The following is a 461373-nucleotide window of genomic DNA, read 5'->3' on the forward strand; positions in this document are numbered from 1 at the left end:
CTGGCCGCGGCGGTCCTGCCCCACCACGACGCAGCGGACGCCGCCAAAGCGGGCGAATGCCATGAGCACGGCACTGGAGGGTCCGGCCGAGACCTGCGATTCGGCTGCTTCCTCGAGCAACACAACGTCGCGCGCGGCGAAGGCCAGTAGCTCCCGGACGCCTGGCCGGTCCTTGTTCCGGGTGCGGAGGACACTGGTCCATGGATCGGTGTCCTGCGCCCGCGGCCCGGGGCTCGGCGCCAGCAGCGGCTCGACGTCGAAGCCACGCGGTGGAATATCAGAAGCCCAGCATGCATAGTCCAGTACCTTCGACAGCAACGGTCGGAGCCCCTCCAACGGGACCACGCCGTCTACCAACCCGCATCGTTGCAGGTTCTCCGCGGTCTGGACATCCGGGGGAAACGGCTTGCCTTCCAGTGCCTCGTAGACCCGCGGTCCCAGGAATCCGAGGAGCGCCCCGGGCTGTGCGAAGGTCAGGTGTCCGAGGGATCCCCAAGAAGCCATGGCGCCTCCCGTGGTGGGGTGGCGAAGATAGACCAGGTAAGGGTTCCCGGCCGATTTGTGGCGTTCGATTGCCGCAGCAATTCCCACCATGGCAAGGAACGCCGGAGTCCCTTCCTGCATTCGGGTTCCGCCCGAGGCGGGGCTTGCAACTACCGGCAGGCCCTCGTCCATGGCTCGCTGCAGGGCCGAGAGAATGCGCCCAGCCGTTGCGATCCCCACAGATCCCGCAAGGAAGGCAAATTCCCCGGCTATGACCGCGACTCGTCTTCCATCAAGGATCCCTGTGCCTGTGATCACGGCTTCGTCCGTGCCGCTCCGCTGCCTGGCAACAACGAGGACCTCGGCATACTCGGCGCCAAGTTCCGTTGGGGCCTGCGGGAGATCCCACGATTCAAATGTTCCTGGATCAACCACCGCGGCGATGAACTCGCGGGCCGGCAAAATCCGGGTCTTGACACCGGAGTTTGCCGTCGCAGCCCTCATGGGCCCGATACCGCATCGGCCGGTTCCGCGAGCCATGCCCGGATGTTGCCTGCATGCCTGCCGAGAAGCGGCGGTGGGGTGTGCCTGGTTTTGGTGGTTTCGTTTTCGCCTTCGGGCGTCGGATCGAAGAAGCGCAGCGGCGGACCGGGAAGGGTGATGGGGCCAAGGACCTCGTGCTCTACCTCGACCGCCAATCCCTGGGACGCCAGCTGGTCCCAGGCGTACACCTCGTCCAGTGTCCGCACCTTTCCTGCGGGAATTCCGGCCTGGCGCAGCTTTTCGAGCAGCTCACGGGCGGAGTAGGGCGAGAAGGCGTCCTCCACCAACGCGATCGTCTTGCCACGGTGGCGTACCCGGGCGGCGTTGCCGGCGAAGTCCGGTGCGTAGGGGTCGAGCCCGAAGCCAGCGCAAAAGGTGCGCCAGAGCGACTCGCTCCCCACACTGATTTGAACTGCTCCATCCTTGCAGCGGAAGAGCCCATAGGGTGCGATCGACGGGTGGTGGTTGCCTTGGGCCGCGGGGACCTCTCCGGCGACGGTCATTCGCGTGCCTTGGAAGGCATGGACACCGACGACGGCGGCGAGCAGCGACGTGCGCACCACCTGTCCGCGCCCCGTGCGTTCCCGCTCAAGAAGCGCGGCAAGCAGCCCGTACGCTCCATACATGCCGGAGAGCAGGTCGGCGATGGGAACACCCACGCGCTGTGGATCGTCCGGTCCGTTGCCTGTCAGGGACATCAGTCCGGCCTCGCCCTGGACAATCTGGTCGTAGCCTGCCCTCCCACCTTCCGGCCCGTCATGGCCAAAGCCTGTGATGGAGAGGATCACGAGACGCGGGTTGAGCGCCTGAATCGCCGCCGTGGAAAGGCCTAATCGGTCCATCACCCCAGTGCGGAAGTTCTCGATGACGACGTCGGCCCTTGCCAAGAGCCCTTGCAGCACGGTTTGGTCGTCGCGGGACTTCAAGTCCAGGGTGATGGACTCTTTGTTCCTGTTGCAGGAAAGGAAGTAGGTGGCCTGCGGGTCCTCGTCCGGGCCGACAAAAGGCGGTCCCCAGCCCCGGGTGTCGTCCCCGATTCCGGGTGCCTCAACCTTGATGACGCGGGCACCGAGGTCGCCGAGCATCATCCCCGCGTGCGGTCCGGCCAGTGCCCGGCTGAGGTCGACGACGAGCAACCCTTGCAGCGGACCAGCGTTGCCATGTTGCTGCTCACGTGCCGGAGGCTCTGGGGCGAGATCCGCCGTCGTCATTTCTTGTCCTTAGCGAGCTGGCGCACGAGGGCGCGGCCGTAGTCGTTGCCGTTGGGGGTCCTGACCACGGTATGCATGTGGAACGGCGCCGGGGTGTCATTGCTGAGGAAGACGCCGGTGTGGTGATCGAGCTCGAGGATCACCACGGGGCTCTGGATCCTGAAGTAGAAGGCCTCGTCGCTTTGCCAGCCGCCAATCCAGGAGAACCAGGTCTCGGCGTAGTGCTTATGGATCTCGCGGCGTCGGGCGGCACGCGGTCCGGCGGGCAGGTAGGCGATGGAGTCATCCACCAGGCGGTCGATGAGGGCCAGGGATGCGGGCGGCATCGAGCTGAGCAGGATGCCTTCGTACGGGATGATCCGGTTGTCCTGGAAACAACCCGCCACGTGCCGCTCATCGCCGGGATGCACCCGGCCTTCCGGCATGGCGGGATCGACCATTTCCGGATAGCTAAGCGCCTCGCGGCGCACTGCGTCGGGCAGGGAAGCCATGAGTTCGCGGGCCCGGGCAATGCGGTCCTTGAAAACCTCGACCCCCTTGTGTGGTCCGGCGTCTATGACGTCCGGCTCCGCGCCGAGGAACACCGGGGACAGAACCAGCTGCGTTCCCGCAACGAGGCAGTTCAACGCCACATGATGGCCGAACAACTGCCAGCCCCACGGTGCCGACTCGGATGGAACGCCGTAGAGCGCGAAGTTGTAGCTGTATTCGTTCATCAGTTCCGGCAATTCCACCAGCTCGCCGAGGAAGCCGTTGATCCGCATGAGGTTCCGCACCAAGGCGTAGCCCTGCTCACTCAAGCTCGACTCCACGAGGGCGAGGGCGGCATCACGCAGAGTGGGATCCACCTCGTCGAGGCGCAGTCCGGTGTCGTGCTGCATGAACTCCGGGTTGGCCCAACTCTGCCACTCGTGGGCGTCCACCGGATAGCCCAGCCGATCCCGCTGTTCCTGCGACGTGAGGGTCAGCAGCTTTTCCGCCGTCGCGACCATGTCCGACGTCGGGGCTTCCTCCCCCGGCAGGGCATCGGTGAGCGGGTACAGCTCTTCGCGCAGGACGCCGTCGTTGGTAACGCCTGTGAAGGGCTCGGGGTAGAGCTTTTGCCAGCCCTCGATCATGGGGCCGGCAAAGGAATCGCCCTTGGCGGCTTCCGCGTAGGACCGCGCATCCAGGCCGCGGATCAGCGCTACGCGCGGGTGATCCGGTGGATAAAGGTAGTCACGAAATGATGGCGCCGGCATGGCTGCCCTCCTTGGGGTGTTCGGAAGTTTCGTCGGCCGGATCGGCGAAGCCCGGGCTCCAGCCCGCGGCTACGGCCAAAGCCGCAGCAGCCGCCTCCGGCGAGGAGCCGCGCCACGCCACGTGCTGGTCCGGACGGACAAGCACGGCGTCGGCCGCCCATAGTTCGGACATCGGGACACCGCGACCATCAGGCCCGACGGCGGCGACGCTCACGGGAAGTCCTTTGGCGGAGGCGGCGGCCAGCACGGCTGCGTAGGCATGCCCGGCGTCGACCCCGGCGAGCGATGCTGGATCAACCAGCAGCGCGAAGCCGTCCCCCAGGACGTCGTAGATCGAGGAGGACTCATCGAGCCACGCGTGCGGCAAGAGGGCGCCGGGACTGGCCGAGGGCACGTATCGAATGGGATCCTCAGCCGGGACCGGCCCCCCATCCGGCACCACCAGCCGAGACCGGGAGTAGTTGTACCCGAGCACCAGCCCGAGCGAGTCGAACTCGCTTTGCTTCACGGCCAAGGCCTCGTGGGCCTCAGCACGGGCGGCCGCGCCTTCCTCCCCGTCATTCGCCAGCGCGGGAGCGGCAAAGTGATACGCAAGGGCTTTGCCATTGGCTGCCGCATCGCTGATGGTCCGCGCCGCGACAGGCCGCCGCTCCAGTTCGTAGCTTGCCAACAGGCCAGGACCGGCCCATCCATCAAGGGCCGCCGCGATTTTCCAGGCCAGGTTGGCGGCGTCACCGATGCACGTGTTGAAGCCATGGCCACCCCACGGCGGGTTCTGGTGCGCGGCGTCACCCACCAGGAATACTCCATCCCGGCCATACGACGGCGCAAGGAGCATGCGGGCCGTCCATGGATCAGTAGCGACGACGTCCACCTCGACATCAGCCCCGACGAGGGAACGGACCAGGCTGACGGGATCGAGGTCCTGGCTGGCGTCAACGCCCTGGATGATGGCCCACCACGTGGAGTCCAAATCCATGCGGCCCACCATGCCTGCGGTGTCCGAGCCAAGTACCCAGTACTGCACGGCCGGGTCCAGGGTAATGGTCTCAGCGAGGTCGCCGGAGCGGAACAGGATGCTGATGTTGGACAGGGCTGCGGATCCGCCCTCGAGCCGCAGGCCCAGGCCGCGTCGGATGGTGGAGGATCCGCCGTCGGCTCCTACAAGGTAAGTGCAGTCAACGGCGCTGCGGTAACCGGAAGCATCGGTCACCGTCACCCGTTGACCGGTTCCTACGGGCTCATATCCCTGCACCCGCAGTCCCGTCAGAAGCGTGGCGTGGGCGGAAGCGGCGACAGCTTCTCGAAGAACGGTCTCCAGGATCGGCTGCGGCACTTGCTGCCCGCATTCGGGCTGGGGTTCGTAGCGGCCGGTGTCGAGCTGGAAGGCATGGGGGAAGCGGCGGATCTCTCGACCGGTCAGCGACGAGCAGAAAATGACATCCTGGGCGAAGTCCACGGGCAGCGGCGCTGCCTTGCGCAGCATGTCTGCGAGGCCTAGGCGCCTGAGGTGCGTCATGGTGCGGGCATTGGTGGTTTTCGCGCGAGGGCGGTCGAGGTCAATGGACGTGCGTGGTTCGATGACGAGGCTGGGGATCCCGCGGTGTGCCAGATCCAGTGCCAGGAACAGGCCGCTGGGTCCGCCTCCGGAAATCAGGACCGGCACCGTGTCCGGCAGCTCCTCCAGCCGTGAGTGGAAGAGTGACATCAGGCCCTCGCCCGGAGTTCAGGTTCACCGATGGGTGTGACCAGGGTGCCGAGTCGATCGATCTCGACTTCCACGGTGTCGCCGGCCTGAAGCAACCATGGCGGCGTGCGGACATACCCGACGCCCTCCGGAGTGCCGGTGGCGATCACATCACCTGGGTGGAGGGTGAAGGTCTGGCTGATCAACGAGATGATGGCCGGAACCGAGAAGATCATGTCCCTCGTGTTGCCGTTCTGGACCTCGGTGCCGTTGACGCGTGTCCGCACCTGGAGGCCGTCGCGGAGGTCGCCGACTTCATCCCGGCTGACCAACGGCCCGAGCGGGCCGGTGAAGTCGCCGTTCTTGCCCAGGGTCCACTGGGCCGTGAGTTTCTGGGCGCGGCGGGCGGTGAGGTCATTGAAGGTAGAGTAACCGAACACCGCATCCTCCGCGCTCGCTTCGTCTTCTGACTCCACGCGCCTACCGATGTAGGCCGCCACTTCGCCTTCCCAGTCCAACCCTGCTTCACCGCCTGGCACGGGGACCGGGACGCGGCCGACGGACAGGGAAGCCGTCCAGCGTCCAAAGAGCGTGGGGTATTCGGGGACGGCGAAGGATCCTTCGGCGGCGTGGGCCTTGTAGTTGAGGCCGACGCAGATCACGCGCGCCGACGGTGGCACGAGCGGCACCTCCGTGGCCTCCGCCCTCGCCAAAGCTGCCCCCGAATCCTCGGTAAGCGTGAGTGCTTTCTCCTGCCATCCGGAAGCATCGGCCCAGAAGTCCGTGACGGGGGCGAGAGGGAAGACCGTGGTGCCGCTGAGGGCTGCTGCCCAGGTTCCGCCGTCGTGGTTGATGCCTATGTACTGCATGTGGGGCCTTTCAGCTTCGCCCGGAGGGCGGTTGTCGGTAAGGGGGCACGGCAATGGGGGCCTCGACTGAGGCTTTGCCGAAGCGGTTTGGTGCGGAAGAGCTAGGTAGCACCGGATTGCCGCCGGAAGAACGAGACCGTGGCGGCCAGCGCTTTCTCGGCAGCGGCCCGGCTCCCGTCCGGGAGGGACCACATGTGGTCCGCTCCGTCGATGAGGAGGAGTTCGACGTCGGCGCCTGCCTTGTTGAGCTCGTCGGCAAGCGATTGGGACTGGGCGGCGGGAACGAAACGATCGGCAGTCCCGTGGACCAGAAGGAAGGGCGGGGCGCCGGGCCTGACGTAGCTGATGGGACTCGCGGCGGCCGCCTTCTCTGGCTCAGCAGCCAAGACTGCGCCCACCAGGAGCTCTTCCCGGGACCCCGGATCGCTGGCCCTCGCGACGGCGTCGGGCAAGGCCTGCTCCCCCATCCGGTTCAGGTCGGTGGGCGGGAACCAGGCGGCGACTGCCGCGACCCGGCTGTCAGGGTTTGCAACCAGGCCTACCAGGCTGGCCAAGTGGCCGCCTGCGGAGTCGCCCCAGGCGTAGATCCGTGCAGGGTCCACGCCGTATTCGGCTGAGTGTTCCCGGAGCCAGCGCACCGCGGCCTGCGCGTCATCCAATTGGGCGGGGAAATGCGCTTCCGAACTCAGCCGGTAATCGGCCGACGCCACGACGATTCCCGCCTCGACGAGGACCTCGAACGGGTTGAGGCCGAAGCCGTCGACCACCGGGCCCAGCGAGGAGCGTTCTCCCACGCTCCAACCGCCTCCGTGGAAGTGGACGATCGCGGGCCGCAAGTCTTCCGGTTGCGGAGCGGGTTCAGGCATGTACAGGTCCAACAACAGCAGGCGGGATTCGTCGTCGCCGGTGCGGGCGAATTCGATGCCTCGCAGTACCCGGTGTTCCGTCATCGTCGACTCCCTCTGTTGCAGTGCCTGCTCCGTCATCGGGCTGGCTTGTCCCTCTTAGACTCTCGCATCCGAGGTCGACTCTGAACGGCTCATTTCAATCATTGAAATGGCTTCGAACGACCCGGTCCCGATTATTAGTAGCAGGGAGCCAGGCTGCATTTTCGGCCAGTGCTACGAACCGCTCTCCCATGAGTCGATTGCCTGCGGCGTCAGGGTGGAGGCCATCCGGTAGGTGCTGAACATCGCCCGCTCCAAACAGTTGAGTCCCGTCCATGAAGAACAGCTTCGGGTCCGTGGCCGATCGGGAGTCAAAGATGGCCGCAAGGGCCGCTCGAATGTCCTGCAGCGTGAGCTGGCCATCGCCCGGGGTTCGCGGGAGGTCGCTTGCGCGAGCTATGCCGTGCGAATCCATGGTGGTGGGGCCTGGCGTTTCTTCATGGGCCGGGCAGAGGACCGGGCTCATCATCACGATGGGGGTATCGGGATGTCCATCGCGGATGGTGTCAAGAAAACCGTGCACTGCCGGTGTGAAGGTGCGGGAACGGAGGGTTGCCCCGTTCACGACGTTGATGCCAAGTTTGAGGGTGATCAGCTCGGCTGTCCCGTCGCGGATGGTTCTGGCTGCGAACTGGTCGAGGTGGGCTGAGCCCGCGAGGCCGAGGTTAAGGAGATCGAGTCCTAGCCGACGGGCGGCTATGACCGGCCAGGTGCTCAATGGCGTGGCGGCTTCGGAGGCCTGGCTGATTGAACTGCCGTAGTGGATCCAGCGTGGGCCGGACGGCACGGCAGCGTGAAGCTCGCGGTCTGCACGTAGCTCGTGCAATTCCGCAGCGGAGTTATGCGGGAGCCACAGGGTCACCTTCCGCGTTCGTTCCGTGGGCGGAAGGTGGAACCGCACGATGCTGCGGTGGCCAGTCACCCGTTCCGTTGTGAAGTCGGGGCTGGTTTGGATGATGTCTCCCTCGTCGAAAAACTGATCCTGTTCGAAGCCGTCTTCCGTAGCGACACTCACCACGGCGGCCCGCATCGGCAGGCCAGCCCATTCCAGCGAGAGCCTGGTGAAGGTCAGTTCGAGTTCGATCCAACGTGCTTCTGTCTGGAACTCCAGGCGCACGCCTGAAAGTTGCGACGAGGCATGATCAATGAAGAGGCCCGAGTCGCCGTATTGTGCGCGCGTCCAGGCTGGCAGACGGAGGATATTTGTACCGCTCGGTGACTCCTGGACATTGAGGGCGCCCCGGATTGCCTTGGCTATCAGGGCACCGGAATCGGCGCCACGCGGAGCTGCGAGCTGCGCGGAGGGCATGGGACTGTACGTCATGGCTAACTCCACTCCTTTTGGAAGAAGGCGACCGCGGTGTCGAGGATGGCGGGCACTTGGGCTTCGGCGAAGAAGAAGGCGTGATCGCCGCCTTCGATGGTGATCAGCTCATGGGGCACGTCGGCTTCTGCGAGCGCATCGGCCAAGAGCTCACTCTGAGAGAGCGGTACCAACCCGTCGCTGTCGCCGTGGATGAGCAGGAACGGTGGCGCTTCCGCGGTGACGTAGCCCAGGGGGCTGGCGGCGTCCAGGAGCGCAGGATCGCTCGATCCCCCTACCAGCATGGGTCCGGGTTCTAACGGCATGCCGTCGGGGACGGCGGCCAACAGAGCGGGGCTGAGGAAGTCCCCGGTCGCAACCATCGGCGGGATGAGGGTCAGTGAGGACACTCCGTAGAAGTCGACGACGGCGCTCACGGAGCTGGATTGTCTCTGTACGCCGAGGCCCCCTTCTAGGTCTTCCCTGCCTCCGGTGAGCCCAAGGAGGGCAGCGAGGTGGCCGCCCGCGGATTCACCCCAGGCCCCGATGCGGTGTGCGTCGAGTCCGAGGAGCTCAGCGTGTTCGCGCAGGTAGCGTACGGCGGCTTTGAGGTCGTGGAGCTGGGCAGGGAATGGGGCTTCCAGGGCGTGGCGGTAGTCCACCGTGGCGCAGGCGATGCCTGCCGCGTTCAGGAGGCGGAACACGGACTCCGGCGCGTATGTGGGGGGCAGTTCGCGGCGATCCCCGAGTTGGAAGGCCCCGCCATGGATCCAAACCACTACCGGGACCAGGGTGTCCACTGCCGTGCGTGGAAGCCAGATGTCCATTGCGAGCCGACGGAAACCGACGGCAATCGCGTAGCTGAGTTCCCGGTGGACCACGGAATGCTCGGACACAATGTCAGGTGTGCCTGGCGTTTGGTAGGCGGGGAAGGGTGGAGGGTTCGGCACACGCCGTGCTGGGCCGTCAGTTGCGGCGATTACAGTTTGCTGGGTCACGTTGCACTCCTTGTGAGTTGTGGTTGGTGGTCGAAGCCGCCCATCGGGGCGGTGAAGCGGTAGGTTCCGGGCCCGACGTCGGACGCTGACTGTCCGGGGAGGCGGACTTCCGCTGTCGTTTCGGGCGGGACGGTGACAGAGAGGGTGAGCTGCTCATCGTTGAGGCGCCAGGCGACGTCGATTGGCCCGTGCGGACCGTGGTGGGAAGTGTTCGCGGACGTGATGCCCGCACCGGGCTGCGGCTCGATGATGATCCGTTCGTAACCTGCACTGCCCGGAGCTTGGCGCAGGCCCGCGGTGTAGCGGTGCAGGAAGGACACAACGGCACCCTTGCTGTAGTGGTTCAGCGATGCTTTGGGGGAACCGTCGGCGTCGATACCGTTCCAGTCTTCCCAGACGGTGGTGGCACCCCTGTCCACCATCAAGAGCCAGGACGGCGCGGAGTCCTGCATCAACAGTTCATAGGCAAGCTCAAGGTGGCCGTTGTCGGCCAGGACCGGCAGCAAGTAGGGCGTGGCGAGGAAGCCGGTTCCCACATGGGTTCCCGCGTCTTTGATGAGCCGAACGAGCTGCTGCGCGACGGCGGGACGGGCGGATTCGGGCACCAAATCGAAGGCAAGAGCCCGGACGCAGTTCGCCTGGCTCTTCCCGTGGGTTGTGCCGTCTCCCACGTGGCCGTCGCTGCCCAGGTACTCTTGCGCCCAGGCTTGGCGGACCTTCTCCGACAGTTCGGCGAGTTCCCGCGCCTCCCTTTCCTTGCCTAGGACGGCCGCGATTCTCGCCATGATCGCTGACGATTGCCGGAAGTATGCCGTGGCCACGATGCCCTGATCCGCTGACTTGAAGGCGTGGAGATCGGGCTCCGGTCCGTCGGGTTCCAGCCATTCTCCCCAGTGGAAGCCTGTGTCCCAGAGGTACTGCTCGTGCGATGCCGGGAGCGGGCTCGCCGCCACACGCTCAGGGTGGCGGTTCTGCGCTGCCGATTCCCGGACGAAACCAAGCCAACGTTCCATCGCTTCCCAGTTCTCGGCCAGGATCCCCGCGTCGCCCGTGGCGAGGTAGACCTCCCAAGGCACCACGACGATCGCGTCGCCCCACCCTGCCGAGCCGTTGACGAACGCCATGAAGTCGCTCCGGGTAGCCGCAGCTCCCGGGGACGGTGAAATGTTGGCGATCACTCCGTTGTCCCACTGATCTGCCCGGACATCTCTGAGCCACTTCCGGGAGAAGCCGGCGACGTCGTAAAGGTACGCCGCGGTGGGGACGAAGAGTTGCCAGTCCCCCGTCCAGCCGGCCTTTTCGCGCTGCGGGCAGTCGGTGGGGACCTCGCAGGCGTTGTCCCGGAAGCTCCACTCCACGATCTGGTGCAGCCTGTTCAAGCGCTCATCACTGCAGGCGAAGAACCCGAGGCGCTCCAGCTCGGTCTGGACCATGCAGCCGACAATGTCCTCCGGCTGCAGCTCCCCGGGAAGGCCCTGGACGGAGACATACTGGAAACCGTGGGTGGTGTGTCGGGGTTCGAACACTTCGCCCGGAGCGCCCGAGGAAATCACGGAGTCTACTTGTCCGGCCCCGAGGAACTGCCCTGGATTCCGGAAGTCGAGGGGACGGAGGTGGTCCTGGGTGACATCGCCGTCGGCATCCAGGGCTTCACCGTAAACCAGGGTGACGGTATCGCCGGTTTCCCCCAATCGAGTCAGCCTTACCCAGCCGTTGATGTTCTGTCCCAGGTCCACCACCTGGTTGCCGTTCCCCAGGCGAGTGATCGCGACCGGGGCCAGCGCTTCCACAATGCGGGCGGGAGGCGCGATCGGTCCGCTCAGCGCATCGAAGCTGGCCTCGCGGAGAACCGCCGTACCCGTATGGCGGCTCGCGAGCCTGCGGAAGTCCGCGTGCTGTCCTTCCATCAGGTCGGCGCTGACGATCTCCGACACAGAAACCAGCCACGACGCGTCGGTGCCGATCGTCGTCCGCACTCCGCTGGACTGCAGTTCGACCTGCGCGAGCAACGCGGTCTGCGTTCCGTACATGTCGGCGTCGCGCGTGTACCCGAACGTGCCCCGGTACCAGCCATCCGTGAGGACGGCCCGGACAGTGTTTGCCCCTAGGCGGAGCAGCGCGCCGACGTCGTAGGCCTGCACCTGAAGGGTGCTGTGGTAGCTCGTGGAACCGGGCGTCAGCTGCTGGTCCCCCACGCGCTGGCCGTTGATGAACAGCTCGTAGATCCCGTGGGCCGTGGCGTACACGCGGGCCAGATCCGGTGCCGCCTTCAGCGTGAATTCCTGATAGAGCGCGTACCCTGGGCGCTCACCTGGCTGTGGGAACTGCTGCCCATGGATTTCCTGTTCGTCGGGACCGATCCACTGCGCGGACCAGTCAGTGGGGTGCAGCAGGCCCAGTTCCACGGGCATCGGCTCGGACCAATCAGATTCCCGCTCGGCGCCGTCGGGGTACAGGTTCCACGTCCGCACCTTCCATTCGAAACGGTCCCGTGAGCCAAGCTCAGGTCCGTCATAGGGCACGGAACGGTGTTCGCTTGACTCGACCCTTCCTGTGTCCCAGCCGTTGCTCGTGGCCAACTGGTAGCCGGTTTGGCGGATGGTTCCTTGCGGGGGCTCCCAACCCAGACGCGGCCGAACGATGGTGATACCGAAGGCTTCGCCCAAGTGTTCTGTACGCAGGCGCCCCGGTTTTCTCAGAGGAGGAAGGTTAGGTGCTGGCTGGCTCATGGTTCCTTTCAAGACTTTGAACGGGCGGCCCACCCAACTAACTCGCAGTAAGTGTCGTTTTGGAGGCTCAAAACGACGTTAAGTGCGAGTCAGTTGGGTGGGCAGGTTGTTGAAGTTCATCGGCGAGGAATTGAAGCCCGCGCTGGACCACACCCAGGGCGGCGGAATGATTGAGGTAGCCATGAGTCGTTCCGGGTTCCATCCGGTATCGGACAGGAATGTCTGCAGCACGCAGCCCTTCAACAAAGAGTTCCCCGGAGAAGCGCAGGTTGTCGTACTCGCAGGACAGAACGGCCGACGGCGGCAGGCCTGCGGGATCGGCGTGCCCGGGCATGGCGTAGGAGGATGCCATGGTGAGGGGACCGCCGATGTAGTTCTCCACCATGTTGCGGCAGTCCTCCTCGGTGAACCAGAGGAACGGGGGGATGTCCGCCGGCGACGGGAGGACGAGCTCCCGCTCCCCAGGGAGTTCGCCGTGCAGGAACGGGTAGGCGAGCACCAGTTTGGCGGGCAGCGGCAGTCCGGCATCCTTGAGGTAGAGCGCCGCTCCGACGGCAAGGTTTCCACCCGCACTGGCACCGCCCAAGCACAGCCGCGATGGATCCAGCCCGAGCTCGGCGGCGTTTCCGACTGTCCACAACCAAGCGGTCAGCACGTCCTCATGCGGAACCGGGAAGTGGATCCCGTCGAGCGCCAGCCGGTAGCCCACAGTTACCACCACTCCGCCACTCCGAGCAGCCACTTCCCGGCCCAGTTGCTCCGATTCGCGCATGTCCAGTCCGCCAACGGCAAAGTTGCCGCCATGCATCCACACCAAGGCCGGTGCCCCGCCGTCGTCCGCTCTGCCGTTGCGGGCCTCGCCGTAGATCCGGATCGGCACAGGACCATTAGGTCCGGCCACGTCCATGGCGCGGACGGGAACGTCCGGCGCCGCATACGGAATCAGGCCTCCACAAAAGGCCTCAAGGCGTTGATGCCCGGCCGGATCGGCAAGGAGCTCGGAGGTGGAACTGGCCTGGCCCACATGATGCGTGAGCCCGGCCAGCTCCGGATCCAAGGTCATGGCCGTGCCGACAGTTGTGGGGTGCGCGAGACGTCGGTTTGCGCCACATCGCAGCTGAAGGTGTATACCCCGGAGCCGATGTCGTAGCGGCTTTCGGCCGCGTCCGGCAGGTGCACTGCAGCGGTACAGCCTGCAGGTACCGTTACCGCGAGGGAGAACGCTTGACCCGAAAGCTCCCAGCGCACCGCGGCTTCGCCGTACGGGGTTTCGTGCCGGGCTTCCGCCCAGTCGAGCCCTCCGCCGGGCCGCGGCCGCACTTCGATGTTGCGGTAACCCAGTTCCGCGGGCGCGAGGCCCGCGACCGTGCGGTGCATCCAGTCGGCCACGGCGCCGAGCGCGTAGTGGTTGAAGGAGGTCATTTCCCCCGGGTTGATACTGCCGTCCGGAAGCATGGCGTCCCAGCGTTCCCAGATCGTCGTAGCGCCCATGGTCACCGGGTAGAGCCAGGACGGGCATTCAGTCTGGAGCAGCAGTCGGTAGGCCGCCGGCGCGTAGCCGTGATCGCTCAGCGCATCGCACACCAAGGGGGTTCCCACGAAACCGGTGGCGATCCGGTATCCATCAGCCTCAACCGCAGCCGCCAAGCCAGCAGCCGCCACCGCGCGCTCCGCGGGTTCGAGGACCCCGAAACTCAAGGCCACGGAGTAGGCGGTCTGTGTCTCCGGCGTGATCCGGCCACCTTCGGCGACGAACCTTTCACGGAACACCGTCCTGGCACGGAGACCGAGTTCACGGAAGCGGGCGGATTCGTCGTCGTCACCCACCAAAGCCGCGGCCTGGGACGCCACCGACGCAGAGTGGGCCAGGTATGCCTGTGCCACGAACTGCCAAGGGGTCCGGGCAGCTCCCGGCTCATTCGGCGGTGCCGCCGGGTCCAGCCAGTCGCCGAACTGCATACCTTGCTCAAAGCGCAACTCCGGTCCCGCGGCTTCCACTGCCGCTTCGAGCCAGGCGCGCATGCTGGGCAATTGGCGGCGCAGGAACTCGAGGTCCCCCGTGCACTGGTACAGCACCCAGGGAACCAGCACGGCGGCATCGCCCCACGCCGCCATCACCGGACGGACCGGGAACGGCGGCATATCGAATGTGACCTCGGGGACCACCAGCGGCGGTGGCCCGTAGGTTCCCTGCTCAGCCGAAAGGTCCTTGAGCCAAGAGGCGGTGAACCCGGGGATCCGATAGAGGAACGATGCCGTTGCTGCGAAGACCTGGAAGTCACCGGTCCAGCCGAGACGTTCGTTGCGCTGCGGGCAGTCCGTGGGCACGTCCACGAAGTTCCCGCGCATGCCCCACAGGACGTTGGAATGCAGCTGGTTCAACATAGGGTCCGAGCATTCAAAAGTTCCGCTGCGCAACAGGTCCGAATGGACGACGACGGCGGTGAAAGCTTCGGGATTGAGCTCACCCGGCCAGCCACTCACCTCCACGTAGCGGAATCCATGGATGGTGAATTCCGGTTCCCACTGCTCTTCGGTCCCGCCGCGGAGGATGTAGCGGTCGGTCTGCTTCGCGACGCGCAGGGGCCTGGTCCCGAGTTCTCCATGTTCAAGCACTTCAGCGTGCCGCAGGACCACCTCCGTGCCACGCTCGCCGCTGACCCTGATCCGCACGTGTCCCACGAGGTTCTGGCCGAAATCCAGGAGCGTCTTACCGGAAGGAGACGTCAGCACGGCTTTCACTGCCAGCTCTTCCGTGGCCCGGACCGGCGGACCGTCAGGTGCCACGAACACCGCGGGGTCGAAATTCTCTTCCACAACGCCGTCAAACGTGGTGTCCAAGGAACCGGCCCAACCTTGGTCCGCCATGCGGGCGTCGTAGCTCTCGCCGTTGTAGAGGTCGGCTGCCAGGACAGGACCCGTTCCTGCCTTCCAGGAGTTGTCGGTGCCGATGAGGGTAACTTCGCCAAGGTCATCGACGATCTCAAGCTGGGCGATCGCCGCCGTACGGTTTCCGTAGTAGTTCCGCTTCTCCTGGAAGCCAAGGTTGCCGCGCCACCAACCGTCAGCAAGTTCAAGCCCGATGACATTGGTGCCGGGCTGCAGGTAGTCCGTCACATCGTGGGTTTGGTACCGCAGCCGGTGGTGGTAGCTGGTCCACCCGGGAGCCAGGCGTTCGTTACCTATCCGCCGGCCGTTAATGTAGGCCACGTAAAGGCCGTGGGCGCTCGCATAGAGCCGGGCGGAGGCCGCATGACCGTCCAGTTCAAAGGTCCGGCTCAGTCGAGAAGCGGGTTCGGTGTCCACGCTGGCTTCCTTCCAAGCCGGGCGGATCATCGAGGCCTGCCAGTCGGTGGCGTGCAGGAGCCCGGCTTCCACAAACGCAAGGGGGCTCCATGAGGAAGGAACGCCATCGTCCGCTCCCCAGACCCGGACGCGCGCCGCGACGCGCTGCCGGCTCTTCAAAGGGGCTGCAGGCCACGGCCGCAGGAGCTGCTCGGCGGTTTCGACCCGCCCGTAGCTGACGAGGCTGGTTTCGTCCGGACCGAGTTCCAGTTCATAAGCGGCTTGGACCCAGCCGGTCCGTTCGGTAGTTACCTGCCAGGACAGCCGAGGCCGGTCTTCCCCGATGCCGAGGGGCTCTTCGTGGTGTTCGAAGCGGAGGGCGGAAGGGACAGTCATTGAGTTGCTCCTGGGATAAAGGGAAGGAAGGGGGTGGTCAGGCGTAGTGGCAGGCAACATCGGCCTCGCCCACCTTGCGGAGGGCGGGACGTTCCGATGCGCAAAGATCGGTGGCCAACGGGCAGCGCTGCCGGAAGGGACAGCCTCCCGGTGTTGCCGCCACGGCTGCTGCGGTGCGGACGCCGAGGGATTCGCGTAGCGCGCGGCGCTCGGCCTGTTCTGCCGGACGCGGCACCGGTGAGGCGGCAACCAATGCCTGGGTGAAGGGATGTTTCGGGGATTCGGTGACGGCCGCGGCCGGGCCGGTTTCCATGACTTGGCCGCGGTAAAGCACCACGACGCGCTGGGCCAGAAATTGCACCACCGAGATGTCGTGCGCGATGAACAGGTAGCTCAGGCCGCGTTCATCCCGCAGATCGGCGAGGAGGTTGAGCACCTGCGCCTGGGTGGAAAGGTCCAAGGCGCTCACGGCTTCGTCGCATACTACGAGCCGGGGTTCGCAGATCAGTGCCCTGGCCACCGAGATGCGCTGTCTTTGGCCACCGGAGAACTGGCTGGGGTAGCGGTCCACGGCTTCGCGTGGAAGTCCCACTCGTTCCAGCATGTCCTCGGCCCGGGTTCGTGCCTCACCAGCGGATACTCCCCGAACGCGCAGAGGTTCAGCGATCGAAGCGCCGATGGTTTTGCGGGGGTTGAGGGAGGAGTTGGGGTCTTGGAAGACCGCCCGCAGCTCATTGCCGAGCGCGCGACGGCGGGCGGCATCCGAATGGGTGATGTCGCCGCCCTGGAAAGCGATGGAGCCGGCGGTCACCTTTTGCAGGCCGAGGATGGCCTTGCCGATGGTGGACTTGCCGGAGCCGGACTCCCCCACGAGCCCCACGGTCTCGCCGGGCTCGATGCTGAAGCTCACGCCGTCGACGGCGGCAGGAGCCGAGGCTGCCTTGCGTCCGTTGCCGTAGCGCACCACTAGGTCCTTGACCTCCAACATAGGCTGCCCTGCGATAGCCAGCCCGGTGTCGTCGCGTTCTGCCGTTTCGATGCTCATGCCATGTCCTTTTCAACGATCTCAAGTACGCGGTGGCCCGGGACTTCCGTGGGGAGCCAGCCGAGGCCCTCGACGGCCAACTCGTCGGCCTTCACACACCGGACGGTGCCGTCCTCCGCACCGGATGAAAGCAGCGGCACGGGAGCCGTGCATGCCGATCCGGCGAATTGGCAGCGTGCCATGAAACGGCAGCCGCCCGGCCAGTCCTTGGGCTGGGGAACCTGGCCTTTGATGGTGGCCAGCCTCTCCGGCATATCGTGGGCGGTATTGGCGTGTGGATCGGCGGCCAGTAGCGCGAGGGTGTAAGGGTGGCGGGGCCGGTCCAGGATGCGCGCGGTCCGGCCGCTTTCCACCACCTGGCCGGCGTACATCACGGCCACGTTGTCACAAATGTCCGCCACCACACCGAGGTCGTGGGTCACAAGTACCACCGACATGCCCGTGTCCTTCACGAGCGAACGGAGCAGCGACAGGATCTCGGCCTGTACCGTCACGTCCAGCGCGGTGGTGGGTTCGTCAGCCACCAGCAAGCGGGGACGCCCCGACAGTGCCATCGCGATGGCGACACGCTGGGCCATTCCGCCGGAGATCTGGTGCGGATAGACCTTCAGGATGCGCTTGGCATCCACGATGCCCACCTTCTCCAGCAGGCTGAGGGCCTCGTTGTTGGCTTCGGTCCGGCCCATGCCACGCAGGCGCCGAATGGTTGCCGTCAACTGGTAGCCAACAGTGAACATGGGGTCGAGCGCCCGCATCGGTTCCTGGGAGATGAGGGCGATGTCGCGGCCCCGGAGGCCTTCCATGTCCTTCTCAGTGGCGCTGGCCAGGTTCTGTCCGCTCCACAGGATCTGCCCGAACGTTGCCGACACTCCCGACGGAAGAAGGCCCAGGAGCGACAGGGCAGTCATGGTTTTACCGCAACCGGACTCACCGACCAGGCCCAGCACCGTTCCTTGCTCGACGTCGAAGGAGACGTCCGTGACCAGTGCCGTCCCGCCGTCGACCCCCACGGACAGTCCGCGCACGCTCAGGTGGCCGGGAGCCGGGGCGTCTTTCACCGGCTGCTCGACGGCGGCAGCCGCCGCTGCGGCGATCGCCCGGCGCCGCCGGATGGCGGCAGACGGAAGGTGCGGCGCCGCGGCGTTCGGACCGTTGCCCAGGGCGTTGCCGATCGCGTTGGCCGAGAGGACAGTCAGTGCGAGCACCGCGCCGGTGGGAACCATGAGCCAAGGGGCGTCGTAGACGTGCTGGGAGGCGCCTTGGATCATGCCGCCCCAGCTCGGTTGTGGAATGGGTGGCCCGAAGCCGATGAATGCGAGACCTGCCTGGATCAACATGCCAACCGCGAAGATCAGCGCCGACTGAACCACGATCGTGTTGCTTAAGCCGGGAAGGACATGCCGGAGGCTGATCCCGAGCGGTCCGACGCCGTCCACCTTCGCGGCGTCGACGTACAGCTGGGATTGCAGCGACTTCGCCTGTCCGAGCATCACGCGATAGATCCCGGCCGAAATGAGGACGCCGAGGATGGCCATGATCAGCGGAATGTTCGTACCGATTGCGCCGATCACTGCGAGGATGATGACAGTACCGGGCAAGGACATCATGATCTCCGTGACGCGGCTGATGATCCCTTCGGCACGGAACGAGGCGGCGGCGTACAGCGCAAGGACCGTCCCCAGCCCGACGCCGACGATTACCGTGATGAGGGATGTCCCCAGCGTCCCGGCTGCTGATGCGAAAATGCGGCTCAGCAGGTCGCGGCCGAGTTCGTCGGTTCCAAGCCAGTGCGAGGCGGTGGGTCCGGAGAGAACAGCGCTGAAATCCTGGTCTTCAGTCTTGAAGGGCAACCACAGCGGTGCCGTGAGGGAAGCGAGCACCAATACAGCGAGCCAGGCAATTCCCGCCACCGCTCCGGGAGAGCTCAGAAGCCTGTGCCCTGAGAACTTGGTGAGGGAGGTCTTCCGCACGGAAGCGGTGGGAGTAATCGCGGGAATCATGCGGCACGCAACTTCGGGTCGAGGAATTTGGTAGTGAGTTCGAGGACGAGGTTCACTGCGACAACCACCACCGTTGCCACCACCACCACGCCTTGAACCGCGGGAGCATCGTGGGTACTGACGGAGGTCTGGACGGCCTGGCCGAGGCCCGGCATCGCAAACAGCTGCTCCGCGATCACCGATCCGCCGAAGAGCCCGATGAATTGCAGCGCGATCCCGGCCACGATGGGGAGGCTGGCGTAACGCAGTGCGTGGACGTAAAGGATCCTCCACGTAGGAGTTGCCGTGGCGCGCAACGTCCGGATGTGCTCCTGCTGAAGGGCGTCGAGCATTGATGCCCGGGTCTGGCGGGCAATGAAGGCGGCGGCTCCTACCGCGAGGGTGATGATGGGAAGCGCCAAGGACAACGCCCAGTCCTGCGGGGAAACCGAGAAGGGGACGAACCCGGTTGCCGGGAAGACGGACGACTGTACCGCGAAGAGGTAAACGAAGATGATGCCGATCCAGAAGGCCGGAAGCGCCACGAGGAGTCCGAGGAACCCTCCAATGACCTGGTCCAGCAGGCCACCGCGCACGGCTGCGGTGACGCCGAGTGCGATGCCGAGGATGGCGCTCAAGACGGTGGCCCCGGCTGCCAAAGCGGCCGTGACAGGAAGCCGGTTCGCCAGGTCCGCACTGATGGATCGCCCATCGATAAGGGAGTTCCCGAAGTTTCCTTGGACAGCGTCGCCAAGCCAACGGAAGAACTGAACCACGAGCGGGTCGTTCCACCCGAGATGCTGGTTGAACGCATCGATTGCTTCCTGCGAGGCGCCCGCGCCGAGTGACACTGCACCCGGGCTGCCTGGCATGGCGTGGACCAGCAGGAATGCCAGCACCGCCACCACCAGCACAGTGGCAAGCGCCATCAACAGGCGCTTGGCTACGAACATTGCCATGGTGACCTCCATTGGTCGGGCCGGACGCCTTCTGTGACGAAGGCGTCCGGCCGGGTGGATCAGTTGGTGGGTGCGTAGGACGAGAGCAAGGGGTAGGCGTTGCTGCCCGCGAACGTGACCTGCTGGACCTTCTTGGTGTTGTAGCCCTGGTTGGTCAGGGATTCGTACAGCGGGATCATCCAGCCGGACTCCACCAGACGGGTGTTGAGCTTCGTGAGGGCTGTCTTCTTCGAGGCGTCGTCCTTTGCGGCCGCGGCCTCGCCGGTGGCCGCCGTCAGCTGCGCGTCGGTGGCCTTCTGCACGTTGGTGAAACCGTTCAGGACCACGCCGTACATGAGGCCAACCGGGTTGTCCCACCCAAGCGCGGCGTAGCCGAGTGGCGTGGTGGCAACGGCCGCAAACGCCTCGTCGGTTGAAGAGGCCATCTTGATGTTCATCTTGATCCCGACGGCGGCCAGGTCCTTCTGGACGGCCTGAAGATCTGTCTGGGTTTCGGCACTGCCGACAATCGTGAATTCAAAGCCGTTGGGGTAGCCGGCCTCTGCCAGGAGGCTCTTGGCCTTCGCCGGGTCATAGGCAAACTCCGTGTTCAGCGCTTCGGTGAAGCCGGCGGAGTCCTTGGGCAGGGAGTTCCACGCCGCGATATCTCCCTTGTGCAGTGCATCTACGAGGGCCTGCCGGTTAATGGCGTATTGGAACGCCTGGCGGACCTTCTCGCTTGCGAAGGCGGGCGACGTCTTGCCGATCTTGTCGAAGGAGACCATGGTGTGGATGGTGCCGCCGATCTGGGAGACGCCGAGGCCCTTGGACTTGGCGAAGTCAACAGTGGGCGAGGTCAGGATTGCGACGTCGGCTTGGCCGGACACCAGGGCATTCGCCCGGGCCTGCGGGTCTTGAATGACGCTGAAGGTGATTTTGTTGTAGGCGTACTTCGATGCGTCGGTGCTCTTGCTGTTCTTCTGGAAGACGTACTTGTTGCCCTTCACCGTGCCTGACATTTCGAGGGTGTAAGGCCCGGATCCGTCCGGGGTGGTGGAGAGGCTCGCGGTGTTTGCTACGGCAGTCTTGCCGACGATCATGCCCATGGTTCCAGAGAGGTTTTTCTCAAAGCCAGGCTGAGCCTTGGCGAAGGTGATGGCCACCTGCGTCGGGCTGACCACGTCCACGGAGGTGACTTCCTGGGCCCCTCCCTTGGCGATGGCCGAGTAGGCGCTCAGCGCGGTGTCCGAACGGCGGTCGAGGTTCGCTTTGACGAGTGCCGCGTCCAGGGTGGACCCGTCGGTGAAGGTCACCCCGTCCTTCAGGTTTAGTGTGAGGACGGTGCTGTCTGCGTTGTAGCTGAACGACGTCGCGAGGCCCGGTCCCACACTGCCATCGGGCTGAAGCGTCATGAGGTTGTCATACAGGCCTTCAAAGAACTGCCGCTGGGCATCGGCCACGCGCAGCGGGTCGTAGCCGAAGGATGCGCTGTCGCTATCGCTCGCGATCGTCAAGGTGCTCTTGTCAACCGCGGTTGAAGCGGAGCTTCCGCCCCCACAGGCGGTCAAGGATCCAAGGAGGAGTGCCCCGGCCAGAGCGGCCGCGCTCCGTTGTGCCGCTGGATTCAGGAGTTTCATGTGTGCGCCTTCGCATTCTTTGAGGAACGGGTTCTTTTGAGGAACTGGGATTTAACATCTGGGGACCGGGAGTCCGAGCCGCTGGTCGACCATGACCTGCTTCCGGACCGTTCGTTCGATGCGGCTCGTATGGCGCTCGCCGACCGGCTTCTTCAAGAATCCGTTGAGGGCCTCCCGCAGCCCCATGTGAATTTCATTGGTTGAAACAGTATTGTGGTGAGGATCACCCTGGCGGACTCAAGGAGGAGCTTCCCGATGACAGCTGGACCCGGGCCGCAAGCTGAAGTGCCGCAGCGTGGCAAACGCCCCAAGCAGGGCGAACCGGTGATTGACCGGGCGCTGAGCCTGCTCGCCGTGTTCACCGACCGACGTCGGGCGCTGACTTTGTCCGAAATGGCGAGATACGCAGGAATGCCGGCGCCGACGGCGTTGCGCCTGATTGCGCGATTGGTCGCCTGGGGCGCGCTGGAACGGCTCGACGACGGCCGCTACGTCGTGGGGGTGCGGCTCTGGGAAGTGGCGTCGCTCTCGCCCCGCGGCCACGGTGTGCGGGAAATCGCGCTTCCGTACCTGGAGGACTTGTTCGAAGTCACGCGCCACCACGTGCTCCTTGCCGTGCGGGACAAGAACGAGGCGGTGCTCATCGAGAGGCTCTCGTCCAAGGAAGCGACAGAAGTGGCATACCGGGTCGGCGGACGTTTGCCGCTTCGCTACACGGCCGTCGGCCTGGTCCTTCTGGCCGGGGCGGACGCCGCGTTCCAGGAGTGGACCATCAGGCAGCCAGCGGATGTGGAGGCCGGCGTGGACGCCATGCCGGAGGGCCAATTGAGGCGAACCCTGTCCGACGTGCGGCGGACAGGCGTCGCGATGATCCGCCGCTCGGCCCCTTCCAGGACCGTTTCCGTGGCTTCTCCCATCTTCGACGCCCAAGGCGCGGTTGTTGCTGCGCTCTCCATCGTGGTTCCCGACGGCGCCACTCCGCCGAACGTGCTTGCCCCGGCAGTGCAGGCAACGGCACGCGCGGTGTCCCGCAACCTCGGGTACAACCCCGAAGTGAGCAACGCGGTCCGAACCCACGCGTAATCTCAAGCCGCTTAACGCCCGACGGCGGCCCGCACCGCAAAGTGCGAACCGCCGTCAGGTGCCGCCTAGCCGACGTTCGTCAACCGAGCCTGCGCGGCCTGCGCAATGTCGCCCAGCCAGTACGCACTCGGCTTGGGAGTGCGCTCCTGGGTGGTCCGATCGACGGCAATCAGCCCGAATTTGGGCCCATACCCGAAGATCCACTCGAAGTTGTCGAACGCCGTCCACGCGATGTAGCCGCGGACGTCGATGCCGTCGGCCAAGCATGCTTCGACCACTGACACGGCCGTCTTGAGGTACTCGAGCCGCTGTGAATCGTCTTCGGTGGCAAGGCCGTTTTCCGTGACCATCACGGGGATGCCGGCGATCCTGTCGGCTTCTCGGATGGTCACCTCGAGGGCCTGCGGATAGATCTCCTCGCCCATCTGGTTGATAGGTACTCCGTCGGGAGCGGGCGCAAGGCCGTCGGGTCCGAACACGGTCCGGCCGTAGGTCTGGATGCCCACGAAGTCATCGCCGCGGGACGCTTCAAGGAACCGCTCGTTGACGTCGCGTCGCACCTGGTCAGCGAGCTCCTGTCCGCCCTCTGCGGCTTGGATGTCGGAGTTCGCGAGAGTCCAGCCCACCTGCAGTTCGGGCCTACGTGCCTTGATGGCGTCCCGCGCGGCGTGGTGGGCCTCGAGTTTGATGTCGAAGCCTGCGTCGGACACGGTGAACTGGAAGGGAGCCACCCTGCTCGCATCGATGCCGAGGCGCTCCGCGGCTGCCGCCCAAATGGGCACCTCACCCCGCTGTTCCGCCGGCTCACCGCCGATGCCCAGCGCTTTCAAGAGCCACGGAAGGTTGGGTTCATTGAGCGTACAAGCGACGCCGATGAGGTCGCCGAGATGCTCGGTGACCCGGTCGCAGTACCGCGCAAAGCGCTCGGGCGTCGCGGCGTCCTCCCAACCTCCTGCGGCGAGGAGCCAGCGCGGAGAGGTGAAGTGGTGGTACGTGACCACCGGCGTGAGCCCATGCTCGTGGCAGGCTTCCAGCATTCGGCGGTAGTGGTCCAGTTCGGCCACGGAGAAGTGGCCTTCTTCGGGCTCAATTCGTGCCCATTCCAGGGAAAAACGGTAGCTGGTGAATCCCAGTGAGGCGATCAGCGCGATGTCCTCGCGGTACCGGTGGTAATGGTCGACGGCGTCTCCGGAGGGTTCGGCGAAGATCGTCCCGGGGAGGTTCTCGAGGAACCAGGTGTCGTTGTTGGTGTTGTTTCCCTCCACTTGGTGGGCTGCTGTGGCGACGCCCCAGAGGAAGTTCTCGGGGAAGTGCTGGGAATTGCTCAATGGAAGTCCTTTCTGCGGCCGCGCGAAGCGGCACCCGCCACGGGGCTGCATTGCCTGGCGGTGTACCCACCCTAGAGTAAACATGTTCCAGTTTGGAATAGGTTCAGTCGAATTCCTTTGCCATAATGGAAAAGGAATGAGGGCAAGCCTCGTGGCGGGCCCTCCGGAAGAGGCAATAACGTGACCAGGAAGACGGCGACATGACCGAGACGACTGCCCGGCAGCCGGCGCGCAGCGGGCGCAGGGCCCCCTATGTGAATGGTGAGCGCAAGAGGGCCGAGCTCGTGGACGCCGCCTTCGCGGTTTTCGCGGACAAAGGCTTCCAGTCGCTGTCAATCCGCCAGATCGCCGATGAAATCGGAACGAGCCACACCGCCTTGCGGCACCATTTCGGGAGCAAGGACGCCTTGTTGGAGGCCGTCCTGGTTCGCCGCGAAGAACGGGAAGGCCCTTGGCGGCGCGGAATGCTCGAGCAAAAAGGCCTGCTGGAAACCGTGCCGGAGGTCATGCGCAGCAACTCGCTCATCCGCGGCGTGATCCAGCTCGACGCGACGCTCCGGGCGGAGGCCGTGCGGCCGGACCACCCCGCGCACGGGTTCATCCGCCGTCGCGACGAGGAAATCATCAGTTCGATCCGCGCCGAGCTCGAGCGGGAAATCTCCGCCGGCCGCGCGGCCGCAGACCTCAATCCCGGAATCGTTGCCCGGCAGATCGCCTCCCTCATCGAAGGCGTTCAGCTGGCCTGGCTCTACGACGACTCAGTGGACATGGCGGAGCATCTGGAGGCGTTCCTGCGACTGCTCAGGCCCGGCTCGTAGCTTTCCAGCTGGACGCTTGCCCTGACGAGTGCCCGGAGTTCGGCCAGGCCTCCCGTAACGGCTCCGGCCGCGCGGGCCTGGACCAGTACGTTTCCGAGCGCCGTAGCTTCCACGGGACCGGCCACAACCGTCTTGCCGGTGGCATCTGCGGTGAGCTGGCACAGCAGCCTGTTCTGAGAGCCGCCGCCCACGATGTGGACCACCGAGGTCTCCTTGCCGGACAGTTCTTCGGCGCGTGCCAGGGTCCGCGCATAGGCGGCCGCGAGGCTGTCCAGGATGCAGCGCACGACGGCGGCCGGACGGTCCGGGAGGACGGCGCCGCCGGCGCGCACGGAGGCCCGGATGCGGTCCGGCATGTTGTCGGGGGCGATGAACGCGGGATCGTCGGCGTTGATCTGCGGGCCGCCGGCGGGAAGTGCCGCCGCGGACTCCAGGAGCGCGGCTAAGTCCTGCCGGTGCCCTTCGGCGGCCCAGGCGCGTTGGCATTCGCTGAGCAACCACAGGCCGCCCACGTTGCGCAGGTACCTGATGGTGCCGTCGACGCCCCGCTCGTTGGTGAAGTTGGCCAATCGGCTTGTTTCATCGAGGACCGGGCTGTCCAATTCCACGCCCACGAGGGACCAGGTGCCGGAAGAAATGTAGGCGAAGTCTTCCTGCTGCGCAGGAACGGCTGCCACTGCCGAGGCGGTGTCGTGCGATCCGACGGCAACCACCACGGTCTCCGCTCCGAGGCCCGTCCGGGCCGCGACGTCCGGAAGCAGCGTGCCTATGGTCTCGCCTGCCTGGATGATGGCCGGGAACAGGTTCTTGGGCAGGCCGAGTAGATTGAAGAAATCGCTGGCCCACTCCCCCGCGACGGCGTCAAAAAGTCCGGTGGTGGAGGCATTCGTGGCCTCGGTGCGACGTTGCCCGGTGAGCCTGAATGCAATCAAGTCCGGGATGAGCAACGCCTGGACGCCGCTTAGTTCACGTTCGGTGGCGAGCTGGTAAAGCGTATTGAACTGCAGGAACTGCAGCCCGGTGGCGGCATAGAGCCGTGCCGGGTCCAGCACGTTGTGAACGTCCGCGACCGCGGTGCGCCCGCGCTCGTCGCGGTAGCTGAACGGCTGGGTCCGCAGGGCACCGGAGGCATCCACGAGTCCGTAGTCCACGGCCCACGTGTCGATCCCGATACTGGCGATCCGCTCCCCGCCTGCGGCGGCCGTTTCCGCGGCCGCCGCAAGTCCCTTGAGCACCTCCTCGAGGAGGGCGTCGAAATCCCAGTGGAGTCCGCCGTCGAGCTCTACGACGCCGTTGGGGAAACGGTGCACGGTTTCGAGCGAGACCGTTTTGCCGGACGCACTGCCGCGGGTGACACGGCCGAGCATGACGCGCCCGGAAGATGCTCCGATATCGACAGCGGCGAAAACGCCGGCGCCAGCCTCCTTACCGCTCATCGCAGGAAGGCCGCGGCGACGCCCGCGTCCACGGGGATGTGCAGGCCCGTGGTGTGCGAGAGTTCGTTGCTGGTCAGCACGGCGGCGGCGTTGGCCACGTGCTCGGGCAGGACTTCGCGCTTGAGCAGGGTGCGCTGGGCGTAGTACTTGCCCAGTTCCTGCTCGTCGACGCCGTAGACGGCGGCGCGCTTGGCGCCCCAGCCGCCGGCGAAGATGCCCGAGCCGCGGACCACGCCGTCGGGGTTGATGCCGTTGACGCGGATGCCGTACTCGCCCAGTTCCGCGGCCAGGAGGCGGACCTGGTGGGCCTGATCCGCCTTGGTGGCAGAGTAGGCGATGTTATTCGGGCCCGCGAACACCGAGTTCTTGGAGGAAATGTAGACAATGTCCCCGCCCATGCCTTGGTCGATCATGACCTTCGCCGCGGCCTTGGAGACCAGGAACGATCCCTTGGCCATGACATTGTGCTGCAGGTCCCAGTCCTTCTCCGTGGTTTCCAGCAGCGGCTTGGAGATGGACAGGCCCGCGTTGTTGACCACGAGGTCGAGTCCGCCGAAGGCCAGGACGGCTTCCTGGATGGCGGCAGCGATCTGGGCTTCGTCGGTGACGTCTGCCTGCACTCCGATGGCGACGTCCGCGCCGCCGAGTTCGGCCGCGACGGCCTGCGCGTTGTCCAGGTTGAGGTCCGCGATGACCACGCAGGCGCCGTCTGCGGCGAGGCGGGTCGCGATCGCCTTGCCGATGCCCGACGCCGCGCCGGTCACCAAAGCGATGCGCGTGGCGTGCGATTTGGGTTTGGGCATCCGGGCGAGCTTGGCTTCCTCCAGGGCCCAGTATTCGATCCGGAACTTCTCGGATTCCTCGATCGGCGCGTAGGAAGAGATGGCCTCGGCGCCGCGCATCACGTTGATCGCGTTGAGGTAGAACTCGCCCGCGACCCGTGCCGTCTGCTTGTCCTTGCCGTAGGAGAACATCCCGACGCCGGGAACCAGGACAATGGCCGGGTCCGCGCCGCGCAGGGCCGGGCTGTTATCGTCCGCGTGGCGGTCGTAGTAGGCCTGGTAATCCTCGCGGTATGCCGCGTGCAGCTCCTTGAGGCGTGCGACGCTCTCCTCGATGCCGGCGTCGGCCGGCAGGTCCAGGACGAGCGGCTTGACCTTGGTGCGCAGGAAGTGGTCCGGGCAGGAGGTGCCCAGTGCGCCCAGGCGCGGGTGCTCGGCGCCTTCGAGGAATTCCAGGACCCGCGGATCGTAGCTGAAGTGGCCCACCTGCGGCTTGTCGGCCGAAGCCAGGCCGCGGATCACAGGAGCCAGGGAGGCCGCCTTGGCATGGCGATCAGCTTCCGGGAGCGCACCGTAGCCGGGGAGCTTGGCGCCGAAAGGCTCGGCTTTGCCGTTCTCCGCGATGTAGCGCTCTGCCTGCTCGATGATCCACAGGGAGTTGGCCTCGGCTTCCTCGCTCGTGGCGCCCCACGCCGTGATGCCGTGGCCGCCCAGGATGGTGCCGATGGCCAGCGGGTTGGCTTCCTTGATCGCGGCAATGTCCAGTCCCAGCTGGAAGCCGGGACGGCGCCACGGAACCCACACGACCTTCTCGCCGAAGACCTTGGAGGTCAGCGCTTCCCCGTCCACCGCCGTCGCGATCGCGATGCCGGAGTCCGGGTGCAGGTGGTCAACGTGCGCGGCGTCCACGAGCCCGTGCATGGCGGTGTCAATCGACGGCGCGGCGCCGCCCTTGCCGAACAGGCAGTAATCGAACGCGGCCACCATTTCGTCTTCGCGCTCGACGCCGGGGTAAACGGCCTTGAGCGCCTGCAGCCTGTCCAGCCGCAGCACGGCCAGGTTAGCCGCCTTCAGGGTTCCCAGGTCCCCGCCGGAACCCTTGACCCACAACAGCTCGACGTCCGCGCCGGTCACCGGGTCCTTTTCCGTGCCCTTCGCGGACGTGTTCCCGCCGGCGAAGTTGGTGTTCCGCTTGTCCGCGCCCAGGCGGTTGGAACGGCCGATCAGTTCTTCAACGGTCTTGTTAATTGTGTTCTGCATATTCATGCCTAAGCGCCCCATCCGGCTTGCTGGCCGCCCACGCGGTCCTCGTTGATCTTCTTCTGGTAGCCGCTGGCCTTGAACGCGGTCATCGGGTCCGCGGGTAGCCCGCGCGATTCTCGCCACCCGGCCAGGACCGGCCGGACGTCCGTGTAGAAGGCGTCGTTGAAAATGCCGTTTGCGGCCAGGACGTCGCCTTCACGCTGCGCTTCGGTGAGCGCGTCCGTGTCGATGAGCAGGGCGCGGGCCGTCATTTCCTGGACATTGAGCACGGACCGGATCTGGCCCGGGATCTTCTCCTCCAGGTTGTGGCACTGGTCCAGCATGAGGGCGACGCCCGAATCCTTGCCGAAGCCGCCGCCGCGGATGACTTCGTGCATGATGCGGAACAACTGGAAGGGATCCGCGGCCCCGACGATCAGGTCATCGTCGGCATAGAAGCGCGAGTTGAAGTCGAAGGAGCCCAGCTTGCCCAGGCGCAACAGCTGCATCACGATGAACTCGATGTTGGTGCCCGGGGCATGGTGGCCGGTGTCCAGGCAGACGAAGGCCTTCTCCCCCAGCGCCAGGGTCTGCGCGTAGGAGGTACCCCAGTCCGGAACATCGGTGTGGTAGAAAGCCGGCTCGAAGAACTTGTATTCCAGGACCAGGCGCTGGTTCCCGCCGAGGCCCGTGTAGATCTCCTGAAGGGATTCCGCGAGGCGGTCCTGGCGGCCGCGGATGTCATCCTGGCCCGGATAGTTGGTGCCGTCGGCGAGCCAGATCTTCAGGTCCCGGGAGCCGGTGGCATGCATGATCTCGATGCACTCCAGGTGGTGATCGATCGCCCGGCGGCGTACCGCGGCGTCGGAGGACGTCAGGGAGCCGTACTTGTATTCGTCGTCCTGAAACGTATTGGAGTTGATGGTGCCGAGTCCCACGCCGAGGTCAGCCGCGTAATCGCGGAGTGCGGCGTAATCGTTCACCTTGTCCCACGGGATGTGCAGTGCCACGGTCGGCGCAAGGCCCGTCAGTTCGTGGACTTTCGCAGCGTCAGCCAGCTTCTCCTGGATGGTCCGCGGGGTGCCGGGCGTGCCGAACACCTTGAAGCGTGTGCCCGAGTTGCCGTAGGCCCACGAGGGAACCTCGATGGCCAATTCCTCGAGGCGGCCCAGGGCCGATTCCGTGGTGTTCATGGTTGTTCCTTCTGTTGCCTGTGCTTCGTCGTTGAACGGGAGCGCCAAATTCTGTCTTGAATCGATTCATTCAAGAAACTACTCACACGGTAGGGCCTGCTTCCATGGCGTGTCAACAGTCAATCCCTGAGATAGCCCGGTCGAGACACGTAATATTGATGAAACGGTTTGATTCGATTCATCAATTGGGAGGTTGAGCGTGCCAAGCGGCCCGGGAGCAAAGCTGACAGACGTCGCCGCCCTAGCGAAAGTTTCGGTCGGCACGGTGTCGAATGTCCTCAACCGGCCGGACCAAGTGTCGTTCGACAAGAGGACCCGCGTTCTGGCCGCCATCGAGGAGCTGGGATTCGTGCGCAACGAATCAGCCCGCTCGCTGCGGTCCGGATCCACCAGAAGCCTGGGCATGCTGGTGCTGGACGTGCGCAACCCCTTCTTCACCGATGTCGCTTTGGGCGCTGAAAACGTCGCCGAAGAACACAAGCACTCCCTGATCCTGGCCAACAGCGCCGAAGACGCCGGCCGCGAACAGGCATATCTGGAGCTGTTCGAACAGCAACGCGTCCAAGGAGTCTTGATCACTCCGTACGGACAAGTCCTTCAACGACTCGAAAGAATGCGCGACCGTGGCATCCCCTCTGTGCTCGTCGACAGGCTCGCAAGCACGGATCAGTTCTGCTCGGTCTCAGTGGACGACGTCGCCGGCGGTGCCACCGCTCTGCAACATCTCGTCAGCGTCGGTTCGGTACGCCCGGCATTCGTCGGCGGCCCCTTCACGCTGCAGCAGGTCGAGGACCGCTACCGGGGCGCCAGCGACGCGGCAGCACGCGCGGGCGTACCGCTCCAACTGTTCGAAACCCCGGACCTGAAATTCGAACGCGGGCGCAGGATCGGAGATCTCATAGGGAACCTCCAGCCCGACAAGCGCCCGGACGCCGTGTTTGCCGCCAACGACCAACTGGCCCTAGGCCTCTTGCAATCCTTCGCCGCGAACGGTCTCCGCGTGCCCGAGGACATCGCCATCATCGGGTTCGACGACATCGATTTCGCTTCCCAATCGAGCATCCCGCTCAGCTCCATCAGTCAACCGAGGCAGCTGATCGGCGAGCGCGCCGCGCAACTCCTCCTCGACGAAATCGACGCCGAACCCGGGCAACATGTGCACAGCCAGGTGGTGTTCACCCCGGAACTCGTGGCCAGGCAAAGCACCACGGGCCGCTAGCACTATCGCAGCACGAGAAAATCCGCCTTCGCGGATCCACCCCACTGGTCCTGCGCCGGAACCCATGGGACCGGCGCAGGAGTCCTCACTTGGTCGGGGCGCTCACGTGGTGCTTGCCCGGGCCCAGCTCGCTGGGGAGGCCCCCGGGAAGCTGGACTGTCGCCGTCGTTCCTGTCGGCACGGTGGCGTCGAGGTGCATGGTGCCGTTCTCGATCCTCCATCCGACTTCAGCCATGCCGTACGGGGTCAGGTGGCGCGTAGTGGCGTGGGTGATCCCTCCGCCAGGGAGCGGCCGGATGCCGATCTTCCGGTAGCCCGGTTCGAGGGGTGAAAGGCCGCCGATGACACGGTGCATCCAGTCGGCCACGGCGCCGAGGGCGTAGTGGTTGAAGGAGGTCATCTCCCCGGGGTTGATGGTGCCGTCCGGCAGCATCGAGTCCCACCGTTCCCAAATGGTCGTTCCTCCCTGCTTCACGGCGTAAAGCCAAGAGGGGCATTCCTCTTCGGTGAGCAGATCGTAGGCCGTCCCGACGTGGCCGCCGAGGGTGAGGGCGTCGCTGATGACCGGGGTTCCCGCGAATCCGGTGGCGATGCGTTTCCCGGACTCGGCGACGAGCTCTGCAAGGCGCGCGGCGGCACGGCTTTTCTGACTTTCGGTGGGCAGGAGGTCGAACACGAGCGCGAGTGCGTAGGCGGTCTGTGCATCGCTTGTCATGGTTCCGTCCTCGTGGACGTATCGCCGGGCGAATGCCTGCCGGACGTTTTCGGCCAGTTCCGCGTACCGGACCTCGTCGTCGGTATTGCCCAGGACGTCGGCGATCCGGGAGAGTTGGCGGGCGGACCAGGCAAAGTAGGCGGTGGCGACGAGGTAGCGGTCGGTGCGCGCGTCGGCGGGGTCGTGCGGGGGTGCTGCGGGGTCAAGCCAGTCGCCGAGCTGGAAACCTTCGTCCCAGAGGTGGGTTTCGCCTGCCCGTTCGGCCATGAGGTCGACCCATGCTTTGGAGCTCGCGTACTGGTCGGAGAGCACGCCCTTGTCTCCGAATCGCTCGTACAGGGTCCAGGGGGTGAGTACGGCGACGTCGCCCCACACGGCTCCGGGGATCGTCGCGTCCCACGATCCTGCCTGGACCCAGGGGACGTACCACGGGACGGTCCCGTCCGGGAGCTGTTCATCGGCGACGTCTTTGAGCCAGCCGGCGAGCATCCCGGAGCAGTCGTAGAGGAAGGAAGCCGTGGGGGCGAAGACCTGGATGTCTCCTGTCCATCCGAGCCGTTCGTCGCGCTGGGGGCAGTCCGTGGGAATGCTGACGAAGTTCCCGCGCATGCTCCACCGGACGTTCTCGTGCAGGCGGTTGATGAGCGGGTCGGAGCATTCGAACCAGCCGGTGCGTTCCATGTCGGTGTGGTGGACCCGTGCGATGAGCGCGTCGAGCTTGACGGCGTCGACGGCTCCAGTGATCTCGGCGTAGCGAAAGCCGTGCATGGCGAACCGCGGCTCCCAGTTGTGCTCGGCACTGTCCGCGAGCGTGTATTCGTCGGTGGAGGCGGCCAGGCGCAGCGGCCTCGTGTACAGCTCGCCGTCCTGGAGGACTTCGGCATGGCGAATGGTCACGGTGTCGCCGGGCTTGCCCTGGACGCTGAGCCGGAGCCGGCCGACGAGGTTTTGGCCGAAGTCGATCAGGGTCTTGCCGGAAGGTGATGTCCAGACGCGTTGGGGCGCGAGCTCCTCGGTGCAACGGACGGGCGGTCCTGCGGGGGCCTCGAGGGTGGACTTGGCCAGCTTGGCAGCCAGAACCCCGGACCAAGAGCTGTCGTCAAAGCAGGGCTGCGACCAGCCATCTTGCTCAAGGCGAGCGTCGTAGCGTTCGCCGTCGTAGAAGCTCGCGAAAGTGATGGGACTGTGGGAGGTTCGCCATTCACCGTCGGTGGTGATGACTTCGCTCCGACCGTCCTCGTAGGTGATTTCGAGCTGCGCGAGCAGGGAGGTCCGGTCACCGTACGTGTTCCGAGTGCCTCCTTGGAATCCGATGCGTCCCCGGAACCAACCATCGGCCAGCCACGCGCCGATCGCGTTCTCGCCGTCGACGACGTAGTCGGTGACGTCGAACGTTGAGTAGAGCAGGCGGTGGTCATAGCTCGTCCACCCCGGAGCGAGGACTTCCTCCCCGATCCGCCGGCCGTTGATCTCCACTTCGTACACGCCTTGCCCCGTGACGTAGAGCCTGGCACAAGCAATGTCTGCCTCTGTTGTGAAGGAGCGCCTGAGCAAGGCAGGCGGGTTTTCCACCTCGCGGTCGTACTCCAGGTTCGGCGTGATGGCCACGGCCATCCAGTCCTCGGCAGCCAAGAGGCCAGCCTCGATGGTGAGAGAGTCGCTCCACAGCGATGGGTTGTCATCCTTTCCCCAGACCCGCACCCGCACCTCGACGCGCTCACGCGACGTCAACGCCGGGAACGGCCACTCCACCAGGACGGACTCCGGGGACACGACTTCCGTCGTCACGCGCGCCTTGACGGCCCGTTCGACGGCGATCTCGTACTTGCGCTGTTCCCATCCGGCCGGGGCTTCTGTCTGCCAGGAAAGGCGGGGGCGTGCCTCACCAATGCCAAGGGCGACCGTCCGGTGTTCAGTCTGTAGCCGGACCACGTGAGCCGTGGCTGCAGTGCTTTCTTCTGTCGCTGTGGCTGTTGCCGGGATTGTCATGTGGTACTTCCCAAAGTGTTCTCGAGGTGTGAGGGCAGTGGCGGTCCTGGGACCGCCACTGCCCGGTGATCGGCGCTTGACCCGTGGTGGGCCGGAGTTGCTAAGAGCCTGAGGTGTAGGCGGTGTCCATTTGCTTCAGGGCCCCTGTAGTGTCCGTCTTGCCGGCAAGGAGGTCCTGAACTACCTGGAAGAGGGTCTGCTGGACGCGGGCGTTGGGCCAGTTCTGGTCCATGAACGCGTCCGTCTTGCCGCCCTTCTGGTATTCCTGCAGCGTGCTGAGTGCGGGGTCGACCTTGAAGGCGTCGTTCGGGACCGCCGGAAGGGCCTTGTTGGTCTGTGCGTAGAGGTTCATGCCGTCAGGACTCTCGAGGAAGTTGACGAACTTGATGGCCAGGTCCTTGTTCTTCGCGTGCGCATTCACCCCGTAGGTCGATCCGGCCGCACCAGCCATGCGGGTCTCAGCAGCGTTGTCGCTGACCGGGACCGGAAGCATGTTCAACTCGGTGCCCTTCGGCGCCTGGGTGCTGATCGCGGCCACGGCTGAGTTCACCTGCACCACGCTGAGAGCGTCGCCCTTGGCGACGGCCGCAAGGCTCGCGTTGTAGTCAGTTCCGAGGGGGTTGGCCTGGAAGCAGCCGGCCTTCTGCATCTCGGTGTACTTGTTGAGCGCGTCGGTCCACTTCGAGTCACTGAAGGTGGCCTTCTTGTCGGTCATGTCCTGGGGAAAGTTCGGATTCGGACCGTAGACAAGGGTGGGGGTCAAGGCATACGGGATGAGCTGGGTGACCCAGTTGGTCTGCGCGCCGAGCTCGAAAGCTGTCTTGCCCTTGGCCTTCGCGGCGGAGCAGAACTGCAGTAGTCCGCTCCAGGTGGTCGGGGGCGTCAGGCCCGCCTGAGTCATGGCGGTCATGTTGTAGACCGCGCCGATGCCAGAGAACGTGACGGAGGCGCTGTAGGTCTTACCGTTGTACTGGGTGACCGGCTTGATACCCGCCGGGAAGCTGTTGGCCCAGGACTGGCTGGAAAGATCTTCGAGGAAACCGGCCTTGCCGACCACGCGGGTAGCCATGGGGTTGCCGTCCCCGGGCCAGACGAAGACGACATCCGGGGCGGTCCCCGAGGAGAGCTGGGTGCGGGTGGTGGTCTGGTACTGGTCCAGTGCCGACGTCGTATACTTCACGTCCACGCCCGGATTCTGCTCCTTGAACTTCGCGACAACGGCGTCGAGGGCGGGCTTTTCGTTGGTCGTGGCCGCGAGGGTCAAGGTCTTCCCGTCCCCAGCGCCGACACCGGCATTGGAACTGCCTCCGCTGCAAGCGGTGAGGCCGAGGGCCGCGGCGACGGCGACCGAGAGGGCCAGAAGGCTCTTCTTGTGCATTGTGTTGCTCTCCTTTGAACTGCAGCCAGGGCGCTGCCTAGGTAAAGACGTGAGGACCGGACGGCCTCACGAAGGTGAGGTGCGGGGACTAGCCTTTGAGACCGCTGGCGAAGCCCTTGATGATGGTGTTCTGCATCGCGAAGTAGGCGATGAGGATCGGCGCGATAGTGATGACCAAGCCGGCGAAGACCAGGTTCCACTGCGAGACGTACTGGCTGACGAACGAGAACAGGGCGACCGGTACGGTCTGCTGGTTGCTGCCGCTCAGGTACAGCAAGGGGGTCAGGAAGTCGTTCCAGACGTGGAGGACGTTCAGGATGACGACCGTGCCGGTGATTGGACGCACTAACGGGAAGATCACCGAGAAGAAGCTCCGCAGCGGGCCGGCCCCGTCGATCGCGGCGGCCTCCTCATAGTCGAGGGGAACCGCACGGATGAACCCCGTATAGAGGAACACCGAGAATGGAACCTGCAAACCGGCGTAGTACAGGACCAGGGAGATCGGGTTGCCGAGCAGGCCCAGGTCCCGGATGGTCGTGTAGAGCGGGATGAGGGCAAGCTGGAAGGGCAGGAGCAGCCCCAGCATGAAGACAAAGAACAGCCACTTCGACCATCTCTTCGTCACCCGGGCCAGGGGGTAGGCGGCCAGTGCCGAGATCACGACGATGATCAGCACGCTGAACACGGTGACGAAAGCGCTGGTCAGCAGGGCCTGGCCCAGGTTGGCCTGGCTCCACGCATCGGAGAAGTTCTGGAACGTGATGTTGGTGACCGGAGCCAGAGGGGAGGACTGGTCGTCCGGGGTCTTCAGTGCGAGATTGACCAGTATGTAGACGGGGAGGAAGAAGAGGACGCCGACGAGGACCATGACAGCCTCGAGGACGAACGTCCGCCAGGTGTAGCGGTTCACTTGGAGCCTCCCTGCTTGCCGAGGAGCTTGTATTGAGCGGTGGAAAGGATCGCGACGAAGGCCGTCAGGACCAGTGCCATGGCAATGCCGTAGCTGAAGTCGCCGAACTGGAAAGCGTTCTTGTAGATCAGGGTCGACATGGTGTCGGTCGACGTTCCGGGGCCGCCGGAAGTCATGACCCACACCTGGTCGAACAGTTTCAGGCCACCGATGATCGAGAGCATCAGGTTGATCGTGATCGCTGGCGCCAGTTCCGGGCGGACGACGTACCAGAACCGGCAGAACGGGCCAGCGCCGTCAATCCTGGAGGCCTCGAGGACATCCTCGGGGACTCCTTGGAGGCCGGCCAGGAAGATCACCATGGAGTAGCCGGCGAATTGCCAAACCACCGTCGCGACGATGGACCATAGGGCGATGTCGGCGTCTCCAAGCCAATCGTGCTGGAGGGCTCCGAGACCGAAGAACCCCAGCATCTGATTGATCGCCCCATCAGGGGTCATGAGGTACTTCCACAGGTAGCCGGTGGCCACCGGTGTAATCACTGCCGGAGTGAAGAGGGCCACCCGCAGGATGTTGCGGCTCTTGATCTTGCTATGCACGCCCAAGGCCAGCAACAGGCCGATGAGGTTCTGCACCACGGTGATCGCCAACGCAATCAGGAGCGTGTGGACCACGGCGCCGACTCCCCCAGGGTCCTTGAGAAGGCGCTCGAACTGGGCCAGGCCCACGAAGTCCTTGGTGGCCGAGAGCCCATCCCAGTTGGTGAACGCGTAGGCGGCGCCCTGCACGCTTGGCCACAGGACAATGAACAGGAAGAACACAAGGGCCGGAACTACGAACCACCACGGGACCGTACCGATCCGCCGGGCGGTGAATTTCCGGGTGCGGCGGTCAAGGGGCGAAACGGGCGCGGCGGCCTCGGCCACCGCCAGCGACTGGCTCTCTGCCGGGCTCACTGCGTCCCTCCCGGCAATGACTGCACCCGGGTGCTGATCCAACGAATCACGGGAACCTCTCCATCGAGTAGAAAACGTTACTGAATTGAAGCGCTTCATCTGGAATTAGAGTAGGGGTCGGATGTGATGTGCGTCAATAGCTTTTGAAACGATTTAATTCTGGCCCCATCGGGGATCACCAGCTTGACCGCGTCCGCACGGCCTTCTATTCTTGCGTGAAGCCATAAATGAAGCGCTTTAGGATTGAGGGACCAGCCGCGTGACTAGCCAGACCGCAGACGGGGGCCGGGCCCCCAGTATGCAGGACGTCGCGCGCCTTGCCGGAGTATCACTTGGGACCGTTTCGCATGCGTTGAACAAGCCGGAGAAAGTCTCGGCGCGTTCGCTCCAGAAGGTGCTCGCCGCCGTCGAGCAGTTGGGCTTTGTTCCGAACAGCGCCGCCCGTTCGCTCGCGGCAGGCAGTAGCAGCACTGTCGGATTAGTCCTCACCGACATCGATAACTCACTCTTTGTGGACATTGCGAGAGGGGCCGAAGACGAGGCACGCACCTCGGGCCATGCCGTCCTGCTGGCCAACAGCGACGTCGATTTCAAACGTCAGGAGTCTTATCTGGACATCTTCGACGAGGCGCGGGTGGCGGGCATATTGTTCACGCCTTTGAATGCAAGTCTTGAAGGTGTCGACCGCGTCCGCCGTCACGGGCGCAGGATAGTTCTGGTCAACTACGCGGGCGGCCGCCAGGACTGCTGCGCGGTCCTCTCGGACGAGGAACACGGCGGTTACATGGCCGCACGGCACCTCCTTGAACTCGGCAGGCGCCGGTTGTTGTTCGCCGGAGGTCCCGAGGATTTCCACGCCGTCAAGGAGCGGCGCAACGGCGCCCTCCGGGCCGTGATGGAGGCCGGCAACGCCACCCTCGAGATCATCCCTTCACGTCGCCTCAAGAGCGATGAAGGGCGCACAATCGCCGCAGAAGTGACCGACCGGCCGGCCGACCGCGTTCCGGACGGAATTCTTTCGCCCTCGGACCGCATTGCGGCGGGGATCATCCACGAGCTCATGGCAAGAGGCCTGCGGGTGCCCGACGACGTCGCCGTCATCGGCTATGACAACAACCACTTCGCCACCGAAGTCGCCATCTCCATGTCCACCGTCGCTCAGGACGGACACAGAATGGGCGCTGAAGCAATCACCCTTTTGCTCGACGAGATCCGGAATCCCGACCACGAACACCGCATCCTGACCCTTAAGCCGCGTCTGATCCTTCGCGAGAGCACTCTGGGACCCAACGGAAGGCCCGTGCTGGAAGAAGACGGCAAACTGCCGCTCGAAGCCTGAGCCGACTAATACATCGTGTTTGGGGGCCCGCGCCACGAGCGGGTCAATTGCCGGTATCGCTGCGGAAACTTTCCCGCCTATAGAGGTGTCCGATCGAGGCACGGAAATCCGCCTCCGGCCTGGCATCGAGGGCGGTGCACGGAAAAAGTGTTGACACTGTCAACGCACCGGGAATGCCACCTAATGGACCAGGGAGATCCGAACTTCTGCCGGCCGCGCGGCTTATTTCCTGGCCGGACCAGCGGTCATGTATTCGCGCAGTCCAGGGATGGCGAAGTCCACGAGCCCGTAACCTGCCGCTTCGATCAGACCCGCATCCATCAACCGCGTCCGGTAGTTACCAACGGCATTCGGCCGCATCCCCGTACGCCTGCCAATATCGGCGGTCGACGACTGGCCGGGATCTTCGGCCATGGCCTGCAGGAAATCACGGTCCCGCCCGGACGTCGTAGACAGCGCCGCTTCAATGACCACCCTCTCGTTCCGACGCCGGCCCGCCGTCACTGCCCGGCTAACGGCGGCGGCATCCAGACCGCCCGGGGCCTTTTCGGCTTCCCGCCAGAGGTAATAGCCGATCAGCTGGATCAGGAACGGGTAACCTCCCGTGCCCACCGCCGCGACCTTGGCGAGGTCGCTGTCCAGAGGGACGCCCGCAGAGGAGAAGGTTTCGGTGAACGAGCGCTCCACCTCCGCGATCGATGCCGCATGCAGATCGATCCGGTCAGCGCGCCGCAGGAACGTGGCCACTCCCTCGTTCAGCAAATCGGAAACAGCGGCAGGCAAACCCGCGAAGATCAGCCCGATCGGCAGGCCCTCGCGAATGAAATGCTGGACATCCGCGGCAAGCTGGGACAACTCGGCCCGGTCCGCCGCGTGAATCTCATCAACCGTGATGACCAACCCCGTCCCCCGATCCGCCAGCAAACGCAAAAGCGCCGCTCCGCGCGCCCGCCAGTCGACCTGCTCCTCCGGGGCAAGCTGGGTCGTGACCGAGAACCCGGCCACCGACACCCCCGTCACCCGCCGTCCTGTCGGCCCCTCCCCGAGTTCGTTCGTCAGCCTGCGCATCGCCTCCCCGATACGGCTCAGGAACCCGCCGGTCGCGGTCTCGGACACCACGGCCCAGCCACCGGCCACGGCCAGGTCCTCGGCGGCACCGAGCATGACGGTCTTGCCGATGCCCCTCGCCCCGGTGAAGATGGTCAGAAGTCCCGGCGCCCCCGACCCGATCCGCAGACCATAGGCGAACTCGTCCAGCACTCCGCCGCGCCCGATAAGATCCGGCGGCGTCGCCCCAGCCGTCGGCCGAAAAGGGTTCTCCACACCTGCTCCTGTGAATGTCGATGAATCATATGAATCCTGTGAATCTCACCCTACCAACCAGCCAACCGTTTGCGGGAAGACTGAACGCAAACTGGCCTCGAACCGCATTCCGGCCCCCGGAAACACTGGAAACTCTTGAACTCTTGAACTCTTGAACTCTTGAACTCTTGAACTCTTGAACTCTTGAAAACATAGGCAATCCGAGCCAATCCGCCCGATGTACGACCCAGTCCGACGGAAAAAGTCTGACATTGTCAACACTTCCTTTTTTGCCCGTTGTGAATCCGTTCCGCTGCGAAGCCAAGGGGTGCATGAGTGATTGTCCAGGTTTTCGGGTCAGGCGATCTGGATCCGTTCGTCGCCGAGTTCGACCTCGACACGAAGCCGGCCACCGACCGCTTCGACGTATTTCCGCAGCGTGTCGACCTGGGCGCGGTCGATGTCGCCGTGCTCAATGCGAGAGACCCTGTTCTGGCTGACGTGCAGGCGCGCAGCCAGCTCGACCTGAGTCAGCTCCGATGCCTCGCGGAGCTCACGAAGCCGGTACGCCCGGACCTCATCGAGCAGGTGCTTCTTATGTGCCTCGACCGCAGCCCGGTCGACAGGCCGCTTGGCCAGCATCTCTTCGATAGTCTTTGCCATTACGATCCTCCTTTCAGAATTCTCAGATGATCATCGAACAGCGCATCCGCAATCGGGATGTTCGTTTTGTACCACTTGCTCCAGTTGCCTGCCTTGTCACCTGCGACAAGCAGGATCGCATGCCGCTCAGGGTCAAAGGCGAACAGGATCCGCAGCTCCGGACGGCCACTCGACCCCGACCGAAGTTCCTTCATGTTCCTGTGCCGCGAACGAACCACCGCATCGACCAGCGGACGGCCAAGCTGCGGCCCACGCCCTCAGCCACCACTCCACCGACGCAACGTCAACATTCCAAACCGACCCAATGATACAACCCACAGGTTATACAACTCAAGGGCTATATCCATGGGGAGCAGACACTCGCCGTGGAACTCCGCTGCACCTGGACTGGGGACCGGAAAAACACCACAACGTGGATGCCAACGGCAACTGCTCGGTGCCGTACCAACTCACCCTGCAGAATTCCGGATCCATCGGGGAAATCTGCCGCATCGTCCACGCAGCACGACTGATGGCCCTGTGGCCGACCATGATCCTGCCCGCACGCTGCAGGCAGCTCTGGGAAGCCGCCTTTCCCAGCTCCCCGCGACCCGCGAAGCAACGGAACACCCATCATGGACGACACTCAGCGCGTAGCAGCCAGGATCGCACTTGCCGTCCTGGCGGCTGATGGCTTCATCCTCGCCGGCGTCCAGGCATTGATCGACACGGCATCACCGACTGCCTCTCGGACGACAGCGATCTCTTTGCCCTCCACCGCAGCCACACCGCGCAACCTTCGCCGCATCGGTACAGAAAATGACCGCCGCCCCCAAGACCGTGGGATACCCCGTCGAGATCACCCGACAACGCGAGGAGTTCGCCGGCTTCCCGGTGGGACACGACGAGGAAGCCGTCGTCATCGGCCTCAGACTGGACTAGTCCTCCAGCGCTCCGTTGCAGAGCCGGTTGACCACTTCGGTGAGCATCGCCAGGCCTGCAACGATGTCCTGGTCCTTGGTGTATTCGTGCTCGTTGTGGGAGATGCCGTCCACGCTGGGAACAAAGAGCATCACTGTGGGAACGATGTCCTTCATGTTGGTGGAATCGTGCCCGGCCAAGGTCATGACTTCCTTGTTGGACAGCCCCAGGTCGGCGGCAACCTTGGCGGCGAGTTCCACGCCCTCGGGCTGGTACGGAGTGACCGGCCACGAGTGCGAATGGTGCTGTTCCACGGAAACGTTGGCCAGCGCCTCGATTTCCGCGATACGTTCGTGCAGCAGGGCATCGGCTTGGGCCAGTACGGATTCGTCGGCACTGCGCAGGTCCAGCAGCAGGCTCACCCGGGACGGCACTACAACGGGCGAGTTCGGGTAGACGTTCAGCTGCCCCACAGAGGTGTGGAGCACACCGGAGAAACGGTTGGCGATGTCCCGGGCGGCAACCACCAGCATCGAGGCTCCCAGGAGGGCGTCCTTGCGGTCCGCGATCACTGTGGAGCCTGTGTGCGCCTGTTCGCCGTGAACCACGAATTCGTACTTGTTGGCTGCCCAGTTGGAGGACACCAGGCCAATCGTGATGCCTTCCCGTTCCATGCTGCGGCCTTGTTCGATGTGGATTTCGGCACAGTATGCCGCCTCGGGTCCTTCGTAGGAACCACGGCAAGCGATGGCGTCCAGGGCGTCCTGTACGGAAATCCCGGCCGCGTCCGTGGTGGCCAGCGCCGTCTCCAGCGCGAGCTTGCCCGTGTACACGGAGGAACCCATCATGGACGGCTTGAAGCGGCTGCCCTCCTCGTTGAACCAGTTCACGACGGCGATATTGAACTTGGGTGCCGCAGCTCCCGGCGCGTTCCACTGGGCAACCAGCCGGAAGGCCGCATGCGCGGCGGCCAGGACACCGTAGGCACCGTCGTAGCGTCCCGCCGTCGGCTGGGAATCCATGTGCGAGCCAACCACAACAAACGGAGCTCCCGGGGCGGCCTCGTAGAGTCCCCACTGGTTGCCGACACGGTCGAAACGGACTGTGAATCCCCGGGATTCCAGCAAGCTCGTGAGCCAGTGCCGCTGTTCGCCGTCGGGCTGGCTGGCGGCTTGCCTGTCCACTCCGCCGTTCGGGGTGGCGCCGAAAGCGCTCATGGTGTGGAAGTCCTGGACGAAGGCGGTGTCCTGGGCGGTGAAGCTGGTGGTGGAAGTCATTGGTTCCCCTATGAACTGTGCTTAACGTATGAAGTGTGGTGGACTGCGGTCAAAGTGTTATGGGTAAAGCGGCCGCCGACGGCCGTAGCCAGGACCTGCAACTCCGCGATATTGCCGGCAGCAAGCGGTGACCCCGACAGGACAGCGAAATCGGCAAGCTTGCCGGGAGCCAAAGACCCTTTCGCGGCCGACATTCCGGTCGCAGCAGCCGCCCCAGTGGTGTATGCGGCTAGCGCCTCGTACGGAGTGAGCCGCTCTGCAGGGTTGCCGAACACGACGCCGGAGGATGTCCGCCGGTCCACGAAAGCTTGCATGCCGCGCAGAACGTTGCCGTCCGCGACGGGACGGTCGGAGCTTCCGGCCAAGGTCACCCCGGCGGACAGGAACGACGACGCGCGGTACGCCCAGGGCAACCGGTCGGGGCCGAGCGACGCCGACATGCCGTCGCCGCCGTCGTGGAAGAAGCTGGCTTGTGGGGTCACGGCGATGCCTAGGGCGGCCAAACGCTCCAGTTGTTCCGGCCTGGTCATGGAGGCGTGCTCGATGCGGTTCGGCACAACGCGCGGGCGGTACTTCGCGTCGCACTCCGCGAGGATGTCGATCGCGAGGTCCACGGCCCGGTCTCCTATGGCGTGGGCAGCAATCGACCATCCGGCAGCGTAGGCGGCCTCGATCCGTTCCCGCAGCAGGGCAGGTTCGGCTTGGAAGTAGCCGGTGTTGCCCGTGTTGTCCTTCTGCGCGCGGCTGCAGTACTCATGGCTGACCGCGGCGGTTTCGCCGAGGAGCGAACCGTCGAGGAAGACCTTGGCGGGGCCAAGGGAGAGATAATCGTTGCCGAATCCGCTCGTTATTCCCAAGTCCAAGCCTGCCGCACCGGAACCGTCGTCGCCATGACCGCCAAGCCGGTGCAAAACGTCCAGCACCGGCATCACTTGGGCGCGAGCGTGGAGCCTGCCATTGGCCGCGGCCCGCTGGTAGGCGGCAAGTTCCACCGGACTGTGGCCGATCCAACCTCCGCCGACGCCCGCTTCGGTGAAGCTCGTGATGCCCTCGGAGGCGTAGTGACGTGTGGCCTGCTCCAGGGCTGCCTCGATCTCGCTGATCGAATACGGCAGGATCAGCTGCTGGATCAGTTCCTGTGCCGTCTCCTGCACGAGTCCCGTGGGACGCCCCGCCGCGTCGCGGACGATCACGCCGCCGTCGGGATCCGCGTACGACGGCGACTCGGCACCTGCCAGCCGCAGCGCGGCTGTGTTGACCACGGCCATGTGCCCGGAGTTGTGCCGCATGAAAAGCGGCCTCTCCCCCGTGATGCGGTCAAGTTCACGAATGTCCGGGAACGCGCCGTCGTGCTGCTGCTGGCTGAAGCCAGTGGCCATGAGCCAGGCCTTTGCCTCAACGCGAGCGGCGTCAGTGCCCGAAGCCGAGACGGCAGCTTGCAGAAACGCGTACAGCTCCCCCAGCCCCCGCGCCGTGGACACATCCAGTTCCGCAAGGCCCAACCCGAACCACGTGGTGTGGCAATGGGCGTCGATGAACCCGGGGGTCACCGTGGCACCGTCGAGGTCCAGGATCTCTGCGGCGTCGAGGCCGTCCACATCTTCATCGAGCCCCACCACGAGGCCCTGCCAGATTCCCAGCGAACTAGCAGATGGCCTCTCCGGGTCCATCGTGATGACGTCCGCGTTGCGCAGGAGCAGGTCCAGTTTCATACCTGCGGCCTAGCGGTGCGAGGTGGTGACGGACTTGATCCGGGTGTAGTCCTCCAGCCCGAAGACGGAGAGGTCCTTGCCCGTGCCCGAGTGCTTGAAACCGCCATGCGGCGCCTCGGCCGGAATGACCTGGTGGCAGTTGATCCACACGGCGCCGAAGTCGAGCTCATTGGACACCCGTGTGACCACCCCGTGGTTGTTTGACCAAACGCTGGAGGCCAGGGCGTACTTCGTCCCGTTGGCGAGTTCCACGGCTTCGTCTTCGGTGGAGAACGGTTGGACCGTGACCACGGGGCCGAAGATCTCGTCGCATACCACCTCGTCAGTCTGGAAGACGCCGTCGATCACTGTCGGTTCGAAGTAGTACCCAGTGCCGGTCCGCTTGCCGCCGGACAGGACCGTGGCGTTGGCCGGAAGTCGGGTCATGAAGCCCTCCACCCGCTCCAGCTGCGCGGCGCTGTTCAGCGGCCCGAGGTCCGAACTGTCATCGCCCAGAGTCAGCGCGGCAGCCGCCGCACCGAGGGCCTCGGCGAACTCGGCGTGGATGTCCGCGTGAACCAGGACCCGGGTCACGGCGGTGCAGTCCTGGCCGGCGTTGAAGAAGGCGCTCAGGGCGAGTTCGCGGGCGGTCTGCTGGATGTCGACGTCGGCGAAAACGATCGCAGGCGCTTTGCCGCCGAGCTCCAGGTGGACGTCTTTCAGGGTCTTGGATGCGGCGGACATGACCTGGGCGCCCGCCCGGGTGGAACCCGTGATGGACACCATCTCGGGGATCTCGTGGTCCACCATCGCGGCACCGGCCTCGCGGCCTCCACAGACGATGTTCACGACGCCGGACGGGTACACCTGCTGGGCCAGCTCGCCCAGGATCACGGTGGACCACGGGGTGGTGTCCGCGGGCTTCAAAACCAGAGTGTTTCCCGCCGCCAAAGCCGGCCCGATCTTCCAGATGGCCATCATGAACGGGTAGTTCCACGGGGTAATCTGCGCGACCACACCCAGCGGTTCGCGGCGGATGGTGGACGTGAAGCCCTGCACGTATTCGGTGGACGCGGTACCGGACACGACGCGGCAGGCTCCGGCGAAGAAGCGCAATTGGTCGGCGCCGCGCAGGATCTCCAGTTCGCGGGTCACGCCACGCGGCTTGCCGGTGCATGCCACCTCGGCGTCCAGCAGCCGGTCCACGTTGGCTTCGATGAGGTCCGCGAGCTGCAGCAGCAGCGCCTGGCGCTTGCCCGGCGTCGTGCGCTTGTAGCTCTTGAAAGCGATTGCAGCGGCTTGGAAGGCGCGGTCGACGGCGGCCGCGTCACTGTCCGGGGCCCTGCCGATCTGGGTTCCCGTCCGGGGATCGAAGAACGGCAGGCTCGCGGGGACGTCCACCGCTTGGCCGTTGATGATGTTCTTGAGCGTGATCATGTGAGGCTCCAGTCAGTTGCTCTTGGGGGAACGGGTGGTGGGGTCCTGCGGGAGGTGCAGCAAGGCCGGGAGGCCGGAGTCGACGGCGCGGCGGAACGCTGCGGCGAAGTCTTCTGCCCTGTCCACGCGCTCGCCGTAGCCACCGTAGGAGCGGGCCAGCGCGGCAAAGTCGGGGTTGGTCATATGCGTACCGGACGGTCGGCCTGGGTAGTGCGCTTCCTGGTGCTCGCGGATGGTGGCGAAGATGCCGTTGTCCACCACCAGCACAATGAATTGTGCGCCGTGGCCCATGGCCGTGGCGATTTCCTGGCCGTTCATCATGAAGCAGCCATCGCCGGCCACCGAGATGACCTGGCGGCCGGGATATGCCAGCGAGGCCGCAACGGCTGCCGGGATTCCCATGCCCATGGCTCCGTTGCGCGGAGCGGCCAGGGAGTTGGCGCTGCTGTGCTTCAGGTAGCGGGCCGGCCACAAGGCGTGGTTGCCCGCGCCGAAGGTGAGGACGGCATCGTCGTCCATCTCTTGCTTGAGGATCTCCATCACGACGCCGAGGTCCACTGCAGTACCGCCGTCGGGCTGGGCCGAAGAGAACTTGAGGTAATTTGCCCGGGCATCCTGGAACCAGCCGGCGGCCGGCCGCACGGCAGATTCCGTGTCCGCGATGGCAAGTGAGAACGCCGAGACGTCTGCGCTGATGTGCTGGTCCACCCGGCCGAAGTGGCCGAGGAGGTCCGGATCCGGGTTGATCACGACGGTCCCGGCATTGTGGCCACGGGTGTAGCCGTCGGAGAGGACGTCCCCGCGGACGCAGCCAAGGAAAACGAGCAGGTCGGAGTCGTTCAGAAGCGCTGCGGTGGCGTCGCTGCGGCCGTATCCCAGGAAGCCTGCGTAGGACTCACTGCTGTGCGGGACGGCGTCGTAGGCGCGGAAATCGGCCACGACCGGCACGCTGTGGCGTGCCGCCCAGGCGGCCAGCGCGTCCCCGGATTCCTGCGTCCAACCCTCGCCACCCACCACGACGAGCGGCTTGGCGGCTCCGGCGAGCCGCGTTTCCAGCTCGGCCAAAGCCGCGGCGCTGGGTCCTGGGCGGGAGACCCGGCGCGGCTCCACGGTGCCTTCGGTGACGGCGTGCACCAGCACATCCTCCGGAAGCCCGATCACTACGGGACCCGGGCGTCCGCTGAGCGCCGTGAAGATGGCGTCGTCCACCACACGGGCGGCGGAAGCCGCGTCGTCGAGAGTTACGACTTTCTTCGCGGTGCTGCCGAACCAGGCGTTGATGTCGAACTCCTGGAAGGACTCCCGGCCTCGGTCCGCCACCGGGATGAGTCCCACGAACAGGATCAAGGGTGTCGCGTCCTGGTGGGCCGTATGGATGGCGATGAACGCGTTGGCGGCGCCGGGGCCGCGCGTCACCATGGCGACGCCGGGGAGTTCCGTGAGGCGGCCCTCGGCCAGTGCCATGAAGCCTGCGCCGCCTTCGTGGCGGGTCACGACGGTCTCGATCGACGAGTCGTGGAGTCCATCCAGGACGTCCAAGTAGCTCTCGCCGGGGACGCCGTAGACCCGTTTGACGCCAGCGCGCTCCAGCTGCTCGACGATGAGGTGGCCTGCTGTAGTGGTGCTCAATGCTTCATTCCTTCTTCTTTGATGCTCAGGCCGGGCAGGAAGATGCCGGACAGTGCGGTCAGTACGGAAACAATCAGGAGGATGATGGCGCCGGGCCAATATGAGTTGCCGTTGGCGGCCACCAGCGCTGTTGCGATCAGCGGCACGAAGCCGGAGATGACGCCTGCGGTGTTGGAGGTGATTGCGACGCCGGTGTACCGGACTTTGGTGGCGAACAGTGCCGTCAGTGCCGTGCCCGAGACGGCGTACGGGATGGACAGGACGGCGACGCCGATCATCATCCCGACGATGACCAGGACGGGGTTGCGGCTATCGATGGCCAGGAAAACAGGTACGGCTATGAGGGCCGAGGCCACGCCGCCCCACAGGATGACCTTGCTGGCACCGAACTTTTCGCCCATCCTGCCGGCCCAGATCAGGGCCCCGATTTCGAGTGCGGCGGCGAGGAGAGTGCCCAGAAGGAGCAGCTCGGACGGCAGTTTGAGGACCTTGGTGCCATAGAAGACGACGAAGCTGGTGATGAGGTAGAAGCCGCCGATGCCGAGCAGCGCCGAGCACATGCCCACCAGGATTTGGCGCCAGCTGTTCTTCAGCACGCCGCGGATGGGGGCATGCTCGGTCTCGCCGGATTCCATGAGGGCTTCGAATTCGGGCGACTCGCTGAGCCTGCTGCGGATCCACAGGGAGATGGCCAGGAGCGGGATAGCCGCGACGAACGGGATGCGCCAGCCCCAGGCGTCGAAGTTGCTCTGACCAACGAGGAAGAGCATGCCGAAGAAACCTCCGGAGGACAGGATGGTGCCGATCGGGGAGCCGATCTGGGGCAGCGCCGCGTAGCGTGCGCGCTTGGCGATCGGGGCGTTTTCGACGGCGATGATCACCGCGCCACTCCATTCGCCTCCGACGGCGAGGCCCTGGACGATCCGCAGGGCCACCAGAAGGATGGGCGCGGCCAGGCCGATGGTCATGTAGTTCGGCAGCAAGCCGATCAGGCCTGTGACGACGCCGATTCCGACGATGGTGACCATGAGGATTTTCTTGCGGCCCACTTTGTCGCCGAGGGCGCCGAAGATGAACCCGCCGATGGGACGGGCTACGAACCCGACGGCGAGTGTGGCGAAGGAACCCATCGCTGCCACGAACGGATCCTGCGAGACGAAAAATTGGGCGTTGAACACCAGGGCGGCCGCCGTGGTGAAGAGGAAGAAGTCGTACCACTCCAAGGCAGTGCCTACGAGGGCGGCGAGGGCGACCTTCCTGGTAACCCTCTCATCGACTGCGCGGAGCGTCCCGGCGCTCAGATCGGTGGTTGCGCTGCCTGCGCTGTTGGCCATGATTACTCCAAAAAGATGCGAACGGTGCCGTGAAGCTTGGGGAACTACCGGCTGTGATTGGCCTCACTCGGCAGTGACTACTCCCATAGTGCCAGTAGATCCGCCCAAAAAGACTAGCTCTGCGTCACGGAAAATCGGGCATAGGATGTGTGAATGCACAATGGAGAGAACGCCGGCGACGCCGCACGCTGGGGAGAGCTGGTGGAGGGGCTGCACGGGCGGCTTGAGGAACTCGTCGAGCTCTTCGTGACGCGTGTCCAGGAGATCCCCGAATATGCCGACAACAGGGTGGACCTGCCGGAGTTGCGGAGCACGGCGCGTGAAACTTTCCGGCGTCTCATAGACGGACTGCGGGACGAGAGGTTCCGCCATTCAAACTCTCGTGCCAGCCAGGATTCGCTGGCACGTTTCTCTTCGGAACTTGGCGCCAAACGTGCGCGCGCCGGCATTTCGCCCGAGGCCCTGATTTCAGCGGTGCGCCTCGATTTCAGCATTCTTTGGGCAGATTTGCTGAAGATCTCCGACGCCGAAGATGCCGTACTCCTGACGTCCCATGTAGACCAGGTGTGGCGGGTGGTGGATGAGTTTGCCACCCAGACCCACTCGAGCTATTCGAGCGAACGGGTCCGCATGGCCCAGGAGGAATCAAACATCCGCCGGGAGTTCATCGCCCGGTTGTTCAGCAAGTCCGAGCTATCGGCAGACACCATCAGCCAGGCCGCGGCAGCCCTGGTCACGGACCCGGAAGCAAGGTTCTCGATCGTCGCGGCGAGCGGCGAGGCCGCCTCCAAGCTTCGGACCATCGCCGCCCAAGGGGGTTGGCTCCAACCGTCCCAACGGCTCTACGTCCACGAATTCGGCGGCAGCACCTACGTGTTCTGGGCGTTGCCACGGATTCACGGCGCAGGGTCAACCGGCGCAGCCCGGGCGCATAGCGGAGGGTCCAGCAGCACTCCCCGGCAAGACGAAGGACCCGCCTACATTCCCGCGGCCATCACGGGAATACCTTGCGGTTACGTGGAAGGATTTTCCGGCCTTCGCGCCTTGCCCTCCGCAGCACGGACGGCCGAGCGGCTTGCTTTGCTGCTCCATCCAGCAGACCGAGGTCCACTGACCGCCGCAGCGGCGTGGGCCCGGCTCGCCAAGCAGCAACTCCAGGATGCGGGCCTCGATCTCTGGGCCGACCTTGAGTCCGCCCTCTCGGAATGCCGCGACGGCGAGCGCGAGCGGCTGACCGAGACGGTGCGCCATTTCCTTCATACGGGCAACATCACCACCACGGCGCAGGAACTGTTTTGCCACCGAAACACCATTCTCAACCGGCTCAACCGTTTCCAGGAGCTCACGGGAATCGATCTGGCCGTGCCGGCGCAAGCGGCCCGGCTGGTGGTGGCCTGGGCCTGAGGCTTGGACTTGAGGCCTGCGGCTGTGGCCTGTGGCCTCCACGAAGGAAAGCGCCCGTTGTGTGAACAAACATTTTCTGTCGTTTTTTGCTGGAAATTCAGCCATTGCAGTGTGGTAGGCAACACAGGATAGTTATCTGCATCCTCACCCGGGCACTCGCCCCCACACTCATCTGGAGCTTCTCATGGCCCAAACGGTAGATACCGCCTCCGTGTCCGCAGCCAGGCTTGACCTGGCCAAGATGCGCAAAATCGCCCTCGCCAGCGTCATCGGCACCACAGTCGAGTGGTACGACCTGTTCGTGTTCGGAACAGCGTCCGCCTTGGTCTTCAACAAAATCTTCTTCCCCAGCTTCGACCCGATCGTCGGCACCATGCTGGCCTTCGGCACCTTCGCCTCGGCCTACATTGCCCGCATGGTAGGCGCCATCATCTTCGGCCACTTCGGTGACCGGCTCGGCCGCAAATCCATGCTCCTGATCTCCCTCCTCACCATGGGGGCGGCAACCTTCGCCATCGGCTTGCTGCCTGACTACAACACCATCGGCATCATGGCCCCGCTGTTGCTGCTTCTGCTGCGCGTCATCCAAGGCCTGGCGTTGGGCGGCGAATGGGGCGGCGCGGTACTCATGACCGTTGAGCATGCGCCTTCCGCCCGCCGCGGCTTCTACGGTTCCCTCGTTCAGGTAGGCGTTCCCGCAGGCACCTTGATCGCCAACGTCGCGTTCCTGATCGTCGCTTCCACCATCAGCTCGGACGCACTGCTCAGCTGGGGTTGGCGCATCCCGTTCCTGGCCTCCTGCCTGCTGGTGGCTGTCGGCATCTACATCCGCCTCCACATCGAGGAAACCCCGTCATTCCAGGCCGTCAAGACCGCCGGCGCCAAGGCGAAAATGCCCTTTGCCGCCCTCATGGCCAAGTACTGGAAGCAGGTTGTCCTCGGCGGCATCGCCACCCTCTCTACCGGGAGCACCTTCACCCTGCTGGTTGCCTCCGGCGTTTCCTACGGCAAGAAAGACCTAGGCCACTCGGAGAGCCTCATGCTCTGGGTTGTCCTGGCTTCCTGCGCACTGTGCTTTGTCCTCATCCCCTTCTTCGGGAAGCTCTCGGACAGGTACGGCCGCAAGCCGATCATCTACGCCGGAGTAGCCGCTGAGGCGCTCTTCGCCTTCCCGATGTTCTGGCTCATGGACACCAAGTCCGTACCCCTGTTGTTCGTCGCCTACCTCGGAATGATGACCGCCTTCGCAGCCAACTACGGTCCCATCGCCACGTTCCTGGCCGAACTCTTCGGTTCCAAGGTCCGCTACTCGGGATTGTCCGTGGCCTACATGCTCTCCGGTCTTCTCGGCAGCGCCGCTACCCCGTTCATCACCACCTGGCTCCTGGGCCTGACTCACCAGAGCTCCTCTATTGCCTGGTACATAACAGCTGCGGCCTTGATCTCCTTGGCGGCGCTGTTCGTCCTGACGGAGACCCGCCACGGCAATATCGACGCCGTCGACGTCGCCCCCGTGGATGCAGCGGATGCGGCCGCGAAATGAGCGATTCCTTCCTAACGAGCCCGGAACCCACCCTGACGAACCCGGCCGCCATCACGCGGCTCGCCGAGATCCCCGGCCAGGCGGCCGCCGTCGGGCCCTTCTCCCACGCGGTCATCGCCAACGGTTTCGTGTTCACCTCCGGCCAAATCCCGGCCATCACCGGTTTGGACGACCAACCGGAGACCTTCGAAGGACAAGTCCGGCGGACCATCGAAAACCTGCGTACGGTACTGGAAGCAGCCGGTTCCAGCCTGGCGCACGTGGTCAAGGTCAACACGTACTTGACCAGCCAGGACCAGCTCGAGGAGTACAACCGCGTCTACACGGAGTACTTCGGCTCCGCGAAGCCCGCGCGCACTTCCGTCTGTGTGAGCCTCTGGGGAGTATCCCTTGAGATTGAATGCGTGGCGGTGCTCGCATGAGCCAGGCATCTACGGCGGAGCTTCGGTCCCCGGCAGGCCTGTTGGCCCGACTTGCGGAGGTCAGCTACCCCACTATCGGACACTTCCTGGAAGACGGATTTGTTGATCCGGCCATCCAGTCGCTGCTCGACGGCGTAAAGGTGGCTGGCCCTGCGGTGACAGTCCGAATCGTTGACAACGATGCGATCGCCATGAACCGTGCACTCCTGGAGCTGTACCCCGGAGCAGTGCTCGTGATCGACATGGATGGTGACCACCGTCACGCCCCCGTCGGTGCAGTGACGGCAGCAGCTGCCAAGGCCCGTGGCGCGGCCGGCATAGTTGTAGACGGCCGCGCCACGGATCTGTTGGAGTTGCGGAGCACCGGCCTGCCGGTCTTCGCCCGCGGCACCTCGTGCCTCACCACCAAGCGGCTGCACGGTAAGGAATCATCGGTCAACGTTCCCGTGTTGTTCGGCGGAGTCGAGGTTCATCCCGGAGACTGGGTGCTGGGTGACGATAATGGCGTGATCGTGCTGACCCAGGAGGAGGCGACAGCGGTCTTGGAGCGGGCACTGGCCTCGGACGCGGCCGAGCCGGAACTGCTGGCACGAATCGCCGCGGGTGAACCACTCGAAACCCTTCTCGTGCACTGACGCAGGTGGCCACCACACGCTGACAGCGACGCGCCGCTGTCAGCACGCTCGACTTGTCCAGACACGAAGGCTCAAAGCCACACAGGAGTGTGTGGCTTTGAGCCGTCTCGACGCCGCGGCCTTCGTGATGCCAGCACGGAATATCGGCTCCGGAACCTGTGCCCCTATCCCCCAATGGCAAGCAGCGCCAACGCACTGTCCCGTGGTTTTTGAAGGTCAAGGCCGGTGTAACTTTCAAATGCCGCCAGCCTGTTCACCACGGTGTTCCGGTGGCAGGCGAGCCTGTCTGCCGTGGCTACAAGGCTGCCGAGCTCCAGGAATGCTCGCACCGCTTCCAGGAGGCGTTCCCGCTCGGGGTCGCTACATCGACTAAGCGCCGAAAAGACCAGGGTTTCAGGGTTACAGCCCACTTGCGAGAGTCGGTGTGCTGTGATGGACAGCCAACGGTCCCGGAGCGTGAAGATTCCCTTGCTGCCCATGGGCAGGTCTTTCATGATTTCCCGGGCGGCGCTGACTGCTGTGCGCACTCCCGCTATCCCGTTGGCGTGCGGTGCCACTGCGACGGCGACATCGTCGAACAGCGCGGCCTCCTGATAACTCAGCTTTTCGTTGGAGTCCACCGTTCGGGGCCGTATGACAAGAGTGTGGTGCCCTTGGTCATAGGTCAGCACAGGAAAGTCCCGCGGCGGACGCGCCCGGACCCGCCTCCTGATCAGCAGGCCATCGTTCCGGTCGATGGCCGCTACAAGAAGCATCGCGTGAGGGTTGATGCGAAGGGCACCGGCTATGCGTGACAGCTCAGTTGGGGACGGCTCGGCCGGCGCCAACAGTTGGGTCAGATACTGCTGTTGAAGATCGGCATCGGCGCCCTCAATTTCCTCCAACTCCCTCAAATACCGCTCTTGGACGCTGGACGCGAAGCGGTCGACAGTCGCCCACACGACTTCCGCCTTCCTTACCAACAACGCAGGGTCTGCGCGCAGTTCCGGTGCGGACAAAGCATCCCAGAGCACCGAGAAATCGAGGCGAATCGCCCGGACCAGGCTGTCCAGCGGAACGCCCTGACGTGCCCTCCGGGCGCCAAGCTCGGAGGCAAAGACCGAAAGCGCGCCGATATCCTCGGCACGCCCGCCGAGAGCCGAGAGCATGGCAGAGAAGGAGCTGGAACTGCTGCGACGCAGGTCCTCAAGCGTGAGGCCGGAATCCGCGTAGGCGGGATCGGGAAGAATCCGGGTCAGGAAATTCTCGACGAGGCCAGGAAGCTGCCTGCCCACGGCATCAACCAAAGTCAGCCACTGCTCATCGTCCGTCATGTCGCCCCTCCCGCAGCATCTCCATACATCCTCGCGGAACCGGACGCCACGGCCCATGTACGTTCGTACATATTTTGCATGCTTTTGCGTTCGCCCCTGTCATGGGCAATCATCCATCGCCTTGGGACGATCGAAATCAGCTGCTCTTGTGGCAGCCCAACACTTTCACCGGCCAGGAGTTTCCATGACCACCATTGATCCAGTCGAGGAGCGGACAACGGCTGTCCGCCCCGACGAGCAATCCGGCTACAAGAAGGGCCTTTCCAACCGCCAGATCCAAATGATCGGCATCGGCGGCGCAATCGGCACGGGACTCTTCCTCGGCGCCGGCGGACGCCTGGCTTCAGCCGGGCCCGTACTCCCCGTTGCCTACGCGATCTGCGGAGTGTTCGCCTTCTTCATCCTCCGCGCTCTCGGCGAGCTGGTCCTGCACCGCCCGTCATCAGGCTCCTTCGTCTCGTACGCCCGGGAGTTCTATGGCGAAAAGGCAGCGTACATCTCCGGGTGGGTGTACTCACTGTCGTGGGCGCTCACCGCGATCGTGGACATTACCGCCGTCGCCGTTTACCTGAACTACTGGACCGCCTTCAGCAGTGTCCCGCAATGGATCCTCGCGCTGGCGGCCCTGCTCGTGGTCACCGGCGTCAACCTCATTTCCGTGAAGCTGTTCGGTGAACTGGAATTCTGGTTCGCCATCATCAAGGTTGGCGCGCTAGTGACGTTCCTCCTGGTGGGCGGCATCTTCCTCGCCGGCAATTTCCCGGTCGCCGGGCACCAACCCGGGCTCTCCCTGATCACCGACCACGGCGGCCTGCTGCCCAACGGGCTCCTGCCCGCAGTCATCATTGTGCAGGGCATTGTGTTCGCTTACGCCGGAATCGACATGATCGGCGTAGCCGCCGGCGAAACCAAGGACCCTCGGAAGATCATGCCCAAAGCGGTCAACGCGGTCATCTTCCGGATCGCCATTTTTTATGTGGGCTCTACTGCCCTGCTGGCGATGCTGCTTCCGTATAGCTCGTATAAGGCCGGCGAATCCCCGTTCGTAACCTTCTTCGCCAGTATCGGCGTGCCCGGTGCCGGCGACGTGATGAACTTCGTGGTCCTCACCGCCGCGCTATCCAGCCTCAACGCCGGGCTCTACTCCACCGGGCGGATCTACCGCTCCATGGCCCAGACCGGGACGGCCCCCCAATTCATGAAACGGATGAGCCGCGGCGGGGTGCCGTACGGCGGAATTCTCTTCACCGCTGCCTTCACTCTGCTCGGCGTGGGGCTCAACGCCGTTGTTCCAAAGATGGCGTTCGAAATCACCATCAACGCCACCGCGCTGGCCATCCTCTGCACTTGGGCAACCATCATTTTGTGCCAACTGAAACTGTACAAACTGTCCAAAGCGGGACTGATGCCGCGGCCAGCCTTCCGGCTCATCGGTGCGCCTTGGACCTCCTACCTGACCTTGGCGTTCCTCGGAGCGGTGCTGGTCCTGATGCTGTTTGATTTCCCGATCGGCACGTACACGCTCGCTTCCCTGGCAATCATCATCCCGGCCCTCATGGCCGGGTGGTACTCCGTGCGAAAGCGCGTCAACGAACTTGCCAGGACCCGTCCGCCGACCAACGCCATCCCGGTAGCGCAGGCCACAGCCCAGCAATCACCGGCCCAGTCTTCCACCACGCGGTTCAACAACGAGGAGCACACACCATGACCACCGCAGCTACGCGTCCCGCCAACGCCCTGACCCGAAAACCTGCCGACATCAGCCGGGCAGCGACCGATGACGCTGCGTCCTTCCTCCGCGACTTCCGCAGCCTCTCGACCATCGGCGAAACACCCGGCCACGGCGTGGACCGCCAAGCCGGCACCGCGGCGGACGCACAGGCACGTGCCTGGTTCACCTCCCTCGCCTCCCAGTACGGGTTCCGCACGGAAACGGACCAAGTTGGAAACCTCTTCGCGCTGATCGAATGGAACCCCGGCGCACCCTACGTCCTCGTGGGCTCGCACCTGGACAGCCAGCCGAGCGCCGGGAAGTACGACGGCGCGTACGGCGTTGCCGCGGCCCTTCACGCCGCCCGCAGGCTGGCGGACCGGGCAGCCTCGAAATCGTCCGACGGCGGCACCGCGTCAGCGGTTCCCAAGTACAACCTTGCCGTCGTTGACTGGTTCAACGAGGAAGGCTGCCGCTTCGCCCCGTCCATGATGGGAAGTTCCGTCTACACAGGAAAGCTCCCCGCCGACGTCGCGCTGTCCGTTACGGACACCGCGGGTACCAGCGTGCGCGAAGCCCTTACCGAAATCGGGCACCTAGGAAGCGGCGATGGCGCCGCTGCCGCCGCCTATGCGGAGATCCACATTGAACAGGGCCGGTCGATGGAGGACTCCGGCACCACGATCGGCCTGGTCCATGCCTGCTGGGCCGCTGCGAAATACACCGTTACCGTCCACGGCGAGCAGGCACACACGGGTTCAACCGTCATCGCCGACCGCAAGGACGCCCTGCTGGGAGCGTCGCGCCTAGTGGTTTTGCTTCGGGAAATCGCGGACCACTTCAGCGGTGCCGTGCTGCACACCTCCGTGGGTCAGTTGACGGTGTATCCGAACTCGCCCGTTGTGGTGCCGTCCCGGGTGGACCTCGTGATGGACTTGCGCACCGCCGATGAGGGCGTCCTGGCCGCTGCCAAGGCCTTGCTCCGCGCCGGTATCGCCGCCATCGAGACAGAGGCCAACGTCAGCATTGAGGTCGAGGAGTCCCACGCCTGGGGCATCAACCCCTACCAACCCGCGGGTGTGGCCTTAGCCGCCGAATGCGCAGCCGAACTGGGCCTCAGCAACCGCCGAGTGTTCACGCTCGCCGGGCACGACTCAATCAACATGAAGGATGTCGTCCCTACGGTCATGCTGTTCGTCCCCAGCGTGGACGGCATCTCACACAATGAGCGCGAATACACGAACGACGACGACGCCTGCGCCGGCGTGGACATGCTGACCCGCGTAGTTGAGAGGCTGTGCAACGGAGACCTCGACGATGCCGCGTCACCCGAACCCGGCTCCCGGCTGGAGGGCAACAAGTGACCGGCCGGATCAAGGTGGCCGTCCTGCAGGACACCGGGCTGGTCAACTCACCGCAGCAAAACCTGAACAGGCTTGCTGCCCGAGCGCAGGAAGCAAAGTCACTGGGCGCGGACCTTCTGGTAACCCCCGAACTGTTCATCAGCGGTTACGCTCCCGGCCTAGTGAACAGCACCGACGGGACAGTCCAGCGGCGGCAGATCGCCGACATCGCCTTATCCGCAGGCCTGGCGATCGTGGGTTCCACAGTCGAACACGACCGGGAGCGGCGCTACATCTCGGCGTCCTTCTTTGATCGCGACGGTGCCGAACTGACCCGCTACCGCAAGCAGCACCTCTTCGGGGCAGTCGAGAAGGAAGCGTTCGACGCCGGGGAGGCACCCCCCGCCGTCGTCGGCTTCGACGGAGTCAACGTTGCCCTCGGAATCTGCTTCGACATCGAGTTTCCCGAGTTCGCGCGTGCCGCGGCCGTCGCGGGAGCGGAACTGCTCTGCATTCCGACGGCGGTCCCCTTGCGTGAAGGCGGCCAGTCCGACGCACACCCGTTCGACACCCGGCTGATTCCGGCGATGGTGGTCCCCACCCGAGCCCTCGAAAGCCAACTGTTCATTGCGTACGCCAACCACACCGGCCCACACTTCGCCGGCCTGAGCACCATCGCCGATCCGTACGGGCGGCACCTTGCGGCCGCCGGTGACCATGCCGCGCTCATCGTCGCAGAGGTTGCCCTCTCCAGCCTTCGCCAGGCCCGGCTGGACACCGATTACCTCTCCCCGTTCATCAACAGCGCAGCCAGCGCCCACCCCCAATAAGGACCCACGTGACCATCGCAGCCACCAACACGCCGACTGCAAAACTGAGCATGCTCATTCCAGATTTCCCGTTCCCCTACGACGACTACATCACCCATGAAGCGGGAATCGGTTCCGTCCCGGCCGACATGTACGGCACCGAAGTGGCCGTTGTGGGCGCCGGGCTGTCAGGACTCGTCGCAGCCTACGAACTCATGAAAATGGGACTCAGGCCGGTTGTGTACGAGTCCTCAAGGATCGGAGGACGCCTCCGCGGAGGCACCCAGCCGGGCAAGCCCGGACCGGTGGCGGACCTGGGCGGAATGCGGTTCCCCAAGAGCGGCACCTCGTTCTTCCACTACGCGGATCTTGTTGGCATCGAAACGCAACCGTTCCCCAACCCACTGACGCCTGCCGCCGGAAGCACGGTGATCGAACTTGGCGGCACGGCCCACTATGCCGAGACCCCCGACGATCTTCCTGAGTTCTTCCGGGACGTGTCCAACGCCTGGGACGACTGCCTGGAGGAACGCGCCCACTTCAGCGCCATGCAGGAAGCCATCCGGACGAAGGACCTCGCCACCATCAAGAGGCTCTGGAACGAACTGGTTCCGCGCTTCGACGACATCTCCTTCTCCGGTTACCTGGCCACGTCAAAGGCGTTCTCGTCCCTCCCGTTCGAATACCGGGAGGCCTTCGGCCAGGTCGGGTTCGGAACGGGCGGCTGGGACACCAACTTCCCGGACAGCATCCTGGAGATCCTCCGCGTCGTGTACGTGGATGCCGACGCGGACCAGCACCGGATCATCGGCGGGGCGCAGCTCCTGCCGGAACGTCTCTGGAACCATGCCCCCTCCGACCTGGCGCACTGGCCAGAAGGCACAAGCCTCGCGTCCCTTCACGGCGGGCACCCGCGGCCCGGCGTCTCGTCCATCCGGCGCCTTCCTGGCAGTGGGGGCGCCGCTGCAGCGGTCGAGGGACCCATCGCCGTCACGGACAAGTGGGGACAGTCGCGGGAGTATCCGGCGGTCATTGCGACGTGCCAGAGCTGGCTGCTCTCTGCGCGCATCGATGTCGACGAGTCGCTCTTCAGCCACAAGCTCTGGACGGCGATCGAGCGTAGCCACTACATGCAGTCCTCCAAGACGTTCGTAGTGGTCGATAGGCCGTTCTGGAAGGACATCGACCCACAGACCGGCCGCCAACTCATGAGTACCACGCTCACAGACCGGCTCACGCGCGGCACCTACCTGCTGGATAACGGCCCGGACCAGCCCGCCCTGATCTGCTTGTCCTACACCTGGAACGACGACGCCCTGAAGTGGTTGCCGCTGGATGCCGACGAGCGAGTCCGGCTTATGCTGCACTCCTTGAAGCAGATCTATCCCACCGTGGACATCGCCTCGCACATCATCGGGGATCCAATCACGGTCTCCTGGGAAGACGACCCCAACTTCATGGGTGCCTTCAGTGACAACCTCCCAGGGCATTACCGCTACCAGGAGCGGCTCTACACGCACTTCATGCAGGAAGGAATGGACCCGGCCCGCCGCGGCATCTATCTGGCCGGCGACGGCATCTCCTGGACCGGCGGCTGGGCCGACGGAGCCGTGACTACGGGCCTCAATGCCGTGTGGGGCGTCATGACGCAGCTGGGCGGCAAGACCAAGCCAGAGAACCCGGGCCCGGGCGACCGCTTCGACGAACTCAAACCCATTCGGCTTCCCTGACCTCCCCGGGGCAGGCTGTTCATCGGCCAGACTCACGTACCGGCCGTATGGGGCCCGTCTTAAAGGGCTCCATACCGCCGTGCCCATGCCAATGGGTAGCACCGGATGAACGGCCCGCTCTGGGCGGTTATTCGGCGCGGGGCCTTGACGCTGCCAGGCGGCTCGAATCGGGCAATGTTGCCACGAAAACGTCCGTCGCGCTGATGTCCGCCAGTGCCTTGCGCCGGGTGTCGTCGAGGTATCCGACGTGGTTTTGGAATGCCGCGCGGGCGGCTTCCGGGTCCTGGTCTGCGATTGCCTGGTAGATGACCGTGTGTTGCGCCCATACGGCTTCGCGGTCCAATAGATCGACGAACACGGTGTTGGTGGCCGGCCGCATGAGATGCACCGACATCATGGCGAGTTCGAGAATCTGGTTCTTTGCGGCCCTGGTGATCGCTGTGTGGAACTCAATGTCTAGCTGGAGCCATTCAGCGAGATCGAGATCGGGGTTCGACGCGAGGTGTATCGGTTGGTGGATGGCCTCGAGGTCGTCCTCGGTGCGCCGCCGTGCGGCCAGGTCAACGCACTGCATTTCCAGCACCCAGCGGGCCTCGTCGACGTCGTGCAGGGAGACGTTGCCGGCCCGGTACCACAAGCGGATCGCGTCACTGAGCTGTTCGGCGACGGTCTCAGCATCGGGCACCGCAACATAGGTCCCTCCCCGGCTTCCGCGGGAAGAGACGACGAGTCCTGTTGCCGCCAGGATTTTCAGGGCCTCCCTTGCGGTGGCGCGCGCAACATCGAATGATTCCGCCAGCTCCAACTCAGAGGGCAGCCGCTCCCCCGGCAGCCATTGGCCGACGCTGATCGCCCTTCGCAGCTGGCGGGCAATTTGCCCGGACGCGTCCTTGCGGCCGAGCTGAACCGGCACGAACTCTTCTGGCATCGCTTAACGCACCTTGCCTTCACATCGGTGGAAACCCCTTTACAAGGAAAGGATACTCCTTGCATAATGTCCAAAGTTAGACATTGACTTGTCCCCCCAACGATCGTTGCGGGAGCCACCCGATCCACCCCTTGGAGAAACCGATGAGTTTGAAGATCAGCACAGCGTTGGGGATCGCTGCACTCGTGTCCGCTATTTCCCTCAGCGCCTGCACCGCACCTCCCAAGACCGCAACGGATACCCCCGCCACGGCCGCAGCATCGGGATCCGCGGCCAGCATCGAAGCCATGAGCAACACCCTTAAGTTCGTCGATGCCGGGACCAAGGCGCCAGCCGGGAAGAAGGTGGCCTACCTGGCAGAGTGCGCCGCCGCCAACGCCTATTGCCAGACCCGGCTGAAAGGGGCGCAGGAGACAGCCGCCAAATTGGGTGTCCAATTGACCGTCTTCGACGCGAACTTCGACCCGGCCGCCCAGTTGCAGCAAGTCCAGGACGCCGTACAGCGGGGATTCGACGGATACGTCTTCTCGCCCGTGGCCGATGCCCCCGGATGCTCGGACTTCCACCTGCTCCAGGCCAGCGGCAAGCCCGTCAGCACCATCAACAGCCCCATGTGCGGCAACCCCGACTACACACCGGCGACTGCCGGATTCGTCGGTATGCAGACCACCCAGTTCTTCACGGAGCACGTCGAAAACGCGTTCAAGTCCTGCACCTCTTCCTGCAATGCGGTCGCCGTCGGAGGCTTCGTCGGATCGGACCTCTTCACCCGATGGGAGACGGCCATCAAGACAGCGGCCGCGAAATATCCGAACGTCAAAGTCGTCTCCGACCAGCCGGGGAACTTCGACCCCGCCAAGGCTCTCTCGGTGGTCCAGGACGCTACCAGTGCGAACGGCAAAATCGACCTCGTAATTTCCTCCTGGGATGACATGACCCGCGGCGTGGAGCAGGCCGTTCAGGACGCCGGGAAGATCCCCGGGAAAGACGTGCGCATCTACAGCGTTGGAGGCACCACGGCAGGCGTGGCCAAAGTAACCGCCGGGGCCTGGACGTCGACATCAGTGCTGCTCCCCTACGAGGAATCCTCCTACGGTGTCGCCCAGCTGGTTCGTGCCCTTTCCAGCGGCGAAAACACCCCAGGCTTCGCTTATCTGGCCCAGGCACCCGCCGTCACGCAGGGACCCGGCTCGATCTTCATCACCGCAGCCAACGCCAGCAAGTTCCACCCGGAGTACTGACATGCGGACCCACGCTCCATCCACCGCCGCCGACGCGCTCGTCGTCCGTGGCATGAACAAGCACTACGGGGATATCCAGGTCCTGAGGAACGTCTCCCTCACCGTCAGGGCAGGTGAAATCCACGCCCTTGTCGGGGAAAACGGGGCAGGAAAGTCGACGCTGATCAAAACCGTGGCCGGCGCCGTCCAGCAGGACAGCGGAACGGTCAGCATCTGGGGCCAGGAGCTCGACGGCGGCCAGCCCGGCAAGGCTGCAGCCGCGGGTCTCGCGGTGATCTACCAGGAGCTGACCATCGTCCCGGAAATGACAGCACTGGCCAACGTGTTGCTCGGCAGGCCACCGCGAAGGTTTGGTTTCATCGACCGCCCGGCCGCCCTTGCCAAATACCGGGAGGCCGCCGCAGCGGCCGGCACCTCCATACCCGCAGCCACCCGTGCCGGAGACCTGTCCACGGCCAACCAGCAGATGCTCGAAATCATGCGGGCCCTGGCCAGCCACCGTCGCCTGATCGTCATGGATGAGCCCACCGCCTCGCTCGGCCCGGAAGACAGCCGTTCCCTCCACAAAGCCATCAAGGAACTGACCTCCGCCGGATGCTCGGTTGTCTACATATCCCACAACCTCGACGACGTCCTGGACATCGCCGACACGGTCACCGTGCTACGCGAGGGCGCCGTGATCGACAGCAGAGCAACAGCCGACTGGGATAAACCTTCCCTGATCGTCGCGATGCTCGGCGGCACCCCTGCCGAGGTCCAACCCACCGCCCCGGGACACACCAAGCGCAGGATCGCCCTGAGCGTCCGCGGGCTCACGGCCCCCGGTGTCGATCTGCCGGCACTGGACATCCGCGAAGGGGAGATCATCGGCCTGGCCGGACTCGTCGGCTCAGGACGCACCAGGTTGCTGCGGACCCTGGCCGGCGCGAACCGCCACACAACCGGAACCCTCACGCTCGACGGAAAGCAGGTGCCATGGCCCCGTTCCCCCCGGGACGGAATCCGGCGCGGGATCGCCCTGGCCCCGGAGGACCGAAAAGAACAGGGCCTGGTCCTGGACCGCAGCGCCGCGTGGAACGTTGCCCTGGGCCAATTCACCAAAGCATCGGGCCGCCGTCCCTTCCGGAACGGCGCCCTGGCAGGCTGGGCAAGTGTCGGCGCTGTCCGGATGGGGTTCAACCCGGACCGGCTGAACGGCCCGGCGGGAACCCTCTCGGGCGGAAACCAGCAGAAACTCGTCCTGGCCCGATGGCTGGACCGCGGCCTGAGCTGCCTGCTCCTGGACGAACCGACACGAGGCATCGACATCGGCGCCAAGGCCCAGATCTTCGACACGGTCCGCAAGCTCGCCGACGAAGGGCTGTGCGTCATCTGGTGCAGCAGTGACCTGGACGAGGTCACCCGGTACAGCGACAGGATCATCGTCTTGGCCTCCGGCCGGGCCGTCGCCGAACTACCGGCGGGCTCCACCGTCCAGGACATCCTCACCCATACCTACACCGCGCCCATGCCAGGAAGCATCGGGCCCACAACAACAGATATGGCAGCATCATGAGCACGACAACACTTCAAACGAACAGGATGTCTCCGCCCGCGCAGACGCCCCGGATAGGTCCAACCCTGCGCCGTTTCGGCGTTCTGGCGGCCTTGCTGGTCCTGGTGGCGCTCATCAGCATCGCCCAACCGGGCTTCCTCGCCGGGGGGAACCTGATGAATATCGTCAGCCAGTGGGCTCCCGTGGCCATCATGGGAATCGGCATGACCTACGTGGTCATCACGGGCGGATTCGACCTCTCCGTAGGGGCCATCTACTCCCTTACTGCCGTCATCGCGGCGACCGTCGGCCGGACGGAAGCCCCGATCGTGGCCTTCGTCGCAGCAGCCGGAGCCGGCATCGCGGCAGGAGCCATCAACGGCTGGATCGTTACCGGGCTGAAGGTCAACCCGTTTATCGCTACCCTGGGAAGTTCCCTGATCATCTCCGGCACCACCCTGGTCATCACGGGAAACCGGGCCGTCGTGGTGAGCTTCGCCCCGTTCCAGGAACTCGGCAGCGGACGGCTCGCAGGGATCCCCTACTCGGGTATCCTCCTGCTCGTCCTGCTTCTGCTGGCAGGCTGCATCCTGGCCTTCACCCCGTACGGGCAATCCGTCTACGCGGTCGGAGGGAACCAGGAAGCAAGCCGTCTGGCGGGCATCCGAACGCGCGGCGTCGTGGCCAGCACCTACACGCTCTCGGGGCTGTGCGCCGGCATCGCCGGTGTCGTCACGGCCTCGCAACTGGGTTCGGCACAACCGAACCTCAACCCGAACCTGGTCTTCGATGTCCTGACTGTTGTCATCGTCGGCGGCACGTCCTTGACTGGAGGGAAAGGCGCCATCTGGCGGACCGCCGTCGGGGTGGGAATCCTGGCCACCCTCCAGAACGGCTTCAACCTCCTGGACATCGATTCGTACTACCAGAACATCATCAAGGGCGTCATCATCATCGCCGCCCTGACCAGGCTCCCGCGAATCCGGCCAGCATTCAGACTGCGCCGCCCCAACTCCTCCGACTAACCACCAGAACCCACGAAGGAATCACCATGACCATCACAACCGTCGAAGAACTGACCATCACCCAGGTCCACGATGCGCTCCTCGCAGGAACCTTCACTGTGCGCGACCTAGTCGAGGCGTACCTGGAACGCATCCGCACCCTCGACGCCGGAGGGCCGGCACTGAACTCCATCGTCACCATCTCCTACACCGCACTCGAGGAAGCCGATGCGCAGGACGCCTACCTCGCCGCGAACGGCAAGCTCTCCGGCCCGTTGCACGGGGTTCCGGTGGTGGTCAAAGACCAGATCGAAACCGCCGGAATTCCCACAAGCTTCGGCAGCGCCGCAACCGGCGCCTACACAGCCGCCCAGGACGCGACCGCAATCGCCCAGCTGCGCAGAGCCGGCGCGATCATCCTGGCCAAGACCACCATGCCGGACTTCGCCACCTCATGGTTCTCCACTTCCTCGCGCAGCGGAATCACCCGCAACCCCTACGATCTGGCCCGCGACCCGGGTGGGTCCAGCAGCGGCTCCGCAGCCGCCGTCGCCGCCAACCTCGCCCTCGTGGGCATCGGCGAAGACACCGGCGGTTCCATACGACTGCCGTCCTCCTTCTGCAACGTCGTCGGACTCCGCGTCACCCCGGGCCTGATCAGCCGGACCGGGATGTCCTCCCTCGTCGTCCCGCAAGACACGGCCGGACCCATCACCCGCACCGTCACGGATGCCGCCGTCGTCTTGGATGCCCTCGTCGGCTACGACCCGAAAGACCCCTACACCGTGGCGAATGCTATTGCCCGGCACTCCGGCACCTACGCTGAAGCCGTGACCAAGGACGGGCTCGCCGACAAACGCATCGGTGTCCTCCGCCAGGCCTTCGGCCCGGAATCCGACGCCGAATCGGCAGAAGTCAACGACGTCATCCGCAAGGCACTGGCCAATGTGGAAGCGGCTGGCGCCCAGCTGGTCGATGTGGAGGTACCGAACCTGAACGACTACGTCGCCGACACCTCCGTGTACTTCTCACGGTCCCGGCAGGACATGAATGCCTTCATCGCCAAACGGCCCGAACTCGGCATCGGCTCGATCGAACAGCTGCACGCCGAGGGCAAATTCCACGAGAAGCTGGACCTCTTCGTCGGGATTGCCACCGGCCCGGCAACGGCGAAAGACGACCCCAGTTACCCGGACCGGGTCGCGCTCCAGGGCGACTTCCAGCGGCTGGTGGCAGGAATCATGGCCGAACAAAAGCTCGACGCCATCTGCTTTCCCGACGTCAAACTCGCAGCCCCGAGCCACGAAGACATCTTCGCCGACCGCTGGACCTGCCTGACCTACCCGACCAACACCGTCATCGCATCCCAGCTATTGTTCCCCGCCATCACCGTTCCCGCCGGATTCACCAGCGGCGGAATGCCCGTCGGACTGGAAATCATGGCCCTGCCCTACTCCGAACCGCAACTGCTCGGACTGGCACACGGGGTCGAGAAGGCCACCGCCGCACGCATGGCACCGAGCCTGTCCCAGGTGACAGCGTGAAAGGCAAGACCTTGATTCCCCAGCTCACACTCAACTCGGACATGGGCGAGTCCTACGGAATCCACTCCTTCGGAAACGACGAAGCCCTCCTGCCCCTCGTCGACTCCATCAACGTCGCTTGCGGCATGCACGCCGGAGACCCCGGCACCATGAACCGCATCGTCACCCAGGCCGCCTCCGCCGGTGTCCGCATCGGCGCCCACCCGGGCCTCCCGGACCCCGTCGGCTTCGGCCGGCGAGAAATGGCTTTGCGGAAAGACGAAGTCCGCGACCTGGTCCGCTACCAGGTTGGTGCCCTGTGGGGATTCCTCGACTCCGCAGGCGTACCCCTGAACCACATCAAGCCGCACGGAGCCTTGTTCGCCATGCTCTCCAGAAGCGAGGAGCTCATGGACGCCCTCTGCGATGTCGCTGAGCAATTCAAAGTGCCGGTCTACGGGCTCCCGGGAACCTGCCACGAAACAACGGCGGCACGCCGAGGAATCCCCTTCATCGGCGAACTGTATGTTGACCTTGACTACAACGCCGACGGCACCGTGATCGTCAACCGCTCAAGCCACGCATCCGGGATAACTCAAGCAGTTCAACGCACCCACAGATACCTAGAGGAAGGAACGATAGCTTCGGTGACGGGCGAAACCGTCACCGTCAGGGCTGACACCATCTGCATCCACTCCGACCAGGAAAACTCCGTCGAACTAGCAACCGCAGTCCGGGACGTTCTCAACAGCTGATCCGCGCCCACCAAACCCGGCAAAGCCGGGCGCCTCCCAAACCCAGGCGCCCGTCTTTGCCGCATCAAGTACCAGTTTCACACCCAATCAGAGAATGAACGACAATTTCCGCTCCCCGAGTCCGCATGACCAAAATCTGAGCCACCCATACTGCCGTTAGTCTCATGCCGCGAAGAGTTCGACGTTGGCGGAGCCCAGCTCAATCAGGTCGCCGAGGGCTCCGTCGATTCGAGCGAGAGAGTTTCCCCGTCCAGGGCCAGGTCCGCGGCCTTGACGGTGTCGTCGAACTGCTCGGGCCAGCTCGCACCCACGATTGCGGCGGAACGTTTGGGGTTGGCCAGCTGATGTAGAGCTGGACACCGGCATCCAAGGACGCGCCAAGTTCCTTCTGACCGACACGGCGCTGATCGTGGCCGACAACGGGTCGGGGTTCGGCGAGGAACAAGTCAAGGCGATCTGCTCGCTCGGTCGATCATCCAAGGGCCCTGGCACGTCCATTGGGCACAAGGGTCTGGGTTTCAAGTCAGTGGGTGAGATCACGGACCGACCGCAGGGTATCTCCCGACAAGCGTCGTTCCAGCTGCCTCGATCCCCGAAATCCACTTGTCCCGTCTCATCTAAAGTGATGCAATTGGCGCCCCGTCTTGTGAAGCCATTGGGCACATCGGCGCAAGCGAGCGGCTTCACACCAGGGCGGACCAATCCGGGTGACGCGCTGGCTGCAACCCCGTACGGAATGGGAATGCTGATTGCGGCAGCCATCGACAAGGGGGCACGGCATGTCATGGTCGCAGCGGGTGGCTCCGCTACCGCTGACGGCGGCTTGGGTGCGGTCAGGGTAGTCTGTGGAGGTTTGACACGTGTCGCTTGCCGACACGATAGGGTCAAGTAGGGGCAATCACCAGAGGACGGCATGAACGCACAGCGAGTATCCAGCCAAGACGTAGCGAACGAAGCTGGCGTCTCGCGAGCAACCGTCAGTTATGTGTTCAATCCCTCGAATCGATACGGCGTCAGCGACGAAACCCGGGCCAAGGTCCTTGAGGTCGCCGCCAGGCTGGGCTACGCGCCCTCGGTGTCCGCTCGATCACTTAGGGGCAAGCGTGACCTTGTCCTTTGCTTCCTTCCAGACTGGCCGATCGGCACCTCAACGAGCACCCTGCTCTCGTCGCTTTCGCAGCAATTGCAGGATGTAGGCCTCACCTTCCTGATCCGTTACCTCGCACCCGGTGCCCAGAATTTCGCGGAGTTGTGGCGCTCGCTCACGCCAGCGGGAATCATCAGCTTCATCGAATTCGGCGAAGACCTCACCGACCGGGCGCGCCACGAAAACGTGCCGCTCATCATGGCCGCTTTCGAGCGCCTCCACGCCGACCCGGCGCACGTCGACATCCCAGAACAGCGGACCGCCCGCACACAGGCCGAACACCTGCACAGCCGAGGACGGAAGTACCTGGCATTCGCATTTCCCGACGACGACCGTCTTGGTGCCTTCTCCCAACCTCGCCTCGAGGGCGTTCGCGCGTTTGCGGACGAACACGGCCTACCCGAGGTCCCGACGGTGATTGTGCCACTGGAACCTGAACCGGCAGCGAAAGCTATCGAGACGCTGCTGACAAGCCACCCTCAGACTGACGGGATCTGTTGTTACAACGACGAGGTCGCTGCTGCGACATCCATCGCCCTGCAGAGCCTCGGCAAGCGGGTTCCGGTCGACGTTGCAGTCATCGGGGTCGATGATGACCCAATCGCCCAGCTCGTCTCGCCCGCCCTCTCGACTGTTCGCATCGACACCGCAACCGTAGCCCAAGGGATCGTTGAGTCGCTGCGAGCAGCCATCGCAGGCGAAGCCCACAGACGTGAACCCATGGACGCCTCGTCGGTGCGACTCATCGTACGAGACTCGACCTAACCGCCGACGGCGGCTGCTGGGACGCCGGCAGAGCCACACAGCAACGTTTATCCCATCCCCGGTCTTCCAGTGATAGGCCGAGGGGTTCGTGATCGTCCGTTGTGAGCTCGAAGTCGTCTGCTTCGGCATCGTCGAGATCGGCGCTCACGAGGTTGCAGCCCACTCGACCGCATGCGCGGCGTCGCTCCCGGTGCGAAAATAGCGGCAGGTGACGAAATTCTCAAGCGAGCACGCCCCCATGGTGGCTCGATCGGGATGTCCTCGCCAACGAAGGGACCGGATTGTGTCGCAACACTCCTGGTGCTGGACCTGTTTCATCACTGAGGTTTCCTCCGCGACTGCAACATCAGGGAGTAAGATCGAAGTAAACGTTTAGTGAAACTGTACAAATGATGGCTCACGATGGCGGAGTGCTCGCCCTCTGCACTAATGCGGCCACACTCGGATCCGTCGCGCAGCCGACGATAAGCTGAACGAACACAGTCCCGACGTCTAACCTACCTGCACTGAGAAGGGAACGCCGCGCATGGCAGAGGCTCGCAAGGCAAAGCCAAGCGCTCGAAAGCGCGTGACCGCGTATGAGGTCGCCCACGAAAGCGGCGTGTCGCAGGCCACTGTGAGCTATGTGCTCAATAACACGCCCGGCCAGAAGATCAGCGAGGAGACCCGCAAGAAGGTCCTCGCTGTCAGGGATCGGCTCGGCTACTTCCCATACGAGCCCGCCCGAACGCTGAGCTATGGCAACAGCAGCATCGTGCTCATCGTCATGCCGGATTACCCGCTGGGACATGTCATGACCGCACTGCTGGACTACCTCTCGGAGGTTCTGACCGACGTCGGCAAGACGCTTGTCGTGCACCGAACCAAGGGGGGGCAGAGCGCCGTCGATGTGGCCCGGGTGATTGCACCGATGGCCTTGGTGAGCATGTATCCCCTGCACCCGGACGAGATCGAGACGGTCAAACGGATGGGAATCCTGACCGAAGAACTCGCCTTCGGCGAATCAGACGCGCCCGGAGTCATCACCAATCCGCAGGAGGACGTCGGCCGCATCCAGGCCGAGCATCTTCTTGCGACGGGTAAGAAGGTCCTAGGCTATGCACGACCTATCGATGAGCGGCTTCGACCTTTCTGGAACCCGAGACTTGAGGGCGTCCGGCGGGTCTGCCAGGAGGCAGGCCTTCCCGCGCCGGTTGATCTCGCGCTACGGGAAGACGGCGTAGATGCCGCAGAGACGCTTGCAATCTGGCTGCGAAACGGAGTCAACGGAATATGCGCATACAACGACGAGATCGCGCTAGCCGTCCTTCACGGCGCGAGACAACTCGGAATGGTAGTACCGCGTGAGTGCGGCGTGGTTGGGGTGGACGACATCCCTGCGGCGTCGATTTCCGCACCGCCGCTGACGACGGTGCGGCTGAACGTGCATACGATCGCGCAGCGGATCATCGCTGGGCTCAAACTCATCGATGGTCCGGCAGAGGACGACCGTCCGGTCTCGGAACTCATCATGCGGCAAAGCGCCTGAGCCTCAGAAGTAGACGGCTTCTCCTCCGGTGAGGTTCAAGGTGGCACCAGTCATGAACGCTGAGTTGTCGCTCGCTAGCCATGCTGCGAGGGCACCGACGTCGATGGGTAGGCCGAGCCGACGCACCGGGATGTGAGCCTCGGCATACTCCCGCCTGAACTTCACCGGGTCCGGGTTCGCTTCACCGGTCGTGGCAGGCAAGGTCGACAACATGAGCTGGGTCCACATGGTGCCCGGGCAGATCGCGTTCACTGTCACCCCAGCTGGCCCCAGTTCCTCCGCTGCGGCCTGGGTGAGACCAATGACTGCGGCCTTGCTTGCGCTGTAGACGCCGAAGGTCGCCATCCCGCGTCGGCCAAGATACGACGCGATGTTGATGATCCTTCCGAAGCCCTGCTCGGACATCAATCGTCCGGCAGCACGCACCCCGTAGAAAGCGCCTTCGAGGTTGATCGACACCACACGCTGGAAGGTCTCGTCCGTCGTCTCGGTGATGGGAACCTGGGGCTGGGACACGCCGGCGTTGTTCACCAGGATGTCCAGTGTCCCGTGCTCCTCAGCGACGCTACGGACGAGATCCTCGAACTGGGTTCCGCTGCGCACGTCCAACGCGCGAGAAGCGTGAGCACGGCCGCTGGCGGCCTGCAGCGCGAGCACTGCGTCGTCGGCGGGTTCGACGTCGGCGATGACGACTGTCGCGCCGTCGGCGGCAAGCGCCTCCGCGACACCGTAGCCGAGCCCCTGTCGTCCGCCCGTCACGACGGCGACTTTGTTCTTCAAAGGGAGAGACATCGGATTTGCTCCTGTTTCGTTCGTCATCGTCATGGGTGGGTCTCGAAGGCGGCGTGGGTTTCTGCTGAGGAACTGCCGCCGATCCACACGTCAAAGCGCGAGACATCCCTGACCCAGCCGCGTGTGGCGGAGCTCCAATACGTGCGTGACTCCGCGTCGAGAGCGAAGGTGATTTCCTGCGTCTCCCCGACCTCCAGCGAGACGCGATGGAAGCCCTTCAGTTCCCTGACAGGGCGTGCGGCAGCACCGTACTGCTGGTGCAGGTAGAGCTGCACGACTTCCTCGACCGGACGCGCCCCCTGATTCGTGATCCGAATCGTCGCAGTCACGGTCTCGTCGAGGCCGACGCTCGTTCGATCAAGCTCGATCTCGGAGTACTCGACCGGGCCGTAGGTCAGCCCGAAGCCGAAGGGGAACAGAGGCGTGTTCGTCTCGTCCCAGTACCGGCGCCACTGGTTCTGCGGCTCGTGCGACCTGGTGTGTGAGTAGGTCATCGGCACCTGTCCGACGCTTCGCGGCCAGGAGAAGGGCAGCTTTCCGCCGGGTGAGACATCTCCGAACAGGAGCGCAGCGGCAGCATCTCCGCCGCGAGTGCCGGGGTACCAGATATCGAGGATGGCTGGGACGTGGTCGGCAGCCCAACGCAGGTCGAGCGGACGGCCGTTCATGACGAGCGCAACAGTGGGGGTACCCGTGGCGACGACGGCCTGCAACAGCTTAAGTTGCTCGCCCGGAAGCTCCAGTGACGAACGAGATGCAGCCTCGCCGACCATGTTCTGCCATTCGCCGATCACCACGATCGCGACGTCCGCGTCCTGTGCGGAGGCGATCGCGTCGGCGAAAGCCGCATCGGGATCGAACCCGTCTGCGTCCGATGGACGGTTCCGGCCGAACTGATCGAACATCGACGCGTGTGCGCGCTGAACGACGGGGATTCCGGGCGCGTAATGGACCGCTGCCGTATCTCCCACCCGCTTCCGGATCCCTTCGAGGATGGTCACCGTCTCGTCGAGATCGTAGTCGAAGACCCAGGGTCCGATGGTGTCCCGGGCCGAATCGGCAAGAGGGCCGATGACCGCGACGGAAGTGAGCGAGTCCGCATCCAGCGGCAAGAGTTCTCCCTCGTTGCGAAGCAGCACGGCGGATCGCTCGGCTGCGCGTTGCGCAACTCGACGGTGCTCCGGGTCGGCAAGGACACGGCGGGCATTGTCTTCGTCGACGAACGGTGCATCCAGGACGCCAGAAAGCGCCTTCGCGGTCAGAACCCGGCTCACACTCTCGTCGATGAGCCGGACGAGCTCAGGCTCTGCTGCCGCCCGGTCAGCCAAATGCGAGTAGGCCGGATCGGTGATCGCCATCTCCATGTCCACTCCCGCTCGCAATGCGCGCTCCGCGGCGTCGGGGGCATCTGCTGCGAACCCATGCGTGACCAGGTTCTTGACCACGTTGGCGTCGCTGACGACGAACCCTTCGAAGCCCCAGGTCTTGCGCAAGACATCGTCGAACAGCCACGGAGATCCCGCCGCAGGTATACCGTTCAGCGTCATGTACGCCGTCATGATGTTCGCTGCACCGGCATCGACGGCGGCCTTGAAGGGCGGAAAGTAAGTGTTCCACAGGGAGGACTCGGAAAGGTCCACCTCGTCGTAGTCGCGGCCACCCACCGCCGCTCCGTACCCGACGAAGTGCTTGGGACCGGAGAGGACCGAGTCGGCGGAATCGAGGGCTTGGCCCTGGAATCCCCGCACCTGCGCGGCCGCCATCGCCGAGCCGAGGAATGGGTCTTCGCCAGCGCCCTCGATCATCCGGCCCCAGCGCGGGTCCCGCGCGATGTCGATCATCGGTGCAAACGTCCAGTTGATCCCTACCGCACGTGCCTCTCGCGCGGCCACGCGCTGAGCGGCCTCGACCTGGACGGGATCCCAGCTTGCGGCCAAGGCGATCGGCACAGGAAGAATCGTCCGAAGCCCGTGGATCACGTCGAAACCGAACAGGGCGGGGATACCGAGCCGGTTCCCCTCGATCACCATGCGCTGGAGACGGTTGATCTCTGAGGCCCGGCTCACGAAAAGGAGCGAGCCGACCGAACCTGACCTGATCGCTTCCTCGACCATGAGCGGCTGCTCATCAGCATCGAAGTCCAGTGCGGGTTCGGCGTGGGGAGGCAGTTGGAAGTAGAAGTATTGCGTGAGCTGAGCGATCTTCTCTTCCAGGGTCATGGCTGCGAGAAGCCGCTTCACGCGCTTCTGGACTGAGGGAGCGGCTTCCACGAAGGCAGATGTTGAAGTGTTCATCGGGAGGTTCGCTCGCCCGACTGCAAGGCAGCGTCGAACCTGGCCACGAGCGAATCGGTCGGAGTCGCTGAAGCATGCTGCGGTTGGGGGTCTGCGCGGAATTCGCGCTGCCGGAACACCCATCGGCCGTCCAACTTCTCGACTTTGTCGTAGTACATCCCGGTCAAGGTGATGCCAGCGCCGGGGAACTCTCCGGGCCGAAGCACCTGACAATATGCGGTGACCGACGCCTCGTCCTCCCCTGTCGACTGGATCTCCACGGGGAGGACCCAGTGCCGGGAATGCCCAAGCAGGCCGCGGTGGAGGTCATCGAGGAACCCCGCCAGCTTGTCGGGGCCGGTGAAGCTCACGTCACCGACGTTTCCGGCGGTGCCGATTCCCGTGATGAGTAGACGCCCGGTGGGGCTGAAACAAGAGAGGAACTTGCCTTCCAGACCGAAATCGAGACCGTGGGAGTAGCTGGTGAGCAGCTCCTGGATGCCGAGCCGGTCCTCCACAGAAAGAGTCATTAGATGTAATCCTTAGTGCTTGAGATTTGTGCGATGCCGGCCGTGAAGCCGCCGTCGACGACGAGATCCGATCCTGTGCAGAACGACGCATCATCGCTCGCCAGGAACAGAACGGCGGCGCTGATCTCAGCCGGCTCGGCGAAGCGTGGTATCGGCATGGTCGAGACCGCTGCCTCGTCCACCCGGGCGGTCATGGGAGTCCGCACGAATCCTGGATGGACGGTGTTGACCCTCACCCCCGACCCTGCGGCTTCCAAAGCCGCCGACTTGGAGAGCCCCCTCAGGCCCCATTTGCTGGCGCCGTACGCGACGCTCCCTCGGTGTCCGGCGAAGGCCGCGATCGATCCGATGTTCACAATCGCGCCGTGGCGCTGCTTGGCCATGCGCGGAAGAAAAGTGCGGATGCCCAGGAAGGCGCCGACGAGATTGATGTCGATGACCTTCGCGAACGCGTCGAGGGTCATTTCATCTACCGGCGAATCGATCACCACACCGGCATTATTAACCAGGACGTCGATCCCGTCGTTCTGGTCCAACCGCTCTGCCAGACAAGTCCAGTCGGCCTCGCTCGTCACGTCGAGTCGTGCGAACTCCGAGCCGGGGATCGCAGCTGCCGCCTCGCGACCCTGCTTCACGTTGACGTCGGCGAGGATGACCCGAGCACCTTCTTCGGCGAATGCATGGGCGTGTGATCTTCCCATGCCGCTTCCGGCGCCGGTGACGAGCACCCGTCGGCCGAGGAACCTCACCGGTCTTCCCGGCGGCGGTTCCGGAGCTGGTCGACCGCGACGGCGATGATCAGGATCATCCCGATCACGACGAGCTGCCAGAACGAGCTCACACCGACCACGACGAGGCCCGAAAGCAGGATCATGGCCAGAGCGGTGCCCCAGACGGTTCCAACGATGCTGATGCGTCCGCCGGTTAGCGCCGCGCCACCGATGACAGCTGCGGTGATCGCCGCGAGCGGGTCGTTGACGTGACCGTTGATCGAGGTGCTTCCGAAGTGCGCGAGGCTCAGGAACCCGGCCAGACCGGCCAGTCCACCCGCCAAGAGCGTCAGCTGGATCGTGTGCCGGCGCACCTTGATACCCGCGCGGTCAGCAGCCAGTTTCGACGAGCCGATCGCCAGGGTGCGCAGGCCGAACCGGGTAAAGCGGATGAGGAGACCGATCAGAACGGCGATGCCCAGTGCGACCACCGCAGGAAGGGGGATCGCCCCAGCGATCTTGGACAGCCCGAATCCGGTCTGAAGGTCGCCCGGCAGGCCGGCGATGTCTGAGCCCTTGGTGATGAGCAGGGTCAGGCCGGTGCCGACGCTCATTGTGCCGAGTGTTGCGATTAGCGAGTTCACCCGCAGATACGTGATCACGAGACCGTTTACGAGGCCGTAGACCACGCCCGTTCCGATGCAGGCCACCAGGCCGAGCAGAATCGCAAGCGGCACGTTGGTGAAGTTGCCGCCCCCATTGTCGCTGCCGACCAAGGAGACGTGGCCACCGGCGACGCTCACCGTGACGATCGAGCCGATCACCGAGGACAGCACAAGGTTTGCGCCGACCGACAGATCAATCAGGCCGGCGCCCAAGAGAACCGCTGTCGCTAGTGCCAGGAGGAGTCCCTCCGAGCCGTTCAGGAGTAGGTTCTGCGCGTTCCTCAGGGACATGAACACGCCGTTCGGCGACATGAGAGTGAAAAGGAGGACGAGGACGATGTCCAAGCCCAGTACCCAAGTGGCGCTGCCGGTGAGGGCGCGCCGCCACAACGGGGCCTCCGCGATGGCACGGGCGTCTGTGGGCCGGGTGGTCACATCCCCCGCGGTCGGCGGAGTGACTTTGGTGGAGCTCATGCTGCTTCCTCTTTCTTGTAACCGACCATTGTCGAAACGACGTCGGGCACGGTCAGCCCGGCCGCCGGCGCGTCGAGCGCCGTCTCGCCACGCCAAAGGATGACGACCCGGTCCGCGAACTTCAGTGCGCGCGGAAGATCATGGGATACGCAAAGGACACCGAGTCCCCGCGAAGCGACCGTGCGCATCATGTCGCCGACGATCTCGCTTTGGCGGGCACCGAGAGCGGCAGTCGGCTCGTCCAGGAGCAGTGCGCTGCGCGACCACATGACAGCTCGGGCGACGGCGACCGCCTGACGCTGGCCACCGGACAGATCACGGACCGCGATCTTCAGCGAGGGAAGGTTGATCGAGAGCTCCCGAAGAGCAGCATCGGCCTTCTCGGTCATGTCCTTACGGGACAGGGCGCCGAGGAGACCCAGCCCGCCGTGGCGCATTTCCTCGTGCCCCAGGAACATGTTGTCCACGACGGAGATGTCCGGAGCGAGTGCGAGCTCCTGGTGCACGCAGTCGATTCCGAGGTTCTGCGCGTCGCGGATGCTGTTCATCTCGACTTCTTGATCGTCGACGATGATCTTCCCCTCGTCGGGCTGGTGGACCCCCAGCAGAGTCTTGAGGAAGGTGGACTTTCCGGCACCGTTGTCGCCGAAAAGCGCCACGACCTCCCCGGCGTGTACGGTCACGTTTGCATCGATGAGCGCGTTGACGTGTCCGAATCGCTTGGCGATGTTGTGCCCTGCAAGCGCGACCTTGCGGTGGGTGGAGGGTGGTGGTGCACTTGAGCTGTTGTTCGTCACTCTCATCTCCTTTGGTGAGTGATTCCTGCTTGTCCGCAATCCCCATGCCGGGGCCGCGCCGGAGGCGACGGCCCCGGCATGGATGCGGGGACTAGCTGCAGTTCGGGTCGTAGATGTAGTCCTTCGACGCCGGCGAGTCTACGTTCTGCGGCGTGATGAACCCGAGGTCGGCCGTCACCGGCTCGATTGCGTTGGACTGCACAGCCTGACCGGCCTGGTACTTTCCATCCGTCAGGAAGTTGTACATTGTCTGGACGGCTTGTCCGCCGAGCTTGTACGCAGGCTGAGCGATGATCAGGCTGATGATGCCGGCCTTGAGCGCCTGGATCTCTGCAGGAACACTGTCGAAGGCGATGATCTTGATGCCCTTGACCCCGGTCTGCTGCACGGCGGCGGCCGCAGCCTGGCCCTCGGGGCCCGCGACGGCCAGGATCACCTTGAGGTCAGGGTTAGCGGTGATGAGCGACGACATGAGCTGGGTACCCTTGTTCACGTCGAAGCCATCGATTTGGTTGCCGAGCCAACTGAGGTCGGGGTTCGCCTTCTTGAGAGATGCCAGAATGGCGTCGCTGCGCTGGTTCTGCCAGGACGCGTCGGCGAGGCCCTGCATGACAACGGCTTTGCCGGTGAGGCCCTTGACCGTGGCCGCGACGTCGCCCGCGTACTTGGATCCGTCCTGGTTCGCGGTGACGTAGGTGAGGTCGTTCTGCATGTCGGCGTTCGTGGTGATCACCGGGGTGCCCTGCGACATCAGGCTCTTAACCTTAGTGCCCCACGGAGCCGAGTCCGTCTGGCTGAAGATCACGCCCTCCGGGTTCGTCAGCAGTGCGGTGTCGAGCGTCTGAGAGAGCTTCGCGTTGTCCGCCGTGGGGATGGACGACACCTGCAGATCGACGCCGAGCTTCTTCGCGGTCGCCTTTCCGCCGCAGATGAATGATCCCCAAAAAGCGTCCGAAGTGTTCTCGTACACGCCGGCGATGGTGACCGTCTTCTTCGCGTCGCCCGCAGCATTGGGGGTTCCCCCGCCGGACGAGCAGCCGGCCAGCGCCAGCGCCGCGACCACGCCGGTAGCGAGTAGCGAGAGGTTCGGTGTTTTCATGTGATCTCCTCTTTGAGAGTGCGGTCCGGGCCCGCGGAGTTCTGGCATTTTTGGAGCCGTTGGTGCGGCGGTTTCGGCGATTAGGTTCGAGCGACTTATCCGCATCAGTAATGTTAAGTGTAGCTGAACAGTGTGTTGCGTCACAAGAGACAATTTGATGGGGCTCGGACGGGTCCGCGCCCGCGCCCTACCGTTTACCGGTATTCGGCGAAGAGGCGGTCGCGATCGATTCCCCCGACGACACGCTCACGGGCGACGATCATGACGTCCGGGGTGTCCGTGCCGAATTCTCGTACCGGGTCGGCGATCACGTGGCGCTTTGCGAACTTCCACACCCCGTCAACCTTGACGAGATCGTCGAACCAGGCACCGGTGAGGATGATGCCGGCTTCGGGAACGACGCCGGCGCGGAACACGCTCACGTACGATTTCATGGTCGCGCGGTCGCCGTCGCCGTCGATGATCTGGTTGGTGTTGATGTGCTTGGTGAGGCCCCGACAGCCTCCGAAGACGCTCTCAGCGAATGCGACGAAGCCCTCCGGTCCACGCAGTTCCCCGGAATGCCTCTCCGCTCCGCGCGGCATCCCTTCGGTCGTCAGGACGACATCATCGGTCACAAGAGGGCGCATCGACTCAACCTCACCCCAGTCGAGCGCCCAGCTGAACTTGTAGAGCAGCTGTCGAATCTCTTCGTAGTCCGTGTAGTCGAGGGCCATGAGAATGCCTTTCTGGTTGGGGTAGATCTCGAGAGATGGGGGTTAGGAGCCGACACGCTGCTTCGCGGCCGTCATCCGCTCTGCCAGCAGCCATGAATTCTGCAGGCGGCGCTGAGGCGAGTTATGGACCCGGAAGGCCAACTTGACACGTGCCACTAGACTCGTGTCAACACTAGGGAGCGCCTACGGCCGTGTCAAGCGCCGGCCCCAGAGGCGCATATCCGACGAAGGGAAAGTGGATGCGTTACAAAGGAAAGACGGTCGTCGTGACCGGAGGAGGTTCGGGCATCGGCGCCGCGATGGCGCATGCCTTCGAAGGTGAAGGCGCACAAGTGGCGATCCTCGACCGCGCGCGGCCGCAGACGAACGCGAGCGGCTCGACCTGGCGTCTGCAGTGCGACGTTTCCGACGAGGCCCAGGTCACCCAGACCGTTGAGCAGGTGCTCGAGCGTTCGGGCCGGATCGATGTCCTCATGAACAACGCCGGCACCTTGGGGTACAACACGCCCGTTGCGGACCTGACGCTGGAAGACTGGCGCCGAACTCTCTCGGTCAACCTCGACGGCGTGTTCCTAATGAGCCGCGCCGTTCTGCCTGTGATGGTCGGACAAGGAACCGGCGTGATCATCAATACGGCTTCTATCGCCTCTTTCGTCGCGGGTGGCGGAAACAGTGCTTACACCGCCTCGAAGGCCGGGGTCGCCGGCTTCACACGCGCTATGGCCTACGAATACGGCCCCCTCGGAATCCGGGTGAATGCGATCGCGCCCGGTGCGATCGTGACGCCTTTGGCCGATCACATCAAGGAGGATGGCAAGCACACGAACGCTCTCCAGCAGGATCGAATGGACAACGTGCCCTCTCGAAGGATCGGGCAGCCGCGCGAGATTGCGACGGTGGCGACATTCCTCGCCAGCGATGACGCTTCCTTCGTGAACGGCGCCGTCTACCCGGTCGACGGAGGCTGGCTGGCATCATGAGCTCAAACACCAGTGAACAAGGGCTCTTCAGCCCGTTCGATCTCGGTTCGCTCCACCTGCGCAATCGCTTCGCCATGGCCCCGATGACACGCAAGTTCTCACCGGGAGGCGTCCCGACTGACGACGTCGCTGCCTACTACGCTCGCCGTGCGGCGTCGGGCGTCGGTCTGATCATCACCGAAGGAACCTACATCGGTCATCCGACCTCGGGCGCTGTCGAAGGAGTCCCCCACTTCTACGGCGACGATGCGCTCAACGGCTGGGCCAATGTGGTCGACGCCGTCCATGCAGAAGGCGGACAGATCATCCCCCAGCTCTGGCACGTGGGCGCCGACCGGGGAATCGAATACCCAGTGGACGACATCCACCTGACGGTGTCGCCCTCCGGACTCGCTCTTACCGGAACACCGCACGGCCGCGCCGCTAAGATCGAAGACCTCGACGAGATCATCGAGGCGTACGCGCAGGCCGCGGCCACAGCGCGACGACTCGGGTTCGACGGGATCGAGATCCACGCCGCTCACGGCTACCTGATCGATGAGTTCCTGTGGGCGTTCACGAATCGTCGTACTGACCGGTACGGAGGCGACTCCCGCGCTCGTGCACGCTTTGCCTCCGAGGTTGTCGCAGCCGCGCGCGCAGCCGTCGGAGATGACTTCACCATCGTCTTCCGCCTCTCGCAGTGGAAGATCGGCAACTATGGGGCCCGGACAAGCGAGTCCCCTGACGAACTCGCCGCCATCCTCGAGCCGATCTCTCAGGCCGGGGTCGACGTGTTCCATGCATCGACTCGGCGGTTCTGGGTCCCTCCGTTCGATGTCTCCGAGTGGACGTTCCCGAAATGGGTGCGCGAACTCTCCGGCAAGCCCGTCATCGCTACCGGCTCGATCGGGCTTCACAGGGAGTACGACCGTGAATCGACGGTGCGACGGCCGACCCTTGACCTGAAGGCAGCCGAGGCCGCATTCGCCGATGGCGACTTCGATCTTGCTGGCGTGGGCCGAGCGCTCCTTGCAAACCCGGATTGGGTCACTCGATTCGAAGCAGGCCAGTCGGACGCAATGAAGGACTACTCCCGGGAGCGCGAAGACGTCCTGTGGTAATCGATGGTGATCCCCTCGACTGTGGCCGAGGGGATCACCGTTCTTTCGAAGTCTTTTACATCAGCCCAGTCCGGCACATCGAATGACGTGGCTCTCACCATGAGGTGGGGTGCGGGCCCCACGACTCGTGCTGACAGGGATTATCTCGCCAAAGGAAGGAACAGCGGAAATGAACGATGTCGTTGCCGCCGCAGTCAACGGCCCTGGTTCTCCATCGGCATGGCGACAACGAAACAAGGAGCTACTGCTCAATGATTTGGTCGTCAACGGCCCGGCAACCCAGCGGCAGCTTGCCCAACGGACCGGTCTTTCGACTGCGACGATTTCGAATCTGGTAAAGGTTCTGCAGAGCGAAAACTGCATCACCACGTACCCCACGGTGAGTTCGAATCGCAGAGCCAAGCTCGTATCGTTGAGTAATTAGGGGGTAAGGGGAGCAGTTCCCGCGAATCCTGATAAGTACCGGTGTCGGGCTCCTTGCACCCAGATCCTGCGCGGTACAGATCGCACGCACGAACTCGGCAGCAACCGAGCCAGATCTGTTTTGACTGGTGTTAACGGCCATTGAGAGTTGCCCATAGATGGCCAGCATTTGTGCCCGCCGGCGGCCAGCTGGTTTGAGTTCTAGCGCTCGTTGCAACCTCCCGAATAATCGGGAGTTGCAACACAATGGAACCACCCTCAGAAAATGGCTCTTCCATAGCGAAAAAATTGCCTTCGCCGGACAGATCTGTTGCCGCGGGCGGCTGGCCCGGCAAACGTCACCAACAGTCGCATACCCGTGCCCAACGGGGGGCTTTCTGCCCGCCGTGGCGCGCTTGGGAACGGTCGCTGCGGCAGCCAAGGAGCTCGGCTTAACCGAAGCACGTGCCAGAAGTGGGCGAATGCCGCCGAGATCGGGCCTTGACGTCAGTACACCAAGGTCGGCAAGGAGCAGTTCCATGCCGTCCCTGACCGGACCGGCAACATCACCGCGGCGGCCGAGGAACTGGGATTGAACATCAGCACCGCGCATAACTGGGCCGGCAAGGTCAACGTTGCGGCCGGGAAGCAGCGGGCCACGCGAACCGCGAAGGCAGGCACTGCGCGTCCCCACCCAGCGGCGGTTGTTGAGGAGTTCCTGGGCGTGCTGCGGAAGGTCGGCAGCGTCACCTTGACCGCTAGGCAGCTCGCCCTGAACCCCTCCCACCTGCACCAACTGGGCCACGGCCGCCGGCCTGACTTCCATCGGTGTCCGAGGCTCATTGGTGAAGCAGCTTCGCTACCTGCGCTTGCGCCAAGAAGGAGTCGGCCGCAGGGACGCCGCCCTCGCGGTGGGAAGGAGCAGAGCGAGGAATCAGGCTCGAGCTCCGCGTGCTGGAGCGACCTCCCCTGAAGGGTTCAATCTACTCAGGGACACCGATCGACCTGGGCAGGCCCTTCTGGCGCGCCGATCTGCTCGAAACCGCTGAACCCAACGAAGCGCATTTCGACCGCATCCACTACGACCCAACCTTCAACGACTGGGGGCCGAACAGTCGCATTTTCGACGACTCACTCTCCACAGACCCGTACCAGTGGCTGTCGTCATCTCTCCGCGACATTCCCCAACTACTCCAGGGAGCCGGCATCTCAGAGGACGAACTCGCATCAGGAGACTTCAAGGTTTTGTACGCCACCGTCGATGAAATCGTGGAAACTACTCGCACTGCAATGGAACGCGTCAGGGCCGGGGAGGTATCGGTCGCACCGGCAAAGCGCGACGAAGGATTCGTTCGCTCGGAGTGGATGTAATTTCTGTTAACGCCAGCCTGGAAGTGCACGAGTTTCGACGGTGAAGAAGTGCATGAAGGGATGGTCGATAGTTTAGCGGTTCTGGTTGATGCTTCGGGTCCGGAGGGACTTGCCGTCAAGGGCGATTACATCGGCGTGGTGAACGATCCTGCCCGCTTCCCGGATCGGGGCCGGCGCCCAGGGGATCGGCGGCCGTCCCCGCGGGATCGCATGGTCCTAGCCCCACCCATACTGCAACCCGTAATTCACCGGATCCGCCAGAGCTATCTTTCCTGAGGGTCCGGCCGGCAGTCGCCCAGGTCCGTGGGCAGTCCGACGGTTGCACCGGCCGTAAGATCGTGAGAGGTCTTCAAATCGGTCAGGCTGACTTCCAAGGGGATCGGTAGATTCCAGGTGTCCTGGGAAACCAGGTTTTCCATCGACCAAGCGGATTTGAGTCGTCTTAATAGCTGAAGAACGGGTTGCATCATTGCTGTGTACCAATCGTTGGGCCAAGGTTTCTGGCGTGGTGGCAGACTCATGGGCCATGCGGAAGGGACAGTCGGCGGTCCGGTCCTGTCCCTTCCGCGTGGATTCATTGAGCTTGGCTACTGGTCCGCGTAGGGATCGGAGATCCCCACGTACTGGGTGTACAGGTATTCCTCGATTCCTTCGAGGCCGCCCTCGCGGCCCAGACCAGACTGTTTCACGCCGCCGAACGGTGCTGCAGCGTTGGAGACCACGCCGGAGTTCAGTCCAAGCATGCCGGTCTCGAGCTTCTCCCCCATCCGTATGCCCCGGTTGAGGTCCTTGGTGAAGACGTAGGCCACCAGCCCGTATTCCGTGTTGTTGGCGAGTCGGACGGCGTCATCCTCCGTGGAGAATGTCACGATCGGGGCGACGGGGCCGAAGATCTCTTCGGAAAGGATCCGCGCGTCCTCGGTGACGCCGGTGAGGATGGTTGGCTGGTAGAAGTAGCCGGGGCCGTCCGCCGGGGCACCACCTAGCAAGGCTAGGGCGCCATTGGAAACGGCGTCGGACACCAGCTCGTGGACCTTGTCACGGCTTTCGGCATCAATGAGAGGACCGATCTTGGATTCGGGCTCAGTGCCGCGGGCCGTGGTCATCGCGGACATTTTCTCGGCGAACTTCCGGGCGAACTCCTCGGCTATGGCTTCATGGACGATAAAGCGGTTAGCTGCCGTGCACGCCTCCCCCATGTTCCGCAGCTTGGCCAGCATGGCACCGTTGACCGCCGAGTCCAAGTCGGCATCCTCGAAGACCACGAATGGGGCGTTGCCACCGAGTTCCATCGACGTACGCAGCACCGTTTGCGAGGCGTCGGAAAGAAGGCGCCGACCGACTTCGGTGGATCCCGTGAAGGATAGCTTGCGCAGACGTGGGTCCTTGATCAGGGGACCTGTGGTGGCGCCCGCGCTGGAGGAAGAAATGACGTTCAGGACACCAGCGGGCAGCCCCGCTTCCTGCATGACTTGGGCAAACAGGTGCGCGGTGAGCGGCGTGAGTTTGGCCGGTTTCAGCACCATGGTGCAGCCCGCTGCTACGGCCGGGGCGATTTTTCGTGTGGCCATGGCCAAAGGAAAATTCCACGGCGTAATCAGCAGGCAAGGTCCGACTGGTTTCTTCTGGACCAGTAGGCGGGACTTGCCGTCGGGAGCAACTGAGTAGCGTCCGAAGGCCCTCACGGCCTCCTCCGAGAACCAGCGCAAGAAGTCAGCGGCATACGCTACCTCTCCGCGGGCTTCTGCCAAAGGCTTGCCCATCTCCATGGTCATCAGCAATGCAAAGTCATCGGCCCTCGCAGTGACAAGCTCAAAGGCGCGGCGGAGTATCTCACCGCGCTCGCGCGCCGGAACTTTCGCCCAGGACTCCTGGGCCGCGGCCGCGGCGTCCAAGGCTGCCATCCCGTCTTCGGGACCTGCATCAGCCACGTTCAACAGCACCTTGCCGGTGGCCGGGTCCTCAACATCGAACGTCGTGCCCGAGACGGCTGGACGCCATGCCCCTTCAATTAGCAGACCGGTTTGGATTGAACTCAAGAGTTCGAGCTCTTGATTTGGTGTAACAGGCATGGTTTCTTCCATTCGTAGAAATGAACTCAGGGAGTTGGGAAATCTACCGTTCAAGCGGCGGGCAGATTGATCGAGGTAACTAGTAGGCTTTGACCCTCTGCTCGACAATGAGATGGATCAATGCAAACACGCCGTCGTCTTCAATCGCCGTCAAAGCTGCTTCCACGGCCCCGGGGACGTCACTATCATGTTCGACTCTGACTCCGAAGCCGCCGAAAGCCCTTGCCATGAGTGCAAAATCCGGGTTCTTCAGCTGGGTTCCGGACACGCGATGGGGGTACTGGAGTTCTTGGTGCGTGCGGATGGTCCCGTATTCTTGGTTGTCCATCACGATGACCAACGGCGTAGCTCCGTACTGCGCTGCGGTGGCGAGTTCCTGGCCGTTCATGAGGAACTCGCCATCGCCGGCGATGGTAACAATCAAGCGTCCAGGGTGCGCCAAAGATGCGGCGATGGCGGAGGGAATGGAGTAACCCATGGATCCGTTCCGGGCACTGATCATGGAAGCGTAACGCCGCGTCGGGAAGTACCTGTGAGCCCAGTTTGTATGTTCGCCTGCCCCGAAAGTAACCATGGCGTTTGAAGGCAGTGCCGGTACAAGGTTGGCCATGAGCGTGTCCATGCGTGCCGAGCCGGGGCCCGGCTCGGCGGACGGTAGCTCCGCGAAGGCTCTTTGCTCCGCGCGCATCCTGGTGGTCCACGCTTTCCATTCGTCCTTGACTTCCAGGTCCATCTTGACGAGGTCACGCACGAAGACGTCGGGTTTTGCAACGATCTGCCACGACACGGAGCCGGAGCGACCCCGCAGGGAGGGGTCGATGGTGACGAGGAAGTTCTTCTTGTTCCAGTCCTGGCGGCACAGGAAGCCGTCCGTGATCACATCGCCAGGAACGGTGCCGATAAAAATCAGCAGGTCCGTTTCTTCGAGGAGGTCGTACGTTGGTCGAGGTCGGCCGTAGCCGATGGGGCCAACGTAGGAGGGCGAGTCAAAGGGAACTGTGCCTTCCGTGCGCCACTCCGCAGCGGCCGGCAAGGAGTGCTTTTCCAACCACGACGTCAGGCGGTCCGCGCCTTCTTGTGTCCAGTCGTTGCCGCCCGTCACGAAGAGGGGTTTTGAGGAGGCTGCCAGGGCTGCGCCCAGGGCCTCTGCGTCGGCTGTGGTCATGCCCCCGGCGGCCACCGGGATTGGAGGATGCAGGTCGGGTCGGATCTTTTCCTGGATGACGTCCTCTGGGAGCCCGACGACGACAGGACCTGGCCGGCCGCTTTGAGCGGCGAACATCGCCTCTGCGACGATCTCGGAGGCCCGCTCGGCGTGGTCAAGAACCATGACACGCTTGGCGCCCGTCCCGAACCAGGCTTTGATGTCGAATTCCTGAAAGGCTTCCCGGTCGCGGTGGGCGAACGGGATGAGGCCTACGAACAGAACCATCGGTGTCGAATCCTGCCACGCGGTGTGCAGCCCGACATGGGCGTTGGCTGCACCGGGTCCACGGGTAACCATGGCGATTCCGGGGAGTTGGTTCATCTTCCCGTCAGCCTCTGCCATATAGGCGGCGCCGCCTTCATGTCTGCAAGCCACAGTCTCAATGGGCGAGTCATGCAATCCATCCAGCACATCCAGGAAACTTTCCCCGGGCACCACGTAGGCGCGCCTTATCCCGTGTGCCTGGAGTGTGTCGACGATGACATGGCCGGCGGACTTTTCGTGTCCGCGGACATCGGTCTCCCGGGCGGCGGAGACGAGTATTTCAGTCATTGTGTCGCCTCGTTTCAGGGGTCAGTGCGGGGAGATTCGATGATGTGAATCGGGGCTGTGCCCGTTTGGGAAAAGGCATTGTTTTCCTAGGGATATCAAGCGAGGAAGCCAGATCAAGGACGGGCCATGCGGTGTGTCGGTCCTCGGTAAGCGATGTGGTGCGAGCATAAAGCGGCGGTCGCTCAATGGAAGATGACGCCACCGTTTACGTCGAGGGAGGCGCCGGTGATGTAGGAAGCTGCCGGAGAGGAAAGGAAGTAGACCGCTTCTGCGATTTCTTCAGGCTCACCGGGGCGGAGCATCGGCATCTTGGCCCATTCGATATCCTTCATCTCCTCCGCGGAAATGCCCCGTTCAGCGGCTTCGGATTCAAGCGCGGCGTGATGCATGCGGGTGTTTACATTGCCGGGGCAGATAGTGTTGACGCGGATGGTGGGGGCGAGCTCGTCCGCCAGGGCTTGGGCAAAAACAATCAGGCCGGCTTTAGCCGCGCAGTAGGCCGCGAAGTATGCATGCCCGGAGCGCCCCCACCACGAGGAAATGGCTGTAATGGTGCCACCTCCGTCTCGGCCGAGCATGGGGGTGAACTTGTTTGCCAACTCATACGGCCCCGTCAGATTGACCCCGAGGACTCGGTCCCATTCGGCGCGCTCGAGCGTTGATATGGGGGACGCCGTTTGAACCACACCGGCCACAAGCGCCAACGAATCCAGGCGCCCAAAATCGTTCTCGACTTCTACAGCTAGCTTTGCGACGTTGTCCGAGTCGATGACGTCGGCAACGTAGCTACAGAACTTCACGCTCGTAAATTCCGCTCGCATTTTTTCCGCGACATCATGCACCTGCCCGCTCACGTCGACGAGGGCGACGGAAGCCCCAGCGTCTGCGAACCGCTTTGCTACAGCCTGGCCGATACCGCCGGCGGCTCCTGTGACCAATGCAACATGACCTGAGGACAGCTCTCCCACAGGGAATCTCCTTCTCGTTTTGTTTCTTCGGTTTATGGTTTGGAATGCTTGGACTCACGAAGTCGCTAATTGCGTTTCGTTCACGGGTCCGCTCGCAGCTGGAACAGTGTGAGCTGGGAGCCGTTGACCGCTCATGGTGTGCCGGGCAGCCTCCGCGCCCGCCCTAACCTTGGGATGCAACCGTTCGGTGCCCACGAATCGTCGGGCTCGGCCGCACTCCAGTCTTCTCGGCAGCGTCGAATTAATGTCCACGGACTGTGTGCCTTGTACCCCATGGCCGGAGCGATGCCTTTCCGGTTCCGCGTCCCGTGCCCGTCCCGATGGCGGGTGTACACAGCAGTTTCCGACTCACGATTAACGTCCTGTTCATTCGAATTCCCGTGAGGAGGCGGACAAGAGGCCTCATCCACTCCTCGTCGAGTAAGGGAGACGTGGATTGCGCCACACCCAAGATGTACACTCATGCTGAACGCAGTTTCCCATCATGTCAAGTGTGAGTAATCTCCGTCGGGCTCCTGAGCGACATAATGAGCCTCTGCTATTACGAAACGTTGCTGATCCGAGGCGACCATCGTCTCTCCCGTTGAGTGAGGAGCATCAATAGATGTACGACTTTTGTGTTGTGGGAGGCGGAATAGTCGGGCTTGCCACCGGGATGACCCTCCTCCAACAGAATCCTGGCGCTTCACTTCTCCTCCTGGAAAAGGAGGACGAACTAGCGTGCCATCAGACCGGACACAACAGTGGTGTCATCCACTCAGGCATCTATTACCAGCCGGGCAGCCTGAAGGCGCAGTTTAGCAAGCAAGGGGAAGCGCTGACCAAGGAATTTTGCAGGGAACAGGGTCTGGAGTACCGAACCTGCGGCAAGCTCCTGGTGGCGACCGAACCCGCCCAGCTTCCGCGCATGAATGCGCTGGAAGAACGCGCTGGGCTCCATTCCATCCCTGTTGAACGACTGGATGCTACCGACCTGAGTTCTCTGGAGCCCAATGTCCGGGGTGTTGGCGCCCTGTTCGTCCCAAGCACAGCGATCGTGGACTACCGCGAGGTGAGCCGGAGCATGGCAGATCTCATCATTGAACTGGGCGGGGAGATAAGGACGGGTGAACAGGCCACATACATCCGGGAAAGCTCCGGTTCGGTTGCTCTACGCACAGCCCGGGGGCTGTCCCTAGTCTGCCGGAAGTTGGTCGTTTGCGGCGGGCTGCAGGCCGACCGTCTGGCCCGGCTGGCGGGCTTGAGCACAGATACCAGGATCGTCCCCTTCAGGGGTGAGTACTTCCAGTTGCCCGAAAGACTCCAAGGTTTCGTGAGCCGCCTTATTTATCCGATCCCCGACCCCTCCCTGCCCTTTCTTGGCGTCCACCTCACGCCTACACTCCAGGGGACTGTCACGGTCGGCCCGAATGCGGTCTTAGGAATGGCACGTGAAGGGTATCCGAAGTTGTCCGTCTCTTTGAGGGACATTGCAGACTACGTCGTTTTCCCGGGCTTCTGGGCCATGGCCAGGAACAATGTCAGGGTCGGGGGCAGGGAGATCAGGAACTCCTTGTTCCTTCGTGGCTACCTTAAGGAGTGCCGGCGGTTTGCTCCGGCCCTTGAGGCAGGGGACTTGCAACCGCGCGAGGCGGGAATCCGCGCCCAGGCGGTGGCAAGCAGCGGGGACTTGATCCACGACTTCGTCTTATTTGAGACGGAGCGAATGCTGCACGTCATCAACGCCCCTTCCCCTGCCGCTACGGCGGCGATACCGATAGCAAAGGAACTTGCCTCGCGGCTGGGTAGGAGGACAGCCCGCTCGGCGTAGGCCGAGGACAAGACGACTGAAATCGCCTGCCGAGTATTCCAAATGGGCAGCCGCGCCGGAGCACGGCGGAGATTACTGCTCCAGAACGGGGAGCCGCCAGGGTTCCGGCACTGAGGCATCCGAATGAGTTTCCGGGAAGAGTGCGGCCGGTAGATCGCTGCGGCGGCCGGTGCTGTACCAGATGCCTCGGGCTGCATTGTCACTTCGATTGATGTACATGTGGGGCAACGTACTGTCGAAGTTGAAGGAATCACCGGCCTCCACCTCGAAAACATCAAAACCTATCTGGACTGTAAGGTTTCCTTCGATGAGATAGGCGAATTCATGCCCGCTGTGCCGCATCAGCTTGCCGTCGATGGAGCTGGAAGCCCCGGCTTGGTATGTGACCAGAAGTATTTCAAGTTCATCATTACTGCCGGAAAGCCTTTCCCAACGGACTCCGTTGTCCATGTCCAACGTGGGATTCTCATTCCGGCGTTGGACCACGATCCGGGTATCCGTCCAGAGAGCATCCGATGGCGTCTGCTTGTCGGCCTCCGGCGAAGCAGAGACGCCCTGCCCCGGTTTTTGGTTCTCGTTTGCCACTCCAAGCACGCTGTCGACGGAGACGCCGAGCGCACTGACCAACGCGTAAAGAGTCGCCACGGACGGCTGAACCTTGCCGTTCTCTACCTGCGACAGCAAACTGGCCGACACTCCGACCTCTGAAGCAAGCTGCCGAAGGCTCCTGCCATCGGCAAGACGTGCAACGCGAATCTGCGGGCCAATAGCTTCATGGCCACTGGCCGTGGCACCTTCCGGCTTCCGGACCATGCGCCCTCCTGATCTAACTTCTGCGCGACCACCTCTGGTCGTTGAATAATACTAAACACTCTAGCCTGCTGGCCAAGATCATTGAAATGCACCGCCAAAGCCGCAGATCGTCTCGAAGCCGATAGTCCTTCGAGATCAAGTGTGATTCCACTCACCTCGCGTGTACAGTATTACTGAACACTAGATTGAAACTGGAGATCTGGCCGCAAAGATGCGGCAGTCCTTGGTCCTCTTCAGTTTCAGCAGGCATGGTTGACCGCATTCCCCGGTCCAGGCGTGGTCATCGCAATTGCCAGAGTCCCAGTGATTGGCCTGGACCAGGATTCATGAAACGCAGCGAAATAGGCGCGCCGCGACGGCATCGGCGCGAAGGACCTTGAAAGGTGATCCGAGCATGACCGAGAGTGCACTTACTCCCTTGGAAGTTGGCGAAGTCAGGCCAGGTGACCAGGTTGTCATTTCCGTTAACCGCGGAACGGGAGCCGACGGTGGTGTCATCTGGCACCACGGCACGGTCGACGAGGTCGCCCTGAAATTGAACATCATTTGGATCCGAGATTCGGCGCTCGGCGAGCGGAAGATGTTCGATGCGTTCGGACACCGCTATTTCCGGCCGGCTCCCCAAATCCCCGGGACTTAGCCATCCCCCGCTTGAGAGTGTCCCGCGCCGACCGGTCCCCCGTTTCAGGCGGCGGGGTCCTTCGCCTTTGCGGAGTGGAATGGCCATGGGGATAGCTGTGGCCCGGAACATTAGTTCCGGGCCACAGCTATTTGATCAGCCTGGCACCACAGCCACGTGGTCCTAAGACGCCGTCTCAGCGTTCTACGCCAAGATCGACAGGGGGTTCTCGATGCGGGTTGTAAACGCTGCCAACCACCTCGCCGCGAGTGCGCCGTCGACGGCCCGGTGATCCACGGACAACGTGAAGCGCATCACGGTAGCAACCTGAAGATCGCCATCCACGACCACGGCTGCCTGCTTCGCGGCGCCGACGGCGAGGATCGCAGATTGCGGAGGGTTAAGGATGGCCGCGAATTCCAGCGTCCCGTACATTCCTAGGTTCGTTACGGAGACGCTCCCGCCTTCCAGCTCCTCTTGCCTGATACGACCCTCCCGAGCGCGTCCGGCAAGTTCGGCAATGCGGGCGCTTACGGAGCTCAAATTCAACTTGTCGACTTCCCGGACCACGGGTGTCAGGAGACCTGTCTCTGTTGCAACCGCAACCGAAATGTCAACGGCCGTCCACTGCCGAAGATGTGTATCCGTCCATGTGACGTTGGCTTCGGGAACTGCGGCATATGCAGCAGCTACGGCTTTCACCACAAGGTCATTGACGGAAATCTTCACCGCGGAGAATTCATTGAGCTGCTTCCGCAGGGCGAAGAGATCGTCGACACGGCACTCCGCGCTGAGGTAGAAGTGCGGCACTGTGGTCTTGCTTTCGGTGAGACGGCGAGCAATTGCCCTCCTCATGCCGCTGTGCGGGATGGCTGTGAAGCCCGATTCCGCATCGGCGGACGTGTCCTGGGCGGCCCCGTTCCGCTTCTCAGATGCCAGCGACGCGGCCATTGGCGAGGATGCCTTGCCTGAACTGGTTGGCGACGGCAGGGCTGCTGTCGAAGCCGCGCTGATGTTAGCGGCGTCCCTTTCGGTGATTGCTGCCTCGACGTCTGCGCGCACGATGCGGCCGCCGGGACCGGTCCCGCGGATGGACATCAACGCAATGCCGGCTTCGCGGGCGCGGCGGCGGGAAACGGGGCTGGCGAACAGCCGCGCAGTCTCGTCGCCGAGGTTTGCAGACGCGGCCTCCGCGCCCCCGCCGGCGGGCGTATGAGCCTGATCTTGGCCGACGGCAGCAACTTCGCCGTCTGCCGCAGCGCCAGCACCGGCCATGGCTCCACCCAACGCAGCTTCAATGTCGGCTGCCGTTTCGCCTTCCCCGGTAAGGACCGCAATTGGATCCCCAACGTTGGTCGGGTTTCCGGCCTGGACAAGGATGCGGCCGAGGGTGCCGCCGTTCTCAGCGGGAAGCTCGACAATGGCCTTTTCGGTCTCTATTTCGGCGATGATGTCACCGGCCGCAAAGGTGGTTCCTTCGGCGATTGTCCAGGTCGCGATCGCGGCTTCGGATGCGCCGGCAAGTACCTCCGGCATTCGCAGTACTGTCGCCATCGTTACTGACCTCCCCGTCCGGCTCGAACAAGCTCCAGGCCGGCGACGACTTCCTCGGTACGGGCAATTGCCGCCCGTTCAAGGACTTTGGAAATGCTCGGGCTGGCCTCTGAGCCGGTAACCCGTTGGATGGGCTGGTCGAGCCAGTCGAAGTAGCGGCGCTGTATTTCGTCGGCCAGCCACCCGCCATAGGAGGTCCCCCTGGCGCCCTGTTCGACGATGAGGACCGAGTTCGTCTTGCGGATGCTCTCGCCGATGGTCTCCCAGTCCAGTGACGCGCGATCGAGCCATCGCAGGTCGATCAGGTCGGCGGAGATGCCAGTCTGATCGATCGCCTCAAGGCAGTGGCTGACCATTGACAGGTAGCTGATGACAGTGACTTCATCACCTTCGCTGCGCAACGCAGCCTTTCCGATGGGTAGGAAATAGTCGAGGTCCCCTGCAGGCACCTGGTCCAGGCTTCCGTACAGGTCAACATGTTCGATAACCAAGACAGGGTCCTGAAGCCTGAGGGCGCTGTTCATCAGTCCGATGTAGTCGGCGGCCGTCGACGGTGCAACAATCCTCCAGCCGGGCGCGGTTGCGAAGATCCCGGCTGGATCCATCAAGTGCTGGGAGCCGTAGCCTGACCCCATGGCCACCTTTGTGCGCAGCACAAGGGGCACCGGGTTGTCACCACCAAACATATGGCGGGCCTTGCCGATCTGGTTGAACACCTGGTCTGCCGCAACCCACATGAAGTCCGGGTACATGAACTCGACCACCGGACGGTACCGGCCGTCCAGAGCCATTCCACCCCCGAGACCCGCGAACGCATTCTCACTAATGGGTGTTCCAAGCACGCGATCTTCATATTTCTTCGCGAGGCCCTTCGTTGCGCCGTTGGTGCCTCCATTTAGACGGTGTATGTCTTCGCCCATCAGGACGATTCGCTCGTCCTCGGCCATCCGGCGTTCCATGACACCGGAAACCGCGTCAACGAATTTCCTGGACTCGCATTCACCGGAATAGGTAATCGGATCCAGCACTCTGACATCATTCAGTTCACTTGCGTCGCCTCGCAGGCCCACATCCACGAAGCCTGCGTCCGGCCAGAGCCCCGGACGGATGCGGCGCTTGCCTGGTTTGTCCGGATCAGGTTCGAGGAGTTCAGCAACGGCATTCCGCATAGCTTTTTGGGCTTGCTCCCGGACGGCCGAGACTTTGGCATCGTCCATGAGGCCGAGCTTGGCCATCTCATTTGCGACTCGTTCCAGAGGGTCACGGGCACGCCAGTCAGCTTCTTCTTCTTTGGTCCGGTAGCCGAACGCGCTGCCAGCGTATGGCCCGTTCTGATGAAAGTAACGGTAGACCTCGACTTCAATTACGGTCGGCCCCCCGCCGGTCCGCATGATGTTCTCAGCCTCCAGCATAGCGAGATGGACGGCGAGCGGGTCCATCCCGTCGACGCGCCAGGCCGGGATGTTGAATCCAAGACCACGTGCGGAAAGACGCGGTTCAGCCGTCACTTCCGCCACGGGCGTTGCTACGGCATACAGGTTATTCTCAATGAAGAAAGTAACGGGTAGCTTCCAGGCCGCCGCCAGGTTCATGGACTCAAGAACAGAACCGATATTCGTTGCACCGTCTCCGAAGTAGGAGACCGTGATGTCGCTCGTGCCGGAGTGTTTCTGGGCCCAGGCATTCCCTGCGGCCAGAGGTGCGCCTCCGCCCACAATTGCGTTCGTGCCCAGGGCTCCAGCCTCAAACCACTGAAGATGCATGGAGCCGCCGCGACCGCGGCAGAATCCTTGGGCAAGGCCCAGGATCTCAGCCAGCGTGCGCTGCAGCACGTCCTGCAGTTCATCGTTGACGAGGTCGTTCAGGTCAAGCCGGCCCTTGCTGACATGTCCGATGGCTTTTGCCAGGAACTGGTGGTGGCCGCGATGGGAGCCGTTGATCGCGTCAGAGGAGCTCAGCCCGACGATGGAGCCAACCGCTCCGCCTTCTTGACCAATGCTCGAATGCGCTGGACCGTGCACAAGGCCATCCCCCGCCAGTTCCAGCACAGTCTCCTCAAAAGCGCGGATCAAATGAAGCTGGCCCAGCATGGTGGCCAGCAGTTCGGGGTCTGCGTTCTTCCAGTCCTGCGCAGTGGTGCTCAGCTGAATCCAGGGCGATCCCGGTTCCAAACGTCGTTGTTGGGGCATCTTCGCCGTCTCCATCACTCGTGCTGATCCGTATTGACCAGCTCATGGGTAGGCCACGATCATATCCTCTCATTGAATCCAATTCAAAGGGTTTGGGGCATTTTTGCTGACAAATGCCCCGGCATTGGGATATTTTGGATCCAATCGATATAGAAGGAGTCAGCATGAGCAGTGGTCTTCCCGGCCTGCGAGGAACCGAGCACATCGGCTTTACGGTCCCGGATCTCGATGAGGCCGAGTGGTTTTTTGTCGATGTCATCGGTTGTGAGCGCGTTTACTCACTTGGCCCGTTCGAACATCCTGATGCAGGCGACAACTGGATGAGGGAGCATTTGGGGGTACATCCACGCACTGTCATGAGGGAACTTCGGTTCTATCGGTGCAAGTTTGGCCCCAATTTTGAAGTCTTTCAGTACGATGCGGCAGACGGGCAGGCTCCACAGCCCAGAAACAGTGACGTCGGCGGTCATCATCTGGCCTTCTACGTGGATGACCTGGATGCGGCGATGGCGTATCTTGCACGTCGGGGTATCGAACTCATGGGTGATCCCACAGCAAGTTCGAAGCACAGCGAGGGGCAGCGTTGGGTATATTTCCGCTCGCCATGGGGAATGCAGTTCGAGCTAGTCAGCTACCCGGACGGCAAGGCCTATGAGAAGTCTGCGGCTGTTAAACTATGGCATCCGTCCCACCCGACGGAATGACCGCCAGTTCAGGCTCCAGAGTAGGCAGAAGAGACCATATGCCCAGTGCCACCAACCGCGACGGTTCCGCCGGATCCAGAATCGCCGATTCCCTGAGGGAAGCGATCCTGCATGGGGCATATCCTCCGGGAACCCGCATCCTTCAGGAAGACATCGCTCAGGAATTCGGCGCGAGCCGTCTGCCCGTCAGGGAGGCCCTGCGAATCCTGGAATCGGATGGTCTGGTCACTCTGGTGGCAAACACGGGTGCCTGGGTTGCTGAGTTGAGCCTGGAACAGTGCCAGGAGGTGTATCAAATTCGGGAGCGGCTCGAACCGCTGTTGCTGCGCTACAGCATGCCAAACTTGAACACCGCCACTTTGGACAGACTGGCGTCGCTGGCGGACCAGATGCAGGATGGCACCGATGTCGAGACATTCCTGGATCTGGACCGCGAGTTCCACTTGCTCTCATACAGCGCCGCGACTACGGCAACACTGGGAGAGACCGTGGAGAAGCTGTGGAACTCCACGCACCACTATCGTCGAGCGTTCACCCTGTTGCTGGGGGCCGATGCCAACCGCACAATGCATTACGAGCACCAGCTCCTCGTGGCCGCATTGCGGCGTAAGGATCCGGAGGACGCCGAACGCGTGCTTCTTAGTCATATTCGCCGCACGAGGCTTGAACTGCTCGGACATCCCGAGCTGTTTGCTGCCCACGCCCCCAACGGCGAATAGAGGCTACGTTTCCGGCAACCGCACGTCGTTAGCCTGCCAGGGCACCGATGGCCTGGATCATCGTCTCGGCGTTCTCGGGGGTCGCCCGCAATTCGCCGTTCTCGATCAAGTGGGCGAGTTTCACTGTGATCTCGTTCGCTGGCGCCGCCCCTCCCAGCCTGCGTTGTTCGGTCACGACCAGTCCATTGATCTGGTCGACTTCACTGCGTCTGCCTTTCAGCCAGTCCTGCAGCACGGTAGTTTTCGTGTCCGACTCCGTGAAATGCCCGATGACTTCGTCGAAAAGAGCATCAGCCACGCCGTCGGGATCGCTCAAATTCAAATTCTGCAACCCGAAGATGGGGCGTATCCGCACACCCGTTGCGACAGCGGTCCGAATGGCCTCACGACCGGCCTGCAGCATAAAGTCACGAAACCCCGGGATGGTGACCGCGTCACCCAGTGGCAGTCCGAGAACCGCAGACGGAACAAGCTCCGCGGCGTTGACAACGAGTTTCATCCATTTCGATGCCCGGATGTCCTCCGAGACTTCGACGCGCCCTGCGCAGCTAAGGAGTTCGGCCACTTCACCAGCCCGCGCTTGGGCCGCAGGACCGAGTCCGCCTACGGCGAACCACGAACGCTCATGGGCGCTTTGCCGATTGACCACCCCCGGCTCGAACATATTGGAGGTGATTTCGATGACTGCGCCAAGAGCCCGGTCGATGCCGACGACGTCGGCTATCGAGTCGATGGACATACCGTTTTGTACACCTACAACCAGCGCATCGGGGGCCAGAAGCGGCTTGATCAATTCTGCCGCCCACCGCGTGTCATAGGCCTTCACCAGCATGAACACGACATCAAAGGCTTGCCGGAGGGTAGCGACGTCGCAGAAATTAACCGCGCGCACCTTGGTCGTAATACTCTCCCTCGGAAGGTTGACCCGGACGCCGCGGGCCTGCATTGCGGCCACATGGTCCGGCCACTGCTCGACTAGGGTCACGTCATGACCTGCACGAGTCAAATCTGCTCCGATCGCAGCGCCGTTTGCGCCCGCCCCTACGACGGCGATCCGCTTTCGCTCCACGATTGCCACCCCTAGCCCTGGCGCCCGTTGGACGCCGGCGCCGTGGCCGCAAAGATGGCCCGCATGTCGCTCACACGAGCGATAGCTCTATGGCTAAAGGCACCGGTTCGGTTGCAAAGATACATGGGAGGTACACAGTTCCTATCCGCCGGCGTTGCGCCGGTCACGCCATTGTGTGATTGAGCCGCACTGTTAAGTGACAGTGAACGAAAGGTTAGGGGGGGCGAAAGGCTGTGTCAAGTGCTAGGGGAAGCGTCCGGCGTCACGTGTGAAGAAACCAGATGCCCTCGAAGACATCAGTACCGGAGTTTCGCAGACCGTGGGGAATGGTTGAATCAAAGCCAAGGGACTCACCGGACTTGAGCACGAAGACTTCGTCCCCCACGGTCACTTCGAGCTGGCCTTTGATGACGTACCCATATTCGAAGCCGTCATGGGTTACCAGCCCGCCGCCCGGTTGGGAGCGTGCCCCGGGAGCGTAAGTGATCTTCATGAAGTTCACCCCCCGCTCGGAAGTCGCGGCCAAACGCTCCCAAACAACCCCCTCGGCCATGTCCAGATGGGGACGATGTGAAGGGTGTACAACGGAAACGCGATTCGAATACTCCGAGAGCTTCCATACGTCGGCCGGGTGTCTGCCGTGCGGGATCCGGTCCTGCGTATCCGCGATGGATCCTTCACTCCCCCCGTTGCCTTCAAACAGCTCGTCGAGGGGCATGTTCAAAAGCTGGGCCAGGGCATAAAGGGTTCCTACGGAAGGCCGTGATTTATCGTTCTCGATTTGCGAGATGAACGATGGCGACAAATTCACTTTCCGCGCGAGCTCCCTGACGGAAAGACCGGCCTGGATCCGAAACTCCCTTAATCGTTCGCCAAGTCTGGCCATCATCGATCCCTTATTCCCATAGCGGCCGGCCGGGACACGGTCCCTTCCCGCGGGAGGAACAGGGGCCATATCCGTGGACGTCCTTGTCCAGCTAGTCCAAACGCCTTCCGGTAGACCCAGAAGGACGGGCTCGGACAGTAGCGTTAATCTATAATGAACAGTACACTCGGCTTGGGAGCCCGGCAATGGTGCCGGGTAAGGCCATCGGCGTCGGATTCACAGTACGACCCTTCATCCGCGTGGATGCCCACCCGAGGCGCGAAACATGAAGGAGCATGCAGTGTCTATTACCGGCGTCCACCATTCGGGAATCATCGTAAAGGACCTCGACCGGTCCATTTACTTTTACCACGATCTTCTCGGTCTTCCTTTCGTTACTGAGCCGAGCCCGTGGTTCAGTGGGGAGGACCTGGCTAAGGGAGTGGGAGTTCCAGGCGCCGTGCTGCGCCAGGTTTGTTTTGCTGCCGGCTCGACCCAGGTGGAACTGCTGGAGTACGGCAACCGCGAAGACGACCATGATGAGGCTGTTCATCAGAATCACCTCGGGGCAATGCATATTGCGTTGCGTGTGGACGACATCGTCTCCGAGAAGGCGCGGCTGGAGGCGGCCGGCGTAGAGTTCCTGTCCGACATCAACGTCGTGGATGACGGTGTGCTGGCCGGATGGCGTTGGGTCTACCTGCACGATCCGGATGGCATCCCCATGGAACTCGTCGAGGTGGCCTATGAGCGACCTGAAAAGGAGCGGCAGGCCGCTTGCCAGCGATACCTTGATCAGCGGCCTGCCTTGTCCCGGCTTTGATCCCTACTGCAAGGAGAACCATGACAGATTCATCGAGCCCCCGGAAGGCCCTCGTCGTCGGCGCGACCGGCATTGTTGGGCAAACGCTTAGTGCACAACTCGCGTCGAGGGGTTGGCAGGTCACGGGCCTCTCGCGCAGCAAGACTTTGGAACTTCCCGGCGTTGTATCCATCCAGGCCGACCTTCAGGATCCGGAGGAATTGAAGGCGGCCCTGGCCGGCATCGACCCGGAGCTTGTTGCCATCACCGCGTGGACGAGGATGAACACCGAAGAAGAGAATATCCGCGTCAACGGCGGTGCCGTGCGGAATCTGCTCAATGCCCTGAATCCCGGGCCGGTGCGCCACGTGGCGCTTATGACGGGCTTGAAGCACTATTTGGGGCCCTTCGATAACTACGCCACCGGGGTTCTTCCAGACACGCCGTTCCGCGAGGAATCACCACGCCTGGACAAACCCAACTTCTACTACGCTCAGGAAGATGAACTGTTCGCCGGGGCCGAGCGAATGAACGCGACATGGAGCGTGCACCGCTCGCACACGATTTTCGGCTTCGCAACGGGAAACGCCATGAACATGGTTCTCACGCTCTCGGCTTATGCCACGATTTGCCGTGAACAGGACATGCCGTTCATCTTCCCGGGCTCGGAGACGCAGTGGAACGGCGTAACCGACGTGACCGACGCCGAGCTGCTTGGAGAACAAATCATCTGGGCCGCGGACAGTGAAAACGGTCACAACCAAGCGTTCAATATCGCCAACGGCGATGCCTTCCGCTGGCGGACGCTGTGGCCCAAGATTGCCGCCCATTTCGGCGTGAAATGGGAGGGATTCAGTGAAGCCCCACGCCCTCTTGCCACGCAAATGACCGATGTGGCTCCACTTTGGCGAGGAATTGCGTCCAAATACGGACTCATCGAACCAGACATCGACCGCATTGCGTCTTGGTGGCACAGCGACAGCGACCTCGGCCGCAACATTGAATGTCTGACGGACATGAATAAGTCGAGAAAGGCCGGCTTCCTGCAGTTCCGGGACAGCACTGACAACTTCTTCAACTATGTGGAACGGTACAGGAAAGCAAACATTCTTCCGTAGGTTCCTGGCCCACCCCCATAACTATGTAGGACTTCCCGATCGTCAGGGGTCTGCCGCCACGGCAGACCCCTGAGGATCAACTCATGCACGGAAGGACTAACGCAGATACCCCCGGTCACAGTGACCGGGGGTATCTGCGTATGACATGGCCGTGGCGTAGAAAAGGGCGTGGATGCTCCCGCGTCGCTAGGCCGGCAGGGCCGCGTTCAGCTCGATGTGGGCCTTGATTGTAGTCTGAGGATGGTGCGCTGCTTCGAGGGCCTCCAGCGCATTTTCCAGGGCGAAGCGCTGTGTGACGAGTGGCGTTAGATCCAATTTGCTGTTGGCCAGGAAGCGCAGGGTTTCCGGCCACACACCGGGCGACCCGATCGCGCCGGTAATCCGGAGTTCCTTCGACTGAATGAGGCCCAGCTTCGCGGGAGCCTCCCGTCCGACGTCGATGCCGACGTAGGAGATCCTTCCCTGGAAGGCGGCCAATTCCAGGGCCCTTGCCATGACCTCCGGGCGACCGCTGACTTCTACAACAAGATCGGCGCCACGCCCGGCTGTCACCTTCTCCAACAATGCCTCAACATCGTCGGGGTGAGTAACGTGGTGCGCGCCGAGCTTGAGGGCAGCTTCCCTGCGCTCGTCAGAAGGTTCGACAACAACGACGACCGCGCCCATCGCCGCGGCGGCGGCTGTCACCGCGAGTCCAACCGGGCCCGCCCCGAGCACGAGGACGGTGTCACTGGCGTCGGCACCACCGGCCCGCACCAAGGCGTAGTACGCAACACTAAAGGGTTCGACGAGTGCGCCCATGGTGTACGAGAGCTCGTCAGGGAGCCGGTGCAGCCATTCGGGTCGAGCCACGAAGAATTCAGCAGCTGCGCCGCTGATGGAGAACCCGAAGTGATCGGGACCGATAACGCACTCTCCCACGACGCGGTCACCGGGGGCGAAAGCTGTCACGTCCTTGCCGATTTGGACGACTTCTCCGGACCATTCATGTCCCGGAATCAAGGGATATTGGAACGGGATGATGTAGCGGCCTTCAAGGAGATCAATGTCGGAGTGGCATACTCCGACACTGCGTGCGGCTACGAGAACCTCACCATCCCCGATCTGAGGGATCGGCAAGTCGGCCACCGTTGCAACGTTCTTCTCCGCGTACTGTAGAGCTTTCATGGGACTACCTTCGTTCCTTTCATGTTCTTTCCCGGCCGGCTCACGACTACCGGTGCGCACGGTTCAGCGGGACCGGGCATTGACTAGCACCTTCACCTGGTCGCCCGTGGGCGAGAGCAATGCCTCAAAGCCCTTTTCGACCACGTCCTCCATGGCAATCTGGGCCGTGACCACCTTTTCAACCGGGAACCGGCCGCGCGCAATGAGGTCAATGATCCTGGGCCAGTCCGTGACCGGGTAGCACCAGGTGCCCGTGAGCGTGATGTCGTGCTCGGACAGCACCATCGGTTCGATGGACGCAGCCCGAGTGTGCAGCCCTGTCTGCGAAATCCTTCCGGACTTGCGGACTGCAGCAATTGCCGTCTGCAGAGCCCGTTCGTTGCCCGAGCACTCGATCACCGCATCAGCGCCAATCCCTCCGGTCCTGTCCTTCACGAAGGCCACGACGTCGATTTGGGTGGGGTCGAGCACTTCGGCTACTCCAAGACTTTGGGCAACGGCTGCTCGGGCCGGGTTCACCTCTGAAATGAAAACGCGGGCACCGATTGACGCCGCGTAGAGCGCTGCCAGCGCACCTATCGGACCGGCCCCGGTGATGAGAACAGTGTCTCCGGCGGATACGCGGGCCGTGTCGACGCCGTAGGCCGCAACTGCCGCCGGTTCGACCAGCGCGCCCTGAAGGTCGGACACCTCGTCGGGCAGGATGCTGACATGGGTGGCCGGAACAATTGCCTGTTCGGCGATTCCGCCCCAGCGGAAGCTCAAGCCGACGGCCGCCATTGAACCGCAAAGATGGTTGAGCCCTCGCCGACAGTAATAGCATTCTCCGCAGTACAGGATGGGCATGACGGAGACACGCTGCCCCGCCTTTACGGATGTCACATCCGGGCCGACCGCAAGCACCTCGCCGGAGAACTCGTGTCCTAGGATCTGGGGAAGCTGCGAAGCGTTCAAAGGGTGGGGGGCAGAGGGAATAACGATGGGACCCATGGCGTACTCGTGCAGGTCAGTTCCGCAGATGCCGCACCAATACGGGCTGACCAGCACTTCCCCTGGACCGGGCTGGCCGGGGCCGGGAACTTCTTCGACCCTGATGTCATGTTCACTGTGGAAGACCGCTGCCTTCATTGGTCATTACCTTCCATTGGAAATATGCCGGCTGCACGGCGCGTATGCCGTACAGCCGGCCTGATATTTGGGTGGGCCGCTCAGGCGTGGCCGGAAGCGGCGAGTGTGGCGGACTCCGGTTCCGGGGCCAGAGACGGGTCGAAAAGCACCTTACCGTCAAGCTTGCCAGTGGCAAGTCTCTCGAGCTGATCGGCGACCCCTTCCAAGGGGCGGACCGAGTCGAGCAGTTCCTCGGCAAGGTTTGTCGTCCGCAGGATCTCAAGTGCGGGTGCGAGATCTTCCCCGCAAACGTGGGCAAGGGTCGTCTGCACCGTGATTTCCCGCATCACCAGGGCGTGGACGTCGACTTCCTGCTGTTTCGCAGGAAGGCCGACCTGGAGGATTGTGCCCCCGTCCCGGACCATGGCTATTGCCGAGTTCAGCTGCCCCGGTGCCCCGCTTGCTTCAATTACGACGTCGGCGCCGGCTGCACCGATTGCTTCGCGAACGACGTCCACGGCTTCCAGGCCGGCTTCGACGACCCGCGTCGCGCCAAGACGCAGTGCCCGCCGGAGCCTTTCCCCCGGGAAATCTATGACCGTTACATCGGCGTCCGCCAGCGCGCGTACCGCTGTGAGAACAAAGGATCCGATCGCTCCTGCGCCGATCAGGACGACCCGTTGGCCGTCCTGTACGCCCGCGCGGCGGCCAGCGTGCAAGCCGACTGCGAGGGGCTGGGCGAGGCCTGCGGCATCGAGCGACAGACCTGCCGGGACGGGTACAAGGATCCTCTCCGGACTTGCGACATACTCTGCCATCCCGCCATGAGTGCTGAGCCCCAGGGTGTAGTAGCGACGGCACAGGTTGGTTCGTCCTTCAGCGCAGCGGTCACACTCTCCGCAGGAGATTCCCGCGCCGCAGGCCACAACGTCGCCTTCCTTGAAATGACCGGCGGGGTCCGTCTCGACGACCTCGCCGATGAATTCATGACCGAAGATCATCGGACCGCTATGGCCAGTGACCTTGTGCGGCCGCTCCAAGGGAAAGGTCAGTGGTCCGGCCTTCCATTCGGTTGCGTCGGTGCCGCACATTCCGGTGCGAAGCACCCGCAGGAGCACCTGGCCGGATGTTCGTTCCGGTTTGGGACGGTCTTCAATCCGGACATCATGGTGCCCATAAATCACCGCTGCCTTCATGATCCGGTCCTTCTGTACAGAGCCGAGCGCATGCACGGCGTCGAGCGTGCGGAACTCATTGCAATTCACCCCGGCCGGCCGGCGTGTTCAAATGCGACTGGGAACTGCGCAACTCAGGAAGCGATCCATTGACGGTAAAATACCGCTGCCCGGCGATGAGCAGGTCCTCGGCCGGGAACTTCGTGATGACTTCACACCCTGTGGCGGTGACCACGACTTCCTCTTCGATACGCGCAGCCCCGATCCCGTCCGCTGAGGGCCAGTATGTCTCGAGTGCGAACACCATCCCTTCCTTGAGCTCCTCAGGATGGTCAAATGAAACCAGCCGGGAGAAGATCGGCTTCTCCCAGATGGAAAGCCCGACTCCGTGTCCATATTGGAGGGCGAATGCAGCTTCTTCGTCGGGAAAGCCGAACTCCTGGGCTTTGGGCCACACAGATACGATGTCCGCCGTAGTTGCCCCGGGCCGCACCAGTGCGATCGCCCGGTCCATGTACTCCCTGGCACGCTTGTAGGCGTCCCTCTGGGCTGTACTTGCCGAGCCCACTGCGAACGTGCGGTAGTAGCACGTCCGGTAGCCGTTGTAACTGTGGAGGATGTCAAAGAAGGCAGGATCCCCCGGCCTGATCAGACGGTCTGAAAAAACGTGGGGATGGGGTGAACAGCGTTCTCCCGAAATGGCGTTGACGCCTTCCACATACTCGGAGCCCAGATCATATAGGACCTTGGAGACCAGTCCGACGGTCTCATTCTCCCTGACGCCCGGACGCAGGAAACGGTAGAGTTCGTCGTAAGCGGCGTCTACCATGGAGGCGGCCTGCGTCAGGAGCGAAATTTCGTCCCGGGTTTTGATCGCTCGGGCCTGAAGGAAGACTTGCTGGCCGTCCACGACGTCGACACCAGCCTGCTTCAGGGCGAACAGCACCGGCAGCTCGATGATATCGACGCCGACAGGCTCATTAAGCAAGCCGAACTTCTCCAGTTCGCGTTTGATCTTGGCGGCTACTTCATCGGCGATTCCGGCGTCGGGGTGGAACGCCCCGCGCAGGGTGGAAATTCCCGCCCGGGCTCCGGACTCCAGACGCGGCCGAACGGCCCCGTGGTGCGGGGCATGGGGGTCGGCGTCCATTTCTGCCGTTGTTGTGCCCAGCCACGGGTTGTACAGGGCGTGGTGCTTTGCAGCCGATCCAAAATCCCACACGATCGGGTCCGTGTTGCGGGTGATCAGCGCGAAGCGGATGGCCTTGTCGATGGCCCACGTTCCGATGTGCGTGCCCGACATGTACCGGATGTTCGCGAAGTCGAAGGCGAGCAAGGCACCGAGATCGGAGGCTTCCAGCTCGGCCTTAAGCCGGGCGAGGCGCTCCTCCCTGAGCCTGTCGAAACGGATGCGCTCTTCCCAGTCAACGGCGTTGGTTCCAAATGTTGCTGTAGACATGATGCTTTCAAAATTCCTTTCCTGCGTAATGCGCGGCCGCCCAGAGGATGGGCGGAAGATGATCAGACGAGGATCATTCCGCCGTCTATGGCAATGACTTGCCCGGTGATGTAGTCAGAATCGTCGGCGGCGAGGAAGAGCGCGGTAGGAACGATGTCATCCGGCTGCGCCGGACGACCTAGGAGGATGTCCGATGACATGGAGTCAAAACCCGAGTCGGCAGCACCTATCTTTGCCAGATCCTCGTCAAGTTTCTTCCACAGAGGTGTTGCAACCACTCCCGGCGCAAAGGCGTTCACGGTGATCCGTTGCTCAGCAAACGACCTTGCGGCCGCCTGGGTCAGCGAAATCACGGCTGCTTTCGATGCGCTGTACGGGGCGAAATTGGCGAAGCCTTGACGACCGGCGATGCTAGCGGTGTTCACAACTTTGCCGGAAGTTCCCTGCGCAATAAACTGTCGCGCCGCCTCCTGGGTACCGATCAGTACGCCAAGCGCGTTCACCCGCATCACCAGCTCAAAGTTCTCCTCAGTGATATCGAGGAACTTCAGCGGCGCGTTCATGCCGGCGTTGTTAAAGTACACGTCGAGAGCACCAAATTCCGCGACCGCCGCTTCGATTCCCGCACGCACGGAAGACCTGTCGGTGACGTCCACGCGTACCGCGATGGCCCGGCCGCCACCCTCGACGATCTCCCGCGCAACGCCCTGGGCCGCCACCTCGTCGAGATCGGCGATGACCAGATTTGCACCTTCTCCGGCACATCCTTTCGCAATGGCAGCGCCGATGCCCGAGGCGCTTCCCGTCACAATGATGGTGCGCCCGTTGACGCGCTTGCCCATGTCTGCTCCTTCGCAGTAGAGGTCGGGTTGACACATTTGTGTGCCTCACAGGCACGAATAGTGTGCACTGTCACTAAACACCTTGTGCCTGTCATTGAAGCCCCGCAGCTCTCGGATGTCAAGCACTAGCGAAGGGACTCAAGTCTTAATCACCCTGTTCGTTCGCGCTATTGTTCACGTAAACTGCACAGACATTCCCCCAACTGCACAGACCCTGCGCCCGGCGAGGACAATCAAGGTGGGTGTGTTCTCACGGTCGTCGCGTTGCGCAGGAATGGTCGATTCACCCTCACTCAAATCCAAAGGAGCCACAATGGCCATTGCCTCAGTCGATGTCGCACGGTTGTCAAGCACAGGCACGTCAGAGACCACGATCGGATGCATTTTTCAGCCAGTCTTCGAGGAGCAGGCATGAGCGACGTCGGATTTGTTGGCTTGGGAGCCATGGGCACACCCATGGCCCGCCGTCTGCTTGATGCCGGGCATACCGTGCACGCGTGGAATCGCACTGCAAGCGCGGCCGACGAGCTCGTCGACTCCGGTGCCATCCGTGTGAATGACGTTCGGGATGCCGTCGCTACGGGACTGGTTTTCTCGATGCTTGCCAGTGATGAAGCCTTCTCCAAGGTGTTCACCGACGACGTCCTGCGCTCTGCCCCACCCGGCACAATTCACGTGAACCATGCAACCTTGAGCGTTACCGCGGCAGAACGTTTTGCCGCGAGCCATGAAAAATTCGGCGTAGCTTACATTGCGGCTCCGGTACTGGGGCGGTCCACTGTCGTCTCAGAGGGAAAACTGAACATAGTGGCAGCCGGTCCCCGGGATGCCTTGGCACAGGTTCAGTCCTTCTTAGACATTCTCGGCAAGCGGACCTGGATCGTTGGTGAATCGCCGCAGGCCGCCAACGTGGTGAAGATTGCCGTGAACTACAACCTCCTCCACGCACTTCAGGCACTGGCCGAATCGCTCACCCTCGTGGAATGTGCAGGCGTCGACGCGCAGTCCTTTGTCGACATCCTCACTGACTCGGCATTTACCGGAACGGCCTACTCCGGGTACGGACCAATCATCGCCCACAAACGCTATTCCCCTCCGGGCTTCGCATTGCCGCTGGGGCTCAAGGATCTTACGCTCGCCGAGAGCGCAGCGGCAGCGGAGGGTGTCGTCCTTCCCGTGGCACCGGTGCTTCGCCAGATGTTCGAAAAGGCCCTCGCCGATCCCGAGCTGGCGGATCTGGACTGGTCCGCGGTCGCTGAAATCACTCGACGAATGGCCGCGCCCCCTCGCTGATACGGGCATCTGTTCACTTCAAGCTTGAATGGTCTGCGCAATCCGAAGCGCGGGCCATTCCTGCTGCCGGGGCATATTCCTTGGACAAATAGGCGCTCCGGATCCTTCCGGTTGCGTGCGAGTGTGCGCCAGCACTTCACGGCGCAGTAGCAAGCAAGATTTCAGTTTCAACATCGCCGCAGCAACCTCTTGTGAACGGCGCCACACTTATGTACAGTCTGACTAAACACTCTTGAGAATCAATGTGGTTTCTCTGGTGAAAGGCATAGACATCATGACTGACGCAATGACGCGGCGGACGCCCCTCGGGACCTCGCGATTTGCCAACTCCAAAGGATTCGCGACGATTGGCGTCTCGACGATCCTTCTTTTCATCGTATGCGCGATATTCGCGCCATCGAGTATTTCGCAGACAGCCTTCCTTGGTGACATTCCGTTTGCGGCGGTCCTGGCCATTGTTGGTCTGGGGCAGCTACTTGTTGTGCAGCAGGGCGGTGTGGATCTGTCGGTGGCCGGCGGTGTCTCCCTGGCGGTGGTCGTCGTAAGCCACCAGCCTGACGGTGACAGCGCCAAACTCTTGCCGGCAGTGCTTCTGGCGGTCTTCTTCGCCGTCGTGGCCGGCATTATCAACGGTGCACTCGTGAGTTTACTGAAACTCAACCCGATCATCACCACCTTGGGGATGAACGCACTGCTCTACGGCGTTGTCTTCGCTATCTCAGGGGGCGCGCCCCGCAGCACAACAGCCCTCTTGGCCGCCGTCGCAGGAGGTTCGACGCTCGGCGTTCCGAACGCGGCCCTTTTCGCTCTCGCGGCATTGGCACTGGTGGCGGTTGTCATGAAGAAAACGGCAGCCGGACGCAGGTTTGAGGCGATTGGCGCCAGCCCGGTTGCCGCCCGGGCTGTGGGACTACGCGTGCGCACACATCAGCTTCTGGCGTATGTGTGGGCCCAGCTTATCTATTGCCTCGCGGGCATCCTCCTGGCTGGTATCACCAACCAGCCGACTGCCTTCCAAGGCGATTCCCTCCTTTTGCCTTCGGTGGCCGTGGTCGTTCTTGGCGGCACGTCACTCCTCGGGGGACGTGGGTTCCCGATCTCCACTGTCATCGCGGCGCTGTTCCTGCGGCAGCTGAGCCAATTCGCGTTGGCGCTCGGCGTGCCTTATTCGGCTCAGACGCTCGTGCAGGCTGCCGCACTTGCCGCCGGCGTAGCCCTTTATTCCGTGAATTGGGGCCGCGTCCGGGCCTGGCTCCTGCGGTGGCGGGCACCAGTCCCCGAACCTGCCGGTGCGTAGCACTCGACCCAAATCAGGAAGTTGGACCGCTGGCAATAAGTGACACGGTCATCGAAAACTATCTAAGGAAAGTAAGGATCATGGAAATTCGTACAAAAGGTACTGTCTTGGTCTCCGCCGGCGTGGCCGCTGTACTCGCCTTGTCCGGCTGCAGCGACTCGGGCACGGCAGGTGGCTCCGGTGACACCGGTGGAACATCCCTAGCTGGCGCCCCCTCGTGGTGCGGCACCAAGAAGGTCACTTTCGCGCAGCTTGACGGCTTCGGAGGCAATAGCTGGCGTCAGGTGACGACCGCCTCAGGTGCGGAAGAGGCCAAGAAATGCCCGAGCGTCACCCAGTACGAGTACGCCGACGGCCAGGGGAACACGCAGAAAGCAATTTCCGACATTAACGGTATGGTCGCCAAAGGCGTCGGCGCGATGGTGGTCTTCGGAGATGCCGGGCCGGCAGTGCTTCCGGCGCTGCGCAGCGCCACCAAGGCAGGTGTCACGGTTGTGCCGTATCGTGTGGATGTCGGAGGCAAAGCAGGCACGGACTACACCCAGTTCGTTGGCGCATCGTTCGTCGATGATGGCAAGAGTTGGGGGACCTGGATCAAGTCAGTGCTGCCCAATGGAGGCAACGTTCTCTTCCTCAGCGGCCCCAAGGGCAACAGCCAAGGCAATGACGAGCGTACGGGAATGAAGCAGGTCCTTGACGATAAGTACAACTTCATCAACCAGGACCAGCCGTACGACGTGACCAACTGGGACCCGGCCCTTACCCAGCAAGTGCTGACTGCCGAAATCGCCAAGAACCCCAAGATCGACGTCATCGTCTCGGACTTCGGCCCCTCGCTCGTGGGCGCACTTCCCGTTTTCCAAAAGAGCGGCCGCTCAATCCCGGCCATCGCTACATCAGACGGAAACTCGCTTGGCTGTTTCTGGCAGAAAAACCAATCCTCCAACCCTGACTTCAAGCTCATGACCGTCGCGACGGGCAATGACAATGTCCGTCTTGCGGTGCAATGGGCCATTGCGAAGGCGACCGGTGGCAAGGTGCCCGACACAAGTACTTTCACCGCCCCGAAGTTTGAGGATTCGGTCACCAGCAAGCCGAATGCCGTGCAATGTGACAGTAATCTCCCAGGTGACATCTACCTCTCGGCCCAGCTGTCGAAAGATCAGCAAGCAGCCGTCATCAACAAAAAGTAATCTCCGTCGCGACGGCAGGAGCGCAGAAAGACCGCGCTCCTGCCCTGCGGCACCAAGAAGCCTCAGAAAGCAAAGGCACCGTGAAAGCGATGACAACTCAGAACGAATCCCCCGCCCTCGATGGCGAGCGTGGGGAAGCGGTCTCCACAAACGGACCGCACGTCCCCCCGACCCTCCGCTTATCTTCCATCTCGAAGCTTTACTCGGGCATAGCGGCTCTATCCGACGTTTCCGTCGACTTCCACCCGGGTGAAGTGCACGCGATTCTTGGGGAGAACGGTGCTGGAAAGTCCACGCTGATGAATGTTTCGTCGGGGACGGTTCAGCCTGACGGTGGAACCATCGAGTTCGAATCCGAGGTCATCCATCGGCTGACCCCTGCACTGGCGAGTGAGTTGGGCATCGCCATCGTGCACCAGCATCCCGCTGTCCTGCCGGACATGAGTGTCCTTGAGAACCTTCAGGTCGCGCTTCCCTCAACGGTCTTTGCCGGCGAGTCTGCTGAGGTGGTCGCCAAACGGCTACTTGATGGCGTGAACCTTCACGTTCACCTCCGCGATCGCGTGGAATCCCTGACTGTAGCCCAGAAGCACCTGCTCGAGATCGCCAAAGCCCTCGCTATCCGCCCCAAACTGCTGATCCTCGACGAGCCTACGGCCCCGCTGAGCCAAGATGCCTCAGAAATGCTCTTTGAGAAGGTCCGCTCGGTCGTCGCCGAAGGAACTGCCGTCGCCTACATCACCCACCGCCTCGCCGAAGTACGCGAGATCGCAAAGCGTGTCACCGTCCTGCGCGACGGGCGGCTCCGCGGCCATGCCAACGTCGCTGACATCACCGACGAACAGCTTCTGTCCCTTATTGTTGGCCGGAAACTGGAATCGACCTTTCCGGCCAAAGCGGCCGATGCCAATACGCCTGTTAACTTCGTCCTGGATTCGTTTTCCGGTAACGGATTTCGCGACGTGAGCATGACGGGACGGCGCGGCCACATCATCGGAGTTGCGGGGGTGGTCGGCAATGGCCAGTCGGAGCTCATGCACGCACTTGCAGGCCTAGTCCCCACCACGGGCACGGTCTCAATCAACGGCCGCGATCACACCGCAAGGGCTTTGCTTCGTGAGACGGCATATATGCCCGGGGACAGGCATAACGAGGGCCTGGCCATGGATCTCAGCGTCCGCGAGAACGCAGCCCTGGCCGCCCTGCATAAGTTCCGCACCGCACGAATTCTGAACCGGAAAAAGGAACTCGGACGAGTCGGCACAGCCTTGGACGAGCTGGCGGTGAAGGCGCCTTCCCTGGATGCCCCCGTCTCAGCTCTCTCCGGCGGGAACCAGCAGAAAGTCGTCATGGCGCGGGCTCTTCTCTCCGAACCCACATTGTTGATCGCCGACGAACCAACCCAGGGCGTCGACGTCGGGGCCAGAGCCGAGATCTACCGGATACTTCGCGAAGTATCCGAAAGCGGTATACCGGTGATCGTCAACTCATCCGACGCCAAAGAACTTGAGGGACTGTGCGATGAAGTGATTGTGATGTCCCGCGGCCGCGTTGTCCGGGTCCTCGCCGGAGACTCCGTCAACGAAGAGCAAATCATCGGTGCGGCAGTCAGCGCCACCACAAAGGCCGATCACGCCGAGGACATCGGGGCGACCGACGTCAAAGCATCCGGTGGCGCCTTGCGGCGTTTCATTCAAGGTGACTACGCACCGTCTGTCCTGCTGGTCGTAGTGATCTCGCTGCTTGCCGTGCTAATCACCGGACAAAATGCGCGCTACATGGCGTCTTTCAACATCAACAATATTCTCGTGTTGGCAACAGCGCTTGGCTTCATTGGTCTAGGACAAACGATCGCTCTGCTTCTGGGCGGTATCGATCTGTCCGTCGGTCCGCTCGCAGGTTTCCTCGTTGTGGCCGGATCCTTCTTCATCAACGATGACCAACCCCCTGGCACCATACTCCTGGGCTTTGCCCTGATGGTCGCCATCGCGATAGCGGTGGGAGTGATAAACGGCAGCCTGATTCGATTTGGCAAGTTCACACCGATCGCAGCCACACTTACCCTCTATATCGGCCTTCAAGGGCTTAGCTTCGTGCTCCGTGACGGCCCCGGCGGCTACATCAACCAGGACATCACTGCTGCCATTACCTCAAAGATCGGGCCGCTCCCTGTGGCGTTCCTTCTCCTGGTCGCAGTCACCGTGGCCGCAGAGTACGCCCTGCGTCGCCGACGGTGGGGATGGAGGCTCCGAGGCACCGGATCCGATGAAGAGTCGGCCCGCCGGATAGGCATCAAGATCGACCGCACGGTGATTATTGGATATGTAGCAACCTCGCTTTTCACCGCCTTAGGGTCTTTGATGCTCATGGCACAGATCGGCGTTGGCGATCCGGCACAGGGCGTGGGTTATACCCTGGCCAGCATCACCGCGGTCGTTCTCGGCGGTACCAGCCTGCTTGGCGGCCGAGGCACATTTGTCGGGACCGTCCTCGGAGCCGTGTTGTTGACACAGGTCCTCAATGCAACATCGTTCCTGGGCCTCTCGCAAACGTTCCAGTACGTCTTCCAGGGAGTTCTCATCGTGGCAGCCGCGATACTATACTCAATTGCCCGCCGCGACCGGGGGCGCAAGACGCACTAGCTTGGAAAGCGTCTAGGCAAGTGCCTGGGACGCCTTGAACCGCACCCCGGAAGTAAGATGTCTCATCCTGCTTCCGGGGTGCGGTTCACCTATCACTACCAGTACACCTTCTGGCCACCTGTCGCGATCAACGACAGCCAGTCCGATCCGCGATCGATTTCAGCGACCATGTGCCTAGGATCCTTGCGTTCTGCCTCCAGCGTCGCGATGAGCACGTCCTCGACCCTGACTAGCAGGATCGAGGAACGCCCAGACGCGACGAATCGACCAGAGACCGCCCGGCCGCGAAACCGTGAACGCGCGCCGCTTCGTCACCGATACCCGCGGGTCGGCTGCCAGCTGACTATTCGTCATCCCGGTTCGGCGCTGGCCAGACACGATCCTTGCCCGCAGAGCCCGCTAGATGATTACGTCTTGGATGCAAGCTCTTCAGCATCTGGCGCAAGACCTGTCGGTGACGGTCGATAACTGAGCCATTGTGACGGTTGAAAACAGAGCCACCCGTTCCAAACGATTGGGTGGGTGATCACAGTGGAGGATTGGGCGCTTTATCAGCGGTTGCATCTTGCCTAGGGTGAATCGATGAGGTCACTGGCGGCGCGGCTGGGTATATCCCGGAACACCATAGCGAAAGCGGTCAGCGCCGATGGTCTGCCGAGCTATGTGCGGGCGCCGCAGGACTCCGGGATCAAGGCCGTGGAACCGGCGATCCGTGCGTTGTCGCGGGACAACCCGCGGATGCCCGCGACGGTGCTGGCCGAGCGTGTGGGCTGGTCCGCTTCCCCGGCCTGGTTCCGGGAGAACATGGCCAGGATCCGGCCGGAGTACGCCCCGGCCGATCCCGCGGACCGAATAGGTTACGAACCCGGGGATCAGGTGCAATGCAACCTGTGGTTTCCCGAGGTGCGGATACCGGTCGGTAGCGGGAAGTCGAGGGTTTTGCCGGTGGTGGTGATGGTGTGCTGTCATTCGCGGTTCAGCATGACCCGGATGATCCCGTCTCGGATGACCGGGGAGCTGTTCGCCGGGACGTGGAAGCTGATCAGGTCTCTGGGCGCGGTTCCGCGGTGGCTGATCTGGGACAACGAAGCCGGCATCGGGCGGCTGAACAGCCATGCCGCCGGGGTCGCGGCATTTGCCGGGGTGCTCGCGACCCGGATCGTGCAGGCCAAGCCCTACGATCCGGAGAGCAAGGGAGTGGTGGAGCGGGCGAACCGGTTCCTGGATACCTCCTTCCTGCCCGCCCGGGCCTTCGTCTCGCCTGAGGATTTCAATGCCCAGCTCGGCAGGTGGCTTCCGATCGCCAACGACCGGCTGGTCCGGCGGACAGGTGCCCGGCCCGCGGAGCTTCTTGGCCGGGACAATGCCGCGATGCTGGGGCTGCCGCCGGTTCCGCCCGTCACCGGGTTCGCGACCAGGGTCGGGCTCCCGCGGGACTATTACGTCCGGATGGGGTCAAACGACTATTCCGTGCATCTGCAGGCGATCGGCAGGTTCGTCGATGTCACCGCGGACCTGGAAACCGTCATCATCACCTTGGACAGCCGCTGCATCAGAAGCCGTGCCCGGTCCTGGGGCGTCGGCCTGACGATCACCGATCCGGACCACGTCGAAGCCGCCCGGACCATGCGGAAAGCTTTCTAGAACCCGGAACCGGCCGCGGTCTCGACCGGGTTGCGGGACCTGGCTGATTGCGACCGGGCCTTCGGTGTCGTGCTCGATGACGGGCAGGTGGCCTGATGACCGTAGCCAAAGAAACCGCCGGCCGGATCGAGTACTACTCCCGGGCGATGAAGGCCCAACGGGTCCGGGAAGCAGCAGCCAGGCGCGCTGACCAGGCCCGGGAGGCTGGCTGGACCCATGAGGAATACCTGCCACGGTCCTGTCCCGGGAAGTCGCCGCCCGCGAAGCCTTCGGAGCCGAAGCCCTTGCCCGGCCAGCCGGGTTCCCTGCGCGCAAATCGCTGGAGGACTTCAGCTTCGACCACCAGCCCGGCCTCAAACGCGGCACAATCGCGCACCTGGCCACCCGCGCGTTCCTCACCGAGGCGTCCAACATCGTCCTGCTCGGACCGCCCGGAACCGGCAAAACGCACCTTTCAACCTGGCTGGGACTGCGGGCCACCCAGCTGGGCCACCGCGTCCTGTTCGCGACAGCCATCGACTGGGCCGCCCGGCTCCAGGCAGCCCACCAGAGCGGGAGGCTGCCGCAGGAACTGGTTCGGCTGCGCCGCTACAGGCTGATCATCGTCGATGAAGTCGGCTTCATCCCGTTCGAACAGGACGCGGCGAACCTGTTCTTCCAGCTCGTCTCCTCACGCTACGAACACGCCTCGCTGATCCTGACCTCGAACCTGCCGTTCGCCCGCTGGGGAGACGTGTTCGGTGACCAGGTCGTCTCCTCAGCCATGATCGACCACATAGTCCACCACGCCGAAGTCCTCACGCTCAAAGGCTCCAGCTACCGGCTCAAGCACACACGGACAGACTCGCTGCCCTAGACAAGACCGGAAAATACGGCAGCATAACCAACGACGACGTGGCTCACTTTTCAACCCACGAAATGGCTCACTTTTCGACCAGCGCTGACAAGACCAAGGTCTCCCCGTTGGCTAGTGATCTCGATTGCTTCATGACCGCGGCCGCCGGCCTGGGTTTCGCCGAACCGGTCCGTTCCTCGGCCGGCTCCCGGATGCTGATCCGTTGCTCATCCAAACCTGCCGGCGCTGGAACAGCTCACCCCCACCGATCTGGTCAAAGTACAGCCAACATCGGCAAGGAAGCACAGCCTCAGTTGGCCTTCTTTTTGCGTGTCCGTTCCTGTTCGGCATCGTGAATTGCCTGCGCCTGCATGAGTTCGACTGGCTGCTCCAGGGACCGGAAAACTGCTAGGGCGAAGCTTTTGAAGAATCGAATTGCAAACACTTGTCCATCAGCCTTTCTCACATCTTATTTAGGGCGCTGAGTTCGTCGGCATCCGACAACCCGCGGTATCGAACTGCCTAATCCGATGGGCAGCCCATCAAGACCCGGGCCAGCGGGAAGACGCTGCACTCGAGAGATGCACGTCACATAATCACTGCTACTTAACATATTAGCTCTTTGTTAATTAATGCTTGACACAACCCGCCGTCATTGGTTCAGTATCACTTGACACCCCTCGGTTCAAAGGAGAACACATTCATGGGATTCGACCGTCGCAACTTCTTGCAGTTCGCAGGCCTGACGGGCCTCACTCTAACCGCCGCGGCGTGCGGTGCTAAGTCCACTGCGGCGAACAGCGCGGCTTCCGGGCCGGCAGTATCGCTCGCGCCAAAGACCCCGAAAGTAATCGATCTAAAAGGCGCTCCGGTGGTCGGCCTGTTCACCAGTCTCAACAACGACTACTACGCCTCGTGGGACATGGGCGCTCGACGGGCCGTCGAGGCATTCGGAGGTGAGTATCGCGCCTTCACCAACGAAGGTGACGCTGCCCGTCAGATCTCCCAGTTTGAGCAGCAGGTGCAGGCTGGCGCGAAGATCTTCTTCATGACCGCCCCGGACCCCGCGAACGTACCCACCATCGCCCGGATTGCCCAACAGAACAAGGTCTTCCTCACGAACACCTGGGAGATGGTTCCGTGGACAACTCCGTTTGACTACGGAGACTCGTACGTGACGTATTTCACGACGGACACTGTTAACCTCGCATACGGTGTAGCGAAGAAGCTTTTCGAGAAAATGGGCGGCAAGGGAAACCTGGTCCACCTCACCGGCCACCCCGGCAGCACGCCCGATTCCCAGCGCACGATCGGGGTCGACAAGGCCCTCAAGGAATTCCCGGACATCAAACTCCTCGCCAGGCAGCCCGGTGAATGGAACCGGGACGACGCGCGCAACGCCATGGCCGGCATCATCACGAAGTACGGGCATGAGATCAACGGCGTATTCGGGCAAAATGACGACGTCGCCATCGGCGCAATGAACGCCCTCAATGAGCAAGGAATCCAAGGCGTACCGATCACGGGTTTTGACGGCAACAAGGGCACGATGGACTTCATCAAGTCTGGTGCAATCTACGGCGCGTACAGCACGCTCCCCTTCTGGGCTGCAGGGTTCAGCGCAGTGAGGGCCATCGACGCCTCCCTCGGCGTCAAGTTCGACCCGTTGGACCGCCAGCTTTTCACCAGCGGGGTGTTCGTGACCAAGGACAACGTTGACGCCTACCTGAGCACTTTCTTCGGCAATGAGGACGTCTTTGACTGGCAGTTGATGAGCCGGGCGGCCCACCCAAATGATTGGGATCCGCAGAACACCGTCTGGCCGCTGGATGTTGAGGCCATGTGGGATTTCGCCAACAAGCCGGCCGGCTGGGCCGCACCAGCGGCCTACGTTCAGGCAAAGCCGAATGTCCAAGCCTTGACAGATGAGTACAAGAGCCACTGGAAGCGCCACCTCATCTGACCGAATGCTCTCTCATATTAGGACGAAAGGTTTGGCCATGACCGCCACCACCAAAACCTCGGCTGAACAACCTCCCAGCGTTGCGGCTGCCGGCCCGCGTGGACTTCTGCGCCTTAGGCAAGATCTGCGTGCCACACTGCTTCCGGTATCAGGCCTGATTATTCTGATCGTGCTATTCAGCCTGACCGCCGACAATTTCCTCACGGGCAGCACAATCAATACCGTTTTCCGGGAAGCATCAGCCGTTCTGGTGGTGTCAATTGGAATCACGTTTGTTGTGCTCATGGGAAGCATCGATCTCTCCGTCGGCTCCACCGTCACCCTGTCCGGTCTGGTGGCGGCCACCACTGCACAGACCTACGAATGGGGAACTGCAGTCGTCGCAGGCGTTGTTGCCGGGTGCGCTATTGGCGCCATCAACGGTCTGATATTCGCCTTTGCGAAGGTCCCGAGTTTCCTGACGACACTGGGAACGAGCCTTGCAATCAACGGGCTCGCCCTGTGGTATGTGGGCGGAAGACCCGTCCAGGTCAGTGACTCGGCCTTCCTCGGAATCGCACAGGCAAACTGGCTCGGTAGTCTGCCAAACATCGCCCTGTGGTCCTTGCTGTTGTGGGCACTCTTTTCAGTGATCGGCCTCAACACCCGCTTCGGAAGATACGCTTTCGCAATCGGCGGAGGCGAGACGGTGAGTCAACTCGCAGGCATCCCCGTCAGGCGCTACAAATTCCTGGCACTTGTGCTGTCGGGAACTCTCGCGGGTGTGGCCGGAGTCCTTCTAACCGCACGCATTGGGGCTGCCACACCGGGCATGGGTGATCGTCTCACCCTGATGGCGATCGCCGCGGTCGTCATGGGAGGCACGGCATTGACCGGCGGTGTAGGAGGTGCCCACCGGACGGTCCTGGGCGTTCTCGTCATCACGGTGCTTTCCGTGGGGCTCAACGCTTTGGTGGTGCCGCCCTACATGCAACAGATCATTCAAGGAGCAGTGGTGGTGCTCGCCGTCGCACTCACGCTTGATCGCTCGAAATTGGCGACTTTGAAATGACCCGCATAATAGGCACACAGGCGGAGAACGAAGTCCCCGCCGCGAGTGCACCACTGCTGGCAGTGCGCGGGGCTTCCAAGCGCTATGGAGTTGTGCAGGCTCTGAACAATGTCACACTCGAAGCCCGCGTCGGTGAGGTCGTCGGCCTGATCGGTGAAAATGGCGCTGGCAAGTCCACGCTCCTTGGCATCATGAGTGGAACTGTCGCTCCGGATGCAGGTGAAGTGGAACTCTCCGGCAAACGGTTGGTGATGCACACGTACGCCGATGCGGCTCGGCGCGGCATCTTCCGCATCTACCAGCATCAGGCACTCGTACCCAACCTGAGCGTGGCGGAGAACATCTTTCTGGGTCAGGAACGGAAGTTTGTTCTAGGCGGTGGCTGGCTGAACCGACGAGCAATGGTGCGTAGGGCACAAAAGATGTTCGACGGCCTGAACCTCGAGGGCATCAACCCGGCGGCCGCCCTGGGTACGTACAGTTTCGCCGAGCGGCAAGTCATTGAAATCGTGCGTTCGCTGGCACAGGCGGATCTGCTCGAGATCGAACATCCGGTAATCCTCCTCGATGAGCCAACGAGCGCCCTGTCCCGGGAGCAGGTCGATTTCTTCTTTACCTTTGTACGTAGCATCCGGCACCGCGCCGCACAAGTATTCGTTTCACACCGGCTCGAGGAGCTGCTTAGCCTCAGCGACCGGGTCTACGTCCTGAAAGACGGGGCTGCAGTTGCCGACCTTCACGACGTAGCTTCGTTAACCGAGCACAAACTCCATTCCCTGATGGTCGGACGCATGCCCGAAGAGGTGCTCTATGACGAGAACCAGCAGCGGGGAAGCAACGGTCTGGACGTCCTCAAGGTGGAAGGACTGACCCGGGAAATCGAATTTCACGACGTTTCGTTTACCCTCCATCGAGGGGAAATCTTCGGCATCGCCGGCGTCGTGGGTTCCGGAAAGTCGTCCCTTGGACGAAGCATTTTTGAAGCAGGGCGCGGAGTCACCGGCAGCATTTTCCTCAACGGCCAGCCCATGCGCCGCGGAGGAGCCCGCGAGGCAATTAAGAGCGGCGTGGGTTACATTCCTCCGGAACGGCATGCTGAGGGAATCATCGAGCAACTATCCGTATCGCACAACCTGTCCCTGCCGCGTGTCGGCTCATTAGGGCGAAATCCCGTTATCGATTTGGCCTCCGAGCGCAGATCCGCACAGGAGCAGATAGCCAGCCTTCGGATCAAAACGCCGACAGGAAATACGGCCGTCGGGAACCTCAGCGGTGGCAACCAACAAAAGGTCATCTTCGGCCGATGGACTGCCGTGGGTTCCAGGGTGCTGATCCTGGACAACCCTACAAACGGCGTGGATGTTGGGGCCAAGGCCGAGATCTACAAGCTCATCCGTGAGCTCACGGGGGACGGCGTAAGCGTCATCCTCATCAGCGACGATCTGCCCGAGCTGATCGGCTTAAGTGATCGCGTTGCCATCATGCGCGACGGACGGGTGACTCGGGTCATGGATGTCCCGCCAGAATCAAAGCCCTCTGAAGCCGAACTTGTTGCACACATGGTGTGACACGAACAATTCAAATCCAAGGAGTCAAGTCAGTGTTCAATCCAGAGCAATTTCGGGACCGAGTCGTCCTTGTCGTCGGGGCCGCCACAGGGATGGGACGGGCCACTGCGAAGGAGTTCGCCGCGGCCGGTGCCATTGTGGTGTGCGGTGATGTCAACCCCGCAGTCGAGGAAACCTACACCGAAATGGTGGAGGGTGCCGGAGCAAAAGGCCTCGCGATGCGTATCGACGTCACCAGCCTCGAGAGCTGTGAGGCCGCGGTCCGCGAGACCGTCGACCGGTTCGGCCGCCTTGACGTCCTCGTCAACCTCGCAGGCATCATCCAGGTCGCTAACGACGTCGAATCCCTTCCGGAGCAGGAATGGGACAGGGTGATGAACGTCAACCTCAAAGGCCAATTCCTCATGGCAAAAGCCGCGGTTGGCCACTTCAGGGAGCAAAGAAGCGGTCGAATCATCCTCATCTCGTCGATTTGGGGACGGGAAGGCTGGCCCTATTTTGCGGCTTACTGTGCCAGCAAGGGCGGTCTGATCACTTTCGTTCATGCATTGGCCAAGGAGATGGTCGACTACGGGGTCACTGTCAATGCGATCGCCCCGGGCATGATCAACACCGAACTGCACCAGAAGTCACTCCGTGACGAAGCAGAAGCTCGAGGATGGACCTACGAGGAAGTACGGGACAAGGAATGGAGCAAGATTCCCCTCGGATATGCCGGCGAACCGGCAGACATTGCGCACGGCGCTATTTTTCTGGCAAGTGATGAGGCCAGGTACCTTACCGGAACTAACCTCGACATCAATGGGGGCATCCTGATGCGTTGATTGGCCGCCAGTGCGGCAACCGGACTCGTGCGCACATCGGCAATGCCGGGTGCGCACGACCGCGGTCTTTGAACGGTGGACTCTTCCGGCTACCGTCGTTTGCAAACGTCTCTGTCATGACTACTGGCCCTGGGCAGGGCCCCTATTTGAAAGGCGCCCAATGATCAAGCACCTCGTAATGTTCAAGCTCGCCTCTGCCGATTTTCAGCAAAGGGAGGACGATATTCTCCGCATAACCACCGAACTGGAGAATCTTCAGAACCTACCCGGCGTACTGGACCTGTCGGTTCATCAAGGCACAGGAACCCAAGGGCATTGGGACTTGGTTCTCGTCGGTTCGTATTCCTCGGCCGAAGCGCTTGACGCGTATCAAGTCGACCCCCGACATGTGAAAGCCGTTGGAGTGATTAACCCCTTGGTTTCGGATCGGGCAATCGTGGATTACGTGGAACCTTCCCAAGCAAAATGACCCGGCGACACTGGCGGGTTGCTTAGCCGCCCGGGTTCTGGTTGGTGTAGTCAGGCACATCGACCAGAACCCGAGGTAGCTGACCCCTGACACCCATTGGAGGAATCTTGGATTCACGTCGGATTGCAATACTTGGCGCCGGCGCAAACGGCGCCTCTATTGGTGCGGACCTAGTGCGGGCGGGCGAAGATGTCGTACTCATCGATCAATGGCCCGAGAACGTCGAGAATATCCGCCGCAATGGCCTCACCGTGGAACTTCCCCACGAAACCCTGCACGTCCCGATACGGACAATGCATCTGTGCGAGCTGGCATCCGTCCGCGACAAGTTCGACGTCGTATTAATGCTTGTCAAGGCCTATGACTCAGACTGGGCCGCCCGGATCGTGGCACCGTATCTCGCGCAGGACGGACTTCTGGTCGGTGTTCAGAACGGAATGTCCCTGGACATTATCGCCGCCGCGGTCGGGCACCACCGCACGCTTGGATGCGTCATTGAAATCACTTCCGCGATGTTCGTCCCCGGGGTGGTCGAGCGGCACTCCCCAGCTGAACGCTCATGGTTTGCCGTTGGCAGCTTCCATCCTTCAACAGACGGTCGCGAAAATGAGGTCGCCGGGCTGCTCAGGCACTCCGGTACCGTCGAAGTCGTCGGGAACATCAGAGCCGCCAAATGGATGAAGCTCACAAGCAACGCGACAACTCTGGTAACGTCCGCAATCCTCGGGGTGCCCATTGCCGAAGCGGCATCCATACCCAAGATGCGACAGCTCATGCTTCGCAGCGGCAACGAAGCCCTCGAAGCAGCGACTCTGCTTGGCTATCCCCCTCTGCCCATATTCGGGTTGAGCCCGGAGTCACTCGAGCCGCGGGAAAGGCTGGTTGAAACCTTGCTCGACACCTTGATCCGAGGATTCGTCCTCCCGCAGTCAACCAGCACCGTGCTCCAGGACTGGGGGAAACTCCGGCGAAGTGAAGTGGACGATATCAATGGACTGGTCGTGAACGTCCTCCAAGGGGCCGGTCGGAGTGCCCCGGCAAATGCCGCTGTCGTCAGTCTTGCCCACCGGATCGAACGAGGTCAACTGCAACCCGGCCCGGATAATCTGAACGCGTTGCTGTCGCTCTCGGGAACCGCCTACTGATGGATTCCGACCCGTTCAATGGCGATAAGCTGCGTGGGCGTTTCCGGCATCCAGACCGAAGAAGCTTGGCCCCCGAATTGGTGGGGACAAACCGCCTCCGTTGCCCACCTGCGGATCACCGCACAATCGCGGTCCCCCGGCGAAAACCAAGGTCTGGCAACCAGGTCCCGTGTTGGCAACCACCGCAAAGGGCATCGCGAGTGCGTACAAAGGGCGAATGTGGGCGTCCGGGTTCGCTGTCCGCAGGGCTGGCCCATCCTGTTCGTTTCCGTTCCACCCGGTGCCAGCGTTCTGGGCGCCGTGAACCAAGTCCGGCTTTGACTCGGGATGAGGTATCCAAAGGAAATTCGTCACACTCCTTGTACATGATTACTGAACATCACCAGGGGGCGCTCAGGGTCGGGCCTCCGCCGTCCGGGGTTTTCGGAGTCTTGGCGCTTCGAGAGGTTCCCCTCTAGCCCCGATGCAGGGTGATCATGTTTAATAGAACTGAACACTTGAGTATGGTCAAAGCAAGTGAATGGCCTGGCGTCGGCGAGGGGCAGGTCATTCGCAGCAAACGGCCAACACCTAACCCTAAGAATTCGCTCGCAGCGTAGCTGAAGGAAGATGCGACGTGGCAGTTCCTGACCTAGCGACCCACAGGCCGTCCTGCCTGGTGTTTCTCATCAACGATTGGCGGAAAATTTGAGCTTGGAATTCACACATGTGACGCTTGGCCAGCGCGTTCTTTTCGGCTCAGGCAGGGCTGCGGAGCATCTGGCCTCGGAGGTGGCCCGTCTGGGCGCCCGCAGGGTGATGGTCATAGCTTCTATAGCCGAAACCCGCATCGCAGAGAATGTGGCGCGGCATGTAGAGGTGACACTTCATTACTCAGACATCAGTGCGCATGTGCCGGTCGAAAAGGCGGAGAAGGCTCGGGCCGCAGCTACCAACCACGATATCGACCTTCTGGTGTCGGTTGGCGGCGGTTCGACCACCGGTCTTGCGAAAGCGATCGCGCTGACCAGCGCGCTGCCCATCATTGCGATCCCGACGACTTACGCGGGCTCGGAAGCTACGAACGTTTGGGGGCTGACCGAGGGGGCGCGCAAGACAACTGGCGTCGATGACCTGGTCCTGCCGGCAACGGTCATCTACGACGCATCGTTGACTCTTTCGCTGCCCGTCGGTCTTTCCATTGCTTCCGGGCTGAATGGCATCGCACATTGCATCGACTCAATGTGGGCGCCGCGCGTCGATCCAATTAACGCGGCGCTTGGCGCCGAAGGCATCAGGGCATTCAGCCGCGGATTGCCCCTGATCAAGCAGGACCCGAGCGATCTTGAAGGACGCGAGATGGCGCTGTACGGGGCTTATCTCTCGGCAGTGGCGTTTGCGTCGGCCGGGTCAGGGCTGCACCACAAGATTTGCCACGTTCTGGGCGGGACCTGGGACATGCCGCATGCCGAGACCCACGCCACGGTTCTTCCTTACGTGCTCGCCTTCAATGCACCTGAGGCGCCGGAAGCGGTGGCCAGAATCGCAAGTGCGTTCGGTACGAACGACGCCGGCGAGGGGTTGCGTCTTCTGAGGGAGACTCTTGATGCTCCTCGTGCCCTGCAGGACTTTGGGTTCAAAGCCGAGTACATTCCGGAAACGGTGGAGATCATCTTGCCGGCCATACCGGAATCGAATCCACGAAAAGCCACCCGCGGGAACCTTGCAGCTTTGCTTGCTGCGGCATGTGCAGGCGATGATCCGAGAATCCTTAGCGACGACAGATCGGAGACGTGATGGACGCCAGGATTTCCATCTCTTCGGAGCAGCGAAGCACCGAGGAGGCTCTCATTGCTACCGTCGAAGCCTCGTTTGCCGACTGCGCGGATCCGCGGATGATGCAACTGATGCAATCCCTGGTTAAACATCTGCACGCGTTTGTGCGCGACGTCCGCCTCACTGAAGCCGAATGGGACAAAGCAATCGAATTCCTCACTGCCGTCGGCCACATTACCGATGACCGACGGCAAGAGTTCATTCTGCTCTCTGATGTCCTTGGCGTTTCGATGCAGACGATCAACGTCAACAACCAGTGCGTCGACGACGCAACGGAGGCCACCGTCTTTGGCCCTTTTTTCGTCAACGACGCCCCGGAAATCAGCAACGGCGGAGACATCGCCGGCGGAGCACCCGGCCAACCCTGCTGGGTCGAGGGCACAGTGCGGGACACCGCCGGAAAGCCAGTGCCAGGAGCGCGGATCGAGGTATGGGAAGCAGACGAGGACGGCTTCTACGACGTCCAGTACCCCAATGACCGAGCCGCCGGGCGCGGACACGTCTTCGCCGGGCCCGAGGGCAGGTACAGCTTCTGGGGCCTGACTCCCACGCCCTACCCGATTCCGCACGACGGTCCCGTCGGCAAGATGCTCGAGGCCACGGGCCGCTCACCGATGCGCGCTTCCCACCTTCACTTCATGGTCACCGCGCCTGGGCTGCGGACACTCGTCACGCACATCTTTGTCGCCGGGGACGAACTGTTGAAATCAGACACCGTCTTCGGCGTCAAGCGGTCCCTGATCAAGGACTTCGTTGAGCAGCCCGCGGGCACCCCAACCCCGGACGGGAGGAACCTCGTCGGCCGGACCTGGACCCGCACCCGATTCGACATCGTCCTCGCCCCCGAAATTCCGCGATAGACACCCCACGAATACATCTACCAAAGGGAAACAAGATGAGTAAAACAATCAAGATCGCCGTTGTCGGCACGGGCGCAAACGGTGCGTCAATCGGCGCCGACATGATCGAAGCCGGGCATGACGTCACTTTCATCGAGCAATGGCCGGCACACGTCGAAGCCATGCGAGAGAACGGATTGACTGTCCACCTGCCCGACTCCAGCCGCAACACCAGGGTACGCGCCTACCACATTTGTCAGGTTGCCGAACTAAGAGAAAAGTTCGACATCGTCTTTGTATCGGTCAAAACCTACGACTCCCGTTGGATTTGTGAATTAATCAAGCCTGTACTCCACGACAAGTCCCTTGTGGTTGGCCTGCAAAACGGCATGACGATTGATGACTACGCCGAGATTCTGGGCGCAGAGCGAACCGTCGGCGCGGTCCTGGGCATCGCTGCCAACATGTATGACCCCGGGGTAGTCGTTCGTCAGATCCCGCCGTCTGGAACCTGGTTCACCGTAGGGTCCTACGACGGGACACACAACGAGGGGATTGACCGGGTTGCAGAAGTTCTCAGGGCCGCAGGCACAGTGGAAATCAGCCAAGACATCCGCTCATCAAAGTGGATGAAGCTAATCGCTAACATACCCGAGATGTTGCCGTCGGCCCTCGTCGGGCTGCCGCTGATGTCCGCCGTCAAGCTTGACGGAATGCGTGAGGTCATGGATGCAGCCGGCCGCGAAGCCTACCGGCTTGCAGAAGACCTCGGAATTTCCATGCTTCCGATCTTCGGCAAGACTGCCGAGGACGTTCCGGCTGACGACCAGTACGCCGTCGACCTCCTGGACGCCGTTCTCGCGAGCTATTCACTCCCGGACACAAAAGTCGCGGTCCTGCAGGACTGGGAAAAAGGCCGGCGCGCGGAACTTGACGGTTTCAGCGGCTACATCGTAGCTAAACGGCGTGAGCTCGGAGGATCCGCCCCGGTCAACGAAATCATTCTCGACGTCGCCGAACGGATCGAACGCGGGGAGCTGAATCCGAGCCCTGAGAACGTGCCGCAGCTAGTGGAATCTTTTGCCGCCATTTCCCGTTAGCGGTGCGCACAGCCGACATAGCCCAAGTGCGCCAAGGGTCGGGATGCAAGATTTCCTGCCCCTTGGCGCGCGGGAAATCAGGCACCATTACTCTGAGGTTGATTTGCATGAAGCCTTAAGAGTGCTTGCCAGGATTCCGCTGTGTGGCCGTCGGGTGCGCCCTCTGGCGCGCTTGGAAAAGATCGTAACCATTCGGTGGAGTGCTTCCCTCGGGACATCGGTAGCCGGTTTACATGACCAGCAAAAGCGAGCGTGCCGACCATACAGACGCCCTTTAGGAGCGTTCGCCTGCTGAGACCGGATCACCTGGAAAACCCGTTCATCGGCCCTGAAATAGGCCAGCATCCGCATCCATGAGCATCCACAGAGCGAATTCTGGGATGGCGACCTTCTTTGCGAGCCGACATAGCTTGCAACCGTAGAGAGGCAAGACGAGCAGGGCAGCCGATTAGCGCACACGCCAACGGACAAGCCAAACCTCCCAGCGCCATCCGCCCTGAACCTGCCCACTGCGCATCCCTTTGTCATATCAGGAGAACAGTTCGCCGGGCAGCTACCGGATCGGCCCTAACCTGCCGCAGTTATTCAGGTGAACTGCCGAGCCGCCAATGGGAAGCGTACTTAAGCCGATGGCTTGAGTTCAACCCGTATCACAGCCCGGGGGTCGTCGCATGAAGATCGGTGCCAAAATGTCCCCATGAGCCAACGCCTCTTCGACCTCAGTTCCACATGGCATCTCCCCGCTACCCCTACGCAGGTGTGGACGATCATTGCCGACGTCGACATGAGCTGGCCCAGCTGGTGGCCGCACTGTAGTTTCGCTGCACCGCTGGTTCGCACCGAGCCAGCTGGCAACAACCAGGAGGACATCCTCAAGGCAACTACCGCCTATCTCAACTTCAAAGCGTCCCTGGGATACACGCTCACGATTAGCATCCATCCAACAAAGATCGTTACCCCGAGCGAGATTGAGTTCGACGCCGGCGGGCACCTCGAAGGCACCGGAAAGGTCACCCTCACCCCTGAGGCGAATGGCATAGCCACGCGTATGGACATCGAATGGAAGGTCAATCCCACCCAGCGTTGGATGAGCCTCCTGACACCCATCGCAGCTCCAGCCTTCAGGGCAGCCCACGCTCTGATGATGCGCCAAGGAGAAAGAGGTCTGGTCAAAGCACTGGTAAACGGAATGCCGCCACCCTCGTCGTAGACCCGTCTACACATTAACTAGCCACGTAAAAGCAACGGTTTTACCATGGAATAGGTCAGCTTAGCTGGGGAGCTAGAGCCCCAGTTTCGAGAGCGAACTTCGGAGATGACGAACAGGGGAACCTTGAACATCAACGCCAGCCTCGCCGCAAGCCTCCACCGCCAGCAAACCGCCTCCCCGGATGACTGGGAGGCCACATTCCGCCAGATGGTGCTGTTCGACCTAGCCGCGGACATGGAGCTCGGATTCTTCCTCGCGTACTACCGCAACTTCGCAATCCCAAGCATCGCTGCGACCCTGCACGCAAACGCCGAAATCCAACAACGGCCCATGAAGCGCTCTTATGACACCGCTATCGTCATCTATGAGCTCATCTCCTGTGGTGTGGACAGCGACCGCGGCCGCACCATGGTCGAGTTGCTCAACCGCGTGCACCGCAATGTACCCGGGAGCAAGGACGACTTCCTCTACGTCCTCATCACGCTGCTGGTCGTACCGATCCGTTGGATCCGGAAACAAGCCTGGCGCCAACCCACAACAGCAGAGCTCGCGGCCGCCTCACGATTCTTCACGGAACTGGGCACTCGAATGAGCATCGCGGGCATGCCTACCACCTACGCGGAAGCCGAGGACTTCTTCGATGGCTACGAAGCCAACCACATCGCTTCGTCGGCGGAGGGCCAACTCCTCATGGTTAGCACGGTCCGAGTGTTCCAGAGCCGGCTACCGGCTCCCCTGCGGCCGTTAGCGAAACAGCTCATCAGCACAATGCTCGACGACGATCGCCTCACCGACGCGCTCGGCCTCCCCCGAGCTGGCCGGATCTCCCGAACCGCCCTCAAAACCGGGCTGGCCGCACGCAACGCCATCCACCGCCGTCGACGGCTGAACACCAAACCACATTTCACTCCCGGGGCCGCCGGCTCGCGCATGTACCCCGGCGGGTATTCCTTGGACCAGATCGGTCCGGTCAACGTTCCGTCCTCCCCTATCCCGTCCGGCAATGAACTACCGTGACGCCCGCAAAGTAGCGCGGAAAGCAGAACACGCTTTCGGCTTGCCCAACGACGCCACGCTTGAACTCATCCACAAGAAGCTCGAGCTAAAACGCGGAAGAACCATCACGCTTGTCGAGCTTCCCGAACTAGCTAAGGAAGAACTCTGCGGGGTCTGGCTCGTCTGCGAGGACCAGGACATCGTCCTCCACGCACCGACCAAATCCGGCTGGCATCGGCAACAGATCATCCTCCACGAATTCAGCCACATGATCCTCAAACACGATCTTGATGGCCAAAGCACCGCGCTCGTCAAAAGCCTCCTCCCCGACCTCGACCCCGAACAGGTGCTGCGCGCCCTCGCCCGCAGCAGCTACACCGACGACGCCGAGCTCGCTGCCGAAGCCCTCGCCGATCAGCTCGCAACACGCATCATCAACAGCGACGCCGGCACCTCGCCGGAGCCGTTAGCGTTCCGCAAAGTGTTCGGCTGATGGAGTACGTGCCGGCAGCCACCCTCTGGGTATTGACCATCCTCCGGCTGCCCGCGGCGCTGGATCCACACCGCGGAAGCGTCTTCCGCGCGACCATCCTCGCCGCAATCGCCTGCACCTTGTACATCCCGGCGGTCTACTACGGCGTCGATCCATTGCTTGGCGGCCGCAACCACGTCGGTCTGGTCACTCTCTTGTCTCTGCTCCTGGGATTCTGGCAATTCCGGACGGCCATCCTGCTGGCGGCAGTTGAAGACGTTGAAGTACGACGTCGGCAACTCGCCTTCGGCCGGTGGGCTGTGGTCATTTCGTGCTCGGCCGTGACGGTAGGATTTCTCGCGAGCCGCACCGACGTCACTGACCCCAACTTGCCTCTGAGCTATGGCGACCAACCAGGGATGGGGTTGTTCCTCTGGAGCGGGTCCGCATTTATCATGTGGATTTGTCTCGATATTGCACGGGCGTGCCATGAGAATGTACCAAGCATGCGGGCGCGTACATTCCGATCGGCCTTCGTCCTTATCGCCATCGGATGCATCCTCTTCGCTCTTGTCCTCGTCGACCGTCTAGCCTATGGAGTCGTAACGAAGGTCGACGGCGCTGCCAGCCCATCTGCGGCCGTTCTGACCGTCCTCTACTGGGTGGGCGAAACGTTCGCGGTTCTACTTGTGAGCCTCGGGCTGCTTCTCCCCCGGCTCGAAGGCCACCTCAAACACGGCAACTTCCTACTGCACGTCCGGCTCCTGCTCCTGGAAATCGGGCCGATCTGGAACCGTGCGGCTTTCAGCCACCGCGACCTGATCCTCGAGAAGCGACGGGCTAGCGCGCTCATCGTCCTCAGCCGGCACGCCGAAACACAGCTCCATCGCCGCCTGGTCGAAATCCGCGACTGTGAAATGGCCAGCGGTGAGGCCAAAGTGCACCTTAACGCACACGACCGCTCCGTCGTCGAACGCGCCGAACTCGCCCTTGGGCGCCGCTCCGGCGCGCGGCTCACACCATAGATTCCTTGACTAAGTAACAAGACGCCCGGCGTCATGCCGTGCCGTATCAACCCAGCCATGAATGGCCAAAAGAATCCTTGCTGTTTGTCATTCTGATGCTCGATCATCGCTGGGCGGGTCCTCCGCGCAACCAGGGCGCTTTGCGCCGGTCCCAATCCAAAACTTCGTTCGGCGCTCCGCTTATTTCCTCGCGAACTTTTGGCTTGTTGCCGGTTCCCCAAGTTGCACTCCGGCCCCTCATGCCCAGCACTGAATCCTCTATCAGAACGACGCCCAAAACTAACGCCCACGGCCGACGCCGCTTTGGAAAGAGAAGGACCATGGAAACGCTCACCATCAAAACCCCTGCCGATGTCCTCAGCTTCATCGGCCACACCCTGGGCTTCTGGCCCCAGGAAAGCCTCGTGTGCATCACCCTGGACGCCAACCACATCGGCGTGACTCTCCGCGTGGATCTCCCCAAACGCGACGGCGGGGAAAGCGCATATGCGCGAACAGTCGCCGGCTACCTCGCGAACGACACGAACGCCTCCAGCGCGCTGTTTGCCGTTTACACCTCGACCAGTGCAACCGCCGGCCAGGACAAACCGTATGCTTCAGTCATCGCCGCCCTCACCGGGGCTCTGGCCGAGCGACACATCATCATCCGGGACGGCCTCCTCGTCGACGACGAGACAGTCTCGCCGTACGACGACGACCCCAACCTCAACTGCGCGCTACCCCTGTCGATGATTGACTCCAGTGAAATCAACGCCGAACTCGTGTACCGCGGGAGCTCTGTCGCACGAACCGGCCGAATCTGTCTGCCGCCGTCAAATAAGAAGGCCACGTTTGATGCCGTCGAGGAACGCGTCAAATCAATTGGACAATGCCATGACCACAGCGCGATCGAAAAGGCGAGAACGCTCTGGTGTGGGATCCTCGAGACCAAAACCTACCCGACCGATGATCAGACCATGGCTTTGATCGCAAACTTCCAGTTCGCAGCCATCCGCGACCAACTCATGGCGGACATCCCCGGCGTCGACGGCCCCATGGAACAAATCCTTCTGGCCCAAACTCCCGGCAAGCCGCAGTGGACCCGCGTCGAATGGGCCCAGCAAATACTGCTCCACGCCTACACGCACAGCAGCACCCAACACTCGGCGCCACTCCTCACCGCCATCGGCTACATCAACTGGTGGGAAGGCCGCGGCAGCAAAGCCCACCAATACATGGAACTCGCCCTTGAGGCAGACCCGGGCTACCGCCTAGCGAAACTCAGCGACCAACTCCTCGGTTACGGAATGCTCGCCGGCTGGAACATGGACAAAGACACGGCCTACCGGACGCGAGGGCTCGGAACATCGGATTGACGAAACGTCCACCATCGGCCGTCATAAGGAAATCGTGCGCTCGGGTCGCCAACGACTTTGAGATCGCTCCATTTTTGCGCGGTGCGGGCGGCCCCGCCGATCCTTTGCCGGCCCAATAGGGCGCGGGCGCGGCACAAATCCTGCAACAGACCTCGTTATGGCCTCAATAATGTCAAAAGGCCTCGTAACATGGGTAAATGAAAATTGCTGTTGATCCCTACCAATCGGGACGCCAACGTTTGTTGGAGATTCTCTCAGGGGGGAGCTCTAACCGTAATGAAGACACAACACGTTTTCAGCTGATAGATGTCATCCTCACTGAGTGTCTGAATCACCCTCGCACAGGGATCGCGACGGAGGAGTATGCCCATCCAGGCTTCGCCGACTACGTCGTCTCGGCCCCTGGGCGGCTACTCGTAATAGAAGCCAAGCGGGAAGGAAAGACGTTCGATTTGCCCGCGGGGTTGGGTGGACGACCAACAGTTTCGGTTAAAACGCTCCGCGAAGATCCCGTTGCCCGCGACGCGATCGACCAGGTGCTGAGCTACGCCCAGAGAATGGGGATCCCGCTCGCCGGAATCGCAAATGGGCACCAGCTCGCTGTTTTCTTAGGCTCGCGGACGGACGGCAAACTGGCCACCGATGGTGAGGCGCTCGTCTTTGTATCAATGGATGACATGGCGCAGCGCTTCAGAAGCCTGTGGGATATGTTGAGCCGAGAAGCGCTCATACAAAAACGCCTAGTCCAGTTGTTAATGATGGGAACACCAAGTTCTCAGCCACCACCCAAGATGTCGTCACTTATCGTCCGGTATCCAGGTTTCCGGCGCCGCTCAGAACGTGAGACCGACCTAAAGATCCTCTCCACTGTATTTATCCAAGACATTGAAGGAGATGCGGCCGTTTCGGATGACTTCTTGAAGGAATGCTATTACGAGAGCGGAACACTCTCGCAATATTCCATGGTCAGTAAAGAGATACTTCGAAGCCGCTATTCTGTTTTGCCCGGGGCTCTCGGTATCGAAGCCGAGTCAGTGCGCACCAAAAAGGGATTGGCGCCGTCCCTTAAACGGGATCTAGTAGCTGGTGCGGTCAGCAGTAAACCGATCGTACTTCTGGGCGACGTCGGCGTTGGTAAGACAATGTTCATTAAGCACTTGCTCCGCGTGGAGGCGGCGAGCGAACTCCGGTCGAGCCTGGTATTCTACGTGGACTTTGGCAGCCAACCAGCCCTCCAGACCGAGCTGCAGCGACACATAATTGATGCTGTAATCGAGCAAATGGAATCCAATCATGAATTGGATATTTTCGAAAATAAGTTCGTGCGAGCGGTATACAACGCCGACCTGAATCGTTTTCGAAAGGGCATATATGGACCGTTGGCTTCAACGGACCCTGACTCGTTCCAAAGACATGAAATTGCCGAACTGGCCAAGTTTGTCGAAGACAGGGCCACGCATCTTGAACGATCCCTGAAGCATCTTGACTACTCGGCTCGCAGAAAATCCGTAATAGTTTTGGACAACCTTGACCAGAGGTCTGTTGATTTCCAGAACGAAGCTTTCGTGATTGCCCAGTCACTCAGTTCTTCCTTGGGGGCCACCGTTTTCGTCTCTCTTCGGCCGTCGACTTTCTACGACTCCAAGAGACGAGGGTCCCTCGCCGCCTATCAACCTCGGGCGTTCCTTGTGTCTCCCCCAAAAGTCTCGCAAGTTGTGGCGAAGCGACTGGTTTTCGCACGCAAACAGCTGCTGGAAGGCAGCATGGAGACAGGCGGGCTAAGTCTCAGCGTCGAAGACCTACTCGCATATCTTGACGCCCTTGAACTTGGATTCACAAAGAACGAAACCTTGATGGAGCTGCTCGAAAACTTGAGCGGGGGCAATGTGAGACTCGCTCTCGAGTTCCTGTCCGCCTTCATAGGAAGCGGTTATGTAGACACGGGATGGGTGTTGGATGTCGCTGAACGAGGCGGCACCTACACTATTCCAGTCCATGAGTTCTTAAGATCCATCATTTTTGGTGAGAACGATTACTACAACCCAACATCCAGCCGGATAGTGAATTTGTTTGACATATTCGTAGGGGATGAGCGCGAGCACTTCTTGCTCCCCCTCTTGCTCGCCTTTATTCACGAGCGTGGTGAGACTATGCCCGGAGATGGTTACGTTGAGGCGGAGATCATCTTCGAGACCGCTCAGTCATGGGTATTCAAACCCGAACAGATTCAGTGGCACCTGGGTAGGGCAGTCGCCCATAAACTCGTGGAAACGGCGCCTGGGCAGGAAGATCTCGGCCCCTATCGGATAACGAGCATTGGGGCCTACATGTATAAGGAGATGGTCACTCAGTTCTCCTATCTGGATGGCATGGTGGTTGATACTCCGATTTTTGATCCAAGCATCCGTGCCTCCATCCGTGATGTGCGGGCCATTCACGATCGCCTGGATCGTGCTGATATTTTCAAGGAGTATCTAGACGACATCTGGGAGCGCTTCGCATCACCTGAATCGCTTGCCTTCGATTGGAACATCCAGGGTGTCCGATTGGCTGCCCAGATGGCGGAAGCGCGACGGAAAGCTAATCGGGCGAAGGACAAGAGGAAGGCATCAACCGAAAATGAGGAGTGACTCGCCAGACCCAAATGCATCGTTGCACACAGTCGTTTGCACCAGATCGCGCGGACAGCAACGGCTTGCGGCGTTCATGGTAGCAGGAGCTGGCGAGTTCTGACCGGATTCTGTGTGCCCGGCTGCGGATCCCAAAGGCTGCCCCCTTATGTTCGACGAATATCCGGCTGGCTCCAGCATGCCGCCCTACACCACAGTCCAAGACGTCTACCTCGCCTCGGTGGCCGGCTGCGGTGTTCGCCGACGTGCTGGGCGGACCCGTGACTGCCTCGGCGAAGTCGTCAATTCCCATGTGCCACTCGTGTGTCGGTAGTACTTTCAAACTGGGTCCCACTTGAGGTGGCAACTTTGCGTCCCTTGAAACTATTACCGGTGAGCACGATGGCTTCCATGCGTTGCAAGACGGCTTTGGACATTGGGATGTCAATTGGTAGACGTTACGCCGCCGCCGTGACGACCACCGCCCGGTCCTGGGGTGCGTATGCACACGGTTACCGACTTCTTGCCGATTTCCAACCCGGTAGCGCTCTCGAAAATCACGGACATCAGAATCACCCATCCTTTGAAGCGAGAATCAATATCGACGCCGTCTGGAGGATCTTCTGATCAGGAAGCAGACCCACGGGCTCTACGACAAGATACCGGCACACCCAAGAACCCCTGTCAACACCTCTAGCGGCTCGCCCGTACCAATGCGAATCGACGTCGCCAAGCGGCACCACAATTCTCATCCCCTTCACGCCGAAGGAACTTCCCCACCCGTTCACAGACCCGTGAATAACCTGAGCAGGGCGTGGGTGACCCGCCGGAGGTGTCGCTCCGGGCAATAGGTGGGTCTGGGAATCAGGCGACCGGGTCGATGACCACTGTGTGACCAAGACGTTCGAGTTGGGCGACCAGCTGTCGGGTCCGGGCCTGCTCGTGCCGGTGCTGCATCCACTCCGGTCCGAGATCGTGGTACGGCTCGTTGCGTTCAATCATGTAGTAGGCGCTGTCCAGGATTGAATGCGCGGCCGCGACCTGTGCCCGTTTGGCGCCGCGGCAGGAAGCGATCCGGGCCTGCTGCGCCGAGAGGTAGGTGTTTTTACTGCGTGCCGCCGACGCGGCCGCCTCGACCAGTGCCGAGGTGAGCCACTTGTTTCCGTGCCTCGCACCAGCCGGAGTCCTGCGCCCAGCCGACTCGTGGATCGCCGGCGCGACACCTGCCCACGCCGCCAAGTGCGCCGCCGACGGGAACCGCGACATGTCACCGCCTGTTTCGGCGATGATGACCTGCGCGACTTTCAGCCCCACTCCCGGAATCGTCTGCAGCAACTCAACCTGATGGGCCCACGGACGTGAAGCGTCCGCAATGGCCGCATCAAGTGTCGCCAACGCGGCCTCCACCCGGTCAAGGCGACCCAGCATCGCCGCAGCCAGCCGGGCATGATCGGCATCGAAGTGGCCCGTCAACGCCTCGATCAGGTCAGGGATCTTGGACCGCATCTTTCCCTTCGCCAGTTGCGCCAAAACCTCCGGATCAGCTTCCCCGGCGATCAGCCCCGCGAGCATGGCGCGTGCGGAGACGGTGGTCACGGATGAGGCCACCGAGGAGATCTTGATGCTGGCATCTTCGAGCATCTTCTCCAACCGGCCGGCGTCCCTGGTGCGGTCTCCCATCAACTGCACCCGGTAACGCGTCAGCAGGCGCAGATGGCGGATCGGCGGAGGCGGCACGAACGAAGGCCGGAGCAGGCCGTGTTCGAGCAATTGTGCTATCCACTCAGAGTCTTTGACGTCGGTTTTGCGGCCCGGAACCGCCTTCATATGAGCGGCGTTGAGCAGCCAGCACTCCATCCGCTCTTCCAAGGCGTAAACCACAGGCTTCCAGTACGTGCTCGTGGACTCCATTGCCGCCAGCGTCACCCCCTGCCCGACCAGCCAATCCCTCATCAGCTCTAGCGAGCGCGTCATTGTCCGAAACGTGCGCGTCTCGCCGTGACGACCACCGTCCGGCCGGGGCGTGCGCACGCACACAGTCACCGATTTCTTCCCGATGTCCAGCCCGGCGACGCGTTCGAACATCACGTCCATCAGAATCACCCATCCTTTGAAGCGAGAATCAATATCAGCGCCGCTTGGAGGATCCTCTGATCAGGAAACAGACCCACGGTACGGCAACAATCCGGCTCACCCACGGACCCCGCGTCATACACGTCTACGGGCTCACCCGCACCAATGTGAATAGACGTCGCCAAGCGGCACCACAATTCTCACCCCTCGGCCCGCGGAAGATACTCCCGCATGAGCTACACCTCTGGCATCCAAGGCGTCGCCGTGAGTACTGGCTCACGGGATGTCATGTCGCGGTTGGACCTGGTGTCTATGAACCGGCGTGAGTAGAAAAGTTTGCGCCGAATGTCTTAAAGGCTTCGAGCCGTCTCGCACCTCTCAGCGGTTTTGTACGACGCGCTGCGCCAACAGGCAGCGCGACCGCCGACGGCGGCTCCGAACGCGGGGAGCGATGGTTCAGCTGACGAAAAACAAAGGTCAGGAAACGGAGTGCTCTTCGAAGCGCACCGCCCATCAACACGCAGCGAGCCAAGAATGCGACGTACCTACCAAGATCTACCTACAGCACATCGACACCCTCCAAACTGTCGTCCAGTCCCAGTCAACAGAACTCGAACGCCTCCAAGCGGAGAACACGGAGCAACACGACCGCATCAGACTCCTCCAAGGAGAGCTCGCCCACCTTAAGCGCGCCCAACGAACTAATATCCAGGACCTGGCCCACGTCGCCGCCCGTTTGGTCGCAGTCTCACAAGCACAACGCATCGCACTGGATCGAACAACTGACCAGATCCTTCGCCGTCGGGGATGGAAGCCAGCCCGTCAGCAATCCCCCACCCCAATGCCATGACCATGTCCATCGCCAGGCTCTCGGCGCAGTCGGGCCTGAAGTACCTGTTCAAGACCACGATGATGGACGATGTGTCGCCGACTCCCGCAGACGCCACCACTTACTACATGAAGGCGGGGACCCCCCAAGGGCGCTGGCTCGGCTCCGGACTGGACGGCATCGGCCGAGCCCGCGGCGACCCAGTCACCGAAACCGATGCCAAAGCCATCTTCGACGAAACGGTCCATCCGGACACCGGCATCCCGCTGGGCCGGCCGCATGGCCAACCCACCATCGCCCAAAACACCCAAGGACAAACCGCAATACGAAGGGCGGTTGCCGGTTTCGACCTCACCTTCAGCGTCCCTAAGTCCGTATCTGTGCTCTGGGCGCTGAGCCCCCGGGCCCTCCAGGAACAGATCCTGCAGACCCACCAATACGCCGTCAACGCCACCCTGCAATGGCTCGAAGAACTCGTTATCCATACCCGTGCCGGGCGCAACGGCATCGCCCTCATCGGCACCCGCGGCGCCATCGCCGCCGCGTTTGACCACTGGGAATCACGCGCCGGCGACCCGCAGCTACACACCCACCTGGTCATCGCCAACCGCGTCCAGCGCATCACCGACGGCGCCTGGGTCACCTTGGACTCCCGGACGCTGTACAAGGCTGCGGTCGCCGCTAGCGAGCACTACAACGGGCTGCTCTTCGACGCGCTCCACCGGAACCTCGGGACCGACACGGACATCCGCGACCCCCCAGCCACGACACGTAGCCCCAGCCCTCAGCTCACCGGCGTCGACCGCGTCCTGATTCGCGAATTCTCTAACCGCTCCCGACTTATCGAGGTCGAAACCGATCGCCTCGTCGCCGAATGGACAAGAGCCCATGGCGCTTCCCCGACGGCAACAACCACCATCAAACTCCGCCAACAGGCGACACTCTCTACCAGGACCTCCAAACCGGACACGATCACCCCGCTGCACATGCTCTCCTCGCAGTGGCGCGCACGCGCCGAAGCCAAAGGCTTCGACCCAAGCAACGTTCTCTCCAACACCGTGCGACGTTCGCATGCCGTCCCGTTCCGCTCGTCCGACTTCACGGCCGACTGGATCGACGCCGTCGCGTCGGTCACCCGGAAGCGGGTCGCCGCCAAACGCGCCACCTGGAACCGCTGGAACCTCCTCGCAGAAGCCGAACGGGTCTGCGCCGCGATTCGCTGCCACGCACCGGAGAACCGCAATGCTCTGATTGATGCCGTCGCCACGGCCGCCGAGGCCCAATCGGTTCCCCTCAATGAGTACCGGTACACCGTCCCCGCAGACGCCCAGCCCGATCTCCGCCTCGGCAAGCAGAGCGTCTTCGACTTCCACGGCTCCCTTCTCTACACCGACGCGTCGACCGTTGCCTGCGAGGAAGCCGTTATGGCGGCAAGGAACGACGGCGGCGGGCCGGCCATCCGCGCGACCGTCGCCCTGGAGGCACTCGCCGGATACCGACACCACGGCACCTTCGGGCTGCATCAAGATCAGCGGGCTGCCGCTGCTGAGGTACTGCTCAGCGGCAACCGGCTCGACGCCGTCGTCGGCCCGGCCGGCACCGGCAAGACCACCGCGCTCGGCGCGGTCAAGGCAGCGTGGGAAGCAGAATTCGGAAGCGGCAGTGTCGTAGGGCTGGCACCTGCGGCTGCGAGCGCCGAGGTTCTTGGGCGGGAGCTGTCGATGGTCACGGAGAATGTCGCGAAGTGGCTGTTCGAGTCAGTTGGCGAGGGGGCCAGCCACCGGGCCGAGCGGTTCTTCGCCGCCGAAAAGCGGCTAGGTAACTCTGTAGCGAGCAATACCCGTCTGGCGCAAGAAGCCACCCGCTTGGCGGCCGAGCAGAACCGATGGCGGTTCCATCGGAACCAGTTGGTCGTCGTCGACGAAGCCTCCATGGTCTCGACCTTTCAGCTGTCCGCCTTGGTGCATCAGGCCCGGGATGCCGGGGCCAAGGTCCTGCTGGTGGGCGATCCCGGGCAACTGGACGCCATCGACGCCGGCGGTGTTCTCGGCTGGCTGGACCGGCAGGGCAAAACCGCCCGGCTGAGCACTATCTGGCGGTTCGAGCATGCCTGGGAACGGGCGGCGTCGCTGAAACTGCGCGCCGGGGACTTCGCGGCCATCACCGACTACGACGAGCACCAGCGGATCCGCCATGGCGAGTATCTGGACATGGTCGATCAGGCCTACCTGAGGTGGCAATCCGATATCCGGGCGGGAAGGTCGTCGATTCTCATCGGGGCGGATAACGATACCGTCGGTATGCTCAACGAACGTGCCCAGGCCGACCGCGTGATCCAGGGTCATGTGGATGCCGAACAGGCGGTCCTTCTGGGCGACGGAATGCGTGCCGGGCGCGGTGACATGATCATTGCACGCCGCAACGACCGCACAGTTGCCGACAGCAACGGTGACTTCATCCGCAACGGGACCCTGCTCGACGTCGTACGTGTCGGCAGGCGCGACGGCTCCCTTACCGCGGTCCGCAGGGACACCGGTGCCGCCGTCACGCTGCATCGAGACTATGTTGAGTCTGCAGTGGAGCTGGGATACGCGACGACCGCCCACCGATCGCAGGGGCTCACGGTGGACGCCGGCCACAGCGTCGTCACAAGGGGACGGCTCACTCGCGAACTTCTGTACGTGAGCATGACCCGCGGACGCCTGGGCAACTACGCCTATGTCTGCGACGTTGACCCTACAGATGCCGAGCCCCTTGATCCCTCCTCGCACGCATCATGGCGAGAGATCTTGGACGAGGCAATCGCTGCCGAAGGCGCCGAACGGACCGCCCACGAAGTCCGCGACGCCGAACAACTCAGCTCCGACAGCTTGGAACGACTCAGCGCCGAATATGACTACCTCGTACAAATCGCGTCCGCGGAAGACCTGACTAAATTCCTCCAGGCCCGCAGCCCCGGCAACGTTGGCGAGCTTCAGCAATCCCCGTCGTGGGGCGCGGCCATCGCAGCGTGGCGCCGATCAACGGGAGAAAGCCGATCAACCGCTCAGCGGATCGTTGCAAATGCGTTGGAGACAAGCACGACGGCGAAAGACGCCTCTGCGGTCATCCATGCCCGACTCCGTAATTTCATGGCAGGATTGCCCGAACGTGCACCGGCGCTTATCCCGGACCCGGTTCAAGCTGATCGGCCCGATCTAGCCGACATGATCAGCCAGGTGGCGGAACGGATTAAGCGCAGGGCCGAGGAGGTGAGCAGAAGAGCAGTCATTACGGACCCCGAATGGAAGCGAAACCTCCTCGAGATTCTGCAGGTGGCAGGCGTGGACGACATACTCCACGTGGTTGGCAGAGTCGCTGTCTACCGAGACAGGTGGGGCATCGAAAACTCGCCGCTTCCGCTCGGACCTGTTCCTGCGGAATGCGAGTGGGAACGGAAATCGCAGTATGAAACCATTCGGGGGTTCATTGTCCACGCAGCGTCCCGTTCCGTTGGACATCAGGAGCCCGGCCCTTGGGTGGAAGCCTTGGGGAACCAAGAAGCGAGCCTTATCAATGTCGGCTGGCAGCTCTAAAATAGGCGGGAAGGCATGCCATGATCTCGAACCCAGCCATTAGACCAAAAGTTGCGACGCCCGCCCTGATTTTCGCCAGCGCGATAGTTGCGCTTTGCGCAGCGTACTTTCTCGGAAGCCTGGCTCTCAGCTGGTCTATTGATGCGGCGCATTTGCTTGGCTGGGCCGTTGTCCTCAGCTCCGCTGTCACCGTCGGCACAGTTTGGCTTGTACGGTCCGGTCGCCGTCGCGCTTGGCTTCTGGAAGCCAGCGCAAAGTGGGATCACCTCGAAGAGGCTCGGCGAACCCACGGCACAACCGCAGAAATTACAGTCCTGAGCGTAGACGCTCTTGAGCCCACCGGCTCGTGGATCACGATCAACTGGAACCGTTTCGGTCACGTTCAGAGTGCATGGCTGGAAGCATTGGAAGAACCCATCTGGGCAGGGACCGTCCTGTTGATATCACCGGATCCAGCTCAGGTCAGGCCGGGTTCGCCGTGGCCGGCCACGTACTTCATACAGGCTTCGAGGTGCCATGCTTGGGCTCCCGACAAAGGGACCTCTCGAAACAGAGCCTCGAAGGTCTCAGCAGATCGGTGATCCTCCAATTGCGCGAACACATCTCTCCTACAGACCGTACAGGCGCTGTGTAGCCGCGGTCGGCGAATGACGGTCCGTGCCACGACCACATCTCGATCCGAATCGCTCTGGGTCTTGGGAGCAGATACCAGCGGGGAACCCGAAATGTCAGAGTGAGCGGCTAGACTTTATTCGAACATATTTTCGAATAAAAGGTGTGTCATGAGTCTTGCTTTGGACCCTCGCATGATAGACGCGGGGGCGCCTCCGGGGCACGTCCCGGTGGCACCGGTGGCCGTCCCGGCGGGCTACCCCTCCCCGTCGCAGGACTATTTTTCTTCTGAGCTTGACCTGAACGAGCACCTGATCAAGGACAAGACCAGCACCTTCATCGTGCGGGTGTCCGGGGACTCCATGGAGCCGGGCGGCATCAGCGACGGCGACGAACTCATCGTGAACAAGGCATTGGAGCCTAGGGACGGGTCCGTGGTGGTGGCGATCCTGGACGGCGAACTGACCATCAAGCGACTGCGGATCACCAGGAACGGCGTGATCCTGGAGGCGGACAATCCCAAGTACCCGCCGATCCGTGTCCAGGAACTTTCGGATCTGCGGATCTGGGGCGTCGCGGTCAGGTGCCTTCACTATGTCTAAGCCGGCGGTGATGCGCCGCATGCAGGAAATCGCCCACATCGACGTCAACTGCTTTTACGCCTCAGCTGAGCGGATCTTCGATCCTTCCCTCGAAGGCAAACCGCTGATTGTCCTGTCCAATTATGTTCCGCGGAACATAATTGGAGTTCTGTTGCCGGGGTGGTTATGTGGCCCTGTCCGGGAGAGCGGGGTTTGGTCGGTGGGTTTTGGGCGGTTGCAGGGCCACATAATCTTCATAGGTTTGAGAGCCAGTTCAGTAGGGTTTCGTCGGATCTCCAGACGGGGGTGGGGCGGTGTGCCGCTGAAGCGTCGGACGGTTCGGTTACTCGCAGGGCTTCCAGTTTGGTCCTGGTGTTGATTTCCGCGTAGCGGTTTGTGGTTGTCAGGTCGGCGTGGCCGAGCCAGTCGCTGATGACGTTGATTTCCACTCCGGATTCCAGCAGGTGCATCGCTGCGGTATGACGGAAGATGTGAGGGCTGACCGTTCGGTGGGTTCCGGGTTTATCGAGATGTCCGGCGAGCCGCCGCACGACTTTGTAGATACCGAAGCGGGTGAGCGCTTCGCCGGTGGCTGAACAGAAGACCGGGGCGTCTGCCGCGGGTGGATGTCCTGATGAGGCCAGCAGCGCGGTGAGCAGTTTCCCGGTCTGGTCCCATAGCGGGCAGGTCCGCCATTTATCTCCCTTGCCGTGGAGCCTGACGAGGGCCCGGTCGCCGAGCTCGAGATTCCCGGCGCGAAGCTCGGCGACTTCCTGGGCCCGGGCTCCGGTGTTGTAGAGGAAAAGGATCAGGGCGTGGTCCCGTTGGGCGAAGCGGCCGCTGGCTGGCAGGTGCTGCAGCAGCGACTCCATCTCGTCCCGTTCCAGGAAGTGTGTCTGCGCTGGTGGGACGCGTTTGGTAGGGATGGCGGCAACCCGTTGGCAGGTTTGGAGCATTGCGGGTTCCCGGCTGGCGATGTATTCGAAGAATGTGTGCAGCGCGGCCAGTCGTTGGTTGCGGGTTCGGGCGTGGTTGTGGCGGTCGTCTTCCAAATATCGGAGGAAACCGAGGACGTGCTCGAAGCTCATGTCCTCGAGAGTGAGTTTGGTGATTTTGGTGCCCTTTCGCTGGGCCACGAAGCACAGCAACAGACGGATGGTGTCGCTGTAGCTGCGCATTGACGAGGGCCGTAAGCCCTTGACGGTGGTGAGCTGGTCGATAAAGAAGGAGTGGACCAGTTGTCCTAATTGTTGGTTTCCGGTCATGGTTTTTCCTCCGACCAGACGGGTTTGGCGAATGCTTCGAATCTCCGACTGGCTTCTGAGAGAAGTTCCGGGGTGATCGTCACGTAGACAGCGGTGGAGGCGGGACTGACGTGTCCCATGAATGTTGAGAGCTGGATGAGCATGGCCGACGGGTCCAGGCCTTCGCGATACCAGCGCAGCAGGCATCCAACGGCGAAGGAGTGACGCAGGCAGTGCAGGCGGGGTGCGCTGGTTCCCGCGGGAACGGGAAACGCGAGTTCCTCGGTGAGGTGTCTGAACGTTTCGCTCACGCCGCATGAGGTGACGCTGTGTCGGCCGTCGAAAGTGAACAACGGATCCGGCCCTGTGCCACCTTTCTCGTTCCGGCGCTGGAGTTGAAGAGCGAGCAGCTCTCCGATGCGGGGACCATAAGGGACCAAGCGGCTCTTGCCGAATTTGCCGCCATGGACGATGAGTAGCTGCTTGACGGTATCAATGTCCTCCAGGCGCAGGTTGCAGGCCTCCCCGACTCTGAGTCCGAGACCGTAGCACAATGCGAAGATGGCGTGATAGGTCGGGCCGCGGCCCCTGCCGCGGGAGTAGTCGGGAAGGGCCGCGGCGGCGTTGAGGAGCTGACGGGCCTGGTTTGGATCAAACAGGAACGGCAGCCGCCGGTCCGTCTCTTGACGGCGTTTCCCTTGCCACTGAACTGCGTCCATCCGCTGCTGGGCGATGGCCCAGGCAAGGAAAGTGCTGGTAACGCCGATGAGATGGTTGAAACTACGCGACCGCTCTCTCGGCCGGGAGGCCACAAACTCATCGAGCAGCCCCGGCGTGAGTCCGGCCAGGTCCGTTACTGCGTGCTCTTCGGTGAAGTCGATAAGCAGGTCCAAGGTGGCTTCCTCAGACAAGTACTTCCTGCCCAGTGCCCGCTTATAGGCCAGGAAGTCGGCGACGGTCGAGGCAAGGTTCGCGCTCATTTCAGCACCGTCTCGCCATCACCTAGTGCGACTTCGCGGAGCGCTTCGACTGCCACCTTGGCGTAGACCTCGGTGGAACGCGTCGAGCGATGCCCGACGAAGTCGCCGATGGATTTCAGCGTGAAGTTCGCATCGACCAGGCGTTGCACTGCTGAATGGCGCAAAGTGTGAGACCCCGGCCGGCGGACCTCGATGCCGGCATTGAGCAGGTGAAAGCGGGCGCAGGACGAAACTGCGGCAGCGCTCAGGGGCCGACGAGGGGCGATCGTGCGCATGAAGACATGCCGGTCATTGGTTGTGGGGCGTCCATGCTGAAGGTAGTCAACGAGAGCGTCGCCGACCACGGCGGAAAGGGGAAACGCTGTTGAGTGACCGGCCTTGCGTTCGGGAACGGCCAAGCGCTCATGCTTCCAGTCGATGTCATCAAGGGTCAGGGCAGCGATTTCCCGGCCCCGCAGCCCGTAGGTGACCAGCAACAACAAAATGGCATAATCGCGCCGGCCGGTCTCAGTCCGGCGGTCAACACCAGCCAGAACCTGGTTGACCTCAGCCCAGGAAATGGACCTTGGAATGTCCGATAACCGGTAAACCTGAGGCCATCCGACTGTCGGGCTCAGGTCCGCGGAAAGGAGTCCCTGACGGTGCGCGTACCGCAGGAAAACCTTCAATGAAACCGCTTCATCCCGCATCGTGGTTTTCGCCAGTCCTGTCCCGGCGCGCTCCACGAGGAAGGCACTCAGGATCGCCGGGGAGAGCTCCTGCACGGACTTCACACCGATCTGGCGCAGGTAGGTTTCAAAGTGATCCAGGTGGATACGGTAACCGCGTATCGTGAGCGGGCGGAGGCCCCGCTCCTGGACAAGGTAGTCGAAGAAGCCCGGGACAGTGTCGGCGAACGGGTGCAGATTCCGCCTCCGGCCGGTCTGTTCATAACCGTCCAGGACAACCGAGAGCATGTGCTCCACGGGACCCCGGACCTCATTGGCCATCGAACGGCTCGACCCCGTGTGCTCCTCGTGAAGGCCCACCCGATATTCAACGAACGCGTCTACCTGCGTTGGCAACTCCTCAATCTGGGTGACGCCACGAGCGGCCGCGAACTCACCGAAGGCAAAGACAATCGGAACCCGCGACCAGACATACCTTTCCTTGTAGTCGTGCGCGGCCAGCCAAACAACATAGTCCTCGATCGCCGCACCCATCCACGAGCTCCGCAGCCGATCAACAGTGGACGGCTTCGCGAAATACTCTTCCAACATGGCAACTTCCCTTCTCACAGAAGAAATGAAGTAACCACCATCCGCCCCCCGGCAGTTATGTGCCATGGAACAACGACGCAGAGCCGGAAGAACGCACCATCATGCGTCCGCCGCCACATAACCACCCCGGCAACAGAAGTCCAACAACGACGGGTGCGCCGTAACGCGCTCGGACGAGGCGAAGAAGCTCGGGATTGTGCTGGGTGAGCCGTGGTTCAAACTGGCGCCGCGGGCCAAGGAATGGGGGCTCGTGGCGAGGTCCAGCAACTACGAGCTATACGGTTCGATCAGCGCCCGGGTCATGGAGCTCCTGGCCCGGTACTCCGCCTGGCAGGAGGTCTACTTTCTGTACCCTGAAATCTGTTGTTGCGCGCGGCGGCCATATCAATCTCTTCCCCGCCGGACCCAGCCCTGGAGACTATAGGACGCCCCGGCGCCACCGATCCGTGGTAGTCCACGGCGAGGACCAAGCCGAGGGCGAGTGCCACAACGCAGAGTGCGGCGTAGGCCCATGGACTATAGGTCTCGACCAGGGTCTTCGGACCTGAAGGAAGGACTGATAGATAAATAATCGACAGCGAACAGCGCAATGAAGGACATCCCCGTGAGTCTCAACGGCTTCGGCAACCCTGGAAGAAGGGTGATGTAATTCATGCTTATGACAGGAGTCTCTACTTCTGATGCCGGACCGGGTAGCCGAGCTCTTCCGCGGCTCCAAGGACACCCTCCGGCCATTCGGCCAGAAATGTCCACGGCATGTTCTCCTTGGCGAGGAAGTTCACCCGTCCCCAGGAATAGAAGGGATGCGGACGGCCCGGATAAACTTCGCGGACGTCTGAGCGTTCGAGCCTCCAAGGTCCGAAGTGGCGCGCCCACCAACGGGATCTGGGTCGAAACTCAAGCTGTGAGGCGCTCATGGTGAGTATGACGTACGGTCCTTGGATCCTGAACCGACCGGGGATTTCAAACCCGCCTCTGAACTCATATGTCATTCGTCCCCTCTTCCGGTTGCGGTCGGTCTGTCCCAGTATCCTTCGTCCCGCTCATCCTGCCTGAATCTCCCGCAGCAATGTCGAATAAGGGCATCAAACGAGGTTGGCGGAGAGGTGGAGGAAGATGTCAAAGATCAGCAGTTCGTGGTTTGATGCAAACGTTAGCCCGCGAACCCTCCGGATAGGAGTGGCAACGCGGCCAGGCGGCACCGTTTCCAGGACTCCGGGGTGGCGCGAGCATTTTAGAAGATTCCTGGAATTGGCATCAGTGGTGACCACGGTATCGGTGCGGATGATTGGGTCAGTGTGTTGCTCCTGCCGCCGTGGATTTCTGCTGGGAGTGGGGTCGGGAGGAAGGCTTCGAGGCCGGTCTTCACGTTCAGTTCTCCACCGACGACGTGGTCGCCGGGGGCTCCGCAGCTCTTTCCCCCGAATGCGCCGCCTCCAAAACCGCCGCCTAGTACTACTGATAGCCCGCCGTATGTGAAGGGGCCTCCCAGCTGATCCACTGTTCGTGCTGAGCTCACCTGTAAATTGGCGCCGAGTGCCAAGGAGGGGGTTTGCACCCCGGCTCCGCCTGTTTCAGTGAAACCGACGGTGAGCGAGTGATCAACGTCGTTTCTGGCTGCTACGACGCAGACTTCTCCGAATCCGCCTCCAAAGAGCCCGGCACTGGCTGACAAACAAAATCCGACGGAAATCATTCCGGTGGGGTCATTCCGGTTTACCGGATCCCCTGAACCGAAATTGTAACGTTCCCCGGTCGCCGCAGTGAGGGGATCGACGCTGAGGAATTGGGTGGTTGTGGGGTCGTAGTAGCGGGCGCGGAGGTAGTAGAGGCCGGTGTCGGTGTCCTGGGCTTGTCCGTTCCAGCGCAAGGGGGTGTCGGCGGTCCCGGTTTTGGTGGTGAGGTTGCCGTTTGCGTCGTAGGTGTAGCTGGCGGCGACGGCTGAGGTCTGGTCGGTGAGTAGCCTGGTGGAGCCGTATTGGTCGTGCTGGTAATAGAAGGTGTTACCGGTTCCGTCGATGTGTTCGATGGGGTTGCCGGTGTCGTCGTAGAGGTAGCTGGTGGTCCCGTCGGTGAGCATGAGCGGTACTCCTGCACGGGTGTCCCAGGCGTAGTGCTGTGCGCTTCCGGTGGCGGGGGTACGGGTGGTGCGGAGGCCGTCTGCGTTGTAGGTGTAGGTGGTGCCGTTTGCGGCGGTGAGCCGGTTGGCCTGGTCCCAGGTGTAGGACGCAGCCGAGCCTGCGGGTGCCGGGCCGGTGAGCCGGTTGCCCTGGGCGTCGTAGGTGATCGCGGTGGTGGTTCCGGAGGTCGTGTAACCGGTGGGCTGGTTGGCTGCGTCGTAGGTGAGGGTCGCCCCGGTGGCGAGGGTGGTGGTGTTTCCGGCCGGGTCGTAGGTGTAAGTGCCGGTGTTCACCGCAGCGAGCTGGTCACGGCTGGTGTAAGTGTAGCTTTCGGCAGGTTGGGTGATCCCTGTGATCGTTGCCGAGTCCAGGGCGCCGACGGGGTTGCGGGTGTAGGTGAAGGATGCCAGGGCGGTGCTTCCCGGGCCGGTGTCGGTGATGGCACCGACCTGCCCTGCTGCGTCGATGGTTGCGGCGGCGGTGACGCCGTTGCCGTAGACGATGGAGGTCGTGTTGCCGTCCGAGTCCGGGGTGAGAGTGGTGGTGTGCCCGGCCCAGTCCGTGATCCCGGTCAGGTGCCCCGCGCCGTCATAGGCGCGGTTGACGGTTTGTCCGTTCGGGTAGGCCAGTGCGGTGAGGTGCCCGGCGAGGTCGTAGGTGTATCCGGTGGCCTGTCCGGCGCCGTTGGTGACGCCGGTGAGCCTTCCGAGGGAGTCGTAGGTGTTGGTGGTGGTTCCGGTGCCGTCGGTCATCGTGGCCCTCTGGCCAACGGCGGTGTAGGTGAAGGTGGCGTTCGGCGTGGCGCCCCCTGAGTAGCTGGTGCCGGCGCGGTTCCCGGCGGCGTCATAGGTGTTCGTGGTGGTGCGCCCTGCCGGGTCGGTCACGGTGACGGGGTATCCGGCGGCGTCGTAGGCATAGGAGGTGGCACGCCCCAGAGGGTCGGTGCTCTGGGTCAGCCGGTTCAGGGCGTCGTAGGTGTAGTTGCTGGCGTTGCCGGCCGGGTCGGTTTGGCTGGTCCGGTTGCCGTCGGCATCATACGCCGTGGTCGCGACGCTAAAGTCCGGGCTGGTGACGGTGGTGGCCCGGTTCAGGGCGTCGTAGGCGGTGGTCGTGGTTTGCCCGAGGGCGTCGATCTGGGTCGTCCGGTTCCCGTTGGCGTCGTAGTAGTAGCTGGTTGTGCGGCCCAGCGGATCCGTCTCTGATGCCAGGCGACCTGCACCATCGTAGGTGTAGGTCGTGGTGTTGCCGCGGGGAGTCACGGTTGTGAGGCGTTGTCCGAGGACGTCGTAGGTGCAGGACGTTGTGTTGCCGAGCGGGTCGGTGCTGGACGCCAGCGCACCGGCGGTGGTGTGGGTGAGGGTGGTCGTGTGGCCGGCCGGGTCGGTGATGGTTGTGGTGTCACCGGGGTGGGCCGTGTCGGTGTGCCCGTAGGTGGTGGTGGCGGTCTGGGAAGTGCCGGTCAGTGGCGTGGAAACCGTCAGCGGGTTGCCTGCGGTGTCGTAGGTGTAGGTGGTGGTGGTCCCGGCCGGGTCGGTGGCGGTGGTGACCTCGTTCAGGGTGTTGTAGGTCCAGGTGCTTTGGTGGGTCGCGGGGTCGGTCGTGGTGAGTCTGTTCCCGGCCGTGTCGTAGGTGGAGGTGGTCGCATGGCCTAACGGGTCGGTCACGCTGGTTGTTCCGAAGGTGTTCTGGTCGTAGGTGTAGGTCCAGGTTGCTGCCTGGGTGGTGCTGGCGCCGTTGATTACCTTGAGGAGTTGGCCGTTGGTGTAGGTTTCGGCGGTGGTCCGTCCGCCGGGCGAGACGATGGTCGTTGTTCCGTCGGCGGCGTAGCTGAAGGTGGTGATGCCGCCGGCCCGGTCCGTCTGGCTGGTGACCCTCCTCGCCGTGTCGTAGGCGTTCGTGGTGGTGTTTCCGCTTGGGTCGGTGATCGTGGTGATCAAGTTGAGGGAGTTGTAGGCGTATCCTGTGGTCGCCGAGTCGGTGCCGGTGGCATTCGTCAGTCGGCCGGCGCTGTCATAGGAGTAGGAAACGACTCGGCCGGCAGGGTCCGTGACCGTGTCGATGTGGCCGTCCGGGGTGTACGTGAAGGCAAGGGTCCGGCCGGCAGCGTCGGTTGCGGTGGTGACCTGCCCCGCGGTGTTTCGAGCCAGGGTCGTGGCGTTGCCGTTCAAGTCGCTGAGCTGGCTTAGCTGTCCGGCGGAGGTGAACTTGAAGATTTCCGTTGCCCGGCGGGTGTAGGTCCAGGTCCCGTCCGTGTTGTGGACTAGGGCTGCCAGGACCTGGGAGGGCGCGTGGAAGTCCCCGTTCGTGTCCGGGGTGAAGGTGACCATCGACCCGGTTTCCTGGTGCACGTCCACCGTCCCGCCCGCATTGATGTTCAGGGACAGGCCGTAGTTGAACGACCATCCATAGCCCAGCGGACCGTCGAAGGGTGCGCGCTGGGCGGAGTAAGTGCGTTTGAGTTCCAGGCCCGGACCCCGCCCTGGAATCGAGATGTCCGTGTTGTTTTCGAAGAACTCCCCGTTCGAGGTGTTCACCGGATCGGGTGTGCAGGCGAAGCATTGACCTAGCTCGGCGCGGTTGGATCCGCCCGCTGACTCAAATGCTGCGGTGGGACCCGCGGTGCCGACGATGTTCGACGAGGCCAGCAGGGGGGTGGGAGGAAAAGTGCTGCCGGCTCCTCCGGCGGCGGCTATGTGGGTGTGCCCGACGATGCCGGTTGTTATTGAGCACGACGTTCCCGTGGCGCATGATCCGACGATCGGGGACCCGTCCTGTGACTGGTCATAGATGCCGATACTGAAGTCACTGTTTTCCGTGCTGTAGTTTGTTGTCGCGGTGAGGCTGCTGCCCGAAGACGCGAGGCTGACCGTCCAGGCCGGAGGGGTCACCGTGTATGACGTTGCCCTGACCATCGGTGCCATGCCGTCACCGGTGTAAGGGTCTGCGACGACTGCGATGTAGGTGCTCTGGTATTCGCTTGGCACACCGGTCCAGGAACAGGTGTCCGCCGAGGTGCAGGAGGCAATTTTCTTTGGTCCGCCGGGGGCGGAGGTGTCGTAGAAATAGGTGTAGAGGCCGGCGGTGTCCGAGTGGTAGTTTCCGGTCGACGTGAGGGTGATCTTGGGGCCTGTCGTCACCTCCAGGCTCAGCGACCCGACCGGTGGAGGCGTGTAGGTGGCGATTGTGCTGCCTCCGCTGATGATGAGGCCCGTGAGGGTCTTGCCGTCGAGCACTGTGCCGCTGGTGTCGATCGCGACAGGGGACCAGGCCGTGGTGTCCGGCGCGACGGCGGCGCCGAGATTACTGTTCCTGTTGGTACCCCAGCAGTACGGCTTGCCCTCCGCCAGGGCGCAGCTGTAGTCGAATCCAGTTGATATTTGGGTGACTGCTTTTCCTGCAAGCACACCGGACGTATCAACAGCCACGGGAAGCGTTTCTTGCAATGGAAATGGATGATTGGGGTACCAGTACCCCACCCCCGTCCCGAGTGTCCCGTCGAGCCCCCAGCCCCAGCAGAAGGCTCGTTCGTTCGCGATGGCACATGGCCCACCCTCACCGACACTTACCCCGGTGACGGTCATTCCGGTCAGGGCCCCGCCTACAGATACGGGAACGTTCGAGGACGTGGTAGTGCCGTTGCCGAGTTGTCCTGCGCTGTTGTCCCCCCAGCAGTATGCTTCTCCAGCGGCGATGGCGCACACTGTGCCGCGCCTTGCGCTAAGTTTGGTGACGTCCTTGCCGGCCAGGACCCCCGACACATCAACGGCGACGGGAAATTGTTCGTACACGTAGTCTTGCCCGTTTCCTAGCTCTCCTGAGAATTCTTGTCCCCAACAGTAGGGTTTTCCGTCGGCTATGACGCAGGCGCCATAGTCCAAGATTGCAATGTCGGTCACCGTCTTGCCGGCGAGGACGCCGGTCGTGTCGATCGCCACGGGGACTGCGCTGTAGTCGTCTCCTCCGGTAACCCACTGGTTGCCCCAGCAGAAGGCCTTGCCGCTGGCGATCGCGCAAACACTGTCCGGGCCGGTCACCACCTTTGTGATCGTGGTGCCGGCCATCACACCGGTCATGTCGACCTTCACTGGTGTGACAGAGCTTTGGAAACGGGTGCCGTTTCCAAGCTGGCCGCTCCATCCGTCCCCCCAGCAGTAGAGTTCCCCCGTTTTCACCGCGCAGTTTGTGTCGCCGCCAGAGTTGGAGGAGACCAGGGAGATGCTGGCACCTTCGAGGTCGCCGCTGCCTGCAGGGGCCGGACGGTCGACGGTGACAGCCGCGGCGCCCCTCCCCAATTCTCCGGAGAAGTTGGCGCCCCATCCCGCCATGCCTACGCCCCCATCACCCGCGTCATCGGTGGTCTTTAGGGCGTCAGGCAACGTCCGGTTTGGCGGAAGGTTCACGTCTAGTGCCCGGCCGGGGGCGCTGGCCAGCGCGGATGAGCTCAAGGTCCGGGTGGGCGGAAGGTTGGGGCTCACTGCTCGAGGGGGCACCCCGGCCGGTGCGGATGAGTTTGACGCCCGGGTGGGTGGAGGGCTGGCAGTTGCCGGCGGGACAGGCAGCCCGAGCAGGAGGGTTGCCAAAACGACAAACATTCCCAGATTGCGCACGCGAAATAGCCCCAAACCAGACACGCTGCCCCCATATTTATGAGTTAGAGGATCGCAGCATTTCAGAATGGCACCCTTTTGTCCATAGATTGGAAGTTGCCAAATCCTTCGTTTGCCACAACCCTGTTCGGGGCCTCATGTTTCTCTTCAGGGTGAGGATGGTCATTGGCCGACTTTGAGCAACCCGGAGAGTTTCCCGGTATATCCAAATTTTGCAAATACAATTGCCCCGGGAAATCATTATCGTTTGCGGTTGTTGAGCCAGGCCGCATGTCTTCGTTTTCAGCCCTGACATCGACCGACTGCGACAAATGTCCCCTAGTCGGTGGAAGCAACCAGTTGTCGGAAGAGACTCATCACTGACATATACAACTCGCCTGCATACGCGCCACAGTTGTCAAAACGCGAGCTTGATTCCGGGCCCATTTCGCAGACTGTTCCTGCGGGTCGTGAAGGAATGTCCAGTGTGGCCCGGAGTCCGCGCGGTATCGAATCCAGGCCCGCTCATGGACGGGTTCAAAATTGTTCGAGGCCCTGAGCCGCGGCTAAGGCTTCGCCGGATGGCTTGCGGGGAGCAGCGAAACCGGGCCGACTTCGTACGACACCATGTCAGCCGCGACCCGGAAGTCAACGTAATAGTCGTGGTTGATGTAAGTGTTGCGCTGATCGTTGGGGACGTGGACAAAGCCGGCGTTGGTGAGCTGTTTAGCCGCGTCCTTCTTCGCTGCGGCTTCAGCCTGGATGGTGCTCATCTTGCCGAAATATGGGTTGCTTTTCGTCGTCAGCCAGCGACCCGCTTTTTTCGCCTTGGTTGAGGAGCCAGTACCGACCAAGAACGAAGGAACCGGGCCGGGAGCCGTTGGACTACCGGGCGGAAGGCCATTGGGTAGTCCGTCTCCGCTCTTGGGTTTCGCTGAAGGCGACGGGGCCGGGGCGGCAGATGTGGCACCTGCTGCGGTCGGGTGCACGGATGCCGCCCCCGTAGACAGCAGCGCCGCAGGAGGCTGCTGCACAGCCTGCGGCGACGTACATCCACTGAGCAGCAAGCCCATAAGCAAAGTGGCAGGTGCGATAGAGGTCTTCTTCAACTGTTCCCCCAGTCCGTCGGACCGCCGCTCGGCGGCATGAAGTGATGCGAACAGTACCGTACCTGGGCTGGAATAGGGAGATCCTCTTTCGAGAGGCAGTTTCGAAAGGATGAAAGCAGCGCCAGCAGAAAGTGAAAATTCCCACGACTCTTGACCGGGACGATTTTCTGCAGCGCCTATGACAAAGCCTTTCCCGTCCGCGGTGGTCCCGCTGCCCGCTTCGACGAGTGATCCTGACGAAGCACCAAATGACCAGCGCGACTTCAAGTCATGGCAGCCACTGTTTGCATGTTTAGGCGCTAACAGACAAGGCGGGCGGTCCGAGGGATTAGGGATCCGTTGCCTTGACCGCGGGCAGCGCCAATTGGCGGTTCGGGAGCGCTGTGACATTGTTGCTGGTGCTGAGGGCTTCAAGGAGTTTGTCGCGTTCCTCAAGCAGACCGAGCATGGCGGTGGCGTAGGCCTTGAGGCGCTGGTCGAGCGTGTCCCGTTCGGTGACGAGCCGCTTGTTTCGTTGCTGTTCGGCGTCGAGGTTGGCGCGGAGCCGGTCGACCTCGGGTTTGGTGCGGTTCAGTGCGCGTGCGCGGCGCTGGAACTCCTCGTTTATGTCGGGGTTGTCGTGGGTGAGGCGGTGCCGTTTGACTCCGGCGAGTTCAACGAGCCGGGTGCTGGTCAGCGGGCCAGGGACGCGGCCTTCCAGGAGGTCGTCCTTGGCCTGTTGGAGGGCGCTGCGGATGGATTCGGCTTCAGTTGTGGTCATTACCGAGCCTCCTCGTGGTGTTTGATGGCTCTGGCCATGGTTTCTTTGACGAGCGCGATTCGGTGGTTTCTGATTGCGGGCGCGAGCGGGTCCTCGGGCAGGGCGTTGATCTCGACCCGTAATTCGGCAATGTCCTGATCTGTCCGGGCGATGTTGGAGCAGGCGCTGCGGCATTCCCCTAGGGAAGGACCGTTCTCGGATTCCTTGGTGCATAGCGCGGTGGCTTTGTTGAAGACGCAGTGCATGCCCCGGCTTTTGAAGACCTGGAGAGTGGGGTCTTGGAGGAGCTTGTGCGCCTGCCGGACCGTGGGCATGGTCCGGCCACTGAATTTCGCTTGGGCATGGCGGGTCTTGGATTCAAGTTCGGTCGCCGATGGTCCACTGACATGGCCGCCGGAGTCGAGGTAGGTTTCGAGTTCGTCGACGTTTTCGATGCGTTCCAGCCATTGTTCGAGCGCGAGGTCGTCCAGGAACCCTGAGGCGTAGGTTCCTGCGTAGCCCTGGGTGATATGGGTGGAAACGTGCCCGTACTGGATGGCCGCGGCGACAAGTCCGCGTGGTTGACGCACGATGTGCCAGGCGAGCGTTCTGCGGAAGCGGCGCGGGCTGACCCGGCCTTGTTTGTCGGAGGGGATGTGGTCGGGCCTGCCGTTTTCGGTGCAGTATGTGTTGGCCCAGTCGATGAACTCGACGATGTCGGTTCCGACCTGGGATGTCGTCATGGCTGTGCCCGGTCTCAGGTTGGTCGGGGCGGCCGGGCCGCGCAGGGGCTTTGGCCGGATGCTTACCGGGAAGAGGAGAGTTCCGGGGTGCAGCCGGGTCAGGACGTCGACCGCCCGGGCGACTATGGGGTGGACCACCCAGGGAAGATCCCGTTGCTCGCCTTCGACCGCTTTGGCGCCGTCGTTGTCTGTGGCGCCTTTCCAGCGGAGGCCGGTTACTGTCCAGCGTCCGGTGGATTTGTCGTGGGCGACGCAGTCGCGCTTAAGGCTGAGGACTTCGCCTGGGCGCATGCCGGAGAGGTAGGCAATAAGGATGAAGCACGCGGTGACGAGGTGTTGGGCGAGGTTGGCGGCGTGGTCGAAGGCGATGGGTTTTGATCGCCAGAGTTGGCCGTTGATGGTTCCCTTGCAGGGTGTTGAGAGGTAGGTGTCGTCATCTATTTCCAGGCCGGATTGGCGGATCAAGTCTTGGTCGAACCGGGCGTGCAAACCCCCCAGCGTGTGGGTGAGGCGTCCGAGGTGCTGCCACCGGATTCCGCGGCTGCCGTCCGGGAGAGTGCGTCCGGGGAGCTTTGTCCCGTCGCGGCGGAACTGGTCAAGGACGCGTTTGAGTCTTTCCTGGCGCCTCCCGCCCGGGGTGCTTCTTCCTACGCCTGGTGGGCGGAACCGGTCCTCTTGCTGGAGCAGGAGGCAGTATTCATGAAATGACGTGGTGATGTCTGCCGAGAGGTCATCGATGAATCTCATGGCCCAGCTGATGAGCGGTACGAGGGTTTCGTCGCCGATCCGGGGTGTGCGGTTCCCGGGACGCTGGGGGGCTTCGGCGAACAAATCCCGTGTGAGCTCCCCGAGCCAGGGCTGGGGTTCGGGCATGCGAAGTATCTCCGGGACGACCTCGCGATAAGCCCACAACCGGCGGGTCTCGCTGATCATCATTCCCTTGGCGCCCTTGCTGAGGTCCAAGTCTGCGATGTCGGCCAGCATGAGATCGAGTCTGGCCGGGGAAAGCTCGTTCAGGGAGGTTATGCCGTGTTCTTCGGCCCAGGCCAGGACCCTTGACAGCGGGGTGCTCGCGAAGCTGATTGTCCGCAGTGACAGGCGTTTGTCCAGCTGCGCGGCCGGAAGGGGACGGATTGTCTCGTCGTTGATGAGAAGCCAGAAGTATTCCTTGACTTCCATCCGCCACCTGACCGGAAAGACCTCGAAGTTCAGGCTGGTTTTGGTGCTGTGGTCCTCGAAAATGCCCGGGGTCAGGTCCCATCGGTCGTCATCAAACCGGGACAGCCGGGAGGCATCGGCGTCGGGCCGGACCGGGCGGTTTGTCAGTGCCAGCGGGTTGTCCCCGATGAGGTGATCACTGGATGCTGCTGCCTGTTGGGTCATCGGAGATCGAGCCTTCCGTCGAGGAGCGCCTCGATGAGGGTGGAGTCCTCATCCGTCGCTTGGGATGCGGCCGCTGCGACGTCGGCCCGCTGTTGTTTGAGTAGGTCATCGAGTTGTTCGGCAGCGGTGCCGTAGAACTGCTTCCAGCCGTCGGGGGTGAGTTCCTCGCGGCGCCGTTCGATTTGCTGGCGCATGAGGGCCTGGACGGGGATGTGCCGTGGCTCGGAGCGTGCGTTGGGGCAGCCCAGACAGAGCAGAAAAGACGCCGTGCATGGCTGCCCGGGCTCGGTGACGGGTCCGTGCTCGTTGTCGACGCAGGCGGTCGCCACGGTATCGAGCCGCCCTTCCAGGATGGATTGGAGTTTCTCGCCCGTGATTCCGAAACGCTTGGCGACGCCTTCGTGGTCGGCGGCTGCCTGGGCAATGTCGTGCTCGGTCAACACGGCCGCTGCGGTCGCTGTCTGGATCCGTTCGACTTCGCCTTCCAGGACGTGCTGTACGACCTCCTGGTTGGCGGCGAGCGAGCCCGCATCGCGGAGCAGGTAGGTGTTTGCCAAGGTGTCCGTGGTCTGTGCCACGGGGCGTTGATGAAGTTCCAGGAAGGTTCGCCTGAGCCGCCTGCTGTCCACGAGCTGCGGATTTCCGTCGCTGACAGTCCACCCTTCCCATCGCCTCGTGCAGTTGTGGGGGACGGGACGAAAGCCTGTGCCGTTGACAGACGTCTCAAGCCGGTGGGGTGAATGGCCGACCAGCAAAGCTTTGCTGGATGCGAACTCGCGGGCGCGTCGGCACAACTTCTCGGCGATGATGTAGAGACCGAAAGCGGATGCATAGTCATCGTTCTCGCCCTTGCGCTCGGATGCCTGTATCCATTCAGGAATTGCGGTGAATGTCAGGTCCATTTCCGCCTTGTTGGGTCCACGTCGGGCTTTGGAGCCCCGGGTGATCAGCACCTGGGTCTCTCCGTCGAGGGAGGCATCGGCGCGGCTGTACCGGGCTGTCAGGTTGCAAATGGTGGTCAGGTTCTCCCCGGTCAGGCACTGGAACAGGATGACCATCGCGGCCATGTCGGATGAGGTCGGGAAGAGCGAATAGAACAAGCTCCACGCGTCCTTAGCGAGGCCTTTTCCGCGGGGTCTACCGGAGGAGTTTCTGGGAATGTCGCCTACCAGGGCGATGTGGTTCAGCACGCTTCCCCGGCTTTGTTTCAGCCGTTGCGGGGTCGAGTCTGTGGAGCGTTGTTCTTGTTCGGCACGCCATGCCTTGAGCTCTTCTTCTCCCGCCCGGATCCGTGTCACCATTGTGCGGACATCGGACCGTGCCGCCCGGTGTATTGCCCGGAATTCCGTCGGTGTGTATGACGCGGCCGTGGTCGATGGTGCCGGCTTGGTCAGAGGGGTGAACAGCGCGTTTCTGAAAGGCACCGGCAGGTCCGGGTTCCCACGCAGGGCGACACGAAGCGCGATGAGCGCACTGTTTCCTGCCCGCGTGTGCCGCATGCGCAGCTCCGCGAGGTGCGATGGGCGAAGATCTGCGAGGCGGCCGGGCGACCTGGGCCCGGACGCAACCGACTTCACGAAGATCCTGATTCCCGAGAACAGATTCTGGGCCGAGGCGATCGTTCGACGAGTCCCGGAAGGCCCGGTTGCCCGGGCGAAGCCTTCCGCGAAGGCGGCCTGTAGCTCAGGGGCCACATTCAAGGAATGGAACGGGAAGTCCTTGAACCCGGGTTCAGCCTCGGGATAGACGCGGACGATGTTGTGCCCGGGCGACGAAAAATGGTTGACCGGAGACGTGTAACCGGGCTGAGGAAGGGCAGCCCCTCTCATCGCTCTCCCCCGAACTGCATGTCGTCTTCAACGCGAACCCGGGGATTGGAACGGAGCACGTCCAACAAAGTCTCCGCCTGCAGTTCATTCACTCCATGTTCGAGCAGCAGCTTCACATCAAGGCCACGGAACGGTTCCAAGTAAGTGTCCTTTGTCGTATTCACGTTTGAGTGGCCGAGCATTGTCTGCACCAGAGACCAGGTGTCGCCGAACTGTTCCCGGAAGTCGAGGGCCTGCCCGGGGCTAAGGCCGGGTGCTCGTCGTTCCCAGACAAGCCGGCCGACGGCGTACCAGCGCAGCGCGAAGCTGTGGCGAAGCACATGGGGGTGGCACTTCAGCCGGTCGATACCGGCCTTCTCCACCCGCTTGTTCGCCCGCTCGAAGGCCGTGTACCAACTCCGTTTCCGACGAGGGAGGCCGTCCTCATTCAGCCACAGGGCCAGCGGAACGAGTCCCTCATTCGTCCTGGTGAAGAGGGTCGCTCGTTGCTCGGGTGACAGATCATTCAGCTTCAGCGTCGTTGACGGGCGTTCTGGCAGTGCCAGAGTCAACAGCGAGTCGTCCCGGATCTCGCGGATGATGCGAAGACCGGGCAGCTGCTCATACGTTCCCAGGGACTGTGCCTGGCGGATCGAGGCGGCGCGATCGGTCTCGATGTAGTTGCTGACGCTGTTGAGGACATCACGCTTGGCCCAATAAGGATGACCGCGCCCGCCTTTCGCGCATGCATCCGCGAGCTGGAGAGTGACGTAGTTATGGTCCCCGTCGGGCTGTCTCAGTTCGTTGACGAGAACGCTCGACCACTCCTGGATGCGCAGCCCGGTGCCGTAGAGACCGTCGACGAAGGCAGCGTCGCGTGTCTGGGACCGCGGCCTCCATCGCGTCCGCTCCCTCCCGTCGGGGGCGATCCCGAGAATACCCACGTCGCGCCAGCGCCTGTACGCGCCCGGAGAGAACCACTTCACATCGGCAGACCTGACCCGTGACGCCCCCGCCCGGCCGCGACTACCTGCAAAGTCCAGACGAGGGCCCCAAGTTCGTGTGCCACCAGGCGTGGGGGCTCCCTGCAGCCGCTCGGTCCAATCATTGAATGCGGAAATCGCCGACAGATCATCACGCCACGTCGACCCTGCGACGCGCCTGGGATTGGCTTCATCCGTCCGGCGCCAAAACTTGTAGTCGAAAAGGTCGTCGTCCGTGGCGTCGTCCCAGGAGACGCCGCACAGCTCCAGGAAGTTCAACCAGACACGCAACGCGAACGCATACTTGCGATTCGTGGACGCAGCACGATTGCGCATCCTCCGACTCGCGAAAAATGCGTTGAACGATGGGTGCGGGGCACCGCGCCCATCGAGCAGGAACGGCCGACCCACCCGCTCCGTGTTTCCGGCCATACCAGACAACGCGTCAATGGCGCGGGCAAGCAGGGGGTCACTATCGTCCCGGGGCATTGCCTGCGCGAAATGGAGATACCAGATCTTCGCTTCCACCGCGTCCATATCCAGAACCTAGACGAGCACCACGGACCTCAATCGGCAACACGCAGGAGAGGAGGTGAGAATCTACAGCATTGATGAATGCTTCCTGGGCGTCAAAGGATCCGGTGAGGATCTGCTGGCCCTGGGGCGGGCGATGAAGGACGCCTGCCGGACACACGTCGGTGTGCCCGTCTGCGTGGGCATTGCCCCCACGAAAACCCTGGCAAAGCTCAGCAACAAGTGGGCCAAACACAACCCTGTCTTCGAGGGTGTGTGCCGGTGGGAATCCGTGCCTGCGGCCGAGCGTGAAGCGCTCATGTCCCGGCTGTCCGTGAGCGAGATCTGGGGTGTGGCCACCAGGCTCACGAAACGCCTGGCCGGGATGGGGATCTACTCGATCCTTGACCTGTCCAAGGCGAATCCCGTGGCGATCCGGGACAAGTTCTCCGTGGTGATGATGCGGACCGTGCTCGAGCTGCAAGGAACCCCCTGCATCCCCATGGAGGAAGAACGGATAGGACGGGACCAGCTGATCTTCTCCCGGTCCTTCTCCAAACCGATCACGACGACGGCGGACATGCGCCAGGTCATGAGCGTATACGCGCAACAGGCCAGCGCCCGCCTGGCAAAACACGAGCTGCAAGCCAAAGTACTGACCGCCTTCGCCGGCACGTCCTACTACAGCCCCGGCGACACGTCCTACCCGTCAGTGTGCGTGGCGCTGCCGATGCCGACCGCCGACCCGGTGATCCTCACCAAAGCGGCCCATGCCCTCATGCCCAGGATCAACGACGGCGTGAAATACGTCCGCGCCGGGATCATGGTCACCGACCTGCGCCCAAGCGGAAACCAAAAACCCCTGGAGCTGTTCGAGAACGTCCACGAGGAACGCGGAATCGGGCCCCTCCTCGAAAGCGTCAGCAAGCGCTACGGACGGGGTTCGATCGGGCTAGGCCACGCCGGCATCAAAGGCGGCCCGGACTGGACAATGAAACGCGACATGCTCTCCCCCAGATACACCACCCACTGGGACGAACTACCCCTCGTCAAAGCCGCCTAATTCGCAATACCTCACGCAAAAAGAAAAAGGTTCATTGAAGCGTCCTGACGAACGTTGCCCGCGAAATATGCGTGCCGGACTCGGCAAGGAACGCAGCCGTCTACTGAACGCCCTCCACGCAATGCGTGCCTCGGGCGAATCAGATTCCGACTTGGAGCTCCGGCTTAGGGCCATTGATGACGCGATCGCCAAGAACGACTTCCGTGCTGCAAACATCCGCGCTGGCTACATTTATGTCATTTCCAACCGCGGAGCGTTCGGCGACGATGTCGTCAAGATCGGCCTGACGCGACGCCTCGAACCAACCGAACGCGTGGCCGAACTCAGTGGGGCATCGGTGCCCTTTCGCTTTGACATCCACACCCTGTTCTTCTCCGAAGATGCCGTCACACTCGAGAACGAACTACACAAACACTTTGCTGCCGCGGCGCTCAATCAAGCCAACCCCCGCAAGGAATTCTTCTTCGCGACCCCAGCCGAAGTGCGTGAAGTACTGTTGGAAAAGATGGGAAACCTACTCGAGTTCAGCGAGCACGCGGAAGCTAGTGAATACCTCCAATCCGTCAATCTATGGCCAAGTCGCCCATCTTTTGGGCCACGCTGATACGAGAGAACAATCGCGGTATTGAGGGTTGATAGAAGCGCCTCCTTAATCCTGAGCTTCCGGGAAGAACAGGATCAAGGAGGCGCTTCGTTCTCGCGAACCAATTCTCCCCGAGCTCACCGACTAGTAACTCATCTCATTCCCCGCCGCTGCCCCGAAAGGGGGCACCACCACCGGGCTCTTTGTAGCGATGTTGTACACAGGCGAGGCGGCCTCCGCTGAAGCCGACGCCTGCAGATCTGCCCCAATGCCGGCCTCCGGCCCAGCAACGGCAGTGTGCGCCGATCGCTGATAGACGGCTGTACCGAAGCGCAGGTCCGGGCCGATCGTGTCGGCAACGATGCGGCGGGCTTCTCGCTTTTCACCGTCCTTCTCGTAGGAGCGAAATTCGAGCTCGCCCGCCAAAGTAACGGGATCGCCCTTCTTCAGTGAGTTCGATGCATTTTCAGCTAGAGCCCGGAAAGCCGAGACGTTGTGGAAGACGGGTTCACCGTCCTGCCAGGTCCCGTCGGCTCCCTGGATTCGCTGGTTCACGGCGACGCGGAGCTTGGCGTGGGCCACTCCGGACTCGCCGTAGGTGAGCTCAGGGTTGGCGACGAGGTTGCCGGCGATGCTGATCGGGATTTTAGTGCTCATTGTTCTTTCCTTTCCGGTCCCAGCGGGACTCTCCCGCCGGGCAGACAGTTTGAGTCAGACTCCAGGGCCCGCGATTGTGGGCCCGTCTATCGACGCCGCGGGCTGCCCTACGCCGATGTAGGACACCGCCTGGTTGAACCGAGGATCGGCTTCGACGCCCGGAACCTTGCCCCCGAAGCCAGGTGGATGGGTGACTTCGAGGATCCCCTTCGATGCTGCTGTGACTCGTCCGAGCGCGGACTTCGCTATGTCAACGCGGGAGGCTGGAAGTTTGCGGTCCGTACCCGTCGCCAAACCCCCACTTTCCGTCTCGATGACGGCGTCTGCCCATCCGGCCAGGTAGGAGGCCGATTGTGGTCCGCGGTCGATCCCGTGGGCACGCAGCACGGTGTAGGCGACAGACTCGGCTTCGACTTCGGCAAGCCCGCGGTGGTCTGCACTGCTGCCGTAAAGCCGCCCGACGGCGTCGTCCGGGCCGTGCAGCAGTACGTGCCCGAGCTCGTGGGCGAGCACCGCGGTGCGCTCCTCGGTGCTCAGCCACGCTCCCACTTGGACGCGGTGCTTGGCGAAATCCGTGTAGCCGCTGGTGAGTCCGTATTGGGCGGCGTCGACGTGGACTTCGAAGCCGTGCCGGTGAGCGACCTCTGCCAACGATCCGAAAAGCTGTGAGGCGTCGACGCCGGGCCCGGTGCCGTCCCGCGGTACGAGCAGCGGAGTCCCTTGGGTTTGCGAGACGTCAAAGACTGCCTGGCCGCGCCACCCGGTGATGACCGTCTTCTTTCCGTCGTCAATAGCGCCACTGGGAACCTTCTCTCCGACGCGAATCCGCTGCCGTGTCCCGTCGGGAAGCGTGAATTCCTGCATGCGTGCTGTGCGGGGCGCAATCACCCACAGGGCGTGCTCACCCTTGAGCACTGCGCGGCCGTGGCGTTCCCATTCCCTGTACCCCGCGACGAGTGTGGGCTCTTCGGTACCGCGCTGTGCCATCTGCATCATAAGGAGGGCCACGTTCCCGCCGGAGTATCGCCAAAGGGTGGCCGAAGCGTCCAGCAGTACCTGCCAGTGGGAAGGGGATTCAACGGCTTGTTCCAGGATCGTGTGGAGGCCCTCCGTCAGGACGGCGATGCGTTCCTCCGGTGTCATCCGCGACTTGCCCAAAGCCACCAAGCCGGGCGCAGGATCCTGCGTTTCGGAGCGCGATACGCCCTCACCTCGAGTAGCCACGGCAGCCACCTCCATGCTTCTTGGAATCCGTAAACGCGGATATCTGTTCATGTCCGCAGATGCGCGGACTGCATGACTTCAGAACTCGGCCCCGAGTTGATGGTGAGCTGCCTGCCACTCAATGAACTCCGGACCATCGACCCTGAGGACTCTTGAGATGGGTTCTTTGTGCGACTGCAGGCCGACGCAGCCAGCTGTCCGGGTGTGGGTTCGGAGGCGTTCGACGGCGAGTGGGAGCCGTTCGTGAAAGGCCAACGGCCCGAAGCCGGCATCGTCGGCGGCATAAGACGCCTGTTCTGCCCGTTGCAGGGCATACAGCTCCGCGACGATCTCGGAATGCCTCCACCAGCAATCGGGCACGACCGAAGTCGTCAGTTGATAGGTCGCGACCAGCCATCTCGCCCAGTCTGCGAGCGCACCCCAGACGCTTTCGGCCTGCTGAGCACTCATGTCCCGCCAGCGATAGGTCGTGCCCTGCAAACCGTTCGGAGCTCGGAAGGCCGAGCGGAACAGCTCGGCTGTCAGCTCGTCGTCGTCCGCTCCGGCTGAGGGAATGTCAAAGTGTTCGACATCGTCATAGTTCCCCATCGCTGGTTCCTTCGGCTATTTGCTGTCGCAGTTTGTGCCCTTCGGTGAGGGCGCGTTCCGTCTCTGCCTTGGAGCGTCCAAGTTCGACTGCGTCCTTGCGCTTGTGCCATTCGCGCAGGTCCAACAGGATCGGCCTGGTACGTCGGCCGAGCATGAGGGCGGTGCCGGCCGGCAGGCGGCGGATCTCATCGAGTGCGATGACCGGTCTCTCCCGGATCTGCTCGCCATCCTGACGGCCTTGGGAGGACCATGAGCGCGTAGTCAGCGTGAGGCTCCGCTCGCCCAGCAGTCCCGCAAGCGAGCGGAGGTCACGTTCATCGGACCCACCGCCGAAGATCACTTTGATGATGGCCGAATCCCAGATAGTGGCGGCCTCGTCGATGGACCACCCTGTCCGAGCCTGAGAGAGCGACTGCAGCACGACGAGCGTTGAGATGCCGATGCCTCCTCCGTCCGAAAGGGCAATGGGCAAGCCGGGCCAGGGAGCAAGGTTGGCAATCTCGTCGAGTATCAGAGACAGAGGTGGATCGAGCCGACCGCCCGGCGAGACGAACGCCATTTCCCGGGCGGCATCGTCGATGTCGTCAATCAATGCCGAAAGATAAGGGCCTGCCGCTGCGGCCCCCGCTCTCGTACCGATCAGATAGAGCGTTCCCCGATCTCTGATGAAGCTCTTTGGATCAAATTCCTCCGATTCGTCCTGGGGGTCCAGCGCAGCCAGGACTTTCGGCGAGGACAGCGGAGCCACGGCCGCCGAGACCCCAATCCAAGAGTTGGAGGTGTTCCTTGGATCATCTTCAAGGATCCCCATCAGATCTGCCTGCCACCCCAATGCAGCCCCTGGGCGGCTGAGAACCTCCACAGCCTCACGAGCCAACACCGGACTCGAGGACCAACGCCGAAAGGCTCGGACCCCCTCCCCGGACAACGCCGCGGCGTGAAGCAAACACTGAAGGACTATCAGGGAGCGCTTCTGCCACGCGGCGTTTTCGCCCTTCATCTCCGTATCGGCGGTGATGACCAAGGCGCGGCGCGTGGCGATATCCGGGTCCTGGCAGCCGCGGACCGGAGACCAACGCAGCGAGGACGGCAGTCCGGACATTCCTTGCGGATCGAACACGGTCACAGGCCTATTGCCCGTGGCGCGAGCTTTCATCGTGACCACAAGATTGTCCGCCCGGGTGGACGTCGTCACCACGGCGCCGGGCGCATCGAGGATGGCATTGATCACCACGTAGAGTCCCTTGCCCGAACGCGGCGCACCCTGGATCACCATCGATTCTTCAGTTGAGACGTGAATCGTGACACCGCGCGAGCGTCCGAGCGTCCAGGAAAGGTCCTGAATGCTCGGGTTGCTCAGCCCGGGACGCGTGAACTTCCCCCGCCTCCGGACGGCCCCGGCGCCGAAGTCGTGCAGAATCTCGGAGCGGCGCGCGATGCCATCTCGGTTCAAGATCTCTTGCCGCAGCCATGCCCCCGATTGCTTCCATCTTCGCCAAGCCCAGATCCCACTCACCGCGAGCGCGGCGACCGCGACCAGTACCGGGGCGACCAGCCACCAGACCTCGCCCGTGCCGACGTCGCAGCCGGGATCGTGGCGCACAATCCAATCGATCCGGCCAGTGAAGAGTCCGACGGCGGCCGCCGGGTTGGGCGGCGACGCTGGCGAGGTGCCGCACCGACACGTGACGACGAGGCAGGTGGCTCCCTGAACCAGGAACGAAAGGCTCACGAAACCGGAGAGCGTGACAAGTCCGGCGGTGATGAGGGGGCTGGTGTTTCCTGCGCGCGAGTGCGTGAACATCAGATCATCCGGTCGTCGGTGCCGAAGATTTCCAGCTCGTCGGTGGTGACGCGGTTGGCAACGATGAAGGAGCGGTTTCCGACCTTCCAGAGTCCTACGCCCTTGGGAAGGTTCTCGACGTGTTCGCATTCAGCTTCGGTCAGGCCGAGGGCTTCCTTGGTCAGGCGCATGGCGTCGTGCTTCTGGCGGTAAATGATCCGGGTGTCGGCCTCTGTGAGGAGCCCAAGGGCTTTCTGGCGGTGTCCGCTGGTGCTGTCGCCGATCTCGTTGAGATCGGCCACCTTGTGCATGATGAGCAGATTCGCGATCCCGTAGGTGCGCGCCAGTCGCCACTGCTCGCTCATTTTGGCCAGCATGTAGGGATCGGCAAGCATCCGCCAACCCTCGTCGTAGACTACTAGCCGCTTGCCGCCGTCGGGATTGGTGACCGCCGCTTCCAGCCAGGTCGCCCCGCACGCCGCGGCTAGTGACAGGGCCTGCTCAGAGGCACCGATCAGGGCGGAGGTATCCATCACCATCATCGGCGCATCAGCATCGAACGCGACCGTGGAAGGGGCATCGAACATTCCTTCCAGATCACCGGAAACAGTGCGCCGCAGCGAATGGCTGACAGCGGTGCCTCCGTCCCGGCCGACAAGCCCGATCGTTTCCTTCGAAGGGTTCAGCAGATGTTCAAGGACCATGGGCAGCGTCGGGTTCGAGTTCTGGGCCACGGTCTCCATCAGCGCCATATCCAGCGCTGTATGCTCGACGGGCCGGAGCGGCATGCCCTGCCGCATGAGGGACACCAACGCCACCAAGAGGTAGCGACGGCGTTGGCGCACCACGGCCTGCCACTGCGCCTCACTCAGCGCGCTGGAACGCGGACCCGCGTCGAGGGGGTTCACGCGGGCTGAGCGGCCCGGGCCGACTGAAATGACCTTGCCACCGATAGCTTTGGCCACGGCTACCCATTCGCCCTTTGGGTCTGACGCGACCGCGGCCTTGCGTCCTAAGGTGATCGAGCGGGCCACCAACGATTTCCCGCACATGGACTTGCCAGTGCCGACAGTGCCGATGACAACTATCGACGGGCCACTGATGACACCCTTGTCATAGAGAATCCACGGATCGTAGGAAAATGCTCCAGATCCAAAGACGTCCGTGCCGATGTACGTTCCCTCGTGGCCCAGACCCGATTCTGTGATGAACGGATAGGCGGCAGCAAACGTCACCGTGGAAGCGCGGTGCGGTGCCGGACGCAGCCGATGCGGGCCACGCAAAGAGTTTGGTTCCCGGCTTCCCCAATCAGAACCGCACTCGGTACCTTCCAGACGACCATCGACCACTTCTCCGAAGCCCCTCAGCGCAGACATCCACGATCCGCTCTCCTGCGGGCGTTCGCACCGGCGTCGTTCCTTCCTTTCCCGGCGGTTGCCACCAGACGGGAGGTATTGAACATTCTGGATGGTCCGCTTCATCGCAGCCCCCTCCCAAGCGGAAGGGCACCGGCCACAAAGGCCGCCCACTGCTGCCCCGCCAGTAACCGCAATTCAACGAAAGCTCCTGCCGCCGCTGATTCAAGCTCCTGCCTGTGTCTCGCGAGATCCTCGAGTGCGGCCGCCGTGATCGTCACGTAGGCTGCTGGCCGCACGTCACCGTGGCCAGCGACGATCTCTTCCTCCCGCTGGGCCACCTCCTCTTCTTCCGCCTTTTGTTCACGCGTGAGGGGCCTGTCGAACCTCGTGTTGATTCGCCGTCGGGTTTCGTGGGCTTCCTGGGCCGAACGGATATCCCGCAGCGCTTCAGTTGTGGGCACTGCCCTGATCACTTCAGTTACCGTGTGACGGAAATCTCCCACGTAGATCAGCGGATGTAGAAAGCCCGGAAAGACCTTCTGCCGCGGCCACTCAGCGATCCAGAACGTTTGATGAAAACCGGAGTCGGTGCGCACATAGGTCCAGTGCTCCTCGACTGCCATTGGCCCCGACGGCAGTTTGGAATCCGACTCACTTTCGGGGTCAGGGTGCGCGCCAACTGGCGCCAGCGGCCGAACGGGAGCGGCGACCGCGGCCGGGTCGAAGGCACCGCGTAACACGTGAAGGATTTCGCCCTCGGGGAGCCACTCTTCGACCTTGACGTTGTGGGTTCCCAGCGCGGTGGTCATGGCCTCGACTTCAAGCCGGAGCACGCGTTCTACGCCCACCAGTCCCCCGCCGGACTCCTTGATCCGGCGCCGGGCCTTGGCCGTGTCCACAACCAGGATCAAAAGCAAATCATGGCTCATCGTTGACCCAGCTGCAGAAATCAGATCCTCATACGAACGCTCGCCCCAGCTCAGTTCTCGTGTTTCTGCGATCCGATGCGGTACGGCGCCTTCGTAGAAGTCACGCAGCGCCTGCGATGGATACGGAACCGTGTAGTCCTGGACTGCAATTCTCGCCACAGAGCTTCGCTGGGCCATACCTGCCTGAACACGGGACCAAGCCTGCACTGCCCAGGCCTTGTCGTCGGAGTCAAGGAGCGCAAAAGACCTTGTGCTGCACCGCAACACCGCGAGGGCCTCCTTGCCCCGGGCGTCAATGATGAACGACTCGCCCCGCGAGGTTCGACGCAGCTCGAGGTTTCCCAATCCGCCCGGGAGCGCCAGGTGGCCCGCCAGGACTGCACGCTCGGGCCTGACGAAAAACCGCGTCTGGTTGAGGACTGATCGGTAGAAGAACACCACGACGTGGCTGACCCATACCGGATATGGAATCCGCGAGTACTGCAGCAATCCGAGCAACATTAGCGTGAGCCACATTGGTCCAGACGCGAAAAGTCCGACCGGTCCGTTAGCGGCTGAGGCCACGCTTGCCACTAGGACGCCACCCGCCAGGAGGAGCAACTGATACCACTTCAAGCCCATGAACAGACCGCGACGTTCGTAGCGAGGAAACTTGACGGCCTCGAGGGTGCGTGAATTTTCAGACACTGGAATCACTGTCTTTCGCGGGCTGGACAATCGTTCTTGGTCGGACCGGTGGTGGCACTGTCGGCGCTATCGATGGAGAGGCATTAGGAACAGACGAGGGGGGTGACGCTGAAGGCTGCGGCGACTCGTCAGTGACACTGGCAGCCGACTGACCGGACGGCGATCCTGCCCTCGTGTGCGGTCCGCGGGTTGCCCGCGCCAGAGACGATGCAGGACCGGGAGCTGACCCGCCGACGTCGAGCATTAAGGTAGGGCCGCTTCCGACAAAAGGTCGCGACGCTGTTGTGCCAGCCGGCGCTCCCGGAAGTGGCACTTTGGGCGGCAATGTGGTCGTCGGAAATTGGGGGCGGCTGGACGGGATCGGGCGAGTTATCGACGAACGTGCAGCCATGCCAGCGAGCGTGAATCGGCCACCCGTCTGGCGGCTGATCTGCCTTGCAGTGAAGCTAGAGCTGCGCGAAAGAAGATGACCGCCGCCAGCAGTTTGGGCGGCCGCCGCCAGTTCCCCGCCGGCGAAACTTACCAACCGTAAGGCCATCAGAGGAGCGCCGCACGCCAGTGTCATTCCGACGACGCCGGCGGCCAGGCCGGCGAACGACTTCGACTCGGCGAAGAGCTTGATGGCGACCGCCAGAACCGTCGCGGCCAGAAGCTTGGCGATGAGCAGGGCGACAACGATCTCGCACCACCGCCGTGCCCAGGATTTCGTTTTCTCCCACGGCATGAGCATGAGAGCAACCGGAGCGACGGCGGCAAGCACGATAAGCGCGAACGACCGGAAGATCATCGAGCACATGAGGATGAAGGCCAAAATCCAGACAACAATCACGGCCATCGCCGTGACAATCACGGCCCCGGCCGCCCCGGTGCTCGACCCTGGGGCCAGCGACACCACGTTCCAGTCCCGGCCGGATCCCGCGGGCGCCCGTTCGAATCCGAAGAGCCTCATGAAGACCACGTACGGATCCGTCCCCATCGAGTCGAGGATTGCTTGCGACGCGGAGTCGCCGATGTGAGTGAGCTTGCGAGCCAGGAAAACTGCTCCTGCAACCATGGGAATGGCGGCTGCACCGCCTACCAGCGCCCTCACCAAACGGCGGGGCTGTTGGCTGATCAGGCCCGATAGAAGCTGAAGGATCATGGTCACGACGAGCGGCGTCATCATGACCACCACCCACCAATTCGTCAGCCCCTGCACGGCGATCCATTGCGAGTCATCAACGTTCGAGACGCTGAATGCCCCCGTGATAAATGACCAGATCCACGACGCGATGTTCTGGAGAATGTTCGCAAACAGGGCCGTGACGGCTCCGAGGAACCCATCGTTTGCCTGGGAGACAAGACCACATCCGGGCGGCCACCATCCGTCCAGGTCACACTGAACCGGCATGACAGATCGGACCTAGAATCCGAGCGGGAATGCCGATTGAGACCAGAGAATATAGCCGTTGATGCCGCCAAGGATCGCAGCCACCGGGCCAGTCCAAAGCAAGATCATGCCACCGCCGGACGCCAGCCGCGACGACTGGCTCAGCTTGCCGGCCAGAAGCATTGCAGCGCCGACGATCGCCACGATAGCGATCACAATGAAGGCACCGACGAGGATGCCGCCGCCGATCTCTTTTAGCGAAGCAAGAAAGGGAAAGTTAGGATTCGGGGTTATCCCGGGATCCACCGCTGCCAGCAACATCGAGTGCTCCGTCCGTCGTCTTCCACAGGAATGAGCTATTTGGGCTCACGACTTCATGGCTGCGGGTGCGGTGGAACGACATGACCTTTTGTCTTGCAGTGAATAGGTGCCAGCACACACGTCGGCCCGACTCTCTCGCGTTGCCCAACGAGTAGAGTCGAGCCCTGAGTGCAATATCGTGGAATCCGTCGCGGATTCGGGTAGCGCGAAGCGAATAGGGGTTGAAGCTCGGTGCCTGATGAACGTCAAACGCGCGTAATTGAAGTGCTGGAGAACCGAAGCCCGAAACTCGCCGGTATATACAGGACCGCTTTGGACTTGTTCTCTTCAGTAGCCATCCCCGGTTGCGAGACCAGCCGAATCGCGGTCATCTGTCACTGCATGCGTGAGCTGATGGCAGGTCTACCAGATGTCATGTCCGAGTACTCGATCCCACGCCCCCGCCCATCGGCGGGGACCCTGCTGAGACAGCTTCCTGGGCTACTGGCGGGACACCCCGATGCCGATCTAGGACTCGATCAGGACCTTATTCCAATTCCCCGAGCTGTTGCGCAGGCACTTGCCTCTTTGATTAGCACGGCCACTCAGGAGGAAGGACGTAATCGTGCCAACGCAGCCGCGCTAGTGACGGGAGGACCTGACGCCGACCACCCGGTAATCAGCCAATGGACGAAAACGTACAACTATTTTGTGGGCTGGGCTCATCTGGACCGCAACCACGAGGAGCGTCGATCGCTGCCGGGCGACGACGATCTGGCAGAGAAGATGAAAGTTGTAGAGGACGTGATCGAAGTGCGAACTGCCCTCTTCTTCGAGAATCTTCACGCGCTGGAGGATCTACTCGCTGAGATCAACAATGTCGATGAGGAGAATGCGTCATGACAGGCTTCAAGCCGCCCGCCCCCAGACAGGTCGAGGAGGCCTTGCGCCGAATCCCGACACGGCCACTGCGTCGTGCGTTCTTCGAGGGGTTGAAGAATCCCCTGTGGGTAGAACCCTTGGCGAGGGCGGGCATGTTCGATAATCCTCCGGAACCCGAAGTTACAGACGACGGCCTTATTCAAGACTTCTACTGGCCCGAAATTGATTACCTGATCCGAGTAGCGCCGGCATCACCTCAGGCCGTTGTAGATGTGCTGCTAAAGCTTGCAGATAGCAACAATGCTTGGGTGCGGCGAGCCGTGTTCACGATTGGCGCCTCTATCCCGGCGGACAATGCCGCCGCGCTGAAACCGCTGCTCAAGAAATGGGAAACGGGCGGATTCGGATGGCGAAGCGACCCTCGCGATATGGTCAGCATGGTTGTCAATCTGCTCCAGGGCGGGCAGGACAAAACAGGCAAATGGCTGGCCAATTTGTTGTTCCGTCCAAGCGCATCGGAGAACAAGCACAAGGCGGCGCTCGCACTTGATGAGTATTGGTATGACGACGGCTTGCCCCGCGTCGCTAAAGCACTTGGCGATGACGGTCTCAAGACAGTTCTGCCTTGGTTGGAAGCCTACGAGCGTCATTCCGGACATCTGACGGACACATTCGATATGACAGAGATGTCGCGCGAGTCGATCCGCCACAGGAGCGATAATTACCCCTCAGTTGAACATTCGCTCATCGAGACTGTCCGGGATCTTGCAACGGGGTCAATGGCTTCAAAACCCCAAACGACCAAAACGATCCTGACCAAGAGCCCGATGACCTTGGCACGCAAGATATTGCTTTACGCCGTCGCCGAGACTCTGTTAAACAGCGATGAACAGACCTCGACTCATGTGGGGGACGATTTGCATACAATTGCCGAGGAACTCCTGAGCGATAATAGGCTCCGTGACGACTCGTACCGGATTGAACTTGGCGAGCTTGCCCGCGCGGTGGGAAAGCGTCGTCCATCAGCACTAGATCCGCTCATTGAGTTCATCTCCGCGGGCCCCCAGAAAAAATTGAGTGAGTTGCAGGAACGTCTTCGGAGGGATGACGAAGACACGCCTGAAGTGCTACAAGCTCGTGTTCAGCTGGTCTTCGACAGCTGGAAGCATAGGTGGCTCTCGGCCATCGGAGGTGAGGTGCTACCACCGACGCTTCAACCGGTCTTGGCTGAACTCGACTCAAGACTCGGCGTTATCGACGCACCGCTTTCACCCGTGCCCCGTCTAACCACCTGGAGTGGGCCGAACGGTCCCATATCCCGCGATGACATGTCCGTCATGAGTCCCGCAGAATTGACCGCCCATCTGGCGAGCTGGCATGACACCGCCGACGGTTGGGGACCTGGGCCCTCACACGAGGGACAAGGGCGAGAATTGTCGGCTTTGGTCGCTACGAACCCACGAGTGCTAGCCGGCGCTCCTGACCTCGTCGACCGATTGCGGCCTACCTATCTGCGCGCAATCCTGCAGGGATGGGAGGCCGCCCTCAAGGCGGCCCTTCAACTCGAATGGCTTGAAGTAGCCGATCTAATCTCCGGCGTACTCGCTCATGCGGACGCGTCATCCTTCCCCATAGAGGGCGGCGAATGGGACGATGACGTCGACTTTCGTTGGGCCAAGAACGCAGCGGTCAGTTTGCTCGAAGAACTTGCTAAGAAGCGAGACAACCCTTTGATTCCGCCCCAAGCGGCATCGATCTTCGCCGGCCTCCTGATCAATAAAGCGGATGACGAAGTCGCCTGGAAGGAGTATGACGCCAACCAAAACGAGAGCGGGATGGATCCTCTGAATCTCTCGATCAACCGACAATGGCCAATTCGCCTACACGGATTGATCAATCTGATGTCCCATGGCCAAGACGCGCCGTGGTATGAAGAAGCACGCGCATCGTTTGAACGCGAACTCGAAAAAACAGATCGGCACGGGGCATCGCGAGCCATTGTGGGCGAGAACCTCGGCCGGTTACTCACCGTCGATCCGGACTGGCTCAATGCGCGGGCCGTGGACCTCTTCGGCTCTACCGATGGAGTGTCGCCCAACCAGCAGATTGCCCTGACGACCACACTGGCTGTCCACTACTACCACCCGGCTCTCTACGACCTGTTGGCGCCTTCGCTGGAAACAGCTATTCGGTCAGCCGAGCCACTTGCCTCAGGGTGGCGCGGTGAGTCCACGCCCCAACAACGCATCGGTGAATGGGTCGTCACCGCGATTATCCAGGGACACAAACCGATGGACGATCCGCTCGCTGAAGCATTCTTCACCGTGACAGAACCCAAGGTCCGAGGCAAGGCCATTGGGCACATCGCATGGTCTTTCATGCACGCCGAATCAGTTGATTCCGAGATTCGAGATCGCTTCGCTGACCTTTGGGACGCTCGGGTCAAGCACGTGCGCTCACAACCGGAGGACAAGAATGAGCTGAACGAGTTCTACTGGTTCGTCAGAAGTGGCAAGTTCGATCCTGCATGGTGGCTTCCTCGATTGAAGGAAGCGGTACAACTAGATCCAGATCTTGCTGGCGGGCGCTTCATGATGGGCAAACAAATCGCAAGCGCAGCCGACGCGGACCCGCGTCAAGCGTTCGATGCGACCAAGATACTTCTTTCGAATCGCCAAGAAGCAGGAATGCCCACTTGGGATCTCACTCAGAACGCAGTGCCAATGGTCATTGCGAGGGCCATTGTCTCGGGCGATAAACAACTGAAAGAAGAGGTGATTCTATTCATGAACGAACTGGGAGAGAAAGGCGATCAGGGGCTCCAGAAGGCCGTCAACGACGTGTTGAACGGCAAGATCACTCAAGACAACGTAGGCGAATAGGCTACGACCCAACCAGCTTCGGGCGATGGATCAGCCCATGCTAAGGGGTGTTTAATGCGACTTCCGGTGTTCCCCAGGCTTTCGCTGCACTCAGCTTGAAACTATCCAAGCAGATCAAAGTACGCAGTGCCCACGTTCCAATCGACAGGATGCCTCAACGTCCCGACAGCTGGGTTGAGCGCGCTGTACATCAAGCCATCACCGGCATAGATGCCGACATGCGCCCAGTTGTCGGGCCCCTGCGGATTCTGCACCACCAAATCCCCCGGCTGCGGATTTTCCGTTCGGTGCCCCACGGTCCACTGATCTACACGCGGGAGGTTGATTCCCACCTGCTTATAGATCCACTGAACGTAGCCGGAGCAGTCCCACGCTTTGAACGCTGATCCACCCCAAACGTACGCCCCACCCAACCCTTCCTGAGCAAAGTGCAGGATGTCCTTGCGGATCTGGCTCAGATTCGTCGGCATGGCCGGCGCCAAACCGTTAGGGGGGCTATCGCAAGAAGCCGGTGCAGCGTCACCTGCGAGCGCGTCAACGATTGCCGTTGCCTCAGGTTCCCACCGCGCGTACAGCTCTGGAAAGGCAGACACCTGTACAGCTTGGGCAGCCTTGCCCTTATCCATAGATTGCCAAGTAGGGACATCAAGCAGCCCGGGCGGGCTGCCATGATTGGGGCCGCTCGGTCCGCCGTAGAAGGCCCGCGCATTGTAGCTAGGGTCCATTAGTTGCTCGATAGTCCCCCACCCGGCGGCTGGACGTTGCTGGGCGGTGCCAAGGGAGTCGTGGTCGCTGCCGACTCCATCATGCCGAACCAAGAGCGAAGCGGGAACATTCGAGTTCGCCAGCACCCTCAGTCCGGATTCCTGGAGGGCCATCATGATCGCGATGATTTGGCCGTCCCGCGGCACTCCCAATTGTTTTCCGACGGCAATGTAGATCCGGGCGACCGACACCTGGCCCGAAACTAGAGTGGTGGGCGCCAGGCTGTGTGGCTTGATCTCGAGACCGCCGGTTCCATCCGCGGGCGGCTGGCCATTGGCGAGCGCACCGAACGAGCAAGCACTAGCAGTGGTCGCCGAGTTGGCGGCAAACACTGCCACGCCAGCACAGAACGCAAGGGCGCAGATCATGGTCAGTGCCATAATCACAGCCATACATGCCCGCAGAATAGCGCGGTGCTTCGCAAAGCCGACCAGAACCGCGGGAGCAGGCATCAGTAGACGATCATGCTCGGCGTCGCGTAGAAGCCAACGACTACACAATGATCGATCGGGGCTGTAGTGGCCGGCGGACAATTCACCATGACGCTCACGGGAGCTGCATAGGCGTTGCGGTCCGTGTTCGATTGATCCACAACGCTCAGAGTGGCTGTGCAGACGTGAAGCCCAACCCAGGGCGCCGGGTGGTCGCGCACCTTGGCCAGCTCGCCGTCGCACACAAGGGAGTGGACCGTCGCCGAACGGCGCGCCTGCTCCCCCGCCAAGGCTGCATAGGTTCCAGCGCTGACGCCGGTTGCTTCGAACTCCTGTACAAACACCGTCAGCGGGTTGGACCCGTCCGGCAGAACGTCCCACCAGTCCCGCAGTCGGGAGTAGACCTCAGAGTACGACGACGTTCTCGTGTCCCAGGTGTAAATCGCCGTCGCTGCCACGGAAGCGAGCCTGCGATAGTCCGTTGTGCGTGGTTCTCCGATCGCGGGTGGAGTCTCCACCGCGGAAGCCGCCGTCGGCGATGCGACTGGCGACAAGGTCGACGACGCCGCCGGGCCAGTATTTGCCTGGCCCGGCGTCGAAAGTGAAGCCGGCTCCGTTCGGGTCCCGCCGGCAGGAAGCGCAAGAATGAACATTGCCACCGCCACGCTCAGAATTGCCAGGACGCCGATCCACCAGGACCGCCGTTTCTCTGAGCCAAGCGGTGTACGCCTCTGCAACAGCCCCATGTCTGACTCCTTCTCCCCTTCATTGCAAGCAGTACAGGCTCACAACATGACTCAAGGGACCGTTGTCATTCCATTCCGGAGAATCCTCCACGACGCCTGATACAGCCGCCGGGCGAATCCAATCTGCACGGCCACATAGCGTTCGGTTACCCCGAGCTCCGCGGCCAAAGATTCCAGGGCTCGGTTCCTCTCCGGCCCACGAACACCTCGACGAACAATGCTGGCGGCAACTCGGCGGAGGACTAGCGTCGGCAAGCATTCAGCTGCGTACTCGCAGAGATCTTCCATGCTGCGGACGTCGGCCGGCTCCACGTCCAATGCACTTTGAACAGTCTTCGCCGTCTGGCGCACCACTGTCACCGCATGCCACCGGCGGCGATCCTGTGGCGAAGGCGGACTGTACCGACGCGGCGAAGTAAGACTGTCCATCGCCAGGCCCCAAACGCTCTCATTCACACTCGCCCGGGTCAGGACAATAATCGCTCGTGCCCATTCCTGGTCTATTACCCCGTCAGCGCCTCTGTCCCGGTTCCGGTCCATAGCCAGGAGCGCGAGCGCGTCAGACGAAGCCGGGCAATCTCCGCAGCTTGGTTCGATCAGGAGCGGTAGCGTCTGATGGGCCAGCTCGCGACGAATGTGTGCGGCGCATACGTTGCCGGTCACTCCCTGCACCCACGCCTCGAAGCGAACACCGGGGAGTTGGCGATAGTGCCCGCGTGCGACTCCATCCCAGACGGCCAACCGGATATCTTGCATGACGTCGTCCGCATCACATGCTCGGCCGATCCGGGAAAGGTGGGAAACGACGTAACGTCGTACCCCCTCGACAGCCACCATGATCTGGTCAACGGGGATTGGCACAGGCTCGAAAGGCCTGGTCAAAGAAATATCAATGGTCGCTGGTATTGGCTGTTTTTGTTGGGCTTGATTCGCCCCGTCTTCGACACTCATTGTCTTCACCGCTTCGACAAAGCAGACTCCAGTAGTCCGACGCGGGTACCCCGCGCGTGAGGGTGTCAGCCCAGAATCGACCCCACCCACAATCGCATCAAAAGCTATGCAAACTATTGTCAAGAGTAATTAAAGTATCGTCAAGACTGCGAGTCTTACTTTTCTGTACACCTTCCGTAAGAATGGTTCCATGCCAAGGATTACCCAGCCCCACGACGACGCCTGGTCGTCCGACGTCGAGGCTGCCGTCGCGACTTTTGGCAATAGATCGCGGAACGAAATCCTCCGCTATCTTTCAGCGCACGGCCCGGCAACCCGAGGGGACATCGTGGATGCAGTGAGTGCCGGCGAGCCAAGCGTGGCCAAACACCTGTTAGCCCTCGAAGAGTCCGGCGCTATCAATGTGGACGTTGAACCAGGCCGGAGGCACGGCCGGTCACCTCGCTATTCAGCGAACGCTATCCGCATTAAGGAACTTCTGGATGCTCATCTTCAGTATCTGATGGAGAGCTAGCGGCAGCCTCCTCGGCGGCAGGATGCCGACTGATGTCCTTATTGAGATACTCGGAGATCACTCGAAGAGTCTCCGGCGAGACATCTCCTAGAGTCCGGGCGGCGAAGGACTTCACCCGTGCCGCACGGAGGGACTTGACGAACTCAAGCTGGGAATCAATGCGTTCCGGCAAATCAGCATTGCAGCCAACAAGAAGGTATGAACGGTCGACGTTGAAGATGTCGCACAAGGCGGTTAGCAATTCAGTATCGCTAACGAGGCGACCGCGTCCGTCCTTCATGTAGAACCAGCGGGCTCTGGAAAGCTTGATACCCCTTCCGGCCAGTTCATCCTGGACTTCGCGGAACGTCACAGGTTTTCCCCGCTCCGCTACCACTACGTCGAGGAGCAGATTCAGGCGTCGCGCAAGTTCCGCCTGTGGGGTGAGGGTGCCAGTCGAGCCCGACTCTTCACTTGGCATAGACACCCCCTCGGGACTTACTGGCGCGGTACGGCGAGATCAGTTTTCACGGCATTCACTGGTGTCCCCAGTATTTCGCGGGTGACCCTTGAGGGCAATGAGCCTATCCACGTTCACGAGGGCCTTCCCAGGTTCAGTAGTCAGGAGTAGCCTGCTGCTGTAGACCCGTCTACAACGGCAGTTTCTATCATTCCCAGGCCCGGTCTCCATGTCGAACATCTTGATGAACCGAACACGAAGCCAAATCATCCGTTTCCTTCTCAGGAATGGGCCCGCGAGCTGCAATGAAATCGGAGCCGAAATCCAGATCTCTCCGTCAGCCATCCGCCGGCAGATTGCACTTTTGAAGGGCGCCGCGCTAGTGGAATCTTCCGCCTCATCAAAGGTTTCAGCCTCTCCCCAGAACGTACGCGCGGCCGCCGAAGCCTTTTCGGCGACTCTATACGACCAGGGCCTGTCCCAGCAGGGCCTACGCCAGGTTCCGAAAATGCCCGCGAATTGACCGGTCAATGCGGCCACTTGGGCTTGGTCATGTCTATTCCTGCGTCCAGGATCATGAACTGCCAACTCCACTCACGAAATCGGGGACGGCAAATGGACCTTGAATTCTTCGAGCCGGCAGAGGCAGCTGCCCTTATGCGATGCACTGAGGCTTGGCTCCGCGACGGCGCTGCCACAGGCCGATTTCCTCACACATGCTGGGGCAAAGGAAAAATCATCTTCACCTCCGAGCACATCCTGGAAATCGCCCGACTGAGCGAGGTTCCGGCGCAGGCTGCACCGACGGCGGCCGCACGGCTCATCGGAACTCGTGCGAAAGGCCGACTGTCCCCGGTGAACTAATACGCGAACCGCGGGACTTCAGCGGCGCACATCATCAGTGAACGAATCCGGTGATCGAACGCTCTGTGGCGTCAGCACCTGCCTGCAGCGCTTGTGGCATCAGGTGACCGTATACCTGTTCCGTTGTCCGGGTAGAAGCGTGGCCGAGGCGCCGTGAAATGGTAAATAGCGACACTCCGTCTTGGATTAGCCACGACGCATGCGTGTGCCGGAGATCGTGAATACGTGGCGTCTTGCTCAGCCCAATTGCCTGCGCCGTCCGGACCGCCGGCACCCAGTAGTGATGCCAATACAACTTATGGACAATCCGCTGCCCTTTTGGAGTGGTGAACAGGAGTTCCTTTCCGGGGCGGCTGGCAACCAGAGGGATCAGTATTTCTACAAGTGCCGGATTGAGCCCGATGGTGCGCTTTCCAGCGCCGGTCTTCGTGGCTCCAACGTAAAACTGCGACTGCCCGTCCCGTTTCCAGGCCTTGTTGATCCGTACCGTGGGCGGCTTGGACAAAAGGTCGACATCACCCACGGTTAGCGCTGTAGCTTCTCCGAACCTAGTCCCAGTCATGACCAGGAAGTTCGTAAACGCCTTGTACCGCTCCCCCATGCCTTCCATGATCAAGCTGAATTCGGCGTGAGTGAGAAACATCGCTTCATCCTCAGCCCTGTCAAGGCTGGGCAGCTGCACGCCGCGACAAGGGTTCCGCGGGATGTATTGCAGCATCTCGGCGGTGTTCATCGCCGCAGAGATAAGACCGTGAACGTTGTGGATGGTCTTTGGGGAACGGCCCTTGGCCAACATCGACTTCACCCAGTGATTCATATGCCGGTAATCGAGCTTGTCCACCGGGATGTGACCGATGACGTTCCGCACATGAAGATCGAGCATCGTCTGGTAGGTCCGGGTGGTTCCACTTGATGGTCGAATCAGGAGGTCGATATGCTCCTGAATCACTTCGGCCACAGTTGGTACTTGGGACTTGTTCGCAAGGATTGCTTGCTGGGCAATTTCGAAGGATTGTCCGTTCGCATCCAACAACCGTTTAAGGGTCTCGGCTTCGGATTCGGAGGTGACAGTCAGGCCTTGTTGCTCGCGGCTCTTCGGGTCGCGCCAAAGCACCATAAAGGAGGATGTTCCGTCCCTTTTCGTGCGTTTGCGAATGCTGGCCACACAAAAATGTTAGATCCGTGTCAACACTTTTGGGGTTTTTGTCAACAGTCAGGGGCCAAATAGGCCCCTGACCTGCGACAACATTGTGCCCGAGGTGGGACTCGAACCCACACACCTTTCGATACCGCATTTTGAGTGCGGCGCGTCTGCCAATTCCGCCACTCGGGCGCGGAAACACCGAAACAAGACTAACCGACGTCGGGCTCTTCACAGAACTCAACGCTCCCTGTTGCAGTGCGCGAAACTACTCTACATGCAGATAGGCTAATTTCCAGAACCGGCTCGGCCGAGCAATAAATCATACGCAGGGACCGGGTGCAACTAAGATGGTTGAGAACCCGCCGTACGTCTTGAAGGAGATCCCGTGTCAGAACAGACGGAGTCCAAGCCCGCATCCCAGCCGGCACGCCGAGTAGTTGTCGCAGAAGATGAGACCCTCATCCGCTTGGACATCATCGAGATCTTGAAGGGCGAAGGCTACGACGTTGTCGGTGAGGCCGACAACGGTGAGAAGGCCGTCCAGCTGGCCGAGGAACTGAAGCCGGACCTGGTCCTCATGGATGTCAAGATGCCTGTCATGGACGGCATCTCAGCAGCGGAGAAGATCGTCAAGGCGAGGATCGCCCCCGTGGTCCTCCTGACGGCGTTCAGCCAGAAGGAGCTCGTGGAGCGCGCCCGCGACGCCGGGGCCATGGCTTACGTCGTCAAGCCTTTCACTCCGGCCGATTTGATCCCGGCTATCGAAATCGCACTGTCCCGCCATGAGGAGATCAGGGCCCTCGAGAACGAGGTGACCGACCTCCAGGAGCAGTTCGCCACGCGCAAGCTTGTGGAGCGTGCCAAGAGCCTCCTGACCACGAAGATGGGCCTCACGGAGCCGGAAGCCTTCCGCTGGATCCAGAAGACCTCCATGGACCGTCGCCTCAGCATGCGCGAGGTCGCCGAGACCATCATCAACCAGGTCAACTAGCACTCCCCCGCGAAGGGCGCCGCTTCCACGGGAAGCGGCGCCCTTCGTCGTCTCCGGCCAGCCGCCGACGCCGAACAGCACCCGCCGCCGACACGCCCCGTCCCCGACGAACGAAGCCCAGCCCAAGACAAAGGAGGCCCCGCCAAAAACGGCGGAGCCTCCTAAACAGCGCTAAAGAGATCAGGCCTTCGACTTGGCCTTCTTCTTTTCCGGCCACGGTCCGACCTTTTCCTTGCGGGCTGCGGCCTCTTCCACACGGGAAGTGTCCGCGAGGTCGCCCACCTTGTGGACCTTGAGCGAGTTCGTGGAACCAGCCTGTCCGGGAGGCGAACCGGCAGCGATGACCACGAGGTCGCCGTTCTCCACGATCTTCATCTCGAGGAGGCTGCGGTCCACCTGGGCCGTCATGGCGTCGGTGTGACCCACCATGGGGACCAGGACGGGCTGGATGCCCCAGGTCAGCGCCAGCTGGTTCCAGACGTGCTCCACCGGGGTGAAGGCGAAAACCGGCTTGACGGGACGCAGGCGGGACAAGCGGCGCGCCGAGTCGCCGGACTGGGTGAAAGTACAGATGTACTTTGCGTCCAGCTGGTCGGCGATTTCGACGGCGGCACGCGTGATGGCGCCACCGCGGGTCTTGGGCTTGGTACCCAGCGGAGGAACGCGCTCAAGACCGTGCTCTTCGGTGGACTCGATGATCCGGGCCATGACCTTGACCGTCTCGATCGGGTACTTGCCCACGCTGGTCTCGCCGGAGAGCATGACTGCGTCGGCGCCGTCGAGCACTGCGTTGGCGCAGTCCGAAGCCTCGGCACGGGTCGGGCGTGGGTTGTCGATCATCGATTCAAGGACCTGGGTGGCCACGATGACCGGCTTGGCCCAGCGGCGTGCCAGTTCGATGGCGCGCTTCTGGACGATCGGCACTTCCTCGAGCGGGAGTTCCACGCCGAGGTCGCCACGGGCAACCATGATGGCGTCGAACGCATCGATGATTTCGTGGAGCTGCTCCACAGCCTGCGGCTTCTCGATCTTGGCGATCACCGGCACGCGGCGGCCTTCTTCGTCCATGATTTCGTGTACGCGCTTGATGTCGGACGCATCGCGGACGAAGGACAGTGCCACCATGTCGACGCCGCGCCTCATGGCCCAGCGGAGATCGTCCTCGTCTTTTTCGCTCAGTGCGGGGACGTTGACGGCAACGCCGGGCAGGTTGATGCCCTTGTTGTTGGAGACCCAGCCGCCGACGGTCACCGTGGCGACCACCTTGACGTCGTCAACCTCGATGGCGCGCAGTGCCACCTTGCCGTCGTCGATCAGCAGTGCATCGCCGACGTTGACGTCTTCGGTCAGGCTCTTGAGTGTGGTGGAGCAGATGTCCTTGGTGCCCGGGACGTCCTCGGTGGTGATGGTGAAAGTGTCACCGACGGCGAGTTCGTGCGGGCCGTCGATGAATCGACCCAGGCGGATCTTCGGGCCCTGCAGGTCGGCCATGATGGCAACCGGCTTGTGAAGCTGGGCGGCGGCTTTGCGGACGTTCTCGTACGTGGTGTCGTGTACGGAGTAGTCGCCATGGCTCATGTTCATGCGGGCGACGTCGACGCCGGCTTCCAGCACCGCGAGGGTGTTGTCAAAGCTGGAAATTGCCGGTCCGAACGTTGCCACGATTTTTGCGCGTCTCATATACCTACCCTAGTAGTGTGCTGCAGTTGGAGTTGGGAAAGCGTCGTGCGCCGGTCCTTAGAGGACCGCTATAGCCCGGTCGGTGGGAGCCACCGGCGCGGGGAGGATGGTGCTGCCCATGAGGTACTTGTCGACGGCGGCAGCGCAGGCGCGGCCTTCGGCGATCGCCCAGACAATCAAGGACTGTCCGCGGCCGGCATCGCCTGCCACGAAAACACCCTCGGTATTGGTCATGTAGTACCCATCTCGGGCCACGTTGCCGCGGCCGTCGAATTCTGCGCTGACCTGTTCGGTGATACCGGCAGGTTCCGCCCCGGTGAATCCGAGCGACAGGAAGACCAGGTCGGCCGGAATGATGCGCTCGGTGCCGGCCTTCGGGAGGCGCTTGCCGTCCACGAACTCGGTCTCGGCGACCTTGACCCCTGTAAGCTTGCCGTTTTCGCCGACAAACTCGACGGTGGAAGCGAGGTAGGTGCGTTCGCCGCCCTCTTCGTGTGCGCTGGCAACCTCGAAGAGCGTGGGGAACGTCGGCCACGGCTGGTGCGTGGCCCGTTCAAGCGGCGGCTGCTTGCCGATCGCGAGGGTGGTGACGGACGCGGCGCCGTGACGGTGTGCCGTGCCGAGGCAGTCGGCGCCGGTGTCGCCGCCGCCGAGGATGATCACGTGCTTGCCCTTGGCGTCGATCTGGCCCTCCACGGTTTCGCCGGCAACCACGCGGTTGGCAGGCACCAGGTAATCCATGGCGAAGTGGATGCCTTGGAGTTCGCGGCCAGGGATGGGGAGGTCGCGCGGAACGGTGGCACCGGTGGCGATCACCACGGAGTCGTAACGGCGGCGCAATTGCTCCCACGTCACGTCGCTTCCGACCGCCACACCCGTGCGGAAGCGGGTGCCCTCGGCCTTCATCTGCTCGACCCGGCGGTCGACCTGTTCCTTCTCCATCTTGAAGTCGGGGATGCCATAGCGCAGCAGTCCCCCGATCTTGTCGTCACGCTCGTAGACGGCCACGGTGTGGCCGACTCGCGTCAGCTGCTGCGCGACGGCAAGACCCGCGGGGCCGGAGCCGACGACGGCGACCGTCTTGCCGGAGAGACGCGCCGGCGGAAGCGGTTGTACCCAGCCGTTTTCGAAGGCGTCGTCGATGATCGAAACTTCAACCTGCTTGATGGTCACAGCGGGCTGGTTGATGCCCAGGACACAGGATGCTTCACACGGCGCAGGACACAGCCGGCCGGTGAACTCCGGGAAGTTGTTCGTCGCGTGCAGGCGCTCGATCGCTTCCTCGCCCTTGCCGCGCCAGGTGAGGTCGTTCCACTCCGGGATGAGGTTCCCGAGCGGGCAGCCCTGGTGGCAGAACGGTACGCCGCAATCCATGCAGCGGCCGGCCTGGCTCTTGAGCACGCCCTTGTCCTGGGCTTCATAGACTTCTTTCCAGTCCATGATGCGGACAGGAACAGGACGGCGTGGCTGCGTCTCGCGCTGCCGGACTTTCAGAAATCCGCGTGGATCAGCCACCGGTTACCTCCAGGATTCGAGACCATACTTCTTCGCCATCGGGATCAAGGCCCTCTTCGATAGCGTCGAGACGGGTTTGCAGGACTGCGGCGTAGTCGCGCGGCAGAACTTTGGTGATGCGGGCGGCTGTGTCATCGAAGTTCTCGAGCAAGCGGCCTGCGAGGACGGATTCGGTTTCTTCCAGGTGCTTGACCAGGAGGCCGTGGACGATGGTGCGGTCCTCGTCGTCCAGCTCAAGCAACTGCAGTTCGCCGGAATCCAAGGCCTGCTTGTTGACCCGGGCGGGCTGGAGGTCCAGCACGTAGGCGGTACCACCGGACATGCCGGCACCGAAGTTGCGGCCGGTGCGGCCGATGATCAGCGTCTGGCCGCCGGTCATGTACTCGCAGCCGTGGTCACCGATGCCTTCGACGACGGCGGTGGCCCCCGAGTTGCGAACCATGAAGCGTTCGCCCACCTGGCCGCGCAGGAACATTTCGCCGCTCGTGGCGCCGTAGCCGATCACGTTGCCGGCGATGACGTTGCGCTCCGCCTGGAATACATTGGTGCGGTCCGGGCGGACGATGATCCGTCCACCGGAGAGGCCCTTGCCGACGTAGTCGTTGGAGTCGCCGAACATGCGCAGGGTGATGCCGGCCGGAAGGAAGGCGCCCAGCGACTGCCCGGCGGTACCCTTCAGCGTGATGTCGATCGTGTCGGTGGCGAGAACATCGATGCCGAACGTCTTGGTGACGACGTGCCCCAGCATGGTGCCGACAGAGCGGTCCGTGTTGATGACGTCAACCGCGATCTTCACCGGTGTGCGGTCGCTCAAGGCTTCCGCAGCCATGCCGATGAGGCGCTGGTCGAAGTGCTTGTCCAGCTCGTGGTTCTGGCCGGTGAGGTTCCGCAGCGGAACGTCGTCGTCGAACTCGAGGCCGTGCAGGATCGGGTCGAGGTCCAGGCCATCGGCCTTCCAGTGGTCCACGGCTTCGCGGGTGTCCAGGACTTCGGCGTGGCCGATGGCCTCTTCGAGGCTGCGGAAACCGAGTTCGGCAAGCAACTCACGGACTTCCTCGGCAAGGAATTCGAAGAAGTTGACCACGAATTCGGGCTTGCCTGTGAAGCGCGAACGAAGCTCCGGGTTCTGGGTTGCGACGCCGACCGGGCAGGTATCGAGGTGGCAAACGCGCATCATGATGCAGCCGGACACCACGAGGGGCGCGGTTGCGAAACCGTACTCCTCGGCACCCAGTAGGGCAGCGATGACGACGTCGCGGCCGGTCTTGAGCTGGCCGTCCACCTGAACGACGACGCGGTCGCGGAGCCCGTTGAGCATGAGCGTCTGCTGGGTCTCGGCGAGGCCGAGTTCCCACGGGACACCCGCATGCTTGAGCGAGTTCAGCGGCGAGGCGCCGGTTCCGCCGTCGTGCCCTGAGACGAGCACGACGTCGGCCTTCGCTTTGGTGACGCCGGACGCCACCGTGCCGATCCCGACTTCGGACACCAGCTTCACATGCACGCGCGCCGAGGGGTTGGCCCGCTTTGCGTCGTAGATGAGCTGCGCGAGGTCCTCGATCGAGTAGATGTCGTGGTGCGGAGGCGGGGAAATGAGTCCGACGCCGGGCGTCGAGTGGCGGGTCCGGGCTACCCAGGGGTAGACCTTCTGCGCCATCAGCTGGCCGCCTTCACCGGGCTTCGCGCCCTGGGCCATCTTGATCTGGATGTCCTCGGCGTTGGTCAGGTACAGGCTGGTCACGCCGAAACGGCCGGAGGCGATCTGCTTGATCGCGGAGCGGCGCTCCGGGTCCAGAAGGCGGTCCACGTCTTCGCCGCCTTCACCGGTGTTGGACTTGGCGCCCAACCGGTTCATGGCGATTGCGAGGGTTTCGTGGGCTTCCTTGGAGATGGAGCCATAGCTCATCGCTCCGGTGGAGAAGCGCTTCACGATGCTGGAAACCGGCTCGACTTCCTCAAGGGGCACTGCCGGGCGCAGGGTGTCCTTGAACTTCAAGAGCCCACGGAGGGTCATGAGGTTCTCGGACTGGTCGTCGATTCCCTTGGTGTAGGACTTGAAGATGTCGTAGCGGCGTTCGCGAGTTGCGTGCTGCAGCCGGAAGACCGTCTCCGGGTTGAACAGGTGCGGTTCGCCGTCGCGGCGCCACTGGTATTCGCCACCGCCGAGCAGCGGACGGTGCGGCAGCTCGATGCCGCCTTCCGGGTAGGCCATCTGGTGGCGTGCGGAAACTTCGGCGGCGATGACGTCCAGACCGACGCCACCCAACTGGGAGTGGGTGCCGGAGAAGAATTCGTCCACGAGGTCCTGGGACAGGCCAAGTGCCTCGAAAGTCTGGGCGCCGGTGTAGGAGGCCACCGTGGAAATGCCCATCTTGGACATGATCTTCAGGACACCCTTGCCGAGGCCCTTGATGAGGTTGTAGACGCCGTCTTCGGGGGTCACACCGACCACTTCGCCGGTGCTGATGAGCTGCTCCACGGATTCCATGGCCAGGTAAGGGTTCACGGCGGAAGCGCCGAATCCCACCAGCACAGCCACGTGGTGCGTTTCGCGGACGTCGCCGGCCTCGACCACCAGGGCGGTCTTGGTGCGGTTCGCGCTGCGGAGCAAGTGGTGGTGCACGGCACTGACGAGCAACAGCGACGGGATCGGGGCCCACTGCGCGTTGGAGTCGCGGTCGGACAGCACGATGTACTGCACGCCGCGGTTGATCGCGCCGGAAACCTGCTCGCAGATTTCGGTCAGCCGGCTGCGGAGTGCTGCTTCGCCGCCCTCCGGACGGTACAGGCCGCGGACCTTCATGGCGACCTTGTCGCCGTCGGCGTTTTCGATGTTGGCGATCTTCGCGAGCTGGTCGTTGTTGATCACCGGGAACGGCAGGGAGATCTGCGGCTGGCGGACCTGCCCGACGTCGAGAAGGTTGCCGTTGGGACCGATGGCGCACTTCAGCGAGGTAACGAGCTCTTCGCGGATCGCGTCCAGGGGCGGGTTGGTCACTTGGGCGAAAGACTGCACAAAGTAGTCGAAGAGCAAACGCGGGCGCTTGGACAGCACGGCAACCGGGGTGTCGGAGCCCATGGCGCCGAGCGGTTCGGCCCCGGTCCGGGCCATCGGCCCCAGAAGGATCTTCAATTCCTCGGTGGTGTAGCCGAAAGTCCGCTGGCGGATGTTCACGGACGCAGCCGTGTGCAGCACGTGCTCGCGCTCGGGAAGTTCGTTGAGGTCGATCAGGTTGTCCTTGACCCATTCAGCCCACGGGTTGGCTGCGGCCACCTCGGCCTTGACCTCGGCGTCGTCGATGATGCGCCCGGCTTCGGTGTCCACCAGGAACATCTTGCCCGGCGAGACACGGCCCTTCTTGACCACCTTGGCTGGCTCGACCTCGATCACGCCGACTTCGGAGGCGAAGATGATCAGGCCATCCTCGGTGATCCAGTAACGGCCGGGGCGCAGGCCGTTCCGGTCAAGGGTTGCACCGACAAGGTTGCCGTCGGTGAAGGACACTGCCGCGGGACCGTCCCACGGCTCCATGAGCAGCGAGTGGTACTCGTAGAAGGCTCGGCGGGCAGGATCCATCGTGGCGTGGTTTTCCCACGCCTCGGGGATCATCATCATGATCGAGTGCGTGATGGGCCGCCCCGAAAGCCAGAGCAGCTCGGCAACCTCATCGAAGGATGCGGAGTCCGAGGCACCCGGCGTGCAGATGGGGTACAACTCTTCCGGGGAATCGCCCAGCAGCGGGTTCGCAAGTTGGGACTGGCGCGCCCGCATCCAGTTCCGGTTGCCCTTGACGGTATTGATTTCACCGTTGTGGGCGATGGTGCGGAAGGGCTGGGCGAGCGGCCACGACGGGAACGTGTTCGTGGAGAAGCGCGAGTGCACGATGGCCAGCTTGGTCTTGAAGCGCTTGTCCGAGAGATCGGGGTAGAACGGCTCCAGCTGGGCAGTGGTCAACATGCCCTTGTACACGATGGTGCGCGAGGACAGGGACGGGAAGTACACGCCGAACTTGTTCTGGGCACGCTTGCGGACACGCCATGCACGGGAGTCGAGTTCATTCCGGTCGAGCACCTCGCCAGTGGCGGAAGCAAGGAAAGGTTGCGCGAAGTAAGGCATGCAGGCACGGGCCATGGCGCCGACCAGATCCCCGACTACCGGCACTTCACGCCAGCCAAGAACTGTCAGGCCCTCATCGATTGCAAGCGCCTCGATGCCGGCCTTCGCGTTCTCGGCTTCGCGGGTTTCGGCTGGCAGGAATGCAGTACCCACCACGTACTGACCGGGTGCGGGGAGCTCGAACTCAGTGACGGCCCGGAAGAATTCGTCCGGAACCTGCATGAGGAGCCCGGCGCCGTCGCCCGTGCCTTCGTCGGCGCCCACGGCGCCCCGGTGTTCAAGGTTGCGCAGCGCAGTCAGCGCCGCTTCCACGATGTCATAGCCGGGTTCACCACGCAGCGTGGCGATAATGGCCAGGCCACAAGCGTCCTTCTCCTGCTCGGGGTTGTAGAGTCCCTGGGCTTCCGGGAGCGCAGCGAAACGCTTGAAGGGCGAGATGGCCCCCTGCGGTTCGACTGATTCGGACCAGCTTGGGTTATGAAGATGGGTCATTGAAGACGTCCTTCCTCGAGATCGTGCGAATGGAAGGGACAACGTTGGCCCCACCTTGCCTGCCGTGTGACGGGCATAACAAAGCGCTAGTTACTTGAAATTGTAGGTCAGCAGGCAAGACGCAACGAACAGTTACGCATGTCCCTGACCCAAGCTTGACCGCGGAGCCTCTGTGTGCTGCCGGGCGACTGCCAAGGGTGCCACGACGCTGTGGCCGGGGGTCTCTGGGCGGTAGCCCGGTTCCCCTGTGCCGTAGCGCTGGCTACTTGGTGCTGCCAGCTTCCGGCCCGGATCCGGGGGCTCTGCTGGCGGTGGTTTCGGTGGACGCGGAGCCGGAATCCGACGTGACGCCGGCATGTGACTCCTCGGCCGTTTCCGTAGGCTCAGCAGTATGGCCCAGATCGCTTTGGTTATTCCGGAGATTACCATGACCACCGGTATCTGAGACAGATCCGTCCGTATCATGGGCCTTGGTATCGGTCACAATTGTGCTGTTCGCCTCAGCAGCAGTCGTCTCATCGTCCCCGGCACTTGGGTCAACCGCGGCCGGCTCGTCCTCTTCGGCGGTCACGGCGGCCGGTTCCCTGCCGGGAAGATACGCAGTGTCCGGCTCCGGCCGGCCGCGAAGGCTCAGTGCGATGAAGATGATGAGCGCTGCGACGAAGACAAAGATGCTGGTCCACACGTTGAGCCGTGTGGTGATTCCGAAGAGGTTGATCTGTTCGGCGTCGTCAATCCGCAACGCTTCGATCCAGACGCGGCCGAGCGTGTAGTAGATGGCATACAGCCAGAAGAGCCTGCCGCGGCGGAAATGGAAGCGCCGGTCCAGGACCAGGAGGACCACGACGCCGATGATGTTCCAAAGGGATTCGTAAAGGAACGTCGGGTGGAACAGGGTGTCACTCGGCATCCCGGCCGGGAAATTGGGGCTGCTGGGATCTATTTGGAGGCCCCATGGCAAGGTGGTTGGTCCGCCGAAGAGTTCCTGGTTGAACCAGTTTCCCCAACGCCCGATCGCTTGCGCCAGCAGGAGCCCTGGGGCTGCGGCGTCGAGGAAGGCAGTGAGCTTGACGCCGGAACGGCGGCAACCGAGCCAGGCACCGACAACGCCGAGAACCACGGCACCCCAGATGCCCAGGCCACCCCGCCAGATCTGCGGGATCAGGGAGAGGTCGCCCGTGCCGTTGAAGCCCGGGCCGAAGTATGCGTCCGGCGAGGAGATCACGTGGTAAAGGCGGCCGCCGACAATGCCGAACGGGATCGCCCAGATGGCAATGTCCCACAGGCTGCCTTCGGGAGTACCGCGGCGCCTCCAGCGCACGGCGGTGAGCCACAGGCCCAGGATGATGCCCAGGAGAATGCACAGGGCGTACGCGTGGATGCGGAGAGCCCCCCACGGCAGCGGAATATCAAATCCGGACCATGAGGGGCTCGGAATGCTCATGGGAGCCATTGCCGCGACGTGGAGGAGACTCTGCATTGTCTACGCTTTTCCTTTTCTAGGCCTGCGCTGTTGCACGGCCGAGGCCGGCGCTGAGGTTCTTGGTGAGTTGCGCGACGGCGTCAACGCCGCCGTCGCGGATTGCCGCAACCAGCGCGGTACCGACGATCACGCCGTCCGCGTAAGCGGCAATCTCGCGGACATGGTCCGCGGTGGAGACCCCGAGCCCGACACAAACCCGTTCGGCACCGGCTGCATGGGTATCGGCCACAACCTTCTCCGCGGCGCTGCTGACTGACTGCCGGGCTCCGGTGACACCCATGATGGAAACGGCGTAGACAAAACCGCGGCTTGCCTCCACTGTCATGGCCAGGCGTTCGGGAGTGGACGACGGGGCCACAAGGAAGACCCTGTCGAGTCCGTATTTGTCCGAAGCTGCAAACCATTCGGCAGCCTCGTCCGGAATGAGGTCCGGCGTGATGAGTCCGGCTCCCCCCGCCTCGGCGAGCCTGCGTGAGAACTCGTCGACGCCCATGCGCATCACCGGGTTCCAGTAGGTCATGACCAGCACGGCGGCGTCGGTAGCTGCGGTGATGCCCGCTACCACGTCGAAGACGCTGGCGACGCGGAAGCCGTTGGCGATGGCCTCTGTGGTCGCAGCCTGGATGACAGCGCCGTCCATGACGGGGTCCGAATACGGGATGCCGATTTCAATGAGGTCCGCGCCGTTGCGGGCCATGGCGATGCCGGCGTCGATGCTTGACTGAACGTCCGGGTAGCCTGCCGGGAGGTATCCGATCAACGCGGCCCGGCCTTGTGCCTTCGCGCGGTCGATCGCGGCAGCGGACTTGCTGGTCATCTGCTCAGTCATCAGTTCTGGTCCTCGCTTGCTTCTTCAGTGCTGATCTCAAGGTTGCTGCGTTCGGACGGGCCCTTGGGCTTGCGCGTGGAGAGGGTAGTGCCCTTGACGTTGCCGTTTTCATCCAGCATGTCGAACCATTCGGCGGCCGTTTCCACGTCCTTGTCACCGCGCCCGGAAAGGTTCACGATGATGATCGTGTCAGCAGGGTTTTCCTTGCCTTCTGTGAGCAGCTTGCCCACCTTGATCGCACCGGCGAGGGCGTGCGAGGACTCGATGGCGGGGATGATGCCTTCGGTCCGGCAGAGCAGGCGGAACGCGTCCATGGCCTCGGTGTCCGTGATGGGCTCGTACGTGACGCGGCCGATGTCCGCGAGGTAGGAGTGCTCCGGACCGACGCTCGGGTAGTCGAGGCCTGCGGAAATCGAGTGGGACTCGATGGTCTGGCCGTCTTCGTCCTGCATGAGGTAGGACCGGGCACCATGGAGCACGCCGGGGCGTCCGAGGGTGATGGCGGCCGCGTGGCGCCCTGTTTCGACACCGTCGCCGCCGGCTTCAAAACCATAGATCTTCACTGAGGCGTCGTCCAGGAAGCTGTGGAAGATGCCGATGGCATTGGAACCGCCGCCGATGCAGGCACACACGGCGTCCGGAAGTTTGCCCGTCTGTTCCAGGATCTGCGCGCGCGCTTCCTCGCCGATGACCTCGTGGAAGAAGCGCACCATCGCCGGGAACGGGTGCGCACCCGCGGCGGTGCCCAGCAGGTAGTGGGTGTTGTCCACATTGGAAACCCAGTCGCGGAGGGCGTCGTTGATGGCGTCCTTGAGCGTCTGCGATCCATTGGTTACAGGAACCACGGTGGCGCCCAGGAGCTGCATGCGGGCCACGTTCAGTGCCTGGCGGCGGCAATCCTCGGCGCCCATGTAGACGACGCATTCCAGTCCGAGCAGGGCCGCGGCGGTGGCGCTGGCTACGCCGTGCTGGCCGGCGCCGGTCTCCGCGATGACGCGGGTCTTGCCCATGCGCTTCGCGAGCAAGGCCTGGCCGAGGACGTTGTTGATCTTGTGGGATCCGGTGTGGTTCAGGTCTTCGCGCTTGAGGAAGATGCGCGCCCCGCCGGCGTGCTGGGAGAAACGCTTGGCTTCCGTGAGAAGCGACGGACGGCCCGAGTAGTTCTTGTTGAGGTCCTTCAGCTGGGCAAGGAACTCAGGATCGGCTTTGGCTTTCTCAAATGTGTCCTCGACTTCATCCAAGGCGGCGATGAGGGACTCGGGCATCCAGCGTCCACCGTAAGAGCCGAAGTACGGCCCTGCGGCGTTGCGGAGCGAGGCTCCACCTTGTAGGAATGCGTCGGCCACATTCTCCTGCGAGTTGGCTGTTGATGCGTCCACCATCAGTCTCACCGTCCTGTTCAGTTGGTAGTTGGGTTTTTCCAGGGCCGCAGGACAGCTACCAGCCGCGATGTCTGCTGCTGTCCGGGTCCACGCCGCGAATCAGGCCTGTCTCATGTCCTGACGGCGATGGCGGCAGCTCCGGCCGCCTTGAATTCGCTGATCCGCTCGCGCGGGGTGGAGTCGCTCACCAGTGCTTCGCCCACAAGGATGGCGTGGGCACCGTTCCCGGCATAATGCGCGACGTCGTCGGCGTTCCGCACACCGGACTCTGCCACGACAACCGCCCCCGCCGGAATGCTTCCGGCGAGCGAGGCAAACAGGGACCGGTCGACGTCGAGCGTCTTGAGGTTGCGGACGTTCACTCCGATGATCCGCGCCTGGGCCGCTGCCGCACGCTCGATTTCTTCGGGCGTGTGGGTTTCCACGAGGACGTTCATGCCGAGCTCATGGCTCAACGCGCTGAATTCCCGCAGCTGTGCATCGGAAAGCGCGGCGACGATCAGCAGGATGAGGTCCGCACCATGAGCACGGGCCTCCCAGATCTGGTACTCGTCAACGGTGAAGTCCTTGCGCAGCAACGGAATGTCGACGGCGGCACGCACCGCGTCGAGGTCCGCCAGGGAACCGTTGAAGCGCCTCTGTTCGGTGAGGACGCTGATCACGGAGGCTCCGCCGTCGGCGTACTGCACCGCAAGTGCGGCAGGGTCGACGATGCTCGCGAGATCGCCCTTGGAGGGGCTGCGGCGCTTGATTTCCGCGATGACCTTCAGTTCGTCGCGACTGGCCGACGGACCGCCCAAGGCAGCCCACGCGTCCAGTGCAGGAGCGGTGGCCGCTGCGCGTTCTTTCAGCTCGTCAAGTCCGACAAGGAGGCGGCGGGCCTCCGTGTCCTCCCTGACACCGACGATGATGTCATCAAGAACGGTCACGGTCAGTGGCCGGCGTTCTTCAGCTTGCTGCCGTCGACGCCGTAGCCGGCCTTGCGCATGGCCCAGCCGGCAATGAGGCCGGCCACCATCACGACGATGCCTGCGATGAAGATGGGGGTGCTGGCGATAACAAAGGCGATGGAGGACACCAGTGCCCCTACCAGCATGACAATCACGCAGGTCCACGCGGCCGGGCTGTTGCCGTGGCCGATGGCATCGCTGTGGCTCGCAGCGGTCACAGGGGCCTTGCTCGCGGACACTGTGGTTTTGCTCATGTGAAAATCTCCTCAGGATGAATACTGCTTACATTCTGCCATTTATTGACCGCACCCGGGACATCGTCCGACGTCCGGACGGTCGGGTCTTACGTGGGGTCTTCTCCGCGCGAGAGGCTGTCCCAGCTATCGATCTCGTCGACGGGTCCGGAACCCGCGAGGGCTGCCCGGCTGGCGACGTCGTACTTGGTGCGCGCCTTCCAGTGCCGGCCCGCGAGCGGCAGCAAGCCACCACACAAAGCGAGCAGGCCGGCGGCCACGACCGCGAGCACGGGGAACACGGTGGACGACGCGGCCGCCTGCCCACCCGAAATGCCGGTGGTCGCGGCAATGGTTCCCTGCGCCGCACCGAGGGGATTTGCCAGGACCGTCACCGCGGCAATAAGGATGCCTGCCGAGGCAAGCACGACGATCGTTGCAATGATCCAGCGTGAAAGCTTGCCCGCGATGGACGATGCCAGTCCCCCGGCAAGGGCGACGAGCGCGAGTGCGGTCACCGCGGTCGCGGCCTTGCTCCCCTGAACGTGGAGGTCGGCATTCGCCGCGGCAGCGGGATCGAGCCGGACGTTGATCCAGGTCTGGGTGGTGGTCCCGAAAACGGCGAGGGCAAGAATTGCCATGGCGAGGACGACATTGCCCTTCCGTGCCCACACGGGAGGCTTGGCGGTGGCCTTCTGAGGGTGTGCAGCGCTCACAGGGTGGGGTTCCCGTCGACGACTGTCTCCGCGGAAACCGCGTCCGGGGAAATGTTGTGGAGCGAACCGGCGGTGTGCACGGCACGCAAGGGGGCAGCCGCCTTGTTCACGGTCTCGAGCGCTTCGGAAGGCTTGTGGGAATCGGCCACGATGCCGCCTCCTGCTTGGACGTAAGCCCGGCCCTCACGCAGCAGTGCCGAACGGATGGCGATCGCCATGTCCATGTCGCCCGCGAAGTCCAGGTAACCCACCACCCCGCCGTAAATGCCACGCCGATGCGGTTCGAGTTCGTCAAGGAGACGCAGTGCGCGCGGTTTGGGGGCACCTGACAGCGTGCCGGCGGGGAAGGTCGCCTTGAGCACGTCGTACGCCTTCGCTCCCGGCGCCAGCTCTCCGACCACCGTGGACACCAGGTGCATGATGTGGCTGAAGCGTTCCACCTCCATGAACTGCGTGACGTCCACTGTTCCTGCCACGCAGACCTTGGACAGGTCGTTCCGGGACAAGTCCACCAGCATGAGGTGTTCGGCGCGTTCCTTCTGGTCCGCGAGCAACTCCGTGGCCAGCGCCTTGTCGGCTTCAACGGTCTTGCCGCGGGGCCGCGAACCGGCAATCGGGTGGGTGATGACCTCATTGCCCGTGACGGTCACAAGGGCCTCGGGAGAGGAACCGACAATCGTGTATTCGCGGCCGTCGGGATCTTCGAGACTGAAGAGGTACATGTACGGGCTCGGGTTGGTGTTGCGCAGCACGCGGTAGACATCGAGCGGGTCCGCGGCGCATTCCATTTCGAAGCGCCGCGAAATGACCACTTGGAAGACCTCGCCGTCGACGATCGCCTCCTTGCCGCGATCGATCGCGTTGAGGTACTCCTGCTCGTCCCAGCGTTCCTGCACGCTGGACGCGAAGTCCAGGGCTTCGGACTGCAACACGGATACGGGCTGCTTCACGGGGGTGCTGATCTGGTCCAGCAGGCGCTTCACCCGGGCGACGGCGTCGTGCCAGGCTTCGTCGACGCGTTCGGAACTGTTGTCGAAATTGATCGCGTTGGCAATCAACAGGACGGTGCCGTCCATGTTGTCGTGGACAGCCATGTCGGTCACGAGGTTCAGCGCCAGTTCCGGCAGGTGGAGGTCATCCTCCGGCGGGCTGGTCAGCTTCTCCCAGTGCCGGACGGTTTCCCAGCCGAGGAAGCCGACAAGTCCGGAGGTGAAAGGAGGAAGGTCCGGGAAGCGGTCGGTTTGCAGTGCTGCAATGGTGTCGCGGACTGCGTCGACCGGGCTGCCGTCTACCGGCACGCCGACAGGAGGCTCGCCGATCCAATGCGCCTGGCCATCCTTGCTCGTCAAGGTGGCACGCGAACGTGAACCAATGAAGGAATAACGTGACCATGCGCCGCCGACGGCTGCCGACTCCAGGAGGAAAGTGCCCGGCTGGCCCTGGGCCAGCTTCCGGTAGAGCCCGATGGGAGTCTCCGCGTCGGCCAGTACCCTGAGCCGGACCGGGATGACGCGGCTGTGTGCGGCGAGTTCGCGGAACTCCTCCAGGCCCGGGCTGATGATTCCAAGGTCCTGCATGGTTAGTGTTCTCCGCCTCTTCTTGTGTGCTTGCCTCGGTGGATGGTGTGTGGTGGCCTAGTCCCGCGCGCCGGTCACGGCGGCGAGGCTCCGGTCATCGAAGCATGTGCGTGTGCCCGTGTGGCAGGCCGCGCCTACCTGGTCGACGCGGACCAGGAGGGCATCGCCGTCGCAATCCAGGGCCACCGATTTCACGAACTGGACGTGCCCGGAGGTGTCGCCCTTGCGCCAGTATTCCTGCCGGGACCGGGAGAAAAATGTTACTCGTCCCGTGGTCAGGGTCCGGTGCAATGCCTCGTCGTCCATCCAGCCGAGCATCAGCACTTCGTCGGTGTCGAACTGTTGGATGATCGCCGCTACCAAGCCGGCAGAATCGCGCTTCAGCGCGGCGGCCAGCTCGTGCGGGAGCGGACTGACGGGCACGACGGCGGGCTCCGCGGCGAAGGCGGCGGCGGGCGTGGCTGGGGGTGTTGACTGCTCAGACATCAGATCAAGTCTAGTGCCTCGTGTGGAGCCGAAATTCAGCGGCGGTTCCACTGCGCAACAGAGCGCGTCTCGTGCTAGTTTCACAAGTGATGCATTTCGTCGATCCCTCCCGCGAAGTACTGGCCGAAACACTCCTGGCGGCCGGACCTGACTCCCCCACGCTCTGCGAAGGGTGGCTGACAAGGGACCTCGCGGCGCACTTGTACTTGCGGGAGCGTAAAGCGGCTGTCGGTATCGGCTTGCTCATCAAGAGCATGGCCAGGGCCTCGGATAAAGCCACGGCAAAACTGGCCTCCAAGCTGAAAACCACGGAAGATTACGCCGAACTGGTGAATACCTTCCGTTCAGGTCCGCCCGCCTTGTCTCCCCTCAAGATCAAGGCCCTCGACGAGTCCTCCAACCTCATTGAATATTTCGTGCACACGGAGGACATCCGCCGGGCCGGAGACCGTTGGGCTCCGCGGGCCCTGGACGAGGAATACTCGGACGCCTTGTGGGATGAATTGATCAAGCGCGCCGCCATTCTGTACCGCGGCGTGGACCTCGGGATCGTGTTGGTCCGCCCCACCGGTCCCCGCCATGTTGCCAAGCGGGCTCCCGTATCGGTTGCCATAGTGGGCGAGCCCGGTGAACTCCTGATGCACGCCCACGGCCGGACGCATCACGCGCTGGTCACCTTTGAGGGCCAGCCCGACGCCGTCGCCCTCCTCCAGTCAGCAGAAGTCGGCCTCTGACCCGCGCTTAACCCCAACTGCGCCCGTTAAACCCAACTAACTCGCAGTTGTTGTCGTTATGAGGGCTCAAAACGACAACAACTGCGAGCTAGTTGGGTTGGACCGGCTGGGACCCGCTAGCGGACCAGGAAGCCTGCTTCGCGGATCGCTGCCTTGACCTGGGCGATCATGTCGTCCGGACCGAAGTGGAACACCGAGGCTGCCAGAACGGCGTCGGCACCTGCTTCCACTGCGGGCGGGAAATGCGCCGGTTCTCCGGCGCCGCCGGAAGCGATGACCGGGATGTGGACGGCCGCGCGGACCAGGCGGATGAGTTCGAGGTCGAAGCCGTCCTTGGTGCCGTCGGCGTCAATCGAATTGAGGAGGATCTCCCCCACGCCGCGTTCCGCAGCTTCCTTGGCCCACGCGATGGCGTCGATTCCTGTTCCCTGGCGTCCGCCGTGGGTGGTCACCTCGAAGCCGGAAGCCGTGGGTTCGGAGCCGGGCCTCGTCCGCCGCGCGTCTACCGAAAGGACGAGCACCTGGGAGCCGAAGTGGCGGGTGATCTCGTCGATGACGTCCGGGCGCGCGACGGCGGCAGTGTTGATGGAGGCCTTGTCCGCACCGAAACGCAGGAGCTTGTCCACTTCGGCCACGCCGCGGACGCCACCGCCGACGGTCAGCGGGATGAAGACTTCCTCGGCGGTGCGGCGAACGACGTCGAACGTCGTTTCCCGGTTGCCGGATGACGCCGTGACGTCAAGGAACGTGAGTTCGTCCGCCCCGGCGTTGTCATAGCGGTGCGCCAGCTCGACAGGGTCTCCGGCGTCGCGAAGACCCTCGAAGTTGATGCCCTTCACCACCCGTCCGGCGTCGACATCTAGGCAAGGGATGACACGTACTGCTACAGCCATTGCTACTCCTGGAATTGTCTCGTGTCAGATGCGGCAGGCGTGGATGCTGCTGACCAGGATGGCGCGGGCGCCGAGGTCGTACAGCTCATCCATGATCCGGTTGGTTTCCTTTTTCGGAACCATGGAGCGGACGGCAACCCAGTCCGAGTCACGCAGCGGCGACACCGTCGGCGACTCGAGACCCGGTGTGAGGGTGGCGGCTTCTTCTACGAGATCCTTGCGGATGTCGTAGTCCATGAGGACGTACTGGCGGGCGACCAGCACGCCCTGCAGGCGCCGGATCAGGACCTCGATCTCCTTCACGGTACCGTTGGCGGCACCACCCTCGCCGGTGCGGCGGATCAGGACAGCTTCGGACTTGAGGATCGGCTCGCCGAAGATCTCCATTCCGGCAGCCTTGAGCGTGTTTCCGGTTTCGACGACGTCGGCGATCGCGTCGGCGACGCCGAGGCGCACGGAAGACTCCACGGCGCCGTCGAGGCGGACCACCTTGGCCTTGACGCCTCGCTCGGCGAGGTAGTCGCGCAGGAGGCCGTCGTAGCTCGTGGCGAGGCGCTTGCCTTCGAGCTGCTCGACGGCGGAGAAGTCGCCGACGGGGCCGGCGAAGCGGAAGGTGGACGCGGCAAAGCCAAGGGGAAGCAGCTCTTCGGCTTCGACCTGTGCATCCAGCAGGAGGTCGCGGCCGGTGATGCCGACGTCGAGCGTTCCTTGGCCGACATACACGGCGATGTCCCGGGGGCGGAGGAAGAAGAACTCAATGTCGTTGTCGGGATCGACCATGACCAGTTCGCGGGTATCGCGGCGCTGGCGGTATCCCGCCTCGGACAGCATCGCGGAGGCGGCTTCGGACAAGGACCCCTTGTTGGGGACGGCTACTCGCAGCATTGGGGGACTTTCTTGGGGAGTGGAAGGGGATGTTTCAGGCATTGTGCTCACGGCACTGTCCGCAGAGGGACTTGTCTCGGACGACACGGTGCAGTGAGCGCTGGGGCCACGCTTGGCTCCGGTGGGACCTCTTCAGGTCCTGACGGAGCGGACGTGGCTAGAGATGCTTGTAAACGTCTTCCAGGCTCAGACCCTTGGCGAGCATCAGGACCTGCAGGTGGTAGAGCAACTGGGAGATTTCCTCGGCCGCGGCTTCATCGGATTCATACTCTGCAGCCATCCAGACTTCGGCTGCTTCCTCCACGACTTTCTTGCCGATGCCGTGGATTCCGGAGTCCAATTCGGCGACGGTGCGGGAGCCTGCCGGACGGGTCGCTGCCTTTTCGCTCAGTTCTGCGAACAGCGTCTCGAAATTCTTCACGCCCTACAGCCTACTTGCTCGGGGCCGGTGACCGCCTGTCGGGTCATTGCATGACGGAAGGGATGTGAGCGAACGCACAATGTGCGCCGGCACGCCCACATCCCTTTCGTCGATTTGCTAGGTGTACTGCTTGAGGGTCAGAGCGGTGGAGAGCGCGGCGGTCACGGCTTCGTGGCCCTTGTCCTCCGACGAGCCTTCCAGTCCGGCGCGGTCCAGGCCCTGCTGCTCGGTGTCGCAGGTGAGCACGCCGAAGCCCACCGGCACGCCGGTGCGGACGCTTACTTCAGTGAGTCCCGACGTCGCCGCCTGGCACACGTACTCAAAGTGCGGTGTGCCTCCGCGGATGACGACGCCGAGGGCGACGACGGCGTCGAAATGCGGGGCGAGCCTTGCCGCTGCGACGGGAAGCTCAAAGGATCCAGGGACGCGCAGCACGGTGGGCTCGGCGATGCCGGCTTCCTTTGCGGCACGCAGCGCCCCGTCGAGGAGCCCGTCCATGATCTGGGTATGCCAGCTGGCAGCAACGATGGCGAGTTTCAGCTGGTGGGTTTCCTCTGTGTTGAGGGTGGTGAGGTCGATGGTAGGGGCGCCGTGTCCGCTCATGGGTGTGTGGTAATCCGTTCAGTCTTGTGAGTGCAGTTCAGTCTTGTTCGAGGTCAAAAGTGCCGGCAGCTGCATGGGTACCGGCCGGCTCGGTGTCACCGAGGGTCAGGCGGTGGTCCATGCGGTCCTTCTTGGTCTGGAGGTACCGAAGGTTTTCTTCACGGGACGGAACCTCAGTGGGCACCATCTCGACCACCTTCACGCCAGCCGCGGCAAGCCTGTTCTGCTTGTCCGGGTTGTTGCTCAGGAGCCGGATTTCGTGAAGGCCCATCTCGGCAAGGATCTGCGCAGCCGCTTTGTAGCAGCGTCCGTCCACCGGCAGCCCGAGCTGCTCATTGGCCTCGACCGTGTCGAATCCGGCCTCTTGCAGCGCGTAGGCTTTGATCTTGTTTGCCAGACCGATGCCGCGGCCTTCCTGTCCGCGCAGGTAGAGCAGGGTGCCGCCCTCTTCGCGGATCAGCTCGAGGGCGTACGCCAGCTGTTCGCCGCAATCGCAGCGGTAAGAGCCGAATACGTCGCCCGTGAGGCACTCCGAGTGAAGGCGCACCAGCGGGGCCTTGCCTGCACGCGGCGCTTTCGGGGAACTCACCGCCAGGTGCTCCGCACCCGTTGCAAGGTCGGTCCACGCCTGTGCCACGAACTCACCGAAGGCGGTGGGTAGCTGGACAATCGGGCCGCCGCTCACGGGATGCGTTGCGCGTGCGGGCGTGCCGCCGTCGTGCGTTGTCGCTGTGGTCATCGCTGCTCCTCGTTTCCTGCCGGAATTGCAACCTGGTCCTCAGCCTCCGACGCTACAACATAAGCCACGAGATCCTCGATCGAAATCAGAGGACATCCGTGCTCGGCAGCGAACTCCCGGAGGCTGTCCAGGCGCATCATTTCACCATCGTCATGTACCAACTCGGCGATCACGCCCACCGGGGCGAGCCCCGCAAGCCTGCAGAGATCAACTGCCGCTTCCGTGTGTCCCGGACGTTCACGCACTCCCCCATTAACGGCCCGGAGCGGAAAAATATGCCCGGGCCGGGTGATCGAGGACGGCGTGCTGCTCGAATCAGCCAGAATCCGGGCCGTCAGGGCCCTGTCCGTGGCGGAAATACCGGTGCTGACGCCCAAAGCGGCATCGCAGGACACCGTGTAGGCAGTGCCCTTGGCGTCTTCATTGACCAGGACCATGGGAGGCAGCGCCATGGCATCAGCCCGCGAGCCTTCAAGGGGAACGCAAATGACTCCCGAGCTGTAGCGGATGGTCCAGCCCATGAGGGCAGGCGTCGCGTGTTCGGCGGCGAAGATGATGTCGCCTTCGTTTTCGCGGTCTTCATTGTCCACAACAATGACGGGACGGCCGGCTGCCATGGCCTGCACGGCCTTCTCGACGGGGTCCAGCCCCTGGCGCACCACTGCGGTACTGCCGTTGTGTGCGGCGCTCACTGGGCAGCCCCAGCGGCGGTTGCCGGCGAACGGAAGGACAGCAGTCGCTCGGTGTATTTCGCGAGGACGTCCACCTCAAGGTTGACGCGCCCTCCTGTGGCCTTGGCCCCGAGCCCGGTTTCGTCGAGCGTGGTGGGAATGAGTCCCACTTCAAACCAGGGGTTCTCTTCTTCGGCCGGGCTGACGGCCGTGACGGTGAGTGATACGCCGTCGACGGCGATCGACCCTTTTTCGGCGATGTAGCGTGCCAGCGGGGCCGGCACCGCGAAGCGGAGGCGGTCCCAGTTGCCCAGCGACTTGCGCTCCAGAAGGTGTCCGACGCCGTCGACGTGGCCCTGGACAACGTGGCCGTCCAGGCGTCCGCCCGCCTGGACACAACGCTCGAGGTTCACAGTGTCACCCGCAGTCAGTTCGCCGATGGTGGTCCGGTCGAGGGTTTCGCCCATGACGTCGACGCTGAACTCCCGGCCGTCGATGTCCGTTGCGGTGAGGCACACGCCGTTGACGGCGATGGAGCCGCCCAAGCCAAGGCCTTCGGTGGTGCTGGGGGCCATGAGGCGCAGCGTCGCGCTGGCCTCGCCGTCGTGCTCGACGGACAGGACCGTGCCTTGTTCAGCAACGATTCCGGTAAACATCAGTGTCCTCCTGTGGTGGTGTCCGAGGCGTCCTTGCCCGGAAATGGTTCGTGGTGTTCGGTATGGGACTTCGTCCAGGCCGGTTTGTTTCCGTCCGATGGTCCGGACCTCAAATGCAGCCTGAGGTCGCGACCCAGCGCATGGACCGCACCGCCGCCGGCGTCGTCCCAGTTCCAGTGCTGGGCGTCGGCGAGGGTGGAGATGCCGAGATCCGTCAGGGCAGGTGTACCGGAGCCCAACAGGGTGGGCGCAAGATAGACGATCAATTCGTCCACAAGACCCGCAGCGAGGAAGGCACTCAGGATGCGGGAGCCGCCTTCCACCATGACGTGCCGGACGCCTTCGGCGAACAGCAGTTCCAAAGCTTCGGCAGGATCGCGGGTTGGCAGGTGGATGAACTTGCCGTCGCTCCCCCGGACAGCGGCTTCCGAAGGAACATCCCGCAGCCCCATGACGGCCCGAAGTGGCTGGCTTTGCGATACTTCGCCATCCGGCTCCCGCGCCGTCAGCCGCGGGTTGTCCACCAGGACGGTTTCGGTGCCCACCAGAATGGCGTCGATCAGGCGGCGCAGTCCGTGGTTGTCGGCGAGCGATTCCGGACTGGAGATCCATTGGCTGGTCCCGTCGGTAGCCGCGATCCTGCTGTCGAGGGTCTGCGCAATGTGAAGCGTAACGAACGGGCGCCTCGCCTCCACCGCATTGAACCACTCGCGGTTCAGTTTCCAGGCCTCGGCGGCGGCCAGCCCTGACCGCACGTCCACGCCGGCAGCGCGCAGTCTGCCGGCACCTCCTGCGGCCGGATCGTGGGGGTCGTCGACGGCGTAAACCACACGTGAGATGCCAGCGTCAATGATCGCCTGGGTGCAGGGTCCCGTGCGCCCTATGTGGTTGCAGGGCTCCAAGGTCACCACCATGGTTGTTCCGGCGAGGTCGAGGCCCCTTGCCTGCGCTTTCGCGATCGCATCCGCCTCGGCGTGGGGCGTGCCGGCGCCGCGGTGGTAGCCCGTGATGAGCTGCTCCCCGTTGGGCCCCAGCACAACCGCTCCCACCAAGGGATTGGCGCCACGGTGTCCCCGGAGGGCCACGTGCAGTGCGGTCTCCATGGCCGCGGATTCAGCCTCCGGGAAATCCAGCTTCGAGGCGTTGCTCATGTGAGGGCTCCTACGGTTTCCGGCTCGGGCGTTGGCCTGAGCGGCTGGCCTTCACGTCGGTCTGCGCGCCACCAGACAAAGAATCCGGCAAGTGTGAAGAACCCGTAAAAGAGGTACATGAAAGCGCTGGCAAAATAGCCCGCGCTGAATAGCAGCGGAACTCCGACAATGTCCACGGCAACCCAGATCAGCCAGAATTCGGTCCATCCTCGTGCCATGCCATACGTCGCCAGGAGTGAACCCATGAAGGTCCAGGCGTCTGCCCATACAGGAGGGTACGAACCCATGGAATCGAAGACGGGAGTGAGGGCGGCGGTTCCGGCAATCATGGCGGCCACCATTCCGATCCGCGCTTTGGGGCTTGCCCAGCCGGGCACGATGGCGCGGCCGTGGGTGCCTGCTTGGAGGCCCTGCCGCCAGCGGTACCAGCCGTAGGCGGCGACGCTGATGAACATGATCTGGCGTCCGGCCTGGCCCCACAGGGTTGCCGGCGTGGCGGCACCGAAGACGTTGCCAAGAAAGACCGTCAACAGGAGCAGGTTGCCTGCGATCCCGATGGGCCATGCCCAGACTTTGCGGCGCATGCCGCCCAGGGCGCTGGCGAGCCCGAAAATATTGCCTAGCACTTCGCGAAGAACAAGGACAGATCCACCTACGGGAATCTGTGCTTCGAAGAGCCATCGCAGAAAGTCCATGTCGTTCCTTCCCTCGAATGCCGCGATGGCTCCGGGGGTGTACGACAGCGCAATACCGGGCGCACGGAACGCCCAAGCATGACTGTACGTGCTTCTCCCATCCAGACTTTAACTGTCGGTACTGGAATTCCACCAGTTCAACCGTCCGCCGTCGTGATTCCCGTGAAGGAAGCGCGATGGCTCGCGGGTCGCGGACTATAACCGCCGGTTCGGAATTACACCGACCCCGGAGCACGTATGTGTGTTGCTATTCTGACACAACTGGAGCAATGGCCGATGTATTCCCTGACCAATATGCAGGCAATTGCGTCATTGTTGTCACATTGCCGCGAGGCCGGCGGCGCGCAGCCGCTCAATGGCCGCAGCGGGGTCCGCATGGCCGTAGACGGCGGATCCGGCAACGAACACATTTGCGCCGGCTTCTGCTGCCCGGACAATGGTCTCCTCCGTGACGCCGCCGTCGACCTGGATTGCGACGCCCATACCGGAGCCGTCGATCGCGGCACGCGCCCGCCGGATCTTCGGCAGCGTGACGTCCAGGAAGGACTGCCCGCCGAAGCCAGGCTCCACGGTCATGATGAGGAGCATGTCCAGTTCGCTGAGCATGTCCAGGTACGGTTCCACGGGCGTGGCGGGACGAAGTGCCATTCCCGCCTTCGCACCGCGGGCACGGAGCTCCCGGGCGAGCTTGATGGGAGCCATGGCTGCTTCCGCATGGAAGGTCACGGAAGCCACGCCGGCGTCGGCGTAGGCCGGAGCCCAGCGGTCGGCGTCGGCGATCATCAGGTGGGCGTCCAGCGGGACCGGGCTCACAGCCTGGATCCGCTCCACGACCGGCAGGCCGAGCGTCAGGTTCGGGACAAAGTGGTTGTCCATGACATCGACGTGGACGGCGTCGGCGTTACTGATTCTCTTCAGCTCGGCTTCCAGATTCACGAAATCCGCGGACAGGATGCTCGGGTTGATACAGCACTCAGTCAAGGCAGTTCCCTCAGTGTTGGTGGCGGTCTGGTGGTGTTGGCAATTCTCCAGCTTAGGCACGCAGGACTTTCAGCCCGAGAAAGGCGCCGAAGGTTACGGCTTCTTCCGGATAAGCGCCAGGAACATCGCATCGGTTTGATGCACGTGCGGCCACAATTGTGCGGTCAACTCGTGCCCGGCGCCGAGGTTGCCGGTCAGGCTGACCGCGTCCAGGGCCGCGCCGGCGTCGATCTGCTCCAGGTCGTCCCGCTTGCGCAGGACATCGCTGACGACGGCGGTGGTTTCGGCTGCGTGCGGTGAGCACGTCACGTACGCCACTACGCCGCCCGGTTTGACGGCGTCGATGGCCGAGTTGAGCAATTCACGCTGCAACGGACCGAGATCGGCAAGGTCCTTGGGCGTCCGGCGCCACCGTGATTCGGGGCGGCGGCGCAGCGCGCCAAGGCCGCTGCAGGGAACGTCGACCAGAACCCGGTCGAAGGTTTCCGGTTGTTCCTTGCCGACGTCGCGGCCATCGCCGACCCGCACGCTCCAGGCATCCGCCGGAACCGCCGAGAGGGCTTGGCTGACCAGCTTCGCCCGGTGTTCTGCGGGTTCATTGGCCAAGAGGCTCGCACCTTCCTGGCGGGCGAGGGCGGCCAGCAGCGCGGCCTTGCCACCGGGGCCGGCGCAAAGGTCCAGCCACTTCTCGCCGTCCTTGGCGCCCCGTCCGAGGTCCACGGCTGCGACGGCGCGGGCTACCAACTGGGAACCGACGTCCTGGACGCGCGTAGTGCCTTCACGGATGGAGGACATGCGCCCGAGGTCGCCGCCGCTGGACAGCGCCGAGTCGATGACGAGTTCGCCGGGAGTGGCCCCGCTTTCCAGTGCTTCATCAAGATTGCCGATGCCGGGCAACGCCACCAGGTTCACCACAGGGGCCGCGTTGTCGGCTTCGAGCAGCTCGTTGATTTCGCTCGCGGGACGGCCATGCATGACGAGCGATTGGCGCAGCGCCCTCACAATCCATTCCGGGTGCGCGTGGCGTACGGAAGCGATCCTGGTCTCGTCGGTCTCGTTTTCCAGCAGGTGATCGAGCCACTCCGGAAGCGTCCTTGCGGTGACTTTTCGGAGCACTGCGTTGATGAGCGACGACGGGCCTGCTCCGATGACCGCGCGGGCCAGCCCGACAGTCTGGTCGAGTGCGGCGTGGGCAGGAACGCGCATCGCGAGCAATTGGTGGGCACCAAGTCGCAACGCATCCAGGACTGCCGGATCCAGTTGGGCGAGGGGCCGGTCGACACACTCGGCCAGGACGGCGTCGTACATCCCCTGGCCGCGCAGCGCCCCGTAGCTCAGCTCGGTGGCGAATCCGGCGTCGCGCTTGTCGAGGTGGTGGTGTCGGATCCGCGAAGGCAGCACGAGGTTTGCGTACGCGTCTTCCGAAGCGACTGCGCGCAGGACTTCGAACGCCACCAATCGTGCCGGATCCGCGCGTCGGGTCCGCTGGGACGGTGCGTTGGTGGAGAAACCGCGTTGCGGGCCCCTGTTGCGTTCGCGGCCTTGGGCGTCGCGGTTGCTTTCGCCGCGGGGACCGCGGTTGCCGTGGCCCCCGCCGTCCCTGTTCCCACTGTTGTTGGGGCCGCGCCGGCCGGACTCATTCATTCGAATTCCACGCTTTCTGGTGTTGCCAAACCACGGGCCCAATCGGCCGACGGCATCATCTTCTTGCCCGCAGGCTGGATCCCCCTAAGTTGCACTGCATGTGATCCGGTCCCGACCAGGACGTTCTTGCCGTCAACCCGGACCTGGCCAGGTGCAAGATCCCGGATGTCCGGGCGCAAACCTACGGGTTCCAGCTTGACGCGCTGTCCGTCGAGCATGGTCCATGCTCCTGGTTCGGGCGTGACCCCACGGGACCTGCGGTTGATGGCGAGGGCCGGTTGCGTCCACTCGAGCCGGCCGTCGTCGAGCGTCAGTTTGGGCGCGAGCGAGACGTCGCCTTGCTGGGGCTGGGGGGCCGCTTTGCCGGACTCGACGGCGGAGAGGGTCTGGGCGAGCAGGATCGCGCCGCTGCGCGAGAGCCGCTCCAGCAAGTCGCCGGCCGTGTCTTCAGGGCGCACGGTTTCCGTCAACGTCCCGAAGACAGGTCCGGTGTCGAGTCCTTCCTCGAGGAGGAAGGTAGCGGCTCCGGTGATGTCGTCGCCGGCGATGACTGAACGTTGGACCGGTGCGGCGCCGCGCCAGGCAGGGAGGAGGGAGAAGTGGAGGTTGATCCAGCCGTGGCGCGGTACTCCGAGCGCGGCTTTGGGGACGAGGCCCCCGTAGGCGACGATCGCTGCGACGTCCGGCTCGTACGAAGCGATCCGCTCGGTGGTCCCCGCGTCCACTTTCGAGGCGTGGATGATGCCGATGCCGAGTTCAGCGGCACGTGCTGCCACGGGCGACGGCGTCAGGATCCGTTTGCGGCCGGTAGGGGCATCCGGCCTGGTGAGCACCGCCACGACCTCAAAACCGGCCTCGATCAGCGCATCCAGGGAAGGGACTGCGACAGCCGGGGTGCCGGCGAAAAGCACCCTCATTCGGCGGCTCCGAAGCTGCCGAAGCTCGAGCCCACAGTGTTGGCTCTCTTGGCGGTGGTCCGTTCAGTCACGGAATGGTAGTTCGCTGCGCGGATGGCACGGAGGGCGGTTTTCCGGTCCTCACCCTCCAGGCGGTCCGTGAACAGGATCCCGTCCAAGTGGTCGGTCTCGTGCTGGAAGCAGCGGGCGAGCATGCCCTCTGCCTCAACGGACACGGGGTTGCCGTTCATGTCCACGCCGGTGGCGCGGGTGGTCCTGCGGCGGCGAACCGGGAACGCGAGTCCGGGAATGGAGAGGCAGCCTTCTACCTCGTCAGGTTGGAAGTCCTCGCTGCTCTCGAGCACGGGGTTGATGATGTGGCCTTCCACACCCCCGATCCGGTAAGTGAAGACCCGCTGGCTGACGCCGATCTGCGGCGCCGCGAGCCCGGCACCGTCCACGTCTTCCATGGTCTCGGTCATGTCCGAGACGAGTTTGGCGAGCTCCGGCCCGAATTCCGTGACTGGATCAGCAACCGTGCGGAGCACGGGGTCGCCGATGATACGGATACTCAAAATGGCCATGTGCTGTCTTTCCTCACGATCGGCGAAGCTTCGGTCCCGGTAAAAGGGGCCTAGGCCAGTTTAGTTGAGGCCGCGGGCGCCGCGGCGGCAGGGTACGACGGCGGAGCTACAGGGAGCAGCGCCGTTCCGGCTGCGGCCACATCGGCAGACATCTCCCACACCCGCTTCAAGGCGCAGAACTTCCACCAGTGGTGCTTGAGGACGTCCGGGTTGGCCCGCTGGGGGCGCACTTCGGTCTCGCCGATAGCCACCGCAAGCAGCACAGGGTTTTCACCGTACTTCCACGGCTCCCACTCCCCCGCCACTGGATCCACAAGGCTTTCCTCGGCCTTCATGCCCGCAACCAGTTGCATCACCACCTTGTCGTCGAGGGGTTTCACAGTCCCATCGCGGGTGGTGCCTTTGGTCTTGTAGTCAATCAGGCAGACCCTGCCGTTGATTTTGGCGACGAGGTCCAGGGTTCCGGCATAGCCGACGCTGGCGTTCCACACGGTGATCTCGGGCGCAATGGGCTCCACCCGGTACAGCGCCCACCACTCATCGAAACGGGCCGCGAAGGCTTCCTCGCCGTTTGAAGCGAGCTCTTCGCGCGTTTCCTTCACGCGGTGCGGACGTCCGAGAGCACGGAGGGCCACTTGCTCGCAGTAGTTATGCACGCGGTCGCCACGGCGTGCGGCGTCGTCCCGGTACACCTCTGCAGCTTTGGCTGCCTTGTTGACGGCCTGCCTCATCTTGGCAGGACTGGAAAGATGTTGCGGGAGCTCCGGGTCTTTCGCCAGGCTGCTGGCACCCATGTAGCCGAACCAGCCGTCCAGGGAGTGGGCCTGCTGGCCGATCACCGTGGTGATGGAAGGGACCGAGAAGGTCTCGGACGTGGACCGGGCATACATCCGGCCGTATTCGGTGGCATGGGCAAGCAGTGGATCTGTCATAGGAAAACTCTTTCACACACCGCTGACAAGAAGATGCGGAGTCCTGGTGGCTGCCGACGGGACTCCACCCGGCAATTAATGTGCTCCTCACGCATGGCGCACAGTGTTATCCGACTCCCGGTGCCATAATTGGTCACGTCCTCGGCTACGGGAGCGAATCTTGGTCCTCGATATAACAACACTGCGAGTCGCCCTTGGCGTGGTCGCTCTTACGCTGCTCCTCTTGTTCTACGCATCGTTCAGGCGCACGCGGTCCTCCTACAACGGGTGGTGGTGCATCGCCCTCCTGTTCTTCCTCGCAGGGAATCTTGCTTTCCTGCTCAACGGGACGCCGTATCAGATCTGGGCGAATCCCTCGGGAAACGTCCTCCTGGTGGGTGGAGCGTTCAGTGTGTGGACCGGCGCCCGGTCCCTCAGGATGTTGCCGCCGCCGAGGTGGCAATTCGCGGCGGCCTGTGGCGTCACGGCCCTCGCCTCCGTTTTGGAAAGTCCTGGTTTCAACACCTGGTCGGGGGGCCTGGTCTATCTGGGATTCATGACGGTGGGCATCGCGTTGGCCTCCCGCGATCTGTGGCTGCTCGATTCCAGCTACTCCCATGTGCACAAGTCGATGGCCTTGGCCGCGGGCTTCCTGGCCGCATACTATTTCTGCCGCCTGTCCGTGTACCTCGTCGAAGGTCCAAGCGGACCGAACTTCCGCCTGTATTTCGGCCCATCCATGGCCAGCCTGGTCACGCTGATACTCCTGGTTGCCGTCTCCTTCAGCATGACAGCCCTCAGCAACGATCAGTTGATCAACCGGCTCAGCGAACGTGCTGCACGCGACAACCTGACGGGGCTCCTCAACCGTGGCACCTTCATGGACCTGGCTACGAAAGAACTAGAGCGACTGCACGCCACAAGCTCCGTCGCCTCCTTGATCCTTGCCGACCTGGACCATTTCAAAGCGATCAACGACGAGTTTGGTCATGCCGCCGGCGACGCCGCCCTTCAGGCATTCGCTGCTGCGTGCTCCGAGTCCGTACGATCCACCGACCTGGTCGGACGATACGGGGGCGAAGAATTCATCTTGCTCTTGCCGGGAGCCAGCCAGGAGCGGGCCGAAAGCATCGCGGGCGACATCAATCGCTCTTTGGCGGCAAGCAAAAACCTCGACGACATCCACCTTCCGACGGTGAGTTACGGAGTCACCTCAACCCAGTTCGGCGCAGTAGACCTCACGGCGATGATCGCCGCCGCCGACACCGCCCTTTACCAAGCCAAGTCACTCGGAAGGAACCGGGTGGTCAGGACGGCGCCTCGCGCATGACCAGGCCCCGATGGGCGTAAAGCAGGAACTCGTCGCCAACGACAAGAGGTCTTGTGCGATGAGCAATCAAGACAACCTAGACGACATAATGCCCGCTGACGAGCAATACGAGATCTTGAGGGCGGTCATCATCGACCAACACGAGACTGTCTGGCCAACCTTCGTGGATGCCCTCACGAAGATGAGGGAGCTCCCGGAGCAGTTCAGGCATACACACGCCGTTCTCCTGGTGGAAGCAATTAAACTGCACTTCGATTGGCTAAGATCGAACGGCATCGACGCACAATTCGAGCTCACGGACACGTTCGGCATCGAGGTATTGAAGATCGAGGATCGCCAGTGAGCGGGAACGAAAAAAGTGCGCAACCACCGAACATTCGGGAGAATTCGACCGTGAGCATCAACCAACGACAGGGTGGGGCAATGGAGGGTATCCAGTCAGCCACTTCTGGCCTGACCAAGGCGAAAGTGGCCGAGGTCATGGGCCAGCTTGAGGCGCTCGCGGCTGACCCTTCCAGTGATATGGATGCTCGCTTGAGGCACGATATCGAGGTGCTGCTCGCCGGCTACAAGGCGGGAAAACCAAGCCGACGACTACAGCCGCCGATGGCCGGCTGACCAACGCCACACATGTAAGGGCCTTTCCCCATCGGTTAGCAGCCGGCGGGGAAGGGCTCTTTTCTTGCGTCAGGACGTGTCTCCTCCGCCGACTGTTCGCGCAGGATATTCTCCCCTAGTGCCACTCGTCCGGGAGGCGTTAGTGGGGAAGGACTACGCATGCGTGCTACCAACTTCCGTGGTCGGAGGATCGCTCGCATCCTCCTGTCCGCGTTAGCCGCCGGAGCCGTTATCTGGGGCGGTGTGACGTCGCCCGAATTCGCTACGACTTCTCCGTCAGGGACATCGGCACCGACACAATTGCTAGCCGCCGCGACCACGCCGCCAGACCCGCCGGCAGGTGGCTGGGTCGTCGCCAGTCCGTTCGCGACGTGGTACAGCCCGTCGATCGCTTCCGTGTACGGCCCACCGAACGGTGACACAATTTGTTGGGAGCCCAACTTCTGCCACCAAGACTTCAAGAACGGGGAGGCCTTCTGGAGTCCCAGCCGAGGCGTTCAGGGGGCACTGAGTACCACCCCGACGGGCGCGAAATACTTTGCCGACGGCGGATACGCGGCCCTAGGCCTTCCGCTCGGCGACGAAGTGTGCACGGCCCCTCACGGCGGCTGTTATCAGTGGTTCGAGAAGGGAATCACCTGGTGGTCGCCGACGACGGCCGCGGCCACCGTTCGTACTGACGGTTTTCAAGCACTGTACGAGCAGAAGAACTGGGCGTGGGGACCAATGGGCTACCCGCTCGGGGACATCAATTGCACGGGCCCGGGCGGCGGCTGCTACCAGTGGTTCCAAGGCGGAATCATGTGGAAAGCACAGCCCCCCGGCTGGTTTACAGGGAGCTTGGTCCACGGCGCTATCGAGGCAAGTATGCCCAGCTCGGCTGGGCGTGGGGCACTCTTGGATACCCACACCTCGAAGAGATGTGCGACTACGGCTACACCGACGGCGGCTGCGTCCAGTACTTCGACAATGGCCAGATCGTCTGGTCCCCAGCCACAGGCGCCTCCATGGTCCACGGGGCCATCGGCTGGGGTTGGCTCCGGACCGGATACTACGGCGGCATCGGCTACCCCACCGGAGACGAGCAATGCACCGCCCCCAACAATGGTTGCTACCAGTGGTTCCAAAAAGGTGTGTACTTCTGGAGCCCCGCCACCGGGGCGCACTACGTCCAGGGCGCCATCAAGTCCACCTACGAAGGCCTCGGCTGGGCATGGGGTCGCCTCGGCTACCCCACAAGCGATGAATCTGGCGCCTGGTTGGGCAACGTGATCAAGCAGGACTTTGAACACGGATCCATCACGTGGACACCGTACAGCGGCATCCAAGTGATCTGGCGCTAACTAACCGATAACTGGCGGTCCGCAAAGCGCGAACCTCGGCCGTTCAGTCCTGAGCGATCAGGCCCCGTACTTCCTCGCGCTCGACGGCCAGGTCCACTGGACGGCCGCCGGTTGTCTGCCCACGGTGGCAGACTCGAGCTGTGGAGGAAAAGAAGTTCTGGCAGCCACCGCACGCGCATAGGCCCATACCGGTTGTGCCCGAAGTGGATCCGGCGGCCGTGGAAGGCGCGACTACGGCCAAAGAGCCCCGGCCCGTCTTCGTAATGCTCGATTACAACAACGAGCAAAGCCACGAGGTGCCAGCCTTCGCGTACGGGTGGACTAGGGTGCATGTGCTGGTGTCCGTACCTTGGCCGATGGATTACTACGCGGGCCGCAAAGAGGTGTGGGTGGAAGCATCCAAGGTGCGGCACCGGACAATCGACCCAAGAGTGCGTTGATGCCTTCTATGCCGGATTGTGAGCCGGAAGGCCGGTTGCTTCCGTTTCGCGCTGATCGCCTTCGTGGTTCGGTGAGTCCCGAAGGCGGCCTTTGGCTCGGTGTTCCACGAGGATTGGAATGTAGTCGCGGATGGGGCCAACCAGGGCTTCGTGTTCTTTGCGAACAATGTGCTCAACCTGTTCGCGTGACGCGGCAGGATATCGTGAGGCGAGTCGGGCAACAACTGTTTCAAGAGCAAGTTGCTCGTCCTCCATCGTCATTTCATAAGTCTCGGCGCCCATAGCCGGATGGTCAACTAGCCGGAGCACGTCCGGGCAAACCTCGTTGAACACAAAACAGCCCCTCACCGTCTGGGCGGTGAGGGGCTGCTCTTGTGCCGGCTACCCCTTGTTACAGAGGCTGCATCCCGGCAAAGGTCCGGTCTAGGACCGGGACACAGCATAGGCGTGAGCGGGTAAAAATAGCAAGCATGCTTATGGTCCCCCGCTTGGACGACGAAAAACAGCCCCTGGCCAGGGGACGGTGAGGGGCTGTACGTGTGTAGTCGTGGGCGCGCTCGGGAGTGCGCAGGCTCTCGAGCTTTCAGCGACGTAAACCTACGGCTACTTCAGAGCGTCCTGCGGCATCGGCAATGGCGCCACATTCCACGCGTTTGAACACCATGGCCGCGCCCAAGGGAAGTCGGGATCATGCCCGATCCTCGGACATCCAAATTTCCCCGCTCGCTGATGCCGGCCTCACCGGTAGAGCATCTATAGGACGCGAGCTCGCGGCTCCATCCCACCCGCTGGCCAGTCGAACCGTGCAGCTTTCGTTGCAACGATCTGCGGTACGTTTGCGGTACGCCAGGCGACGTTGGAGAAGCAGAAAACCCCGTCTGACCTGCATGCCTGCAGGTCAGACGGGGTTTTCTACTGGTGGGCGATACTGGGTTCGAACCAGTGACCTCTTCGGTGTGAACGAAGCGCGCTACCACTGCGCCAATCGCCCGTGCACAAGAAGACTAGCCGACCCCGGCCGGAATTCAAAAATCCGGAAAGTATCGGCTCGACCGACGAGGCAACAACAAGGAAAAGGCCTACGAATCACACTGGTGTAACTCGCAAAATCCGCGCCAATTCAAGGAACTTAAGCCCATTGCCTACGATTCGGACACATCGATTTGGAGTTTCCCGGAACCTCCTATAGAGTTTTTACTCGTCGGAAAGCGACGGAATGCCCCCTGCGGGCAGGCCGCCGAAGAAGACTATGCGGACGTAGCTCAGCTGGTAGAGCACCACCTTGCCAAGGTGGATGTCGCGAGTTCGAATCTCGTCGTCCGCTCGCAGGACACTGTCACGGCATTGATTTCTTGGAACCCCAGGAATAGTGCTTACACGGTGGGTTGGCCGAGAGGCGAGGCAGCGGCCTGCAAAGCCGTATACACGGGTTCGAATCCCGTACCCACCTCGGTGAAAACCTTGGTTTCCGGTCTTGGCCGGATTGCATTTGGGCGATTGGCGCAGCGGTAGCGCGCTTCCCTGACACGGAAGAGGTCACTGGTTCGATCCCAGTATCGCCCACCAAGGCAAGGCAACTTGCTTGTTGATGAGAGTCCGGCCTCGCCGGATTCCATCATGTGCGGACGTAGCTCAGCTGGTAGAGCACCACCTTGCCAAGGTGGATGTCGCGAGTTCGAATCTCGTCGTCCGCTCTCGTATTTTAAGGTCCCGGCAACGGGCCGGCCGGCTTATGCCGATCCGGGCGATTGGCGCAGCGGTAGCGCGCTTCCCTGACACGGAAGAGGTCACTGGTTCGATCCCAGTATCGCCCACCAAGGCAAGGCAACTTGCTTGTTGATGAAAGTCCGGCCTTGCCGGATGATCGTCATGTGCGGACGTAGCTCAGCTGGTAGAGCACCACCTTGCCAAGGTGGATGTCGCGAGTTCGAATCTCGTCGTCCGCTCCATTTCCTCGACGTCTGGCCAGCGCCACTGGCCAAAAGCAGTGACACCGCCCAAGCAGCTCCGCCGGAGCTGCTTTTTTTGTGCCCGCAGACGCCCACCACCTATGCCACTTACTCGAAAGATCAGCAAAACCGATCAATACCACTCAGCAAAAATCACTTTATCCAATGTGATTCGTATCGCATACTTTCTTCAGTCCCAATTCGTCCACGCCCACACGCAGGAGCACGGTGAATCAACAAACAGTCGTTCGTTCGATCATGAGGAAGAAACCCATTGACGACATCGAGGAGGAAAGCAAGCACAGCGGGCTCTTCAAAAGCCTGGGCCTCTGGCAACTGACAGCCATCGGCGTCGGCGGCATCATCGGCGTCGGGATCTTCTCCCTGGCCGGGCTCGTGGCGCATGGAAGCGCGGACACCCCTGGTGTCGGCCCCGCAGTGCTGATCTCGTTCCTGGTCGCGGGCCTTGCCTCAGCGGCCGCGGCACTTTCCTACGCCGAATTCGCCGGCATGATCCCCCGCGCCGGATCCGCCTATACCTACGGCTACGTTGCCCTTGGCGAGGTCATCGGCTGGTTCATCGGCTGGGACCTCCTGCTGGAGTACATCGCAATCGTCGCCGTCGTCGCGATCGGCATTTCCGGCTACTTCGACGCGTTCCTTTCCGGGATCGGCGTCCACATGCCGGCGTGGATGACCTCGACGGCGGACGAAGGACATGGCGGCATCATCAACCTGCCGGCCATCCTGGTCTGCCTGCTGGTCACCTGGATCCTGTCGCGTGGAACCAAAGCCTTCGGCCGCTTCGAACTCGTGGCGGTGGCCATCAAGGTGGTCCTGATCCTGTTCATCATCGGTTTGGGCATCTTCTACATCAACACGAACAACTACAATCCGTTCATGCCCAGCGGCTTCGGCCCGGTGGTGGCTGGTTCGGCCACTGTGTTCTTCGCGGTGTTCGGCTACGACGCCATGAGCACCGCGGCCGAGGAAGCCAAGGACGGCAAAAAGCACATGCCCAAGGCAATCGTGCTCTCCCTTGTCATCGCCATGCTCCTCTACGTCGCGGCAACCCTGGTGCTCACCGGCATGCAGAACTACAAGGACATCAACCCGACGGCCGGTTTCGCCTCCGCCTTCAGCTCGGTAGGCCTGCCCGTCATCGCCACGATCATCTCGGTGTTCGCGGTCCTGTCGATCCTCACCGTGATGTTGACCTTCCTGCTCGGCGTTACCCGTGTCTGGTTCTCCATGAGCCGCGACGGTCTGCTACCGGGCTGGTTTGCCAAGACGGACCGCCATGGCACTCCGCAGCGCGTCACCTGGATCGCGGGCATTACGTCAGCTTTCCTGGCGGGCGTGTTCCCCATCAAGGCCGTTGCGGACCTGACCAACATCGGCATCCTGGCCGCGTTCGTCGTCGTCTGCCTCTCGGTCATCATCTTCCGGTACAAGAAGCCGGACGCGCCGCGTACCTTCCGGCTGCCATTCATGCCGCTGGTTCCCGCGTTCGGCATGCTGGCATCGGCCTTCCTCATGACCCAGTTGCATTGGGAAACCTGGCTTCGCTTTGTCGTGTGGCTGGCCATTGGACTGGTCATCTACTTCGGCTACGGCCGCAAGCATTCGCTTATGAATCCGGACAGTCCGCGCCACCATGAGCTTTCTCCCGACAAGCAGCTGTGACCCCCTTGAGAATTCGATTGACATCCCAGTCAAATTTTTCCTTGGCACCTCCAAGGTCTCGGGTTAGGATCGAAAACGGAGGAGCGAACTGGCTCCGTGATTGAAGGGAGGTGCCCGTGGGATTATTTGACGATCTGAAGGGCAAAGTTCAGGACCTCGTTGGTGGCAAGGAAGAAGCCATCAAGGACGGCATCGAATAGGCCGCCGATTTTATCGACGACTAGATGCGGTTCAGAGAGCCGCTTCCGAGTTCGTGGGCAACCTCGACGGTTTGCTGTAAGGGCTACGGCCTGGACAGCTCCCTCCGCCAATGAGGCTCCGTAGCCGGTCCAACCGGCCAGAGCTCCCGAATACAGTTACGTCAACGGGGCACCGGTCCCGCCGCGAGGCGCCGCCGGTGCCCTTGGCGTTTAACCGTGGTCGCCTCGGCGGGCGGGCCACGGCTCCGGTAACGTGATGGACTATGCCAGCGTCATCCCTCCACACCGGCCAGTCACGTCCAGCCTCCGCTTCCCGGCAGCTCTCCCGTCCGCTTGTGGCTGGAATCGTGACCGCGCTGGTCGGCTTCACTTCATCCTTCGCGGTGGTACTCGCAGGCCTCCGGGCGGTCGGTGCCACCCAGGAACAGGCCGCCAGCGGGCTCCTGGCCCTCACCCTCACCTTCGGGCTCGGCGTTCTCTGGCTTTCCTGGCGGTCGCGCTTGCCTGTCACGCTTGCATGGTCGACGCCCGGTGCGGCTTTGCTCGCAGGAACCGGAGTGCCCGACGGCGGGTGGCCGGCCGCCGTCGGCGCCTTCCTCATCGCTGGTGTGCTGATCGCCCTGACGGGGCTCATCCCGGCCCTTGGAAAGCTGATGGCGAAGATTCCCACGGCCCTCGCCCAGGCGATGCTGGCCGGAGTGCTTCTGTCCCTCTGCCTCGCCCCGTTCAAAGCGTTGGGCACCGCTCCCCTATTGGTGGCTCCCGTGATCCTCTGCTGGCTGGTCATGATGAAGCTGGCGCCCCGCTGGTCCGTACCTGCCGCGCTGTTGGTGGCTCTCGCAGTCATCGGAATCTACATCGTGGTCAACGGCGTAAGCATCCCCACGAACCGGCTGTTGCCTGAATTGCATTGGACCACGCCCGCTTTCACGCTCAGCACGGTGGCCGGCATCGCGTTGCCCTTGTTCATTGTGACCATGGCATCGCAGAACATTCCGGGGGTGGCAGTGCTGAAGTCTTTCGGCTACACCGTCCCGTGGCGCCAGTCGATGCTGGTGACAGGGGCAGGGACTGCGCTGGGGGCTCCCTTTGGCGGACATGCGATCAACCTCGCCGCGTTGAGCGCTGCGCTGGCTGCAGGAGAAGAAGCAGGTGAGGACAGGGGCCGGCGCTGGATCGCAGCCTTCACGTCAGGCCTGGCCTACCTCGTGTTGGCAGCCTTCTCTGCCGCGCTGGTGGCCGTCGTGGCGGCGGCACCGCCAGGTCTCCTGGAAGCCGTCGCGGGCTTGGCGCTGCTGGGCACCCTGGCCTCTGCCATCGCCTCGGCCCTGGCTATTGCCGAAGAACGCATCGGAGCCTCCGTGACGTTCCTGATCGCAGCGTCGGGCCTCAGCTTCGCAGGGATCGGCGCCGCGTTCTGGGCACTTGCTGCCGGAATCCTGGTGCGTTCGGTCCTCAAGACGAGGGAACCCCAGAAGTAGGGTGGGGCCTGCCGTGGGGCCTGCTAAGAAGGCTCGTGGTTCTGGCCCTCGCGCGCCAGGGCGGTCAGACGGGACACGGCGCGGAAGTACTTCTTCATGTACCCGCCGGTCATCATTTCCTCGGTGAAGAGCTTGTCGAAGGGCACGCCGCTGGCAAGGATCGGGACGTCCTTGTCGTACAAACGGTCGGCGAGCACCACGAAGCGAAGGGCAACGGCCTGCTCCGTGATGGTTTCGACGTCGCGCCAAACAACGGCGTCGATTCCTGCGATCAGCTTGCGATACCGGCTGGGGTGCACACCGGCAAGGTGGTCGATCAGGCCGCGGAAATCGTCCATGGCCACGGTCTGACCATCGAACTCGGCATGCATCTGCCTCTTGAGGTCTTCGGTCTTCAACGGTGCCGGAGCGGCGGGCAAGCCGCGGTGCCGGAAGTCTTCTCCGTCGATCCTGACTACGTCGAACTGGTCCGCAAGGACCTGGATCTCCCGCTGGAAGTCGACGGCCGCAAAGCGGCCGTCCCCCAGTGAACCAGGCAGGGTGTTGGACGTGGCAGCAAGCTTCACGCCGGCGTCGGACAATTCACGCATGAGGCGGGACATGAGCACCGTGTCGCCCGGATCGTCGAGCTCAAATTCGTCGATGCAGACAAGCTTGTAGCTGCTCAAAGCCTCCACGGTCTTCCGGAAGGACAGGGCGCCCACCAGGTTGGTGTACTCCACGAACGTCCCGAAGGCTTTCGGTCCCGGAGCCGAGTGCCACAGTGAAGCCAGCAGGTGGGTCTTTCCGACGCCGAATCCGCCGTCGAGGTAGATCCCGGCCTTGCTGTTGACCTTCTTGCTGAAAAGGCGCTTGAACAGGCCGTCTCCGTCGCCGGCCCCCACTGTCGCCCCAAACGCTTCCAGGGACTTGACCGCTGCCGCTTGGCTGGGCTGGTTCGGGTCAGGCCGGTAGCTCTTGAAGGACACCTCTCCGAACCGTGGCGAAGGGTAGAAACCCTTGAGAATCTCATCCGCTGAGACCGCCGGCGTGCGCGCGGCGAGCTGTTCGATCTGTACCAATGCGGTCCGTTCTTCGTGTCGTAAGTCCCCAGCAAGAATACCGGCAATGCCACGCCCCGGGCGGACACGTGATGAAGGCCATATTTCACCATATGAACGGGGAGGAGCTTTAGTCCCCGGCCCTCGATACTGTGGGATTAATGCCCGGGCACGTCTTATCGCCCGGCGCCGCCCGGTGTCAGTGAAAGTGTCAGTGAAAGGCCATACCAATGTCCTACCCCGTTGAACAGAACGAGAAGTTCGCCGCGTACGCCCACCCCGAACGTCTGGTGTCCACCGAGTGGCTTGCCGCAGCCCTTGAAGGCGGTGCGCTCGGCGACGGCAAACTGGTTGTTGTCGAATCCGACGAAGACGTCCTCCTGTACGAGACCGGCCACATTCCGGGCGCAGTCAAGATCGACTGGCACACGGACCTGAACGATGAAGTCACCCGCGATTACGTCGACGGTGAAGCGTTCGCAGCCCTGGCAGCCGCCAAGGGCATCTCGCGGGACACCACCGTGGTGATCTACGGCGACAAATCCAACTGGTGGGCCGCTTACGCCCTCTGGGTTTTCACGCTCTTCGGCCACGAAGACGTCCGGCTCCTGGACGGCGGCCGGGACAAGTGGATCGCCGAGGGCCGCGAAGTCACCACTGACGTCCCCCAGCCCGCCCCGGGCGACTACCCCGTGATCGAACGGAACGACGCCCCGATCCGTGCCTTCAAGGATGACGTGCTGGCGCATTTCGGCAAGCCGCTGATCGACGTCCGCTCCCCCGAGGAATACACCGGCCAGCGCACCCACATGCCGGCTTACCCCGAAGAGGGCGCCCTGCGCGGGGGCCACATCCCCACCGCAGCTTCCATCCCGTGGGCACGCGCGGCTGCCGAAGATGGCACGTACCGTAACCGGACCGAACTTGAGGCCCTCTATCTCGGGGAAGCCGGCCTCACGGAAGGCGACGACGTCGTGGCCTACTGCCGTATCGGCGAGCGTTCCAGCCACACCTGGTTCGCCCTGAAATACCTGCTTGGTTTCGAAACGGTCCGCAACTACGACGGTTCCTGGACGGAGTGGGGCAATGCCGTGCGCGTCCCGATCGTCAAGGGCGCTGAGCGGGGTTCCGTGCCCGCACTCGCCGGAAAGTAGTCCGGAATCCCCGTGCCTTGCCCGATCGGTCTGCCAAATTGGCTAGGCCATTGTGAAGCAACGGGGCCAGACCGGCCCGGACTTTGCGTAAGCTGGAAGTGATGAGTACTAATACTTTGCCCTCCGCACTGGCGGAAATTGTCGATGACTTCCAGGCATTGACAGAGCCCGACCGCCTTCAGCTGTTGCTTGATTTCTCGCGCGGGCTCCCGGCCTTGCCGGAACGGCTGCTGGACCACCCTGAACTCCTGGAGCAGGTGGTGGAGTGCCAGTCGCCGCTGTTCCTGACCATTGAGCAGGAAAAGAAGCCCGACGGCGTCGCGTACCGTTTGTTCTTCAAGGCACCGCCGGAAGCACCCACGACGCGCGGCTTTGCGGGCGTTTTGCACGAAGGCCTGGACGGGCTGACGGCCGCGGAGATCCTGGCCGTTCCGGATGACATGCCGGAACTGTTGGGCCTCACCCGGGCAATCACTCCGCTGCGCATGCGCGGCATGACGGCCATGTTGGGTCGGATCAAACGCAAAGTCGCTGCGGCGGACCGCTTGTTGTCCTGATCCGGGATACCCAGCGAATGGCCAAGAAACAGGCTTCACAGGGAACGCCGGCCACAGCCGTACTGGCTGCGGCCGGCGTTCCTTTCACCCTGCACCCCTATGCGCATGATCCTTCGGCAGCGAGCTACGGACTTGAGGCCGCCGAGGTCCTGGGTATCGATCCCGGCAGGGTCTTCAAGACCTTGATGGTGGACATTGAAGGCAAGCTCGCGGTGGGCATCGTCCCGGTAAGTGGCACCCTCGACCTCAAGGCAATCGCAGCGGCTCTCGGATCCAAGAAGGCCACCATGGCCGATCCCAAAACGGCCGAGCGACGCACCGGCTATGTCCTGGGCGGGATTTCCCCGCTGGGCCAACGCCAGCCATCGCCCACTGTGCTCGACGAATCGGCATTGGCCTTTGGTACGGTCCTGGTTTCCGGTGGACGCCGCGGCCTGGACATTGAGCTGGATCCCGCAGACCTTATCCGGCTGACCGGCGCCCGGACTGCCCCGATCGGCAACCCCTAGGAAACCCGGGGAGCAGCGCAGGTACTCTCAAGCCGCGTCCGGCCCGTTCTCAATCCGACACCGGCCCGCCACGGGGCGTGAGGTGCGGAGCGAGCCATGAGCGGACCAGCCGTTCCCATTTCCGGGGATCCACGTTCCACTCTTTCGTGTGGCGCGCACCCTCGAAAGGCTCAAAGGTGACCATGTCCGGATTCTTTTCGGCGAGGCTGGCCGAGGGTTCGTAGGGGACGTACTCATCATCCACGCTGTGGAGCACCAGCGTCGGGGTCCGCAGTTCGACGGCCCGGGCATCCCAGTCCATCGCCTTCAAGTCGACGGGTGCGGCCAGGCCGGTGAGGCGCCGGCCCAACGGGTGCCCCAACATCAACTGCCCGTAACGGCCCACGGCGTAAGGGATCCTGTTGATCTGTGCGTGGTGTGCCAGGACATTGACCCAGTTGATCACCGGCGCGTCCAGGACCATGGCCCTGATCACGTGCCTGTTGTGCGAAAGATCGGCCGTCTGCAGGCAGATCGCCCCGCCCATGGACCATCCGAACAAGACCACTTCGTGGGCGCCGTGGGCGAGTGCGTACTCAATGGCGGCGTCGACGTCGTGCCATTCCGTGGAGCCCAGGCCGTAACGCCCATCCGGGGCAGAGGGGGCCAGGCCGTCGTTCCGGTAGGAAACCAGCAGGCTGTCGAGTCCGAGATCGTGCGCGACGCGCACTGCGCGCAAGCCTTCGAGGCGGGTGGCACCACGGCCGTGGACCATGATGGCCCACACTTTCGCGGGTTTCCCTGCGGCTGACGGAACCAGCCAGGCAGGCGCCTGGCCACCCTCGACGTCGATCTGTATTTCCTGCGAATCCAGGCCAAGCGCCGCCGGGGAGTCGTAGACGGCACCGCTCCACCATCCGCGCCGGGCTGTGGCCAGATCCCCGCTGTAGACTTCCTCGACTTCGCGCTGCACCGTCCGCTCTGCGGGCGAATAGGACACGATCCTTCCGATCCGCGCGGCTCCTGTCCCGCCCGCGAAGAAGAGGCTGAATACTCCGTCGATGGTGGTGTCCGGGGTAGCCGCGAGGATGACCTGGAGCCCGTCGTCACGGCGCACCACCGCCAATACCTCCTGGTCGGCCTCGCGCGCCGAGGGGGTAATGACGCGCCTGGCGAAATAGGCGGCGAGCGCCGAAGACCCTGCGCCCAGCAAGCCGGCAATGCTGCTTCCTGCAACGATCCCCGCAACGGTCCATTTGGCGCGGGCGGACATTTTTGCGCCGTTCTCAACGGTTGGCGCAGCTCGGGTCATGGATGCCATGTGACCATTCTCCCGGTTGCGGGGCGGTGTTCCGAACAGCGCCCTCTGTGGCGTTTCTTCCCGGGAGTCGACGCCGCGGCGAGAACAGAATTGCCGCACGAAACCATCCCTGAAGGCGCGGCTCAGGTCTACGCTGTAGCCATGAGTGAACCAATCGTCATCCTTACCGAAGAGCCTCTCGGCCCGGACGACCGCGTCAATATTGCCAAACTGATCGACGGCGGCGACTCGCCCCTGGTGGTGCTGGTGCCCGCGAACACGGAGCGGCACTTGTTGGTGGACTTCCTTGAGAATCTCTCCTTGCTCGAAATAGCCAAGGCATTCCGGGATCTGCTCGCGGAGGCGCCGGATCCCCAGTCAGAGCGGGCCCAGGCTGCCGAGACCTTGTCGGCGTCGCTCGGGGCCCTGGATGGGCTGGGTGGCGGGGTGACTGGTGAAATCGTCGACGGCGGTGCCGTGGCCGGCTTGGTGTCCAAGGTCAAGGCACTCAATGCCGCGCAGGCCGTCGTCGTCACCCGCCCGCACGCGATAGCCGATACGTTCCATACGGACTGGGCGAACAAGGCCCAGGACCAATTAGGGCTGCCCGTGCTGCATCTCTATGCGGGCTCGGGATTTATCGGCGACTCGTGAGCGTTGACAGAACATGAGCACTGCAGACAACAGGAAATACTTCCAAGCCGCGGACCCCTTGGCCGGGGTTCCCCACCAGGATGTCCCGAAGGACGGGCAATGCGTGGAGAAGACGGACGCGGAGTGGCGCGAGGAACTTAGCCCGGAGGAGTTCAGGGTCCTTCGCCAGGCCGGAACGGAACGCCCGTACACGGGTGAGTACTGGGACACCCATACGGCAGGCGTCTACCAATGCCGGGCGTGCGGCGCTGAGCTTTTCACGAGCAACGAGAAATTCGATTCCCATTGCGGCTGGCCGTCCTTCTGGGCACCACTCGCGGAAGGCACCGTCCGGTACATCCACGACCGTACTTTGGGAATGGAACGGGTGGAGGTCCGCTGCGCCAACTGCGATTCACACTTGGGACACGTTTTCGAGGGTGAGGGCTACGGCACACCTACTGACCAGCGGTATTGCATAAACTCCGTTTCGCTCAAGCTTGTCGAGACCCCTGCCGGGCAGTAGTCCGGGGCGATAATTCGAGCCCGGGCTCGCCACGCAAACGCCAAGCTACCGGCAGCCCCCCCCCAGGCCAGCCCTCCCCGGGCTGGATCTTCCGGGGGCTGTCGGAACCACTTGCGAAAGAGTTTCTTATGCTCGGGCCACTTTTGAATTAGCGACTCTGACCGCTTGCTACGCTCGCCTCAGAACATTGATTCTTGAGGAAAGGCACCGTCGACGATGACCACCACCGTTACCACCACCCGTCCGCGCATCACCTCGGACAACCGGGACTGGATCTCCCTGAAGGCCGCAGCCACCGCCCTTCAGGCGTTCCAGAGCCAGGATGGCTCCATCCAGGATTCCCTCCACCATGAGGCTGCCCGGGCATACACGGCCACCATCATGGAGGCCATCACGAGCCTGGCTCCTGCGTTCCCGCATGACGCTGCCTATCTCGAACTCTTGGTCACGGATTTCGGCCGCTGGGCCGACGCCGGCTTCGGAGTCCCGGACTTCCTCGACTCGCTGCTGGCCTTCCAACCCCAGGAACACCGCGAGGACGGGCTCCAGCATCTCGTGGTTTTCCCGATGTACACCCAGAACGGCAGCACGAGCCGTCTTGTGGAAGCGGTCCTGATCGAGGTGATCTGGCCCGAGTTCATCGGCGCACTGGAGGCCGGCGACTACTCCAACAAGCTGTTCGTTCCCATCCGTTTCCTGGACTTCACCCCCGGCTACGACACCAATTCGGCAGTGCTCTTTCCCGAGACCGTCGCAGTGCGGGAAACGCCTGCCTTCACGTGGGGCGCCATCTTCGCCGACCGCGAGGCCGCCCGCTTCCGCCGTGTCCTCAAGGCAGCCGCCGCAACAACCTCCCTTGAGCTGCCCGCGGATGCCGCCGAGCTGTTGGATGACCAGGAACTCACGCAGCGGACGTTCGTCATGTGGGACCTGATCCATGACCGCACCCACATGCGCGGCGACCTTCCCTTCGATCCGTTCATGATCAAGCAGCGGATGCCGTTCTTCCTCTACTCGCTCGAAGAGCTCCGCTGCGACCTGACGGCTTTCCGCGAATCCGTCAGGATCGAGAAGGACGAGGACGCTTCCCCCGACGCCCGGCGCCACGCGAAGCTCCTGCAGTACGCCGTCATCTTCGACCGCATCTTCCGCTTCGCGATCACGGGCAACCGGGTCCGCAACTACGATGGCCTGGGCGGCCAGCTCCTCTTCGCCTGGATGCACCAGCACCACGTCCTGCACTGGACCGACAGCAAGCTCAGCATCGACTGGGACGAGGCCGCCGACGTCGTCATCGAGCTCGGTGCCCGGATCGAGGAACTGTACTGGCGCTCCATCGACCGCCCCAAGGCCGCCCACTGGCTCGCAGCGTATAAGCTCATTTCCGGTACGGTCACTCCGCACCCGGCTTCGGTCTGGGCGAAGGGCCCAGAGGCACTGCCGCTCGACGGGCCGCCCCGCGGCCTCACCGACCAGGTCCTCGACGACGAATTCCCCCTGTCCATGTTCTACGAAGCACTGGAGAAGAAAATGCGTCCGATCATCGAATCAACCACCGGTATCACCGGGCAGACCGCAGCCTCATGACCGGCGGACCGCTGACTGTCGTTGTCACTGGTGGCAGCAACTCTTCCGGGATCGCCGTGGCCCGCGCCTTCGCACTGGCCGGGCACCGGGTCTTTACCATCGGCTCGAACGAGGCCCGCATCAAGGCCGCAGCGGCCGAAGCGGGCGACGACGTCACTCCCCTGGTATGCGATCTTTCCCGGCTGGAGTCCGTGCGCGAACTCGCCTCGGAGATCCACGGGAGCACGGAAAGGGTCGACGGCGTCATCCACCTGGTGGGCGGGTGGCGCGGAGCCAAGGGAATCGAAGACCAGCCGGATGAAGACTGGGCCGCCCTCGAGCAAAGCGCCGTCACCACCCTGAGAAACGTTTCCCGGGTCTTCTACAAGGATCTCGCTTCCTCCCCCACGGGTCGTTTCGCCATGGTGAGTTCGACGGCGGTCGCCGCACCTACCGCCGGGGCCGCGACCTACGCGGCGGCCAAGGCTGCCGCGGAGACCTGGACCCTGGCTGTGGCTGACGGGTTCCGCCGTGATCAATCAGGCAACAAGGACGAACCCGCGGAGCAGCACAGCGCGGCCGTCGTCTTTGTGGTCAAGTCGCTCTTGGACGCGGCGATGCGGCGGGAACACCCGGAGCGGAAATTCCCCGGATACACGGACGTCGAGGACTTGGCGACAGCCGCCGTCGGGCTCTTCGACAAGCCGGCAGCGGAACTGAACGGACAGCGCCTCCTCCTGGCCAAATAGACTGAAAGCGTGAATGAACAAGTGACGAGCACTACAGAAGAATTCCCGGCTGCCCTCGATACGGAAGCCAGTGGACGACTCCACGATCCCTCCGTCCGCGGTTTCGCGTCGGACAACTACTCCGGCGTCCACCCTGAAATCCTGGCGGCCCTTGCCGCAGCCAACGGCGGCCACCAGGTCTCTTACGGGGAGGACCAGTACACGGAACGGCTCCAGGAAGTCATGGAGCAGCACTTCGGCGCAGGCATCGAATGCTTCCCCGTTTTCAACGGCACCGGTGCGAATGTATTGTCCCTGCAGTCGCTGCTGCCGCGCTGGGGTGCCGTCATCTGCGCCTCGACCGCCCACATCAACATGGACGAGAACGGCGCGCCGGAGCGGATCGGCGGCATCAAGCTCCTCCAGGTCCCGACGTCGGACGGCAAGCTGACTCCGGAATTGATCGACCGCGAAGCCTGGGGCTGGGGCGACGAGCACCGCGCGCAACCCCTGGCCGTCTCCATCACGCAGACAACGGAACTCGGCACGTGCTACACCCCGGAGGAAATCCGGGCGATCGCCGACCACATCCACGCCAAGGGCATGAAACTGCACATGGACGGCGCCCGGCTCGCCAATGCCGCCGCCCACCTTGGCGTACCGTTGCGGACGTTCACCCGCGACGCCGGCGTGGACATTTTGTCCTTCGGCGGCACCAAGAACGGGCTGCTGTTCGGCGAGGTAGTGGTCGCCCTGAATCCGGAAGCCGCCCACGGGCTGAAGTTCCTGCGCAAGATGAACATGCAGCTGGCCTCCAAGATGCGTTTCATTTCGGCCCAGTTCATCGCGCTTCTGGAGTCCGGGCTGTGGCTTCGCTCTGCGGAACACGCAAACGCCATGGCCTCGCGGTTGCGTGCGGCAGTCGACTCGATCGAGGGTGTGGAGCCTACGCAGGCCACGGAGTCCAACGGCGTCTTCGCGGTCCTGCCCGCCGGCGTCGCCGATCGCCTCCGCTCCTCGTTCAAGTTCTATGACTGGAACGAAGCGAACCGCGAGGTGCGCTGGATGTGTTCCTTCGACACCACCGAAGAGGACATCGATTCCTTCGTTGCCGCAATCAAGCGCGAACTGGCGTCCGCATAGGGCACGGGACGGGGCGGCGTGGCTTCAAGGTTTCGCCGCCCCGGACACATAATCTGCGAAGGTGAACGCACTCGCACAGGTTCCCGCGGATTTCTTGCATGCGTTGGGAACGCTACGAAAAGCAAAGTGCCGGAGCGAGCTGCGGCTCGCGGAAATCCCGGCGCCCTCCCGCTTGGCGCCATACGCGGTGGCTTTAGGGGCAGAGGTCTTCAGCCGATCGACCCGGCCCGGCCGGACCCCGGTCCATGGCCCTGCAGCCATGGCATTTTCCAGCGAGAACAACCCGGGATCCCCCGGCGCGGCCGATGACGAAGACGATGAGCTTGCAACAGGCAGGTTCATCTTGCTCCACGATCCCGACGGCTCGGCTGTATGGGACGGGGAATTCCGGATCGTCACCTATATCCGGGCCCAGCTGGAAGCCGACATGGGCAACGACGCCATGCTCGGTTCCGTTGCGTGGACATGGCTCGTGGACGCGCTTGAGAACCATTCAGCCCAGTACCGCTCAGCGGGCGGAACGGCCACGCGCATCCTGTCCGAGAGTTTCGGGACTCTGGCCGAAAGACCGGAAACCATCGACATCGAACTCCGTGCCTCATGGACACCTGCGTCTTCAGATGTCCAGGCCCACCTGGAGGCATGGTGCGACATGGTCTGCACGTTCGCAGGACTGCCTCCCCTTCCTCCCGGCGTCACTCCCCTGCCGAATCGGCGGCTCACGTGAAGGCCGTGAACGTCCGCTGCAATCCCCGGCCGGACCGGCCGGGCACAGAGTCGGTAAACTGAAGGCACCATGACCCCTGAAAATCTGGAACCCACCACAGCCGGCGCTCCGGCTGCTGATCCCACACCACACATCACGGTAGACGGCTTCGAAGGCCGGATACCTGAGATCATCGACCTGGATGTCCCGCGCGAGGGCGTGCCGCTTGTCATCGACACCCTGTCCGGCCTGGAGCGGTGCGCCGCTGCCATCGCCGCAGGATCCGGCCCCGCCGGGGTCGACGCCGAGCGCGCCTCCGGCTTCCGCTACGGGCAGCGCGCCTTCCTGGTGCAGATCCGGCGCGACGGCGCAGGCACGTGGCTGATCGACCCCGAGCCGTTCGATGACCTGAAGATCATCAACGAGGCGCTGCGCGGTGTCGAGTGGATCCTGCACGCCGCGACGCAGGATCTTCCGTGCCTGGCCGAGCTTGGCATGTGGCCTGACAAGCTCTTCGACACGGAACTCGCCGCACGCCTTGCCGGACTGCCCCGCGTAGGCCTGGCAGCCGTCATCGAGCAACTCCTGGGCTTCGGCCTGGCCAAGGAACACTCTGCCGCCGACTGGTCCACCCGCCCCCTCCCGGAACCCTGGCTCCGGTACGCCGCCCTCGACGTCGAGGTGCTCGCCGAATTGCGGGAAGAACTCATCGAACTCCTGGAAGCTGATGGCAAGCTGGAATTTGCCGAACAGGAATTCGCCGGCATCCTCGGAGCAGGCCTTCCAGCCCCGAGGGTGGACCCGTGGCGCAAGACCTCCGGACTGCACCAGATCCGTGACCGCCGTCAGTTGGCTGCCGTGCGCGAGCTTTGGTACGAACGGGATCAGCTCGCGCGGAAACGGGATGTTGCTCCCAGCCGACTCATCCCCGACTCTGCCTTAGTCGCCGCAGCCAAGGCCATGCCCACGACCGTTCCGCAGCTCCTGGCCACCAAGGGCTTCCACGGGCGGGCCGCACAGCGCGAAGCGCCACGCTGGCTGCGCTGCATTGCCGGCGCGAGGAGCACCGAAGACCTTCCACCGCTGCATCTTCCAACCAACGCTCCCCCGCCACCGCGGGTCTGGACAGACCGCGATCCCGAAGCCGCGGCCCGCCTGGGAACTGCCCGGCCCCGGCTTCAGGAGGCCGCCGATGGGCTCAAGCTTCCCGTGGAGAACCTGCTCACTCCTGATTACATGAGGCGCGTGCTGTGGCGGCCGCCGTCGGACATCACTGTGGAGTCCGTGTCGGAAGAGCTGCGCTCTCTCGGCGCCCGCGAGTGGCAAATTGCCATTACGGCGCCGATCCTCACCGAGGCGTCACTGAATCCGCAGCCGTTGCCGCCCAAGGAGCCCAAAGAGCCCCGGAACCCGCCGTCCAAGGAACGGACCCCGGCTCCCTAGACCAAGGTTCCCGCACTCCCCGTGTGACCCCCGCTCACAAACAAGCCCTCCCTGCGCGACGCCCGCTCACATCTACACCCTTTCCTAGGGAAATCCTCGGGTGATGTGAGCGAGGGTCCGCCGGAAACCCTTGATATGTGAGCGTGGATCTCCTTGCGCGCTAAGTTACTGGCGAGTAACATGGCCGTCAATGACACCGGCTTCCCGTGTGAGGGCTGTCCGGCATCCATGTCTCAACGAGGAGCCCCACATGATCCAAACCCGGAACAGCGCCAAGCCGCGGGCAGTCCGTGACGTCGTCTTCGTGGACGGCGTCCGGACGCCATTCGGCAAAGCGGGCGAAAAAGGCATCTATGCGGGCACCCGTGCCGATGACCTCGTGGTCAAGTGCATCCGCGAGCTGATGCGGCGTAACCCGGGCCTGCCCGCCGAACGCGTTGACGAAGTCGCCATCGCCGCCACGACCCAGACCGGCGACCAGGGCCTGACCATCGGCCGGACCGCCGCCCTCCTGGCCGGCCTGCCCCGCAGCGTGCCCGGCTTTGCGATCGACCGCATGTGCGCCGGAGCAATGACCGCGGTCACGACGACGGCGAGCGGCATCGGTTTCGGCGCTTACGACGTCGTGATTGCCGGCGGTGTGGAACACATGGGCAACCACCCCATGGGCGCAGGAGCGGATCCCAATCCCAGGTTCATGTCCGAGCGGATCGTTGATCCAGCCGCCCTGAACATGGGCAACACCGCGGAGAACCTGCACGACCGTTTCCCGTCGATCACCAAAGAGCGGACCGACACCTACGCTGCGGCGTCCCAGGCAAAGCTAGCCGCCGCCTACGGCAAGGGCCAGATCCAGCCCGACTTGGTCCCGGTCGCCACAATGAAGCCTGGACAAGGCTGGACAGTGAACACCGTCGACGAGCCGCCACGCCCCGGGACCACGGTGGCTGACCTCGCGGAGCTGCGCACTCCGTTCAGGGCCCACGGCCGGGTCACCGCAGGCAATGCCGCCGGCTTGAACGACGGCGCGACGGCGGCAGTTCTGGCCTCCGCGGAGGCTGCCGAGGAGCTCGGCCTGTCCGTGAAGATGCGCCTCGTCTCCTATGCCTTCGCCGGCGTCGAACCCGAAGTCATGGGCATCGGACCTGTCCCGGCCACCGAGAAGGCGCTCAAGAACGCCGGACTCGGCATCGAGGACATCGGCCTTTTCGAGATCAACGAAGCCTTCGCGGTTCAGGTCCTGAGCTTCCTGGACCACTTCGGAATTGCCGACGACGACCCGCGCGTCAACCGCTACGGCGGGGCCATCGCCGTCGGGCATCCCCTAGCATCGTCCGGTGTGCGGCTCATGAACCAATTGGCGCGCCAGTTCGAAGAAGACCCGTCAGTCCGGTACGGCATCACCACCATGTGCATCGGCCTGGGAATGGGCGCCACAGTAATCTGGGAGAACCCGCGTCACGTGGATTACAACAGCTACAGAGACTACGACAGCGCAACAGAGACCTCCGCCGACACCGAGAGCAAGGGAGCCGCAGCATGAGCGCCGCAGAATTCCAGAAACTGGCCGGACTGTTCCCGGACGAGACCGTGACCCACTCCCACGTACAGGACATCGAACTCCCCGGCAACGCCGGAACGTTCGCCCTGATCACCCTCGACAACGGCCTGGACCACACCAAGCCCACCACCCTCGGGCCCAATACCCTCGTCGAGCTCGGGACGGTACTTGAAGGGCTCAAGGATCGCGCTGCGCGCGGAGAGATCGTGGGCGTCGGCGTCACGGGCAAGCCGTACTTCCTGGTGGCTGGAGCGGACCTCTCTGCGGTCAAGCGGCTCGAAGAGCGCGAGCACGGCCTGTGGATGGCGCAGCTGGGCCACGACGTCTACGCGACGCTCGCCGACTTGGGCGTTCCCAGCTTCGCCTTCATCAATGGCCTCGCGCTCGGTGGCGGCCTCGAAATCGCCCTCCAGTCCACCTACCGCACGGTTTCGACCGGCGCTGGCGCCCTCGCTTTGCCCGAAGCCTTCATCGGGCTCGTCCCCGGTTGGGGCGGCGTCTACATCCTGCCGCGACTCATCGGCCCGGAAAACGCCCTCAAGGTGATGATCGAGAACCCGCTGAGCAACAACCGCACGCTCACCGGCCGCCAGGCTTTCCAGCTCGGCATTGCCGACGCCATCTTCGAACCCGCGGATTTCGTGGAGCAGTCAATTGCCTGGGCCGCCAAGGTGATCGCGGGCGAGGTCGTCCCCGAACGGAGCAACTCCGTGGATCCGGCGGATCCCGCAGTTGCCGAACGCTGGGCCGGCGCCGTGGCAGCGGGCCGGGCGTTCGTGGAAGCCAAGACCTCGAACGCATCACCGGCTCCGGCCAAGGTGCTGGATATCCTCGAGGCCAACCGGACCATGGGCAAGGCGGAATCCGCGGCCCTGGAATGCGAGACACTCGCTGATTTGATGCAGACGGATGAGTTCCGTTCCACCGTCTACGCCTTCCTGGACCTCGTGCAGAAGCGGTCCAAGCGTCCTGCCGGCGCGCCCGACCGCAAGCTCGCGCGCCCGGTGACGAAGATCGGGGTCGTCGGTGCCGGCCTGATGGCGAGCCAGCTCGCCCTGCTGTTCGCGCGCCAGCTCAAAGTACCCGTGGTCCTCACAGACATCGACCAGGATCGCGTGGACAAGGGAGTCGCCTACGTCCATGCGGAGGTGGACAAACTGCTCGGCAAGAAGCGGATAAGCTCCGACGCAGCCAACAGGACCAAGGCCCTCGTCAGCGGCTCCGTCTCCAAAGACTCATTCGCCGATGCCGACTTCGTCATTGAAGCTGTCTTCGAAGAACTCAATGTCAAGAAGCAGGTCTTCGCAGAAGTGGAGGCCATCGTCTCTCCCGAATGCATCCTCGCCACCAACACGTCCTCGCTGTCCGTGACGGCGATGGCCGAAGATCTCCAGCACCCGGAGCGCCTGGTGGGTTTCCACTTCTTCAACCCGGTTGCGGTCATGCCGCTCCTGGAAATCGTACGTGTTCCGAAGACCGACGACGCCGTGCTGGCCACCGCGTTCGAGCTCGCCAAGGGCTTGAAGAAGACAGCCGTGCTCGTCAAGGATGCCGCCGCTTTCGTCGTCAACCGGATCCTGCTGCGGCTCATGGGCGAAGTCATTGCCGCGTTCGACGAAGGGACGCCGGCGGAAGTCGCCGACTCGTCGCTCCGCCCCATGGGCCTGCCGATGAGTCCTTTCACCCTCAGCGCAATGGTGGGCCTTCCGGTCGCCCAGCACGTCCAGGAATCGCTGCACGCGGCCTTCGGCGAGCGTTTTGCGGTCTCCCAGAACCTGCAGAAGTTGGTTGACAACGGTGTGAAGTCACTCTGGGCCCCGGGTTCTGAAGGAAAGCCAGTCATCCCGGCGGAAACGTTGGCGCTCATGTCCTTCGGCACCACTCCGTCCACGGCCGAGGAAGTCCTGCGTCGCACGCAGGATGCCTTGGCCGAGGAAATCGGGCTCATGCTGTCCGAAGGCGTGGTGGCAGGGCCGGAAGACATTGACCTCTGCGTCATCCTCGGAGCAGGCTGGCCGATGTTCCTGGGCGGGATCACACCGTATTTGGACCGGGTGGGTGCCTCCGAACGCGTCAACGGCAAACGCTTCCTGGCACCAGGAATCGCGTCGAAGCCGAACGCGGGCTAACCTTACCGCCCCCTAGGGTCCGGCAGCTCCCGGGCGAGGCCGCCCAATGACCGCACCAATTCGGCAAACGCCTCCCTTGGGTGGTTCTCCGAGACGATGCGCGCGTTGGGCGGCTCGCCCCACAGTCCGCGGAAGTCCGCCACGGTGGTCCCGATGAGCCTGGGGGCTGCTGTCTCGACGTGCACTGTTGCCGTGCGTGTACTGTACCTGGCAGTGCCGGCGGCGACGGACGCCGCGAAGTAGTCGTGGATGTGCGCCACATAGCCTTGGCCGTAACGGCGATGGAACTCGAAATAAAAGCGCAGCATATCGCTGAGGTGCCGCACGAGTTCGTTGGATGCGGTGCTGCGCCGCCCTTCCGGCTGTTCCGGAAGGACAAGTTCCGGCTCCGTGCAACCCGCCTCGGCAGCCAAGGCGGCCACGTGTTCGGGCCTCAGTTCTATCCGTTCCGTGGTCTCCAAGGCGCACACCACCGGCAGGCGTTGCTCAGGAAGTCCGGAGAAGGCAGCAAACACCTCGGCCGCTGCGTGCGGATCAACGTGGGTGTTCCACTCGGCCGTCGGCGTCGTGTTGCCCTGGTAGTAGTAGCTGCCACCCATGATCACGACGCCGCGCAGCAGCTCCGGTAGCCGCGGCTCGGCCCTCAGGGCGAGGGCGAAGTTGGTAAGCGGCGCCGTCAGCAGCGCGGTCAGCTCCCCCGGCCGTGACCGGGCCGCTTCGACCCAGAGCGCGACGGCGTCGGCGTCGTGCACTTTTCCGTGCGGTTCGGGCAGCTCGGCATAGCCGACACCTTGGGACCCGTGGGTTTCCGGCGTCGTGGTCAACGGAATCAACAGCGGAGCCCGGGCACCGAGGGCAACGGGCACGTCAGGGCGGCCGCACAACTCGAGCAGGGACAGGTTGTTGCGTGCCACTTGCTCCGCCGCGACGTTGCCAGGAGTGCTGCTCACGGCTACCAGCTCCACATGCGGCTGGCTGCAGAGGTAAGCCAGGGCAAGGGCATCGTCGATTCCCGTGTCGGAGTCCACGAGCAAGCTCACGGGCTCGCGCTGGCGTGCAACCGCTGCCTGCTCCCAGCTCATGGAACGCTCCTTAGAAGAGGGCGACCTTGGGCGTGCGCGGGAAGATGTCGTCCATTTCGGCGCGTTCTTCTGCCGTGGGCACCCAGCGCACCGCTTGCGCGTTCTCGGCGATTTGTTCAGGGCGGGTGGCTCCCGCAATCACACTGCTGACTGCGCTCTGGGCGGCCAGCCAGGAGAAGGCCAGCTGCAATTCGTTCAGGTCCCGCTCTTTGGCGAATTGGCTGAACCGGCCCAGCTGGACCCAGTCGGCGTCGTTGACCATGTTGGTCCGCGTGTGGCTGAGGCGCGATCCTTCGGGGGCGTTGCCTTGAGCATACTTGCCCGTCAGGAGGCCGTTCGCCAAGGGGAAATACGGCAGCACACCGAGCCCGAAGGCCTGGGCGGCCGGCAGGACTTCGAGTTCCGCGCGACGGTCCAGCAAGTTGTAATGGTTCTGCGTCGAAATGAACCGCGCACCGCCCTGCATCCGGGCGACGTATTCCGCTTCGGCGATCTGCCAGCCTGCACGGTTGGAATGACCGAGGTACCGGACCTTGCCGCTTGTCACGAGGTCATCGAGGGCGGCGAGGGTCTCGTCAACCGGGGTGAGTGGATCCGGCGTGTGGTACTGGTACAAGTCAATCCAGTCGGTGCCGAGGCGGCGCAACGATGCTTCGGCGGCCTGGATGATGTAACGTCGCGATCCCCGGGCGCCGAAATCGTTGCCGTTGGCGCCGTGCATGTCCATACCGAATTTCGTGGCCACGACGGCGTCGTCCCTGCGACCTTTCAGGGCGACGCCCAGCATGGTCTCACTGAGGCCGGGCTCCCGGCCGTAGACGTCTGCAACATCGAAAAGGGTCACGCCGGCATCCAAGGCGGCATGCACTACCGCATTGGTACCCTCCTGCGATTCCGTGGCCGTATTGGCCCGCCCGAGATTGTTGCACCCCAAACCGACTACTGAGACGGTCAATCCGGAATTTCCAAGACGGCGATATTCAGTCATGGTTTCACCCTACAACGCCCGCAGGGGCCAGTCCGCCGCTCAGGATCCGAACGCGATTCCTGCCTCTTCCATCGCGTCGTGCAACTGGGCCATGACCTTGGGGCCCATGCCGTGCAGGGCCGCGACCCGTCCCTCTCCGAATTCGGCGAGCTGCTCCAAGGTTTCCAGACCCTCGTGGGCGAGTGCCCTTCGTGCCGGAGCGGACAAGCCCTTCGGCAGCGGAGTGTGTCCGGGCCAGTTGCTCTTGGGCGCCATGTTTGTCCCTTCGAAGCGGTGAGGTAGTCCTTAGAGGGTAAATCCCGGACCGGTTTTCGGCGAGTGTTTTACTTTGAACGCGGTGGGTTCGGCATGGGGCGCGGCCGCGATGCTCAGCTTGGTGAAGTCGAGGTCTTCTCCCCGGATGCACACCTTGATGGCGTTGACGGCCTTGTTGACGTCCGGGCACAGGCAGAAAATGTTGAGCTTCGCGTCGCTGATGTCGGATCGTTCCACGGTACCCAGGCCGCGCCAGGCCAGTTCGCTCGTCAGCGCGGCCTTGGCCTTGCGTTCAAGGTAGCGGTCCCGGTCGGTGCCGTCCTTCGTCTTCAGCGCGATCTGTGCGACCACCCAAAACTGCTCAGTCTCGGGAATCTCCGCATAGCCGTCCTCTTCGCATTGCGCGGCAAAGGCCGTCATGAGTCCTTCGACGGCGGATTCGTCCTCGACGTCGGTTTCGTCCGTGCTGCTCTGGTGTCCCACAACCCCGCGGTTGATCACGAGCTGCTTGAATTCCTCGTCATACCAAGCCTCCCGGAAATGCAGGACCGCTTCTTCGTCGCGCTTATAGGTGCGGATGATGCCGCTCATGCCTATCCTTTTCTGGACCACTCCGCGCAGGTGCTGTTCTGGACCTGTGCTGTCGAAGGGTGCCTGTGTGTTTGATTCCGCTGGGAACAGCCGTTCACAGCTTGGGGAGACTGCCCGTCGTCGGATGTTCTTGTCCTGGCAGGGGCCGCGCGAAAGGCACCTTTGTCCCCAGGACCTGCGCGACGACGTCGTGCGTTATCTGTTGGGCGGTAAGCCCCACCCGCTCAAGGATCTGGCTCCGGGTTCCATGGTCGAGGAATTCGACCGGAAGCCCCACCTCGTTGAGGGCCGTGTCCACACCGGCCGCGCGCATCTCCTGGCGGATCCGGGAGCCGACGCCGCCAGCACGGACGCCGTCTTCGATGCAGATCACCAATCGGTGCCGGGCGGCAAGGGCAATGATGGACTTGCGTACGGGCAGGACCCACCGCGGATCCACCACGGTGGAACTGATGCCTTGGGAGCCGAGACGCGACGCGACATCGAGGGCGAGCTCGGACATGGCGCCGACGCTGACAATCAGGACATCGTTCTCGGTGGAGCCTTCGGGGCGGCGCGCCAGCACGTCGACGCCGTCGGAAAGCCGTTCGATCGCTTCGATCTCACTTCCCACGCTGCCTTTGGAGAAACGCACCACGCTGGGCGCGTCCGCGATGGCAACAGCTTCGCGGAGTTCTTCCCGCAGGCGGCTGGCATCCCGCGGAGCCGCGAGGTGCAGCCCCGGAACGATCTGGACCATCGCCATGTCCCACATACCGTGGTGACTGGCTCCGTCCGGGCCCGTCACGCCGGCACGGTCCAACACGACCGTCACCCCGGCTTTGTGCAGTGCAACGTCCATGAGGAGCTGGTCGAAGGCGCGGTTCAGGAATGTCGCGTAAACGGCAACGACGGGGTGCAGTCCGCCAAAGGCCATGCCTGCGGCCGAGGTAAGGGCGTGCTGTTCGGCGATCCCGACGTCGATCACTCGTTCCGGGTGCCTTTCCGCGAACTTGTGCAATCCGACGGGGATCAGCATGGCCCCGGTGATGCCAACGATGTCGTCGCGCTCATCGGCGATGTCCGCGATTTCCTCGGCGAAAACCGATGTCCAGGAGCGGGCTCCACCGGCTTCGGTGGGTTCGCCGGTCTCAGGATCGATGATCCCGACGGCGTGGAACTGGTCCGCCTCGTTGGCGAGGGCAGGTGCGTAACCGTGCCCCTTTTCGGTCATCGCGTGGACGATCACGGGGCCGCCGTAATTGCGGGCAGTAGTGAGCGCGTGCTCAAGGGCCCGCATGTTATGGCCGTCGACGGGGCCGATGTACTTCATGCCGAGGTCTTCGAACATGCCTTGCGGAGCCCACCAATCCTTGATGCCCTTCTTCATGGCATGCAGGCTCTTATAGGTGAACTGGCCGATCGGTCCACCGCTCTGAAGTTTCTTCTTCCACCAGTCCAACACCACTTCGTAGGTGGGGGCTGCCCGGAGGGAGTCTATCGTGGGGCGCAGTGAAGCGAGGTAGTCTGCCACACCGCCGACGGTGGGCGCATAGGAGCGCCCGTTGTCGTTGACGACGATCACCACGCGGCGTCGCTTGTCGGCGGCGATGTTGTTGATCGCCTCCCACGCCATACCGCCCGTCAGCGCGCCGTCTCCGACGACGGCGACAACGCAGCGATCGCCCTCGCCGGTCAACTGGCGGGCCCGGGAGATACCGTCGGCCCAGGACAAGGAGGAGGACGCGTGTGAGCTTTCCACGATGTCGTGCTCGGACTCTGCGCGATCCGGGTAGCCGGACATTCCCCCTTGCTGCCGGAGGGTGCTGAAATCTTGCCTGCCGGTCAGCAATTTGTGGACGTAAGACTGATGGCCTGTGTCGAAAACGATGCTGTCGCGCGGGGAATCGAAAACTTTATGGATGGCCATGGTGAGTTCCACCACGCCAAGGTTCGGTCCGAGGTGACCGCCCGTTTGGGCGACGTTGGTGATGAGGAAAGTCCTGATCTCGCCTGCAAGCTGCTCCAACTGCTCACTGGTGAGCTTGCCCAGGTCCTGCGGGTTCCGGATTGTCTCCAAAAGTCCCAACGGCCCCTCCTTAGGGTGATTGACGTGCTATACAACTCTAACGCCTTGGCCGGCACCAAGCCGCAGGAAAGGCTACAGCCCCGGCCGGTCGATGACCAGCCGGGGCTGTAGCTGTTGCCTTGCGGCTCATGCGGAGTTCTCGCTAGTGTGCCGAGATTTGGCGCAAAACGTACTGCAGGATGCCGCCGTTGCGGTAGTAGTCCGCTTCGCCCGGGGTATCGATGCGCAGCACTGCATCGAAGGACTTGGTGCTGCCGTCCTCTGCCGTTGCGGTGACCTTGAGCGTCCTCGGCGTCGTGCCGTTGTTCAGCTCGGTGACGCCCTCGACGGAGAACGTTTCCGTGCCAACAAGGCCCAGCGACGCAGCGGACTCGCCGGCCGGGTACTGCAGCGGGAGGACGCCCATGCCGATGAGGTTGGAGCGGTGGATGCGCTCGTAGCTTTCGGCGACGACGGCCTTCACGCCCAGCAGCGCGGTTCCCTTGGCAGCCCAGTCACGGGACGAGCCCGAGCCGTACTCCTTGCCTGCAAGGACCACCAGCGGGGTACCGGCTGCCTGGTAGTTCTGGGCAGCGTCGTAGACGTAGGCCTGGGGGGCGTCCGCCTGGGTGAAGTCGCGGGTGAAGCCACCCTCAACGCCCGCACCGTCGTTGAAGTCAGCGAGCAGCTGGTTCTTGATGCGGATGTTCGCGAACGTTCCGCGGATCATGACCTCGTGGTTGCCACGGCGTGAACCGTAGGAGTTGAAGTCCTTGCGCTCCACACCGTTGGCCAGAAGGTACTGGCCTGCCGGGGTGTCCGACTTGAAGGAACCGGCCGGGGAGATGTGGTCGGTGGTGACCGAATCGCCGAGCTTCAGCAGCACGCGGGCGCCGGCGATGTCCGTTACCGGTTCCGGCTGCGCCTTCATGCCTTCGAAGTACGGGGGCTTCCGCACGTACGTGGACTTGGCGTCCCAGGCGAAGGTGTCGCCGGCCGGGGTCTCGAGCGCCTTCCAGCGGTCGTCGCCGTCGAAGACGCCCTCGTAACCGCGGGCGAACATTTCCTTGTCGATCGAGGAATCGATGACTTTCTGGACCTCGACAGGGTTCGGCCAGATGTCCTTCAAGAAGACATCGTTGCCGTCCTGGTCCTGGCCCAGCGCATCAGCGTCGAAGTCGAAGTCCATGGTTCCGGCCAGGGCGTAGGCGATGACCAATGGCGGCGAGGCCAGGTAGTTCATCTTGACGTCCGGGTTGATGCGGCCTTCGAAGTTGCGGTTGCCGGAGAGGACAGCCGTAACGGAAAGGTCGTTGGCCTGGACAGCCTCGGAGATTTCGGCGTCGAGCGGTCCGGAGTTGCCGATGCAGGTCGCGCAGCCGTAGCCCACGATGTAGAAGCCGAGCTTCTCCAGGTAGGGAGTCAGGCCGGACTTCTCGTAGTAGTCGGTGACAACCTTGGAGCCGGGAGCGACCGAAGTCTTGACCCACGGCTTGGAGGCGAGGCCCTTGTCGACGGCGTTACGGGCGAGCAGCGCGGCAGCCAGCATCACGGAAGGGTTGGACGTGTTGGTGCAGGAGGTGATCGAAGCGATCGAAACTGCACCGTGGTCCAGTTCGAATTCGCGGCCGTCAGCTGTTGTGACGCTCACCTTTTTCGACGGACGACCGTTGGACTTCGGGCCGTGTGCGTGCGGCGCTACGTCGGCCAGGTGCGTCGTGGAGGCGGTGAACGACGGCGAATCGGAGGCCGGGAAGCTCTCGTCGATCGCTTCGTCGAGGCTTCCGTCGGCCAGGTCTTCCTTCACGTAGTTGCGCAGGTCCTCGCGGAACTGGGCCTTGGACTCCGTGAGGATGATCCGGTCCTGGGGACGCTTCGGACCCGAGATGGAGGGAACAACCGTGGACAGGTCCAGCTCGAGGTACTCGGAGAACTTGATCTCGTGCGAGGGATCGTGCCAGAGGCCCTGTTCCTTCGCGTAGGCCTCGACCAGGGCGACGTTCTGATCGGAGCGGCCGGTGAGGCGCAGGTATTCGAGCGTGACGTCGTCGATCGGGAACATCGCTGCCGTGGAACCGAACTCCGGGCTCATGTTGCCGATGGTGGCGCGGTTGGCCAGCGGCACAGCCGCAACGCCTTCGCCGTAGAACTCCACGAACTTGCCGACCACACCGTGGTTGCGCAACTGCTCGGTGATGGTCAGGACAACGTCCGTGGCGGTAGCGCCCGCGGGGATGGAACCCGTGAGCTTGAAGCCGACGACGCGCGGGATCAGCATGGAGACGGGCTGGCCCAGCATCGCAGCCTCGGCTTCGATGCCGCCCACGCCCCAGCCCAGAACGCCCAGGCCGTTGACCATGGTGGTGTGGGAGTCCGTACCGACGCAGGTGTCAGGGTAGGCGCGCAGGACGCCGTCAACTTCGCGGGTCATAACGGTGCGTGCCAGGTATTCGATGTTGACCTGGTGGACGATGCCGGTTCCCGGGGGAACAACCTTGAAGTCGTCGAAAGCAGTCTGGCCCCAGCGCAGGAACTGGTAACGCTCGCCGTTGCGCTGGTATTCGATCTCCATGTTGCGCTCAAGGGCGCCGGAGTTGCCGAAGGCGTCGATCTGCACGGAGTGGTCGATGACCATCTCAGCCGGAGCCAGCGGGTTGACGCGCTTGGGGTCGCCGCCGAGCTCCTTGATGGCTTCACGCATGGTGGCAAGGTCAACCACGCAGGGAACCCCGGTGAAGTCCTGCATGATGACTCGGGCCGGAGTGAACTGGATCTCGGTGTCCGGCTGGGCATTTGGATCCCAGCCAGCCAGGGCGCGGACGTGGTCGGCCGTGATATTGGCGCCATCTTCCGTCCGCAGGAGGTTTTCAAGCAATACCTTAAGGCTGAACGGAAGGCGGTCTGCGCCCTCAACGGAGTTCAACCGGAAAATTTCATAATCGGTGCCGGCTACATTCAGTACGCCTTTGGAACCGAAGCTGTCCACAGTGCTCATGGCAGGACTCCTCTCGCAACAGCTTTCATCTTTGTCGCGTGGTTGACCGCTAGCTAGTTAGGCAAACCTAATCTGAGCATCGTGCGGCCGGTGGAGAAGTGAAGCGCGACGTAGGACTTCTCCCCCATCGTAGTGGCGGCTACGCCGCCGGCACCAGCAACGCAACGGTCTCAACGTGATGCGTGTGCGGATACAGGTCGAAGGCCCGGAGGGATTCAAGACGCCATCCGCCGTTCCGGAAGTACCCCAGATCACGCGCGAAGGACGCCGGATCACACGACACATAGGCGATTGCCCGCGGCCCGGACTCGATGAGCTGGCTGACCACCGCTTTGCCCGCACCGGCCCGCGGCGGGTCGATCACCAAGGCATCGAAGCTTCGCGGACGCTGCCGGAGGACACGTTCCACCCTGCCCTGGACAATTTCGACCTGGGTCTCGCCGTGCAGATTCTTGCGGGCATCCCGGCTGGTCCCGGGCGATCCTTCGACCGACAATACCGAACCGGTGATCCCCACAGCATCCGCCAAGGGCGCCGTAAACAATCCGGCTCCCGCGTAAAGATCGGCGACGGCCGATCCTGGAAGGAGGTAACCGCCGTCGTGCAGGAATCGCGTCACTGCCCCCACCAGGGTCCCGGGCGCATCCTTGTGGATCTGCCAGAACCCTTCGCCCGTGACGCGGTATTCGTGACCGGCAGCCGATTCCTGGACCCACGTCCTGCCGCGAAGCTGCAGGACTTCTCCGCCGACGGGGTCGAAGCGTGCCACTGAGACCTCATGCGGGAGCTGGCCCAGGATCCGGTTGAGGCGCCGGGCGTCGGTACCCTCTTCCGGGGCGAGAAGGACGAGCGGACGCGATCCGTTGGCAGGCGCGGCCACTTCCACCCGCGAAATCCCCCGCAGATCGATGTCCCAGAGCCGCAAATCGTTGATGCCGGGCAGCGCCAAGGGCATCTCGTGAACCGGAATCACGACGTCGGAGCGGTGGGCATGCATCCCCAGCCGGCCACCGGGGGTGACGGCGAAGCTGGCACGGGTCCGCCAGCCGAGCCCTGTCTCGCCGTCGGAACCTGCGACGCTGTCGGAGCGCGGGTCGCCGACGGCCGGCTCCACTTCGACATTGAGTTCGACCCCGGCGAGCCGCTTGAGCTGCTCGGCTAGGACTTCGGCTTTGAGAAGACGCTGCCGTTCCAGTGTTACGTGCCCGAGCTCGGCGCCGCCCACGGGCGGACCGCCCTTGCGCCAAGCGGCAAGTGAGTCGGCGAGCGGCCAGAAATGGCGTGTCCGGTCCTCTGATGCTTCCAAGACGTCGACGACGTCGGCACGCCAGAACCGCGAAGACTCCCCCGAGTCGGTCAGCCTGACCCGGACCTTCTCCCCCGGGATGCCGTGCCGGACAAAAATGACCCGGCCTTCGTGCCGTGCGACGAAGTGGCCGCCATGGGCGATGGGGCCGACGTCCACCACCAGCTCCGTGGCAGCTCCGTCCTGGGCCGTGGGCGAGCTGGATTCGGTGTTGCTGGGGTGGGTCATCAGGTATCCTGCAATGCCTTTGCTTCTTCGGAGGACTTCAATTGCCATGGAACGCTGGCCACCATGACGCCGGGCTCAAAGTGGAGCCGGGCCTTGATGCGCAAGGCGGTCTGGTTGTGGACGAGCTGTTCCCACCACTTGCCGACGACGTACTCCGGGATGTAGACGACGATCAGGTCGCGCGGGGAATCGCGGCGCATGTTCTTGACGTAGTCCAGGATGGGCGTGACGGTTTCCCTGTACGGGCTCGCCAAGACAGTCAGCGGGACCGGGATGTCCAGCTTGTCCCAGGCCTCGACAGTGTGCGCCGTTTCCTCATGGTCGATGTCGACGATGATCGCGTCCAGCCGGGACGGCCTCGATGCCCGGGCGTAGGCGAGGGCGCGCAGCACCGGTTTGCGGACGTGGGACACCAACAGCACGGCGTGGACCCGGGTAGGCAATGCACGCGGGGAAGAATCCTCGTCAACGGCAAGTTCCTTGGCCACGTTGTCGTAATGGGCGCGGATGCTCCACATGATGAGGAACAGGACGAACATCGCCAGGAGGGCGATCCAGGCGCCCTGTTCGAACTTTGTGATCAGCACGATGGTCAGCACCAGCGCCGTCATGGCGAAGCCGAGCCCGTTGATGGTGCGGGACTTCAGGATCCTGCGGCGGACGGCTTTGTCCTGCGCAAGTTTGAGTTCCCTGCCCCAGTGACGCACCATGCCCAACTGGCTCATCGTGAAGGAAATGAAGACGCCGACGATGTACAGCTGGATGAGCTTGGTGACATCGGCGTTGAAGGAAATGATGAGGACCAAGGCCCCGGCCGCAAGGGCGAGGACGCCGTTGCTGAATGCCAGGCGGTCTCCGCGGGTCCGAAGCTGGCGGGGAAGGTAGCCGTCCTGGGCGAGAATCGACCCCAGGACCGGGAATCCGTTGAATGCCGTGTTGGAGGCGAAGACGAGGATGACGCCGGTGGCGGCGACAACAACGTAGAACGGGATGGACCCGGGGCCGAAGATCGTCTGTGCAATCTGGCTGATGGCGGGGTTCTGGATGTAGTCGTCCGGGAGCGGTTGGCCATGCAGGAGGAATTCCTTGGCCGGGTCCAGCACGATGTGGACCTTGGTGGCATTGGCAAGGTAGATGATGCCGGCGAGCATGGCCGAGGCGATGACTCCGAGCAGCATCAACGTGGTGGCCGCGTTCTTGCTTTTGGGCTTCTTGAAGTTCGGCACGCCGTTGCTGATGGCCTCCACGCCGGTCAGGGCGGCTGCGCCGGAGGAGAATGCCCGGAGGAGCAGGAACGCCCCTGCCAGGCCCACGAGTCCCTGGTCGAATCCCTCTTGCGGGACGATCGTGAAGGCTGCCGAGGGAGCCTGGCCGAGTTGGCCGGTGGCCGCCTGGAAGATACCGACGGCCGTCATGCCCAGGATGGAGAACATGAAGATGTAGGTGGGAACCGCGAAGACACTGCCCGCTTCCTTGATTCCGCGCAGGTTCACGAGTGCCAGGACGACGACGCCGACCGTCGCGATGAGCGCCTGCTGCCCATGCAGCGAGGGAATCGCCGTGGTCAGGTACGCCGCCGCGGAGGACATCGACACGGCGACGGTGAGTACGTAGTCCACCAACAAAGCGGCAGCGACCGTCAGGCCCGCGAACTTCCCCAGATTGACGTTGGCGATTTCGTAATCGCCGCCGCCTGAAGGGTACGCGTGGACGTTCTGCCGGTACGAGGCGACAACCGTGAGCAAGACCACCATGACCGCAAGGCCTACGAGCGGCGAAATGGCCACGGCGCTCACGCCCGCGAGGGCCAGGGTCAGCAGGATTTCGTCAGGGGCGTACGCCACGGAAGACAGGGCATCCGAAGCGAAAATCGGCAGCGCAATGCGCTTGGGAAGCAGGGTGTGGGCCAGGCGGTCGTTCCGGAACGGCCGCCCCACCAACACCCGCTTCGCGGCGTTGAGAATTGTCAGCACTCCGCAAAGCTACTCTGAATCGAACGCGATGTCATGACGGCGGACTGGCTTCGGCGACTTGCCCCGGTAGAGTCTTACCGAGCGGCAAGCATAAGAGTGAAGGAGAAACCGTGGCTCACTTTGTGATCATGGGTTGCGGACGAGTTGGCGCAACTTTGGCGCACACTTTGGAAGACGCCGGCCATTCGGTGGCAATCATCGACCAGGACGACCGTGCCTTCCGCCGCTTGCGCAGCGGATTCACCGGCAGGAAAGTCACGGGCGTCGGCTTCGACCGGGACACCCTCAAGCAGGCAGGTTGCGAGGAGGCGTACGCCTTCGCCGCCGTCTCCAGCGGTGACAATTCGAATATCCTCGCCACCCGGGTAGCCCGTGAGACTTTCCATGTTTCGCATGTTGTTGCCCGCATCTACGATCCCGGCCGCGCCGAAATCTACCAGCGCCTGGGCATCCCCACGGTGGCCGCCGTGCGTTGGAGCGCGGACCAGGTCCTGCGCCGGATCCTGCCCGAGCAGCACCTGGCAGGCGATTACCGTGAACCCTCCGGCCGGCTGGTCTTGTCCGAAGTGGACCTTGACCAAGGCTGGATCGGGCACCCGTTGACCGCCATCGAAGCAGCATCCGGAATCCGTGTCGCATTCCTTACCCGTTTTGGCGAAGGCGTCCTGCCCCAGGCCGGAACGGCGTACCAGGAGGGCGACACCGTGCACGCCATGTTGAACCTGGACCGCAGCGCCGAGGTGGCGCGCATCCTTTCCAGCGCACCCGCCAAGGAGTCTGAGTGAAAGTCGTTATTGTCGGCGCAGGCAGCGTCGGTTCATCCATCGCGCGTGAATTGCTTGCCCACAAACACGAGATCATGCTGATCGACCTCAAGCCCGAGGTCATCGGGCGCAGCGGCCTCCGGGGCGCGCGCTGGCTGGTAGGCGATGCGTGCGAATTGAGCACGCTGCAGGAAGCGAAACTGGAAGGGGCCGACGTCGTCGTCTCCGCGACCGGCGACGACAAAGTCAACCTTGTGGTGTCCTTGTTGGCCAAGACCGAATTCGGTGTGGGCCGCACGGTGGGACGGGTCAACAATCCCAAGAACGACTGGATGTTCAATGATTCCTGGGGCGTCGACGTCGCAGTCAATACCCCGCAGCTCATGACGGCGCTCGTCGAGGAGGCCGTGGAAATCGGTGACCTCGTCCGCTTGCTGACCTTGCAGACGGGTGTGTCCTCGTTGGTCGAATTCACGGTTCCCCACGACTCGCACATCATCGGCAGCACCGTGGGCGGGATCGAATGGCCCGACGACGCCACCCTGGTGGCGATCCTCCGGGACCATGCTCCCATCACACCGAGCCGCGACGACGTGATCGACGGCGGCGACGAACTGTTCTTCGTCACGACCATTGTGGCCGAAGACGGCCTCAGGGCCTTGCTGTCCCCCACCGCCGCGGACCACGGTTCAGCTGACGTCGAAGAAGAGTTTTCGGATCAGTCCGACGACGACGGTTTCGACGGCTGATGATCGCGGTCCGGCTTCTGGCCCGGCACCGGCCGGGTCAGAAGCCAGGCAATCCAGAGACCCAGGATGTATAGCGGAGCCCCCATAATGAGCCTCATGGTAGCGAGTGCGGCCAGACCCGGTTCGCCCATGAAATACAGCGGAACCTGGACTACAAGACGAAGCGCCAGCACGGCAATGACCACCCACGTGCCGATGGCGTAGGCCCGCAGGCGCTCCGGGTTCTTCCGCCATTCGAAGCCCTCGTTGCGGACGAATCCGAACAGGAGGCCGGCGATCGGCCACTTGAGCAGGATCGACAGCACCATTCCCACGATGTAGGCGATATTCGTGTAGAAACCCAGAACGTAGAAATCCTCGGCCTTGCCGGTGGTGTTCGCGAGCCAAGCGGAGATGGCGACGCCGGCGATCCCGGCAAGCGCCTGGGTCAGCGGGCGCCGTTGGACCAGCCGGACCACGGTGAAGACGGCTGCGGCCGCGAGGGAGGCAATCAGGGACGCCGGAAGGTCGCGGGTAACCATGAAAGCGATCAGGAAGACGAGGCCGGGCACGGTGCTCTCGGCTATCCCCTGAACACCCCCGGCGGATTTGAGGATGTCCACGTGCCCGTGGCTGTTGCGTTGGAGTCCGGCCTTTTCGGCGTACCCGGCGGCAATGTCCGCAATGCTCGGCCCCTGCGTGCCCTGGCGGGGCTCCTCCGAGGCGGGGTTTTCCGGCGCTGGTTTTTCGTGGGGGCCGGATCCGTTGGCGACGGTCATTGGTGCTCCTGCCGGGAGAGGATTTCATAGCGCGGATTGAACATGGTGGGCATCCCGTCCCGCGGCGTGACCATGCCTTCGAGCCGCAGGACAGTCCCAGGGTCGATACCGGGCACTTTGCGGCGCCCGAGCCAGATGACGCGGAGTCGGGTCAACGGACCCGTGTCACCCCTGTGCGCAATCCGGTCGACGACGATCGCCGAGAAGTGTGCTTGTTCGTTGGCAGGCTGGTAGGTCACCGACTCAATGAATCCCGTGCAGTCGACCCGTCCCCGGACGGGGAGTTCAGTGAGGGGCAGGGACGCCGGACCGCCATGGGCGGCAGCGGGACGCGCAGCTTTGTCAGCCAATCTGGGTGATCTCCGGGCCGCGCTCGGGTTGCTGAAGCTCGGGCGCTTCGTGGGGAGCCTCGTGCTGCCCGGAGGCTACAGCGTCCTTGGGCAGCTTCAGCTGAAGCAACTCACGGGGCGGCATGGGGTTGTCTCCGCGGATGACCACAACCTTGCGGAAGAGGTTCTCAAGTCCTTCGGCCGCCTTCCTATCCAATGCGGCGTTTCCCCCGATGACGCCACGAAGGAACCAGCGGGGCCCATCGACTCCCATGAACCGGGCAGCCCGGAAGCCACGTCCGCCGTCGGCGGATTCGGTAGGAAGCTTGGCGACGAGTTCGGTGCCGAAGGTACCGACGATCTCCTCGACTTCGCCTCCTTGGCTGGACACGGACTGGCCGATTTGCTCGCGGATCTCGTCCCAGAGCCCTTCGGAACGTGGAGCGGCAAACGCCTGGAGCTGGAGGCTAGAGCCGTCGAGGTCCATGGTGACCGCAACTACCCGCTGGGTTGCCTCTTCTACTTCAAGGCGCAATTGAAGGCCTTCGGAAGGCTCGATCAGCAAGGCGCCAAGATCCACGTAGCCGTCCTGGCTATCAATTTCGCTGGCATCCAATGGCCCCTTGGACAAACGGAAGTCGCCCTTGGCGGTTCCACCGTCTACCGGGCCGGAGTCCTGCCGCGTCGTCGCGGCATTGGCCTGCTCAGTACCGTTGTCTTTCGGCTGCTCAGCCTTGGACTTCTTTCCGCGCCCAAAAAGCATCGGGTTGTCTCCTTAGTAGTGGTCTATCCCCCAGTAAACCGCAGACTGCCCGTCAACTCGCGGGCAGCATGGCAATCAGCTCCATGCAGTGCCGATTGTCGAGGGTTGTTGCTAGCTCACGGCCGGCGCGAAGCCTCCGGTAGATCCAAAGCCGTCGGCGCCGCGCGAGGTGTCGGACAACTCCTCCACGGAAACGAACTGCGCATACTCGACGCGCTGGATCACCATTTGAGCAATTCTATCGCCGCGCTTGAGTTCGATTGCGTGGTTTTGGTCAGTATTCAAAAGCGTCACGGAAATTTCACCTCGGTAGCCGGCATCAACCGTCCCGGGAGCGTTGACCACAGTGAGTCCATGCTTGGTTGCCAGCCCTGATCGGGGGTGGATCAGTGCCACAAAGCCGTTCGGCAGCGCGATCGAGACGCCCGTGGGAACAAGCTTCCGCTCTCCCGGAGCGAGCGATACGTCCGCGCGGGCCCGCAAGTCAGCGCCGGCGTCACCGGGGTGGGCGTATGACGGTGCTTCCAAACCGGCGTCGAGCATTTTCAGTTGGACCTGAAGGGTCGGCGCACCGTATTCGGCGGAGGTGTCTGCTGGATTGGCTACTGCTGTCTCGTGGCTCACAGTCACATATTCTATCGCCCACGGAGTGCTCCCCCGGTTGCTGTGGCACGTCGGTCGCAGGGCAGTCACAGGGCCAGGGAGCGTTAATTCCCGGGGTCACAGTCCCGATAAGCTGGTGGCATGCCTGAATCGACTGCTTCCGTACCCGTGCCGCACCATTCCTCGAGTGGAACGGGCGTCCTGTTTACGGAAAAGCTCTGGCCTTCCCCCTGGATCTGGATTGTGGTGGTCGGCTTGTCCGCCGCGGGGATCCTGATGTTCGCCCCGATCAGCATCACCGCAGGGATTATCGCCGCGCTGGTCCTCTTCGCGATAATGACCACCATGCTGGTGTTGTCCACTCCTGCGATCGTGGTGGACCGGGACACCGTCCAAGTGGGACGCGCCACCATCCAGCGCGAGTTTGTCGGCGCCGTCACCGCTTACCGCAAGGACGAAGCCACCGCGGAGCGCGGAACCCGCCTCCACGGACTCGCGTTCCTTTGCCTCCGCGGCTGGATAGATCCCGTGGTGCGCATTGAAATCACCGACCCGGCGGACCGCACCCCGTACTGGCTCACGTCCACGCGCCGTCCCGAAGAACTTCTGGCAGCGCTGTCCAAGCAGGCCTCCCGAGGCTAGCTTTCGCATTCCTTGCAGTAAAGGTGCCCGTCCTTCTCCCGCGCAATTTGGGACCGGTGTTTGACGAGGAAGCAATTGAAGCAAGTAAATTCGTCCGGCTGCGGAGGCAGGACGCGGACCAGCAGCTCTTCGCCAGACAAGTCCGCCCCGGGGAGCTCGTAGGCGTCCGCGAGGTCAGTCTCATCAATATCAACAGCCGATGACGACTGTTTCTCGGTGCGATGCGACTTGAGTTCCTCGATCGAGTCCTCGGTGTCTTCTTCGGTCTTCCGAGGGGCATCGTAGTCCGTTGCCATGGTCCCTTCTTCGTCTCCCTTGTACGTCACGCAGGGCTTGCGGTCCGGTCGACCGGAACCTGCTCCGGTCTAAGGATGTAACGCAGCGGGCCACATTTTTGTGCCCGATACCGGGCAGATTGTCCTCCCGGAAGATTCGAATGTCCATACCCCGGTCCCGATCGCCGTCGCAGGGAATGCCGGAAATCGCGGAATATCGCGGCGCGCCCTTTGTCCTAGTAGGAAAAGGCCGTAGCGGGTGGCAGAGTTTCGAATGTCAGATAGGCCATGGTGGAGGATTTTATGCGGGATCTACGGCTGGTTGGCGTCCACGACGACGGCGGACATCTCCTGTTGAGCGGTACCGGCGGCGAGATGTTCCAGCTTCCGATTGATGAGGCGTTGCGGGTTGCAGCGAGCCGGACACCTGCCCAGGTGGCCGCACGTGCTTCCATCACGCCCGTCGCCATGTCCCCGCGTGACATTCAGTCGCGCATCCGCAGCGGCGCTACGGCCGCTGAGGTGGCGGAGCTGTCAGGGCTGCCGCTTGCCAACGTGCAACGTTATGAGGGTCCGGTACTTGCCGAGCGCGAGTACATCGCCCAGCAAGCCCGCAAAGTCGAAGTCGCTGCCCCGGCCCCCGGCCAGGACACCTACCGCGCGGCGTTCGGCGACGAACCCGCAAGCCTGGGCGAAATGGTTGCACACCGGCTCAGGGCCCATGGGATCGATTCCTCTACGGTGGAATGGGATTCCTGGCGCCGGATCGATGGCACGTGGACCGTCGTCGCGCGCTTCGAAACCAAGCCAGCCAGCCTGGAGAGCATCGGCGAAGAGCCACCGGCCATGTGGACCTTCCATCCCGCCCGCAAATCCATCCAGAATGCCAACCGCTGGGCCCAGCAGCTCAGCGAACTGGAACCCCTCGATGGACCTGTACCGGCCCGGCGACTCTCGGCCGTCTCCGACCGGCCCTTTGACTTTGAGGCCGACGCCGGGACCGCCGCCCGTGCGGCCGCAGCCGCCGCAACCAAGGAAGCCGATGGGCTCCTAGACATGCTGCGCTCACGTCGCGGACAGAGGCTGGGACTTGACGAAGACAGCGACGACGCTTTGGCGCTGCTTCTAAGCAGCGGCGTCCCGGCTGCGCATCCGCGGCCGGGCGATGTCGAAGACGGACTTGCGGACAGCGAAACAGCTGACAACGAGCCGGGCGACCCAGTCACGGACGAGCAGCTTGAAGCCGAACCCGCCCCCAGCCGCCGTGACGCGCGTGCATCCATGCTGTCGCGGCTGAGCCTCGCCCCGAAGCATGAGGACAAGGAAGACGACTCCCTCCATCTTCATGACGGTGTCAGCACGGATACCCGTGAAATCACGGTGATCCCCGGAGCCCTGCGCCCCGTGACCATGTTGCGCGGCAGGAACGACAACGACGGGCAGACCGGGCAGGACGAGGGGCGAACCCCTGGAGCAGCGTCACCGCGGGCGGGCTTGGACGAACTGCTCGGCGGGGCTCCCCGGAGGGAACGCGAAGAGCCGAGGGCCAGCCGTGACGGGCACAAAGATGAGGAAGCTTCCGACGCGGGGGCGGCCGAACGCCAGCCGTCACGGCCCAAGCGCTCCAGTATTCCCAGCTGGGATGAAATCGTCTTCGGGACGCGCGGAGACTAGGCGGCTTTCAGTTCGTTGCGGCTTCAGCTGACGCCGTGCCAAAGGCAAGCGTCGACGTCGAACGGCAGCAACTGGTCCCGGCTCGCCATCAGGTTGGCTCCGTGGGCCGTGACCCTGCGCATGTAGTGCCTGCGGCATAGGGTCTCGTATCCGACGACCGGGTGCGACACGTCGACTTGCTCCGGGATAGCCTCCGCCTGGCCGGCCTCCCTGGCAACGTCTCCCACTACGACCTGCTCGCCTTCGACCACCATGATGCCGCCCACGGTCCGCGCATTATGTGTTGCCCGGCGTCCGCACCAACAGAGCGCTTCGACCTGAAGGACCTGGACCCTGTCCGCGAGCTCTACGAAACGCTGGGATCCGGGGAACAGCCGGGTGCGGAAGTCTGATGTGATTCCGAAGGCGAACACGTCAACGCCCATCTCATCAACCACGCGCGCCAGCTGTTCCACTTGCTCTGGTGAGTAGAACTGGGCTTCGTCACAGATCAGGTAGTCCACTTTGAGGCCCGTGGTCCGGCGCCGGACAACTTCGTCCCAGAAATCGGTGGTGTCAACGACTTCGACGGCGGCCGTCTGGAGACCGAGCCGGCTGGAGATGACGGAACCGCCGGCGCGGTCGTTGCAACTGAAGCGGACCCCGCCCCGGCCGCGCGCACGGTGGTTATAGTCCATCTGCAAAGCAAGGGTGGACTTGCCGCAGTCCATGGTTCCGGAGAAGAAGATCAGCTCAGCCACGGCGGCCCTTGGGACCTCCGGCTTGGAAACAAAGCAGCGGAACTTCGCGCTCGGCCCTGGTCAGGGAACCATGCTGCCCCACTACCTCCAAGGCAGTCGGACGGACGCGGCGGACGTCATAGAGCGCCAAAGTGTCCCGGGCGGCGATCATGACGTCCCCGATCCGGGGGGAAACCTCCGGTCGGAAAACACCGAAGAGTCCGGCGTCAAGAGCCTGCTCGCGGGTGAAGGCCCAGATCCGCTCCCCGAAGCGGGCGCGCCAGGCATCCAACAGGGCTTTCCGGTGACGCTCTCCGGCGTCGGGCTCGAGGTACAGGTGGACCATGCGCGGCTCCCCTGCCGTGTGCCGGACCCCGGCGATAAGGGCAGGATCGGCGGAGTAGTCGATGCGCTGCGACTCGGGAACGTCGAGCATTCCATGGTCGCCGGTGAGCAGGATGGTTGTCCCCGCGGGCAGTGAGGCGGAGAGCCTTTTGACCGTTGAATCGATTTCTTCGAGCTGGTGCTCCCAGCGATCGGACTCGCAGCCGTAGCGGTGCCCGGCTTTGTCCAGCTCGTTGACGTAGAAGTACATGAGGGAGGCGGTTCCAGCTGCCATTTCCTCCCCCGCCGCTGCTGTCCGGGCGTGGAGCGAGGTGCCGCCCACGAACCGGCTTCCCCGGAGCGCCGCACGGGTCATCGGCGACGCACCGAACTGGGGCAGGCTCACTGTGACGACGTCGGCGTCAGCAGCAACGCGTTCGAAAATTGTCGGGAACGGCTGCCAGTGCAGGGGGTCGACTCCAGCGTCCCAATTGCCGAGCAGGTTGACTACCTTGTCCTGGTCAGGATCCAGGACGTCATAACCCACCATGCCGTGTTCACCGGGCGTGCGGCCGGTTCCAAGGCTGGCCAAGGACGATGCCGTGGTGGAAGGAAAAGCCGAATCAAGCCACACCGGGACGGCCCCTTGTCCCGAGTTCGCAATTGACCTCAGAAACGGAGTGTGGGCGGCCTTCTGCTTCAGGAGATTGCGCCCCAGGCCATCAGCGAGGACAACGCACACACGTTGCGTTGACGGCAGGTGCAGTTTGTTTTCGAAGCCGGGCAGGCCCATGCTCGCCGCGGCACTGGTGAAGACCTCGGCGATCGACTTGCTGCCATACAGCGGCGCGCCGGGAAGCTCAGGGACGGCGCTGGAAACGCGGACGGTTTCCTGGGCGACGGGTTCCGACGTCGCCATCAGCGCTGGTGCCCGCGGCTCAGCCTGTTGCCGAAGACGCCCGAGCGCAGTCGCGGAGCGGAGATGGTACCGGGGTGGACCGAGGGCCCGGGAGCGCCTGTGTTCACAGCCCGCAACGCGCGGGCGAAGACCTTCGCGTCCTGGACAGCCCTGGGTCCGTCGGCCTCGGAACTGATCCGCAGCACGATGTCCTCCTGCGAGATGGTGCCCGTATAACCATGGTCGGCTTCGCACTGGGGATCGCCGCAGCTGGCGGGTCCCACATCCAGGCGCTGGCCTCCTGACCAGGCAATGGACAGGGTCAGCTCCCTGACGGGGTCGCTTGGAGTGTAGTTCTGCGGCTGCGCATACATGTAGCTCAGGACCACCGAGCGGATTTGTGCCACAGGCACGGACTCGGTGGAAATCTGGGCGACGATCTGCTCGCCGGCTTCGTCAAGCTGCTGGTCGTCGACGTGGGTGATCACCAGCATGTCCTCGGTGAGGACCAGGACCGTGATGTGCCGCCGGACCTCGGCACGGTCGAAATGCGTTTCCAAATGCACCAGGTGCGCAAGGCAGTCGCGCCCGTCCAAGGCGTCGGCCACAACATCGGCAACAAGGACAGGATAGAAACCTGCGCGTTGAAGTGCCTGGTCCAGGCTCTGCCCCTGCGAGCTGTGGTTGTGTGCTGCATGGTGCCCGGTGGTAGCCGGACCGGACGGAGGCGTCGGGGACTTCGAGCTCATTCCCCCATTTTCACAGATCGGCTGGGGACTTCATAACCGTCCGGCCCTCCGACGGTCAACTGCCAGCTCAGCCGAGCATCGCACGGCGGGCACTGTCCGTACGCTGTGCGGCATTGCCAATCCAGACCTCGGCGGCAAGGATTTTGACGCCCCGGGTCCCCGCCAGGACGGGATTGAACTCCACAAGGGCAATTCCTGGGTGTTCGTCCTTGAGTCGGACCAGCCGTGCTCCCATGTCTTCGAGGGCCGCCACGTCCACCGCAGGCAGCCCTTGGTAGCCAAACAGTTTCAGGGAAGCCCGGGGCGCCCTGATGAAGTCGTGGAGATCGGTGGAGGACAAGGGAGGCACGCGGTGCGCCCAATCGTCCAGGAGGTTCACGGCGTCTCCCGCCAAACCGAAAGAGACCACGGGCCCCAGGAGCGGATCCTCGATGGCCCGGAACGTGCAGGCCTGCCCCACGGAAACCATGGCCTGCACCTCTATCGCAGCTGAACCGTAGGGTTCGAGGGCACGACGCATCTGCGCGATGTTGCGCCGTAGCGAGTCCGGATCCTCGATGTCCAGCCGCACGCCGCCCAGGTCCAGGCGGTGCCGGAGGGCGGGATCCGTGGTCTTGAGCACCACCGGCCAGCCGAGCCTTTCGGCAGCGGCTACCGCTTCGTCGTCGCTCTCGAACACAGCTGAGGGCACGACCGGGATGCCGTAACGGGACAGCAGCGCGGCCGCTTCGCCGTCGTCGAGCCGTACCAATTGCTCCCCCGGGACGGAAGACAGGAGCCGCTCGATGTGTTCGCGGGTGCCCTCGCGGTCGCAACCAGGAGGCTCGGTGAACATGCCTTGGTCCCGGTCCAGCCACTTCGCGTAACGGACCACTGCCGCCAAGGCCGTCACCGCGCTGCCCGCGCTGGAGTAGCAAGGAAGGGAGGGTCCGGACTCCCCGTTTGGGGCGAGCAATCCATCCAGCTGCACGGAAGTGTCGAGGATCCCGGTGAAAGCAGCCACGACGGGCTTGCCGGCCTCTGCCGCGCATTCGGCGAGCACTCCTGCGATCGCTTCCATCGTGAGGCTGCGGGACGGCACCATGGCCGCCACCACCGCATGCACGGAATCGTCGGCGAGGTTCTTCCGGAGGCTGCGCCGCAGCCCTTCCCGCGATGCGGACATCCCCGCGTCCAGGTCCACGTCGGTGACGATCCTGTCGACGACGAGTCCCTGGGGCGCCGCGTTGTCCGCCACGACCTTCCCGAAGGCCGCGGAATTGCTGTAGACGGCGAGCGCCGGGCCCTTGGGCAAGGGCTGGCTGGAAACGATTTGCGCCACGTCCATGAGTTGTTCGATGGTTTCGACCGCAATGACGCCGGCCTGGCGCATCATCGCGTCCAGGGCCGCCACAGGGGCCAGCGTGGTCCTGACGACATGCCCCGGCGGAAGGCGCAGCCCGGTGACATCCGATTTGGCAACGATGACAGGTTTGCTGCGCGACAAGCGGCGGGCGAGCCGGGAGAACTTGCGGGGATTGCCGATCGACTCCAGGTAGAGCCCGACGGCGACGGTATTGGGATCGTCTTCCCAGAACTGCATGACGTCGTTTCCGGAGATATCGGCGCGGTTGCCGGCGGACAGGAACGAGGAAAGGCCCAGGCCCCTGCGGCTCGCCGCAGCGTAGACGGACACCCCGATGGCCGCGGACTGCGAAAACAGCCCCAATCCCCCGCGTCGCGGAAGGCTCGGGGCCATCGACGCGTTGAGCGAAACCTCCGGGTTCGTGTTCACGATCCCCAACGACTCGGGGCCTATCACGCGCATCCCATAGGACCTGGCTTGGCGCACCAGCCCGCGCTGCCTCCGCAGCCCCCGCTCGCCGTCGTCCGCGTAGCCGGCTGTGGCGACCACCAGGCCTTTGACACCGGCCGCCCCGCACTCATCCACGACTTTCGGCACTTCCTCGTAGGGAACCGCAATGATGGCGAGCTGCACCGGCCCGGGGACGTCGGCGATCCGGGCGAAGGACTTCATGCCGGCCACCTCGAAGGCCTCGGGGTTGACCGCATAGACCGCGCCGGTGAAGCCACCGTCCAGGATGTGCTCAAGAAACTGGTGCCCTACGGTCCCCCATCGGCGGCTGGCGCCCACCACGGCGATCGACGACGGCGCCAGCAAGTCCCGTACGCTGCGGGCCTCCGCGCGGTGCTCCCGCGATTCCATGACGGCCAGGGACTTTTCGGTGGGGTCGATGTTGAATTCAACGCTGACGACGCCGTCGTCGAATTTGCGCGCGAGCTCGTAGCCGGCATCTGCGAAGACCCGGAGCATTTTGCGGTTCTCCGGCAGGACCTCGGCCGTGAAGCGGCGGATGCCGTTCTCCCGGGCAGCCGCGGCCAAGTGTTCGAGCAGGATGGAACCGATCCCCCGGCCCTGCTGGGCATCGGAAATGTTGAAGGCTACTTCGGCCTCCGTGGGGTCCTCGAGCCGGTCGTAGCGGCCGACGCCCACGATCTCTCCGCCGATCGTGATGACGAACGCCACCCGGTCCTTGTGGTCCACTTCGGTGAAGCGGTGCAGTTCCTTGCTGGAGAGTCTCGGTTTGAACGAGAAGAACCGCATGTAAATGGAAGTCTCGGACTGCGCGGCGTGGAAAGCCTGGAGGGCGTCCGCATCCCCGGGTGAAATAGGTCTCAAGGGGGCTGTTCCGCCGTCGCGAAGCACGACATCGGCCTCCCAATATTCCGGATATACGCCGGCGCCGGGCTGATCCACCATAGGCTTAGCCTAGCTAAGTCTTCCGCAGTACACGTTTAAGGATCCACCGACTCCATGGCACGCAGCCAAAGTCCCTCCCGCGCAAACGCGGCCTCGGCCGCCGTCGACGGGGACTTCACCGAGAACATCATCGATATCGACGTCACTTCCGAGATGGAAGGCTCCTTCCTGGAGTACGCGTATTCGGTGATCTATTCCCGCGCTCTCCCCGATGCGCGCGACGGCCTCAAACCCGTCCAGCGACGCATCCTGTACATGATGAGCGACATGGGCCTGCGCCCGGACCGCGGGCATGTGAAGAGCGCCCGCGTGGTGGGCGAAGTCATGGGAAAGCTGCACCCCCACGGTGATACCGCCATCTATGACGCCATGGTGCGCATGGCACAGGACTTCTCGCTGCGCTTGCCCCTGATTGACGGGCACGGCAACTTCGGTTCGCTTGACGACGGCCCGGCAGCACCGCGTTACACGGAAGCCCGGCTCGCCGCGGCTGCGATGACGATGACCGAGAACCTCGACGAAGACGTGGTGGACTTCGTCCCCAACTACGACAACCAGCTGACCCAGCCGGACGTCCTGCCCTCGGCCTTCCCTAATTTGCTCGTCAACGGCACCACGGGCATTGCAGTCGGCATGGCCACCAACATGGCTCCCCACAACCTCGTGGAAGTCATCGCGGCCGCCCGGCACCTCATCGCCAATCCGGACGCGACGCTGGAAGACGTCATGCGCTTCGTGCCGGGCCCTGACTTGCCCACAGGAGGCCGGATCGTTGGCCTGGACGGCATCCGTGATGCCTATGCCACGGGCCGCGGTTCGTTCAAGACCCGCGCCAAGGTGGAGATCGAGCAGCTGACCGCGCGCCGCACCGGCCTGGTGGTGACCGAACTCCCCTACATGGTGGGTCCGGAGAAGGTCATCGAGAAGATCAAGGATGCCGTCAACGCCAAAAAGCTGACAGGCATCAGCGATGTCATGGACCTTACTGACCGCAAGCACGGACTACGGCTCGTGATCGAGATCAAGAACGGCTTCAACCCCAACGCCGTGCTGCAGCAGCTCTACCGCTTCACCCCGATGGAAGACTCCTTCGGCATCAACAACGTGACTTTGGTGGATGGGCAGCCCCAGACATTGGGCTTGCTCCAGCTCCTGCAGGTCTACGTCGGCCACCGCATATCGGTCGTACGCCGCCGCACTGCCTTCCGCCTGGGAAAGAAGAAGGACCGCCTCCACTTGGTGGAGGGCCTCTTGATCGCGATCGTCGATATCGACGAGGTCATCCAGATCATCCGCTCCTCGGACGAGGCATCGGCGGCGCGCGAACGGCTGATGTCCATCTACGACCTGTCCGAGATCCAGGCCAACTACATCCTGGAACTCCGCCTGCGCCAACTGACGAAGTATTCGCGCATCGAACTCGAAAAAGAGCAGGAAGAACTGCGCCGGGAGATCGCCGAACTCGAAGCGATCCTGGCGTCCGACCTGCTCCTGCGCGGGCTGGTGTCCGGGGAATTGGCCGAAGTGGCCGAGAAGTACGGCACCCCGCGACGCACCGTTCTCCTCGAGTCCGAGGCAGTATCCCCCACCGTCGCCGCGGCGCTCGCAGCAGCTGTCCCGGCGGGCAAGGGCAAGGCCGCAGCTCTACCGCTTGAGATCCCCGATGACCCTTGCTGGGCACTCCTCAGCGCCTCGGGCCAGATCGCACGGACCTCCAACCAGGAGCCGCTGGCCGAAGCAGGCCCGCGGAGCAAGCATGATGTCTACCGCTCCGTGGTCAAGACGACCGCACGCGGCGAAATCGGCGCGGTCACCTCACAGGGCCGCATGCTCCGGGTACAGGTCATGGACATGCCGGCGCTGCCGCCCATGTCCGGCCTGCCCAATCTTGCCGGGGGCGTCGCGGCAAAGGACTTCATCACCCTGCTGAAGGGCGAAACGCTCGTGGCGTTCGTCCCGCTGGATGCCGTGTTGGCCATCGGAACGGTCCAGGGCGTGGTCAAGCGCGTCCAGCCTGACTACCCGTTGAACCGCGAGGACTGGGAAATCATTGCCCTCAAGGACAAGGACACCGTGGTGGGCGTGGAGCCCGCCCCTGACGACGACGTCGACCTCGTCTTCGTGACCCGGCTTGCGCAGCTCCTGCGGTTCAGCGCCTCTGCCGTTCGGCCGCAGGGCCGTACCGCGGGCGGCATGGCGGGCATCAAGCTTGGCGACGGAGACGAAGTCATCCACTTCGGCACGGTGCTCACCAACGACCCTGCCGCCGTCGTCGTGACGATCGCGGGCAGCAACGGCGCGCTGCCGGGAACTGCTCCGGGCACTGCGAAGATCACCCCGTTCGAGGAGTACCCGGCCAAGGGCCGGGCGACGGGAGGTGTCCGGGCCCACCGTTTCCTCAAGGGTGAAGACACGCTGCTGCTCGGGTGGGCAGGTCACGGTCCGGCGAAGGCATCATCCAGCGCCGGCGTTGCCCGCGCACTGCCACAAGAGCACGGCCGCCGTGACGGCTCCGGCGTTCCCCTCTCCCAGCCCGTGGATGCCATTGGTGCGAGCATGGCGTGGGAAGAAGGAAGCGCCGAGGAAAATTGACCGGAAGCTAAAACCCGAATGCGCTCGGCTACATCGTGGCGATACTGAGGATGTTTCCTTCCGAGTCGAGGAACCAGGCTCCCCTTTCGCCGTCCGGCAAGGTGGCTACGCCGTTTTCGGTCTTCAGGCCCGGGAAGTCATAGTCCTCGAAAACGACTCCGCGTGCCCTGAGATCGGCCATGTCCTGGTCCAGGTCCGTGCTCTGGAATCCCAACTGGGTGTTCTTGGCGGTCCCGGCATTGGGCGTCTCGTAGAGCAGGAAAGCGGTGCCGTTGGCGCACTTGTACATCAGGTTGTCTGTGGCCTCCGGGTTATCCGGTTCGAGGCCTAGCTTGTCGCGGTAGAAGTCGCGGGCGCGGGCGATATCGCTGGCAGGGAGCACGCCGGCGACGTTTAGATCCTTTAGCATGGCAATTTCACTTTCCAGGCTTCCCCACAGCACCTAACTTTACTCCTGATCGGGCTGATCAGTGCTGGGACAGGCCTCTCCCCGGGCGGTGTGACCGGATCAGGAATCCGGGCCCTAGACTACTGCCATGCCGATCATTCCCGATGACAAGGACTGGACCTGGGTCCTGTCCACGCCCTGTCCCGAATGCGGCTTCGACGCCGCCACTGTGACCCCGTCCACCGTCCCGGGGACAGTCCTGAGCATGCTGCCGCGTTGGCGGTCCGTTCTGCGCCGGGAAGACGCCTCCGCGCGCCCGGATGAACACACATGGTCGCCCCTGGAGTATGCCTGCCACGTGCGGGATGTCTTCAGCCTCTTCGACCAGCGCCTGAACCTGATGCTGCGGGAGGACGATGCCCACTTCGCCAATTGGGACCAGGACAAGGCCGCGATCGACGGCGACTACGCCAATGCCGACCCCGCGGAAGTGGCTGCGCAGCTGGCCGCCGAGGGCACCCAGATTGCCAACTCCTTCGCCGCTGTCCACGAAGATGAGTGGCCCCGCACAGGGGTGCGCAGCAACGGCTCCACGTTCACCGTGCTGACGTTTGCCCAGTACTTCCTGCACGACGTCGTCCATCACCTTCACGACGTGGACGGCTAGGCGGCTGAGATGTCGTGGAAAGACACGCGCGCAACCCGCCTCTTCAATATTGACTTGCCCATCGTCCTTGGTCCTTTCGGTGGCTTGTCATCGGTGGAGCTGTCGGCCGCGGTCAGCGAGGCCGGCGGGCTCGGTTCCTACGGCCTCTACGGATACGATGCGGAGCGGATTGCCGCCACGGCCCGCGAGCTTAGGGAGGCCACAAGGAAACCTTTCGCGCTGAATCTTTGGCTCCCCATCGAGGGCGAAGAGCCGCCGACAGCAGACGCCCGGCAGTTCGCGGCCTACGTGGACATCCTCCGGCCGTATTTCGAGTTGGTGGGCGTGGAACCACCCACGCAACCGGACACCTACCTGCCGGATCTGCAGGAACAGATCCAGGCGGCCCTCGATGCCCAACCGGCCGTGCTGAGCTTCGTATTCGGTGTTCCGTCCGAGGCTGTCATCGAGGAGGCCCACCGGAACGGCATCGTGGTGGCAGGTACTGCAACCACTGTTGACGAAGCCGTGGCCCTGGCTGCCGGCGGCGTTGACGCGATCGTTGCCACGGGGATGGAGGCCGGCGGTCACCGGGTTTCCTTCCTCCGCGCCCCGGAGGACTCGCTGGTCGGGACCATGGCCCTGGTGCCCCAGGTGGTGGATGCCGTCCCGGTTCCGGTCATCGCCGCAGGCGGTATCTCTGATGGCCGTGGAGTCGCTGCCGCCTTGGCGCTTGGCGCGGACGCGGTCCAGATCGGTTCGGCCTTCCTGGCCACGCGGCAATCAGCCATCAGTCCGGCTCACCTGGCCGCGATGCGCGGACCCGATGCCGCCCACACTGTCCTGACCCGGGCCCTCAGCGGCCGCTTGGCACGCGGTATTCCCAACCGGATCATCGCGGAACTCGCCGATCCTGCTGCACATGCCCCGTTCCCGATCCAGAACTGGCTGACCGGCAAGTTCCGGCCCGCCGCGGCTGCACAGGGAATCCCGGGCCTGATGTCCCTGTGGGCGGGCCAATCGACGCCGCTCATCCGGGAGAACGACGCAAGGAAGTTCGTGGACAATATCGTCGAGTCGGTGGACTCGATCTTAGGACGGCTTCTCGGCTAGTTTCCGCGCGCCACCGCCGGAATCGCCGAGGACGAGCCCAGATCCAGCGGGGAGTCGCCCCCGGCGATGTCGGCCGGGTTGTGGGTGACCAGGACCACCGTGACGTCCTTCAGCCCGAACCGCAGCTCCGCCATCATGAGGCGTCCGGCCTCGGCGTCGAGATGGGCGGTGGGCTCGTCGAGGAGCAGGACGTCTGCGCCGGTGAGGAGCGTGCGGGCCATAGCGAGCCGTTGGCGTTCTCCGCCGCTCAGGAACGAACCCGAGGGGCCTATGCGGCTGTCAAGGCCCCCGGGAAGCCCGGACACCACTCGGGAAAGCCCGACGGCCGCCAGGGCTTTGTCCATGTCCGCTTTGGAGGGCTTGCGGCTTGCCGGGCGGGCGAGCAGCAGGTTGCCGCGGATAGTTGAGTCGAAGAGGTGGGCTTCCTGGGGACACCAAGCGGCATTCCCGCTGACGTAGGCCCTCCCGGATGATACGGGCAGGAAGCCAAGCAGGACGGACAGCAACGTGGATTTCCCCGAGCCGGAGGGCCCCGTGACCGCAAGCCAATGCCCGGGGGCAGCTTCGGCGCTGAGTCCGCTGAACACGGGCGGGCCGCCTGGCCACGACGCTTCGAGGTCATCCAGCTGCAGTCCCGCAGAGCCGTCGGGTCGATCCGGCAACGCCAGCACACCGCCGTCAGCTTCTGGCGTATCGAAGGCGCCGGACTGCGCGATCCGCCGCAGCACTGCGGCCAACGCCGGACCCTGCCGCACGGCAGACACCACCGCCCCGTAAGGCTCCGCGAGGGCCAGCTGAACAAGGACGACGACGGCCAGCACAGCCGGCGCGACAGTTCCGGATTGCACCGACGGTGCCGCGAGAATGCCCGCGGCCAAGGCTCCGAGGGTGCAGGCCAGCACCGTCAATCCCTGGCCTATGCCGTCAGCCCAGGCCGAACGCTGTGCGGCGGCGGTGGCCGCGTTGTCCCTCCGGGTCAAGGACGAAAGGACTGTGCCGGCCACGCCGTTGGCGCTGAGCTCCGCGCGGGCGTCGAGGGCTGCGGCAACGTCGCGCAGCACGAGTGAGCGCAGTTGCTGCTCCGAACGGGCCGCGTTGCGGTCCGCCGCCAGGGCAAGAAGAGGGGCGAGAACAAGGCCAACCACGGCGCTGCCGACAACTGCCGGCACGGTGGCGGGAACCAGGAGGGCCGAGGCGACAACCGCCGACACTGCTACGGCAAGGGCGGAGAGGGGTGGAAGGACGACGCGCGGCAGCACGTCGCGCAGCGTATCGACGTCGTCCACCACCGCTCCGAGCACATTGCCGCCCTGCAGGAGGCGGCGCAATGACAGTGCCCGGGCGCTAAGCGCCGCCCAGAGCGCGCCCCGGAGCCTTGTCATCCCGGCGAACACGGTGTCGTGGACAACGAGCCGCTCGGAGTAACGCAGCACCGCCCGGCCAATGCCGAAAAACCGGACGCCCACGATGGCTCCGAGCAAGTACAGGATGGGCGGTTGTTCGCTGGCCCGGATGATGAGCCATCCGGAGAGCCCGGACAACGCCACGGCGAACATGGCGGCGAGCGCCGCGAGCAGGACGGCACCGGCGAACTTGTAACGGACGGGCGCCAGGATGCGCGCGAGGGCCTTGAGCGTGGAGATTGTCGTGGGGGCTCCGTCCGGTGTGGTTCCGGGATTGGTGTCCCGCCGGACCGGGGCCGGCGCAGATGCATCGGATTCCAGGCGCACGTGACCGGCTTGCTCCTGCGCCGTTCCGCTGGTGAACTCGCCGCCGTCGACCTTCACGACGTTGTCCGCCAGTTTCCGGGTCGCGGCGTCGTGGGCGACCAGGATGACAGTCGCCCCACCACGCAGCCCCGCGACGGCCGAACGGATCGCGTCCGCGGACGCGACGTCAAGGTGGGCGGTGGGTTCGTCAAGCAGCAGGACCGTGGCTCCCGCGTTGAGCCCCGCCAAACCGCGCGCCACAGCCACGCGCCGCAGTTCTCCAGGGCTTAACTCGGCAGGATTTTTGGACGCGAGGTGCTCCGCGGCAGACTGCTCGAGGCAACGCATGGCCCTCGCAATGTCCGCGTCCGGCGTGGTCCCGCGGTCCATGGACGCAACGTCCTGGTTCCCACCGTTCAGGTAGAGGACGACCTCATCCAGCACCGTACCGGCGACCATGACGGGATGCTGCGGTACCCAAGCCACCGCGCCGGCACCCAGTCCGCTAATCGAGCCTTCAACGGTTGCCAGCGGCCCGTCGCCGATCGTACCGGCCAGGACACCCAGGATGGTGCTCTTGCCCGAACCGCTGCGGCCGTCAAGGGCGGTGATCTGTCCGGCTGGTGCCTTGAAGTCGATTGGCCCGACGGCGGCAGCCACCCTCCCCGTGTACCTCACCGTCAGTCCGGTGACCACGACGCCGCCGGAAACTTCGGTGCCGGAAGATCCGTTCAGCGGACGGCCCGCCGGCGACTCCAGCACGGCGTTGGCTGCGGCCAAAGCCTCACGCCCGTCGTCGCTAGCGTGGTGGGCCGTACCCAGCTCGCGCAGGGGAAGATAGCAATCGGGGGCGAGGATGAGGGCCAGCAGGCCGGCTTCCAGGCCCATGTCTCCCGCCACGAGCCGCACGCCGATGAAGACGGCGACGACCGCGACGGAGATGGAGGCTATCAGCTCCAGGGCGAGGGCCGACAAGAAGGCAGTCCGCAGTGTTCCCATGGTGCGCGAGCGGTATTCCTCTGAGAGGTCCTCAAGGGCTGCGCGCTGTTCACCGGCGCGGCCCAGTCCCACCAGCACGGGAAGTCCCTTGGCCAACTCCAGGATGTGCCCCGAGAGCCTCCGCAGCGTGGATTGGGCTTCGTGGACCCGGTCCTCGGTGTGGTGGCCGATCAGCACCATGAACAACGGGACCAGCGGCAAGGTCAGCACCACAACCACGGCACTGACCCAGTCCGCGAAGAGGATCCGCGCGCCGAGGAGCAGGGGCAACGCGGCGCAATTGACCAAGGCGGGCAGGAACTGGGTGTAGTAATTGTCCAGTGCGTCAAGTCCGCGTGTCGCGAGCACGGCGAGCCCGCCGTCGTTCACGTCGCCGATCCGTCCGGCAGCTCCGGCGCCGAGGGCGCGCCCCAGCAGCCTGGACCGCAGCTCCTCCTTGACCCCGAGGGCCGCCCGGCGCGCCGCGACTCCCTGGCCCCAGACCGTCAGCGAACGCAGGACCGCGCCAGCGGCACCCCAGAGGAGTCCTTCGCGCCACCCCATGCTGCCCGCAGCAAGTCCGGACAACATCCCCGCGATGGCCTGTGCAATCAGGACCAGGGACAGAGCCTTGAGGGAGGACAACAGACCAAGGAAGTACAAAGCGGATCGGGTGGCGGGTCCGGCGGACAGCTGGGGCTTCATCCGTTACTCGCCGGCGTCGCGGGGTGCGCGTTTCGCAGCTGGTCCGCCCGGTGCCGACTGGCCGACCAGGACCTTTGCCGCGATGGCCGGCAGGAAACCATGTGCGGCGGGAATATGCGCTGCGCTCACGCGACGGCGGAACACCCAGTAGGTCCACGCCTGGTAGGCGATGACCAGGGGCAACCCCACGGCAGCCACGATGCTCATGAGCCCCAGGGTGTAAGCGGACGACGATGCGTTGGAAATGGTGAGGTTGAAGGCGGGGTTCAAGGTGGAAGGGATGACCACGGGGAACGCCGCACCGAAGATGGAGGCGGTGGCGCACAAGAGGAACCCACCCAGGGCCCCGAAGGCCTTGCCCTCAGCTCCCTTGCGGGCAAGCACCCACGCTGCTGCGGCTGCCACGACTCCGAGGATCACCAGGATCCATGTCAACGGCTTGCCGCTGAGCAGCTGCAGGGACACCATCCATGCCAGCAGCGGCAGCAGTGCGAGCGGGGCGAGCCGCACAAACCAGCGGCGCGCGCGGTGGCGCACTTCGCCGTCGGTCTTCAGGGCCAGGAACGCAAGGGCGTGCACCAAGGCGAACGCGACCACGGCGAATCCGCCCAGCACGGCGTATCCGCTGAACCAGGCAAAGGGCCCGCCCTGGCGGTCGCCGTTCGAGTCAATCGGCAGCCCGGTGGTGGTCAACGCCAGCGCGGCGCCGATGCCGAACGCGGCCGTGAACGAGCCCAAGGCAATGGCCCAGTCCCAGACGGTCCTCCAGCGGGCGCTGTCCACTTTGCCCCGGTACTCGAAGGCCACAGCCCGGAAGATCAGGGCCACGAGGACAATGAGCAGCGGCAGGTAGAGCGCCGAAAACAGCGAGGCGTACCACAGCGGGAATGCGGCGAAGGTGGCACCGGCCGCGGTCAGCAGCCACACTTCATTCCCGTCCCACACCGGGCCGACGGTGTTCAGCAATACCCGGCGGTCGGTGTTGTTCCGTGCGAAGAGCTTCATGAGCATTCCGACGCCGAGGTCGAAGCCCTCCAGGAAGAGGTAACCCGTCCACAGCACGGCGATGGCCACGAACCAGACGGTAGGCAACAGTTCCATTCGAAAGATCCCTTTGCTTCCTAGTAGGCGAATGCCAGGACGTCGTCGCTGTCACCGGGCTGGCCCGGGGCACCCGGCGTCCCGCCGTCGTCGTCCTTCTTTTGTTTCTTCTCGCCGTGGCGGGCTTCGGCGAGCTCAGGCATCGCGGACACCACGCCACCCCGGGCGTATTTGACCAGGAGCCGGACTTCGACCACCAGCAGGACCGCGTAGATGGATGCCAACACGACGAGCGACGTGATGAGCTCGGCGGCGGAGACGCCCGGTGAGACCGCCGCGGCCGTGAACATGAACACTTGGTCGACGCCGCTGGCGTCCGGATTGGGCGCGACAACGAACGGCTGCCGGCCCATTTCGGTGAAGATCCAGCCGGCGGCGTTGGCGCCGAAGGGAGCGAGGATGCCGAAGACCGCCAGGCGCATGATCCAGCGGGCCTGCGGGACCATACCCTTGCGCGTGACCCACAAGGCCAGCAATGCGGCAAAGGCAGCGATCCCGCCGAAGCCGATCATCATGCGGAAGCCCCAATAGGTCACTTCCATGACCGGTACGTACTGGACTTCCTGGCCTGCCCGATCGCCGTACAGGGGATTGTTCGGCAGGTGGGTGCCGTACTTGGCCTTGTACTCGTCGAGGAGGCTGTTGACGCCCTTCACTTCCGTGTTGAAATCACCCTTGGCCAGGAAGGAGAGGATCCCGGGGACCTCGATCACGGCCACGATGTCGTTGCAGCTCTTGGACCCGAGGTTGCCGACGCTCAGCACCGAGAAGCCGGTGCCGTCGTGGCAGGCGGCCTCGGCCGCGGCCATCTTCATGGGCTGTTGTTCGAACATCAGCTTGCCTTGCAAATCGCCCGTGAACGCAGTGCCTGCGAAGGAGATCATGGCGACGACGGCGCCGATCCGCAGGGAGTTGATCCACACCTTGTAGTCGGCCTTGTCCCGTCCTGGGATGTCGGCTTCGCCCGCGATGGCCCGGCCGTCGGCTCCGATGGTGTCAATGCCATCGTGGCGGCGGCGCCAGAGGTGGTACCAGGCGATGCCCAGAAGGAAGGCACCGGCGACGGCCAGCGCGCCGAAGAGCGTGTGGGGTACCGCCACCATGGCGGTGTTGTTGGTGAAGACTGCCCAGGCGTCGGTCATGACGGGACGCCCGTTGACCATCGTGACGCCGACGGGGTGCTGCATCCAGGAGTTGGCCACGATGATGAAGTAGGCCGAGAAGACCGAGCCGATCACGGCGATCCAGAGGCACGCGAGGTGGACGCCACGCTTGAGTTGTTTCCAGCCGAAGATCCAGAGTCCCAGGAAGGTCGATTCCACGAAGAACGCGAGAAGCGCTTCCAGGGCCAGGGGCGCACCGAACACGTCGCCGACGAATCGGCTGTATTCGCTCCAGGCCATGCCGAATTGGAATTCCTGCACGATGCCCGTGGCCACACCCATGATGAAGTTGATGAGGAAGAGCTTGCCCCAGAACTTGGTCATCCGCAGGTATTCAACCTTGCCCGTGCGGTACCAAAGGGTCTGGATGACGGCCACCACGAGCCCCAGCCCGATGGTTAGCGGCACCATCATGAAGTGGTAGACCGTGGTGATTCCAAATTGCCAGCGTGCGATTTCCAAGGCGTCCATGGCTGTCCTTATTGTCCCGACGCCCGCTTGCGGCGTCCTTTTTCTACGTTACGTAGAACTGACTTCTTCTACACAGTGTAGAACAAACCCCCTGCGATCTGCTCACCACTCTTCCAGCGGCGTCACAGTGCCGCAAGGACACGCCGCGCCGCATGTTCTACCTCACGTAGAATCGCCGCCTGAAAAGCGGTAGATTGATGGTGGAATGTTGGATCATCGCACTTCCCCCGGTCCACGCAAACCGGCAAGGGAAGTGCGGAAAGTAGGGATGCGTTGATGGCAAGTCTTGGCGAACTGGAACGGGCGGTCATGGATCTCCTTTGGGCGGGCCAGGAGGCTGCGACAGCCAACAAACTTCGTGATCTGCTGGCGCAGGATTCCGCCGCCACGGATGGGATTGCAGGACACCAGGGTAAGGACCTCGCAGTCACCACAGTGCTGACTGTCTTGTCCCGCCTCGAGAAGAAGGGCCTCGTGGAGCGCGAACGCGGCACCCGCCCGCACCGCTACCAGGCTGTTTCGAGCCGCGCGGACCACACGGCGGACCTCATGCACGAGGCCTTGGGTTCCGCCCCGGACCGCGAAGCCGTGCTGGCTCGGTTCATCGGTTCCGTGAGCGAGAGTGAAGCCGCCACGCTGCGCAAGCTGCTCGGCAAAAACTAACCACCCATGTTCTGGACCTCATATTTTCTGGCGGTCCTTGCTTTGGTGCTGGCCTGGCCGGTTCCTGTCCTCCTTTCGCGCGCCGAGTGGCCTTCACGCGCGCCATTCATGGCCATGGTCCTCTGGCAAGCCATCGCACTCGCCGGTGGCCTCTCCATGATCGGGGCCATGCTCGTCTACGGGCTTGAGCCCATCGGCGACAACCTTATTGCAGGCGTGCGCTCCTTGGCCGGCATGGTGCTTCACAACGAGCCCACCACGGCACTGGGCTTCTGGCACCTGTTCGCTTTGTCCGCCGCGGCGCTGCTGAGCGCCCATCTCGTGTTCACCCTGCTGCTCACCTACGTCAAGATCGAACGGCAGCGGCGCAGGCACCGCGAACTCCTCGCACTTCTGGCCTCACCGTCCGACGACGGCCCTGGCACCGTGGTCATTAACCACGACTCCCCCGTTGCATACTGCTTGCCCGGCGGCGCAAGGTCAGTGACTGTCCTGTCCGACGGCCTCATGGCCGCCCTGGAGCCCGCCGAGCTCAGGGCGGTCCTCATCCACGAAAATGCCCATCTTTCCCAGCGCCACGACCTTCTTTTGTGGGCCTTCGCGGCGTGGCGCCAGGCGCTGCCCTGGTTCCCAACGACGCGACTCGCCCAGGTTGCGGTCAACTCCCTGATCGAAATGCTCGCCGACGATGTGGCCCTGCGCACCGAGAGTAAGGGGACGCTCATTAAGGCGATTGCGATCGTGGCGAGCGGCTCCGCCGGTCCCGTGGAGCAATTCGCGCCTCCCGGAACAGGCGGGCAGGACGCTTCCCCCGAAGGCAGTTCGCTGAGCGGCACCGGCGGCGCCGATTCACCGCGTACGACGGCGTCGCGCGTCAGCCGGCTGCTCTCACCCAAGCCGCCGCTTCCGGCGGCCCAGCGCACCTTGGTGCTTGCGGCGTCGGCCATGTTGCTCGCGGTGCCGACAGGCCTGCTGATCGTGCCGGGCTTGCTGGGCTGAGCGGCGTCGGATATGGCCCGCCGGATCAGGCGTCGATGCGTTCCCGGTCCAGGTCCGCAGCGCCGGCGATTATGAAGTCCTTGCGCGGGGCGACGTCCGATCCCATCAGCAGGTCAAACGTGTCTTCCGCCATCTTCGCGTTCTCGATGCCCACCTTGCGGAGGGTTCGGTGGCGCGGATCCATGGTGGTCTCGGCGAGCTGCTCGGCGTCCATTTCACCGAGGCCCTTGTAGCGCTGGATCGGTTCCTTGTATCGCTTGCCTTCCTTGGCGAGCCTGGCCAGCAGGACGTGCAGTTCGGCCTCGGAGTAGGTGTAGATCATCTCGTTGGCCTTCTGGCCCGCGTTGATGACTTCCACCCGGTGCAGCGGCGGTACTGCCGCATATACCCTGCCCTCGTCGATCATCGGACGCATGTACCGGAAGAACAACGTGAGCAGCAGCGTACGGATGTGAGCGCCGTCGACGTCCGCGTCGGTCATCAGGATCACCTTGCCGTACCGGGCGGCGTCGATGTCGAAGCTCCGGCCCGAACCGGCACCCACTACCTGGATGAGGGCGGCGCACTCCGCGTTGGAGAGCATGTCCCCCACTGATGCCTTCTGCACGTTGAGGATCTTGCCACGGATCGGCAACAGCGCTTGGAAGTCCGAGGACCGCGCCAGCTTGGCAGTGCCAAGGGCGGAGTCACCTTCCACGATGAACAGCTCGGAACGTCCGACGTCGTCCGTGCGGCAATCCGCCAGCTTGGTGGGCATCGACGACGTTTCCAGCGCATTCTTCCTGCGCTGCGTTTCCTTGTGGACGCGGGCCGAGATGCGGGACTTCATTTCGCTGACGATCTTCTCGAGCAGCAGGGCGGACTGGGCCTTGTCGTTCCGGTTCGCCGAGTTCAGGCGCGCTGTGATCTCGTCCTCGACAACCTTGGCAACAATAGCCTTGACGGCCGAAGTGCCCAGTATTTCCTTGGTCTGGCCCTCAAATTGCGGCTCTGCCAAGCGGACCGTCAGCACTGCCGTGAGGCCGGCCAGGATGTCGTCCTTCTCAATCTTGTCGTTGCCCGCTTTGAGCTTGCGCGCGTTCGTTTCGACGGCTTTGCGGAAGGTCTTCAGGAGCGCCTGCTCGAAGCCTGCCTGGTGCGTGCCGCCCTTGGGGGTGGCGATGATGTTGACGAAGCTCCGCATGGTGGTTTCGTAGCCGATTCCCCAGCGCAGCGCGATGTCCACTTCACAGTCCCGCTCCACTTCCGCGATCTTGCTGTGCCCGTTTTCGTCAAGGACCGGAACCGTTTCCTTGAACTTGCCCGCACCATGGAGCCGCCAAATATCAGTGACGCCCGAATCCGCGGCGAGGAAGTCGACGAATTCGGAAATGCCGCCGTCGTGATGGAAAACCTCTTGGTGCGGCCCGTTTTCGCCGGGGGTACCGGGGAGCCGGCGCTCATCGCGCACCGTGAGCTTGAGGCCCGGAACCAGGAATGACGTTTGGCGGGCGCGCGCCGCAAGATCCTCGAGGGAGAACTTCGCGTCCGGAGTGAAGATCTGCCGGTCTGCCCAGTAGCGGATGCGGGTACCGGTGACACCCCGCTTGGCCTTGCCCGCGACGTCGAGCACCGAGTTCTCGACGAACGGTTCGAAGACCGACGTCGGGCTGGGCTTCGAACCGATGTCCTTGAATCGGCCGGGCTCGCCCCGGCGGAAGGACATCTGGTACGTCTTGCCGCCGCGGTCCACCTGCACGTCAAGGCGGGCAGAGAGCGCGTTCACTACGGACGCGCCAACGCCGTGCAAACCGCCGGACGCCGTGTAGGAGCCGCCACCGAACTTTCCGCCAGCGTGCAGTTTGGTGAAGACGACTTCGACGCCGGTGAGCCCCGTCTTGGGTTCCAGGTCCACCGGGATGCCGCGGCCGTCGTCGTGGATTTCCACCGAATTGTCCGCGTGCAGGATGATCTGGATGTCATGCCCGAAGCCCGCCAGCGCTTCGTCCACGGAGTTGTCAATGATCTCCCACAGGCAGTGCATGAGGCCGCGCGAGTCGGTGGAGCCGATGTACATGCCCGGACGTTTGCGGACCGCCTCCAGGCCTTCCAAGACTGAAAGGTGCCGGGCGTTGTATTCAGAACTCGGTGCCACGGGCGGGGCGCTCCTTCGGGGGTGTAACAGAGGCAAAAAACACTCCTCCTAGGCTAGCTGGCCCGGAGCCCGGACGAGAGCTGCCACTCCCAATCGTGCTGGACGCCACTTCCCGGTGTTACGCACATGTGATACGCGGACAGCGAACGTGACCCATCCTTGCCATGGTTTTGCTTCGAATGCTGGTTATATGGATACACAGAACTACTAAGGAGGCCGAACATGACAACAGCAGTTGCAGACCGCACACTCAATGCACTCGACCGGTGCGACCGTTGCGGGGCCCAGGCATATGTCCGCGTTGTACTCGAGTCCTCCGGCGGTGAGCTGCTCTTCTGCGGCCACCACGCACGTGCAGTAGAGGCCACGCTGCGGCCGATGACTTCGGACTGGCATGACGAGACCGGTCGCCTTCAGGAGAAGGAACCAGTCCTCACCGACTAGCCTAAGTGGCCGGCCCCAGCGGCCGCCCGGCTGACATAATTTCACAGAGACAACGGCCCCCTCCGAATGGAGGGGGCCGTTGCGTTAACTTCCCCGCCTGGCCCGGGCGACGTCGGCAGCAATCTCCTTGTGCCCTTGGGCATCAAGCCCGGCCACCACCCCGTCGATGTCCTTGTCGGGCCGGTTCTGGCTCAGTTTGGCCTTCGCCTCGATACGGGTAATGACCAGCTCGATGCCAACGATCGCACGCAACTGGCCGGAGACGTAGCGTTCCGGCGCGTCGTCCACGGACCACGGCCGCTCGGAATCGGCTTCGTTGAGGTTGGTCAGCTGCCTGACATGGTTCCCCAGCCACGCGGCATCCTCATGGACGGCAAGCTTGCCGTAAACGTGCGCGGTGGAGTAGTTCCACGTCGGGACGACGCGCCCATGATCTGCTTTCGATGCGTACAAGGAGGGCGAGATGTAGGCGTCCGCGCCCTGGATGATCACGAGTGATTCTCCGATCGCCGGCTCAGACCATTGGGAGTTGGTTCGGGCGAGGTGCCCGTGGAGCGCGCCGTATTCGCCGATCGAGGGATCGTAGATAAGTGGCAGGAAGGTCGCCAGCAGGCCCTGCGTCGTCATGGTGACCAGATTCGCCGCACTTGGCCGTGTCAGGAGGTCGTGGAGTACGTCGGGACCGGCCTCGAAATGCGCTGGGATGTACATGGTTCTATTCTTCCTATCGTGGGACGGGCGATCTGTTGTGTTGGTCTTCAGCGGTTCTGTTCCGGTCTCTGCGGATTGAGCCGGACACGGACCGCGACGCCGGCGCAAAGGATGACGGCCAGACCACCGACAATCGTGGTCCAGCCGAGGGATTCGCCCAGCAACAGCCCTGCCCAACAAATACTCAGTACGGGCTGGACGAGTTGCACCTGGCTGACTTTGGCCATGGGTCCAATGGCGAGACCCCGGTACCAGGCGAAGAAGCCGAAGAACATGCTGACGACTCCGAGGTAGGCAAAAGCAGCCCACTGGACCGGCGAGGCCGACGGCGGCTGTTGGGCCATGGAGAGCGCCGACAGTCCGGCCATCAACGGCAAGGCCAGGACGAGCGCCCACGATACGGTCTGCCATGCGCCGAGTTCGCGGGCGAGCAGGCCGCCTTCCGCGTAGCCGATTGCCGCAGCAATGACAGCTCCGAGGAGCAGCACATCCGCCCAGTCAAGTTGCCCGAACCCACCGGACTGCGCGAATGCGAATGCGATGGCCGCACCAGCGCCTACGGCGGTGACCAGCCAGAAGGCGACAGGCGGATGCTCGCGTCCGCGGAGCACTGCGGCAGTTGCCGTTGCTGCCGGCAACAGGGCGATGACGACGGCGCCGTGGCTGGCCGGCGCCGTCGTGAGCGCGAACGAGGTGAGCAAGGGGAACCCGACAACAATCCCGGCGGCGACCACGGCCAGGCGCGCCCATTGCCTGCCTTGAGGCAGCCGCTGCCTGGTGAGGGTGAGGGCGAATGCCGCGAGCATCGCCGCGACGACGGCACGGCCGGAGCCGATGAACAGGGGCGACAGCCCACCAACCGCCACCCGGGTGAAGGGAACAGTGAAGGAGAACGCCGCTACTCCGAGGAGTCCCCACCAGAGGCCGGTTGTCGAGCGCGACGGTATCACTGGCCGAATAATTGTAGTAGCGCTACTATTGTCTCTCATGAACAACGATAGCAGTTCCAGGATTGCGATGCGACTGCGGGAATGGATCGCCGGGGCCGCGCCGGGATCCCGGCTTCCGTCCACCCGGTCACTGGTTGCCGAGTACCAGGCCAGCCCTGTGACGGTTCAGAAAGCCTTGCAGACGCTCACTTCGCAGGGCTTGATCGAGAGCCGGCCCGGCGTCGGCACTTTCGTGCGGGCCGTCCGGTCAGCACGCCCCTCGGATTACGGCTGGCAAACCGCGGCGCTGCGTGCACCGCAGGCGCCTCCCCGTTCAGCCTCCACTACGATGCGCGACACCTCGAACGCCACTATCGCCTTCCATTCCGGATACCCGGACCGGGAACTCCTGCCGGAGCGGCTTGTGCGGGCCGCTCTCGCCCGCGTGGCCCGCGGCGACGCTGCTTTGTCCCGGCCTCCGGCGGCCGGTCTTCCCGAGTTGCAGTCCTGGTTCGCGCACGAACTCGGCACCGCGACCCCGGCAGGGCTCACCCCGCCAACACCGAGCGACGTCATCGTGCTGCCCGGAAGCCAAGGCGGCCTCAGCTCGATCTTCACTGCATTGGTCGGCCACGGGCAGCCGCTGCTCATGGAATCTCCGAGCTACTGGGGAGCCATCCTGGCCGCGACGCAAGCCGGAGTCCGCATCGTCCCGGTACCCAGCGGAGCCGATGGGCCGGATCCCGAAGAATTGGCCAGGGCCTTTGAGGAGACGGGCGCGCGGTTGTTCTACGCCCAACCGAACTATTCCAACCCCACTGGAGCGCAATGGTCCACCCGGCGGGGCGAAGAAGTCCTGGACGTCGTCCGGGAGTACGGCGCGTTCCTCGTCGAGGACGACTGGGCGCACGACTTCGGCATCACGTCGACGCCGGTACCGCTTGCCGCACGTGACGACTCCGGCCACGTGGTCTATTTACGCTCCCTCACGAAGAGCGTTTCACCCGCCATCCGCGTCGCCGCCGTCATCGCGCGCGGCCCCGCCCGCGAACGTATCCTCGCGGACCGCGCTGCCGAGTCGATGTATGTCAGCGGATTGCTGCAGGCTGCGGCCCTCGATGTCGTCACCCAGCCGGCTTGGCAGACGCATCTGCGAAGCCTCCGCCATCAGCTCCAGTCACGCCGCGACCTGCTGGTCTCAAGCCTGCGCGAGCACGCCCCCCAGGCCCATCTCAGCCTCATCCCCAAGGGAGGACTGAACCTTTGGGCACGCCTGCCCGACGGGACGGACCTCGAAAAGTTGACCCGCGACTGCGAGAATGCCGGGGTGATGATCGCGGTCGGTACGGAATGGTTCCCGGCCGAACCGGCGGGACCGTTCATCCGGCTCAACTACGCAGGACCCAACCCCTCCGCTTTCCCGGAAGGCACTCGCATCATTGGCCGGGCACTCGAACGGAACAGCGCCTAGGCGAAATGCCTCCAGACGCAAAAGTGGACCCCCGGACAAATCCGTGGGTCCACTTCTTGACGGGCTGTGCCGGTTAAGGCAGGGTGTCCGTTCCTTTAGTCAAGGTAGTCGCGCAGAACCTGCGACCGCGAGGGGTGGCGCAGCTTGGACATCGTCTTCGATTCGATCTGACGGATGCGTTCGCGGGTGACTCCATAGACCTTGCCGATTTCGTCTAAAGTCTTTGGCTGGCCATCGGTAAGGCCGAAACGCATCGCAACGACGCCTGCTTCACGCTCGGACAGGGTATCGAGCACCGAGTGCAACTGCTCCTGGAGGAGTGTGAAGCTCACAGCGTCCGCCGGCACAACCGCTTCGGAGTCCTCGATGAGGTCGCCGAATTCGGAATCGCCGTCTTCGCCAAGCGGCGTGTGCAGCGAGATGGGCTCGCGGCCGTACTTCTGGACTTCAACAACCTTCTCGGGAGTCATGTCCAGCTCGAGCGCCAGTTCCTCAGGCGTAGGTTCGCGTCCAAGGTCCTGAAGCATCTGGCGCTGGACACGTGCCAGCTTGTTGATGACTTCCACCATGTGGACCGGGATGCGGATGGTCCGGGCCTGGTCAGCCATGGCGCGGGTAATGGCCTGGCGGATCCACCAGGTGGCGTAAGTGGAGAACTTGAAGCCCTTGGTGTAGTCGAACTTCTCCACTGCACGGATCAGGCCCAGGTTGCCTTCCTGGATGAGGTCCAGGAACAGCATGCCGCGGCCGGTGTAGCGCTTGGCCAAAGAGACCACGAGTCGCAGGTTGGCCTCGAGGAGGTGGTTCTTGGCCCTCTTGCCGTCGTGGATGATGAACTCGAGCTCACGCTTGAGCTTCGGGTCCATGGAGCCGTCGTCGGCGTTGATCTTCTCTTCGGCGAACAGGCCGGCTTCAATGCGGAGCGCAAGGTCGACTTCCTGCTCAGCATTCAGCAGGGCAACCTTGCCGATCTGCTTCAAGTAGTCCTTGACGGGGTCGGCCGTGGCGCCGGCTGACATGACCTGCTGGACAGGCGCATCGTCGTCGTCGGCATCCGAGTAGACAAAGCCGGAACCGGTCGTGGCAGGCTTCTTGCCCTCTTCGCCTTCCTCGACGTCCTCCGTGAGCTCTGCTTCGTCGGGAACGACGGCGTCAAAATCCTCGGCTTCTTCGGAGTCCTCGTCGGCGCCGGTGGACTTGTTGGCTGCTTCGGCAGCGGCCTTGGCGCCGGGCTTGGGCCCGCGCTTCTTGGGTGCCGGCTTCTCTGCACCTGCAGTCGAAGCATTGGCAGCACGCGTTGCCGCACGCTTCGCAGCTGTAGCCGCCTTCTTTTCTTCGGCGGACAGTTCGGCCAGGGCGGCGGGTTCCTTCTCGGCGGAAGACGGGGTCACAGAAAACCTTTCTAGCGGCGGTCTGTGGAATCACCATGGGGGCAACACCACTATGACCCTGTCAAGTCCGTGATCAACATCAAGTGCCATCGCCGACTGCAGAGTCTTTAGGTAAAACTCCCGACGGCGCCTTAATGTTCCCTAGAGTTCAGGGGACGTTCATGGCACTTGAAACACGGACCCAACCGGGTCTCGGCAACCATTGTCTCACGGTTTTGAGTTCCAGGGTCATCCGGCCGCCCCACCGAACTTCCGCCACGCGGAGGACTTGCTTTTGGCCCAGCCGCAGAGCGTTCCGCGCGTCACCAGCTCGGCGAGTAGTTCGGCGAGCCGATAGCCCTGTTGCTCAGCGTCAGCCTGCGAAAGGAGTTCGTGGGCGAACGAACCGCTCCCCCGGCACCACTGAATCCACCCGCGGATCGTGAGCGTTGCGGCGCGCGCCTCCCCACCGCCGTGCCGGGAGAGCGCCGCCAGAACCCGGTCCAGGCTCGTCAACCGCTTCCAGTCGGGGTTCTCCGGGTAAAGGCCCAGGAGTACGTCTCCGTAGCGCATGACGCTGAGATCCGCAGCCTCAGTGGGCTTGCCGGCCACTGGTGCCGTGCCCGCTGTTGGTGCCGGGGGACAGAGCCCGGGCGGAAGGGCCAATGAATCCGCGTCATCGTCCTCATGTTCAAAGAAGCCGAAGGCTTCCGCACCGCCGCAGGCTACAGCTTTCCCGCCAGCCGCCAGGACCACCACGGCGTCGCGCCAGGCAGGAACCCTCAAGCTTGCCCGGAGGAACGCCGCAGCCTCGCCGTCGAATTCCTCCGGACGGCAGGAATCGAGGACCCCCGTCCACACATCCAGCATTTCCTCGAACGACTTCCTGCGCCGCCACCGCAGGAGCAACTCCCCAAGCATGGCGTCTTCCGCACGCATGAATTCGGGATCAAGGACAGGCTGGTCGCCGGGCCCCAACAACCGCGGCGATTTCCTGACGCTGCTCCCCCTGAACACCATTTCCGCGTTGAGCCGGCTGTCCAGGATCTGGTCCACGGGACGCCCGGGAAGGGGACAGCACTCCAGGTCGGTGCAGAATGCGCTTCGCCAGTAATCGGAACCTATGAACCAGGCATCCCGCAACGCCAATCCACCGCGGACCAGGACGGGTTCCAAGGCTTCTAGAAGCGGCATGCCGTGTGCCACGGCGCCGCCATCGTCCCAACCGTTGTCGCTGAAGAATGCCAAAAGCACGCCATCGGCGTCATGGTCAGCTTCCAGGTACTCACCGATCCTCCGTGAGTACGCGGCAAGCACGCGTTCGGATCTCCCGGGCGGAAGGTCCACACGGAGTGTGGCGCCGAGTGTCTGCCCGCACAGCGTGATGGCAACGAGGCTCTCCTTCGGCCAGAGTCCCAAGGCGTGCGGAATGAAGCCGAGGATGTCCTCAGGACGGGAGATGGTCACACGGTTGTCTGCTGTCATGAATCCAGCATTGGCATCAATCGCGGGCGACGGCAGGCCTCAATTGCGGTATGTGGACAAAGGTGTCCGTCAGCGCCTGTGGGGGAACACCGTGAGAGCAGGCTACGGCGTGGAGCTCCGCTGCTTCGCTAAACGTTCGCGGCGCAATTCCACGCGGCGTCGGCGCTGGTTTGCCAGCGATACGAGGAGTGGCGGGACGTGTACCCCCTGTGCCGCCATTTGGCGGCGCACTTTGCGACGGGTCATGAGGATCAGGACCGTACCCACGAGCAGGAACAGGAACTGCACGCTCAATGCGATGCGGAAGGGTGCCAGGCCGTACAGCTCCCCGCCCGAGAAACCGCTCGTGTGGAGGAGGTCGAGGATGAGCCCCACCAAGTAGATCGTCACGAGGGCCGCAACGAAGCCACCCACGTTGACGATGCCGGTGGCGGTGCCGATCCTGTGGGAAGGATTGAATGTCCGGGCAAAATCAAAACCGATCATGGACCCGGGGCCGCCGATGGCCAGGGCAACCACCAACAAGCCAAGCAACCATAGGGGCGCCCTGCTCGGCAACAGCAGCACCGCAGCCCACGCGAGCGCGGTGGCCGCCGTAATCAGGAGGACCATGGCCGAACGCCGCATGGGGTGCCTGGCCACGAAGGTTCCAAACAACGGCCCCACGAGAATGCTGGTGACGACGAAGAGTCCCATCAAGGCGGACACGGTGGCCGGGTTCAGGCCCTGCGCCGATACCAGGAACGGGTAACCCCAGGACATGGCGAAGACGTTGCCGCTGAACTGGACCGTGAAGTGGCACCAGAGTCCCAGGCGCGTCCCGGGCTGCTTCCAGGCACGGGCCAGTGTCACGCCTGTGGCGCGTAGGCCTTGGGCGCTCTCCCGCGGCGGGTGACCCGGCGGAACGTCCCTGAGCAAGGCGAGAACAAGGACGACGGCGAGCGCCGACAACGAGCTCAACGCCAGGAAGGCCGTATTCCAGCCCGCCGAATGAAGGACCAGCGCGAACGGCACCACACTGATGAGCTGGCCCAGCTGGCCCGACATTCCCGTCAGCTGGGTGACGAGCGGAACCCTTGCCGGCGCGAACCAGATCGGCACGAGGCGGATCACGGAGACGAATGTCATGGCGTCACCGGCGCCGACGAGGACGCGGCCGAGCACGCCTGCCGGAACAGCGTCGGCATAAGCCAACTGGAGTTGGCCGAGGCCCATGAGCACAGCACCGCTGGCGATCATGGCACGCGAGCCGAAGCGGTCAACCAGGAGCCCGACCGGTATCTGGAGGCCGGCGTAAACCAGCAGTTGAAGCACCGTGAAGAAGGAAATGGCCGCAGCACTGGCATGGAACCGTTCGGTAGCCTCCAGCCCGGATACACCGAAGGATGTGCGCTGGGCGACCGCCACAAGGTAGGCAAGCACCCCAATCGTCCAAATGAGCCAGGCGCGGGGTGCGTTCACCCTTCCATTATGCCCGGGGCCGCATTAAAGCTGCTTTATGGGCGCGCATCTTTACGTGCGAGATACGCCTCAACCGCCGCGCCCAGGTCCTCGGCGTTGGGCAGTTCGTCATTCTCGTCGGCGAGCAGGGAACGGCGGACTGTCCCCTCGGCCTTGTCGTCATAGCGGGACTCCAGCTTCGAAACCACCTGCTGGACGTCCTCGGATGCTTCCACCTGTTCGGCGATCTGCCTGCCCACTTCCCTGCCTGCCTCGCGAAGCCGGTCCGTCGGCAGCATCAGGGAGGTGGCCGCACCGAGGTATTCGAGTCCTGCGACCGCTGCCGGCGGGTACTCGGCATCGGCGAGGTAGTGCGGGACGTGGATGACGTACCCGGCGACTTTCCGCCCCGCCTCGACCAGCCGCAACTCGAGGATGTGGCCGACGGCCGCAGGAACCTCGACAGTCGGCTTCCACGTGGAAATGCCCTCGATGAGTTCCGGGCGGTTACCGTGCACCGTGACACCAACCGGCCGGGTGTGCGGAACAGGCATGGGGATGGAGTGGATCCAGGTCACCAGGTTGACGTCCAGTTTTTCCACAATCCCGACGACGGCGCGCGCGAAACGCTCCCATTGGAGATCCGGTTCAAAACCGGCAAGCAGGAGGAACGGCTCGCCCAAGCCGTCATTAAGCTTGTAAAGCGCCAGTTGAGGGGCTTTGTAGTCCTCCAAATGGTCTTCGACAAAGCTGATGTGGGGACGGCGCGTGCGGTAGTCAATGAGCTGGTCGGCGTCGAACACAGCCACGGTTTCGACTTCGAGCGTATCCAGTAGTTCCCGGTTAATCTGCTGGACCACGTGACCGGCATCAGCGAATCCGGTGAAGCCCATCAGCATGTTGAGGCCCCTGATATCCGGGCTGTGGAAGAGCTCGATGTTGCTCGCATAGAGCGACTCAGGGTCAAGGAGTGAGCCGGAAATCCGTTCAAACACGGCATGTTCCTTTCGCAGTTTCAAATTCTTGGAGGAGCAGGCGGCTGCACGCCGCAGCAGACGCCTCGGCGGCCGGCCACGCTCTATGTACTGGTACAACGCCCCGGACCGGCCGCGCATTCCTGTCGGCCAATGTGCCGCAACTCTCATTTAATTGCTTTCCCCCGCAACAGACAGACTACGATCGAGACGTGCCGCCGTGTGCGGACCCAAGCAACCACCGACGTTGTCACAAGCGGACAACCGAGGGGTACCAGGGCCGGGCGCCTAACATGCAGCCCGGCCAAGCCATGCAGAGAGAGATGAGGACAAATCCTCGTGGTGAAGACTACAGACATCACCCTTGGCACTATTGCCAAGGACCTGAAGAAGGCGCCCAGCGACGCACTCGTGATAGCCGTGGGTCAGGGGGAAGACGGGCCAATACTGCTCGGGAACCCGCTGGGCGCGAAGGCCGCGGAAACACTCGCAGCTTCATTGGGCCTCCTCGGCATCACGGGAGCACCCGATCAGGTACACCGTCTGCCGGGTCTTCCGGAGACCGGTTCGGGCGTCCTCGTCCTGGCAGGTGTCGGCAAGGTCGCCGACGACGCCCTCCTCGCCGAGGAAACCCTGCGCCGGACTGCGGGATCCGCCGTCCGCCAATTGGCCGGTTTGTCCTCCGTGACCCTGGCCCTCCCGACGGCCTCCCTCGCCGACGTCGCGGCCGTCGCCGAAGGCGCCGTGCTGGGTTCCTATTCCTATACGGAGCACCGCTCCACCAAGGACGGCCTCAAAGATCCGGTCGGCAAGGTCCTGATCCACACGGCGTTTGACGGCAAGGACGTCCAGCCCGCGCTCGATCGGGCACTTCTCGTGGGACGCGCGGTCAACGCCACCCGCACACTCGTCAACCAGCCTCCGAGCCACCTTTACCCGGAGTCCTTTGCCGAAGCTGCCAGGGAACTCTCCAAGGGACTGCCCGTCAAGGTCACCGTGTGGGACGAGAAACGCCTCGAAAAGGACGGTTTCGGCGGAATCCTGGGCGTTGGCAAGGGTTCAACCCGCCAGCCGCGCCTCGTCAAGGTGGAGTACGCCCCGGCCAAGGCCACCAAGAAGATCGCGCTTGTCGGCAAGGGCATCACCTTTGACACGGGCGGCATTTCCATCAAGCCTGCCCTCGGCATGGGCGACATGAAGAGCGACATGGCGGGCGCCGCCGTCGTACTTAATACCGTCCTAGCCGTCGCGGGGCTTGGGTTGCCCGTCAAGGTGACCGCATGGCTCTGCATCGCTGAGAACATGCCCTCCGGCGCTGCACAGCGCCCGGCGGACGTCCTCACCGTGTACGGCGGCAAGACGGTCGAGGTCCTCAACACCGACGCCGAGGGACGCCTGGTCATGGCGGACGGAATCGTCGCGGCCAGCCTCGAGCAGCCGGACGCCATCATCGATGTCGCGACCCTGACGGGGGCCCAGCTGATCGCCCTCGGCAACCGCACTGCCGGCGTCATGGGTTCCGACGCCGTCACGGGCGCCCTCAAGTCCGCTGCGGACCGCGCAGGCGAACTCGTCTGGCCGATGCCGTTGCCGGAAGAACTGCGCGCCAGCCTCGACTCGCAGGTGGCGGACATCGCCAACATCGGCGAACGCCACGGCGGAATGATGACCGCGGCCGTGTTCCTGCGCGAGTTCGTCGGCAAGGACGCCGGGGGCAAGCAGATCCCCTGGGCACACGTCGACATCGCCGGGCCGTCCTTCAACAACGGCAGCCCCTACGGCTACACGCCCAAGCAAGGCACCGGCTGCACTGTCCGGACGCTGCTCGCCTACGTCGAAGACGTGCTGGCCACGGCCTAAGCAGGTCCCCAAGTGGGGCCGGTCCATGACCGGCCCCACGGCCCGACGTGAGTCTGGCCACAAGCGCCCCACAAATGCCTCGGCAGGGTGGAGCATGGATAAGTGGTTCGCTAAGGTGAACCACGGTAGTCACAAATGCAAGAGAACTTTCGGTGCTGGCATAATCGCGGCAGTACAAGTTCCAAGACCAGATGACGCGTAGTCGCGTGTCATCGCTCACGCGAGGGAGCGTCCTAGTGGCCGATCAGGCAACTGCGCAAGAATTCGACATCCTGGTACTCGGTGGCGGCAGCGGCGGCTACGCCACGGCTCTGCGTGCCGTTCAGCTTGGTTTCACCGTTGGCCTCGTCGAGAAGGGAAAGCTCGGCGGCACCTGCCTTCACAACGGGTGTATCCCCACCAAGGCCCTGCTGCACTCGGCGGAACTGGCCGACCACGCACGCGATTCCGCCAAGTACGGCGTCAACGTCACGTTGGACAGCATCGACATCACGGCCGTGAACGCCTACAAGGACGGAATCGTCGCCGGTAAGTACAAGGGCCTGCAGGGACTCATCAAGTCCAGGGGCATCACGGTTATCGAAGGCGAAGGCAAGCTGCAGGGCACCGACACCGTCGTCGTGAACGGCACAGCCTACAAGGGCAAGAACATCGTCCTGGCCACGGGTTCCTACTCCCGGTCCCTGCCCGGCCTGGAAATCGGCGGCCGCGTCATCACGTCCGATGAAGCGCTGACCATGGACTACATCCCCAAGAGCGTCATCGTCCTCGGCGGCGGCGTCATCGGCGTCGAATTCGCTTCCGTGTGGAAGTCCTTCGGCGTCGACGTCACGATCGTCGAAGGCCTCCCCTCCCTCGTTCCCAACGAAGACACCGCCATCGTGAAGAACCTTGAGCGCGCCTTCAAGAAGCGCGGCATCAAGTTCAGCACCGGCGTCTTCTTCCAGGGCGTCGAGCAGGACGACAACGGCGTGAAGGTCACCCTGGTTGACGGCCAGACCTTCGAAGCCGATCTCCTCCTGGTTGCCGTGGGCCGTGGCCCCGTCACCGCCAACCTTGGTTACGAAGAAGCAGGTATCACCCTCGACCGCGGCTTCGTCATCACCAACGAGCGCCTGCACACCGGCGTCGGCAACGTCTACGCCGTCGGCGACATCGTCCCCGGCGTCCAGTTGGCCCACCGCGGGTACCAGCAGGGCATCTTCGTCGCCGAAGAGATCGCAGGCCTGAACCCAGTGGTCGTCGAAGACGTGAACGTCCCGAAGGTCACCTTCTGCGAACCCGAAATCGCCACCGTTGGCTACACCGAAAAGGGCGCCAAGGAGAAGTTCGGCGAGGACCAGGTCCAGACCCAGGAATACAACCTGGCCGGCAACGGCAAGAGCTCCATCCTGGGCACGGGCGGCATCGTTAAGGTTGTCCGCCAGAAGGACGGCCCGGTTGTCGGTATCCACATGATCGGTTCCCGGATGGGCGAGCAGATCGGCGAAGCACAGCTGATCGTCAACTGGGAAGCCCACCCGGAGGACGTGGCGCAGTTCATCCACGCACACCCGACGCAGAACGAGACCCTGGGCGAAGTCCACCTCGCAATGGCCGGCAAGCCGCTCCACGGCTAAGTCTTTACGCAAGACACCCGGTCCTGCGCCCGCACGAACTGCGGGCGCAGGACCCCAGCAGGCAACACTCATCCGCACTAAAGATCAATAAGGAGAACGGGGACGACATGTCTGAATCCGTTAACTTGCCCGCCCTTGGTGAAAGCGTCACCGAAGGCACCGTCACTCGCTGGCTCAAGCAGGTTGGTGACCGAGTGGAAGTCGACGAGCCCCTGCTCGAAGTTTCCACCGACAAGGTAGACACCGAAATCCCGTCTCCTATTGCCGGCATCATCGAAGAAATTCTCGTGGCTGAAGACGAGACCGCCGAAGTCGGCGCTCCCCTGGTCCGGATCGGCAGCGGCAGCAACGGCGCTGCAGCGCCCGCCGCCGCACCTGCGGAAGAAGCACCGGCAGCCCCCGCACCTGAAGCAGCACCAGCGCCTGAAGCAGCACCGGCTCCCGCAGCCGAAGAAGCCGCAGCCCCCGCCGCAGCATCCGGCGAGGCATCGGGTCACGACGTGACTCTCCCCGCCTTGGGTGAAAGCGTCACCGAAGGCACCGTCACCCGCTGGCTCAAGGCCGTCGGCGACACCGTCGAGGTGGACGAACCGCTCCTCGAGGTCTCCACGGACAAGGTCGACACCGAGATCCCCTCCCCCGTGGCCGGCATTTTGCTCGAGATCCGCGTCAACGAAGACGACACCGCTGAAGTCGGTTCCGTTCTTGCCGTCATCGGCTCGGGCGCTCCCGCCGCAGCAGCGCCTGCACCCGCAGCAGCACCGGCACCCGTAGCAGCAGCGCCCGCAGCAGCGGCACCCGTTGTTGAATCCGTACCCGCGCCGGCAGCCCCGGCACCCGCAGCCGCCGCACCGGCAGCGCCGGCACCGGCAGCCCCGGCACCGGTTGCCGCACCCGCATCCTCTTCGAACGAGTCCGGCTACGTCACCCCCCTCGTCCGCAAGCTGGCCAACCAGAGCGGTGTCGACATCACCACCGTGACGGGCACCGGCGTCGGCGGCCGTATCCGGAAGCAGGACGTGCTTGCCGCGGCCGACGCCAAGAAGGCAGCAGCCGCTGCTCCGGCCCCGGCGTCCGCAGCTCCCGCCAAGCCTGCTCCGGCCCCCGTGGCGGCCTCCTCGCTCCGCGGTACCGTCGAAAAGGCTCCGCGCATCCGCCAGGTCATCGCCCGCCGCATGCGCGAGTCCCTCGAAACCTCGACGCAGCTGACCCAGGTGCACGAGGTCGACATGACCAAGATCGCCAAGCTCCGCCTCAAGGCCAAGGGCTCCTTCGAGGCCCAGAACGGCGTCAAGCTGACGTTCCTGCCGTTCATCGCCAAGGCCGTGGCCGAAGCCTTGAAGCAGCACCCCAAGCTGAACGCCGCGTACGACGAAGCCAAGCAGGAAATCACCTACCACAACGCGGAACACCTCGCGATTGCGGTGGACACCGACAAGGGCCTGCTGGTCCCGGTCATTTCCGACGCCGGCAACCTGAACCTTGCCGGCCTGGCCAGCAAGATCGCCGATGTCGCCGGCCGTACGCGCCAAGGGAAGATCGGTCCGGACGAGCTGTCCGGCGGTACCTTCAGCATCACCAACATCGGGTCCGTCGGAGCGTTGTTCGACACGCCGATCATCAACCAGCCCCAGGTGGGCATCCTGGGGACCGGCGCGATCGTCAAGCGTCCGGTTGTCGTTGCCGACGAGAACGGTGACGACTCGATCGCCATCCGCTCCATGATGTACCTGTCCCTCACGTACGATCACCGCCTGGTTGACGGTGCCGACGCCGGCCGCTTCCTGCAGACCCTCAGGGCCCGCCTTGAGGAAGGTTCCTTCGAAGCCGACCTGGGCCTCTGATTCCAGTTATCGCGTGACGGGAAGGTCCCGACGGGAAACCGCCGGGACCTTCCCGTTTTTCATGCCCGGATATTACCCCGTGGCTTTGCTACGGCTCGTAGAAGATTCTGGATAAGCTGGAGCCATGACTATCCTCTTCAACGTCCTGCTGTTCTTGCACATCGTCGGCGCAGCCATGATTGTGGGCTACTGGATCGCCACCATGAAGCAGCCGACTGTCCACCCGCGCCAGCGGGATGGTGCCTTCGTGCAGCTGATCACGGGTATTGCGATGATGGGAATCCTGCCCATGCTGCCCAATGCCGACCCTAACTACTTCAAGCTCGGCATCAAGTTCGCGATCGGTCTCGCAGTGGCCGTGCTCGCCGTCATCGGCTCGCGCAAGGTCAAGAAGGGCGAACCGGTCTCGACGGGCCTGGCCCACGGCGTCGGAGGCCTGGGATTGCTCAACATCGCCATCGCCACGATCTGGCAGTGACCGGCGAATACACGCTGGCCTGAGCAAACAGCGCGGCCGCCTGGACATTCGTCCGGCGGCCGTTGCCGCTTAAACCGTCGCTTCTCAAACAGGGGCAGTCACAATCCTCTGAGAGCGGACAAGCGGTGCGCCGCCGCCGTCGAATCCCTAGGATTGAACCCGGCGGCAACCGGTATCCGGATGCCAATTCGCAACGACGCTGAGGAGTGGACATGGCTACAACACGCACCGCACACACCGTATGGAACGGCAACCTGATCGAAGGCGCCGGCAACACCACGCTGGACAGCTCAGGACTGGGGACCTTCAACGTCACCTGGAAGGCCCGCGCGGAGTCCGCGGAAGGCAAGACCAGCCCCGAAGAACTGATTGCCGCAGCACACTCGGCATGCTTCTCGATGGCATTCAGCAACGGCGTGGCCGGTGCGGGCTTCACGCCGGAAGAGGTCAACACCAAGGCCGACGTCACTTTCCAGCCGGGCGAGGGCATCACGGGCATCCACTTGACCGTGAGCGCACGCATCCCCGGTGTCTCCGAAGAAGAATTCCAGCGCCTCGCCGAGGACGCCAAGGTCAACTGCCCGGTATCCCAGGCACTCCGGGCAACTCCGATCACGCTGGATGCCACGCTCGCTTCCTAGCGGCAAAACATCAAAAGCAACGAAGTCCCCGCCTTTCCTTCCGGAAGGGCGGGGACTTCGTTTTGCAGGCCTTGAGCTAGCCCTTTTGCGGCCTCGCGGGCAAGGCAGCGGGGCGGACCTTGCTGTACCCTTCACGAAGCGGCGGCCGGTCCGTGGGTAGTTCCTGGACCATTTCCTTGAGCGCGCCGATCCCGTACTCCAGCTGGGGATCGGTGCCGGCCGCATAGGCGTGGGGCGGGAACACCACTTCGATGTCAGGCTCAACCCCGAAGTTCTCCACGCTCCAGCCGATGCCGCCGGAGAACCACGTGGCATAGCGCGGCTGGGTCACGCCGGTGCCGTCAGCCAGGGAAAAACGGTTGTCGATGCCCACGACGCCGCCCCAAGTGCGGGTGCCGATGACCGGGCCGATGCCGCGGAGTTTGGACACCTGGGTGATGATGTCGCCGTCTGAACCCGCGAATTCGTCGGTCAGGATGATGACAGGGCCGCGCGGTGCGTGATGCGGGTAGGTACGCGGCTTTTCGCCGCGGGGCATGCTCCAGCCGGTGACCTTGCGTCCGATGAGTTCCGCCACGAGCTGCGAGGTGTGGCCGCCACGGTTCCGCCGCACGTCGACAATCAACCCGTCCAGCGCGGTCTCGGTATCGAGGTCCCGGTGAAGCTGCGCCCAGCCGTTGGCCATCATGTCCGGGACATGCAGGTAGCCGAACTTTCCGTCCGAGGCCTCGCGCACGGTGCGCCTGTTGGCGTGCACCCATTCCTGGTACCGCAAGCGTTCCTCGTCCTTCACCGGAACCACGGCGATCCGCCGCTGCTGGCCGGCCGCCTCGCCGTGCCCGCCGCCATTCAAGATCGTGAGTTCCACCGTCCGGCCCGCTGCGCCCACCAGCTGTTTGGCTGGAGTACGGTCCGCGGAGAGCCCGACGCCGTCGATCGCCAGGACAACGTCGCCTACCTTCGCGTCGGCTCCCGGCCGAGTCAGCGGCGAGTTGGCCAGCGGGTCGGAAGTGTCTCCCGCGAGGATGCGCGTGATCTCCCAACCGGCCTCCGTGAGCTTGAGGTCGGCACCGAGCCTTCCCTGTCCATTGCTCCCGGGTTCGCCCACCGCCGCCGGACGCACGTAAGCGTGGGAAGTGCCTAGCTCACCGTGCAGTTCCCACAGAAGGTCCACCAGGTCGTCGTGCGAGCCCAGGCGTTCGACGACCGGACGGTACCGTCGGTGCACCGAATCCCAGTCCTGGCCGGCCATGTCTTCGGTCCAGAAGAAGTCCCGCTGCAGTCGCCACGCTTCATCGAATGCCTGTCCCCACACAGCCAACGGATCCATGACCACCCGGATCCGGTTCAGCTCAACCTTGACCAGCTCGCCCGATTCTTCCTCAACCTTGGCGTCGGACGGTACGGCGATAACCTGCTTGTCGTTGACGAAGACCAGTTTCCTGCCGTCTCCGGACAATCGGTAGCGCTCAACCGCGGACGCGAGTGTGACCTGCTTTTGCTTCGAAAGCTCGTAGCGGACCAGCGCCGGAGCAGGTGCCTTGTCCTGCACCGTGCCGCGGCCATCTCCCGTGACGCCTGAGAGCGGGGTGTCGAGCCACAGCAGTGCGCCGTTGGAGGCCGAAAGGGCCGAGTAGTTGCCCTGCGGCACGGGGACGCCGATGACGCGCAACGGCAGCCCTTCGCGGTCCACGTGGACCTTGACGTCGGTCCCGGCGCCATTCCCCGGACCATCCTTCGCGCCGTTCTTCCCGCCGTTCTTCCCTTCGGGTACAGCGTCCGCTTCGTCGTCGTCCAGCAGGTCCACTACCGGGCCGAAAGGCGAAGGAGTGGCCGCAGCTAGCGCCACGAGGTACGGCTTGATGGGGCTCGGGAAAGACAAGTCGAAGGCATGGCCGTCGTAGACGGGATCGAAGCTGCGGTTCGAGAGGAACGCCAGGAATTTGCCATCGGGAGTGAAGGCCGGCGATTCGTCGCAGAAGCGGCCATCGGTGACCTCCACGATGTCTTCCGGGTTGGCAGTGCCGACCATGCGTAACTTGCTCCGCGACCCGAAGGACGTCACAGGCTCGGACCATGCGAGCCACTGTGAGTCCGGCGACCATGCGAGGCCCTCGATGCTGCCGTCCCCTACGCTGACAAGCAGCGACAAAGTGCCACTGGCAGTGTCGGCCAGGTAGACGTCCCCGAATGCGGTACCCACTGCAAGCCACCGGCCATCGGGACTGGCTTCGAGGGCGCTTGGACGGGCTGCCTTGGGGAAATCGATCCTCAGGAAGTCGAGCCGTGACTCCTCGGCTCCGCCCCTCGCGGAGTTGACCGGGACAGCTACGGCGTCCGCGGACGCCGTAGCGGGCTCCGCGTGCGGTTCCGGCAGCCGAACCGCGGACGTCGCAGGCTGTCCCGCAATGGCCGATGCCGGGACCGGGCGGGGCAATTGTCCGGCGCCGTCCTCTTCAGCTTCGCGTGGCGCGGGTCCAGCGTCCTGGACTGGCGCCTCGACGGCAGGCCGCGAAAAACGCGGGGCAATCCTCTTGATGTACAGGGAATCGACGCCGTCGTGGTCCGCTACGTAGGCGATACGCCCGTCAACAAGGGGGCGGGCAAGCCTTGCCCGCACGCCCGGGGTCGCTTCCACCACGCGGGACGGTCCGTCTTTGTGGCGCAGCCAGTGGATGGTTCCGTGGGATTCCACCGCGCTGGCCGAACCTGCTGCGTTGGGGAAGACGTCGCCCAAGTGGGCGGCGGCTTTGAGGGGTGATGGGCGGCGCGACTGGGGTGCCGAGCCCAGCGAGATGTCCACCCGCGCGGCCTCGGCATCGGCTTCGAGCGTCGGCAGGATCCACAACTCGCCCGCCGATTCAAAGATGACCCGCTTGCCGTCGCTGGCAGCGTGCCGGACGTAGAAGTCCTCGTGATCGGTATGCCGGCGAAGATCCGAACCATCCGGCTGTACTGAATAGAGATTTCCGTATCCCTCGTGGTCTGAGAGGAAGGCGATCCGTCCGCCTACCCACAGCGGGTCCGCGAGGTTCCCGTCGAGCCCGGGAAGCAAGCGGGCGAACTCGCCGTTCCCGTCGGCGTCGATCCACAGTTTTCCGGCGGTACCGCCGCGGTACCTCTTCCACCAGGCAGGCTCACGGGAAAGCACGCTAGCAACGACAACGGGACGCTCGTCCCCCACTTCCGGGCCGAACGCCACCGATTCGACCGGGCCGAAGGGAAGCTCGACGGCGGGGCCGCCATCGAATGGCAAGGCGTACGCATGCGTGTGCCGCCCCTCAGCCTGTTCGAAAGCCGTGGTCACCACAATGTCGCCTGTGGAAGTGAAACCCTTGACTCGGGTGGTGCTGTGGCCGAAGTAGCTCAACTGCCGGTACCCGCCGCCGTCGACCTCTGCTGTCACCACCTCGGGAGCGGTCCCGACGATCGTCGTCCAGACGAGCCGCTTGCCGTCCGGGGTGAAGCGGGGATTGCGTGCAGGGAGCTGCTGGGCCGAAATCCGCCACGCGCGGCCTCCGGCCACGGGCGCAATCCAAACGTCGTCTTCGGCCACGAAAGTGATCAAATCACCGTGCAAATGCGGGAAACGGAAGTAGCTGGAGGAGGTCATTGTTCGATCATAGTCAACGGAGAAGCGAGCCCTTTGAGGCCTGCCGTAATGCCGAAGTGATGCTTGCCATGATGAGATGGGGCATGCGAATCGTGATATCGGGTGCTTCAGGATTCATTGGAACCGCGCTCTCCGCGCATCTCCTCGGCAGTGGGCACGAGGTCGTCCGGCTCGTCCGCCGTGCGCCCGCAGGAGCCGGCGAGGCATATTGGGATCCGGCCGCGGGTCAATTGGATGAGGCGGTACTCGACGGTATAGACGCCGTGGTCAACCTCTCCGGGGCGGGCATCGGGGAGCGCCGCTGGACCAAAGCACGCGTGCGGGACATCATCGACTCACGCTTGCGGACAACAAAAACGCTCACTGCGGCGATGGGACGGCTGGGAACTCCGCCCGGAACCTTCCTGAGCCAGTCGGCCTCCGGCTACTACGGCTCATCCCGCGCCGGCCTGCTCCGGGAAGACTCGGGACCGGGCAAAGGCATGTTGGCCGGCCTATGCGTCGATTGGGAGGCCGCCGCCCACACGGCACCTGCCGGCGTACGAGTGGTGACGCCGCGTACCGGTGTGGTCCTCAGCCCTGACGGCGGAGCATTGGGGCCGCTCCTTCCGTTGTTGAAGATGGGCGTGGGCGGACCGCTCGGAAACGGTCGGCAATATTGGCCGTGGATTTCCCTCGTGGACGTAGTGTCAGCCTTCGAATACCTGCTCAACTCGTCGCTCGAAGGTCCCGTCAATGTGTGCGCCCCGGAAAGCGCCGACGTCAACGCCATCGTCGCCCAACTGGCGGCGGCCCTGCACAGGCCGGCGTTCCTACGCGTACCTGCCCCCGCGCTGCGGCTCGCCCTCGGCAGCCATCTGGCAGAAGAACTTGTCCTTGCCAACCAGCGCATGGAACCGGCACGGCTGATGGACTCGGGCTTTGCCTGGCAGCACCCTGCGCTGGTGGACGCCGCCCGATGGGTTGCAAGCGGCGGCAAATGATCGCCTAAGACTTGGCCAGGATCTCCGCGATCCTCCACGCATCCCCGCTACGCAGGAGAACCACCCTGAGTTCCTGTGGTGCTCCGCGGGGACGCGCTCCGACTACCTTCCCTGAGGCGTCCCGTTCTTCATAGGCGCACGTTTCCACCGTGACATTGACTGTTGCCCGGTGCGGGCCGGAAGGGCTCTCCATGCTCACGCCGGTCAAGGTCGTGGAAAAGCCGGCGAGAACCAAGCCGGCGCCGATCAATTCGTCCCTGAGCTTCCCATCCGAGGCGGCGGCCGCCGAGCCCTGCACATTGACGTGATCCAGGAGTTCGAACTTGCCGGAACTCAACGCCGTGTCCCGGATCGCCGACAGTCCCCTGATGGCTTCCTCTGGCTTTGGGGATCGGATCCGGCCCCACAGCCCAGCAGGAAGCTCTGCCGCCGCTGGGACTTCGTCGAGGACTGTGTGGGGTGCCGAAGCGGAGGCCTCGGCACCCGGTCCCCGATCGCCGGTCCACCACCCTGTGCCAGCCAACCACGCCGCGGCTACTGATCCGGCGCCCACGATTATCCCGACGGCGCGCACTGCGGACGCCGCCCGCCGTCCTAAGGAAAGCGGCGCAACCGCCCTCCTGTGTCTGCGTCCCGCTCCCCGACGGCGGAAGCTGGAAAGCGCTGCGATGCGGGCTTGCTTTGAGCGAGGACCGGAAGCCCGACGCCGGGTCATCAGTTCCGGAACAACAGCCGCGTGCACCGAAGCCGAAAGGTCCACGGCTTCCGGCGCGGCGCTCCGGTAGACTGCGACACCCAATTCGGCCGCGGAGGGCCGCTGTTGTCCATCCGGATGAAGCCCGGCCTCGATGGCAACGGCCAGGGCGGTGGGGACCGCGGGTACCAGGAGTGTCAGGGGCGGCCGGCGTGCCGCAGTGTCCGGAGCAGAACCGGTGAGGCAATACCAGCCAAGGGCAGCGAGGGCGTAGGTATCCTGCTGCGGCTGGAGTTCTGCGCTCCGCCGGACAACCGGATCGGGATCCACGAATCCGGGAGTTCCGGACTCCGGGACCCCGGAGGCGTCCCCCACCACGCGGGAAATGCCCATGTCCGACAGGAGCGGCTTCCCTTGGGCAGTGAAGAGCACATTGCCGGGCGAAACATCGGAATGTGTCATGCCTTGGCGATGCAGATAGGCCAATGCCTGCGCGAGCGGCGTCAGGATAGTCACCGTCTCGCCCACGCCAAGACGCCCCCTGCTGGACACCAACTGCCCGAGGGATCCTCCGGGGGCGTAGTCCATGACCACGCCCAAGCCGCCGTCGAAGGAGCCGGCCAGCTCAACGACGCCGTGGACCTTGACGAGGTGTTCGTGGTCCAGCCGGGACAGAAGCCGCACCTCGCGGAGCACGGATGACTTCGCTTCGCCCGGACTCACCGTCGCCGGCCTCCGGCCAAGGCATTTCACGGCGAACTTGCTCCGCGACCGCTGCTCCGTTGCGAGCCACACCGTGGCGCTCCCGCCGCGCCCCAGCTCACGGACCGGAACAAAGCCTGGGATCAAAGGTTCGGCAGGTTCGATCCCCTGGGAAGGCATGTCCCCCTTTTGGTCCCGACCACTCTCGCCGGGCGAAAAAGTCTCCATGCCTCAACAAATACCGGAAATCGCGGATTGCCGCAGAAGTTATCCACAGGCCCGGGGCCCGCGGCCCCGCAAGCAGGCCGAGTACGACTGAGAGCTTGGCCACAAAATCATGGCGTGCGCCCCGCGGGGTCTAAGCTTGTCCCCATGACTCTTGAGTTTTCACAGCTGGGTCTTGCCCCGGATTTCGTTGACTACATGCAGGGCTGGGATATCCAGCGCGAACTCCACAACAAGGTTGTTGCCGGCGAGAAACCGAGCACCGTCCTGCTCCTTGAACATGCCGCGGTGTACACGGCTGGCAAGCTCACGGAGGACCACGAGCGACCGTTTGACGGAACGCCCGTCGTACCGGTGGACCGTGGCGGCAAATTGACCTGGCACGGACCGGGACAGCTCATTGCCTACCCCATCCTCAAGTTGAAGAACCGCGCCGGGATCCGTGACTACGTCGAGCGCCTCGAAGCCGTCATGATCGCGATCATGGAGGACTACGGGATCAAAGCCACGCGGGTCAAGGGCCGGGCCGGAGTCTGGGTCCTCGCCGACGACAAGGGCCCGGACCGCAAGATTGCGGCAATCGGCATCCGTGTCCTCGACGGCGTCACCATGCACGGCGTGGCCATCAACTGCAGCAACGATCTCGCTCCCTACGCGCAGATCATCGCGTGCGGCATCACCGACGCCAGCGTCACCACCATGTCCATTGAGACCGGCAGGACCATCAACCCGGCCGATATTGCCGAGCGCTTCATCGAAGAGTTCCGCAAGCACGAAGAAGCACTCGTATCCAGCCCCGAAGGAGCACTCCAGTGACCCTGGCACCTGAAGGCCGTAAGCTGCTGCGCGTTGAACAGCGCAACAAAGCCGTCCCGGTCGAACGCAAACCCGAGTGGATCAAGGCCAAGGTCCAGATGGGCCCGGAATTCGTGGGCCTGAAGAACCTCGTGAAAAAAGAAGGCCTGCACACCGTCTGCGAGGAAGCGGGCTGCCCGAACATCTTCGAGTGCTGGGAAGACAAGGAAGCGACCTTCCTGATCGGCGGCTCCGAATGCACCCGCCGCTGCGACTTCTGCCAGATCGACACCGGCAAACCCTCCCCCGTGGACATGTTCGAACCCACCAAGGTCGCCCGCTCCGTCCAGGCCATGGCCCTGCGCTACGCCACCGTCACCGGCGTTGCCCGCGATGACCTGGAAGACGAAGGCGTCTGGCTCTACGCCGAAACCGTCCGCAAGATCCACGAACTGAACCCCGGCACCGGCGTCGAACTGCTCATCCCCGACTTCTCCGGCAAACCCGAACACATCCAAGCGATCTGCGACTCCGCCCCCGAGGTCTTCGCGCACAACGTCGAAACCGTGCCCCGGATCTTCAAACGCATCCGCCCCGCGTTCCGCTACGACCGCTCCCTGGACGTCATCACCCAGGGCCGGGCCGCCGGCATGGTCACCAAATCCAACCTGATCCTGGGCATGGGCGAAACCCGCGAAGAGATCTCCGAAGCCCTGGCCGACCTGCACGCCGCGGGCTGCGACCTGATCACCATCACCCAGTACCTGCGCCCCTCCGAACGGCACCTGCCCGTGGACCGCTGGGTCAAACCCCAGGAATTCGTCGACCTCGCCACCGAAGCCGAGGAAATCGGCTTCCTCGGCGTCATGTCCGGCCCCCTGGTCCGCTCCTCCTACCGCGCCGGACGCCTCTGGGCCACCGCGATGCGCAAAAAAGGCCGCGAAATCCCCGCCCACCTGGCCCACATCGCCGAAGGCATCCAGGACTCCGGCACCACCCGCCAGGAAGCCCGCACCCTCCTCGCACACCACGCATAGCACGTCGGCCAAAGCACGGTCAAAGGACCGGACCCCGGACAAATCCGGCGTCCGGTCCTTTGGCATAAATCACGTAGAATTAAGGCACTATGGCGAAATCCCCTGATCCCAGCAACTCGACAACATCGGCTGCCGACGCTCCCAAACGCGGCTTGTTTTCCCGCAAGCCCAAGGAAGCCAAGGCCAAGAAGCCGAGCCAGCTGAAGCAGATCGGCGAGGTCTTCAAGATGACCCGCCGCAATGACCCCATCGTCGTGTGGCTCATGCTTCTGGCGTTCCTTGGCGTCATTGCTGTCAGCCTCGTCGTCGGGCTCCTCCTGAACAACTGGGTCACAGGCCTGATCATCGGCATCCCCTTGGGCCTGCTGGCAGCTGTCTTCATCCTGTCGCGCCGCGCGGAACGTGCGGCCTTCGCACAGATTGAGAACCAGCCCGGAGCTTCCGGTGCGGCTTTGGGGACGCTGCGCCGCGGCTGGATCACCGAGGATCAGCCGGTCGCCGTCAACCCGCGCACCCAGGACGCTGTCTTCCGCGCCATCGGCCGTCCCGGCGTCGTGCTGGTCAGCGAAGGACCGTCGCACCGCGTCAAGCCCCTGGTTGACGCCGAGCGCAAGAAGCTCGCACGTATCCTGCCGAACGTCACCATTCACGTGATCGAAAGCGGCCGTGGCGAAGGCCAGGTACCCATCAGCCAGATCGCAAAGACCATGAACAAATACAAGAACGAGCTCACCAAGGTTGAGGTCGGTGCTGTCAGCAAGCGGATCTCTTCGCTAGGCAACCGCCTGCCGATCCCCAAGGGCATCGACCCCTACAAGGCACGGCCTGACCGCAAGGCCGCACGCGGACGCTAACCAACACGAAAGCCGCCCGTTCCTGGAATCTCCGGGAGCGGGCGGCTTTTTGTCTGCGTAGAAGGTTACATCCGAATGAGGATTGTGTTCATGGCTCTGTCATGGAGTCCGCGCTGGTCGGGATCGAAAACAACCGCGGGAATCACCAGGCACAGGAGGATCGTCCTGACCAAGGCAGCCAAGGGTCCTGCCTGCGCTCCCCCGAGCCGTACTACGTGGATGCCGGCAACCCGGTGTCCGATGCTATAGCCCAGCGTGCCGATGAGAAGGATCTGCTCCACGGCAAACACGGCAAGCGTCGCCCACTGGTTGCCGCCGAAGGCAAAGTTGCTGATCACCAGGGCAATAACCCAGTCAATGCAGATTGCCAGGATGCGACGGCCGGCCCGGGCCATCGAGCCGGGGCCGGATTCCGGCAGGCCGAGCCGTGCTCCCGGGTACTTGGAGATTCCGGACGTGTCCGGCCCTGTGAGCCATGAACCAATATCTTTACGATCAACCACGCTTCAAGCTTACGGCTTCACCATCGCACGCCCGACGGCGAGAGGTTTCGCCGGTGGGATGTCAGCTGTGTTCACAAGGAAACAGACACACAGGCGTAAGACATAGACTGGCACTGCAGTAGACCAGTAGCGTTTACACGGCAGGCAGTTCTGTAACCTGCTCGAAACAATACCGACACTCCGGGGAAATCCCATTTCCCTATGGTTGGAGAAGTTGCTAGCCGCCGCATCAGGGATACTTTTTTGTTTCCCTGCTTTCGGTTTGCGCTGGACCAGACGGCCCTAGGGGCCTGTTACCTGTTATGCGTTAGGAGCATAGATGTTCAAGACTGCGGACGAAGTCCTCAAGTTCATCAAAGACGAAGATGTCAAATTCGTCGATATCCGCTTCACCGATCTTCCGGGCGTCCAGCAGCACTTCAATGTGCCGGCCAAGAGCGTTGACGCTGACTTCTTTGTCAACGGCCAGCTCTTTGACGGATCTTCCATCCGCGGTTTCCAGGGCATCGCCGAGTCCGACATGCAGCTCATCCCGGACGTCACCACGGCCTTCATCGACGCCTTCCGCATCGAGAAGACCCTCGCGCTGAACTTCTCCATCGTGAACCCGCGCACGGGAGACCCGTACCACCGGGACCCGCGCGGCGTTGCCGAAAAGGCCGAAGCGTACCTGGCCTCCACCGGCATTGCGGACACGGCATTCTTTGCTCCCGAAGCTGAGTTCTACGTCTTCGACAACGTCCAGTTCGAATCCTCCCCCCAGGGTTCCTTCTACAAGGTCGACTCGATTGAAGCACCTTGGAACACGAGCCGCGAAGAAGAAGGCGGAAACCTCGGTTACAAGACCCCCTTCAAGGGCGGTTACTTCCCGGTATCCCCGGTTGACCACCAGGCCGACCTCCGCGACGCCATGTGCCTCGCCTTGGACGAAGCAGGCCTCGAAGTCGAGCGCTCGCACCACGAAGTCGGCGCCGCAGGCCAGGCTGAGATCAACTACAAGTTCACCACTCTGGTGCACGCTGCCGACGACCTGCAGAAGTTCAAGTACGTCATCAAGAACACCGCGTGGGAATACGGCAAGTCCGTAACCTTCATGCCGAAGCCGATTTTCGGTGACAACGGCTCGGGCATGCACTGCCACCAGTCCCTCTGGAGCAACGGCGACCCGCTGTTCTACGACGAGAAGGGCTACGCTGGCCTGTCCGACACCGCGCGCTGGTACATTGGCGGCCTGTTGAAGCACTCCTCTGCTGTGCTCGCCTTCACCAACCCGACGGTCAACTCCTACCGCCGCCTGGTCAAGGGCTTCGAAGCTCCGGTCAACATGGTCTACTCGCAGGGCAACCGCTCCGCCGGCATCCGCATCCCGATCACGGGCTCCAACCCGAAGGCCAAGCGCATCGAGTTCCGCGCTCCGGACGCCGCGTCCAACCCGTACCTGGCGTTCTCCGCCCAGCTCATGGCTGGCATCGACGGCATCCGCAACCGCATCGAGCCCCCGGCTCCGATCGACAAGGACCTGTACGAACTGCCCGCCGAGGAAGCCAAGGACATCCCCAAGGCTCCGGGCTCCCTTGAGGAAGCCCTCGAGGCACTGCGCGAGGACAACGAGTTCCTGCAGGCCGGCGGCGTCTTCACCCAGGACCTGATCGACACCTGGATCGAGTACAAGTACGAGTACGAGATCCGTCCGCTGTCGCTGCGCCCGAACCCCTACGAGTTCGAGCTCTACTACGGCGTCTAGCAAGATCGCAGGGCTAAGACGCCCTGAGCGCAAAGCGCCCCCGCCCCTTCACCGGGCGAGGGGCGCTTCCGCTTTTAACGGCAGCCTCACCACCGGATGGTCGCTTCCGGCCGTTGAAGGTTTGAGGCTCCCAGCCTCTGCAAAGGAGAATTTGATCCGGTTTTGACGCAAGCGGGTCAGGATCAATAAATGAGGCTTTGGAAAAGACCCATAGTGCACGCAATGGCTGCCCTCGCAGTCGTCCTCTTGGGCGCCGCAGGCGCATCAGGAGTTGACCGGATGGCAGCAGCCAACCTACCTGCCCCTGCTTCGATCGGCTCGTCAGTTCTCGCGGCAGACGGACAGCCACCCCTGCGTCGCCTCGTCCTCCGCGGCCTCGCCGAAGGGTCGCTTCCCGGAGGCCTTCCGTACGACGAAGTCCGGGAAGAAACGTACAACGAGAAATGAATTCCCGCACAAAAACAAGAACGGCCGTGTCCGCTAAGACACAGCCGTCCTTTGGTAAAGGCCCCGGATCGCCGGGGCCGGACCCCCAATTTTCCTACACCCGCCGGCGCCCGCTAATCAACCTGAAGAGGAAGACGATAATCGCCAAGACGATCAGTATCGGGGCGATCCAAAGAAGGAATCCCAGGGCCTTGACAGTTCCGCCAATGATAAAGAAAACGATCGCGATGACCGCGACGATTCCGAGGATGACATTCATGATGTACCTTCCGTTTCAGTCGTAAACATTTTGATGATTGCCTTTATCGCTGTGCAAACCTCAGCAACCTTACTGTAAGTAGACTTACTAATCTAATCGACATCGGCCGACGCGCGCACGCCTTGTGCCGAAAGCCGGCTTTCGAGCCGAAGTTCCAGGTCGTTCATGACTACCGCGGCCAGGTCCCGGAGAGTGTCGATCTCCGCCGCGGACATCTTTCGCGGAGCGAAGTCGAGGATGCACAGGGTCCCCAAGTTGTGGCCCTCGCGGGTACGCAGCGGGGCTCCCGCGTAGAAGCCGAGTCCGAACTCCCCCGCCACCAGCGGGTTCGATAGCGCGCGGGGATCCTCCGGGGCGTTCTCGACAACCCAGGTCCCTCCCTGAAGGATGGCCGAGGCGCAGAGACCGGGGTCCCTGTCGATCTGTTCCACCGCAGTTCCGTGGTGGGACTTGAACCAAATCCGGTCATGGTCCACGACGCTGACGATTGCTATGGGAACATCGAAAAGCCGGGCCGCCAGTGCAGTAATCCTGTCGAAGGCGCCGTCCGGCGGCGTATCGAGGATTTGATATCGGTGCACCGCCGCCATTCTCTCGGCCTCGTCCGCCGGAATGATGGAAGCGTCTACTTTATGCTTGCCCCGGCCGGAATGGGCGTGCTCATACAGCGCCTCGGATATGTCCCGCGCTGTCGGTCGGGCTTGGGGATCGGCCGCCGTCATCGCGCCTAAGAGGGTCCGCCAGAACTCGTTAAGGTCGGCGGGGATCGGCGGGTCCTGGATCAGCCGGGCAAGCGCGCTTTGCAGGGGATCCCCGGGGAAAGCGAGCCGCCCTGTAAGGCACTCCAGCAGCACCAGGCCGAGGGAATACACGTCACTGGCTGGGCCCACAGGCTCGGAACGCGCCTGCTCCGGGCTCAAGTATGCCGCCGTCCCGAAGACGCCGCCATCAGGCCCCTGGGGGGCTTCCGAGATCAGTGCGATGCCAAAGTCCGTCAGCTTCGCCCGCATCCGCGCGGAGTCCTGGTTGTAGTCGAAGAGCATGATGTTGCTTGGCTTCACATCCCTGTGAATGACGCCACTGCGATGGATGTAGTCCAAGGCGTCCGCGAGATCATGACCAAGCAGGGCCGCGTCTCGCGAAGCAACGGGACCGTCGGCCAGCCGCTGTTTCAAGTCCGCCCCTTGAACCAGCTCCATCACCAGGTAAACCTTGGGTTCTCCGGACCCTTCCCGGTCGACTCCGGCGTCAAGGAGGGTCACCAGGCCGTGATGACTCATGCGGGCGAGGATGCCCACCTCATCGTCCAGAGGGACGGGCCCCGCTGCAGCTGCGGGCCTGTTGATGATCTTGACCGCGACGTCGCGCCCTAGATACTCATCCGAGGCCCGGTAGACGGTGGCCATGGAGCCGGAGGCGATGCGCTCCTGCACACGGTACCTGCCGCCAAGGAGAGTATCTGCAGGGCCTTCGTCCGGTCTATTCATTCAGTAAGCTTACTTTCTCCCTGAGCGAGAGATGCATCACGGTGACTCTGCCGGGCAAACACCTCGAAGGACGCCCGGCTAGTCGCCGAACCCCCGGTACATGGTGCATTGCGGACCGGCGGAACCACCCAAGTATTTGCCCGTCTGCAGAAAACCCGCTTTTGCGTAGGCAGCCTTGGCGGCCGGATTGCGTTCGTTGACGGAGAGCACGACGCCGTCCTGCCCGCCACCCAGCCTCGCTGTCAGCTTGAGCGCTTCCCGGGCAGCAGCTGCAGCCGATAGGGAGCCCAGGCCCCTTCCCTGTCGCGCCTGGTCGATCAGGAACCCACGCAGGAGCCAGGCGGAATCGTCGTCGTCCCATCCCGCCAAGGTCGCGGCACCTGACTGCAAGGTGAAAACTCCGACGGCGGCACCGGCCGCTTCGATCACGTACGGCCAGCGGCTTTCGTCTTCGAGGCCCATGAGCATCATCTTGAACGGGTCGCCGACGAAATCTTCCTGCCCCGCGGCCAATTCCATCTCCGCGACGTCGCCGAGCTTGATGGTGCGGGCATCGTCGTCGAGATCCTTCAGCGGAATGAGCCACACGGTTTCGAGCATCCTTCGAGCTTAGCGCCCTCCGCCCTCCGCCCTCCGCGGGGACGGCTGGAGCCGAGCTCACTGGCCGTAGAAGTCCTTCTCAAACACGGCCCGGGTCCGCCGGCTCAGGCGCAGATAATCTTCCTCGAACACCGCGGCTTGCCCAGGAGCGTAACCACACCATCTGGCAACGGCCTCGAGATCCCTGCGAGAGGCCGGGAGGACATCGGAGGCGCGGCCGGTGCAGATCACATTCGCCGAGCGGATACGGCTCGCTAGCCGCCAGGCTTCGCGAAGCAACACGATGTCGCTCTTGTCGATCAAGCCCAACGACTCAATCAGGTCGAGGGCCTGCAGCGTGGAAGTCGTCCGGAGTTGCGGATGCTTCCCTGCGTGTTGGAGCTGGAGCAGCTGCACAAGCCATTCGACGTCGCTGAGTCCGCCCCTGCCGAGTTTGACGTGCCTGGCCGGATCGGCGTTTCTCGGGAGCCGTTCCGACTCCACCCGCGCCTTGACTCGTCGGATCTCACGCACATCTGTGTCCGCGAGGGACTCCGGGTAACGGATCGGGTTGATGAGCCGGAGGAACTCCCCGGCCAAATCGTCGTTGCCGGCCATTGGCTGGGCCCGCAACAGCGCCTGGGCCTCCCAGATGAGGGACCACCGCCGGTAGTACTCCGCGTACGACTCGAGGGAACGGACCATGGCCCCGCTCTTCCCCTCGGGACGAAGATCGGCGTCGACGCTGAGGACCCGCTCCGCCAGGATGGCCGGTTTGAGGGGTTGGGTGAGCAAAGTGGAAAGGTGCCCCACGACGGCAAGGGCTTGTTGCTGGGCTTCGGATTCACTCGCCCCGGGAAGAGCGCGATGGACGTACATGACGTCGGCGTCGGAGCCGTAGCCGATCTCGCGCCCGCCTTGCCTGCCCATGGCAACCACCAACACCTGGGTCTTGAGGGGCCCATCGGAAGCCACGATGGCTTCGGCGACGTGCAAGGCGCCCAGAACCGCGGCCCGGTCGGCATCGGCCAATGCCGCCCCCACTGCGTCTTGTTCCAGGAGGCCTGAGCTGTCCGCGATGGCGATCCGGAGGATTTCCCGGCGCCGGATGAGCCGGATGAGCCGCATCGCGTTCGCGGGATCGGCGTGGCGCGACATCTTGGACTGGATTTCCTGCCACTGCGCTTCGAAGCTAAGCGGCATGAGTTCCTTGTCGGCACCAAGCCACGCAACGGATTCCGGGGAAACCTCCAGGAGATCGGCGATCAACCGCGAGTTGGAGAGCACGTGGCAAAGCCGCTCGGCCGCCGCCTGCGAGTCCCGGAGCATCCCGAGATACCAATGGGTCGTTCCGAGGGCTTCGCTGACGCGGCGGAAGGCGAGCAGTCCGGCGTCGGGGTCTACACCTTCGGCGAGCCAGCCGAGAAGGATGGGAAGCAGTTGCCGCTGCAGCGCGGCGCGGCGGCTGACCCCTGCCGTGAGGGCCTCGATGTGGCGCATCGCGCCTTGCGGGTCGCGGTAGCCGAGTGCTGCGAGCCGGCCTTGGGCGGCCTCCGGAGTGAGCCGGGCGTCTTCGGTGCTCAGCTTCGCGGCAGTGTTGAGCAGCGGCCGGTAGAAGATCCGATCGTGCAGTTCGCGAACGGACCGCTTGGTCTTCTGCCAGGTTTCGATCAGGGCGTCCGGATGCGGCCTGCCCGTTGAAAAGGGCCCCAGGACGGCCTTCGCGAGGAAACGCAAAGACTCCTGGCTCGTCGGCATGAGGTGGGTACGGCGCATCTGGAACAACTGGATGCGGTGCTCAAGAACCCGCAGATAGCGGTAGGCGGCATCGAAGGCAGCGGCGTCCACCCTGCCGATGTAGCCACCCGCGGACAGCGCGGATATCGCCGACGTGGTGTCACGGCAACGGAGGGTTTCATCGGACTTTCCGTGGACGAGCTGCAGGAGCTGCACCGTGAACTCGACATCGCGCAGGCCGCCGGGACCGAGTTTGATCTGGCGCTGTTCTTCCGCCGGAGCGATGTTGTTCGTGACCCTGCGGCGCATAGCCTGCACCGATTCCACGAATCCTTCCCGGCCGGCCGAAGCCCACACGAGCGGTTGGACGGCCTGCTCGTAACGCGAACCCAGATCCTTGTCTCCCGCGATGGTCCGCGCCTTGAGGAGTGCCTGGAACTCCCAGCTTTCAGCCCACTTCGCGTAGTAGCTCAAGTGCGAGGGCAAGGTCCTGACGAGGGGACCCGATTTGCCCTCAGGCCGCAAGTTCGCGTCGACCTCCCACAGCCCGGGTTCGGTGCCCGTGGACGAAATGGCACGGGATATCCCGGCGGCCAAGGCCGTGCCGATTGTTGCGGCCTCGGCGTCCTCGAGGCTCGGCGCCTCGATCACGTAGATGACGTCGACGTCGGAAATGTAATTCAGCTCGCGGGCACCGCACTTGCCCATGCCGATGACGGCCAGCCCGACGCCGGCAATATCGTCGGCATCGAAAGTCGCCGCGGCTTCGGCCCTGGCAACCGCCAGGGCTGCTTCTATCGCCGCGCCGGCGAGGTCGGCCAGTTCGGCGCCGACGGCGGGCATGAAGTCCTGGGGACTAGCGGCGCAGAGATCCTTAATGGCCAGTTCGGTCAGCCCGCGCCGGTAAGCCGTCCGGAGGGCGGTGTAGGCACTGGCCCCCGTCATCGCTGCAACGGGCCGGGGAGAGTTGGGGTCCGCTTTGACAGAGCGGAGCAGCTTCGTCCGAAGCTCACGGGGGTCGGCGGACAAGGGCTCCGGGCTGACGCGGACATCAAAGACGTCCAGGTGTTCCGGATGCCTGATCAGGAACTCCCCCAAGGCCTCGGAGGCCCCCAGCAAGCGGTAAAGCGGCTCGCTGCGATCCGGGTGCTCCCCCGCGAGCTGCCTGAGTGAGGGATGCTTCTCAATCAAACGGACGAGCGACTGGAGCGCGGTGTCCGGGTTGGCGCTCAGGTGCAGGCCAGCAAAGATCGTCTCCTGGTCGATGCCGTCGAGTTCACGCGCGGCAAGGAACCGTTCACCCTTTTCAAGATCGCTGAAACCGGCCGAGATGAGCCGGCGGGCCAGGCTCACACTCACAGCCTAGAGAATGCCGAGATTGCGCTTGAGCTCGTAAGGCGTGACCTGGAGCCGGTAGTCCTGCCATTCCGCACGCTTGTTGCGCAGGAAGTGGTCAAAGACCTGTTCGCCGAGGATGTCTGCTACGAGTTCCGAATCCTCCATGGCGCGGATGGCATCGTGGAGGCTGGCCGGCAGCGGAGTGTGACCCATCGCCTTGCGCTCGGCCGTGGTCAGCGACCAAACATCGTCTTCCGCGGCGGCCGGAAGGTCGTAACCCTCCTCGATGCCCTTGAGCCCGGCACCAAGCAATACGGCGTAGGCGAGGTACGGGTTGGTGGCGGAGTCAATCCCGCGGTATTCGATCCGCGCGGACTGGCCCTTGCCCGGCTTGTAGAGCGGCACGCGAACCAGGGCCGAGCGGTTGTTGTGGCCCCAACTCAGGTAGCTCGGCGCTTCGCCGCCGCCCCAGAGGCGCTTGTACGAATTGACGAACTGGTTGGTGACTGCGGTGAATTCCGGCGCGTGGTGCAGGATACCGGCAATGAACTGGCGCGCGGTCTTGGACAACTGGAATTCCGCGCCGGCCTCGTAGAAGGCATTGGTGTCGCCCTCGAACAGCGAGAAGTGCGTGTGCATGCCCGAACCCGGGTGGTCCGTGAACGGCTTGGGCATGAACGTGGCGTAGGTGCCCTGCTGCAGGGCCACTTCCTTGATGACAGTGCGGAAGGTCATGATGTTGTCGGCCGTCTGGAGCGCGTCCGCGTACCGCAGATCAATCTCGTTCTGGCCTGGTCCGCCTTCGTGGTGGCTGAACTCCACGGAGATACCCACGGATTCAAGCATGGTGACGGCAGTGCGACGGAAGTCCTGTGCCACGCCGCCGGGCACGTGATCGAAGTAGCCGCCCTCGTCAACCGGAACAGGAACGCCGTTGGCGTCGAGGTCCTGGGACTTGAGGAGGTAGAACTCGATTTCAGGATGCGTGTAGCAAGTGAAACCCATGTCAGCGGCCTTGGCGAGGGTGCGCTTGAGCACGTTGCGGGGGTCGGCGGCCGACGGCTCGCCGTCGGGGGTCAGGATGTCGCAGAACATCCTGGAGGTCTGCTCGGTTTCACCGCGCCACGGGAGGATCTGGAACGTGGAGGGGTCCGGCTGGGCCAGCATGTCGGATTCGAACACCCTGGCGAGGCCCTCGATAGCCGAGCCATCGAAACCTAGGCCTTCTTCGAAGGCGCCTTCCACTTCTGCCGGCGCAAGTGCCACCGATTTCAGGGAACCGACGACGTCGGTAAACCACAAGCGTACGAAGCGCACATCACGCTCTTCGATAGTTCGCAGAACGAACTCTTGCTGGCGGTCCATGGGGCCTCATTTCCGGGTCAACGTCCATGCCGCGGGTTCGGGGTTCGAAGCCGACGACAACTCAGCATTCACTCTACTAAGCATTGGCCCGGATTGGCTGCACCCCCGGTCCGCGTAACACAGCGTTTACAAATGTGAGGCTCCTCATGCGACGGTGGCTAGGACGGCCGGTACCGCATACGCTCTATTCATGGCCCCAAGCAACAGTTCCGATTCCAGCATGCCCGCCGAAATTCCTGCGCCTTACGGAACCGGACCTGCCACTGCAGGTTCCGGGGCTTCAACGGTTGCTTCAACGCCGAAGCCCGCCGCCCGGATCCGCACCCATCACCTGCAACAGGCCAAGGCAAAGGGTGAGCACTTTGCGATGTTGACCGCCTACGAGCAATACACGGCTGAAATTTTCGACCAGGCCGGCATCGAGGTGTTGCTGATCGGCGATTCGGCCTCCAACAACGTCTTCGGGAACGAAACCAGCCTCCCGGTGACCGTCGACGAACTCCTCCCCTTGTGTCGAGCAGTGGCCCGATCCGCCAAGCGTGCCTTGGTTGTGGCCGATCTTCCCTTCGGCAGTTACGAAGTGTCTCCGGAGCAGGCAGTGGCAACAGGCGTGCGCTTCCTGAAGGAAGGCCTGGCACACGCCGTCAAGATCGAAGGCGGCGCGTTCTACGCGGGAACCGTGCGGGCCATGGTCCAGGCAGGCATTCCCGTCATGGCGCACATCGGCTTCACGCCCCAGAGCGAACACTCTCTGGGCGGCTACCGCGTCCAGGGCCGGGGCGATGACGCTGCGCGCCTGATCGAAGACGCCGTTGCCCTCGCAAATGCCGGAGCGTTCTGTGTACTGATGGAGATGGTTCCCGCGGAAACCGCGGCCGCCGTCGATGCAGCCATTGACGTACCGACTATCGGAATCGGCGCAGGTAACGCAACCACGGGACAGGTCCTGGTGTGGCAGGACATGGCCGGATTGCGCGGCGGCAAGATGGCCAAGTTCGTCAAGCAATATGCGGATCTGCGCACCACCCTGAGCGAAGCAGCGAAGGCGTACGCCGACGACGTCAGGTCCGGCCAGTTCCCGGGCCCGGAACACTCCTTCTAGGAGGACACAGCTTCAGTCCTCGTCGTCCTTGTCCCAGGCTTCGTTGCGGGCCTTGACCTTTTCGAGGGCATGCTCGGCTTCCTCGCGGGTCTTGTAAGGACCGATCAACTGGGACCAGTCGGACAACGCGTCCTCTTCGATTTGGTGTGTCTGAACGTTGTACCAGAACTCCGCCACGGTTTCTCCTTTGCGAATCCCGCCGTACGCTCGGCGGGGCGGGTTGCCCTTCGTGCGGGCCGATATTTAGCTACTTAGTTACTTGCGTCTCGCGCGTCCCTTATATGATCAATCTATGCCTTCTCCCGCTCTGACCGCACCCATCGGCACGCTCACCCGTGGAACCGTCAGCCCACAGCTGCCGGTACCGGCGTCCATCCCGCGCCCGGAGTACGTCGGCAAGCCTGGACCGGCGAAGTTCACCGGTTCAGAGGTCAAATCGGCGGAAACCATCGAGAAGATCCGCATCGCCAGCAAAATCGCGGCCCAGGCGATCGTCGAGGTCGGCAAGCACATCGAGCCGGGGGTCACGACGGACCAGTTGGACCGGATCGGCCACGAGTTCATCCTGGACCACCAGGCCTACCCGTCAACTCTTGGCTACCGGGGCTTTCCCAAATCCCTGTGCTCCTCGCTTAACGAGGTCATCTGCCATGGCATTCCAGACAGCACCGTCGTCCAGGACGGCGACATCCTGAACATCGACATCACGGCCTACATCAACGGGGTCCACGGAGACACGAACTACACCTTCCTGGTGGGAGACGTCGACGACGAGTCGCGTCTTCTCGTTGAACGCACCCGGGAGTCGCTCAACCGGGCCATTAAAGCCGTAGCGCCGGGCCGCGAAATCAACGTGATCGGCCGGGCTATCCAGTCCTACGCGAAACGTTTCGGCTACGGCGTGGTCCGCGACTTCACCGGCCACGGCGTCGGCGAGGCCTTCCACACGGGCCTGATCATCCCGCACTACGACGCCGCGCCGGCCTACAACACGGTCATCGAAGCCGGCATGGTCTTTACGATTGAACCCATGCTCACCCTCGGAACGATCGAGTGGGACATGTGGCCCGATGAATGGACCGTAGTCACCCGCGACCACAAGCGGACCGCGCAATTCGAACACACCCTGTTGGTCACCGAGACCGGCGCCGAAATCCTGACTCTTCCTTAAGCTCGCCGGAAGGTCACCTGCAGCCGTTCGTGCTGCGACATGCCCACCCCTCCTGCCATGAACGGAAACGCATTGACCAAGAAGGATGAGAAGATCCACAAGAACGGCCCGCTGATCGGCATCGACGTCGGTGGCACCGGCATCAAGGGCGGCATCGTCGATCTCAAAAAGGGCAAGCTGCTCGGGGACCGCCTTCGTATCCCGACGCCGCAGCCTGCCACTCCCGAAGCCGTCGCCGAAGTGATCGCACAGATCGTCGAAGAATTGTCGGCCCGCGAGGATGCCCCCGCCAAAGGTTCGCCCGTGGGAGTCACCTTCCCCGGAATCATCCAGCACGGCGTAGTCCGCTCCGCCGCCAACGTGGACAAGTCCTGGCTCGACACCGACATTGATTCGCTGCTCACCAAGCGATTGGACCGTCCCGTCGAGGTCATCAACGATGCCGACGCAGCCGGACTCGCTGAAGCCCGCTACGGCGCGGGCGAAGGCGTCGACGGCACGGTCCTGGTCATTACGCTCGGCACAGGCATCGGCTCAGCCTTTATCTTCAACGGGCACCTCGTGCCCAACGCCGAGCTCGGCCACCTCGAAGTGGACGGCCACGACGCCGAAACAAAGGCATCCGCCGTGGCACGTGAACGCGACGGCTTGAGCTGGGAAGAGTACAGCGTGCTGCTGCAGCGCTATCTCTCCCACCTCGAGTTCCTGTTCTCCCCGGAACTCTTCATCATCGGTGGCGGTATTTCGAAGCGTTCGGACGAATACTTCCCCCACCTGAATCTGCGGACCCGCATCGTCACTGCGGAACTGAAGAACGACGCCGGAATCGTGGGGGCCGCGCTTGACGTCGCCCTCCACCACAAGCTCGCCAAGTAGTACGGCAGCCTTCCGGATGGACGACGGCGTGCCCGACGTCGCGATTGTCACCGGCGCGAGCCGGTGCATTGGCGCTGCCATAGCCCTCAGGGCAGCGGCAGCGGGGTACGCCGTCGTCGTCAACTAGTCCAACCTCATCGGCAATCTCATTGATGTGCCGAGCGAAACGATCCGCCGCGTCATGGACGTCAACGTCAACGGATTGGTCTTCGTCTGCCAGGAAGCTGTACGACGCCTATCCACCGAGAGCGGCGGCCCGGGCGGCTCCATTGTCAACGTTTCCTCGACCGCGACCAAAGCGGGTTCACCCGGCACCTGGGCGCACTACGCTGCGAGCAAGGGCGCTGTTGACGTCCTGACGGTTGGCCTCGCGTCCGAAGTAGCGAAACAGGGTATCCGGGTGAATTCCGTGGCGCCCGGAAGCACCAACACGGGATTGCACGCGGCCGCTGGGACGCCCGACCGTGTGGAACGGCTCAACCCGGGGATCCCCATGGGCCGGGGCGCAGAACCTGATGAGGTGGCCGCCGCCGTGTTGTGGTTGATGTCCGACGACGCCGGTTACATCACCGGAGCCGTACTGCCGGTCTCGGGCGGCGGTAGAAGCGATGCCGGTGGTGGCTGCGGCTTCCCCTCCGCTGCCACCACCGGAGCTAGATGGGGCTCTTCTCGGAGCTCTTGCCCTTGGCGATTTTCGCTGCATTCTCGGCCGCTGCGCTTTCGGCTTCGTGGCGGAGCAGCGAAATGGCCGATTCGAAGTCCTCAAGCGATTCGAAGGCCTGGTAAACGCTGGCAAATCGCAAGTAGGCGACTTCGTCGAGTTTCTGGAGTGGTCCCAGGATGGCCAGGCCCACCTCGTGGGCGTCGATTTCAGCCGCACCGGAAGATCGGATATTTTCCTCGACTTCCTGGGCCAGCATCGCGAGGTCGTCCTCAGTCACGGGACGCCCCTGGCAGGCCTTCCGAACGCCGTTGATGATCTTGATCCGGCTGAAGGGCTCTCCCACGCCGGAGCGTTTGATGACAGAAAGGCTTGTGGTCTCCACGGTGGTGAACCGGCGTCCGCACTCGGGGCACTGACGCCGACGGCGGATGGCTGAGCCGTCGTCGGCCATCCGACTGTCCACAACGCGTGAGTCGGGGTTTCGGCAGAACGGACAATACACGCTGGGCCTCCCCTGTTTGGTTCCGGCACCCCTGTCCTCACGGCGGCATCGGCCGGGGACGCAACTGGTGCCGGAAGTTTGACTTCCGGCACCAGTTTACGGCTATATAAGGCCTAATGACAAGATTGTAATTACTATATGTAGTGGTTGTTACCCATACATGTAGTGGTTTAGGGGCCCGCGAAACGAATCTTGACGGCGTCGCCGTGGCCGGGAAGGTCTTCGGCGTCGGCGAGGCTCACGATGTGTTTGCTGACCTGTTCCAAGGCAGCCTTGTCGTAGTTGATCACCTGGACGGCGCGAAGGAATGTTGTCACGTTCAGTCCGGAAGAGAAGGCTGCTGTACCGCTCGTGGGCAAAACGTGGTTGGAGCCTGCACAGTAGTCTCCGAGGCTGACCGGGCTGTAGTCCCCTACGAAAATCGCGCCGGCGTTGCGGATCCTTGCGGCCACCGCGGCCGCGTCCGCGGTCATGATTTCCAAATGTTCTGCCGCGTACGCATCGCAGACCGCAATGCCCTGCTCGATATCGTCTACCAGCACCACGCCGGACTGTGGGCCCGACAATGCCGTGGTGACTCGCTCACCGTGCTTCGTGGTTCCTGCCTGCACCGCTAGTTCCCGCTGCACTGCGGAGGCGAGTTCCTCGGAATCGGTGATCAGGACAGACGCCGCCTTGGGGTCGTGCTCGGCCTGGCTGATGAGGTCCGCAGCCACGAGCTCCGGACGGGCGGAAGCATCAGCCAAGATGGCGATCTCGGTAGTGCCGGCCTCGGAGTCGATCCCCACGACGCCTTTCACAAGCCGCTTGGCCGTGGCGACGAAGATGTTTCCGGGACCGGTCACGACGTCCACGGGCTCGATGGGCTGATCGTCGGCAGCCCCGGGGATGCCGTAGGCAAAGGAAACAATCGCCTGGGCCCCTCCGATGGCATACACCTCGTCAATGCCGAGCAAAGCGGCCGCGGCCAGGATGGTGGGGTGGGGCAAGCCTCCGAAGTCCTTCTGCGGCGGAGACGCCAAAGCGATCGAGGCGACCCCGGCAGCCAGCGCCGGAACGACGTTCATGATCACCGACGACGGATAGACGGCCAGCCCGCCGGGAACATACAGTCCCACGCGGCCCACCGGCACCCAGTTCTGGCTGACGACGGCGCCGTCCCCCAGTTCCACATCGACGTTCGCGGGCCGTTGGCCATCCGCAAAACGCCGGGCACGGCTGATGGATTCCTCTAGGGCCGCACGGACTGACGGATCCAGGTTCTCAAGGGCTTCAGCAAGGGCGGCATCCGGCACGCGCGGGTGGGACTGCTCCACGCCGTCGAACGCCAGCGCGAACTCCCCAAGCGCCTCGAAGCCGCGGGATCGGACGGCAGCAATGATGTCCAGGACTTTTTGCTCGGCGTCCGCCATGGTCTGATGCTTCGCCCGGGGCACCACGGCACGCAGCTCCGCAAGGGTCAAGGATCGTCCGCGCAAGTCAATGCGGCGGAAGTCCAGGGACTGGACGGCGGTTTCGGCAGGGTTGTCCGGAGAAATGGTCACCAGATCATTTTACGGGTCAAGCGGCGGTGCCTCCGGCTGCCTTCCCATCAAGCTGAAAAGAGTCAGCAGGAATGTCACAAGGGCCGTCGCCCCCGGCCACAGCAAGAGTGCCGTCGCCGACCGCAACGAGAAGCCGTCGGTTCCGCTTGAGGCGGGACCCCACCAGTGCGCGGCCAGCACACCCACCTGCCAAGCCACCAATGCCCCCACGGCGCCACCTAGGACTGCCAGGAACGTGCGGATGCCGTGGCCCGGCGTCCGGACCTTGCCGTCGAGGAGGACTGCCGTGAAGCAGCCGGAAAGCAGCAGAAGCCCCGCCAGGACCAAGTCCCTCGGAAGCCGCCCCGCCGAGGCAGTGGGATCGGCGAGGGCAGGATTGCCGGAGACGACGTTGAGGCCGCCCGGAGCCAATAGCCACCATGCGAGACCCAGCCCGATTCCCGAGGCGGCAGGCACGGCGAGCCACAGCCACCATTTGCGGTCTCGCATGTCCATGCCCATGTCAGGGTGGGTGTCCCTCGCGGGACCGGAGTCGAGAAGGTTCGATGGTGGCTTCGTCATGACACAAACATTAACAAACGTTTCTGGAGGCTCAACAAGCAAGCGCCGCGGCGAGCAGCGGAATACGCTGAATCCACCAGCGTTATTACCACTAGCTCACGCAGGAGATCGGCAAAGTGGCCTCGGACAATTCGGCTTTTGAAGCGACATTCAAGCAAATGTTCCGCCGGCATGCCGCGGGGGTGGCCATCATCACTGCCGACCTCAACGGCAAGCCCTTCGGCTTCACGGCGACGTCCGTGGCTTCGCTGTCGGCCGAGCCACCACGCTTCACGTTCAACATGTCCCGCAGCTCCAGCTCCTGGCCGGCTGTGGCGAATTCAACGTATATCGGCCTGCACATGCTCGGTCTCGAGAATCAGGCCCTCGCAGACCGCTTCGCCCGCACGCAGGAACGGTTTGAAGGCGATCACTGGGAGCCTGGGCCCTTCGACGTCCCGATCCTCAAGAACGTGGCCGGCTGGCTGATCGGCAAGATCCAGATGCGCCTGTCCTTCGAAAATAACGCGATCGTGGTGGTGGAGGTTGTCGATGGGCTGGTCGGCGAAGACGATACTCCCCTGCTGTACCACTCGGGCTCCTACGGCCAGCCGGTTCCGATCGATTATGAGATCTAGTTAAGGCAGGAGATCTAACGTCATCGGCTGGGTTGTTCAGGAAGCTGGGCTCATCAACTGTCCAGGCAGGTCGGGCCGAGAAGTACCTTGAGGTCACCGAAAAGCGACGGAGTGGGATTCACGCGCATGTGTACGGGCAGGCCCATGACCTCGACCTTGGAGTCACCTTGCAGGTGGAGCCGGACCTCGGAGTTTCCCCGGTGGGTGGTCAAAACATCGCGAAGATCGGTGACGACGGCCTCGGTTGCCTTGTAGGTGGGCATCGTGATGACGAGGGGACCGTTGGTGCTTTCGCTGAGGTCCGGAACCGAGAGCTCCATGCAGTTCAAGGTAACCGCACCGTCGTCGCGCCGCTGCAGGCGGCCCTTGACCACCACGATCAGGTCCTCCGCGAGGACCGAGGCGATGGGGCCGTAGACCTGGCCGAAGAACATGACTTCGATGGAACCGCCCAGGTCTTCGATCTCCGCCCGCGCGTAGGCATTGCCGCTTGCCTTGGCAATCCTGCGGCTGAGCGAGGTGATCATGCCCGCAATGGTGACGATGGCGCCGTCGTGCGGTCCGTCTTCTCCCAGGATCGAAGTGATCGACTGCTCTGCGTGCTGGCTCAACACGCCCTCAAGCCCTTGCAGTGGATGGTCCGAGACGTAGAGTCCGAGCATGTCACGCTCGAAGGCGAGCTTGTCTTTCTTCTCCCATTCCGGCAGGTCCGGAATCTCCGTGCTCAGGGAGGCTTGCGGCTCCTGGTCCTCGAATCCGGCGAAGAGATCGAACTGGCCGATCGCCTCATTGCGTTTGAGCGTGATGACCGAATCGATCGCTTCTTCGTGCACCATCGCCAGCGCACGGCGGTGATGGCCGAGGGAGTCGAACGCACCGGCCTTGATGAGGGACTCGATGGTGCGCTTATTGCAGACCACCGCCGGAACCTTCATGAGGAAGTCCTTGAAGGACGTGTAGGCGCCCTCGCTCGCCCGGGCCGCCACCATGGCTTCCACGACGTTGACGCCGACGTTGCGGATAGCCCCCATTCCGAAGCGGATGTCAGTTCCCACAGGGGTGAAGTTGAGGCTTGACTCGTTGACGTCCGGCGGCAGGACCGTAATGCCCATACGCCGGCATTCATTGAGGTAGATGGCCGATTTGTCCTTGTCGTCGCCCACGGAAGTGAGCAGGGCTGCCATGTATTCGGGAGCGAAGTGGGCCTTCAGGTACGCGGTCCAGTAGGAAATGACCCCGTACGCGGCGGAGTGCGCCTTGTTGAAGGCGTAGTCGGAGAACGGGAGCAGGATGTCCCACAAGGTCTTGACGGCATCCATGGAATAGCCGTTGTCCTGCATGCCCTGGGAAAAGCCGGCAAACTGCTTGTCCAGTTCGGATTTCTTCTTCTTGCCCATGGCGCGCCGGAGGATATCGGCTTGACCAAGTGAGTAGCCGGCCAGCTTCTGGGCCACGGCCATGACCTGCTCCTGGTACACGATCAGGCCATATGTTCCGCCGAGGATTTCGGAGAGCGGTTCCTCGAGCTCCGGGTGGATCGGGATGACTTCCTGGATCTTGTTCTTACGCAGGGCGTAATCCGTGTGGGCGTTGGCGCCCATGGGACCCGGCCGGTACAGCGCCAACACGGCGGAGATGTCTTCGAAGTTGTCAGGCTTCATGAGCTTGAGCAGCGACCGCATGGGCCCGCCGTCGAGCTGGAAGACGCCCAACGTGTCGCCGCGCGCCAGCAACTCGTACGACGCCGGGTCGTCCAACGACAGGTGCTCAAGATCGAGGTCGACGCCTCGGTTCATCTTGATGTTTTCCAGGGCGTCGGAAATGATCGTCAGGTTCCTCAAGCCGAGGAAGTCCATCTTGATCAGGCCGAGGCCTTCGGACGTCGGGTAATCGAACTGCGTGATGACCTGGCCGTCCTGGATGCGTCGCATGACAGGAATGACGTCGATGATGGGGTCCGAAGACATGATGACGCCTGCGGCATGTACGCCCCACTGCCGCTTCAGCCCCTCAATGCCCAGCGCGGTCTCGAAGACCTTGGCGGCCTCCGGGTCCGTGCTGATGAGCTGGCGGAAGTCTCCGGCCTCGCCATAGCGCTTGGCCTCGGGGTTCTGGATGTCCGCCAGCGGGATGTCCTTGGCCATCACGGCCGGCGGCAACGCCTTGGTGAGCTGTTCACCCATGCTGAACGGGTAGCCGAGCACACGGGAGGAGTCCTTGAGGGCCTGCTTGGTCTTGATGGTGCCGTAGGTGACAATCATGGCCACGCGCTCGTCGCCGTACTTCCGGGTGACGTAGTCGATCACCTCGGAGCGGCGACGATCATCGAAGTCGACGTCGAAGTCGGGCATGGACACGCGGTCCGGGTTGAGGAAGCGCTCGAAGATCAGGCCGTGTTCCAGCGGGTCGAGGTCGGTGATGCGCATGGCATACGCCACCATGGAGCCCGCACCCGAACCACGGCCCGGGCCCACCCTGATTCCGTTGTTCTTGGCCCAGTTGATGAAGTCGGCCACCACCAGGAAGTATCCCGGGAAGCCCATGGACGTGATGACCTCAAGCTCATAGTCGGCTTGCGTGCGTACCTTGTCCGGGACGCCGTTCGGGTAGCGGTAGTCGAGCCCCGTGGCTACTTCCTTGACGAGCCAGGATGTCTCGTCCTCGCCGGGAGGACAAGGGAACCGCGGCATGTAGTTCGCGCCCGTGTTGAAGGACACTTCGCAGCGCTCTGCGATCAGCAAAGTGTTGTCGCAGGCTTCGGGATGATCGCGGAACAACTCGCGCATCTCCTGCGGTGACTTCAGGTAGTAGCCGCTGCCGGAGAACGCAAACCGCGAGCCGCCGTTGTCATAGGTGGGCTCGAGCAGCGTGGAGCCCGACTGGATCGCCAAGAGGGCCTCGTGCGCCTTCGCGTCATGCTCATGCGTGTAGTGGAGGTCATTGGTGGCCACGAGCGGAAGCTTCAGTTCCTTGGCCAAACGCAGCAGATCGCCGGTGACCCGCCGTTCGATGTCCAGGCCATGGTCCATCAGTTCGCAGAAGTAGTTTTCCGCACCGAAGATGTCGCGGAACTCGGAAGCCGCGGCCAGCGCCTCCCGGTACTGCCCGAGCCGAAGGCGGGTCTGGACTTCACCGGAAGGGCAACCGGTGGTGGCGATCAGGCCTTCGGAATACGTGTTCAGCAACTCCCTGTCCAAGCGGGGCCATTTGCCGAACACCGAGTCGAGCGAAGCAATCGAGGATGCCCGGAACAGATTGCGCATGCCCACGTTGTTGTAGCTCAACAACGTCATGTGGGTGTAGGAACCACCACCGGAAACGTCATCCTTGCGCTGGCCCTCGTCGCCCCAGCGGACGCGCTCTTTGTCGCCGCGCGCCGTGCCCGGCGTGACATAGGCTTCCACGCCGATGATCGGCTTGATGCCTTTGTCCGTGGCCTTCTTCCAGAAATCGAAGGCACCGAACAGGTATCCGTGGTCCGTGGTGGCCAGCGCAGGCATGCCCAGCCGCTCGGTCTCGTCGAACAACTCAGTGAGACGTGCCGCACCATCCAGCATGGAGTATTCGGTGTGGGTATGCAGATGGACGAACGAGTCATTGCTGGAAGTCACCACGACAGTCTACCGGCAGGGCCCGCGCAGTTGGAGTGGCGCGCTGGAAGCGTGGATCCGCCTATGCGTTACCGCTTTCAAGGAGCTCCAGCGCGTACTGCAGGTCCGCCGGATACTCGCTGGTGACTTCCACCCATTCGCCGGTCCGGGGGTGGTTGAAGCCAAGCCGCCGCGCGTGCAGCCACTGCCGGGTAAGACCCAGGTTGGCAGCCAAACGCGGGTCCGCCCCATAGGTCAGATCGCCCGCGCAAGGGTGCCTGAGGGCCGAGAAATGAACCCGGATCTGGTGTGTCCTGCCTGTCTCAAGGTGAATTTCCACGAGGGTCGCCTTGCCGTAGGCCTCGAGGACTTCGTAGTGCGTCACGGAGGGACGGCCATCCTCGATCACCGCGAAACGCCAATCATGCCCCGGGTGGCGCCCGATGGGCGCGTCTATGGTGCCCTCCAGTGGATCCGGCAGGCCCTGGACCACTGCGTGGTACACCTTCTCCACCGTGCGTTCCTTGAAGGCCCGCTTGAGCACCGTGTAAGCCTGTTCGCTCTTGGCCACGACCATGACGCCGGAGGTTCCGACGTCGAGACGATGGACGATGCCGGCACGTTCAGGCGCGCCGGACGTTGAGATCCGGTATCCCGCACCGGCAAGGCCACCCACCACGGTAGGGCCGACCCAACCCGGGGACGGGTGCGCCGCCACGCCAACAGGCTTGTCGATGACGACAAAGTCGTCATCGTCCAACAGGATATTCAGGCCTTCCACGACTTCCTCCACGACTTCCAAGGGATCCCGGCGTTCCGGAACGGTGACTTCCAGCACGGACCCGGCAACGAGTTTCGCCGATTTGCCCAGCGTGCTTGCCGAGATGGTGACGTTCCCCTCGGCGATCAGCAAGGCGGCCGCGGAGCGGGAGATATCCATCAGTTTCGCCAAGCCTGCGTCGGCCCTGGCCCCGCCCAACTCATCAGGCACCACGAATTGCTCAGACATCGCCCGGATCCTCACCCTCCGGCGTGCCGGACTTGTCGGGCACCGAATCGGCGGAGTGGTGGCGGGAGCCATCGAGCCCGATCCCCCGCAAAGTCAGCAGGCAGATAATCACGACGCTGGAAACCACCGCAGAGTCGGCGATGTTGAAAATAGCGAAGTTGGGCAACTGGATGAAGTCCACGACGTGGCCCATGGCAAAGGATGGCTCGCGGAAAAGACGGTCCGTGAGGTTTCCGAGCGCACCACCGAGCAGCAGGCCGAGTGCCAAGGACCACCAGACTGACCCCAATCGACGCACTTGGAAAAGGATCACCACTGAAACGGCCGCCATGACGATCGTGAAGACCCAGGTGACGTTTTCACCGATAGAGAACGCAGCGCCCGAGTTTCGGATGTAGTACCAGTGCAGGAGAGGAGGAAGGACGGGGATCCGCTCGCCTTCAACCATGGTGCTGGTGACCCAGAGTTTGGTCAGTTGATCGAAGGCGTACGCGAACACGGCGAAGCCTGCAAAGACCCAAAGCAGTGCGGGACGCCACGTATGGGCTTTGATGCGGACGGGCTCCGTAGTGCCGTCAGTTTGTTCGTCGCTCATAGTACTTTCATTCGGTAACCGTGGCTTCTGCGCCTTAACAGGCGAAAGCCGGTGGCCGAGGAATCCCCAGCCACCGGCTTTCAGAATACTTGCTAGACCTCTGCGGCGGCTTCGCCGACCTCAGGAGCCGCAACTGAGCCGCGGGCATCCAGGTCACGCAGCTGGCCTTCGATGTAGGCCTTCAGGCGGGAGCGGTAGTCGCGCTCGAAGCCGCGGAGCTGCTCCACCTTGCGTTCGAGAACGCTGCGCTGCTGCTCGAGGGCACCGAGGATCTTGCGGGACTTGTCCTGCGCGTCGTTGACGAGGCTGGAAGCTTCGATCTGTGCCTCGGCAATGATCTTTTCCTTCTGCTGCTCACCATCGGCCACGTGCTTGTCGTGCATCTGCTGAGCCATGGCCAGCAGACCGGCTGCGGACTCGGCGGAGGGCGAGCCGGCCGAAGGTGCGGCCGGAACAGGAGCGGCGGCAACAGCCGGCTCCTTCTTCTTCTCAGCCTCGGCCTTAGCTTCGGCTTCCGCCTTCGCCTGTGCGTCCTTGTCGGCCTTCACGGGCGCGGGCACCTTCTCGACCACTGGTGCCGATGCCGCGCTGGCAGCCACCGGGTTTCCGGCTTCGCCGAGCTTCTTGCGCAGCTCGTCGTTCTCTTGGTTCAAACGCCTCAGCTCGACGACGATTTCGTCGAGAAAGTCGTCGACCTCGTCTTGGTCGTAGCCTTCGCGGAACTTGGTCGGCTGAAAGCGCTTGTTGACAACGTCTTCTGGCGTCAAAGCCATCTGGTCACCTCGTTGGTCTAGTTAGTCAGTAGGCCTTCCGGCCGTTCAAAACTACGGTACCTAAATATCATCTGATTCCCCCAATTCAACACCATCGTGTTGGGTCGGAGATTGCAGCCCACTCGCCGATGAAACAGATTGACGGAAAATGGCCTGCGGAAAAGCTACGCCAGCGTGTAGACGAATCCCATCGCGATGCTGACGACAATAAACACGATGAGGAATGCCAGGTCAAGGGACACCCCACCAAGCTGCAGCGGCGGGATCAGCCGGCGGATCCGTTTCAAGGGCGGATCAGTCACGGAATAGACCACGTGCGCGGCAACCAAGGCTCCGCCACGGGGGCGCCACTGCCGCGCAAACATCTGCACCAGATCGAAAACGAGCCTGATGACGAGGGTGACCAGGAACAGCAGCAATGCAATGTACAAAAGGCCGAAAACTATGCCCACGGGTTAGCTCAGATCTCCTAGTTCGCCACTTTTCTCGGTCAGTCCCTCTATTCCAACACAGATGCCAGGCAGATCGCTCTGCCTGGCATCCCGTGATGACTGTGCTAGCTCTGGTTGAAGAACGTTGCTTGGGCTTCGCTGACCTTCTTGTCGTCGCCAAGAACTTCGACGTACGACGGCGACAACAGGAAAACCTTGCTGGTGACGCGCTCAATGCTGCCATGGAGTCCGAAGACCAACCCGGCGGAAAAATCGACGAGGCGCTTGGCATCTCCCTCGCCCATGTCGGTGACGTTCATGATCACGGGGATGCCGTCCCGGAAACTTTCGCCGATGATCTTGGCGTCATTGTAGGAACGGGGATGGACGGTGGTGATCTGCCTCAGTCCGGAGGCGTCTTCGCGGCTAGATGCCGCACGCTTGATAGGTGTCACGGGTGCGCGGTATTCCTCTTCGGCGACAGGGGGGACTTCACGAACTACTTCACGTACAGGTGCAGGGGCGCGGCGCTCTTCACGATTGTGGTCAACAGACCGGTCCTCGTCCGCGTGCTGCATGTGCTGCTCAGACTCGTAGTGTTCATCGCCATCGGCGAGCCCAAGATAAACCATTGTCTTGCGCAATGCGCCAGCCATGCTGGACTCCTATCGTGTCTGCAGTAGGCGGGCCGCCCATGACTTGACATCGCTGAAATCCCGGCCCGTCGCTTCCAATACTTTGACGCTACCCCACCCGCGGACGCGAACCGAGAATATCCGAGCCAATTCGCAGGTGTGTCGCACCAAATTGAACGGCAGCTTCGAGGTCCTGGCTCATCCCGGCGGATATCCCCACGGCGTCCGGATGCAGCCTCCGCAAATCCCGTGAAATGTCGGCGAGTTTCTCGAACGCTTCCTCCGGAGGCGCGCCGAGCGGCGCGACGGCCATCACTCCGGCCAGGCGCAGCCCGGCGGCGGTAGCGATGGATTCAGCGAGGCGCTCGACGTCGGACGGAGCGGCACCGCCGCGGTGGGCGCCGCCCTCGTCCTCAAGGCTGACCTGGATGTAGCAGTCAAGGTCCTGCCTGCCGGATTCGGATTGCTGGCGCGCTACAGCCTTGGCAAGGGCCTCGGCGAGTTGCGGACGGTCGATCGATTGCACGGAAAACGCGTATTTCGCTACGGATTTGGCCTTGTTGCTTTGCAGTTGACCGATGAAGTGCCAACGCACCGGGAGTCCGGCCAGCTCGGCAGACTTCGCGGCCGCTTCCTGGTCGCGGTTTTCGCCGACGTCGGTCACGCCAAGTGCCGCCAGCCGGGCTACGTCCGCTGCGGGATGGAACTTGCTGACGACTATCAGTTGCGGCTCGTCGCTTCGCCCGGCCGCCGCGGTTGCCGCCGAAATCCGTTGGCGGACCGCGGCGAGCCGTTCGCGCAGCTCGGCGGTCCGTGGATCGCCCGCGGCGCTTTCCGCTGTCGGGAAATTCTCACTCATGCGTCCACACCAAACCTGCAAATCGGCCCGTTTGCTGATTGCGCCTATACGAGTAAAGCCGAGCAGTCTCCAGCGTGCACTCCCCCGAGTACTCGACCGTGACGCCGAGGGCCTCCAGCTGGGCGCGCACACCGGCGGGCAGATCCAGTGCGGGCGTACCCCAGGAGGTGGTGGACCAGGTTTCCGGGACCGCGGCAGCTACGTCCGTCCGCAATTGTTCGGGAACTTCGTAGCATTCACCGCAGATGGAAGGGCCCACCCAGGCGCTGATGGTCGCCGCACCGTGGCTTCGCATATTGACCACAGTGGCCGAAACGATGTCCGCGGCAACCCCGGGCCGGCCGGCGTGGACCACAGCAAGAACCGGATCGGATTCGTCCTCCACGTCGCCCAATAGCACGACGGGGACACAATCGGCCACCATCACCGCAAGAGGCTGTCCCCTGGACACCATGGCGTCGGCCGTTGGGCCGTCCCCGTGCACTGAGATGAATTCGACGGCTTTTCCGTGGACCTGGTTCATGTATTGGAAATGGCGTTCGCCGAGCCCCGCTGCTGCTTCCAGCCGGACCCGGCGCGCCATGACATCGTCAGGATTGTCCGCCACGTGCAGTGCAAGGTTGCCCGCATCGTCATCGGAGAAGGCAACCGAAATTCCGGGCCGCACTTCTTTTTGCCACCAAAACACTACTGGCTAACTCTCCTGGGTGGGTTTGAACAGACCTGCTACTTCAGGAAGTCCGGAACATCGAGGTCGTCGGTGCGGCTTCCCGAAAGGTCCGGTTCGACGACGGCCGGGAGGTCGACGTCGAAGCCCGAGTCAGCCGGCAATGCCGAAGGGCGCTGCTGGCCCCAGTTGCTCAAGCCGGAAGCCCCGACGCCGGCGGAAACGTGCTGCGGCGCGGAATAGGCCGGTGCAGCTGAGGGTGCAGGACGATCCGGGGCCGCCGGGGCCTGGTGCTGACCGGGCTGCTGGGCAGCAGACTGGTTCATTGACGGTGATGTGGCCTTGACGTCGTCAAAACCAGCGGCGATGACCGTGACCCGTGCTTCGTCACCCAGGGCGTCGTCAATGACGGCACCGAAGATGATGTTGGCTTCGGGGTGGGCCACTTCCTGCACGAGCCTTGCGGCTTCGTTGATTTCGAACAGACCCAGGTCCGAACCGCCCTGGATGGAGAGCAGGACGCCGTGGGCGCCATCGATCGACGCTTCCAGCAGGGGCGAAGCGATGGCGAGTTCTGCGGCCTTGACAGCGCGGTCCTCGCCGCGCGCTGAGCCGATACCCATCAGCGCGGAGCCTGCGCCCTGCATGACCGACTTGACGTCGGCGAAGTCGAGGTTGATCAGGCCCGGGGTGGTGATGAGGTCCGTGATGCCTTGGACACCGGACAGGAGTACTTGGTCAGCGGAACGGAAAGCGTCCAGGACGGAGACGTTACGGTCGCTGATGGACAGGAGGCGGTCGTTGGGAATGACGATGAGGGTATCGACTTCGTCGCGCAGGGCGTCGATTCCAGCCTCGGCCGAACCGGCGCGCCGGCGGCCTTCGAAGGTGAAGGGCCGCGTGACAACACCGATGGTCAGGGCGCCGAGCGAGCGGGCGATCCGGGCCACGACGGGGGCGCCGCCGGTTCCGGTGCCGCCGCCTTCGCCTGCGGTGACGAAGACCATGTCGGCTCCGCGGATAACCTCTTCGATCTCATCGGCGTGGTCCTCGGCTGCCTGGCGTCCGACGTCGGGGTTGGCGCCGGCTCCCAGACCGCGTGTGAGCTCGCGTCCGACGTCAAGCTTGACGTCGGCGTCGCTCATGAGGAGAGCCTGGGCATCGGTGTTGATGGCGATGAACTCGACGCCGCGAAGGCCGACTTCGATCATTCGGTTAACTGCATTCACGCCACCGCCGCCGATGCCGACGACCTTGATGACGGCCAAGTAATTCTGCGGTGCTGCCACGTTTCGTGCCCCTTGCTTGTGTCCTATAGCGAAACAGATCGAGTCCAACTTGAATTCTTGGACCTTAACCCTCTAGTTGAAGGTTATAGTTATGTCAAGTAACTCCTAAGTGACGGTATGGGCTATGAATCCGACATTCAATGACCGACTCCGCGTGTCGTGTGAAAGTCCGAAAAATAGCCCTGTGCGTCAGTGAGGTTACTTCCTGAAATGGCCTATTTGGTGAACGGGTGCCTCGGTGCGCTGACATCGTAGACATTCACCGGAACTTTTGGATTGGCGGGAGCCTTGAGCAACGCCTGAAGGACGCGCGCCTTCAGCTCCTTCTCGTCCGCATTCCCCCACACAACGATCTTGCCGTCCGTGAGCTTGAGCTCGACGGCGTCCGGCGACGAGGCCGACGCGCTGGCCATCTTGGCCAGGACATCCGCCGGCAGGGTCGCAAGAACTGCAGTGATCGCCCGGAAGAGATTCTGGTTGGCTCCTTGTCCGTCGATGAGGGGCAAGGCAACCGATGCGGTATCGGCGGTTGATCCGAGCTGGACGCCGTCGACGTCAACCAGTGAATAGTTGTCGCCGCTCTTGACCAGGGCCACGGGTACCCGTTCGACGACGTGGACCAAGAGCTCCGACGGAGGGCGGGCTTCGGTACTGACGGAGCGCACCTGGACAAGGGGCTTGAGCAGCGCGGCAATCTCGGCGTCGCTGATTTGTGGAAGGGGTTTTCCCTTCACCGGTTCCAGGGCCTTCTGGACGCTCCCCGCCTGGAGCAGCTTGGTGCCGTCGACCGTCACCGTGCGCACGGCGAAGACCGGCGAGTAGATCGCCGCAACGATTATTCCGGCGACCAGCGCCACAATAATGGCCAAGGCCGTGATCACCGTCCGGCGCCGCTTGCGTCCCTTGGGCTCGGGAAAGGCCAGCACATTGTTGTCCTTGCCGCCGGCGGACCCCGAAGGGCCCCCGACGGGATCGTCGAGGCTGCGTTCAGCACTGACGACTCCGGGCCGGGTGCCCGCCTGCGGCTTGAAAGTGGGCTTCCGGGTGTCAGCCACCCAACAGCTCCACGATCCGGGGCCCGTAGGCCGTCACGTCGCCGGCTCCCACGGTCAGGACGATGTCACCCTCGCCGGCCGCGGAAAGAACCGCGTCCAGGGCATCCTGTCCGCCGGCCACGAGCCTGCCGCTCTTGAGGCGCCCCGTGATCAAGGTGCTCGTGACTCCTGGAATGGGATCCTCGCGGGCAGGGTAGATGTCCAGCACGAGGGCCGTATCCGCCTCGCCAAGCGCCTCTGCGAACTGTTCCGCGAACTCGCGGGTGCGCGAAAACAGGTGGGGCTGGAAGAGCACGTGAACCTTGTTGCCGCCTGCCACGGAGCGTGCAGCGGACAAGGCGGCCCGGACTTCCGTGGGGTGGTGGGCGTAGTCGTCGTAGACACGCACGCCCCTCCCCTGTCCTTTGAACTCGAATCGGCGCGATGCTCCGGTGAAATGGCCGAGGGCGGCCGCGGCAGCCTGGGGCGCCACGCCGAGCTCGACTGCGACGCCGAACGCGGCCGCCGCGTTCAACGCGTTGTGCCGCCCGGGCACTTGAAGGTCAAGTCGGTATTCCTGCCCGTCGACAGAAACCAGGACGTCGCCGGGTCCCCCATCGTGTAGGCGGATATCCGCGTCCTCCGCGGTCCCGTAGCTCAGCACCCGGGTATTTCCCTCAGCGCGGGTCCGTTCCGCAAGGGCCCGGGCGCCGTCGTCGTCCGCGCAGGCGAAAAGAACGCCGTTGGCGGGCAGGAGTGCCGCGAAGCTGTCGAAAGAGGCGTAGACAGCCTCAGGCGTGCCGTAGTAGTCGAGGTGGTCGGCCTCGACGTTGGTGACGACGGCGATGAGGGGCCGGTAGTTAAGGAAGGAACCGTCCGATTCATCGGCTTCGGCGACGAAGATGTCCGAGGTGCCGTGCGCTGCGTTGACACCGAGGGCGGGTACGTTGGCGCCGATGGCGAAGGACGGATCAAGGCCCGCTTCCTTGAGCAACACGGCAACCATTGAGGTGGTGGTGGACTTGCCATGCGTGCCGGCCACGGTCACCACACGGTCTGCGCCCATGGTCGCCGCGAGGGCCTCCGAGCGGTGGAGCACCGGAAGGCCGGCCGCCCGGGCCGCTTCCAGCTCCGGATTGTCCGCCCTGATGGCCGAACCCGCGACGACGGTCTGCGCGTCACGAAGATTTTCCGCAGCGTAGCCGACTGCGATGCGGGCCCCCGCGGACCCGAGGTCGTGCATGACGGGAAGGTCCTTGGCGTCGGAACCGCTCACCGGAACGCCCCTGGCCACCATGATGCGTGCGACGGCGGACATGCCCACGCCGCCGATGCCGATGAAATGGACCCTGCCGAGGGAATCGATGTCTGCGAGGGGCTGAGTCATTCGGTTACCGCTTCCAAGACGAGATCGGCCATCCGCCGATCAGCATTTCTGATGCCAAGTTCCTTAGCCTTGCTCGCCATATCCTCAAGGCGGGCTTGATCCGTGAGCAACGGAATCAACTCTGCCTTGAGCCATTCCGCGGTCAGGTCCCGGTCGTCGACCAAAAGCGCCGCCCCGGCTTTGACCAGCGCGGAGGCGTTCATTGCCTGCTCGCCGTTTCCGATGGGCAGCGGAACGAAGACCGCAGGGAGCCCGACGGCGGCCACCTCGCTGACAGTTGCCGCGCCGGATCGGGCAAGGAGGACGTCTGCGGCCGCGTAGACGTTTTCCATGCCGTCCACGTATTCCACCTGGTGGTAGCCGTCGGCAGCCAAGGGGGCGCCGTCGTCGTTCGTCACTGCCTTGCCGCGGCCGGTGATGTGCAGTGTCTGGATACCGGCTTCCGACAAAGCGGCGACGGCTCCGGCAATGGTCAGGTTGATGCTCTGGGCGCCGGAGGAACCGCCCGTCACGACGAGTGCGGGCTGTCCGGCGTCAAGACCGAGCGACTGCCTGGCGTCCGCGCGCCAAGCCGCCCGGTCCAAACCGGCGATTGCCTTGCGCATGGGCATCCCCACGTGCCGGGCGTGCCGTAGCCGGGTCTCGGGGAAGGCCACACCCACATATTTGGTGAACATCGCTCCTACCCGGTTGGCAAGCCCGGCGCGCGTGTTGGCCTCGTGGATGACGATCGGGATCCTGCGACGCCACGCCGCGAGGTACATGGGAGTGCAGACATAGCCGCCGACGCCGAGGAGGACGTCCGCCTGCGCGTCGTCGAGAATGCGCCCCGCTTGCTTGACGGCGGCCGCGAGCCTGCCGGGCAGTTTGAGCAGATCCGCGGAAGGCTTCCTGGGAAACGGAACCCGGTCGATGGTGGCCAACTCGTAGCCGGCAGCCGGAACGAGGCGCGTTTCCATGCCGTTGGGTGTGCCGACGGCAAGGATCCTGGCATCGGGCCGCAGCGACTTGATGGCATCGGCAATGGCAAGCAAGGGGCTGATGTGTCCGGCGGTCCCGCCGCCGGCGAGGACCACGGAGAGGGGCTTGGGCTGGGAATTCATGGAGCTATGTACGCTTTCGTGCAGTTTTCGCAAATCGCCAGCGCGGCTTGGAGCGGCTGGCAGGAGCCATTTGGGCGCGGGCCAAAGACAACACTACGCCCACGCCGCATAGCGACATCACCAACGCTGAACCGCCATAGGAAATGAAAGGCAGCGGCACTCCGATCACGGGGAGCAGGCCTGCCACCATCGCCATGTTGATCGCGGCCTGTCCAAGCATCCACGCCATGATCGATCCGCCGAGCACCCGGGCGAACAAGTCTTCCTGGTGGCTGACGACCCGGTAGATAGCAACGGCGAGCAAGGCAAAAAGCACCAGGACCACGATCGTCCCCACGAGCCCGAGTTCTTCCCCGATGACAGCGAAGATGAAGTCGTTGTGGGCTTCGGGAATCCACTGGTATTTTTGCCGGCTCTGGCCAAGTCCAACACCTAGCCAACCTCCCGAGGCAAGGGCGCTGAGCCCCTGTTCGCTTTGGAATCCGATGTCGCTTGCCCCTGCGCAGCTCTGCCCCATCCACGAGGTGATCCGGCACATTCGGTTTCCACTCGTAAACGCCAGGATCAGGGCGGCAGCAGCGGCGACACCACCGGCCGCAGCGAAAAGCTTCAGGTTGACGCCGCCGAAAAACAATCCCGCGGCCATGATGAGCATGACCACCAGCGAGGTGCCTAGGTCATGTCCCAGGACAATCAAGGTGATGATGGCGCCGGAGACCGGCACGACAGGGATCAGCGCGTGCATCCATTTGTCAAGAAGTTTTGCCTTGACGGAAAGAACCGTGGCCATCCAGAGCACCAGCGCGAACTTGGCGTACTCCGATGGCTGGAAGGTGAAGCCACCGATCTCGATCCAGTTCTGGTTGCCCAGAACACGTTTGCCGATGACCAGGACCAGCACCAGCAAGGCGCCGGCAAGAATGATCGAGGGCCATGCGAATCGCTTAAGCCACAGGACGTTGACCCGCGAAAGCACCAGCATCGCAACGATGCCGATCGCGGCGAACATGCCTTGCTTGGTGGCGATGGAGTACGGCGATTCGCCGGCCGCAATCGCTTCGACGCTCGACGCCGACAGGACCATGATGATCCCGATGGCCGTCAGGGCAAGCGAAGCACCCAGAATCAAGTAGTAGGTTGACCCGCCGCTCGACTTTCCGCTTCCTTCGAGGGTCGACCAAAACCCGGAAATCCCCGAGCGGATGCGGGACGGCAGCGAGGGCCGCGCCACGCCTGCCGCGCGTCCGGCGGGGTCTGCCTTGCCGGCCCGGGTCCGCCCGGGCCCGCTGCGCGTGGGCGTGCTGACCATTGTTACTCCTCGGTGGTCTGTGCCTGGCCTTCCACAAGCTCGCGCACTGCCCGGATGAAAGCATCGCCACGGTGAGCGTAGGAAGAGAACTGGTCCATGGAGGCAGCCGCCGGGGCCATCAGCACGGTATCGCCGGGCTCGGCGATACTAGCTGCCGACTCGACAGCATGGGCCATCACGGTGTCGCCGAAGATCGGAGACGGTTCCGCGGCGGTACCAGCTGAATCGGCGGACTGCACCATTTCAGTGTCGCCCTTGGGCTGCCCGATTACGGGCACATCCGCTGCGTGTCGCTTGAGGGAGGCTTCCAGGTCCGCGGTGTCCGAGCCGATCAGCACCACCGCTTTGAGCCTGCGCGCGTTGCTTTTGACCAAGTCGTCGTAGTTGACGCCCTTGGACAGACCGCCGGCGATCCAGACGACCCGATCGAACGCCGACAGGGCCGCAGAAGCAGCATGCGGATTGGTCGCCTTCGAGTCGTTGACCCAGAGGACGCCGTTCTGCCTGGCCACAGGCTGGATACGGTGATTTCCGGGGAGATAGTTCCTGAGCCCCTCACGCACTGCGGCCGGTTCGACGCCGTAGGCGCGCACCAGTGCGGCGGCGGCCAGCGCGTTCGCAACCATGTGTCGCGGCGCAGCCGTGCCCAGGTCGGCCAGGGACGCGAGTTCCTCTGCGGAACTCTTGCGCTCTTCGATGAACGCCCGGTCCACGAGCAAGCCCTCGACCACGCCGAGCATGCTGATGGCCGGAGTCAAGGTGGTGAAGCCGATCGCCCGGCAACCCTCGACGACGTCGGCGTTTTCCACCATGCGTTCGGTCTCGATCTGCTCGGCGTTGTAGATGCACGCCTTCTGGGTATTCTCGAAGATCTTTGCCTTGTCCGCGAGGTAGGACTCGTAGGAGCCGTGCCAGTCGACGTGGTCCTCGGCGACGTTGAGGCAGACGCTCGCCACCGGGGAGAGCGATTCGATCCAGTGCAATTGGAAGCTGGAAAGCTCAACCGCGAAAGCGTCGTACTCCACAGGGTCACGGAGTGCGTCCAGGATGGGGGTGCCGACATTCCCCACGGCGATTGCCTTGAGCCCTGCTGCCTGCAGCATGGCTTCGGTCATGCCCACCGTCGTGGTTTTGCCGTTGGTACCCGTGATCGTGAGCCAGTCCGCCGTCTTGCGGCCCTTGCGTTCGCGCACCCGCCAGGCGAGCTCGACGTCGCCCCACACCGGTACGTGGGCCCTTTTGGCAGCTGCCAGGAGGGACTGATCCGGCCGCCAGCCCGGCGACGTCACGACGAGTTCGGGCTTTTCACCGTCCACGCGGGGCAGCGTTTTGACGGCGTCCTGTCCGAGGAGGACGTCGGCAGCGCCGACAATCTTCAAGGTGTCCGCCTGTGCTAGGGCTTTAGCGCTCGTGGCAGCATCAACAACCACCACCCGGGCGCCGAGTTCGATCAAGGTATCGGCGGCCGCGAAACCGGAGACGCCGATGCCGGTCACGACGACGCGCAGGCCCTTCCAGTCGGAATCCCAACTGACGAGGTTCTCGAGCCGGTCGTTGGCAGAAGGCTTGGTTTGAGGACTTGCGCTCACAGCAGCACCACCCATTCAGCATAGAAAATCCCAAGGCCAGCGGCCACGAACAAGCCACAAAGAATCCAGAATCGGACAACCACCGTGATCTCGGCCCAGCCCTTGAGTTCGAAATGATGCTGAAGGGGCGCCATTTTGAAGACCCGCTTACCCTTGGTGAGCTTGAAGTAGCCCACCTGGATGATGACTGACAGCGTGATGAGGACGAAAAGCCCACCGATGATGCCCAAAAGAAGTTCGGTGCGGGAGAGGATCGCAAAGCCGGCCACCGCCCCGCCGATCGCCAGGGAACCGGTGTCTCCCATGAAGATCTTCGCCGGAGACGTGTTCCACCAGAGGAAGCCCACCAGCGCGGCACTGCAAATAGCTGCCAGGAGCGCCAGATCGAGCGGGTCGCGGACCGAATAGCAGCCGCTGCCCGCCTCGCGGGGTGAACCGCACGCCTGGTTGTTCTGCCAGATTCCCATGAGTGTGTACGCCCCGAAGACCATGATGGAGGCACCGGCGGCAAGGCCGTCCAGTCCGTCCGTCAGGTTGACGCCGTTGGTTGCCGCAGTGACGATCAGGTTCGACCAGATGACAAACAGGATGGCTCCGAGGACGGTGCCCCCGAAGGCCAGGTTCAGCCAGGGAATGTCCCGCACAAGGGAAATATGGGTGGAGGCCGGCGTGATCCCCTGCGAGTCGGGGAAGTTCAGGACGAGTACTGCGAAGACAATGCCGACAAATGCTTGGAGAATCAGCTTGGCCTTGGCATTGAGTCCGAGGCTGCGTTGCTTGGAAATCTTGATGAAATCGTCGAGGAAACCAACGAATCCCATTCCCACCATCAGGAACAACAAGAGCAAGCCCGAGGCCGACGGGCCCGGTGATCGCGGGTTCATCATCCACATGATCAGGTGGGTCAACCCATAGCTGATGAGTACGGCGGCCACCACGACCGTCCCGCCCATGGTGGGAGTACCGCGCTTGGTGTGGTGCGAGGTGGGTCCGTCGTCGCGGATGAACTGGCCGTATCCCTTGGTGACGAGGAACCGGATGAAGAGTGGCGTTCCGACCAAGGCCACCAGGAGGGCCACGCCCGCGCCGATCAACAGTGCAATCACAGCAGCTCGTTCCCTTCATTGGCGGCAGTTGCAGCCGCGGTGTTCGCACTCGTACCGGCCTGTGGAGGTAATGCTATCCGATCCCCCAAATGCCTTAAGCCGACCCCGTTCGAGGACTTGAAAAGCACCAAGTCGCCTGGTTTGAGCTCGGCCTGCAGCAGTTCGTAGGCCTCGTCGGCCGTTTCAGCGAAAATGCATTCGTCGCCCCAGGAGCCTTCCTGGATCGCGGAAATGTATAGCGCCCGGGCTTCGCGGCCAACCACCACGAGCCTGGAAATGTTCAAGCGAACCACTTGCGTCCCCACTATGGTGTGTTCGCGGATGGAATCTTCGCCGAGTTCCAACATCGCGCCAAGCACTGCCCAGGTGCGGCGTCCCTGGCCGAGGTCCGCGAGGGTGCGCAAGGCTGCGCGCATGGATTCCGGATTCGCGTTGTACGCGTCGTTGATGATGGTGACGCCGTCTGCCCGCTCAGTGCGTTCCATTCTCCACCGGCTGGCCGGCGACTGCTCGCTCAGCGAGTCGGCGATCCCGGCTGCAGGGAGGCCTGCCGCGAACGCGGCGGCCGCGGCGGCAAGCAGGTTGGTGACGTGGTGCGCACCGATCAGCTTGCTGTGGACGCGATGGGGGACCCCGCCGTCGGGAAGGATGAGTTCGAACTCCGGGTGGCCGTCCTCATCGATATCGGCGTTCCTGGCTTCGACCTCCGAGCCGGAAATGCCAGTAGCGGTGGTTCCTAGCACTTTTGCCTGGGTGCGGGAGACCATCGCCGCGACGCGCGCGTCGTCGAGGTTGATGACGGCGGTTCCGTCCTGCCCCAGCGCTTCGACGAGTTCGCCCTTGGCCTTGGCTATGTTCTCCACCCCACCGAACTCGCCGGCGTGGGCGGTGCCGACGCAAAGAACGACGCCGATGTCCGGTTGGACCATCTCGGCGAGGTATTTGATGTGGCCAATCCCGGTGGCGCCCATTTCGATCACGAGGTAGCGCGTGCCCGCATCGGCTCCGAACACGGTGAGCGGCACGCCGACTTCACCGTTGTACGAACCCTGCGGTGCCACTGTGGCGCCAGCCCGGGAAAGAATGCCCGCGAGCAAGTCCTTGGTAGTTGTCTTGCCCGCCGAGCCTGTGATCCCTATGACAGTGAAGGGCTCCCCCTGGGCCGCACGTGCGGCACGGATGCGGCGCACGGACTCTGCGGCCAGGGCACCCATCGCGATCACGGCGTCATCGACGACGACGGCGGGGTACTGCCGGCCGTCGTCGTCGGAAACGTCGCGCTCGGTCAGCGCCAGGACAGCCCCGCGCTCGAAAGCGGCGCCCACGTAGGCATGGCCGTCAGCGTTCTCACCTGGTTTGGCCACGTACAGCGATCCGGCCGCCGCCTCACGGGAGTCGGTAACGATGGACGCCGGGACAATCCCCGGGTCCGCTGCCAATCGGCCATTGGTAATATCGGCGATCTCCGCCGCAGTAAGTGCAATCATCTCGGTCTAGGACTCTATCCGCTCGTCCGTGGAAACCTTGAATCCCCTGGCTGTCAAGGCCGCCCGCAGTTCCACCCGGTCGTCGAGGGCAAGGTTGACGCCCTTCACTTCCTGCCAGACCTCATGTCCTCGGCCGGCGATCAGGATGATGTCCTTCTCGGTGGCCAGATCCACGGCTTGACGGATGGCGACGTCCCGGGGGTACGCTTCCACGATCTCGCAGTCAAGGTCCTCCGACTCGCGGGCGGCCCGGGCGCCGGCGATGACTTCCGAACGGATCGCCGCAGCGTCTTCGTCATGGGGATCGTCGTCGCTGACAATCACGACGTCGGCGAGCCGGGCAGCTATGGCGCCCATGGTCGGCCTCTTACCCTGGTCGCGCTGTCCTGTGGCGCCGAAAACGACGATCACGCGGGATCCGGGTGTCTTCGGGCGTATCGCGCTCAGGGCGCGCGCCAGCGCGTCCGGGTTGTGCGCGAAATCGACAACCGAAGCCGGGGCATCGGAAATCAGCTGCATCCGGCCGGGCACAGAAACCGTGAAGGGATCGTGGCTGTCCAGGGCCGCCTGAAGCGCCGACCGGTCGATGCCGGAGTCGAGCACCATGATGGTGGCCAGGGCCGCATTGGCGACGTTGAAATCTCCCGGCAATCCGGTATGGACGCGCAGGACCGATCCATCGCGGTGGCGCAATTCGAAGTCTGTTCCAAGTCCGCGTGGTTTGGAAGACCCGACCGTCCAGTCAGCTTCGCTCCCGGCGGTGGCCGACAGCGTGGTCACGGGAATTCCCGCCTCTTCGGCCAGCAAGCGCCCCCACGGATCGTCCACGGTCACTACGGCCCGCCGTGCGCGCGCTCTCGTGAACAGCTCCGCCTTGGTCCGGAAGTATTCGTCCATGCTTCCGTGCAGATCGAGGTGGTCCTGCGTCAGATTGGTGAAGCCGGCAACGTCGAATGTCACCGAGTCGACCCTGTGGAACGAAAGAGCATGGGAGGACACCTCCATGGAAGCCGCCTCCAACCCACGTTCACGCATGAGGGCGAGCAAGGCATGGACGTCCGTTGACTCCGGCGTGGTCAGCAGACTCGGGATGGCCTCGCCCCCCGCAAGAATTTCAATCGTCCCGATCAGGCCGGGATTCATGCCCAGGGCACGGAGCAAGGAGTTGATGAAATACGTCGTCGTTGTTTTGCCGTTCGTACCAGTTACACCGAAAAGCGTGGGCGAAACCCCATCGAGTGGCTGGCTTCGATAAACGAGGGCAGCGAGGGTGCCGACGGCTGCACGGGGATCGCCAACGATCAGCACCGGAACGGCAAGGTCCTCGAGTGCCAATTGACGGGCGCCGTCCTCATCGGTCACGACGGCAACAGCACCGGCCGCCACCGCTTGGGTGACAAAGTCTGCCCCGTGGCGCGTGGCACCGGGCAGGGCCAAGTACAGGTCTCCCGGCTCGACGGTGCGCGAGTTGAGGGACACCCCAGTGACCGACGTACCGGCTGAGTCCGGGGTCAGCGCGATTCCGAGGGACGATGCGATGGCCTCCAGGGCAACCGGCGCCACGACGGCTGGACGGAAGCCGGGTTTGTCCGTAGCCGGCGGGTTCCCTGTAGGGATCGATACGGCATCATTCTGCTCTGACAAGGTGGTCTCCGTTGGTACTCGTAAAACTGGCCGCGCGGGAACCCTTGGGCTCCCGCAAACGGCATGGGTTGATCTAAATGTGGCCGGACAGATGCCCAACAAGCTTACTTGGCGAAACTGAACTACTTGCCGTACTGGCCTTATTTGCAGTCCTGGTCCTTATTTGCCGTATTGGGGGAACCGCGCCGGAGTGCCGGTGGACGGCGGGACGTTGTAGGTGCGCAGGACCTGGCCCATCACCGAGCGGAAAATCGGTCCTTGGGTGATGCCGTAGATGTTGCCCTTGGGCCTCTGGACAACAACCTCGACGATGAACCGTGGATTTTCCATGGGCGCCATCCCAATGATGGAGGCCGTGAAGCCATCGAAGCCAGGCAGGCCGTCTTCGCGGGGTGCCTCGGAGGTTCCTGTCTTGGCGCCCACCCGGTATCCGTCGATGCCAGCATCTTTCACTTCGCCCATCGTCACGTTGCTCTCCAGGATGTCCCGGACTTGCTGCGCGGTGTCCTTGGTAACGACTTGCCGGGCGTCCTTGGCAGGTGCTTTCGCTTCGACCCCGTCGGCCCCGACGTAGCCGTCGATCAACCTGGGTTGCAGCATCACGCCGTCGTTGGCCACGCTTTGGTAGGCCCGGACGGTCTGCAGCGTGGACTGGGAAACGCCTTGGCCGAACAGGACGGTGTACTGCTGCCGGTCGTCCCATTGATCGGGCTTGGCCAGGATTCCTGAGGCTTCGGCGGGAAGACCAATGTCCGGGGCTTCCCCGATGCCGAAGCGCTGGAGATAGTCATAGCGCTGTTGCCTGCTCAGCCGGCTCCCGATCATCACGGTACCCGTGTTCATCGAATAGCCGAGGATACCGGCGAGGGTCCGCTGTTCGGTTCCGTGAAGGAAGGCATCGGTGAACGTCTGACCGTCGATGGTCACGGCGGGAGGAACGGTAACGGTGTCCAATGGGCTGGACTTTCCTTCATTGATCGCAGCGGACGCGGTGATCATCTTCTCCACCGAACCAGGCTCATAGGCGGCCGTCACCGACCGCACGCCGCGGTCCGCAGCCGCTACTTTGCCCGGGTCGTTGGGATCCGGGGCGTTCGTATCCGCCATCGCAATGAGGTTCCCGGTCTTGATGTCCTCAACGACGATTGATCCCCACTCGGCATTGAGCTGGTTGACCTGGGTCTGGATGGCCTGCTGCGCAAAGTACTGGATGTCCGTGTTCAGCGTCAGCTTGACGTCCTTGCCATTGACAGCCGGGGTCAGCAGATCGGTTGCCACGGGGATACGGAGACCGTCGGCGCCGATCTCAAAGACGCGCTTGCCGTCCTTGCCGCGAAGGAGGTCGTCTTGGGTCTGCTCAAGGCCCGCTTGGCCCGTGGTGCCGTCCTTAAGGAAGCCGATGATGCCACCCGCCACGCTGCCGTTGGGATAGACGCGCTTGCTGATGCCCTCCGAGACGATACCCGGGATGTGGAGCTGGGATATCCGGTCCTCGACGTCCGGCTTCACTTCCTTGGCCACGATGTTGTATTTCTTCCCGCCGGTCACGGCCTGCGTAACCTGGTTGACGTCCATCCCCAGGGCGCTGGAAAGCTCTGCAATCCCCTGGGTCCTGGAGATCTTATCGATGGCTTGGGTCTGGGTGTTGTAGCGCGAAAACTCAGATGTGTTGGTGTTGACCGTTTGGTCCACCACAATGTTGTAGCGGATCACGCTGCTGGCGAGCACGGTGCCGTTGGCGTCAATGATCTTGCCGCGTTCGGCCGGCAGGACGGTGGTGGTCAGCCGGTTGTTGTAGGCAGCCTCGGCCAGGCCACCGACGTCCAGCCCCTGGACGAGGAACAATTTGCCCCCGACCACCAGCAACAGCGTCAGCATGATTCCGAGGCCGAGGCGCAGGCGCTTCTTCGCCACCGGCGTTCTCTTGTTCTTCGATTTGCCGGTCTTCTGCACCACGTCGATTCCTTGCTGCTTGCCTTGCTGGTCACCTGAAATCAGGTCGGCTGGACGCTACTGCCCGGGTACCTTCTGCTGCGGAGCGGGGACCGAACCACCATGGAGATCCACAACCGGCGGCTTGGGTGCCGCAGGAACCGCGGGCGCCTGCGGTTTGGCCGCGGTGGAGTCGGCGGCACCGTTGGGCTTACGGCTGTCCAGTGAATCGTTCTTGGCGGGTGCAGGAGCTGCGACGCTGGACTGGCCTGCAACCGCAGGAGCAGCGATGACGGCACCGGGATTCTGTCCCTTGGTTGCCGGCGTGGCCTTTCCTGTGACTGTCAGGTTGTCCAGATCGATCTGGCCGGTGGCAGTGGAAGCTACCATGCCCAATTCTGCGGCCTTGGCGGCAAGATTCTGGGGAGCCTGGTAGTTCTGGACCTGTTGTGTCAGATCCTGGTTCTGCTTGTTCAGGGATGCAGCGTCATTCCTGAGCTTCACAAGGTCGTATTGGGCCGTGGAAACGGAGATGTTGAGCACCAGGACAGTCAACAAGGCGGCGGCCAGCACGCCGAAGCAAAAGACGACGAAGGGAGTCCGCCGTCGTCCGGGAACACTCTGGACGAGCGAGAGCGGTGTCCGCGCCTTGCGGGTCGTCTCGCGTTCCGGTCCCCGGGCGGGCAGGGCACGCGCGGTGTTCCCCACCGTGGGCGGCAGGATCTTCGCGGCAGCGGTGCTCATGCTGTTCTCCTCGCTTTGATGCGTTCCACGGCCCGCAGGCGGGCAGATGCCGCACGCGGGTTTTCGGCGATTTCTTCAAGTGTGGGCACTTCCGTGCCCTTGGTTAGGGTCTTGAATTCCGGTTTGTGTTCTTCCAGCTCCACGGGGAAGCCCAGCGGGGCGGACGATTTGGACCGGGACTGGAAGACCGATTTCACGATCTTGTCTTCGAGTGAGTGGTAAGACATCACCACTACCCGTCCGCCCATTGCCGAGGCCGAGAGGGCGGCAGGCACTGCTCTCTCCAGAACGTCGAGTTCCTCGTTGACTTCAATCCGCAGGGCCTGGAAAGTCCGCTTTGCCGGATGCCCGCCGGACTTTGCGGCGGCCGCAGGAACAACGCCGCGGATCTGCTCGACGAGCTCCCCGGTGGTGGCGAAAGGCTTGACGGCCCTTGCCGTGACGATGCGGTTTGCGATCCTGCCGGCGAACTTCTCCTCGCCCCACTTGCGGATAATCCGTACCAGGTCTTCTTCGGAATAGTTGTTGACGACGTCGGCGGCAGTCTGGCCGCGGCTGGTGTCCATCCGCATATCCAGCGGCGCGTCGTAGGAGTAGGCAAAGCCGCGCTCCCGCTCGTCCAATTGGAGGGAAGACACACCCAGATCCATGAGGATGCCGTGCACTTCCGGGATTCCAAGGTCTACGAGGACATCTTCGATTTCGTCATAGACGGCATGCACCAAGTCAGTGCGGGCCGCGAAGGGTTGCAGTCGCTCACCGGCGAGGGCCAGGGCCTCTTCGTCCCGGTCTATGCCGACAAGGTGCAGATCGGGGAACCGCTGCAGCATCGCTTCGGAGTGGCCACCCATTCCCAACGTGGCGTCGATGACGACGGGCGTCTCGCCACGGCTGCGGGCGGCCTCAAAACCTGGTGCCAACAAATTGATGCACCGGTCCTTCAGGACCGGTACATGTCGCTCCGAGGTTGGTTTTGGCGCGTCTTGCTCCTCCATGCGGCCTCCTCAGAGCTGAATAGTTCGTCTGTCAGTTGGGCGGGTCGCTTCTTGAGCCGGATCCCCATCCGCGCCTATCGCAGCGTCCGCCTGGCTCCGGGGAAGGTGAGCCAGGAAAACTATGTGATGGGCGGCTGGAGATCCCGTCCAAGAAGCATTGCTGCTTCCTGTCCCGGTTTCTAAATGAACCCGGGAAGGTTGTCGTCGTCGGTCTCCGAGAAGGCGGCTTCCTTCTCGGCCAGGTATTCATCCCAAGCCTGGGCATCCCAGATCTCTGCACGGGTTCCGGCGCCGATGACCGCCAATTCCCGCTCAAGACCTGCGTAGCTCCGGAGCGCCGGCGGAATCGTCACGCGCCCCTGCTTGTCAGGTACCTCGTCAGAGGCTCCGGACAGGAAAACCCGGATGTAGTCACGCGACTGCTTGGAGGAAATGGGGGCCTCCCGCATGGATTCGTGAATACGTTCGAATTCCCGCTGGCTGAAGACGTAGATGCAACGTTCCTGGCCCCTTGTGAGCACCAAGCCGTCAGCAAGTTCCTCGCGGAACTTGGCGGGAAGGATGATCCGGCCCTTTTCATCCAGACGAGGAGAATGCGTGCCAAGAAACACTGGCCCACCGCCCCCATCCGTAAAGGTGCCCGTACCTGCCCCACGCCGCCACTACCCTCTTACTCGCTCCACTTTACTCCACAAGCCCCCACAGTCAACGCAATCCGGCGTGTTTCTGCCCCACTTTCGAACGCGGGAGCCTGAAAACACGTGGATCTCAGTGGTGGTTGGTGGTGGAGGACGCTTTGCGGCGGCCCTCTAGGGAAGCGCTCGACGGCGGCTCCCCCAGCCGCGCTTACAGGCTCACGATGTGCGGCGAACGTGGCGTTAAATGCGAAAAGACCCGATATTCGGGTCTTTTCGCAATCAGGCCGGAGCCTGGTGGTGCAATGTGGAGGACTCGGCATCCCGGTGGAGGACAAGCCCCCTGGTGGAGCGTTCAGCTCTCCTCGCCGCGGCGGCGCTCGTCCCAGCGTTCTTCGAGGTTGCTCATGAATGAGTTCTTTGACTTGCCCGGCTTGGCACTCTTCGACTTCCCGCCGGCTGCCCTTCTCAGGGTGGCAAAGTAAACGCCGGCGCCCATCACGATGAAGCCCAGCACACCAAGGAAGATGTTCTGCAAGGACACACCTACCAACAACAAGAGAATCCCGGCGATAGTGCCTAGAACGCCAATAACGATGTGCCTGGTCGACCATGAGCGAATGGGGTCAGAGCCCATTGAATTGGCAAACTTTGGATCGTCCTCATGCAGTTGCTTCTCGAGTTGCTCGAGGAGCTTCTGTTCGTGCTCCGAGAGGGGCATCGCGACCTCCTTTAGTCGGCCAGCGTCTGGATACGCCGCGGCCGTTGCCTCTGTTCCCTTGAACGGACGAACCCAAAAAAGGGTTCCCGAAGACCGGGTCTTGTGAACACGGTCTCACGGAACAGACGCAACATGGCAATTTATCCAGACGGTCTAAATCTGTGTATCTCTAGGATAGTTTGTTGGCCGCTGTTCTGAAAGACACCCCGGAGGGCACGCGGGGGCTCTTCGAAGCCTAAGGAGAACCCGGCCCGCCGGGCTCCGCATTCGGCTCCAGAAGCGTCGCCGGAAGAACAGTCTTGCTGCCGAATCGCTCGGTGACACGGTCAAGCGCCTTTTCAGCCGCCCGCCAGTTGTCGTCCCTGCGGTCGAAGCTCAACTGCAGCGAGGTGTGTTCCGCCGGTTCGAGCTGCTCGGCCCTGACTCCAACAAGGCGCACGCTCATGGGCCGCTCCCCCAAGGACGCCAGCAACTGGTTCGCAACTTGATAGATCAACTGGGCGCTGTCTACAGGCGTATGCATTGTCTTACTGCGGCTGATTGTCGAAAAATCCGCATAGCGCAGTTTCAACGCGATGGTCCGGGCCAACATTCCGGCTGTCCGCAGCCGTGAAGCAGTTCGGTGGGAGAGCCTTAGCAACTCGCGCTGCAGGAGTGCGTCATCCGGAGTGTCAACAGCGAACGTCTCCTCGGAACCGATGCTCTTCTCGAGGCGGGTAGGCGTGACCGGCCGCGGATCCAAGCCCATCGACAATCGGTGGACGTGCTCGCCCGACGCTCCGAGGACCTTTTTCAAGGAAGACAGCGGCGTGGCCGCAACGTCAGCCACGGTACGGATCCCCAGCCGGGCGAGGACATCGGCGGTCTTGGCCCCGACTCCCCATAAGGCGTTCACGGGCAGGCTGTGGAGATAGGCTACGGTCTGCCCTTCTTCAATGAGCAGCAGTCCGTCGGGTTTGCAGCGCGTAGAAGCAATTTTGGCAACGAACTTGTTGGCCGCTATTCCCACGGACGCAGTGATTCCGAGCTCGGACAAAACGCGGCGCCGGATCAAATGGCCGATCTGGAGAGGCGGACCAAGCCTCCGGATCGCGCCACCGACATCCAGGAAAGCCTCGTCGACACTCAAGGGCTCCACGAGGTCCGTTATCGATTCGAATATGCCCATCAACTCCCGGGACACCTCGTAGTAGAGGCTGTGGCGGGGCTCGATGATGACAGCGTTGGGGCACATCCGCATAGCGTTGGCCATGGGCATGGCAGACTTCACGCCCAGCGCCCGCGCTTCGTAGGAGGCGGACAGTACAACTGAGCGATCCACCGGGAAGCCGACAATGACGGGTTTTCCCTTGAGTTCAGGCCGGGTGCGCAATTCCACCGAGACAAAGAAGGCATCCATGTCGACGTGGAGGATGCTGGTGCGCCTCAGTTCCCGCAGGGCAGCGGGATCCGGGGCGGATTCTTGTCCGGGGCCCCGCCCGTTGTTCTCTGCTTGTGGTCTCACAAGGAAATCCTATGCCGCGGCACTGGTTACTGGTGGCCGCATCCGGCGCCCTAAACTGGAGGCAGCATCCGGCGTCGTCCCCAGGAGGAAATCCCTGTGAAGCTCTTTGGAAAGCCTCAACCCGTCAGTATGGCCTTGCTGGCCACGGGCGTCGCGTTGACCATCTCGGCTTGCGGGTCGTCCCCCGCGGGCACGGCATCCCAAGGGGCTGCGCCAACATCGTCCGGGGCGGCCCCTGCCTCGGCAAGTCCGGCGTCGGCCACCACGTCCACGGCGGCTGCAGGAGCTTCGGCGACGGTCGGCGCCCTGGTTCCGGGATTCCCGCAACAACTGATTCCATTGATGCCCAAGGCAGCGGTGGAATCGAGCAGTTTCGACAAGAACTCCTCCCCGGCGTCGGTGGCCCTGGTCGGCACCATTGCGTCCCCATCGGACGCAGTAGTGGCCTTTTATACCTCTGCGCTCACGGCGCAGGGCTTTAAGGAAGTTCCCGGCAGCACCGTGGGAAGTATCAAATCAAAGGATTTCCTCCGTGGCGACAATGAAACCGTGAATATCTCGGTTGTGGAAACAGCGGGCAAATCCACGTTCACCATCGGTGCCAACGTGGCCGCCGGGTCAATCAAGTGACCACCGAGAGCCTAGGTTCGGAACAGAGCCGTTTCGTGGCCGACGTCGCGGCCAAACTAAACGGTTTCCTTGCGGTGCAACAAGAAACCATGGCCACCATCTCCCCCGATGTCGCTCCCCTCATGGGCTCAATCACGAGCCTCGTGACAGGTGGCAAGCGGCTCCGGGCCTTGATGTGCTACTGGGGGTGGCGAGGTGCCGGCGGTGAGTCCGCACATCCGGACATCATTACTGCCGGCTGCGCTTTGGAACTCTTCCAGGCAGCAGCCCTGATTCACGACGACATCATCGACCGCTCTGACACTCGGCGTGGCGGTCCAAGCGTCCACAAGCGGTTCAGCCAGCTCCATGAGGGCGAGGGCTGGGCCCTCGACAGCGAGCGCTTCGGACATGCGGCCGCGATCCTCACCGGAGACCTCTGCCTGTCGTTCAGCGAGGAAGCGTTCACCGAGATTGGCGGCAGGGCTGCAACAGGCACGCCTGCGCGGCGGATCTTCAACCTGATGCGCGCCGAGGTCATGGCCGGCCAATACCTGGACATCCTGGAGGAAGTTGCGGGCCCCGTGCGGGACCGCGCAGGTGCCGTCCGCCGCGCACAGTCCATCATCCGATTCAAATCGGCGAAGTACTCAACGGAACACCCCTTGGCCCTTGGTGGCGCCTTGGCCGGTGCCAGCGAAGAGCTCTTGCAAGGCTATTCCGCTTTCGCGTTGCCCCTTGGTGAAGCTTTCCAGCTCCGCGACGACGTCCTGGGGGTGTTCGGAGACCCCGGGACGACAGGAAAGCCTGCAGGAGATGACCTCCGCGAAGGCAAACGGACTGTGCTGGTGGGCTTCGCCATCAACCAGGCCGGGGCTACTGATTCGAGCTACATCGATACCATGCTCGGACGGCAGGACCTTGGCGAGGCCGAGGTTGCCGAGATCCGGCGGATCATCGTAGATTGCGGAGCGCTCGAAGCCACGGAATCCATGATCGAGGAACTCAGCAACGAAGCTTTCGAGGCCTTGGAAAGGCTCCCCTTGGCTGAACTCCCGCTTACCGCGCTCAGGCGGTTGGCCGAAGCCGCCGTCAGCCGGGCCGCATGAACTCTTGGAGAAATCCACGTTAAGGGCAGTCTAAATACCTGCCTTAAATACAGTGGTGGCGATCAGCAATCTGATCGCCACCACTGTATTTAAGGCAGGAGTCCCTTACCAGGCAAGCGATTGGGCCCTGCGTCGGATTTCAGTTTTGCGCCCTTCACGGAGCGCGTCGACAGGGCGGCCACGCAGCGACTCATCTGGAGTGAAAAGCCACGCGATGAGCTCCTCATCCGTGTACCCGGCATCGCCAAGCACTGCGATGGTGCCCTTCAGGCTATCCACCACATGACCGTCCTGGATAAAGAGGGCAGGAATCGAACGGATATTGCGTGCGCCCACTCTCACAGCCACCACTGCACGCTCATCCAGAAGACCGTGGACCTTGGTGATTGAAACGTTCAGCAGCTCTGCCACATCGGGCAGCGGCAGCCATTCGGAAACGAGGCTTTCTACATTACTCACGGATCAAGATTGCCACGCCCGCGCGCTTTGCGCCTAGCCGGACGGACGGCACGGGCGGAATTTGCGTCCCCGAATTGCCCACGAATCGAATGCGCCGGGATTTCTTGTGCGGAATCGAAAAATGTGAGAGATTCACATTGATCACATTTGCATCACTACTAACTTTAGTAACACTGGCAACAGCGGCATTCCCAACATCCGCTGCTGAGATGAGGATTGCTCCCATGACGACGCCCCGCTCGCCCAAGAAGACAACGAGCATGCCCATAATTGCGGCCACCACAGCGGCGCTGCCCGCCGTCATGCTCTCTTCGTTGGCGCTCGCCCAGCCGGCAACAGCGCTTCCAGCGGCACAAACCCAGAGGATCCCCGCATCGCTGACCGCGGCCATGCAGGCCCAGGCCGCAGCCGTATCCGCAAACGTCATTCCCGCCTCCGCGGTTGCCGCGACCATCCCGACTGCCATGCAGCCCATGGCACCGACGGCTCCGGCCACGTACACGATCGTCCGGGGCGATACCATCAGCGGCATCGCGGCCCGCTACGGGCTGAACACCAATACCGTCCTGCAGCTCAACGGGCTCTCGGGCAACACCATCATCTACCCGGGACAGCAGATCAAGTTGTCCGGTTCCGCGGCTGCTCCAAGCGCCCCGGCACCCGCGCCCGCCCCGGCACCCAGCCCGGCGTCGTCGTCGGCTGCCAGCTACACAGTCGTGTCCGGGGACACCCTGAGCGGCATTGCCGCCCGCCACGGAGTGGCGCTGTCGGACGTCTTCAGCTGGAACGGCCTCAACGGCCGGTCCATCATCTACCCGGGACAGAAGATCAAGGTTGGCCCGGGAACGAACGCACCAGCTCCGGCTGCCCCGGCTCCAGCGGCATTGGCCCCTGCTTCAGCTCCGGCTGCCCCGGCAGCGCCGGCACTTGCCAACAGCGGCTCGTACACGATCAAGTCGGGTGACACTCTGGGCGGCATTGCGTCCCGCCTTGGCGTGTCCTTGTCATCGCTGCTCTCGGCCAACAGGCTATCGATGAGCACCATCATTTATCCGGGGCAGAAGCTCGCCATCCCGGGTGCTCCTGCAGCCTCGGCTCCGGCCCCGGCTCCGGTCAGCACTCCCTTGGTTCCCAGCACGTTCCTGGGCTACACCTACCCGGAGGCGGTGGTCAGTTCGGCCAACGCGAACAAGGCCCTGCTCAATGCGTCCCCGGTGCCCAGCACCGCCCAGATGAAGGGGATCGTAACCGATACCGCGCGCCGGATGGGGGTGGACCCGTCTCTGGCCATGGCGTTCGCCTACCAGGAATCCGGCTTCAACCAGCGTGCCGTCTCTCCCGCCAACGCCATCGGCACGATGCAGGTGATTCCCTCCTCCGGAGAATGGGCTTCCCAACTGGTGGGACGCAAGCTCAACATCCTGGACCCGTATGACAACGTGACCGCCGGCGTCGCCATCATCCGGGCCCTCGTCAACACCAGCAAGGATCTGAACACGGCCATCGCAGGCTACTACCAGGGCCAGTACTCGGTGAGCAAGCACGGGATGTACGACGACACCAAGGCCTACGTCGCCTCGATCCTGTCCCTCAAGAAGAACTTCAGCTAAATCAGGCCGCCGAACACGGGCCCGGATCGCACGGCGATTCGGGCCCGTGTTTTTGCTCAACTAGGATCGTAGGGTGCAGGAACAAGTTTCGGACCAACTCCTCGGATCCCTCGTGGACGGGCGCTACCTGGTGCGATCGCGCCTCGCGAACGGCGGAATGTCAACCGTCTATCTCGCCACCGACGAGCGGCTCGACCGCGACGTGGCGCTCAAAGTGCTGCATCCCCACCTGGCCAATGACCAGAATTTCCTCGACCGCTTGCAGCGCGAGGCCCGGGCCGCGGCGAGCCTTTCCCACCCGCACGTCGTAGGTGTCCTCGACCAGGGACAGGACGGCCACATTGCGTACATCGTTATGGAGTACATCAAGGGCCACACCCTGCGCGACGTCCTCAACGAGAAGGCAGCCCTTCCGCCCCGGCTGGCCTTTGCCCTGATCGACCCCGTCATCGAGGGGCTCGCGGCCGCCCACGCGGCAGGGCTCATCCACCGCGACGTGAAACCGGAAAACGTCCTCATCGCCGACGACGGGCGCATCAAGGTGGGCGACTTCGGCCTGGCCCGGGCGGTCACAGCGACCACCAGCACCGGCGCCCTCATCGGCACGGTCGCATATCTGGCTCCCGAACTGGTCCTCGGCAAAGCCGCGGACGCCCGGAGCGACATCTACTCCACCGGCATCATGATCTACGAAATGCTTACCGGCGAACAACCGTATGCCGGCGACGTTCCCATCCAGGTTGCCTACCAGCACGTCAACGCGGCCGTCGCTCCGCCGTCGCTCGCGGTGCCCGGCCTTGCCGCCGATGTGGACGAACTGGTCCAGTGGTGCACCGCAAAGGAACCCGAAGAGCGTCCGGTGGACGGCTCCGCGCTCTTGTCGGAACTGCGGCACATCCGCACCACCTTGAGCGACGCGCAACTGGATATCAACCCGCCGGCCGCCAAGGCGGCGATGCCCGAAGGGCAACAAGAAGCGGCCGGGGCAACCGCGGTAGTCGCCCCTTTCCACGCCGAACGTACGGAGCCCCTGGAACGGATAGGCCGCCCGACGGAGATCATCTCAAGCCAGCGCAATCCAACCACAGTGCTTCCGCCGTCGGGATTCTCCCCCGGTGCCGCAGCTTTCGACATCCAGGTGCCACAGGACCGCGAACCCCTGGATCCGGCCGATGCCCCGCCGAGCAAACGCGACATCAAGCGGATGGAGCGCCAGGAAGAAAAGGACCGGGCCCGGGCCGCGGCCACGCCGTCGCGCTCTTTGCGGGAAGGCAACCCGCGCCGCCGGGCCGTGATCTGGACGATTGTCGTGATTGTCCTGGCGATCCTTGCCACTGCGGCTGGCTGGTTCTTCGGCATGGGGCCCGGTTCGCCCGGAACCATACCGGACATCAAGAACAAGACGGTCGCCGAGGCACAGCAGCTGCTGAGAACCGCCGGCTTTCAATCCGAGCCAAAAGACGTGTTCGACGACGACGTCACGGCCGGTTTGGCTGTTGGAACGGAACCCGCTTCCGGCCAAGTAGTCCGGAAGTTCCAAGGGGTGTCGCTCTTCGTCTCGAAGGGTCCGCAATTGTTTCCGCTTGCCACGATGACCGGCCTGACACTTGACCAGGCAAAGAATGCCCTTGGTGTGGCGGGGATGGCGCTCGGCAAAGTCACCGAGCAATATGACGACAAAGTGCCTTCAGGCACGGTCATCTCCCAGTCTCCGGCCCAGGACACCGGGGTCCGCCACGGCACCCCGGTGGCACTGGTGGTCTCCAAGGGACCGCAGCCGCTCCCCGTACCGGATGTCCGCGGCATGAGCCAGCAAGCCGCTGTCAAAGCGATCAGCGACGCCGGATTGACCGCAAAAATATCTCCGGACCCCGTCAACGACAAAAAGGTCCCCGCGGGAGCCGTGGTCAGCCAGACACCTGCCAACGGCACCTTGATCCGCGGCGACGCCGTCACGTTGACCCTCTCCAAGGGTCCGAAAATGGTGCATGTCCCCAACTTCATCGGCAAACAGGCGGACGCCGCCCGCAAGGCCCTGGAGTCGCTCGGATTCGAGGTCAAGATCAACAACATCCTGGGTGGCTTCTTCGGCACCGTCCGCGACCAGAACCCCGTGGACAGCGATGCCCCGGAGGGCTCCGTCGTCACACTGACCGTTGTGTAGGACGCGCCCATACAGGAAAGGCGATCCGGAATGTTCCGGATCGCCTTTCCTGTATTCGGGCCTGCTGCTGGACTAGCGCTTGGTGGGGATTAGCGCTTCGTGGGGACTACCGCTTGGTGAGGGCTCCAGCCACGAGGAACGCCATCTCGAGGGACTGCATGTGGTTCAGGCGTGGATCGCACACAGACTCGTAGCGGTCCAGGAAGGCGTCCTGGTCAATGGGATCGGCGCCGCCAAGGCATTCCGCGACGTCGTCGCCGGTCATTTCCATGTGCAGGCCACCGGGTACCGTCCCGAGTGCGTGGTGGACCTCGAAGAACCCGCGGACTTCGTCCACGACGTCATCGAAGTTGCGGGTCTTGTACCCGTTGGGCGAGGTGACCGTGTTCCCGTGCATGGGGTCCGTGACCCAGAGGACCTGGGCGCCCGACGCAGTGACCTTCTCGACGACGGCGGGCAGCTTCTCGCGGATGTTCTTGGAACCCATACGGGTGATGAAGGTAAGGCGGCCGGGCTCGCGGTTCGGGTCGAGCTTGTCAATGAGCCGCAATGCGTCGTCTCCGGAAGTCCCGGGACCGAGCTTGACGCCGATCGGATTGCGCACCCGGGACAGGAAGTCCACATGCGCATGGTCGAGCTCACGGGTGCGCTCACCGATCCAGAGGAAGTGCCCGGAAGTGTCGTAAGGAAGTCCCGTGCGGGAGTCGATGCGTGTCAGGGCCCGCTCGTAGTCGAGCAGGAGTGCCTCGTGGCTCGCGAAGAACTCCACGCGCTTGAGGGCTTCGAAATCGGCACCGCAGGACGCCATGAACTTGATGGCGCGGTCGATGTCCCTCGCCAAGGACTCGTAGCGGGCATGGGCCGGGTTTTCGGTGAAGCCCTTGTTCCAGAGATGCACCAGGCGGAGATCGGCGAAGCCGCCCTGCGTGAAGGCGCGAATAAGGTTCAGCGTGGAAGCCGAGGTGTGGTACGCCTTCAGCATGCGGCTGGCATCGTGGGCGCGGGACTCCGGGGTGAAATCATAGCCGTTGACAATGTCCCCGCGGTACGCGGGCAAGGTCACGCCGTCGCGGGTTTCCTCGTTCGAGGACCGGGGCTTGGCGAACTGGCCGGCCATGCGGCCCATCTTGATGACGGGCATGGCCGCACCATAGGTAAGCACAACGGCCATCTGCAGGATGGTGCGGACCCGGGCGCTGATCTTGTCAGCTGTCGCGTCCTCGAAGGTCTCGGCGCAGTCGCCGCCCTGAAGCAGGAATGCCTTGCCCTGGGCTGCAGCTGCCAGACGCTCGCGCAAGATGTCGACTTCGCCCGCGAAGACCAGCGGCGGAAGCACGGACAGTTCTTTGACGGAGGCATCGAAGACGCCCCTATCGGTCCAGGTGGGTTGCTGCGAGATGGGCAGCTGGCGCCAATCGTCCAAGCCGGGATAGTTTGCCGCGCCGCTTTGCGCGGTGCTGGTCAGGGGGCTGCCCAGGGAACTGGTCACGGGGCCGGTCATGGACGGTGCGGGGTTCGCGGATAGCTCAGTCACTCTCCAAGACTAGTTGCCTTGCCCGCTGTTCGGGGCATGGCTTCCGTAACCCTTATTGGCAGGCCGTCACACTTTCCCGGGCACTGCGCCGTCGCCGTCCGGGCCCGAACTGTTGCCGGGCGGGCGCCTGCCCTCGTCGCCGTCGTCGGCTGGATTCGCTTCGCTTCCGCTCACCGGCTCCGGCGGCTGCCCGGCCAGCCGCTGCTTGACGACGGCGGCGTATTCGTCCACGTATTCCTGCCCCGAGAGCCGCATGAGTTCGTACATGATCTCGTCGGTCACGGCGCGTTGAACGGCACGCTCTTCTTCTTGGCCGTAGTACCGGCTGAAGTCCAAAGGTTGCCCGAAAATGATCCCGATCCTGCGGATGTTGGGCAAACGCTTCCCGATGGGCTGGACTTTTTCGGTGCCGATCATCGCAACGGGAACAACGGGGACCCGGGTTTGGAGCGCAAGTTTGGCGACCCCCACTTTGCCCCTGTAGAGCCTGGCGTCTGGGCTGCGGGTGCCTTCAGGGTAGATGCCCAGCAGGCCGCCGGCGGCCAGGACGTCCCTGCCGGCCTGCAGGGACAACTCGGACGCGGCCCCGCCCGAACGGTCCATTGGCAACTGGTTGGTGAGCCGGAAGAACATGGCCGTAAGCCTGCCTTTGAGCCCGGTACCCGTGAAGTACTCGGACTTGGCAAGGAAACTGACGCGCCGGGGCACCATCACCGGCATGAAGATCGAGTCGGAAAAGGACAAATGGTTGGAAGCGAGAATCGCGGCGCCATCCTGGGGAACATTGTCGAGGCCCTTGACCCACGGGCGGAACAGCAATTTGAGAAGCGGACCCAAAAAGATCCGTTTCATGACCCAATAGAACACTTTGGTTCCTCTCCGGGGCGGCGTCTGCAAGGCGTCCGGACGGTCCCGGCCCGCACTCAGAAGCCACCATACTCCAGTGAGAATTGTCCCGAACAGTGACACGATGGACACATCACGGAAAGCAGTGCCGCCAACAGAGTAGCCTCGGAGTCATCATGAACACTCTCCCCGATCCCTCGCCGTACACCAGCGACTTCACCGGTAGTGGACCCAGTATCGGCGTCGTGATGAGCCACGGCTTCACGGGCAGTCCGCACAGCATGCGCCCCTGGGCCGAGTACTTGGCGGCCGAAGGCTTCGCTGTCCGTCTCCCTCTGCTTCCAGGCCATGGGACCACGTGGCAGGACATGGCCACGCGGCACTGGCAGGAGTGGCACCACGCAGTGGATGCGGCGTATCTGGAGCTCCAGGCCGAGTGCGACTTCGTCTTCGCCGCCGGCTTGTCGATGGGAGGGACACTGGCTCTGCGGATCGCGGCCACCCGGCCCGTGGCCGGTACCGTCGTCGTCAATCCGGGACTGGTGATCGACGATCCCCGCGCCGCCGTGGTCGGCATCCTGAAGCACGTCATGAAATCCACCCCGGCCATCGCCAACGACATCCTCAAACCCGGCATGGACGAGGGCGCGTACCCGAGGACACCGGTCGCCGCCGCCCATGAGTTGAAGAAGATGTACAAGGACACCATCACTCTGCTCCCCCGGATTTCCGCACCGGTGCGCGTCTTCCGTTCCTCGGTCGACCACGTGGTTTCCGACCGGAGCATCACGCAGTTGAAGGAGCGGGTCACGGCTTCGATGGAGTTCAGCACCTTGGAGAACAGTTACCACGTGGCCACGCTGGACAATGATGCCTTGGAGATTTTCCGGGGCTCTGCCGAGTTCATCAAGAAGACCATGGCAGGGCTGACAAGCAGTTCGGCCCCCGCCAGCCAGTCCGGTACCGAGCTCCGGGATTCACCCCATGAATAGGCCAGGGCCTGACTCCCCCGACCAGAGCGCCAACAAAGACGACGACGCCGTCTGGCTCGATTTGGTGGCCCGGCTTGAGTCGATGCCTTCATCGGCCCTCGACGAGGCGCCGACGTCGGCGGAGGGCGGCAACGATTCCGGAACAGGGCCGGGTCCAGGTCCGGACGACGTTCCGGGGCGCTCATCGTCACGTTCCTTCCAAGACTTCGACCCTCTTGGATTGTCTAAACAGGGCGCCGCAGAAGAACCCACGGGCGGCGGGGAGCCCGGTCCGCGCGACTACGACGTCGAGGATGAGAACGGCTTCGTCCCGGAGGATCCGCCGAGCCTGGCCGGCACCGAACCCCTGACCATGCTCGCCTGGATCGGAGCCGTGGGCGGCCCGCTTGCCCTGCTGTTCACCGCCATGTTCTGGCGCTCGGCGCCGCTCCTCGCAGTGATGGGCATCCTGGCGACCTTTCTGGCCTCAGTGGTGTACCTCATCATGAAGCTGCCCCAGGAAAAAGACGAGAACGACGACGGCGCCCGCGTCTAAGCGGACTTCCGCACTGCGCATCCCCTCGCGGCTGGGCCCGTCTACCCGCGCGCCCTGCCGCTGACCCGGGACAGGTCGGCAGCGCCGATCATCCCCGCTCGCGGTCCCAGCGCAGCGAGCTTGATGGCGGCCGCGGGACGGAAACCACGGCCGGTGAGGTTCCGGGTGAATGCTGTCCGCGCAGGGCCCACGAGAAGCTCACCGGCGTCGCATAGCCCACCGCCGATGACGAATGTCCCTGGGTCGAGCGCAGCAGCCAGGTTCGCCAGACCAAGCCCGAGCCAGTGCCCCACTTCTTCCAAGAGCTCCCTCGAAGCGGAATCTCCGGCTTTCGCCCGCTCCGTCACGGTAACGCCCGTGATGTTCTCAGCCGAGCCTCCGGCAGCCTTGAGCAATTCGTAGGCAACAGGTGAATTCCGGAGGGCCAGCTCACGGGCTTCCCTGCCAAGCGCGTTACCGGAGGCATATTGCTCCCAGCATCCGCGGTTGCCGCATTCGCAGCGGTGCCCGCCGGGCACCACGATCTGGTGGCCGAACTCCCCCGCGACGCCGAACCGCCCACGCTCCACTCGTCCGTCCATGACCATGGCACCACCGATGCCGGTGCCAAGCGTAATGCAGACGAGGCGGCTCTCGCCTTGCCCTGCGCCGAAGCGCCATTCAGCCCAGGCAGCAGCGTCGGCGTCGTTGGTGACGAGTACCGGGCGCCTCAGCAGGCTCTGAAGGTTTTCGCGCAGCGGCTCGTTACGCCAGGCGAGATGGGGGCTGAAAAGCACCGTGCCGCCGTCGAGATCCATCCAACCGGCAGCGCCGATCCCCACAGAGGCGATCCGGTGGTTTCTGCCCAATTCCTGGACAAGCTCGACGATCACTTGCTCCACGGCCCGGGCGTCATTGCCCGGAGTGGAGCGCCGCGCTTCGTCGACCACCCGGCCCGAGGGATCCACGACTCCCGCTGCCACCTTCGTGCCGCCAATGTCGATCCCGATCGCAAGCCCCCTGCGGCCGAGATGGGAACGGCGCGCAGCCCATGGCACCGACTCCCAGCGCAGGCCGCCGTGCGTGGAGCCGGGGCGCCGGCCGGTTGACGCCGAACCGGACCAGGAAATCTTCCGAACGCTTGCCGGGATCTGGTCGTTGGATGAATTCAGAGGCATGTCGCCATCCTATTCCGAGCGCCCCATATGTACTGACATGTTGGACCCTCGGAAGGAGCGCCCGCAGGCCTGCATTGGCGGAATCCCAGGCTTCACGTAATGTTACTCATCAGTAACTTGAGTAAGGTGAATTGCGCCACACCCATTACTTGGCCGTATAGAGTTAGAGCAGCCCCGCAATGGTCTGTTGATATCGAAGGAGCTATCGTGCGTGAATTCAGTGTTCCGCCCCTGGTGAATGTTGCCCCCGAAACCAACATCACGGACCTTGTGGTTCGCCAGGCCGCCAAGACATCCAACCCGGCACTGTTCGCCAAGCTCGACAGCGCCGGCCAATGGCAGGACATCCGGGCAAAGGACTTCCTCCAGGACGTGTCGGCGCTGGCCAAAGGCCTGATCGCCAATGGTGTCGGCGTGGGCGACCGAGTGGGCATCATGTCGAGGACCCGCTACGAATGGTCCCTCGTGGACTTCGCCGTCTGGTTTGCAGGCGGCATTTCCGTGCCGATCTATGAAACGTCATCGCCGTCACAAGTGGCCTGGAACCTCGGCGACTCCGGCGCAGTCGCGGCATTCGCCGAGTCGGCACACCACGAAGACGTCATCCGCCAGGCCGTCACCGCCGAAGGCCTCGGCTCAGTGGCCCATGTCTGGCAGCTTGAAGGCGGCGGCCTTGACGCGCTTCGCAGCGCGGGAAGCGGTGTCAGCGACGAGGAACTCGAGGCGCGCCGCAGCAGCGCGGAACTCGCCGACGTCGCCACGATCATCTACACCTCCGGCACCACGGGGCGTCCCAAGGGTTGCGAACTCACGCACGGAAACTTCGTGGAGCTCTCGGAGAACGCTTTGGCTTCCCTTGGCGACGTCGTCAACGAGACCGCCAAGACCATCATGTTCCTCCCTCTGGCCCACGTCTTCGCCCGTTTCATCTCGGTTCTGGCCGTCGCCGCCGGCGCCCAAGTGGCACACACGCCGGATATCAAGAACCTGCTTGCAGACCTGCAAAGCTTCCAGCCGTCCTTCATCCTGGCTGTTCCGCGTGTCTTCGAGAAGGTCTTCAACTCGGCGCTCACCAAGGCGGAGGACGGTGGCAAGGGTGCCATCTTCCACAAGGCCGTCGACACGGCGATCGCCTACTCCAAGGCGCAGCAGGAGGGATCCCTTGGCTTGGTGCTAAGGCTCAAGCACGCCGTATTCGACCGTTTGGTGTACGGGAAGCTTCGCGCTGCCATGGGCGGCCACGTCAGCCACGCCGTCTCCGGTGGCGGTCCCCTCGGCGAACGGCTGGGCCATTTCTTCCACGGTATCGGCTTGCAGATCCTCGAGGGTTACGGCCTCACAGAGACCACGGCACCCATTTCAGTCAACACCCCGTCCCTGATCAAGATCGGCACGGTGGGGGCCCCGCTTCCCGGAAATGCGGTCAGGATCGCCGACGACGGCGAGATCCTCGCCAAGGGCGTCTGCGTCATGAGGGGCTACTTCAAGCGGGATGACCTCGCCGCGGAAACGTTCGTCGACGGGTGGTTCCGCACAGGTGACATCGGCGAACTGGACGAACAGGGTTTCCTGAAGATCACCGGCCGCAAGAAGGAAATCATCGTCACGGCGAGCGGCAAGAACGTCGTGCCTGCCCTGCTGGAGGACCAAATCCGTGCGGACGCCCTGGTGTCCCAGGTCCTTGTGATCGGCGACAACCGGCCCTTCATCGGCGCGCTGGTCACCCTCGACGAGGAAGCCCTGCCCGGCTGGCTCGAGCGCCACGGCCTTCCCGCGTCCACGACGACGACGGCTGCCGCGGACAACGCCCTCGTCCGGGCTGCCGTCCAGGAACTGATCAGCCACGCCAACCAGTCCGTCTCCCACGCGGAGGCGATCAAGTCGTTCCGGATTGTGCCGTCCGACTTCACCGAGGCTTCCGGTCACCTCACGCCGTCGTTGAAGGTCAAGCGCGCCCAGGTCATGAAGGACTTCGACGCAGTGATCGAGGAAATGTACTCGGCGCCCAAGGCTTCCTGACGCGCCGCACCCCGACGCATCAGTCAAAGCATGAAAAAAAGGTCCCGGGCTAACAGCCCGGGACCTTTCTTCTTGCGTGCTCCGCGGAGGAGCGGGCCGCTATTCGACCACGATCAACAGATCGCCGCCCTGGACCTGCTCCACGTTGTTGATGGCGAGGCGCGAGACGGTGCCGGCCACCGGCGTCGTGATGGATGCTTCCATCTTCATCGCCTCGATGGTGGCGACGGTGTCGCCGGCCTTGACGGCGTCGCCTGCTTTGACGGTCAGGGTCACGGCGCCGGCGAACGGCGCGGCCACCTGGCCGGGCTGGGACGCATCCGCCTTCTCCGCGGCCTTCACGTTGCTGACAACCGACTTGTCACGAACCACAACGGGGCGGGACTGGCCATTGAGCTTGCACATGACCGTGCGCATGCCCTTTTCGTCGGGCTCCGAAACTGCTTCCAGGGAAGCGATCAGACGCACGCCCTTCTCGAGCTCCATGACGTGTTCGGCACCGAGCTGGAGACCGTACAGGTAGTCACGGGTATCGAGCACCGACAGGTTGCCGTAGGTGTCCACGCTCTTGAGGTAGTCCTTGGTGGGGCCCTCGAACAGAAGCCGGTTCAGGGTCCTCTGGCGGGACTTGGAATCGCCCTTGAGCGCAGCACTGTCTTCGGCGCTCAGTTCGACGTCGCGGACCTTGATGCTGCGGCCCTGGAGCGCCTTGGTGCGGAACGGCTCCGGCCATCCTCCGGGGGGATCTCCCAATTCACCCGACAGGAAGCCGATGACGGAGTCCGGGATGTCGTAGTTCTGCGGGTTCTCGTTGAAGTCCGCGGGATCTGCATGGATTCCCACGAGGTGCAGCGCGAGATCGCCCACCACCTTGGACGACGGCGTCACCTTGACCAAGCGGCCCAGGATACGGTCCGCGGCTGTATACATGTCCTCAATGGCCTCGAAACGCTCGCCAAGGCCCAACGCGATGGCCTGCTGGCGCAGGTTGGACAGCTGGCCGCCCGGAATTTCGTGCTGGTAAACCCGGCCTGTGGGACCGGGAAGGCCGGACTCGAACGGCGCGTAGACCCGGCGGACCGCTTCCCAGTAGGGCTCCAGGGAGCTGACGCTGGCCAGGCTGAGCCCGGTGTCGCGCGGGGTATGTGCCAAGGCGGCCACAAGGGCCGACGCCGACGGCTGGCTTGTCGTACCGGCCAGGGACGCTGATGCGACGTCGACGGCGTCCACGCCGGCGGCCACGGCTGCCAGCAGGGTGGCCAGCTGGCCGCCTGCGGTGTCGTGCGTGTGCAGGTGGACCGGAAGGTCGAAGCGTTCACGCAAGGCGCTGACAAGCTTGGCTGCGGCCGCGGGGCGGAGCAGGCCTGCCATGTCCTTGATGGCGAGGATGTGCGCACCGGCGTCGACGATCTTCTGGGCGAGGTCCAGGTAGTAGTCGAGGGTGTACAGGTTCTCGTTAGGGTCGAGGAGATCGCCGGTGTAGCAGAGTGCAACCTCCGCTACCGCGGTGCCGGTGGCCCGCACTGCGCGGATGGCCGGAGCCATCTGGTTGACGTCGTTGAGGGCGTCGAAGATGCGGAAGATGTCGATGCCGGTTGCCGCGGCCTCGTTGACGAATGCCTCGGTGACTTCCTCCGGGTAGGGCGTGTACCCGACTGTGTTACGGCCACGGAGCAGCATCTGCAGGCAGACATTGGGAAGGGCCTTGCGCAGCGCGGCCAACCGGTCCCAAGGATCCTCGCCGAGGAAGCGCAGGGCAACGTCGTAGGTGGCACCGCCCCAGGCTTCAACCGACAGCAGTTCGGGCAGCAGTGCGGAAACGGCGGGACCGGCCGCGACGAGGTCGCGGGTACGGACACGGGTTGCGAGGAGCGACTGGTGGGCGTCGCGGAACGTTGTGTCCGTGACGGCCACGGCCTGCTGCTCGCGCAGGGCCTTCGCAAAGCCTTCGGGACCCAGCTCCTGCAGCTTCTGGCGTGAGCCGGCCGGTGCAACGATCCCGGCAATCGACGGGAGCTTGGCTGCGGGGTCCGAGTGGACCTTGAGTTCGCCGTTGGGCTTGTTGACCGTCACATCGGCCAACCAGGTCAGCAGTTTGGTCCCGCGGTCCGCGGAGACGTGGGACTTCAGCAGTTCGGGGCGCTTGTCGATGAAGTCGGTCGCCACGTTGCCCGCAATGAAGTCCGGGTCGGCAAGGACGGCCTGGAGGAAGGGGATGTTGGTGGACACGCCACGGATCCGGAACTCGGCCAGGCCGCGCCGGGCACGGGCCACCGCAGCCGGGTAATCGCGTCCACGGCAGGTCAGTTTGACCAGCATGGAGTCGAAGTGGGGGCTGATCTCGGCACCCGAGTAGACCGTGCCGCCGTCGAGGCGGACACCCGCGCCACCCGCGGAACGGTAGCCGGTGATCTTTCCGACGTCGGGCCGGAAGCCGTTGGCAGGATCTTCCGTGGTGATGCGGCACTGCAGTGCGGCGCCCTTGATGGATACCGACTCCTGGCTCAAGCCGAGGTCTGCGAGGGTCTCGCCCGAGGCGATGCGCATCTGCGCCTGTACGAGGTCCACATCAGTGATTTCCTCGGTGACCGTGTGCTCTACCTGGATGCGCGGGTTCATCTCGATGAAGACGTGCTGGCCGGCCCGTTCGCCCTCGGTGTCCACCAGGAACTCGACCGTTCCGGCGTTGACGTAGTTGAGGGCCTTCGCGAAAGCGACAGCATCCCGGTAAAGGGCCTGGCGGATGGACTCGTCCAGGTTGGGGGCCGGAGCGATTTCCACGACTTTCTGGTGGCGGCGCTGCAGGGAGCAGTCGCGCTCGAAGAGGTGCATGACATTGCCCTCGCCATCGGCCAGGATCTGGACCTCGATGTGGCGGGGACGCAGCACTGCCTGCTCCAGGAACATGGTGGGATCGCCGAACGCGGCGTCCGCCTCGCGCATGGCCGCCCGGAGGGCTTCCGGAAGGTCCTCGCGGGTCTCCACCCGGCGCATCCCGCGGCCACCGCCGCCAGCGACGGCCTTGGCGAAGATCGGGAATCCGACCTCGTCCGCTGCGGCAATGAGCTCGTCGAGGTCGCGGGACGGTGCGCTGGACTTCAAGACCGGTACTCCGGCCTTGCGGGCGGCCTCGAGTGCGGCGACCTTGTTGCCGGCGAGCTCCAGGACCTCCGCCGGCGGGCCGATGAACGTGATGCCTGCCTCTTGGGCCGCCCGGGCGAGGTCCGGGTTCTCGGAGAGGAATCCGTAGCCCGGGTAGATTGCGTCTGCACCCGATTCTTTGGCGACACGGACGATTTCGTCCACGTCCAGGTAAGCGCGGACCGGATGGCCTTCCTGGCCGATCAGGTAGGCCTCATCAGCCTTCTGCCGGTGGATCGAGTTGCGATCCTCATACGGGAAGACCGCTACGGTCTTGGCGCCCAGTTCATAGCTAGCGCGGAAGGCCCTGATCGCGATTTCGCCGCGATTAGCCACCAGAATCTTGGAAAACATGCTTCTCCTGCATCATTGCGGGTGTAACGGTCGGTGGTCACAGTGTGTAAGACCTCCATACCCAAACACAAATCTTTGTGGTGACAGTCACACGGGGATTCGTCACGAGCAGTGTACCTTCGCGCACGATGCAGTTTCACGTGCTAAAAGGCGATCGAGTAACAGGCGGCCCAAGCGGTTCCGGGCCGATAAGGCGGGAATCCGCGGCCACTCAACATATGATGTTGAAGGGCAGCGGCAGAGCCCCGGTTCCGGCAACGCCGGAACACAAGCACCGCGACACGGCAACCGGCGTTAGGTTTTGGGTTTTCAAGTGCAAGTAGTCAGCATCAGCAGCCTCAAAGGCGGCGTGGGCAAGACATCCGTAACCACTGGGTTGGCCTCGGCCGCACTGGCCGCAGGGATCCCGACCCTTGTTGTGGACCTGGATCCCCACGCCGACGCCACCACGGCCCTCGGCGTCCAGGCCGGTGACCAGCTCGACATTGGCCGCATGCTGAAGAACCCGCGCAAGGCGAGGCTCTTGGACAACGTGGTCAGCAGCGGCTGGGTTGACCACCCACGCGGCAACGGTGGGGGGACGGCCCTTGATGTCGCCGTCGGATCCGCCTACACCGGAATCTACGACCGGCCGGATCTTGGGCGCCGCGATCTCCGCCGCCTGACCACGGTCCTTGCTGCGGCCGAAAAGTACGAGCTGGTACTCGTCGACTGCCCGCCTTCCCTCAACGGGCTCACACGCATGGCCTGGAGCGCGAGCGACCGCGTGGTCCTTGTTGCCGAACCAGGGCTCTTCTCGGTAGCCGGCACGGAACGCACCATGCGCGCCATCCAGCTGTTCCGCCAGGAATTCGCCCCGCAGCTGGCTCCGGCCGGGATCGTTGCAAACCGGGTCCGGACTGCCTCATCCGAGCACACGTTCCGCCTCGCAGAGATGGAATCGATGTTCGGCGAACTTTTGCTGGCACCGCATATTCCGGAGCAGGCGAACTGGCAGCAAATCCAGGGGGCCGCCCACGCCGTCCACCACTGGCCTGGCGACTCCGCCAAGAACACCGCCAAGCTTTTTGACTCGCTTCTGGAGAACATGCTGTCCTCAAACAACGGCACGCGGGAACGCCGCAAGCGCTGACGGGAACCTGCGAGGCAGAAGCTGCCTCTTCGAGAAATGCGTTCTTCGAGAGAAGCGACGAAGCCGCCTTCCTGTTGGAAGGCGGCTTCATTGGTCTTCAGTGGCAGCTCACGGCGATCCCGACGGCGGGTCAGCCCGTGCGGCGCGCGGAACGGCGCTTGCTGAGTTCGTCGTCCGGAAAGGACTGTTCTACAACGTGCTCGCTCGGCAGCGCAGCAAGGCTCCCCTCGACTTCGCGCCACACGCGGCCTACCGCGATGCCGAATACGCCCTGGCCACCCTGCACCAGGTCAATGACTTCGTCCGCGGAAGTACATTCATAGACACTCGCACCATCGCTCATGAGCGTGATTTGCGCCAGGTCTTCCACTCCGCGTTCACGCAAATGTTCAACGGCCGTACGGATCTGCTGGAGGGATACACCTGTGTCCAGGAGGCGCTTGACGACTTTGAGAACCAAGATGTCCCGGAAGCCATAGAGCCGCTGCGATCCGGAACCGGCGGCGCCACGCACAGCGGGTTCAACGAGTCCTGTACGTGCCCAGTAGTCCAGCTGGCGGTAGGTGATCCCTGCCGCCTTGCACGCGGTGGGACCACGGTAGCCGGCATCTTCATCCAGGACCGGAAGGTCCTCTGTGAAGAGCAGACCCTGGGCACCGCTTGCGGGTACAGCAACGCCTGTCGACGCCTGCTTTAGCTCGCCTGCTTCGCCTTTGGGACTCACGTGACCCTCCTTGTCAGAAGTTCCCTTGGGGATGGTGCATACGGCGGCTAACACGAAACGGGAAAATGCACTCGTGTAATTTCAACGCGGCCGCACCTTTCAGTGTGACTTGCGCGGGTCCTGTACGCAACGGGAACTTGATATCTTCGACGTTAGGCGTGCGGGAGCCTCAGGTCAAAGACGTCCGGGGCATTTTCAGATCGTGTCGAAACTTTCACCCTCAACTTTAACCTTAGGCTACCTTCAGCCTTCGAAATCCTCGGGCTCCACGTCGTCCAGGAACTCCCGGAAGCGGCGCAATTCCCGTTCTTCGTCGACTTCGGGACCCGGCTCGGTGTCTTCGCCCTCGTCGTGTTCGGTGATCCGGACGCCGGCTTCATCCATCACGGCGTCCGCACACCAGATGCGGCATTTCGCCCGCAACGCAAGCGCCAACGCGTCGGAAGCGCGGGAACTCACCACAGTGCCGTCGTCGAACTGGAGCTGGCCATAAAAGATATTGTCTTCGACCGCCACGATGTTCACGCTGATGATGGTGTGGCCGAGTGCTTCAACGACGTCGATCATCAAATCGTGGGTCATGGGCCGGGGCGGCACGACGCCTTGCTGGGCCAAGGCGATGGCACTGGCTTCGGGCGTGCCGATCCAGATGGGGACATGGCGTTCCCCGTGCATCTCGCGCAGGAGGACCAAAGGCTGGTTTGAAGGCAGTTCAATCCGCACTCCAACGATCTCGACCTCAATCATCATGCGTCCATACGGGAGATACGGTCCTGCACCAAGGCTCGATGCAGGCTGAGGCAGAGTTCGCTGATCTCCCGGGCCGCTTCCGCTGCCCGGGATTGCGATGCCGCATCCCTGCGGGACGTCAGAGGAGCGACGACACGCTCCACCAAGCCGAATTCACGCTCCGCTGCGGCCTGGAAGGGACGGAGGTGCCGCGGCTCAAGTCCATGGCTTTCAAGCTGGACACATGCGCGCGCCACTTGAAGGGCGTGTTCGTCGAATCTGCCGTTGACGTGGCTGATGAGCCCGTAACTGAGGAGTGACTGCAATAGCGGGACGCTGGCCCCGGATTCCGTCCGCAGCTGCTCCTCGCTCAACGCGCGCGCGTGGCCCTGCAGCTCAGCCGCAAGTTCGTCCGAGACAATCCGCGGAGAAACCGACACCCCCGGCGGGAGGCTTTCGGGACGCTCGCCACGGTCGATCGCGTCCAGGTAATCCTTGATGACCTTCAGGGGCAGGTACTGGTCACGCTGGAGGGCCAGCACGAAACGCAGTCGCTCGACGTCGCTTTCGGCGTACTGCCGGTACCCGGCAGGCGTGCGCTTCGGATTGATCAGTCCCTTTTCCTCAAGAAAACGGATCTTGGACGCCGTCATGGTGGGAAAGTCGTCGCTGAGTTGGGCGAGGACCTCCCCGATGTTGAGGACCTGCGGTCCTCGCCGTTCCGGCTGGGGCAGTGCCACAGGCGTACCCGGAATCAGTCTTGGCCTGCTGCGCGGGCAGGGCTCAGGTAGTAGGTGAGGCGGAACTTCCCGATCTGGACCTCGCTGCCGTTCTTGAGCAGGACGTTGTCCACCCGGTCCTGGTTGACGTAGGTGCCGTTGAGGCTTCCAGTGTCCACTACTTCGAAGCCTTCGGGGGTGCGTACGAATTCCACGTGCTTGCGCGAAACCGTCACGTCATCCAGGAAGATGTCCGCATCCGGGTGGCGGCCCGCAGTGGTGGTGTCGGAGTCCAGAAGGAACCGTGCACCCGCATTCGGGCCGGTGTGCGCAATCAGCAAAGCCGATCCAGGAGGCAATGCCTGGACCGCAGCGCGCTCCTCGGCGGCCAGCGGCGGCCGGGCATCCGGCTCGTGGTGGCGCACGGGCGTGAGCTGAATTGAGGTGGTCTCCGAGGTTGGCTGTTCTACAGCACCGTGCTCGTCCCGGGCGTGGTTCCGCTTGCCGCCAACCATGGAAATCCTCCTCATCCGCCGGCAGTTGACAAAACTGCCGGTTACGCAACTGCCCGGTTCCCCGGGCCAAACAGGTCGCTGGCCCGCCGCCGTCGCTCCCGGCGTTCCGGGGAGAACCGACTTGGCGGGCCAGATACCATTTAGCCTACCTGTTGTTCGTACTCTGATGCACTGAGAAGGGTCTCGATGGCGTCAGCTTCCGAAAGCTTTACTTCGAACAGCCAGCCGTCACCGTAGGGATCCGAGTTAATCAGGGCAGAGTCGGTGTCGAGAGCCTCGTTACGGGAAACAATTTCGCCGCTCACCGGGGCGTAGATGTCGCTTACGCTCTTCGTCGACTCGACTTCACCTACGACGTCGTTGCCCTTCACCGTGGTGCCAGGCTCGGGCAGCTGGGCGTAGACGACATCGCCGAGTGCATCCTGGGCGAAGTCCGTGATGCCGACGCGCACGACGCCGTCTGCATTCGGGGCACTGACCCATTCATGTTCGGCGGTGTAGGAAAGATCGGCAGGAATATTGCTCATGAGTCGCCTTTCATCGGGACATTTCGGACCACGACGGCGGCCCGGTCATCCGGCCACCGCTGAAAGTATAAGCACATCACTGCCTCCTCCCCACAGGTGTCTGGAATGATTGGAAGCAGACTCGAGCCGCATAGTCCTGCAACGCCGCCGAAGGAGCACGATCATGCCGGAGCTGCCCGAAATCACTGCCCTGAGCGACTTTCTGGACGGGCAGCTGTCCGGGGCACAGCTCACGCATTTACTGCTGCCATCGGCGTTCGCCCTGAAAGTAGCGGATGTTCCCCATGAATCGCTCATCGGGCGGACCGTTGAATCCGTCGGCCGACGTGGGAAATTCCTGGTTTTCGAGATCGCCCCCGCTGCACCGGAGGGCGGCGACTTGGCGGAGCCTGTGTACTTGATCGTCCATTTCGCCAAGGCCGGCTGGCTCACGTTCTCGGAGAATCAGCCCGGAAACGAAGCGAGCGTGGCGGGCGAATACTTCGCGGCGCAATTGGGCTTTTCGAACAACGGCAACGATTTCGGCATCACCCTGACCGACACCGGAACGTGGAAGGGATTGGCCATCTTCATCGTTCGCCAGCCGGAGGAAGTCCATGGCATTGCCGAGCTGGGGCCGGATCCCCTTGACCCCGGCTTCGGCCTGGACGAGTTCAGCCGGCTTTTCACGCACCGGCAGCAGATCAAGGGAATCCTGAAGAACCAGAAGCTCATAGCGGGTATCGGGAACGCCTACAGCGACGAAATCCTCCACGCGGCGAAGCTGTCTCCCGTCGCCGTTGCTTCTTCGTTGGGACCGGACGCGGTGGAGCGTCTCTTCACCACGATGCAGGACATTCTCAGCGGGGCCATTAAAGATCTCTCGGGCAAGAGCCCGGAAGAACTCAAACCGGCTAAGAAGGCCTCGATGCGCGTGCACGGCAGGACCGGCGAGCCTTGCCCGGTCTGCGGGGACACCGTGCGGGAGGTTGCCTTCGTGGGGACTTCGCTGCAGTACTGCCCCACGTGCCAGACCAACGGCGAGATCCTCGCCAAACGCGGTTCGAGCAACGACGCCTGATTCGAAGAAGCCGCCCGTCGCCTAGGCGACCGGCGCCTCCTCAGGTTCGCGTACGACGTCGGAGGCTGCTTGCTGCGCGGAAGCTGACTGCGCCGCTCCCCCGCGTCCGGCGGCTGCCGCGGCAGCGATCATGACGAACAGGGCCGCTAAAGTGATGGCGGCGCCGGCCCAGATGGGCGAGGTATAACCCAGGCCCATGGTGATGGTGACTCCGCCCAGCCAGGCGCCCAGGGCGTTGCCCAGGTTGAAGGCCCCTATGTTCGCTCCGGAGGCAAGGGTGGGCGCGGTGGCGGCAAAGTGCATGACGCGCATCTGCAGGCCCGGGACGGTAGCGAAGCCGAAGCCGCCCATGAGTGCCAGTGAGAACAGGGTGACCACCGGGCTCGCGGCAGTGAGTGCGAAGAACACGAGTACCAGCACCAGGCCCGCAAGGATGACCACGAGGGTTTTGTCGATGGACTTGTCGGCCGCTTTGCCGCCGGCGATATTGCCGACGAACAGTCCGGCGCCAAACAGGACGAGGAGCCAAGGGACGGCGTGGGGATCGAATCCGGAGACTTGGGTCAGCGTGAAGGCGATGTAGGTGAAGGCACCGAACATACCGCCAAAGCCGAGAATTGTGACGATAATCGACAGCCACACCTGCGCGGACTTGAAAGCGCCTAGCTCACTGCGGAGGCTGCTGGCGGCGGCGCCTTCTTTGGTCCTCGGGACCATGAGGGCAATGCCGATGAGGGCGAAAACGCCGATGATGGTGATGGCCCAGAAGGTGGACCGCCAGCCAAGGTTCTGGCCGAGGAAAGTTCCGAAGGGAACACCCAGCACGTTCGCGGCGGTGAGGCCCGTGAACATGATGGCAATGGCTCCGGCCTTTTTGTGGGCCGGGACCAGGCCGGCCGCGACCACTGAGCCGATACCGAAGAAGGCTCCGTGACAAAGGGCGGCAACAATGCGCCCGATCAGCATTGCCTGGTAACTGTCCGCGATGGCGGAAAGGAAATTGCCCGCGATGAACAGGACGAGGAGCCCGATCAGGACAGGCTTGCGGGGCAAGCGGGTGACGGCCGCTGTCACCAAGAGGGCGCCGACCACGACGCTCAGCGCATAGCCGGTGATGAACCAGCCGGCGGCCGCTTCGCTGACTCCGAAGTCGGTGGCAATTTCCGGCAAGAGGCCCATGATGACGAATTCGGTCAAGCCAATGCCGAATCCGCCCAGGGCAAGGGCGATCAACCCTGCGGGCATGTTGTTGCTCCTTTGTGGGGATGGATTCCCGTGAGACTGGAAGTGCGTCGCCGAGAACCGTAGAATTAGTTGCAGACGCTCCATATATAGTTGCATGCGCCATGTAATTGCGCAAGCAACTACTTTGCGGGCGTCTGATTTCTTCATCAATCGGCAGGAGTTACAGGAGACATGGGCATCAAGGACGACGCCGTTGAAGTACGCGCGCAAGGGTGGCGGACTCTCGCAGCGCTCCACGGCAACATCGAGGCAGCGCTGGAGAAGGCGTTGCAGTCCGCTGCGGATCTTTCGGTGGTCGAGTACACGGTGCTTGACGCTCTGAGCCGCCAGGATGGCTGGCACATGCGGATGCAGCAGCTTGCTAGGGCCACGGCACTGTCCAGCAGCGCCACGACGCGTTTGGTGAACCGGCTTGAAGACCGGGGGTTGCTGACGAGGATCCTGTGTGCGGACGATCGGCGCGGGATTTACACGGAGCTCACGGAAGCGGGCCAGAAGCTGTTGCTGGCGGCAAGGCCGGTGCACGACGAAACCCTCGCGGAGTCCCTGACGGCCGCAGAATCGGTACCGGAGCTTGAACCGCTGGTCAAGGCACTGGGGGCGCTGCAGGGGGCTTGAGGTTTCTTTCGCGGGCCCAGCGTTGGTTTGACGTGTTGAGTGGCCACGCGCGTCGGCGCGTTAGACCTTCTTGACCACGCTTGACTTGAGCTGCATCGGCCCGAATCCGTCCACCTTGCAGTCGATGTCGTGATCCCCCACGCCGTTCACGAGGCGGATGTTGCGGACCTTGGTTCCAACCTTGATGGCCGTGGCGCTCCCCTTGACCTTGAGGTCCTTGATCACTGTGACAGTGTCCCCGTCTGAGAGGACATTGCCCACGGCGTCCTTGATGTCCGTTGACTCGGCTTCTGCCTCATCAGACGCGGCCGGCGACCATTCGTGAGCGCATTCGGGGCAGACCAGCAGCGCACCCATCTCGTACGTGTATTCGCTGGCGCATTCGGGGCAAGGGGGAAGTGTTTCGCTCACCATCCAATGATAGTTGGGGTCGGTACAACACGTAGACGGAGACCGTGGCACACGTACGAAGCGCATCTCGTTTGACGACGGGCATCTCATTTGACGACGCGCAGAATGACCTGCGACTACGAATTTCCTTCGTCGATCGGCAATTTCCGAGTCGTGGATCGGTTTCGACATCGGAGACATGTCATGCCGGACAGAATCAAAGCAACGATAAGCGCCAGCGTCCCACTTTGGATGAGAAACATTGCGAGGCGAGAATGAGGCACTGTGTCATCCGGAAACGCGCGGAAGTGTGACACAGCGAACCCCAGGCAGTGTCTGGGAGGATCAGGAGCACCGACGGAACCGCATAGGCGAACAACATGAAGTGAGCCACCCTTCTGGCATCGAAGGATTTACGATTCCGCCGGCACAAGGGTCCAACACGATGCCGGTTGTTCCGCTCCAAATCACGAACCAAATGACGTTGCCAACGTTAGACCCGCCCTGGAACGCCACATAGGACTCGAAGACGCCCAGTCCGGTGTACCGCGCTGAAACGATGAATACGGCATGGGCCCCTAGCAGCCACGAAATGACACCAGCCAAGACTATCGCCGCACCTGCTGTTCGTACCCTACGCATGGTCAGCGCTCCGTACTCGACAGGCGCGTATCTATGGAACGCTCCCGAACCAGTGGATTCCCGGGTAATCTGCATTAATCGCCTTCAGAACCGTGCTGTCTCATTCTCTTCCTTCATCCGTGGGTTCAACAAGCTCCAGAAGCACGATGCCCATGGCGGTTTGAATCGGCTGACGCCTGTCGAAGTCCAGTTCTTCGAGGAGTCGCAGGTCGTAGACCCGACCAGCCAGCGCGCCTCGCCAATCGTCGTAGGCGACGGCGATTCGGGTGGCATCAATAGACGCAGCGTGCCTGAATCTGACATGGCCCATAATGCTTTCGTCCACAAGCTTGAAGCCTTCCTCAAAGGCTCGTGCCCAAGAGTCCGCACTGTTCATGGGTGCCCGCTAATCCATGATGCCCGAGGGTCTCTTGCTTGGCGCAGTTCCATTGAGGCTTTTGAAACTCTTCTGCTGCTCATCAAAGTCCTCCTTGTTAATTTTGGTCCCGACTTTGATCGACTTGTAGCTAATAATGTTCTCTGCAACGGATCTTGTTTCCATAAGCTGTCGTGGCCCTATCGATTCCTTGCCGGCTGAGAAAACGCTTACGACACGGCGAGTCACGTCGTGTCAACGCTCTGGCCCTCCAAACAAGGTCAGCACGGTGAGCTCAGGTCCGGAGAGAATCGCGGGGGCGGCGTCGATTCTGCTGGATCACGCTCTTCGAAGACGGTCGACCCCCGAACACCGTCGGATTCTGCTGGATCATTCCCTTCGCCGACGTTGCTGGCCCCGAGATTCCGCGGACCCGGAATTTGTCCATTCGAATGATTGAGCAGAATCCGAAATCCGAGCGCTGACGATCCCATCCGAGCAGCAGAATCCAACGCGCACTCGCTGCCACACAACGCTTAAACGCAAAAGTCCCGGGAACCATACGATTCCCGGGACTTTTGCTATCCAGACCTTGCGGTCGGGCTGACAGGATTTGAACCTGCGACCCCTTGACCCCCAGTCAAGTGCGCTACCAAGCTGCGCTACAGCCCGTCAGTCCTGCCGTTCTCCGCCTAGGTTTTCACCTAAGCAGTCCGGCCGAACCACCTCAAAAAGCTTACACGATGTTCGAGGTTCTCAATGACACCTTGGCGGGTGTCATCTGTGATGCGCGTCTCAATTAGCGCTTCTTGCCGCGCTTTTCGCGGACGCGCATGTTGACCTCGATCGGCGTGCCGTCGAAGCCAAAGGTTTCGCGCAGCCGGCGAGTGATGAACCGGCGGTATCCGGGGTCCAGGAAGCCCGTGGTGAAGAGCACGAACTTCGGCGGGCGGCTGGACGCCTGGGTGCCGAACAGGATGCGCGGCTGCTTGCCGCCGCGGACCGGGTGCGGGTGGGCAGCCACGAGCTCGCCCAGGAACGCGTTGAGGCGTCCCGTGGGGATGCGCTTGTCCCAGCTCTCCAAGGCAAGGTCCAGTGCGGGCACCAGACGGTCCTTGTGCCAGCCGGTCTTCGCGGAGATGTTGACGCGCGGGGCCCATTCAACGTGTGCCAGGTCCTGCTCGATTTCACGTTCGAGGTAGCGGCGACGTTCGTCGTCGAGCAGATCCCACTTGTTGAACGCGAGGACCAGCGCGCGGCCCGACTCGATGGCGAGCTGCAGGATACGCACGTCCTGCTCGCTGAGCACCTCGTCAACGGCCAGGAGCACGACGGCGACCTCCGCCTTTTCGAGCGCGGCCTGCGTACGCAGGGAAGCGTAGAAGTCCGCGCCCTGGGCCATGTGCTGACGGCGGCGGATGCCTGCAGTGTCCACGAAGCGCCAGGTGCGGCCGCCCAGTTCGATGAATTCGTCCACGGGGTCGCGGGTGGTCCCGGCGAGGGGATCAACGACCACGCGCTCGGAGCCGGCAAGCTTGTTCAGCAACGAGGACTTACCGACGTTCGGACGGCCGATGAGGGCGATGCGGCGGGGACCGCCTGAACGCTCGACGCCTTCCACCGTGGAGAACTCGGGCAGGGTGTCCATGACGTGGTCCAGGAGGTCGGCAACGCCGCGGCCATGGAGAGCGGACACCGGGTACGGCTCGCCGAAGCCAAGGCCCCAAAGCGTTGCCGAGTCGGCTTCCTGCGCAAAGTCGTCAACCTTGTTGGCCACCATGATGACCGGCTTCTTGGACTTGCGCAGCATCTTCATGACACCTTCGTCCGTGGCAGTGGCGCCAACGGCTGAGTCCACCACGAAGAGCACGGCGTCAGCCAGTTCCACGGCCATCTCGGCCTGCTCGGCGACCCGGGCGTGGATGCCCCTCGCGTCGTGCTCCCAGCCACCGGTGTCCACGAGCGTGAAGTTTCGGCCGTTCCAGTGTGCCGAGTACATGACACGGTCACGGGTAACGCCCGGGGTGTCCTCGACGACGGCCTCGCGGCGGCCGAGGATGCGGTTCACCAGCGTGGACTTGCCGACGTTGGGGCGGCCAATGATGGCCAGGACCGGGTCCAGCTTGAGGGGACCGTCTTCGCCTTCATCGTCGTAAAGCCCGCTCAGCAGGGCGGCGTCGTCCTCGTCGAGGTCATAGTCTTCCAGGCCTGCCCGGAGGGAGGCTGCGCGGAGTTCGGCTTCGTCGTCGTCCAAGGCGGCGAGGTTTTCAGCCACCTGGTCGGTGCCGGTGGGCGTGTATTCGTCGTCGCCGGCTCCGATGTTGCCGGATTTGTGAGTCGTATCGCTCATTGCACTTTCCTTAGTGGTGATCTGCCGGCGTCCCGGCTACTTCTTCTTGGCGGTGCTGCATTGGCTGTGGGCCGGTTCATTTAGTCCCCCGGAAGGGACTGACCGGTGGTCTTGACGGCATCCTGGACGTGTCCAGCCAGCGCAGCGCGGATCTCCGCAGCCGCCCTGTCCATTGAAACACGCCCCGACTCGCCATTTCTGCGGGTCACATTCAAGGGGGCTCCGAAACTGACGTGCAGGCGGCGGCGCAGCCTCGGAATGGAATCGCGATGTTCATCTCCGATCCGCGTTCCGAGGATGGCCACGGGAATCACTGTGGCCCCTGACATCAACGCGAGCCATGCGACGCCGTTGCTGATATTGCCGGCGGTGCCGCTCCCCCGCGTTCCTTCGGGGAGAATCCCCACGCAACGGCCGGCGTCGAGCACTTGCTTTCCAAGCTGGAGCGCCGCGCGATCGCCCGAACGGTCGATGGAAATCTGCCCCGAGGCACGAAGAACTTTTCCCAGGAAACCCTTGAACATCTCTTTCTTGACCAGGATGTGCATGGGCCGTGGAGCCGCGCCGAACATCACCGGCCCGTCGAGGAAACTGATGTGGTTGCCCGCGAAAATGACCGGGCCGGACTTGGGAACATTGGAGCGTCCCGTGATCGCGGTCCGGTACAAGGCATGATCCAACAGCCAGCCAACAGGCCGGCTCCACATCATGGTCCAGCGTGCCGGGAGCCGGGCTTCAGTCACCGTAGATGACCTTGCCCACAATGCTCAGAGCCGTTTCGACCGTCTCTTCGAAATCCAGGTCCGAGGAATCCAGGGTCACGACGCCGTCGGCTGCTTGAGTGAAGTTCACCACAGTGGAGTCCTTGGCATCGCGGTGGATCACTTGGGCGGCGAGCTGCTCCTGGGTCTGCGTTCCGCCCAACTGGAGGCCGCGGCGCCGCAGCCGGGCTTCCTCGCTGGCGGTCAGCAACATGCGGACCTCCGCATTGGGCGCGACGACGGTAGTGATATCCCGTCCTTCCACCACCATGCGGCGGTGGTGCTGTTCGATCAGCTGGCGCTGGCGACGGATCAATTCGTTGCGGGCACCCAGGGTGGTTGCCACCGCGCTGACCGACGAGGAGATCCTCGGCTCTCGGATTTCCTCCGTGATGTCCACTCCGGCAACACTGACGTATTCGGCGTTCGCGCTCGTGCTGAGTTCCAGCGGCAGATCCTTTGAGGCCTGCTCGACGGCGGCACCGTCGGCGAGGTCGATGCCGGTCTTGAGGCAGTACCAGGTCAACGCACGGTACATCGCACCCGTGTCCAGATAGGCGAGCTTCAAGCGCCGGGCAACTTCCTTGCTGACACTGGACTTGCCGGAGCCGGACGGGCCGTCGATGGCGACAACGAGCGGCTTTCCCGGACGTACGACGGTCTCCGGGCCGAAAAGTTCACGTTTCATTACTGGAGTACCCGCCATCCACGGTCGGTCAAGGCTTCAACAAGGAGGTCGTGCTTGTTGGGCATAACGGAAAGTTCCACCATGCCAACGTTCTGCCCGGACGAGTGATCCAAGCGGAGGTCTTCAACGTTGACGCCGATATCACCGATCTCCGTCAACAGCCTGGCGATCTGCCCGGGCCGGTCGTCTACCAGAACTGTAAGCCATGAATATGCCTGCGGGGGTCCGCCATGCTTTCCTGGGATCCTGGCCTGCCCGGCGTTGCCCTCACTGATGAGCTGGGCAAGATCCAGGCGGGCCCCGGGGGCCGTGGGATCCTCCAGGGTACCGATCAAGCGGTTGAGGTCTTCACGGACACCATGGAGGATATCCACCACCTTGGCAGCGTTGTTGCCAAGGATCTGCACCCAAAGGGTGGGATCGCTGGCAGCAATCCTTGTGGTGTCCCGCAGCCCGTTGCCGGCCAGGGACAGCGCGTGAAGCGGTGTTCCCTGCAGGCGACTGGCGAGAAGCGAAGACATCACCTGGGGCAAATGCGACACCAAAGCAACGGCTTCATCGTGTTCCTCCGCCGTGAACTGGGAGACTATTGCCCCCAGGTCACCGGCAAGGGAACGTGCAGTCTGAAGCGCGTCGGCGCTGGTCTCGTCGGACGGGCAAAGGACCCAAGGCATGGACGTGAAGAGCTCGCCCCGGGCCGCGACGGGCCCGGATTTCTCGCGCCCCGCCATCGGGTGCGTCCCGACGTAGCGGGACATGTCCACTCCACGGCCACGGAGCTCGGCTTGGATGGCCAGCTTGACGCTGGCAATGTCCACCACAACGGCCTCCGGGTATTCACCCAGGGCACGCTCGACGACGTCGGCCGTCACATCCGGCGGTGCCGCGACAACAACCAGCTGGGGTGGGTTCCCAAGCTCGGACAGAGGCCGGCCCGCTCCGATATCCACGGCCACGGCCTGGTTGGTTGGCGACGGGTCCGAAAGGAACACGGAGACACCCCGGCCGCGCAGGCCGAGACCGATGCTGGCTCCGAGCAGGCCGGTGCCGAAAACGACCACCGGGCCGTCAAGGTGGCCCCGGCCGTGCGAGTGGAATGCCGACATGCCTTACAGTCCTACGGAGGCCAGGAGGTGTCCGACTTCCTGCTTGCCGAGGTTGCGGATGCTGCCCTGGCGCTGGTCGCCCAGGCCGATGGGACCGATCTTGACGCGCACGAGGCGAAGCACGGGGAAACCCACGGCTTCGAACAAGCGGCGGACAATACGGTTCTTGCCGGAGTGCAGCACAACCTCGATCAGCACGTGGCCCGGAGTGGAATCCACGAGCTTGAACGAGTCGACGGACGCGATGCCGTCTTCGAGCTCGATGCCGGCCTTCAACTGCGCGCCGACGCCCTGCGGGAACGGACCGCGGACCTGTACCAGGTACGTCTTGGGCACCTCGTATGACGGGTGCGTCAAGCGGTTGGCGAGTTCGCCGTCGTTGGTCAGCAGCAGCAGGCCCTCGGTGGCGACGTCAAGACGGCCGACGTGGAAGAGACGCTCGCCCTTGTTCTTGGCGGACTTGAGGAAGTCGCTGATGCAGGGACGGCCTTCGGGATCTTCCATCGTGGAAACGACACCCTTGGGCTTGTTGAACACCATGTAGAGCATGGTGTCATCGAGCTGGATGCGGATGCCGTCGACGTGGATCACGGCAGTGGCGGGGTCGACGCGCATGCCAAGCTCGGTGGTGAGCTGGCCGTTGACCTCGACGCGGCCTTCTTCGATCATTTCCTCGCACACGCGGCGGGAAGCCACGCCGGCCTGGGCCATGACCTTCTGAAGGCGCACGCCATCGGCGTCGTGCTGCTCGGACTGTGCCACCTCGCCGCGGCGGCCGCGGGGCTTGCGGATCGGTCCAAGGTTCTGGCCGAAGCGCTCGCTGCCGAAGGCGCGGGAAGCGTACTGTTTCTTGGTGCTTGTCTTGGGCTTCAATGCGCCCGGCGTGCCCGGCGCCTTGCCGAAGCCGGGCTTGTTGGAGCCTGGCTTGCGGGGGGCCTTGGCTGGCCTCGCGTCTTCACGACGCTCGTAGCCTCCGGCCGAGGTGGGATTGTCCGGATCGAAGGGGCGTTCTTCACGCGGACGCGTGGGCTTGAAGGGGCGCTCTCCGCCCGGGGAGAAGCTGCGCTTGCTACCTCCGGAGGCGCCACCGGCACGGCTTGCGCCACCCCGGCCGGCACCAAAGCTGCTGCCTCCTGCGCGGCCGGCACTGCTGCGGCCTGCGTTGTTGCGGCCTGAGTCTTGCGACTCGTTGCGTCCGGAAGTGTTTCGTCCCGAACTATTACGTGGTGAACCCTGGCGTCCCGCCTGTGTCATGACCCGTCCTTTTGTTATGGTGGCCGGCTTGTTCTTTCTCAACGTAAGCCAGCCGGACAGAGAATATCTGTCCTGTGTGTCTGCCCGCTACTAGCCGGGCGTTTGTAGATCCTTGCAATATTGAGTTGTTTAGCTTGCCTGCGGCCGGGTTTCCCGCGACTACATGCGTTCGGCGTCGAAGAACTCCTCGATGCCCTCCAGCCCCGGAAGGTGGGGGGACAATTGAGGCAGTTCCGCCACCGAGCCAATGCCCATCCGTTCGAGGAAGTACGAGGTGGTCCGGTAAAGGATCGCCCCCGATTCAGGATCGGTACCTGAGTCCTCGATCAGCCCGCGTTGGACAAGGGTCCGAACGACTGAATCGACATTGACGCCGCGGATGGCCGACACCCTGGCCCTGGAAACCGGCTGCCGGTACGCGATGACCGCCATGGTTTCAAGGGCTGCCTGCGTCAGCCGCGCGGTCTGGCCTTCGAGAACGAACCTGCCCACGACGTCGGCAAAATCCGCGCGTGAATAGATCCGCCACCCTCCGGCAACGTTCCGCAACTCAAAACCCCGGGGTGCAGCGCTGGCACTTGCATCAGTGCGCAAGTCATCAGCGTCCCTGCCCGGGGCTTTAACAGTATAGCCGCTATACTCCTGCCGCAGTCCCTCCAGTAAATCCTCGACGACGGCGACTGTCACGTTGAGCCCGGCAGCGAGCTCTTCCGCGGTGGCCGGGTGGTCGATCACCATCAGGACGGCTTCCAGTGCCGCGCGGGCGCCACCGGGCAGGGCTTCAAGCTCGGCGAGGCCGTCCCCGTCCGTTTCCTGCTCGCTCACAGCGGTTCCTCTCCCTTGTCGATCTGCTCATACTCATCTCTCAAGCTGTCGCTGCTCCAGCCTTCTGGGCGCCCTGTCCAGCGGACGGTCAGTTCGGCGAGCGGACCCGGTTGATCAAACGCCACCACGCGGTCGCGGAACAACTCGAGTAGTGCCAGGAACCGGGCTACGACAACAAGCGTGGACTCGGCGTCGGCAATAAGGGCCCTGAAGGATTGTGGCTGGCCGCGCTGCAGGCGGTACCCGATGATCTCGGCTTGTTCCTTCACACTGACGGGTGATCCGTGAAGGTGGTCGAGCCCGACTTCCTCGGGCGTGTTGTCCTTCGGCGCCAGGGTCTTGGCCGCAAGCGCGGCGAATTGCTCCGGCGTGTGGCGCCAAATCAGTTCGGGCAGCATCGCCGCGAAATGCCCTTCCAACGCAACTTGCCGCGGGAAGCGCCGGGCTTCGGACTCCAGGGTGCCGGACATGATCGCGGCCACTTGCTTGAAAGCCTTGTACTGCAGGAGCCGGGCGAAGAGGAGATCCCGGGCCTCCAACAAGGCAATGTCCTCCGCATCTTCGACTTCGCCGGCTGGCAGGAGCCTTGCGGCCTTGAGGTCCAGGAGGGTTGCGGCGATGACCAGGAATTCGCTGGCTTCGTCCAGAGCCCAGTCCTCGCCCAGTTCCTGCAGGCGCCGGATGTACTTGATGAACTCATCCGTGACGGTGGCCAGCGCAACTTCGGTGATGTCCAGCTTGTGTTTGGAGATCAGGCCGAGCAGGAGATCGAAGGGGCCGGTAAAGTTCGCCAGCCGGACCTCAAAGCCGGCCTTCCGTCCCGAAGGCGAGGCTCCCGGGGTGAGCGGTTCTGCCACGCGGGCTAGGGTGCGCCGCCGCGCGAAATCAGTTCCTTGGCCAAGCGGCGGTAGGCATCGGCGCCGATGTGGTTTCCGGCGTAGCTGGTGATGGGCTCCGCGGCAACCGTGGCGTCGGCGAACTTGATGGAACGCTTGATGACGGTCTCGAAGACTTTGTCCCCGAACGCCTCCACGAGCCTCGAAATGACTTCGCGGCTGTGCAGGGTGCGGGCGTCGTACATCGTGGCGAGCACGCCGTCCACCTGCAGGCGCGGGTTCAACCGGTCCTGCACCTTTTCGATCGTTTCGACAAGCAGTGCCACCGCGCGGAGGGCGAAGAATTCGCAGATCAGCGGGATGATGACGCCGTGCGCAGCCGTCAGGGCATTGACCGTGAGGAGGCCAAGGGACGGCTGGCAGTCGATGAGCACCACGTCATAGTCGTCCTCGACGCTCTTGAGCGCGCGGTCCAGCACTTGCTCGCGGGCTACCTCGTTGACCAGCTGGACCTCCGCGGCGGAGAGGTCGATGTTCGCCGGCAGGAGGTCGATGCCTTCGACGCCGGTCTTCTGGATGGCGTCGCGGATGTCCACTTTGCGGTCCATCAGGACGTTGTACACGGTGAGGTCGAGCTCGTGCGGGTTCGTTCCCAGCCCCGCGGAAAGGGCTCCCTGCGGATCGAAGTCGACGAGCAGGACGCGACGGCCGTATTCTGCGAGCGCAGCGGCGAGGTTGATGGTTGACGTGGTCTTGCCCACGCCGCCCTTTTGGTTGACCATGGCGATGACGCGGGCCGGGCCATGGGAGGCCAGTGGCGCGGGCTCCGGGAAGTCGCGGTGCGGGCGGCCCGTGGGCCCCATGACGGCGTCTTCCAGATCGAAATCCGTGCCCTCCAGCGTAGTCGTTCCCCGTTCGCTGCTCACGTATCTATCCACTCTCTCCACGACGGTCATTTCCTGCGGCTGTCTCCAGCACCAGCACTGCTCCCCACCTAGGCTACAGCGCCCGACACGGCATTCTTCGGAACTTGACATTGCCCGCAGTTTGAGCCTTTACCTTCTAGCTGAGGTAGAAGGTTGGTTCGCGGTGCCAATAAAAAGCAGGCAAGGCAGGTCCCCCTGACGGGTTCCTGCCTTGCCTGCGTGGATGCTTCGAAACAGCGTGCCGGACTAAGCGGCCACGGCCTCTTTCACTTCGGGTTCAGCGTGGTGGCTGATCATGGTCAGCTCGTCGAACGGCGTCGCACCGGAGAGGACGTTGGTGACCTGGTTGCGGTCGATTTCCTTGACCCAGGTACCGATCAGCACGGTGGCGACGGCGTTGCCCGTGAAGTTGGTCAGGGCGCGGGCTTCCGACATGAAACGGTCGATGCCGACGATCATGCCGACTCCGCCCAGCAATTCGGGCCGGTGTGCCTGCAGGCCCGCAGCGAGGGTGGCCAGGCCGGCACCGGAAACGCCTGCCGCTCCCTTGGACGCAATGATCATGAAGACCAGCAGCGATACCTGGGCACCCAGGTCCAGCGGGATACCCATGGCGTTGGCGACGAACAGCGAGGCCATGGTCAGGTAGATGGCAGTTCCATCCAGGTTGAAGGAGTAGCCCGTAGGCACCGTGACACCGACAACCGGCTTGGAAACGCCGAGGTGCTCCATCTTGGCAATGAGCCTCGGCAGCGCCGCTTCGGAGGATGAGGTGGAGAAGATGAGCAGGTACTCGCGGGCCAGGTACTTCATCAGCTGGAAGATGCTGACGCCGGCAACCACCCGCAGCAAGGTGCCGAGCACCACGACGATGAACAGCGCGCAGGTGATGTAGAAGGCAACCATCAGGGTGAGCATGCCGAAAATTGCCTTGACCCCGGTGGCACCGACCACTGCGGCGATGGCGCCGAAGGCGCCGACGGGAGCCAGCCACATGATCATGATGAGGATTCGGAAGACGAGTGCCTGCCCGTGCTGGATGGCCCTGAGTACCGGCTGGCCCTGGGAGCCCATGCGCTGCAGCGCGAAGCCCACCAAGATAGCGGCCAGGAGCGTCGGCAGGACGGGAATGTCTCCCGGGATGATGCCCAGCAGGAAGTCGGCGGTGCTGTTCGTGGCGGCCTTCGCATTGGGGTCGTACGGGATCAGCTTCAGGCCTTCACCCGGGTGGATGATGTTGCCGACTACTAAACCGATCGCGAGCGCGAACGTTGACATCACCAGGAAGTAGATGAGTGCGAGGCCGCCGACTTTGCCAACAGTGGCTGCCTTGGCGATCGATCCGATGCCCAGGACGATCGTGCAGAAAATCACGGGGGCGATCATCATCTTGATGAGCTTGATGAAGCCGTCACCCAAAGGCTTGAGGGATTTACCCACTTCGGGGAAAAGCAGCCCGACGACTGCGCCCAGTACTACTGCGGCGATCACGGCGATGTAGAGGTAATGCGACTTGTCCAGCCCCTTGCGCCCGGTCTTGGCGGGTGCAATCTCTCCTCTTTGAGAGGTCATGGCTTTGCTCCTTATAGATACTCTGGAAAGCGCCGTGGTCCCTGCAAAATGTCCCTGCGCCGCTCTGCTGTGATACCCATCATTAGGCGCGGCGTGACATGTATCACTGTTGCGTTCATATTGGTCACAGGATGGCCCGCAGAAAGGAGCACGAGATCCGACGCTGGAGCATTGCCCGGAGACTCTTTGTGGCAAATCTGCTGTTCATCTTGGCGCTCACTGCGATCGTCGGAACGGTGGCGTTTGTGGACGCGAGGGACCGGGCCTACAACGACGCCGGCCAGCGAATGCAGGCGGTGGCCGCGGCGATCGCAGCCAACCCCCTCGTCCTTCAGGCAGCCGGTACGCCGAATCCGTCCGCCGCCCTGCAGCCTTACGCCCAGATGGTCATGGCTAACGCCCATACCGACTTCATCACCATCATGGCCCCGGACCGGACGCGCTGGACCCATGCGAACCCCGACGAAATCGGCAAACCGTATATCGGCACCATCGATCCTGCCCTGCACGGGCAGACCTTCACTGAGGTCACTGCCGGTACGCTCGGCCCTTCCGTCCGCACCATCGTTCCTGTGGAGGATTCCTCCGGAAAGGTCCGGGCACTCGTGGCGGCGGGTGTCACGGTGCGGACGGTGGACGTCGCGGTGTCAGCCCGGCTCACGACGATCATCGCCTTCTCCCTGGCCATGCTCGCTGGAGGCTCCCTCGCCTCCGGGCTGCTGGGCCGTTACCTGCGTTCGGTCACCCGGGGCTGGGGACCGGAGCAATTGGCGCAATTGTTCGCGTATTACGAGTCGGTCCTGCATTCGGTTCGCGAAGGCGTGGTCCTGATCGATACGGGCGGCCGTGTGGTCATGTACAACGACCAGGCCGCGGATTTGCTGGGACTGGAAAGGTCCGACGTCGATCCCGCCGCGGGAGCCGCACCTCGCCTTGCGGATCTGCCCCTGGAGCCCAGCCTCCACGGGCTCTTCGAGTCCGGCCGGACGGCACACGACGAAATCCACCTCACGGGGTCCAGGATCCTGGTGGTGAACCAGGCGCCCGCCGTGGGACCGCCCGGAATGAGGGGTCGGCAGAGACCTGCCGTGTTCGGGACCGTTGCCACGCTCCGGGACAGGACGGAAATCGAGTCCCTCGGCAGTGAACTCGAAACAATGAAGACCCTGTCTGACGCATTGCGGGCCCAGACCCACGAACACGCCAACCGCCTGCACACCATCGTGTCCCTCATGGAGCTCGGGCGGACCACCGACGCCTTGGACTTTGCCACCAAGGACCTTGAACTGAGTCAGCAGCTGACCGACCACCTCGTGGCATCGGTGGACGAGCCTGTCCTGAGTGCGCTCATCATGGGAAAGTCCGCCGAGGCGCACGAACGCGGAGCGGAGCTGACTGTCACGGTGACCGGCGGGGACGGCCTACGGGGCCTCGCCGTCCAGGACCTCGTGACCATTTTGGGAAACCTGCTGGACAACGCGCTCGACGCCGCCGCTGCCGCTCCCCCGCCGCGCAAAGTTGAACTGGACATCGAATCCGGACCTGATGGAACCACGTTCACGGTGGCCGATTCCGGCCACGGCATCGATCCCGGCATCGTGGACGACGTCTGGCAATACGGATTCAGCACCAAGGCCGCCGGCATCGGCCAGGCGGGTCAACCCGGAGCTCCTTCCCGCGGCGTGGGCCTGGCCTTGGTCCGGCAAGCAGTTCAGCGGCTTGGCGGTACGCTGTCCATCAGCGAATCCACGAGCGCCTTGGGCGGTGCGTTCTTCCGCGTGGCGCTCCCCGCGCCGGACTCCAGGAAAGAAGCCGAATGACCGAAATCCGCGTCCTCGTTGTCGAGGACGAACCCATCGCGGCCGATGCCCATGGCGTCTACGTCGGCCGAATCGACGGTTTCACCGTCGCGGGAACGGCCCCGGACGGACAGTCGGCCCTGCGGCTACTGAACGAATTCGCCGTTGCCGGCCAGCCGGTGGACCTCGTCCTGCTGGACATGAACCTGCCGGATCTGCACGGACTGGATGTTGCCCGCCGAATGCGCGCTTCGGGACTCCTTGCGGACATCATCGCCATCACCGCCGTCAGGGAAGTGAACATTGTCCGCAGCGCGGTGTCGATCGGCGTGGTGCAGTACCTTATCAAACCGTTCACGTTCGCAACGTTCGCGGACAAACTCGCCAGCTACCGCACCTTCCGCGAGCAACTCGCCGCACCGGCGTCAGGCGCCCGGGCGAGTGGAGCATCGCAAAGCGATGTGGACCAGGCGTTTGCCAGTCTCCGCGCGCCCACCGAAGTCCCACTGCCCAAGGGCCTTTCGGCCCATAGCCTGGAGTCCGTCAAAGACCTCCTGGCCAGCCTTGGCCGGGCCGTGTCCGCAAGCGAGGCAACTGTCGCCCTTGGGATGTCCCGGGTCACCGTACGCCGCTATCTCGAGTACCTGGCCGACGCCGGAATGGTCACGCGGAATGCGCGATACGGTACCCCAGGTCGGCCGGAGAACGAATACCGCTGGAACCGGAGTTAGCCCACAATCCATCCAAGATGTATACACAGGTCGATCATCGACCGAGTAATCTCCAGAAAAGCTAGGCTTCATCACCATTTGTGTATACACTGAGGACGTCCACCCAGCGAAGGAGGGTCCATGCGTGCCAGCGAGAGAGCCTATGCGGCCCTGCGCGAGGACATCATTGAGTGGCGTCTGGCGCCCGGGACGGTCCTCGCGGAAGTGGAGCAGTCCGAGCGCCTGGGCGTGTCCCGCACACCGGTCCGGGAGGCGCTGGGCCGGCTCAGCGCGGAAGGACTGACGACGGCGGCGGGCGGCCGCGGCGTCGTCGTGACCGATATCTCGCTGGAGGACATCGACGAACTGTTCGAGCTGCGTGAAACCCTGGAAGGCAAGGCCGCCGCCCTCGCCGCCGTGCGCGGTGAACGTGCGGTGTTCGAGCAACTCCACGCCGAGCTCCTCCGGGCACCGGAGATGCTCAACGACAGCGACCCCTCCCGGCACGACTATTACGCCCTGGTGGGAAGGCTCGACGAAGCGATCGACGAAGCCATCTCCAATTCCTACCTCGCCCAGGCCATGCGCAGCCTCCGCGTGCACCTCGTGCGGGTCCGCCGCCTCGCGGCCGACGACGACGAACGCCTCCATGCCGCCGCGGCCGAGCACGCCGCGATCGCCGAAGCCATCGCGGCAGGCAACCCCCGGCTCGCCGAAGCCGCCACGACAGTCCATCTGCACCGCAGTCTTTCCCACGTCAAAGCCACCCACACCCCTCACTAAGGAGCACCATGGTGAAGAACAACCACGTCCGCGTCTACAAGAGCGAAGAGAACCTTCCCCGCGAGGAGCAGCTGGCGCACAAGATCGCCACGGTTGCCGCCGACGCCGTCGAGGTGACTCCCGAGGTCACCGACATGATCATCAACCGGATCATCGACAATGCCTCCGTTGCCGTTGCCTCCCTTAACCGTGGCCCGATCATCGCCGCCCGGGCGCAGGCCCTGACCCACGCGCCGACCACCAACGGCAAAGGCTCGTCGGTCTTCGGCATCACGGACCGGGTCTCGAGCGAGTGGGCCGCCTGGGCCAACGGCGTTGCCGTCCGAGAACTCGACTACCACGACACCTTCCTGGCTGCGGACTACTCCCACCCGGGCGACAACATCCCGCCGATCCTCGCCGTGGCCCAGCACACCGGGGCCAGCGGCAAGGACCTGATCCGCGGCATCGCCACGGGCTACGAGATCCAGGTGAACCTGGTCAAGGCCATCTGCCTGCACCAGCACAAGATCGACCATGTAGCCCACCTCGGCCCGTCCGCCGCCGCCGGCATCGGCACCCTCCTGGGCCTGGATGTGGAGACGATCTTCCAGTCCGTCGGCCAGGCCCTGCACACCACCACCGCCACGCGGCAGTCCCGCAAGGGTGAAATCTCCACGTGGAAGGCCCACGCCCCCGCGTTCGCCGGCAAGATGGCCGTCGAGGCCGTGGACCGGGCCATGCGCGGCCAGACCTCCCCCGTGCCGATCTACGAAGGCGAAGACGGCGTGATCGCCTGGATGCTGGACGGCCCGGACGCCTCCTACGAGGTCCCGCTGCCCGAAGCCGGGGAGCCCAAACGCGCAATCCTTGACACTTACACCAAGGAACACTCCGCCGAGTACCAGGCCCAGGCCTGGATCGACCTCGCCCGCAAACTCCACAAAGAGCACCCCGAGGCCACGGACCCGGCCAACGTGGCCAACGTCCTGATCAAAACCAGCCACCACACGCACTACGTGATCGGGTCCGGAGCCAACGACCCCCAGAAATACTCGCCCACCGCTTCACGGGAAACCCTGGACCACTCCATCCCGTACATCTTCACCGTGGCCCTGCAGGACGGCACCTGGCACCACGTCGACTCCTACAGCCCGGAACGCGCCGCACGCCCGGACACCGTGGAACTCTGGCACAAGGTCACCACCGTGGAAGACCCCGAATGGACCCGCCGCTACCACTCCCTGGACATCGCGGAAAAGGCCTTCGGCGGCACCGTTGTCATCACACTCAACGACGGCACCGTCATCACCGAGTCGATCGCCGTGGCCGACGCGCACCCGCTCGGCGCCCGGCCCTTCGCCCGCGAACAGTACGTGAACAAGTTCCGAACGCTTGCTACCGGTTTGGTCGAGGCGTCCGAGATCGAGAGGTTCCTCGCCGCCGTCGAGCGCCTCCCGGAACTGGGCCCGGGCGAACTGGACCAGCTGAACATCACCGCCGCCCCCGGCGTCATCGACCTTGCCGCCGCACCGAAGGGACTCTTCTAGATGCTCTACTCCACCACCACCCCGGAGCAGAAGCGCCTCGCCCTGCGCGGGATGCTCGCTTCCGGGACCATCGCCCAGTTCCCCGGCGCCTTCAACCCGCTCTCGGCACGCCTGATCGAGGAGAAGGGCTTCCCCGGCGTCTACATCTCCGGTGCCGTCCTCGCCAACGACCTCGGCCTGCCGGACATCGGACTCACCACCCTCACCGAGGTCGCCACCCGCGCAGGGCAGATCGCCCGCATGACCGAACTCCCCTGCCTCGTGGACGCGGACACCGGATTCGGCGAGCCGATGAACGTGGCCCGCACCATCCAGGAACTCGAAAACGCCGGGCTGGCCGGCTGCCATATCGAAGACCAGTTCAACCCCAAACGGTGCGGGCACCTCGACGGCAAGAACGTGGTCGACACCGACACCGCCGCCAAGCGCATCCGTGCGGCAGCGGACGCCCGGCGCGACCCGAACTTCCTCATCATGGCCCGGACCGACATCCGCGCCGTCGACGGCATCCAGGCCGCCCAGGAACGTGCCCGGGCACTCGTCGACGCCGGCGCGGACGCGATCTTCCCCGAAGCCATGAAGGACCTGTCCGAGTTCCAAGCCATCCGCGACGCAGTGGATGTGCCGATCCTGGCCAACATGACCGAGTTCGGCAAAAGCGAGCTATTCACCGTGGAACAGCTCCAGGGCGTCGGAGTGAACATGGTGATCTACCCCGTCACCCTGCTCCGCATTGCCATGGGGGCTGCAGAGCGTACGCTGGAAACGATCAAGGCCACAGGAACGCAGGAGGCGCAGGTGGAGAACATGCTCACCCGTGCGCGCCTCTATGACCTCGTGGACTACGAGGCCTACAACCACTTCGACACGAGCGTTTTCAACTTCCAGGTTCCTGGGCTCAGCCGGTAACTGGATCAACCAAGGGATGCAGGCGCTCCGGCTAGTCCGGAGTGCTTGCCGATGAACGAAGGAGGACAGCATGGTAGCTGAAGAGATCAAGAAGGGCCTGGCCGGCGTCGTGGTTGACTACACCGCGATCTCCAAGGTCAATCCGGACACCAACTCGTTGCTGTACCGCGGCTACCCCGTGCAGGAACTCGCCGCCAAATGCAGTTTCGAGGAAGTCGCCTTCCTGCTGTGGAACGGTGAACTGCCCACGTCGGAGGAACTTGCAGAGTTCACCGCCCGCGAGCGCGCGGGCCGCGCCCTTGACCCTGTAGTGAAGCAGGTCATCGATACTCTGCCGACGACTGCCCACCCCATGGATGTCTGCCGAACGGCCGCTTCAGTGCTGGGAGCGCGGCACCCGCTGGCCGAGGTTTCCACGCCCGAGGCCAACATGACCAAGGCAATTGACCTGTTCGCCGCCATGCCGGCAGTGGTCGCCTACGACCAGCGCCGCCGGCGCGGTCAGGGAGTCGTGGATCCCCGCGAGGACCTCGGCTACTCCGCGAACTTCCTGTGGATGACCTTCGGCGAGGACCCGGTGGACGAGGTCGTCAAGGCGTTCAACGTCTCGATGATCCTTTATGCCGAGCACTCCTTCAACGCGTCCACCTTCACTGCCCGCGTTGTCACCTCCACCCTCTCGGACCTGCACTCCGCGGTCACCGCGGCGATCGGCGCCCTCAAAGGCCCGCTGCACGGCGGCGCCAACGAGGCCGTCATGCACACGTTCGAGGAAATCGGCATCCGCACCGAGGAATCGCTGGATGACGCAGCCTCCCGTGCGAAGACCTGGATGGAACACGCCTTGGCGCAGAAGAAGAAGGTCATGGGATTCGGGCACCGCGTCTACAAGCACGGCGACTCCAGGGTGCCCACCATGAAGGCCGCGCTGGACAAGATGATCGCCCACTACGGCCGGCCCGAGATCCTGGGCCTGTACAACGGCCTCGAACAGGCCATGGACGAGGCCAAGGCGATCAAGCCCAACCTCGACTACCCCGCCGGGCCCACGTACCACCTCATGGGCTTCGACACCCCCACCTTCACCCCGCTGTTCGTCGCGAGCCGCATCACCGGCTGGACCGCACACATCATGGAGCAGCTCGGATCGAACTCCCTGATCCGTCCGCTCAGCGAATACAACGGCGTGGATGAACGGCACCTGCCGTAATTTCACCAAGTACGACGCCGGGCCGGTCACCAGAATGGGTCCATTCTGGGGACCGGCCCGGCGTCGTTCTCGAACAGGAGCCTGGCTAATCGGTGAGTGCGAGGCTCGTCATCATGAGCTTCAGCTTTGCGTACTCGGGTGTCCCCATGTAGGCCATGGCTTCGTGCATGGTGTCGAAGACGGGAGCTCCGGGACCTTGGATGCTCCTGTCGGCAAAGGACAGGGAGCCCTTGGGGGCCCCACTGACCACTGCGTACATCAGGGTCGGGCACGTGTCCGTCAGCTGCCCGCTGGACTTGTCGACGAGACCCACTTCATAACTCAAACCTTTGCCCACCGGGGCTAGGTCCAGCACGCGGTATGAGAACCTGGCACCTGCTGCTTCCGCCCAGGAATATCCCATGGTGAAGGAATCGAGCTCCGTCACTTTGTAGCGCTCACTGGGACCGCAGGCGCCACCGAGGCCACCGCCAGAGCCATATCGCAACTGGGCCACCCTTTTACCGGACTCGTCCGCGACGTCAATCCCCGTGCCAGGAAACTCGGCCGTCCCCGCAGGTACCTCCGCCGCTGTCCACCCTGTCGGCAGTTCGAACTGGACCTTCGCGGCCTGGCTTCGGTATATAGAGGAAACGACAGTTTTGCTGGGCTTCAGGGACAGAGAGCTCAGCATCCGCTTCATGTCCTGGTAATCCTGCGTCTGCGTGTACGCGCGCGCCTCCGCCATGGTGTCGAAGACGAGAGGCGCGTTCGAGCCGTCCGCGGCCATCGCCCAAGTGTCTCCGAATTCGACCAAGGGAACGTTGTCCGGTCCGGTGATGCCATTGATTTGGTGGCACACAGGTGTTCCGGGCAACTCATGCTCCTCCGAGAGCGCTACTGTGCCGTAGACGCGATCGCCTTTGATCACAGTGAATGTGAAACGAGAGGGACCAAGCGGGGAGCCCTTGGCTCCTGAAAACCATGCGACCTTGTCTGCCTTCTGCGGGATATCCAGATCCACCGAATCCAGGACAGTGACCGGCTTTGGAGAGTACGGCTTAGGGTTGGCGCAGCCTCCAATGGTGCGGTCGTAGACAAAGTTCAACTCCGCGACCTGCTTGTTCTCTGCATCCCGTATTGAAGCCTGGTTGTACGATCCGCCGGCAATCATCGTCGGTCGCTCCACTACGAACCAGCTTTCAGGCAGCTCGAACGTCGCCTGCGATGTCGCGTCTGTAAACGTCTTCCACCGGACAGCGGGGGCCATGCTTACAGTTGGGGTTGGTGTTGGTGTCGCAGTGGGCGTTGCGGAGGTTGACGGGGTGGCGGAGGGAGCCGGAGTCACATGCCCGGAATTGGCCGGAGCAGGAGCCCCGGTCAACGCGCCCAGATTCGACACCACCAGCACGCCTGCCGTCACGGCAGCCGCAGCGATGGTCAGCAGCCCGGCGAGACGCACTGCCCGCTGTCGCCTGGCATCGGCCAATGACCGGATATTGGGCGGCATCTTGTCAACGGTCTCGGAGCGGTCCGTGACAATCTGCCGGAGGACGGCCTCGGCATCCGGGACGGTAGCGGGATCTGCTTTCAACGGATCAGTTGCGGAAATCAAATTCCTAATGGCATCCATTTCATGCCCCCATTTTCTGTGAAGCGGTTTCGGCCCGGACCGGCATGGCCTTGCGGAATGCCTCGCGGGCTCGGTGTAGACGCACCTTTGCGGCCGATTCGCTACACTGCAGCACGCCGGCGATTTCTGCGATCGAGAGTTCATCCCAATACGCGAGTTGCAGGACGTCACGGTCTTTTTCCCTCAAAGCAGCCATGGCATGTTCCACAACTTCGTTGCTTTCGGCAGCAGCACCGATGGTTCCTGCGGATTCCCTAAGCCGCAAATGCAATGCCTGCTGACGTTCGTGGCTACGGTAGGCGTTCCCCAGCAGATTCCGAGCTACGGCGAACAACCACGCGGGTTCAGTCACCCCTGCTTCATCCCATTTTTGCCATGCCACGCGAAACACGTCCGCCGCGAGCTCCTGCGCTAATTCCGCATCTGAAACGCGTCGTCGAACAAAGCCGAAAACGCGTGGGTAACAGTCCTTGTGAAGCGTGATAAACGCCAGCTCCCGTTCCGAAAGCATGGTCCCCCCTTGAAGTTTTAAGCCTGTGGTTACCGGCTACGAGGGTAATTTCCAAGAAGCCGGACAAAGTTACATTTCCAACCAAGCTTTCTTGAAGATTCCTCGCAACTAGCGCGCCGCTCCAGAATCCAGCCACTCGCCAGTGTGAACTTCGGCGACACTTTCGTTGTCACCAGCGAGCACAACTTCAACTGCGATGCGTTGACCGGAAATCATGGCGGGCAGCCAGTGTTCGGCGTCGGCCCACATCTGTTCGACAGGGAGTCCCTCCACGCGGTACCACTGCGGCGCTATTTCATCACTCTCGGCTGGCTCGCCTGTCCATCTCTCGGTCAGATACACCGTGGTGAACATGTTCCACTCGGCCTTGGCGGGGAAGACGAAATCCACTGTCCCGGCGGGAATGAGGTCCCCTTCTTCCACATGGACGAAGATTTCCTCCTGAACTTCCCGGCATACGGCTTCGGCCGCTGTCTCTCCGGACTCCACATGTCCGCCTACGCCCACAATCTTCCCTGTGCCGAAGCCGGTCTTCTTCCGACCCAGGAGCACCTCTTGGCCGGCGTCGCCGTCGCGGAGCAGGAAACACAGGGTGACGTGGGCTGAAGTCATTGACCAAGCCTAACTCCGCAGGGCTTCGCAAGTGTGTCCTTGCTACAGTTGGCCCATGAGCGTGGATGGGGGTGAAGGTCCCACGACGGCAAAGGCCCCGCCAGGAAAGGCAGATGCCCCGGGGAGCGAGGCGAGTGCCCAGGCAGCGGACGCTTCCGAGGCCTGGCTGCCTGGCTGGCTGGTCCGGCATCCGCTCTACGCCGGGTGGGCATGGACCGGTTTCTGGGCGGTGTTGATCCTCCTCGATGAATTCCTGGACCTGGCCGGCTGGAGCTGGTACCTGCTGGTCGGCATGGCCGCGCTGCCGACCGTTCTGTCTACACTCGCGGTGCTGAACGCTACTCCCCGCAGGCATTTGAAACCACAAAACGAGTCAGTGCTTGGCCACTTCTTCGTGAGATTCCTTGCCTTGGTGACTGCTTTCCTCGTGTGGGGCGTCTCAGTGGTCATGAGCGCCTCGATCTCCACGACTGTCCAGGCCGCAGTGGGAAATTCCGAGCGCGAAGTGACGGCCCTCGGCTTCAACTTGCTCGTGGCAGCAGTCCCGCTTGTCATTTCGGTCCTGTGGATGGCTTTCATCGTCCGCTGCGCCTGGTTCCTGCGACGTTTGCGTGGCTGGAGCCAAAGTCCCGCCAGCTCACGGGTGCCGAGGAAATTCCTGCGCTCCCGGCCTGATCTGAGGCGGGTGGTTCTCGGCTTGGCGCACCCGGGCCTTCTGCTCGTGGCCGGCCTCGGGATGTCCATTCTGGCGCTGTTCTTGAACGCGGTGGAGCTGACCTTCAAGGTCTTGGCGTAACCGGGCCGCGGTAAGTCTCCAGCGTGCAGCGCGAGGCGTCAGCCGAGCGCCCGCGGATGCGCGGCCGCATACACCTCGCGCAATGTGTCGGCAGTGACCAAGGTATACACCTGTGTGGTGGTCACCGAGGCATGGCCCAGGAGTTCCTGCACCACCCGGACATCGGCGCCGCCCTCAAGCAGATGAGTGGCGAAAGAATGCCTCAGGGTGTGCGGAGAGACATCCTTGGTGATGTTGGCCTTCTCGGCCGCAGTCTTGAGAATGGTCCAGGCGCTTTGCCTGCTGATCCGGCCGCCGCGGGCATTCAGGAACAGCGCCGGAGTGCCTTTTCCTTTCGCGGCCAACGCAGGCCTTCCGCGGACCACATAGGATCCGACGGCGCGGGCACCGTAGGACCCCAGCGGCACCAAGCGCTCCTTGGAGCCCTTTCCGAAGAGCCGCACGATCGCGGGCCCATCGGCCTCAGCCTCGAGGGAGACATCGTCGACGTCAAGCCCCACCGCTTCGCTGATGCGGGCACCCGTGGAGTAGAGGAACTCCAAAAGTGCCCGGTCCCTCAACCCGGTGGCGGTATCGGCACCGGCGGCTTCGAGGATACGGGTCACTTCGCCGACGCTAATGGCCTTCGGCAGACGCTTGCCGGGCATAGGCGGGTGGACATCGCTCGCGGGGTCCGCCGTCGTCGTCCCCTCCAGGGCCCAGAACTTGTGGAGGCCCCGGACGGCAACCACGGTGCGTGCCGCCGAACGGACGCCGAGTGCGGCGCCGCCGTCGGAGCCGTCGGCCAGGGCCTGGACAAAAGCGGTGACATCGTGGCGGGAGATATTTCCCGGCTTGTCGACACCGGACCCTGCCAGGAAGTTCGAATAGCGGGACAGATCCCTGCGGTAGGCGGACAAGGTGTTGCTTGCAAGGCCGCGTTCCACGCCGAGGTGCTGCAGGTAGTCCGTGACGGCCCGGTCAATGGCGGTCTGGACCCTCGTCTCCGCGAGCTGGGGCACGGTCAGCGCTGGCTCGGATGGGCGGGCCAGGGGGCATTGGCCGGTCGCAGGTTCCTGAAGCCGTCGGCGCGGGCAGCTGCGACGGCGAGGATCCCGACGACGGCGGACGGGTTGTGAAGGCGGCCTTCCAGCACTGCCAAAACAGCTTCGTCGAGAGGCACCCACACCAGCTCGATTTCGGATTCCTCCTCCGTGCGGACGTGGCGTTCGGCCTCGGGCACGTCTCCCAACCCCCGCGCCAGATAGATTCGGATCGCCTCGCTCGAGGATCCCGGTGAATTGAAGAAGTCGGCGAGGACATTCCACGTGGCTGCGGTGAGATCTGCCTCTTCTGCGAGCTCCCGGGCTGCGCCGACTACGAAGTCTTCGCCGGCCACATCAAGAAGCCCGGCAGGAATCTCCCACAGATCCATGCCCACGGGGTGGCGATATTGCTTGAGCAACAGGATTTCGCCGTCGACATTCATCGGCAGTACTGCTACAGCGCCAGGATGGTCGATGTAGTCGCGGACCAAAGTGCCGGTGTCGTCGCCCAGCTCGAAGGCGTCACTGACGACGTCCCAAATACGGCCTTCATAGACCTTGTTGGACGACAAAAGACGGCGCGGGCTCGGCATGTCCGAAACCCTCCGAAAAGTGCTGGGGGTTTCAGAAATACCGGGCATCGCGCCGTCCTTCATTTCGTGTGAGCGATTACTTCGCAGCGACCTTGCGGGCTGACTTTGCTAGCGAATCCACGCCTGCCTGACGCTCCAGCGCAGCCTTCACGAGGCCGGCAAACAGCGGGTGGGGGCGCGTGGGGCGGGAGCTGAGCTCGGGGTGGGCCTGAGTTGCAACGTAGTACGGGTGTACTTCGCGCGGCAGTTCCACGAACTCAACCAGCTTGCCATCGGGAGACGTTCCGGAGAACACGAGTCCATCGGCTGCGATCTGCTCGCGGTACTTGTTGTTGACCTCGTAGCGGTGCCGGTGACGCTCGCTAACAGTTGTTGCGCCGTAAGTTTCTGCGACCACGGAGCCTTCATCCAACTTGGCTTCGTAAAGGCCCAGGCGCATCGTGCCGCCAAGGTCGCCCTTGCCGTCCACGATGTCGAGCTGTTCTTCCATGGTGGCGATGACCGGGTACTTGGAGTCAGGCTCGAACTCGCTGGAGGACGCGCCCTCGAGGCCGACCACATTGCGGGCGTACTCGATGACCATGCACTGAAGACCGAGGCAGAGGCCAAGCACCGGAAGCTTCGTCTCGCGGGCGAACTTGAGTGCGCCGAGCTTGCCCTCCAGGCCACGGATACCGAAGCCACCGGGAACACAAATGGCGTCGACGCCGGCCAAGGACTTGGTGGCGCCTTCTAGGGTTTCACACTCATCGGACGGGACCCAGCGGATCTTGACCTTGGTTTCGTTCGCAAAACCACCGGCACGCAAGGCCTCGGTCACGGACAAGTAAGCGTCCGGGAGGTCGATGTACTTGCCCACCAAAGCAACTTCTACGTGGTGCTTGGGGTTGTGGACAGCTTCGAGGAGCTTGTCCCAGCTGGTCCAGTCGACGTCCTTGAACGGGAGATCCAGGGCTCGGACGACGTAGGAGTCAAGGCCCTGGGAGTGCAGCGTCTTCGGGATGTCGTAGATGCTGGGAGCATCGGCGGCGTTGATCACTGCATCAATGTCGACGTCGCACATGCGGCCGATCTTTTCGCGCATAGCGTCAGGCACTTCGCGGTCCGAGCGGATCACAATCGCTTCCGGCTGGATGCCGAGGGAGCGCAGCGCGGCAACAGAGTGCTGTGTTGGTTTGGTCTTCAGTTCCTGCGAGGGGCCGATATACGGCACCAAGGAGACGTGCAGGAAAAAGACGTTGTTCCGGCCGATGTCCTGGCGGACCTGGCGTGCGGACTCGAGGAAAGGCTGCGACTCGATGTCGCCAACGGTGCCGCCGATTTCGGTGATGATGACATCAGGAGCGTTCTTGCCCTCAGCGGGGAGGCGCATGCGGCGCTTGATCTCATCCGTGATGTGCGGGATGACCTGGACGGTGTCGCCGAGGTACTCACCACGCCGTTCCTTGGCGATGACTGTCGAGTAGATCTGGCCGGTTGTGACGTTGGCCGAACCCTCAAGGTTCTCATCGAGGAAGCGCTCGTAGTGTCCGATGTCGAGGTCGGTTTCGGCGCCGTCGTCAGTGACGAAGACTTCGCCGTGCTGGAAGGGGTTCATCGTGCCCGGATCCACATTGAGATAGGGATCGAGCTTCTGCATAGTTACAGACAAACCGCGTGCCCGCAGCAGGTGGCCGAGGCTCGAAGCCGTCAGTCCCTTACCGAGCGAGGACGCCACACCGCCAGTGACAAAGATGTGTTTGGTCGTCTTGGACGAGCCCGGGAACCGGGAATTTACACGGGAATTTGATCGCTGCACCACGGAATTCGAGCCTATCATCAATTGCGCCTCCAAAGGATCCGCTAGCCGTTTTCCCAAATGCTCAATAGTCCCCTGCCATGGGGCAAGGATCAAGAGTAAAGTCCACCTGGACCGGCAAAACAGCTCAGCCGCCTGGGAATCCGCTACTTGGCCTCAGGGACCGGCGAAGGCGCTCATGTGACCGATGTCCCAGACGGCTGCCGGGCGGCTACGCCTATTGGGGCAGAAGCTTCGCGTCGTCCAGCAATTCCTGGGCATGCGCACGCGCAGACTCGGAGTCTTCCTGTCCCGCCAGCATCCTGGCAAGCTCCTTCACGCGTTCCTCGTCATCGAGGAGTTGGACGTCGCTGGACGTGAAGCCCGTGGCGGTCTTGCCGTCGCTTCCCCTGACTGAGGTCTTGGTAACGCGGATATGTTGGTCGGCGAAGGCGGCCACCTGCGGCAGATGGGTCACCACCAGCACCTGGACGTGGCGGGCCAGCATGGCAAGCCGGCGTCCGATCTCGACGGCGGCACGCCCGCCCACTCCGGCATCTACCTCGTCAAAGACGAAGGTGGGCACCGGGTCCACGGCGGCGAGGACCACTTCGATGGCAAGCATGACGCGGGACAATTCACCACCGGACGCGCCCTTGCCGAGAGGACGGGCGGGGGCGCCAGCGTGCGGTTGCAGGAGGAAGGAGATGTCGTCGACGCCATGCGGGCCCAACTGCCCTTGGCTGTCCACCTCGATCACCAGAGTTGCGTCGGCCATCGCAAGCGCTGTGAGCTCCGCACTTACCCGCGCGGAGAGCTCCTTGGCCGCCTTTGATCGCGACTTCGAGATGCGCGCGGCTTGCTTTCGCAGCGTCGTCTCTGCGGCGGTTACCTCGGCATCAAGGGCTTCGATCCGGCTCGAGTCATCCTGCAGTTCGTCAAGCCTGGTCCTCGACGCTGCCGCCCATTCCAAGACCTCGTCGATGCTCGGAGCGTACTTCCGGATGAGTTTGGCCAGTGCTGCGCGCCGCTCCTCGATCTCCGAAAGCCGTTCGGGCCCCTCGGAGTCCAGGGACGCTTGGTAGCTGGACAGCTCCCCCGCTATGTCATTGATGAGGAAGCCGATCTCGGCGAGGCGTGCGGCGGCTCCCGCCAACGCTTCGTCATGTTCGGAAACCTGGTCCAATGCCCGTTTGGCCGAGTCAATCAGCGTCGTGGCATCAGCTGTTTCGCCGAATTCCTCCGAGATCAGGGCTTCATGCGCTGCCGCGGCGGCGATGCGGAGCTCTTCCACGTTCGCCAGCTTCACTGCCTCGGCCTTGAGGGATTCATCCTCGCCGGGCTGGGGATCGACGTCGTCGATTTCGTTGAGCGCGACCGCGAGCGATTCCGCCTCGCGCAGCCTTTCCCGGGCCTCGCCGCGGAGGGTATCGAGCTCCGCCTGGCTGGACTTCCAATGCCCGTAAAGCTCCTGGTATTCCGTGAGCATCGCGGCGAGCTCGGCCCCGGCGAATCGGTCCAGTGCGTGCCGCTGCGCCACGGCACCCTTGAGACGTATCTGGTCCGACTGGCCGTGCACCACCACCAGGCTCTCGCCAAGTTCCGCCAATACGCCCACAGGCGCCGACCGACCGCCCACGAAAGCACGACTGCGGCCGTCTGCGCCCACGGTGCGGGCCAGCAAGAGCTGGGTGCCGCCGTCGTACTCTTCCGCGTCGCCGCCGGCTTCTACGGCCCGTTCCACGGCGGCGTGCGCCGGATCAAGCAAGAGCCGGGCCTCTGCAGAGGCCGACTTGGCACCGGAACGTACCGCGCCTGCGTCCGACCGGGCTCCCAGGAGGAGGCCCACGGCGGTGACCACCATGGTCTTACCGGCACCGGTTTCGCCCGTAACGACGCTCAGGCCGCGCCCCAACGGCAACGTGGCGTCGGTGATGACGCCGAGATCACGGATCCGGAGTTCCTCGATCATGGTTTACATCTCCTTTGTGGGGTCGGCCGCTCTGCCTGTCCGCACGTCCTGGGGCGCCGGCAAAGGGCTGGGCTTGAAGGTCCTGATCACGGGGGTAGGACCGGTGTGGATGTCAGCCGAACGGGGTGCCGGACCCCGCCAGCCGTGGATGGGGAGCTCAAACTTCCGCACGAGCCGAGCTGAAAACGGGGTCTGGTGGGTGCGGGCAAGCCGCACAGGCCGGGTGGACCTTGTTACTTCGATCCGTGCGCCGGGCGGGAGGTCCACGGAACGGCGGCCATCGCACCAAAGCACGCCTTGGGCGTCCGTCCGGGTGAGGATCTCCACAGCCAGCCTGGACCGCGGCGAAACCACGAGGGGTTTGGCGAAGAGGGCGTGGGCGCTGATGGGGACAATCACCAGGGCTTCAACCTCGGGCCACACCACAGGCCCGCCGGATGAGAAGGCGTAGGCGGTGGAACCCGTAGGGGTTGCGAGCACCACTCCGTCACAGCCGAAAGACGTCAGCGGACGTTCATCCACTTCGGTCACCACTTCGATCATGCGCTCCCGGTCGGCCTTTTCAATGGCGGCCTCGTTGAGGGCCCAGGTATGCCAGATCTTCTGGCCCCGGACCCACACCTGGACATCGATGGTCATGCGCTCTTCCACCGTGTATTCGCGGCTCGCGATCCACTCGACGGTCTGGGCAAGATCGGCCCGCTCGCTTTCGGCGAGGAACCCGACATGCCCGAGGTTGACGCCCAACAGGGGAACATCGACGTTGCGGACCAGCTCGGCAGCGCGCAGGATGGTGCCGTCGCCGCCAAGAACCATGACGAGTTCGACGTCCTCCAACCGGACATCCCCGTGGAGTATCTCGATCGGCTTATCCACCACGCCGTAGAACCGTTCGATGTCGTCCAGTTCCGACTTCTGCATCACAGGGATCAGGCCTGAGTAGTGGAGTTGCCCGCAGGCATCCCAGGCCGCGCGAAGGGAGTCCTCACGCCCGGTGTGGGCAAGGACCAAAACGCGCCTGCTCATGGTGTTCTGCTTTCTAGTGGGTGGTCCAGAGTCGTTCCATCAGTGCAGCAACTTCCTCGTCCCGCTCTTCGATCTTAGGCAAGTCCGGCTGCATCCTGCGTTTTATCCACAGGAAGTACTCCACATTTCCGTCCTGGCCCGGCAAGGGACTCGGTGCCAGGCCACAAAGTTCAAGCCCTGCATCCACGGCCGCTTTGGCGACTTGGGCCACCGCGCGACGCCGTTCATGATCGGAGGTGACCACGCCGGTGCGGCTCAGCCGTTCCTTACCGACCTCGAATTGGGGCTTCACCATGAGCACGAGGTCTCCCCCGGGTTCGGTGCACGCCGCGAGCGGATGTAGAACCAGTGTGAGGGAAATGAAGGACAGGTCTGCCACGGTGAGCGCGGCCGGCCCACCGATCTGCTCGGCCGTCATGTAGCGGACGTTGACGCCCTCATGGACTGCGACGCGGGGATCTTTCCGCAGGGACGGCACCAACTGGTCATGCCCGACGTCGACCGCCACCACGTGCGCGGCACCTTGCCGGAGCAGCACGTCAGTGAAGCCACCGGTGGAGGCTCCGGCGTCGAGGCACCGCTTCCCTTCCACAAGAACGGAAGGGAAGGCCGCCAGTGCCCCGGCGAGTTTGTGTCCGGCGCGGCTGACGTAGACGTCCTCGGCATGGGCTTGAACATCGATTTCCGTCTCTTCGGAGACCTGTTGCGCTGCCTTGGCAAGAATGCTGCCCTCGGAACTGACTTTTCCGTCCGCAATGAGTTTCGCGGCATGGGTCCGCGATCTCGCCAATCCACGGCTGACGAGTTCCTGGTCGAGTCTGGCCATGCTCAGCGTTCTTCGTCGTCGAGGGACGCCATCAAGGAGTCATGGATCTCGGCGTAGACGCCGCTGTGCTCGGCCACCGGCACAGTGGAGATGCCCGCCAGCCGCTCCAAGGCAGCATCCACGGCGTCGTCACCTGTCGCGGTAGTGTCGTCCGGCCATAGGACGTCGTGCGGTTCGACGCTTTGCGGTTCGAGGCCGTCCAGATCGATGGCACTCATTTCGGCGGCGCTCTCCCAGTGATCGTTCAACTCGCTCATCGGACCAGTCTAGTTTTCCAGCCATTCGAGGCGCGGCGATGTAGCCTCTGCGGCGTCGGGGGTGGCCGCCCACCAGGCTGCGCATGCAGCGCGCCAGGCGTCCAGATCCTTCTCGGACCCGGAGACCTTGATCAGGCCATCCTGGACTTCGGCAGTTGCCTTTCCGCAGTGGAACGTGCTGTCCTCCTCGACGATCTCGGGGTACGGCTCGTGCAGTTCCGTGAGATCAGCCAGCAAGTAGCCTGGGCGTTCCGAGCTGCGTGCAGCCAGGATGGACTCGGGCGTATCGACGCCGGTGAGGACTGCCGCCGTCGCGAAGCCCGCACGGTTGCCGCCAAGGATGTCGGTGTCCAGCCGGTCTCCGACGACGATCGGGCGCTCCGACTTGAGCCTCCGTGCCGCCGAGTGGAAGAGCGGGGCCTCCGGCTTGCCGGCTACCCGCGGCTGTTTGCCGGTGGCCGACGCGACGGCGGCCACGAGGGTGCCGTTTCCGGGAGCAATCCCGCGGGCCTGGGGAATGGACATGTCCGTATTTGTAGCCACCCAGAGGGCGCCTGCGGCGACAACATAGGACGCCTCGGCCAGATCCTTCCACGCGATTTCCGGGTTGAAGCCCTGGACCACAGCCACAGGGTTCTCTTTGGCGCTGTGGACAGGCGTGAGGCCCACGAGTTCGATTTCGTGGGCCAGCGCCGGACTGCCCGTAATCATTACCCGAGAACCCGGAGCCAGGAGTCCGGCCAAAAGATCCCCCGCGGCCTGCGAGGAACTGACCACTTGGTTATCCTCAGCAGGTGCGCCAAGTTCACGAAGGTGCGCGGCAACCTGTGCCGGAGTACGCGAGGCGTTGTTGGTTACATAACCCAGGCGCACCCCGACCGACTCAAGCCGCTGCAAGGACTCCACAGCGCCGGGAATGGCGTGCGGGCCTGCGTACACGACTCCGTCCAGATCGGACAGGACAGCGTCGAAACGCGAAACCAGCGAGGCCTCAGTCATTCTTGGTCTCTTCGCCGCCTTCGGAAGCCTCTTCTGCGTCTTCCTCGTCTTCTTCGGTGTCCTCGACGGAATCGCGGTCCGACTCGGCGTCGTCGGACTCAAAGTAGTCAGACTCGACGTCGTCGAGTTCCACGTCGTCCTGTTCGGTGGATTCAGAGCCGATGACCGTCTCCGCGCGTGCGGGCGCCGCCTCGGACTTGCTCTCGTCGGCTCGCTCCGTGCTCTCCTCAATGTTCCTGAAACGAGGCTTGCGAGCTTCGCTTTCATCGTCCTCGCCGAGGTCGATGATGTCCGGGTCCTCGAAGTCTCCAACGCCGAGGGCATTTTCAGCCACGACTGCCTGGCGCTGCCACTTGCCGGCTTCTTCCGTGCGGCCCACTGCCGTCAGGGCGTCTGCGTAGGCACGGAACAGGCGCGGGCTGTAGGAGAAGGCGCGGTTGATGTCGAGCTGGATGATCTCCAGCTCGGCCACCGCGGCATCCAACTGGCCAAGGTCGCTCCGGGCACCGGAAGCCACAATGGCTAGCTCAACCTTGCCGGGGGCGTCGAGGTCTTGTGCTTCGGGTGAACGGACGACGTCCAGCGCACGGTCCGGCCGCCCCAGGCCGCGTTCGCAGTCGGCCATGAGCGGCAAATGGACGTTGGAGCCGCTGATCCGGCGGTAGGTGCGGAATTCGCGAAGCGCCTCGCCATAGTGGCCGGCAGCGTAGGCGGTCAGGCCCACGGCTTCACGGACAGCGGCCAACCTGCCACCACGGCGGCTAGCGGCCAAGGCGTGCTGGAAGGAAAGCTCAGGGTCGATATCGATAAGGCGGCCTGCCATCACCAGGTGCTTCGCAACCCAATCGGCGTTCATGCCTTCAAGGGTCTTGATCTGGTGCTTCGTGACCCGGTCGAGCTCCTGGCCCGTGATGTCGTCGTCGATCTCGGGGGAACGCTCGCGGTCCGGGCGGTTGGCGCTGCGCAGATCCGCCGCGTTCGGAACCCGCGCGGGACGTTCTTCCCAGGAGCCGCCGCCGAAGCTGCGTCCCTCGCTACGTGGGCCATCGAACTTGCGGGGGCCGCGCTCGGGGCGGTCGCCGAAGCTACGACGTTCTCCGTCGCCTTCGCGGCGCGGACGGTCGCCGAACGGCTTACGATCACGGTCGCCGAAGCTCGGGCGCGCATCCCCATCACGACGAGGACGATCACCAAACGGCTTACGATCACGGTCGCCGAAGCTCGGGCGCGCATCCCCATCACGACGAGGACGATCACCAAACGGCTTACGGTCACGATCACCCTCACGGCTCGGACGATCACCAAACGGCTTACGATCACGATCACCAAAGCTCGGGCGCGCATCCCCATCACGGCTCGGACGATCACCAAACGGCTTACGATCACGATCACCGAAAGGTTTGCGGTCGCGGTCGCCCTCACGGCTCGGACGATCACCAAACGGCTTACGATCACGATCACCGAAAGGTTTGCGGTCGCGGTCGCCCTCACGGCTCGGACGATCACCAAACGGCTTACGATCACGATCACCGAAAGGTTTGCGGTCGCGGTCGCCCTCACGGCTCGGACGATCACCAAACGGCTTACGATCACGATCACCAAAGCTCGGGCGCGCATCCCCATCACGACGAGGACGGTCACCAAAGCTACGGCGCTCACCATCGCCCGCCGGCTTACGGTCTCGGTCACCGCCAGGAACGCCGTCACGGTTGTCTCTGGAACGGAATCCTCGCGGGTCGCCCCCGGAATTGTTGTTGGCGCGGAACGGGCCGCGATCGCCACGGCCACCGCCGAAGTTGCCGCGGTTGCCGCCGTTGTGCTCAGCCATGATGGATTCCTCCTGTTGTGAGCTGACCACTGGCGCATGCGCAGCCGCTCTTATCCGTATTTTGTTCTCACGCCGCCGGGATCCGGCTCGTATCTCTTATGTAATTCTAGGTGAACAGCCATCCACGAACGCATTCGAGGGCCGCCTATTCAGGCTTCCCGTGGGAATCATCACAACCCAAGCATGACTGAGGACGTTCGGCTGGCTTGCAGATCCGAGTCCAGGATCAGAATCCTCAAACAACGCTAGCTCACATATTCCGGGTCCCGGCGGGACGCCCGCTCACATATACCGGGTCCTGGCCGGACGCCGGCTCACATATGCCGGGTCCCCGGCGGACGCCCGCTCACATATGCCGGGTCCCGGCCGGACGCCGGCTCATTTCTGCTGAGGGCGGGGGCAGGGGGCCGCGGTCCGGCTGCAGGGTGAGCGGGGGTGTGGCCCCGGCCCTGTTATAGGTGAGCCGGCGTTCGTGGAAACCGGCCCATAGGTGAGCAGGCGTTCGTGGAAACCGGCCCATAGGTGAGCCGGGCCCTCATCGTCAAGCTGGTTGTGAGTCATTCATTACCTTTTGATTGAAGGAGCCGGCGATGGCCGTTGATAACAAGGGTTTTACGCGTGAAGAGATCCGTGAGTTCATGCATGAGTACTATTTGCAGCCGCACGGGTCGAGGAAGGAATGGATGGCCTCGACGTCCGTTTCGGAATGGACGTTCCGCCGGTGGCGCAAGATGATGGTCCAGGGCGATATCGACCGTGGCCTGATTCCGCGGGAGCATGGAGGCATGGTCCCGACGAATCGTGAACTCTCCGCGTTCGAAAAAGCACGCGCGAAGGAAATGGCTGCCCACCGTGCCGAAGTCGAAAAACTCCAGAAGCGGGTGCAGGAGCTGGAGGACACGAATTCCGCGCTGGGAAAAGCTATCGGGCTCTTGCACGAGTTGAGCGTGCCAGAGCCCGATACAACCCCGACGAGCGCTCACAACGATTCATAGCGGCCGAGAACACTCTGGTCCTGGAACTGCATGTGATCATCGGCTCCCAGCGGACAGCGCTCAAGCTGGCGGGCCTCTCGCGCGGGACCTGGCATTACCGGTCCAATCCCCGTCCGGCGGTGCAGCACCCGATCCACCAGAGCGACCGGGCCTACGAATCCCGGATCAGCTCCGCGCATCAGGACCGGATCCTGGGGCTCATCCTGGCCAGCTGGGAGAAGGGCAACTCCGTTGACCATGCCTTCGCCACAGCCTGGGACAACGGCGAGCTGCTCGCCTCCAACCGCTCGTGGTGGCGGATCGCGGCAGACTACGAGGACCAGCAGGCCCGCCCAACCATCCCGCGCAAGCGTTGGGGCACGCGTGGTTCCTCTGAAAAGCCGGTGGTCAAGGCCACCGGACCCTGCCAGGTCTGGTCCTGGGACATCACCGACATCTATGCCAAGTGGCAGGGCAAGGTTTTCAAGGTGTACTCCATCATGGACATCTTCTCCCGGGAAATCGTCGGCTGGCGGGTGGAGGAACGCGAGTCCGACCACCTCGCCGCGCAGATGTTCAAGACAGCCATCGCCCGGCACGGCGCCCCGCGCATCGTGCATGCCGATTCAGGCCCGGCCATGAGATCAACCCTGCTCCGTGACACCCTCACCGCCCACGGCGTGGAACTCAGCCATAACCGCCCGTACGTCTCCAACGACAATCCCTTCTCGGAGTCAGGCTTTCGCACGATGAAATACCGGCCCGGCTACCCCCGGATCTTTAACGATCTCGAGGCCGCCAGGGAGTACCTCACCTGCTACGTGCACTGGTACAGCACCGATCACAAACACTCCGGCATCGCACTGTTCTCACCATCACAGGTCCACGACGGGTCGTGGAAAGAACTCTGGACCAAGCGAGACAAAGTCCACCAGGACTACTACGAACGACACCCGGGAAGATTCCGCCGCCGACCCACCACACCGGCCCCCGCCACATACGCCGGGATCAACCTCCCCCAGACCAAAACACCCCAAAAACTAGCCCAGTGACTCCACACAGCTTGACAACTTTCGGGGGTTCGTGGAAACCGGCCCATAGGTGAGCCGGGGTTAGTGGGAACCGGCCCATAGGTGAGCCGGGGTTAGTGGGAACCGGCCCATAGGTGAGCGGGGGTTTGGGGATTTCCCGCCCATAGGTGAGCCGGGGTTGGTGGGAACCGGCCCGTAGGTGAGCCGGGGTTTGATATCCCAAACCCCCGCTCACCTATGCGTCCCGATCGGAAACCCCCGCTCACGTCAGCCGGGCCGGGGTTTGGGGTCGGGGGTGGTTAAATGGGTCAGGCCCCGACACGTGGTGTCGGGGCCTGGCCGTTAATGGTTGTCCGGCGGTGTCCTACTCTCCCACACCCTCCCGGGTGCAGTACCATCGGCGCTGTGGGTCTTAGCTTCCGGGTTCGGAATGGGACCGGGCGTTTCCCCCACGCTATGACCGCCGTAACCCTGTTACCCGTCCCCGCAGGTGCGGGGTGGGAAGATACGTGGTTACAACATTGTGGTGTTGTTGTTCAGTTGTTTGGTTCCTGGAGCAACGGGTTTGTTGTTCGGGAACCACATAGTGGACGCAAGCAGTGATCGTGTTTGTGTGGTGTAAGTTGTCGGCCTATTAGTACCGGTCAGCTTCAACAGTCTTTAGTCCTGTCTTCCACATCCGGCCTATCAACCCAGTGGTCTGGCTGGGGGCCTCTCACACACGAGGTGCATGGAAATCTCATCTTGAAGCGAGCTTCCCGCTTAGATGCTTTCAGCGGTTATCCCATCCGAACGTAGCTAATCAGCGGTGCACTTGGCAGTACAACTGACACACCAGAGGTTCGTCCGTCCCGGTCCTCTCGTACTAAGGACAGCCCTTCTCAAATTTCCTGCGCGCGCAGCGGATAGGGACCGAACTGTCTCACGACGTTCTAAACCCAGCTCGCGTACCGCTTTAATGGGCGAACAGCCCAACCCTTGGGACCTACTCCAGCCCCAGGATGCGACGAGCCGACATCGAGGTGCCAAACCATGCCGTCGATATGGACTCTTGGGCAAGATCAGCCTGTTATCCCCGAGGTACCTTTTATCCGTTGAGCGACGGCCATTCCACAATGTACCGCCGGATCACTAGTCCCGACTTTCGTCCCTGCTTGAGATGTCTCTCTCACAGTCAAGCTCCCTTGTGCACTTACACTCGACACCTGATTGCCAACCAGGCTGAGGGAACCTTTGGGCGCCTCCGTTACTTTTTAGGAGGCAACCGCCCCAGTTAAACTACCCATCAGGCACTGTCCCTGACCCGGATCACGGGCCGAAGTTAGATGTCCAAAGTGACCAGAGTGGTATTTCAACGATGACTCCACCCGAACTGGCGTCCGGGCTTCAACGTCTCCCACCTATCCTACACAAGCCACTCCGAACACCAATACCAAACTATAGTAAAGGTCTCGGGGTCTTTCCGTCCTGCTGCGCGTAACGAGCATCTTTACTCGTACTGCAATTTCGCCGAGTTTATGGTTGAGACAGCGGGGAAGTCGTTACTCCATTCGTGCAGGTCGGAACTTACCCGACAAGGAATTTCGCTACCTTAGGATGGTTATAGTTACCACCGCCGTTTACTGGGGCTTAAATTCTCAGCTTCGCCTTGCGGCTAACCGGTCCTCTTAACCTTCCAGCACCGGGCAGGAGTCAGTCCGTATACATCGTCTTGCGACTTCGCACGGACCTGTGTTTTTAGTAAACAGTCGCTTCCCCCTGGTCTCTGCGGCCCCGATCCCCTCCCACCAGCAAGTGGTGTTCAAGGTTGGGGCCCCCCTTCTCCCGAAGTTACGGGGGCATTTTGCCGAGTTCCTTAACCATAATTCTCTCGATCGCCTTGGTATTCTCTACCTGATCACCTGTGTCGGTTTGGGGTACGGGCGGCTGGAACCTCGCGCCGATGCTTTTCTAGGCAGCATAGGATCACCGGATCCCCCCATGACGGGGGTCCCATCAGATCTCAGGAACGTCATCAAAGACACAGCGACGGATTTGCCTATCGCTGACCCTACATCCTTAGACCGGGGCAACCATCGCCCGGCCCGGCTACCTTCCTGCGTCACACCTGTTAATACGCTTACCTCCCGGGATCAGGTCCCGCGCTCGGCCAAAACCCGCACACCACAAGGGTGATTGGGCAGGCTCCGGGCGGTTAGTATCCCCCGCTTGGCATGGGCGGTCCTTCGCCGGTACGGGAATATCAACCCGTTGTCCATCGACTACGCCTGTCGGCCTCGCCTTAGGTCCCGACTTACCCAGGGCAGATTAGCTTGACCCTGGAACCCTTGATCATTCGGCGGACGGGTTTCTCACCCGTCTTTCGCTACTCATGCCTGCATTCTCACTCGTGTAGGCTCCACCGCTGGTTTACACCGCGACTTCACCGCCCACACGACGCTCCCCTACCACTCCAGACGACTGAACCACGAAGGCTTGTCTACTATCTGAAATCCACAACTTCGGCGGTGTACTTGAGCCCCGCTACATTGTCGGCGCGGAATCACTTGACCAGTGAGCTATTACGCACTCTTTCAAGGATGGCTGCTTCTAAGCCAACCTCCTGGTTGTCTTCGCAACTCCACATCCTTTCCCACTTAGCACACGCTTAGGGGCCTTAGTTGGTGGTCTGGGCTGTTTCCCTCTCGACTATGAAGCTTATCCCCCACAGTCTCACTGCTGCGCTCTCACTTACCGGCATTCGGAGTTTGGCTGACGTCAGTAACCTTGTAGGGCCCATCGGCCATCCAGTAGCTCTACCTCCGGCAAGAAACACGCAACGCTGCACCTAAATGCATTTCGGGGAGAACCAGCTATCACGGAGTTTGATTGGCCTTTCACCCCTACCCACAGCTCATCCCCTCCATTTTCAACTGAAGTGGGTTCGGTCCTCCACGACGTCTTACCGTCGCTTCAACCTGGCCATGGGTAGATCACTCCGCTTCGGGTCTAGATCACGCCACTACACTCGCCCTATTCAGACTCGCTTTCGCTACGGCTACCCCACACGGGTTAACCTCGCGACGTAACACTAACTCGCAGGCTCATTCTTCAAAAGGCACGCCGTCACAACTACAAGGTTGCTCCGACGGATTGTAAGCACACGGTTTCAGGTACTGTTTCACTCCCCTCCCGGGGTACTTTTCACCTTTCCCTCACGGTACTGGTCCGCTATCGGTCATTAGGAAGTATTTAGGCTTATCAGGTGGTCCTGACAGATTCACACGGGATTTCTCGGGCCCCGTGCTACTTGGGATCCTCTCCAGGCGGCACACAACATTACGGTTACGGGGCTAACACCCTCTCCGGCCGGCCTTTCAAGACCGTTCACCTATGTCCATGCTCTCACCCCACCGGTCCGGCAGAACCAGTACGGAAAGTCCCACAACCCCGCCCATGCAACGCCCGCCGGCTATCACACATGGAACGGTTTAGCCTCATCCGCGTTCGCTCGCCACTACTAACGGAATCACTCTTGTTTTCTCTTCCTGCGGGTACTGAGATGTTTCACTTCCCCGCGTTCCCCCCACGCACCCTATGTGTTCAGATGCGGGTCACCAGATCACGCAAGCGCGTCTGGCGGGGTTTCCCCATTCGGACATCCTGGGATCACCGTTCGGTTATCAACTCCCCCAGGCTTATCGCAGATTCCTACGTCCTTCTTCGGCTCCTAATGCCAAGGCATCCACCGTGTGCCCTTAAAAACTTGACCACACAAGATCAAAAAACTTCTCGAGAGAACCACAGAAACCGCCACACCAAAGCATGGCCGGATCCAGGTTCATAAAAAGAAATTGCTGTATGACACGAACCAAACCCGAAGGCCGGCCCGTATCAGATGCTCGCGTCCACTATGTAGTTCTCAAACAACAACCCCGTACCACACCCCCCCGCACCCGGCCACCCCCGCCACCAAAGACGAAGAACAACCACGAACGCACGAAGACCATGCAGCCAGGAAACCAGAAACACACAAACCCGCACCACGGAAACCACGCAACCCTCACAGGCCACGCACCCCACGCCACGGCCCTGTTGCCTCAGGACCCAACAGTGTGCCAAACACGAAAACCGGCCACCCCCCACCCGCACCGTTCCAAGACACTCAAAGAGCATCCGTACTAGGGGCGGACAAGAACCAACCGGCCGCTATCTGCTGATATTCCACCCATGAGCACCCACCGCAGAACAGACGCCTGCGCAATGGGCTTTGCTTCCACACACCCCCCAACCAACCATGCGGCCGGACAGGGAGCGATAATGGTGCTCCTTAGAAAGGAGGTGATCCAGCCGCACCTTCCGGTACGGCTACCTTGTTACGACTTAGTCCCAATCGCCGGTCCCACCTTCGACGGCTCCCCCCACAAGGGTTAGGCCACCGGCTTCGGGTGTTACCAACTTTCGTGACTTGACGGGCGGTGTGTACAAGGCCCGGGAACGTATTCACCGCAGCGTTGCTGATCTGCGATTACTAGCGACTCCGACTTCATGGGGTCGAGTTGCAGACCCCAATCCGAACTGAGACCGGCTTTTTGGGATTAGCTCCACCTCACAGTATCGCAACCCTTTGTACCGGCCATTGTAGCATGCGTGAAGCCCAAGACATAAGGGGCATGATGATTTGACGTCGTCCCCACCTTCCTCCGAGTTGACCCCGGCAGTCTCCTATGAGTCCCCGCCATCACGCGCTGGCAACATAGAACGAGGGTTGCGCTCGTTGCGGGACTTAACCCAACATCTCACGACACGAGCTGACGACAACCATGCACCACCTGTAAACCGACCGCAAGCGGGGCACCTGTTTCCAGGCGTTACCGGTTCATGTCAAGCCTTGGTAAGGTTCTTCGCGTTGCATCGAATTAATCCGCATGCTCCGCCGCTTGTGCGGGCCCCCGTCAATTCCTTTGAGTTTTAGCCTTGCGGCCGTACTCCCCAGGCGGGGCACTTAATGCGTTAGCTACGGCGCGGAAAACGTGGAATGTCCCCCACACCTAGTGCCCAACGTTTACGGCATGGACTACCAGGGTATCTAATCCTGTTCGCTCCCCATGCTTTCGCTCCTCAGCGTCAGTTAATGCCCAGAGACCTGCCTTCGCCATCGGTGTTCCTCCTGATATCTGCGCATTTCACCGCTACACCAGGAATTCCAGTCTCCCCTACATCACTCTAGTCTGCCCGTACCCACTGCAGAACCGGAGTTGAGCCCCGGTCTTTCACAGCAGACGCGACAAACCGCCTACGAGCTCTTTACGCCCAATAATTCCGGATAACGCTTGCGCCCTACGTATTACCGCGGCTGCTGGCACGTAGTTAGCCGGCGCTTCTTCTGCAGGTACCGTCACTTTCGCTTCTTCCCTACTGAAAGAGGTTTACAACCCGAAGGCCGTCATCCCTCACGCGGCGTCGCTGCATCAGGCTTTCGCCCATTGTGCAATATTCCCCACTGCTGCCTCCCGTAGGAGTCTGGGCCGTGTCTCAGTCCCAGTGTGGCCGGTCACCCTCTCAGGCCGGCTACCCGTCGTCGCCTTGGTAGGCCATTACCCCACCAACAAGCTGATAGGCCGCGAGTCCATCCAAAACCGCAAAAGCTTTCCACCACCACCGCATGCGCGGAGCAGTCGTATCCGGTATTAGACCCAGTTTCCCAGGCTTATCCCAGAGTCAAGGGCAGGTTACTCACGTGTTACTCACCCGTTCGCCACTAATCCCCCCAGCAAGCTGGAGATCATCGTTCGACTTGCATGTGTTAAGCACGCCGCCAGCGTTCATCCTGAGCCAGGATCAAACTCTCCGTTGAAGTAAAACAAAAACAGACACAACCACAACCACCGGAAATAACGGCAGAAGAGCTGCACAAAATTTGAAACCAGCTGTAAAAAACCAGCCCCACGCCACCAAAGCGACACAGAACCAGCCAAAACAACCAATTTAATAAAAAATCGGTATCAACAAACTTGGCACACTATTGAGTTCTCAAACAACAGACGCAATTCGATTACTTCCCGGAACAAATTCAATTGAATTCGATGTTCCGCATTTCCTCGCTGCGATGTTTCTACTTTATTTCATTCATTTCCACTTTGCAAATCCAGGATTTCTCCGGAAATTCACCCAAATGGATCGAATTTCCCCACAGAGTCAATAAATCATCCGAGTCCCAGACTTTTCGTCTAAATCGGATGATTCACACTCAATGGGATTTTGTCGCAATTTATCCGCTTTAGCGGCAGCGACTCAGAAAACGATACACGCTCCTCCGGAGCCGCGCAAGTCGGCCCGGAGGAGCGTGCAATGGAGCATGCAACAGTCCGTCTGGCGCGCCCCCGCAGGAACACGCCCCGGAACTAAATAAGCGTCAGGCCGTCACTTCGACAGTGGCGAGATTCTTCTTCCCGCGGCGTAACAAAAGGTACCGGCCGTGAAGCAGTTCCGCCTGGTCGATCACGGCGTCGGGGTCGGTCACCTTGCTGTTGTTCACGTAGGCGCCGCCCTCCCCCACCGTGCGTCGGGCAGCGGACTTGCTCTCGGACAGTCCGGAAGCAACCAGGAGGTCGACGATGCCCAGGCCATCCGCGCCGATCGAGGCAGACGGCAGCTCGGCAGTTGCGGACGCCAAGGTCACTTCGTCCAGAACCGAGAGATCACCGTTGCCGAACAGCGCAGCCGAAGCAGCGATCACTTTCTCCGTTGCGTCGACTCCGTGAACCAACGAGGTGACTTCGTAGGCAAGCCTGCGCTGGCCCTCGCGTGCGAACGGACGCTCGGCGACAGCGGCTCCAAGCTCCTCAGTCTCGGCGCGGCTAAGGAAAGTGAAGACCTTGAGGCGGTCAACGACGTCGGCATCCGCGGTGTTGAGCCAGAACTGGTAGAAGGCGTAGGGGCTGCACATGTGGGCATCGAGCCAAATGGCGTTGCCTTCGCTCTTACCGAACTTGGTGCCGTCCGAGTTGGTGATGAGGGGCGTGCCGAGGGCGTGGACAACCTTCCCATCGACCTTGCGGATCAGCTCCGTCCCGCTCGTGAGGTTGCCCCACTGGTCCGAACCTCCGGTCTGCAGCACGCAACCGTAGTCGCGGTTGAGCTGGAGGTAATCCATGCCCTGCAGGATCTGGTAGCTGAACTCGGTGTAGCTGATGCCCTCGTCCGAGTTGAGGCGGGACGCAACGGCATCCTTGCGGAGCATGGTGCCCACGCGGAAGTGCTTGCCGATTTCGCGCAGGAAATCGATGGCACTCAGCGGCGCGGTCCAGTCAAGGTTGTTCACCATGCGTGCCGCGTTGTCTCCCTCGAAGCTGAGGAAGCGGCGGACCTGTGCCTGAAGGTAGCCGACCCACTCCGAAACGGTGTCCTTGGTGTTCAAGGTGCGTTCCGCCGTCGGGCGCGGATCGCCGATGAGGCCCGTGGAGCCACCCACCAGGCCGAGCGGCTTGTGGCCGGCCAACTGCAGGCGACGCATGAGCAGGAGCTGGACAAGGTTGCCAAGGTGCAGGGACGGAGCCGTGGGGTCGAAGCCACAGTAATACGTGATCGGGTCCCCTGCGAGGAGCTTTTCCAATTCCGTTTCATCAGTGGAAACGTGGATAAGGCCGCGCCATTTGAGCTCTTGCCAGATATTGGCAAAGCCCGGGTCGTTGTGTTGGGACTCGAGGTTGTTTACGTGTGACACGAGTTCTAAGTTAGCAGGATTGCCGTTCGTCTTGCTTGCATGGCTCAGCGTTCGATACCCGCGGGCAACGGCGCGGCGGTGATGAGGCGCAGCCGCTGCGTCGGACGGGTCATCGCGACGTAGAGATCGCCCACCTTCCCGTGTTCGTGGTTCAGCATGGCAGCAGGCTCAAGAACCACGACACCATCGAACTCGAGGCCCTTGGCTTCCTTGGGGCTGATGACCACGATGTCCTGGGAGTAGCTGCCCGCTCCGGTGCCCACACGGTGGCCATACACCCCGCGGAGGGCGGCTGCGGCGCGCGGCAGGAGGGCGCCGTCGGCGATCACCGCGAGGAGGCCGCCGTCGATCGCTTCCAGTTCTTCCGGAAGGACCTCAACGAGACGGTCCACCATCCCCGCTTCGTCCACACGGTCCACGATGGGCGACCATTTGCCTTCACGCACGGCTTTGGGAGCCGAAACAACCAGCCCCGCGCGGTTCGCCATGCGGACCGCCGCTTCCGCGATCTGCGAGGGGGTGCGGTAGTTGACGGTGAGTTCTTCGAGCTGCCAGCGGTCCCCGAACGACGGCGCGAGGGCACTTTGCCAGGAATTCGCACCGGCAGAGGAACTCGTCTGGGCGATGTCGCCGACGATCGTGAAGGACTTCAAGGGGCAGCGGCGGACCAAGAGCCGCCACTGCATGGGCGAGAGTTCCTGGGCTTCGTCAACCACGATGTGCCCGAACGCCCACGAACGGTCGCTCGTGGCCCGTTCCGCCGCTGTCAACCGCGTTTCGCGTTCCTGGTTCTGGTCCGCCAATTCCTCGGCCGTCATCAACACGTCGACCCCCATGGCCTCCATGTTGACCAGGGTCTGCTTGGCGTTGGCGATGTCGCGGGCACGATCATGCTCTTGCTGTGCCAGTCCCCTGCCGGCGGCGGGATCCAGCTCGCCGAGGAGCTCAGCGGCCTCGTCGAGCAGCGGAATATCGGCTTCGGTCCACGGCGCATCCGCGGGGCGAAGAAGTAGCGCACGCTGTGCCGGTGTGAGATGCGGGGTGCAGGCTTCCAGGATGGCTGGCTTGCTGAAGAGCTCGGACACGAGCTTCTCGGGCGTCATCGGCATCCAGCACAGGTTCAGGACGATCCTGACGTCGCGTGCCGAACGGACGTCTTCGGCGAGATAGGAACGGTCGGCGTTGTTGCCGATATTCGATTCCTCGACAATCTCCGTCAGCTGCTCCGTGAGTTCGCGCAGCAGAATCTTCACGAACGTCACGCGGGCTTCGTTGTGCGGCTTGCCGGTAGCGCGTGCCCTGTCCCGGGCGCGGCGGACTTGCCGCACGGACAGTGTGAGCTTGCGGGAATCGACCTCGAGGATGCGGTCCTCGGCGGGAGTCCGCTGGCGGTTGGCTACGGCGTTGGCAATCACGTCGGCCATGTTCAGCTTGCCCTTGAGCGCTGCGACGTCGGGATCCTGTTCCGGGACGGCATGGATTCCGGGCATGAGGCGGCCCAGGCTCGCCATGACGACGCCGGTCTCGCCGAGGGAAGGCAGGACCCGCTCGATGTAGTGCATGAACGACGAGGAAGGCCCGACGAGCAGCACGCCCGCGGACTTCAGGCGGTCACGGTGGGTGTACAGCAGGTAGGCGGCGCGGTGGAGCGCGACGGCCGTCTTTCCGGTACCGGGACCGCCTTGGACGACCAAGGCACCCGACATGGACGAACGGATGATCCGGTCCTGCTCGGACTGGATGGTGCCGACGATGTCCGACATGCGGCCGGTGCGCTTGGAATTCAGGGCGGCAAGGAGTGCGCCCTCACCCTGGAGCGAGGCGTTGTCCGCCAGCATGCTGGCATCCAGGACATCGTCTTCGATCGCCTTGACCTCGCGGCCTTGCAGGATCAGGTGACGACGACGGCGGACGCCCTGCCGGTCGAAGGCGGTCGCCTGGTAGAAGTGGCCGGCTTCCGGGGCGCGCCAGTCGACCATAAGCCGCTGGAGGTCCGCGGTGGACAGTCCGATGCGGCCGATGTACTGCGCCTCCCCGGTGTCCAGGTCGAGGCGCCCGAACACGAGACGGTCGTCGACGGCGTCGAGCTGGGCGAGGCGGTCCTCGTACAGTGCCGCGAAGGCGTCCCTTTCGGAAACGTTCTGCATGGTTCCCACCGCTCCGGCGCGCCGGACCTGCGCCAGCTGTTGGCGCTTTTCCTCCCGCAGCTCATCCAGGCGCGAGTAGAGACCGGCCACGTACTCCCGCTCGTGGATCAAATCAGCGTCGTGCATCGAAACGTTCCCCTATCGAAAAAGACGGACCGTCCATTCTACAGCGGTTTTGCTTGACGTGCGTGAAACTGCCCGCACGCCGGTGCGTCATACAATGTTCACCCGCCGCTAACCCCCTGAGCTTTTCCATCCGCACCCAGTGGTGCTTAAATGCTGCAATGCAGCACGACGTTGCCCTTACGCGACACGGCATCAGCCTGGTCCCACTCTCCCCTGCACATGCCGGTCCGCTCTTCGATTTCGTGGACTCCGGGATGTGGTCCGGCATGGCCGCCGAGCAGCCCTTGAGCGCGGCGGAACTGGCCGAACTCTTCACAGCCCGCCTCGAAGATCCGGCAACCATTCCATTCGCGGTCGTCGAGCAGCGGACCGGCGCGCTGCTCGGAACCACCTCGCTGTGCGAGTACAGTCCCCGCCAGCAGCGCCTGGAAATCGGCGGCACATTTTACGGGCGCCCGTTCTGGGGTAGCCATGTCAATCCCGCCGCGAAGCAACTGCTGCTGGCCTACTCCTTCGATGTGCTGGACGTCCACCGGGTTGCCTTCCGCTGCGATGCCCGGAATACCCGCAGCGCCTCGGCCATTCAGCGGCTCGGGGCCAGCTACGAGGGCACGCTGCGCGGGCACCGTTTCGCTCCCGACGGCAGCCGTTGCGATACCGCCGTTTTCTCGATCCTGCGCGATGAGTGGCCCCACGTGCGCGAGTCATTGCTCGGCCGCCTGGCGCCCTTCGAAGTGCCCGACAACCACTGCGTGTATGTCGCCGAACCGACCCGGACCGAACACGCCGCCTGAGGATCCCCGGAGGCCTCTAGACGGCGCGGCTCCTGCCCGGCTTGTAGCGGGACACCGTCGGATCCCCGGAAAGCCAGAACCGCCACGGGTAGTCGGCGGAACCGCCGTCGCCGGATACTCCTACGCGGAGACCACTCGCGACTGCTGATGGCGCAGCCGGGGTAACCGGAAGTTCGAGGCCGAACGGCTCGGCCAAGGCATCGCGGCCGCTGTCCGCCGTGGTCAGCCCCATTGCGGAGGCGAGTCGCGCCGGCCCGCTGGCGAGGTCGCTCAGGGACTTCGACGCCGGACGCCGGGACTGCGCCAAGGCGTGCCCGGCCACCACCTCCCCTGCCCGCAACAGCAGCGCGGACGCAACGCCGTCGGGACCGCAGACAATGTTGGCGCAATAGTGCATGCCATACGTGAAGTAGACGTAGAGGTGGCCTGCCGGACCGAACATGGGTGCGTTGCGGGCGGTGGGGCCGCCAAAGGTGTGGGAGCCAGGATCGGGTTGACCCGAGCCCCGCGGACCCAGATACGCTTCCACCTCGCTGAGCCGGACGGATACCGTGCCCTCGGGCGTCCGGTGGCTCAGCACTGCGCCGAGGAGCAAAGGAGCAACGTCCCGCGGATCTCCGGAAAGAATGGCCCGGATGGCCTCCGTGGATTGGCTCTGCGTTGTCATGCCCAGACCCTAGCAAAATCCATCAGCTCGATCCGCCGCCGGCAATGTCCGATTTCCGCTAGGAAGAGCCTGCCGATGCTGAAAGGATGAAGCCATGGACTTTTGGCAGCGCTACCGCGCTATCGACGCGCGGGATCCCCGGTTCGACGGCCAGTTCTTCACCGCCGTCCGTTCGACGGGCATCTACTGCCGGCCGTCGTGCCCGGCACGGACACCCAAGGCAGAAAACGTGACCTTCTACGAAACCTCGGCGGCGGCGCACGAGGCCGGGTACAGGGCGTGCAAACGCTGCCTCCCGGAGGCGGTTCCTGGCACGCCTGCGTGGAACCTGCGCTCGGACATCGCCGGGAGGGCGATGCGGCTCATCAACGACGGCGCGCTCTCCCGGGTCGGCGTCGAAGGACTCGCCACCAGGCTGGGCTATTCCTCCCGCCAGCTCAACAGGATCCTCAGTCATGAACTTGGCGCCGGGCCGCTGTCCCTGGCGCGGGCCAGCCGGGCGCAGACGGCCAGGACGCTCCTGGTCTCCACCTCGATGAAACTCTCGGATGTGGCTTTCGCTGCCGGATTCAACAGTGTCCGCCAGTTCAACGACACCATCAACGAAGTCTTCGCCCTGACACCGACGGCGCTCCGGGCCACCGCGAAGCCCATTGGCCATCACGGCAGACAGGGCGAGGCTACCTCTCTGACCCTCAACCTCCCGTACCGGGAGCCGTTCGACACAGGGATTTTCGATTTCCTCGCGGCCCGCGCGGTTCCCGGCGTCGAGCTGGCGAACTCCAGCAGCTATACGCGGGCCCTCCGCTTGCCCCGCGGCAATGCGGCGTTCACCGTGGAGTACGACGCCGGGGCGCGCGGCGGCGCCCTGACCCTCGCCGTCAGCACCCTCGATCTCCACGATCTTCCCGTGCTCCTCAGCCGGGTGCGGCGATTGTTCGATCTCGACGCCGATCCCGTCGCCGTGGACGAGGCGTTGGGTTCCGATGCCAGGCTCGGCCCGTCAGTTCGCGATACGCCCGGGATCAGGGTTCCGGGTGCCGTGGATCCCCAAGAGCTGCTGATCCGGGCGATGATCGGCCAGCAAATCACCGTAGCCGCCGCCCGCACGGCGCTGACCCAACTTTCCGACGCCGGAACCCGCCTGCCGGAAGGCCACGCAGGACACGCACTGGGCCTGGATCGTCTGTTTCCCACGGTTGAGGAGATCGCCGGCTCGGGCCGGGAACTACTGAAGGGCCCACAGCGCCGCATAGACTCCGTGCTGGCCGCAGCAGCAGCGATGGCCTGCGGGGAGCTCGACTTCGACTATGGCGACGACCCCCAAACACTGGCCGACAAGCTATTGCCGCTTCCCGGCGTCGGACCATGGACCGTGGGCTACGTGGCGATGAGGGTCATCGGCGACCCGGATGTTTTCCTCGCCAACGATGCAGCGGTTCGGAACGGCCTCAAGAATCTAGCGGCCGCGGAAGGCCTGCCTGCCGATTTCCGCAACGTGAGCCCGTGGCGTTCCTACGCCACGATGCACCTGTGGCGGGCAGCGGCAAGCAAGCGCGCCAGCGCTAGTGCGCCGCGGGAACGCTCGATGGCCACGGGAGAAGCTCCGGCAAGTCAACACCGTCCGCGTCAGCAGAGGCGCGCAGGCTCCCCAGGGTAGGCGTGCGCCCGGCGAGCCAGGCGGCGATATCGGTGATCATGCCGTTGATCGCGACGGACTGCCGGCCCGAGCCAATGACAAGCTGCGGCAGGCCCAGGGGCTGGAGTACGAATTTCTGGTCGGCCGGCACTCGGGCGGAGAGGAAATCGAAGAGATGCTCGCAGAATTGCCGGCTCCAGGCCTCCGGGCCGCGGCCGACTCCCAGATCCGTGACGTGGATGACCAGTTCGCGCCAGAGCGCCAGGCCGCCGTCGAGCACTGTTCCATTCCGGAAGCTGATCCGGGTGTTCCAGCCGGACTCCACGAGACCGTCGAAGGCCCTCAGGGCCCGGGCGAGGGCCGCTTCCGTGGCCGCACGGTGTTGAGCGAGGCTGTGGCTCGCAGCCAGCTCAATGGCCTTCGTACGGCCCTCGTAGCCGCCGTCGTAGATGTCGATGGTCTCGCCGCGCGCGGCGTATTCCAGCTGGCGGGCCATGGCATTGGAGATGCCGGCAATGTGCGCCAGCACGTGGCCGCGGGTCCACCCGGGCAGCTCAGAGGGAGCTGCAACATCGGCGTCGTCGAGTTTGGCGACAACGTCGGTGACAGTGCCGGCTGCTTTGTGGAGCTCGGCAAGAAGCGCTGAGGTAGTGATCTCGGTCATAGCGCCATAGTATCCGACAGAGTTAACGGCTGTTAACGAGGATTAACTGACAACGGCGGGCATTTCGTGGCAGCTTTTGCGTAAGACACTGCCGCGAAATGCCCACCGGTGTGGACCTGCTTTGGTTACTGCGCGTACTTCCGAACCACTGCGAGTTCAGCTTCGAGGGCAAGCAGTTGGCGCTCGACGGCGGCCGGGGCCGTTCCGCCCTGGGAGTTCCGGCTGTTGAGCGACCCTTCGGTGCTGAGCACGGTGCGGACCTCGGGGGTAAGGTGCTCCGAAATGCCCGCGTACTCTTCGTCCGTCAGGTCCCACAGCTCAACGCTGCGCCCTTCAGCCAGCTTCACCGCCGCTCCGGAGAGCTCGTGTGCCTCCCGGAACGGCACTCCCTGGCGGACAAGCCATTCGGCGATGTCCGTGGCAAGTGCGAAGCCCTGCGGTGCCAGGGAAGCCATGCGCTCGGTGTTGAAGGTGAGCGTGGCGATCATGCCGGAGACAGCCGGGAGCAGCACTTCCAAGGTGTCCGCGGCGTCGAAAACCGGTTCCTTGTCTTCCTGCAGGTCGCGGTTGTACGCGAGCGGCAGGCCTTTGAGCGTTGCCAACAGGCCGGCCAGGTTGCCGATGAGGCGCCCTGCCTTGCCGCGGGCGAGCTCGGCGACGTCCGGATTCTTCTTCTGCGGCATGATCGAAGACCCCGTGGAGTACGAATCATGGAGCGTCACAAAGGAGAACTCCTTGGTGGCCCACAGAATGACTTCCTCGGAGACCCGCGAAAGGTCGATGCCGATCATCGAGCAGATCCATGCGAACTCGGCGAAGACATCGCGCGAAGCCGTGCCGTCGATCGAGTTGTGCACTGCCGAGAAGAACCCGAGATCCGCTGCGACTGCCTCGGGATCCAGGCCGAGGGAGGAACCGGCCAAAGCGCCGGAACCGTACGGCGAGACGCCGGCGCGCTTGTCCCAGTCCTGGAACCGCTGCACGTCGCGCAACAGTGCCCAGGCGTGGGCCAGAAGGTGGTGGCTCAGCAGGACAGGCTGGGCATGCTGCAAGTGCGTCCGGCCGGGCATGGCAACGCCATGGTGGGCCTTGGCCTGCTCAACGAGGGCATCGATCGTGGCGAGCACACCGCGGGCGATGATGCGTGCGTGGTCGCGCAGGAACATGCGGCCCAACGTGGCCACCTGGTCATTGCGCGAACGCCCTGCCCGGAGCTTGCCTCCCAGGTGGGTTCCCGCACGCTCAATGAGCCCGCGTTCGAGGGAACCGTGGACGTCCTCATCGCTCTCGGCGGGCTGGTACGCACCGCTCGCGACGTCGTCATCCAGCGAGGTGAGCGCCTCGAGCATGCCTTGGAGTTCGCCGTCGTCCAGCAGCCCCGCTTTGTGCAGCACGCGGGCATGCGCCTTGGAGCCGGCGATGTCGTAGCGGGCCAGCCGCCAGTCAAAGTGCGTGGACTTGCTCAGTGCGGCAAGCGCATCCGCGGGACCGCCGGCGAACCGGCCGCCCCACAGCGCACCTTCATTCGTCCCCGAACGCTCCCCAACCTCGCTCCCCGGCGTCCGAGGGCCCACGGACGTCATTTGCCTGACACTCGCAGGTCACGGCCTGCGGCGACCTTGGAGGACATTCCCCATAGCTCGATGAAGCCCTTGGCCTGCGACTGGTCGAAGGTGTCGCCGGTGTCGTACGTGGCGAGGTCGAAGTCGTAGAGCGAGGTGTCGGAGCGGCGGCCGTTCACGATGGCCTGGCCGCCGTGAAGGACCATGCGGATGTCGCCGGAGACGTACTTCTGGGTGTCCTCGATGAAAGCGTCCAGGGAGCGCTTGAGCGGGGAGAACCACTGGCCGTCGTAGACCAGCTCGGACCAACGCTGGCCGACCGTGGCCTTGAAGCGGGCCTGCTCGCGCTCGATGGTGACGTCCTCGAGGTGCTTGTGGGCGGTAATGAGGGCCATGGCGCCCGGAGCCTCGTAGATTTCGCGCGACTTGATGCCGACCAGGCGGTCCTCGACAACGTCGATGCGGCCAACGCCCTGGGCACCGGCGCGGCGGTTCAGTTCCTGGATGACCTGGAGTGGAGTGTGCTTGATGCCGTCGATGGCCACCGGGACGCCGGCTTCGAAGGTAATGGTGACTTCGTCCGGTGCCGGCGGGAATTCCGGTGTGGCCGTGTAGTCGTAGATGTCCTTGGTGGGAGCGTTCCAGATGTCCTCGAGGTAGCCGGTCTCGACGGCGCGTCCCCAGACGTTCTGGTCGATCGAGTACGGGTTCTTCTTCGTGGTCTCGATCGGCAGTCCCTTTTCCTCGGCGAAGGCGATGGCCTTGTCGCGGGTCAGGGCGAGGTCGCGGACAGGTGCGATGCATTTCAAGTCCGGGCCCAGGGTCTGGATGCCGACCTCGAAGCGGACCTGGTCGTTGCCCTTGCCCGTGCAACCGTGCGCAACGGTGGTGGCACCGAATTCGCGGGCGGCCTTGACGAGGTGCTTGACGATCACGGGACGTGAAATCGCCGAAACCAGCGGGTAGTGGCCCTGGTAGAGGGCGTTGGCCTTCAGCGTGGGCATGGCGTATTCGTTGGCGAATTCGTCGCGGGCGTCGGCGACGTAGGCCTCGACGGCGCCGCAGCCGAGGGCGCGCTGGCGGATGGTCTCCAGCGACTCGCCGCCCTGTCCGACGTCGACGGCCACGGCGATGACCTCGGCCCCGGTGGCTTCACCGATCCAGCCGATGGCTACGGAAGTATCAAGGCCACCGGAGTAGGCCAGAACAATGCGCTCAGTCACGAGAGTGCTCCTTTGTTGTTGCTTGGTTCTTTTGAGTCAAATGCTTGGGTCGGGCCGAAGGCCCGGGTGGAACAGTGCCGGAATGTTTCAGTTGCCGGCCTGGGCTAGTTACCCGGTCCGGCTTCCTGGGCCAGCTGGAGGAATCGGGCTGCCAGCTCGGCGCCGCCGTCGGGATCCCGGGCAACCAAAAGCAAAGTGTCGTCGCCTGCGATCGTACCCAATACAGACGGCATCACCGAGTGGTCGATGGCCAAGGCGAGGAAGTTGGCGGCCCCCGGCGGCGTCCGCAACACCGCGATATTGCCCGAAGCCTCCGCGGTGACCAGTAGCTCGCCGCAGAGGCGGGACAGGCGCGCGTCCAGGATTTCCTGGGTGACACCGCTCTTTGCATTGCGGTCTCCACCCTCGCCGGGCACCGCATAGACCAGTGCACCGTCCTTGCCGCGCACGCGGACCGCCCCCAGTTCCACCAGGTCCCGGGAGAGGGTCGCTTGGGTGACCTGCACGCCGTCGTCCGCCAGCAAGGCTGCGAGCTCTGCCTGCGAGCGCACCGATTGACCCGTCAGGATCGCGGTGATCCGCGCCTGTCGGGCGGTCTTGGTGGCCGGGCTGGCACCTTGCGATGCTGGATGGGTGGACACTAGAACGTGCTCTCTCCGGTGCCCTCAACGGGGGAAAGCCCGTCGACGAAGGCCAGTCCCGAGCGGTGCATCAGCCAGGCCATGAGCGCCTTCTGCGCGTGCAAGCGGTTCTCCGCTTCGTCCCAGACGATGGACTGGGGTCCGTCGATGACACCGGCTGAGATCTCGTAACCGCGGTAGGCGGGAAGGCAGTGGAGCACGACGGCGTCCGGTGCGGCGTGTGCCATGGCAGCCTCGTCCACGGAGTACTCGCGGAAGAGCTGCATGCGGGCTTCTTTTTCGGCTTCCTGGCCCATGGACACCCAGGTGTCCGTGGCGACAACGTCGGCGTCGTCGAGGGCTTCCTTGGCGTCAGTGGTGATGAGCACGGAACCGCCGGTCTCGGCGGCGCGCTCCTCCGCTGCCGCGACGATGTCGGCGGCCGGCAGGTAGCCTTCCGGACCCGAGATCCTGACGTGCATGCCCGCCGTGACTCCTGCGAGCAGATAGGAGTTGGCCATGTTGTTGGCGGCATCGCCCAGGTAGGCCATGGTGAGGCCCTTGAGTTCGCCCTTGCGCTCCTTGACCGCCAGGAGGTCTGCCAGCAACTGGCAGGGGTGGTAGTCGTCGCACAGGGCATTGATGACGGGAACCTTGGAGTTTTCGGCCATGGCTACGAGGCCGGAGTGCGCCGAGGTCCGCCACACGATGGTGGAGACCATGCGTTCGAGGACCTTGGCGGTGTCCTCCACGGATTCCTTGTGGCCGATCTGCGCCTCGCCCGGATTGATGATGAGCGCGTTGCCGCCCATGTCGGCGATGCCGGTGGCGAAGGACACACGGGTACGGGTGGAGGTTTTGTCGAATATCACGGCGACCGTCTTCCGCCCGCTGCCGGCAGCTGCGAACGGTTGGACGCTGTACGGTGCGGCCTTCATCCGAACGGCGAGTTCGAGCACTTCGGCTTGCTCGGCCGGGGTGAGGTCCGTGTCCTTGAGGAAGTGACGGGTGGTGTTCACTGTGCGTCCTTAGCGGTCAGGGGTGCAGCGGTCAGGGCTGCCGCGGCTTTGATGATGCCCGGCAGCGCGTCGAGGAAACGGTCCGCTTGCTCGGTGGTCAGGATGAGCGGCGGAGCCAGCCGGATGGTGCGCGGGCCGGGGCTGTTGATGATGAAGCCTGCATCGAGCGCGGCCGTCACCATGGCGGGCGCGATATCGGCGTCAAGATCGAAGCCGATCAGGAGACCTTCGCCGCGCACTTCAGTGACGGCGTCGACGTCGGACAGTCCAGCCCGAAGGTGAGCGCCGACGCTGAGCACATTTTCCAGCACGCCTTGGTTTTCGATGGCATGCAAGGTAGCGAGCGCGGCGGCCGTGGCCACCGGGTTCCCGCCGAAAGTGGTTCCGTGCTGGCCCGCGGTCAGGAGCGACGACGTCCGCTCGCCGAAGGTGATGAGCGCGCCGACCGGGAAGCCGCCGCCCAGGCCCTTCGCGAGGGTCACGGCGTCGGGGACGATGCCTGCGTCTTCGCTGGCCAACCATTTGCCGGTCCGGCCGATGCCGGTCTGCACCTCGTCCAGGACCAGCAGCGCGCCGGCAGCGGTGGTGGCTTCGCGGGCCGCCTGCAAGTATTCGACACTGAGCGGGCGGACGCCGGCTTCGCCTTGGATGGGCTCGAGGAACACTGCGGCCGTGTTTTCATCGACGGCGGCACGGAGCGCCTCGATGTCGCCGAACGGGATGTGGACCACACCGCCGGGCAACGGCTCGAACGGTGCCCGGTACGCTTCCTTGGCAGTCAAGGCAAGCGCGCCCATCGTGCGGCCGTGGAAGGCACCTTCGAGCGCGATGATCTTGGTGCGCGTGTCAGAACTGTTGCGCCGCGCCAGCTTGAACGCGGCCTCATTGGCTTCGGTGCCCGAGTTGGCGAAGAACACCTTGGAGCCGGGAGGAGCGTTGGTGAGGGCCAGCAGCTTCTCGGCGAGCGCGATCTGCGTGGGGCTCGTGAAGAAATTGGAGACATGGCCCAGCGTGGCCAGCTGGCTGGCGATGACCGAGGTGACGAACGGGTGGGCATGGCCAAGGGCATTGACAGCGATACCGCCCAGGAGGTCCAGGTATTCCTTGCCGTCGGCGTCCCACACCAGGGCCCCTGCCCCGCGGACAAGGACCCGCTGCGGCGTGCCGAAGACGCCCATGAGCGAAGAAGAGTAACGGGCCAGCCAGTCACTTCCCGTGCTCTGGGAAACGAGCGTGGTTGCGGCGGCCTCCGCGGCGATGGCGGTCGAGCGAGAACCAACAGTTTCGTTCATGAGTTCACTTCCTCATCAGGGACAACCTGGGTTCCGATGCCCGCGGTCGTAAAGGTTTCCAGGAGCATGGAGTGCGGCAGGCGGCCATCCACAATGTGCGCCCGTTCCACTCCTTCATCGATGGCCTTCAGGCAGGCAGCCATTTTCGGGATCATTCCGGACTCCAGGCGCGGCAACATCTCCCGCAACTCCGTGGCCGTCAGCGAGGAGATGAGCGAGGACTTGTCCGGCCAGTTTGCGTAGAGGCCCTCGACATCGGTCAGGATAACGAGCTTGGATGCGCCCAGTGCCGAGGCGACGGCCGCTGCTGCGGTGTCCGCGTTGACGTTGAGGACCTGCCCCGTGGTGGAGCCCGTGCCATCCCCTTCGTCGAGGATCTCGGGGGCGACCGTGGAAATCACCGGGATGCGGCCGGCGTCGAGGATGTCCTCTATACCCGTGGGATCAACACCCACCACTTCGCCCACCAGGCCCAGGTCCACTGCTTCCCCGTCCACCACGGTGCCGGTACGCACTGCACGCAGGAGCCCGCCGTCCTCACCGGACATGCCCACGGCATAGGGCCCGTGGGAGTTGATGAGGCCGACGAGCTCGCGGCCCACTTGTCCGGTGAGTACCATACGGACCACATCCATGGCCTCGGGAGTGGTGACGCGGAGGCCGCCCTTGAATTCGGATTCGATGCCCAGCCGGCCGAGCATCGAGTTGATCTGCGGACCACCCCCGTGCACGACGACGGGGTGGATGCCCACGTGGTGCAGGAAGACGATGTCCTCGGCGAAGGCACGTCGAAGTTCTTCGTTGACCATGGCATTGCCGCCGTATTTGATCACCATGGTGGTGCCGGCGAAGCGCTGGATCCACGGCAGCGCCTCGATCAGGGTCGCGGCCTTGTCCTGGGCATCGCTCATGGAGGTATTTTCGCGGGTGTGCGCAGTCATGGTCATCCCCGTCTAGCTCGAGTAGGCGCTGTTCTCATGCACGTACTCGTGCGTGAGGTCATTGGTCCAGATGGTGGCCTCGGCGTCGCCGGCCTGCAAGTCGATTTCCACGAGCACCTCGCGGGGCTCGAGATCAACCAGGTTGCGGTCGTCGCCGATGCTGCCGTTGCGGCAGATCTGGATGCCGTTCATGGAGACGTTGAGCTGGTCCGCTTCGAAGACGGCGTCCGTGGTGCCCACCGAGGACAGGACGCGGCCCCAGTTCGGGTCCTTGCCGAAGATGGCGGTCTTGAAGAGGTTGGATCGGGCCACGGAACGGCTGACGATTTCGGCGTCGCGCTCGCTCGCCGCGTTGAACGTGCGGATGGCGATGTCGTGGCTCGCGCCTTCGGCGTCGCCGATCAGCTTGCGGGCAAGCTCGGCGCACACCTGGGTGACTCCGGCGCCGAGCTGCTCGGCGGACGGGATGGCTTCGGAGGCCCCTGATGCCAGCAGGACAACAGTGTCGTTGGTGGACATGCAGCCGTCCGAGTCCGTGCGGTCGAAGGTGACCCGCGTGGCGTCGCGGAGAACGACGTCGAGCTCTTCCGCCGGGACCTGGGCATCAGTGGTGAGCACTACGAGCATGGTTGCGAGGCCGGGCGCCAGCATGCCGGCACCCTTCGCGATGCCTCCGACCGTGAAGGTGTTGCCTTCGGCATCGGTGCCGGTGAAGACTGCTTCCTTCGCCACGCTGTCCGTGGTCATGATCGCCGTGGCGGCGGCGGAACCACCGTTCTCGGCCAGCTCCGCGAACGCGGCGTCGATGCCCGGGATGATCTTGTCCATGGGCAGTTGCTCACCGATGAGGCCGGTGGAGCAGACGACGACGTCGGAAGCGGAGATCCCGAGGACGGCGGCCACTTTCTCGGCGGTTGCGTGCGTATTTTGGAATCCTTGGGGACCGGTGCAGGCGTTGGCGCCGCCGGAATTCAGCACCACTGCGTCAACGCGCCCGTCGGAGAGAACCTGGCGGGACCAGTGCACGGGAGCCGCGGCGACGCGGTTGGAGGTGAAAACGGCTGCTGCGGCTTTCAGGGGGCCGTCGTTGACGACCAGGGCGAGGTCGGGATTGCCCGATGCCTTGATGCCGGCTTTGACGCCGGCGGCCCGGAATCCCTGGGGGGCGGTGATGGTCACGGGGCAACTCCTTGGACGTTGAGGCCGGCGGATTCGTCCAGGCCGAGGGCAATATTCATGGACTGCACAGCGCCGCCGGCGGTCCCCTTGGTCAGGTTATCGATGGCGCACGTGACAACCACGCGGCCGGAGTGCTCGTCGAAGGCCAGTTGCATGACGGCGTGGTTGGAACCCTGCACCGATTTGGTCATGGGCCACTGGCCTTCGGGCAACAGGTGGACGAACGGTTCGTCGTCGTACGCTTCAGCCCAGGCACTGCGGAGTTCGGCTGCAGTGACGCCGGCGTTGACCTTGGCAGTTGCAGTACTGAGGATGCCGCGGCTCATGGGCGCGAGCGTGGGCGTGAAGGACACGGTAACCGGTTCACCGGCGGCGTTGGAAAGTCCCTGTTCGATCTCGGGGGTGTGGCGGTGGCCGCCGCCCACGCCATAGGGACTCATGGACCCCATGACTTCGGAACCGATGAGGTTCACCTTGGCCGCTTTGCCGGCTCCCGAGGTGCCTGAGGCGGAAACAATCACGACGTCGTCCGGCTGGAGAAGCTTGTTGGCGAAGCCAGGTGTGAGGGCGAGGAGGGCCGACGTCGGGTAGCAGCCGGGCACGGCAATCCGCTTCGCGCCCTTTAGTGCGTCGCGCTGGCCGGGGAGTTCCGGCAACCCGTAAGGCCAGGTCCCGGCATGCGCCGAGCCGTAGAACTTTTCCCATGCCTCGGGGTCTTCGAGCCGGTGGTCCGCGCCGGCGTCGATCACCAGCGTGCCTTCCGGCAACTGGGCCGCGATCGCGGCCGAGGCTCCATGCGGGAGCGCCAGGAACACCACATCGTGGCCAGCGAGGTTTTCCACGCTGGTGTCTTCGAGAATCCGACTGGCCAAACCATGGAGATGCGGCTGCAACTCCCCTAGTCTTGAACCGGCATTGCTGTGCGCAGTGATGGCACCGATGGTGACGTCCGGATGGCCTACCAGGAGGCGCAGCACCTCTCCCCCGGCATAGCCGCTGGCACCGGAGACGGCAACAGAAATAGTCATGGCACGACTATACAGCAAAACTATTCATGGTTGCCGATATTTATGCATGATTGTTTTCGGATCTGCCGGGAGCGGCTCGTCTCGGCGCGCGGTTTTGGGAGCGTATGCTGAATAGAGGGTGATCTAGACCGTGCAGCCGATCGTCGGTTGCAGCGTTGCCCGTTATGTATTACGGGGCAACTGCATATGTCACAGACCTCCACCACGGAACGTCCTACCAAGGGCGTCCGGCCACCCAACGCCGTCGTGCTCAGCTATTCCGAGCTCCTCAAGACGGTCCGTGCGGAAGGGCTTTTGAAGCGCCGCGTCGGCTTTTATATCAGCGTTTTTGCCGCCCTGGTCCTCCTGCTGACCGGTACCTGGTTCGGCTTCGCGCTGATCGGTCCCAGCTGGTACCAGCTCCTCATCGCCGCGGCCCTGGGAATCCTTTGCACCCAGTTGAGCTTCCTGGCCCATGAGGCCGGCCACCGCCAGATTTTTGCCTCCCGCAGGGCCAATGACTGGTCCGCCCGCATCCTTGCCACTTCGGTTGCCGGAATCAGTTACTCCTGGTGGGAACAGAAGCACGGCGCACACCACAACAATCCGAACGTGATTTCCAAGGACCCGGACATCAAGACCGGAGCCCTGGCCTTCCACGTTGAGGCCGCCGCAGGCAGGCAGGGACGCTTCGCATTCCTCACGCGCAGGCAAGGCTGGTTCTTCTTCCCGCTCCTCCTGCTTCTCGGCATCAGCCTGCAGTGGGAGTCGTTAATGTACATCTGCCGGCCCGGAGCCATCAAGCACCGCTGGGTGGAGACCCCCATCCTTCTGGCACGGCTTCTCGCACTGCCGGTCCTCGCCTTCACCTTCCTGCCGATTGGCATGGCATTTGCCTTCCTGGGCGTCCAGATCATGGTGTTCGGCTTCTACATGGGTGCTTCCTTCGCCCCGAACCACAAGGGCATGCCGGTTCTGCCGACCGACTCGCGCGTCGATTTCCTGCGTCGCCAGATTCTGACTGCCAGGAACATCTCCGGCGGACCCTTCATGAACATCCTTCTTGGCGGCCTCAACCACCAGGCGGAACACCACTTGTTCCCCGACATGGCCCGCCCACACTTGCGCCGCGCCTCGGAGATCGTTCGAAGCTACTGCGAAACGCACTCCATCGCCTACACCGAAACCACGTTGATGCAGTCCTACGCCATCGTCGTGCGGTACCTCAATGAGGTAGGACTCGCAGCGAGCCGCGGCTTTGACTGCCCTGTTGCATCCGCGCACGGCAGGAGCTGACACGCCCGGATTACCACCGGACACGTTACGGCGAACCGCGGCCCCAAGCCGTTGACTGGACACTCGACGGACTCCGCTCCCTAGGATGGTTGTGTGAATGCGGGCACGAAAGTGCCTCGACGGAGAAGGAGACCCATGACGCACGCGATCATTGCCCGGCAAGCCGGAGGACCCGAAGTCCTTGAAGTCACCGAGGCAGAGGTTCCGGTCCCGGGCCCGCGCCAGCTCCTCGTCAAAGTTGCAGCCGCCGGCGTGAACTTCATCGACACGTATCAGCGCAGTGGTATCTACAAGGTCGAGTACCCGTTCACTCCCGGCTCCGAGTCGGCCGGCACCGTGGTGGCCATCGGCGCGGACGTGGTGGATTTCACCATCGGGGACAGGGTCGCTACCGCTGAAGGATCCCGCAGCTACGCGGAGTACGCCCTGGTAGACGCCGACAAAGCGCTTCCGGTACCGGACGGCGTCGACGACCACACAGCGGCAGCCCTGCCGCTGCAAGGAATGACCGCGCACTACCTGATCAACTCATCTTTCCGCGTGGAACCGGGCCAGACGGTCCTGACCCATGCCGGCGCAGGCGGCGTGGGACTCATCCTGACGCAGTTGCTCAAGGCCCGGGGCGCCCGCGTCATCACCACGGTCTCCTCGGACGAGAAGGAAGCCCTTGCCCGGGAAGCCGGCGCGGACGAGGTCCTGCGCTACGCCGGATTTGCGGACAAGGTCCGCGAGCTCACCGACGGCGTAGGAGTCAATGTGGTGTACGACGGCGTCGGCAAGGATACCTTTGACGGTTCCCTCGCGAGCCTGCGGATCCGCGGCTCGCTCGTCCTGTTCGGGGCGGCGTCCGGACCCGTGCCTCCCTTTGACCCGCAGCGACTGAACGCGGGCGGATCGTTGTCCCTGACACGCCCCACGCTAGGCCACTTCCTGCAGAACCCGCAGGAGCGGCGCTGGCGTTCGGCCGAAGTCTTCGGCGCTGCAGCCAGCGGCGCACTCAAGGTCCGGATTGGCGGAACATACCCGCTGGCCGAAGCCGCCCAGGCACATCGCGATCTGGAAGCCCGCAAGACCACAGGCAAGGTACTGTTGGTCCCATAATCGAAGCAACGGCAACGCGACCGCTGACACTTTTTGTTCACCTCAATCCGAGAAGCTTCGAACGTGACCCAGGAACATGAACTCCCGGCCGACCGCCTGGAACTGCAAGTAGAGCATCTGCCTCAGCTGCAAGGCTCGGCAGCCGCACCGCCGGCACGCACGCTCATGGAGATCCTCCAGGACACGGCCCGGACATTCCCGGAGGCCTCGGCCCTCGATGACGGGCACAAGTCGCTGAGTTATTCCGAGCTCTTGGCGCAGGTGCGCGGTTTTGCTGCCTCGCTCAACGCAGCCGGACTGGGCCCAGGAGACAAAATCGGCGTGCGGGTCCCCTCTGGATCCAACGATCTCTACATCGCCATCCTGGCGATCCTCTCGATTGCGGCCGCCTATGTACCCGTAGACGCTGACGATCCCGAGGAACGGGCACGGCTCGTTTTCGGAGAAGCCGAAGTGTCCGCCGTCGTCACCAAGGGCCGCAGGATCGACGTGTCCGCGGAGCGGCCGACACCGCACCCGGCTCCGCGTTCCCCAGGGCTGGATGACGATTCCTGGGTCATCTTCACCTCAGGTTCCACCGGCACGCCAAAGGGTGTTGCGGTGCAGCACCGTTCCTCCGCCGCTTTTGTTGACGCCGAAGCCCGGATTTTCCTCCAGCAAGATCCCATAGGTCCGCAGGACCGGGTCCTCGCCGGCCTTTCAGTGGCCTTCGACGCTTCCTGTGAGGAGATGTGGCTGGCGTGGCGGAACGGTGCCTGCCTCGTCCCTGCCCCGCGCGCCCTGGTGCGTTCCGGCATGGACCTTGGCCCATGGCTCATCAACCACGGCATCACAGTGGTGTCTACCGTTCCCACGCTCGCGGCCCTGTGGCCCGCGGAAGCCCTCGAGAACGTGCGCCTGCTCATTTTCGGCGGCGAGGCCTGCCCTCCCGAACTCGCTGAGCGCCTCGCGGTGGACGGCCGCGAGGTATGGAACACTTATGGCCCCACCGAAGCGACTGTCGTGGCCTGCGCGGCTCCCCTAGGCGGGGATGGACCCGTCCGGATCGGACTGCCGCTGGACGGCTGGGACCTCGCCGTCGTCGATGCCGCCGGGGTTCCAGTCGCGGAAGGCGAGACGGGCGAACTGATCATCGGCGGCGTCGGACTGGCCCGCTACCTCGATCCGGCCAAAGACGCAGAAAAGTACGCACCCATGCCGTCCCTGGGGTGGGAACGCGCGTACCGCTCCGGCGACCTCGTCCGCTACGAGGAAGCCGGCCTCATCTTCCAAGGCCGCGCGGACGAACAGGTCAAGCTGGGTGGCCGGCGCATCGAACTCGGCGAAATCGACGCCGCCCTGCAGGCCTTACCGGGGGTCGCTGGTGCCGCGGCTGCAGTCCGCACGACGGCGGCAGGGAACCAGATACTGGTCGGTTACCTGGCTCCGGCCGGACCCGAGGACATCGATCTCTCAGCTTCCCGCGAGCTGCTTTCGGAAAGCCTGCCCGCCGCGCTGATTCCCCTGCTGACGGTCGTGGATTCGCTTCCGACGAAGACCAGCGGCAAAGTGGACCGGCATTCCCTCCCGTGGCCGTTGGCGGGCGCGGGCGCCGCGGATGCGGACAAGGCGCCACTCAACCTGCCCGAGGACGCCCAGTGGGTGGTTGAGCAATGGGAAAGCGTCCTCGGCTCCGGCGTCACCTCGCTCGACGCCGACTTCTTCGCCTATGGTGGCGGCTCCCTCGCCGCTGCCCAGCTCGTCTCGGCGCTGCGCGTGCGGTACCCCACCATTACGGTGGCCGAAATCTACGCGACACCCCGGGTCGGCGCCCTGATCGACGCCGCTCGGCAGTCTTTGCCCGAAGGCGGCATCCAGGGACCGGCGGCCGAACGCACGGTTCGCCCCACCTCCCGGAAATCGCAGATCTTCCAGACCCTGATGGGGATCTTCCTCAACATCCTGGTGGGCATGCGTTGGCTCACGTACCTCATGGCCGCGAACCATTTGCTGGCCGACTTCGCCGGTTTCACAGCCGCTCCCGTGGTGTCCTGGTGGTGGATCCTGGCATCTTGGCTGGTGTTCGTCAGCCCGCCGGGACGCATGGGCATCTCGATCCTCGCCGCCCGAACCCTCTTGCGTGGAGTTAGTCCCGGAACCTACCCGCGCTCAGGCAAAGTCCACTTGAAGCTGTGGCTGGCCGAACAAATCCAGGACCTTTCGGGCGCCATCAGCCTCGCCAGCGCCCCGTGGGTTCCGTACTACGCCCGGGCGCTGGGTGCGAAGATCGGGAACAACGTCCATTTGCACTCCTTGCCTCCCGTCACAGGACTCCTGTCATTGGGCAGCGGCTGCAACATCGAACCCGAAGTGGATCTCTCCGCCTGGTGGATCGACGGTGACTACGTCCACATCGGTGCCATCCATGTGGGAGCAGGCGCCACTGTGGGCTCCCGCAGCACGCTCATGCCGGGAACCAGCATCGGCGCAGGTGCACGCGTGGAGCCCGGTTCCGCAGTGTTGGGCAAGGTCAAGGCCGGGCATCTTGTTGCCGGCTCCCCCGCCGAACGCCGCGGCAAAGCCAAGAATGGCTGGCCCGAGACCCCCTCGTCACACCACCTGATCGGCAGGCTCTGGTTTGCGGCATTCGCTGCGGCCTCGGCGCTGCTCGCCTTGATCCCCTACATTTCGGCATTCGTCGCCGCGATCGTCATCCTGGCCTTCATCCAAGGAAGGAATTCCCTGCAGGATGCGTTCCCCGAACTCCTGCTTGCCATTCCCTTGGCGGCACTGGCTTGGTTCTTCTGCAATCTCCTGTTGATCCTGGTGACCACCCGGATGCTCGGCGTCGGTCTCAAGGAGGGGTACTATCGGGTCCGCAGCCGGGTCGGCTGGCAGGTTTGGGCCACTGAACGTGTGCTGGACATGGCGCGGGACCTGCTCTTCCCCATCTACGCCAGCCTCTTCACACCAGTGTGGCTGCGCCTGCTGGGCGCCAAGGTAGGCCGTAACGTGGAGGCTTCCACGGTGCTGCTGCTGCCACGCATGACGACCATCGGCGAAGGCGCGTTCCTCGCGGACGACACCATGGTGGCCTCCTACGAGCTTGGCGGCGGCTGGATGAAGATCGGGCCGGCCAAGATCGGCAAACGCTCGTTCCTCGGCAATTCCGGTATGACCGCCGCAGGCCGCAGCGTGCCCAAGAACTCACTGGTCGCGGTGCTGTCCGCTACGCCGGCCAAGGCCAAATCGGGCACCTCCTGGCTGGGCAGCCCTCCCGTCAGGCTGCGCCGGACCGTCGTCGACGCCGATCAGAGCCTCACCTTCAACCCGCCGCTGGCCCTCAAAACCAAACGGGCCCTCTGGGAACTATGCCGGCTGGTGCCGGTCATCCTGACAGTGGGGATCGCCGTCGGCATCATGCTGGTCCTCGACTGGATCGCCACCGAGAGCTCCTACTGGCTCGCTGCCGTCCTTGGTGGCGTCGTGGTCCTCGCCGCGGGTGCCGTGGCCGCGGCCAGTTCGGTCGCCGCGAAGTGGATATTGGTGGGACGCATCAAAGAGGGCGAGCATCCGCTGTGGAGCTCGTTCATCTGGCGCAACGAAGTGGTGGACACCTTCATCGAGATGGTCAGCGCTCCCTGGTTTGCGCGTTCGGCATCCGGCACGCCGGCGTTGGTGTGGTGGCTCCGGGCGCTCGGAGCGAAAATCGGCCGGGGTACCTGGTGCGAGAGCTACTGGCTGCCGGAAGCCGACCTCGTCACTCTCGGCGAAAGCTCCACGGTGAACCGTGGCTGCGTGGTCCAGACCCATCTCTTCCACGACCGCATCATGAGCATAGACACGGTGGTCCTCGGAGACGGCGCCACGATGGGCCCGCACGGCGTCATCCTGCCGCGCGCGAGTATCGGGGCGGGCGGAACGGTGGGACCGGCGTCGCTGGTCATGCGCGGCGAGACTGTTCCCGCGGGCACTTACTGGATGGGCAACCCCGTCAGCCCGTGGTCCGGACCGTAGCGTAAATTGGCAAGAGGGCGTGAAATACCAGCCCATGACAACAGCAGCACAACAAGCTACACGGAGGCAGCCAGCACACATGAGCCCTAGCGAACCAGGAATAACCACAACTGCCGCCGATCCCTACACCCTGCACCACGGAAGCACGGCATTCCAGGTGCTGAGGTATGAATTGGACCTGGACTACAGCCTGGGCAGCAACCGGCTCAACGGCCGCGCCGTGCTTCGCTGCGTAGCCTTCGAAGACGCGGACTCGGTGATGCTCGATCTGGTGGGCCTGAAGGCTTCCAAAATCCTCGTCGACGGCAAGAAAGTGCCGAAGTTCAGTACCCGCGGCGAGCACCTCGTGATCACCACCAAGGACCGCTTGAGGGCAGGCCAGCACTTCACGGTTGAACTCCGCTACGACGGCAACCCGAAGCCGCGCCGGGGCCTGTGGGGCGAGGTCGGTTGGGAAGAGCTCGACGACGGCGTGCTGGTTGCCGGACAGCCGAACGGCGCCGCTTCCTGGTTCCCGTGCAACGACCATCCGCGGCACAAGTCCAGCTACTTGATCAGTATCACCACCGACGACAACTACCGTGCGATCTGCAACGGCCGCCTGGTCTCCCACAGCAGGAAATCAAGCCGCGAAACCTGGGTCTACGAACAAGGCGAGCCGATGGCAAGCTATCTCGCCACTGTGCAAATCGGACGCTACCGGCTCCACCAGCTCAGCCCCGCCCCCAGTGGGGTCCGCACGGGGACGGCCCATCATGCAGAAGCCCTGCGGCAGGCTCCGGTGCCCCAGTTCGTTGCGGTCTCCCCCGGTTTGTTGACCGAGGCCCGCGAAGGCCTGGCTCGGCAGGCCGACATGATGCGCACGTTTGTGGAGTGTTTCGGCCCATATCCCTTTGCCGAATACACGGCCGTGGTGACCGAGGACGAGCTGGAAATCCCCCTTGAGGCCCAGACCCTCTCGATCTTTGGCCGGAACCACATGGAGCAATCGTGGGATGCGCAGCGCCTCATCGCCCACGAGCTGTCCCACCAGTGGTTCGGCAATTCGCTCACTGTGAGCAGTTGGCGGGACATCTGGCTGCATGAGGGCTTCGCCTGCTACGCCGAGTGGATCTGGTCCGAGGAGGCAGGCGTCATGTCCCTCGCCAACCGTGCAAGGGCCGCGTGGCGCAAGCTCGACGCCGGCGCCCAGGACCTGGTGATCGGCGACCCCGGACCCGAGCACATGTTCGATGACCGCGTCTACAAGCGCGGGGCCCTCGCCCTCCACGCCGTCCGCCTTGCATGCGGTGACGCGGCGTTCTTCGGAATGTTGCGGCACTGGACCGGGGCCAAGCGCCACAGCTCGGTGTCCACGGCGGAATTCATCGCCGCGGCCAACGCTTACGTCCCGGGGCTCGACGCGGCCGCTGTCCTGGAGCCGTGGCTGTACCAAGCAAAGCTGCCCGCTTTCGGCTGATCCCGAAATTCAGCTAATCCAAGGATTCAGCGGGACGTTACCGCGAGGGCAGCAACCAGTCCGGCAGGAAGATCATGGCCGTCGGCGCTGGCCGGAAGCTCCAGATCCCACAGCCCCGGCCTATCAAGCACCTCAAGGGAATCCGGGGCCACCCTGAGCCCTTCCCCCGTCATCTTCAACCAGGCTTCCTTGCGCGCCCACAAGCGTGCGCGCGATTGCGCCCGGCGCCCGGGTTCCAGCGCCTTGAGATGGCGCCGCTCCCGTGCGGTCAGGGCAACGTCGTCAAAGCCGGCGAACTCCGTACCGGTCGCATTCTCCAGATCGACGCCCACCCGGAGCCCCGGTTCCGGATGCACGACGGCGGCAAACAACACCCAGCCCGACGACCGTGAGGCGCTGAGCGCCAGGGGTGCGGGGCCGCCGTCGAGCACGTATCCGGGGCGACCATGGGCGATGCCGGGACCAGCACCGCATTCCGGGCACTCATACGCGGCCTGGAGCTTCGAGGCGGGAACACCCAGGAGGGTGGCGGCAAAGTCCTGCTGCGCCAGCCTGGACGCGAGGAACTCCAGGCGCAGGGCCGGGGCCATGGCGTCTCCCCTCAGGGTTTCGGCCGGAGACAACAATTCCGCAGCAATCTTTTCGATGGCGGCGGAATCGGCAGGATCCAGGGACTGGATGTGAACAGCCAGCCCCTGGATCCCCGGGTTGATCCTCGTCAGCGCTGGACTGCTCCGAATCGCTCTGCGGCGACGGCGACTGCGGCCTCGCGGGCCTCCGATGCCTCGTCTGCGGTCAAGGTGCGGTCCGTGGCACGGAACCGCAGCCCGAAGGCAAGCGACTTCTTGCCGTCTTCGATGCCCTGGCCCGCGTAGACATCGAACAAGGCGACGTCTTCGAGGAGCTCGCCGGCGCCTTCCCGGAGGGCGGCCAGGACGGCGTCCGCCGGAACGTCTTGCGGCACCACGAGGGCAACGTCCTGGGTGGCCACCGGGAAACCGGAGATGTGCTTGGCAACAATGACGTCCGGAGCGGCGTCGAATAGTGCATCCGCGTTGAGCTCGAGCGCCACGGAGCGTGCCGGCATGTCATGTGCGGCGAGCAGCTTGGGGTGCAATTCGCCGGCGTAGCCCACGACGTCGCCGGAGCGGAGCGCCAACTGGGCGGCACGGCCCGGGTGGAACGCCTGGTGGCTGCCTTGGCTGACCACGAGCTCCACTCCGAGGACGTCGCCGACGAGCCGGGCAACATCCAGGGCGTCGGCCCAGTCCCAGGCACGCGGAGTGTGGGCCGCGGCTGCCGGGGAATCATGGCCTGTCAAAACAGCGGCGATGTGCAGCGGCTGGTCCGGGACGCCGTCGTACAGTCCGTCAAGGACCTCGTCGGAAGGCTTGACGCCCAGCGGCGGGATGGACGCCGTGCCCAGCTGGCCGTCCGGAAGGAACACCGAGCCTGCCTCGAAGAGCGCGAGGTCCCGGAACCCGCGGGAGTGGTTGCGGCGGGCGACCTCGATCAGGCCGGGAAGCACGGAGGTACGCAGGTAACCGTGTTCCTCGCTGATCGGGTTGGCCAGTTTGAGGGCGGTGCGTGCCGCACCTTCCTCCGCAACTCCGAAGGTGTCATTGGCCGACTTGGAGACGAACGGATAGGAGAGGACCTCGGTGAGCCCTGCGTCGGCCAGCGCCTGGACCACGCGGCGTTTCTGTTGCTGGGTCCGGGTCAGGCCGCGTCCTGGAGGGGCGACGGGAAGGGTGGCCGGGATGTTGTCGTAGCCAACCAGCCTTGCGATTTCCTCGGAGAGGTCTTCCTTGGTTTCCAGGTCATTGCGCCAGCTCGGTGCCGTGACCACATAGGAGCCGCCCACCTCGTCCCTCAGGACGATGGCGCCGAGGTCCTTAAGGGAACCCGTGATCTGCTCTTCCGTGAAGTCGATACCGATCCTGGAGGCCGCGTAACCGGCCGGCAGCTCGATGGTCACGGCGTCCGGTGCTGTCCCGACGTCGGTGCCGGCTTCGTCGGCCGTTCCATCGGCCAGTTCAACCAGGAGGTCAACGACGCGTTGGGCAGCAACGTTGGCAACCTGCCAATCCACTCCGCGTTCGAAGCGCTTGGACGCCTCGGACGGTAGCTTGTGCCTGCGGCGCGAGCGGCCGATCGAGACCTCATCGAAGTGCGCAGCCTCGACCAGGATGTTGGTGGTCGAATCGGAAACCTCGGTGTTGGCTCCGCCCATGACGCCGGCGATGCCGATCGCGCCGGAGTCGTCGGAGATCAGGAGGTCTTCGACGTCGAGCGCACGCACTTTGTCGTCGAGGGTGGTGATCTTCTCCCCCGCGACTGCGCGGCGGACCACGATGTCGCCGGAAAGCTTGTCGAGGTCGTAGCAGTGGTTCGGCTGGCCGAGTTCGAGCATCACGTAGTTGGAAATGTCCACAGGCAGCGAAATGGAGCGGATGCCTGCCAGGCGCAGCCGAGAGACCATCCACGGCGGGGTGGGGCGGGTGGCGTCCACGCCGCGGACCGTGCGGGCCACGAAGCGGTCACAACCGGGCTTGCCGTAGATGGGAGCGTCGTCATTGAGCTTGACGCCGTAGCCACCGGAGAGTGCCACAGGGGCATTGACCTTCGCTGCCGGGTCCGTGAAGACGGTTCCGGTGGCGTGGGCATATTCGCGGGCCACGCCACGGATCGAGAACGCGTAGCCGCGGTCCGGAGTGACGTTGATTTCGGCGGCTTCGTCGTAGAGGCCAAGGAGGGACATGGCGTCGGTGCCGATTTCGGGATCCAGGCCAATGCGGGAAAGCACCAGGATGCCGTCGTGGTCCTCACCGATGCCGAGTTCGCGTACGGAGGCGATCATGCCTGCGGACAGGTGCCCATAGGTCTTGCGCGCGGAAATGTGGAAGTCACCCGGGAGCACGGCGCCCGGGAGGGTGACCACAACCTTGTCTCCCTCGACGAAGTTGTGGGCACCGCAAATGATGCCCTGCACACCGGAGGGGTCGATGCCCTTGCCGGTCAGGGCCTGCTCCTGGCCTTCGGGGACCACGCGGACCTGGCACCAGTTGATGGTCTTGCCGTTGCTCTGCGGTTCCTTGACGAGGCTCAGGACCTGGCCCACCACGATGGGACCCTTGAGTTCGTCCGTGGGGCGGTGGACCGCTTCTTCTTCAAAGCCGACCTTGACGAGTTCCGCCATGACGTCTTCGGCCGTTGCGTCGGCCGGAACCTGCGCGAATTCACGCAGCCATGAAAGTGGGATACGCACTGTTAGATCTCCATCCCGAAGTGCTCGCTGAAACGTACATCGCCTTCGATCATGTCGCGCATGTCGCCGACCTCATTGCGGAACATGAGCGTGCGCTCGATGCCCATGCCGAAGGCAAATCCTGAATACTCGTCCGGGTCGATGCCGGCAGCGCGCAGGACGTTGGGATTGACCATGCCGCAGCCGCCCCATTCGATCCAGCGAGGGCCGCCCTTGGCACCGGGGTGCCAAATGTCCAGCTCCGCGGACGGCTCGGTGAACGGGAAGTAGTTGGGACGCAGGCGGATCTGTGCCTCGTCACCGAACATCTGCCGGGCGAAGTGCTCCAGAGTTCCGCGCAGGTCAGCCATGCTCAGCTTCTTGTCGATGGCAAGGCCCTCGAACTGGTGGAACACGGGCGTGTGCGTGGCATCGAGTTCATCGGTGCGGAATACCTTGCCCGGGCACAGCACATAGATGGGCACTTCGCGCTCCAGCATGGAACGGACCTGCACCGGGGAAGTGTGCGTGCGCATGAGCAAGTGAGCCTCGGGAGGTTCCACGAAGAAGGTGTCCTGCATTTCGCGGGCGGGGTGGTCGGGCTTGAAGTTGAGGGCGTCGAAGTTGAACCACTCGGACTCGACCTCGGGCCCTTCGGCGATCTCCCAGCCCATACCCACGAAGATGTCCGCCACACGGTCCTGCAGCGTGGAGAGCGGGTGGCGGGCGCCGGCACGGCGTCGCCGCGGCGCTGCCGTGACGTCGACGGTTTCCTCCACAAGGATGCGGGCGTCGTTTTCGGCTTCGAGCACGGCAGTCCGTGCCGCGAGCGCCTGGTTGACGCGGCCACGGGAGGAACCCATGAGCTTGCCTGCGGCGGCCTTCTGCTCCTTGGGCAGGCCACCGATTTCACGGTTGGCAAGGCTCAAAGGCGACTTCTCGCCGGTGTGCGCCAAGCGGACGGCTTTGAGTTCTTCGAGGGAGGATGCGGCAGCAATCGCGGCGACGGCTTCCTCAACGGCAGCGGTGATGGCGGCTTCATCCAGAGGGTTCGGGATGGCGGCGCCCGGCAAAGTGTCAGTCATCTACTGTTCTTAGCTACGAGTCGGAAATGGTCTTCACCAGGCAGGGCCATGGCAAAAGCAGGAGCGATGCTCGCTGGACGCGTCCGGCGGGCACTAACACCCAGTCTAGTAGAAGGGCTCGGCGGGGCTTTAACCGGTGACACCGTCCGGACGGCGTTCGCCAGCGCCCGGGGCTAGCATGGCCTCATGACACCGGTCCGCACCATCACTGTCACCGGAGAGGGAACCGCTGAAGCCGTTCCCGACCTGCTCACGCTCACGCTCGCTGTCGAGGTCAGGCGCGACGCCGCCGAAGCGGCCTATGACGACGCCGGAGAGATCGCCTCGGCCGTGACGGAGGCTTTGCGCGGGCATGGTGTGGCCGGTCTTGACCTGCGGACCAGCGGCCTCAATCTGCGTGCCGAACTCGTCTGGGCCGAAAACCAGGGGCAAAAGGTCAGCGGCTATGTTGCATCAACCACGCTGGTTGCCCGGGTCGGGCAGCCGTCAGCGGCCCCCGCGGCCATATCCGCCGCGGTGGCTGCAGGCGGTGACAGCCTCCGCATCAACGGGATCGAACAAGGATTCACGGATGCCTCGGCCGTTGCGGCGCGGGCTCAAGAGGCCGCATGGCGGGATGCCGAAGCGAAGGCGGCCCGGTTTGCCGCACTTGCCGGCGGCCGGCTGGGGCAGGTGCTATCCATCGACCAGCGGCCGGGGCATGGATCGCCGGTGCCGGTGATGGCCGGTATGCAGCGCGCCTCAACGAGCGAAGGCGTGCCCATCGAAGCAGGCTCAGTGGCCGTTTCCACGAGCGTTGTGGTGCAGTGGGAGCTGGATTCACCCGCGCCAGCTTAGTGAACGGCGCCCGCGGACAGTTTCGCGTCCACCGGATTCCCAAGCGCGGTGCGAACGACGACGGCGATCCCCCGGCCCATGTCCTGCGTCGCCATGCCGGGCGCGGCACTGCCCTGTGGCAGCTGCGCTGTGTCATAGGGGACGTGGATGAAACCGCCCCGGGAGGGGGGCGCAACAGCCCCGGCGAGCTCATGCATCAGGGCATAGAACACGTGGTTGCATACGTACGTCCCGGCGGTCTGCGAGACTTCGGCGCGGATTCCAGCGATCTGAAGTGCTCGCAGCGCGGACTTCAACGGCAGCGTGCTGAAGTACGCCGCGGGCCCTTCCGGCACCACCGGCTCGTCGATGGGCCTGTTCCCGGCGTTGTCCGGGATTCTGGCGTCGTCGCAGTTGATGGCCACACGCTCCAAGGAGAGCCGGTCCCGGCCTCCGGCGAGCCCGACGCAGATGACCAGCTCCGGGCGTACCCGCGCCATGGCCTCGCCCAGGACCGCAGCGGATTCCCCGAATACGCACGGCAGCTCGAGCGTTTCCACGTCATGCCCTTCGGCGCGCAAAATTTCCTGCGCTTCGAGGACCGCAGCCCATGAGGGGTTGCTGGAATCGCCGCCAAAAGGCTCGAATCCCGTCAGCAGAATCATGAACCCACCCTAGCAAGGGGCTGGCCTGGCTTCAGGGCTCCCCGCCCGATCTTTCTTGGGCCTCCTTTCGTCAAGCCTTCTTTCACAGGGCCTTCTTTCACCGGGCCTTGACAAGCGTTCGAACATATATTCGAATGGAGTCCATGAGATGGGACGCACAAGCACTTTCGCCACAACGTGGTCCGGCACCCGGAGACAACAGCAACAGCCTTCTGTCCGGCGCCGCCCCAGCAACGGACGCACTGCTGCCGCTGGCCGGGCTTGTGCGTTCCGTCTCAACTCCCGAATTCTCCGGAGTCACCTTCCATGAGGTCACCGCCAAATCGGTGCTCAACAAGGTGGCGTCCGGTTCCCAGATGCCTTTTGAATGGACGGTCAACCCCTACCGCGGATGCAGCCACGCCTGTGTCTACTGCTTTGCGCGCAAGAGCCACACCTATCTGGAGTTCGATGCCGGACACGATTTTGATTCCCAGGTGATAGTGAAGATCAACGCGGCGGAGGTCCTGCGCAGGGAATTGTCCAAACCGTCGTGGGGCCACCATCATGTGGCCCTCGGCACCAATACGGATCCCTACCAGCGGGCAGAGGGCCGCTACCAGCTGATGCCGGGGATCATCCGGGCTCTGGCCGATTCCGGTACTCCGTTCTCCATCCTCACCAAGGGAACCCTCCTGGGCCGCGACATCCCCCTCCTCAAGCACGCCTCCAGCCAAGTGCCCGTGGACCTGGGCATCTCGCTGGCCATGACTGACGAAGCCCTGGCCTCGGCGGTGGAACCGGGCACGCCCGCACCCCGCGCCAGGCTCAAGCTCATCCGCCGGCTGCGCGAGGCCGGGCTGCCGTGCGGCGTCATGGCCATGCCCATCCTGCCGTGGCTGACGGACAGCGATGACGCTCTGGAGTCGCTGTTTACGGCCCTGTCCGACGCCGGTGCCACCGGAGTGACGGCCGGGGCGTTGTACCTGAAGCCGGGCACGCGGGAATGGTTCATGCAATGGCTGGCAGTGCATCACCCCGGCCTCGTCGGCAAGTACCGGCATCTCTACGGTCACGGCTCGTACGCTTCGAAGGAGTACAGGACCTGGCTAAGCGGCCGTATCAACTACTTCAAGGCCCATCACGATTTCTCCGGGAGCAGCGGTTTCAGCCACAGGAACGCCACGGCGGGCAAAGAAACCTCGGCGTCCCCACCGGCCGGTCAGTCCACTCTTTTCTAGCCAAGCAGCCCGGAGGCCACGCGCCCCAGCAGTGCCCGGACAATCGGCAGGTCAGCAGGAATCCACGGCAAGGTGAACGCCTCGCCTCCATTGCCAAGCGGAACCCACCGGAGTTCGTCGTGGTCCTGGAGCGGACGCGGTTCGCCGTCAAGCAGTTCGGCGCACCATACCCTCATGACGGCCCGCTCGTTCAAGGGCCACCCAGCGGCTGCGTCCGGTTCCACTTCGGCCCCGAGCCGCACAGTGATCCCGAGTTCCTCGAGCAGTTCGCGGTGCAGCGCGTCTTCGAAGGACTCCCCTGCCTCCAGCTTGCCGCCCGGGAACTCCCACATTCCGGCGAATTGCGGCGGGGCGCTGCGCCTCGCAACGAGCAGCCTTTTCGGATTTTCAAGGGAATCGACGACGGCGGCGCCCGCCACGCTTATCAGTCCAGTCACCGCAACAGTCTATTGGCCGTCAGAGCATCACCCTTGCCTATGGAAGTTGTCACATTCAGGGACATTCGCCGGAGACTCGCACTAAGCTTGAAAGTCGGCTTTATTCCCTTCGAGTGACATCCCGCTCGCCCCCAAGAAACAGGACGATGACCACTACCGCTGTCAGCAAGACCTCCCAAAAGACCGGAAGCCGTCACGTGTCGCTGGCGATCTTCGCCCTTGCCATGGGCGGATTCGCCATCGGAACCACGGAGTTCACCATGATGGGCTTGCTCAAGGAGATCGAGCAGGGACTCAACATCAGCACTCCCGAGGCCGGGAACCTGATTTCCGCCTACGCTTTGGGTGTCGTAGTGGGTGCGCCGATCTTCGCGGCGCTGGGCGCCCGGCTCCCCCGCAAGCAACTTGCCTTGGGACTCATGCTGTTCCTCTCCATCGCGAACCTGACGTCCTTCATTGCACCGGACTACGGAACCATGTTGTTCACGAGGTTTGCCTCGGGACTGCCGCATGGCGCCTTCTTCGGGATCGCCGCGGTCATTGCAGCGAGCCTGGTTGCCCCCACCAAGCGCGGTTGGGCGATTTCGATGGTCATGGGCGGGCTGACCATCGCGAACGTCATCGGTGTTCCTGCGGCTACTTGGCTCGGCCAGACGTTCGGGTGGCGTCTGCTCTTCGTCGTTGTGGGCGTCATCGGCCTGGCCACCAGCGTGTTGTTGTGGAAGTTTGTCCCCTTTGAGCCTGCCCACCCCGAGGCGAGCATCCGGCGGGAACTTGGTGCCCTCAAGCGCATCCAGGTGTGGTTGGCGTTGCTGATCGGAATCATCGGATTTGGCGGCTTCTTCGCCACTTACACGTATATCTCGCACACCATGACTTCGGTGGCAGGGATTCCGCAGGCGCTGATACCCGTGGTAGTTGCCCTCTACGGACTCGGCATGGTGGCAGGCAATATCCTTGGCGGCCGTATCGCCGACAAGTCGGTCATGGGAACCATCTACCGTGTCCTTCCCCTCATTGCCTTGGCGCTGGTGGCCTACGCCGTCGCGGCCCACTGGGCGTGGTCCGCATTCATCATGGTCTTCATCGTCGGCGGTATTGGCTCCATGCTTATCCCGCCGCTGCAGACGCGCCTCCTCGACGCTTCGCCGGACGCTCCGTCCTTGGCCTCTTCACTCAACCACTCGGCCCTCAACATCGCTAACGCCCTTGGCGCGTTCCTCGGCGGCGTGGTCATCGCTTGGGGCTGGGGATACGTTGCCCCTGCCCTCGTCGGGGCCGTCCTGGCAATCCTGGGGCTCGGCGTCGCGGGCATCAGCGGCTGGCTGGAACGCAAGCGGCCACTGGCGGCCTAGTGCTGCCGCGGGTTGCTCAGACCTGGACCCGCTCGACGTCGGGCTCCAGGTAGATGACCCGGGCGATCGGGACTGCAGTGCGGATCCTGAGTTCGGCGTCGTCGATCGCCTTGGCGATGGCCTGACCGGTATCTGCTGCGCCTACGCTGATCTTCGCAGCGACCAGCAGCTCCTCCGGGCCCAAGTGCATGGTCTTGAGGTGGATGATGCGCGTGCCGTCGGACTCGATCGCTTCCGTGATGCGGGCGTTGTCCTCTTTGGTGGCTGATTCGCCCAGCAGCAAGGACTTGGTTTCCACCGCGAGCACCACGGCGATTCCCACAAGAAGCAACCCGATCATTCCTGTGCCCGCTGCGTCCCACAAGCCGTTGCCCGTGATGAGGGTCAGGCTCACGCCGAACAGCGCGAAAACGAGGCCCAGGAGAGCTCCGAAATCCTCCAGGAGAATCACGGGAAGTTCCGGTTGCTTGGCGTTGCGGATGAACTTGATCCAGCTTTGTTTTCCGCGCTGGGGATTGGATTCGTGGATGGCGGTGCGGAACGAGAAGGATTCCGCCGCAATGGCGCCGAGCAGCACGGCCAGCGGCACCCACCAGAAATCGCCTTCGATGGCGTGCGGGTGCTGGAATTTCTCCCAGGATTCGTAGAGCGCGAAGAGGCCTCCGACACTGAACAGCACAATCGAGACGATGAAGGCGTAGATATAGCGCTCACGGCCATAGCCAAAGGGGTGTTCGGGACTTGCGGCCCGCTGCGCCCGCTTCCCGCCAAGTAGCAGGAGCAACTGGTTGCCGGAGTCGGCGACAGAGTGGATTGCCTCTGCCAACATGGACGACGACATCGTCAGCACGAAGGCGACGAACTTGAGCACAGCGATCGCCAGGTTGGCGCTCAATGCCGCCACGATTGCCTTGGTACCGCCATTTGCAGCCACGAAAGCTCCACCTCTTCTTCGGTTCAGGGGATGTGAGTGAATCGGCAGGAACGGACCGCGGGGTCGCGTCCTGCAAGCAATACCGTACCGGTTGAGAAATGGTCAGGAGTGCTGGGAGCGCGCGCTGGCGTAAAGGCAGACGGTGGCGGCTGTGCCGAGGTTCAGGCTTTCCGCCGAACCGTAGACGGGCACTGCGACACGATGGTCGGCAAGCGCCAGCTCGGAGTCTGAAAGTCCTTGCGCCTCGTTACCGAACAGCCAGGCCGTCGGGGCTTCGAGTGCGTAGGCGGAGGGCGCCGCCGACGCGCCCAGGCGGCGTGCCGCGTTCTCGTCCTGAAGTTTGTCCAGATTGAGGGTGCCGTAACCGTCCGCTGCGAGGATCCCGATGCCGCGCTCCTTGCAGAGGGCTGCGAGCTCTTCGACGTCCGCACCCAGGACGACCGGCAGGTGGAAGAGCGAACCGGCCGTGGACCGCACGGCCTTCGGATTGTAAATATCCACGCTGGAGGCCGTCAAAACCACGGCATCCGCACCGGCAGCATCAGCGGCCCGAAGCACCGTCCCGGCATTGCCAGGATCGCGCACCTGGCACATGACAGCGATCAGCCGCGGCCCGGCGTCGAGCACTGATTCAAGGCTGACGTCCACAAAGCTGCAGACGGCCACAATCCCTTGGGGATTGACGGTGTCCGCCATGGCGGCCAGGACATCATCGTTCGCAAGCCGCAAGGCAACGCCGTCGGCGAGCTCGGCCAGTTCGGGAAGCCGGTCAAGGCAGCTTTCGCTCGCGAAGACTTCATGTACGACGGCGGGCTCCCCCGCCGCGGTCCGCTCCCGGTGCAGGAGCAGCGCCTCGCGCACGGTCTGGGGGCCTTCGGCGAGGAACCGGCCACGCTTTAAACGCGCCGGGCGCCCTGCAAGCCTTGCGACATCCCTGACCCGATCGGCTCGGGGGTTGGACATCGGAAGTTCTTGCGGGCGCCCGGTTTCGTTCATATACAGAACTTTAGTGGCAGTTGCCACCGTCCCATGAACTGAGGCTACGTGCTACTCAGCAGCTTCAGCGGCAGGCTTCTTCGCAGCCTTGGCCTTGGGGGCCTTGGCAGCGGGCTCTTCCTCGGAAACGGAGGCCTTGACTGCCGGAGCAGCCTTGGCAGCCGCAGAAGTCTTGGCAGCAGCCTTCGGAGCGGCTTCAGCCTTGACGGCCGGAGCGGAGGTGTCGGCAGGCAGGGAATCCTTGGCAACCTTGACCAGCGCGGCAAAAGCGTTGGCGTCGGAAACGGCCAGCTCTGCCAGCATGCGGCGGTCAACCTCGACCTCAGCGGCCTTCAGGCCCTGGATCAGACGGTTGTAGGTCAGGCCGTTGGCGCGGGATGCAGCGTTGATGCGCTGGATCCAGAGGCGACGGAAGTCGCCCTTCTTCTTGCGGCGGTCGCCGTAGCTGTACACAAACGAGTGCAGCAGCTGCTCTTTTGCCTTGCGGTACAGGCGAGACCGCTGACCGCGGTAACCCTTGGCCCGTTCAAGGACAACCCGACGCTTCTTGTGGGCGTTTACCGCCCGCTTCACACGTGCCACGTGCGTACTCCTTCAAAATTCTTATCCCAAGCTGCTACTGCCGGAAACCCGGCCGGCCTGAGAAGGCTTTGGTGTAGTCGGCAGCTGCCGGATGGCAGCAACCAGAAAACTTGGAACTTAGATGCCGAGCATCCTCTTGATGACCTTGGCATCGCCCTTGAAGACGATCTTGTCGCCGGCAAGGCGACGGGTCAGGGTGGAGGACTTGTGCTCCAGGTAGTGGCGGCGGTTGGCCTGCTGACGCTTCAGCTTGCCGGTACCGGTCAGCTTGAAGCGCTTCTTAGCACCACTGTGGGTCTTCATCTTCGGCATGGGAACCGATCTCCTTACGTGTCCGCAGACTGGGTCTGCAGTTCTTTCGTGCAGCCACCCCATGAAGGGCGGCTACTGCTTTCGTGCCGGGCAGAGGGGATGCCCCTCCTGCGGCGTGACTAGTTGGTCTTGCGTGCCGCTGGCTTCGGAGCGGCCTTGGGGGCTGCCGGTCGAGCTGCAGGCTTCGGAACCGCGGGCTTCGCCATCGGTTTCGGTACTGGTGTAGCAGCAGGCTTGGGGGCAGCTGGTACAACAGGCTTCGGAGCTGCCTGCTCAGGAGCCTTTGCCGGTGCAGGAGCCTTCGCTGGTGCCTTCGCCGGCGCCGGTGCGGCAACCGGAGCTGCTTCAACTACGGGAGCCTTTTCGGCAACCGGAGCTGCTTCAACCACGGGAGCTTCTTCGACCACCGGAGCTGCTTCAACCACAGGGGCTTCTTCGACAACCGTTTCCTCAGCGGCCGGAGTCTCTTCGACTTCAGCAGCCTCCGCCTCAACGGCTTCCGGCGCGGTTTCCTCAGCCTGGGTTTCCTCGGCCTGGGTATCCCCAGCCTGAGTCAAGAGTTCCGCCGGGAGCAAGTCGGCGAGTGACTGGGTCAAGGGAGCATCCTCGCCAGAGACGTCAATCCGGCCTGCAGCCTTGGCTTCATTCTGTGCCTTGGCTTCTGCACGCTGCGCCGCGCGGCGGGCCTCGGCCTTGGCCTCAGCCTTGTTCTTCAACGGACCAATCACCATGACCATGTTCCGGCCATCGATGCGCGGGCTGGACTCAATCACGCCAACTTCGGCGACGTCCTCAGCGAAACGCTGCAACAGGCGGATGCCCATTTCAGGACGCTGCTGCTCACGTCCACGGAACTGGATCATGGCCTTCACCTTGTCACCGGCACCCAGGAAGCGGAGCGCGTGGCCGCGCTTGGTCTCGTAGTCGTGGGTGTCGATCTTCAGGCGGAAGCGGATTTCCTTGAGAACCGTGTTGGTCTGGTTCTTGCGGGCCTCACGGGCTTTGACAGCGGCTTCGTACTTGTACTTGCCGAAGTCCATCAGCTTGCACACCGGAGGCTTCGCCTGCGGTGCAACTTCAACGAGATCCAGGTCAGCCTCGGCAGCCAGACGCAGGGCGTCCTCAATACGGACGATTCCAACCTGTTCGCCGGCAGGGCCGACCAAACGCACCTCGGGGACGCGGATACGCTCATTGATTCTTGGCTCGCTAATGTCAAAGCTCCTGTTGTTGTGATGAGTATTCCACCGGCAAATAGAGAAGGCCCCCAATTGCTGGCGCAATCGAAGGCCTCGAAGATCGGAGACGGCCCCTCAACGGGGCGTTCGCACCATCCAAGGCTTACCTTGAACGGTGTCCGACCATGTACCCGGCAACTTACATCCCCTAAGGGAAACGGCTGACGCGGGTGGGAGAGAACTCCGCTTGCAAACTGAAAATCAATTCTACAGAAATCGGCAACCAAGCGCACATTAACGATGGGTGGCCGAGCGCTGCCTGTGCCATGGGAAATGGCAACTTCCAGTCGGTCTGTGACAAGCTTACCAGCATGAGCACTTCAGACAGCAATTCCCTCGACCACGAGCCCGCCGGCACCGACGCCGGAGTAGGCCAGCAGATCCGCGACATTTCGGAAGTTCCGGCTGTTGAGGTCATCACCACCGGCGCCGTTCACCTCATGAGCGCAGCGGCCGTCAAGGTGGGCTTGGCCGACGACCCCCAAGCCGAAGAGCTCAAGGACCTGGACGAAGCGCGCAAACTGATCACCGCTTTGGCCGGCCTGGTCACCGCCGCAGCACCGGAAATCGGTTCGCAGCACGCGGGCCCCTTGCGCGATGGCCTCCGCTCCCTGCAACTTGCGTTCCGCGAAGCTTCCCTGATCCCGGACGAACCGGGCAAGGGCCCGGGCGAAAAGTTCACCGGCCCGGTCAACTGACACGGACTACCCATAGGACCGCGACGGCGGGCTGGCCTCTTTGGCCGGCCCGCCGTCGTCGTATTCTGGCGGCTCAGGCGCGACTCAGTTGGCGGGATCCCCGGCGCCGGCCTGGGTGATGGTCATGCTCCGGCGCCGACGAAGCTGGAGGAACAGCCCGGCAAGGCACAACACCACTCCTGCCGTCCCGATAGCGACGAAGCCGGCCCACGGCCCCACGCCGTCGATGAAGAGCCCGGCGACCGGCGAACCGAAGGCGACGCCCGCTGTGAGCGCCGAGCCATACCAGCCCATTGCCTCGCCGCGGCGGTCCTCATCCACGATGTCGGCGACCTTTTCCGACGCCGCGGACAACACCGGCGCGCAGAGCAGACCGGGAAGCAGGGACAACAAAGCAAGGGTCCAGGTGTCCCCGGCGAAGCCCATCGGGATGGTCAGGGCCGCCATGCCCAGCAGGAGCAGGATGGGTGAGACGGGCCGGTGCATGGCGCCGTAGATGAGCCCGCCGACTACCGAAGAGGCGCACCAGAAGAAGAAAACAATTCCGATCTCGCTCTCGTGCCCCCCGCGCTGCAGCACCGCGACAATTCCGACGTCGGTGCCGCTCAGTACCATGCCCGATCCTGCGGCGACGGCGAACACGGCGGCCACCGCCGCGGTGAACCATGTGAAGTTCCGGGCCATTTTTCCCCGCAACCCGGAAGCTTGCGAGACCGTCGGGGCCATCTCTGAAGCGGCTTCCTGGAGATGGGCCGGCGCCGAGGCCACCACTGCGGCTTCGGCCGCATGGAGCTCATCGGCATCCCGGTCAGCCGTCTGGCCGGCATCCAGGACGCCCTCGCTGCGCGTGGGCGGGTTGAACCACAGCAGGAAGAGCCCGGCGGCCGAAGTGCACACGCCCACGATGGTCAGGCCGAGCACGGTGAACCCGCTGGTAGCCACGACTGCGCCCACCGCGGGACCGATCATGAAGACCACTTCGGTGCCGATGGAGTCCAGGGCATAGGCCGAACGCCGTTGCTCGCCATCAACCAGCACACCGAGGGACTGCCGGATGACGCTGAAGATCGGCAGTGTCAACAGGCCCCCGACGAAGACGAGCGGAAGTATCCATTCGTAGCTGACGTGCGGCACCACGGACCAAATCACCAGCTCAGACACCACCGAAGGAATAAGCGCCTTGCGCAGGCCGACAATGTCCACGCGCCGCCCTCGCCAGGGAGCGCCAATCGCGATGCCGATGGTGAATACCGCGGCGGCAGCACCCGCGGCGGCGTATCCCTTGCCCAGGGTCAGCACGATGTGCAGGGTGAGCAGAACTCCCGCTGCCGAGTGCGGTATGCGGGCCACCATGCCCACCAGCAGGAGACGCCGCACGGACGTGATGGACAGCATCTCCCGGTAGAGAGAGAAATTCACGAGCTATATCCTCTGTTCTGCCGAGGGCAGGACAAGGACGTTCCCCCTGTGCCTTCGGCTACTGTGCCGCCCGCTGCAGGCTGACTTCGATCGAGTCAACCCGCTCGGCGAACAATTCGTTCTGCGCCCAACGTCCGTTCAGCCCGGAGACGAGGTCCTGCACCGCGGCGGCGTCCAGGCCGTCTTCGAGGTACAGCACCACGCGCAATTCAGGCCCGGGTCCCCCGCCGGCCATGGCCGATCCGTCGGCCGTGCGCGAAGCCATCCCCGATCCTGGCCGCATCTCCAGGCGCCGCACGGCGGGGTACATCCCTGCCAAGGAATTGAGAGCAGCCTCCAGTTCATCATCAAGGTACGACGGCGTCCAGTCGCGCTGCTGCGCCAATGACCACATGGCAGGCCGGCGCACCACGAAGGTGACATCCGAACCCGGATCCAAGACGAGCAGCTGGGCTCCCTCTGACACGGCAGACAACGCCGCCCGTGCCGCATAAACGGCGACGGGGCGGGCCTGCGGGTGCCAGGCTTCAAGGGCGGCAGCCGAGGTGAACACGGGCATGGCCGTGCGGCCGTCCGGTGCTTTCAATGTCACGAGCGCCATGTCGGCCTGCTTGTCGGCATGGAGACCGTCCACGCCCTCGGCTTCCTCGGCGAGCTGGGCTACCACCGGGACAAAGACCCTGGCCGTCGCCAACGAAGCCACCACACCGGCCTCGCTGCCGGTACCGGCGAGCAGGGCCGCGACGGCGGCGAGGTACCCGGCGTCGGCCGTTCCGTCGTCGTCGTCGAAATTATGGATCTTGGCGGCGTCTCCGCTCAGGTCGCGGCCCGCCCAGGGCTGGCCGGCAGAATCGCCTGATCCCCCGGCGCCCGCCAGGGCAGCAGCGATGTGCCCGGGCAACTGCCGGGGTGCCGTAGTCGAAGCATTGTCAGCAGCCGGGGACTGTGGATCCTGCGACATCAGCGGCGGCCGGCGACGTCCAGGGCTTCCGGAAGCGTGAAGGCACCGGCGTACAGCGCCTTGCCGACGATCGCTCCTTCGACCCCGAGCGGCACGAGCTCCCGCAGGACGCGCAAGTCCTCGAGGCTGGAGATGCCGCCCGACGCAACGACAGGTTTGCCGGTCTTTTCCACCATCCGGCGCAACAGCTCGACGTTGGGACCCTGCAAGGTTCCGTCCTTCGTGACGTCGGTGACCACGTAGCGGGCGCAGCCGGCCTCCTCAAGGCGGGCCAGCACCTCCCAGAGATCCCCGCCCTCCTTGGTCCAGCCCCGGCCCGCGAGCGTCGTGCCGCGAACGTCGAGCCCGACGGCGATCTTGTCACCGAAGCGGTCGATGGCCCGACGGGTCCATTCGGGATTCTCCAACGCCGCCGTTCCGAGGTTCACGCGGGCGACGCCGAGCTCAAGCGCGCGCTCGAGGGATTCGTCGTCGCGCAGTCCGCCGGACAGCTCAACCTTGACGTTCAGCTGCGAGACCACCTCGCTGATGAGGTCGGCATTGTTGCCGCGGCCGAAGGCGGCGTCCAGGTCAACCATGTGCACCCATTCGGCTCCGGCGTTCTGCCAGTTCAGTGCGGCTTCCAGCGGAGTGCCGTAGCTGGTCTCGGAGCCGGCTTCTCCCTGAAGGAGGCGGACTGCCTGGCCGTCCACGATGTCGACGGCGGGCAGGAGTTCCAGGACGGGCAGTTCAGAGGGGGATGTCATTGATGTCCTCGGTGTCGTGGGGACGGGCGTCAGTTGCCCGGCAAGTTATTTGGCAGGCACTATTTGGCAGGCAAAGTGAAGAGGTAGGCCGCCAGCAGTGCCAGGCCGGCGAGTACGTAGAACGAAATGGAGACCCAGGCGGGGCGTTTCTGCTGGTGGAAGGAGATTCCGCCGCCTACCAGCAGCCCGGCCGCGCCCATGAAGATAACGGACCACATCTTAGGCAGCGCCTCCGGCCTCGGTCGCTTGCGGCTGGGTTTTTGCTTGCGGGCGCAAGCCATCGACCCAGTTGCGCAGGAGCCGGGCTCCGGCGTCGCCCGACTTCTCGGGGTGAAATTGCGTAGCGCACAACGGACCGTTTTCCACGGCGGCGATGAAGCGCGCACCGTGCTCGGACCAGGTCACCTTCGGCGGAGCCATGCGGGGTTGGACGACGTCGAATTCCCACTTCTGCACGCCGTACGAGTGCACGAAATAGAACCGTTCATGCTCGACGCCGGCGAACAGCTTTGAGCCTTCGGGCACGTCCACGGTGTTCCAGCCCATGTGCGGGACAACGGGCGCTGGCAGGAGTTCCACCTTGCCGGGCCACTCTCCCATGCCTTCTGCCTCGGTTCCGTGTTCCACTCCGGCCTCGAACAAGACCTGGAGCCCGACGCAGATGCCCAGGACGGGCCGGCCTCCGGCAACACGACGGCCGATCATCCGAATGGCGTCTACTGCCTTGAGTTCGCGCATCACCGTTTCGAAAGCGCCGACGCCGGGGACCAGGAGCCCGTCAGCATTCAGGACATCTTCGGGCTTGGCGCTCAACGTGACTGCCGCTCCGGCACGCTCAAGCGCCCGGACCGCAGAGCGGACATTGCCCGAGCCGTAGTCAAGGACCGTTACAGTCGGTTTTCCTTCAGGCGAGACAATGCGGCTGGCGGCCTTCGGGTCCACGACAGCGCCATCCTTGAGGATGTGCTTACTCACAAGGCGCCCTTCGTGGACGGAATGCCTTCGACGCGGGGGTCGGACTCAACGGCGGAGCGGAGCGCCCGGGCGAACGCCTTGAACTGGGCCTCCACGATGTGGTGCGGATCCCGGCCGGCCAGGACATTCATATGAAGGCAGATGCCCGCGTGCAGGGTGATGGCCTCGAAGACGTGGCGGGTCAGCGAACCAGTGAAGTGTCCACCGATCAGGTGGTATTCCTGACCGGCGGGCTCACCTCCGTGAACTAGGTAAGGACGTCCGGAGACGTCGACGACGGCGTGTGCCAACGCCTCATCCAACGGAACCGTGGCCTCGCCGAACCGCCGGATACCCGCTTTGTTACCCAAGGCGGTGCGCAGGACCTCACCGAATGTAATGGCGACATCCTCCACAGTGTGGTGGGCGTCGATGTGGGTGTCTCCGGTCGCCTTGACGGTCATGTCGATGAGCGAATGCTTGCAGAGCGCCGTCAGCATGTGGTCATAGAACGGCACCGAGGTGCTGATATCCGAAACTCCCGTGCCGTCGAGGTTGATTTCAACCAGGACGGAGGACTCGCTCGTGGTGCGTTCCATGCGTGCTGTCCGGGCGGCCGCCGTGCTGGCGCCGTTTTCGCTCATTGATGATCCTTAGGAGGAAGGAGTGGTGGGACTTGTTAAGTCTAGGCCGGTGCGGAGAGCTGGCCGTCCAGCAAGGCTTCGAGCGCCTCGAGGAAGGCGGTGGTCTCGGGCTCCGTACCGGCTGTGACGCGGAGGTGGCCCGGTATGCCGACGTCGCGGATCAGGACGCCGCGTTCCAGGAGGCCTTGCCACAGGGCATGGGGGTTTTCGATTCCGCCGAAGAACACATAGTTCGAATCCGAGGCGGCCGGCTTGAGGCCCATGCGGCTCAACTCGCTGACAATGCGATCGCGTTGGACCTTGATGTCCTCGACGTCGGCCATGAGGGCTTCGCGGTGCCGGAGGGCCGCCAGCGCGGTTGCCTGCGTGATGGCGGAGAGGTGGTACGGAAGGCGGACCAAGCGGATCGCGTCGGCGACCTCGGGAGCAGCTGCCATGTAGCCGATGCGTGCACCGGCGAGGGCGAAGGCTTTGCTCATGGTCCGGGAAACAATGAGGCGCTCCCGGCCAGGGAGAAGTGTCAACGCACTGGGCGTGTTGTCGTGGGCGAACTCGTGGTACGCCTCGTCCACGATCACCACGGTCTGGCTCGCCTCGCCGGCCTCGTACACGGCTTCGACGACGTCAAGGCCAAGTCCCGTGCCGGTGGGGTTGTTCGGGGAGCAGAGGAACACGACATTCGGCTTGAGTTCGCGAACCTGCGCGGCGGCCGAGGCCGCATCGAGTCCATAGTCTTCGGCGCGAACTCCCGCGATGTATCCCGTGTCGGTTCCGCTGGCCAGCAGTGGGTACATCGAGTACGTGGGCGGGAAACCGAGCGCGGTCCGGCCCGGGCCACCGAAGACCTGGAGGATCTGCTGCAGAACTTCATTGGAACCGTTGGCTGCCCAGATGTTCTCGGCCGCAAGGCCGTGACCGAGGTACTCCGCAAGAGCCTCGCGCAGTTCTGTGAACTCGCGGTCCGGATAGCGGTTCAGTCCGACGGCGGCTGCCGCTACCGCTTCGGTGATGGCCGCCTGGACATCGGCCGGCACGCCATGGGTGTTTTCATTGACGTTGAGCAAAATCGGAACATCAAGCTGCGGCGCGCCATACGGGCTCAGGCCGCGGAGGTTGGTCCGGAGGGGAAGTCGGTCAAGTCGCTCAAGCTGGTCACTCACCATGACAGTTTAAGGTGCGGGGGCGGATGCCCTGAAACTGTGACGGCCCGGCGCCGACTCGGAGACCTGCCAACCCGGTCAGCGTTGGTGTTAAGTGGCCGGAATGAACAGTTGCTGGCCCGGCACGATGTGGCCGTCCTGAAGGTTGTTCAGCTGGATAATCTCGGCAACGACGTCGCGTGGATCCCGGGAAGGCGCGGCGATTCCCGCAATCCCCCACAAGGACTGGCCCACCTGTACCGTGACGCTCGTACTTGAAGTGGGCTGCAGCTCGGCGGCGGAATCAGCAGCCTTGGCCGGCGAATTCAGGAATCCCGCCAGGCTGAGCAGCACTGCGACCACGAGCATTGCCGGGACCCCGAAGAAGACCATGCGGCCCCGGCGGGTCAGGCGAAGCCGGCCCGGTGCCGTATTGCGGCCGGACCGGTGGGTGATGGTGATTGCGGACATGAGCTGAGCCCTTCTGAACAATGCCGCGTTCCGGAATCTCTGGTTGCGGCTGCCAATTCTTGCCTTCAGTCAGTGCTTGCAGGACGGTTATTAGTTGATCTGTTCGAACGATTCGAACGAACACCCGGATCCTGCAGCACTTTTATAGAACACATATTCGAACCTTGCTATGACATTTTTAGCACCTATCAACGAACGATGTCGAGACTCGCTAGAACAAATGTTTGAAAAACGCCAGTGCCTGCCCTACGTTTGAGTGAAGGAAGAGCACTGAACCAGTGCAACAGGAGGGTCTGACATTTCAGGCCGACAGTCCCGGCAGGCGCCTCAGGGCCGAACGGGCGGAACGGAAGGGCGTTGGTGAAAATGGCAGCGAAAGCCACTGGCAGCGGGCCGGCCTCAGCGCGGAGCCAGCAGCCGCAGAAGGCCCCCAAGAGCCTGACCGTCCGCCAGAAGAAAATCCTGGAGACCATCCAACGTTCAGTGAACGATCATGGCTATCCGCCGTCGATGCGTGAAATCGGGGACACGGTTGGCCTAGCCAGCTTGTCCAGCGTTACGCACCAGTTGTCGCAGCTTGAGAAGCTCGGCTATCTTCGTCGCGATCCCAAGCGCCCGCGTGCAATGGAAGTCCTCATGCCGTTGACCCTGGACGGCGGCTCTGTCATACCCGGCGTTGAATCGCCGGCGAAACTCCGCAGCGCGGGAGGACTGGCCGTCACGGAACTCGCGAGTGCCAGTGACACGGCCATGGTCCCCCTCGTCGGACGCATTGCTGCCGGTGGACCCATCCTGGCGGACCAGACCGTTGAAGACGTACTGCCTCTGCCCCGCCAATTGGTAGGCCATGGCGAGCTCTTCATGCTGAGAGTCGCCGGTGATTCCATGATCGACGCCGCTATCTGCGATGGAGACTGGGTGGTAGTGCGGCGTCAAAACGACGCACTCAACGGCGACATCGTGGCCGCACTCCTGGACGACGAAGCCACCGTCAAGACCTTCCGGCAGCGCGACGGCCACACCTGGCTGCTCCCCCAGAACACGCAGTACGAACCCATCCTGGGAGACCATGCCACCATCATGGGCAAGGTCGTCTCGGTCCTGCGCTCCCTTTAGGACGTCCTCGCACCAGGACGGGTCCGCGTGAGCAAGAGCGCGCCTTAAGCCTTGGCTGACTCGGCGTAAAGCCGTTCGAGCGCACCGCGCACCACGGAACGGTCCGTGGTGGGCCAGAAGGGCGGCAACGCTGCCCGCAGGAAGTTTCCGTAGCGCTCCGTCGAAAGCCGCGAATCCAGGACTGCCACGACGCCCTTGTCCCCCGTTGAGCGGATGAGCCGGCCGGCGCCTTGGGCCAGCCGGATGGCGGCGTGCGTTGCCGAAACTGCCATGAAACCGTTGCCTCCGGCCTGCGCCACTGCGCGGGACCGTGCCGTCATCAGGGGATCGTCCGGACGAGGGAACGGGATCCGGTCAATCACCACCAGCCGGCATGAACCGCCCGGAACGTCAACGCCCTGCCAAAGGGACATGGTGCCGAACAGGCACGTGTCTTCCTCCTCGGCAAACTGCCTCACCAACGCGGCCATGGTCGATTCGCCTTGGCACAGGATGTCCACGTCCAGGCGTGAGCGCATCGCTTCCGCCGCCTCCTCCGCCGCACGTCGGGAAGAAAAGAGGCACAAGGCTCCGCCGTGCGAGGCCTTGATGAGCTCTTCAAGTTCGTCAAGCGCTTCGGGAGAGGTCCCTCGCCCCGGCTTGGGCAGGTGCTTGGCGACGTACAGCATGCCTTGCTTCGGGTAGTCGAAGGGCGAGCCTACATCCACGCCGGTCCAGCTGGGGGCGCCTTGGCCAGTCAGGCCCAGTCCTCCGGCTGTGGCCTCGAATGCAGAGCCGATAGCCAAGGTGGCGGAGGTCAAAACCACGGTATGGCCCGCGAAGAGCCCTTCCCGGAGGCGTCCGGCAACGCTGAGCGGCGCGATATTGATAAGAGCAGGCGAATCCTCGTCGGGCGCCGTGTAGCCCTGTTGCGGATCGAAGGTACTGTTCCGGGAAAGCCACACGACTTCCCGGTTTTCCCGGGCTGAGAGCAGCCGTTCGCACAGCTCGAGGATCAACATCAGCCGTGAGCGCGCGAGCTGGCGTCCGCCGTCGACCGTGTTGGACGAATCTCCCTTCGAGTCGGAAAGCGCTGCACGGCAGGCTTCCCGGAGCTGGTCCACGCAATCAAGTTGATCGTCATTGAGCCCGTTGGGCAGGAGGCCCGAGGGCGCACCGATGATCGCGAGTTCCAAGCGGTCCGCGGCGGCGTTCAGGGCGTCCACAGTGATGGCCGTGTGTTTGCGGGCGCTCGAGGCAGCGGCATGGATCATCGCGACGGACAGCTGCCCGGACACAGCCCCGGTCACGCGGTCCTGGAGCTCGTGGGCCTCGTCCACCACGACGACGTCGTATTCGGGCAGCACGGCCAGGCCTTCGAAGGCGCTGACTGCGAGCATCGCGTGATTGGTGACCACGACGTCGGACTCCGCGGCACGGTGGCGGGCCAGCTCGCTGAAGCACTCTTCCGCCATGGGACACTTCTGCGCCCCGAGGCACTCCATCGACGTGACGGATACTTGGCGCCAGGCCCGGTCCGTCACGCCCGGCATCAGTTCGTCCCGGTCCCCCGTCGCCGTCTTCCCGGCCCACTCGCGAAGCCGCAACACTTCCTTGCCGAGCTGCGAGGCAGGCCCGCCGATGGCTGCGGCGAGATGCGGAACGCTCGTGTCCTCGCCGAGGGAGAACAACTGCCCCTCGGCCGGCTCCTCGCTGGGGAACCCGCCCTCAAGCTTGTGCCGGCACACATAGTTGGCCCGGCCCTTGACCAGGGCGATGCTGACCGGGCGCTCCAGCTCAGGATTGATGCTTTCCAGGAGCCGCGGCAAATCCCGGCCTACGATCTGGGTCTGCAAGGCGAGGGTGGCCGTGGACACGAGCGTGGGCTTGTTGCTCTCCATCGCGTGCGCAATCAGCGGAATCAAGTACGCGAGGGACTTGCCCGTGCCCGTGCCAGCCTGGACCAGGAGGTGTTCACCGGTCTCGATCGCCCGCGCCACCTGCCTGGCCATCTGGTGTTGGCCCGTGCGGTTCTGGCCGCCCATGCCGGCAACGGCTTTGTCGAGGAGTTCGAGGGCGGTCCGTTCCCCCACGGTTTCGCCGCGCTCCCCCGCCTCAGGATCAACCATTGTTGACGAACGACTCCAGCTCGGCTGCCAGGTTCTCATGGACCATGGCCACCACGCGGGTGCCTTCCTCCTCATGCTCAAGGCTCAGGATTTCGGCATCGGTGTTGTGCAGCTTGTTGATGAGCTCACCCCGGTTGTACGGGATCAGGACCTCAAGGCGCACGCCAGGGCGCGGGATGGCTTCGCTGATGGCTCCAAGGAGCTCGGCGATACCCTGTCCTGTGCGGGTGGACACGACGACGTGGCGGGGCTCTTTTTGCTTGAGCCGCTCCACGACAAACGGATCCGCGACGTCGGCCTTGTTCAGGACGATGATTTCCGGGATCTTCCGGGCATCCACTTCGCTGAATACCGTGCGGACCGCCGCGATCTGGCCTTCCGGATCGGGATGCGAAACGTCCACCACATGGAGGATCAGATCGGCGTCGGCCACCTCTTCGAGCGTGGAGCGGAAAGCCTCCACAAGTTGGGTGGGCATCGAGCGCACGAAGCCGACGGTGTCCGAGAGGGTGTAGCCGATCCCGTCAGGGGTCTGGGCCTTCCGGACTGTCGGATCCAGGGTGGCGAACAACGCGTTCTCCACGAGGACACCGGCATCCGTCAGGCGGTTGAGCAACGACGACTTTCCGGCGTTCGTGTAACCGGCGATGGCGACCGAAGGAACGGCATTACGACGGCGGTTGGCCCGCTTGGTCTCGCGCGATGGCTTCATCGCGGCTATTTCACGCCGTAGCTTGGCCATGCGCGTGCGGATTCGACGGCGGTCAAGTTCGATCTTCGTTTCACCAGGACCACGGGAACCCATACCGGCGCCGGCACCACCCACCTGGCCACCGGCCTGGCGGGACATGGAATCGCCCCAACCACGCAGGCGCGGCAACAGGTATTCCAACTGTGCAAGCTCAACCTGGGCCTTGCCCTCGCGGCTCTTGGCATGCTGCGCGAAGATGTCGAGGATCAACGTGGTGCGGTCCACCACCTTGACCTTGACGATGTCCTCAAGGCCACGCCGTTGGGATGGAGCCAGTTCGGCGTCGACCACCACGGTGTCCGCGCCGGTGGACATCACAATGTCCTTGAGCTCGATGGCTTTGCCTGAGCCGAGGAACGTTCCGGGGTCCGGCTTCATGCGGCGCTGGACGATCCCGTCCAGGACTTCCGAGCCGGCCGTTTCGGCCAGGGCGGCAAGTTCCCTCAGGGAATTCTCGGCGTCGGCCAGGGTGCCTTCGGTCCACAGGCCTGCCAGCACGACGCGCTCCAGGCGCAGCTGCCGGTATTCGACCTCGGTGACATCTTCAAGTTCCGTGGACAGGCCCGCGGTACGGCCCAAGGCCCGGCGCTCGGCCAGATCCTCTTGATCGCCGTCGTAGATGCTGTGTTCTTCGTCCAGACGGGAAATCGCCTGGGCCTTGCCAAACACGCCCCGGGGTTCGTCGCGGTCCTGGACTATGGCAGGTGCGTCCTTGGAGAGAATCCGGTCGATGACAGCCTGGATTTCTTCAGGACTCATGTCCTGGGCGTCGGAATCGGGTCCGGTGTTCTTCTGCGTGGTCATGGTCTCCTTTAGGGGGTTCGGCATTTCCAGAATAGTGCCGATTCGTCTCTTGTGGCGCGGAATTCGCGCAGGGCTGATGCCTGGCAAGGCTCGGCCGATGGTCTGGGATCTCCATCCGGAACGGTCTGCGCGTATTGCGTGCACAGATCCCAGGAGGGAAGGGGACGATCTGCTGAGTGTCCAGTCGTCAAAAAGCAACGTCTGGAACGGACATGCCAAGGCGGAATGGCGCTGCTATGAAGCAGGCCTGCGTCGCGGGCGGTGCCGGCTACTCAAAGATCAGGAACATGCGGATCAGACTATCAGACCCCGTCAAGCCCGGGTTGGACCGGTTTGTCGCGGTGCGCGGTTTCCCTTGCCCGCTGCTGGCCACTAATCTGGCAAGCTATGGAGTCTGCTCACTATTTCAGCGCACAGCCCGCGGGGCCGTTCACCCGCAAGCCCCTCACGGTGGAACTGGCCGGCGCGACCCGCCGGCTCCAGACATCGGGGGGCATCTTCAGCCCCGACGGGATCGACAAGGGAACAGCGATCCTGCTTTCGGAGGTTCCGCCGCCGGCACCGCAGGGAAATCTGCTGGACATTGGCTGCGGCTGGGGTCCCATTGCGTTGACGATGGGGCTCATGGCGCCGCACGCGCGCGTCCACGCGGTTGATGTCAACGAGCGTTGCGTCACCCTGACCAACGAGAACGCCGCCCTCCTGGAGCTCGGGAATGTCACAGCGAGCCTGCCCGACGACGTCGACCCTGCCGTGATGTTCGACACCATCTGGTCAAACCCGCCCATCCGCATCGGCAAGGATGAACTCCACAATCTGCTGCTCAGGTGGCTGCCGCGGCTCGCTCCGGGTGGAAACGCCTGGCTTGTGGTGCAGAAAAACCTTGGAGCGGACTCGCTTCAGCGTTGGCTGGCCGATACCCTCGACGGTTCTTTCTCGATATCCCGGGAAAGTACGTCGAAATCCTTCCGCGTGCTGCGGATCAGGAAAGCGTCCCGCTAGCGACAATCACGGCGGGGCCGCTGAGCTCCACGTGTTCCCGGCCGCTTTCTCCCGGGAAGAACCGCACGCCGACGACGCCGCCCGGCACCTTGACGCGCCACGTATCGGGAGCGCCTTCCCCGGCCCAGTGGCGGATGGCGACGGCGGCCGCGCAGGCACCGGTGCCGCACGACTGGGTCTCGCCGACGCCGCGTTCGTGGACTCGCATGGTGATGTTGCCTATGCCGTCGTGGACGAGGGGCTCCGCGGGAACCACGAATTCGACGTTGGTGCCGTTGGCCGGCTTGGGATCAACGACTGGAGCCTTGAAGAGCTGCGTGGATCTGAGCTCGGACAGTTCAGCCAATGCCACTACAGTGTGCGGGTTGCCCATGCTGACAGAAAGGGCAGGCCGGGCGACTTCCAGTCCGTCGGCGCTGACGAGGGAGTCCATGGCCTTGCTGGTGGCATCCTTGGGGAAAATGAACTCCCAAGGACCCATGTCCACCGCGAAGCCCTCAGCGGTCCGGCCAATCTTCTTGATGCCGCCGCGCGTCCCGATGGTCAGGGATTCACCGGCGTCGAGCGTGACAAGACCCTGCTCGATCAGGAATTGGACGAAGACGCGGACGCCGTTGCCGCACATCTCGGACAGCGAACCGTCGCCGTTGCGGTAGTCCATGAACCACTCGGCATCAGAGTCTGCTTCGAGCAGCTGAAGGCCTTCGGACAGGAACCGTGAAGGGACTGCCCGGATGAGCCCGTCCCCGCCGATGCCCACGTGGCGGTCACAAAGCGCTGCGACCTGCTCCGGGGAAATCTGGTGCGCGTCTTCGGGGTCCGCGATGAGGACGAAGTCGTTGCCCGTACCGTGCCCCTTGGAGAAGGCCAGGCCGTGAAGACCGGAGGCGGGTACGGCACCGCCGGCAGCGGCAGGCTGCGGGGCGGAAAATGCAAGGGTTTCATCCATGGCTCAAGGCTACCTGCACTAAGGGTTGCGCCTAAATCACCGACGCCGGGCTCGCGCAGATTTCTGCCGCCTTGGCCACCAAATCCGGATCCTGCCAGTCAAGCCAATGGATCCGGGGGTCGGCCCGGAACCAGGTGAGCTGGCGGCGGGCGAATTGGCGGGTGGCGACGATGGTTTCTTCGGCCGCGGTTGCCGCGTCGGACTCGCCGTCGAGGACCCGGAGGAACTGGGCATATCCGAGCGCCCGCGATGCCGTCTTGCCTTGTCGCAGTCCGGCGGCGTCCAGCCGCGCGACCTCTTCAAGAAGTCCCGCATCGACCATCCTCAGGACGCGCTCGGCCAAACGCTCGCGCAGTACTCCGCGGTCGACGTCGAGCCCTATCTGCACGGCCGGCTGGAAGTACTCTCGCTTCGGCATGAACGAGCTGAACGGGCGCCCCGTAAGTTCGAAGACTTCCAGCGCGCGGATGACGCGGCGTGCGTCACCGAGCCTTCCGGCGGACACGGGGTCGACGCGCTGCAGGCGTTCCTGGAGGCCTGGAAGACCGGATGTCTCGTGCTCATGCTCAAGCCGTTGCCGTACGCCTGGGTCCGTGCCGGGAAATTCCAGGACATCCAACGCTGCCCGGACATAAAGGCCGGAGCCGCCCACCAGGATGGCACGCTTGCCTCGGTGATGAATATCGCGGATGGCGGCTCGGCAGTCGGCCTGGAAAGCGGAGACGCTCGCTTCCTCGGTGACATCCATCGTGTCCAGGAGGTGGTGGGGCACTCCCCTGCGTTCAGGGACGCTGATCTTGGCTGTGCCGATATCCATTCCACGGTAGAACTGCATGGCGTCGGCGTTGATGACCTCGCCGTCGATCGCGAGGGCCAGGTGGACGGCGAGATCGGACTTACCGGAACCGGTGGGTCCGACGACGGCGATCACGGGCGGATTCGGATCCGCTGATCCGGCCGGTACTGCTGTCATGCCGGGCTAGCCGCGCCGCACGGGAAGCGACGGCATGCCAAGGGAGACGCCTTTCAGGCTGCCGGACCCGGCCCCCGCGGCACCCGGTGCCGGAGCGCCGCAGGAATCAGCCTGCGAGCGGTCCCAAGCGTCGCCGGCACGGGAGCGCCTCAAGCTGTAGTCCGCCGTCGTCGCCGGATCGGAGACGAGGTGGAAGGCAGCAGCCCCGGTGATCGTCACGGTGACGAAGTCGCCGGGCCTCGGGATCTCTGCGCCCTCGGGCACAGAGAAGTGGACCAGCCGCTGGTCCTGGGAGCGGCCGGACAAGCGATGCGTCTCTTCTGCTTTGCGTCCGGACTGGGCCGTGACCAGGAGTTCAACCCGGCGTCCGAGCTGTTTCCTGTTCTCCTCGGCCGCGATGCGGTCCTGGAGGGCAGTGAGCCGCTCGTAGCGTTCCTGGACAACGGCCTTCGGGAGCTGTTCCGGAAGCTCCGCGGCCGGGGTGCCTGGGCGCTTGGAGTACTGGAAGGTGAAGGCCGAGGCGAAGCGTGACTTCTCGACGACGTCGAGCGTGTCTTGGAAGTCCTCTTCCGTCTCGCCGGGGAAGCCCACGATGATGTCGGTGGTGATCGCGGCGTGGGGAATCTTGTCACGGACCTTGTCCAGGATGCCGAGGAACTTGGTGGAGCGGTAGGAGCGGCGCATGTCCTTGAGGACCTTGTCCGAGCCGGACTGGAGTGGCATGTGCAACTGCGGCATGACGTTGGGGGTCTCGGCCATCGCGTCGATGACGTCGTCAGTGAAGGCAGCCGGGTGCGGGCTCGTGAAGCGGACACGCTCAAGGCCCTCGATGTCGCCGCAGGCGCGCAGCAGTTTGGAGAAAGCCAGGCGGTCCCCGAATTCCACGCCGTAGGAGTTCACGTTCTGGCCAAGCAGGGTGACCTCGACGGCGCCGTCGTCCACCAAGGCCTGGATTTCGGCCAGGATCTCGCCGGGACGGCGGTCCTTTTCCTTGCCGCGGAGCGACGGGACGATGCAGAACGTGCAGGTGTTGTTGCACCCGACGGAGATGGAAACCCATCCCGAGTACACAGAGTCACGCTTGGTCGGCAGGGTGGAGGGAAAGACGTCCAGCGATTCCAGGATTTCGAGCTGTGCCTCGTTGTTGTGACGTGCCCTGTCCAGCAACGCCGGGAGCGCCCCCACATTGTGGGTGCCGAACACGGCATCCACCCACGGAGCCTTGCGCACGATGGTTTCGCGGTCCTTTTGCGCCAGGCATCCGCCCACGGCGATCTGCATGCCCGGATGGGCAGCCTTGACCTGCTTGAGTTCCCCGAGGTTGCCGTAAAGCTTGTTGTCGGCGTTCTCACGAACTGCGCAGGTGTTGAAGACCACCACGTCGGCGACGCCGCCGTCGAAGGGTACGTATCCTGCATCCTCCAGGAGTCCTGCCATGCGCTCGGAGTCATGGACATTCATTTGGCAACCGAAGGTGCGGACCTGGTAGGTGCGCTTCGCACCGTGCTCGGGTGCGGGCTCGCTCACAGGGCCCAGAGCGGGCTGCTGAAGGGGGGCTGGTGCTGGTGCTGCGGAAGGGGAACTCACCAATCTAGGGTAGCCCCTCGGACTAGTACCAGTTGAAGCCCATCTCATGCTGCCAAGCGTTGCAGGGCGAACCATAGCGGTCGCGGATATAGCCGAGGCCCCAATCAATCTGTGTCCGGTAGTTGCTGAGCCAGTCGCTGCCTGCCGAATAGTACTTGTCCGGCGGCAGCGCCTGCGCAACACCGTAGGCACCGCTGCTGGGATTGGTGGCATCTGTCATCCAGCTTGATTCCTGGGTCCACAGCTGCGACAGGCACTGCATTTGGTCCTGGCCCCAGCCGTAGGCGCCGAGCCGGGAGGACGCGTATTGCCGTGCGCCTACGGGGTCGTTGACGACGTTTCCCCCGCCACCGCCTCCCCCTACGAAGCCGCCGCCGCTGCTGCCGCCGCTGTTGTTGCTGCTGGCGCCTCCGCCGCTGCTGATGGGCGGCTGGGCGGCTTGCTGTTGCGCCGCCCGCTGGTTGGCTGCCGCCAGGGCGTCGGCTTCAGCCTTGCGCTGTGCCGCCTCCCTCTTGGCCTCCTGGGCAGCCTGATAAGCGGCAAGCGCCACCTGGCCGTCCTGGTATTTCTGCGCGACTGCAGCAGAAGTGGACGTCAAGGACGCGAGCTGGGCGACCATGGTCTTTCGCTGGCCGTCCGTGGCGGCAACGCTGTCTTCGGCCGCGCGCCTCGCAGACTCCGCGGCCTGGGCCTTTGCCGCGGCGTCACTGTCCAACTGGGCCAAGACATCGCGGGCAGCTTGTTCCTGGGCCGTTGCCGCGGCGGATGCCTGCGAAGCGCTCAGCGCATCATCGTGCAGCTTCGCCGTACGATCGAGGACCTTGTTCAGCAAGGCGAAATTTTGAATATTGTCCGGTGCGATGGCGGCATTCGCAAGGGACCAGGGCCCGGGATCGAAGCCGCCCGACTCGTATGCCTTGACCACCAGGGAGGAAGTGGCCTTCTTCAGTGAATCCGCTTTTGCCTTGGCCTGCTGGGACGCCTCCGCCAGTTTCTGCGTGACTGCCTGCTGATGCTGCAAGGCGTCATGGGCCTTCGCGTACTCAGTTCCCGCCTTGATGGCTGCCGCCCCGAGCTCGCCCGACTTCTGTTGAAGACCGGCCAATAACTGGTTGATGCGGTCCACTTCGGCGCTTGCGGCAGCTTCGTTCCCTTGGGCCTGCTGTACCTCTGCCCAGCTGGGGTACCCCGACGGCGGCGCATCGTCGTCCGCGGAAGCCGGGCCTGCTTGGAGAATCGACGCGACAAGCAAGGGCACAATGATTGCCGAAAGCCGTAACGACAACGGATTCATTGGATCTGACCTGCTTCCCGACTCGGAACACTAGTCCAGAACCCTAGCCGAAGACCGCCAAGAAGCCACCCATCCCCGCCGCCCGTGGCAATACTCACAGGCAGCTCTCAGTTACGCCGGCGACGCCGCCTAGCCGACGTCGTCTGCATCACCACCACCGCGCACCCGTGCACCATGGGACTCCGACTCCCCCGACAATGCTTCGTCCAGGACCTCGCCAACAATCCGGAACGCCGCCGATGGTTGGTAGCCCTTACGGGCAAGCATCGACGCGAGCCGCCGGGTTTGCTTGTCCCGCTCGGTCCTGTCGGAAAGGTCTGTTCCGGCCCTCAAACGGCGGGCGACCAGGTCCCTGGCAGCGTTCCGCTCGTCGTCATCGCTCACTTGCGCGAGCGCTTTCTCGGCCGATTCTGCGTCGATGCCTTTGTCCGCCAATTCGCGTCTCAAGGCACCCCGGGCGAGTTTCCTCGACTGCGCACGGCTGCGGACCCACATCTCCGCGAAGTCGGCGTCATCAATGAGCCGGACTTCCTCGAAGCGATCCAGAACGGCTTCAGCCACGTCTTCCGGTACATTCCGTTCAGCCAGTTTGCGCGCAAGCTGAAGCCTGCTCTTGGGTGAATTGGTGAGTTGACGCAGCACAATGGCCCGGGCAACTGCTTCCGGATTGGCTTCAGGGTCTGCTGCCACGGACGAATCCGCAGACGGACCCCAGGACCGGTAGTGGCCCTGACGCTTAGCCGTCAACGGCCTTCAGCTTCGGAGATTTCTCGGCTTCGGCAGGCTTGACTACTCCGACGCCAAGCTTTTCCTTGATCAGCCGCTCAAGGTCCGCTGCCAGCTCAGGGTTGTCGCGCAGGAAGCGGCGGGAGTTCTCCATGCCCTGTCCAAGCTGGTCACCGTCATAGGTGAACCATGAACCGGACTTCTTGATGATGCCGTGCTCGACGCCCATGTCGATGATGCCGCCCTCACGGGAAATGCCCTGGCCGTAGATGATGTCGAACTCCGCGATCTTGAAGGGCGGAGCCATCTTGTTTTTGACGATCTTGGCCTTGGTGCGGTTACCTACCGAATCCGCGCCTTCCTTCAGCGTCTGGATGCGTCGGACGTCGATGCGGATGGAGGCGTAGAACTTCAGGGCCTTACCACCGGTAGTGGTTTCCGGGGAACCGAAGAAAACTCCGATCTTCTCACGGAGCTGGTTGATGAAGATAGCAGTCGTCTTCGTCTGGCTCAGGCGGCCGGTGATCTTACGAAGGGCCTGGCTCATGAGACGGGCCTGGAGGCCGACGTGGGAGTCGCCCATTTCGCCTTCGATTTCAGCGCGGGGAACCAAGGCTGCGACGGAGTCGATGACGATGACGTCCAAGGAGCCTGAGCCGATCAGCATGTCCATGATCTCGAGCGCCTGCTCACCCGTATCCGGCTGCGAAACCAGCAGGGCGTCTGTATCGACGCCCAGTTTTGCAGCATACTCGGGATCGAGGGCGTGCTCGGCGTCGATGAATGCCGCGATGCCGCCCTGGCGCTGGGCGTTGGCCACAGCGTGAAGTGCGACGGTGGTCTTACCCGAGGATTCCGGACCGTAGATTTCGACGACACGGCCACGAGGCAGCCCGCCAATACCAAGAGCGACATCCAAGGCGATGGAACCAGTGGGAATAACTTCGATGGGCGCCCGGACTTCGTCCCCAAGGCGCATGACCGAGCCCTTGCCGAATTGTTTGTCGATCTGGGCAAGCGCTGCCTCGAGCGCCTTCTCACGATCCTGGTTTGCCGCCATGGTTCACACCTCTGATGCTTTCTCGCTGTGGACTGGCCTGAACGGCCGCTTTCCTGTCTCATCCGACGCTAGTACCTGCCGCTGACAATTTTGTGTGCGACTTCGCCTATGTGGACAACTACGGGTGTCGAAAGACACGGAAACCGCTCCGCCAGGATCAATTTTCCTCTGAAAGGAGCATAGCCTCATCCGAACAGATATTCGAACAAATTTGCGGGCGTGTCCGCCAGGAACCGGAACTCAGAACGTTCCGGAACCCTTGCCGGCGGGTTTGATATCCCTGCCGAGACGTCGCTCCGGAGGAACGTCCTGGACGTCGCACAGGGCAAGCCAGACGTCGCGGGGGCTGTAGCCCGCTGCCAAGGCGTCGTTTGCCGTACGGCCGCCGACGCCGGCCAATACAAGGGAGCTGCTGAGGACCCGGGAGTAGCCAGCCCCGAATTCATCGTCCATCAGCCGCCAGAAGTCACTGATCCGCACCAATAGAGTCTCTCATGGGAGCGGACTCTAGAATGGTTGTCATGAGCAACACTCCCGACGACGCGCCAGAGATGGTGGAGGAAGGCGACAACGTCGACGCCGCCCTCCAGCAGGTGGAACACCAGCTGAGCATGTTCTGGCGACGCGCACGATCGCTGTCCCACCAGCTATCCCGGCAGGTCCATCCCGACATGGAACCAGCCGCATACGGACTGCTGTCGATCATCCGGAAGGAGGGTCCGATCCGCCTGACGGAGCTCGCCTCGTGCATCGGCGTCGGGAAGCCTTCAGTGAGCCGCCAGATCGCGTTCCTCGAGAGCATCGGCATGGTCTACAAAGAAGCCGACCCCCAGGATGGCCGCGCCCAATCGATCCGGCTCACCCCCAAAGGCGAAGAAAAGATGCACCAGGTCCAGGACGCACGTCGGCAGGTATTCCGGGAGCGACTGGGTGAGTGGCCCTTGGAAGAAATCCAGACGCTGGCGGACTACATAGAACGGCTCAACGCTGCCTACGGCGAAGGAATCGGCAAGGACTGACCGCGCCAACCCCACAAAAGACCAAAGAAGGAGGGCCTCCATATGGAGGCCCTCCTTCTTGCTTCAAGCATGTGCCGACGTTTCGGCACAGACGTTTCGGCGCAATGGATCCCGCAGCGAGGTCTGAACCTCACGCCGCCAACTGCGTGCCGGCGCCGGGTCCGCCTAGCGGGCTCCGGAGAGCATGCCTTGGGTGAAATCGTCGTTCAGTTCGGCGCTGAGCTCGCGGTCGAGATCGCGGCCGTAGCGCTGGGCGAATTCCTGCGGGACGGTGTCCGGAACAGCGACGCCTTCGGCGACGGCAACCCGGTCACTGACTTCGCGGAGCATGCCGGACAACGGAACGTCCAGAGCCGAGCAGATCGAGGACAGCAGCTCTGAGGATGCTTCCTTCTGGCCGCGCTCCACTTCGCTCAGGTAGCCAAGGGAAACGCGGGCGCTGTGTGAGACTTCGCGGAGCGTACGGCCCTGGCGCTGGCGGACATCGCGCAGGACATCACCAATTTCGTGACGCAGAACAACCATTTTGCGCTCCTTCTGTTCGCTCGGTGCCTTCTCGGCCAAGCCCACATCCTTCCAGCGGACAACGCCGTTTACGGATACGGGCTGCTTAACCATCTGTATCGCCTTGCTCCCTCGTGAGTCCGGTTCACCTTGCCGGTGTACCGGTTGTTTTTTACATCCTAGGCGCCCCGGCCATTCCGGGGCGACACAATGTAACAACTATTGGGCCGCTGTTTTTGTTCCCGGCTACTTTACGTGCGGTAGGTCGGTATGGACAAGGCACTCCAGCAAGCGCTCCAGCGCGGCTGCCGTTGCCTGCGCACGGATACTTGGCCGATCTCCCGGAAAGGAGTAGGCATGCGCTGTGGCTCCGCCCTGGGTGGCGACGCCAATGAAGACCGTGCCAACCGGCTTCCCGTCGTGCGGCAAAGGCCCCGCAACCCCCGTAGTGGAGACCCCGACGTCGGCTCCGCATGCGTGCCTGGCACCGTCGGCCATGGCCGCAGCCACCTCGGCGTCGACGGATCCGACGGCGGAAAGCAGTTCTTCGGACACCCCCAGTATTCCAGCCTTGACCGCGTTCTGATAGGCGACCACCCCTCCCTGGAGCATGCCTGACGCCCCTGGAGTATCAGCGAGGGTGGCGGCAACCATCCCGGCGGTCAGGGATTCCGCGGTCGCCACAGTGATGCCCCGCTCGATGGCGAGGGCGACGGCGGACGCGGCCACCTCGTCAGCGGCGGGGCTCATGCGCGTTTGCCGGCCGCGCGAAGTTTTGCGGCTTCAATCACGTATTCGACGCCGGTCCACACCGTGATGACGAGGGCGACGATCATGACCCAGAAGGCCACGCTGAGGAGCCACGGAGCGAAAGAATTCAGCGGCAGGATGTAAAGGAAGATGGCGACAGTCTGGACGACGGTCTTCAGCTTGCCGCCACGCGAGGCCGGCATCACGCCATAGCGGATGACGAAGAAGCGCAATGCCGTGATGCCCCATTCGCGCACGAGGATGAGGATGGTGATCCACCACGGCAGCTCTCCCAGCGCCGAGAGGAGAACAAGTGCCGAGCCGATCAGCAACTTGTCGGCAATCGGATCCGCGATCTTGCCGAAGTTGGTGACGAGGTTGCGGCTCCGGGCGATGTCGCCGTCGAGCTTGTCCGTATAGATCGCCACGGCGAAGGCCACTACGGCGGCCCAGCGCCAGAGGCCGTGCTGGCTGTTGTCCTCCAGAAGGAACCAGACGAAGAACGGAACCAGGACAATTCGGAGCATCGTCAGGATGTTGGGCAGATTCCAGATATCGGAGCTGCTGGAACCGGCTTTGCTGCCGTCGGATGTAGTCACCCCTCTAGGCTACCGTCCGGTCAACGACCAGGCGTCTTCGCCGCCTTCGTCCTCGTCATCGATGCCATCTGCGCCGTCGTGGTATTCCGTGACCTGCTTGCGGCGCTCGAGATCGGTGGCCACGAGGTCCTCTGCGTAGCCGCCGACCGCGATGTTTGCGTTCGCGTTCTCGCTCAGGGCGGCCGTGTGCGCGTCGGGCGTGGCCGGAGCGTCCTGGCCCTTCATGGCCGCAAGCACGGGCGCGAGGTCGTCGGGCTTGACCAGGACATCGCGGGCCTTGGAACCCTCGGACGGACCCACGACGCCGCGCGACTCCAGCAGGTCCATGAGGCGGCCGGCCTTGGCAAAGCCGACGCGGAGCTTGCGCTGCAGCATCGACGTGGAACCGAACTGGGTGGTGACCACGAGTTCGGTGGCCTGGAGCAGGACCTCGAGATCGTCTCCGATGTCGTCGTCGATCTGCTTCTTCTGCGCCTCGGGCGCGACGTCGTCACGGTAGACGGCCTTGAGTTGCCCCTTGACGTGCTCCACCACACGGTGGATTTCAGACTCCGTGACCCAGGCGCCCTGCACGCGCATCGCCTTGGAGGCGCCCATGGGCAGGAAGAGCGCGTCACCCTGGCCAATGAGCTTTTCCGCGCCGGGCTGGTCCAGGACCACACGGGAGTCGGTGACAGAGGACGTGGCGAACGCCATACGCGACGGGACGTTCGCCTTGATCAAGCCGGTGACGACGTCGACGGAAGGACGCTGGGTGGCCAGGACCAGGTGGATGCCGGCGGCACGGGCGAGCTGGGTGATGCGGACAATCGAGTCTTCGACATCGCGCGGGGCCACCATCATGAGGTCGGCGAGCTCATCCACGATCACCAGCAAGTAAGGGTAGGGCTTGATGATGCGCTTGGAGTCAACCGGCGGAACCACCTTGCCGGCGCGGACAGCCTTGTTGAAATCGTCGATGTGCTTGAAGCCGTAGTTGGCGAGATCGTCGTAGCGGGCATCCATTTCGCGCACTACCCACTGAAGTGCCTCGGCAGCTTTCTTGGGGTTGGTGATGATGGGCGTGATGAGGTGCGGAACACCCTCGTACGCGGTCAGTTCGACGCGTTTGGGGTCCACCATGACCATGCGGACCTCGTCGGGCGTCGCGCGCATCAGGATCGACGTGATCATGGAGTTCACGAACGACGACTTGCCGGCACCCGTAGCACCCGCCACGAGCAAGTGGGGCATCTTGGCGAGGTTCGCGACGACGTAGCCGCCCTCGACGTCCTTGCCGACGCCCATCACCATGGGGTGGTCGGTCCGCCGCGCGTTCTGGCTGCGCAGGACGTCGCCGAGGGACACAGTTTCGCGGTCCGTGTTGGGGATTTCGATGCCGATGGCCGACTTGCCCGGGATGGGGCTAAGGATACGTACGTCGCTCGATGCCACGGCGTAGGAGATGTTCTTGGACAACGCCGTGACGCGCTCCACCTTGGTACCGGAGGCGAGTTCGATCTCGTAACGGGTCACGGTTGGCCCCCGGCTAAAGCCGGTGACAGTAGCGTCCACGTTGAACTGTTGCAAGGTGTCCGTCAGGGCGGCCACGACGGCGTCGTTCGCTTCCGTGCGTTCCTTCGGGATGGAACCGGGCGTCAGGTTGTCCGAGGACGGCAGGGTGTAGGTGACGTCCCCGGCAAGCGAAAGTTGCTCGGTGCGTTGCGGGATCGGCGTCGGGGGTGGTGGCGGACTGACGGGCGCCGAAGGCACGATGACCGGGGGGACGACGGCGGTCGGCACGACCAGGGGGATCGCTTCGGTCGCGTTGTCGGCAACCGCCTTCGGGTTTCCAAGTCCCTGCGCGGCCTTGATCTTCTCGACGGCGATTTCGGCCTGCGTCGGCCTGCGAACTCCGGGCGGAACTGCCGGCCCGCCCTTTGCGGGAGGGGCATCGTCGTCGACGATTGCGTGTTCGAAGGCCTCGTCGCCTACATAGCCCTCAAGCGTGGGGTCGTCGTCGTGATCCTTGCCGAAGAAGCGCTTGCGGCGCTTCTTCTTCGGTTCAACGGCCGCCTCGTTTTCGTAGAGGTAGCTGCGGTCGTGGGAATCGCCGCGCTGCGCGTCGGCAT

Annotated in this window: 385 protein-coding genes, 9 tRNA genes, 3 rRNA genes, 8 pseudogenes and 1 riboswitch (2 of these 406 only partly in view); of the genes and pseudogenes, 151 read left to right on the forward strand and 254 right to left on the reverse strand. The window is 63.5% G+C overall.

Annotated features, from left to right (window positions below; translation table 11 throughout):
- The 15 genes from ACSVHC_RS01170 to ACSVHC_RS01240 form a co-directional block, all read right to left on the reverse strand.
- Positions 1 to 1023: the 5' portion of a carboxyl transferase domain-containing protein gene (locus tag ACSVHC_RS01170; protein ID WP_439180418.1), read on the reverse strand. Its footprint begins 525 nt before the window's first position; only the first 1023 of its 1548 coding nucleotides appear in the window; its start codon is at positions 1021 to 1023; its stop codon lies off the left edge, out of view.
- The gene (locus ACSVHC_RS01175; protein WP_439180419.1) at positions 984 to 2237 is read right to left on the reverse strand and encodes a CaiB/BaiF CoA transferase family protein; all 1254 of its coding nucleotides are present in this window, start codon (positions 2235 to 2237) and stop codon (positions 984 to 986) included. Before ACSVHC_RS01175 ends, ACSVHC_RS01170 begins: the two co-directional genes overlap by 40 nt.
- Entirely contained in the window at positions 2234 to 3478 is a 1245-nt protein-coding gene (locus tag ACSVHC_RS01180) for a DUF3500 domain-containing protein (protein WP_439180420.1), read from the reverse strand. Before ACSVHC_RS01180 ends, ACSVHC_RS01175 begins: the two co-directional genes overlap by 4 nt.
- Positions 3456 to 5186 carry an FAD-dependent monooxygenase gene (locus ACSVHC_RS01185; protein WP_439180421.1) on the reverse strand — a complete coding sequence of 577 codons (1731 nt, stop codon included), beginning with the start codon at positions 5184 to 5186 and terminating at the stop codon, positions 3456 to 3458. Before ACSVHC_RS01185 ends, ACSVHC_RS01180 begins: the two co-directional genes overlap by 23 nt.
- Positions 5186 to 6034 (reverse strand): fumarylacetoacetate hydrolase family protein, encoded by an 849-nt coding sequence (locus ACSVHC_RS01190; RefSeq protein ID WP_439180422.1) that lies wholly within the window; start codon positions 6032 to 6034, stop codon positions 5186 to 5188. Before ACSVHC_RS01190 ends, ACSVHC_RS01185 begins: the two co-directional genes overlap by 1 nt.
- Positions 6035 to 6135: 101 nt before the next feature.
- Complete coding sequence (locus ACSVHC_RS01195; RefSeq protein ID WP_439180423.1) at positions 6136 to 6984, reverse strand: alpha/beta hydrolase fold domain-containing protein; 849 nt, start codon at positions 6982 to 6984, stop codon at positions 6136 to 6138.
- 94 nt (positions 6985 to 7078) lie between these two features.
- The gene (locus ACSVHC_RS01200) at positions 7079 to 8305 is read right to left on the reverse strand and encodes an SGNH/GDSL hydrolase family protein (RefSeq protein WP_439180424.1); all 1227 of its coding nucleotides are present in this window, start codon (positions 8303 to 8305) and stop codon (positions 7079 to 7081) included.
- A gap of 2 nt (positions 8306 to 8307) precedes the next feature.
- A complete protein-coding gene (locus ACSVHC_RS01205) occupies positions 8308 to 9282 on the reverse strand; it encodes an alpha/beta hydrolase fold domain-containing protein (RefSeq protein WP_439180426.1) in 975 nt (324 codons plus the stop codon).
- Positions 9279 to 12011, reverse strand: a complete 2733-nt coding sequence (locus ACSVHC_RS01210; protein WP_439180427.1) for a family 78 glycoside hydrolase catalytic domain — start codon at positions 12009 to 12011, stop codon at positions 9279 to 9281. The genes ACSVHC_RS01205 and ACSVHC_RS01210 overlap by 4 nt, the downstream gene beginning before the upstream one ends.
- 67 nt (positions 12012 to 12078) lie before the next feature.
- Positions 12079 to 13074 (reverse strand): alpha/beta hydrolase fold domain-containing protein, encoded by a 996-nt coding sequence (locus ACSVHC_RS01215; protein ID WP_439180429.1) that lies wholly within the window; start codon positions 13072 to 13074, stop codon positions 12079 to 12081.
- On the reverse strand, positions 13071 to 15692 hold the full coding sequence (locus ACSVHC_RS01220; RefSeq protein ID WP_439180430.1) for a glycoside hydrolase family 78 protein: 2622 nt from the start codon (positions 15690 to 15692) through the stop codon (positions 13071 to 13073). Before ACSVHC_RS01220 ends, ACSVHC_RS01215 begins: the two co-directional genes overlap by 4 nt.
- 37 nt (positions 15693 to 15729) lie before the next feature.
- Complete coding sequence (locus ACSVHC_RS01225) at positions 15730 to 16737, reverse strand: ABC transporter ATP-binding protein (RefSeq protein ID WP_439180432.1); 1008 nt, start codon at positions 16735 to 16737, stop codon at positions 15730 to 15732.
- On the reverse strand, positions 16734 to 18737 hold the full coding sequence (locus ACSVHC_RS01230; RefSeq protein WP_439180433.1) for a dipeptide/oligopeptide/nickel ABC transporter permease/ATP-binding protein: 2004 nt from the start codon (positions 18735 to 18737) through the stop codon (positions 16734 to 16736). Before ACSVHC_RS01230 ends, ACSVHC_RS01225 begins: the two co-directional genes overlap by 4 nt.
- Positions 18734 to 19687, reverse strand: a complete 954-nt coding sequence (locus tag ACSVHC_RS01235; RefSeq protein WP_439180434.1) for an ABC transporter permease — start codon at positions 19685 to 19687, stop codon at positions 18734 to 18736. Before ACSVHC_RS01235 ends, ACSVHC_RS01230 begins: the two co-directional genes overlap by 4 nt.
- Before the next feature lie 47 nt (positions 19688 to 19734).
- Positions 19735 to 21291 carry an ABC transporter substrate-binding protein gene (locus ACSVHC_RS01240; RefSeq protein ID WP_439180435.1) on the reverse strand — a complete coding sequence of 519 codons (1557 nt, stop codon included), beginning with the start codon at positions 21289 to 21291 and terminating at the stop codon, positions 19735 to 19737.
- Between the two features lie 255 nt (positions 21292 to 21546).
- On the opposite strand from ACSVHC_RS01240, the gene ACSVHC_RS01245 reads away from it, so the two are divergent.
- Positions 21547 to 22374 carry an IclR family transcriptional regulator gene (locus ACSVHC_RS01245; RefSeq protein ID WP_439180436.1) on the forward strand — a complete coding sequence of 276 codons (828 nt, stop codon included), beginning with the start codon at positions 21547 to 21549 and terminating at the stop codon, positions 22372 to 22374.
- 65 nt (positions 22375 to 22439) lie between these two features.
- Here ACSVHC_RS01245 and ACSVHC_RS01250 read toward each other — a convergent pair whose 3' ends face one another.
- On the reverse strand, positions 22440 to 23702 hold the full coding sequence (locus tag ACSVHC_RS01250; RefSeq protein WP_439180437.1) for a glycoside hydrolase family 1 protein: 1263 nt from the start codon (positions 23700 to 23702) through the stop codon (positions 22440 to 22442).
- A gap of 200 nt (positions 23703 to 23902) precedes the next feature.
- Here ACSVHC_RS01250 and ACSVHC_RS01255 point away from each other — a divergent pair, with 200 nt between their 5' ends.
- Positions 23903 to 24520 (forward strand): TetR/AcrR family transcriptional regulator, encoded by a 618-nt coding sequence (locus ACSVHC_RS01255; RefSeq protein WP_439180438.1) that lies wholly within the window; start codon positions 23903 to 23905, stop codon positions 24518 to 24520.
- Here ACSVHC_RS01255 and ACSVHC_RS01260 read toward each other — a convergent pair.
- Genes ACSVHC_RS01260 through rhaI form a run of 3 tightly spaced genes read right to left on the reverse strand, consistent with a single transcriptional unit; the run spans position 24451 to position 29173 of the window.
- Complete coding sequence (locus ACSVHC_RS01260; RefSeq protein WP_439180440.1) at positions 24451 to 25956, reverse strand: rhamnulokinase; 1506 nt, start codon at positions 25954 to 25956, stop codon at positions 24451 to 24453. The two genes, ACSVHC_RS01255 and ACSVHC_RS01260, sit on opposite strands and share 70 nt — an antisense overlap.
- Positions 25953 to 28004 carry a bifunctional aldolase/short-chain dehydrogenase gene (locus ACSVHC_RS01265; protein ID WP_439180441.1) on the reverse strand — a complete coding sequence of 684 codons (2052 nt, stop codon included), beginning with the start codon at positions 28002 to 28004 and terminating at the stop codon, positions 25953 to 25955. The genes ACSVHC_RS01260 and ACSVHC_RS01265 overlap by 4 nt, the downstream gene beginning before the upstream one ends.
- Before the next feature lie 2 nt (positions 28005 to 28006).
- Entirely contained in the window at positions 28007 to 29173 is a 1167-nt protein-coding gene (gene rhaI, locus ACSVHC_RS01270; RefSeq protein ID WP_439180442.1) for an L-rhamnose isomerase, read from the reverse strand.
- A gap of 199 nt (positions 29174 to 29372) precedes the next feature.
- On the opposite strand from rhaI, the gene ACSVHC_RS01275 reads away from it, so the two are divergent.
- Positions 29373 to 30392, forward strand: a complete 1020-nt coding sequence (locus ACSVHC_RS01275; RefSeq protein ID WP_439180443.1) for a LacI family DNA-binding transcriptional regulator — start codon at positions 29373 to 29375, stop codon at positions 30390 to 30392.
- Between the two features lie 85 nt (positions 30393 to 30477).
- Here ACSVHC_RS01275 and ACSVHC_RS01280 read toward each other — a convergent pair whose 3' ends face one another.
- The 4 genes from ACSVHC_RS01280 to ACSVHC_RS01295 form a co-directional block, all read right to left on the reverse strand.
- Positions 30478 to 33096 carry a glycoside hydrolase family 78 protein gene (locus ACSVHC_RS01280; protein ID WP_439180444.1) on the reverse strand — a complete coding sequence of 873 codons (2619 nt, stop codon included), beginning with the start codon at positions 33094 to 33096 and terminating at the stop codon, positions 30478 to 30480.
- A gap of 100 nt (positions 33097 to 33196) precedes the next feature.
- A complete protein-coding gene (locus ACSVHC_RS01285) occupies positions 33197 to 34474 on the reverse strand; it encodes an ABC transporter substrate-binding protein (protein WP_439180445.1) in 1278 nt (425 codons plus the stop codon).
- An 88-nt stretch (positions 34475 to 34562) separates the two neighbouring features.
- Positions 34563 to 35384: a carbohydrate ABC transporter permease gene (locus ACSVHC_RS01290; protein WP_439180446.1), complete on the reverse strand. Its 822-nt coding sequence runs from the start codon at positions 35382 to 35384 to the stop codon at positions 34563 to 34565.
- Entirely contained in the window at positions 35381 to 36340 is a 960-nt protein-coding gene (locus tag ACSVHC_RS01295; protein ID WP_439180447.1) for a carbohydrate ABC transporter permease, read from the reverse strand. The genes ACSVHC_RS01290 and ACSVHC_RS01295 overlap by 4 nt, the downstream gene beginning before the upstream one ends.
- 259 nt (positions 36341 to 36599) lie before the next feature.
- On the opposite strand from ACSVHC_RS01295, the gene ACSVHC_RS01300 reads away from it, so the two are divergent.
- Positions 36600 to 37679, forward strand: coding sequence for a LacI family DNA-binding transcriptional regulator (locus tag ACSVHC_RS01300; RefSeq protein WP_439180448.1), 1080 nt, complete (start codon positions 36600 to 36602; stop codon positions 37677 to 37679).
- A 222-nt stretch (positions 37680 to 37901) separates the two neighbouring features.
- On the opposite strand, the gene ACSVHC_RS01305 is transcribed toward ACSVHC_RS01300, so the two are convergent.
- From ACSVHC_RS01305 to ACSVHC_RS01315, 3 genes and pseudogenes are all read right to left on the reverse strand, one after another.
- A complete protein-coding gene (locus ACSVHC_RS01305) occupies positions 37902 to 39002 on the reverse strand; it encodes an ATP-binding protein (protein ID WP_439180449.1) in 1101 nt (366 codons plus the stop codon).
- Positions 39003 to 39338: 336 nt separating this feature from the next.
- Positions 39339 to 39644, reverse strand: coding sequence for a helix-turn-helix domain-containing protein (locus tag ACSVHC_RS01310; RefSeq protein ID WP_439180450.1), 306 nt, complete (start codon positions 39642 to 39644; stop codon positions 39339 to 39341).
- Positions 39644 to 39886: pseudogene (locus tag ACSVHC_RS01315) on the reverse strand (type II toxin-antitoxin system RelE/ParE family toxin); the annotation flags it as partial. The gene ACSVHC_RS01310 and the pseudogene ACSVHC_RS01315, both read right to left, overlap by 1 nt.
- A gap of 556 nt (positions 39887 to 40442) precedes the next feature.
- On the opposite strand from ACSVHC_RS01315, the gene ACSVHC_RS01320 reads away from it, so the two are divergent.
- Complete coding sequence (locus ACSVHC_RS01320) at positions 40443 to 40565, forward strand: hypothetical protein (RefSeq protein WP_439180451.1); 123 nt, start codon at positions 40443 to 40445, stop codon at positions 40563 to 40565.
- On the opposite strand, the gene ACSVHC_RS01325 is transcribed toward ACSVHC_RS01320, so the two are convergent.
- From ACSVHC_RS01325 to ACSVHC_RS01345, 5 genes are read right to left on the reverse strand one after another with little or no spacing between them, the layout of a single operon-like run.
- A complete protein-coding gene (locus ACSVHC_RS01325) occupies positions 40562 to 41821 on the reverse strand; it encodes a M20 family metallo-hydrolase (protein WP_439180453.1) in 1260 nt (419 codons plus the stop codon). The two genes, ACSVHC_RS01320 and ACSVHC_RS01325, sit on opposite strands and share 4 nt — an antisense overlap.
- An 8-nt stretch (positions 41822 to 41829) precedes the next feature.
- The gene (locus tag ACSVHC_RS01330) at positions 41830 to 43533 is read right to left on the reverse strand and encodes an amidohydrolase (protein ID WP_439180454.1); all 1704 of its coding nucleotides are present in this window, start codon (positions 43531 to 43533) and stop codon (positions 41830 to 41832) included.
- A 9-nt stretch (positions 43534 to 43542) separates the two neighbouring features.
- On the reverse strand, positions 43543 to 44949 hold the full coding sequence (locus ACSVHC_RS01335; protein WP_439180455.1) for a gamma-aminobutyraldehyde dehydrogenase: 1407 nt from the start codon (positions 44947 to 44949) through the stop codon (positions 43543 to 43545).
- Between the two features lie 12 nt (positions 44950 to 44961).
- Entirely contained in the window at positions 44962 to 46578 is a 1617-nt protein-coding gene (locus ACSVHC_RS01340; protein WP_439180457.1) for a thiamine pyrophosphate-dependent enzyme, read from the reverse strand.
- Complete coding sequence (locus ACSVHC_RS01345; RefSeq protein WP_439180459.1) at positions 46575 to 47912, reverse strand: MFS transporter; 1338 nt, start codon at positions 47910 to 47912, stop codon at positions 46575 to 46577. The genes ACSVHC_RS01340 and ACSVHC_RS01345 overlap by 4 nt, the downstream gene beginning before the upstream one ends.
- Before the next feature lie 153 nt (positions 47913 to 48065).
- On the opposite strand from ACSVHC_RS01345, the gene ACSVHC_RS01350 reads away from it, so the two are divergent.
- From ACSVHC_RS01350 to ACSVHC_RS01365, 4 genes are all read left to right on the forward strand, one after another.
- A complete protein-coding gene (locus tag ACSVHC_RS01350) occupies positions 48066 to 49316 on the forward strand; it encodes a PucR family transcriptional regulator (protein WP_439180461.1) in 1251 nt (416 codons plus the stop codon).
- Positions 49317 to 49500: 184 nt separating this feature from the next.
- Positions 49501 to 50859 carry an MFS transporter gene (locus ACSVHC_RS01355; RefSeq protein WP_439180462.1) on the forward strand — a complete coding sequence of 453 codons (1359 nt, stop codon included), beginning with the start codon at positions 49501 to 49503 and terminating at the stop codon, positions 50857 to 50859.
- The gene (locus ACSVHC_RS01360; protein ID WP_439180464.1) at positions 50856 to 51281 is read left to right on the forward strand and encodes a RidA family protein; all 426 of its coding nucleotides are present in this window, start codon (positions 50856 to 50858) and stop codon (positions 51279 to 51281) included. The genes ACSVHC_RS01355 and ACSVHC_RS01360 overlap by 4 nt, the downstream gene beginning before the upstream one ends.
- A complete protein-coding gene (locus ACSVHC_RS01365) occupies positions 51278 to 51916 on the forward strand; it encodes an RraA family protein (RefSeq protein ID WP_439180465.1) in 639 nt (212 codons plus the stop codon). Before ACSVHC_RS01360 ends, ACSVHC_RS01365 begins: the two co-directional genes overlap by 4 nt.
- 164 nt (positions 51917 to 52080) lie before the next feature.
- Here the strand turns inward: ACSVHC_RS01365 and ACSVHC_RS01370 are convergent, their stop codons facing one another.
- Entirely contained in the window at positions 52081 to 53229 is a 1149-nt protein-coding gene (locus ACSVHC_RS01370) for a helix-turn-helix domain-containing protein (protein WP_439180467.1), read from the reverse strand.
- Positions 53230 to 53413: 184 nt separating this feature from the next.
- On the opposite strand from ACSVHC_RS01370, the gene ACSVHC_RS01375 reads away from it, so the two are divergent.
- Genes ACSVHC_RS01375 through ACSVHC_RS01390 form a run of 4 tightly spaced genes read left to right on the forward strand, consistent with a single transcriptional unit; the run spans position 53414 to position 58822 of the window.
- Positions 53414 to 54937, forward strand: coding sequence for an amino acid permease (locus ACSVHC_RS01375; protein WP_439180468.1), 1524 nt, complete (start codon positions 53414 to 53416; stop codon positions 54935 to 54937).
- The gene (locus tag ACSVHC_RS01380; RefSeq protein ID WP_439180469.1) at positions 54934 to 56304 is read left to right on the forward strand and encodes a M20 family metallo-hydrolase; all 1371 of its coding nucleotides are present in this window, start codon (positions 54934 to 54936) and stop codon (positions 56302 to 56304) included. Before ACSVHC_RS01375 ends, ACSVHC_RS01380 begins: the two co-directional genes overlap by 4 nt.
- The gene (locus ACSVHC_RS01385; RefSeq protein ID WP_439180471.1) at positions 56301 to 57113 is read left to right on the forward strand and encodes a nitrilase-related carbon-nitrogen hydrolase; all 813 of its coding nucleotides are present in this window, start codon (positions 56301 to 56303) and stop codon (positions 57111 to 57113) included. The genes ACSVHC_RS01380 and ACSVHC_RS01385 overlap by 4 nt, the downstream gene beginning before the upstream one ends.
- Positions 57114 to 57163: 50 nt before the next feature.
- A complete protein-coding gene (locus ACSVHC_RS01390; RefSeq protein ID WP_439181368.1) occupies positions 57164 to 58822 on the forward strand; it encodes a flavin monoamine oxidase family protein in 1659 nt (552 codons plus the stop codon).
- Between the two features lie 127 nt (positions 58823 to 58949).
- On the opposite strand, the gene ACSVHC_RS01395 is transcribed toward ACSVHC_RS01390, so the two are convergent.
- Both ACSVHC_RS01395 and ACSVHC_RS01400 read right to left on the reverse strand, forming a co-directional pair.
- Positions 58950 to 59750, reverse strand: coding sequence for a FadR/GntR family transcriptional regulator (locus tag ACSVHC_RS01395; RefSeq protein ID WP_439180473.1), 801 nt, complete (start codon positions 59748 to 59750; stop codon positions 58950 to 58952).
- A gap of 76 nt (positions 59751 to 59826) precedes the next feature.
- Positions 59827 to 60039, reverse strand: coding sequence for a hypothetical protein (locus ACSVHC_RS01400; RefSeq protein WP_439180474.1), 213 nt, complete (start codon positions 60037 to 60039; stop codon positions 59827 to 59829).
- On the opposite strand from ACSVHC_RS01400, the gene ACSVHC_RS01405 reads away from it, so the two are divergent.
- The 8 genes from ACSVHC_RS01405 to ACSVHC_RS01440 all read left to right on the forward strand — a co-directional run bounded on the left by ACSVHC_RS01405 (position 60038) and on the right by ACSVHC_RS01440 (position 69247).
- Complete coding sequence (locus ACSVHC_RS01405) at positions 60038 to 60991, forward strand: sugar ABC transporter substrate-binding protein (RefSeq protein WP_439180475.1); 954 nt, start codon at positions 60038 to 60040, stop codon at positions 60989 to 60991. The genes ACSVHC_RS01400 and ACSVHC_RS01405 overlap by 2 nt on opposite strands.
- 1 nt (position 60992) lies before the next feature.
- Entirely contained in the window at positions 60993 to 62546 is a 1554-nt protein-coding gene (locus ACSVHC_RS01410) for a sugar ABC transporter ATP-binding protein (RefSeq protein ID WP_439180476.1), read from the forward strand.
- Positions 62543 to 63550 carry an ABC transporter permease gene (locus tag ACSVHC_RS01415; protein ID WP_439180477.1) on the forward strand — a complete coding sequence of 336 codons (1008 nt, stop codon included), beginning with the start codon at positions 62543 to 62545 and terminating at the stop codon, positions 63548 to 63550. Before ACSVHC_RS01410 ends, ACSVHC_RS01415 begins: the two co-directional genes overlap by 4 nt.
- 26 nt (positions 63551 to 63576) lie before the next feature.
- On the forward strand, positions 63577 to 65073 hold the full coding sequence (locus tag ACSVHC_RS01420; protein ID WP_439180479.1) for an amidase: 1497 nt from the start codon (positions 63577 to 63579) through the stop codon (positions 65071 to 65073).
- A complete protein-coding gene (locus ACSVHC_RS01425; protein WP_439180480.1) occupies positions 65070 to 65807 on the forward strand; it encodes a 5-oxoprolinase subunit PxpA in 738 nt (245 codons plus the stop codon). Before ACSVHC_RS01420 ends, ACSVHC_RS01425 begins: the two co-directional genes overlap by 4 nt.
- Positions 65808 to 66120: 313 nt before the next feature.
- Positions 66121 to 66699, forward strand: a complete 579-nt coding sequence (locus ACSVHC_RS01430; protein WP_439180482.1) for a sacsin N-terminal ATP-binding-like domain-containing protein — start codon at positions 66121 to 66123, stop codon at positions 66697 to 66699.
- 21 nt (positions 66700 to 66720) lie between these two features.
- Positions 66721 to 67719, forward strand: a complete 999-nt coding sequence (locus tag ACSVHC_RS01435) for a LacI family DNA-binding transcriptional regulator (protein WP_439180483.1) — start codon at positions 66721 to 66723, stop codon at positions 67717 to 67719.
- Positions 67720 to 68245: 526 nt separating this feature from the next.
- Positions 68246 to 69247, forward strand: coding sequence for a LacI family DNA-binding transcriptional regulator (locus ACSVHC_RS01440; RefSeq protein WP_439180485.1), 1002 nt, complete (start codon positions 68246 to 68248; stop codon positions 69245 to 69247).
- Positions 69248 to 69250: 3 nt separating this feature from the next.
- Here the strand turns inward: ACSVHC_RS01440 and ACSVHC_RS01445 are convergent, their stop codons facing one another.
- The 8 genes from ACSVHC_RS01445 to ACSVHC_RS01480 all read right to left on the reverse strand — a co-directional run bounded on the left by ACSVHC_RS01445 (position 69251) and on the right by ACSVHC_RS01480 (position 77303).
- Positions 69251 to 70039 carry an SDR family NAD(P)-dependent oxidoreductase gene (locus ACSVHC_RS01445; RefSeq protein WP_439180486.1) on the reverse strand — a complete coding sequence of 263 codons (789 nt, stop codon included), beginning with the start codon at positions 70037 to 70039 and terminating at the stop codon, positions 69251 to 69253.
- Between the two features lie 29 nt (positions 70040 to 70068).
- Complete coding sequence (locus ACSVHC_RS01450; RefSeq protein WP_439180487.1) at positions 70069 to 72333, reverse strand: glycoside hydrolase family 3 N-terminal domain-containing protein; 2265 nt, start codon at positions 72331 to 72333, stop codon at positions 70069 to 70071.
- Complete coding sequence (locus ACSVHC_RS01455; protein ID WP_439180488.1) at positions 72330 to 72842, reverse strand: nuclear transport factor 2 family protein; 513 nt, start codon at positions 72840 to 72842, stop codon at positions 72330 to 72332. Before ACSVHC_RS01455 ends, ACSVHC_RS01450 begins: the two co-directional genes overlap by 4 nt.
- Positions 72842 to 73591: an SDR family NAD(P)-dependent oxidoreductase gene (locus tag ACSVHC_RS01460; protein WP_439180489.1), complete on the reverse strand. Its 750-nt coding sequence runs from the start codon at positions 73589 to 73591 to the stop codon at positions 72842 to 72844. Before ACSVHC_RS01460 ends, ACSVHC_RS01455 begins: the two co-directional genes overlap by 1 nt.
- A complete protein-coding gene (locus ACSVHC_RS01465) occupies positions 73588 to 74691 on the reverse strand; it encodes an ABC transporter permease (protein WP_439180490.1) in 1104 nt (367 codons plus the stop codon). The genes ACSVHC_RS01460 and ACSVHC_RS01465 overlap by 4 nt, the downstream gene beginning before the upstream one ends.
- Positions 74688 to 75488, reverse strand: coding sequence for an ATP-binding cassette domain-containing protein (locus tag ACSVHC_RS01470; RefSeq protein ID WP_439180491.1), 801 nt, complete (start codon positions 75486 to 75488; stop codon positions 74688 to 74690). Before ACSVHC_RS01470 ends, ACSVHC_RS01465 begins: the two co-directional genes overlap by 4 nt.
- 91 nt (positions 75489 to 75579) lie before the next feature.
- Positions 75580 to 76587 carry a sugar ABC transporter substrate-binding protein gene (locus ACSVHC_RS01475; protein WP_439180492.1) on the reverse strand — a complete coding sequence of 336 codons (1008 nt, stop codon included), beginning with the start codon at positions 76585 to 76587 and terminating at the stop codon, positions 75580 to 75582.
- A gap of 194 nt (positions 76588 to 76781) precedes the next feature.
- Positions 76782 to 77303: a nuclear transport factor 2 family protein gene (locus ACSVHC_RS01480; protein ID WP_439180493.1), complete on the reverse strand. Its 522-nt coding sequence runs from the start codon at positions 77301 to 77303 to the stop codon at positions 76782 to 76784.
- Positions 77304 to 77542: 239 nt separating this feature from the next.
- Here ACSVHC_RS01480 and ACSVHC_RS01485 point away from each other — a divergent pair, with 239 nt between their 5' ends.
- The 4 genes from ACSVHC_RS01485 (at position 77543) to ACSVHC_RS01500 (ending at position 81159) form a co-directional block, all read left to right on the forward strand.
- On the forward strand, positions 77543 to 78283 hold the full coding sequence (locus ACSVHC_RS01485) for an SDR family NAD(P)-dependent oxidoreductase (RefSeq protein ID WP_439180494.1): 741 nt from the start codon (positions 77543 to 77545) through the stop codon (positions 78281 to 78283).
- Positions 78280 to 79386 carry an oxidoreductase gene (locus tag ACSVHC_RS01490; protein WP_439180495.1) on the forward strand — a complete coding sequence of 369 codons (1107 nt, stop codon included), beginning with the start codon at positions 78280 to 78282 and terminating at the stop codon, positions 79384 to 79386. The genes ACSVHC_RS01485 and ACSVHC_RS01490 overlap by 4 nt, the downstream gene beginning before the upstream one ends.
- A 169-nt stretch (positions 79387 to 79555) precedes the next feature.
- Entirely contained in the window at positions 79556 to 79810 is a 255-nt protein-coding gene (locus ACSVHC_RS01495) for a MarR family transcriptional regulator (protein WP_439180496.1), read from the forward strand.
- 929 nt (positions 79811 to 80739) lie between these two features.
- Positions 80740 to 81159, forward strand: coding sequence for a hypothetical protein (locus tag ACSVHC_RS01500; RefSeq protein WP_439180497.1), 420 nt, complete (start codon positions 80740 to 80742; stop codon positions 81157 to 81159).
- A gap of 587 nt (positions 81160 to 81746) precedes the next feature.
- On the opposite strand, the gene ACSVHC_RS01505 is transcribed toward ACSVHC_RS01500, so the two are convergent.
- The 3 genes from ACSVHC_RS01505 to ACSVHC_RS01515 form a co-directional block, all read right to left on the reverse strand.
- Positions 81747 to 83231, reverse strand: coding sequence for an NAD-dependent succinate-semialdehyde dehydrogenase (locus ACSVHC_RS01505; protein ID WP_439180498.1), 1485 nt, complete (start codon positions 83229 to 83231; stop codon positions 81747 to 81749).
- A gap of 79 nt (positions 83232 to 83310) precedes the next feature.
- A complete protein-coding gene (locus ACSVHC_RS01510) occupies positions 83311 to 84990 on the reverse strand; it encodes a thiamine pyrophosphate-dependent enzyme (protein ID WP_439180499.1) in 1680 nt (559 codons plus the stop codon).
- A 182-nt stretch (positions 84991 to 85172) separates the two neighbouring features.
- Positions 85173 to 85958, reverse strand: a complete 786-nt coding sequence (locus ACSVHC_RS01515) for an SDR family NAD(P)-dependent oxidoreductase (RefSeq protein ID WP_439180500.1) — start codon at positions 85956 to 85958, stop codon at positions 85173 to 85175.
- Between the two features lie 604 nt (positions 85959 to 86562).
- Here ACSVHC_RS01515 and lhgO point away from each other — a divergent pair.
- Positions 86563 to 87768, forward strand: a complete 1206-nt coding sequence (gene lhgO / locus ACSVHC_RS01520) for an L-2-hydroxyglutarate oxidase (protein ID WP_439180501.1) — start codon at positions 86563 to 86565, stop codon at positions 87766 to 87768.
- Positions 87769 to 87840: 72 nt separating this feature from the next.
- Here lhgO and ACSVHC_RS01525 read toward each other — a convergent pair whose 3' ends face one another.
- A complete protein-coding gene (locus ACSVHC_RS01525; protein WP_439180502.1) occupies positions 87841 to 88581 on the reverse strand; it encodes a cupin domain-containing protein in 741 nt (246 codons plus the stop codon).
- Between the two features lie 394 nt (positions 88582 to 88975).
- On the opposite strand from ACSVHC_RS01525, the gene ACSVHC_RS01530 reads away from it, so the two are divergent.
- The gene (locus ACSVHC_RS01530; RefSeq protein ID WP_439180503.1) at positions 88976 to 89221 is read left to right on the forward strand and encodes a hypothetical protein; all 246 of its coding nucleotides are present in this window, start codon (positions 88976 to 88978) and stop codon (positions 89219 to 89221) included.
- Positions 89222 to 89404: 183 nt separating this feature from the next.
- On the opposite strand, the gene ACSVHC_RS01535 is transcribed toward ACSVHC_RS01530, so the two are convergent.
- Positions 89405 to 90736 (reverse strand): dihydrolipoamide acetyltransferase family protein, encoded by a 1332-nt coding sequence (locus ACSVHC_RS01535; RefSeq protein ID WP_439180504.1) that lies wholly within the window; start codon positions 90734 to 90736, stop codon positions 89405 to 89407.
- A gap of 20 nt (positions 90737 to 90756) precedes the next feature.
- The gene (locus tag ACSVHC_RS01540) at positions 90757 to 92943 is read right to left on the reverse strand and encodes an alpha-ketoacid dehydrogenase subunit alpha/beta (protein WP_439180505.1); all 2187 of its coding nucleotides are present in this window, start codon (positions 92941 to 92943) and stop codon (positions 90757 to 90759) included.
- Between the two features lie 164 nt (positions 92944 to 93107).
- Between ACSVHC_RS01540 and ACSVHC_RS01545 the strand changes: the two genes are divergently transcribed.
- Both ACSVHC_RS01545 and ACSVHC_RS01550 read left to right on the forward strand, forming a co-directional pair.
- On the forward strand, positions 93108 to 93647 hold the full coding sequence (locus ACSVHC_RS01545) for a VOC family protein (protein ID WP_439180506.1): 540 nt from the start codon (positions 93108 to 93110) through the stop codon (positions 93645 to 93647).
- A 38-nt stretch (positions 93648 to 93685) separates the two neighbouring features.
- Complete coding sequence (locus tag ACSVHC_RS01550) at positions 93686 to 94366, forward strand: GntR family transcriptional regulator (RefSeq protein WP_439180507.1); 681 nt, start codon at positions 93686 to 93688, stop codon at positions 94364 to 94366.
- Positions 94367 to 94394: 28 nt separating this feature from the next.
- Here the strand turns inward: ACSVHC_RS01550 and ACSVHC_RS01555 are convergent, their stop codons facing one another.
- Both ACSVHC_RS01555 and ACSVHC_RS01560 read right to left on the reverse strand, forming a co-directional pair.
- Positions 94395 to 95444, reverse strand: coding sequence for a ketopantoate reductase family protein (locus tag ACSVHC_RS01555; RefSeq protein WP_439180508.1), 1050 nt, complete (start codon positions 95442 to 95444; stop codon positions 94395 to 94397).
- Positions 95445 to 95697: 253 nt separating this feature from the next.
- A complete protein-coding gene (locus ACSVHC_RS01560; RefSeq protein ID WP_439180509.1) occupies positions 95698 to 96390 on the reverse strand; it encodes a helix-turn-helix domain-containing protein in 693 nt (230 codons plus the stop codon).
- Positions 96391 to 96586: 196 nt separating this feature from the next.
- Here ACSVHC_RS01560 and ACSVHC_RS01565 point away from each other — a divergent pair, with 196 nt between their 5' ends.
- Together ACSVHC_RS01565 and ACSVHC_RS01570 are read left to right on the forward strand one after the other, a co-directional pair.
- The gene (locus ACSVHC_RS01565; RefSeq protein ID WP_439180510.1) at positions 96587 to 97123 is read left to right on the forward strand and encodes a VOC family protein; all 537 of its coding nucleotides are present in this window, start codon (positions 96587 to 96589) and stop codon (positions 97121 to 97123) included.
- Between the two features lie 20 nt (positions 97124 to 97143).
- Complete coding sequence (locus tag ACSVHC_RS01570; protein WP_439180511.1) at positions 97144 to 98220, forward strand: SDR family oxidoreductase; 1077 nt, start codon at positions 97144 to 97146, stop codon at positions 98218 to 98220.
- 186 nt (positions 98221 to 98406) lie between these two features.
- On the opposite strand, the gene ACSVHC_RS01575 is transcribed toward ACSVHC_RS01570, so the two are convergent.
- The 5 genes from ACSVHC_RS01575 to ACSVHC_RS01595 form a co-directional block, all read right to left on the reverse strand.
- Complete coding sequence (locus ACSVHC_RS01575; protein WP_439180512.1) at positions 98407 to 99387, reverse strand: zinc-dependent alcohol dehydrogenase; 981 nt, start codon at positions 99385 to 99387, stop codon at positions 98407 to 98409.
- A 63-nt stretch (positions 99388 to 99450) separates the two neighbouring features.
- Entirely contained in the window at positions 99451 to 100515 is a 1065-nt protein-coding gene (locus tag ACSVHC_RS01580) for a 2,3-butanediol dehydrogenase (RefSeq protein ID WP_439180513.1), read from the reverse strand.
- 80 nt (positions 100516 to 100595) lie between these two features.
- The gene (locus tag ACSVHC_RS01585; RefSeq protein ID WP_439180514.1) at positions 100596 to 101690 is read right to left on the reverse strand and encodes a zinc-dependent alcohol dehydrogenase; all 1095 of its coding nucleotides are present in this window, start codon (positions 101688 to 101690) and stop codon (positions 100596 to 100598) included.
- 55 nt (positions 101691 to 101745) lie between these two features.
- Positions 101746 to 103128, reverse strand: a complete 1383-nt coding sequence (locus ACSVHC_RS01590) for a M24 family metallopeptidase (RefSeq protein WP_439180515.1) — start codon at positions 103126 to 103128, stop codon at positions 101746 to 101748.
- 62 nt (positions 103129 to 103190) lie between these two features.
- Positions 103191 to 103970: an SDR family NAD(P)-dependent oxidoreductase gene (locus ACSVHC_RS01595; RefSeq protein WP_439180516.1), complete on the reverse strand. Its 780-nt coding sequence runs from the start codon at positions 103968 to 103970 to the stop codon at positions 103191 to 103193.
- Positions 103971 to 104234: 264 nt separating this feature from the next.
- On the opposite strand from ACSVHC_RS01595, the gene ACSVHC_RS01600 reads away from it, so the two are divergent.
- From ACSVHC_RS01600 to ACSVHC_RS01700, 21 genes and pseudogenes are all read left to right on the forward strand, one after another.
- A complete protein-coding gene (locus tag ACSVHC_RS01600; RefSeq protein ID WP_439180517.1) occupies positions 104235 to 105263 on the forward strand; it encodes an NAD(P)-dependent oxidoreductase in 1029 nt (342 codons plus the stop codon).
- 274 nt (positions 105264 to 105537) lie between these two features.
- A complete protein-coding gene (locus tag ACSVHC_RS01605) occupies positions 105538 to 106560 on the forward strand; it encodes an ABC transporter permease (RefSeq protein ID WP_439180518.1) in 1023 nt (340 codons plus the stop codon).
- An 80-nt stretch (positions 106561 to 106640) separates the two neighbouring features.
- A complete protein-coding gene (locus ACSVHC_RS01610; protein WP_439180519.1) occupies positions 106641 to 107753 on the forward strand; it encodes a substrate-binding domain-containing protein in 1113 nt (370 codons plus the stop codon).
- Positions 107754 to 107842: 89 nt separating this feature from the next.
- Entirely contained in the window at positions 107843 to 110395 is a 2553-nt protein-coding gene (locus ACSVHC_RS01615) for an ATP-binding cassette domain-containing protein (protein ID WP_439180520.1), read from the forward strand.
- 582 nt (positions 110396 to 110977) lie between these two features.
- Positions 110978 to 112039: an IS21 family transposase gene (gene istA, locus ACSVHC_RS01620; protein ID WP_439180521.1), complete on the forward strand. Its 1062-nt coding sequence runs from the start codon at positions 110978 to 110980 to the stop codon at positions 112037 to 112039.
- A gap of 95 nt (positions 112040 to 112134) precedes the next feature.
- Positions 112135 to 112895: pseudogene (gene istB, locus ACSVHC_RS01625) on the forward strand (IS21-like element helper ATPase IstB).
- 682 nt (positions 112896 to 113577) lie between these two features.
- A complete protein-coding gene (locus ACSVHC_RS01630) occupies positions 113578 to 114837 on the forward strand; it encodes a sugar ABC transporter substrate-binding protein (RefSeq protein WP_439180522.1) in 1260 nt (419 codons plus the stop codon).
- Positions 114838 to 114874: 37 nt separating this feature from the next.
- Positions 114875 to 115888 carry an ABC transporter permease gene (locus ACSVHC_RS01635; protein WP_439180523.1) on the forward strand — a complete coding sequence of 338 codons (1014 nt, stop codon included), beginning with the start codon at positions 114875 to 114877 and terminating at the stop codon, positions 115886 to 115888.
- The gene (locus tag ACSVHC_RS01640; protein WP_439180524.1) at positions 115885 to 117456 is read left to right on the forward strand and encodes a sugar ABC transporter ATP-binding protein; all 1572 of its coding nucleotides are present in this window, start codon (positions 115885 to 115887) and stop codon (positions 117454 to 117456) included. The genes ACSVHC_RS01635 and ACSVHC_RS01640 overlap by 4 nt, the downstream gene beginning before the upstream one ends.
- Positions 117457 to 117488: 32 nt before the next feature.
- The gene (locus ACSVHC_RS01645; protein ID WP_439180525.1) at positions 117489 to 118280 is read left to right on the forward strand and encodes an SDR family NAD(P)-dependent oxidoreductase; all 792 of its coding nucleotides are present in this window, start codon (positions 117489 to 117491) and stop codon (positions 118278 to 118280) included.
- Between the two features lie 160 nt (positions 118281 to 118440).
- Positions 118441 to 118749, forward strand: coding sequence for a Dabb family protein (locus ACSVHC_RS01650; protein WP_439180526.1), 309 nt, complete (start codon positions 118441 to 118443; stop codon positions 118747 to 118749).
- 107 nt (positions 118750 to 118856) lie between these two features.
- Complete coding sequence (locus tag ACSVHC_RS01655; RefSeq protein WP_439180527.1) at positions 118857 to 119894, forward strand: ketopantoate reductase family protein; 1038 nt, start codon at positions 118857 to 118859, stop codon at positions 119892 to 119894.
- Between the two features lie 687 nt (positions 119895 to 120581).
- Positions 120582 to 121670, forward strand: coding sequence for a maleylacetate reductase (locus tag ACSVHC_RS01660; protein WP_439180528.1), 1089 nt, complete (start codon positions 120582 to 120584; stop codon positions 121668 to 121670).
- Positions 121670 to 122569, forward strand: a complete 900-nt coding sequence (locus tag ACSVHC_RS01665; RefSeq protein WP_439180529.1) for an intradiol ring-cleavage dioxygenase — start codon at positions 121670 to 121672, stop codon at positions 122567 to 122569. Before ACSVHC_RS01660 ends, ACSVHC_RS01665 begins: the two co-directional genes overlap by 1 nt.
- A 35-nt stretch (positions 122570 to 122604) precedes the next feature.
- Positions 122605 to 123648: a ketopantoate reductase family protein gene (locus ACSVHC_RS01670; protein ID WP_439180530.1), complete on the forward strand. Its 1044-nt coding sequence runs from the start codon at positions 122605 to 122607 to the stop codon at positions 123646 to 123648.
- 697 nt (positions 123649 to 124345) lie between these two features.
- Positions 124346 to 124858 carry an SRPBCC family protein gene (locus ACSVHC_RS01675; protein WP_439180531.1) on the forward strand — a complete coding sequence of 171 codons (513 nt, stop codon included), beginning with the start codon at positions 124346 to 124348 and terminating at the stop codon, positions 124856 to 124858.
- A 123-nt stretch (positions 124859 to 124981) separates the two neighbouring features.
- On the forward strand, positions 124982 to 125875 hold the full coding sequence (locus ACSVHC_RS01680; RefSeq protein ID WP_439180532.1) for an oxygenase MpaB family protein: 894 nt from the start codon (positions 124982 to 124984) through the stop codon (positions 125873 to 125875).
- Complete coding sequence (locus ACSVHC_RS01685; RefSeq protein WP_439180533.1) at positions 125862 to 126347, forward strand: hypothetical protein; 486 nt, start codon at positions 125862 to 125864, stop codon at positions 126345 to 126347. Before ACSVHC_RS01680 ends, ACSVHC_RS01685 begins: the two co-directional genes overlap by 14 nt.
- Positions 126347 to 127351 carry a hypothetical protein gene (locus ACSVHC_RS01690; RefSeq protein WP_439180534.1) on the forward strand — a complete coding sequence of 335 codons (1005 nt, stop codon included), beginning with the start codon at positions 126347 to 126349 and terminating at the stop codon, positions 127349 to 127351. Before ACSVHC_RS01685 ends, ACSVHC_RS01690 begins: the two co-directional genes overlap by 1 nt.
- Positions 127352 to 127671: 320 nt before the next feature.
- Positions 127672 to 128706: a DUF4192 family protein gene (locus ACSVHC_RS01695; RefSeq protein WP_439180535.1), complete on the forward strand. Its 1035-nt coding sequence runs from the start codon at positions 127672 to 127674 to the stop codon at positions 128704 to 128706.
- 197 nt (positions 128707 to 128903) lie between these two features.
- Positions 128904 to 131336, forward strand: coding sequence for a hypothetical protein (locus tag ACSVHC_RS01700; RefSeq protein ID WP_439180536.1), 2433 nt, complete (start codon positions 128904 to 128906; stop codon positions 131334 to 131336).
- Between the two features lie 843 nt (positions 131337 to 132179).
- On the opposite strand, the gene ACSVHC_RS01705 is transcribed toward ACSVHC_RS01700, so the two are convergent.
- On the reverse strand, positions 132180 to 133409 hold the full coding sequence (locus ACSVHC_RS01705; RefSeq protein WP_439181369.1) for an IS110 family RNA-guided transposase: 1230 nt from the start codon (positions 133407 to 133409) through the stop codon (positions 132180 to 132182).
- 825 nt (positions 133410 to 134234) lie between these two features.
- Between ACSVHC_RS01705 and mobF the strand changes: the two genes are divergently transcribed.
- The 3 genes and pseudogenes from mobF to ACSVHC_RS01720 form a co-directional block, all read left to right on the forward strand.
- Positions 134235 to 137792, forward strand: a complete 3558-nt coding sequence (gene mobF, locus ACSVHC_RS01710) for a MobF family relaxase (RefSeq protein ID WP_439180537.1) — start codon at positions 134235 to 134237, stop codon at positions 137790 to 137792.
- A gap of 782 nt (positions 137793 to 138574) precedes the next feature.
- Positions 138575 to 139006 carry a LexA family protein gene (locus ACSVHC_RS01715; RefSeq protein ID WP_439180538.1) on the forward strand — a complete coding sequence of 144 codons (432 nt, stop codon included), beginning with the start codon at positions 138575 to 138577 and terminating at the stop codon, positions 139004 to 139006.
- Positions 138999 to 139127 (forward strand): annotated as a pseudogene (locus ACSVHC_RS01720) (Y-family DNA polymerase); the annotation flags it as partial. The gene ACSVHC_RS01715 and the pseudogene ACSVHC_RS01720, both read left to right, overlap by 8 nt.
- A 112-nt stretch (positions 139128 to 139239) precedes the next feature.
- Here the strand turns inward: ACSVHC_RS01720 and ACSVHC_RS01725 are convergent.
- From ACSVHC_RS01725 to ACSVHC_RS01735, 3 genes are read right to left on the reverse strand one after another with little or no spacing between them, the layout of a single operon-like run.
- Positions 139240 to 140250, reverse strand: coding sequence for a tyrosine-type recombinase/integrase (locus ACSVHC_RS01725; protein ID WP_439180539.1), 1011 nt, complete (start codon positions 140248 to 140250; stop codon positions 139240 to 139242).
- The gene (locus tag ACSVHC_RS01730; protein ID WP_439180540.1) at positions 140247 to 141209 is read right to left on the reverse strand and encodes a tyrosine-type recombinase/integrase; all 963 of its coding nucleotides are present in this window, start codon (positions 141207 to 141209) and stop codon (positions 140247 to 140249) included. The genes ACSVHC_RS01725 and ACSVHC_RS01730 overlap by 4 nt, the downstream gene beginning before the upstream one ends.
- Complete coding sequence (locus ACSVHC_RS01735; RefSeq protein WP_439180541.1) at positions 141206 to 142468, reverse strand: site-specific integrase; 1263 nt, start codon at positions 142466 to 142468, stop codon at positions 141206 to 141208. Before ACSVHC_RS01735 ends, ACSVHC_RS01730 begins: the two co-directional genes overlap by 4 nt.
- Before the next feature lie 139 nt (positions 142469 to 142607).
- On the opposite strand from ACSVHC_RS01735, the pseudogene ACSVHC_RS01740 reads away from it, so the two are divergent.
- Positions 142608 to 142811, forward strand: a pseudogene (locus tag ACSVHC_RS01740) (Y-family DNA polymerase); the annotation flags it as partial.
- A 328-nt stretch (positions 142812 to 143139) separates the two neighbouring features.
- Here ACSVHC_RS01740 and ACSVHC_RS01745 read toward each other — a convergent pair.
- The 7 genes from ACSVHC_RS01745 to ACSVHC_RS01775 form a co-directional block, all read right to left on the reverse strand.
- Positions 143140 to 143385 carry a hypothetical protein gene (locus ACSVHC_RS01745; protein WP_437771371.1) on the reverse strand — a complete coding sequence of 82 codons (246 nt, stop codon included), beginning with the start codon at positions 143383 to 143385 and terminating at the stop codon, positions 143140 to 143142.
- 317 nt (positions 143386 to 143702) lie between these two features.
- Positions 143703 to 149063 carry a DUF6531 domain-containing protein gene (locus tag ACSVHC_RS01750; RefSeq protein ID WP_437771372.1) on the reverse strand — a complete coding sequence of 1787 codons (5361 nt, stop codon included), beginning with the start codon at positions 149061 to 149063 and terminating at the stop codon, positions 143703 to 143705.
- A 677-nt stretch (positions 149064 to 149740) separates the two neighbouring features.
- A complete protein-coding gene (locus ACSVHC_RS01755; protein WP_437771373.1) occupies positions 149741 to 149947 on the reverse strand; it encodes a hypothetical protein in 207 nt (68 codons plus the stop codon).
- A 664-nt stretch (positions 149948 to 150611) separates the two neighbouring features.
- The gene (locus ACSVHC_RS01760; RefSeq protein ID WP_437771374.1) at positions 150612 to 151043 is read right to left on the reverse strand and encodes a hypothetical protein; all 432 of its coding nucleotides are present in this window, start codon (positions 151041 to 151043) and stop codon (positions 150612 to 150614) included.
- A complete protein-coding gene (locus ACSVHC_RS01765; RefSeq protein ID WP_439180542.1) occupies positions 151043 to 153148 on the reverse strand; it encodes a site-specific integrase in 2106 nt (701 codons plus the stop codon). The genes ACSVHC_RS01760 and ACSVHC_RS01765 overlap by 1 nt, the downstream gene beginning before the upstream one ends.
- Entirely contained in the window at positions 153145 to 154977 is a 1833-nt protein-coding gene (locus ACSVHC_RS01770) for a hypothetical protein (protein ID WP_437771376.1), read from the reverse strand. The genes ACSVHC_RS01765 and ACSVHC_RS01770 overlap by 4 nt, the downstream gene beginning before the upstream one ends.
- Positions 154974 to 156476: a site-specific integrase gene (locus ACSVHC_RS01775; RefSeq protein WP_437771377.1), complete on the reverse strand. Its 1503-nt coding sequence runs from the start codon at positions 156474 to 156476 to the stop codon at positions 154974 to 154976. Before ACSVHC_RS01775 ends, ACSVHC_RS01770 begins: the two co-directional genes overlap by 4 nt.
- A 55-nt stretch (positions 156477 to 156531) precedes the next feature.
- On the opposite strand from ACSVHC_RS01775, the pseudogene ACSVHC_RS01780 reads away from it, so the two are divergent.
- Positions 156532 to 157515, forward strand: a pseudogene (locus ACSVHC_RS01780) (DinB/UmuC family translesion DNA polymerase); the annotation flags it as partial.
- 67 nt (positions 157516 to 157582) lie between these two features.
- Positions 157583 to 158119 carry a GIY-YIG nuclease family protein gene (locus ACSVHC_RS01785; protein WP_439180543.1) on the forward strand — a complete coding sequence of 179 codons (537 nt, stop codon included), beginning with the start codon at positions 157583 to 157585 and terminating at the stop codon, positions 158117 to 158119.
- A 123-nt stretch (positions 158120 to 158242) separates the two neighbouring features.
- Here the strand turns inward: ACSVHC_RS01785 and ACSVHC_RS01790 are convergent, their stop codons facing one another.
- From ACSVHC_RS01790 to ACSVHC_RS01825, 8 genes are all read right to left on the reverse strand, one after another.
- Positions 158243 to 158755, reverse strand: coding sequence for a single-stranded DNA-binding protein (locus ACSVHC_RS01790; RefSeq protein ID WP_439180544.1), 513 nt, complete (start codon positions 158753 to 158755; stop codon positions 158243 to 158245).
- A 54-nt stretch (positions 158756 to 158809) separates the two neighbouring features.
- Positions 158810 to 159979 (reverse strand): ArdC-like ssDNA-binding domain-containing protein, encoded by a 1170-nt coding sequence (locus tag ACSVHC_RS01795; RefSeq protein WP_439180545.1) that lies wholly within the window; start codon positions 159977 to 159979, stop codon positions 158810 to 158812.
- Between the two features lie 78 nt (positions 159980 to 160057).
- A complete protein-coding gene (locus ACSVHC_RS01800) occupies positions 160058 to 160567 on the reverse strand; it encodes a hypothetical protein (RefSeq protein WP_439180546.1) in 510 nt (169 codons plus the stop codon).
- Complete coding sequence (locus tag ACSVHC_RS01805) at positions 160554 to 162371, reverse strand: type IV secretory system conjugative DNA transfer family protein (protein ID WP_439180547.1); 1818 nt, start codon at positions 162369 to 162371, stop codon at positions 160554 to 160556. Before ACSVHC_RS01805 ends, ACSVHC_RS01800 begins: the two co-directional genes overlap by 14 nt.
- On the reverse strand, positions 162371 to 163726 hold the full coding sequence (locus ACSVHC_RS01810) for an ATP-binding protein (protein ID WP_439180548.1): 1356 nt from the start codon (positions 163724 to 163726) through the stop codon (positions 162371 to 162373). Before ACSVHC_RS01810 ends, ACSVHC_RS01805 begins: the two co-directional genes overlap by 1 nt.
- Before the next feature lie 101 nt (positions 163727 to 163827).
- Positions 163828 to 165324: an SCO6880 family protein gene (locus ACSVHC_RS01815; protein WP_439180549.1), complete on the reverse strand. Its 1497-nt coding sequence runs from the start codon at positions 165322 to 165324 to the stop codon at positions 163828 to 163830.
- The gene (locus ACSVHC_RS01820; protein ID WP_439180550.1) at positions 165317 to 166714 is read right to left on the reverse strand and encodes a type IV secretion system protein; all 1398 of its coding nucleotides are present in this window, start codon (positions 166712 to 166714) and stop codon (positions 165317 to 165319) included. Before ACSVHC_RS01820 ends, ACSVHC_RS01815 begins: the two co-directional genes overlap by 8 nt.
- Before the next feature lie 12 nt (positions 166715 to 166726).
- Positions 166727 to 167014, reverse strand: a complete 288-nt coding sequence (locus tag ACSVHC_RS01825; protein WP_078108165.1) for a hypothetical protein — start codon at positions 167012 to 167014, stop codon at positions 166727 to 166729.
- A gap of 231 nt (positions 167015 to 167245) precedes the next feature.
- Here ACSVHC_RS01825 and ACSVHC_RS01830 point away from each other — a divergent pair, with 231 nt between their 5' ends.
- Complete coding sequence (locus tag ACSVHC_RS01830; RefSeq protein ID WP_439180551.1) at positions 167246 to 167896, forward strand: hypothetical protein; 651 nt, start codon at positions 167246 to 167248, stop codon at positions 167894 to 167896.
- Positions 167893 to 170757: a hypothetical protein gene (locus ACSVHC_RS01835; protein ID WP_439180552.1), complete on the forward strand. Its 2865-nt coding sequence runs from the start codon at positions 167893 to 167895 to the stop codon at positions 170755 to 170757. Before ACSVHC_RS01830 ends, ACSVHC_RS01835 begins: the two co-directional genes overlap by 4 nt.
- A gap of 101 nt (positions 170758 to 170858) precedes the next feature.
- On the opposite strand, the gene ACSVHC_RS01840 is transcribed toward ACSVHC_RS01835, so the two are convergent.
- From ACSVHC_RS01840 to ACSVHC_RS01850, 3 genes are all read right to left on the reverse strand, one after another.
- Positions 170859 to 171902, reverse strand: coding sequence for a C40 family peptidase (locus ACSVHC_RS01840; RefSeq protein ID WP_439180553.1), 1044 nt, complete (start codon positions 171900 to 171902; stop codon positions 170859 to 170861).
- Positions 171903 to 171973: 71 nt separating this feature from the next.
- The gene (locus ACSVHC_RS01845; RefSeq protein WP_439180554.1) at positions 171974 to 172699 is read right to left on the reverse strand and encodes a hypothetical protein; all 726 of its coding nucleotides are present in this window, start codon (positions 172697 to 172699) and stop codon (positions 171974 to 171976) included.
- A gap of 51 nt (positions 172700 to 172750) precedes the next feature.
- Positions 172751 to 173650, reverse strand: coding sequence for a sigma factor (locus tag ACSVHC_RS01850; protein WP_439180555.1), 900 nt, complete (start codon positions 173648 to 173650; stop codon positions 172751 to 172753).
- A 190-nt stretch (positions 173651 to 173840) separates the two neighbouring features.
- Between ACSVHC_RS01850 and ACSVHC_RS01855 the strand changes: the two genes are divergently transcribed.
- Positions 173841 to 174164 (forward strand): ArsR/SmtB family transcription factor, encoded by a 324-nt coding sequence (locus ACSVHC_RS01855; RefSeq protein ID WP_439180556.1) that lies wholly within the window; start codon positions 173841 to 173843, stop codon positions 174162 to 174164.
- Here the strand turns inward: ACSVHC_RS01855 and ACSVHC_RS01860 are convergent.
- Positions 174118 to 174624 carry a hypothetical protein gene (locus ACSVHC_RS01860; protein WP_439180557.1) on the reverse strand — a complete coding sequence of 169 codons (507 nt, stop codon included), beginning with the start codon at positions 174622 to 174624 and terminating at the stop codon, positions 174118 to 174120. The two genes, ACSVHC_RS01855 and ACSVHC_RS01860, sit on opposite strands and share 47 nt — an antisense overlap.
- Before the next feature lie 223 nt (positions 174625 to 174847).
- Between ACSVHC_RS01860 and ACSVHC_RS01865 the strand changes: the two genes are divergently transcribed.
- Together ACSVHC_RS01865 and ACSVHC_RS01870 are read left to right on the forward strand one after the other, a co-directional pair.
- Positions 174848 to 175126, forward strand: coding sequence for a winged helix-turn-helix domain-containing protein (locus ACSVHC_RS01865; RefSeq protein WP_439180558.1), 279 nt, complete (start codon positions 174848 to 174850; stop codon positions 175124 to 175126).
- A 92-nt stretch (positions 175127 to 175218) separates the two neighbouring features.
- The gene (locus ACSVHC_RS01870) at positions 175219 to 175467 is read left to right on the forward strand and encodes a hypothetical protein (protein WP_268022675.1); all 249 of its coding nucleotides are present in this window, start codon (positions 175219 to 175221) and stop codon (positions 175465 to 175467) included.
- Between the two features lie 34 nt (positions 175468 to 175501).
- On the opposite strand, the gene ACSVHC_RS01875 is transcribed toward ACSVHC_RS01870, so the two are convergent.
- The gene (locus tag ACSVHC_RS01875) at positions 175502 to 176632 is read right to left on the reverse strand and encodes a tyrosine-type recombinase/integrase (RefSeq protein ID WP_307054459.1); all 1131 of its coding nucleotides are present in this window, start codon (positions 176630 to 176632) and stop codon (positions 175502 to 175504) included.
- Positions 176633 to 176718: 86 nt separating this feature from the next.
- Positions 176719 to 176800 (reverse strand) — tRNA-Leu (locus ACSVHC_RS01880).
- Between the two features lie 196 nt (positions 176801 to 176996).
- On the opposite strand from ACSVHC_RS01880, the gene ACSVHC_RS01885 reads away from it, so the two are divergent.
- Positions 176997 to 177602, forward strand: a complete 606-nt coding sequence (locus tag ACSVHC_RS01885) for an ANTAR domain-containing response regulator (RefSeq protein ID WP_269993486.1) — start codon at positions 176997 to 176999, stop codon at positions 177600 to 177602.
- A gap of 180 nt (positions 177603 to 177782) precedes the next feature.
- Here ACSVHC_RS01885 and pyk read toward each other — a convergent pair whose 3' ends face one another.
- From pyk to hisI, 11 genes are all read right to left on the reverse strand, one after another.
- Complete coding sequence (gene pyk, locus ACSVHC_RS01890) at positions 177783 to 179282, reverse strand: pyruvate kinase (protein WP_437773299.1); 1500 nt, start codon at positions 179280 to 179282, stop codon at positions 177783 to 177785.
- A gap of 57 nt (positions 179283 to 179339) precedes the next feature.
- Positions 179340 to 180797 carry a glutamate synthase subunit beta gene (locus ACSVHC_RS01895; RefSeq protein WP_437773298.1) on the reverse strand — a complete coding sequence of 486 codons (1458 nt, stop codon included), beginning with the start codon at positions 180795 to 180797 and terminating at the stop codon, positions 179340 to 179342.
- On the reverse strand, positions 180790 to 185403 hold the full coding sequence (gene gltB, locus ACSVHC_RS01900; protein WP_437773297.1) for a glutamate synthase large subunit: 4614 nt from the start codon (positions 185401 to 185403) through the stop codon (positions 180790 to 180792). The genes ACSVHC_RS01895 and gltB overlap by 8 nt, the downstream gene beginning before the upstream one ends.
- Positions 185404 to 185665: 262 nt before the next feature.
- Positions 185666 to 186883, reverse strand: a complete 1218-nt coding sequence (lgt, locus tag ACSVHC_RS01905; RefSeq protein ID WP_437773296.1) for a prolipoprotein diacylglyceryl transferase — start codon at positions 186881 to 186883, stop codon at positions 185666 to 185668.
- 19 nt (positions 186884 to 186902) lie between these two features.
- Positions 186903 to 187715, reverse strand: a complete 813-nt coding sequence (gene trpA / locus ACSVHC_RS01910; protein ID WP_437773295.1) for a tryptophan synthase subunit alpha — start codon at positions 187713 to 187715, stop codon at positions 186903 to 186905.
- A complete protein-coding gene (gene trpB / locus ACSVHC_RS01915) occupies positions 187715 to 189097 on the reverse strand; it encodes a tryptophan synthase subunit beta (RefSeq protein ID WP_236817201.1) in 1383 nt (460 codons plus the stop codon). Before trpB ends, trpA begins: the two co-directional genes overlap by 1 nt.
- Before the next feature lie 110 nt (positions 189098 to 189207).
- A complete protein-coding gene (gene trpC, locus ACSVHC_RS01920; RefSeq protein WP_437773294.1) occupies positions 189208 to 190026 on the reverse strand; it encodes an indole-3-glycerol phosphate synthase TrpC in 819 nt (272 codons plus the stop codon).
- Positions 190027 to 190028: 2 nt separating this feature from the next.
- Positions 190029 to 190301 carry an HGxxPAAW family protein gene (locus ACSVHC_RS01925; protein ID WP_236817197.1) on the reverse strand — a complete coding sequence of 91 codons (273 nt, stop codon included), beginning with the start codon at positions 190299 to 190301 and terminating at the stop codon, positions 190029 to 190031.
- An 89-nt stretch (positions 190302 to 190390) separates the two neighbouring features.
- On the reverse strand, positions 190391 to 190996 hold the full coding sequence (locus ACSVHC_RS01930; protein WP_437773293.1) for a Trp biosynthesis-associated membrane protein: 606 nt from the start codon (positions 190994 to 190996) through the stop codon (positions 190391 to 190393).
- Positions 190993 to 192573, reverse strand: a complete 1581-nt coding sequence (locus tag ACSVHC_RS01935; protein ID WP_437773292.1) for an anthranilate synthase component I — start codon at positions 192571 to 192573, stop codon at positions 190993 to 190995. The genes ACSVHC_RS01930 and ACSVHC_RS01935 overlap by 4 nt, the downstream gene beginning before the upstream one ends.
- A gap of 57 nt (positions 192574 to 192630) precedes the next feature.
- Positions 192631 to 193059: a phosphoribosyl-AMP cyclohydrolase gene (gene hisI / locus ACSVHC_RS01940; RefSeq protein ID WP_437773291.1), complete on the reverse strand. Its 429-nt coding sequence runs from the start codon at positions 193057 to 193059 to the stop codon at positions 192631 to 192633.
- A gap of 89 nt (positions 193060 to 193148) precedes the next feature.
- On the opposite strand from hisI, the gene ACSVHC_RS01945 reads away from it, so the two are divergent.
- Complete coding sequence (locus ACSVHC_RS01945; RefSeq protein WP_437773993.1) at positions 193149 to 193793, forward strand: TIGR03085 family metal-binding protein; 645 nt, start codon at positions 193149 to 193151, stop codon at positions 193791 to 193793.
- A 116-nt stretch (positions 193794 to 193909) separates the two neighbouring features.
- On the opposite strand, the gene hisF is transcribed toward ACSVHC_RS01945, so the two are convergent.
- The 14 genes from hisF to ACSVHC_RS02015 form a co-directional block, all read right to left on the reverse strand.
- Positions 193910 to 194686 carry an imidazole glycerol phosphate synthase subunit HisF gene (gene hisF, locus ACSVHC_RS01950; protein WP_439180559.1) on the reverse strand — a complete coding sequence of 259 codons (777 nt, stop codon included), beginning with the start codon at positions 194684 to 194686 and terminating at the stop codon, positions 193910 to 193912.
- A 24-nt stretch (positions 194687 to 194710) separates the two neighbouring features.
- Positions 194711 to 195571: an ATP phosphoribosyltransferase gene (hisG, locus tag ACSVHC_RS01955; protein ID WP_284990752.1), complete on the reverse strand. Its 861-nt coding sequence runs from the start codon at positions 195569 to 195571 to the stop codon at positions 194711 to 194713.
- A 157-nt stretch (positions 195572 to 195728) separates the two neighbouring features.
- Positions 195729 to 195992 (reverse strand): phosphoribosyl-ATP diphosphatase, encoded by a 264-nt coding sequence (locus ACSVHC_RS01960; RefSeq protein WP_018778638.1) that lies wholly within the window; start codon positions 195990 to 195992, stop codon positions 195729 to 195731.
- Between the two features lie 117 nt (positions 195993 to 196109).
- Positions 196110 to 196595 carry a 6,7-dimethyl-8-ribityllumazine synthase gene (gene ribH, locus ACSVHC_RS01965; RefSeq protein WP_345446583.1) on the reverse strand — a complete coding sequence of 162 codons (486 nt, stop codon included), beginning with the start codon at positions 196593 to 196595 and terminating at the stop codon, positions 196110 to 196112.
- Between the two features lie 37 nt (positions 196596 to 196632).
- The gene (gene ribA / locus ACSVHC_RS01970) at positions 196633 to 197334 is read right to left on the reverse strand and encodes a GTP cyclohydrolase II (protein WP_437773290.1); all 702 of its coding nucleotides are present in this window, start codon (positions 197332 to 197334) and stop codon (positions 196633 to 196635) included.
- Positions 197331 to 198026 carry a 3,4-dihydroxy-2-butanone-4-phosphate synthase gene (gene ribB / locus ACSVHC_RS01975; RefSeq protein ID WP_437773289.1) on the reverse strand — a complete coding sequence of 232 codons (696 nt, stop codon included), beginning with the start codon at positions 198024 to 198026 and terminating at the stop codon, positions 197331 to 197333. The genes ribA and ribB overlap by 4 nt, the downstream gene beginning before the upstream one ends.
- Positions 198023 to 198661 carry a riboflavin synthase gene (locus ACSVHC_RS01980; RefSeq protein WP_437773288.1) on the reverse strand — a complete coding sequence of 213 codons (639 nt, stop codon included), beginning with the start codon at positions 198659 to 198661 and terminating at the stop codon, positions 198023 to 198025. Before ACSVHC_RS01980 ends, ribB begins: the two co-directional genes overlap by 4 nt.
- Positions 198661 to 199812: a bifunctional diaminohydroxyphosphoribosylaminopyrimidine deaminase/5-amino-6-(5-phosphoribosylamino)uracil reductase RibD gene (gene ribD, locus ACSVHC_RS01985; protein ID WP_437773287.1), complete on the reverse strand. Its 1152-nt coding sequence runs from the start codon at positions 199810 to 199812 to the stop codon at positions 198661 to 198663. The genes ACSVHC_RS01980 and ribD overlap by 1 nt, the downstream gene beginning before the upstream one ends.
- Positions 199809 to 200507: a nicotinamide riboside transporter PnuC gene (pnuC, locus tag ACSVHC_RS01990; RefSeq protein WP_437773286.1), complete on the reverse strand. Its 699-nt coding sequence runs from the start codon at positions 200505 to 200507 to the stop codon at positions 199809 to 199811. The genes ribD and pnuC overlap by 4 nt, the downstream gene beginning before the upstream one ends.
- Positions 200508 to 200591: 84 nt before the next feature.
- Positions 200592 to 200746, reverse strand: a riboswitch (FMN riboswitch).
- Between the two features lie 79 nt (positions 200747 to 200825).
- Positions 200826 to 201488 carry a ribulose-phosphate 3-epimerase gene (rpe, locus tag ACSVHC_RS01995; RefSeq protein WP_437773285.1) on the reverse strand — a complete coding sequence of 221 codons (663 nt, stop codon included), beginning with the start codon at positions 201486 to 201488 and terminating at the stop codon, positions 200826 to 200828.
- A gap of 93 nt (positions 201489 to 201581) precedes the next feature.
- Positions 201582 to 203132: an RsmB/NOP family class I SAM-dependent RNA methyltransferase gene (locus ACSVHC_RS02000; protein ID WP_437773284.1), complete on the reverse strand. Its 1551-nt coding sequence runs from the start codon at positions 203130 to 203132 to the stop codon at positions 201582 to 201584.
- Complete coding sequence (fmt, locus tag ACSVHC_RS02005) at positions 203129 to 204049, reverse strand: methionyl-tRNA formyltransferase (RefSeq protein WP_437773283.1); 921 nt, start codon at positions 204047 to 204049, stop codon at positions 203129 to 203131. The genes ACSVHC_RS02000 and fmt overlap by 4 nt, the downstream gene beginning before the upstream one ends.
- Positions 204046 to 204612, reverse strand: coding sequence for a peptide deformylase (def, locus tag ACSVHC_RS02010; RefSeq protein ID WP_437773282.1), 567 nt, complete (start codon positions 204610 to 204612; stop codon positions 204046 to 204048). The genes fmt and def overlap by 4 nt, the downstream gene beginning before the upstream one ends.
- Positions 204613 to 204662: 50 nt before the next feature.
- On the reverse strand, positions 204663 to 205544 hold the full coding sequence (locus ACSVHC_RS02015; RefSeq protein ID WP_437773281.1) for a cytochrome: 882 nt from the start codon (positions 205542 to 205544) through the stop codon (positions 204663 to 204665).
- Positions 205545 to 205704: 160 nt separating this feature from the next.
- Between ACSVHC_RS02015 and ACSVHC_RS02020 the strand changes: the two genes are divergently transcribed.
- From ACSVHC_RS02020 to ACSVHC_RS02045, 6 genes and pseudogenes are all read left to right on the forward strand, one after another.
- Positions 205705 to 206853, forward strand: coding sequence for a GGDEF domain-containing protein (locus ACSVHC_RS02020; RefSeq protein ID WP_437773280.1), 1149 nt, complete (start codon positions 205705 to 205707; stop codon positions 206851 to 206853).
- A gap of 88 nt (positions 206854 to 206941) precedes the next feature.
- Positions 206942 to 207196 (forward strand): hypothetical protein, encoded by a 255-nt coding sequence (locus ACSVHC_RS02025; RefSeq protein ID WP_439180560.1) that lies wholly within the window; start codon positions 206942 to 206944, stop codon positions 207194 to 207196.
- A 50-nt stretch (positions 207197 to 207246) separates the two neighbouring features.
- Positions 207247 to 207471, forward strand: a complete 225-nt coding sequence (locus ACSVHC_RS02030; protein WP_437773278.1) for a hypothetical protein — start codon at positions 207247 to 207249, stop codon at positions 207469 to 207471.
- A 159-nt stretch (positions 207472 to 207630) separates the two neighbouring features.
- A pseudogene (locus ACSVHC_RS02035) lies at positions 207631 to 208248 on the forward strand (LGFP repeat-containing protein); the annotation flags it as partial.
- A gap of 26 nt (positions 208249 to 208274) precedes the next feature.
- Positions 208275 to 208814: an LGFP repeat-containing protein gene (locus tag ACSVHC_RS02040; RefSeq protein WP_437773277.1), complete on the forward strand. Its 540-nt coding sequence runs from the start codon at positions 208275 to 208277 to the stop codon at positions 208812 to 208814.
- A gap of 140 nt (positions 208815 to 208954) precedes the next feature.
- Positions 208955 to 209254 carry a hypothetical protein gene (locus ACSVHC_RS02045; RefSeq protein ID WP_437773276.1) on the forward strand — a complete coding sequence of 100 codons (300 nt, stop codon included), beginning with the start codon at positions 208955 to 208957 and terminating at the stop codon, positions 209252 to 209254.
- 6 nt (positions 209255 to 209260) lie between these two features.
- On the opposite strand, the gene ACSVHC_RS02050 is transcribed toward ACSVHC_RS02045, so the two are convergent.
- Together ACSVHC_RS02050 and ACSVHC_RS02055 are read right to left on the reverse strand one after the other, a co-directional pair.
- A complete protein-coding gene (locus ACSVHC_RS02050) occupies positions 209261 to 209515 on the reverse strand; it encodes a three-helix bundle dimerization domain-containing protein (RefSeq protein WP_437773275.1) in 255 nt (84 codons plus the stop codon).
- Between the two features lie 655 nt (positions 209516 to 210170).
- A tRNA-Val gene (locus tag ACSVHC_RS02055) sits at positions 210171 to 210245 on the reverse strand.
- Between the two features lie 260 nt (positions 210246 to 210505).
- Here ACSVHC_RS02055 and ACSVHC_RS02060 point away from each other — a divergent pair.
- From ACSVHC_RS02060 to ACSVHC_RS02095, 8 genes are all read left to right on the forward strand, one after another.
- A tRNA-Gly gene (locus ACSVHC_RS02060) sits at positions 210506 to 210578 on the forward strand.
- 55 nt (positions 210579 to 210633) lie between these two features.
- A tRNA-Cys gene (locus ACSVHC_RS02065) sits at positions 210634 to 210704 on the forward strand.
- Positions 210705 to 210745: 41 nt separating this feature from the next.
- Positions 210746 to 210820, forward strand: a tRNA-Val gene (locus ACSVHC_RS02070).
- Positions 210821 to 210875: 55 nt separating this feature from the next.
- Positions 210876 to 210948: transfer RNA gene (locus tag ACSVHC_RS02075), tRNA-Gly, on the forward strand.
- A 48-nt stretch (positions 210949 to 210996) separates the two neighbouring features.
- Positions 210997 to 211071: transfer RNA gene (locus tag ACSVHC_RS02080), tRNA-Val, on the forward strand.
- A gap of 56 nt (positions 211072 to 211127) precedes the next feature.
- Positions 211128 to 211203 (forward strand) — tRNA-Gly (locus ACSVHC_RS02085).
- A gap of 258 nt (positions 211204 to 211461) precedes the next feature.
- Positions 211462 to 212889, forward strand: coding sequence for an amino acid permease (locus ACSVHC_RS02090; RefSeq protein ID WP_437773274.1), 1428 nt, complete (start codon positions 211462 to 211464; stop codon positions 212887 to 212889).
- A 463-nt stretch (positions 212890 to 213352) separates the two neighbouring features.
- A complete protein-coding gene (locus ACSVHC_RS02095; RefSeq protein WP_437773273.1) occupies positions 213353 to 214570 on the forward strand; it encodes a benzoate/H(+) symporter BenE family transporter in 1218 nt (405 codons plus the stop codon).
- 23 nt (positions 214571 to 214593) lie between these two features.
- On the opposite strand, the gene zapE is transcribed toward ACSVHC_RS02095, so the two are convergent.
- Positions 214594 to 215631 (reverse strand): cell division protein ZapE, encoded by a 1038-nt coding sequence (gene zapE, locus ACSVHC_RS02100; protein ID WP_437773272.1) that lies wholly within the window; start codon positions 215629 to 215631, stop codon positions 214594 to 214596.
- A gap of 209 nt (positions 215632 to 215840) precedes the next feature.
- Here zapE and ACSVHC_RS02105 point away from each other — a divergent pair, with 209 nt between their 5' ends.
- The 3 genes from ACSVHC_RS02105 (at position 215841) to ybaK (ending at position 217830) form a co-directional block, all read left to right on the forward strand.
- Positions 215841 to 216764 carry a sulfurtransferase gene (locus tag ACSVHC_RS02105; protein ID WP_437773271.1) on the forward strand — a complete coding sequence of 308 codons (924 nt, stop codon included), beginning with the start codon at positions 215841 to 215843 and terminating at the stop codon, positions 216762 to 216764.
- Between the two features lie 101 nt (positions 216765 to 216865).
- On the forward strand, positions 216866 to 217321 hold the full coding sequence (locus tag ACSVHC_RS02110) for a SufE family protein (RefSeq protein ID WP_345446647.1): 456 nt from the start codon (positions 216866 to 216868) through the stop codon (positions 217319 to 217321).
- A gap of 17 nt (positions 217322 to 217338) precedes the next feature.
- Positions 217339 to 217830: a Cys-tRNA(Pro) deacylase gene (gene ybaK / locus ACSVHC_RS02115; RefSeq protein ID WP_437773270.1), complete on the forward strand. Its 492-nt coding sequence runs from the start codon at positions 217339 to 217341 to the stop codon at positions 217828 to 217830.
- A 49-nt stretch (positions 217831 to 217879) separates the two neighbouring features.
- Here the strand turns inward: ybaK and ACSVHC_RS02120 are convergent, their stop codons facing one another.
- Positions 217880 to 219121 (reverse strand): alpha/beta hydrolase family protein, encoded by a 1242-nt coding sequence (locus ACSVHC_RS02120; protein WP_437773992.1) that lies wholly within the window; start codon positions 219119 to 219121, stop codon positions 217880 to 217882.
- A gap of 150 nt (positions 219122 to 219271) precedes the next feature.
- Between ACSVHC_RS02120 and ACSVHC_RS02125 the strand changes: the two genes are divergently transcribed.
- The 9 genes from ACSVHC_RS02125 to ACSVHC_RS02165 all read left to right on the forward strand — a co-directional run bounded on the left by ACSVHC_RS02125 (position 219272) and on the right by ACSVHC_RS02165 (position 229544).
- Entirely contained in the window at positions 219272 to 219763 is a 492-nt protein-coding gene (locus tag ACSVHC_RS02125; RefSeq protein ID WP_236817103.1) for a hypothetical protein, read from the forward strand.
- 13 nt (positions 219764 to 219776) lie between these two features.
- Positions 219777 to 220268, forward strand: a complete 492-nt coding sequence (gene msrB / locus ACSVHC_RS02130; RefSeq protein ID WP_437773269.1) for a peptide-methionine (R)-S-oxide reductase MsrB — start codon at positions 219777 to 219779, stop codon at positions 220266 to 220268.
- A gap of 216 nt (positions 220269 to 220484) precedes the next feature.
- Complete coding sequence (locus tag ACSVHC_RS02135; protein ID WP_437773268.1) at positions 220485 to 221855, forward strand: DUF6421 family protein; 1371 nt, start codon at positions 220485 to 220487, stop codon at positions 221853 to 221855.
- Positions 221852 to 222583, forward strand: a complete 732-nt coding sequence (locus ACSVHC_RS02140; protein WP_437773267.1) for an SDR family oxidoreductase — start codon at positions 221852 to 221854, stop codon at positions 222581 to 222583. The genes ACSVHC_RS02135 and ACSVHC_RS02140 overlap by 4 nt, the downstream gene beginning before the upstream one ends.
- A 9-nt stretch (positions 222584 to 222592) precedes the next feature.
- On the forward strand, positions 222593 to 223705 hold the full coding sequence (locus ACSVHC_RS02145) for a threonine aldolase family protein (RefSeq protein ID WP_437773266.1): 1113 nt from the start codon (positions 222593 to 222595) through the stop codon (positions 223703 to 223705).
- A gap of 61 nt (positions 223706 to 223766) precedes the next feature.
- Complete coding sequence (locus ACSVHC_RS02150; RefSeq protein WP_439180561.1) at positions 223767 to 224432, forward strand: DUF3000 domain-containing protein; 666 nt, start codon at positions 223767 to 223769, stop codon at positions 224430 to 224432.
- 69 nt (positions 224433 to 224501) lie between these two features.
- Positions 224502 to 225854, forward strand: coding sequence for an HRDC domain-containing protein (locus ACSVHC_RS02155; protein ID WP_437773264.1), 1353 nt, complete (start codon positions 224502 to 224504; stop codon positions 225852 to 225854).
- Between the two features lie 250 nt (positions 225855 to 226104).
- Complete coding sequence (locus tag ACSVHC_RS02160) at positions 226105 to 227397, forward strand: thiolase family protein (RefSeq protein ID WP_437773263.1); 1293 nt, start codon at positions 226105 to 226107, stop codon at positions 227395 to 227397.
- A complete protein-coding gene (locus ACSVHC_RS02165; protein WP_437773262.1) occupies positions 227394 to 229544 on the forward strand; it encodes a 3-hydroxyacyl-CoA dehydrogenase NAD-binding domain-containing protein in 2151 nt (716 codons plus the stop codon). The genes ACSVHC_RS02160 and ACSVHC_RS02165 overlap by 4 nt, the downstream gene beginning before the upstream one ends.
- 2 nt (positions 229545 to 229546) lie before the next feature.
- On the opposite strand, the gene ACSVHC_RS02170 is transcribed toward ACSVHC_RS02165, so the two are convergent.
- From ACSVHC_RS02170 to ACSVHC_RS02205, 8 genes are all read right to left on the reverse strand, one after another.
- Entirely contained in the window at positions 229547 to 230626 is a 1080-nt protein-coding gene (locus tag ACSVHC_RS02170; protein WP_437773261.1) for a nucleoside hydrolase, read from the reverse strand.
- 10 nt (positions 230627 to 230636) lie between these two features.
- Positions 230637 to 231614, reverse strand: a complete 978-nt coding sequence (locus tag ACSVHC_RS02175) for an aldo/keto reductase (RefSeq protein ID WP_437773260.1) — start codon at positions 231612 to 231614, stop codon at positions 230637 to 230639.
- A gap of 39 nt (positions 231615 to 231653) precedes the next feature.
- A complete protein-coding gene (locus ACSVHC_RS02180) occupies positions 231654 to 231869 on the reverse strand; it encodes a helix-hairpin-helix domain-containing protein (protein ID WP_028266791.1) in 216 nt (71 codons plus the stop codon).
- 30 nt (positions 231870 to 231899) lie between these two features.
- Complete coding sequence (locus ACSVHC_RS02185) at positions 231900 to 232460, reverse strand: hypothetical protein (protein ID WP_437773259.1); 561 nt, start codon at positions 232458 to 232460, stop codon at positions 231900 to 231902.
- 94 nt (positions 232461 to 232554) lie between these two features.
- The gene (gene dxs, locus ACSVHC_RS02190; protein WP_437773258.1) at positions 232555 to 234528 is read right to left on the reverse strand and encodes a 1-deoxy-D-xylulose-5-phosphate synthase; all 1974 of its coding nucleotides are present in this window, start codon (positions 234526 to 234528) and stop codon (positions 232555 to 232557) included.
- A 142-nt stretch (positions 234529 to 234670) separates the two neighbouring features.
- The gene (locus tag ACSVHC_RS02195; RefSeq protein WP_437773257.1) at positions 234671 to 237502 is read right to left on the reverse strand and encodes an aconitate hydratase; all 2832 of its coding nucleotides are present in this window, start codon (positions 237500 to 237502) and stop codon (positions 234671 to 234673) included.
- A gap of 139 nt (positions 237503 to 237641) precedes the next feature.
- The gene (locus tag ACSVHC_RS02200) at positions 237642 to 239036 is read right to left on the reverse strand and encodes a class I SAM-dependent RNA methyltransferase (protein WP_437773256.1); all 1395 of its coding nucleotides are present in this window, start codon (positions 239034 to 239036) and stop codon (positions 237642 to 237644) included.
- Positions 239036 to 241009 (reverse strand): APC family permease, encoded by a 1974-nt coding sequence (locus ACSVHC_RS02205; protein WP_437773255.1) that lies wholly within the window; start codon positions 241007 to 241009, stop codon positions 239036 to 239038. The genes ACSVHC_RS02200 and ACSVHC_RS02205 overlap by 1 nt, the downstream gene beginning before the upstream one ends.
- Before the next feature lie 110 nt (positions 241010 to 241119).
- Between ACSVHC_RS02205 and ACSVHC_RS02210 the strand changes: the two genes are divergently transcribed.
- Together ACSVHC_RS02210 and ACSVHC_RS02215 are read left to right on the forward strand one after the other, a co-directional pair.
- On the forward strand, positions 241120 to 241794 hold the full coding sequence (locus ACSVHC_RS02210; RefSeq protein ID WP_059389103.1) for a potassium channel family protein: 675 nt from the start codon (positions 241120 to 241122) through the stop codon (positions 241792 to 241794).
- The gene (locus ACSVHC_RS02215; RefSeq protein WP_437773254.1) at positions 241791 to 242522 is read left to right on the forward strand and encodes a potassium channel family protein; all 732 of its coding nucleotides are present in this window, start codon (positions 241791 to 241793) and stop codon (positions 242520 to 242522) included. The genes ACSVHC_RS02210 and ACSVHC_RS02215 overlap by 4 nt, the downstream gene beginning before the upstream one ends.
- Here ACSVHC_RS02215 and ACSVHC_RS02220 read toward each other — a convergent pair.
- From ACSVHC_RS02220 to dut, 4 genes are all read right to left on the reverse strand, one after another.
- On the reverse strand, positions 242492 to 243280 hold the full coding sequence (locus tag ACSVHC_RS02220; RefSeq protein ID WP_437773253.1) for a DUF3159 domain-containing protein: 789 nt from the start codon (positions 243278 to 243280) through the stop codon (positions 242492 to 242494). The two genes, ACSVHC_RS02215 and ACSVHC_RS02220, sit on opposite strands and share 31 nt — an antisense overlap.
- Positions 243277 to 243630 carry a hypothetical protein gene (locus tag ACSVHC_RS02225; RefSeq protein WP_437773252.1) on the reverse strand — a complete coding sequence of 118 codons (354 nt, stop codon included), beginning with the start codon at positions 243628 to 243630 and terminating at the stop codon, positions 243277 to 243279. The genes ACSVHC_RS02220 and ACSVHC_RS02225 overlap by 4 nt, the downstream gene beginning before the upstream one ends.
- Positions 243623 to 244372, reverse strand: a complete 750-nt coding sequence (locus ACSVHC_RS02230) for a DUF3710 domain-containing protein (protein ID WP_437773251.1) — start codon at positions 244370 to 244372, stop codon at positions 243623 to 243625. The genes ACSVHC_RS02225 and ACSVHC_RS02230 overlap by 8 nt, the downstream gene beginning before the upstream one ends.
- Before the next feature lie 111 nt (positions 244373 to 244483).
- Positions 244484 to 244996 (reverse strand): dUTP diphosphatase, encoded by a 513-nt coding sequence (gene dut, locus ACSVHC_RS02235; RefSeq protein ID WP_437773250.1) that lies wholly within the window; start codon positions 244994 to 244996, stop codon positions 244484 to 244486.
- A gap of 120 nt (positions 244997 to 245116) precedes the next feature.
- Here dut and ACSVHC_RS02240 point away from each other — a divergent pair, with 120 nt between their 5' ends.
- The gene (locus tag ACSVHC_RS02240) at positions 245117 to 245617 is read left to right on the forward strand and encodes a DUF3093 domain-containing protein (protein WP_345446725.1); all 501 of its coding nucleotides are present in this window, start codon (positions 245117 to 245119) and stop codon (positions 245615 to 245617) included.
- Here the strand turns inward: ACSVHC_RS02240 and ACSVHC_RS02245 are convergent.
- Positions 245614 to 245913, reverse strand: a complete 300-nt coding sequence (locus tag ACSVHC_RS02245; protein ID WP_059389107.1) for a DUF4193 domain-containing protein — start codon at positions 245911 to 245913, stop codon at positions 245614 to 245616. The two genes, ACSVHC_RS02240 and ACSVHC_RS02245, sit on opposite strands and share 4 nt — an antisense overlap.
- Positions 245914 to 246195: 282 nt before the next feature.
- On the opposite strand from ACSVHC_RS02245, the gene sepH reads away from it, so the two are divergent.
- On the forward strand, positions 246196 to 247566 hold the full coding sequence (gene sepH / locus ACSVHC_RS02250; protein WP_437773249.1) for a septation protein SepH: 1371 nt from the start codon (positions 246196 to 246198) through the stop codon (positions 247564 to 247566).
- Positions 247567 to 247589: 23 nt separating this feature from the next.
- Here sepH and ACSVHC_RS02255 read toward each other — a convergent pair whose 3' ends face one another.
- From ACSVHC_RS02255 to ACSVHC_RS02270, 4 genes are all read right to left on the reverse strand, one after another.
- Positions 247590 to 248306 (reverse strand): thymidine kinase, encoded by a 717-nt coding sequence (locus ACSVHC_RS02255; protein ID WP_437773248.1) that lies wholly within the window; start codon positions 248304 to 248306, stop codon positions 247590 to 247592.
- Positions 248299 to 249528 (reverse strand): alkaline phosphatase family protein, encoded by a 1230-nt coding sequence (locus ACSVHC_RS02260; protein ID WP_437773247.1) that lies wholly within the window; start codon positions 249526 to 249528, stop codon positions 248299 to 248301. Before ACSVHC_RS02260 ends, ACSVHC_RS02255 begins: the two co-directional genes overlap by 8 nt.
- The gene (locus ACSVHC_RS02265; RefSeq protein WP_236817024.1) at positions 249528 to 250256 is read right to left on the reverse strand and encodes a DUF5998 family protein; all 729 of its coding nucleotides are present in this window, start codon (positions 250254 to 250256) and stop codon (positions 249528 to 249530) included. Before ACSVHC_RS02265 ends, ACSVHC_RS02260 begins: the two co-directional genes overlap by 1 nt.
- Before the next feature lie 67 nt (positions 250257 to 250323).
- Positions 250324 to 253017, reverse strand: coding sequence for a bifunctional acetate--CoA ligase family protein/GNAT family N-acetyltransferase (locus tag ACSVHC_RS02270; RefSeq protein ID WP_439180562.1), 2694 nt, complete (start codon positions 253015 to 253017; stop codon positions 250324 to 250326).
- Between the two features lie 54 nt (positions 253018 to 253071).
- Here ACSVHC_RS02270 and ACSVHC_RS02275 point away from each other — a divergent pair, with 54 nt between their 5' ends.
- Positions 253072 to 255609 (forward strand): DNA gyrase/topoisomerase IV subunit A, encoded by a 2538-nt coding sequence (locus ACSVHC_RS02275; RefSeq protein ID WP_437773245.1) that lies wholly within the window; start codon positions 253072 to 253074, stop codon positions 255607 to 255609.
- 28 nt (positions 255610 to 255637) lie between these two features.
- On the opposite strand, the gene ACSVHC_RS02280 is transcribed toward ACSVHC_RS02275, so the two are convergent.
- Positions 255638 to 256018: a VOC family protein gene (locus ACSVHC_RS02280; RefSeq protein ID WP_437773244.1), complete on the reverse strand. Its 381-nt coding sequence runs from the start codon at positions 256016 to 256018 to the stop codon at positions 255638 to 255640.
- Between the two features lie 127 nt (positions 256019 to 256145).
- On the opposite strand from ACSVHC_RS02280, the gene ACSVHC_RS02285 reads away from it, so the two are divergent.
- On the forward strand, positions 256146 to 256664 hold the full coding sequence (locus tag ACSVHC_RS02285) for a DinB family protein (RefSeq protein WP_437773243.1): 519 nt from the start codon (positions 256146 to 256148) through the stop codon (positions 256662 to 256664).
- Between the two features lie 9 nt (positions 256665 to 256673).
- Positions 256674 to 257756, forward strand: coding sequence for an NAD(P)H-dependent flavin oxidoreductase (locus ACSVHC_RS02290; protein WP_437773242.1), 1083 nt, complete (start codon positions 256674 to 256676; stop codon positions 257754 to 257756).
- Here the strand turns inward: ACSVHC_RS02290 and cydD are convergent.
- The 3 genes from cydD to ACSVHC_RS02305 are packed head-to-tail and all read right to left on the reverse strand — an operon-like array spanning position 257753 to position 263883.
- A complete protein-coding gene (cydD, locus tag ACSVHC_RS02295; protein WP_439180564.1) occupies positions 257753 to 261148 on the reverse strand; it encodes a thiol reductant ABC exporter subunit CydD in 3396 nt (1131 codons plus the stop codon). The two genes, ACSVHC_RS02290 and cydD, sit on opposite strands and share 4 nt — an antisense overlap.
- A gap of 3 nt (positions 261149 to 261151) precedes the next feature.
- A complete protein-coding gene (cydB, locus tag ACSVHC_RS02300) occupies positions 261152 to 262249 on the reverse strand; it encodes a cytochrome d ubiquinol oxidase subunit II (RefSeq protein WP_437773240.1) in 1098 nt (365 codons plus the stop codon).
- A 20-nt stretch (positions 262250 to 262269) separates the two neighbouring features.
- Positions 262270 to 263883 (reverse strand): cytochrome ubiquinol oxidase subunit I, encoded by a 1614-nt coding sequence (locus ACSVHC_RS02305; protein WP_437773239.1) that lies wholly within the window; start codon positions 263881 to 263883, stop codon positions 262270 to 262272.
- Positions 263884 to 264159: 276 nt separating this feature from the next.
- Here ACSVHC_RS02305 and ACSVHC_RS02310 point away from each other — a divergent pair, with 276 nt between their 5' ends.
- Complete coding sequence (locus ACSVHC_RS02310; protein ID WP_078105520.1) at positions 264160 to 264546, forward strand: BlaI/MecI/CopY family transcriptional regulator; 387 nt, start codon at positions 264160 to 264162, stop codon at positions 264544 to 264546.
- Positions 264547 to 264552: 6 nt separating this feature from the next.
- Positions 264553 to 265545 (forward strand): M56 family metallopeptidase, encoded by a 993-nt coding sequence (locus ACSVHC_RS02315; protein ID WP_437773238.1) that lies wholly within the window; start codon positions 264553 to 264555, stop codon positions 265543 to 265545.
- Between the two features lie 25 nt (positions 265546 to 265570).
- On the opposite strand, the gene ACSVHC_RS02320 is transcribed toward ACSVHC_RS02315, so the two are convergent.
- On the reverse strand, positions 265571 to 267679 hold the full coding sequence (locus ACSVHC_RS02320; RefSeq protein WP_437773237.1) for a DNA gyrase/topoisomerase IV subunit B: 2109 nt from the start codon (positions 267677 to 267679) through the stop codon (positions 265571 to 265573).
- Between the two features lie 222 nt (positions 267680 to 267901).
- Between ACSVHC_RS02320 and ACSVHC_RS02325 the strand changes: the two genes are divergently transcribed.
- On the forward strand, positions 267902 to 268123 hold the full coding sequence (locus ACSVHC_RS02325) for a DUF7455 domain-containing protein (RefSeq protein ID WP_437773236.1): 222 nt from the start codon (positions 267902 to 267904) through the stop codon (positions 268121 to 268123).
- Between the two features lie 84 nt (positions 268124 to 268207).
- Here ACSVHC_RS02325 and ACSVHC_RS02330 read toward each other — a convergent pair whose 3' ends face one another.
- The gene (locus ACSVHC_RS02330) at positions 268208 to 268834 is read right to left on the reverse strand and encodes an FMN-binding negative transcriptional regulator (protein ID WP_439180565.1); all 627 of its coding nucleotides are present in this window, start codon (positions 268832 to 268834) and stop codon (positions 268208 to 268210) included.
- A 47-nt stretch (positions 268835 to 268881) separates the two neighbouring features.
- Positions 268882 to 269823, reverse strand: a complete 942-nt coding sequence (locus ACSVHC_RS02335; RefSeq protein WP_437773235.1) for a DMT family transporter — start codon at positions 269821 to 269823, stop codon at positions 268882 to 268884.
- On the opposite strand from ACSVHC_RS02335, the gene ACSVHC_RS02340 reads away from it, so the two are divergent.
- Positions 269822 to 271234, forward strand: coding sequence for an aminotransferase-like domain-containing protein (locus ACSVHC_RS02340; RefSeq protein ID WP_437773234.1), 1413 nt, complete (start codon positions 269822 to 269824; stop codon positions 271232 to 271234). The genes ACSVHC_RS02335 and ACSVHC_RS02340 overlap by 2 nt on opposite strands.
- A 95-nt stretch (positions 271235 to 271329) precedes the next feature.
- Here the strand turns inward: ACSVHC_RS02340 and ACSVHC_RS02345 are convergent, their stop codons facing one another.
- The 4 genes from ACSVHC_RS02345 to ACSVHC_RS02360 all read right to left on the reverse strand — a co-directional run bounded on the left by ACSVHC_RS02345 (position 271330) and on the right by ACSVHC_RS02360 (position 276524).
- Complete coding sequence (locus ACSVHC_RS02345) at positions 271330 to 272625, reverse strand: RNA polymerase sigma factor (RefSeq protein WP_437773233.1); 1296 nt, start codon at positions 272623 to 272625, stop codon at positions 271330 to 271332.
- Between the two features lie 228 nt (positions 272626 to 272853).
- The gene (locus tag ACSVHC_RS02350; protein WP_439180566.1) at positions 272854 to 274089 is read right to left on the reverse strand and encodes a DUF4192 domain-containing protein; all 1236 of its coding nucleotides are present in this window, start codon (positions 274087 to 274089) and stop codon (positions 272854 to 272856) included.
- A gap of 102 nt (positions 274090 to 274191) precedes the next feature.
- On the reverse strand, positions 274192 to 275550 hold the full coding sequence (locus ACSVHC_RS02355; protein WP_439180567.1) for an MFS transporter: 1359 nt from the start codon (positions 275548 to 275550) through the stop codon (positions 274192 to 274194).
- A gap of 35 nt (positions 275551 to 275585) precedes the next feature.
- The gene (locus tag ACSVHC_RS02360) at positions 275586 to 276524 is read right to left on the reverse strand and encodes a proteasome assembly chaperone family protein (RefSeq protein ID WP_236816974.1); all 939 of its coding nucleotides are present in this window, start codon (positions 276522 to 276524) and stop codon (positions 275586 to 275588) included.
- Between the two features lie 318 nt (positions 276525 to 276842).
- On the opposite strand from ACSVHC_RS02360, the gene ACSVHC_RS02365 reads away from it, so the two are divergent.
- The 5 genes from ACSVHC_RS02365 (at position 276843) to ACSVHC_RS02385 (ending at position 282945) form a co-directional block, all read left to right on the forward strand.
- Positions 276843 to 278363 (forward strand): leucyl aminopeptidase, encoded by a 1521-nt coding sequence (locus tag ACSVHC_RS02365; RefSeq protein ID WP_437773230.1) that lies wholly within the window; start codon positions 276843 to 276845, stop codon positions 278361 to 278363.
- Between the two features lie 236 nt (positions 278364 to 278599).
- Entirely contained in the window at positions 278600 to 279982 is a 1383-nt protein-coding gene (gene lpdA / locus ACSVHC_RS02370) for a dihydrolipoyl dehydrogenase (RefSeq protein WP_439180568.1), read from the forward strand.
- Positions 279983 to 280089: 107 nt separating this feature from the next.
- Positions 280090 to 281826, forward strand: a complete 1737-nt coding sequence (sucB, locus tag ACSVHC_RS02375; RefSeq protein WP_437773228.1) for a 2-oxoglutarate dehydrogenase, E2 component, dihydrolipoamide succinyltransferase — start codon at positions 280090 to 280092, stop codon at positions 281824 to 281826.
- Between the two features lie 124 nt (positions 281827 to 281950).
- A complete protein-coding gene (locus ACSVHC_RS02380; RefSeq protein WP_059389121.1) occupies positions 281951 to 282304 on the forward strand; it encodes a hypothetical protein in 354 nt (117 codons plus the stop codon).
- Positions 282305 to 282516: 212 nt separating this feature from the next.
- Positions 282517 to 282945 (forward strand): OsmC family protein, encoded by a 429-nt coding sequence (locus ACSVHC_RS02385; RefSeq protein WP_184739048.1) that lies wholly within the window; start codon positions 282517 to 282519, stop codon positions 282943 to 282945.
- 76 nt (positions 282946 to 283021) lie between these two features.
- On the opposite strand, the gene ACSVHC_RS02390 is transcribed toward ACSVHC_RS02385, so the two are convergent.
- Positions 283022 to 286558 carry a S41 family peptidase gene (locus tag ACSVHC_RS02390; protein WP_439180569.1) on the reverse strand — a complete coding sequence of 1179 codons (3537 nt, stop codon included), beginning with the start codon at positions 286556 to 286558 and terminating at the stop codon, positions 283022 to 283024.
- An 83-nt stretch (positions 286559 to 286641) separates the two neighbouring features.
- Between ACSVHC_RS02390 and ACSVHC_RS02395 the strand changes: the two genes are divergently transcribed.
- On the forward strand, positions 286642 to 287541 hold the full coding sequence (locus ACSVHC_RS02395) for a TIGR01777 family oxidoreductase (protein WP_437773226.1): 900 nt from the start codon (positions 286642 to 286644) through the stop codon (positions 287539 to 287541).
- Positions 287542 to 287545: 4 nt separating this feature from the next.
- Here ACSVHC_RS02395 and ACSVHC_RS02400 read toward each other — a convergent pair whose 3' ends face one another.
- Positions 287546 to 289117, reverse strand: coding sequence for a serine/threonine-protein kinase (locus ACSVHC_RS02400; RefSeq protein ID WP_437773225.1), 1572 nt, complete (start codon positions 289115 to 289117; stop codon positions 287546 to 287548).
- Between the two features lie 192 nt (positions 289118 to 289309).
- On the opposite strand from ACSVHC_RS02400, the gene lipB reads away from it, so the two are divergent.
- The 3 genes from lipB (at position 289310) to ACSVHC_RS02415 (ending at position 291848) form a co-directional block, all read left to right on the forward strand.
- Positions 289310 to 289978, forward strand: a complete 669-nt coding sequence (gene lipB, locus ACSVHC_RS02405) for a lipoyl(octanoyl) transferase LipB (RefSeq protein ID WP_269993404.1) — start codon at positions 289310 to 289312, stop codon at positions 289976 to 289978.
- Entirely contained in the window at positions 289975 to 290994 is a 1020-nt protein-coding gene (lipA, locus tag ACSVHC_RS02410) for a lipoyl synthase (protein ID WP_437773224.1), read from the forward strand. The genes lipB and lipA overlap by 4 nt, the downstream gene beginning before the upstream one ends.
- A gap of 89 nt (positions 290995 to 291083) precedes the next feature.
- Positions 291084 to 291848 carry a DUF4191 domain-containing protein gene (locus ACSVHC_RS02415; protein WP_236816957.1) on the forward strand — a complete coding sequence of 255 codons (765 nt, stop codon included), beginning with the start codon at positions 291084 to 291086 and terminating at the stop codon, positions 291846 to 291848.
- Positions 291849 to 291913: 65 nt separating this feature from the next.
- Here the strand turns inward: ACSVHC_RS02415 and ACSVHC_RS02420 are convergent, their stop codons facing one another.
- Positions 291914 to 292351, reverse strand: coding sequence for an RDD family protein (locus ACSVHC_RS02420; RefSeq protein WP_236816955.1), 438 nt, complete (start codon positions 292349 to 292351; stop codon positions 291914 to 291916).
- Positions 292352 to 292670: 319 nt separating this feature from the next.
- On the opposite strand from ACSVHC_RS02420, the gene glnA reads away from it, so the two are divergent.
- Complete coding sequence (gene glnA / locus ACSVHC_RS02425) at positions 292671 to 294095, forward strand: type I glutamate--ammonia ligase (RefSeq protein ID WP_234753877.1); 1425 nt, start codon at positions 292671 to 292673, stop codon at positions 294093 to 294095.
- Positions 294096 to 294317: 222 nt separating this feature from the next.
- A complete protein-coding gene (locus ACSVHC_RS02430) occupies positions 294318 to 294542 on the forward strand; it encodes a hypothetical protein (protein WP_437773223.1) in 225 nt (74 codons plus the stop codon).
- Between the two features lie 94 nt (positions 294543 to 294636).
- Here the strand turns inward: ACSVHC_RS02430 and ACSVHC_RS02435 are convergent, their stop codons facing one another.
- The 5 genes from ACSVHC_RS02435 to ACSVHC_RS02455 all read right to left on the reverse strand — a co-directional run bounded on the left by ACSVHC_RS02435 (position 294637) and on the right by ACSVHC_RS02455 (position 301307).
- Complete coding sequence (locus ACSVHC_RS02435; RefSeq protein ID WP_139359516.1) at positions 294637 to 294801, reverse strand: DUF2207 domain-containing protein; 165 nt, start codon at positions 294799 to 294801, stop codon at positions 294637 to 294639.
- 92 nt (positions 294802 to 294893) lie between these two features.
- Positions 294894 to 296288, reverse strand: a complete 1395-nt coding sequence (locus ACSVHC_RS02440; protein WP_437773222.1) for a protein kinase domain-containing protein — start codon at positions 296286 to 296288, stop codon at positions 294894 to 294896.
- A 78-nt stretch (positions 296289 to 296366) separates the two neighbouring features.
- Positions 296367 to 296888, reverse strand: coding sequence for a GNAT family N-acetyltransferase (locus ACSVHC_RS02445; protein ID WP_437773221.1), 522 nt, complete (start codon positions 296886 to 296888; stop codon positions 296367 to 296369).
- 57 nt (positions 296889 to 296945) lie between these two features.
- On the reverse strand, positions 296946 to 299957 hold the full coding sequence (locus tag ACSVHC_RS02450) for a bifunctional [glutamine synthetase] adenylyltransferase/[glutamine synthetase]-adenylyl-L-tyrosine phosphorylase (protein WP_437773220.1): 3012 nt from the start codon (positions 299955 to 299957) through the stop codon (positions 296946 to 296948).
- Between the two features lie 9 nt (positions 299958 to 299966).
- Positions 299967 to 301307 carry a glutamine synthetase family protein gene (locus ACSVHC_RS02455; RefSeq protein WP_234753871.1) on the reverse strand — a complete coding sequence of 447 codons (1341 nt, stop codon included), beginning with the start codon at positions 301305 to 301307 and terminating at the stop codon, positions 299967 to 299969.
- Between the two features lie 190 nt (positions 301308 to 301497).
- On the opposite strand from ACSVHC_RS02455, the gene panB reads away from it, so the two are divergent.
- The gene (gene panB, locus ACSVHC_RS02460) at positions 301498 to 302409 is read left to right on the forward strand and encodes a 3-methyl-2-oxobutanoate hydroxymethyltransferase (protein WP_437773219.1); all 912 of its coding nucleotides are present in this window, start codon (positions 301498 to 301500) and stop codon (positions 302407 to 302409) included.
- A gap of 12 nt (positions 302410 to 302421) precedes the next feature.
- On the opposite strand, the gene ACSVHC_RS02465 is transcribed toward panB, so the two are convergent.
- The gene (locus tag ACSVHC_RS02465) at positions 302422 to 302586 is read right to left on the reverse strand and encodes an SPOR domain-containing protein (protein WP_234753867.1); all 165 of its coding nucleotides are present in this window, start codon (positions 302584 to 302586) and stop codon (positions 302422 to 302424) included.
- 115 nt (positions 302587 to 302701) lie between these two features.
- On the opposite strand from ACSVHC_RS02465, the gene map reads away from it, so the two are divergent.
- From map to ACSVHC_RS02480, 3 genes and pseudogenes are all read left to right on the forward strand, one after another.
- Positions 302702 to 303580, forward strand: coding sequence for a type I methionyl aminopeptidase (map, locus tag ACSVHC_RS02470; protein ID WP_437773218.1), 879 nt, complete (start codon positions 302702 to 302704; stop codon positions 303578 to 303580).
- A 72-nt stretch (positions 303581 to 303652) separates the two neighbouring features.
- The gene (gene ppgK, locus ACSVHC_RS02475) at positions 303653 to 304456 is read left to right on the forward strand and encodes a polyphosphate--glucose phosphotransferase (RefSeq protein WP_439181370.1); all 804 of its coding nucleotides are present in this window, start codon (positions 303653 to 303655) and stop codon (positions 304454 to 304456) included.
- A 148-nt stretch (positions 304457 to 304604) separates the two neighbouring features.
- A pseudogene (locus ACSVHC_RS02480) lies at positions 304605 to 305042 on the forward strand (SDR family oxidoreductase); the annotation flags it as partial.
- 67 nt (positions 305043 to 305109) lie between these two features.
- On the opposite strand, the gene nrdR reads toward ACSVHC_RS02480, so the two are convergent.
- From nrdR to ACSVHC_RS02495, 3 genes are all read right to left on the reverse strand, one after another.
- The gene (nrdR, locus tag ACSVHC_RS02485; protein WP_234753861.1) at positions 305110 to 305622 is read right to left on the reverse strand and encodes a transcriptional regulator NrdR; all 513 of its coding nucleotides are present in this window, start codon (positions 305620 to 305622) and stop codon (positions 305110 to 305112) included.
- A 170-nt stretch (positions 305623 to 305792) separates the two neighbouring features.
- A complete protein-coding gene (gene hisD / locus ACSVHC_RS02490) occupies positions 305793 to 307166 on the reverse strand; it encodes a histidinol dehydrogenase (protein ID WP_437773217.1) in 1374 nt (457 codons plus the stop codon).
- A gap of 9 nt (positions 307167 to 307175) precedes the next feature.
- Entirely contained in the window at positions 307176 to 307727 is a 552-nt protein-coding gene (locus ACSVHC_RS02495; RefSeq protein ID WP_437773216.1) for a hypothetical protein, read from the reverse strand.
- A 158-nt stretch (positions 307728 to 307885) separates the two neighbouring features.
- Between ACSVHC_RS02495 and ACSVHC_RS02500 the strand changes: the two genes are divergently transcribed.
- The gene (locus tag ACSVHC_RS02500) at positions 307886 to 308344 is read left to right on the forward strand and encodes a flavin reductase family protein (protein WP_425550457.1); all 459 of its coding nucleotides are present in this window, start codon (positions 307886 to 307888) and stop codon (positions 308342 to 308344) included.
- Between the two features lie 53 nt (positions 308345 to 308397).
- Here ACSVHC_RS02500 and dnaE read toward each other — a convergent pair whose 3' ends face one another.
- The 24 genes from dnaE to ACSVHC_RS02620 form a co-directional block, all read right to left on the reverse strand.
- Complete coding sequence (dnaE, locus tag ACSVHC_RS02505; protein WP_439180570.1) at positions 308398 to 311955, reverse strand: DNA polymerase III subunit alpha; 3558 nt, start codon at positions 311953 to 311955, stop codon at positions 308398 to 308400.
- 61 nt (positions 311956 to 312016) lie between these two features.
- The gene (locus tag ACSVHC_RS02510; protein WP_437773214.1) at positions 312017 to 312943 is read right to left on the reverse strand and encodes an RluA family pseudouridine synthase; all 927 of its coding nucleotides are present in this window, start codon (positions 312941 to 312943) and stop codon (positions 312017 to 312019) included.
- Positions 312936 to 313538 carry a signal peptidase II gene (lspA, locus tag ACSVHC_RS02515; protein ID WP_437773213.1) on the reverse strand — a complete coding sequence of 201 codons (603 nt, stop codon included), beginning with the start codon at positions 313536 to 313538 and terminating at the stop codon, positions 312936 to 312938. The genes ACSVHC_RS02510 and lspA overlap by 8 nt, the downstream gene beginning before the upstream one ends.
- Positions 313539 to 313630: 92 nt before the next feature.
- A complete protein-coding gene (locus ACSVHC_RS02520) occupies positions 313631 to 314311 on the reverse strand; it encodes a DivIVA domain-containing protein (RefSeq protein WP_437773212.1) in 681 nt (226 codons plus the stop codon).
- Between the two features lie 164 nt (positions 314312 to 314475).
- Positions 314476 to 314763, reverse strand: a complete 288-nt coding sequence (locus tag ACSVHC_RS02525; RefSeq protein ID WP_437773211.1) for a YggT family protein — start codon at positions 314761 to 314763, stop codon at positions 314476 to 314478.
- A gap of 104 nt (positions 314764 to 314867) precedes the next feature.
- Positions 314868 to 315398 carry a cell division protein SepF gene (locus tag ACSVHC_RS02530; protein ID WP_345446866.1) on the reverse strand — a complete coding sequence of 177 codons (531 nt, stop codon included), beginning with the start codon at positions 315396 to 315398 and terminating at the stop codon, positions 314868 to 314870.
- Positions 315399 to 315486: 88 nt separating this feature from the next.
- Positions 315487 to 316236 (reverse strand): YggS family pyridoxal phosphate-dependent enzyme, encoded by a 750-nt coding sequence (locus tag ACSVHC_RS02535; RefSeq protein ID WP_437773210.1) that lies wholly within the window; start codon positions 316234 to 316236, stop codon positions 315487 to 315489.
- The gene (locus tag ACSVHC_RS02540) at positions 316229 to 316924 is read right to left on the reverse strand and encodes a purine nucleoside phosphorylase YfiH/LACC1 family protein (protein WP_437773209.1); all 696 of its coding nucleotides are present in this window, start codon (positions 316922 to 316924) and stop codon (positions 316229 to 316231) included. The genes ACSVHC_RS02535 and ACSVHC_RS02540 overlap by 8 nt, the downstream gene beginning before the upstream one ends.
- A 38-nt stretch (positions 316925 to 316962) precedes the next feature.
- The gene (gene ftsZ / locus ACSVHC_RS02545) at positions 316963 to 318192 is read right to left on the reverse strand and encodes a cell division protein FtsZ (RefSeq protein ID WP_236816900.1); all 1230 of its coding nucleotides are present in this window, start codon (positions 318190 to 318192) and stop codon (positions 316963 to 316965) included.
- 215 nt (positions 318193 to 318407) lie between these two features.
- Entirely contained in the window at positions 318408 to 319247 is an 840-nt protein-coding gene (locus ACSVHC_RS02550) for a cell division protein FtsQ/DivIB (RefSeq protein ID WP_437773208.1), read from the reverse strand.
- A complete protein-coding gene (gene murC / locus ACSVHC_RS02555; RefSeq protein WP_437773207.1) occupies positions 319240 to 320613 on the reverse strand; it encodes a UDP-N-acetylmuramate--L-alanine ligase in 1374 nt (457 codons plus the stop codon). Before murC ends, ACSVHC_RS02550 begins: the two co-directional genes overlap by 8 nt.
- On the reverse strand, positions 320610 to 321716 hold the full coding sequence (gene murG / locus ACSVHC_RS02560; protein WP_437773206.1) for an undecaprenyldiphospho-muramoylpentapeptide beta-N-acetylglucosaminyltransferase: 1107 nt from the start codon (positions 321714 to 321716) through the stop codon (positions 320610 to 320612). Before murG ends, murC begins: the two co-directional genes overlap by 4 nt.
- Positions 321717 to 321720: 4 nt before the next feature.
- Positions 321721 to 323025, reverse strand: a complete 1305-nt coding sequence (gene ftsW / locus ACSVHC_RS02565) for a putative lipid II flippase FtsW (RefSeq protein ID WP_437773205.1) — start codon at positions 323023 to 323025, stop codon at positions 321721 to 321723.
- 2 nt (positions 323026 to 323027) lie between these two features.
- Positions 323028 to 324629 carry a UDP-N-acetylmuramoyl-L-alanine--D-glutamate ligase gene (gene murD / locus ACSVHC_RS02570; RefSeq protein WP_437773204.1) on the reverse strand — a complete coding sequence of 534 codons (1602 nt, stop codon included), beginning with the start codon at positions 324627 to 324629 and terminating at the stop codon, positions 323028 to 323030.
- Positions 324611 to 325720, reverse strand: coding sequence for a phospho-N-acetylmuramoyl-pentapeptide-transferase (gene mraY, locus ACSVHC_RS02575; RefSeq protein ID WP_437773203.1), 1110 nt, complete (start codon positions 325718 to 325720; stop codon positions 324611 to 324613). Before mraY ends, murD begins: the two co-directional genes overlap by 19 nt.
- Entirely contained in the window at positions 325717 to 327207 is a 1491-nt protein-coding gene (locus ACSVHC_RS02580; protein WP_437773202.1) for a UDP-N-acetylmuramoyl-tripeptide--D-alanyl-D-alanine ligase, read from the reverse strand. Before ACSVHC_RS02580 ends, mraY begins: the two co-directional genes overlap by 4 nt.
- Positions 327208 to 327213: 6 nt before the next feature.
- Positions 327214 to 328851, reverse strand: coding sequence for a UDP-N-acetylmuramoyl-L-alanyl-D-glutamate--2,6-diaminopimelate ligase (locus ACSVHC_RS02585; protein ID WP_437773201.1), 1638 nt, complete (start codon positions 328849 to 328851; stop codon positions 327214 to 327216).
- A gap of 159 nt (positions 328852 to 329010) precedes the next feature.
- Positions 329011 to 330807 carry a peptidoglycan D,D-transpeptidase FtsI family protein gene (locus ACSVHC_RS02590; protein ID WP_437773200.1) on the reverse strand — a complete coding sequence of 599 codons (1797 nt, stop codon included), beginning with the start codon at positions 330805 to 330807 and terminating at the stop codon, positions 329011 to 329013.
- Between the two features lie 54 nt (positions 330808 to 330861).
- Positions 330862 to 331527, reverse strand: a complete 666-nt coding sequence (locus ACSVHC_RS02595) for a cell division protein FtsL (protein ID WP_437773199.1) — start codon at positions 331525 to 331527, stop codon at positions 330862 to 330864.
- On the reverse strand, positions 331524 to 332522 hold the full coding sequence (gene rsmH / locus ACSVHC_RS02600; RefSeq protein ID WP_437773198.1) for a 16S rRNA (cytosine(1402)-N(4))-methyltransferase RsmH: 999 nt from the start codon (positions 332520 to 332522) through the stop codon (positions 331524 to 331526). Before rsmH ends, ACSVHC_RS02595 begins: the two co-directional genes overlap by 4 nt.
- Before the next feature lie 179 nt (positions 332523 to 332701).
- A complete protein-coding gene (gene mraZ / locus ACSVHC_RS02605; RefSeq protein ID WP_059389147.1) occupies positions 332702 to 333133 on the reverse strand; it encodes a division/cell wall cluster transcriptional repressor MraZ in 432 nt (143 codons plus the stop codon).
- A gap of 379 nt (positions 333134 to 333512) precedes the next feature.
- The gene (locus tag ACSVHC_RS02610; RefSeq protein WP_059389148.1) at positions 333513 to 333878 is read right to left on the reverse strand and encodes a DUF3040 domain-containing protein; all 366 of its coding nucleotides are present in this window, start codon (positions 333876 to 333878) and stop codon (positions 333513 to 333515) included.
- Between the two features lie 235 nt (positions 333879 to 334113).
- Entirely contained in the window at positions 334114 to 335316 is a 1203-nt protein-coding gene (gene dinB / locus ACSVHC_RS02615) for a DNA polymerase IV (protein WP_437773991.1), read from the reverse strand.
- A 182-nt stretch (positions 335317 to 335498) separates the two neighbouring features.
- The gene (locus ACSVHC_RS02620) at positions 335499 to 335801 is read right to left on the reverse strand and encodes a hypothetical protein (RefSeq protein ID WP_437773197.1); all 303 of its coding nucleotides are present in this window, start codon (positions 335799 to 335801) and stop codon (positions 335499 to 335501) included.
- Positions 335802 to 335823: 22 nt separating this feature from the next.
- Between ACSVHC_RS02620 and ACSVHC_RS02625 the strand changes: the two genes are divergently transcribed.
- Together ACSVHC_RS02625 and ACSVHC_RS02630 are read left to right on the forward strand one after the other, a co-directional pair.
- Positions 335824 to 336012 (forward strand): hypothetical protein, encoded by a 189-nt coding sequence (locus tag ACSVHC_RS02625; RefSeq protein WP_308193892.1) that lies wholly within the window; start codon positions 335824 to 335826, stop codon positions 336010 to 336012.
- Between the two features lie 89 nt (positions 336013 to 336101).
- A complete protein-coding gene (locus ACSVHC_RS02630; protein ID WP_437773990.1) occupies positions 336102 to 337100 on the forward strand; it encodes a polyprenyl synthetase family protein in 999 nt (332 codons plus the stop codon).
- Positions 337101 to 337205: 105 nt separating this feature from the next.
- On the opposite strand, the gene ACSVHC_RS02635 is transcribed toward ACSVHC_RS02630, so the two are convergent.
- Positions 337206 to 337559 (reverse strand): Rv2175c family DNA-binding protein, encoded by a 354-nt coding sequence (locus ACSVHC_RS02635; protein WP_437773196.1) that lies wholly within the window; start codon positions 337557 to 337559, stop codon positions 337206 to 337208.
- Between the two features lie 224 nt (positions 337560 to 337783).
- On the opposite strand from ACSVHC_RS02635, the gene ACSVHC_RS02640 reads away from it, so the two are divergent.
- Positions 337784 to 339169 (forward strand): lytic transglycosylase domain-containing protein, encoded by a 1386-nt coding sequence (locus ACSVHC_RS02640; RefSeq protein WP_439180571.1) that lies wholly within the window; start codon positions 337784 to 337786, stop codon positions 339167 to 339169.
- A gap of 73 nt (positions 339170 to 339242) precedes the next feature.
- Complete coding sequence (gene pknB / locus ACSVHC_RS02645) at positions 339243 to 341333, forward strand: Stk1 family PASTA domain-containing Ser/Thr kinase (protein ID WP_437773194.1); 2091 nt, start codon at positions 339243 to 339245, stop codon at positions 341331 to 341333.
- 106 nt (positions 341334 to 341439) lie between these two features.
- Here pknB and ACSVHC_RS02650 read toward each other — a convergent pair whose 3' ends face one another.
- Both ACSVHC_RS02650 and ACSVHC_RS02655 read right to left on the reverse strand, forming a co-directional pair.
- Positions 341440 to 342867, reverse strand: coding sequence for a class II 3-deoxy-7-phosphoheptulonate synthase (locus ACSVHC_RS02650; protein WP_425550454.1), 1428 nt, complete (start codon positions 342865 to 342867; stop codon positions 341440 to 341442).
- A gap of 66 nt (positions 342868 to 342933) precedes the next feature.
- The gene (locus tag ACSVHC_RS02655; protein ID WP_437773193.1) at positions 342934 to 343734 is read right to left on the reverse strand and encodes a lysophospholipid acyltransferase family protein; all 801 of its coding nucleotides are present in this window, start codon (positions 343732 to 343734) and stop codon (positions 342934 to 342936) included.
- Positions 343735 to 343889: 155 nt separating this feature from the next.
- Here ACSVHC_RS02655 and ACSVHC_RS02660 point away from each other — a divergent pair, with 155 nt between their 5' ends.
- Both ACSVHC_RS02660 and ACSVHC_RS02665 read left to right on the forward strand, forming a co-directional pair.
- Positions 343890 to 344705 (forward strand): alpha/beta hydrolase, encoded by an 816-nt coding sequence (locus ACSVHC_RS02660; RefSeq protein WP_437773192.1) that lies wholly within the window; start codon positions 343890 to 343892, stop codon positions 344703 to 344705.
- Positions 344698 to 345240, forward strand: coding sequence for a hypothetical protein (locus ACSVHC_RS02665; RefSeq protein WP_437773191.1), 543 nt, complete (start codon positions 344698 to 344700; stop codon positions 345238 to 345240). The genes ACSVHC_RS02660 and ACSVHC_RS02665 overlap by 8 nt, the downstream gene beginning before the upstream one ends.
- A gap of 41 nt (positions 345241 to 345281) precedes the next feature.
- Here ACSVHC_RS02665 and ACSVHC_RS02670 read toward each other — a convergent pair whose 3' ends face one another.
- A complete protein-coding gene (locus ACSVHC_RS02670; protein WP_437773190.1) occupies positions 345282 to 346397 on the reverse strand; it encodes an ROK family glucokinase in 1116 nt (371 codons plus the stop codon).
- A 207-nt stretch (positions 346398 to 346604) separates the two neighbouring features.
- On the opposite strand from ACSVHC_RS02670, the gene ACSVHC_RS02675 reads away from it, so the two are divergent.
- Complete coding sequence (locus ACSVHC_RS02675) at positions 346605 to 348416, forward strand: AMP-dependent synthetase/ligase (RefSeq protein WP_437773189.1); 1812 nt, start codon at positions 346605 to 346607, stop codon at positions 348414 to 348416.
- A 99-nt stretch (positions 348417 to 348515) separates the two neighbouring features.
- On the opposite strand, the gene ACSVHC_RS02680 is transcribed toward ACSVHC_RS02675, so the two are convergent.
- On the reverse strand, positions 348516 to 351911 hold the full coding sequence (locus tag ACSVHC_RS02680) for a pyruvate carboxylase (RefSeq protein ID WP_437773188.1): 3396 nt from the start codon (positions 351909 to 351911) through the stop codon (positions 348516 to 348518).
- A gap of 313 nt (positions 351912 to 352224) precedes the next feature.
- Between ACSVHC_RS02680 and ACSVHC_RS02685 the strand changes: the two genes are divergently transcribed.
- Positions 352225 to 353043 (forward strand): ParA family protein, encoded by an 819-nt coding sequence (locus ACSVHC_RS02685; RefSeq protein ID WP_437773187.1) that lies wholly within the window; start codon positions 352225 to 352227, stop codon positions 353041 to 353043.
- Between the two features lie 130 nt (positions 353044 to 353173).
- On the opposite strand, the gene ACSVHC_RS02690 is transcribed toward ACSVHC_RS02685, so the two are convergent.
- The 5 genes from ACSVHC_RS02690 to gcvH all read right to left on the reverse strand — a co-directional run bounded on the left by ACSVHC_RS02690 (position 353174) and on the right by gcvH (position 356257).
- Complete coding sequence (locus ACSVHC_RS02690; RefSeq protein ID WP_236816845.1) at positions 353174 to 353767, reverse strand: MerR family transcriptional regulator; 594 nt, start codon at positions 353765 to 353767, stop codon at positions 353174 to 353176.
- A 243-nt stretch (positions 353768 to 354010) separates the two neighbouring features.
- Entirely contained in the window at positions 354011 to 354514 is a 504-nt protein-coding gene (locus tag ACSVHC_RS02695; RefSeq protein ID WP_234753890.1) for a bifunctional nuclease family protein, read from the reverse strand.
- On the reverse strand, positions 354514 to 355230 hold the full coding sequence (gene ftsR, locus ACSVHC_RS02700; RefSeq protein ID WP_437773989.1) for a transcriptional regulator FtsR: 717 nt from the start codon (positions 355228 to 355230) through the stop codon (positions 354514 to 354516). Before ftsR ends, ACSVHC_RS02695 begins: the two co-directional genes overlap by 1 nt.
- Before the next feature lie 20 nt (positions 355231 to 355250).
- Positions 355251 to 355730, reverse strand: a complete 480-nt coding sequence (locus ACSVHC_RS02705) for an FHA domain-containing protein (RefSeq protein ID WP_234753790.1) — start codon at positions 355728 to 355730, stop codon at positions 355251 to 355253.
- 140 nt (positions 355731 to 355870) lie between these two features.
- Complete coding sequence (gene gcvH / locus ACSVHC_RS02710; protein ID WP_078105597.1) at positions 355871 to 356257, reverse strand: glycine cleavage system protein GcvH; 387 nt, start codon at positions 356255 to 356257, stop codon at positions 355871 to 355873.
- 163 nt (positions 356258 to 356420) lie between these two features.
- Between gcvH and ACSVHC_RS02715 the strand changes: the two genes are divergently transcribed.
- The gene (locus tag ACSVHC_RS02715; protein WP_437773186.1) at positions 356421 to 357317 is read left to right on the forward strand and encodes a DNA-formamidopyrimidine glycosylase family protein; all 897 of its coding nucleotides are present in this window, start codon (positions 356421 to 356423) and stop codon (positions 357315 to 357317) included.
- Between the two features lie 21 nt (positions 357318 to 357338).
- Here the strand turns inward: ACSVHC_RS02715 and ACSVHC_RS02720 are convergent, their stop codons facing one another.
- Entirely contained in the window at positions 357339 to 358562 is a 1224-nt protein-coding gene (locus tag ACSVHC_RS02720) for an MFS transporter (protein WP_437773185.1), read from the reverse strand.
- Positions 358563 to 358733: 171 nt separating this feature from the next.
- Between ACSVHC_RS02720 and ACSVHC_RS02725 the strand changes: the two genes are divergently transcribed.
- Positions 358734 to 359180 (forward strand): MarR family winged helix-turn-helix transcriptional regulator, encoded by a 447-nt coding sequence (locus ACSVHC_RS02725; protein WP_078105600.1) that lies wholly within the window; start codon positions 358734 to 358736, stop codon positions 359178 to 359180.
- A gap of 60 nt (positions 359181 to 359240) precedes the next feature.
- On the opposite strand, the gene ACSVHC_RS02730 is transcribed toward ACSVHC_RS02725, so the two are convergent.
- From ACSVHC_RS02730 to ACSVHC_RS02785, 12 genes are all read right to left on the reverse strand, one after another.
- On the reverse strand, positions 359241 to 359591 hold the full coding sequence (locus ACSVHC_RS02730) for a zinc ribbon domain-containing protein YjdM (protein ID WP_437773184.1): 351 nt from the start codon (positions 359589 to 359591) through the stop codon (positions 359241 to 359243).
- Between the two features lie 721 nt (positions 359592 to 360312).
- Entirely contained in the window at positions 360313 to 360588 is a 276-nt protein-coding gene (locus tag ACSVHC_RS02735; protein ID WP_439180572.1) for a hypothetical protein, read from the reverse strand.
- A 577-nt stretch (positions 360589 to 361165) separates the two neighbouring features.
- Positions 361166 to 361239, reverse strand: a tRNA-Pro gene (locus tag ACSVHC_RS02740).
- A 127-nt stretch (positions 361240 to 361366) separates the two neighbouring features.
- Positions 361367 to 362917, reverse strand: a complete 1551-nt coding sequence (der, locus tag ACSVHC_RS02745; protein ID WP_078105603.1) for a ribosome biogenesis GTPase Der — start codon at positions 362915 to 362917, stop codon at positions 361367 to 361369.
- An 80-nt stretch (positions 362918 to 362997) separates the two neighbouring features.
- Complete coding sequence (locus tag ACSVHC_RS02750; protein WP_437773182.1) at positions 362998 to 363660, reverse strand: lysophospholipid acyltransferase family protein; 663 nt, start codon at positions 363658 to 363660, stop codon at positions 362998 to 363000.
- Complete coding sequence (cmk, locus tag ACSVHC_RS02755; RefSeq protein ID WP_437773181.1) at positions 363653 to 364366, reverse strand: (d)CMP kinase; 714 nt, start codon at positions 364364 to 364366, stop codon at positions 363653 to 363655. The genes ACSVHC_RS02750 and cmk overlap by 8 nt, the downstream gene beginning before the upstream one ends.
- The gene (locus tag ACSVHC_RS02760; protein WP_439180573.1) at positions 364366 to 365472 is read right to left on the reverse strand and encodes a prephenate dehydrogenase; all 1107 of its coding nucleotides are present in this window, start codon (positions 365470 to 365472) and stop codon (positions 364366 to 364368) included. The genes cmk and ACSVHC_RS02760 overlap by 1 nt, the downstream gene beginning before the upstream one ends.
- Positions 365473 to 365475: 3 nt before the next feature.
- Positions 365476 to 366726 (reverse strand): pseudouridine synthase, encoded by a 1251-nt coding sequence (locus ACSVHC_RS02765; protein WP_437773179.1) that lies wholly within the window; start codon positions 366724 to 366726, stop codon positions 365476 to 365478.
- 159 nt (positions 366727 to 366885) lie between these two features.
- The gene (gene scpB / locus ACSVHC_RS02770) at positions 366886 to 367551 is read right to left on the reverse strand and encodes an SMC-Scp complex subunit ScpB (RefSeq protein WP_437773178.1); all 666 of its coding nucleotides are present in this window, start codon (positions 367549 to 367551) and stop codon (positions 366886 to 366888) included.
- Positions 367548 to 368408 carry a segregation and condensation protein A gene (locus tag ACSVHC_RS02775; RefSeq protein WP_437773177.1) on the reverse strand — a complete coding sequence of 287 codons (861 nt, stop codon included), beginning with the start codon at positions 368406 to 368408 and terminating at the stop codon, positions 367548 to 367550. Before ACSVHC_RS02775 ends, scpB begins: the two co-directional genes overlap by 4 nt.
- A 5-nt stretch (positions 368409 to 368413) precedes the next feature.
- Positions 368414 to 369313, reverse strand: a complete 900-nt coding sequence (locus ACSVHC_RS02780; protein ID WP_345446988.1) for a ParA family protein — start codon at positions 369311 to 369313, stop codon at positions 368414 to 368416.
- A 246-nt stretch (positions 369314 to 369559) separates the two neighbouring features.
- Positions 369560 to 370885 (reverse strand): cation:dicarboxylate symporter family transporter, encoded by a 1326-nt coding sequence (locus tag ACSVHC_RS02785; protein WP_437773176.1) that lies wholly within the window; start codon positions 370883 to 370885, stop codon positions 369560 to 369562.
- A 131-nt stretch (positions 370886 to 371016) separates the two neighbouring features.
- On the opposite strand from ACSVHC_RS02785, the gene ACSVHC_RS02790 reads away from it, so the two are divergent.
- The 6 genes and pseudogenes from ACSVHC_RS02790 to ACSVHC_RS02815 all read left to right on the forward strand — a co-directional run bounded on the left by ACSVHC_RS02790 (position 371017) and on the right by ACSVHC_RS02815 (position 377825).
- Positions 371017 to 372705, forward strand: a complete 1689-nt coding sequence (locus tag ACSVHC_RS02790) for a sensor histidine kinase (RefSeq protein ID WP_437773175.1) — start codon at positions 371017 to 371019, stop codon at positions 372703 to 372705.
- A complete protein-coding gene (locus ACSVHC_RS02795) occupies positions 372702 to 373415 on the forward strand; it encodes a response regulator (RefSeq protein WP_345446996.1) in 714 nt (237 codons plus the stop codon). Before ACSVHC_RS02790 ends, ACSVHC_RS02795 begins: the two co-directional genes overlap by 4 nt.
- Before the next feature lie 120 nt (positions 373416 to 373535).
- Positions 373536 to 374190 (forward strand): annotated as a pseudogene (locus ACSVHC_RS02800) (GntR family transcriptional regulator); the annotation flags it as partial.
- Positions 374186 to 375706, forward strand: a complete 1521-nt coding sequence (locus tag ACSVHC_RS02805) for an MmgE/PrpD family protein (protein ID WP_437773174.1) — start codon at positions 374186 to 374188, stop codon at positions 375704 to 375706. The pseudogene ACSVHC_RS02800 and the gene ACSVHC_RS02805, both read left to right, overlap by 5 nt.
- A complete protein-coding gene (gene prpB, locus ACSVHC_RS02810) occupies positions 375707 to 376615 on the forward strand; it encodes a methylisocitrate lyase (protein ID WP_437773173.1) in 909 nt (302 codons plus the stop codon).
- A gap of 70 nt (positions 376616 to 376685) precedes the next feature.
- Entirely contained in the window at positions 376686 to 377825 is a 1140-nt protein-coding gene (locus tag ACSVHC_RS02815; RefSeq protein WP_437773172.1) for a bifunctional 2-methylcitrate synthase/citrate synthase, read from the forward strand.
- A gap of 85 nt (positions 377826 to 377910) precedes the next feature.
- Here the strand turns inward: ACSVHC_RS02815 and ACSVHC_RS02820 are convergent, their stop codons facing one another.
- The 3 genes from ACSVHC_RS02820 to ACSVHC_RS02830 all read right to left on the reverse strand — a co-directional run bounded on the left by ACSVHC_RS02820 (position 377911) and on the right by ACSVHC_RS02830 (position 380560).
- Positions 377911 to 379419 carry a hypothetical protein gene (locus ACSVHC_RS02820; RefSeq protein WP_439180574.1) on the reverse strand — a complete coding sequence of 503 codons (1509 nt, stop codon included), beginning with the start codon at positions 379417 to 379419 and terminating at the stop codon, positions 377911 to 377913.
- A 19-nt stretch (positions 379420 to 379438) separates the two neighbouring features.
- Positions 379439 to 379948 (reverse strand): RNA polymerase sigma factor, encoded by a 510-nt coding sequence (locus ACSVHC_RS02825; RefSeq protein WP_437773170.1) that lies wholly within the window; start codon positions 379946 to 379948, stop codon positions 379439 to 379441.
- Positions 379949 to 380056: 108 nt separating this feature from the next.
- Complete coding sequence (locus ACSVHC_RS02830) at positions 380057 to 380560, reverse strand: 8-oxo-dGTP diphosphatase (RefSeq protein ID WP_437773169.1); 504 nt, start codon at positions 380558 to 380560, stop codon at positions 380057 to 380059.
- Between the two features lie 55 nt (positions 380561 to 380615).
- Here ACSVHC_RS02830 and ACSVHC_RS02835 point away from each other — a divergent pair, with 55 nt between their 5' ends.
- A complete protein-coding gene (locus ACSVHC_RS02835) occupies positions 380616 to 381356 on the forward strand; it encodes a hypothetical protein (RefSeq protein ID WP_437773168.1) in 741 nt (246 codons plus the stop codon).
- A 38-nt stretch (positions 381357 to 381394) separates the two neighbouring features.
- Here ACSVHC_RS02835 and xerD read toward each other — a convergent pair whose 3' ends face one another.
- The 9 genes from xerD to ACSVHC_RS02880 form a co-directional block, all read right to left on the reverse strand.
- Positions 381395 to 382387: a site-specific tyrosine recombinase XerD gene (gene xerD, locus ACSVHC_RS02840; protein WP_437773988.1), complete on the reverse strand. Its 993-nt coding sequence runs from the start codon at positions 382385 to 382387 to the stop codon at positions 381395 to 381397.
- Positions 382360 to 383022 (reverse strand): NUDIX domain-containing protein, encoded by a 663-nt coding sequence (locus tag ACSVHC_RS02845; RefSeq protein ID WP_437773167.1) that lies wholly within the window; start codon positions 383020 to 383022, stop codon positions 382360 to 382362. Before ACSVHC_RS02845 ends, xerD begins: the two co-directional genes overlap by 28 nt.
- 28 nt (positions 383023 to 383050) lie before the next feature.
- Complete coding sequence (locus ACSVHC_RS02850) at positions 383051 to 384793, reverse strand: CTP synthase (protein ID WP_437773166.1); 1743 nt, start codon at positions 384791 to 384793, stop codon at positions 383051 to 383053.
- A 196-nt stretch (positions 384794 to 384989) separates the two neighbouring features.
- The gene (gene recN / locus ACSVHC_RS02855) at positions 384990 to 386723 is read right to left on the reverse strand and encodes a DNA repair protein RecN (protein ID WP_437773165.1); all 1734 of its coding nucleotides are present in this window, start codon (positions 386721 to 386723) and stop codon (positions 384990 to 384992) included.
- Positions 386724 to 386726: 3 nt separating this feature from the next.
- Positions 386727 to 387749, reverse strand: a complete 1023-nt coding sequence (locus ACSVHC_RS02860; RefSeq protein ID WP_437773164.1) for an NAD kinase — start codon at positions 387747 to 387749, stop codon at positions 386727 to 386729.
- Positions 387750 to 387762: 13 nt separating this feature from the next.
- Positions 387763 to 388575 carry a TlyA family RNA methyltransferase gene (locus ACSVHC_RS02865; protein WP_437773163.1) on the reverse strand — a complete coding sequence of 271 codons (813 nt, stop codon included), beginning with the start codon at positions 388573 to 388575 and terminating at the stop codon, positions 387763 to 387765.
- A gap of 2 nt (positions 388576 to 388577) precedes the next feature.
- Positions 388578 to 388832 (reverse strand): hypothetical protein, encoded by a 255-nt coding sequence (locus ACSVHC_RS02870; protein ID WP_437773162.1) that lies wholly within the window; start codon positions 388830 to 388832, stop codon positions 388578 to 388580.
- Between the two features lie 9 nt (positions 388833 to 388841).
- The gene (locus ACSVHC_RS02875) at positions 388842 to 389831 is read right to left on the reverse strand and encodes an HAD-IIA family hydrolase (protein ID WP_437773161.1); all 990 of its coding nucleotides are present in this window, start codon (positions 389829 to 389831) and stop codon (positions 388842 to 388844) included.
- Positions 389824 to 390687 (reverse strand): hypothetical protein, encoded by an 864-nt coding sequence (locus ACSVHC_RS02880; protein WP_437773160.1) that lies wholly within the window; start codon positions 390685 to 390687, stop codon positions 389824 to 389826. Before ACSVHC_RS02880 ends, ACSVHC_RS02875 begins: the two co-directional genes overlap by 8 nt.
- Between ACSVHC_RS02880 and ACSVHC_RS02885 the strand changes: the two genes are divergently transcribed.
- From ACSVHC_RS02885 to ACSVHC_RS02895, 3 genes are all read left to right on the forward strand, one after another.
- The gene (locus ACSVHC_RS02885; protein WP_437773159.1) at positions 390661 to 391680 is read left to right on the forward strand and encodes a hypothetical protein; all 1020 of its coding nucleotides are present in this window, start codon (positions 390661 to 390663) and stop codon (positions 391678 to 391680) included. The two genes, ACSVHC_RS02880 and ACSVHC_RS02885, sit on opposite strands and share 27 nt — an antisense overlap.
- Positions 391681 to 392249: 569 nt before the next feature.
- The gene (locus tag ACSVHC_RS02890) at positions 392250 to 392654 is read left to right on the forward strand and encodes a hypothetical protein (protein ID WP_437771023.1); all 405 of its coding nucleotides are present in this window, start codon (positions 392250 to 392252) and stop codon (positions 392652 to 392654) included.
- Positions 392655 to 392686: 32 nt separating this feature from the next.
- Positions 392687 to 393685, forward strand: a complete 999-nt coding sequence (locus ACSVHC_RS02895) for a transposase (protein WP_437771022.1) — start codon at positions 392687 to 392689, stop codon at positions 393683 to 393685.
- 330 nt (positions 393686 to 394015) lie between these two features.
- Here ACSVHC_RS02895 and rrf read toward each other — a convergent pair.
- From rrf to ACSVHC_RS02920, 5 genes are all read right to left on the reverse strand, one after another.
- A 5S ribosomal RNA gene (gene rrf, locus ACSVHC_RS02900) occupies positions 394016 to 394132 on the reverse strand.
- 145 nt (positions 394133 to 394277) lie between these two features.
- A 23S ribosomal RNA gene (locus ACSVHC_RS02905) occupies positions 394278 to 397415 on the reverse strand.
- 562 nt (positions 397416 to 397977) lie between these two features.
- Positions 397978 to 399500: ribosomal RNA gene (locus ACSVHC_RS02910) — 16S ribosomal RNA — on the reverse strand.
- Together the 16S, 23S and 5S rRNA genes form the textbook arrangement of a ribosomal RNA operon.
- Before the next feature lie 558 nt (positions 399501 to 400058).
- A complete protein-coding gene (gene tyrS, locus ACSVHC_RS02915) occupies positions 400059 to 401369 on the reverse strand; it encodes a tyrosine--tRNA ligase (protein ID WP_437773158.1) in 1311 nt (436 codons plus the stop codon).
- A gap of 44 nt (positions 401370 to 401413) precedes the next feature.
- The gene (locus ACSVHC_RS02920; RefSeq protein WP_437773157.1) at positions 401414 to 403642 is read right to left on the reverse strand and encodes a HelD family protein; all 2229 of its coding nucleotides are present in this window, start codon (positions 403640 to 403642) and stop codon (positions 401414 to 401416) included.
- Positions 403643 to 403800: 158 nt separating this feature from the next.
- Between ACSVHC_RS02920 and ACSVHC_RS02925 the strand changes: the two genes are divergently transcribed.
- A complete protein-coding gene (locus ACSVHC_RS02925; protein WP_437773156.1) occupies positions 403801 to 404436 on the forward strand; it encodes a GNAT family N-acetyltransferase in 636 nt (211 codons plus the stop codon).
- Positions 404437 to 404452: 16 nt separating this feature from the next.
- On the opposite strand, the gene ACSVHC_RS02930 is transcribed toward ACSVHC_RS02925, so the two are convergent.
- Entirely contained in the window at positions 404453 to 405103 is a 651-nt protein-coding gene (locus tag ACSVHC_RS02930; RefSeq protein WP_437773155.1) for a DNA-3-methyladenine glycosylase, read from the reverse strand.
- Between the two features lie 94 nt (positions 405104 to 405197).
- Between ACSVHC_RS02930 and ACSVHC_RS02935 the strand changes: the two genes are divergently transcribed.
- Complete coding sequence (locus tag ACSVHC_RS02935) at positions 405198 to 406763, forward strand: AlkA N-terminal domain-containing protein (protein ID WP_439180575.1); 1566 nt, start codon at positions 405198 to 405200, stop codon at positions 406761 to 406763.
- Here the strand turns inward: ACSVHC_RS02935 and ACSVHC_RS02940 are convergent.
- From ACSVHC_RS02940 to argC, 9 genes are all read right to left on the reverse strand, one after another.
- Positions 406669 to 407406: a maleylpyruvate isomerase family mycothiol-dependent enzyme gene (locus ACSVHC_RS02940; RefSeq protein ID WP_437773153.1), complete on the reverse strand. Its 738-nt coding sequence runs from the start codon at positions 407404 to 407406 to the stop codon at positions 406669 to 406671. The genes ACSVHC_RS02935 and ACSVHC_RS02940 overlap by 95 nt on opposite strands.
- Positions 407407 to 407531: 125 nt before the next feature.
- Positions 407532 to 408989, reverse strand: coding sequence for an argininosuccinate lyase (argH, locus tag ACSVHC_RS02945; RefSeq protein WP_437773152.1), 1458 nt, complete (start codon positions 408987 to 408989; stop codon positions 407532 to 407534).
- Positions 408986 to 410191: an argininosuccinate synthase gene (locus tag ACSVHC_RS02950; protein ID WP_345449852.1), complete on the reverse strand. Its 1206-nt coding sequence runs from the start codon at positions 410189 to 410191 to the stop codon at positions 408986 to 408988. The genes argH and ACSVHC_RS02950 overlap by 4 nt, the downstream gene beginning before the upstream one ends.
- Before the next feature lie 104 nt (positions 410192 to 410295).
- Positions 410296 to 410832, reverse strand: a complete 537-nt coding sequence (locus ACSVHC_RS02955) for an arginine repressor (protein WP_345449851.1) — start codon at positions 410830 to 410832, stop codon at positions 410296 to 410298.
- Positions 410832 to 411830: an ornithine carbamoyltransferase gene (gene argF / locus ACSVHC_RS02960; RefSeq protein WP_437773151.1), complete on the reverse strand. Its 999-nt coding sequence runs from the start codon at positions 411828 to 411830 to the stop codon at positions 410832 to 410834. Before argF ends, ACSVHC_RS02955 begins: the two co-directional genes overlap by 1 nt.
- Entirely contained in the window at positions 411827 to 413122 is a 1296-nt protein-coding gene (locus ACSVHC_RS02965; RefSeq protein ID WP_437773150.1) for an acetylornithine transaminase, read from the reverse strand. Before ACSVHC_RS02965 ends, argF begins: the two co-directional genes overlap by 4 nt.
- Positions 413119 to 414063 (reverse strand): acetylglutamate kinase, encoded by a 945-nt coding sequence (gene argB / locus ACSVHC_RS02970; RefSeq protein ID WP_437773149.1) that lies wholly within the window; start codon positions 414061 to 414063, stop codon positions 413119 to 413121. The genes ACSVHC_RS02965 and argB overlap by 4 nt, the downstream gene beginning before the upstream one ends.
- 12 nt (positions 414064 to 414075) lie before the next feature.
- Positions 414076 to 415242 carry a bifunctional glutamate N-acetyltransferase/amino-acid acetyltransferase ArgJ gene (gene argJ / locus ACSVHC_RS02975; protein WP_437773148.1) on the reverse strand — a complete coding sequence of 389 codons (1167 nt, stop codon included), beginning with the start codon at positions 415240 to 415242 and terminating at the stop codon, positions 414076 to 414078.
- Positions 415239 to 416270 (reverse strand): N-acetyl-gamma-glutamyl-phosphate reductase, encoded by a 1032-nt coding sequence (argC, locus tag ACSVHC_RS02980; RefSeq protein WP_437773147.1) that lies wholly within the window; start codon positions 416268 to 416270, stop codon positions 415239 to 415241. The genes argJ and argC overlap by 4 nt, the downstream gene beginning before the upstream one ends.
- Positions 416271 to 416456: 186 nt before the next feature.
- Here argC and ACSVHC_RS02985 point away from each other — a divergent pair, with 186 nt between their 5' ends.
- The 4 genes from ACSVHC_RS02985 to ACSVHC_RS03000 all read left to right on the forward strand — a co-directional run bounded on the left by ACSVHC_RS02985 (position 416457) and on the right by ACSVHC_RS03000 (position 424101).
- Positions 416457 to 417545 (forward strand): fatty acid desaturase family protein, encoded by a 1089-nt coding sequence (locus tag ACSVHC_RS02985; protein WP_439180576.1) that lies wholly within the window; start codon positions 416457 to 416459, stop codon positions 417543 to 417545.
- Positions 417546 to 417680: 135 nt separating this feature from the next.
- Positions 417681 to 418646 (forward strand): quinone oxidoreductase family protein, encoded by a 966-nt coding sequence (locus ACSVHC_RS02990; protein WP_437773145.1) that lies wholly within the window; start codon positions 417681 to 417683, stop codon positions 418644 to 418646.
- A 165-nt stretch (positions 418647 to 418811) separates the two neighbouring features.
- Entirely contained in the window at positions 418812 to 422642 is a 3831-nt protein-coding gene (locus tag ACSVHC_RS02995; protein ID WP_437773987.1) for a Pls/PosA family non-ribosomal peptide synthetase, read from the forward strand.
- Positions 422643 to 422721: 79 nt separating this feature from the next.
- A complete protein-coding gene (locus ACSVHC_RS03000; RefSeq protein ID WP_437773144.1) occupies positions 422722 to 424101 on the forward strand; it encodes a M1 family metallopeptidase in 1380 nt (459 codons plus the stop codon).
- 26 nt (positions 424102 to 424127) lie between these two features.
- Here ACSVHC_RS03000 and ACSVHC_RS03005 read toward each other — a convergent pair whose 3' ends face one another.
- From ACSVHC_RS03005 to pheS, 3 genes are all read right to left on the reverse strand, one after another.
- Positions 424128 to 424691: a 4'-phosphopantetheinyl transferase family protein gene (locus ACSVHC_RS03005; protein WP_437773143.1), complete on the reverse strand. Its 564-nt coding sequence runs from the start codon at positions 424689 to 424691 to the stop codon at positions 424128 to 424130.
- Between the two features lie 128 nt (positions 424692 to 424819).
- Positions 424820 to 427369, reverse strand: a complete 2550-nt coding sequence (gene pheT, locus ACSVHC_RS03010) for a phenylalanine--tRNA ligase subunit beta (RefSeq protein WP_437773142.1) — start codon at positions 427367 to 427369, stop codon at positions 424820 to 424822.
- 2 nt (positions 427370 to 427371) lie between these two features.
- Positions 427372 to 428433, reverse strand: coding sequence for a phenylalanine--tRNA ligase subunit alpha (pheS, locus tag ACSVHC_RS03015; RefSeq protein WP_078105647.1), 1062 nt, complete (start codon positions 428431 to 428433; stop codon positions 427372 to 427374).
- Positions 428434 to 428619: 186 nt separating this feature from the next.
- Between pheS and ACSVHC_RS03020 the strand changes: the two genes are divergently transcribed.
- Positions 428620 to 429270 (forward strand): SIMPL domain-containing protein, encoded by a 651-nt coding sequence (locus ACSVHC_RS03020; protein WP_437773141.1) that lies wholly within the window; start codon positions 428620 to 428622, stop codon positions 429268 to 429270.
- Here ACSVHC_RS03020 and pcp read toward each other — a convergent pair.
- Positions 429267 to 429914 (reverse strand): pyroglutamyl-peptidase I, encoded by a 648-nt coding sequence (gene pcp / locus ACSVHC_RS03025; RefSeq protein ID WP_437773140.1) that lies wholly within the window; start codon positions 429912 to 429914, stop codon positions 429267 to 429269. The genes ACSVHC_RS03020 and pcp overlap by 4 nt on opposite strands.
- A 143-nt stretch (positions 429915 to 430057) precedes the next feature.
- Between pcp and ACSVHC_RS03030 the strand changes: the two genes are divergently transcribed.
- The gene (locus ACSVHC_RS03030) at positions 430058 to 431134 is read left to right on the forward strand and encodes an Rv2578c family radical SAM protein (protein ID WP_437773139.1); all 1077 of its coding nucleotides are present in this window, start codon (positions 430058 to 430060) and stop codon (positions 431132 to 431134) included.
- On the opposite strand, the gene ACSVHC_RS03035 is transcribed toward ACSVHC_RS03030, so the two are convergent.
- Complete coding sequence (locus ACSVHC_RS03035; RefSeq protein ID WP_437773138.1) at positions 431131 to 431571, reverse strand: (deoxy)nucleoside triphosphate pyrophosphohydrolase; 441 nt, start codon at positions 431569 to 431571, stop codon at positions 431131 to 431133. The genes ACSVHC_RS03030 and ACSVHC_RS03035 overlap by 4 nt on opposite strands.
- 146 nt (positions 431572 to 431717) lie before the next feature.
- Here ACSVHC_RS03035 and ACSVHC_RS03040 point away from each other — a divergent pair, with 146 nt between their 5' ends.
- Positions 431718 to 432926: an MFS transporter gene (locus ACSVHC_RS03040; protein WP_437773137.1), complete on the forward strand. Its 1209-nt coding sequence runs from the start codon at positions 431718 to 431720 to the stop codon at positions 432924 to 432926.
- Between the two features lie 16 nt (positions 432927 to 432942).
- Here the strand turns inward: ACSVHC_RS03040 and ACSVHC_RS03045 are convergent, their stop codons facing one another.
- From ACSVHC_RS03045 to infC, 5 genes are all read right to left on the reverse strand, one after another.
- The gene (locus ACSVHC_RS03045) at positions 432943 to 433860 is read right to left on the reverse strand and encodes a cation diffusion facilitator family transporter (protein WP_437773136.1); all 918 of its coding nucleotides are present in this window, start codon (positions 433858 to 433860) and stop codon (positions 432943 to 432945) included.
- 102 nt (positions 433861 to 433962) lie between these two features.
- On the reverse strand, positions 433963 to 434856 hold the full coding sequence (locus ACSVHC_RS03050; protein WP_437773135.1) for a TrmH family RNA methyltransferase: 894 nt from the start codon (positions 434854 to 434856) through the stop codon (positions 433963 to 433965).
- A 51-nt stretch (positions 434857 to 434907) separates the two neighbouring features.
- Positions 434908 to 435438 (reverse strand): 50S ribosomal protein L20, encoded by a 531-nt coding sequence (gene rplT / locus ACSVHC_RS03055; protein ID WP_437773134.1) that lies wholly within the window; start codon positions 435436 to 435438, stop codon positions 434908 to 434910.
- 117 nt (positions 435439 to 435555) lie between these two features.
- Positions 435556 to 435750, reverse strand: coding sequence for a 50S ribosomal protein L35 (gene rpmI / locus ACSVHC_RS03060; RefSeq protein ID WP_236816733.1), 195 nt, complete (start codon positions 435748 to 435750; stop codon positions 435556 to 435558).
- Between the two features lie 119 nt (positions 435751 to 435869).
- On the reverse strand, positions 435870 to 436922 hold the full coding sequence (gene infC / locus ACSVHC_RS03065) for a translation initiation factor IF-3 (RefSeq protein ID WP_437773133.1): 1053 nt from the start codon (positions 436920 to 436922) through the stop codon (positions 435870 to 435872).
- 377 nt (positions 436923 to 437299) lie between these two features.
- Between infC and ACSVHC_RS03070 the strand changes: the two genes are divergently transcribed.
- Entirely contained in the window at positions 437300 to 437686 is a 387-nt protein-coding gene (locus tag ACSVHC_RS03070; RefSeq protein ID WP_236816723.1) for a DUF1844 domain-containing protein, read from the forward strand.
- A gap of 84 nt (positions 437687 to 437770) precedes the next feature.
- Here the strand turns inward: ACSVHC_RS03070 and ACSVHC_RS03075 are convergent, their stop codons facing one another.
- The 8 genes from ACSVHC_RS03075 to ACSVHC_RS03110 form a co-directional block, all read right to left on the reverse strand.
- Positions 437771 to 439105 carry an MFS transporter gene (locus ACSVHC_RS03075; RefSeq protein ID WP_437773132.1) on the reverse strand — a complete coding sequence of 445 codons (1335 nt, stop codon included), beginning with the start codon at positions 439103 to 439105 and terminating at the stop codon, positions 437771 to 437773.
- A gap of 58 nt (positions 439106 to 439163) precedes the next feature.
- Complete coding sequence (locus ACSVHC_RS03080; protein ID WP_437773131.1) at positions 439164 to 440066, reverse strand: SseB family protein; 903 nt, start codon at positions 440064 to 440066, stop codon at positions 439164 to 439166.
- Positions 440066 to 440812: a bifunctional 1-(5-phosphoribosyl)-5-((5-phosphoribosylamino)methylideneamino)imidazole-4-carboxamide isomerase/phosphoribosylanthranilate isomerase PriA gene (gene priA / locus ACSVHC_RS03085; protein ID WP_437773130.1), complete on the reverse strand. Its 747-nt coding sequence runs from the start codon at positions 440810 to 440812 to the stop codon at positions 440066 to 440068. Before priA ends, ACSVHC_RS03080 begins: the two co-directional genes overlap by 1 nt.
- Positions 440813 to 440871: 59 nt before the next feature.
- Entirely contained in the window at positions 440872 to 441030 is a 159-nt protein-coding gene (locus ACSVHC_RS03090) for a hypothetical protein (RefSeq protein WP_172465499.1), read from the reverse strand.
- A 1-nt stretch (position 441031) separates the two neighbouring features.
- Positions 441032 to 441787, reverse strand: coding sequence for an imidazole glycerol phosphate synthase subunit HisH (hisH, locus tag ACSVHC_RS03095; protein WP_437773129.1), 756 nt, complete (start codon positions 441785 to 441787; stop codon positions 441032 to 441034).
- Positions 441784 to 442410 (reverse strand): imidazoleglycerol-phosphate dehydratase HisB, encoded by a 627-nt coding sequence (gene hisB / locus ACSVHC_RS03100; protein WP_234753135.1) that lies wholly within the window; start codon positions 442408 to 442410, stop codon positions 441784 to 441786. Before hisB ends, hisH begins: the two co-directional genes overlap by 4 nt.
- A gap of 41 nt (positions 442411 to 442451) precedes the next feature.
- Positions 442452 to 443570 (reverse strand): histidinol-phosphate transaminase, encoded by a 1119-nt coding sequence (locus ACSVHC_RS03105; RefSeq protein ID WP_437773128.1) that lies wholly within the window; start codon positions 443568 to 443570, stop codon positions 442452 to 442454.
- A 90-nt stretch (positions 443571 to 443660) separates the two neighbouring features.
- Positions 443661 to 444020, reverse strand: a complete 360-nt coding sequence (locus ACSVHC_RS03110) for a LysM peptidoglycan-binding domain-containing protein (RefSeq protein WP_437773127.1) — start codon at positions 444018 to 444020, stop codon at positions 443661 to 443663.
- A gap of 366 nt (positions 444021 to 444386) precedes the next feature.
- Here ACSVHC_RS03110 and lexA point away from each other — a divergent pair, with 366 nt between their 5' ends.
- Positions 444387 to 445136: a transcriptional repressor LexA gene (gene lexA / locus ACSVHC_RS03115; protein ID WP_236816708.1), complete on the forward strand. Its 750-nt coding sequence runs from the start codon at positions 444387 to 444389 to the stop codon at positions 445134 to 445136.
- Between the two features lie 44 nt (positions 445137 to 445180).
- On the opposite strand, the gene ACSVHC_RS03120 is transcribed toward lexA, so the two are convergent.
- On the reverse strand, positions 445181 to 447244 hold the full coding sequence (locus tag ACSVHC_RS03120; protein WP_437773126.1) for an ATP-dependent DNA helicase: 2064 nt from the start codon (positions 447242 to 447244) through the stop codon (positions 445181 to 445183).
- A complete protein-coding gene (hflX, locus tag ACSVHC_RS03125) occupies positions 447237 to 448799 on the reverse strand; it encodes a GTPase HflX (protein WP_345449825.1) in 1563 nt (520 codons plus the stop codon). The genes ACSVHC_RS03120 and hflX overlap by 8 nt, the downstream gene beginning before the upstream one ends.
- Positions 448800 to 449186: 387 nt before the next feature.
- Between hflX and ACSVHC_RS03130 the strand changes: the two genes are divergently transcribed.
- Complete coding sequence (locus tag ACSVHC_RS03130) at positions 449187 to 449801, forward strand: class I SAM-dependent methyltransferase (protein ID WP_236816702.1); 615 nt, start codon at positions 449187 to 449189, stop codon at positions 449799 to 449801.
- On the opposite strand, the gene dapF is transcribed toward ACSVHC_RS03130, so the two are convergent.
- The 7 genes from dapF to ACSVHC_RS03165 form a co-directional block, all read right to left on the reverse strand.
- Positions 449782 to 450750 carry a diaminopimelate epimerase gene (gene dapF / locus ACSVHC_RS03135; RefSeq protein WP_437773125.1) on the reverse strand — a complete coding sequence of 323 codons (969 nt, stop codon included), beginning with the start codon at positions 450748 to 450750 and terminating at the stop codon, positions 449782 to 449784. The two genes, ACSVHC_RS03130 and dapF, sit on opposite strands and share 20 nt — an antisense overlap.
- Positions 450751 to 450781: 31 nt before the next feature.
- Positions 450782 to 451723 carry a tRNA (adenosine(37)-N6)-dimethylallyltransferase MiaA gene (gene miaA, locus ACSVHC_RS03140; RefSeq protein WP_437773124.1) on the reverse strand — a complete coding sequence of 314 codons (942 nt, stop codon included), beginning with the start codon at positions 451721 to 451723 and terminating at the stop codon, positions 450782 to 450784.
- 6 nt (positions 451724 to 451729) lie between these two features.
- On the reverse strand, positions 451730 to 453250 hold the full coding sequence (gene miaB / locus ACSVHC_RS03145) for a tRNA (N6-isopentenyl adenosine(37)-C2)-methylthiotransferase MiaB (RefSeq protein WP_439181371.1): 1521 nt from the start codon (positions 453248 to 453250) through the stop codon (positions 451730 to 451732).
- A gap of 82 nt (positions 453251 to 453332) precedes the next feature.
- Complete coding sequence (locus tag ACSVHC_RS03150) at positions 453333 to 454604, reverse strand: aggregation-promoting factor C-terminal-like domain-containing protein (protein WP_437773123.1); 1272 nt, start codon at positions 454602 to 454604, stop codon at positions 453333 to 453335.
- A 129-nt stretch (positions 454605 to 454733) separates the two neighbouring features.
- Positions 454734 to 455294 (reverse strand): regulatory protein RecX, encoded by a 561-nt coding sequence (locus tag ACSVHC_RS03155; RefSeq protein ID WP_439180577.1) that lies wholly within the window; start codon positions 455292 to 455294, stop codon positions 454734 to 454736.
- A 46-nt stretch (positions 455295 to 455340) separates the two neighbouring features.
- Positions 455341 to 456390, reverse strand: coding sequence for a recombinase RecA (gene recA / locus ACSVHC_RS03160; protein ID WP_234753124.1), 1050 nt, complete (start codon positions 456388 to 456390; stop codon positions 455341 to 455343).
- Positions 456391 to 456630: 240 nt separating this feature from the next.
- Positions 456631 to 456870, reverse strand: a complete 240-nt coding sequence (locus tag ACSVHC_RS03165) for a DUF3046 domain-containing protein (RefSeq protein WP_437773121.1) — start codon at positions 456868 to 456870, stop codon at positions 456631 to 456633.
- Between the two features lie 41 nt (positions 456871 to 456911).
- On the opposite strand from ACSVHC_RS03165, the gene ACSVHC_RS03170 reads away from it, so the two are divergent.
- Positions 456912 to 457409, forward strand: a complete 498-nt coding sequence (locus ACSVHC_RS03170; protein ID WP_437773120.1) for a MarR family winged helix-turn-helix transcriptional regulator — start codon at positions 456912 to 456914, stop codon at positions 457407 to 457409.
- 165 nt (positions 457410 to 457574) lie between these two features.
- Here the strand turns inward: ACSVHC_RS03170 and ACSVHC_RS03175 are convergent, their stop codons facing one another.
- From ACSVHC_RS03175 to ACSVHC_RS03190, 4 genes are all read right to left on the reverse strand, one after another.
- Complete coding sequence (locus ACSVHC_RS03175; RefSeq protein ID WP_078105673.1) at positions 457575 to 458027, reverse strand: helix-turn-helix domain-containing protein; 453 nt, start codon at positions 458025 to 458027, stop codon at positions 457575 to 457577.
- A 132-nt stretch (positions 458028 to 458159) separates the two neighbouring features.
- Positions 458160 to 458663, reverse strand: coding sequence for a CinA family protein (locus tag ACSVHC_RS03180; RefSeq protein WP_437773119.1), 504 nt, complete (start codon positions 458661 to 458663; stop codon positions 458160 to 458162).
- The gene (gene pgsA, locus ACSVHC_RS03185; protein WP_439180578.1) at positions 458660 to 459262 is read right to left on the reverse strand and encodes a CDP-diacylglycerol--glycerol-3-phosphate 3-phosphatidyltransferase; all 603 of its coding nucleotides are present in this window, start codon (positions 459260 to 459262) and stop codon (positions 458660 to 458662) included. The genes ACSVHC_RS03180 and pgsA overlap by 4 nt, the downstream gene beginning before the upstream one ends.
- A 9-nt stretch (positions 459263 to 459271) precedes the next feature.
- A protein-coding gene (locus ACSVHC_RS03190) for a DNA translocase FtsK (protein WP_437773118.1) crosses the window boundary here: on the reverse strand, positions 459272 to 461373 show its 3' portion. The gene runs 751 nt beyond the window's last position; 2102 of the gene's 2853 nt are visible here — the last part of the coding sequence; its start codon lies beyond the right edge, outside the window — the gene reads right to left on this strand; it ends in the stop codon at positions 459272 to 459274.

This window comes from Arthrobacter sp. KNU-44, from assembly GCF_051843155.1.
In the GTDB taxonomy this organism is placed as follows: domain Bacteria; phylum Actinomycetota; class Actinomycetes; order Actinomycetales; family Micrococcaceae; genus Arthrobacter.

Coding starts and splice junctions, on each gene's coding strand:
- ACSVHC_RS01175 (WP_439180419.1), bottom strand. CDS start 2,237: ATGACGACGGCGGATCTCGCCCCAGAGCCTCCGGCACGTGAGCAGCAA.
- ACSVHC_RS01180 (WP_439180420.1), bottom strand. CDS start 3,478: ATGCCGGCGCCATCATTTCGTGACTACCTTTATCCACCGGATCACCCG.
- ACSVHC_RS01185 (WP_439180421.1), bottom strand. CDS start 5,186: ATGTCACTCTTCCACTCACGGCTGGAGGAGCTGCCGGACACGGTGCCG.
- ACSVHC_RS01190 (WP_439180422.1), bottom strand. CDS start 6,034: ATGCAGTACATAGGCATCAACCACGACGGCGGAACCTGGGCAGCAGCC.
- ACSVHC_RS01195 (WP_439180423.1), bottom strand. CDS start 6,984: ATGACGGAACACCGGGTACTGCGAGGCATCGAATTCGCCCGCACCGGC.
- ACSVHC_RS01200 (WP_439180424.1), bottom strand. CDS start 8,305: ATGACGTACAGTCCCATGCCCTCCGCGCAGCTCGCAGCTCCGCGTGGC.
- ACSVHC_RS01210 (WP_439180427.1), bottom strand. CDS start 12,011: ATGAGCCAGCCAGCACCTAACCTTCCTCCTCTGAGAAAACCGGGGCGC.
- ACSVHC_RS01215 (WP_439180429.1), bottom strand. CDS start 13,074: ATGACCTTGGATCCGGAGCTGGCCGGGCTCACGCATCATGTGGGCCAG.
- ACSVHC_RS01220 (WP_439180430.1), bottom strand. CDS start 15,692: ATGACTGTCCCTTCCGCCCTCCGCTTCGAACACCACGAAGAGCCCCTC.
- ACSVHC_RS01225 (WP_439180432.1), bottom strand. CDS start 16,737: ATGAGCATCGAAACGGCAGAACGCGACGACACCGGGCTGGCTATCGCA.
- ACSVHC_RS01230 (WP_439180433.1), bottom strand. CDS start 18,737: ATGATTCCCGCGATTACTCCCACCGCTTCCGTGCGGAAGACCTCCCTC.
- ACSVHC_RS01235 (WP_439180434.1), bottom strand. CDS start 19,687: ATGGAGGTCACCATGGCAATGTTCGTAGCCAAGCGCCTGTTGATGGCG.
- ACSVHC_RS01240 (WP_439180435.1), bottom strand. CDS start 21,291: ATGAAACTCCTGAATCCAGCGGCACAACGGAGCGCGGCCGCTCTGGCC.
- ACSVHC_RS01245 (WP_439180436.1), top strand. CDS start 21,547: ATGACAGCTGGACCCGGGCCGCAAGCTGAAGTGCCGCAGCGTGGCAAA.
- ACSVHC_RS01255 (WP_439180438.1), top strand. CDS start 23,903: ATGACCGAGACGACTGCCCGGCAGCCGGCGCGCAGCGGGCGCAGGGCC.
- ACSVHC_RS01260 (WP_439180440.1), bottom strand. CDS start 25,956: ATGAGCGGTAAGGAGGCTGGCGCCGGCGTTTTCGCCGCTGTCGATATC.
- ACSVHC_RS01265 (WP_439180441.1), bottom strand. CDS start 28,004: ATGAATATGCAGAACACAATTAACAAGACCGTTGAAGAACTGATCGGC.
- rhaI (WP_439180442.1), bottom strand. CDS start 29,173: ATGAACACCACGGAATCGGCCCTGGGCCGCCTCGAGGAATTGGCCATC.
- ACSVHC_RS01280 (WP_439180444.1), bottom strand. CDS start 33,096: ATGACAATCCCGGCAACAGCCACAGCGACAGAAGAAAGCACTGCAGCC.
- ACSVHC_RS01285 (WP_439180445.1), bottom strand. CDS start 34,474: ATGCACAAGAAGAGCCTTCTGGCCCTCTCGGTCGCCGTCGCCGCGGCC.
- ACSVHC_RS01310 (WP_439180450.1), bottom strand. CDS start 39,644: ATGGCAAAGACTATCGAAGAGATGCTGGCCAAGCGGCCTGTCGACCGG.
- ACSVHC_RS01320 (WP_439180451.1), top strand. CDS start 40,443: ATGACCGCCGCCCCCAAGACCGTGGGATACCCCGTCGAGATCACCCGA.
- ACSVHC_RS01325 (WP_439180453.1), bottom strand. CDS start 41,821: ATGACTTCCACCACCAGCTTCACCGCCCAGGACACCGCCTTCGTCCAG.
- ACSVHC_RS01330 (WP_439180454.1), bottom strand. CDS start 43,533: ATGAAACTGGACCTGCTCCTGCGCAACGCGGACGTCATCACGATGGAC.
- ACSVHC_RS01335 (WP_439180455.1), bottom strand. CDS start 44,949: ATGATCACGCTCAAGAACATCATCAACGGCCAAGCGGTGGACGTCCCC.
- ACSVHC_RS01345 (WP_439180459.1), bottom strand. CDS start 47,912: ATGGCCAACAGCGCAGGCAGCGCAACCACCGATCTGAGCGCCGGGACG.
- ACSVHC_RS01350 (WP_439180461.1), top strand. CDS start 48,066: ATGCACAATGGAGAGAACGCCGGCGACGCCGCACGCTGGGGAGAGCTG.
- ACSVHC_RS01355 (WP_439180462.1), top strand. CDS start 49,501: ATGGCCCAAACGGTAGATACCGCCTCCGTGTCCGCAGCCAGGCTTGAC.
- ACSVHC_RS01360 (WP_439180464.1), top strand. CDS start 50,856: ATGAGCGATTCCTTCCTAACGAGCCCGGAACCCACCCTGACGAACCCG.
- ACSVHC_RS01365 (WP_439180465.1), top strand. CDS start 51,278: ATGAGCCAGGCATCTACGGCGGAGCTTCGGTCCCCGGCAGGCCTGTTG.
- ACSVHC_RS01370 (WP_439180467.1), bottom strand. CDS start 53,229: ATGACGGACGATGAGCAGTGGCTGACTTTGGTTGATGCCGTGGGCAGG.
- ACSVHC_RS01375 (WP_439180468.1), top strand. CDS start 53,414: ATGACCACCATTGATCCAGTCGAGGAGCGGACAACGGCTGTCCGCCCC.
- ACSVHC_RS01380 (WP_439180469.1), top strand. CDS start 54,934: ATGACCACCGCAGCTACGCGTCCCGCCAACGCCCTGACCCGAAAACCT.
- ACSVHC_RS01390 (WP_439181368.1), top strand. CDS start 57,164: ATGCTCATTCCAGATTTCCCGTTCCCCTACGACGACTACATCACCCAT.
- ACSVHC_RS01395 (WP_439180473.1), bottom strand. CDS start 59,750: ATGCCAGAAGAGTTCGTGCCGGTTCAGCTCGGCCGCAAGGACGCGTCC.
- ACSVHC_RS01405 (WP_439180475.1), top strand. CDS start 60,038: ATGAGCAACACCCTTAAGTTCGTCGATGCCGGGACCAAGGCGCCAGCC.
- ACSVHC_RS01400 (WP_439180474.1), bottom strand. CDS start 60,039: ATGGCTTCGATGCTGGCCGCGGATCCCGATGCTGCGGCCGTGGCGGGG.
- ACSVHC_RS01410 (WP_439180476.1), top strand. CDS start 60,993: ATGCGGACCCACGCTCCATCCACCGCCGCCGACGCGCTCGTCGTCCGT.
- ACSVHC_RS01415 (WP_439180477.1), top strand. CDS start 62,543: ATGAGCACGACAACACTTCAAACGAACAGGATGTCTCCGCCCGCGCAG.
- ACSVHC_RS01420 (WP_439180479.1), top strand. CDS start 63,577: ATGACCATCACAACCGTCGAAGAACTGACCATCACCCAGGTCCACGAT.
- ACSVHC_RS01435 (WP_439180483.1), top strand. CDS start 66,721: ATGAACGCACAGCGAGTATCCAGCCAAGACGTAGCGAACGAAGCTGGC.
- ACSVHC_RS01440 (WP_439180485.1), top strand. CDS start 68,246: ATGGCAGAGGCTCGCAAGGCAAAGCCAAGCGCTCGAAAGCGCGTGACC.
- ACSVHC_RS01445 (WP_439180486.1), bottom strand. CDS start 70,039: ATGTCTCTCCCTTTGAAGAACAAAGTCGCCGTCGTGACGGGCGGACGA.
- ACSVHC_RS01450 (WP_439180487.1), bottom strand. CDS start 72,333: ATGAACACTTCAACATCTGCCTTCGTGGAAGCCGCTCCCTCAGTCCAG.
- ACSVHC_RS01455 (WP_439180488.1), bottom strand. CDS start 72,842: ATGACTCTTTCTGTGGAGGACCGGCTCGGCATCCAGGAGCTGCTCACC.
- ACSVHC_RS01465 (WP_439180490.1), bottom strand. CDS start 74,691: ATGAGCTCCACCAAAGTCACTCCGCCGACCGCGGGGGATGTGACCACC.
- ACSVHC_RS01475 (WP_439180492.1), bottom strand. CDS start 76,587: ATGAAAACACCGAACCTCTCGCTACTCGCTACCGGCGTGGTCGCGGCG.
- ACSVHC_RS01480 (WP_439180493.1), bottom strand. CDS start 77,303: ATGGCCCTCGACTACACGGACTACGAAGAGATTCGACAGCTGCTCTAC.
- ACSVHC_RS01485 (WP_439180494.1), top strand. CDS start 77,543: ATGCGTTACAAAGGAAAGACGGTCGTCGTGACCGGAGGAGGTTCGGGC.
- ACSVHC_RS01490 (WP_439180495.1), top strand. CDS start 78,280: ATGAGCTCAAACACCAGTGAACAAGGGCTCTTCAGCCCGTTCGATCTC.
- ACSVHC_RS01495 (WP_439180496.1), top strand. CDS start 79,556: ATGAACGATGTCGTTGCCGCCGCAGTCAACGGCCCTGGTTCTCCATCG.
- ACSVHC_RS01505 (WP_439180498.1), bottom strand. CDS start 83,231: ATGCCTGTTACACCAAATCAAGAGCTCGAACTCTTGAGTTCAATCCAA.
- ACSVHC_RS01510 (WP_439180499.1), bottom strand. CDS start 84,990: ATGACTGAAATACTCGTCTCCGCCGCCCGGGAGACCGATGTCCGCGGA.
- lhgO (WP_439180501.1), top strand. CDS start 86,563: ATGTACGACTTTTGTGTTGTGGGAGGCGGAATAGTCGGGCTTGCCACC.
- ACSVHC_RS01525 (WP_439180502.1), bottom strand. CDS start 88,581: ATGGTCCGGAAGCCGGAAGGTGCCACGGCCAGTGGCCATGAAGCTATT.
- ACSVHC_RS01530 (WP_439180503.1), top strand. CDS start 88,976: ATGACCGAGAGTGCACTTACTCCCTTGGAAGTTGGCGAAGTCAGGCCA.
- ACSVHC_RS01535 (WP_439180504.1), bottom strand. CDS start 90,736: ATGCCGGAGGTACTTGCCGGCGCATCCGAAGCCGCGATCGCGACCTGG.
- ACSVHC_RS01540 (WP_439180505.1), bottom strand. CDS start 92,943: ATGCCCCAACAACGACGTTTGGAACCGGGATCGCCCTGGATTCAGCTG.
- ACSVHC_RS01545 (WP_439180506.1), top strand. CDS start 93,108: ATGAGCAGTGGTCTTCCCGGCCTGCGAGGAACCGAGCACATCGGCTTT.
- ACSVHC_RS01550 (WP_439180507.1), top strand. CDS start 93,686: ATGCCCAGTGCCACCAACCGCGACGGTTCCGCCGGATCCAGAATCGCC.
- ACSVHC_RS01560 (WP_439180509.1), bottom strand. CDS start 96,390: ATGGCCCCTGTTCCTCCCGCGGGAAGGGACCGTGTCCCGGCCGGCCGC.
- ACSVHC_RS01565 (WP_439180510.1), top strand. CDS start 96,587: ATGAAGGAGCATGCAGTGTCTATTACCGGCGTCCACCATTCGGGAATC.
- ACSVHC_RS01570 (WP_439180511.1), top strand. CDS start 97,144: ATGACAGATTCATCGAGCCCCCGGAAGGCCCTCGTCGTCGGCGCGACC.
- ACSVHC_RS01575 (WP_439180512.1), bottom strand. CDS start 99,387: ATGAAAGCTCTACAGTACGCGGAGAAGAACGTTGCAACGGTGGCCGAC.
- ACSVHC_RS01580 (WP_439180513.1), bottom strand. CDS start 100,515: ATGAAGGCAGCGGTCTTCCACAGTGAACATGACATCAGGGTCGAAGAA.
- ACSVHC_RS01585 (WP_439180514.1), bottom strand. CDS start 101,690: ATGAAGGCAGCGGTGATTTATGGGCACCATGATGTCCGGATTGAAGAC.
- ACSVHC_RS01590 (WP_439180515.1), bottom strand. CDS start 103,128: ATGTCTACAGCAACATTTGGAACCAACGCCGTTGACTGGGAAGAGCGC.
- ACSVHC_RS01595 (WP_439180516.1), bottom strand. CDS start 103,970: ATGGGCAAGCGCGTCAACGGGCGCACCATCATTGTGACGGGAAGCGCC.
- ACSVHC_RS01605 (WP_439180518.1), top strand. CDS start 105,538: ATGACTGACGCAATGACGCGGCGGACGCCCCTCGGGACCTCGCGATTT.
- ACSVHC_RS01610 (WP_439180519.1), top strand. CDS start 106,641: ATGGAAATTCGTACAAAAGGTACTGTCTTGGTCTCCGCCGGCGTGGCC.
- ACSVHC_RS01615 (WP_439180520.1), top strand. CDS start 107,843: ATGACAACTCAGAACGAATCCCCCGCCCTCGATGGCGAGCGTGGGGAA.
- istA (WP_439180521.1), top strand. CDS start 110,978: ATGAGGTCACTGGCGGCGCGGCTGGGTATATCCCGGAACACCATAGCG.
- ACSVHC_RS01630 (WP_439180522.1), top strand. CDS start 113,578: ATGGGATTCGACCGTCGCAACTTCTTGCAGTTCGCAGGCCTGACGGGC.
- ACSVHC_RS01635 (WP_439180523.1), top strand. CDS start 114,875: ATGACCGCCACCACCAAAACCTCGGCTGAACAACCTCCCAGCGTTGCG.
- ACSVHC_RS01640 (WP_439180524.1), top strand. CDS start 115,885: ATGACCCGCATAATAGGCACACAGGCGGAGAACGAAGTCCCCGCCGCG.
- ACSVHC_RS01650 (WP_439180526.1), top strand. CDS start 118,441: ATGATCAAGCACCTCGTAATGTTCAAGCTCGCCTCTGCCGATTTTCAG.
- ACSVHC_RS01665 (WP_439180529.1), top strand. CDS start 121,670: ATGGACGCCAGGATTTCCATCTCTTCGGAGCAGCGAAGCACCGAGGAG.
- ACSVHC_RS01670 (WP_439180530.1), top strand. CDS start 122,605: ATGAGTAAAACAATCAAGATCGCCGTTGTCGGCACGGGCGCAAACGGT.
- ACSVHC_RS01675 (WP_439180531.1), top strand. CDS start 124,346: ATGAGCCAACGCCTCTTCGACCTCAGTTCCACATGGCATCTCCCCGCT.
- ACSVHC_RS01685 (WP_439180533.1), top strand. CDS start 125,862: ATGAACTACCGTGACGCCCGCAAAGTAGCGCGGAAAGCAGAACACGCT.
- ACSVHC_RS01690 (WP_439180534.1), top strand. CDS start 126,347: ATGGAGTACGTGCCGGCAGCCACCCTCTGGGTATTGACCATCCTCCGG.
- ACSVHC_RS01695 (WP_439180535.1), top strand. CDS start 127,672: ATGGAAACGCTCACCATCAAAACCCCTGCCGATGTCCTCAGCTTCATC.
- ACSVHC_RS01700 (WP_439180536.1), top strand. CDS start 128,904: ATGAAAATTGCTGTTGATCCCTACCAATCGGGACGCCAACGTTTGTTG.
- ACSVHC_RS01705 (WP_439181369.1), bottom strand. CDS start 133,409: ATGGACGTGATGTTCGAACGCGTCGCCGGGCTGGACATCGGGAAGAAA.
- mobF (WP_439180537.1), top strand. CDS start 134,235: ATGACCATGTCCATCGCCAGGCTCTCGGCGCAGTCGGGCCTGAAGTAC.
- ACSVHC_RS01715 (WP_439180538.1), top strand. CDS start 138,575: ATGAGTCTTGCTTTGGACCCTCGCATGATAGACGCGGGGGCGCCTCCG.
- ACSVHC_RS01725 (WP_439180539.1), bottom strand. CDS start 140,250: ATGACCGGAAACCAACAATTAGGACAACTGGTCCACTCCTTCTTTATC.
- ACSVHC_RS01730 (WP_439180540.1), bottom strand. CDS start 141,209: ATGAGCGCGAACCTTGCCTCGACCGTCGCCGACTTCCTGGCCTATAAG.
- ACSVHC_RS01735 (WP_439180541.1), bottom strand. CDS start 142,468: ATGTTGGAAGAGTATTTCGCGAAGCCGTCCACTGTTGATCGGCTGCGG.
- ACSVHC_RS01745 (WP_437771371.1), bottom strand. CDS start 143,385: ATGAGCGCCTCACAGCTTGAGTTTCGACCCAGATCCCGTTGGTGGGCG.
- ACSVHC_RS01755 (WP_437771373.1), bottom strand. CDS start 149,947: ATGAGCACCATCCAGGCTGAAGCCGCAGCGAAGAAGGACGCGGCTAAA.
- ACSVHC_RS01760 (WP_437771374.1), bottom strand. CDS start 151,043: ATGACCACAACTGAAGCCGAATCCATCCGCAGCGCCCTCCAACAGGCC.
- ACSVHC_RS01765 (WP_439180542.1), bottom strand. CDS start 153,148: ATGACCCAACAGGCAGCAGCATCCAGTGATCACCTCATCGGGGACAAC.
- ACSVHC_RS01770 (WP_437771376.1), bottom strand. CDS start 154,977: ATGAGAGGGGCTGCCCTTCCTCAGCCCGGTTACACGTCTCCGGTCAAC.
- ACSVHC_RS01775 (WP_437771377.1), bottom strand. CDS start 156,476: ATGGACGCGGTGGAAGCGAAGATCTGGTATCTCCATTTCGCGCAGGCA.
- ACSVHC_RS01785 (WP_439180543.1), top strand. CDS start 157,583: ATGCGTGCCGGACTCGGCAAGGAACGCAGCCGTCTACTGAACGCCCTC.
- ACSVHC_RS01790 (WP_439180544.1), bottom strand. CDS start 158,755: ATGAGCACTAAAATCCCGATCAGCATCGCCGGCAACCTCGTCGCCAAC.
- ACSVHC_RS01800 (WP_439180546.1), bottom strand. CDS start 160,567: ATGGGGAACTATGACGATGTCGAACACTTTGACATTCCCTCAGCCGGA.
- ACSVHC_RS01805 (WP_439180547.1), bottom strand. CDS start 162,371: ATGTTCACGCACTCGCGCGCAGGAAACACCAGCCCCCTCATCACCGCC.
- ACSVHC_RS01810 (WP_439180548.1), bottom strand. CDS start 163,726: ATGTCTGCGCTGAGGGGCTTCGGAGAAGTGGTCGATGGTCGTCTGGAA.
- ACSVHC_RS01820 (WP_439180550.1), bottom strand. CDS start 166,714: ATGCCGGTTCAGTGTGACCTGGACGGATGGTGGCCGCCCGGATGTGGT.
- ACSVHC_RS01825 (WP_078108165.1), bottom strand. CDS start 167,014: ATGTTGCTGGCAGCGGTGGATCCCGGGATAACCCCGAATCCTAACTTT.
- ACSVHC_RS01835 (WP_439180552.1), top strand. CDS start 167,893: ATGACAGGCTTCAAGCCGCCCGCCCCCAGACAGGTCGAGGAGGCCTTG.
- ACSVHC_RS01840 (WP_439180553.1), bottom strand. CDS start 171,902: ATGGCACTGACCATGATCTGCGCCCTTGCGTTCTGTGCTGGCGTGGCA.
- ACSVHC_RS01845 (WP_439180554.1), bottom strand. CDS start 172,699: ATGGGGCTGTTGCAGAGGCGTACACCGCTTGGCTCAGAGAAACGGCGG.
- ACSVHC_RS01850 (WP_439180555.1), bottom strand. CDS start 173,650: ATGAGTGTCGAAGACGGGGCGAATCAAGCCCAACAAAAACAGCCAATA.
- ACSVHC_RS01855 (WP_439180556.1), top strand. CDS start 173,841: ATGCCAAGGATTACCCAGCCCCACGACGACGCCTGGTCGTCCGACGTC.
- ACSVHC_RS01860 (WP_439180557.1), bottom strand. CDS start 174,624: ATGCCAAGTGAAGAGTCGGGCTCGACTGGCACCCTCACCCCACAGGCG.
- ACSVHC_RS01865 (WP_439180558.1), top strand. CDS start 174,848: ATGAACCGAACACGAAGCCAAATCATCCGTTTCCTTCTCAGGAATGGG.
- ACSVHC_RS01870 (WP_268022675.1), top strand. CDS start 175,219: ATGGACCTTGAATTCTTCGAGCCGGCAGAGGCAGCTGCCCTTATGCGA.
- pyk (WP_437773299.1), bottom strand. CDS start 179,282: ATGAGACGCGCAAAAATCGTGGCAACGTTCGGACCGGCAATTTCCAGC.
- gltB (WP_437773297.1), bottom strand. CDS start 185,403: ATGACCCATCTTCATAACCCAAGCTGGTCCGAATCAGTCGAACCGCAG.
- lgt (WP_437773296.1), bottom strand. CDS start 186,883: ATGCAGAGTCTCCTCCACGTCGCGGCAATGGCTCCCATGAGCATTCCG.
- trpA (WP_437773295.1), bottom strand. CDS start 187,715: ATGACTGAGCAGATGACCAGCAAGTCCGCTGCCGCGATCGACCGCGCG.
- trpB (WP_236817201.1), bottom strand. CDS start 189,097: ATGGTGGACGCATCAACAGCCAACTCGCAGGAGAATGTGGCCGACGCA.
- ACSVHC_RS01925 (WP_236817197.1), bottom strand. CDS start 190,301: ATGAGCAAAACCACAGTGTCCGCGAGCAAGGCCCCTGTGACCGCTGCG.
- ACSVHC_RS01935 (WP_437773292.1), bottom strand. CDS start 192,573: ATGCAGGACCTTGGAATCATCAGCCCGGGCCTGGAGGAGTTCCGCGAA.
- hisI (WP_437773291.1), bottom strand. CDS start 193,059: ATGTCTGAGCAGTCAACACCCCCAGCCACGCCCGCCGCCGCCTTCGCC.
- ACSVHC_RS01945 (WP_437773993.1), top strand. CDS start 193,149: ATGCATTTCGTCGATCCCTCCCGCGAAGTACTGGCCGAAACACTCCTG.
- hisF (WP_439180559.1), bottom strand. CDS start 194,686: ATGGCTGTAGCAGTACGTGTCATCCCTTGCCTAGATGTCGACGCCGGA.
- hisG (WP_284990752.1), bottom strand. CDS start 195,571: ATGCTGCGAGTAGCCGTCCCCAACAAGGGGTCCTTGTCCGAAGCCGCC.
- ribH (WP_345446583.1), bottom strand. CDS start 196,595: ATGAGCGGACACGGCGCCCCTACCATCGACCTCACCACCCTCAACACA.
- ribA (WP_437773290.1), bottom strand. CDS start 197,334: ATGACCACAGCGACAACGCACGACGGCGGCACGCCCGCACGCGCAACG.
- ACSVHC_RS01980 (WP_437773288.1), bottom strand. CDS start 198,661: ATGTTTACCGGAATCGTTGCTGAACAAGGCACGGTCCTGTCCGTCGAG.
- ribD (WP_437773287.1), bottom strand. CDS start 199,812: ATGAGCAACGCCTCGAAGCTGGATTTCCCGGAGGCTGAATCCGCGGCC.
- pnuC (WP_437773286.1), bottom strand. CDS start 200,507: ATGGACTTTCTGCGATGGCTCTTCGAAGCACAGATTCCCGTAGGTGGA.
- ACSVHC_RS02000 (WP_437773284.1), bottom strand. CDS start 203,132: ATGAATGAGTCCGGCCGGCGCGGCCCCAACAACAGTGGGAACAGGGAC.
- fmt (WP_437773283.1), bottom strand. CDS start 204,049: ATGAGGGTGCTTTTCGCCGGCACCCCGGCTGTCGCAGTCCCTTCCCTG.
- def (WP_437773282.1), bottom strand. CDS start 204,612: ATGGCCATTTTGAGTATCCGTATCATCGGCGACCCCGTGCTCCGCACG.
- ACSVHC_RS02015 (WP_437773281.1), bottom strand. CDS start 205,544: ATGACAGATCCACTGCTTGCCCATGCCACCGAATACGGCCGGATGTAT.
- ACSVHC_RS02025 (WP_439180560.1), top strand. CDS start 206,942: ATGCCCGCTGACGAGCAATACGAGATCTTGAGGGCGGTCATCATCGAC.
- ACSVHC_RS02050 (WP_437773275.1), bottom strand. CDS start 209,515: ATGACGATGGAGGACGAGCAACTTGCTCTTGAAACAGTTGTTGCCCGA.
- ACSVHC_RS02090 (WP_437773274.1), top strand. CDS start 211,462: ATGAGGAAGAAACCCATTGACGACATCGAGGAGGAAAGCAAGCACAGC.
- ACSVHC_RS02095 (WP_437773273.1), top strand. CDS start 213,353: ATGCCAGCGTCATCCCTCCACACCGGCCAGTCACGTCCAGCCTCCGCT.
- ACSVHC_RS02105 (WP_437773271.1), top strand. CDS start 215,841: ATGTCCTACCCCGTTGAACAGAACGAGAAGTTCGCCGCGTACGCCCAC.
- ACSVHC_RS02110 (WP_345446647.1), top strand. CDS start 216,866: ATGAGTACTAATACTTTGCCCTCCGCACTGGCGGAAATTGTCGATGAC.
- ybaK (WP_437773270.1), top strand. CDS start 217,339: ATGGCCAAGAAACAGGCTTCACAGGGAACGCCGGCCACAGCCGTACTG.
- ACSVHC_RS02120 (WP_437773992.1), bottom strand. CDS start 219,121: ATGACCCGAGCTGCGCCAACCGTTGAGAACGGCGCAAAAATGTCCGCC.
- ACSVHC_RS02125 (WP_236817103.1), top strand. CDS start 219,272: ATGAGTGAACCAATCGTCATCCTTACCGAAGAGCCTCTCGGCCCGGAC.
- msrB (WP_437773269.1), top strand. CDS start 219,777: ATGAGCACTGCAGACAACAGGAAATACTTCCAAGCCGCGGACCCCTTG.
- ACSVHC_RS02135 (WP_437773268.1), top strand. CDS start 220,485: ATGACCACCACCGTTACCACCACCCGTCCGCGCATCACCTCGGACAAC.
- ACSVHC_RS02140 (WP_437773267.1), top strand. CDS start 221,852: ATGACCGGCGGACCGCTGACTGTCGTTGTCACTGGTGGCAGCAACTCT.
- ACSVHC_RS02155 (WP_437773264.1), top strand. CDS start 224,502: ATGACCCCTGAAAATCTGGAACCCACCACAGCCGGCGCTCCGGCTGCT.
- ACSVHC_RS02160 (WP_437773263.1), top strand. CDS start 226,105: ATGATCCAAACCCGGAACAGCGCCAAGCCGCGGGCAGTCCGTGACGTC.
- ACSVHC_RS02165 (WP_437773262.1), top strand. CDS start 227,394: ATGAGCGCCGCAGAATTCCAGAAACTGGCCGGACTGTTCCCGGACGAG.
- ACSVHC_RS02170 (WP_437773261.1), bottom strand. CDS start 230,626: ATGAGCTGGGAGCAGGCAGCGGTTGCACGCCAGCGCGAGCCCGTGAGC.
- ACSVHC_RS02175 (WP_437773260.1), bottom strand. CDS start 231,614: ATGACTGAATATCGCCGTCTTGGAAATTCCGGATTGACCGTCTCAGTA.
- ACSVHC_RS02180 (WP_028266791.1), bottom strand. CDS start 231,869: ATGGCGCCCAAGAGCAACTGGCCCGGACACACTCCGCTGCCGAAGGGC.
- ACSVHC_RS02185 (WP_437773259.1), bottom strand. CDS start 232,460: ATGAGCGGCATCATCCGCACCTATAAGCGCGACGAAGAAGCGGTCCTG.
- ACSVHC_RS02195 (WP_437773257.1), bottom strand. CDS start 237,502: ATGAGCACTGTGGACAGCTTCGGTTCCAAAGGCGTACTGAATGTAGCC.
- ACSVHC_RS02200 (WP_437773256.1), bottom strand. CDS start 239,036: ATGACCCACCCCAGCAACACCGAATCCAGCTCGCCCACGGCCCAGGAC.
- ACSVHC_RS02220 (WP_437773253.1), bottom strand. CDS start 243,280: ATGACCGTCGCCAACGGATCCGGCCCCCACGAAAAACCAGCGCCGGAA.
- ACSVHC_RS02230 (WP_437773251.1), bottom strand. CDS start 244,372: ATGCTTTTTGGGCGCGGAAAGAAGTCCAAGGCTGAGCAGCCGAAAGAC.
- ACSVHC_RS02240 (WP_345446725.1), top strand. CDS start 245,117: ATGCCTGAATCGACTGCTTCCGTACCCGTGCCGCACCATTCCTCGAGT.
- ACSVHC_RS02245 (WP_059389107.1), bottom strand. CDS start 245,913: ATGGCAACGGACTACGATGCCCCTCGGAAGACCGAAGAAGACACCGAG.
- sepH (WP_437773249.1), top strand. CDS start 246,196: ATGCGGGATCTACGGCTGGTTGGCGTCCACGACGACGGCGGACATCTC.
- ACSVHC_RS02260 (WP_437773247.1), bottom strand. CDS start 249,528: ATGGCGACGTCGGAACCCGTCGCCCAGGAAACCGTCCGCGTTTCCAGC.
- ACSVHC_RS02265 (WP_236817024.1), bottom strand. CDS start 250,256: ATGAGCTCGAAGTCCCCGACGCCTCCGTCCGGTCCGGCTACCACCGGG.
- ACSVHC_RS02270 (WP_439180562.1), bottom strand. CDS start 253,017: ATGGTGGATCAGCCCGGCGCCGGCGTATATCCGGAATATTGGGAGGCC.
- ACSVHC_RS02275 (WP_437773245.1), top strand. CDS start 253,072: ATGGCACGCAGCCAAAGTCCCTCCCGCGCAAACGCGGCCTCGGCCGCC.
- ACSVHC_RS02280 (WP_437773244.1), bottom strand. CDS start 256,018: ATGCTAAAGGATCTAAACGTCGCCGGCGTGCTCCCTGCCAGCGATATC.
- ACSVHC_RS02285 (WP_437773243.1), top strand. CDS start 256,146: ATGCCGATCATTCCCGATGACAAGGACTGGACCTGGGTCCTGTCCACG.
- ACSVHC_RS02290 (WP_437773242.1), top strand. CDS start 256,674: ATGTCGTGGAAAGACACGCGCGCAACCCGCCTCTTCAATATTGACTTG.
- cydD (WP_439180564.1), bottom strand. CDS start 261,148: ATGAAGCCCCAGCTGTCCGCCGGACCCGCCACCCGATCCGCTTTGTAC.
- cydB (WP_437773240.1), bottom strand. CDS start 262,249: ATGGAACTGTTGCCTACCGTCTGGTTCGTGGCCATCGCCGTGCTGTGG.
- ACSVHC_RS02305 (WP_437773239.1), bottom strand. CDS start 263,883: ATGGACGCCTTGGAAATCGCACGCTGGCAATTTGGAATCACCACGGTC.
- ACSVHC_RS02310 (WP_078105520.1), top strand. CDS start 264,160: ATGGCAAGTCTTGGCGAACTGGAACGGGCGGTCATGGATCTCCTTTGG.
- ACSVHC_RS02315 (WP_437773238.1), top strand. CDS start 264,553: ATGTTCTGGACCTCATATTTTCTGGCGGTCCTTGCTTTGGTGCTGGCC.
- ACSVHC_RS02325 (WP_437773236.1), top strand. CDS start 267,902: ATGACAACAGCAGTTGCAGACCGCACACTCAATGCACTCGACCGGTGC.
- ACSVHC_RS02330 (WP_439180565.1), bottom strand. CDS start 268,834: ATGTACATCCCAGCGCATTTCGAGGCCGGTCCCGACGTACTCCACGAC.
- ACSVHC_RS02340 (WP_437773234.1), top strand. CDS start 269,822: ATGAACAACGATAGCAGTTCCAGGATTGCGATGCGACTGCGGGAATGG.
- ACSVHC_RS02335 (WP_437773235.1), bottom strand. CDS start 269,823: ATGAGAGACAATAGTAGCGCTACTACAATTATTCGGCCAGTGATACCG.
- ACSVHC_RS02350 (WP_439180566.1), bottom strand. CDS start 274,089: ATGACAGCAGACAACCGTGTGACCATCTCCCGTCCTGAGGACATCCTC.
- sucB (WP_437773228.1), top strand. CDS start 280,090: ATGTCTGAATCCGTTAACTTGCCCGCCCTTGGTGAAAGCGTCACCGAA.
- ACSVHC_RS02380 (WP_059389121.1), top strand. CDS start 281,951: ATGACTATCCTCTTCAACGTCCTGCTGTTCTTGCACATCGTCGGCGCA.
- ACSVHC_RS02385 (WP_184739048.1), top strand. CDS start 282,517: ATGGCTACAACACGCACCGCACACACCGTATGGAACGGCAACCTGATC.
- ACSVHC_RS02390 (WP_439180569.1), bottom strand. CDS start 286,558: ATGACCTCCTCCAGCTACTTCCGTTTCCCGCATTTGCACGGTGATTTG.
- ACSVHC_RS02395 (WP_437773226.1), top strand. CDS start 286,642: ATGCGAATCGTGATATCGGGTGCTTCAGGATTCATTGGAACCGCGCTC.
- ACSVHC_RS02400 (WP_437773225.1), bottom strand. CDS start 289,117: ATGCCTTCCCAGGGGATCGAACCTGCCGAACCTTTGATCCCAGGCTTT.
- lipB (WP_269993404.1), top strand. CDS start 289,310: ATGACTCTTGAGTTTTCACAGCTGGGTCTTGCCCCGGATTTCGTTGAC.
- ACSVHC_RS02415 (WP_236816957.1), top strand. CDS start 291,084: ATGGCGAAATCCCCTGATCCCAGCAACTCGACAACATCGGCTGCCGAC.
- glnA (WP_234753877.1), top strand. CDS start 292,671: ATGTTCAAGACTGCGGACGAAGTCCTCAAGTTCATCAAAGACGAAGAT.
- ACSVHC_RS02430 (WP_437773223.1), top strand. CDS start 294,318: ATGGCTGCCCTCGCAGTCGTCCTCTTGGGCGCCGCAGGCGCATCAGGA.
- ACSVHC_RS02435 (WP_139359516.1), bottom strand. CDS start 294,801: ATGAATGTCATCCTCGGAATCGTCGCGGTCATCGCGATCGTTTTCTTT.
- ACSVHC_RS02440 (WP_437773222.1), bottom strand. CDS start 296,288: ATGAATAGACCGGACGAAGGCCCTGCAGATACTCTCCTTGGCGGCAGG.
- ACSVHC_RS02445 (WP_437773221.1), bottom strand. CDS start 296,888: ATGCTCGAAACCGTGTGGCTCATTCCGCTGAAGGATCTCGACGACGAT.
- ACSVHC_RS02455 (WP_234753871.1), bottom strand. CDS start 301,307: ATGGACCGCCAGCAAGAGTTCGTTCTGCGAACTATCGAAGAGCGTGAT.
- panB (WP_437773219.1), top strand. CDS start 301,498: ATGGCCCCAAGCAACAGTTCCGATTCCAGCATGCCCGCCGAAATTCCT.
- map (WP_437773218.1), top strand. CDS start 302,702: ATGCCTTCTCCCGCTCTGACCGCACCCATCGGCACGCTCACCCGTGGA.
- ACSVHC_RS02495 (WP_437773216.1), bottom strand. CDS start 307,727: ATGACGAAGCCACCATCGAACCTTCTCGACTCCGGTCCCGCGAGGGAC.
- ACSVHC_RS02500 (WP_425550457.1), top strand. CDS start 307,886: ATGTTCCGCCGGCATGCCGCGGGGGTGGCCATCATCACTGCCGACCTC.
- ACSVHC_RS02510 (WP_437773214.1), bottom strand. CDS start 312,943: ATGTCTGAGCAATTCGTGGTGCCTGATGAGTTGGGCGGGGCCAGGGCC.
- lspA (WP_437773213.1), bottom strand. CDS start 313,538: ATGAGCGACGAACAAACTGACGGCACTACGGAGCCCGTCCGCATCAAA.
- ACSVHC_RS02520 (WP_437773212.1), bottom strand. CDS start 314,311: ATGGCTTTGACGCCAGAAGACGTTGTCAACAAGCGCTTTCAGCCGACC.
- ACSVHC_RS02530 (WP_345446866.1), bottom strand. CDS start 315,398: ATGGCTGGCGCATTGCGCAAGACAATGGTTTATCTTGGGCTCGCCGAT.
- ACSVHC_RS02535 (WP_437773210.1), bottom strand. CDS start 316,236: ATGAGTGAGAATTTCCCGACAGCGGAAAGCGCCGCGGGCGATCCACGG.
- murC (WP_437773207.1), bottom strand. CDS start 320,613: ATGACTCAGCCCCTCGCAGACATCGATTCCCTCGGCAGGGTCCATTTC.
- murG (WP_437773206.1), bottom strand. CDS start 321,716: ATGAATTCCCAGCCCAAGCCCCTCTCCGTGGTCCTCGCCGGCGGCGGG.
- ftsW (WP_437773205.1), bottom strand. CDS start 323,025: ATGGTCAGCACGCCCACGCGCAGCGGGCCCGGGCGGACCCGGGCCGGC.
- murD (WP_437773204.1), bottom strand. CDS start 324,629: ATGGGTGGTGCTGCTGTGAGCGCAAGTCCTCAAACCAAGCCTTCTGCC.
- ACSVHC_RS02580 (WP_437773202.1), bottom strand. CDS start 327,207: ATGATTGCACTTACTGCGGCGGAGATCGCCGATATTACCAATGGCCGA.
- ACSVHC_RS02595 (WP_437773199.1), bottom strand. CDS start 331,527: ATGAGCACCGCTGCCGCGAAGATCCTGCCGCCCACGGTGGGGAACACC.
- rsmH (WP_437773198.1), bottom strand. CDS start 332,522: ATGGAGGAGCAAGACGCGCCAAAACCAACCTCGGAGCGACATGTACCG.
- ACSVHC_RS02610 (WP_059389148.1), bottom strand. CDS start 333,878: ATGCCCCTCTCGGAGCACGAACAGAAGCTCCTCGAGCAACTCGAGAAG.
- ACSVHC_RS02620 (WP_437773197.1), bottom strand. CDS start 335,801: ATGGTGCCGACCAGGGCCACCGACGCCGGGGAGGAGTTCTTGTCGAAA.
- ACSVHC_RS02630 (WP_437773990.1), top strand. CDS start 336,102: ATGGCCACCATCTCCCCCGATGTCGCTCCCCTCATGGGCTCAATCACG.
- ACSVHC_RS02640 (WP_439180571.1), top strand. CDS start 337,784: ATGACGACGCCCCGCTCGCCCAAGAAGACAACGAGCATGCCCATAATT.
- ACSVHC_RS02660 (WP_437773192.1), top strand. CDS start 343,890: ATGAACACTCTCCCCGATCCCTCGCCGTACACCAGCGACTTCACCGGT.
- ACSVHC_RS02665 (WP_437773191.1), top strand. CDS start 344,698: ATGAATAGGCCAGGGCCTGACTCCCCCGACCAGAGCGCCAACAAAGAC.
- ACSVHC_RS02670 (WP_437773190.1), bottom strand. CDS start 346,397: ATGCCTCTGAATTCATCCAACGACCAGATCCCGGCAAGCGTTCGGAAG.
- ACSVHC_RS02680 (WP_437773188.1), bottom strand. CDS start 351,911: ATGTTTTCCAAGATTCTGGTGGCTAATCGCGGCGAAATCGCGATCAGG.
- ACSVHC_RS02695 (WP_234753890.1), bottom strand. CDS start 354,514: ATGATTGAGGTCGAGATCGTTGGAGTGCGGATTGAACTGCCTTCAAAC.
- ACSVHC_RS02705 (WP_234753790.1), bottom strand. CDS start 355,730: ATGGTTGGCGGCAAGCGGAACCACGCCCGGGACGAGCACGGTGCTGTA.
- gcvH (WP_078105597.1), bottom strand. CDS start 356,257: ATGAGCAATATTCCTGCCGATCTTTCCTACACCGCCGAACATGAATGG.
- ACSVHC_RS02715 (WP_437773186.1), top strand. CDS start 356,421: ATGCCGGAGCTGCCCGAAATCACTGCCCTGAGCGACTTTCTGGACGGG.
- ACSVHC_RS02720 (WP_437773185.1), bottom strand. CDS start 358,562: ATGCCCGCAGGGTTGATCGCCCTTGCCCTGGGCGGATTCGGCATTGGC.
- ACSVHC_RS02725 (WP_078105600.1), top strand. CDS start 358,734: ATGGGCATCAAGGACGACGCCGTTGAAGTACGCGCGCAAGGGTGGCGG.
- ACSVHC_RS02735 (WP_439180572.1), bottom strand. CDS start 360,588: ATGAACAGTGCGGACTCTTGGGCACGAGCCTTTGAGGAAGGCTTCAAG.
- der (WP_078105603.1), bottom strand. CDS start 362,917: ATGAGCGATACGACTCACAAATCCGGCAACATCGGAGCCGGCGACGAC.
- cmk (WP_437773181.1), bottom strand. CDS start 364,366: ATGAAACGTGAACTTTTCGGCCCGGAGACCGTCGTACGTCCGGGAAAG.
- ACSVHC_RS02760 (WP_439180573.1), bottom strand. CDS start 365,472: ATGTCGGCATTCCACTCGCACGGCCGGGGCCACCTTGACGGCCCGGTG.
- ACSVHC_RS02765 (WP_437773179.1), bottom strand. CDS start 366,726: ATGACACAGGCGGGACGCCAGGGTTCACCACGTAATAGTTCGGGACGA.
- ACSVHC_RS02785 (WP_437773176.1), bottom strand. CDS start 370,885: ATGACCTCTCAAAGAGGAGAGATTGCACCCGCCAAGACCGGGCGCAAG.
- ACSVHC_RS02790 (WP_437773175.1), top strand. CDS start 371,017: ATGGCCCGCAGAAAGGAGCACGAGATCCGACGCTGGAGCATTGCCCGG.
- ACSVHC_RS02795 (WP_345446996.1), top strand. CDS start 372,702: ATGACCGAAATCCGCGTCCTCGTTGTCGAGGACGAACCCATCGCGGCC.
- ACSVHC_RS02805 (WP_437773174.1), top strand. CDS start 374,186: ATGGTGAAGAACAACCACGTCCGCGTCTACAAGAGCGAAGAGAACCTT.
- prpB (WP_437773173.1), top strand. CDS start 375,707: ATGCTCTACTCCACCACCACCCCGGAGCAGAAGCGCCTCGCCCTGCGC.
- ACSVHC_RS02815 (WP_437773172.1), top strand. CDS start 376,686: ATGGTAGCTGAAGAGATCAAGAAGGGCCTGGCCGGCGTCGTGGTTGAC.
- ACSVHC_RS02825 (WP_437773170.1), bottom strand. CDS start 379,948: ATGCTTTCGGAACGGGAGCTGGCGTTTATCACGCTTCACAAGGACTGT.
- ACSVHC_RS02830 (WP_437773169.1), bottom strand. CDS start 380,560: ATGACTTCAGCCCACGTCACCCTGTGTTTCCTGCTCCGCGACGGCGAC.
- ACSVHC_RS02835 (WP_437773168.1), top strand. CDS start 380,616: ATGAGCGTGGATGGGGGTGAAGGTCCCACGACGGCAAAGGCCCCGCCA.
- ACSVHC_RS02845 (WP_437773167.1), bottom strand. CDS start 383,022: ATGCCCGGTATTTCTGAAACCCCCAGCACTTTTCGGAGGGTTTCGGAC.
- ACSVHC_RS02850 (WP_437773166.1), bottom strand. CDS start 384,793: ATGATAGGCTCGAATTCCGTGGTGCAGCGATCAAATTCCCGTGTAAAT.
- recN (WP_437773165.1), bottom strand. CDS start 386,723: ATGATCGAGGAACTCCGGATCCGTGATCTCGGCGTCATCACCGACGCC.
- ACSVHC_RS02860 (WP_437773164.1), bottom strand. CDS start 387,749: ATGAGCAGGCGCGTTTTGGTCCTTGCCCACACCGGGCGTGAGGACTCC.
- ACSVHC_RS02865 (WP_437773163.1), bottom strand. CDS start 388,575: ATGGCCAGACTCGACCAGGAACTCGTCAGCCGTGGATTGGCGAGATCG.
- ACSVHC_RS02870 (WP_437773162.1), bottom strand. CDS start 388,832: ATGAGCGAGTTGAACGATCACTGGGAGAGCGCCGCCGAAATGAGTGCC.
- ACSVHC_RS02875 (WP_437773161.1), bottom strand. CDS start 389,831: ATGACTGAGGCCTCGCTGGTTTCGCGTTTCGACGCTGTCCTGTCCGAT.
- ACSVHC_RS02880 (WP_437773160.1), bottom strand. CDS start 390,687: ATGAACGCCGATTGGGTTGCGAAGCACCTGGTGATGGCAGGCCGCCTT.
- ACSVHC_RS02890 (WP_437771023.1), top strand. CDS start 392,250: ATGGCCGTTGATAACAAGGGTTTTACGCGTGAAGAGATCCGTGAGTTC.
- ACSVHC_RS02920 (WP_437773157.1), bottom strand. CDS start 403,642: ATGCACGACGCTGATTTGATCCACGAGCGGGAGTACGTGGCCGGTCTC.
- ACSVHC_RS02925 (WP_437773156.1), top strand. CDS start 403,801: ATGCAGCACGACGTTGCCCTTACGCGACACGGCATCAGCCTGGTCCCA.
- ACSVHC_RS02930 (WP_437773155.1), bottom strand. CDS start 405,103: ATGACAACGCAGAGCCAATCCACGGAGGCCATCCGGGCCATTCTTTCC.
- ACSVHC_RS02935 (WP_439180575.1), top strand. CDS start 405,198: ATGGACTTTTGGCAGCGCTACCGCGCTATCGACGCGCGGGATCCCCGG.
- ACSVHC_RS02940 (WP_437773153.1), bottom strand. CDS start 407,406: ATGACCGAGATCACTACCTCAGCGCTTCTTGCCGAGCTCCACAAAGCA.
- argH (WP_437773152.1), bottom strand. CDS start 408,989: ATGACGTCCGTGGGCCCTCGGACGCCGGGGAGCGAGGTTGGGGAGCGT.
- ACSVHC_RS02965 (WP_437773150.1), bottom strand. CDS start 413,122: ATGAACGAAACTGTTGGTTCTCGCTCGACCGCCATCGCCGCGGAGGCC.
- argB (WP_437773149.1), bottom strand. CDS start 414,063: ATGACTGCGCACACCCGCGAAAATACCTCCATGAGCGATGCCCAGGAC.
- argC (WP_437773147.1), bottom strand. CDS start 416,270: ATGACTATTTCTGTTGCCGTCTCCGGTGCCAGCGGCTATGCCGGGGGA.
- ACSVHC_RS02985 (WP_439180576.1), top strand. CDS start 416,457: ATGTCACAGACCTCCACCACGGAACGTCCTACCAAGGGCGTCCGGCCA.
- ACSVHC_RS02990 (WP_437773145.1), top strand. CDS start 417,681: ATGACGCACGCGATCATTGCCCGGCAAGCCGGAGGACCCGAAGTCCTT.
- ACSVHC_RS02995 (WP_437773987.1), top strand. CDS start 418,812: ATGGAGATCCTCCAGGACACGGCCCGGACATTCCCGGAGGCCTCGGCC.
- ACSVHC_RS03000 (WP_437773144.1), top strand. CDS start 422,722: ATGAGCCCTAGCGAACCAGGAATAACCACAACTGCCGCCGATCCCTAC.
- ACSVHC_RS03005 (WP_437773143.1), bottom strand. CDS start 424,691: ATGGCCCCGGCCCTGCGCCTGGAGTTCCTCGCGTCCAGGCTGGCGCAG.
- pheS (WP_078105647.1), bottom strand. CDS start 428,433: ATGACTGACACTTTGCCGGGCGCCGCCATCCCGAACCCTCTGGATGAA.
- ACSVHC_RS03020 (WP_437773141.1), top strand. CDS start 428,620: ATGACACCGGTCCGCACCATCACTGTCACCGGAGAGGGAACCGCTGAA.
- pcp (WP_437773140.1), bottom strand. CDS start 429,914: ATGATTCTGCTGACGGGATTCGAGCCTTTTGGCGGCGATTCCAGCAAC.
- ACSVHC_RS03030 (WP_437773139.1), top strand. CDS start 430,058: ATGAGATGGGACGCACAAGCACTTTCGCCACAACGTGGTCCGGCACCC.
- ACSVHC_RS03040 (WP_437773137.1), top strand. CDS start 431,718: ATGACCACTACCGCTGTCAGCAAGACCTCCCAAAAGACCGGAAGCCGT.
- ACSVHC_RS03050 (WP_437773135.1), bottom strand. CDS start 434,856: ATGAACGAAACCGGGCGCCCGCAAGAACTTCCGATGTCCAACCCCCGA.
- rpmI (WP_236816733.1), bottom strand. CDS start 435,750: ATGCCGAAGATGAAGACCCACAGTGGTGCTAAGAAGCGCTTCAAGCTG.
- ACSVHC_RS03070 (WP_236816723.1), top strand. CDS start 437,300: ATGAGCACTTCAGACAGCAATTCCCTCGACCACGAGCCCGCCGGCACC.
- ACSVHC_RS03080 (WP_437773131.1), bottom strand. CDS start 440,066: ATGTCGCAGGATCCACAGTCCCCGGCTGCTGACAATGCTTCGACTACG.
- priA (WP_437773130.1), bottom strand. CDS start 440,812: ATGACATCCCCCTCTGAACTGCCCGTCCTGGAACTCCTGCCCGCCGTC.
- ACSVHC_RS03090 (WP_172465499.1), bottom strand. CDS start 441,030: ATGTGGTCCGTTATCTTCATGGGCGCGGCCGGGCTGCTGGTAGGCGGC.
- hisB (WP_234753135.1), bottom strand. CDS start 442,410: ATGAGCGAAAACGGCGCCAGCACGGCGGCCGCCCGGACAGCACGCATG.
- ACSVHC_RS03110 (WP_437773127.1), bottom strand. CDS start 444,020: ATGTCCGCAATCACCATCACCCACCGGTCCGGCCGCAATACGGCACCG.
- lexA (WP_236816708.1), top strand. CDS start 444,387: ATGGCAGCGAAAGCCACTGGCAGCGGGCCGGCCTCAGCGCGGAGCCAG.
- ACSVHC_RS03120 (WP_437773126.1), bottom strand. CDS start 447,244: ATGGTTGATCCTGAGGCGGGGGAGCGCGGCGAAACCGTGGGGGAACGG.
- hflX (WP_345449825.1), bottom strand. CDS start 448,799: ATGACCACGCAGAAGAACACCGGACCCGATTCCGACGCCCAGGACATG.
- ACSVHC_RS03130 (WP_236816702.1), top strand. CDS start 449,187: ATGGAGTCTGCTCACTATTTCAGCGCACAGCCCGCGGGGCCGTTCACC.
- dapF (WP_437773125.1), bottom strand. CDS start 450,750: ATGGATGAAACCCTTGCATTTTCCGCCCCGCAGCCTGCCGCTGCCGGC.
- miaA (WP_437773124.1), bottom strand. CDS start 451,723: ATGACAGCAGTACCGGCCGGATCAGCGGATCCGAATCCGCCCGTGATC.
- ACSVHC_RS03150 (WP_437773123.1), bottom strand. CDS start 454,604: ATGAATCCGTTGTCGTTACGGCTTTCGGCAATCATTGTGCCCTTGCTT.
- recA (WP_234753124.1), bottom strand. CDS start 456,390: ATGGCGGCAAACCAGGATCGTGAGAAGGCGCTCGAGGCAGCGCTTGCC.
- ACSVHC_RS03170 (WP_437773120.1), top strand. CDS start 456,912: ATGAGCAACACTCCCGACGACGCGCCAGAGATGGTGGAGGAAGGCGAC.
- ACSVHC_RS03175 (WP_078105673.1), bottom strand. CDS start 458,027: ATGGTTAAGCAGCCCGTATCCGTAAACGGCGTTGTCCGCTGGAAGGAT.
- ACSVHC_RS03180 (WP_437773119.1), bottom strand. CDS start 458,663: ATGAGCCCCGCCGCTGACGAGGTGGCCGCGTCCGCCGTCGCCCTCGCC.